Origin of the sequence: Streptomyces cynarae, from assembly GCF_025642135.1 — a bacterium.
GTDB classification, from domain to species: domain Bacteria; phylum Actinomycetota; class Actinomycetes; order Streptomycetales; family Streptomycetaceae; genus Streptomyces; species Streptomyces cynarae.
This window is the reverse complement of record NZ_CP106793.1, coordinates 6,302,448-6,763,820: the sequence shown is the minus strand read 5'-3', so window position 1 is coordinate 6,763,820 and position 461,373 is coordinate 6,302,448. Positions and strand designations below refer to the sequence as shown.

Genomic DNA, 461,373 nt, shown 5'->3' with positions numbered 1-461,373 from the left:
CCGGCGGTTCCATCACGACGGACGGCCGCCCGGCCCTGATGTTCCAGGAGCACGCGCTGTTCCCGTGGCTGACCGCGGGCAAGAACATCGAACTCGCCCTGAAGCTCCGGGGTGTTCCGAAGAGCGACCGGCGCGGGCGCGCCGAGGAGCTGCTGGAACTCGTGCGGCTGAAGGGCTCGTACGGCAAGCGCGTGCACGAGCTGTCCGGCGGTATGCGTCAGCGGGTCGCCATGGCCCGCGCGCTGGCGCAGGACAGCCGGCTGCTGCTGATGGACGAGCCGTTCGCCGCGCTGGACGCCATCACCAGGGACCTGCTGCACGACGAGCTGACCCGTATCTGGCAGGAGACGGGCGTGTCGGTCCTGTTCGTCACGCACAACGTGCGCGAGGCGGTGCGGCTCGCGCAGCGCGTGGTGCTGCTGTCCTCCCGCCCGGGGCGCGTGGCCCGCGAGTGGACGGTCGGCATTCCGCAGCCTCGCCGTATCGAGGACGCGCCCGTCGCTGAGCTGTCGCTCGAGATCACCGAAGTACTGCGTGGGGAGATCCGCCGCCATGGCCAGCACTGAGACCAAGACGACGGCAGGCACCGAACTGGGCGGTGTGGAGGCCGGTCTCGACGCGCTGGAGACCACGGTCACCAGTCGTACGCCGTTCCGGCAGACCTTCGTCAACAAGATCTTCCCGCCGCTCGTGGGAATCGCGCTGGTCCTGGTGGTGTGGCAGGCGCTGATCTCCTTCAAGGTCGTCGACGACCCGACCAAGCTGCCCTCCCCCGGCGCCGTGGCGGGCGAGTTCAAGGACGCCTGGCTTCAGGGCACGCTGCTCGGCTACATCTGGACGAGCGTCTCGCGTGGTCTGCTCGGCTTCCTGTTCGCGCTGGCGATCGGCACCCCGCTGGGTCTGCTGGTGGCTCGGGTGAAGTTCGTGCGTGCGGCCATCGGACCGGTCCTGTCCGGTCTGCAGTCGCTGCCGTCGGTGGCGTGGGTGCCGCCTGCGGTGATCTGGCTGGGCCTGAACAACTCGATGATGTACGCGGTGATCCTGCTCGGCGCGGTCCCCTCCATCGCCAACGGCCTGGTCTCCGGCATCGACCAGGTGCCGCCGCTGTTCCTGCGCGCGGGCCGCACGATGGGCGCGACCGGTCTGAGGGGCGCCTGGCACATCGTGCTGCCGGCCGCGCTGCCGGGCTACCTGGCGGGGCTGAAGCAGGGCTGGGCGTTCTCCTGGCGCTCGCTGATGGCGGCGGAGATCATCGCCTCCTCGCCCGACCTCGGCATCGGCCTGGGCGCGCTGCTGGAGAACGGCCGCAACGCGAGTTCCATGTCCATGGTGTTCGAGGCCATCATCCTGATCCTTTTCGTCGGCATCGCCATCGACCTGCTGATCTTCAGCCCGCTGGAGCGGTGGGTGCTGCGCAGCCGCGGTCTGCTGGTGAAGGGCTGAGCCGCCTCATGCACAACCCGGTCCTCCTCGTGATCGCCCATGGCAGCCGCGATGCGCGGCACGCCGCGACCGTGCACGCCCTCGTACGGCGGGTGCGGTCGCTCCGGCCCGGGCTGCGCGTGGAGACCGGCTTCCTGGACTTCAACGTCCCGTCCGTACAGGGGGTGCTGGAATCCCTGGCGGCTCAGGACGTCCGGGACGTGGTGGCGCTCCCCCTCCTCCTGACCCGAGCGTTCCACGCCAAGGCCGACATCCCGGCGGTCCTGCGGGAGGCGCCGCCAAGGCTGAGGATCCGGCAGGCGGACGTCCTGGGACCGTCGCCGCTGCTCCTCGCCGCCCTGGAGCGGCGTCTGTACGAGGCGGGCCTGACACCCGCCGACAAGTCCTCGACCGGGGTCGTGCTGGCCTCGGCGGGGTCCACCGACCCGGAGGCGATCGCAGTGATCGCTGACATCGCGCGGGAGTGGCGGCACACCGGTTGGTGCGCCGTGCGGCCTGCGTTCGCCTCCGCATCCCTTCCGCGCACCGAGGACGCGGTGCGCGAGCTGCGCGCGCTGGGCTGCTCCCGGGTGGCCGTGGCGCCGTACGTCCTGGCGCCCGGCTTCCTGCCGGACCGCATCGCGCGGGGCGCGGCCGGGGCGGATGTCCTGGCCGAGGTATTGGGACCCGCGCCGGAGGTGGCGCGGGCCGTACTCGACCGCTACGACGAGGCCCGGCTTCCGGCACTGACGGCGCTCGGAGCCTAGCTTTTCGGTCAGTCGAAGCGGAGTGCCCCCGTCCTTGTCCTCTTCAGCTCGAAGAAGTCCGGGTGCGCGGCCAGAACCCGGAAGCTGTCGAAGAGTTCCACCGCCGCGGTGCCCCGGGGGATGGCCCGCAGCACGGGGCCGAACCACACCGTTCCGTCCACATGGACGGTGGGTGTTCCCACATAGCCGCCCGAGCCGGGCTCCGCGCCGGCGTCGTGGCTGCGGCGTACGGCCTCGTCGTACGCGGGGTCGTGGGCGGCGGCGGCGAGGTCGGCCGGCAGTCCGAGCTCGGCGAGGGACTCGGTGATCACCGCGTCGAAGTCCTCCGTCTCGCGCTCGTGGATACGGGTCCCGAACGCGGTGTACAGATCACGCAGCACCTTCTCGCCGTGCCGTTCGGCGGCGGCGACGGCGACACGCACCGGGCCGATCGACTTGTCGACCAGCGTGCGGTACCAGTCGGGCAGTTCGTTGCCCACGTTGTGCAGGTACAGGCTCATCACGTGGAAGCGGAGGTCGAGCGGGCGTTCGCGCTCGACCTCCAGCAGCCAGCGGGAGGTGATCCAGGCGAAGGGGCAGGCGGGGTCGAAGTAGGCGTCGACGCGGACGGGAGAGGTGTTCGGCATACCGCCGACGCTAGTCGCCGATTGGCGCGGATGCCTGGTCCAATCACCGGCCTCGTCAGTGGTCCATTTCGCCCACCGGGGTCTGCCGCGGATTGCGTCCGCTCGCCGCCAGGGCACGCTCGAAGACGGGCGCGTCGTCGGGGACGGGCACGGGGTCGGCGAATCCGTCGTACTGGCGGTAGAGGTCGCCGTGGGTCTCGACGACGTCCAGGACGAGCCGCGCGGCGCCCTCGGAGATCCGGTACTCCTGGCCGGTGGCCGTGGCGACGTCCCATCCGTGGACGGCCAGCTCCTTGACGAGCATCCGCGCCAGTTCGTCCGCGGGCATCTTCGCCATGCCGAGGTCGATCTCCCCCTCCCAGACGGCGGGGTCGTCCCAGGCGGCGACGGCGCGGTCGAGCTGCTCGGCGTAGCCGCGCGCCCAGCCGGGGTCCGCGGTGAAGTCGCGTGCGGTCAGTTCCTCGGGCAGCTGCTTGCGCAGGGCGCGGTGTTCGAGTCCGTGCGAGGTGTACAGGACCCAGTGGTTCACCAGGGCACGGACGTCCCAGTCGGTGCAGTGGGTCGGCTCGGGCAGCATCTCCGCCCGGACGCCCCGGGCGACGCGGGCGGCCTCGGCGGCGCATTCGACGAGGTAGGGGTGCACGTTGTGGTAGGCATCGCTCATGCCTCCACGCTAGGAACGGCCGCCGCGCTCCTCTTGAACAAACGCGACACGCATCCTCGACCGGATCAGGCGCGCTCGCCGTGACGTCCGCGGCCGTGCGCGTCGCGCTGCCCGCCGTGTGCGAAGAAGTCGGCGAGCGGCAGGATGGCGGCGCCCACGGTGACCGCGTCCGGGCCGAGCTTGCCGAGGTCGATGCAGACGCGTTCGGCCGGATGGCGCAGGGCGTACGAGGCGGCGTACCGGCGTACGGCCGGCAGGAGGCGGGTGCCGAGCTGAAGCCCTGCCCAGCCGCCTATGAGGATGCGCTCGGGCTGGAAGAGGTTGATCAGGTCGGACAGGCCGGCGCCCACGTACTCGGCGGCCTCCTCCAGGACGGCGAGTGCCACCGGGTCGGTGCCGGTGCCCTCGGGCGGGTAGGCCGCGGCGACCATCGCGGTCAGTGCGGTCTCCTCGTCGGTGCCCTCCGGTGGACGTCCGCCCTCCTCCCGCCAGCGGTCGATGAGCGCCTCGGCGCCCGCATACGCGTCCAGGCAGCCCAGGGCGCCGCAGCGGCAGCGGCGCCCCCTGACCCGTACGGTCAGATGCCCCCACTCGACGGACCGGCCCTGCTCCACCTCCTCCGTGACGAGACAGGCGCCGACCCCGGAGCCGAAGAGGACGACGACCGCGGTGCGGGCTCCCCGGCCGGCGCCGAACCACATCTCGGCCTGGCCTAGCGTCCGGGCGCCGTTGTCGATGAAGTACGGGACGGAGTCGGGGAGTCCGCACGTCGAGCGCAGCAGGGATTCCAGCGGGACGGCGTCCCAGCCGATCGTCTGCCCGTGGACCACGGCCCCCTGTTCAGGGGTGTGTGCCACGATGCCGGGGACGCCGATGCCGACGCCCAGAAGCCGCTCGGGGGCGACGTCCGTCTCGGCGAGGACCTCGGCGATGCCGTCGCGGATGTGGCCGACGATGATCTCGACGTCGTAACCGTGATGCTCCAGGGGTCGTTCGGCGCGCGCGAGCTCGGTGAGGGTGAGGTCGAAGAGCTCGACCCGTACGCGGGTTTCGCCGACGTCGATGCCGATCATGTGGCCGCTGGCGGGGGTGACGCGGAGCAGAGTGCGGGGCCGGCCGCCGTCGGACTCTACGGTGCCGGCCTCCTCCACCAGGCCGTCGGCGACCAGTTCCGCGACCACGTTGCTGATGGAGCCGGAACTCAGTCCGGTGGCCGGGCCCAGCTCGAAGCGGCTCATCGGCCCGTCGAAATACAACCGTTGTAGTACGGCGGTGCGATTGCCCCGCCGCAGGTCGCGCACTGTCCGCCCGTTCCGCGCCGCCATGTGGGTCCCTTCCGACTCTGCCGACCTGCAAGATACCTCCGCGCGATCCCTTGACGCGACCTTCCTTCGCGTCTTAACTCACACTCTAAATTAAGCCCCGGGGTGTTCTTCGGGACGAACGCGCCCATGGGTCTCCCTCCGGAAAGGGACGTCTGAGCCATGCACAGAATCCGAGCCGCGGCCGCCGGTGCGGTCACCGTTTCGCTGCTGACCGCCGTGACCGCGTGCGGCGGCGGCTCGTCGACGGGCGGCGGCGGGTCAAACGACTCGCCGAAGACGCTCACCTACTGGGCCTCCAACCAGGGCGCCAGCATCGAGGTCGACAAGAAGGTCCTCCAGCCCGAACTCGACAAGTTCGAGAAGCAGACGGGCATCAAGGTGAAGCTGGAGGTCGTCCCCTGGTCCGACCTCCTGAACCGGATCCTCACCGCGACCACCTCGGGGCAGGGTCCCGACGTCCTCAACATCGGCAACACCTGGAGCGCATCCCTGCAGGCCACCGGGGCGCTGCTCCCGTGGGACGCCGACAACTTCGCCAAGATCGGCGGCAAGGACCGCTTCGTCGACTCGGCCCTCGGCTCGACCGGGGCACCGGGCAAGGACCCGGCCGCCGTGCCGCTGTACTCGATGGCGTACGCCCTCTACTACAACAAGAAGATGTTCGCCGACGCGGGCATCTCCCAGCCGCCGACCACCTGGGACGAGCTCGTAGCCGACGGCAAGAAGCTGTCCAAGGGCGGCAAGTGGGGCCTCGGCGCCGAGGGTGCGAACCCGTCGGAGAACATCCACCACGCCTTCGTCTTCGCCAAGCAGCACGGCGCGGACTTCTTCACCGCGGACGGCAAGCCCGACTTCACAGGCGACGGGGTGGTCGCCGCGGTCAAGCAGTACGTCGACCTGATGGCGACGGACAAGATCATCGCACCGGGCAACGCCGAGTACGCCCAGAACCAGTCGGTGAGCGACTTCGCCAAGGGCACGAACGCGATGCTGCTGTGGCAGTCCGCGTCCGCCAACCTCGCATCGCAGGGCATGAGCGCTGACGCGTACGGCATAGCCCCCGTGCCCGTGCAGTCCGGCGCCCCGGGGACCGGCAAGCAGGTCGACTCCATGGTCGCGGGCATCAACCTGGCCGTCTTCAAGAACACCCACAACCTCGACGGCGCCATGAAGTTCGTGAAGTTCATGACCAGCGACGCCGAACAGAAGACCCTCAACACCGAGTACAGCTCGATCCCGCCGGTGAAGACCGCCCAGGCGGACTCCGTCTTCAACACTCCGGCGAACGCGGTCCTGAAGGACACCCTCGCCAAGAGCGCCGCCGCGCTTCCGCAGGTGGCAGACGAGTCCCAGTTCGAGACAGCGGTCGGTACCGCCATCAAGGACCTGTTCGCCGACGCGGCCGCCGGACGCGCGGTGACCACGGACTCGGTGAAGGCCGCACTCGAGAAGGCCCAGCAGCAGATGCCGGCGAAGTGAGCACGATGACGACCACTGCTCCCGCAGAGGCTGCCGTGTACAAGAGTCCTTCCGGGGCGGCGAAGCGGACGCCCCGCCACCCCGGGAGGATCCGCCGCATCGGGCTGCCGTACCTGCTGCTCCTGCCCGCCCTGCTCCTGGAACTCCTGGTCCACCTGGTGCCGATGGTGATCGGCATCGTGATGAGCTTCAAGGAGCTCACGCAGTTCTACATCCGCGACTGGGGCACCGCCCCGTGGGCGGGAATCTCCAACTACAAGGTGTCCGTCGACTTCGACGCCCCGGTCGGCGAGGCCCTCCTGCACTCCTTCCTCGTCACCGTCGCCTTCACCCTGGTGTCGGTCGGCCTGTGCTGGCTGATCGGCACGGCGGCCGCGATCTTCATGCAGGGCACGTTCCGCGGCCGCGGCCTGCTGCGGGCACTCTTCCTGGTGCCGTACGCGCTGCCCGTGTACGCGGCCGTGATCACCTGGGTGTTCATGTTCCAGCACGACAACGGCCTGGTGAACCACGTCCTGCACGACCAGCTGCACCTCACCGACAAGCCGTCCTTCTGGCTCATCGGCGACAACAGCTTCGTCGCGCTGCTCACCGTGTCCGTGTGGAAGGGCTGGCCGTTCGCCTTCCTCATCGTCATGGCCGGCCTGCAGAACATCCCGGGCGAGCTGTACGAGGCGGCCGCCCTCGACGGCGCCGGGATGTGGCAGCAGCTCCGCCGCATCACCCTGCCGTCGCTGCGTCCGGTCAACCAGGTCCTGGTCCTGGTGCTGTTCCTGTGGACGTTCAACGACTTCAACACGCCGTACGTCCTGTTCGGCAAGTCCGCCCCCGAGGCCGCGGACCTCATCTCGGTCCACATCTACCAGGCGTCCTTCGTCACCTGGAACTTCGGTACCGGCTCCGCCATGTCCGTCCTGCTGCTGCTCTTCCTGCTCGTGGTGACGGGCGTCTACCTCCTGCTGACGTCCCGAGGAAGGAAGACGGCCGATGTCTAGTACCTCCCGGACGCCCCGCTCGCCGATGGCTCCGCCCCGGTCCTTCCTCTGGTCCAAGCGGATCTTCCTCACCCTGCTCACCGCGTTCGTCCTGGTACCGGTCTACGCGATGGTCTCCAGCTCGCTGAAGCCCCTGGGCGACGTCTCCGGGAAATTCCGCTGGCTTCCGAGCCACCTGACCATCCGCCCGTACATCGACATCTGGTCGACGATCCCGCTCGCGCGGTACTTCGTGAACTCCCTGACCGTGGCGGGGGCGGCGACCGTCTGCTCGGTGGTGATCGCGGTGTTCGCGGCCTACGCGGTCAGCCGTTACGACTTCCGGGGCAAGCGCGTCTTCACCGTCACCGTGCTGTCCACCCAGATGTTCCCCGGCATCCTCTTCCTGCTGCCGCTGTTCCTCATCTACGTCAACATCGGCAACGCCACCGGCATCGCCCTGTTCGGCTCGCGCGGCGGACTCATCCTGACGTATCTCACCTTCTCGCTGCCGTTCTCGATCTGGATGCTGATCGGGTACTTCGACTCGGTGCCGCGCGAACTGGACGAGGCCGCGCTGGTGGACGGCTGCGGCCCGCTGGGGGCCCTGTTCAGGGTCGTCGTGCCGGCCGCGATCCCCGGCATCGTCGCGGTCGCCGTCTACGCCTTCATGACCGCCTGGGGCGAGGTGCTGTTCGCGTCGGTGATGACCAACGACAACACCCGCACGCTAGCCGTCGGCCTCCAGGGCTACTCCACCCTCTACAACGTCTACTGGAACCAGATCATGGCCGCCTCGCTCGTCGTCAGCCTCCCCGTGGTCGCCGGGTTCCTGCTCCTGCAGCGTTACCTCGTCGCCGGGCTCACCGCGGGAGCCGTCAAGTGACCGACTCGCCTGCCTCCGAAAGGAACTCCGTGACCATCGACCTCGCCGCACTCCCCGAGGACTTCCTGTGGGGCACGGCCACGTCGGCCTACCAGATCGAGGGGGCCGTCGCCGAGGACGGCCGCTCCCCCTCGATCTGGGACACGTTCTCGCACACTCCCGGCAAGATCGACAATGGTGACCACGGAGACGTCGCCTGCGACCACTACCACCGCTGGCGCGAGGACATCGGCCTGATGCGCCGACTCGGCACCAACGCCTACCGGCTGTCCATCGCCTGGCCGCGCGTGGTGCCGGGCGGCGACGGTGCGGTCAACGCCAAGGGGCTCGACTTCTACGACGCGTTGATCGACGGCCTGCTGGAGGCGGGCATCACTCCGTCCGTCACCCTGTACCACTGGGACCTGCCGCAGGTGCTCCAGGACCGGGGCGGCTGGCCGGTCCGCGACACCGCCCACCACCTCGCCTCGTACGCGGCGGTCGTCGCCGAACGCCTCGGCGACCGCGTCCGCCACTGGACCACGCTCAACGAGCCCCTGTGCTCCGCGTGGATCGGCCACCTGGAGGGCAGGATGGCCCCCGGCCTGACCGACCTCACGGCCGCCGTCCGCGCCTCCTACCACCTCCTCCTCGGTCACGGTCTGGCCGCGCAGGCGATCCGCGCGGCAGCGCCCGGCGCGCAGGTGGGCATCGTCAACAACCTCTCCACCGTCCACGCCGCCACCGACCGGCCGGAGGACCTCGACGCCGCCCGCCGCATGGACGGGCACACCAACCGCTGGTGGCTGGACCCGGTGCACGGCCGCGGCTTCCCGGCCGACATGCGAGAGGTGTACGGCGTCGAACTTCCCGAGCAGCCAGGCGACTCGGAAACCATCGCGCAGCCCCTCGACTGGCTGGGCCTCAACTACTACATGCCGGCCACCGTCGCCGACGACCCCACCGGGCTGGCCCCACGGGTCCGCCCGGTCCCCCGCCTCGGCGTGCCCCGCACCGGCATGGACTGGGAGGTCGACGCCTCCGGCATGGAGCGCCTCCTGCTCCGCCTGACCCACGACTACGGCGCCCGCAAGCTGTATGTCACCGAGAACGGCTCCGCCTACCCCGACGTCGTACGCCCCGATGGAACCATCCACGACCCCGAGCGCACGGAGTATCTGGAGCAGCACCTGGCGGCCTGCGCATCGGCAGTCCGTCAGGGCGCCCCGCTCGCGGGCTACTTCGCCTGGTCCCTGCTGGACAACTTCGAGTGGGCGTACGGCTACGACAAGCGCTTCGGGCTGGTGCACGTCGACTACAAGACGCAGAAGCGCACGGTGAAGGGCAGTGGGCGCCGGTACGCGGACATCATCCGGACGCATGCGGAAAGAGGCCGCAGCGCCGCTTGAGCGCAAGGGGAGGTGGGAAGCGGCGGCCTACCCGGCGGCGTGCGCCACGGCCTCGTCGGCGAGTCGCACCAGCTCCGCGACCGGCAGCGACCCGGGCGCCCGGCGCTCCCGCGCGAACGTGGTGGCGAGCCGTTGCAGCAGTTCGTTGAGCGGGGTCGGCACACCGTGCAGCCGGCCCAGGAGGACGATCTCGCCGTTGAGGTGGTCGGCCTCGATGGTGCCGGTGCCTCGGGTGAGGGACTGCCAGGAGGAACCGCCACCGCGCTGGGCCCCCGCGAGCGGCACCAGGTGCACCTTGTCGCCGCGCATCTCCTTCTGCTCCGCGCCGCTCGCGTACGGGATGCCGGCCGCCTGGAGCACCGCCTCGCCCTCGGCCCGCACCCGCGCGTACAGCGACTCCGCCGCCTGTCCGGTGAGCGGCCCGCTGACCGCCTCCACGGCGTTGGCGAGGTTGCTCAGCAGCTTGGCGTACTGCCAGCGCGTCACGTCCGGCACGACCGGGGCCTCGAACCGGGCCTTCTCCAGGTCTGCGGCGATCCGGCGGGCGGTGTCGTCGGTGCCGTGCGGATACCGGCCGAGGTGCAGGATGCCGGTGAGCGGGGTGCCGGCGGCGGAGACGACGCCCGGTTCGACGAAGGTGGACGGGAGCCACACGCAGACGCCGTAGACATGGCGGAAGCGGCGCAGGGCGAGCCGCTGGCTCTCCACGCCGTTCTGCGCGCACACCAGCGGGAGCTGCTCGGCGGCCGTACCGCCGCCCCGCACCGGAGCCGGGCCCCAGGTGTCCAGCGCCACCTCGCTGTCCTGGGTCTTGACGGCCAGCACGAGGACGTCGTCCGTGCGCAACTCACCCAGCGCCGAAGGCCCGTCGACGACCGGCAGCCGGTGGGTGTGCTCGCCGTCCGGGGCGAGGAAGCGCAGTCCGTGCTCGCGCAGCGCCGTGTACTGCGCACCCCGCGCGACCAGGACCACCTCGTGGCCGACCTCGGCGAGCCGGGCCCCGACCGCTCCGCCGACGGCCCCTGCTCCGATGATGATGTAGCGCATGCCGACGAGCCTCGCACACCCGCTCGTCGCCCTTTGCCCCTGGGTGCGGAACTCCGTGGATCTCTGCGTCACTTCGTCCCGGGGGCGAACGGCGTCCCCTGGTGGAAGTACAGCTGCCAGCCGTCCTCGGTACGCCGCCACAGCGAACTGCGGTGCGCGTGACGGCCGTCGTTCTCCGTGTCGAAGGTGAGGTGCACCAGGTCCGGGGCGAGCTGGACGCCCGTGATGGGGGAGGTGACGGACGGCCGCGCCCCCGCATCGGTCGTCGAGGCCAGCATCTCGATGACGGAGGCCCGGTCCCAGTGCCGCCCGGAGACGCCGAACTCGTGGAAGTCGGGGTGCAGCAGCGCCCCGACCTGTTCGGGCGAGCGGCTGAACTGCGGGTCCAGGAGACGCAGTTCGCGCTCGATCGCCTCCTCGACGGCCGGGCCCTGCTCAGGCACGGGTCAGCTCCTCGAGTTTGACGACCGTGTTCCAGTTGCGGGTGGTGGCGATCAGCCCCTTGTTCAGCCGGGGCCTCGACAGCTGTTCGGCGAGCTTGGACCGGCCGAGACCGTCGGGGACGTAGAGGTAGAGCTCGCGGCCGCCGAGCCGGAACTCCTCCGGCAGGTACGCGGCCGGGTCGATCTCCGCGAACCGTTCGGCCTCCACCGGCCCCGAGAAGTACGTGACGTGCAGCTGCCTGCCCTCCAGCTCGTCGGCCGGGAACGGGCAGGCCTCGCGTACGGCCTTCAGGTACGCGTGGTCGCGTACGAGCACGTCGACCCGGAAGCCGAAGTCCTTCTCGATCGCCTCCTCGAGTTCCGCCGCCAGGGAGTCCTCGTCACCGTGGTCGGCGGTGAAGACCGCGTTGCCGCTCTGCAGATACGTGGCCACCCCGGTGTGACCGAGCCCGGTCAGCAGCTCCCGCAGGCCCGCCATCGGCAGCTTCCGGTTGCCGCCCACGTTGATCCCCCGCAGCAGCGCCGCGTACGTCGTCGTCATGCTCACACCCTAGAGCGCATCCCCGGGCGGGCGCCCGGACCCTGATCCCGGCCCTGAGGAGCCCGGACAGTTGTAAGGGGCCACTGTCCTCCCGGATGGTGAGGCGGGCCGGTCCGAGGGGATGAGCCGGGGCGCTCACGGTTCACCGGGCAGCACGACGAGTCGGGCTTACGCCGCCCCTACCTTCGAAGCGAACGGTGGCGGCAGGGGGCCGTCACCCGCACGGAGGGGGCAGCCCGTCATGGGGAACGGAGATACGCGGGTGCGGGGCATCGCCGCCCGGGCCGGCGGCTGGAGCGCTCGGCACCGATGGGCTGCCGTCGGCATCTGGGTGCTGTTCGTCGTGCTGGCCATGGCCGTCGGCTCGGCAGCCGGGCGCGTCGACATCAAGGACAGCGACGAACTGAAGGGCGAGACACACACCGCCGCGAAGATCATCGAGGACGCGGGGATCAAGCAGCCTGCCGGTGAGAGCGTGCTGATCCAGGCGAAGGACGGCACCACCACGGCCACCGACCCGCGGTTCCGCGCCGCCGTCACCGCGGTCGTGCGGGCCGTCGACGGCACCGGCCGGGTGACGGACGTGACCTCCCCGTACGACACGAAGACCATCTCCAAGGACGGCCGCAGCGCCCTGGTGCAGTTCGACATGCGCGGCGACGCGGACACCGCCGGTGACCGTGTCGAGCCCGTGCTCAAGGCCGTCGCCGGGGTCCAGAAGGACCACCCGCAGCTGCGGATCGAGGAGATCGGCGCCGCCAGCATGCGCAAGACGTTCTCCGACGCGTTCGGCAACGACTTCAAGCAGGCCGAGTACTCCGCGGTGCCGGTGGCGCTCGGCATCCTGCTGATCGCGTTCGGCGCGCTGGTCGCGGCGCTGCTGCCAGTGGCGCTCGCCATCACCGCGATCATGGCGACGATGGGCCTGATGGGCATCGTCAGCCATCTGCAGGCGATGAACGACACCGCCAACTCCGTGATGCTGCTGGTCGGCATGGCCGTCGGCGTCGACTACTGCCTGTTCTACCTGCGCCGCGAGCGGGAGGAGCGCGCGGCCGGACGCGATGCGGGCACCGCGCTGCGCATCGCCGCCGCGACCAGCGGGCGCGCCGTGATCGTCTCCGGTGTCACGGTGTGCGTGGCGATGGCGGGCATGCTGTTCACCGGACTCGCCACCTTCGAGGCGATGGGCCTGGCCTCGCTGATGGTGGTGGCGGTCGCCATGGTCGGCTCGGTGACCGTGCTGCCCGCGCTGCTGTCGCTGCTGGGCAAGCGCGTCGAGAAGGGCCGTATCCCGTTCCTGCACCCGGACAAGCGGCGCGCGCGGACCGGTCGCAGCGCCGACGAGGGCAGCCGGCTGTGGAGTGCCGTCCTGAAGGTGGTCCTCGCCCGGCCCGCCGTCTCCCTGGTGGTCGCGGCCGGTGCGCTGCTCGCGATCGCAGCGCCCGCACTCGGCATGAAGACCCAGAACCTCACCCTGGACCAGGAGTTCGGGAACAAGCTGCCCATCGTGGCCACCTACAACCGGGTCAACGAGGCCTTCCCCGGCGGTTCCGAGCCGGCCCAGGTCGTCGTCAAGGCGAAGGACATCAACGCGCCCGAGGTGAAGTCCGCGATCGCCGGCTTCCGCACGGAGGCGATCGCATCGGGCGCCTCGCGCGGCCCGGTCGACGTCAGACTGCACGACGCGCAGAACGTGGCCGTGATCTCCGTGCCGCTCGTCGGCGGCTCCGACCTGGACAAGGCGGGCAAGAACCTGGAGCTGCTGCGCGACAAGGTACGGCCCGACACGCTCGGCAAGGTGGAGGGCGTGCAGGCGCCGATCACGGGTCAGGTCGCGGGCTCGCACGACTTCAACGACCAACTCGTCGGCTCGGTGGTCCCGGTCTTCGCGTTCGTCGTGGTCTTCGCCTTCCTGCTGATGCTCCTGTCGTTCCGCTCGCTGACGATCGCGATCACCTCGATCGTCCTGAACCTGCTCTCGGTCGGTGCGGCCTACGGCATCCTGGTCGCCGTCTTCCAGCACGGCTGGGGCGCGTCGCTGGTGGGCGCGCACGGTGTGGGCGCCATCGTCACCTGGCTGCCGCTGTTCCTCTTCGTCATCCTGTTCGGCCTGTCGATGGACTACCACGTGTTCGTGGTGTCCCGGATCCGCGAGGCCCGTCTGCGGGGCAGGACCACGAAGGACGCGATCACGCACGGTGTGGTGACCACGGCCGGGGTCGTCACCAGCGCCGCGGTCATCATGGTCGCCGTCTTCGCGATCTTCGGCACGCTGTCCATGCAGTCCATGAAGCAGATGGGCGTGGGCCTGGCCGCCGCGGTCCTCATCGACGCGACCGTCATCCGGGGCGTGCTGCTCCCGGCGGTGATGGCGCTGCTGGGTGAGCGCAACTGGTACCTGCCGAAGTGGCTGCACCGGCTGCCGGACCTCACGCACGACGAGACACCGGCGGCGGTGGCACCGGCGGCGCGGGACGAGAACGAGCCACTGGGGGTCTGAACCCCGCCTGAGCGAGGGCCCGTCGGCGACCGGGGAGCCTACGGGCCCTCCCCTTGTGGGCAGCCGACGGCCCTCCCTGTGCGGGGATCTCACTTCGCCGACGCCGGTGCAGCCTGGGCCACTTGTCCGCGGGTTCGTTCCGCACCCCGGCCGGTGGCCGTCCCGACCTGCGTGAATGCGACACTGGCAGACCTCAAGGAACCGGTGGAGGACACGGAGGCGTGCGATGGACGAGATGCGGGCGCGGGATGTGCTGGACGCGGCGGGGGTACTGCCGGGTGCGGCGCGGGACGCTCGGCTCCTCGCCCTGGGTGAGAACGCGGTGTTCGCCGTCGGGGATCTGGTGGTCAAAGTGGGCCGCGACGCCGAGTTGCTGGACCGGGCGCGGCGGGAGCTCGACATCGCCGTCTGGCTGGCCGGGGCGGATGTCCCGGCGGTGCGGGCCGCCCGACCCGAACCCCTGCTCGTCGACGGGCATCCCGTGACCGTATGGCACCGGCTGCCCGATCCCGTACGCCCCGCCGAACCGCGCGACCTGGCCGAACTGCTGCGGATCGTGCACGCCCTCCCCTCCCCCGCCTTCACCCTGCCGCCCCGTGATCTGCTGGGCGGGGTGGAACGCTGGCTTCGGCTCGCGGGCGACGCGATCGACCCTGCGGACGCGGCGTATCTGCGCGAGCGCCGTGACGGGTTCGCCGCCGCGGCGGCCGCGCTCTCCCCGCATCTGGCGCCCGGACCGATCCACGGCGACGCGCTGCCGCGCAATGTGCACATCGGCCCGGACGGCCCGGTCCTGGTCGACCTGGAGACCTTCTCCGCCGATCTGCGCGAGCACGACCTGGTGGTCATGGCGCTTTCCCGTGACCGCTACGGTCTTCCCGCCGAGGCGTACGACTCCTTCACCGCCGCCTACGGCTGGGACGTACGCGCATGGGAGGGCTGCTCGGTGCTGCGCGGTGCCCGGGAGACGGCCAGCTGCGCCTGGGTCGCCCAGCACGCGCCGAGCAACCCCAAGGCCCTCGCCGAGTTCGAGCGCCGGGTGGCGTCGTTGCGGGACGGGGACGAGACGGTGCGCTGGTATCCGTTCTGAGAGCTTTCGGTTGCGTTCACCGACCCGCTCCGCGTCGCCGTCAAGCCGTGGCCGGCGCCGGCTCCCCCGCGTCCCCGTCCTTGATCGTCCCTGCGGCGCGGCGCAGTTCGGCCAGCACCGTGCGGACCGCTGTGCGGGCCGTGCGTTCGGGGCGGCACAGGGCGTCGATGTGCCGCCTGGCCTGGACGCCGTCGATCGGTCGGAGGACCAGCGCCGGGTGCGGACGCATCGTCCAGCGCGGCATCAGGGCGATACCGCCCCCTGCGGCCACGGCCTCCGCGACCACCGCGAACTCGTTGATGCGATGGACCAGCCGCAGCCGGCGCCCGGCCGCGGCGGCGATGGCCTCGATGGTGGCCATGACGGGGAACCCGTCGTGCACGGTGATCCACGGCTCGTCGGCCACATCCCGCGGGGTGAGCCGCCGCTTGCCGGCCAGCGGATGGCCGACGGGCAGCGCCACGTCGAGCGGTTCGCGCAGCAGGGTGGTGACGGTCACCGTGCCCGGCCACGGCGGGGCGTGATCGAGGCGGTGGGCGAGCACGAGGTCGTACTCCCTCGTCAGCCGGGGGAAGTCCTCTTGCGGCACGTCCTCGTCGGCGAGCGCCAGCCGGGGCGAACCGGGTCCGTTGAAGGCCCGCAGCAGCGGTGGGAAGAACGCCGAACCGGCGCTGTGGAACGCCGCGACCGACACCTCGCCGTCCGCTTTCCCGACGAATTCCTCGACGGCGCCCCGGGCCCGCGCCAGCGCCGTCTCCACCTCCACCGCCGCGCCGGCGAGCGCCTGCCCGGCGTCGGTGAGCACCAGCCGCCGCCCGTGCCGCTCGGTCAGCGGCACCGGGATCGATCGCTGCAGCAGCCGCAGTTGCTGGGAGATTGCCGACGGCGTCACCAGCAGCGCCTCGGCGACCGCGGTGACACTGCCGAGTTCGCCCAGCTCCCGCAGAATCCGCAACTGACGTTCGTCCATTCCCGCAGTGTAGGGGCACTGTGCAGGTGGACTAAAAGATCGTTTTAGAAACTGGTGCTGGGCTTCAGGGTCACGCGCGGTGCACCGTGGGCGGGTGTTCGACGCCCGCCGTACCGATGCGGTACTCCTCCTCGTCGCGCTCGTCTGGGGTTCCAGTTATCTCTCCGCCCAGACGGCGGTGGCCGCGCTGCCCGTCCCCGCGGTCCTGTTCGCCCGGTACGCGCTCTCCGCACCGGCCTGCCTGGTCCTGGTCACCGCCCGCCGTGGGCGGCGCCGGTGGACGCGGGACGAGGTACGGGCCGGAGTGCCGCTGGGGCTGACCCAGGCCGCGGTGCTGGTCGTGGAGACGTACGGAGTCGCCCACACCAGCGCCGCCAACGCGGGGCTGATCATCAGCCTGACCATCGTGCTCACCCCGTTGCTCGACCGCTCCGGTCACCCCGGCGGGCTGCCGCCCTCCTTCCACGCCGCCGCGGGGGTGTGCGTCCTGGCCGTGGGACTCCTGATGTCCGGCAACGGCTTCCACACGCCCGGACTCGGCGACCTGCTGATGCTCGCCGCCGCCGCCGTCCGGGCCGTGCACGTGGCCCTGGTCGGCCGGCTCACCGCGGGCCGCGCGGTGCGTCCCCTGCACCTGACGGCGCTGCAGACCCTCATCGGCACGGCGCTCTTCCTCCCCACGGCCGCCACCGCCCTGCCCGGCTTCGCCCGCGCCGGCACCGCGACCTGGATTCAGCTGCTGTATCTCGCCCTGTTCTGCAGCGTGTTCGCCTTCCTCGCGCAGACCTGGGCCGTCCAGCGCACCTCCGCCAGCCGCGCCGGACTGCTGCTCGGCACGGAGCCCGTGTGGGCCGTGGCCGTGGGCGTCGTCCTCGGCGGCGACCACCTCACCCCGCTCACCGGCCTCGGCGCGGCCCTGATGGTCGCCGGAACCTACTGGGGCCAGTCCGTCGAGCGCGCCCGCCGAACGGCCGCACCGGACCCGGCGCACGGCCCCGCCTCCGCGCATCACGCCGGAACCGAGAAGGACACCATGCGCGGGACCGCGGCACCCACCGGTTCCTGAAGGCGAACGCCCCGCCCGTCTCAGACCCTCCCGTCCACCGCCTCCCGCAGCGGCCACGTACCGTCCACCACCGCCTCCGCGTCGCCCTTGGCGCGCAGGAACTCCTGGAAGTCCGCCGCCCAGTCCGCGTACCACTCGATCTGGCTGCGGTGCAGCTCCGCCGGGCCGAGGGCCGCGACCTTCGGGTGGCGGCCGGCTATCGCCGCGGCCAGCCGGGCGGCGGCCAGCGCGTCCGCGCCCGCGTTGTGCGCGGACTCCAGCGCCACACCGTACTCCGCGCACACCGCTTCCAGGTTGCGCTTGCCCCGGCGGTAGCGGTCGGCCCAGCGGTCGATCGTGTACGGGTCGATGACCGGGGCCGGGGCGAGGCCCCCCAGACGTTCGCGCAGGGACGGCAGTCCGTGCCGTCGCAGCTCGGCGGAGAGCAGGGTGAGGTCGAAGGCCGCGTTGTAGGCGACGACAGGGACTCCCGTCCGCCAGTACGCCACCAGGACCTCGGCGATCGCGTCCGCGACCCGGTCGGCCGGGCGGCCCTCGGCCATCGCCCGCTCGTTGCTGATCCCGTGCACCGCGACCGCGTCGGCCGGAATCTCCACGCCCGGATCCGCCAGCCAGTCGCGGCGGCCGAGCGGCTCCCCGTCCTTGACCTCGATCACCGCCCCCGTGACGATGCGCGCCTCATACGGATCCGTCCCGGTCGTCTCCAGGTCGAAGCCGATCAGCAGCTCTCGGTGCCAGGCCATGGCGGCCCCCCTTCGTGGTGGTGCTTTCCCCCAGTGGCCTCCACCCTCGCATGCGCCACTGACAATCCGAGGACCGGATTCCGCTTCCGGTCGGCACCATGGGACAGTTCAGGACACCGGACGCGAATCGGCCCAAGCCAGTTCGAACTCCTCCCGGTAGGTGGGGAAGAGCCCGTTCTCCTCGACTTCGTCCGACTTGACGACCCGGCTGCCGCCCCGCAGCACCAGCACCGGCGCCTCCATACCGCGGGTGCGCCGCAGATAGGACTGCACGACCGCGATGCCGTCCGAGCCGTCCCCGTTCACCAGGTACGCGGTGAAACGAGGGGTTTCGTCGAAGACCTGGATCTCGAAGGCGCCCGGGTCGCGCAGCTTCGAGCGCACCCGGCGCATGTGCAGGATGTTCATCTCGACCGCGCGGCTCAGCTCGCCCTTCCTGATGCCTAGCTCCCGCTCGCGCCGTTTGACCGCGCTGGAGGCCGGGTTGAGGAACAGCAGCCGCACCCGGCAGCCGGACTCGGCGAGCCGCACCAGCCGCCGCCCGGAGAAGTTCTGCACCAGCAGGTTGAGGCCGATGCCGATGGCGTCCAGGCGGCGGGCACCGCCGAAGATGTCCTCGGCGGGGAACTGCCGCAGCAGCCGTACCCGGTCCGGGTGGACGGCGACCACGTCCGCGTACCGGTCGCCCACCAGGTCCTCGACCGCGTCGACGGGCAGCCGGCGGGCGGAGGGCACGTCACCGCCCGCGCCGAGGATCTCCAGGAGATTGGCGGAAGCGCGCTCGGCCTGCGCGAGGACCGCCTGGGACAGGGCCCGGTTGCGCGAGACCACGTTCCGGGTCACTTCCAGCTCGTCCAGGGCGAGCTCCACATCGCGGCGCTCGTCTATGTACGGCTCGAAGCACGGCCAGTGCTGCACCATCAGCTCGCGCAGCTGCGGCAGCGTCAGAAAGCTGAGCACGTTGTCGTCGGCCGGGTCGAGCAGATACCCCTTGCGGCGGCTGACCTCGCGTACCGCGACCGCCCGCTGCACCCACTCCTGGCCGGCCGGTCCGGCGGCGGCGACCACCCAGTCGTCGCCGTGGACCGGTTCGTAGATGGGGCGGAGAACGGCGGCCACGACCGCGCGCAGCCGCTGCTCCACCAGGTTCAGCCAGATGTAGGCCCGCCCGGCCCGCTGGGCGCGGGTCCGCACCTCGCGCCACGCGTCGGCGTCCCAGTCCAGTTCCGGTCCGATGGATCCCATCTCCATCGGCCGTGCCAGGGACACCGCGCCGGGCGGGACATCCGCGGAGTTCCCCTCGTGACCCTCGTCACCAGGGGGCAGCTCCAGCCCTCCCGAGCCCACCCGCGCACCGCCTTCCGCTCCCCCGAGCCTCCCCAGGGGCAAGGCCCCGGCCAACGATCAAGGAAGACTACTCCGGGAGTGCGGCACGGTGCAGCCGGATGGACAGGGTCGTTTCTCAACTACCGTTTCGGGGCTGTCCGTTCTGGTCGGCGAGAGCGGGCGGAGTGAGAGGATTCATAGCCGTGACGTCGCGCGGAGCGATGGAGAAGCCCTGCCAGTGGACCGGCATGGGCTGCTGGTCCTCGTCGCGCGCGACATGATGGAAGCCGACGTTCACCCACACCACCGGGTGAGTGAGGCTCTGGCCGTTGACCCATTTGTCGACCGTGGTGGCCGCCCCTGTGCCGCAGTCGCCCACGTTGTCACTGGCGAACTGCTCGCAGGGGTTGTACTCGGTGAAGTAGATGTCGTGCTTGGTGAACTCGTGGCCGAAGTATTTGGTGGACGCGCTGGGGACGATCTCGTACGAGCGCGCGTGGCCGTCCTTGTTCTTGCCCGCGTCGCTGACGACCCGCCACCAGCGCGAGTTCTTGGCGTCGCCGGCGAGTTCCTTGGTGACGGTGGTGCGGGTCGTCTTGTTGCTGGGCGCCTGGGCGCCCCGGGCGGGCGGGCTGACCACGGAGTCGTACTGCTCGATCTTGTTCCTGGAGGAGCCGTCGAGGCCGAAGTCGAGCCGCCAGAAGACGTTGTGGCTGTGGCTGGTGGCGTAGGAGCGGGCGCCGTTGCCGATCGGCCAGCCTCGGCCGTCACCCGCGTCGTAGTCGTACGGCGAGAGGCTGCCGGTGGCGCCGACGTTCATGTCGACCGTGCCGTCGTCCTGGAAGCGCCACTCGGTGATGTACTCGTACCAGCCGACCTTGTTGACGGTGTAGACCAACAGGTCCTTGCCCTGGGCCTGGTAGACCTTGTTCCCGTCGTCGCTCTGCATGCGGTAGGCGTGCCCGCGCGAACGGGTCGTGGTGCACACGCCGTTCACGTTGGGGTGGCCCGGGTCCAAGGCGTCCGGCACCTTCACCGTCTTGATGGTGCCCCCGGGACACTCGGCGGGCGCCATGTTCATCAGGCCCTGCGCGAACCCGGCGCCGGTCAGGTCGCTGTACTCGACCGAGCCGTCGTCGTAGGGGACGTCGATCTGGGCGAGCCGGGCGCTGTTCAGGACCTTGATCGGGCGGCTCTCGCCCGGGGGCTGGTAGGAGACGTGCTCCAGCACCAGGCCGGCGTATTTGTCGTAGCGCCGGCACATCCGCCAGGTGGTGCCGGTGGAGAGCTTCTGCTCGATCCGGTAGGCGGCGCCGCACTCGGCGGCCGGCGCGGCGGCGGTCTCGGGACGGGCGAAGGCAGGGGTGGCCGCCGTGCCACCGAGGGCGAGCCCGGCGGTCAGCAGGCCGGCCATGGCCCGCCGGTGGAGCGACTGCCGACGGGCACGGCTGTTTCTGTTCACGCGCATGACGAAGAGACTCCTGTTGCACGAAGCGAGAAGGGCGAAGAGCGCGGTCCGCGACCCGTGACCCGGAAAAACGTTCCTTCGGAAGGCGGTGTCCGCGTGGTTCAGCCGAGCCTGCCGACCTTTCGGGCGCTCAGGTCGATCACGAAGGAACGGCTGTCGATCCAGGAGCCGTTCGGGATCTTCGGGAGGAGCCGCACACAGCGGTGCCTGCCGCACTGGTCGAGGACCGCGGGCTGGGCGCCCGGCACCGCCCGGTAGACGATGCCGGTGAGCATCAGCTGGCCGGGCGAGGTGAGGTCCTTGCCGGTGGCGTCCTTGTAGTCGGCCTTCAGCCCCGCCCCGAGCGGGTCGGCGATGAGCAGCCGGGCCGCCTCGGCGTTCTCCTCCCGGGTGAGGGGCGGCTGCACACCGTGCTGGGTGCCCGTCCCCTCCACCTTCCCGGAACGCAGGTCGACGGTCTTGGTGACAAGAGCGTCGCTCCTGTAGTCGTAGAGCGTGACCTCCGCGCGTCGGGGCGCGTCCGGGTCGTCCAGTTCGTCCGCGTCCGGCTCGGCGAGGTCGACGGCGAGGCGTTGCGGACCCTTCCTGCCCTCGACGTTCTGTCCGGCGGCGAACTGCGGGCCGGTCAGCGCGATGCGCTCGGCGCGCCGTGCCTCGTCGTCGGTCAGCGGGTCGTCGCCCTTGCCGGTCGCCCCCTCGGCGGGAGCCCGCTCGACGACGCCGGGCCCCACGGACTGGTCCTGCTGCCGGGCGGCGAGTCCGCCGCTCTTGCCACCGGACTCCTCGGCCCCCGCCGAGCCCGGCAGCGTGATCCCGACCATCACGGCGGTCCCTGTCACCGCGATGGCCGCACCCGCCACCACCTTGCCCAGGTGGCGGCGCACTGTCCTGCGCACATGTCCCCCTACTCCCCCTGTGGTGCGGGAGTGGCTCGAGCCCCACTGGTTCGGCACACCACGGCGCGCGGTGGTCAGCGTGCGCGCCGGGTGTGCGCTGGTCGGCCGTTAAGAGGGATGCGGGTGAGAGAAGGTTCCATCGTGGGACGGATCGGAGGGCGCCGCGGACGATTCGCGCCATACTCGTCACTCGATGAGGGACCGAGCAGGATGAGTCAGGATTCCCGCTCGCTCAGAAGGGGGAGCAGTCACTTTCGGGAACTCGGCCGCAAGGCGCCCCCAGAGGGCCGGCAAAGCTGGGAGAGTCGAATTCATGCAGGTCTGGCCTGGAGAGGCGTATCCGCTCGGCGCCACCTATGACGGCGCCGGGACCAATTTCGCGGTCTTTTCGGAGGCCGCCGACCGGATCGAGCTGTGTCTGCTGCACGACGACGGCTCGGAGACGGCGATCGAGTTGCGGGAGACAGACGCGTTCGTCCGGCACGCGTATCTGCCGGGGGTGATGCCCGGGCAGCGGTACGGGTTCCGGGTGCACGGTCCGTACGCCCCCGAGCGCGGACTGCGCTGCAACTCGGCGAAGCTGCTGCTCGACCCGTACGCGCGCGCGATCAGTGGCGCGGTGACGTGGGGCGAGGAGGTGTACGGCTACCCGTTCGGGTCCCCCGACAAGCGCAACGACCTGGACTCGGCGCCATACACCATGGCGTCCGTGGTGATCAACCCGTACTTCGACTGGGGCGACGACCGCAGGCCGCGCACCGAGTACCACCGTACGGTGATCTACGAGGCCCATGTGAAGGGCCTGACGATGCGCCACCCGGCGCTTCCGGACGAGCTGCGCGGCACGTACGCCGCGCTCGCCCATCCGGCCATCATCGAACATCTGACCGAGTTGGGTGTCACCGCACTGGAGCTGATGCCCGTACACCAGTTCGTCAACGACCACCGTCTGGCGGACATGGGCCTGAGCAACTACTGGGGCTACAACACGATCGGCTTCTTCGCCCCGCACAACGCGTACGCCTCCTGGGGCGACCGCGGCCAGCAGGTCCTGGAGTTCAAGTCGGCGGTGAAGGCGCTGCACGAGGCCGGTATCGAGGTCATCCTGGACGTCGTCTACAACCACACCGCCGAGGGCAACCACCTGGGCCCGACGCTGTCCTTCCGGGGCATCGACAACCCCTCGTACTACCGGCTGGCGGACGATCCCCGGTACTACATGGACACCACCGGAACGGGCAACTCCCTGCTGATGCGCTCGCCGCACGTCCTGCAGCTGATCATGGACTCGCTGCGCTACTGGGTCACCGAGATGCACGTGGACGGCTTCCGTTTCGACCTGGCGGCCACCCTGGCGCGGCAGTTCCACGAGGTGGACCGGTTGTCGTCGTTCTTCGACCTGGTGCAGCAGGACCCGGTGGTCTCCCAGGTGAAGCTGATCGCCGAGCCGTGGGACGTCGGCGAGGGCGGCTACCAGGTGGGCAACTTCCCGCCCATGTGGACCGAGTGGAACGGCAAGTACCGCGACACCGTGCGCGACCTGTGGCGCGGCGAGCCGCGCACCCTCGCGGAGTTCGCCTCCCGGCTGACCGGTTCCTCGGACCTCTACCAGGACGACGGCCGCCGCCCGCTGGCCTCCATCAACTTCGTGACCTGCCACGACGGCTTCACACTGCACGACCTGGTCTCGTACAACGAGAAGCACAACGAGGCCAACGGCGAGGACAACCGAGACGGCGAGAGCTTCAACCGGTCCTGGAACTGCGGGGCCGAGGGTGAGACCGACGACCCGGCGGTGCTCGAGCTGCGGGGCCGGCAGATGCGGAACTTCATCGCCACGCTGATGCTCTCCCAGGGCGTGCCGATGCTCAGCCACGGCGACGAGTTCGCGCGCACGCAGAACGGCAACAACAACGCGTACTGCCAGGACAGCGAGCTCTCCTGGGTCCAGTGGCCGCAGGACGGCAGCGATCTGCTGGAGTTCACGCGCGCGATGGTGTGGCTGCGCCGTGATCACCCGGTCTTCCGCCGGCGCCGTTTCTTCCACGGCCGCCCGGTGCAGGGCACGCACGACGAGCTGTCCGACATCGCGTGGTTCACCCCGGAGGGTGAGGAGATGACCCAGCGGGACTGGACGTCGGGGCAGGCGAGCGCGCTGACGGTGTTCCTCAACGGCAACGCGATCTCGGAGCCGGGGCAGCGCGGGGAGCGGATCACGGACGACTCGTTCCTGCTGATGTTCAATCCCTCGCCGAGGACGCTCGAGTTCGTGGTGCCGGTCAACCACGGGCGCCAGTGGCAGGTGGTCGTCGACACGGCCGTCCCGGAGGGGCTGCCGCCGGGCACGGGTACGAAGATCGAGGCCGGGGGACGGCTGACCCTGGTGGACCGGAGCCTGGTGGTGCTGCAGCGGCCGGACTAGGGCCTCTCGTCTGGATCATGCCGGGCTCGCGGGGCACGCGCGCGTGGCGGACGTTTTCCGTGGGCGGCCGGGTCGGCGGCGCGTCGATGACACGAAAGGCGGCGGGGCGGGTACGTAGCTTTCCATGACACCTGAGCGTCCCGGCCCGACGGTGCCCACGGCCACGTACCGGCTGCAGTTGCAGCCGCGGTTCCCGTTCGGTGCGGCGGAGGCGGCCGTGCCGTACCTGGCCGCACTCGGCGTCTCGCACCTGCATCTGTCGCCGATCCTGGAGGCCGTCCCGGGGTCGGCGCACGGCTACGACGTCGTCGACCACGCGCGCGTGCGGGACGAGCTCGGCGGCGAGGCGGGGCTGCGCTCCCTGGCGCGCACGGCGCGGGAGCACGGGCTGGGCCTGGTCGTGGACATCGTGCCCAACCACATGGCCGCCTTCCCCCGCCACAACCGGGCCCTGTGGGAGGTGCTGCGCGAGGGCCCGGCGTCGCCCTACGCCCGCTGGTTCGACATCGACTGGGACGCACAGGGCGGACAGCTGCTGGTGCCGGTGCTGGGGGGCCGGCTCGGCGAGGTGATCGAGGACCTCAAGGTCGACGGGGACGTGCTGCGCTACCACGAGCACGTCTTCCCGTTGCGCGAGGGCACCGGGAAACTGCCGTTGCCCCAGCTGATCGACGCCCAGTGGTACCGCCCGGTGTGGTGGCGGCTGGCCCGTACCGAGCTGAACTACCGGCGGTTCTTCAGCATCTCCGAGCTGATCGGGGTGCGCGTGGAGGATCCGGAGGTCTTCGCCGCGACCCACGGCACGCTGCTGCGGCTGCTCGACGAGGGCGTCGTCGACGGTCTGCGCATCGACCACCCGGACGGTCTCGCGGATCCGGAGGTGTATCTGCGCCGGCTCGACGAGGCCACCGGCGGGCGCTGGACGGTCGTCGAGAAGATCCTCGCCGACGGCGAGCACCTGCCCACCGCCTGGCCGGTCGCGGGCACCACCGGGTACGACGCGCTGCGGCACGTGGAGGGGCTCTTCACGGACCCCGAGGGCGCCGAGGAGCTGCTCGGCCACTACCGGCTCTTCGCGATCCCGCGCGGCGACCGAGGCGGCCAGTGGGCCTCGACGGTACGGCGCGCCGCCTACGAGGTGGTCACGCACGAGCTGGCGACCGAGGTGGAGCGCCTCATCCGCGTGGCGAGCCGGCTGTGCGCGACGTCCCCGGACCCGGCGCTGCGCGACCACGCGCCCTGGGCGCTGCACACCGCGCTGCGGGAACTCCTCGTCCGCATGGAGGTGTACCGGCCGTACGCCTCCCAGGACGCCGCCGAGGTGGTCACCGAGGCGGCCGCCGCCGAGGCCCGGGCCGCGTTCACGGTGCCCGAGGAGGCGCACGCGGTGACCGTCGTGCGCGACCTGGTGCTGGGGCGGATCGGCGAGGAGCCCGACCTCGAGGAGTTCCGGGCCCGGTTCGCGCAGACGGCGTCGGCGCTGCGCGCCAAGTCCGTGGAGGACACGGCGTTCTACCGCTACGTGCCGCTGCTGTCGGCGAACGAGGTGGGCGGCGAGCCCGGCGCCCCGGCCGTCGCCCCGGAGGACTTCCACGCGTACTGCGCGCGCGTGCAGCGCGACTGGCCCGTCACCGGGACCGTGATGTCGACGCACGACACCAAGCGCAGCGCGGACGTGCGGGCGGCGATCTCGGTGCTCACGCAGTGCCCGCAACGCTGGGACGACGTACTGGCCGAGGTGACCCGCGCGGACGGTGACGCCCCCGACCCGCAGCTGGCCTGGGCGGCCTGGCAGACGCTGTTCGGGCTCGGGCAGGCGGACGAGGAGCGCCTGAAGGGGGCGCTGCTCAAGCATGTGCGGGAGGCGGGGCTGCACACCTCGTGGACCGAACAGGACCCGGCCTACGAGGACGCGGTGGCGGCTTTCGTCTCGGGAGGCCCGTGCGGGGCGCCGGGACAACTCGTGACGGCCCTGAGGGACGAGCTGGCACCGCACATCCTGGCGAACGCCCTGGGGGCCGCGCTGGTCCAGCTGACGATGCCGGGCGTGCCCGACGTCTACCAGGGCACCGAGGGCGAGTACCGTGCGCTGGTCGACCCGGACAACCGGCAGCCGTTCGCACCGCAGCAGACGGCCTCGGACAAGGCGGACCTCACCAGAGCCGCGCTGCTCCTGCGCCGACGGCGCCCGGAGGTCTTCGGCGCCTCGGCGACGTACGCGCCGCTGGCGGCCGAGGGCCCGGGTGCCGCGCACTGTGTGGCCTTCGTGCGCTCGGGTGAGGTGCTCACGGCGGTCACGCGACTGTCGCTGCGGCTGGCGGAGGCGGGCGGCTGGCACGACACGTCCCTCCCACTGCCGCCCGGCCGCTGGGCCGACGCGCTGGCACCGGAGCGGGAGTACGAGGGGCACACGCGCGTGGCGGACCTGTTCGCACGACTGCCGGTGGCGCTGCTGGAGCGGGTCGGCGGGCGTTGACGCCGTGCCCCTGTGCGCCGTCCGAAGCGTTCCTCATCCTCGCGGGGCGCGGGCCGCACCAGCGGTGAGCCCGCGCGTCCGCGCGCACGCGCGTGAGGTCGTCAGCTCCTTCCCCACGCGCGTGGGGTACCGGTGACGCCCCCGTGTGCGTGGCGACCGCCCGGCACGGAGCGGGCCGGTGTCTGGTCCGAGAGTGCGAACACCGCGCCGGTCTTCGCGGTCAGGTCGCAACTGTTCGCGAAGGTGTGGGTGTATTCCACCTTGTGGCCGTTCCACTCGCCGCGCGCGGAGACGGTCACGGGGGCGTAGAGCATCGTGCAGTAGGAGTGCTCGGGCGGGATGCGGTGGATGTCCCCCTGCACGGCGGCCAGTTGGTCGCAGGCCTGCACGGCCCGGGCGTGCCCCTGGGGCGGGTCGCAGATCAGCAGCGTGCCGCGGACGTCCCGGGAACGGGCGTCGCCCTTGGTGACCGTCAGATAGAGCCAGTTCCCGCTGGTGGCCGGCCGGGGCACGGCCTGGGCCGGTGTCGCGATGAGCAAGGCGGTCGCGGCGAGCAGGGCGCCGCGCAGGGCCAGGATCGTCTTGTTCATTCCCTGTGCATCGGCACCGCCGGCGCCGAACCCCAGTCCTTCTCACCCGAATGGGAGCGTACGGCCGTGTACTGCCCCGCGAGTTCGAAGGCGGCGAGCACCACGCGCGCCTGGTACTCGGCCTGGCGTGCCACGGGGATCCAGCGTGCGCCGTAGCCGTCGTGGTAGTCGGCGCACCAGGCGTCGATCAGCCGGTCCAGTTCGGGCAGCGCGTCGGCCGCCGCGCGCCCGGCGGCCCTGGCGAGCTGGTGCAGCAGCCCCGCGGTGCGCAGCGCGACGCGGCGGCCCGAGATGCCGAGGGCGGTCAGCCGTGCGGTGTCCAGCGGCGGCAGCGGCCGCTGACCGGCGCCGTGCAGGTCGGGGTCCCAGGAGTCGGCGAGTCCGGGTCCGACCAGTAAATAGTCGTCCACCGGGGCGAGCAGCCGGGCCGCGTCCGGCACGGCGTCCAGGTGGGGGCGGACGCGGGCCAGCAGCCCCTCCAGAAGGCGCGTGTCGCGGCGCAGCGTGCCGCTGACGGTCCGCAGGACCGCGTCGGGGTCGGCGAGCGGTGAGGGGTCCTCCACGGCCGCCACGCCCCACATGGGCGCCTCCACGACCGCGGTGACGGTGCCGTAGCGGTGCGGGTGGAACCAGGTCGACTCGACCGCGGCCTCCGTGATCGCGGCGGCGAGGTCGCCGCGGCGCGGGGGCGGGATGCGGTACACGGCGGGCCCGAGGAGCGGCCAGTACAGGGTGTCGTACGGCCCGAGCTCGCGCGGGATGCCGAGCCGGGCCGCGGCGTGGGCGAGCCGCTGGGCCATGCCGGGCAGGTCGTGGGTCAGTTCGACGAAGCCGCCGCCGACGTCGACGCCGTGCAGGGAGCACTGGAAGAAGGGCCGCAGTTCGTCCTGGAGGTCGAGCAGGGTGCGGGTCTCGGGCAGGGCGGCGTGATCGGCGCCGTCGGGCAGCCACTCGGGCTGTTCGAGGAAGCCGGGGCGGAAGAAGTTCCGGAAGTACCGGCCGAGGGTGTACGGGCCGGACAGCCAGCCCTCGTTGCGCCGGGCGCCGTCGGGGTCGAGGCACAGCAGCAGGTTCCAGGTGGTGTCGGCGTCCCGGACGAACCGGGGATCGGCCAGCGCCCGTTCGGCCAGGCGCAGGGCGGTGGCGCCGCCGACGGGCTCGTTGGCGTGCGGTCCGGCGACGACGAGGGCGTGGCGGCTGCCGTGGCCGACGGAGAGGAGCCACAGCGGCGTGCCGCCGCGGGACGTGCCCACGCGGCGGAGCCGGGCGTCGCGCGGGTGGCCGGCGGCCAGCGCGGCGGCACGGGCGCCGAGTTCGTCCACGGTCGGGTAGCGGAGGAGGGGCGGCAGGGCACACCTCCCCTTATGTGGTGCCGTCGATTCACCTGCTGTACATGGCGTACGCACAGTCAGTCACGGCTGCGCAGGTACGTCAACACCGTGGGGGGTACCGAAGGTTGGCTGGCGGAGGGACGGCACTCCGACGGCGTAACGCGCTCGGCAGGGCAGACCGCCCTCGCCCCGCTCCGTGCGGCAGACCGCGCGCCGTGGCCCCGCTCCCGCCCGGCAGGCCGGTCCTCGCGGGGAGGGCGCCCTACTCCGACGCCAGACGGAACGTCATCGTCCCGAAGCCGACCTGGTCGCCCTCGCGGACGACCGCGGCGCCGATCACCCTGCGGCCGTTGACGGTCGTGCCGTTCGTGGAGCCGAGGTCGCGCAGTATCCACAGGCCGCCCTGTCGGCTGAGTTCGGCGTGCACACGGGAGACCGTCTCGTGGCTGAGCCTGAGGCCGCTCGCGGGGTCGCGGCCGATCCGCAGCGGGTAGGGCCGGTCCGGGTGGGGCAGCAGCAGCTTGGGCAGCCGCTCGGCCTGCCAGGCCCGCCGCAGCCGTACGGTGAACCCGGAGACCGCCTCCACGGTCCCGAACACGATCCGCGACCAGCGCTTCTCGGTGGGCAGGTCGGCGGTGAGCGCGGCCAGCTCGTGCGGCTGCCGGGCGACCAGGGCCAACTCCATGCGCCGGAGGAAGGTGTCGTGCGACAGACGTCCCAGGGCGACGCCGTCGCGGAGCACCTTCAGCGCCCTGTCGCGTTCGGCGTCCGAGAGCCGCGCAGGGTGCGTGTGGAACTCGAAAGACGACGTCACGGACGTGATTGTCGGTCAGTCCGCCCGGACGTGTCCAGAAGACGCAAAGAGTGGCCCAAGCCGCCGTCAGGGTCGTTTCGTGTGACGAAAGGGTCGATCGGGCGGCGAAGTGATCGCGTTTTGACGCACCATGGACGGACTACATCACGATGGGCAGACGAGGGGGAACGTCAGTGCGGTTCGAGGTGTGGGCGCCACAGGCCGGCCGGGTCACGCTCCACTGCGGCGGTGCCACGCGCGCGTTGGAGCGCGATCCGGAGCGCGCCGGGTGGTGGGCGGGCGAGGCGGAGGCCGAGGACGGCACGCGTTACGGCTTCGCGCTGGACGGCGGCCCCGTGCTGCCCGATCCGCGCTCGCGGCGCCAGCCGGACGGGCCCGACGGGCAGAGCGCGGTGGTCGACCACGGACGCCACGCGTGGCGTGCCGCGTGGCCGGGGCGCGGGCTGCCGGGCGCGGTGCTGTACGAGCTGCACGTGGGCACATACACGCGTGAGGGCACGCTGGACGCGGCTGCCGAGCGGCTCGAGCACCTGGTGGAACTGGGCGTCTCACACGTCGAGTTGATGCCGCTGTGTCCGTTCCCGGGGCGGCACGGCTGGGGTTACGAGGGCGTCTCGCTGTGGGCGGTGCACGAGCCGTACGGCGGGCCCGCGGCGCTGAAACGGTTCGTCGACCGGGCGCACGAACTCGGCCTCGGCGTCGTGCTGGACGTGGTCCACAACCACCTCGGCCCCTCCGGCAACCACCTCCCCGCCTTCGGGCCGTACTTCACCGACACCCACCACACGCCCTGGGGCTCCGCGGTGAACCTGGACGCGCCGGGCTCGGACGAGGTGCGCGCGTACCTGATCGGCAGCGCGCTGGCCTGGCTGCGCGACTACCGGATCGACGGCCTGCGTCTGGACGCGGTGCACGCGCTGCACGACACGCGCGCGCTCCACTTCCTGGAGGAGTTGTCGCGGGCGGTGGACGCGCTGGCCGCCGAGGTGGACCGGCCGCTGTTCCTGATCGCCGAGTCGGACCTGGCCGACCCACGGCTCATCACCCCCCGGGCGGAGAACGGCCTCGGCGTCCACGCGCAGTGGAACGACGACTTCCACCACGCGCTGCACACCGCGCTGACCGGTGAGTCGCAGGGCTACTACGAGGACTTCGCCCGCGCGCCCTTCGCGGCCCTCGCCAAGACCCTGACGTCCGGGTTCTTCCACGACGGCACGTACTCGACGTTCCGCGGCCGGCGGCACGGCCGTCCGCTGGACCGCAGCCGGGTGTCCGCGCACCGCCTGCTCGGCTACTCCCAGACCCACGACCAGGTCGGCAACCGCGCCCAGGGCGACCGGCTCTCGGCGTCCCTCTCCCCCGGCCTCCTTGCGTGCGCGGCGACGCTGGTGCTCACGGCCCCCTTCACACCGATGCTGTTCATGGGCGAGGAGTGGGCCGCGGGCACGCCCTGGCAGTTCTTCACCGACCACACCGATCCCGACCTCGCCGAGGCCGTACGACGCGGCAGGCGCCGGGAGTTCGCGGCGCACGGCTGGGCGGAGGAGGACGTGCCCGACCCCCAGGACCCGGCGACCCGGGACCGCTCGTGCCTTGACTGGTCCGAGCCGGAACGCGAGCCCCACGCGCGCGTGCTGGCCTGGTACCGGGAGCTGGTCGCCCTGCGCCGCGGCCAGCCCGACCTGTCGGACCCCGACCTCTGCGATGTGAAGGTCACCTACGACGAGGACGCGCGCTGGCTCGCCTTCCGCCGCGGGGACGTCCGGGTCGCCGTCAACCTCGCCAAGGAGCCGTCGCACATCCCCCTGGGCCTCCGCAACGCGCGCGTGCTGGCCGCCTGGGAGCCGGTTCAGCCGCCGGACGAGGACGGGATGGTGACCGTGCCGGGCGAGTCGTGCGTGGTGCTGACGCAGGAGTGAGGTGCGGCGCACACGCTCGCGCAGACGTGCGCGCAAGCGTTTACGCACGCGTCGACGTGACGGCGCACGCGCCCGGCCGCCCGCAGGCGCCGGTGCGGTGGCGGCCGCCGGGCGCGATGGCGGCACGGGCCGCCGGGCGCCGTGGAGCACGGGCCTCCGCGTCCGTGCGGCCGGACGCCCCGCCGGCGCCTACGGCGTCTCGTCCCCCGGCAGTTCCGTGACGCGTTCCAGCAGGATCGGCTCCCAGGCGCGGCGCAGGCGGCCCCGGAGGTCCGGCAGGGGGGCGTCGCCTCGGCCCTGGAGTCCGCCGGCCAGTGCGACGAGCGCGTCGCAACGGGCCAGCCACAGGCCGCGCAGGCAGGGGCGGGCGCCGTAGCCGGCCAGGGTGGCGGCGCGCACCGCCGCGGGGGCGCCGACGGCCGCGGCGAGTCCTGCGATGTCCTCGGCCGGGTCGCCGATCACCGCGTCGTCCCAGCCGAGGACGCCGCGCACCCGACCGTCGTCACTGACGACGAGATGGTCGTCCCGCAGGTTGCGGTGCACCAGGACGGCCGTTCCGGGCTGAGGGGCGAGTTGGCGGGCGGCCGGGGCGGGGAACTGGGCGAGGCGGGCGGGGTCGAACTCGTCCCGCTCGGCGAGGCGCTCCGCGGCGTGCGCGGCGGCGGTTCGCACGGCCTCCAGCGGGCGGGGCGGGACGCGCGGCACGCCGAGCGACTCGGCCTGCCGTACGGGTACCTCGCGCAGCCCCGAGAGCAGGGCCGCGAGGTCCGCCTCGCCGACCGCCGAGACGTCCCGTACCGTTCCGGTCGATCCGGGCAGCCGGGCGTCGAGGGTGTAGCCGAGGCCGGCGGCCCACTCCCCGTGCGCCACGCTCACCGGCACCGCCGTCCCGATGTGCGGCCGCACCAGGGCCCGCAGCCGCAGTTCACGGCGTTGGCGTGCGGTGGCGTCCCGGTCGGCGGCCAGCCGCAGCACATGCCGCGTGCCGACCCACCAGGTGGCGTGCCCGCCCTCGGCGACGGGCGTCACGTCCGGCCCGTCGCCGTCGTGGAGCAGGGTGCGGACCAGTCGGCGTACGGTTTCCGCCGTCGGTGTCGGTGCCTGGGTCATGATCGCGCCGTTGTCGTCTCGGTGGGCCTGCTGCGGGTTCTGCCGGCGGGTCGGCCGGCCCTCGCGGTCGCGCGGGGGCGGCCACTGCGTCCTTCCCTCCTTCAGTCGACCATCGCCATCTCACGGGGCGTGTTGTTCATGCGGCGTCCGCCGTCCTCGGTCACCGTCACGATGTCCTCGATGCGGACCCCGAAGCGGCCGGGCAGATACACACCGGGCTCCACCGAGAAGCACATGCCGGGGACGAGGGGCTGCTCCTCCCCCTCGATCATGTACGGCGGCTCGTGCGTGGTGACGCCGATGCCGTGCCCGGTGCGGTGGATGAAGTACTCCCCGTACCCGGCGTCGGCGATGACCGCGCGGGCCGCCCGGTCGACGTCCTGGCAGGCCGCGCCGGGCCTTACCGCGCGGAAGCCCGCCTCCTGGGCGGCGCGCACCAGGTCGTGCACCCGGCGCTCCTCCTCGGTGGGTTCGCCCACGTGGACCGTGCGGGTGGTGTCGGAGCCGTAGCCGTGCTTGAGGCCGCCGAAGTCGAGGACGACCATGTCGCCGCGCTCGATGACGCGCTCACCGGCCTCGTGGTGCGGGTTGGCGCCGTTGGGGCCCGAGGCGACGATGGTGAAGTCGACCTGGGAGTGGCCGAAGTGCCGCAGCAGATCGGCGAGGTCCCCGGCGACCTCGCGCTCCCGGCGACCGGCGAAGGGGACCTTCCGGATCTCCTCGTACGCCGCGTCCGCGGCGGCGCCCGCGGCGGCCAGCCGGTCGAGTTCCGCGGCGTCCTTGACGGCCCGCAGCATCGGCAGGGCGCGGGTGAGCGCGACGTGGCCGGCGTCGGGCAGCCGTTCGCGCAGGCCGAGCAGGTGCAGGGCCCAGGCGTTGTCGCTGATGCCGTAGCGGCCGTCGGCGGTCAGCAGGGAGGCGGCCGCCTCGTAGGGGTCCTTGCCGTCGGTCCAGTCGCGCAGCGTCAGAGCGCTCCCGCCGGGCGCCTGGGCGGCGTCGGGGGCCTCCAGGGTGGGCACGACGAGGACAGGGTCGTGCCCGGGGCGCAGGACCAGCAGGGTGAGGCGTTCGGTCTCCACCGGGCGGTATCCCGTCAGCCACACCAGGTCGGGTCCGGGCGCGACGAGGACCCCGTCGAGCCCGGCTTCGGCGGCGGCGTCCGCGGCGCGCCGCATCCGGGCCGCGTAGTCCTCGGCGGTGAAGGGCGCGGGACCGTCCCTGTCGGGCGGTACGGGCGTGCCGGTCATCCATAACCTCCGCTGGTCCGGGTCCTCCCAGGGTCTACGGGCAGCATCCTGCCCCTCCGCAGGGGCGGACGCGAGCCCATTGCGACCATGACGGCCCGCGTACGGGGGCGCCCGCCCGCGCACCGGGTCACCCCCTGGCCTGCGGAGCGGGCAGCAGCCGCTCGGCCAGTGTCGCCGCGGCTCCGCGCAGGCCCCGGCCGTGTACGAGTTCCGTGCGGTGGACCACGCGGGGCGCCGTGAGCGGCACGGCGACCGTGCCCGGTACTCCGGTGGCCGCCGATCGCGGCAGCACTGCGAGGCCGTGGCCTGCGGCCGCAAGCGCCATGAGCGTGCGCAGATCGGTACCCTCCTGGCGCAGGGCCGGCCGGAAGCCCGTGCCACCGGCCACGGCCCGCAGTTGAGCCAGCGGCAGGCCCGCGTCGGGGGCGTCCAGCCAACGGGCGTCCGCGAGGTCGCCGAGCCGGAGCCCGGCGCGGCCGGCGAGCGGATGGCTGCGCGGCAGCAGAACGCAGACGGGCTCCTCGCCGGCGCTCTCGGTCATGAGCGGCGCCACGTCGGGCAGCCGCAGCGGATCGCTGGGCGCCGCCAGGCCGTCCACGAGGCCGAGGTCCGCGCCGCCGGTGGCGACCGCTGCGGGTATCTCGTCCCGGGTGAGCACCCTCAGGGTGACGCCCGCGGCGGGCAGTGCGGCGAGGACGCGCGGCCCGAGCGCGGTCGGCGTGGCCGCGAGCGTCACCCCGAGCGTGGGTGCGGCCGCCATCCGCGTGACGTCGGCCCTGGCCGCATCGAGGCGCAGCAGCAGCGGACCGGCGTGTTCGAGGAGCCGTTCACCCGCCGTGGTGGGGGCGACCGGACGCCGGGTCAGCAGCGGCGCGCCGAGGTCCTGTTCGAGCGCTGCGATGTGCTGCGACACGGCGGACTGGGTGTAGCCGAGTTCGCGGGCGGCCTCTGAGAAGGACGCGAGCCGGGCCACGGTGACGTAGGTGCGCAGGAGGTGCGGGTCCATGCGCTTCAGCATGCCGCAGGACATCAGCATCGCTTATGGAGAGTGCAGTAATCATCGTTGGACGTGAACCATGCGGCGGGTCGAGCATGGTCGGCATGACATCCGACGCGACGCACACCGCCCGTCTCGCCCTGGTCGGCGACCGCTCCCCCGCCGTGGTCTCGCACACCCGCGTTCCTCTGCTGCTGGAGGCGCTCGCCGAGCGCGACCGGCTCGTCCTCGACGCCTACTGGATCCCGTCCGAGGAGGCCGCGGACGAGGGCGCGGTGCGCGGCTTCGACGCGGTGTGGGTGCTGCCGGGCAGCCCGTACCGGAGCGAGGCCGGGGTGCTCGCAGCGATCCGCACCGCACGAGAGGAGGGGATCCCCTTCCTCGGCACGTGCGGCGGCTTCCAGCACGCGCTGCTGGAGTACGCCCGCACAGTGTGCGGCCTGACCCGGGTCGCGCACGCGGAGAACGACCCGGATGCCGACGACCTCCTCATCGAGCCGCTGGCCTGCTCCCTGGTGGGCCACGAGGCGGCGGTCCGTGTCGTCCCGGACACGCTGGCCCACCAGGTGATCGGCTCGCAGCGGACCGTCGAACGGTACTTCTGCTCGTACGGCCCCTCCCGGCACCTGGACACGCTGCACGCGCACGGGCTGCGGTTCAGCGGACACGACGAGGACGGACAGGTGAGGATCGCGGAACTGCCCGGCCACCCCTTCTTCCTGGCCACCCTCTTCCAACCGGAACTCACGGGCGACGGCTCGCGCCCGCACCCCGTCGTGCGGGCGCTGGCGCAAGCCGCGGTGGAGCACGCCGCCGTCGCGAGAAGGTCCGACTCGCCTGACCCCGGCCCGGAAGCGGCGGGCCCGTCAGCCCGGGTGGCCGTCGTGTCCGCCGCGCCCGGCGCAGTGCCGGGGGCGGTCAGCGTGCCACCGGCGCCGGCCTCAGGGTGACGGCCGAAGCCAGGTCCGGGACGAAGCCGTGGAAGCGGCGGGCCAGGTCGTCGGCGCCGTAGCGGCGGCAGTTGCGGTGCCAGTTCAGGATGGCCGCCATGTAGTTCCGCAGGTCGGCCACATAGCCGTCCATGACCTCGCGCGCCTCCTGGGAGAGAGCGAAGTCGTCGAACAGCACGGGCAGTTCGCGGGCGGCCACGTGCTGGAACTGCTCCATGCGCTGGTTCATCAGGTCGCCCACGATGCGCACCGCCGTCGGGTAGTCGCAGCCGAAGAAGTTCTGCACCACGAGGAGCGCGTTGTGGATCTCGCCCTCGTACTCGATCTCCTTCTGGTACGAGAAGACGTCGTTGACGAGCATCGCGTAGTCGATGGCCGCGTTCTCCAGGGCGCGGACCGTGCCGCTGCGGTACACCTCGGGCGGGACCGCGGGGCCGTGGCCCATGCGGCAGAGGTTCTTGGTGAGGTCGGCGCCGAAGGTGGCGCGGCGCATCTCCAGGTAGTCGACGGGGTCCGGGATGCGGTTCTGGAGCTGGTTGGACAGCTCCCACACCCAGCTCTCGGTCATGTCGTCGACGGCGGCGCGCAACGATCGCCGCTGCTCCGGGGTCATCCCGGCCGTGGTGCGAGCCCACAGGTCGATCAGGCCGCGCTCCATCCCGTTCGCGGGGACGGGGAACTCCGCGCCGTCGAGGGGCATGCAGGACGACAGCCGCTCGGTGCACAGCCTCGCCGCGGCGAGGTCGCGGCGGTGGCCGAAGACGAGAGGGTAGTAGTCGTCGCCGTAGGTGCCCCAGGACAGCCACTGGGAACTGAGGTCCAGCGCCTCGGGGCTCGCGTCCGGGTCCAGTCCTGACGCGCAGAGGGGCAGGTCGTACGCGGCCAGCTTGTCCTCGTCCCAGACGCCCTCCTGGAGCATGCCCATCCGGTGCATCCAGGGGGTGAGGCGGCTGCGGGCGCCGTCCAGGTGCGGGCTGAGCTCCACCTCGTAGGGCATGTGGAGGTCGGGGATCAGCGAAGGCCCCACCTGCTGGAAGGGCAGATGGCTGTACACGCGCAGCCTCCCCCGCTGCCTGAAGGGCGTGGGAGGTGCCCCCATGGCCCCCGCGTCGGCGAGCAGTCCGCGCACGTCGGCGGCGGACGTGCCGAGGCCGGAGAGCCCGAAGGGGCGCTGCCGGGAGCGGGCGTTCTCGTTCATGTAGCGGCTGGAGCGCATGTGCCATTCGTGGCCGCCGGACTGCCAGTCCTGCAGCCCCTTCGTGTATGCGGCGACGGCGGCGAGCTCGTCCGGGGTGAGACCCCTGTCCAGGGCCAGGGCGGGGACCTCGGTGAACGCGGTGTGCTCGAACTGGTGCAGACGTGAGGTCAGGATGTCGTTGACGGCGTCGGCCGCCTCTTGTGTGCCACAGCCGAAGAAGGTCTCCAGGACGAGGACGCCGTTGCTGTTCTCGCCCTCCTCCTCGACCTCGCGCTGGTAGGAGAAGAGGTCGTTGCGCAGGTGGACCGCGTCGGCGAACGTCTCCATGAGCACGCGCAGCGGGCGGGAGGTGGCGACACGGCCGGGTACCTCGGCGGTGGCGTACTCGACGAGTCCCGCGGACCAGGGGGCGCCGCCCACCTTGCGGCGCATCTCGATGTACTCGACGGGGTTGGCGATCCGCCCTTCGTTGATGTTGGACAGCTCCCAAAGGGACTCGTTGAGCAGATGCTCGGTGGCAACGGCGAACCGTCGCCGCCAGTCGGGGGACATGGACGGCACCGTGCGTGCCCACAGGTCGGCGAGGCCCGCTTCCACCGGGTTCTCCGGGGCCGGGACCGCGGTGCCGAGGTCCAGGGGCATGAACAGCGGGAGGCGGTCCAGGTATGCCTTGCCGCCCTCGCGGTCCTGGGTGCGCTTGAAGATCTCCAGGAAGTGGTCGTCGAAGAAGAACACCCACACGTACCAGTCGGTGATCAGGGAGAGGGCCGGGGCGTCGCAGTCGGGGTGGGTGTACGCGCACAGCAGCCCGTAGTCGTGCGCGTCGAGGTCGGACTGCTCCCAGATGCCGGAGCCCTCCAGCATGCCCATGGCGCGGGCCCACTCCGTGGAGTGGGCGCGGGCCTCGTCGACATGCGGGTTCAGCCGCGCGGGGTACGGCATGTAGAAGTGCGGGAGGTCGAACGGCTGCGTCATGGCCGGGTCCTGCCCGCGGGCCGAGCGGGGCATCCGGCGGGCGGGGCGTGATCACACCATCGCGTGAATCGGGAGCGAACTGCTGGTCTCGACCCGGAGTTCCCGCCGCCCCACGCGGCTGCCACCCACACAGTGGAATGCTCGCCCTGCTACTTGCCGACGCCCAACTCCCGCGCCACCGTGGTCGCATGACCTCCTTCGTGCTGCCTCATGACGTGCAAGGTGACGGCGCCCACAAGGTGTTCGCGGTGCACGGCTGGTTCGGTGATCGGGGTGCGTACTCGGCGGTGGTGCCGGATCTCGATCGCGCCACCTTCACCTATGCCCTCGTCGACCTTCGCGGATACGGTGCCGCGAAGGACGCCCCCGGCGCGTTCGACACCGGTCAGGCGGCCGCGGACCTCCTCGAACTCGCCGACCGGCTGGGCTGGGAGCGGTTCTCGGTGGTCGGGCACTCCATGGGCGGCGTGGTCGCCCAGCGGCTGCTGGTCCTCGCGCCCGAACGCCTGCGCCGGATCGTCGGGGTCTCCCCCGTGCCCGCCTCCGGGTTGACGATGCCCGCCGAGCAGTGGGAGCTGTTCACGGGCGCCGCGCACAAGCCGGAGAACCGGCGCGTCATCATCGACTTCACCACCGGCGGTCGGCGCCCGGCCGCCTGGCTGGACCGGATGGTCGCGCGTTCGCTGGCGCACAGCGCCCCCGAGGCGTTCCGGGCATGGCTGGACTCGTGGGCCGGGGAGGACTTCCACGAGGAGGTCAAGGGTTCCGCGGTGCCCGCTCTGGCCATCGCGGGAGCACTCGACCCGGCGCTGACAGCCGACCTGCTGCGGGACACCTGGCTGCGCTGGTATCCGCACGGCTCGGTCCTCGAACTGCCCTCCGCGGGCCACTACGCGATGGACGAAACACCGCTCGACCTCATCCGGGCCGTGGAGGACTTCCTGCGCGCGGACGGCGCGGAAGCGTGAGCATCGGCGAGAGCGCTCCGCCCGTCCCCGACGTCTTCGATCCCCGCCGTTACGCCGAGGGAGTCCCCTACTCCGCCTACCGCACTCTCCGTGACCACCACCCGGTCGCCTGGCAGGAGGAACCGGAGGTGCTCGGCTGGCCGGCGGGGCCCGGTTTCTGGGCGGTGACCCGGCACGCGGACGTGGTGCGCGTGCTGAAGGACTCCGCGACGTTCTCCTCCTGGCTGGGCGCCACGCAGATCCGCGACCCGGACCCCGCCGACCTGCCGTTCATCCGCCGCATGATGCTCAACCAGGACGCGTCGGCGCACGGGCGGCTGCGGCGGCTCGTCAGCCGTGCCTTCACTCCGCGGCGTATCGACCGCTTCGCCGCCGTCGTCCGCCGGCGCGCCCAGGCGCTGTGCGCGGGCGCCCTCGACCGGGCACGCGCGGGCGACGGCACCTGTGACGTCGTCTCCGCCATCACCGACGACTACGCCCTGCTCAACCTCGCCGACCTGCTGGGCGTGCCCGAGTCCGACCGGGCCCTGCTGCTGCACTGGACCCGTCGCGTGATCGGCTACCAGGATCCGGACGAGGTGGGCGAGCCGCTCCGCGATGCCGAGGGCCGGCCCGTCAACCCTCGCTCACCGTCCGCGCTGCGGGACATGTTCGCGTACGTCCGGCAGTTGGCCGACCGGAAGCGCACGCACCCCGGTGACGACATCATGACCGCCCTCGCCACCGACCCCGAACTGGCGGGCCCCGAGCTGGAGATGTTCTTCTTCCTGCTGACCATCGCCGGCAACGACACGGTGCGCAGCGCGGCACCCGGCGGCCTGCTGGCGCTCGCCGAGCACCCTGGGGCGTATCAGCGGCTGCGTACACAGCCCGGAGAACTCGGGCTTGCCGTCGACGAGTTGCTTCGCTGGCACCCGCCCGTGCTCAGCTTCCGGCGCACCGCCTCCCGTGACACCGAGCTGGCCGGGCAGCAGATACGGGCCGGCGACAAGGTGGTCGTCTTCCACGCGTCCGCCAACCGGGACGAGCGGGCCTTCGCCGCACCCGACCGGCTCGATCTGGCACGGACGCCGAACCCACACGTCTCCTTCGGGGACGGTCCGCACGTCTGTCTCGGCGTGCACTTCGCCCGACTGCAACTGCGCGTGCTCTACCAGGCGGCGCTGGAGTCCCTGCCCGATCTCTGCCTGGCCGCGCCGCCCAGAAGGCTCGTCTCGAACTTCATCAACGGCATCAAGGCGCTCTCCCTCCAGCTCACTTGAAAGGTCACGGTCCTACCTGGATCAGCGCGTGCGTGCCGCTCGTCCGCCAGCGCCGTCCCTCCGCGGCGACCAGCGACTCCTCGGTCGCCGCGGTGAGGCCCACGATCACGTCGGACTTCAGGGTGCGCAGCGCCGCGACCGGGCCGGGGAAGTACGCCGTGGTGTCCGCGAACGGCGTCGTCGGCGGGTGGAGCCGGTCCCCCACCAGGCGGCGGTAGTTGAGGTCGCCCTTGAGGATCGTCAGGTCCGCCTCGGCGAACTGGGCGCGCAGGTCGTCGGGCATGTCGGCGTACGGCAGCGGGGCGCAGGAGAACGGGTGCGCCCGGACCTCCAGGCGCCCCTCGGCCAGAGCGGTCCACAGGCGCTCCCCGGCGGCCGCCGCCTCGCCCTGCGCGGCGGTGAGGCGGCGTACGGCGTCCACGACGTCGGCCGTGGTGGCATCGGAGATGTAGTAGGGATACGCCTTGACGTGCAGCAGGGCCCGCCGTACCCGGCGCCGGGTCAGCAGATGGTCCAGCAGGAGCAGGTCCGGGATCAGTTCGCGGCCCGCGTTGTCGGCGACCAGGCACACCGTGTCGCAGGGCAGCAGGGACCACAACACGTCGCTGTCGTCGGCCACGAGCCCGGAAGCCGCCGTCGAGGCGTCGGGGGCGGACAGGCGGAAGCCGAGGTCCGCGCGATTGCCCCACAGCGAGCCGTGCAGCAGTGCCCGCGCCCGCGCGTCGGCCGGCTCGCCGGCCAGCCGGTCCAGGGCCGCCAGTTCCTCGTCGGTCTCCACGGAGTCGAGTTCGGCGAGTTTGAAGGGGCGGAACGGGTCGATGCCCTGCCAGGGGCCCGGGCCGAAGTAGCCGACCGCCTGGAGGAGGTGGCGGTAGAAGTAGCTCTCGGACCACAGGAAGGGCACCTCGAACCAGGACCGGCCCAGGTACTCCCGGGCGCCCCACTGCGCCCACCGCACGTCGTCCTCCGTGCCGAGGGGCTCGATGACGCCCTCGGTGGCGCTGGTCAGCAGCGCCTCCAGGGCGTGCCGCCGGTCGGGTCCGTACGGGAAGGCGTCCCGCACCGCGCGGATCAGCGCGGGATGCCGTGCCGAGAGCACACCGTGCGGGAAGGAGCCCGGCTCGTCGGCGAGGATCACGGGGGCGTCAGGCATGGTCTGGGGCTCCTCAGGGGCCAGCGGGGATCCCGGGCGGCAGGTCCACGTCCGTGAACCGCTCCTCGAGCTGCTTGTCGTAGCCGGCCTCGGTCCACACGAACTTCTTGAACTGCTCCGGCGTCAGCAGACCCTGCCACGGACTGCCGCCGGGGCAGAACACCGACGCGCACCCGGCGCAGTGGTACGCCGGTCGCCACAGTGCCTCGGCGCGGGCCTCGCCGGCGGTGACGAAGGCGCGTTCGCGGGTCTCGCGCCGGACCACGACGACCGTCCCGACCAGCAGCAGGACGGCGAGGAGCGATCCGCCGGCGGTGTAGAGCGGCTGGTGGTGGGCTACGCCGCTGTAGGCGAGGGCGACACCGACGCCGACCATCAGCATGCCCTCCAGGAAGTGCACACAACTGTCGAACCGTGACGGCGCGCCCGGCGACCGCGCCAACCGGTCGGCGAGTCCTTCGCGCATGGACGCGTGATCGGCGCAGACCTCGGGGACCGCCAGCACGGCGGCCGAGCCGCAGCCCGGACATTTCACGTCAACCGCTCCTGGGGCGCTTCCCGTTGCCATGCGCCTACGCTAACCGGCGCGTCCACCCTCCCTCCCTCGCGCCGCCGGTCGGGCCGGCACGGGCGCCGTACGTCTGAACAGGCGCCGTCGCATCCCCGTACTCCTCGATGCGCACCAAGCGCCCGCCGGACCCGACGCGCATGGAGACCCCGGATGCCCGCTCACCGCCCCGTCGCCGCGGCCGCCGTCGCCGTGGCGGCCACGCTGCTGCCAGCGACCCCGGCCCTCGCCCACGGCGCGCCCACGGATCCGGTCAGCCGGGTGGTCGCGTGCTCACCGGAGGGCGGCGAACAGGCGCGGACCGCCGCGTGCCGGGCGGCGATCGCGGCGAACGGCGCCCCGTTCACGGCCTGGGACAACCTGCGGGTGGCGGACGTGAACGGCAGGGACCGGCAGCTGATCCCCGACGGCCGGCTGTGCAGCGGAGGGCTGCCCGCGTACAAGGGCCTGGACCTGGCGCGCTCCGACTGGCCGTCGACCCGGCTCACGCCCGGGGCCACGCTGACGATGACGTACAGCTCGACGATCCCGCACACGGGCACGTTCAAGCTGTTCCTGACCACACGAGGCTACGATCCCGCGAAACCGCTGACCTGGTCCGACCTTCCGGCGAAGCCGTTCGCGGAGGTCACGGACCCGCCGCTGCGGAACGGTGCCTACCGGATCAGGGCGACGCTTCCGGCGGACCGCTCGGGGCGCCACGTCCTGTTCACGATCTGGCAGAACTCGAGCACGACGGACACCTACTACTCGTGCTCCGACGTGGTGTTCGCCGCGTCCGGCGCCTCGGGCACCGGCACGGGCAAGGACAGGCCGAGCGGCACGCCGACACCGCCGCCGAGCGCCCCGGCGACCGCCGCGTCCGGCGCCCCGGCGACGACCGTACCCGGCACCCCGGCTGCGGCCACAGCGCCCCGTAAGGACCGTGGCCCCTCGGTGCCGCTGCCGACGGCCGGCGCCGCGGCGGTCGCGCTGCTCCTGGGGGCGCCGCGCTCGTCGTGCTGCGCCGCCGACGCGGATGAGACGGCCGCCCCCGGTCCCGCCGGAGACCGGAGGCGGCCGTGGGCCGTCAGTTGACGGAGACAACCGGGCTGCCGGCCTGGCTGGTGTCGGTGACCGGGGCGTACTTCGCCGTGAAGTAGCCGTTGGCGAAGCACAGCGACGAGCCGGAGGTCTTGGTGAAGTGCTGGCTGGTGAAGGCGATGCTGTTGTCGGTGTTGTTCGCCGTGCCGGTCAGGCTCGGCGCCTGGTAGACGCAGGTGATGGAGCCGAGCAGGGTGCGCAGCTTGACCGTGGTCTGGATGGTGGAGCCGGCGGCCGGGGTGACGGTCACGGTGCCGTCGGAGGCGACCGTGGTCGTGTAGGGCAGGTTGTCGACGGTGATGCTGCTGACGCCGAGGACGCCGGTGACGTTGCTGGTGCAGCTGCTGCTGTCGAAGCTGTGGCCGGTGAGCGACTCGGTGGCGGTGCCGGGGGCCGCCGGGTTGTCGGTGACGGTGGCGGTGAACGTCGACGAGGTGCACGAGACACCGCTGGTGCCGGTGGCGCTGGAGTAGAGCGTGGCCGTGGTGCCGCTCGCCAGCGACGCGTTGAGGACGTCGCCGACGGCGACGGCGGTGCCGCCCGCGCCGCCGGTGGTGAGCACCGCGCCGTCCGCGGACGCGGGGGACGACGTGGCCACGGCGAGGGCCGCGGCGGCGCCGCGACGGCGAGCAGGGATCGGGTGGTACGCATGGGGTGCCTCTTTCCGAAGTGGGGGGCTGTGCGGGGTGGGTCCGCTGCCGTCCCGTCACGCCTTCTCCGTACGTGACGGGACGGCAGCGGCGGCCGGGCCACCGGGGGCGGTCCGTGGACAGGGGGAAAGCGGACGTGCCGGTGACGCGGAGGGATGACCGGATCGCTGGTGGATGTGAAGGATCCGTGCGGCGCACCGCGTGTGCGGAGGCGTCACCACACGCCCCGGAAGGGACAGGGGCCGGGAGGGCGACGTGCGCCGAGCGACGGATCCGGCGCCACGGATCCGCGAAAACACGGGATGTTGTAGACCTGATTGTTCGTCAACGTCAATACGACGGACACAAGTTGGCGTGCCGGTACGCGAGGGCGCAGGTCGTGACCACCGCACCGGAGGGGCCGGTGACTGCGCCGGTCACCGGACTGATCACCGGCGCCACACAATCAACACGCTTCTGCCACAACTCCCTTGACCGCTGGGTGTAACCCCCGGTAACTTCGTTGGTGGCCACTGCCGCACCACGAGCAAGCCCTTGCACACGCCGGGAGGTGTGAGGAGGCGTACGCGGCAGCCGCTGTCCGCGCCAGGACACCGTGCCAGTGAAGCCCTACTCGCATTGACCATGCCCAGGAGCAGACATGGCCTCGTCCTCGGACGCCACGGCGTCCCCCGGTTCCGCCCCCGAGCCCCCGGAAAGCGGTTCCGCCGCCGAAGGGTCCTCCGCAAGACGCGGGCGTGTCCGCCTGCGCCGCGCCGCGGTGATGGCGGTGCCTGCCACCGCGATCGCCGCAGGACTCGCGATCATGACCGCCCAGGGAGCACTGGGCGTGCAGTTCGCGATCTCCGGTATGGCCTTCACGGTCACCGCCACCGACCTGAACGGCACCGGCTTCGAGCAGTTCGGCGGCCTCGACACGCTGGACAAGGACAACCCGCTGAGGGAGACCGTCGGTGACGAGGTGGCGGTCGTCACCTCCGTGATCAAGAACGCGACGCTCACCAGGCTGTGCCAGAGCGTCGACCTCGGCGGCTCATATCTGAAGATCACCGCGGGCGGCGGCAAGGACAAGGTCGTCGCCAGCGATCTGACCACCGACTCGACCCAGCTGACCGGCGACGCCGACTTCACCAACATCGAGATCGGCAACGACGCCGGCACGCTGAACAAGGCAGGCGTGAAGGGGCCCCACGGTGTCTTCAGCCAGCAGTCCGACACCGTGCACATCGCCAACCTGCGGCAGACCAACTACGCCACCACGGCGGGCACCTTCAAGCTCCCGGGGCTCAAGCTCAGCTTCAGCGACTCGGACTGCCCCTCATGACGAACGGGCCGAGGGCCGCCTTCCGGCGGTGGCGGGCGAACCGGCCCTTCTGGGGCGGGCTGCTGCTCGCCCTGGGCGGGGCGGAGATCCTCCTCACCGAGAAGGCGTCGCTGAAGGTGGTCATGCACATCGGCATGCAGGGCGTAGCGGGGTATCTGCTGCCGACCGTGATGGTGCTGTGCGGTCTGCTGGTCCTCTTCAACCCCACCCAGCGCCTGTTCTACTCGCTCATCGGCATCCTGACGTCGCTGGGCACCTGGCTCACGTCCAACCTGGGCGGCTTCCTGATCGGCCTGCTGCTGGGCGCGGTGGGCAGCTGTCTGGCCTTCGGCTGGCTGCCGGACCAGGAGCCGCGCCGGGGCGTGCTGCGCCGCCGTCGCGATCGGGCCCGCACCGCCGGCCCGGCCGTGTCCTGACCCCGCGCGCCCCTCGGCGGGCGGGCGATCGCCCCGGCCCCACACCACAACGGGGCTCCCCTCCGGATCCCGCCCGCCGAGGCCGTACCCCGAGCCGGCGCCCCCCGCACGGCCGCCGGTCAGCGTTCCCGCTGCCTCGCGGTCACCGTGAAGCGCGCGCCGTCCGGGTCGGCCAGCACCGCCTCGCCGGCGCCCTCCTCCCACTGCAGCACGGACCCGCCGTGCGCACGGGCCGCCAGGACGCAGGCGGTGACGTCGTCGACCGTGAAGTGGATCTGCCAGTGCGGGCGGATCGTGGGATCGGGCGCCGCCTCCACCGCCCCCGAGTGGATCCGCGCGATCACCACTTGGCTGCTGCGCAGCACGACCTCGTCGCCGTCGTAGTGCACCTCGCAGCAGCCGGGGCGCGCGGCGGCCCACTCCAGGACCTCGCCGTAGAAGATGGCGGCGTCGAAGGCGTCGCGCGTGTGCAGCCTTATGAAGGTGGGCGCGGCGGCGCGCCACTCCTCCCAGTCCGTGATGAGCGGGCCCTCCCAGATGCCGAACACGGCCCCGTCGCGGTCCGCGAGCAGGGCCGCCCGGCCCGGCGGGAGGGCGAGCGGTCCCACGGCCGTGGTCCCGCCGCGCTCCCGGCAGCGGGCCGCGGCGTCGTCGGCGCTGTCGACCGCGAAGTACACGGTCCAGGCCACGGCCATCTGCCACATCGAGGCCACGGCGGCGATCCCGGCGACGGGCACCCCGTCCGCGAGCGCCACGCGGAACCGGTCACCGAGGCTGTTGGGCCGCCACTTCCAGCCGAAGACGGCCTGGTAGAACTCCTCCGCGCCCTCCAGGTCGCGGGTGGCCAGACTCACCCAGCACGGTGCGCCGAACACCGAGTGACTGGTTACTTCCCCCTTGCCACGTGTCTCGTTCTTCTCCATGACCACACCGCCCGGTACGTTTTCCACGACTCCGCCTTCGGGGCGCCTGAGCCGGCGCCGGGCACCTCCTGCGTCGTTCGCTCAGGGCCTCCGGGTACCCCGATCGCACCCTTGCAAGGATGCGCCACCGAACGCCGGGTTTCATCCCGAGCCGGGGCGCCTGAGGCCCGGAACGGCCTCAGGCGCCCACACCCAGCGACCAGTGCGGGGTGCTGCCGGCCAGGCGGCAGGCGAGGAAGTACAGCGGTATGGGAGGCGTGTACGGAGAGTCACCGTCCGGTCGGTGGATCAGCCGGGGCCGGCCGGGGCGGGGGCCGCTCCAGGAGGGGTCGCGGCGGCGTGCGTCCGTAGCCGCGCCCGGCCCCACGCGCGCGTCGACGGCGTAGCTCGTCGTCGGCGGCCAGGTGACTCCTATGTCGGAGCCCGAGGGAACGATCCACCACCAGCGCAGGTCATCGGCGAAGACGCAGCCTACGCGGGGCAGGCCTTTCATGATCCGTTCGCCGTGGGCCCCGGGTATGCCAACGGCGTCGTACCCGAGGGGGGCGGTCAGCTCCCCGGGGAGGGGCAGGCGGGCGGGCGGTTCGGGCGGGAGGGACATGTGCGGGGACGGGGAAGGAGCCGGACGGGACAGCGGGTCGAAGACGGGCGGTCGTTCCATGCGATGGGGATCCTTGTTGATCATTTGCCTCCGGGGCGCCTGAGCCGGTGCCGAGAGGCCGACCGTGCTCAGCCCGCCTTCGTCGGGCCTCCGCACGATCGACCTCTCAGCACCGGCGCGCCCCTTCGGCTTGGGCGGCCGGGTGGGGGTCGGGCCTGAGGGGGTGCTGGAGCGGGGGCGGGTCGCTGGCGACGGTCTCGCCGGGTTCCGGTGCCAGGTCGGCCCAGACGATGCGGCCGGAGCCGTCCGGGGCGTCCCGCACGCCCCAGTCGCCGCTGAGCATGCCGACCAGCATCAGCCCGCGGCCGCCCTGGTCGTCCGGCCCGGGCCGGCGCCGGGTCGGGAGCGTGCCGCCGCGGTTCTCGTCCTCGACCTCGATGCGCAACCGGTGGCCATCGGTGAGGATCCGGCAGACGATCCGGTCGCCGGCACTGTGCTTGACCGCATTGGTGACCAGCTCCGAGGTCACCAGCACGGCGTTGTCGGTCGTGCAGTCCCCGGTGCCCCAGCGGCCGAGCAGCCGCCGGACGCTTGTGCGGGCCAGGCCCACGGCGGCGGGGACCGCCGGGAGGTCGAAGACACCGGTTCTCGGTTGTGCCGCGCCCGCGGGCAGGCGGCCCACGGACTGGGGGAGGGAGGGCGGAGCCATCGCCGTTCGCCTTTCGTCTGCCTGGGGACCTGGCCGGTACCCACCGCCTTCCGGCCACGGCGCGATCCGCGCACCTCGCGCCGCAGGCACCGAAGCAGCCCCGTCTCCCCCAACTGAGCTGTTGAGCACCATGGTTCACCGTCTTAGGGCGGTATGAACACTGTGGCATCCGGCAACAACGGCCCGCAACCGGCAAGTTGAAAATTGCAATTCGTGAGGTGCATCCTGCTCCGGTCGACGGAAGATCGTGACAGACTGCGACCGTGCATCCCGTGCGAGGGGGTAGGCGTGACCGCGGAAACCGACTGGGGCGGCGCCCCCACCGTTCTGCGCATGATCCTCGGTCGGCAGTTGGAAGAGCTGCGCACACGGGCCGGTCTGACGTATGAGCAGGCCGCCGATGCGATCGGGGTCAGCCACTCCACGATCCGCCGCATGGAGGCCGCCAAGGTGGCCCGGCTGCGGATCGCGGACGTCGAGAAGCTGCTGCAGACGTACGGCATCACGGACCAGCAGGAGATCGACACGTTCCTGAAGTCGGTCCGTGAGGCCAACAAGCGCGGCTGGTGGCACACCTACCGCGATGTGCTGCCGGACTGGTTCGCCGCGTACCTCAGCCTGGAGCAGGCGGCCCTTCAGATCCGCGCGTACGAGGCCGAGTTCGTGCCCGGCCTGCTGCAGACGGAGGACTACGCGCGCGCCCTGCTGAGCGCCGGCAACCCGCACGCCCCCACCGAGGCGACCGAGCGCCGGGTGGCACTGCGCATGCGGCGCCAGGAGCTGCTGTCGCGGCCCTCGCCGCCGCGCGTGTGGGTGGTCATGGACGAGACGGTGCTGCGCTGGCCGGTCGGCGGCCCGAAGGTGATGCGCGCCCAGATCGACCATCTGATCGCGATGAACGCCCTCCCCCATGTCACCTTGCAGGTCATGCCGTTCAGCAACGGCCCGCACCCGGCCATGCGCGCCGGTGCGTTCCACCTCTTCCGGTTCCGGGCGCCCGAGCTGCCGGACATCGTCTATCTGAGCGGTCTCGTGGGCGCCGTCTACCTGGACAAGGCGGACGACGTCGTGGTCTACCGCGAGGCCCTGGACCGGTTGGGCGCACAGTCCGCGCCCGCGAAGAAGACCGAGGCCGTCCTCGGCGCGATCCGCAAGGAGTTGTGAGAAGTGCAGGACCCGATACGCACCTGTATGCCGTCGCACGCCCTCGGTGCCCGCGGCTGGTCCAAGCCCTGGAGCGACGACGCGGGCGGCGCCTGCGTGGAGGCGAAGAAACTGGCCGACGGCAGCGTGGCCCTGCGGCAGTCCACGGACCCCGACGGCCCGGCGCTGGTGCTCAGCCACACCGAGATGGCGGGCTTCCTGGCGAGCGTGAAGGCGGGCGAGGCCGACTTCCTGCTGTGACGCGCGGCCGCCCGCCGCTGCCGATCCTCTTTTGTCTCTGGGACCTGTGTGTTCGTCTCTGCGTCTCAGCAGAGCCTTCCTCTCCACCCCACGACCGAGACCCCACGACCGAGACCCCACGACCGCGACTTGGAACAGGAGACGGCGTTGCCCGACAACGGATGGCCGGCCGACCGCATCGACACCGAGAGCGCGCACTCGGCGCGCATCTACGACTACATCCTGGGCGGCAAGGACTACTACCCCGCCGACAAGGAGGCGGGCGACGCCATGGCACGGGAGTGGCCCGCCCTGCCCGTTCACATGCGTGCCAACCGGGACTGGATGAACCGGGCGGTGCGCTGGCTCGCCGAGGAGGCGGGCATACGCCAGTTCCTGGACATCGGCACCGGCATCCCCACCTCCCCCAACCTGCACGAGATCGCCCAGTCGGTGGCGCCCCAGTCGCGGGTCGTGTACGTCGACAACGACCCCATCGTGCTCACCCTGTCCCAGGGGCTGCTGGCCAGCGCGCCGGAGGGGAAGACGTCGTACATCGAGGCCGACTTCCGCGACCCCGAGGCCATCCTGGGTGCCCCGGAGTTCCGGGAGACCCTGGATCTCGGCAGGCCGGTCGCCCTCACGGTCATCGCGATCGTCCACTTCATCCTGGACGAGGACGACGCGGTGGGGATCGTACGGCGGTTGCTCGAACCGCTGCCGTCCGGAAGCTACCTGGCGATGACCATCGGGACCGCCGAGTTCGCGCCCGAGGAGGTGGGCCGGGTGGCACGGGAGTACGCGGCCCGCAACATGCCGATGCGGCTGCGGACGATCGAGGAGGCCCACGAGTTCTTCGAGGGGCTTCAGTTGGTCGAGCCGGGGATCGTCCAGGTGCACAAGTGGCACCCGGACGGCACGGGGGAACAGGGTATTCGGGACGAGGACATCGCGATGTACGGGGCGATCGCCCGCAAGCCGTAGCCCACGACCCAGCGCCCCCTGTCGAGCCGTAGCCCACGGCCCCGCGCTCCGTGTCGAGGCCGTGCGGCTGCAACTCCGCGAGCACGGCCAGGAGTGACGACGCGGGTGCCTGCCGCCCCGAAGGGCGCGGGCACCCGCGTCGGTCCGTCCGCGGTGGTGTCCGCGGTGTGGACGTCAGTCCAGGCCGACCGACTTCAGCCAGGCCTTGGCGACGTCGAGCGGGTCCTTGTTCTGGAGCTGCACCTGGGTGTCCATTGCGAGCAGGGCCGCGGTGTCGAGTTTGGCCGAGACCGCGTTGAGCGCGTCGACGCCCTTCTGGTCGAGCCCGCTCTTGTAGACGAGCGGCTGCACGTTCTCGAACCCGAAGAGGTTCTTCGGGTCCTGCAGGACGACGAACTTCTCCTTGGTGATGGTCGGGTCCGTCGTGAAGATGTCGGCCGCCTGCACGGTGTTCTTCTTCAGCGCCGCCTGGGTGAGCGGGCCGCCCGCGTCCAGCGCCTTGAAGGACTTGAACTCCAGGCCGTAGACGCTCTTCAGGCCGAGCAGGCCCTGCTGCCTGGTCTGGAACTCCGGCGACGCGCCCATCACCAGGTCCTTGGCGACGTCCTTGAGGTCGGCGATGGAGGACTTCTCGGTGAGGTTGTACTTCTTCGCCGTGTCCTGGTTGACGGTGACGGAGTCCTTGTCCTGCGCGGGCGCCGGTTCCAGGAGCGTCAGCTTGGAGTCCAGCTCGGCGTTGATGGCGGCCGTGGTGGCGGCGACCGTCTTCGGGGCCGCCTTCTTGTCGAGGTAGGCCAGCAGCGCGCCGTTGTACTCGGGCAGGACGGTGATCGAGCCGTTCTTCAGCAGGCCGTACGTCGTCTCTCGGCTGCCGATGTTGGGCTTGTAGGTGACCTTGACGCCCTTGGCCTTCAGGGCCTCGCCGTAGACGTCGGCGAGCAGGATGCTCTCGGAGAAGTTGTTGGAGCCGACGACGACCGAGTCGCCGCTCGCCTTGCCGCCCTGGAGCGGGTTGTCGGACTTGGTGTCGGAGGACGAGGAACACCCCGCGAGCAGTGCCGCCGTGGCGGCGAGGGCGACGGTGGCCGCGCCGGGGAGTCTCCTGCTGGACGTGCTGGCGTTCGCTGTAGAAGTCACGGTTCCCGTTCCGGGCCGATGGGTTGGGGCTGGGCGTGCTGTGCTGTGCTGGTGCGGCTCACCGCACTCCACTGATCCAATCCAGCTCGTTCTCGGTCAGTCAAGAGCAGCCGGGTCACCGATCGGCCTCGATGAGTGGGCGGTTGCCGCGTGTCGTTCACGCGCTCCTGCGCACTCCCGGCGACACCGCGGTCCGCGACACGGCCCAGAACACCGTGAGCGTGGCGAGCGCCAGCACGGCCACCAGGGTGGCCCCGCCCACGACCTTCTCGTAGTCCCGCTGGTAGAGCCCGTCCACGATGTAGCGGCCGAGGCCGCCGAGGCTGACGTACGCGGCGATGGTGGCCGTCGAGACGATCTGGATGGCCGCCGAGCGCAGACCGCTGAGGATCAGCGGCAGCGCCACGGGCACCTCGACCTGGAAGAGGATCCTGGGCTCGCTCATGCCCATGCCCCGCGCGGCGTCCACCGGTGAGGGGTCGACGGAGCGCACGGCCTCGTACGTGGTCACCAGGATCGGCGGCACGGCCAGCACCACCAGCGGGATCATGACCGGCAGCAGCCCGAGGCCGAGCAGCACGAACATCAGGACCAGCAGACCGAAGCTGGGCAGTGCGCGGGCGGCGGTGGCGACGAACGCGAGGACGTTGCCGCCGCGCCCGGTGTGGCCGGTGAGCAGACCCACCGGCAGCCCGATGGCGGCGGCGATGGCAAGGGCCGTCAGGGAGTACTGGATGTGTTCGAGCAGGCGTTGCGGGATGCCGTCGTAGCCGTGCCAGTGGGCGCTGTCGCTGAAGAACGCGTTGACGAAGTTGAGGACGTTCACCGGGGCGCGTCCTTAAGGGCGAGTGCGGACGGTTCGGGCCGTGCGGCGGCCTTGCGCCTCCTGCCGGTGCCGCGTGGCATCCATGGCGTCAGCAGGACGCGTACCAGGACGAGGAGGGCGTCGACGAGGATCGCGAGGACGGCCGTGGTGACCACCGAGTTCACCGCGAGGACGGGCCGGTGGTAGAACATCGCGTCGGCGAGGAGGTTGCCGAGCGCACCCTGGTTGCCGATGAGGGCGCCGACGCTGACCAGGCTGATGCTGGAGACGGTGGCGACCCTGAGGCCGGCCAGGATGGCGGGCGCGGCGATCGGCAACTGCACCTGGAGATAGCGCCGTACGGGCCCGATGCCCATGGCGGTGGCCGCCGCCAGCGTCTCCTGCGGCACCGAGCGGACACCGTCCACGATCGCCGGTACCAGCACCACCAGGCTGTACACGGCCAGCGGGATCATCACGGTGAGCTCGCTCTGGCCGGTGTAGTCGATGAGCACGACGAAGAACGCCAGCGACGGGATGGCGTACAGGACCGTCGTCACACCGAGCACGGGCGGGTACAGCCAGCGGAAGCGGACGCACAGCTGGGCGATCGGCAGGGCGGCGACCAGGCCGGCGAGGACCGGCAGCAGGGCCTCCCTCAGGTGCAGTCCGATCAGCCCCAGCCAGCTGTGCTGGAGGTCGCTCGGGATGTCGAAGAACCCGTTCATCCGGCGACCTTCGTGTCGCTGAGGCCCTCGGCGTGGGCGCTGCGGATCGCCTCGCCGATGGTGGCCTGCGAGGCCACGCCGACCACCCGGCCGCCGTCGTCCACCGCGACGGCCCACCCGGTGGGCGAGAGCACGGCGCCGTCGAGCGCGGCGCGCAGCGAGTCCTTGCCGTGGGCGAACGGCCGCCCGTACGGCAGCAGCCGCTCCGGCGCGATGTCCCCGGCGGTCAGTTCGCCCGGCTCGCTCCAGCCGAGCGGTCTGCCGTCGAGGTCGGTGACCAGCAGGTACGGCACCTCGGGCGTGGCGTGGGAGGCGATCTGCTCGGCGGTGGAGTCGACGGCGACGATCGGGGTCTTGAGCAGCTGAAGGGTCTCGGAGGTGAAGAACGACAGCCGCCGGATGCCGCGGTCCGTGCCGAGGAAGTCCTCCACGAAGGCGTCGGCGGGGGACGACAGCAGTTCGGCGGGCGGCGCGAACTGGGCGAGCCGGCCGCCGGTGCGCAGGACGGCGACCATGGTGCCGAGCCGGATCGCCTCGTCGATGTCATGGGTGACGAAGACGATGGTCTTGCCCAGCTCTCCCTGGATCCTGAGCAGTTCCTCCTGCAGGCCCTTGCGGACGATCGGGTCGACGGCGGAGAACGGCTCGTCCATCAGCAGCACCGGCGGGTCGGCGGCGAGTGCCCGGGCCACGCCGACGCGCTGCTGCTGTCCGCCGGAGAGCTGGTAGGGGTACCGCTTGGCGAGGGAGGCGTCGAGCCCGACCCGTTCCATCAGCTCCCGGGCCCGGTCGCGGGCGCGGTCCTTGCTCCAGCCGAGCAGGCGGGGCACGGTGGCGATGTTGTCGACGATGGTGCGGTGCGGAAAGAGCCCGGCGTTCTGGATCACGTAGCCCATGGACCGGCGCAGGACGTTGACCGGCTGCTCGCCGATGTCGACGCCGTCGAGGGTGATCGTGCCCTCGCTCGGCTCGACCATCCGGTTGATCATGCGCAGGGTCGTGGTCTTGCCGCAGCCCGAGGGGCCGACGAGGACGGTGATCGAGTGGTCCGGTATCTCCAGAGACAGCCTGTCGACCGCCACCGTGCCGTCCGGATACCGCTTCGTTACTGAATCTATCCGTATCAAAACGCCGAATGCCCTTCGGGTGTGGCGGAGAGCGGCCTCAACTCGGCCGATGTCGTGCGGGCCGTTGCGGGGAGAGTTTAGACGGCGTGTGTTGCGGCACCGTGGCGCGTGCGACAGGACCTGTGGGCAGTCGCCGGAGCCGGATCGAGGTGAACCCTTGACTTGCGGGTTTGCGCAAATCCGCAGGCGAGGGAGAGCATGACCGGCATGCCGCTGAACGAGATGGCCATGACGACGGCGAGCCTGCCGCAGCTCACCACGGGACGGCTGCTGTCCTCGTGGCACCTCGACGTCCCGGCGCTCCTCCTGGTCCTCCTCCTCGGCACGCTCTACGGCTGGGGCGTCTGGAGGCTGAGGCGCCGGGGCGAGCGCTGGCCCCTGGCCCGCACCGTCACTTTCGCGCTGCTGGGCCTCGGCACGCTCGTCGTGGCGACCATGTCCGCGCTCGCGGTGTACGACCACGCGCTGTTCTGGCCCGCCGCGGTGCAGAACGTCCTGCTCGACCTGATCGCTCCCCTCGGCCTGGCGCTGGGCGACCCGCTGCATCTGGCGGTCCGCGCCCTGCCCGAGCATGCCTCGGGGCGGGTGCGGCGGGCGATGACCGGGCGGGTGGTGCGGCTGCTCACCTTCCCCCTGGTCAGCACGGCCCTGGTGCTCGCCACCGAGCTGACGGTGTACTTCACGCCGTACTTCGCGACCGCCCTGCGCCTCGGCTGGCTGCACGAGCTGATGTATCTCCACCTGCTGCTGGCCGGGACCCTGTTCGTCGTCCCGGTCCTCACCCACGAGGGGGCGCTGCCCGCCTGGTGCACCCACCCGGTGCGCGCGGCGCTGGTGTTCGTGGACGGGATCATCGACGCCGTACCGGGGATCGTGGTGATGACCCACGGCACGCTGATCGCCGGTGCCTGGTACCTGCACCACGCCCCGCCGTGGGATCCGGACGTGCACCACGACCAGCAGCTCGGCGGCGGCGCGATGATCAGCATCGCCGAGCTGGTGGCGCTGCCCTTCCTGCTCGCGATCCTGGTGCAGTGGGCGCGCACCGAACGCGCCCAGACCGTCGCGCTGGACCGCCGCCTGGAGACGGAGCTGGTCCCCGCGGCCCCCGCCCCCGGGCAGACGGCCGACGAGGACCGCGTGCGCCCCTGGTGGGAGACGGAGGACAACGAGGTGGCCCAGCGCATCCGCCGGCAGCACGGCTGACACGTTCCCAGGGTCTTTCGTTCGGATCAGGCCGGATCAGGGAGCGGGGCCATGGGGGTGCCCCCGCGCGAGCTCGTTCGAGCGTGGGGAAGCGTGCAGCTGCAAGGCGGAGGAGGCTGTGACATCAGCCGCTACCGCGGCGGGCGACGCGATGGGGGTCCCCCCGCGCGAGCGTGTTCGAGCGTGGCGGAGTCGGCGAGTGACGACAACGCCGCTGGGGGTGCCCCCACGCCGTCAAGGCAGTGAGGGAGTGCGTGCCAGGCCCCGCGAGCCCGACATGATCCGAACGTGAGGCCCTAGCCCAGCCCGAACCAGCCGAGGACGGTCTGCCCGAGCAGGATCGTGGACATGGTGGCCACGCCGACGACCACCGCGGTGGCGGCGATGCGGTAGCGGGGTCCGTTGGCGGCCGGGCCGAGCACGGTGCGGCGGTTGGTCAGCACCAGCAGGTAGACCAGGACGACCGGGCTGATCAGGCCCTGCAGGACCTGCGTGCCGATCAGCAGCCGGATGACGTCGATCGGGGTCATGGCCAGAGTGGCGCCCAGGACGATCTGGGCGGTGAACAGGCCGAGGAAGAGCGGGGCGTCGCGGAAGCTGCGCGAGACGGAGCGTTCCGCGCCGACGGCCTCACCGATGGCGTAGCTGGCCGACAGCGGGACGACGGCTCCGGCGAGCGCGGAGGCACCGATGAGGCCCAACGCGAACAGCAGTTCGGCGTTCTGTCCCGCGACGGGTTTCAGCGCCTCGGCGGCCTGGGCGGCGGAGTTCAGCGGGCCGGTTCCGCCGATGGCGGCGGCGGTGGCGATGATGATGGTCAGGCTGATGACACAGGCGAACACCGCGCCGAGAACGGCGTCGGCGCGGATCAGCGGGTAGTCGGCGGGTTTGGCGCCGCGGTCGACGACACCGGCGGCGGCGTAGAACTGCATGTAGGGGCTGACCGTGGTGCCGATCAGGGCGACCGCGAGCAGGATGAAGTCCTTGCTCGGCTCGACGTGCGGGACGACGAGGTGGCGGCCGACCGCCGCCCAGTCGGGGTGGCCGAGGATCATCGCGACCGGATAGGCGAAGAACGCCAGCGACATGATCAGGAAGATGCGTTCGGCCCAGTGGTAGGAGCCGAACAGCACCAGCGCCCACAGCAGGATCGCGGCCGGCGGGATGACCGCCCACTTGGGCACCCCCAGCAGTTCGAAGGCGGCGCCGATGCCCGCGAACTCGCTGACGACCAGACCCGTGTTGGCCAGCAGCAGGCAGAACACGGCGAGCGCGGTCAGGCGCAGGCTGAACTGTTCGCGGATCAGGGCGCCGAGGCCCTTGCCGGTGTACGCGCCGAGGCGGACGGCCATCTCCTGCACCATCACCAGGGCGACGGTCACCAGGACCATGAAGAACAAGGTGCCGTAGGCGAACTGGGAGCCGGCCGAGGCGTAGGTGGCGATCCCGGCCGCGTCGTTGCCGGCGTTGGCCGCGACCAGCCCGGGGCCCGCGATCGCGGCGACCATGGTCAGGCGGCGCCACCCCGTGGAGCGGGCGGCGGGTGCGCCGGTGGTGCCCGGTGCCTTGGTCGCCGAAGACGTATGAAGGTCGCGGGTCACTGGAGGAACCTCCTGAAGTGCACGCGCCCGCGTTCGGGCAGCAGGGCGTCGAGCAGGTCGTCGGCCAGGATCCGGCCGAGGGGACGGTCGGTGTCGTCGACCACCAGCAGCGAGGAGGCGCGGGCGGCGACCAGTTGGTCGGCGGCCTCGGACAGCGGTGTGTCCGCGCGCACGGTGACCGGAGGACCGAACTGGGCCCGCCAGGCGACCAGATCGGCCACCGGGGCCGCGTCCTCGGCCACCGCCAGGTCGAACAGCGCCATGTCGCACAGCAGCCGGCCCTCGTCGTCCACGACGGCGACGGCGTCGATCTCGGTACGGTGCTCGGCCTGCTCGGCCAGCCGGGCCCGCACCTCGGCCACGGTCGCGTCCCGGTGGACGATGATCAGCAGGGTGGTCATGGCGCCGCCCGCGGTGCCCTCCCGGTGCGCCAGCAGTCGGCGCAGCTCCGCGGACCGGTCGTCCGGCATACGGGTGAGCAGTGACTCGCGCTCCTCCGGGGTGAGGTCGCGCAGCGCGTCGGCCGCCTCGTCCGGCTCCATCTCGTCCACCAGCCGGGCGGCGTGCTCGGGCTGCGCCTCCCGCAGCAGGGCCTCCAGCTCGGCCGGTTCCATCTCCTCCAGTGCGTCGGCGGCCTGTTCGGGCTCCAGCCAGCCCAGCAGCTGCTGCCGTTCGGCGCGGCCGAGGTCCTCGAGGATGTCGGCGAGGTCGGCCGGGCGCAGCCGGTGCAGCGCGGTCCGGGAGGCACGCAACCGCACCTCGGGCGGCCCCTCCGTGGCCTCCTCGGCGAACGGGGCCACCGCCTGCCAGTCCAGGACCCGCTCGGGAGTCGGGCGGGCCTGCCAGCGGCGCGGGCCCAGCCGGCGCAGCAGGGTGGGCAGCGAGACGTCCACCCCGACCAGGACGACGCGGTCGACGAGCGGTGCCAGGTACAGGTCGGCCGCGCGCGTGACCTGGACCCCGTCCACGTCGACCAGTTGGTGGTCGAGGACGTCCCTGGCCAGCAGCGCCTCGCCGGGGCGGCGGGAGAAGTCCCGCAGGTCCACTCGGGCGGCGCGCAGCCGTACGTGCCCGGCGTGCACCTTGCCGATGGCGTCGGCGGCCAGGAAGGTGCGCCGCCGCCCGATGCGCAGGATCAGCCCGGTGACGGGCGGGTACGACTCCGCCCCGTAGAGCCGGGCGACGACGTCCACGAGGCGGCCGACCTCCTCGCCGGCCTGATTGGTGACGGGTCCGCCGACCAGTCCGGCCAGGGAGACCAGCGAGCCGCGGACCGCCTTGGAGGCGGTGGCGCGTCGCTCCAGACGGACCCGGCGGTCACGCAGCCGGGCGCCGGTGGACATGAGCAGAGTGTGGGCAGCCATGAGGAACACCCCCTCGCCCCGTCGGGGCGGGGCACCGGGCGGCCCGTGGCAGCGGCCTTCCCGCTGGTGCGCACACGACAACACGCGGCCCGGCGGGGCCGCGTGCGGCACCGGCTCGAGTCGCCGGGCGGTCAGCGGGGAAGGATGTGCTGCCCCGGGCCGCGGAAGGACGACCAGGACAACGCGGAACGGGGCCGACTATGGCCCGGACTACTGTCCATCTCGCCTCCTCCCGGTCCCGGCGTCGCAGCTCGAAGCTCCCTGAGCGCAACGTCTTTGCGGCCGGTCAAGGGTACGACGCCGCCATCGTGCCACCGGGCGACGTGACCGGATTGTTGGGGAACCCTTACCGGTGCCTTCCCGGTCGTGGATCTTCCGCCCCGTACGGTTGCGGTGGTGCGGCGGCTGTCCGTCGCCGCCCTTTCGACCAGCTGGGAGTGTGGATGACGACCGGTCGCCGGGCCGTGCTGGCCGCCATGGCGTCCAGCGTGCTCGCCGGATGCGCGGGCCGGAAGAGCGCGACGAGCGGCGGGACGCCCACGTCCGGCCCGCCCGGCGCGCCGGCCCCGAACGTCACGGCCACACCGAACGCCACGGCCACCCCGACGCCCACCCCTTCGGCGACGGCACCGGAGGTGACCCGTGCCGAGATCGTGGCCCGCTACGGTCATGCCGTGCCGAACACCTGGGGCTTCGAGGCACCGGGGGTGGTGCACGCGCTGCCGAAGGGCAGGCGTGAGATCGCGCTGACCTTCGACGCCTGCGGCGGCCCGGGCGGCAACGGCTACGACAAGGCCCTGATCGACTTCCTGCGCAGCCGGGAAGTGCCGGCGACCCTCTTCATCAACTCCCGCTGGATCGACGCCAACCCGGCCCTCTTCCGCCGGCTGGCCGCCGAGCCGCTGTTCGAGATCGCCAACCACGGCACCCGGCACCGCCCGCTGTCCGTCACCGGGCGCTCCGCCTACGGCATCCCCGGCACCCGGGACGCCGGAGAGGTCTACGACGAGATCGCCGGCAACCGGGCCGAGCTCACCCGGCTGCTGGGCGCCCCGCCGCGCTTCTTCCGGTCCGGCACCGCGTACTGCGACGACGTCGCGGCACGGATCGTCACCGACCTGGGGGAACGCTTCGCGAGCTTCTCGGTCAACGGGGACGGCGGCGCAACCTTCACTCCCGAGCAAGTACGCACCACCGTCGGGTCCGCGCCCGGCGGCTCCATCGTCATCTGCCACATGAACCACCCCGAGGGCGGCACCGCCCCGGGCATCGCCGCCGCCGTACCGCGGCTGCTGGCGAGGGGTCACACCTTCGTCCGCCTGTCGGACGCGTCGGCCTGACGGAGCGTCGGGGCCCTCCCCAGGCCCTGTGTCACACCACCGAGGCGATCAACTGGTCGATCAGGGCGATGAGGACGTCCCGGCACGACTCGCGCTCCCGCGCGTCGCACAGCAGCACCTGGACGTGCTCGGGCAGTGCCAGGGCCTCCCTGATCTCCTCGGGCGGGTACGGGTGCTGCCCGTAGAAGCCGTTGACGGCGACGACGAAGGGGATGCCGCGGCGTTCGAAGAAGTCGATGGCGGCGAAGCTGGACTCCGGGCGGCGGACGTCGATCAGGACCACGGCGCCGAGCGCGCCGATCGCCAGGTCGTTCCACATGAACCAGAACCGCTGCTGACCGGGCGTGCCGAAGAGGTACAGCACGAGGTCCCGGCCGATCGTGATGCGGCCGAAGTCCAGGGCCACGGTGGTGGCCCGTTTCTCCTCGATGCCGACGAGGTCGTCGACGTCCAGCCCGGCGGTGGTGAGCGGTTCCTCGGTGCGCAGCGGGACGATCTCGCTGACCGACCCGACCATGGTGGTCTTGCCGACGCCGAAGCCCCCGGCGATGAGGATCTTCACCGTGTCGGGGGCCGGCGCCGGAGGGGTGGCGGTGTCAGAGCCGGCCAAGGCCGTCCCTCACTTTCTGCAGCAGTTGAAGGTCCGGAGTCCGGGAGACGGGGTGCGGCGGGCGGATGGTGATCCGGCCCGCCTCCAGCAGATCGCACAGCATGATCACGACCACGCTCACCGGCAGATCGAGATGGGCCGCGAGCTCCGCCACGGCGATCGGCTCCGCGCACCGCTTCAGGATCCGCGCGTGTTCGGGCTGGAGCCGCGGCGCCCACGCGGGCGGCGGGTCCACCGCCGTCACCGTCGTGATGAGGGTGAAGTCGGCGCGGCTGGGCCGGGTCCGTCCGCCGGTCAGCGTGAACGGCCTGACCAGCCGGCCCGCCGCGTCGCCTCCGCTCACCTCACTCGCCGCTGTCGGACGCGCCGACGCCCGCACGCGGTGCCGCACTCAGGTGCTCACCGATCTTCTTCACCAGCATGTTCATCTGGTACGCCACCACTCCCACGTCGGCGCCCGGGCCGGTGAGGACGGCGAGGTGGGCGCCGGGCCCCGCCTGGGTGAGGATCAGATAGCTGTGGGCCATCTCGATGAGCGCCTGGCGCACCGGGCCGCCACGGAAGTCCATGCTGACGCCCTTGCTGAGGCTCATCAGGCCGGACGCGGTCGCCGCGAGCCGTTCGGCGTCGTCGCGGACGAATCCGGTGGAGTGGCTGACGACCAGTCCGTCCTCGGAGAGCACCACCGCGTGGGCGACCCCGGCGACCCGGTCCACGAGCGAGGTGAGCAACTGGTCGAGCTGGCTGTGCGTGGCGGGGGAGCGTGTCATGTCGGTGTCCTTCACGAGCGGTCGGCGAGCGGTGTGGACTTCGGTGCGGCCTCGGGTGCGTCGGCCACGGCGGGCTCCTCCTGGTCGTACTGCTCCAGGGTGCCCTCGTCACGCGCCCGCAGTGTGCCGCGCTGGAAGCCGGCGAGGGAGGAGGCGGCGCGTTCGGCGGTGAACTCGTCGAGCGCACCGTCCCCTTCGGCGGGCGCGGCCTCCTCGAGCAGCTCGGCGGCCAGACTGGTCTGCGGCACCCGGCGCGGCAGCGGGGGAAGTCCTCCGGCGCGCCCGGCTTCATCGGTGTGCACGGCGCCTTCCCTCCGGGTGGGCTCCCGGCGCCGGGCGTCGGCCGCGGGAGCGGTCCCGGTGGTGCGGGCCGCCGGGCGGGCGTGCCGGGGTTCCCGGGCGGGCTCGGCGTCGGTTGCCTGTGAGGTCCCGGGGGCCTCGCGCACCACGACGTCGTGCGGGACGAGCACGATCGCCGTGGTCCCGCCGTACGGCGAAGGGCGCAGCGTCACGGCGATGCCGTGCCGGGTGGCGAGGCGGGCGATCACGAACATGCCGAGCCTGAGGTCGTCGGCGAGGGCCACCACGTCGAACTGCGGAGCCACCGCCAACTGGGCGTTGAGCTGGGCGTAGTCGTCCTCGGACATGCCGAGGCCGCGGTCCTCGACCTCGATGGCGAGGCCCTTGGCGACCAGCGCGGCCCGCACCTCGACGGGGCTCGGGGCGGGCGAGTACACGGTCGCGTTGTCGATGAGTTCGGCCAGCAGGTGGATCAGGTCGGCCACCGCGGGCGGGGACAGGTACACGTCCTCGTCGGTGTGCACCTCCACCCGCTGGTACTCGGCGACCTCGCCGACGGCGCTGCGCACGATGTCGATCAGCGCGACCGGTTCGGTCCAGCTGCGCCGGGGCTGCTCGCCGCTGATGATGACGAGGTTCTCCTCGTAGCGGCGCAACTGGCTAGCGGTGGAGTCCAGTTCGTACAGCCCTTTGAGGACGTCCGGGTCCTGGTGCTGTCTCTCCAGCGCGTCCAGCTTGCTGAGCTGGAGATTGACCAGGTTCTGGCTCTGCCGGGCGATGCCGAGGATCACCTTCTGGAAACCGCGCCGGGTCTCGGCGAGTTCGACGGCGGTGTGCACGGCGGTGCGCTGGGCGGTGTTGAACGCCTGGGCCACCTGGCCGAGTTCGTCGCTCCCGTAGTCGAGCGGTGGCGTGGCGGACTCCACGTCGACCTTCTCGCCCCGCTCGAGTCGGGCCACCACGTCGGGCAGCCGCTCCTCGGCCAGGGAGAGCGTGGCGAGTCTGAGCCCCCGCAGCCGCCGGGACAGGGAGCGGGTGATCCGCCAGGACATGCCGACGCACAGCAGGAGGGCGGCGAGCCCTCCCGCGCTCAGCGAGCCGGCCTTGAGAATCAGGCCGTGCGCTGTGGCGGCGCTGCGGTCGAGCAGCTGCGCCGTCTGCTGCCGGATCAGCGCCGCGTACTGGTCGGCGAGCGTGTTCATCGCGGTGCTCCACCGCTGCCGGACGTCCGGCAGGGCGATCCCGCGCGCGCCGGACGCCGTCCGGGCCGCGAGCACCTGGTCCTCGACGTTCTGGAGGGTCGCCCACTCGGGCGACTGCAGGATCCGCTCGGCCTGTGTCTTCATGCTCCCCTGGAGCGAGGGCACGATCTGGTCCTGGACCAGCCAGCGGCGGGCGTGGACCAGCTGCATGAACTGGTTCCACGAAGCGTCGTCCATGTGCCGCGACGGCCAGGCCAGGGTGAGCTCCGCGTCCTCCTGGGAGGCCAGCTCCGCGGCGTGTTCCAGCGCGACCAGCGGGCCTGCCTGCGAGGTGAGGTCGCCGTCGTCGACCTGGGAGAGCTCCTGGAAGGCCTGGATCTGCCGGCCGATGATCGCGGTGTACTGGTCCAGCGCCTGCTGGGCGGTGATGTCCGTGGGATGGTCCACCTGGTCGCGGTAGTATTCCAGGCTGCCCACCGACGCGACGACGGAGTACATCGGATCCTTGATGCGGGACGGCGCCCGCTGGATGGCGTCGGCCTGCCCGGTGAGCTGCGCCACCGCCGCGTCCGTCGCCCTGCGCTGCGTGTCCAGAGCGGCCCGGGAGCCGTGCGGGGAGCCCAGCCACGCCGCGGACAGCTGCCGCTCCCGCTGCAGGGCGAGCGCCGCCTCGGTGCCCATGGCGCCGGTGGAACGGCTCAGTTCCGTCTGCGCGCGCAGCCGCAGCCCCTCCGAGAACATCTGGGTGGTGGTCACACCCCAGACGGCGGCGAGCGTGACGCTGGGGACCAGGGCCAGGAGGATCAGGGAGAGGCGTATGGAGCCGAGACGGCGCCGGATACGTGTCGGTGTCCGTCGAGACATCGTGGTCCTAGAGCGGTCCATGGGGTACGGGGAAGGGGGACGGACGCGAGGGGTGAGCGCGTGTCCGGTGCGACACAGGGGTGCGCAGGATGTTATCCGTCCGTGTGACCTGGCGCACCGACAGGGACCGTATCGTTTCGGCGTCTCTCGGGACCAGCGCCTGCTCGGGGCAGGGGTGGCCGCTCAGCGGGTGCCGCCCGCCGCGAACTTCGCCACCGAGGTGATGTTCGCCTTGGTCACGAAGGCCGGACCGGTGAGCACCGGGGCGGTGCCGCCGCCGCTGACGTTGCCGTTGGTCTTGTAGAGCCACAGCGAGTCCACGGCGAGGTAGCCCTGGAGATAGGGCTGTTGGTCCACGGCGAACTGAACGTTCCCGTCCTGCACGGCCTTGACGAGGTCGGTGTTGAGGTCGAAGGTGGCGACGCGCGCCTTGCTGCCCGCCTGCTGCACCGACTTGACCGCGGCGAGCGCGAACTGCGCACCCAGCGTGACCACTTCGTCGATGGTCGGGTCCTGCCGCAGCTGGGCGGCGACGGCGCCGGTCACGGCGTTCATATCGGTGCCGTCCACGTAGAGCAGGTCGGTCTGGCCGCCGAAGGCCTTCTTCACCCCGGCGCAGCGCGCTTCCAGGGCGACGTTGCCGCGCTCGTGGATGACGCACAGGGCGTGCTTGGCGTGGAGGTCGTCCAGCTTGTCGCCGACGGCGCGGCCCGCGACGCTCTCGTCCTGGCCGAAGTACTCGAGCGCGCCCTCGGAACGCCAGGCGTCGATCCCGGAGTTGAGCCCCACGACCGGGATGCCGGCCGCCCGGGCGTCGGCGATCGCTCCCTTCATCGCGTCCGGCTTGGCCAGTGTCAGCGCGATGCCGTCGACCCGGTTCTTGACCGCGTCCCGCACCAACTCCGCCTGTCCCGCCGGGTCCGGGTCTCCCACGTACGTCAACTCGGCGCCGTCCTTGGCCGCGGCCGCCTCGGCGCCCTTGCGCACCAGCTCCCAGAAGGCGTCGTCCTTGGCTCCGTGGGTGACCAGGGCGACCTTGAGCCGGCCGGGGCCGGACGCCTTCGCGTCGGCGTCGGATCCGGCGCCGCCGAAGCCGGAGCAGCCGGCCAGCAGCAGGCAGGCGGCGAGGGCGGCGGTCAGGGCGGTGCCGAGCGGGGCTCTGCGGGAGCTGTGCGGAGAAGGAGGGGTCTTCATGGGGGTGCGGCACCTCGCTGTGCAGCCGAGCCAGAGGACGGCGGTCGTACGGGAAGAGCGGAGTGAGCCGGGGAGTATCGGCTCGGTGGCTCGCGCTGTGCCGGAGCCAATCGCGGGTGACCGCCCGTGGTCAAGTGAGCGACCGCCGGTAGTCGGCTGTTGCTGCCGCATTGTGATGATCTCCGCGTCGCCGGAAGCCGACGCCTGCGCCTTGAGCCTTGCGCCCTGACCCCTGACCCCTGGTGCCCGGCCCCTGAGCCTTGACCCGGACCCCGGACCCCGCCCCCGGGCGTCGGCGCCGGCGCCGGCGGTCGGCGGTCGGCGGTCGGCGGTCGGCGGTCGGCGGTCGGCGGTCGGCGGTCGGCGGTCGGCGGTCGGCGACACCCTCCAGAGCGGGTGTTTCGGGCTAAACCCTCCGGAGCGGACCTTTCGGGCAAGGAAGACGACATGTAGCTTTGCCGTGATATGGGCGACTCGCACCACCGCGTCGTGCCAAGTCGCCGTCCCGTTCGACCACGGTCGTGCCAGGAGGCCGGTGTGTACCGTCCGCGTGAGTGGCCGCAAGGGCGTCCGTCATGACCGGACCGAGGCGGCAACCACGGCAACCGGCCCCGCACGACCTGCGTCTGCGGCTGCGTGACGAGCTGGGCCGGATCGACGAGCAGTTGCGTGCCCTGCTCGCCGCCATGGACCGGCTGCAGGGGCTGCTGGACGCCGTGGTGGCCATCAGTCGGGAGGTGGAGCTGCCGGGGGTGCTGAACCGCATCGTGACCACCGCCATGGACCTGGTGGGCGCCCGCTACGGGGCACTCGGAGTACTCGACGAGTCCGGGCAGTCCCTGAGGGAGTTCATCGCCGTCGGCCTGTCGGAGCGGGAGTACGCCGACCTGACTCGCGTCGGCCTGCCGGAGGGCCGTGGCGTCCTCGGGGAGCTGATCAGCAACCCCGAACCGCTGCGGGTCGACGACATCCCCGCACACCCCGCCTCCGCCGGCTTCCCGCCGGGCCACCCGCGCCTGCGCACCCTGCTCGGCGTCGCCATCAGCGTGCGCGGCGAGATCTACGGCGACCTCTACCTGTCCGAGCGGCTCGACGGACAGCCCTTCGACGTCCATGACGAGAACATCGTCGTCGCTCTGGCCGGCGCCGCCGGCATCGCCATCGAGAACGTCCGCCTGTTCGAGCGGGTGCGCAGCGCGTCCGAGCAGTTCCAGCGGCTTCTGCTGCCGGCCCTGCCCGATCTGCGGCCGTTCAGCGCCGCCGCCATCTACCGGCCCGCCGCCGAGCCGAGCCGGCTCGGCGGCGACTGGTACGACGCCATACTGCTGCCCGACGGCGCGGTGGCGGCCGTCATCGGCGACGTGGTGGGCCACGATCTGGAAGCCGCGGCCGCCATGGCCTCCACCCGCAACATGCTGCGCGCCCTGCTCTTCGACCGGTGCACTCCGCCGAGCGCGATCCTCGCCCAGCTCGACCGCACCCTGCAGGGCATCACCGACACCCCCGTCACCACCACGAGCCTGGCCCGCATCGAGCCCGACGGGCCCGGGTGGCGGCTGCACTGGAGCGCCGCGGGCCACGTGCCGCCCCTGGTGATCGCCCCCGGCCGGAAAGCGGAGTACCTGTTCGCCGAACCCGGGTTGCCCCTCGGGGTCGACACCGGGCAGACCCGCCCCGACCACATCCACCCACTGCCCCCCGGCAGCACCGTGGTCCTCTTCACCGACGGTCTGGTCGAACACCCCCACCGCCCCATCGACGAGTGTCTGGACGAGCTCGCCGGTCTCGCCACCGCCTACGCCGGCCTTCCCCTGGAGGACTTCGTCCACACCCTTGCCGACCGCGGCCCCAGCGACGGCCACGACGACATGGCCATCCTCGCCCTGCGCGCCCCGGCCGCCGAGGAACACCGGGAGCAGCCGCACCGCTTCGCTCGGTGACCGCATGGTGGATCGCGGGCGGCCGACGGACGATGGACTACGGGGCCGAGCCGATGGGGAGGCGCCCGATGTCCGTCGCGCGGCACGAAAGACTCCGGCGCGGTGCAGCGACCGCCCTGGAGATCTGCGTCATCGCCGGGCTGTACTACGCATCGGGAAGGCTGGGGCTGCTCCAGCAACTGGTGCGCGGCCAGGTCACCCCGCTGTGGCCGCCGACCGGGATCGCCGTCGCCGGGCTGCTGCTCCTCGGGCCCCGGGTGTGGCCGGGGATCGCCCTGGGCGCGTTCGCGATCAACATCTCTCTCGGGCCGTCGATCCCCGCCGTGCTCGCGATCGTGGTCGGGAACACGCTCGCACCGCTGTGCTCGTACGCACTGCTTCGCCGCGCCGGGTTCCGCACCGAGATGGACCGGCTGCGCGACGCGCTGGCGCTGGTGTTCCTCGGGGCCTTCACCGGCATGCTCCTCAGCGCGACGGTGGGCAGCTGCACCCTGCTGCTCGCCGGTGCCTTGTCCACGGGGGCGTTCTGGCCGACGTGGTCGGTCTGGTGGACCGGCGACGCGATGGGGGTGCTGCTGGTCACGCCGGTCCTGCTGGTGCTGCGCTCCGCGCGCCTGCCGAGGGACGTGCCGCCGTCCCGGTGGTTGGAGGCGTCACTGCTGCTGGTGGCCACCATCGGCGTCGGGTTCCTCGAGGCCAGTCGCGTACCGCTGCTCTTCCTCGGTCTGCCGGTGCTGATCTGGGCGGCCTTCCGCTTCCAGCGGGCCGGGGCCGCACCCTGCGCACTGGCCGTCTCGACGTTCGCCATCCTCGCCGCGGCGCGCAGAACGGGCCCGTTCGCGGGTCAGCACCTGCTCATCGGCATGATCACGCTCCAGGCCTTCAACGGCTCGGTGGCGCTGACGGCGCTGCTCCTCAGTGCGACGATCAGCGAGCAGAGAAAGAACCGGATGGAGATCGAACAGGCGTGCCGACAGCTCGCCGAGATGGTGACGAGAATCGCGCCGGAGGAGGCCGAGAGTGCGACGAGGCTCGACAGCGAGGAGAACGGAGCCGGGGACGACGAGCGCCCCCGGAAACACCGCCGTCCCTCGGCAGCCGAGGCGGAGGGACGGGACCGCTGGGGCCACCACCCCCGCCCCCCTTGACCACCGGCCCGGTCGGTCATCCTTGTACCGACGGCTCAACGGGCGAAGACGACCCCTTGCCGTCGACCCGTCAGGTCAACCCTCGTCAGGGACCAGGCGCAAGGAGATCGAGTTGATGCAGTACCGCTGATCCGTCGGCGTCGGGTACCCCTCGCCCTCGAAGACGTGCCCCAGATGCGAGCCGCAGCGGGCGCACCGCACCTCCGTGCGGATCATCCCGTGGGAGCGGTCCTCCAGGAGCTCCACCGCGTCGGTGTCCTTCGGGTCGTAGAAGGACGGCCAGCCGCAGTGGGACTCGAACTTCGTGTCGGAGGTGAAGAGTTCGGCGCCGCAGGCGCGGCAGGAGTACACACCCTTGGTCTTGGCGTCCGTGTACTCACCGGTGAAGGCGGGCTCGGTGCCGGCCTGGCGCAGGACCGCGTACTCCGCCGGGGTCAGCTCCGCGCGCCACTGCTCGTCCGGCTTGTCGACGTCGTACGACATGAAGGCCAACCCCTTAACTCTGTGCGAGACGGTCCAGGATCCGCGGGCCGAGGTCCGTGACGTCGCCCGCGCCCATGGTGAGAACGAGATCACCCGGCTTCGCCATTCCCGCGACGACCGCGGGGACCTCCGCCTTGTCGTGGACGGCCTGCACGTCCGCGCCCGCCGCCCGCGCCGCCTCGATGATCAGCTCGCTGGTCACGCCCGGGATCGGGTCCTCGCGGGCGGGGTAGATGTCGAGGACCACGGAGGCGTCCGCGAGCGCCAGCGCCTGGCCCATCTCCTTGCCCAGTTCCTGGGTGCGGGAGAACAGGTGGGGCTGGAAGACCACCAGGATGCGGGACTCGCCGGCCGCCGCCCGCATCGCCTCCAGGTCCGCCGTCATCTCGGTGGGGTGGTGGGCGTAGGAGTCGACGACCTGGACGCCGGCCTGCTCGCCCTTCAGCTGCAGGCGGCGCTTCACCCCCGTGTACGCGGCCAGGGCCGGGGCCAGCTCCGCCGCCGGGATGCCGAGCGCCACGCCCGCCGCCAGGGCCGCGACCGCGTTGTGCGCGTAGTGGCGGCCGGGGACGGAGACCGTGAAGGTGAGCTCCTGGCCGTCGAGGAGGACCGTGACCTCGCTCTTCAGGCCCTGCGGGACGACCGACAGGACCCGTACGTCGGCGTCCTCGGCCCCTCCGTACGTCACCACTGTCACGTCGCACGCCGTGACGCGCCGCGTCAGTTCGCGTGCACCTTCGTGGTCCGCCGAGATCACCAGCGTGCCGCCCTCGGCGATGCGGTCCACGAACGTCTCGAAGGACTCGTAGATCTCCTCCATCGACGCGTAGTTCGCGTGGTGGTCGAGTTCGACGTTGAGGACGATGGCGACCTCGGGGGCGTACTTGTGGAAGCTGCGGTCCGATTCGTCCGCCTCCGCCACGAAGATGTCGCCCTCGCCGTGCAGGGCGTTCGAGCCCGGGGCGTCCAGGTCGCCGCCGATCGCGTACGACGGCTTCAGGCCCAGCTCGGTGAGGGACACCGCGAGCATCGACGTGGTGGTCGTCTTGCCGTGGGTGCCGGCGACCGCGATCGGGCGCAGGCCCTCCATCAGGGCCGCGAGGGCGTCGGAGCGGTGGACCACCGGGATGCCGAGTTCGGCCGCGCGGGCCAGTTCCGGGTTGTCCTCCCGGATCGCCGAGGAGACGACGACACAGCTCGCGTCGTCGGCGAGGTGCCCGGCCGCGTGCCCGATGTGCACCGTCGCGCCCAGCGCGCGCAGGGCCTCGGCGGTCGGCGAGTCCTTGGCGTCGCTGCCCGCCACCCTGGCCCCGCGCTGCGCGAGGATCTTCGCGATGCCCGACATTCCGGCGCCGCCGATGCCGATGAAGTGCGGTCGGTCCATGGCGGTGGGGAGGCCGGGTGCCATGCGTGTCTCCTGAATGCTGGTACGGCGGACGTTCAGCGACACACCCTAGTCCGTCACGACAGGGTCCCGGTGACGCTCACGCCTTGCTGTGGGAGAACAGCTTGAGCACCGGCACGCCCACCTTGTGCCGCGCCCTGGACGCCCAGTCGCGGTGGAAGAACTCCTCCACGTAGTGCGGGTCGGTCAGCACGATCACCTCGTCCGCGCCGACCTCGCCGACCAGGTCCTTGAGCGCGTCCAGCGGGTGGTCCTCGATGAGGCGTCCCTCCGCCGCGCCGCCCGCCGCGCGCAGGGCGGCCAGGGACACCTCCAGGGCCTGCCGCCCCAGCTCGGCGGCGTCCTTGCCCTCCGGTGTCTCCCGTTCGTGCGCCGCCTCGTCCAGCTCGCCCAGTGCGATGTCGTCGATGGCCCGCAGCAGGCGGTCCGCCTGGTCGCCGCGGGGCTGCAGCAGGACGTGGAAGGAGACCGGCTCGTCACCGTGCAAAGTGGTGACGAACTCCACGTCGGCGGACGTGAGGGCCTTCTCGATCATCAGTACGCTCGTGAACACGACAGGCGCCCTTCTCCTCCATGGACCGCGGGCCTTTCCCGGCGGGCCGTCACGGCCCTTGCGGAAACCATCCTGCCCCGGCACCGGCACGGGATCCGCGAGAACTAGTGTGCCCACGGAACATTGAACGGAACGGGTGATTCCGTGCCGTCGCCGCATATCGGGAGCTTCCGCCATCAAACGCCCCGTGCGCTCCCGCCGCTCAGGTCCTGCGGTACCGGCTGAACAGGAACCCCTCCTCCTCCAGCAACGACGCCAGCGCGAAGCGCTTGGGCACCGTGAGCGAGGGCCCCCCGGCGATCCGCTGCGCGTCGCCCGCCGTGAGCATCGGGGAGACGGTCAGGCACAGCTCGTCGAGCACCCCGGAGACGACCAGCTGGCCCAGCAGGCGCGGCCCGCCCTCGGTGAGCAGCCGGGTCATGCCGAGCTCCGCGAGGGCGCGTACGGCGCGCACCGGGTCCACACCCATGCCGTCCCCGGCGATCACCACCCGGGCGCCCGCCTTCTCGGCCGCCGCCACCCGGTCCGGGGCCGCCGCGGCCCCGGTGAGCACCAGCGTGGGCACCAGGGGCGAGGTGAACAGCGGCCAGGAGAAGTCCAACTCCAGGCTGGAGCTGACCACGGCGATGGCGGGCACCGGGCCCTGTCCGGCCGCCTCACGCATCGCAGCGAAGGCCTCACGCTCGCGCGCCGGACGGTATCCCTCCTGCCGTACCGTTTCGGCACCCACGATCACCACGTCCGCGAGCCCCCGCAGCGTGCCGAAGATCCGCATGTCGGCAGCGCTGGAGATCGGGTGGGACCGCCCCTCGTGCTGGGCCGCACCGTCCAGCGTGGAGACCATGTTGGCGCGCAGCCAGGGCTCCCGGCCCCCGGGCGGGGGCTCCGGGTAGGCGTAGGCCTCGGCGAGCTCCTCCAGCGACCACTCGCGGTCGACGGAGCCGCCCGCCGCGCTGGCGCCCGGCGCCTGCCCGGTGTCCGGGGCCGGAGCACCCGGCCGGGCCGCTGTTTCGTCTGTTTCGTCGGTCACAGGGAACAGGCGTCGCATGTCGTGCAGTGTGGCACGACACGTACAGTGGGGAAGCGTGTCGTCCTCCACCGCCGCCTCCCGGACCGAACCGATAGCCGTCGCGGCCCCGCTGTCCCTGTGCGCACGCGAGCCGCACGTCCCCGCCGACCGGCTCGTCGCCGAGATGGTGCCGCCGCCGCGCTTCGACTCGGTCCGCTTCTCGACGTATGTCCCGGACCCGAACCAGCCCAGCCAGAGCGAGGCCGTCCGCGTCCTCGAGGGCTTCGCGACCGGGCTCGGCGGGGCGCAGTCCACGGGCAGGCGGGGATTCCTCGGGTTCGGCAGGAGCAAGGCCCCCAAGACGCCCGCGGGCCCCCGCGGTGTCTACCTCGACGGCGGCTACGGCGTCGGCAAGACCCACCTGCTCGCCTCCCTGTGGCACGCCACCCCGGCCGATCCCTCGCTCAAGGCCTTCGGCACCTTCGTGGAGCTGACGAACCTGGTCGGCGCGCTCGGCTTCCAGCAGACCGTGCAGACGCTCTCCGGCCACCGCCTGCTGTGCATCGACGAGTTCGAGCTGGACGACCCCGGCGACACCGTCCTCGTCTCCACCCTGCTCGGCAAGCTCGTCGAGGCGGGCGTGGCGCTCGCCGCCACCTCCAACACCCTGCCGGGCAAGCTCGGCGAGGGCCGCTTCGCCGCGGCCGACTTCCTGCGCGAGATCCAGGGGCTGTCCGCCCACTTCCGCACGCTGCGCATCGACGGCGAGGACTACCGCCACCGCGGCCTGCCAGAGGCGCCGGCGCCGTACACCGACGCGCAGGTGACGAAGACGGCCTACGCCACCGCGGGCGCCTCGCTCGACGCCTTCCCGGAGCTGCTCGACCACCTCGCGCGGGTGCACCCCAGCCGGTACGGCGCGCTGACCGACGGACTGAAGGCGGTGTGCCTGACGGACGTCCGGCCGGTGCCCGACCAGTCGACGGCGCTGCGGCTCGTCGTGCTCGCGGACCGGCTCTACGACCGCGAGGTGCCGGTGCTCGCCTCCGGGCTGCCGTTCGACAAGCTGTTCAGCGAGGAGATGCTGAAGGGCGGTTACCGGAAGAAGTACTTCCGCGCCATCTCCCGCCTCACCGCGCTCGCACGCGACGCCTCGAGCCTCGTTCAGGACCAGTAGCCCCACAGGCCCGTTCACGCGTAGCAGACTCAAACTGACGTGCGTCAGCGACGACTTCAGGCCACGCTCACCTCGATTTTTGGGCTTTCCTTTACCTGAAACGTAAAGTTAACCTTGCAAAGGCGGTTGCCGGGTTAACGTGTTGGCCAGACACCTTCGACGGACGCCGGCAAGGGGAAGGAGGCGCATGGTACGCGGTGCGACGTTCCGGTTCGTGCTCACGATCCTCTCCGCCGTCCTGCTCGCCCTGCAGCTCTTCGCACCCACCGCGTCCTTCGCCGCCTCCGCGCACCAGGCCCATGTGAGCGCCGTCGAAGCGCCGGAGGCGGTCACCGTCAAGCGCGCCGACGAGACGGACGAGGTCGTCACCTGCGGCGACCACGGCCAACCGGCCGGCCCCACCGGCCCGCTGCGCACCCGTGACCGGCACCGCGCGGCGGCGGACTCCGCTCCGGAGGCCCCCGCTCTCGTGGCGCTGGCACGCGATGTCACGGCCGTGCGGCCACCGGCTGCCTCTCCCGGCGCGCTGCGCATATCCAGATCCTCGACCGCTCACACTGCCGCGGCACTCCAGGTGTTCCGCTGCTGAGCACTTCACCCGGTACGGGCTGACACGACCTCCCCTCACCACGCCACGTTGGCCGAGCGCGTCGACGTGTGTCGTGTCGCCGTACCCGCATCTGCCATGTTTCGTACACCGACGCGCCATCCAGGGCGCGCCAGGAGGAACTGACAATGCAGCCCCTCATCGACAACGCCCGTGCGCACGGTCAGCGCCCGGAGCAGTTCGCGCGGCTGGCCGCGGGCCAGTCCCCGCAGGTGTTGTTCATCACCTGCTCCGACTCCCGGGTCGTGCCCGCGCTGATCACCGGAGCCCGGCCCGGTGAGCTGTTCGAACTGCGCACCGCGGGCAACATCGTGCCTCCGTACGCCTCCGAGCACCCCACCAGCGAGGCGGCCACCATCGAGTACGCCGTGGAGGTCCTCGGCGTTCAGGACGTCGTGGTCTGCGGCCACTCCCACTGCGGAGCCGTCGGCGCGCTGGTGCGCGGCGACGACCTGACCGGCGTACCGGCCGTGCGCGACTGGCTCGCGCACGCCGCGCCCGAGCCGCGGTCGTCCGCCGCGGACGACCCGACGGTCGCGGAGGCCGTGCAGAACCACGTGCTCGCGCAGTTGCTGCGCCTGCGCTCCTACCCGTGCGTCGAGCAGCGCCTGAAGTCGGGTCAGCTGCGCCTTCACGGCTGGTACTACGAGGTCCACACCGGATCGGTGCACGAACACCGCACCGATACCGACACGTTCGAGGCCCTGTGAGCGGCGCGATGACCAAGTTTCCTTATCTGAGGCAGGACTTCGCCGCCTCCATAGTCGTCTTCCTGGTCGCCGTGCCGCTGTGCGTCGGCGTGGCCGTCGCCTCCGGCGTCCCGGCAGAGCTCGGACTTGTCACCGGCATCGTGGGCGGGCTCGTCACGGGGTTCATGCCCGGCAGCAGCCTTCAGGTGTCGGGGCCGGCCGCCGGCCTGACCGTGCTGGTCTTCGAGGCCGTCAGCGAGTTCGGTGTGTCGGCGCTCGGCGTGATCGTGCTGGCGGCCGGACTGCTCCAGCTCGCCATGGGCTTTCTCAAGGTGGGCCGCTGGTTCCGGGCGATATCCGTCTCCGTCGTCGAGGGCATGCTCTGCGGCATCGGGCTCGTGATCATCGCCGGCCAGATATACGCGGCGGCGGGCCTGAAGGCCCCCAAGACCGGCGTCGGCAAGATCGCGGGCCTGCCGGGAGCTTTCGTCGACGCCGTGAGCAGCACGGAGGCCCTGGCCTCGCTCGCGATCGGCGCGGGCACCATCGCCGTCATCCTGCTGTGGAAGAGGATGCCCAAGGCCGCGCAGGCTGTGCCCGGTGCCCTCGCAGCGGTCGTGCTGGCCACGGTCGCCACGCTCGCCTTCAGCCTGCCGGTCGCGACGGTGAAGGTGGAGGGTCTGCTTGGCGTCATCCGGCCTCCCGGGACCGAGGCCCTGGGCGAGCTGGCCTCCCCGGCCATCTGGGGCACCATCCTCGCGTTCACGCTGATCGCCTCGGCGGAGAGCCTGTTCAGCGCGGCGGCAGTGGACCGGCTGCACGACGGTCCACGCACCGAGTACAACAAGGAGATGATCGCCCAGGGTGCGGGCAACACGGTGTGCGGTCTGCTCGGCGCCCTGCCGATGACCGCGGTGATCGTGCGCAGCTCCGCCAATGTCAACGCGGGCGCGAAGACCAAGGCCTCCCGCGTCCTGCACGGCGTGTGGCTGCTGCTGTTCGCCGCCGCGATGCCGTGGGCCCTGGCGCTGATCCCCATTCCCGCCCTCGCCGGCATTCTGGTCCACGCCGGCTGGAAGCTGATCCCGTTCCGGCAGGTCGCGTCGCTGTGGCGGTCGCACCGGGGCGAGGCGCTGATCCTCGTGGTCACGGCGGTCTCGATCGTCGCGGTGAACATGTTCGAGGGCGTGCTGATCGGTCTGGCCCTGTCGGTCGTCAAGACCGCCTGGGAGGCGTCGAAGGTCAAGCTGGAAGTCATCGACAAGGGCGCCGGCCCCATTCAGGCGTACCTTTCGGGCAATGCGACGTTCCTGCGGCTGCCGAAGATCCTCGACAGTCTGGAGGCCCTCCCGCAGGACCGGCCCGTGGAGCTGGACCTCTCCGGGCTGCACCACCTGGACCACGCCTGCCGTACGGCCCTGGACAACTGGGCGGAGCGGCACAGCGTGCCCGGGACCGAGCCGGTGCGGATGACGTCCGGCGCGGAGCCGCTGGAGATGGCGTCCGGCACCTGACGACCCGGGGCCGCTCGGCCCCCGACCCCCTGGGGCCCGCCGGTGATGCATCGGCGGGCCCTCGGTTGTGCACCGGCGGCCCTCGGTTGTCCCTCGCCTGGTGGGCTCCGGCGGAACTATCGTGGCAAGTGCACACATACCGGGCCTCTCGACGAGGGGGTCGTCATGCTCCAGGAGCTGGTGGGTGCCCTTGTGGGGGCCGGCGTCGCGGGACTCGTGGGCCTCGCCTCGGCGGCACGGGTCGTCAAGCAGTACGAGCGCGGGGTGGTCTTCCGCTTCGGGCGGCTCCTCGGCTCTCCCCGGCCGCCGGGCTTCACCCTGATCGTTCCCGTGATGGACCGGTTGCAGAAGGTCAACATGCAGATCGTGACGCTGCCGATCCCCGCACAGGAGGGCATCACCCGGGACAACGTGACCGTGCGCGTGGACGCCGTCGTCTACTTCAAGGTGGTCGATCCGGCGAACGCGCTGATCCGGGTCGAGGACTACCGATTCGCGGTGTCGCAGATGGCGCAGACCTCGCTCCGCTCGATCATCGGCAAGAGTGATCTGGACGACCTGCTGTCCAACCGCGAGAAGCTCAACCAGGGCCTGGAGCTGATGATCGACAGTCCGGCCGTGGGGTGGGGCGTGCAGATCGACCGCGTCGAGATCAAGGACGTGTCGCTGCCGGACGCGATGAAGCGGTCGATGGCCCGGCAGGCCGAGGCCGACCGCGAACGCCGGGCGCGCATCATCAACGCGGACGCGGAACTCCAGGCCTCCAAGAAGCTGGCGGAGGCCGCCGGAGTGATGTCCGACCAGCCCGCCGCGCTCCAGCTGCGGCTGCTGCAGACGGTGGTGGCGGTCGCGGCCGAGAAGAACTCGACGCTGGTGCTGCCGTTCCCGGTGGAGCTGCTCAGGTTCCTGGAGCGGGCGGCACAGCAGCACGAGACGCAGCCGGCGGCTGAGGGTGCCCGCGACGGTGACCGCGCCCCCTCCTCGCCGACGGCCACACAGGCACCACCGGCGGTCACCGCCGGGCAGGCGGCGCCGGACGACGCCGCGGGCGCCCGGACACCGGAGGCCGAGGACGCTCCCGCTCCCCCGTCGGCGAGCGAGCCCACGTCCGACCTCCCGGAGGAGACGACCCGCGACCTCCCCGAGGAAGCGACCCGCGCACTGTCGTCCTCCGAGAACGCGGTGACGCCACCGTTCTAGGGTCCGGACGCGTGCGGCCGTCCCCCGAGGGTGCGCCATGGCGAAGAAGCGCGACGAGTCCCCGCTGCGTGACCTGCTCCGCCTTCCCCCGCCGAGCCCGTCGACCTGAGCGCCCACGACGCCGGCGCGACGCCCGGCGCCCCCGGCGACAAGGCCGCCGGGCTCGCGGCCACCGCCCGCATGGGCAAGGACCTGGCAGGCCTTCAGGAACGCCTGTGGGCGGGGGCGACCGCCGGGGACCGCCGCCGGATCCTGCTGGTGCTCCAGGGCATGGACACCAGCGGGAAGGGCGGCACGGTCAAGCACGTCATCGGCCTGTTCGACCCGGCGGGCTGCCGCATCCACGCTTTCAAGGCGCCGACGCCCGAGGAGCGGCGGCACGACTTCCTCTGGCGTGTGGTGAAGGCGCTCCCGCAACCCGGCGAGATCGGCATCCTCGACCGCTCGCACTACGAGGACGTGCTGATCGCCAAGGTCCGCTCGCTGGCCCCGTACGACGAGATCGAGAGCCGCTACGACCGGATCAACGGGTTCGAGACGTCCCTCACGGACGACGGGGTGACGATCATCAAGTGCTTCCTGCACATCTCCTACGAGGAACAGCGGCGCCGCCTGCTCAAACGTCTCGACACGCCGCGCAAGCGGTGGAAGTTCGCCCCCGGCGACCTCGACGAACGGGCCCTGTGGCCGGCCTACCAGCGGGCGTACGAGACGGCCCTGGCCCGCTGCGCCACCCTGGCCGCGCCCTGGTACCTGGTCCCGGCCGACCACAAGTGGTACCGCAACTGGGCCGTCAGCAGGCTCCTGCTGGAACACCTGCGCGAGCTGGATCCTCAGTACCCGGCGGCGGAGTTCGACGTGGACGAGTACCGGGAACTACTGGCGCAGGGCGCGGTCAGGCCACGGTCCCGGCCGGGCGGGTGACAGGAGGGACCACTACGACAAGGGCCACCCGATACATCCACTTTTGACAGCATCTGCCACCTTACGTTCGTACGGTGATCCCTCTTGTGCGACGTATCGCCTGCCTTGCCGCCCTCTGTGCCCTCGGCGCCGCGCCCGCCGCCTGCGGAGCCGACGACGCCCCCGGCGCCCCGCCCGGGGCGCCATCGACCACCCCGGCTCCGCCTCGGCGGCCCGCGGCACGCCGCCCATGCCCGCGCCGGGGCCCGGTGGACTCGCACCCGTCTTCCAGAAGGGTGCGACGCGCGACAAGACCGTCGCCCTCACCTTCGACGCGGACATGACCGCCGATCAGGGGAACCGGGCGGAGAACGGCGAGGCGTTCGACAACCCCGATCTGATCGACACGCTGCGGGACCTGGAAGTTCCGGCGACCGTCTTCATGACGGGGCGCTGGGCGGACCAGTACCCCGACGAGGCGCGGGACATCGGTGAGGACCCGCTCTTCGAGGTCGGCAACCACTCCTACAGCCACTACTCCTTCACCCGGAGCTGCTACGGCCTGCCGGTCCTGCCCGAGAAGCAGCTGCGCCCGGACGTGGAGCGCGCCTTCACCGCGATCCGCAAGGCGGGCGTGCCCCATGTGATGCCGTACTTCCGCTTCCCCGGCGGCTGCTACGACGACCGGGCCCTGCGCGCGATCGGTCCCCTCGGGGTCACGGTCGTCCAGTGGGACGTGGTGAGCGGGGACACGTTCGCCACGGACGCGAGCCGGGTCGCGCGGCAGGTGCTGGAGGGGGTGCGGTCCGGCTCGGTGGTGGTCATGCACTGCACCCGCAGCGCGGCGCCGGTGACGGAGGAGGCGGTGCGGGCGGTGGTGCCAGAGCTGCGCAAGCAGGGGTACCGCTTCGTCAAGGTCTCCGAGCTGATCGGGGCAGCGGGCCGGCGCCGGTAGGGACCGCGCGGGTGTGCCTACGCTGGGGGCATGAGCGATGACCGCGACATGACCGCCTACTGCGACACGGGGACCCCGCACCCGGACCCGGCGCCCGGGGCGGGCGGCCCCCCGTTCGCCGAGTGCGTGCTGTGCCGCCGGCCGACGGAGTACCCGGAGTCGTACAAGGGGATCACGCTGTGCCCCGTCTGCGAATGGCAGGAGGCCCAGCGCACGGCCTGCTCCGGATGAGCCGGCAGGCCCCCGCCCGCCACCGGAATCCCCCGATCTTCCGCCTGGCAGACTGGACGCCGTGAGCAGTGACCAGACCCGCCAGGACAGCCCGTTCCGTTCCGAGCGCACCGCGCGCGACGAGTCGCCGCAGTTCGTGCTGCCGCTCGTCGTGCGCATCGAGCGCGCCGCTCCCCCGGCCCGCACGGACGCGCTTGAGACGGCGGCGCGTGCCGTGCTCGTGATCCTGAGCGACGAGCGTTCGCTGGGCGAGGGAGAGTGGGCGCGGGCGATGCGGGACTGGCAGGACGCGCGGATCCGCAAGGTGGTGCGGCGGGCGCGCGGCGCGGAGTGGCGGCGGGCCGAGGCGCTGCCGGGCATCACGGTCACCGGCAAGTCGGCGGAGGTCCGGGTCTTCCCTCCCGTCCCGCTGGACGGCTGGCCGAAGGACCTGGCCCGACTGCAGGTCTCCGGTACGGACCTGGAGGACCCGGAGCCGCCGATGGAGGCGGACCCGACGGCTCCCGTGCTGTGGCTGAACCCGGACCTGGAGATGTCGGCGGGCAAGGCGATGGCCCAGGCGGGCCACGGCGCCCAACTGGCCTGGTGGGCCCTGCCGGAGGAGGAGCGAGCGGCCTGGCGCGACGCCGGCTTCCCCCTCGCCGTCCGCACGGCTCCCCCGTCGCGCTGGCAGGAACTGACCACGTCGGGCCTGCCGTTGGTACGCGACGCGGGCTTCACGGAGATCGCCCCGGGCAGCTGCACGGTGGTGGCGGACCATCCGGCGCTGCGGGGCGACTGACCGGGAGGGGGCGCCGTGAACCCCCCGCGGCGGCGCTGCGGTGCGACTGACCCGGAGGCGGCGCCGCGAGCCCCCGCGCCGTGGACGGCACGGCTCGTCCTTCTCCCGCCGGATTGCTCAGAACCGCTGACCAGAACGGCCTGCCAGGGCTTCGGCACGGTCCCGCACGATGATCTTGCCGGTGTTCTCACCGCGCAGCATCCCCAGGAACGCCTCGACGATGCCCTCGAACCCGTCGACCACCGTCTCGTCCAGGGCGAGTCGGCCGCTCTGCAGATGCGGCACCGCGAACTCGTACAACTCCTCCTGCACGTCGCGGTGGTTGCTGACCAGGAAGCCCTCCATGCGGAGGCTCTTCTCCACGATGTCCGCGTGGTTGAAGCGCGGCGGGGGTGCGTCGGGGGTGTTGTACTGGCTGATCGTGCCGATGCGGACGATGCGTCCGAACTCGCGCAGCGCTCCCACCGCCGCGGTCAGATGCTCGCCGCCGACGTTGTCGACGAACACGTCGATGCCGTCCGGCGCGACCTTGCCGAGCAGGTCGGCGGCGGGCCCGTCGTGGTAGTCGAAGACGGCGTCGTAGCCCACTTCCCGCACGAGGTGGCCGGCCTTCGCCGCCGAACCCGCGCTGCCCACGAGCCGTCCGGCGCCGAGCAGCCTGGCGAACCTCCCGGTCGCCGTGCCGACCCCGCCCGCCGCGGCCGACACGAACAGGTCCTCGCCTTCCCGGAGCCGGGCGATCCGGGTCAGGCCCACATAGGCGGTCAGACCGGTGCCGCCGAGGATGCTCAGGTACGCGGTCAGCGGCACCCCGTCGAAGCGTGGCAGTCGCCGGATCTCCTCGGGCGTGACCACCGAGTGCGTGCGCCAGCCCTGCCGGTGGAACACGATCTCGCCCTCGGCCAGGTGAGGTGTGCGCGAGGCGATGACCCGCCCTATGGTGCGGCCCTCCAGCGGTGCGCCGAGTGCGAAGCCGCCGGGCACGTCGTCCATCATCTCGCGGTGGTAGGGGTCGACCGACCAGTAGAGGTTGTGCACGAGCGCGCTGCCGGCGGGGGGACGGGGAAGCGCGGACTCGACGAAGGCGAAGTGCTCGGCGGTGGGAAAGCCGTGCGGGCGAGCGGTCTGGTGCACGGTGAGCGCGGTCTCGTTCATGGCCGGACCGTAGGGCGGGAATGCCCCTGCCGTGCAGCCGGTTGGGCTCATGCGACACGCCGTTCCATGAGCAGTTCTCATACCCCGAGGTGAGCGTCCCGTGCCCCGTACGACCGACTCCGATCTCGCCCCGCACGAACTGCGCGTCCTGGTGGCGGTCGCGGACACCGGCGGTTTCTCGGCCGCGGCCGGCGCACTGGGTCTGACGCAGTCGGCGGTCTCCCACTCGGTGCGCGGCAGCGAGCGCAAGATCGGCGCCGTCCTCTTCGAGCGCGGCCGCACCGGCGCCCGCCCCACCCCTGCCGGGGAGAAGTCCGTCGCACACGCCCGCCGCATCCTGCGCCTGCTGGACGTCCTGACCGCCGAGGCGCGCGGCGCGGCCCGGCCGGAAGCGGTGGAGGGGCCGCTGCGGATCGTGACCTTCCGCAGTGCGGCCCTCGAGTTGCTGCCGCCCGTCCTGGAGCGGCTGCGCGCCAGGCACCCCGGGATCGAGCCGCGGGTGCGGATCGTGCGGGAGGTGGGGCGAGGTGCCGCGGGCGAAGTGGCCGACGGGAAAGCCGACATCGGCATCGCCACACTGGGCGGCTCGCTGCCGCTTCCCGGAGGTCTGGTCGCGAGCGGACTCTTCGAAGAGCCGTACGCCCTGGTGTACGCGGCGGGCCACACCGCCCCGCGTTCTCTGCCGTTGGTCGACTGGGCGGAGAACTGCGGCTCATACACCTGCGCCTGGTGGGCCGCGCAGGACTGGATCCCGAAGGCGACCATCGAGGCCGAGGACGACGGAGCAGTGCTCTCCTTGGTGAGCGGAGGTCACGGGATGGCCATCATGCCCGCGCTCTCGCTGGTCGGAGCGCCGCGCTCGGTCGAGATCACCGATCTCGGACCCGACCGCCCGACACGCCGGGTCGGCTATGTCACCACCTCCGAACTGGCCGGCTCCGCAGTCGTGCGCGCCTTGGTGAGGGAACTGCGGGCAACGGCCCTCCAGGGTGTGTGCGGACTCGGCCGCGAAGCGTGATCAGACCCGGTGAGTCACTCCCGCACCTGCGCTTCCCGTACGTGGGAGCGTCCCGGCTACCCTCTTGCGCACACACTTTCCGCACGCCCGCGCACGCACCCCAGGAGGTCGCCATGTCCGGCACCCGGCTCGACGGCAGGGTCGAACGGGGGAACCGGACCCGGCAGCTGGTGTTGCGGCGGACCGTCGACATCGCCTCCGTCGAAGGGCTGGACGCGCTGTCCGTGGGGCGCATCGCGACCGAGCTGCAGCTGAGCAAGAGCGGGGTGTTCGCCCTCTTCGGGTCCAAGCAGGAGCTGCAGCTCGCCACGGTCCGGGAGGCGTCGCGCATCTACGTCGAGCAGGTCGTGCGTCCCGCCGCCGACACCCCTGTCGGGCTCTCCCGGTTGTGGCGGCTGTGCGAGCTGTGGCTCGACTACTCCGAGGGCCGCGTCTTTCCCGGCGGCTGCTTCTTCTACGGCGTGATCGCCGAGTACGACGCCCGGTCGGGGCCCGTCCACGACGCGGTCCTCCGGGCCCAGCGGGACTGGACCGCCCACATCGAGCGCACGATCACCGAGGCCCGCGACGACACCCGCGAGCTGCGTGCCGACACCGACGCGCCGCAACTGGCCTTCGAGCTCATCGCGTTGATGGAGACCGCCAACGTCGTCTCCGTGCTGCACGACGACGGCACCGCCTATCGCCGGGCCCGTATCGCCATCGTGTCGCGGTTGCGGGCCGCCGCTGCCGATCCGTCGATCGTGCCTCAAGTCCCTTGAGTGCTGAAGGATTTCTCCCCGGATACGGTCGCCGGAAACTAGTAGCACGATCGTTCGCATAGTTTTATTCTCGGCACCATGGACATCACCGGAGCGAACGAAGCCGAACTCGTCGAGCTCGACCGGATCGCGGTGCAGGAGTCGGTACGGCTGGTGGGGCTGGCCCGGGTGCAGGACTGGGAGCGCGACACGCCGTGCGCGGATTGGACCCTGCGACGTCTCGTGGCGCACATGGCCGCCCAGCACCACGGGTTCGCGGCAGCCGCGCGGGGTGCCGGGAGCGAGAGGGCGCACTGGCGGGAGCCCGAGGACATGCGCGACCCGTCCGACACCTACCGCGGCGCCGCCATGAGCGTGCTGGCGGCCTTCGTCGAACCGGACGTCCTCGGGCGGGAGTTCGCGCTGCCCGAGCTGGGACGCGTGGTGCCCGGACGGATGGCCCTCGGCTTCCACCTGGTCGACTACGTGGTGCACGCTTGGGACGTGGCCGCCGCTCTGGGTATGGCACCGGTGCTGCCCGCCGCCGTGCTCGAGGCCGCCCTCGGTGTCGCCCTGCTCGTGCCGACGGACCCGGTGGGACGCGGACCGGGCTTCGCCTTCGCGCCGCCGCTCGCCGTACCGCCCGGCGCGGATCCGCTCGCCGCGACCCTGCGCCTGCTCGGCCGGGACCCCGGCACGTGGGCGGTCGCGCGGCAGCCGTAGCGAGTTGGGCGCAACCTCAAATGTTGCTCTGAACGTCCCCGGTCAGGGGTTCGACACCGACGGTCGGGGCCATGACTCCGTCACCGCGACAGCGGGCGGTCCACGGGTACGGGCGGGCCGGGCGAGGGAGGGGACGATGGAGCGACTGGGAACGGGCATCGGGTGGCGGCCGGAGATCGCCGACGCGGTGGAGCGCATGCCGGGCCTCGACTGGGTGGAGGTCGTGGCCGAGAACCTGTGCCCCGGGCGCCTCCCCGAGTCACTGCTGCGGCTGCGCGAGCGCGGCGTCACCGTCGTCCCGCACGGTGTGTCCCTCGGCCTCGGCGGCGCGGACCGCCCCGACGAGGCCCGGCTGGCCGCGCTCGCCGAGCGGGCCGAGGCCCTGGGCGCGCCGCTCGTCACCGAGCACATCGCGTTCGTACGGGCGGGCGGACCGCGGACGGCGTCGCCGCTGCTGGAGGCGGGGCACCTGCTGCCGGTGCCGCGCACCCGGGACGCGCTGACGGTCCTGTGCGAGAACGTCCGGATCGCGCAGGACGCGCTGCCCGTGCCGCTCGCCGTGGAGAACATAGCGGCGCTGATCTCCTGGCCGGACGAGGAGATGACGGAGGGGCAGTTCCTGTACGAACTGGTGGAGCGCACCGGCGTGCGGTTGCTGATCGACGTCGCCAACCTCCACACCAACCACGTCAACCGGGGCGAGGACCCGGCGAAGGCGCTCGACGAACTGCCCGTCGAGGCGATCGCGTACGTCCATGTCGCGGGCGGCTACGAACGCGACGGCGTCTGGCACGACAGCCACGCCCACCCGGTCCCGCCACCCGTCCTGGACATCCTGGCGGACCTGGCGTCCCGTACCGCGCCACCGGGCGTCCTGCTGGAACGCGACGAGAACTTCCCCGAACCGGCGGAGCTGGAGCGGGAGTTGGCCGTCATCCGGGAGACGGTCGAGAAGACGGCGCCCGGCCCGGGGACGCGTACGCCCCTGGCGACGGCAGCGAGCGGGCGTCCGGGTGCCGACACCGAAGCGGACCGGCAGCGGCTCGGGCTCGCCCAGGCCGCGCTGCTGTCCTGTCTCGTCGCCGGCACTCCCGTGCCCGAGGGGTTCGACCGGGTGCGGCTCGGGGTGCAGGCGCGGGCCCTTGCCGCCAAGCGGGCCGGTGTCGTGGCCAAGGTCGCGCCCGAGCTGCCCGGCATCCTCGGAGAGGGGTACCGGTCCACCTTCCTCGGCTACGCCCAGCGGCATCCGATGACCGGCGGCTACCGGCGCGACGCCCTCGACTTCGCCGAGCACCTGCTGCTCACCGGGCGGCCGGAGGACAACGAGGCGCGGCGCCGGCTGCGCGTGTGGTGGCTGGAGCGTTCGGGCCCCACGCCGCCGTCCCGGCATCCTGCCGCCCGTGCGCTCCGCGCCACGCGGCGGATCCTGCTGCGGAACTGAGGCGCCTTCCCGCGGGGCGCTGCCCGCGTCCGCCCACCGCCTAGCACTCCGGCGGGCGTTCAGGAGGTCGTCCGCGGGGAATGTGCCGTGGTTAACACAACAGTCGCGCCCTTGGGGGAGAGCGGTTGCTTGCCGCGATTCGTCCGGCAATGCCCGGTCTTGCGACTGCGGTATTCGGTGAGCGATGCCCAGTTTCCAGCCGCTTTGTCCGGTACGGCAGTTGGCGTATACGGCGCAGTAATATGCCAACTCGCACCCGAAGCGCACTAGCGTGCGGTGCCGCAAGCAGGAGGCACCATGAGATCCAGACCCGTCCGAGGCCGCGGCATCCTCAGCGGCACCGGGATCCTCATCATCTTGCTCGCGGGGACGCTCGCCGCGCTGGTCTTCCCGGTCTGGTCCTACGCGGACCGTGCCGGCACCGGCGTGGACACTCTGAACGCCGAGTCCGTGTCGACCCAGTACGGTCCGCTGTCCGCGCTGGACCGCGACTTCATCACCAGGGTACGGCTGGCCGGGCTGTGGGAGCTGCCCGCGGGACAGCAGGCCGAGCAGAAGGGCACCACCGAGGCCGTCCGCACCGCGGGCGAGCACCTGGTGCAGGGCCACACCTTCCTGGACGCCCGGGTCCGCGACGTCGCCGCGCGGCTCGGTCTCGCCCTGCCCAACCAGCCGAACGCCCAGCAGCGCCAGTGGCTCGACACCCTGGACGCCGCCCAGGGCGAGGAGTACGACCGCGACTTCGCCAACCTGCTCCGCCGGGCCCACGGCAAGGTCTTCACCGTCGTCGCCCAGGTCCGCGCCACGACCCGCAACTCGCTCGTGCGCGCCCTCGCCGACGACGCGAACGCGACGGTCCTGGACCACATCAAGGTCCTGGAGGCCACCGGTTACGTCGACTTCGACGCGCTGGCGCAGGACGCGGCCACCTCGAGCCCGCCCCCGCTCACCCACTCCCCCGCGCCGCCCGGGCCCACGGAAGACCCCGGCACACCGGTCCCGGTGACCCCCTCGCCGACGTACACACTGCCGCCGGCCGCGTCGAGCCCACCGCCGTGATCCACCGGCGGGGGCACGGCAGGCCGCGCCCCGCGGAGTGGGCTCAGGCGAGCCCGGCCACCAGCTCCGCGACCGACTTCCTGCGCCCGGTGCTGCACCACCTGGGGGACAACCCCCAGACCCCCGGCCGGTCGCCGGCGCGCCGCCACTTGTCAGGCGAGCCCGGCCACCAGCTCCGCGACCGACTTCCTGCGCCCGGCGCTGCACCACCTGGGGGACAACCCCCAGACCCCCGGCCGGTCGCCGGCGCGCCGCCACTTGTCAGGCGAGCCCGGCCACCAGCTCCGCGACCGACTTCCTCCGCCCGGTGTAGAAGGGCACCTCCTCGCGGACGTGCATCCGTGCCTCCGAGCCGCGCAGGTGGCGCATGAGGTCGACGATCCGGTAGAGCTCGTCGGCCTCGAAGGCCAGGATCCACTCGTAGTCACCGAGGGAGAACGACGCGACCGTGTTGGCCCGCACGTCCGGGTAGCCGCGGGCCATCTTGCCGTGGTCCGCGAGCATGCGGCGGCGGTCCTCGTCCGGCAGCAGATACCAGTCGTACGAACGCACGAACGGGTAGACGCTGACGTAGTTGCGCGGCGTCTCGTCGGCGAGGAACGCCGGGATGTGCGAGCGGTTGAACTCGGCCGGGCGGTGCAGCGCCATGTTCGACCACACCGGGGTGAGCGCGCGGCCCAGCTTCGTGCGGCGGAAGAGGTTGTACGCCTCCTGGAGCTGGTCGCTCGTCTCGGCGTGCCACCAGATCATGAGGTCGGCGTCGGCACGCAGGCCGGACACGTCGTACGTGCCGCGGATGGTCACGTCCTTGGCTGCGAGCTGGTCGAACAGCTCCTGGACCTCGTCGGCGTACCCGGCGCGGTCCTCGGGCAGCACGTCCTTCAGCTTGAAGACGGACCACAGCGTGTAGCGGATGACCTCGTTGAGGTCCTTGGCCAGCTTGCCCTTGTTCGGGATCCTGCCGGACTCGGTGGTGGGGGCGTCGTCACTCATGCACCTATTCTCCCGCTCCGCCGTGCAGGCTCTGCACCGGGTTGGCGGTGAGCTCCTCGACACCGCGCAGGTCACCGCCCAGCTGATCGACGGCCGCGTACGCGCTCGCGATGCACGCCGGGATGCCGACCCCGTCGTACACCGCGCCGCACACCGCGAGCGCCGGCAGCTTCGCCACGTGCGCGCGGATGCGGGCCACGCGCGCGTGGTGACCGACCGGGTACTGGGGCAGGCCGTCGGTCCAGCGGGTGACGCGCGTCTCGATCGGGGCGGCGTCCAGGCCGGTCGCCTCGCGCAGGTCGTGCCGCGAGACGGACACGAGGTCGGCGTCCTCCCGGCGCAGGATCTCCGTCTCGCCGTACCGCCCCACGGACGTCCTCAGCACCAGCACGTCCGGGTCCTCCTCGGCGATCCAGCCCCACTTCCGGGAGGCGAACGTCGACGCCTTGATCGTGCGTCCGTCGACGGGCGGCACGAGGAAGCCGCTGCCCTCGGGGAGGGTGACGTCGGCGCGGCGGTAGGCGAGAGTGACCAGGGCCATGGAGGCGTACTCGACGGTGCGCAGTTCGGCGGCCGCTTCAGGGGACTCGGCGGCCAGCAGCCGCGCGGCCACGGCGGCGGGCGCCGCGATCACGACCGCGTCCGCCCTCTCCGCACGGTCCCCGACGACGACCTCCCACCCCTCGGACGTGCGGCGCAGTCCGTCCGCCGCGGTCTCCAGCCGGATCTCACCGCCCCGAGAGCGCACCGACTCGGCGACCGCGAGCGGCAGTTGGCCGACGCCTCCCTCGATCCCCATGAAGACCGGACCGGTCTGCTGCGCCGCGGCGGCCTTCGCCTGGATCTCGCGGACCGCTTCCGTCAGCGAGTCGTGCGCCTTGGCGGCCTCGAAGAGCTGCGGGACCGCCGAGCGCAGGGAGATGCGGTACGCGTCGCCCGCGTACACCCCGCCGAGGAGCGGCTCCACCAGGCGGTCGACGACCTCACGGCCGAGGCGCGCCGCCACGTACTCCCCCACCGCCACGTCGTCGCCGATCTCCGTGCGCGGCAGTTCCGCGTCGCGCTCGATCCGGGCGAGGCCCTCGTCGGACAGGACGCCGGACAGTGCGGAGGCCGTGCCGGGGACGCCCATGACGTGCCCCTTCGGCATGGGCCGCAGCGCGCCGCGGGTCCATATCGAGGCGGTCGCCGTGGCGGGCGGCTGGAGGCGGTCCGTGAGTCCCACCTCTCGGGCGAGCGCCACCGCCTCGGCCCGCCGGGCCAGCATCGACTCGGCCCCGAGGTCGACCCGCACGCCCGCGATGTCGCCGGGCAGCAGTTTGCCGCCGACCCGGTCGGACGCCTCCAGGACCGTGACCCGTGCGCCCCGGTCCAGCAGCCGGTGGGCGGCGGCCAGGCCCGCGATCCCGCCCCCGATGACGACGACATGCCCCGCGCCCCCGCGGGCCTCCACTGCGCTCATGTCCCCAGCCTCTCAGACCCCACTGACAGCCCGGAGGGCGCCCGGTGTCCCCGCCGAGTCCCGACCGTGACCGCATCGGGACCGCATCCGGCCAACGTTCCGCGGGGGCCCGGAGTCGAAGAAGTGTCCGTCACGACGACTTCCGGGGGTTCGACCGATGCACACTCCACGCTCCCCACGCCCGGTGCGGTTGCTGGCCGCGACGCTGCTAGCCGCCGCGCTCGCGCTCGCGGGCTGCAGCGCCGACGACACCGGCGCGTCGAGCGACAGCAAGGCCGGCCCCGCCAAGGGCGCGCAGCGACAGGGCGCCGCCGACAGCGGCACGGGCGGCGGCTCGACGGCACCCGGCAGCACGCCGAAGCTCACCACGAACGCCATCATCCGCACGGCATCGCTGACCGTGCAGGTCAAGGACGTGTCCAGGGCCCTCGACGAGGCGCGCGCGACCGTCGAGAACGCGGGCGGGTTCGTCGGGGACGAGAGCACCACCCGCGACATGGAGGGCAACGAACGCACCCGGCTCGTGCTGCGCGTCCCCACCGAGAAGTACGACCAGGTGCTCACCGCGCTCCAGGGCGCGGGAAAGCTCGTCGAGCGCACCGCCAAGGCCGAGGACGTCACCGACCAGGTCGTCGACGTCGAGAGCCGCATCAGGTCGCAGCGCGCCAGCGTGGCCCGGGTGCGGGAGCTGATGGACCGGGCGACGAAGCTCAGTGACGTGGTCGCCCTGGAAGGGGAGTTGAGCTCCCGCGAGGCCGACCTGGAGGCCCTGCTCGCCCGGCAGGCGTCCCTTAAGGACCGCACCAGCCTCGCCACCATCACGCTCTCGCTGTCCGAGACCCCGGTTGAGAAGGCGGCGGAGGAGAACCGGCCCGGTTTCCTGGACGCCCTGGCGGGCGGCTGGCACGTCTTCGTCACGCTCCTGCGGTGGATCGCCCTGGCGATCGGCGCCGCCCTCCCCTTCCTGGTGCTCGCGGCCGCCGTGGTGCTGCTCTGGACCCGGGTGGTACGCCCCCGGCTGCCGCGCCGCCCGGACCCGGTGTCGGCGGCGCCCGCCCTCGGCCCGCTCCCCGTGGCCCGGACGGCGCCGGAGCACGAAAACCGGGGCGAGCAGGACTGAGATGCCCTCTGCCCGTAGCGTGTTCGCATGAACATGAGCCGTACGAGCCGTCCACGGGAGCGCCTGGTCGTCATCGGCGGCGATGCGGCGGGCATGTCCGCCGCATCGCAGGCGCGCCGCCTCAAAGGCCCCGACGAACTGGAGATCGTGGCGTTCGAACGAGGCCACTTCTCCTCGTTCTCGGCGTGCGGCATCCCGTACTGGGTGGGTGGCGACGTCGCCGGTCGGGACGAGCTGATCGCCCGTACACCCGAGGAGCACCGGGCGCGCGGCATCGACCTGCGCATGCGGACGGAGGTCACGGAGATCGACGTGGCGGGCGGCCGGGTCCGCGCCCGGAACGTCGACTCCGGGGCCGAGGAGTGGACGTCGTACGACAAGCTGGTGATCGCGACCGGGGCCCGCCCGATCCGCCCCGACCTGCCCGGCGCCGACTCGCCCGGGGTTCACGGGGTGCAGACCCTGGACGACGGCCAGGCACTCCTGGACGCCCTCGCCGCCACCAAGGGGCGCCGGGCGGTGGTCGTCGGCGCGGGCTACATCGGCGTGGAGATGGCCGAGGCGATGATCAACCGCGGCTACGAGGTCACCGTCGTCAACCGCGGCAGCGAACCCATGAGCACGCTCGACCCGGACATGGGCCGGCTGGTGCACCGGGCCATGGAGGGCCTCGGCATCACCATGGTGGACAACGCCGAGGTCACCAAGATCCTCACTGATGACGACGGCGGGGTCCGCGCGGTCGGCACGCAGGACGCCGAGTACCCGGCGGACGTGGTGGTCCTCGGGATCGGCGTACAGCCCGAGACGGCCCTGGCGCGGGACGCGGGGCTGCCGCTCGGCGACCACGGCGGGCTGCTCACCGACCTCGCGATGCGGGTGCGCGGTCACGAGAACATCTGGGCCGGCGGCGACTGCGTCGAGGTCCTCGACCTGGTCTCCGGCCGTGAGCGGCACATTCCGCTGGGCACGCACGCCAACAAGCACGGGCAGGTCATCGGCACCAACGTGGGCGGCGGCTACGCCACGTTCCCCGGCGTCGTCGGCACGGCCGTGAGCAAGGTGTGCGACCTGGAGATCGCCCGCACCGGGTTGCGCGAGAAGGACGCGCGGCGGGCGGGGCTGCGGTACGAGACGGTCACGATCGAGTCGACGAGCCGCGCGGGCTACTACCCGAACGCGGCCCTCATGACGGTCAAGATGCTCGCCGAACGCCGCACGGGCCGCCTGCTGGGCGTTCAGATCGTCGGCCGGGAGGGCGCGGCGAAACGGGTGGACGTCGCGGCGGTGGCGCTGACCGCGCGGATGACGGTGGAGGAGATGACGGCCCTGGACCTGGGCTACGCCCCGCCGTTCTCACCGGTGTGGGATCCGATCCTGGTGGCGGCCCGCAAGGCGACGGCGGCGGTTCGGAGAAACGCCGGGTGAGCAAAGCGCCCCTCCAGGGGCGCGGGGAACTGCGCGACCAGCCGGAGACAACCGGCACCCGGCCGACGATCGCAGCCCCCACGGCGAGCCCCCGGATCAAGCCGTCTCGTGCTGCCCGACCCCGTTGATCCTCTCGATGGCCTGCCGAGCCTGCTCCCCCGGCGGCCGTGACGGCAACGAGGACACGGACGCGCTCGGGGCCACCGCGGGCGGCTGTGGCTGAGCCATCGGCTTCGCATGCGCGGCAGCTGCCCGCGACGACCGCAGCCGGTGGCTGACCGCCTCGTCGAGGGTCACGGGCCGCTGCATCTGGGTCGCGAGCCGGGCGGCCTCCTGGCCGAGCCGCGCGACGTCCTCCCAGGGCAGCTGGATCACCAGCGCGAGCTCGGCCTCGCCGTCGGGCAGGGCGTGTATCGGAGGAGTAACTCGGTCGTTCATCGCCTGTTCCTCACGTCGTCCCCGCGACACGCCTTCCCCGCACCGCGGGCGGTTGAGGAGACATACGCAGCCGCGGAGCGCCGCGTTCACCGATTCACCCGGCCGATCCAGGGCAGTACTTCCTTGTGGTCATCCCCGTCCATGATGTGAACCCGGTGCGCCGTACGCCCTATGTGACGTACGCGCTGATCGCGGCCAACGTCGTCGTCTTCCTGTTCACCCCCGGCCTGGCGGGCTCCGTGGCGGGGCAGAGCGACCTGGCCCAGTTCTGCCACCTCCAGGCGTTCCTGGACCACTACGCCGCGGTGCCGCGCGAGTTGATCCACGACCAGTTGCCGAGGCTCGTGCCCACCGGCGCCGTCGGGGTCGGCCCGCACGGCCCTGGCTGTGTGGTGGCCGCGCCGGACTACGACAAGTCGCCGCCGGCGTCGGTGTTCACCGCGATGTTCCTGCACGGCAGCTGGCTGCATCTGCTGGGCAACATGCTCTTCCTGCTGATCTTCGGCAACAACATCGAGGACCGCCTGGGCCACATCCGCTTCGCCCTGTTCTACGTGGCGTGCGGATATGCGGCGGGGTACGGCTACGCGTACCTCAACGCGGGCTCGAGCGACCCGCTGATCGGCGCGTCGGGTGCCATCGCGGGCGTGCTCGGCGCGTACCTGGTGCTCTATCCCAGGGTGCGGGTCTGGATCCTCGTGCCGTTCCTGCTGTTCCTGCCGCTGCGGCTGCCCGCGTGGATCGTGCTCGGCTTCTGGTTCGTGCTGCAGGCGGTCTACTCGTCCGGGAACGGTGTCTCCTCCGCCGGGACCGTGGCCTACGCGGCCCATGTGGTCGGCTTCATCGTGGGCATGCTCCTGGCCCTCCCTCTGCGCCAGGGCACCCCGCAGCCACCCGAACCACGCGGTCTGCTGTGGGGCAGGCAGGCCCGCCATACCTGGTGAGGACGACGGGGTCGCGCCGCGAGGCGTTTCGCCCCGCACACTCCACGGAACCCGATATGTCCGAAACGCACGTCATCGGGAGTCGTCATGGGCGACCCACGCGAACGTGATCGCGAGCGGCAGTCGCCGCTCGAGCGGGAGACCGGCGAGCCGGACGTCCACCCGAAGGAGCAGGGGCGGTCGAAGCCCGACACGTCCGGTGGTCCCCCGTCCAAGGCCACCGACGCACGGAAGGAGACCGAAGAGGGTTCCGACTGAGCCACGGTCGTCACGGCCGCCCGACCTACTGGAGGAGCGCCGGCCCGGTCAGCGGGCCGTCTGCGTGTGGACGTACTCCACGAGCCGGGTGAGGCTGTCCGGGTCGGTGGACGGCATGACTCCGTGGCCGAGGTTGAAGACATGGCCCTCGAGGCCGGCGGCGGCGTCCAGGACCTCCCGGGTCTTGGCCTCGACGGCCTCGCGCGGGGCGAAGAGCACTGCCGGGTCCAGGTTGCCCTGGAGGGCCTTGCCGGGGCCGACGCGGCGGGCCGCCTCGTCCAGCGGGACGCGCCAGTCGACGCCGACGACGTCCGCCCCGGCCTCCCCCATCAGCTTGAGCAGCTCACCGGTCCCGACACCGAAGTGGATCCGGGGGACGCCGTAGCCCTCGACGGCCCGGAAGACCTTGGCCGAGGCGGGCAGCACCGAGCGGCGGTAGTCGACGGGGGCCAGGGCGCCGGCCCAGGAGTCGAAGAGCTGGACGGCGGAGGCGCCGGCCTCGATCTGGACCTTCAGGAAGGCGGCCGTGATGTCCGCGAGCCGGTCCACCAGGTCGGACCACAGCTGCGGGTCGCCGTGCATGAGCGCCTTGGTGTGCTCGTACGTACGGGACGGGCCGCCCTCGATGAGGTAGCTCGCGAGGGTGAAGGGCGCGCCGGCGAAACCGATCAGCGGGGTCTCGCCCAGCTCCGCGGTGAGCAGCTTGATCGCCTCGGTGACGTAGGAGACGTCCTCGGGGGTCAGGTCGCGCAACCGGGCGAGGTCCGCGCGGGTGCGAATCGGGTGCTCGACGACCGGGCCGACGCCCGGCTTGATGTCGAGGTCGACGCCGATCGCCTTCAGGGGCACGACGATGTCACTGAAGTAGATCGCCGCGTCGACGCCGTGCCGGCGGACCGGCTGGAGTGTGATCTCGGTGACCAGCTCGGGCCGCATGCAGGACTCGAGCATGGGGATGCCCTCACGCACCTTGCGGTACTCGGGCAGCGAGCGCCCGGCCTGCCGCATGAACCACACCGGCGTGTGCGGCACGGGCTCGCGTCGGCACGCCCTGAGAAAGGCGGAGTCGTACGTCGCTGTCGGCTGGCCCGTGGCGGGGCGGTCATTGACACTCACGCAAAAAGTCTCGCACGCCACCGGAGCGATTCGGCCCCGGGGCGGGATCACCCCAGGGGGGCGCGGGGCTGTGTCCGCGCGCGGCTGAGCCGCGTCGGCGCGCCACACTCCGAAGGACCCGACCGGCCCTACGACAGGAACCAGCCAAGACGAACCCGCGCACGGCAGCCGAAGCCCCGGCGGCAACGGGTGTCTCTCCAAGCGGACGCGCTTTCTTCCCCTTAATCTTCCCCGCATGGCTGCGGCTCAGGAACGAGTGACGGACGGCGCCGGCGGAATGGACGACGCGGAGGGGGAGGGCGATGCGATGGACACGGCTCCCCTGCCCTTCCGCGCCGCGGTCGACGCCCTGAAGGCCGCACGCCTGCGGCCGGAGATCGAGATCGAGCCGTCGCGCCCGCCGCAGCGACTCGCCCCGCACACGTACGCGCTGGAGGCCGCCGTGGTCGCCGACGAGGAGGACCTCGCCGACGGGCGTCTCGTCCTGCTGCACGACCCGGCAGGACACGAGGCCTGGCAGGGCTCCTTCCGCCTGGTGACGCTGGTGCGCGCGGAACTGGAGCCGGAGATGGCGGCGGACCCGCTGCTGCCCGACGTGTGCTGGTCCTGGCTGACCGGCGCGCTCCAGGCCCGCGGGCTGGCGTACGGCGAGCCGAGCGGGACCGTCACGCGCGCGAGCTCGCACTACTTCGGCGGTCTCGCCACCCGCCCGGCCGCCTCTCAGATCGAGATCCGTGCTTCGTGGACACCCCGGGAGGGCATCGGGGGCGTCCCGGACACCGCGGCGCACCTGGCCTCCTGGTGCGACCTGCTGTGCCAGGTGGCGGGCCTGCCCCCGGCGGGGCCGGGCGACGCCTCGGTGGTGACGCTGCCGCAGCGTCGCGGGCCGCAGCCCCGCTGACCCCGGCGCGCCCACCGGCGCCTCACCGGCGCTGTCAATGTCGACTTGACCTTCCTTGCCATCTCTTTGTCGATACGGCCACTTTCGGCCTCGTATTGACCATGGACCGAACCGACTCGATCCCCGAATGATCGCTCGCGCGTCCGAATTGCACGGATTGTTACTCACCAAATCGTGATCATTCTCTAAAGGAGCAGGAGTTTGGTGCCGAAGACGACTGTGACCTTGAAACACGGTTCGTCCCGGCCGCTTCCCCGAGCCGGCCCCGTCCCCGCACCCATCCAGGAGGCCTGGTGTCCGTTCTCCTCGAGCAGCCCGCAAGCCTGGTCGCCTACCGCCCCAACAAGCCGACCGCCATGGTCGTCGTGGCCGACCCGCGCGTTCGTTCCACCGTCACCCGCCATCTCTGGGCGCTCGGAGTGCGCGACGTCATCGAGGCGTCGTCCATCGCAGAGGCCCGCCCCCGTATCGGCAACCCGCGCGACATCTGCGTCGCCGACGTCCACCTCCCCGACGGCTCCGGTCTCACCCTCCTGTCGGAGACCCGGGCCGCGGGCTGGCCCAACGGTCTGGCCCTGTCCGCCGCCGACGACATCGGCGCGGTGCGCAACGCCCTCGCGGGCGGAGTCAAGGGCTATGTCGTCACCGGCACCCGCACCAACATCGGGCTCCCCACCCGACCCGGTGCCGCCCCCATCGGCGCCGCCGCCGCGCGCCTGCACCGCCGCCCCCCGGGTGCCCCGAGCCACCCGGGCGGCTACCGCGAGCTGTCCGGCCGCGAGGTGGAGGTGCTGCGTCTGGTCGCCGAAGGGCAGTCGAACAAGGCGATCGGCGTCTCGATGGGCCTGTCCGCACTGACCGTGAAGAGCCATCTGGCCCGCATCGCCCGCAAGCTCGGCACCGGCGACCGTGCCGGAATGGTGGCGGTGGCCCTGCGCACCGGCATCATCCACTGACCCCCTTCCCCCTCCCCTGACCACGAGACCCGCTGACTCCCCGACTCCCCGACCTCCTCCTCCGCCCGCCCCGGGTCCGCGTCCGCACCGAGCCGCGTCCGGGGACCTGGACCGCACGTCCGGGACGCCCGCCGTCCCGCGCCGCACACCGGCACCGCGCCCTCGTGCGGACACGAACGACCCATGTGACACATGACTGATTTACGACCCCCCATCGCCCGTCGACGGAACGTTCCGTCGGCGGGCGTAGTCGACACACAGATACCCTTGACAGGTGACCGACGCCCAAGAGACCGCAGCAGACAGCCCACTGCGAACCACCGGAGGCGCCCCTCCGGACGACGTCGAAACGGCGCCGATCCCGTTGCTCGAGCCGCGAGACGGCATTCCGCCCGTGATCGCCGACGACGCCTCCCTCACAGAGGTGATCGCCGCCTTCGCCGCCGGCACCGGCCCCGTCGCGGTCGACGCCGAGCGCGCGTCCGGCTACCGGTACGGCCAGCGCGCCTACCTCGTGCAGCTGCGCCGCGAGGGCGCGGGTACCGCGCTGATCGACCCGGTGGCCTGCCCCGACCTGTCGGCCCTGGGCGAGGCGATCTCCGACGCCGAGTGGGTGCTGCACGCCGCCACCCAGGACCTGCCCTGCCTGCGCGAGATAGGCATGGTGCCCACCCGTCTGTTCGACACCGAGCTGGCCGGGCGTCTCGCCGGGTTCCCACGGGTGGGACTCGGCGCCATGGTGGAGAGCGTCCTCAGCTTCATCCTGGAGAAGGGCCACTCCGCCGTCGACTGGTCGACGCGGCCCCTGCCCGAACCCTGGCTGCGCTACGCCGCCCTCGACGTCGAACTGCTCGTGGACCTGCGGGACGCCCTGGAGAAGGAACTCGAGCGGCAGGGGAAGCTGGAGTGGGCCCGGCAGGAGTTCGACGCGATCGCCTCCGCGCCGCCGTCCGAGCCGCGCAAGGACCCCTGGCGCCGTACGTCCGGGATGCACAAGGTGCGCCGCCGCCGGCAGATGGCGGCCGTCCGGGAGCTGTGGCAGGCCCGGGACCGGATCGCGCAGCGCCGGGACGTCTCGCCGGGCAAGGTGCTCGGGGACGCCGCGATCGTCGAGGCGGCCCTCGCCCTGCCGCCGAACGTGCACGCCCTGGCCGCGCTGAACGGCTTCGGGCACCGCATGGGGCGGCGCCAGCTGGAGCAGTGGCAGGCCGCGATCGATCGCGCCAAGGCGCTGCCGGAGGCGGAGCTGCCCCAGCCGGGGCAGCCGGTGACGGGTCCGCCGCCGCCGCGGGCCTGGGCCGACAAGGACCCGGCGGCGGCCGCCCGGCTGTCCGCCGCGCGGGCCGCGGTGTCGACCTTGGCCGAGCAGCTCACCATGCCCCAGGAGAACCTGATCTCCCCGGACACCGTGCGGCGCCTGTGCTGGGAGCCGCCGAAGCCGGTGGACGCGGAGTCCGTGGCCGCCGCACTGGCCGGGTACGGGGCGAGGGCTTGGCAGGTTGAACAGGTCACTCCAGCACTGGTGAAGGCCCTTTCCGTGAAGGACGCCTAGTCGCCGTAGCGGCTTTGCGGTGCGGCGGGTGGGGGCGTCCTCGGTGGGGCGCCTCTTCGGGTGGGCGCGTCTACGGTGGGGGGCGCCCGTGCGGCGGAGCCGCGTGCGACATGGCGGTTTCCATGCCGACGCGGCGCAGCCGTACGCCGATACGTCGTGGAGCCACGCGGATACGGGGGAGCCGCATGGCGACGCTTCGCAGCCGATGTCGACGCGGCGCAGACGCAACCTCATGCTGACCAGGACGCAGCCGCATGCCGACACCCCAGCCGATGCCGACGCGGCGCGGCCCGCAGCCGATGCCGACGCGGCACAGCCAATGTCGACACAGGGAGCGGATGCCGCCGCGACCCCGCACCCCCTTGCGGCGATGCGGCTCCTTTCGGGGAGGCGGCCGCCGCCTCCCGTTCCGAAGCCCCTGTCGACCCCGCGGGGGCTCCGTCGCTGCGCCGAAGGTGTGACCTTCGCCGCTTGGGCGTGCGGGACTGGGCAGCTTGGTTACCCACAAGTAGCATGGTGCTGAGCGCGCGCTCAGCGTGTCGCAGCAGTGCCATCCCGCACCCTGGAGGAGAGCCATCGTGCCTCGTACCGTCAGGGACGTCGTCTTCGTCGACGGCGTCCGCACCCCGTTCGGCAAGGCGGGCCCGAAGGGCATCTACCACGAGACCCGCGCCGACGACCTCGTCGTGAAGGCGATCCGGGAGCTGCTGCGCCGCAACCCGGGTCTCGACCCGAAGAAGATCGACGAGGTCGCCATCGCCGCGACCACGCAGATCGGTGACCAGGGCCTGACCCTCGGCCGCACCGCGGGCATCCTGGCCGGTCTCCCCCAGTCGGTGCCCGGCTACTCCATCGACCGTATGTGCGCGGGTGCGCTGACGGCCGTGACGACCACCGCCGGCTCGATCGCGTTCGGCGCGTACGACGCCGTCATCGCGGGCGGTGTCGAGCACATGGGCCGCCACCCGATGGGCGAGGGCGTGGACCCGAACCCGCGGTTCGTGAGCGAGAAGCTGGTCGACGAGTCCGCGCTGTTCATGGGCATGACCGCGGAGAACCTCCACGACCGCTACCCGCACATCACCAAGCTGCGCGCCGACGAGTACGCGGTGCGCTCGCAGGAGAAGGCCTCCAAGGCGTACGCCAACGGCAAGATCCAGGCCGACCTGGTGCCGATCTCCGTACGCCGCACGAACCCCGAGAGCGGCGAGACCGGCTGGGGCCTGGTCACCGCCGACGAGCCGATGCGCCCGGGCACCACGCTGGAGAACCTGGCGGGCCTGAAGACGCCGTTCCGCGTCCACGGCCGGGTCACCGCGGGCAACGCGGCCGGTCTGAACGACGGCGCCACCGCCTCGATCATCGCGAGCGAGGACTTCGCCCGCGAGAACGGCCTGCCGGTCAAGATGCGTCTCGTCTCCTACGCCTTCGCGGGCGTCGAGCCGGAGGTCATGGGCTACGGCCCGATCCCGGCGACGGAGAAGGCCCTCGCCAAGGCGGGCCTGTCCATCTCCGACATCGGCCTGTTCGAGATCAACGAGGCCTTCGCCGTCCAGGTCCTCGCCTTCCTCGACCACTACGGCATCGCGGACGACGACGAGCGCGTCAACCAGTACGGCGGCGCGATCGCCTTCGGTCACCCGCTGGCCTCCTCCGGCGTCCGGCTGATGACGCAGCTGGCCCGCCAGTTCGAGGAGCACCCGCAGGTCCGCTACGGCCTCACCACCATGTGCGTCGGCTTCGGCATGGGCGCGACGGTCATCTGGGAGAACCCGCACTTCGACGGAGGCGACAAGTGAGCACCACCGCTGAGCTGTTGAAGGGCGCGGCCGAGCTGTTCCCGGACGAGGTCGTCACGCAGGCGCACGTGCGCCACTTCGACCTGCCGTTCGGTGTGGGCCGGTTCGCCCTGATCACCCTCGACAACGGTCACGACCACACCAAGCCGACCACCTTCGGCCCGGCCTCGCTCGCGAACCTCAACACCGCGATCGACCAGGTCGAGAAGGAGGCCGCGGACGGCGAGATCGTCGGCGTCGGCATCACCGGCAAGCCGTTCATCTTCGCGGTCGGCGCCGACCTCAAGGGTGTCGAGCTGCTGAAGCGGCACGAGGACGCGCTGGCCATCGGCAAGGGCGGCCACGAGGTCTTCAAGCGCCTGTCGAAGCTGGCCGTGCCCACCTTCGCGTACTACAACGGCGCGGCGATGGGCGGCGGCGTCGAGGTCGGCCTGCACTGCACCTACCGCACGGTGTCCGCGGCCCTCCCGGCGTTCTCCCTCCCCGAGGTCTTCCTCGGCCTGGTCCCCGGCTGGGGCGGCTGCACGCTGCTGCCGAACCTGATCGGCGCCGACAAGGCCGTCTCGGTCATCATCGAGAACAGCCTCAACCAGAACAAGCAGCTCAAGGGCCGGCAGGTCTACGAGCTCGGGATCGCCGACGCCCTCTTCGAGGGCGCCGACTTCCTGGAGCAGTCGCTGACCTGGACGGCGGCCGTCCTCAAGGGCGAGATCGTCATCGAGCGCCCGGTCATCGACCGCGGCGAGGCCTGGGACCAGGCCGTCGCCAAGGGCCGCTTCATCGCGGACGGGAAGGTGCACGGCGCGGCCCCGGCCGCCTACCGCGCCCTCGACATCATCGCCGCCGCGAAGAACGGCGACCTGCAGCAGGGCTACGACGCCGAGGACCAGGCCCTCGCGGACCTGATCATGGGCGGCGAACTGCGCGCCGGCATCTACGCGTTCAACCTCGTCCAAAAGCGCGGCAAGCGCCCGGCGGGCGCCCCCGACAAGAGCCTGGCGCGCCCGGTCACCAAGGTCGGTGTCGTCGGCGCCGGTCTGATGGCCTCGCAGCTCGCCCTGCTCTTCCTGCGCCGCCTCGAGGTCCCGGTCGTCCTGACGGACATCGACCAGGAGCGCATCGACAAGGGCGTGGGCTACGTCCACGCCGAGATCGACAAGCTGCTCGGCAAGGGCCGGATCAACCAGGACAAGGCCAACCGCCTCAAGGCGCTGGTCTCCGGCGTCCTGGACAAGGCGGAGGGCTTCTCGGACGCGGACTTCGTCATCGAGGCCGTGTTCGAGGAGATGGGTGTCAAGCAGCAGGTGTTCGCGGAGGTCGAGGCGGTCGCGCCCGCGCACGCGATCCTGGCGACCAACACCTCCTCCCTCTCCGTGTCGGAGATGGCGTCGAAGCTGAAGCACCCCGAGCGGGTCGTCGGCTTCCACTTCTTCAACCCGGTGGCGGTGCTGCCGCTGCTCGAGATCGTCCGCGGCGAGAAGACGGACGACGCCTCGCTGGCGACCGCCTTCGCGGTGGCCAAGAAGCTGAAGAAGACGGCGGTTCTGGTCAAGGACGCCCCGGCGTTCGTCGTGAACCGCATCCTGACCCGCTTCATGGGCGAGATCCAGAACGTCATCGACGAGGGCACCCCGGTCGAGGTGGCGGAGAAGGCGGTGGAGCCGCTGGGTCTGCCGATGTCCCCGCTGGTCCTGCTGGAGCTGGTCGGCCCTGCGATCGGCCTGCACGTCTCGGAGACCCTCAACCGGGCCTTCCCGGACCGCTTCACGGTCTCCGAGAACCTCGCCGCCGTCGTCAAGGCGGGCAAGCGCGGCTTCTACGTCTACGACAGCGGCAAGCCCGAGCTGGACCCGGAGGTCGCCGCGCTACTGAAGCAGGGCGACACGGTCCTGACGGAGGAGCAGGTTCGCGCCCGTGTCCTGGACGCCGTGGCGCAGGAGATCGGGCTCATGCTCGAGGAGGGCGTCGTCGCCGAGGCCCAGGACATCGACCTCTGCCTGATCACGGGCGCCGGCTGGCCCTTCCACCTGGGCGGCATCACGCCGTACCTGGACCGCGAGGGCGTCTCGGAGCGCGTGAACGGCAAGACGTTCCTGGAGCCGGGCGTGGCGTCGGTTCCGGCGTAACGGCCGCAGCACCGTGAAAGGGCCTCCGCGCAAGGCGGAGGCCCTTTCTCGTCGTGTACGCAAGGCCGGTGGCGTCGGGGCCGGCCGGATCCGCCGTACCGGGCGCCCGGCGGCCAGGAGCCGTACAGCGGAGCACCGTTGACCCCGATTGCTAGGAGGCGTCCCTCGCGCGGCCGGACAGGCTCGTGGGACGCTGGGGGCATGGGTGTCCCGCTCCTGGTGATCGTCGATGGCGCGAACGTCGTCGGGTCGGTGCCCGACGGCTGGTGGCGGGACCGGCGGGGCGCCGCCGACCGGCTGCGGGACCGTCTCGTGCCGTTCGCCGCCGACGGGCTGCCCGGCTTTCCCGGGCCGCTGGAGCTGGTGCTGGTCGTGGAGGGTGCCGCGCGCGGCGTGGAGCCCGTGCCCGGCGTCCGGGTGGACGCGGCCCCCGGCAGCGGCGACGACCGTATCGTCGAACTGGTCGCCGAGGCCGGGGACCGCCCGGTCCTGGTCGTCACGGCGGACCGGGAGCTACGGCACCGGGTGACGGTTCTCGGCGCGGACGTGACGGGCCCGCGTACGGTGCGCTGAATCCCCGTGCGGAACGCCGCGGTTTCACCGCGTGCCGCCTCCGGGCGGCCCGCTCACCCCGCCCGCCGCGGACTGCTCGGCACGGCCCACACGGCTGTGCGAGCGGCCGTAGAGGAAGTACACGACGAACCCGATGACCAGCCAGATCGCGAACCGCAGCCAGGTCTCGGCGGGCAGGTTCAGCATCAGCCACAGCGAGGCGCACACCGACAGGATCGGCACCACGGGGACGAGCGGGGTACGGAAGGCGCGTGGCAGGTCGGGGCGGGTGCGGCGGAGGATGACCACGCCGATCGCGACGACGATGAATGCGAACAGGGTGCCGATGTTCACCAGTTCGGCCAGTTCGCTGAGGCTGGTGAAGCCCGCGACGACGGCGATGACCACGCCGAGCAGGATGGTCGGCCGGTGCGGGGTCTTGAAGCGCGGGTGGACGCGGGAGAAGAAGCGTGGCAGCAGCCCGTCGCGGCTCATCGCGAAGAAGACCCGGGTCTGGCCGAGCAGCAGGATCAGACAGACGGTGGTCAGGCCGACGGCGGCACCGAAGCTGATCACACCCGCGAACCAGGGGTGCCCGATGGCCTTGAACGCGTCGGCGAGCGGGGCGTCCACGGACAGCCTGCTGTAGTGCTCCATGCCGGTGACGACGATCGACACCGCCACGTACAGCGCAGTGCAGATGAACAGGGAGCCGAGGATGCCGCGCGGCATGTCGCGCTGCGGGTTGCGGGTCTCCTCGGCGGTGGTCGCCACGATGTCGAAGCCGATGAAGGCGAAGAAGACGACGGACGCGGCGGTGAAGATGCCCATCACGCCGAAGTTGGACGGTGCCCAGCCCACCATCAGCTGGATGAGCGGCGCCTTGAGGCTGCCGCCCGCCGGCACCGCCTGCGGCTCGGGCACGAACGGCTTGTAGTTGGCGCTCTTGACGAAGAAGGCCCCCCCGATGATCACGATCAGCACCACGGCCACCTTGATGGCGACGACGAGTTGGGTGACCCGGGCCGACAGCTTCATCCCGAGGACGAGGATCGCGGTGAGGAGGAGGACGAGCGCGGCGGCGAGGATGTCGAAGCCGAATCCGTGCGCCCCCTCGCGTCCGCCGAGATAGGCGGGCAGGTGCCAGCCCGCGTTGTCCATCAGGGAGCGGATGTACCCGGACCAGCCGACGGCGACCACCGCCGTGCCGAGCGCGAACTCCAGGACCAGGTCCCAGCCGATGATCCAGGCGGGCAGCTCGCCCAGCGTGGCGTAGGAGAACGTGTACGCGGATCCGGCGACCGGCACCGTGGAGGCGAACTCCGCGTAGCAGAGTGCGGCGAGCGCGCAGACGACGCCGGCCACGACGAAGGACAGGGAGACGGCGGGGCCCGCGTTCTGCTTGGCGACCTTGCCGGTGAGCACGAAGATGCCGGTGCCGATGATGACCCCGACGCCGAACACGGTCAGGTCGAGGGCGGAGAGGGTCTTTCTGAGCGCGTGCTCCGGCTCCTCGGTGTCCTGGATCGACTGCTCGACGTTCTTGGTCCGGAAGAGAGTCCTGCTCATGGCGTACCTCCCGCGCTCGCCGTCCCCGACATGATCGAGAGGGGGCGTACTCCGTGTGCCCCGGCACAGGCAGATTCACGCAAACGGGCCGGTTTCGCCACCGTAAAGGATGGAGAAACCGGCCCGGGCGCGTGCGGCGGGTCGTCTCAGTCGCGGGCGGGCTCCACCGAGTCCACGCCCTGCGTGGCGCCCGCACGGTCGGTGGGGGTCCCCCCGCTCGAGCGAAGCCGAGAGTGGGGGAGGCCGCCGTCAAGCTTGGAGACCAGCCCGGTGACCTGGCGGGCGATGTCCGGCGCGGTCAGGCCGATCTCCGCGAGGACCTCCTTGCGGGAGGCGTGGTCGAGGAAGCGCGGCGGGACGCCGAAGTCGCGCAGCGGCACGTCCACACCCGCGTCGCGCAGCGCCTGGGCGATCGCCGAACCCACACCGCCGGCGCGGGAGTTGTCCTCGACGGTGACGACGACACGGTGCCGCTCGGCGAGCGGGGCCAGCGCCTCGTCGACGGGCTTGACCCAGCGCGGGTCGACGACGGTGGTGGAGATGCCCTGCTTGTCGAGGAGGTCGGCGATCTCCAGGCACATGGGGGCGAGCGCGCCGACGGAGACCAGCAGGACGTCCGGCACGGGGGCCTCTGCCTTGCGCAGCACGTCCATGCCGCCGACCTTGCCGACGGCGGGGACGGCCGGGCCGACGACGCCCTTGGAGTAGCGCAGCACGGTCGGCGCGTCGTCCACGTCGACGGCCTCGCGCAGCTGGGCACGAAGCTGCTCGGCGTCGCGCGGGGCGGCGATCCTCAGGCCCGGGACCACCTGGAGCATCGACATGTCCCACATGCCGTTGTGGGAGGCGCCGTCGTCGCCCGTGATGCCCGCCCGGTCGAGCACGAACGTCACACCGCACTTGTGCAGGGCGACGTCCATGAGCACCTGGTCGAAGGCGCGGTTGAGGAAGGTCGCGTAGACCGCGAAGACGGGGTGCAGACCGCCGGTGGCGAGGCCGGCCGCGGAGACCGCGCCGTGCTGCTCGGCGATGCCGACGTCGTAGATCCGGTTCGGGAAGGCGTCCGCGAACTTCTTCAGGCCCACCGGCTGGAGCATCGCGGCCGTGATGGCGACGATGTCGTCGCGCTCCCGGCCGAGCCTGACCATCTCGTCGCCGAAGACGGAGGTCCAGCTGGCGGCGGCCGCCTTGATGGGCAGACCGGTGTCGGGGTGGATGGGGCCGATGCCGTGGAAGCGGTCGGCCTCGTCCTGCTCGGCGGGCTTGTAGCCGCGGCCCTTCTCGGTGAGGCAGTGCACGATGACCGGGCCGCCGAACCGCTTGGCGCGGGCCAGTGCGGACTCCAGGGCCTCGATGTCGTGCCCGTCGATCGGGCCGACGTACTTCAGGCCCAGGTCCTCGAACATGCCCTGCGGGGCGATGAAGTCCTTCAGGCCCTTCTTGGCCCCGTGCAGGGTCTCGTAGAGCGGCTTGCCGACGACGGGCGTGCGCTCCAGGACCTCCTTGGTGCGGGCCAGGAACTTCTCGTAGCCGTCGGTGGTGCGCAGGGTGGCCAGGTGGTTGGCGAGGCCGCCGATGGTGGGCGCGTAGGAGCGCTCGTTGTCGTTGACCACGATGACCAGCGGGCGGTCCTTGGCGTCGGCGATGTTGTTCAGCGCCTCCCAGGCCATGCCGCCGGTGAGGGCGCCGTCACCGATGACGGCCACGACGTGGCTGTCGCGCTTGAGCAGCTGGTTGGCCTTGGCCAGGCCGTCGGCCCAGCCGAGGACGGTGGAGGCGTGCGAGTTCTCGATGACGTCGTGGTCGGACTCGGCGCGCGAGGGGTAGCCGGACAGACCGCCCTTGCTGCGCAGCTTGGAGAAGTCCTGACGGCCGGTGAGCAACTTGTGGACGTAGGCCTGGTGGCCGGTGTCCCACAGCACCTTGTCCTTCGGGGAGTCGAAGACGCGGTGCAGGGCGATGGTGAGCTCGACCACACCGAGGTTCGGACCGAGGTGGCCGCCGGTCTTGGAGACGGCGTCGACGAGGAAGGTCCGGATCTCCTCTGCCAGCTGGTCCAGCTCCTCCAGGCTGAGCCGGTCCAGATCGCGCGGTCCCCTGATGCGGGTCAGCAGCGGCACCCGTGCCTCCTTGCAGTAGAGCTGTGTCGAGCATTCGCCGGGCCTGTCGAGTCTAATGTTCCGCCTGTGAGGGATCACCGATGGCCCCACGGATCCCCCCGACGTGTCCGCCGAAACACGTTGCCGGGCACAGGACTGTGCCCGGCACCGCCGTTGGCGCCGGGCACAGTGACCTGGAGGTTCGGCTGCGGCTACGCGCGGCCGGCCGTCTTCTGGGTCTTGCGGGTCACGGCGTCGATGACGACCGTGGCGAGCAGAACACCACCGGTGATCATGTACTGCACCGGCGAGGCGATGCCCTCCAGGGCGAGGCCGTACTGGATCGAGACGATCACCAGCACACCGAGCAGCGCGTTCCACGTGCGGCCACGTCCGCCGAAGAGCGACGTACCACCGATCACCGCGGCGGCGATGGCGTTCATCAGCAGGTCACCGCCACCGGCGCCCTGGTTGGCGGACGCGATCTTCGACGCGATGAACAGACCGCCGATCGCGGCGAAGGTGCCGGAGACGGCGAAGACCGAGATGCGGACCGTGGCCACGTTGATACCGGCGCGGCGGGACGCCTCCACGCTGCCGCCGAGCGCGAACACCTTCCGGCCGTACGCGGTGCGGCGCAGCACGAAGTCCGTGATGAGCAGCACACCGATGAAGATGACCACGGCGAGCGGCAGGCCCTTGTACTGGTTGTAGACGACGGCCACGGCGAACGAGAGGACCGCCAGCAGCGCCGTGCGCAGGATCGTCTCGCTCAGCGGCCGGGACGGCACACCCGCGGCCTCGCGCCGCTTGTTGCCGAAGTAGGAGCTGAGGAAGTACAGCACGGTCACCGCGAGCGCGAGCCCGTAGGCGGCGGCCACGTCGGAGAAGTAGTACGTCGTCAGCTTGGCGACGAGGCCGTCGCTGTTCAGGTTGATCGTGCCGCTGTCGCCGAGGATCTGGAGCATGAAGCCGTTCCAGAACAGCAGACCGGCCAGGGTGACCGCGAACGCCGGCACGCCGATCTTCGCGAAGACGAAGCCGTGGATCGCGCCGGCGACCGTGCCGGTGAGGATGGCCAGCACGAAGGCGAGCCACTCGCTCATGCCGTGGGTGATGTTCAGCACGGCGAAGGTGGCGCCCGCGACACCGGAGACCGAGCCGACCGACAGGTCGATCTCGCCGAGCAGCAGCACGAAGACGATGCCGACGGCGATCATGCCCGTGCCGACCATGGCGACGGAGATGTCGGAGAGGTTGCCGGCGGTGAGGAAGTTGGAGTTCAGGCTCTGGAAGATGATCCAGATGATCGCCAGACCGATGACGACCGGGATGGCACCCAGGTCACCGGCCTTCATCTTCCGCTTGAACTCGGTGACGTAGCCCGCGAAGCCCTGCTCGCGCACCAGCAGACGGGGGTCGACGGCGGTGACCGCCTTCGCCGCCGCCTCGGGGTTCTCCACGACGGTGTCCTCGGGGGGCGTGGAGGTCTTGTCGATGCTCACTTCTTGATCTCCCCATTGCTGCGCGCCGCACGACGGGTCACGGCGTTGTCCGTGGCGCCGGTGATGGCGGAGATGATCTCTTCCTGCGAGGTCGTCTTGACCTCGAAGACGCCGTTGTTGCGCCCCAGACGCAGCACCGCCACCTTGTCGGCGACGGCCTTCACGTCAGCCATGTTGTGGCTGATGAGGATCACGGCGTGACCGCGCTCCCGCAGCCGCTCCACCAGGTCGAGGACCTGCGCGGTCTGCTCGACGCCGAGGGCGGCGGTGGGCTCGTCGAGGATCACCAGCTTGGGCTCGCCGAGCATGGAACGGGCGATGGCCACGACCTGGCGCTGACCGCCGGAGAGCGAGGCGATCGGGATGCGGACGCTGGGGATGCGGATGGACAGCTGGTCCAGCAGCTCGCGCGAGCGCCGCTCCATCTCCACCTCGTCCAGGACGCCGCGGCGGCGGATCTCCCGGCCCAGGTAGAGGTTGCCGACGACGTCGATGTTGTCGCACAGCGCGAGGTCCTGGTAGACCGTCGCGATACCCAGGTTCTGGGCGTCGTTCGGCTTGCCGATGTGGACGGTCTTGCCTTCCCACTCGATGACGCCCTCATCGATGGGGTGCACGCCGGCGATCGTCTTGACCAGCGTGGATTTTCCGGCGCCGTTGTCGCCGACCAGGGCGACCACCTCACCGGCGTGGACCTCAAGCTCTACGTCGGTGAGCGCCTGAACGGCACCGAACCGCTTGGAGACCCCGCGCAACGCCAGCACGGGCGTAGCGGACACGTGAACCATCTCCTTCGCCGCCTGACCCGGCGGGAGGTTGTGCAGAAGTTTGGGGGGTGTTCCGTCCGGCGCCCCGCGACGAGCTTGCGGGGCTGGTGAAGGCGGGGCGCCGGAGGAGCTTCAGTGCGCCAGTCCCTCACGGGAATTCAAGGACGAATTCCCGTGGCGGGAAAGGGGCTTGAGGCCGGTTACTTCAGGCCGATCTTGTCGCAGGCCGACTTGTACTGACCGGTGCAGATGTCCGCGACGGTCCACAGGCCGTCCTTGATGACGGTGTCCTTGATGTTGTCCTTCGTCAGGGCGACGACCGGGACGATGACGGAGGGCACCTGCTTGGTGGTCGGGCTGTCGACCTTGTCCTTCGCTATCGAGTCGACGGGCTTGCCCTGGGCGAGGGCGACGGCCATCTCCGCGGCGACGTCGGCCTCCTGCGGGTACGGCTTGTAGACGCTCATGTACTGCTCACCGGTGACGATGCGCTGCACACCGGCGAGTTCGGCGTCCTGGCCGGTGACCGGGACCTTGATGCCGGCGGCCTTGAGGGCGGTGATGATACCGCCGGCCATGCCGTCGTTGGCGGAGTAGACACCGACGATGTTCTGCTTGCCGAGGGCGGAGATCGCCGCCTCCATGTTGGCGTTGGCGTTCTCCGGCTTCCAGTCCTTGGTGTCGTACTCCTTGCCGATGTTCACCTTGCCGTCGAGCACCTCGTGGGCGCCCTTCTTGAACTGCGCGGCGTTCGGGTCGGTGACGGAGCCGTTCATCATGACGATCTTGCCGGACTTCGCCTTGGAGCCGAGGGCCGTGAGGAGGGCCTGGCCCTGGGTCTTGCCGACGGTCTCGTTGTCGAACGAGGTGTAGCCGCTGATCGGGCCCTGCGCCAGGCGGTCGTAGGCGACGACCGGGATGCCCGCGTCCTTGGCCTTCTGCACGGAGTTCTTGATGGCCGCGGAGTCCACCGCGTCCACGATCAGCACGTCGACCTTGTTGGTGATCATGGTGTCGACCTGCTGGTTCTGCAGGGTCGCGTCCTGCTTGGCGTTGGCGTAGACGACCTCGCCCTTGCCGTTCGTCAGCTCCTTGACCTTCTTCTCGATCAAGGGGCGGTCGAGCTTCTCGTAACGCGCCGTCTGGTTCTCGGGGAGAAGCAGACCCACCTTGATGGCGTCGCCCTTCTTGGCGCTCGAGGACGGGGACGAGCTCTTGCCGGACTCCTTGGCGCTGCCACAGGCGGCGAGCGAAACGGCCATGGCACCAGCAGCAACGGCGAAGGCCGCACGACGCATACGCGTGTTCACTTCTAGAAACCTCCCTGACGAGGCCGCGTCGTTGCGGCCGAGGTGGCTGGAAGTCAACTCGGCCACACGTGCGACGTCAAGAAGTAAATCCTTAACGAGATGGCAACGGTGCCATCCGTTATCTAAGTGAAGGCAGGCGTCGCAGCAGGCAGGCTGCCGTCCAAAAGGGTTGAATCACCCATTTCACTGAGTGCGAGAGCGAGCGCGCCGAGGACTTCCGCGCGGCCGCCGAGCGCCCCCGGCAGCACCGAGAGTTGGCGTGCGGCACTGGGGATCGCGTACCGGCCGACCGACTCCCTGATGGGCCCGAGGACGAGCTCACCGGCCTCGGCGAGATCACCGCCCAGGACCACGCGGCTCGGGTTGAGCAGATTGCACAGGTTGGCGACTCCGCTGCCGATGTGGCGGCCGACATCGGCGATCACCCGACGGCAGCCCGGATCACCGTCCCGCGCCAGCCTCACCACGCCTTCCATGGTCAGGTCGGCGCCGTGGCTGGGCTGCAGCAGCGGCAGCACGTACCGCGCCGACGCGAACGTCTCCAGGCAGCCCCGGTTGCCGCAGCGGCAGACGGGACCGGACTCATCGAGAGTAATATGCCCGATTTCTCCTGCTGTGCCGCCAGGCCCGCGGTAGATCTTGCCGTCAATCACCAGTCCGGCGCCGACACCGCTCGCCACCTTGATGTACGCCAGGTCCTTGACCCCTCGGCCGCTGCCCCAGACCAGCTCGCCGAGCGCGCCGAGGTTGGCGTCGTTGTCCACGTGCACCGGCACGCCGAGCCGCCCCCGCAGCTCCTCGGCGGGTTTGGTGCCGGTCCAGCCCGGCAGGATGGCGGTGGAGCCGAGCGTGCCCGACTCGACGTCGATGGGTCCGGGCACGCCGAGCCCCACGCCCGCGATCTTGGACCGGCTCACTCCGGTCGCCTCGATCAGCCTGCTGACCAGCTCTTCCGCCCGGTCGAAGCCCTGCGCGGCGGAGGCGTCCACGTCCAGGGGCTCGGACTCCTCGGCGAGCACCTGATGGGCCAGATTCCCGATCGCGACGCGCAAATGGGTGTGCCCGAAGTCGACGCCGATCACAATGCCGGCATCACCGCTGAGGGAGACGCTGCGGGCCCTGCGGCCACCCGCCGATGTGGGCGTGACCTCGACGGTTCCGCCGTCCTTCAGCTCCCGCACGATATTGGAGACGGTCGCCGCGGACAGACCCGTCGTCCTCGCGATCTCGGCCTGCGTCAGCGACCCGGCCAGGCGCACCGCACGGACGACACGCTCCAGATTTGCCCGATGCAGCGACGACTGCGATCCCGGAGTCTCCATCGACTCATTCACTCCTGCCCTCAGCGCGGCGGCCACGGCGCCGCCCATGTGACCCGGGTCACACCAGTGGAATCCGAGTCACGTACAAGTTGTGAACTCCAAGCTCCGCTGAACGGGTTACCGCAGTCAAGTCCTTGACGGAAATCGGCAGAGATCAAAAAGAGGGCGGACGGACGCACCGGCGCCGTCCCCGGTTCACGGGGAGGACGCCGGCAGGCCGGGACAGTGGAAGACGATCACTACTTCAGGGCGCCCGCCGTCAGGCCCTGGACCACCTGCCTCTGGAAGACGATGTACGCCGCGAGGACCGGCAGCATCGCCATCACCAGGCCGGCGAAGAGTCCGGACCAGTCGCCCTTGTACCCCTGGCTGGCCGCCAGCTGGACCAGGCCCTGGGTGAGGACGCGCTTGTCGGGGTCGGTGTTCAGGACCGTCGGGAGCATGTACTGGTTCCACTGGCCCAGGAAGTTGAAGATCCCGACGCTGATCAGGCCCGGCTTGGCCATCGGCAGCATGATCTGGAAGAACGTACGGGAGTGCGAGGCCCCGTCCACGAACGCGGCCTCGGCCACCGAGGCGGGCAGCGAGCGGAAGAACGCGGTCAGGAAGAACACCGTGAAGGGCAGCGAGTAGGCGATGTAGACGAGGATCAGCCCGTGGATCGTGTTCAGCAGCCCCATGTTGTTCACGACGTAGAACAGCGGGACCAGCGCCAGCATGATCGGGAAGCTCATGCCTCCGATGAACAGGTAGTAGATGAACCGGTTGCCCGGGAAGTCGAAGCGGGCGAGGACGTACGCCGCCATCGAACCGAGCACCAGGGTTCCGATGAGCGAACCGCCCACCACCAGGACGGTGTTGAGGAAGTAGTCGCTCATGTTGGCGTCGGTCCAGGCCCGCGCCCAGTTCTCGAAGTGCAGCTTGTCCGGCAGCGACCAGGGCGAGTCGAAGATCGAGCGGTCGTCCTTGAAGGAGGTCATCACCGCCCACAGCAGCGGCATGACGACCATGAACGCCCACAGGATCAGCATGCCGTGCGAGAAGACGTTGAGGACGGTGCCTTCCCGCTTCCCCCGGGGCGGCCCGTCCACCGGGGCGTCCGCCTTTCCGACGGTGACGTGCGGCTCGGACGGGATCGGGGCGGGGGTCTCGGTGGTCTCCATGGTCAGTACTCCAGCCGCTCGCGTCGGCCCAGCCGCATCACGACCGCCGCGAACAGCAGCGTCACGACGAGCAGGGCGACACCGATCGTGGTTGCGTAGGCGGCCTGACCGTCGCGGAAGGCCTTCTGGTAGACGTACAGCACCATGACGGTGGTCGAGTAGTCCGGCCCGCCCGGCCCGGTCGTCATGATCTGTACGACCGCGAACGACTCGGCGCCCAGAGCGAGGATGCCCATGTACACCCAGCCGGACTGCACGGTGTCCCACAGCAGCGGCAGGGTGATCCGGAAGAAGGTGGTGGCCCGGCTCGCCCCGTCCAGGAGCGCCGCCTCGTACAGGTCCGCCGGAATGGAGGCCATGCCCGCGGAGAACAGGACCACGAAGAAGCCGACCGTGGACCAGACGAGGACCGCCATCACACACCACAGGGCGAGGCCCGGATCGCCCAGCCACAGCGGCTGGACGCTGCCGAGCCCGACGCCGCGCAGCAGCGAGTTGATGGCGCCGCTGTCCGGGTTGTACGCGAAAGCGAACAGCAGGGCGACGATCGCGATGGAGAGCACCTGCGGGAAGAAGTAGACGATCTTGTAGAAGGACGAGCCGCGGACCCCGGAGATCACCGGCCCGCCCTTCCGCCGCCGGCCGCCCACATTGATCATGAAGGCGAGGAACAGCGCGAGACCGATCGTCACCGGCGGCAGCACCAGCGCGAACAGCAGGCTGTGCCACAGCGACTTCCAGAAGATGTCGTCGTGGACCAGCCGCGTGTAGTTGTCGAAGCCCACCATCTTGAACTCGGGGCTCAGGCCGGACCAGTCCGTGAACGAGTAGTAGATGGACTGGATGAACGGCCAGACGACGAAGAGCGCGTACAGGCCGAGGGGAACGGTCAGGAACCCCACGATGAACCGGTACTTGCCGTGATGCATGGCTACCGACCCCGATCCGGCCGTACGGGCGGCCGCCTCCGCTGCCGCTGACGGACCTGCCGCTGACGGACCTGCCGCTGACAGGCCCGCCCCGGGCAGACCTGTCCCTGACGGACCCTCACTGGTGCTTGTAGTGCTTGATCGACGTGTCCTTGGCGGTCTCGTCGGCGAAACCCTGGATCCGCTTGATGGCCTCGGCCGGGGTGATGCGGCCCGCCATCATCTCGCCGAGACCGGACACGCCGATCTTCTCCTTCTCCAGCTGCACGTACCAGTCCTGCAGCCGCGGGTTCAGGACGTTGCTGCCGGCCTTCTCCAGCGCGGCCACACCCGACTTCAGGCCCGGGGTGAGGCTGATGCCCGTGGTGCCGCCGTTGAACGCCGTCAACGACTTGACCTTGGTGGTGAAGTTCTTCGAGGACGCCTCGCTGAGCATGATGCGCAACTGCTCCATGCCTCCCTGGGGGTTCTGGGCCTTGGCGGGGACGATGAAGGGCTCGCCGCCGGAGGCCCAGATGGTGCCGAAGGGCATCTTGTCGGAGGAGTCGATGCCGGAGGGCGCGGAGACGGCGAGGTCGAAGTCGGCCGGGATGACGTTGGCGGACTCGTTCTCCACCCAGGAGCCGTTCGGGATGAACAGCGCCTTGCCCTGGGCCCAGGCGGTCTGCGACTGGATGTGGTCGAGGCCCGGCGTGCCCTTGAGGACGTAGCCCTTCTTGTAGAGCTCGTAGTACGCCTCGAAGCAGGCCTTGACGGCCGGGTGCTTCCAGGCGTTCGGCTCCAGGTTGTCGATGGCGTCGAGGACCTCGCGGCCACCGACCTTGCCGATCATCGGGTACAGGGAGAAGGGGAGGTAGTACGGGTACTTGCCGGCGTAGGTCCAGCCCGCGATGCCCTTCTTCTTGGCCTTCTCGCAGACCTTGAGCATCTCGTCCCAGGTCTCGGGGTACTTCTCGTCGAGCGAGTCGAGGAGCTTCTGCGAGTACCAGACGCCGTAGACCGTGTAGGCGTAGTACATGATCCACACGGGGTTGCCGTCGAACTGGCCCATCTCCACGATGCCGGGACGCAGTGTGTCGCGGACCTTCTTCGACGGGTCGTCGTAGGAGGGGGCGTCGAGGAGCGGGGTGAGGTCGGCGAGCTGGTTGCGGCTGACGAGGACGCCCATGTCCATCTGCTCGGCACCGGAGTTGTCGATGAGGTCCGGCGGGTTGCCCTGGTTGAAGCGCGGCTGGAGGGTGGACTGGATCTTCTGGGTGGCCGAGAACTTCACCTTCGCCTTCGGGAAGTCCTTCTGGTAGATCTTGACCGCGTCCTGGGCGTACTCCTTGCCGAAGCCGCCGTCGAAGAGCACGAACTCCATCTGTGCCGTGTCGTTGACGCCGAGCGGGTTCTGCTTGGTCTTCTTGCCCGCCTTGGCCTTCTCCTGGCCGCCGCCTCCGCTGCTGGCGCAGGCGGACAGGAAGCTCATCGTGGGGACGGAGACCAGGCCCAGCGCGACGGAACGCTTGATCAGGCTGCGGCGCCCGACGCCTTCGGGGCTGGTGGTGCCGACGCCTTCGGGGCTGGTGGTGCCGACGCCTTCGGGGCTGGTGGTGCCGACGCCTTCGGGGCTGGTGGTGCCGATGCCTTCGGGGGTAGTGGTGTGCTCGCCGGAAGTGGATCCCATGCTCAAGTCCTCGCCTTCTCCAGGACTCAGGCGGTGCACCGGCTCCTCCCCGGCACCGCGGTGATGGTGAAGCTGGGGTCGTGCATGAGCGATTCAGGGGGACGGTGCGCGGTGGTTCGTTCTCGAGACGGTCCGCCGCCTCCCGCTTGTCCCCGGTCGTGCCTGTCCACAGCCGTTGTACGGCAAGGTGACGGCTGCCCGGACGCCGACAGGTATAGTCCACTCTCCGTCGGCGGAGCAATATCGCAAGCAAGGTTGCCGCCGTGCGTTTCCGAGTTGAGACCTCCTGGAAATGCGGGATGCTCGCACAGCTCTCGAACGCGATGCCCATTGCATTGAGCCCGAATGCCACAGCCAACGCCCTTGACATCACTGACCACTTGGCCACCTACTGGTCCTTGCGCAGGCGAAGTGACAACGTTGTCCAGTCTCAACAGGCGCAGGGAGGGTGCTCGCGCATGCAGCACAGATCTCGGCACAGATGGGCTCCTACGGCGGTCGTGGCAACGGCCGCCTTCGCGTTGCTGGTGGCGGCCCAGGGCGCGGCGGTGGCCCTGCCCGGCGAAGCGGCGGCCGCGGACCGCGAGTTCGCTTCCTCCTTCGAGCCGGGGGATCCGGCGCCCACGTGGCTGAACACCGTGGACACGACGGCGGACGGCACCAAGCGGGCGTCCGGCGTGGACGGAGGGTACACCACGGGCATTCCGGGCAATGTGACCGATGAGGTCACCGATGTCCGGGCCGGCGCCGAGAACACGGGCGGCGGGGAGGTCGCGGACAATCTGATCGACGGCGAGTCGAGTACCAAGTGGCTGACGTTCGCGCCGTCGGGCTGGGTCGAGTTCGACCTGGACGAGCCGGTCAAGGTGGTGACCTACGCGCTGACCTCGGCCAACGACCATGCCGAGCGGGACCCGGCCGACTGGACCCTTCAGGGGTCCACCGACGGCAAGGACTGGAAGACGCTGGACACCCGCACCGGTGAGTCGTTCGACCAGCGCTTCCAGACCAAGTCGTACGACCTCTCCGAACCGGCCGAATTCGCGCACTTCCGGCTGGACATCACCAGGAACCACAGCGGCGGCATACTGCAACTCGCCGATGTGCAGTTCTCCACGGGCAGCAGCACCGACCCCACGCCGAAGGACATGCGCACGCTGGTGGACCGCGGTCCGCTCGGCTCCCCCACCGCCAAGGCGGGCGCGGGCTTCACGGGCAGGCGGGCGCTGCGCTATGCGGGCACGCACACGTCCGACGGGCGGGCGTACTCGTACAACAAGGTCTTCGACGTGAACGTACGCGTCGAGCGGGACACACAGTTGTCGTACCGGATCTTCCCGGCGATGGCGGACGGCGACCGGGACTACGACGCCACCAACGTCTCGGTCGACCTGGCCTTCACCGACGGCACCCACCTCAGCGACCTCGGCGCGCTCGACCAGCACGGCTTCCCGCTGAGTCCCGCGGGACAGGGCGCGGCCAAGGTGCTGTACGTCAACCAGTGGAACAACGTGGTCGCGCGGATCGGGTCGGTGGCGGCCGGCAAGACCGTGGACCGGGTCCTGGTGGCGTACGACTCGCCGAAGGGGCCGGCCAAGTTCCGGGGCTGGCTGGACGACCTCGTGCTGAAGCCGGTACCGCCGGACAAGCCCAGGTCCCACCTGTCCGACTACGCGGTGACCACCCGCGGTACCAACTCCAGCGGCTCCTTCTCCCGGGGCAACGACTTCCCGGCGACCGCCCTGCCGCACGGCTTCAACTTCTGGACGCCGGTGACCAACGCCGGCTCGCTGAGCTGGTTGTACGACTACGCCCGGGCCAACAACTCCGACAACCTGCCCACGATCCAGGCGTTCAGCGCGAGCCATGAGCCGAGCCCGTGGATGGGTGACCGGCAGACGTTCCAGGTGATGCCGTCGGCCGCGTCCGGCACTCCGGACACCGGGCGTACCGCGCGGGCGCTGCCGTTCCGGCACGAGAACGAGATCGCACGTCCCTACTACTACGGCGTGACCTTCGAGGGCGGCCTCAAGGCGGAGATGACGCCGACGGACCACGCGGCGGTGCTGCGGTTCACCTACCCGGGCGACGACGCGAGCGTGATCTTCGACAATGTGACCGAGCAGGCGGGGCTCACCCTCGACAAGGCGGGCGGCGTCGTGACCGGCTACTCGGACGTGAAGTCCGGGCTGTCGACGGGCGCGACGCGCCTGTTCGTGTACGGCGTGTTCGACGCGCCGGTGACGGACGGGGCCGCCTCGGGCGTGAAGGGCTACCTGCGCTTCAAGCCGGGCGCCGACCACACGGTGACGCTCCGCCTCGCCACCTCCCTCATCAGCATCGACCAGGCGAAGGACAATCTGCGCCAGGAGATCCCGGACGGCACCTCGTTCGACGACGTCAGGGCACGCGCCCAGGGGACGTGGGACAAGCTGCTCGGCACCATCGAGGTCGAGGGCGCGAGCTCCGACCAGCTCACGACGCTGTACTCGTCGATGTACCGGCTGTACCTCTACCCCAACTCGGGCTTCGAGAAGGTGGACTCGGCCTACCGGTACGCGTCCCCGTTCTCCCCGATGACGGGCCCGGACACGGCCACGCACACCGGGGCGAAGATCGTCGACGGCAAGGTGTATGTCAACAACGGCTTCTGGGACACCTACCGGACGACCTGGCCCGCATACTCCTTCCTGACACCCGCTCAGGCGGGCGAGCTGGTCGACGGCTTCGTGCAGCAGTACAAGGACGGCGGTTGGACCTCCCGCTGGTCCTCCCCCGGCTACGCGGACCTGATGACGGGCACCTCGTCGGACGTGGCGTTCGCGGACGCCTATGTGAAGGGCGTGAAGTTCGACGCCGAGGCCGCCTACGACGCGGCGGTGAAGAACGCGACGGTCCTTCCGCCGTCGTCCGGCGTGGGCCGCAAGGGCATGGCCACCTCACCCTTCCTCGGCTACACCAGCACCGCCACCCGCGAGGGCCTGTCGTGGGCGATGGACGGTTACATCAACGACTACGGCATCGCCAGGATGGGCCAGGCGCTGTACAAGAAGACCGGCGAACAGCGCTACAAGGAGGAGTCGACCTACTTCCTCAACCGCGCCCGGGACTACGTCGACCTCTTCGACTCGCGGGTGGGCTTCTTCCAGGGCCGCGACGCGCAGGGCGGTTGGCGGCTGGACCCGTCGAAGTACGACCCGCGCGTGTGGGGCAACGACTACACGGAGACCAACGGCTGGGGCTTCGCCTTCACGGTCCCGCAGGACAGCCGGGGCCTTGCCAACCTGTACGGCGGCCGGGCGAAGCTGGCCGACAAGCTGGACGAGTACTTCGCGACACCGGAGACGGCCTCACCTCAGTTCGTGGGCTCCTACGGCAGCGTCATCCACGAGATGACGGAGGCCCGTGACGTCCGGATGGGCATGTACGGGCACTCCAACCAGCCCGCGCACCACGTGACCTACATGTACGACGCGGCGGGTCAGCCCTGGAAGGCACAGGCGAAGGTCCGCGAGGTGCTCTCCCGCCTCTACACCGGCAGCGAGATCGGGCAGGGCTACCACGGCGACGAGGACAACGGCGAGCAGTCCGGCTGGTACGTCTTCTCGGCGCTGGGCTTCTACCCTCTGGTGATGGGCAGCGGCGAGTACGCCATCGGATCCCCGCTGTTCACCAAGGCGACCGTGCACCTGGAGAACGGCAAGGACCTGGTCGTCAAGGCCCCCAGGAACAATGCGCGGAACATCTACGTCCAGGGCTTGAGGGTCGACGGCAAGGAGTGGACGTCGACAGCGCTGCCGCACGCGCTGCTCTCCCGGGGCGGTGTGCTGGAGTTCGACATGGGTCCGCGGCCGTCGGCCTGGGGCACGGGGAAGAACGCGGCACCGGTGTCCATCACACGGGACGACAAGGTGGCCTCGCCGCGGGCGGACGTGCTCAAGGGTGACGGTCCGCTCTTCGACGACACCTCGGCGACGGAGGCGGCCGTGACGAGCGTGGACCTGCCGGTCGCGGGAGGCACCAAGGCGGTGCAGTACACGCTGACTTCCCCGGCGGACCACACCAAGGCCCCCACGGGCTGGACGCTCGAAGCGTCCGAGGACGGCACGCAGTGGACGACCCTGGACCAGCGGTCCAGCGAGTCCTTCACCTGGGACCGGCAGACGCGGGCGTTCTCCGTCCCGCACCCGGGCACGTACGCGCACTACCGCCTGACCTTCACGACGGAGTCGACGCTGGCGGAGGTGGAGCTGCTGGCCTGACGCACGCCGGCACGGAGGAGGGGCGGACCCGCCGGGGCCCGCCCCTTCGTGCCGAACAGCGGTGATCAGCCGTTGGCGAGGGTGAACACGTGCAGGCGTGTCCCCTTAAAGAGTGAACCCCTTGGGGGACGCTTGACATCGTTGTCTCCTGCCGAGGTACAGTCATGTACAGACCATTCGACAACGTTGTCGCTTCGCCGGTCGTCACAAGCCATCAGACCCCGGTCCGGCCTACTCCCCCCGGGCCGGGCCGGCTCGCGGACCGGGTGGCACGCACAGCGGCCACCCGGTCCGCCCAGAGGCCCGGAATCCCCCGCCGGCCCCCAACCGTCACTCGTGGGGGCGGTGTTCACCGCTCCGGGGCGCGCACGGGGCAACCCGAGTGCTCTCGTGGTCATCTACCTGTACGAACGCGATGACCGGGGAGAAGGACGGGTTGTGCACGGTTCCGGTGCGGACGGTGGCCGCGAGAAGGCCACCGCCGGCTCCTGGTGGGCGGCCGCGGTGGCGAACCTCCTGATCGGCATGCTGGCGATCGTTCCCGGTGTGTGCGTCCGGTGGCTGCTGAACAGGTATGCGCTGCTCCACTGCGTCACCGGCTTCGGCTGCGGCGGCACGTCACCGGACCAGACCGTCGGTATGACGCTCGGCGCGGTGCTGGGCGGTGGTTTCATCCTAGGGATGGTGCTGGTGGTGGACGTCCTCATGCCGTGGCAGGAGGGCCGACCGCTGCACCTGTGGCTCGGCATGACGACCCTGGTGCCTGCGCCGTTCGCGGTGGCGCAGGCGGCAGGGTGGATCTAGGGCTTCCCGCCGACGACGGCTCCGCCGCGGGCAGTTCGATCGTGAACTCCGTACGGCCCGGAACGCTCTCCGCCCGGAGGCCGCCGCCGTGGGCCGCCGTGATCGCCGCGGCGATCGCGAGGCCGAGACCCGAACCGCCCGCTGTACCGTGCCTGCGGGAGCGGGAGGCGTCGGCGCGGGTGAAGCGTTCGAACACCGTCGGCAGCAGTGCGGGCGGGATGCCGGGCCCGTCGTCCCGTACACGGATCACGCACCGCTCGCCGCTCGCCTCGACGGACGCGGCGACGGTGGTGCCGGCCGGTGTGTGGTCGCGGGCGTTGGCCAGGAGATGCGCCACCGCCTGGCGCAGCCGTTCCTCGTCCCCGACGACCGACGCAGGGCTGTCGAGATGCAGGGCGAGCTGCCAGTCGTGGTCGCCGCCCGCCGCGCGCGCCTCCCACACCGCCTCGGCGACCAGGGACGCGAGGTCCACCTCGGCGCAGTGCAGGGGACGGCCCTCGTCGAGCCGGGCGAGCAGCAGAAGGTCCTCCACCAGGCGCGTCATACGGGCCGACTCGGCGGTGACGCGACGCCAGACCAGTTCCGGCTCGATCGGGCCCATGCCCCGGTTCATGAGTTCCGCGTAGCCGGCGATGGAGGCGAGCGGCGTCCGCAGTTCGTGGCCGGCGTCGGCGAGGAAGCGGCGCATGCGTTCCTCGCTGCGGCGCGCCCGCTCCTCGCTGCGCCGGTGTTCGACGAGCGAGGACTCGACCTGCTCGATCATGCGGTTCAGCGCGGCGCCGACCTGTCCGGCCTCGGTGCCGGGGTCGGTGTCGCGTTCGGACACGCGGGTGAGGCGGGTGACCTCACCCTGGCCCAGCGGAGCTCGGGAGACCTCCACGGCGGTGGCGGCGACCCGGCCGAGCGGGCGCAGCTGGCGCCGTATCACCACCGCACAGACACCGCCCGCTGCGGTGAGTCCGACGGCCGCCACGACGACCTCCACCACGACCAGGTCCCCGATCAGGTCCCGGACGTCGTCCATCGGGAGCCCGGTGAGGACACGGACCCCGTCGCCGTCGAGAACGGTGACCCGGTAGGTGCCGAGACCCGGAACGGTCCGGGTGTGCATCGAGCCGTCGGGCCTGACGCCGTCCAGGGCGGCACGCTGGGCGTCGCTGAGGGGCCGCGGCGCCGCGCCCCGGGTGACGACCTCGGCCACGGTGATCCTCCCCTGCTCGTCGAGCCGGGCGGCGAGCAGACCGGCGGGCTGTCCGCGCTCCCCGAGGAAGGCGAGATCGGTATCGCGGTCCGGAAGGAGGGTCGCCTCGGCGCGGCTGCGCTGCGCGGCGTCGCCGACGCGTCGGTCGAGGTCGCCGAGCAGATAGGTGCGCTGGGCGTAGACGGAGGTGAGTGCCATGGCCGCGCAGACCACGACCAGAACCGCGCCGGTGAACAGGAGCAGCCGCGCGCGCAGCGATCGCCCCACCGGCCGCCTCGGCAGCCCGGCCCTCATCTCCGCGCCTCGGCGGCGGCGACGGACGGCGGCGCAACGGGTCCGGGCCCGTCGTCGACGATCAGCACACGGACCGGGCCGCCGGGGGAAACAGTGGTGCCAGACATGTCGCAATCCTGTCCCGGTCCGCTGAGGAAACCCTGTGTCCGCACTGAGCACCGGCGATGTCCCGTGCGGGCGGCGGTCCGAAGACGGCGGAGGGCCGCACCCCCGGCGGGGGTGCGGCCCTCGACTGCCGTGCCGGATCGCCTACTTGCGGATCAGGCTGCGCAGCACGTACTGCATGATGCCGCCGTTGCGGTAGTAGTCGGCCTCACCGGGGGTGTCGATGCGGACGACCGCGTCGAACTCGACACCGGTGTCGGTGGTGACCTTGACCGTGCGCGGCGTGGTGCCCTCGTTGAGCTCGGTGACGCCGGTGATGGAGAAGGTCTCCTCACCGGTCAGGCCGAGGCTCGCGGCGGACTGGCCCTCCGGGAACTGGAGCGGCAGGACGCCCATGCCGATGAGGTTCGAGCGGTGGATACGCTCGTACGACTCGGCGATGACGGCCTTGACGCCGAGGAGCGCGGTGCCCTTGGCCGCCCAGTCGCGGGACGAGCCGGAGCCGTACTCCTTGCCGGCCAGGACGACCAGCGGAATGCCGGCGGCCTGGTAGTTCTGCGAGGCGTCGTAGATGAAGGAGACCGGGCCGCCGTCCTGCGTGAAGTCGCGGGTGTAGCCGCCCTCGGTGCCCGGCGCGATCTGGTTGCGCAGGCGGATGTTGGCGAACGTACCCCGGATCATCACCTCGTGGTTGCCGCGGCGGGAACCGTAGGAGTTGAAGTCGCGGCGCTCGACGCCGTGCTCGGTGAGGTACTTGCCGGCCGGGGTGTCGGCCTTGATCGCACCGGCCGGGGAGATGTGGTCGGTGGTGACCGAGTCGCCCAGCTTGGCCAGGACGCGGGCGCCGGTGATGTCCTCGACCGGGGCCGGCTCCATGCCCATGCCCTCGAAGTACGGGGGCTTGCGGACGTAGGTGGACTCCGGGTCCCACTCGAAGGTGTTGCCGGTCGGGACCGGGAGGGACTGCCACTGGGCGTCGCCGGCGAAGACGTCGCTGTAGGACTTGGAGAACATGTCCTCGCCGATGGCGTTGGCGACGACGTCGTTGACCTCGGCCTCGGAGGGCCAGATGTCCTTCAGGTAGACCGGGTTGCCGTCCTGGTCGGCGCCCAGCGCTTCCTTGGTGATGTCCACCTTCATGGAGCCCGCGATGGCGTAGGCGACGACCAGCGGCGGGGACGCCAGGTAGTTCATCTTGACGTCGGGGTTGATACGGCCCTCGAAGTTCCGGTTGCCGGAGAGGACCGAGGTGACCGCGAGGTCGTGGTCGTTGACGGCCTTGGAGACCTCCTCCGGCAGCGGGCCGGAGTTGCCGATGCAGGTGGTGCAGCCGTAACCGACCAGGTTGAAGCCGACCTTGTCCAGGTACGGGGTCAGGCCCGCCTTGTCGAAGTAGTCGGTGACGACCTTCGAACCCGGGGCGAGGGTGGTCTTGACCCACGGCTTGCGGGTCAGGCCCTTCTCGACCGCCTTCTTGGCCACCAGGGCGGCGGCGACCATGACGTAGGGGTTCGAGGTGTTGGTGCAGGAGGTGATGGCGGCCACGGTGACGGCGCCGTGGTCCAGCTCGTAGGTGGTGCCGTCGGGGGCGGTCACCGGGACCGGGTTCGACGGGGCACCGTTGGGGGCGACGGCCGGGGCGTCGGAGGCCGGGAAGGACTCCTGGCCGGCCTCGTCCACGACGTCGACGTAATTGCGGACGTCCTGCTTGAACTGCTCGGCGGCGTTCGCGAGGACGATGCGGTCCTGCGGGCGCTTCGGGCCGGCGATCGAGGGGACGACCGTGGACAGGTCCAGCTCGAGCTTCTCGGAGAAGTCCGGCTCGGCCTTCGGGTCCAGCCAGAGGCCCTGCTGCTTGGCGTAGGCCTCGACGAGCGCGACCTGCTGGTCGGAGCGGCCGGTCAGGCGCAGGTAGTTCAGGGTCTCGTCGTCTACGGGGAAGATCGCGGCGGTGGAGCCGAACTCCGGCGACATGTTGCCGATGGTGGCGCGGTTGGCGAGCGAGGTGGCGGCCACGCCCTCGCCGTAGAACTCGACGAACTTGCCGACCACACCGTGCTTGCGCAGCATCTCGGTGATGGTGAGCACGAGGTCGGTGGCGGTGGTGCCCGGCTGGAGCTCACCGGTGAGCTTGAAGCCGACGACGCGCGGGATGAGCATGGAGACCGGCTGGCCGAGCATCGCGGCCTCGGCCTCGATGCCGCCGACGCCCCAGCCGAGGACGCCGAGGCCGTTGACCATCGTGGTGTGGGAGTCGGTGCCGACCAGGGTGTCCGGGTAGGCCTTGCCGTCACGGACCATCACCACGCGGGCGAGGTGCTCGATGTTGACCTGGTGGACGATGCCGGTGCCCGGGGGGACGACCTTGAACTCGTCGAAGGCGGTCTGGCCCCAGCGCAGGAACTGGTAACGCTCCTTGTTGCGGCCGTACTCCAGCTCGACGTTGACCTTGAAGGCGTCGTTCGTGCCGAACTTGTCGGCGATGACGGAGTGGTCGATGACCAGCTCGGCCGGCGCCAGCGGGTTGATCTTCGCCGGGTCGCCGCCCAGCTCCTTGACGGCCTCGCGCATGGTGGCGAGGTCCACGACACAGGGCACGCCGGTGAAGTCCTGCATGATCACGCGGGCCGGCGTGAACTGGATCTCCTGCGACGGCTGGGCCTGGGAGTCCCAGTTGCCGAGGGCGCGGATGTGGTCGGCGGTGATGTTCGCGCCGTCCTCGGTGCGGAGCAGGTTCTCCAGCAGGACCTTGAGGCTGTAGGGCAGGCGGGCCGAGCCCTCCACCTTGTCCAGCCGGAAGATCTCGTACGACTCGTCGCCCACCTGCAGCGTGCTGCGGGCGTCGAAGCTGTTCGCCGACACGACAGTCTCCTTCATTGATGTGCGCGTACCACCACGATCCTGCCGCCACGGCATCTCGGCCGATCCGCTGAGGTCAGGCTAAGTTAGGTCACCCTTACCAGAGCGGCTACTGCGGTACGCCTCGGCAGATATCTCGATGTCGAGATAACTCTAGTACATGGGGCCGGGTAGGTCATGCGCGGCCGGAGACCGCCGCGACACACGCCTGCCACCAGGCATCACTCGGTTCACTTCACTCGAATGGACCCCACAAGATGCCGCATCTCATATCTGAGATAGCCTCAGTCTCATGTCAGACGACTACCTCGTACGCATCGGCAAGCTCATCCGTGTCGCACGCCAGCACCGTGGCCTGACCCAGGCGCAGCTCGCCGAGGCACTCGGTACCAGTCAGAGCGCCGTCAACCGCATCGAGCGGGGGAACCAGAACCTCAGCCTTGAGATGATCGCCCGCATCGGGGACGCCCTGGACAGCGAGATCGTGTCCCTGGGCTACGCGGGCCCCATGCATCTGCGCGTGGTCGGCGGCCGCCGGCTCTCCGGCGCGATCGACGTCAAGACGAGCAAGAACGCCTGCGTGGCGCTGCTGTGCGCCTCGCTGCTCAACAAGGGGCGCACGGTGCTGCGGCGCGTCGCCCGCATCGAGGAGGTGTACCGCCTGCTGGAGGTGCTCACCTCGATCGGTGTGCGGACCCGGTGGATCAACGAGGGGGTCGATCTGGAGATCGTCCCGCCCGCGGACCTCGACCTGGACGCCATCGACGCCGAGGCCGCCCGCCGTACGCGGTCCATCATCATGTTCCTCGGTCCGCTGCTGCACCGCCTCGACCGCTTCAAGCTGCCGTACGCGGGCGGCTGCGACCTCGGGACGCGCACCATCGAGCCGCACATGATCGCGCTGCGCCGCTTCGGGCTCGAGGTCACCGCCACGGAGGGGCTGTACCACGCGGTGGTGGACCGGTCCGTCTCCCCCGGCCGGGCGATCGTCCTGACCGAGCGCGGCGACACCGTGACCGAGAACGCCCTGCTGGCCGCCGCGCGGCACAACGGCGTCACGGTCATACGCAACGCCTCCTCCAACTACATGGTCCAGGACCTGTGCTTCTTCCTCGAGGCGCTCGGCGTCGAGGTCGAAGGCATCGGCACCACCACACTCACCGTCCACGGCGTGCCGAACATCGACGTCGACGTCGACTACTCGCCCTCCGAGGACCCGGTCGAGGCGATGAGCCTGCTGGCCGCCGCGGTGGTCACCGAGTCCGAACTGACGGTGCGCCGAGTGCCGATCGAGTTCCTGGAGATCGAACTCGCGGTCCTGGAGGAGATGGGCCTCGACCACGACCGGAGCCCCGAGTACTCCGCCGACAACGGCCGCACCCGACTGGTGGACCTCACCGTCCGGCCCTCCAAACTGGAGGCGCCGATCGACAAGATCCACCCGATGCCGTTCCCCGGCCTGAACATCGACAACGTCCCGTTCTTCGCGGCCATCGCGGCCTCCGCGCAGGGCAAGACGCTGATCCACGACTGGGTCTACGACAACCGGGCCATCTACCTGACCGACCTCAACCGCCTGGGCGGGCGCCTGCAGTTGCTCGACCCGCACCGGGTGCTGGTCGAGGGCCCGACCCGCTGGCGCGCCGCCGAGATGATGTGCCCGCCCGCGCTGCGCCCCGCCGTGGTCGTCCTGCTGGCGATGATGGCGGCCGAGGGCACGTCCGTGCTGCGCAACGTGTACGTCATCAACCGCGGCTACGAGGACCTGGCCGAGCGGCTGAACTCGGTGGGGGCGCAGATCGAGATCTTCCGGGACATCTGATCGACGGGTGCCGCCGCATCCTGCCTGACCAGTGACGAAGCGGGTCCGGACAGGGTGCGGCGGCATGTGTGGGACCTCTCCGGTCCGGGCGACCGCCTTCCGCCCGCGAAGCCTGCGCCTCAACGGGCTGTGCACCCCCTGCCAGGCATGACGGAAGAGACGTGCGGGGCCGGCCGGAGTCCGGCGGGTGCCGGGTGAGATGACGATCACCTTCCGGGAAGGGAGCGGCTTTCCGGCCCGTGCGGCGCCATACGCCTCGGCCGGATCCGCCGACGCGCCTCGCCCCGCACCTCCACCGGCACACTGTCCTCCGCATCCGGCCTGATCGGCCTCATCGGCAGTTCGGCCACCGGTTCCCTCCTCGACGTCGACCTCCCGCCGACCGTGCCGCGGCTGATCCTTGCCGCCGTCCGGCGAACTGAAGGCCCCGCGGGCTCGGTTTCCCAGGAGTCGTCGCAACACCTCAGTGCCACCGCCAACCGCGCGGCGCCGCACCCGTGCACGTGGTGCGGTCGTGACGGCCGCCTGCGGCATCGCTCATCTTCCGCTTCCTCCGTATGGGTCAAAGAAATCCCCCGTCTGCGCCACGGGGTGACTCAACTCCCTCGATGAGACCCCCAGTTGAGACGCGAGCGATTTGACACCGCCTCGCCGCACCACCAGCCTATGCGCATGACATCCATTTTCAATAGGAGCGGCTGAAGCCATGCGCGTTGCCTTCGTCGGCAAGGGCGGCAGCGGCAAGACGACCCTGTCGGCCCTCTTCTCCCGTCACCTGGCGCACTCGGGTGCGCCGGTCGTCGCGGTCGACGGCGACATCAACCAGCACCTGGCCCACACTCTCGGCCTCGACGAGGACGAGGTCTTCGCCGCGCCGCCGCTCAGCGCGCGCACGGGCGAGATCAAGGAGTACCTGCGGGGTACGAACCCGCGGATCCCGTCCCGCGAGGCGATGGTGAAGACGACGCCGCCCGGACGCGGCTCCCGGCTGCTGCGGCTGCTCGGCGACGACGAGATCCACAGCCACCACGTCCAGGAGGTCGCAGGCGTCCCGCTCATGGTGACCGGCGCCTTCGACGAGAGCGATCTCGGCGTGGCCTGCTACCACTCCAAACTGGGCGCGGTCGAGCTCTACCTCAACCACCTCGTCGACGGCCCCGGCGAGTACGTCGTCGTCGACATGACCGCCGGCGCCGACGCTTTCGCTTCTGGCCTGTTCACCCGTTTCGACGTGACGTTCCTGGTCGTGGAACCGACCCGCAAGAGCGTCTCGGTGTATCGCCAGTACCGCGACCACGCGGCCGAGTTCGGCATCCCGGTCGCCGTCGTGGGCAACAAGGTCACCGGCGAGGACGACCTGCTCTTCCTCAAGGAGCACGTCGGCGAGGACCTGCTCGCCCACTGCGAGCAGTCCTCCTACGTACGTGCCCAGGAACAGGGCCGCAGCCACGGCGAGCTGGAGCTGCACAACACCCGCACCCTGGACCGGCTGCGCGCGGCTGTGGACGCCCGCCCCAAGGACTGGGCGGCCTTCCAGAAGCACGCCGTGTACTTCCACCTGCGCAACGCCGCCGCCTGGGCCGATGAGGTCACCGGCCAGGACCTCGCCGCCCAGGTCGATCCGGAGTTCCAGCACGGCCCTACAGCCCTGGCCGCCCTCGCCTGACCCACACCCCCTCAAGCACCGAACCACAGAAACAGAACAGGACACCCCTTCATGTCACTCGACGTCTCCCCGCAGCTGCTCGCCGAAGCCGAGAACGGCGAGGTGCGGGAGCAGGACTTCGTGGAAACGGTCCGTACGTCCCTGCCGTACGCCTACGACCTCATCGCCCGCCTGGCGGACGAACTGCGCTCCGGCACGGCAGAGTTCGCCGACAACCAGACCCCGCCGCCCTCCGAGAAGGAGCGCGGCCAGCTGCTGCGTGCTCTGTCCAGCGACGCGATCCGGGGCAGCCTGGAACGCCACTTCGGCATCGCCCTCGCCTTCCAGAACTGCCACCGCGTGGCCGCCTTCCCTCCCGAGGCGCGCGGCGGCGAAACGCACACCCGCTTCACCTCCCTGCGCTCGCAGATCCTCAACCAGTCACCGGAGTTCCGCGACTGCTGAACCAGCGCAGCCGCAGCCGCCGCCGACTGCCGAATCCGGCGTTCGGCGAACAGGTCGGCCACTTCCAACCCCCGGCGGCCGTCGCCCACCAGGACACCCGGGTCCTCGTGAGTGGCGGCCGCCGACCCTCGTCCCGGCGACATCCGCCGCGCCCCACCTGCGCAGCACCCGAGCAGTCGTCGAGTGTGTCGCCGCTCGGCCGGCGCGTGTCCGCCGCGCGTCCGGCATCGCCCGAAGGAGCTCCGCATGCCCACCGTCCCTGGCCGACGCCGGCGGGGCCGACATGGTCCGCGACACGAGCGGCGAACGTCTCTTCCGTTACCGCCCCGGCCCCGACCACCGCCACTACCTCATCTGCACCGACTGCGGCCTGAGCCGGCCTCCGGGTTCGCGAACGTCCGGCACACGGTGTCCGGAGTGTGCCCGGACTGCGGTCGACGGCAGGCGGCGGACGAGCGCGGGTGAACGCCGGAGCCACTCGCTTTCCGGAGTGGCTCCGCCAGGGGCAGCAGTCGTACCGCGAAGCACGGCCGCAGGCATCCGTCTCCCGCCGGCCCGCGCCGGGCGCGACGGCCGGCCAGGCAGGAGGAAGAGCCGTCCGACCGTACGAAAACCCTTGATCCGGTCGACGCAGCCGGGTCACGTCCAGAGCACCGACGGTGACGGAGACCGCGCCGCCGCCCAGAGGGAACTGCGCCGACAGCCCCGCGACGCCAGCGCCACCCGCCTGCGCAACCGCGACTCCGTGGACGGGCGCCCCCGCGGCCATCTGCGTGCCTTCGGCCTGTCCCGCATCCGCGTACGCGAGATGGCCCACGCGGGCGAGGTCCCCGGCGTGACCAAGAGCAGTTGGTGACCCGCGCCCGGTCCGCCGACGCCGCGAGCCCTCTGGGCCACCGCAGCGGGCCCGCACCGGTGGCGTGCATGTTGCGGCGGGGCGAGAGCTCCTATTCCAGCCACATGCCGTCACACACGGCGACTCAGTGCAGGTCAGCGATCCGGAACTGCCCATTTTCGGCAGGTTGTCAGGCTGGCTGGTCTCATCCCGCGGTCAGGGTGACGTCCTGTCGGCGGACCGCGTGGAAGCGGGGCAGCGGGAGGCCGGACCCGCTCAGTTCCACCAGGGTGGCCTCGACGTGCGCCCGGCCCGTGGTGTAAGCGTCCTTGCGGGTCTCGGAGGCGGTCCAGCGGTGCCCGAGGCCGTCACAGACCGCCGGGGTGCTGCCGACGCCGCGGCTGACGTGGGGGTCGGCCTGGGAGACCGAGGCGGAGACGAGCACGGGGCCTCCGCCGCTACCGACGCAGCGGTAGGTGCCGGAGAGGGTGATCGTGCCGTCGGGCGCCAGGTGTCCGGTCGGGTCGACGGTCACCTCGTCGGACGAACGGACGGCGAGTGCGCCCGCGGCGGGGGCGACGGACAGCAGCAGGGCCGCACCGACGGCCGGCACGAGGACCGTCCCGACGACCGTCCCGACGACCTGGCGCAGGATCATGGAAGCACCTCCTGAAGACCCGGAATTGGGGATTCCATAGGTACCGGGCTCCCGCGTCCCGGCCCGTGATCCTCACCCCTTCGGTGGCGAGTCCGCACCGACGGTCATGCGGCGCCCACCACCTGGCGCCCGCTCAGGTCGTGCCGATGAACTCGCGCAGGACCGCCGCGAGGCGCTCGGGCTGGTCCTCGGCGATCAGGGTGCGGGAGTCGTCGATCTCCATCAGCCGCCCTTTCGGCAGGAGTTCGGCGAGCCTCCGGCCGTGTTCACGGGGCATCATCAGGTCCTCGGTCGCCCAGACGACGAGCGCAGGCCGGTCGAACGTCTTCAATGCCTGGGCGGCCTCCAGGAGTTCGGTCCTGCGGACGTGGGTCCCGTAGTGGCGGAAGTCGCGCCGGATGGCCTTGTCGGTGCGCAGGGGCCGCAGCCAGCCGTCCACGATCTCGTCCGGTACCGGGTACTTGGTCAGCGCACCGATGCCGACGGGCAGCCGGCGCAGGGGTTTCCAGCCCAGGCCGCGGACCATGAGCGGAACACCGCCGGGCACGGCACAGGCCAGTCCGATCATCTTTCCGGGCGCGCCCGGCGGGTAGTTGTCGAAGGCCTCGCAGGAGATGAGGACCAGGCGGGCCAGACGCTCGGGGTGCCGCGCGGCCACCGTCTGGGCCCTTCCGCAGTCGCTCTCCACCAGGGTGACGTCCCGCAGGTCGAGGTGGTCCAGGAACTCGGCGATCAGGTCGTTCACGAGGTCCGGTGTGGGCGGCCGGTGCATGGGCCTGCGGTGGGCGCCGTACGGCAGGGTCGGTGCGATCACCCGGTGGTCGGCGCGCAGATCGGCCATCACCTTGCGCCAGACGGTGTGGTCGTGCACCAGGCCGTGCAGCAGGACCACGACCGGGCCGTCGCCGCCCGTGTCCTCGTAGGCGACGGGGCCTGCGGTCAGCGTGATCTCGGGCATGTGACGACTCCCCTCGACTCCCCCCGAGGCACGCACAGGTTATGCCCGTGGGCACGGCTACGGGAGCACGGCGAAGCCGTCCAGTTCCACTAGCGCCTGCTCGTCCCACAGGCGCGTGGTCCCCACGACGGCCATCGCGGGGTAGTCACGGCCCGCCAGCCGCCGCCAGATGCGGCCCAGTTCGGGGGCGTGCGCGCGGTAGTCGGCCACGTCGGTGGCGTAGACGGTGACGCGGGCGAGGTCGGCGGGGGTGCCGTCGGCGGCGCGCAGGGCGGTGAGCAGGTTGGCGAGGGCGCGCTCGAACTGCTCGGGGAGCGTGTCGCCGACCACCTTGCCGTCGCCGTCGAGGGCGGTCTGGCCCGCCAGGAAGACGACGCGGGTGCCGGTGGCGACGACCGCGTGCGAGAAGCCCTTGGCCGGGGAGAGGCCGGGCGGGTTGACGCGCTCACTGGTCACGGGGCCTCCACGGTGGCGTACAACTCCTTGGCGACGATGCCGCGTTGCACCTCGCTCGCGCCCTCGTAGATCCGGGGTGCGCGCACCTCACGGTAGAGGTGTTCGAGGAGGTGGCCGCGGCGCAGTGCGCGGGCGCCGTGCAGCTGGACGGCGGCGTCGACGACGTACTGCGCGGTCTCGGTGGCGAGCAGCTTCGCCATGGCGGCCCGCTTCGGGACGTCCGGGGCGCCTTCGTCGTACGCCGTCGCGGCCGAGTAGACCATGAGACGGGCCGCCTCGGTGCGCAGGGCCATCTCGGCGACCTGGTGGGAGACCGCCTGGAGGTCCTTGAGGCGACCGCCGAAGGCGTCCCTCGCGGCGGTGTGGGCGAGGGCCGCGTCGAGGGCGGCCTGTGCCATGCCGACCGCGAACGCGCCGACGCTGGGGCGGAAGAGGTTGAGGGTGCCCATGGCGACCCGGAAGCCGCGGTCGGCCTCGCCGAGCAGGTCGTCCTCGGTCACGGGCACCGCGTCGAAGGCGAGCGTGCCGATGGGGTGCGGCGAGAGCATCTCGAGGGGGGTGCCGGTCAGGCCGGGGCGGTCGGCGGGGACGAGGAACGCGGTCACACCGCGGGCGCCCGCGCCGGGGGCGGTGCGGGCGAAGACGGTGTAGAAGTCGGCCTCCGGGGCGTTGGAGATCCAGCACTTCTCACCGGTGAGCCGCCACCCGGAGGGCCCGTCGGCTTCGGCCGCGAGGGACAGCGCCGCCGCGTCCGACCCCGCGTCCGGCTCGGTCAGCGCGAAGGCGGCGACCGTGGTGCCGGCCCGGACGCCGGGCAGCCAGCGGGCGCGCTGGGCCGGTGTCCCGTAGGCGTGCACGGGATGGGCGCCGAGCCCTTGCAGGGCGAGGGCCGTCTCCGCCTCGGTGCAGGCGTACGCCAGAGACTCCCGCATCAGACACAGTTCCAGGGCCCCGGAGGTGAACAGCCGGTCGAGCAGACCGAGTCGGCCGAGTTCGGTGACGAGGGCGCGGTTCACGCGGCCGGGCTCGCCCTTCTCGGCGAGCGGACGCAGCCGTTGCCCGGCCAGGGTGCGCAGCTCCGCACGCCAGGCCAGCTGGGCGGGGTCGAGCGAGAATGCGGTCATGGCCGGTCCCCTCTCCCTGACGGCCCCTCGGGGCCGGGTGGGCTGCTCACCCGAACGTATCGCGGACCGTTGACTGCCGTCACCAACACGATACGCTCGATGCGCGAGCCCACCACGACAAGGGGGCGAGACGCCATGGACCCGAGGGACGCCACCAGCGCCACGGACACAGCGAGCGCGTCAGACACCGCGATCGCCACGGAAGCAGCGAGCGCCGCAGGCACCGCGAGCGCCATGGACACGGCGAGCGCCGCAGGCACCGCGAGCGCCACGGACACCGCGAGCCGGGCGTCGGCCGAGGCTCCGTCGGCGGTCCCCACCGCCCACCGCGACACCTTCGCCCGTGACCGTCTCCCGCCCCGCGAGCAGTGGCCCGAGCTCCGCTTCGACCTGCCCGAGCTGTGCTACCCCGAACGGCTGAACGCCGCGGTCGAGCTGCTCGATCGCACCGCCCCCGACCGCCCGGCGTTCCGCACGGCGGACGGCGACGTGTGGACGTACGGACAGCTCCGCACCCGTGTCGACCGCATCGCGCACGCGCTCACCTCCCGTCTCGGGGTCGTCCCCGGCAACCGTGTCCTGCTGCGCGGCCCCACCACCCCCTGGCTCGCCGCCTGCTGGCTGGCGGTCCTGAAGGCGGGCGCGATCGCCGTCACGGTGCTCGCCCAGCAGCGCCCGCACGAGCTGCGCACGATGTGCGACATCGCCCGGGTCGGCCACGCCCTGTGCGACGTCCGTGTGGTGGACGACCTGGTGAAGGCCGACGTGCCCGGGCTGCGCATCACCCCGTACGGCGGCGACGCCCCTGACGACCTGCTGCGTCTGCCGGTGCCCGAGGAGCCGTACGCACCGGTGGACACGGCGGCCGACGACGTGGCGCTGATCGCCTTCACCTCCGGCACCACGGGCCGCCCGAAGGGGTGCATGCACTTCCACCGCGACCTGCTCGCCATCGCGGACACCTTCTCGCGGCACATCCTGCGCCCGCGCCCCGACGACGTCTTCGCGGGCAGTCCCCCGCTCGGCTTCACCTTCGGGCTCGGCGGACTCGTCGTCTTCCCGCTGCGGGCCGGCGCGAGCGCCCTACTGCTCGAACAGGCGGGCCCCAGGCAGCTGTTGCCCGCGATCGCCGAGCACCGGGTCTCGGTGTTGTTCACCGCGCCGACCGCCTACCGGGCGATGCTCGACGAGCTGGACGCGTACGACACGGCCTCGCTGCGGCGCTGTGTGTCGGCCGGCGAGAACCTTCCCGAGGCCACCTGGCGGGTCTGGCACGAGCGCACCGGTCTGCGCATCGTCAACGGCATCGGCGCCACCGAGCTGCTGCACATCTTCATCTCGGCGGCGGACGACCGGATCCGGCCGGGAACCACGGGGCTTCCGGTCCCGGGGTGGCACGCGCGCGTGCAGGACGCCGACGGCGTGCCCGTACCGGACGGCGAGCCCGGACTGCTCGCGGTGCGCGGACCGGTCGGCTGCCGCTATCTCGCCGATCCACGGCAGCGGGAGTACGTCCGGGGCGGCTGGAACATCACCGGCGACACCTACGTCCGCGAGCCCGACGGCTACTTCCGCTATGTGGCCCGCGCCGACGACATGATCATCTCCGCTGGGTACAACATCGCCGGACCCGAGGTCGAGGACGCCCTGCTGCGCCATCCGGACGTGGTCGAGACGGCGGTCGTCGGGCGGCCCGACGAGGTGCGCGGGCAGGTCGTGGTGGCGTATGCGGTCCTCAGGGAGGGCGCGCGGCGCGACCCGGAGGCGCTGCGCGCCTTCCTGACCTCGGAGCTGGCGCCGTACAAGTGCCCGCGCGAGTTCGTCTTCCTGGACGCGCTGCCGCGCACGGCGACGGGCAAGCTCCAGCGGTTCCGGCTGCGCGCGGACGCCGACCCGGTGCCCGTGCGAGGTGATCATGAGTGACGCCGACGATCTAAAGTGATCAACGTGTCCGATCAGCACGCTCAGCACGCCCCGAGGTCCCTCATCGTCACGTTCTACGGCGCCTACGGCCGCTTCACCCCCGGCCCGGTCCCCGTGGCCGAGCTGATCCGGCTGCTCGCCGCGGTCGGCGTGGACGCGCCCTCCGTAAGGTCGTCGGTGTCGCGGCTGAAGCGGCGCGGACTGCTCGTGCCGGAGCGCACGGCGACGGGCGCGGCCGGGTACGCGCTGTCGCCTGACGCACGGCAGCTGCTGGAGGACGGCGACCGCCGGGTGTACGCGACGGCGCCCCCGAAGGACGAGGGCTGGGTGCTTGCCGTGTTCTCCGTGCCCGAGTCGGAGCGGCAGAAGCGGCACCTGCTGCGCTCCCGGCTGGCGGGGCTCGGTTTCGGCACCGCGGCCCCCGGGGTGTGGATCGCCCCCGCACGCCTGTACGAGGAGACCCGGCACACCCTGGAGCGGCTGCACCTGGACGTGTACGTGGACCTCTTCCGCGGGGACCACCTCGGCTTCGCGCCGACCGCGGAGGCGGTGGAGCGCTGGTGGGACCTGGCCGCGATCGCCAAGCAGCACGAGGCGTTCCTCGACCGCCACGCGCGCGTGCTGCGCGACTGGGAAGCCCGCGAGGACACGCCGCCCGAGGAGGCGTACCGCGACTATCTGCTCGCCCTCGACTCCTGGCGCCACCTGCCCTACGCCGACCCCGGGCTGCCGGCCGGCCTGCTGCCCGCGAACTGGCCGGGCGCCCGCTCGGCGGCGGTCTTCCGGGCGCTGCACGAGCGGCTGCGGGAGGCGGGGGCGGTGTTCGCGGGCGTGGCGGATCTGCCGTAGGTGCCCTGGGTGCCTCGGGGCCTCAGCTCCCCAGCGTCAGGCGGGGTCTGGGGGCGTCGGTGCGGCCGGTGTTGGGACGCCTGCTGCCCGCCCGGTAGGGCGCAGGCCACACCGCGCCCTGCCCGCCGTAGCCCTGTTCGGCCGCCGCGTGCAGGGTCCAGTGCGGGTCGTACAGGTGCGGCCGGGCGAGGGCGCACAGGTCGGTGCGCCCGGCCAGGATCAGCGAGTTGACGTCGTCCCAGGACGAGATGGCGCCCACCGCGATCACCGGTATGCCCGTCTCGTGGCGGATCCGATCGGCGTACGGCGTCTGGTACGAGCGCCCGAACGCCGGCTTCTCCTCGGCCACCACCTGCCCGGTCGACACGTCGATCGCGTCGGCGCCGTGCGCGGCGAACGCGCGGGCGATCTCGACGGCCTCCTCGGCTGTGGTGCCGCCCTCGGCCCAGTCGGTCGCGGAGATCCGTACCGTCATGGGCCGCTCCCCGGGCCACACCGCCCGCACGGCGTCGAAGACCTCGAGCGGGAAGCGGAGCCGCCCGGCGAGCGAGCCGCCATAGGCGTCGGTGCGGTGGTTGGTGAGCGGTGAGAGGAAGCCGGAGAGCAGGTATCCGTGGGCGCAGTGGAGTTCGAGGAGGTCGAAGCCGGCGCGGGCGGCGCGGACGGCGGCGGAGGCGAACTGCTCGCGGATGTCGGTCAGCTGGGCGCGGGAGAGCTCGCGGGGCGTCTGGCCGCCCGGTTTGTACGGGATCGGCGAGGCGGCCACGAGCGGCCAGTCGCCCTCCTCCAGCGGCTCGTCCATGCCCTCCCACATCAGCTTGGTGGAGCCCTTTCGGCCGCTGTGCCCGAGCTGCACCCCGATCGCGGTGCCTGGCGCCTGGCTGTGCACGAAGTCGGTGACGCGCCGCCACGCCTCGGCCTGCCGTCCGGTGTAGAGGCCGGCGCAGCCCGGGGTGATGCGGCCCTCGGGGCTCACGCACACCATCTCGGTCATCACCAGACCGGCGCCGCCGAGCGCCCGTGCGCCCAGGTGGACGAGGTGGAAGTCGCCGGGGACGCCGTCCACGGCCGAGTACATGTCCATCGGCGAGACCACGACGCGGTTGCGCAGGGTCAGGCCGCGCAACCGGAAGGGGGTGAACATCGGGGGTGTGCCGGGCGGGCAGCCGAACTCGCGCTCCACCGCCTCGGTGAAGCGGGGGTCGCGCAGCCGCAGGTTGTCGTGGGTGACGCGGCGGCTGCGGGTGAGCAGGTTGAAGGCGAACTGGCGGGGCGGCTGGTCGAGGTACAGCCTCAGGTTCTCGAACCACTCAAGGCTGGCGCGGGCGGCACGCTGGGTGGAGGCGACCACCGGGCGCCGCTCCTCCTCGTAGGCGGCCAGGGCCTCGGGCAGCGAGGGGTGTTCCTCCAGGCAGGCGACCAGGGCGAGCGCGTCCTCCACCGCGAGTTTCGTACCGGAGCCGATGGAGAAGTGCGCGGTGTGCGCGGCGTCGCCCAGCAGGACCAGGTTGCCGTGGGACCAGTGCTCGGTGACGACCGTGCGGAAGGTGGTCCAGGCGGAGTTGTTGGAGCGCAGGGGCCGGCCGCGCAGGGCGTCCGCGAAGATCTTGGCGCAGCGCTCGATGGTCTCGTCGGTGTCCAGCTCGGCGAACCCGGCCGCGTGCCACACCTCCTCGCGCATCTCCACGATGACCGTCGAAGCACCGAATTGACTCTGTGGCCCGCAGGGCCTCGTTGACGGGTGGTGGTCGGGCGACGGGCGGGCATACGGGTAGCCGTGGAGCTGCATCACGCCGTGCTCGGTCTCGGCGATCTCGAAGCGGAAGGCGTCGAAGGGGAAGTCGGCGGCGAGCCAGATGTACCGGCAGCGGTGCTCCTCGATCGAGGGCCGGAACACCTCGGCGTACGCCTCGCGTGTGCCGCTGTGCACTCCGTCGGCGGCGATGACGAGGTCGTACGCCTCCGAGAGCCAGGCCGGGTAGGGGGCCTCGGTGCGGAAGCGGAGGTCGACGCCGAGGGAGCGGCAGCGCTCGTGCAGGATCCCAAGGAGCCGCCGCCTGCCGAGCGCGGCGAAACCGTGGCCGCCGGAGGTGTGGCGCACGCCCCGGTGCACGATGTCGATGTCGTCCCACCGCACGAACTCGTCCTTCAGCGCGGCGTACACGACGGGGTCGGCGTGCTCGATACCGCCGAGGGTCTCGTCGGACAGGACGACACCGAACCCGAACGTGTCGTCGGGAGCGTTCCGCTCCCAGACGGTCACCTCGCGGGCCGGGTCGAGCCGCTTGAGCAGGGCGGCGGCGTAGAGGCCGCCGGGGCCGCCGCCGATGACAGCGACGCGCAACGGCCGCTCTCCGGTGCCGGTCATGGTCACCTCCCCTGCCACTTGGGCGCCCGTTTCTCCGAGAAGGCCGCGTGGAACTCCGCGTAGTCCTCGCTGTTCATCAGCAGGGCCTGGGTCGCCGCGTCCAGTTCCACCGATGCCGCGAGCGGCATGTCCAGTTCGGCCGTGAGGAGGGCCTTGGTCTGGGCGTATGCGAGCGCCGGGCCGTCGGCCAGGCGGCGGGCCAGCGCCTTTGCCGCCTCGTCGGCGCCGCCCTCCTCCGTCAGCTCGCTGATCAGGCCGATCCGCTCGGCCTCGGCCGCCCGCACCGGCTCGCCCAGCATGAGCAGCCGCGTCGCGTGGCCGAGCCCGACCACCCGGGGCAGCAGATACGCGGCCCCCATGTCACCGCCGGAGAGCCCGACCCTGGTGAAGAGGAACTGGAAGCGCGCGGTGGGGTCCGCCACGCGGAAGTCGGCGGCCAGGGCGAGGACGGCGCCCGCGCCCGCGGCCACCCCGTGCACCGCCGCGATCACCGGGAACGGGCACTCCCGCAGGGCCCGTACGACCTGCCCGGTCATCCGGTTGAAGTCCAGCAACTGGGCGGTGTCCATGGACAGCGTGGCGCCGATGATCTCGTCCACGTCTCCGCCCGAGCAGAAGCCGCGCCCCTCGCCGCCCAGGACCAGGGCGCGCACCGACCTCTCCCGGGACAGTTCGGCGAGCAGGTCGCGCAGGTCGGCGTAGGCGCCGAAGGTGAGCGCGTTGATTTTTCCGGGGCGGGCCAGGGTGACCGTGGCGACCCCGTTGTCGTAGACGCACCGCACATGGCGCCAGTCGGAGGTGCGGGCGGCGGAGCCGGTGAAGGGACTCATGACGTGCGGCCTCCTCGGACGGGGGCGGCGGTCCTCGCTGCTGCTCTGTCATGAAGTTATCACCGATCCGTGACTGTCGTCATGAGGGCGCGATACATGCGACCGGGCGGCCGGGCTGTCACACCTTCTCGACAGGCCGGTAACGGCAGGCACCGGCATGCACGACGGGCCGTCGGTACGGGTAGGCAACCCGGCACCGGGGCCGACGACGCCCCCGGCGAAACCCGCCGACCGCCCCGCAGGGGGCGCGCCGTACGATGCCCTTTGTTGAAAGCAGGACCGCCTGCGCCATGAACGGACCCGCCTTGTACCAATCCCCCGCACTCGCCTCCTGGCGCATCGCCCTGCCGCACACCACCGCCGCCGTGCCCGTCGCCCGCGCGCTGGTCCGTACGGCGCTGGCGGAGCTGGAGCACGCGGCCGACAGCGACACCGCGGAGCTGCTGACCGCGGAACTGGTCGCGAACGCCGTGGAGCACACCGCGGGGGAAGGGCCGATCGAGCTGGTCGTGGAGCTGCTGCCGACCGGCTGCACGGTGGAGGTGCACGACCCGGACCCGGCGCCGCCCGGTCACCTCACCCACCCGCTCCCGGTGGCCCCCGACCCCTGGCAGGAGCACGGCCGGGGGCTGCTCCTGATCCGCGCGCTCAGCTCGTCCTGCGGGCACCGCCCCACCGAGTCCGGCAAGGCGGTGTGGTTCAGACTGCCTGTGGTTCCCGCTCAGCGGCGTCCGCTGTGACGGCCCCGGCCGTGAGCCGGGAGTGCCGGCGCCCGTAGAGCGCGTACACGAGGGACCCGACCGCGAGGAACACCGCGAACTGCGCCCAGGTCGCCCAGCCCGTCTCGTACATCAGATACAGGCAGAAGCCGACGCCGAGCAGCGGCATCACCGGGTAGAGCGGTACGCGGAAGCTGCGGGCGAGGCCCGGTTCACGGCGGCGCAGCGCGATCACGGCCACGTTGACCACCGCCATCGTGGCGAGCGTGCCGATGGTGCACAGGTTGACCGCCGCGTCCAGCGAGGCGAAGGCCGCCGGGATCGCGAAGACGATCGCGACGATCAGGGTGCCGCCGACCGGCGTCGAGGTCCTCGGCGAGACCCGTTCGAAGATGCGCGGGATGAGTCCGTCGCGCGCCATGGACATGAGGATGCGGGTCTGGCCGTACATCACGGCGAGCACGACCGAGGCGATGGCGACGACCGCGCCGAATGCGATGACACCGCCGCCGACCGTGGAGCCGGTGACCTGGTTGACGACGGACGACAGCGCGGCGGGCGGCCGCCGACCGCGGGCCCGCCGATGGCGCCGATCGCGGCGAGCGCGACCGCGCAGTACAGCAGGGTGACCAGTCCGATGCAGACCAGGATCGCGACGGGAATGTCGCGCCGCGGGTTCCGGGCCTCCTCACCGGCGGTGGTGATCGCGTCGAAGCCGATGTACGAGAAGAAGGCGGCCGTGGTGCCCGCGCCGATGCCGCCGAGACCGGCCGGCGCGAACGGGGTCAGGTTGCCGTGCTTGAAGGCGGTGAACCCGATGGCGCAGAAGACGACCAGGATCGCGAGCTTGAGGACGGCCATGGCGGCGGTGGCCCGTGCGCTCTCGCGCACGCCGCGCACGAGGAGGACGCAGGCCAGGGCGATGACGATCACGGCCGGCAGATTGACGATCCCGCCGTCGCCCGGCCCGGCGGAGAGCGCGGCGGGCAGCTCCCACCCGGTGAGACTGTGCAGCAGCTCGTTGACGTACTGGCTCCAGCCGACCGCGACGGCCGACACGGACACGCCGTACTCAAGGAGCAGGCACCAGCCGACGAGGAAGGCCGTCCCCTCGCCGAGCCCGGCGTAGGCGAAGGAGTACGACGACCCGGAGACCGGAATGGCGCCGCCCAGCTCGGCGAAGGCGAACGCGGTGAACACGCAGGTCAGCGCGGCGAGCACAAAGGAGACGACGACGCCGGGCCCGGCCTGGGCGACCGAGTCGGACAGTCCGACGAAGATGCCGGTGCCGACGATCGCGCCGATGCCGAAGCAGACGAGCTGGAACAGACCCATGTGGCGCTTGAGGCCGTGCCCGGCGAGATCGGTACCGGCCTCGGCGACGAGCAGCTGGGGGGACTTGATGCGGAACGGGTTGGCAGGACTGCCGGGCATACGGGTGGTGCTCTTTTCAGTGGTGGGGCGCGACCGGGTGGGCCGCTCGACGGGCACGGAAGGGGTGGTTCCGGGCCCGCCGGAGATCGTACGGGAGGGTGCGGGGCTTGCGCTGTGGCCGTCGTCGCAGCCGGTCAGGCGAAGGATCCGGTCAGGCGAGGGTCGCGACGAGGACCGCCTTGATGGTGTGCATCCGGTTCTCCGCCTCGTCGAAGACGACGGAGTGCCCGGACTCGAAGACCTCGTCGGTGACCTCCAGCTCGGTGAGGCCGTGCCGCTCGTGGATCTCGCGGCCGACGGCGGTGCCGAGGTCGTGGAAGGCCGGCAGGCAGTGCAGGAACCTCACCTCGTCGTTGCCGGTGGCCCGCAGCACGTCCATGGTCACCGCGTACGCGCCGAGCAGCTCGATGCGCTCGTCCCACACCTCCTTGGGCTCACCCATCGACACCCACACGTCGGTGGCGACGAAGTCGGCGCCGCGCACGCCCTCCTTCACGTCCTCGGTGAGCGTGATCCGGGCGCCGGAGTCCTCGGCGAGCCGCTGGGCCGCCTCGACGACGGCCTGCTCCGGCCACAGCACCCGGGGGCCGACGATGCGGACGTCCATCCCGAGCAGGGCGCCGGTGACCAGATAGGAGTTGCCCATGTTGTTGCGGGCGTCGCCCAGGTAGGCGTAGGCGATCTCCGTCAGCGGCTTGTCGCAGTGCTCGGTCATGGTGAGCACGTCGGCGAGCATCTGGGTGGGGTGCCACTCGTCGGTGAGGCCGTTGTAGACGGGGACCCCGGCATGCGCGGCCAGCTCCTCGACGATGTCCTGACCGTGCCCGCGGTACTCGATGGCGTCGAACATCCGGCCGAGGACGCGTGCGGTGTCCTTGACGGACTCCTTGTGCCCGATCTGGGAGCCCGCGGGGTCCAGGTAGGTGGTGTGGGCGCCCTGGTCGGCGGCGGCCACCTCGAACGCGCAGCGCGTGCGCGTCGAGGTCTTCTCGAAGACGAGCGCGATGTTCTTCCCCGTCAGGTACCGCGTCTCGGTCCCGGCCTTCTTGGCCGCCTTCAGCTCGGCGGCCAGCTCGATCAGACCACGGAACTCCTCGGCGCTGAAGTCCAGCTCCTTGAGGAAGTGGCGTCCGGCGAGGGCGGTCGGGACTGTCGCCATGGGGGCGCTCCAGAAATACGAGGGGACAGGGACGAACACGGGAACGAATGGAAGTCTATACGACGCCCCACATTTCTATACGGAGTCTGGTTCTTTCACGCACCCACGCGGTCCCTCTCCACCGGGCAGCTCATGCACCGAGGGCCACCCCGTCCCCTCCCCAGCTCACTCCCCGGGATCTCGATCACTTCGATCCCCCGCTTGCGCAGATGCGTGTTGGTGGTGGAGTTCCGCTCATAGGCGATGACGACCCCCGGCTCCACCGCCAGGACGTTGCACCCGTCGTCCCACTGCTCCCGCTCGGCCGCGTGCACGTCCTGCGTGGCGGTCAGCACCCGGATCTCGCTGAGCCCCAGCGCGGCGGCGATCGCCCGGTGCATGTGCTCCGGCGGATGATCGGTGACCTTCAGCTCCTTGTCCCCGGCGCCGGGCTCGATCGTGTAGGAGCGGAGCATGCCGAGCCCCGCGTACTGGGTGAACGTGTCGCCGTCGACCATGGTCATCACCGTGTCGAGGTGCATGAAGGCGCGGCTCTTCGGCATGTCGAGCGCGACGATGGTCCGGGCCGACCCGGCGGCGAAGAGCTTGGTCGCGAGCATCTCGACGGCCTGGGGCGTGGTGCGTTCGCTCATGCCGATGAGCACCGCGCCGTTGCCGATGACGAGCACATCGCCGCCCTCGATGGTGGACGGGTAGTCGGACTGGCCCTCGGACCAGAGGTGGAAGTCCTCGTCACGGAACAGCGGGTGGTGCCGGTAGATCGCCTCGAAGTGCACGGTCTCGCGCTGACGCGCGGGCCAGCGCATGGCGTTGATGGAGACCCCGTCGTAAATCCAGGCGGAGGTGTCGCGTGTGAACAGGTGACTGGGGAGGGGCCACAGGAGGAAGTCGTCGAGTTCCATCACGTGGAACCGCACGGAGGTCGGCTCCGGATGCGCGTCGAGGAACTCCCGCTTGGTCATGCCGCCGACGAGGGCCTCGGCGAGTTCCGCGGAGGGCAGGGCGTCGAAGGTGGCGCGGAGGTGGTCGGTGGCGAGCGGACCGTACTCCTTCTCGTCGAAGACGCGGTCCAGGACCAGGGACCGGGCCGCCGGGATGTCGAGGGCCTCGGTGAGCAGGTCACCGAAGAGATGCACGGTCACCCCGCGGTCGCGCAGCACGTCGGCGAACCCGTCGTGCTCCGCGCGCGCCCGCCGTACCCACAGCACGTCGTCGAAGAGGAGCGCGTCCTTGTTGCTCGGGGTGAGCCTTTTGAGCTCGAGATCGGGCCGGTGCAGAATGACGCGCCGCAGCCGCCCGGCCTCGGAATCGACGTGGAATCCCATGCCTCCATCCTGACCATTCGGGCACGCGTTCACCCCTCGTTCGCACCGAATCGGACCGATACCGCTTCGGAGCGATACCCGATTCCGACCGACACCGCCTCGGACCTCGCCGCCGCGGACGCCCTCACCGCGGCCGGCCGCGGCAATACCCGATCAGGGCCGACACCGCCTCCGACCGACACCGCCTCGGACCGATACCTGATCAGGGCCGACACCGCCTCGGACCGACACCGATTCCGGCCGACACCGCCTCGGGGCGGCTGGTCCGGGGCCTCGCGGCACGGGGCCGGGGCCGGTGCCCCGGCCCCGGTCGCCCCTTGCCGGCGACGGTCGCGTCTCACAGGCGGGGGTCCACCGGCTCCGACTCCAGGGCCAGCACCGCGAACACCGCCTCGTGCACCCGCCACAGCGGCTCGCCCTCCGCCAGGCGGTCCAGGGCCTCGAGACCCAGGGCGTACTCGCGGATCGCCAGGGAGCGCTTGTGGTTCAGGAACCTCTGGCGGAGCCGGGCGAGGTTGTCCGGGCGCGTGTACTCCGGGCCGTAGATGATCCGGAGGTACTCGCGGCCACGGCACTTGACGCCCGGCTGCACCAGGCGGCCGGCCGTGCTGCGGACCAGCGCCTGAACGGGCTTGACGACCATGCCCTCGCCGCCCCGGCCCGTCATCTCCAGCCACCAGTCGACCCCCGCCCGCACCGACTCCGGGTCGCCGGTGTCGACGTACAGACGACGGGTCGTCTGCAGCAGGCCCGTTCCGTCGTGCTCGACCAGGCGGTCGATCAGCGCCAACTGCTCGTCGTGCGGCACGGCCGCGAGACTGCGGCCCTGCACCGCCAGCAGCTGGAACGGGGCCAGGCGGACGCCTTCCAGACCGTCCGTCGACCAGCAGTAGCGGCGGTAGGCCGCCGTGAAGGCCGCCGCGTCGGCAGCACGTTCGCGCTGGCGGGCCAGCAGGCCGGCGACGTCGACGCCCCGGGCCGCCGCGCCCTCCAGCGCGGCCAGCGCGCCCGGGAACGCGGCACCGGACGCGGCGCCCACCGCCGCGTACTGACCGCGCAGCAGCCCCGACGCCTTCAGCGACCACGGCATCAGCTCCGCGTCCAGCAGCAGCCAGTCCGTCCCGAGCTCCTCCCACAGGCCCGCGGCGCCGATCGCCGTGCGCAGCCGGCCGAGGATCCGCTCCGTCACCGACTCGTCGTCGAAGAACGGGCGGCCCGTGCGCGTGTAGAGCGAACCCGTCGGGCCGGCGACACCGAAGCGCCTGCCCGCCGCCTCCGCGTCCCGGCACACCAGGGCCACCGCCCGCGACCCCATGTGCTTCTCCTCGCACACGACCCGTGCGACCCCGTCCTCCCAGTACTGCGCGAAGGCCTCCTCCGGGTGCTCCAGGTAACCCTCGACACGCGAAGTGGCCGTGGGCGCCATGGTCGGCGGCAGGTACGGCAGCAGGCGCGGGTCCACCGCGAAGCGGCTCATGACCTCCAGGGCCGCCGCCGCGTTCTCCTCGCGGACCGAGACCCGGCCCGCGTGCCGGGTCTCCACCACCCGGCGGCCGTGCACGTCCGCCAGGTCCAGCGGACGGCCCTCGTGGCCGCCGGGCGCCTCGGTGGCCAGCGGCCGGGCCGGCTCGTACCAGACCCGCTCCGCCGGTACGTCGACCAGCTCCCGCTCAGGCCAGCGCAGCGCGGTCAGCCTGCCGCCGAACACCGCGCCGGTGTCCAGGCAGATGGTGTTGTTCAACCAGGTGGCCTGCGGGACGGGTGTGTGGCCGTACACCACTGCCGCCCGGCCCCGGTAGTCCTCCGCCCACGGGTAGCGCACCGGCAGCCCGAACTCGTCCGTCTCCCCCGTCGTGTCGCCGTACAGCGCGTGCGAGCGGACCCGGCCGGAAGTGCGGCCGTGGTACTTCTCGGGCAGGCCGGCGTGGCAGACGACCAGCCTGCCGCCGTCGAGGACGTAGTGGCTGACCAGTCCGTCGATGAACTCCCGTACCTGCTGCTTGAACTCCTCGCTCTCGTCCTCCATCTGCGCGACGGTCTCGGCGAGTCCGTGCGTGTGCTGGACGTTGCGGCCCTTGAGGTACCGCCCGTACTTGTTCTCGTGGTTGCCCGGCACGCACAGCGCGTCGCCCGACTTCACCATCGACATCACGCGGCGCAGCACGCCCGGGCTGTCCGGACCGCGGTCCACGAGGTCGCCGACGAAGACCGCCGTACGGCCCTCGGGGTGCACGCCGTCGACGTAGCCCAGCCTGCCGAGCAGCGCCTCCAGTTCCGAGGAGCAGCCGTGCACGTCGCCGATGATGTCGAAGGGGCCGGTGAGGTGGGTCAGGTCGTTGAAGCGCTTCTCGGTGACGACGGTCGCGTTCTCGACCTCCTCCACGCCCCGCAGGACGTGCACCTTGCGGAAGCCCTCACGCTCCAGGTGCCTGAGCGAACGGCGCAGTTCGCGGGTGTGGCGCTGGATGACCCGGCGGGGCATGTCCGCCCGGTCGGTGCGGGCCGCGTTGCGCTCGGCGCACACCTCCTCCGGCACGTCCAGCACGATCGCGATGGGCAGCACGTCGTACTGCTTGGCCAGGTCGATCAGCTGGCGGCGGGCGTCCTGCTGCACGCTCGTCGCGTCCACGACGGTGCGACGGCCGGCCGCGAGGCGCTTGCCGGCGATGTAGTGCAGGACGTCGAAGGCGTCCCGGCTGGCGCTCTGGTCGTTCTCGTCGTCGGCCACCAGGCCGCGGCAGAAGTCGGAGGAGATGACCTCCGTCGGCTTGAAGTGCCTGCGGGCGAAGGTCGACTTGCCCGATCCGGAAGCGCCGATCAGCACCACGAGGGAGAGGTCGGTGACGGGCAGGGTGCGCCCCTCGGTCTCGGTCACGGTCTCGGTCTCGGTCTCGGTCATGCTGCCTTCCCCTCCTTCGCGGTGGTCGTGGTGGCGGTGGTCGTGGTGGGCAGGGTGAACACGGCCATCTGCGTCGGCGGTCCCACCTCGGGGTCGTCGGGGCCCACGGGCCGGAACTCGACGGTGTATCCGTGCCGCTCGGCGACCCGGCCCGCCCAGGCGCGGAACTCCTTCCGCGTCCACTCGAAGCGGTGGTCCCCGTGCCGTACGTGGCCGGCCGGCAGGCTCTCCCAGCGCACGTTGTACTCGACGTTCGGCGTCGTCACGAGGACCGTGCGCGGGCGGGCCGCGCCGAACACCGCGTACTCCAGGGCGGACAGCCGGGGCAGGTCGACGTGCTCGATCACCTCGCTCAGCACGGCGGCGTCGTACCCCTTGAGCCGGCGGTCGGTGTACGCCAGCGAACTCTGGAAGAGCCTGACGCGGGACGCCTGCCGCTCCCCCATGCGGTCCAGTTTCAGCCGCCGGGAGGCGATGGTGAGCGCGCGTATCGACACGTCGACACCGACGATCTCGGTGAACCGTGCGTCCTTCAGCAGTGCCTGCACCAACTGGCCCTGCCCGCAGCCGAGGTCCAGGACCCGGGCGGCGGCGGACTCCGTCAGCGCCGCGACGATGGCCTCCCTGCGCTGCACGGCGAGCGGGACCGGCTTCTCCTCCGTCCCGGTCTCCTCCGCGACCGCGTCGCCGGCCTCCTCGACCGCGGCCTCGGCCTCCAGGACCGCGTTGTCGATCTCCTCCACCTCGCTGTCGTCCGTCTCCGCGAGCCGCACCAGCTCCAGCCGCTCCATCGCCTGCCGGGTCAGCGACCAGCGGCGCGCCAGGTAGCGGCTGGTGATCAACTTCTGCTCCGGGTGGTCGGGCAGCCAGCCCTCACCGGCCCGCAGCAGCTTGTCGACCTCCTCGGAGGAGACCCAGTAGTGCTTGGCGTCGTCGAGGACGGGCAGCAGCACGTACAGGTGGCGCAGGGCCTGCGCCAGGGTCAGGGTGTCGGACTCCAGAACGAGACGCACATAGCGGGAGTCGCCCCACTCCGGGAACTCGGCGTCCAGCGCGACCGGTTCGGCGGTGACCGCCCATCCCAGGGGCTCGAACAGCCGCACCACGAGAGCCGGTCCGCCGCGGGCCGGCAGCGCGGGTATCTCGATGCGCAACGGCAGCGGCTGCTCGGCGCGCCCCGGCAGGGCCTTGCACACGCCCCTCATCGCGGTGGAGAACACATTGCTCAGCGCCACGGCGAGCAGGGAGGACGCCGCGTAGGGGCGGTCGTTGACGTACTGCGCGAGCGCCGCGTCGGGCGCGCCACCGCGGCCCTTGCCCTTGCCCCTGCGCACCAGCGCCACCGCGTCGACCTCCAGCAGCAGCGCGGCCGTGCAGCGCTCGGCGTCCGCCTCGGGGTAGAGGACGTGCGCCGTGCCGTAGGAGGTCGAGAACGCCTGCGCGGTGTCGGGGTGCTTGTGCAGCAGGAAGCCGAGGTCGGTCGCGGGGCGTTCGGGCGTGCCGGTAGTGCCGATGGTCAGGAACATGCCCCGAGTCTCCCGGTCCCGGGGCACCGGGGACCACCGGATTTCGAACCGTGCCGCCCCACCCCGAGGGGCGGGGCGCACACGTCTCCGGGGCCCTTCCGGGCTACTTCACCTGGGACTGGACCCGGGAGGAGATCAGCTCCAGGTGGTCCAGGTCGTCCAGGTCGAGGATCTGGAGGTAGGCGCGCCGGGCGCCGATCTCCGCGTACCGGCCGATCTTGTCGACGACCTCGGCCGGGGTGCCCGCCAGCCCGTTGGCCTTCAGCTCGTCGACCTCGCGGCCGATCGCGGCGGCACGACGCGCCACCTCCTGGTCGTCCTTGCCGACGCAGACCACGAGCGCCGTGGAGTACGTCAGGGCGTCCGGGTGCCGTCCGGCCTCCTCTGCGGCGGCCCGGACCCGGCCGAACTGGCGCTCGCTGTCCTCGATCGACCCGAACGGGATGTTGAACTCGTCGGCGTACCGGGCGGCGAGCCGCGGGGTGCGGGTGGCGCCGTGGCCCCCGATGAGCACCGGGATCCTGTCCTGGGCGGGCTTGGGCAGGGCGGGCGAGTCGGTCAGGTCGTAGTACTTTCCGTGGAAGTCGAAGGTCTCGCCGGTCTTGGTCGCCCACAGCCCGGTGACGATCTCCAGCTGCTCCTCGAGGCGGGCGAACTTCTCGGTCGGGAACGGGATCCCGTACGCCCTGTGCTCCTCCTCGAACCAGCCCGCGCCCAGGCCCAGTTCGACGCGTCCGCCGGACATCTGGTCGACCTGGGCGACCTGGATGGCGAGGACGCCGGGAAGCCGGAAGGTGGCGGCGGTCATCAGCGTGCCGAGGCGGATGCGCTTGGTCTCACGGGCGAGGCCCGCCAAGGTGATCCAGGCGTCGGTGGGGCCGGGGAGGCCGTTCACGTTGCCCATCTTCAGATAGTGGTCGGAGCGGAAGAAGGCGTCGAAGCCGAGGTCCTCGGTGGCCTTGGCGACGGCGAGGAGGGTCTCGTAGGTGGCGCCCTGCTGGGGCTCGGTGAAGATGCGAAGATCCATACCTCCATCCTGCACGGTCGATCACCGGTCGACCGAACTCTCCCGCCGCTGCCCTCCGGCCCCGAGCGGGTGAAAATCCGTCCATCCGACGGGCCGATGTACGGATGATCGGTGACCGTGTCCGGTGGTGATCGTTGCTGGTGCGGAGCCGGACCGCCCGGCACCCGTCGCCGGCGGCCGCGCCCGGGGGCGTCAGGGCCGAGGAGGTCTCATGTCCCAGCACATGTCCCAGGAAGCCGCGTCCCCCGGCGGGGTGCCGCACGAGGCTGCCTCCGGGCAGCCCGAGGGGCTGCTGGAGCGGATGGAGAGGCTGATGGCGGCGCTCACCGCGGACCTGACGGAACTGGGGGCAGAGCTGCGGGGGCCGAAGACCGGCGACGGCGACCGGGGCTGAGCCCCGCACCGCTGCCGGGGCCGCGGCGCGGACGGTGCCGTCACTCAGCCCGCCGCCCGGTCCCGCTCCCGTATCTCGCCGTCTCTCGCCGTCAGTCTGCGCAGCATCTCCCTGACCCGGTCCCTCGACTCGTCCGCCGCGTCTATCGCCTCCATGCACTGCCAGTACGTGCCCTCGTCGTCCGCCGCGCTCGCCACCGCGACGAGGGCCATGCCCAGTTCCATGAGGAGGGAGCCGAGGTCCAAAAGCGCCTTGCGGGCGTCGCCCAGCTCGGTGAGCTGGGCCGCGCGCAGATCGGCCATGTCGACGGGCGGTGTGTCCAGCACGCCGCAGCCCCTGCCCGCCAGCTCCGTCAACCCCAGTGCCTCGCCGCGCAGTTCGGGTGGGCCCGAGACCGCCAGGCGGCTGCCGATCGCCTGTGCCAGGGCGTACGCCTGCCACGCCTCCGTCATGATCCTCAGCCCGTCCTCGCTCCCCGCCAGGGCGCGCCTGCTCGCCACGATGAGCCGCACCGCATCCATGCCCTGCCCCCGCTCTGTCCGACGCACGTTCCCGCGTCTGCCCGAACTCCGGTGTCCACTACCCAGAGTGAGTGCAGTCGGGCCGAAAAGCCAGAGCTGGTACGAAATCTGTGGACAACAAGGGGGATGTGGACAACTCAACGACTCCGGAGAGTGACGATCGAGCTCCTGCGGTCAGTCCTTCCCGGGCGCCGGAAACCTCTCCTCGTTGCGGTCGATCTTCGCGTCCAGTGCCGCCAGCGCGTCGATGCCCAGTACCTCGCAGAGCTGGAGCAGGTACGCCAGGACGTCCGCGACCTCGTCCGTGACCCGGTGGGCCGTGTCGGGGTCCTCCATGACCCGCGCGGACTCCTCCGGCGTCAACCACTGGAAGATCTCGACGAGTTCGGACGCCTCCACGCTGAGCGCCGCCACCAGGTTCTTGGGGGTGTGGTACGGCTGCCAGGCGCGGGCGGCCGCGAAGTCGGCGAGCCGGCGCTGCAGCCGCGCCACGGTCAGGTCCTTGGGCTGCCCGGGTTCCTCTGTCACGCGCTCAGGTCTACCACCGTCGCCCCGTCCACCCCCGCCGCCAGGGACGTCTCGCTCACCGCGCCCACCAGCCGGATGTGGCCCCGCTCGCACATCCGCGCCGCCAGCTGGAGCAGTTCGCGTGCCTGGAGCCGGTCCATGCGGCGGTCGAAGCCGTCCGCCAGGACCGTGAGGGTCTGCAGTGCCGCCGGCACCTCCCCCACCGGGTCGACCTCCAGGACGCCCGGGCCGGTGAGCAGGACGAGGGCCAGGGCCACGTACCGCAGTTCGCCGTCGCCCAGCAGCTTCAGCGGGGTGCGCCGTCCGTCGCCCCGGTCGAGCAGCGCTCGGACCGTGCCGTCGCCGAGCGGCTCCGCCAGCAGGTCGACGACTTCCCCCGCGCACCCGGCGGCGACCGCCGCCGTCAGCAGGGCGTGCCGCCGGCCGCACTCCGCGCGCGTGCGCCACAGGACGTCCGCGAGGTTGGAGCAGTCCGGCAGCAGCCGCCCGCGCCCAGTGGGACGGGGGCGCGCATCCGGCGGGGGCTGGGGTCGCAGGCGAAGACCGAGCGCAGGGCGACCACCATCTGCTCGGCGGCGGCGAGCACCCTGCGCTGGCCGTCGGTCCTGCCCGCGACGCGCAGCGGCAGCAGGGCGGTGCCGAGACGGTCGTCGGGGAGCGGCCCCCGGGTGACCGGGGAGGCGCCGGCGGTGTGCCAGGCCGCCTGCACCACCGGGCGGCTCGGGTCGCGCAGTGCGGTCTCCAGCAGTACGAGACCGCCGGACGTCAACCGTTCGCCGACGATGCGCAGTTCGGGCTCGGCCTGCACGGCGACGTCGAGCCGGACGGGTCCCTGAGGGCCGTCGGCCGTGCAGCCGATCCGGAAGCCGCGCCGCCACTGGGCGTCGGGCCGCGCCCGCTCGGGGACGCAGGCCACCGGGTCGGGGAACACCTCGGCCAGCTCCGCACCGCCGCCGAGCCGCGCGAGAGCCCCGTACGCCTGCAACGCGCGCGACTTGCCCGAACCGCTCGGCCCGGTGAACAGCGTCAACCGGCCCAGTGGAAAGGCGGCCCGCCGATGCCCGGCGAAGGCGGACAGGCGCAGTTCGGTGACGCACGGCCGGTCCGGACGCAGGTCGGCGGCAGCGGCTTGCTCAGGGGCAGCGGGCACGGGTGGCGCAGGTGACAGGGTCATATCCGGGACCGTAGGTCTCCTGCCGACCGGCGAACCGTTCCGGCCCCGCGGGCTTCCTACGATCGAGCGACCGGTCGGGCCCGTCGGGGACTCACACCCCGGCTCAGACCCCCGGGACCCCTGCCTCCTCCATCAGTCCCCGCACTTCCGTGCCCCGCGGCGTCAGCAGGAACACGTTGCGGTCCACCCGGTGCATCCCGCTGGACAGGCCGAAGACGACGCCCGTGCTGAAGTCCAGGACCCGCTTGGCGACGTCCGTCTCCGCACCGGTGAGGTCGAGCAGGACCGGCACGCCCGCCATCAGGGTCTCGGCGACGTCGCGGGCGTCCGCGAACACATTGACCCTCAGGACGACGAAGCGGCGGCGCGCCTCGGTCTGCGCCTCGGGCAGCGCGCGGTGGCCGACCGCTGACGGCCAGGCGTCCCGGCCCCGCAGCGGAACCACCTGAGCGAGCCCTTCCCACTGTTCGTCGGTGACATCGTGGCTGTTCACCGGCCCTCCCCGTGTCGGCTCGCACTCATCGTCTGCACCGGGCAATTGTTGCGCATGGTCACCCGTTCGGCCCAACAGCGACACGGACCGCGACACTCCCTTCCGTCACTCCGACCCGACGGCGCCCCTCCAGTCCGCGTCGGCGTCGCCTCACACCGGCCCCGTGCCCGCTGTGCAGCGCGCGTAACGGCTCAAGATCGCGGCGCGTGACATCCGCGTAACGGGCAATTCGTACGGTCGTCGACATGACCACGAGCCCCGGAACGCAGCAGATACGGACCGTCTGCTCGTACTGCGGCGTCGGCTGCGGGATCGTGCTCGACGTCGCGACCGGTCCCGACGGCCGCCGCCGTGTCGTCAAGGCGTCCGGCGACAAGGAGCACCCGGCCAACCGCGGCCGGCTGTGCACCAAGGGCGCCACCACCGCGGACATGCTGGCCGCGCCCGGCCGGCTGACCACGGCGCTCGTGCGCGACGACCGGGGCGCGGAGCCGGTGCCCGCTCCCGTGGACGCGGCCGTGCGCGAGACCGCCCGCCGGCTCCGCGAGATCGTCGACGAGCACGGTCCGGACGCCGTCGCGTTCTATGTGTCGGGCCAGCTGAGCCTGGAGGCGCAGTACCTCGCCAACAAGCTGGCCAAGGGCTTCGTACGGACCAACCAGATCGAGTCGAACTCGCGGTTGTGCATGGCGAGCGCGGGTGCCGGATACAAGCTGTCGCTGGGCGCCGACGGGCCGCCGGGATCGTACGACGACCTGGACGAGGCGGATGTCTTCCTGGTCATCGGCTCGAACATGGCCGACTGCCATCCGATCCTGTTCCTGCGTCTCATGGACCGGGTCAAGGCGGGCGCCAAGCTGATCGTCGTCGACCCCCGGCGCACCGCGACCGCCGCGAAGGCGGACCTCTTCCTGCAGATCCGGCCCGGCACCGATCTCGCCCTGCTCAACGGGCTGCTGCACCTGCTGCACGAGAACGGGCACACGGACGAGGGCTTCATCGCCCGGCACACCGAGGGCTGGGAGGCGATGCCCGCCTTCCTCGCCGACTACACGCCCGCCGCGGTCGCCGGGATCACGGGCCTGGCCGAGGAGGACATCCGCCGGGCGGCCCGGCTCATCGGCGAGTCGAAGGAGTGGACGAGCTGCTGGACCATGGGGCTCAACCAGTCCACGCACGGCACCTGGAACACCAACGCGCTCGTCAACCTGCACCTCGCGACCGGCGCGATCTGCCGTCCGGGCAGCGGCCCGTTCTCCCTGACCGGGCAGCCCAACGCCATGGGCGGCCGCGAGATGGGCTACATGGGGCCGGGGCTGCCGGGTCAGCGGTCGGTGCTCGTGGAGGAGGAGCGGGCGTTCGTCGAGGAGCTGTGGGGGCTCCAGCCGGGCACGGTGCGTGCGGACGGGGTGGGGCGCGGGACCGTCGAGATGTTCCAGAAGATGGCGGACGGCGATATCAAGGCCTGCTGGATCATGTGCACCAACCCCGTGGCGTCCGTGGCCAACCGGAAGACGGTCATCGAGGGCCTGGAGGCCGCCGAGTTCGTCGTCGCCCAGGACGTCTTCGCCGAGACCGAGACCAACGCCTACGCCGACGTGGTCCTTCCCGGCGCGCTGTGGGCCGAGGCAGAGGGCGTCCTCGTCAACAGCGAGCGCGGGCTGACCCTCGCCCGGCCGGCGCTGGACCCGCCGGGCGAGGCGATGGCCGACTGGCGGCTGATCGCGGCGGTCGCGCGCGAGATGGGGTACGCGGAGGGCTTCTCCTACGACAGCGCCGAGGAGGTCTTCGAGGAGATCAAGCGCGCCTGGAACCCGAAGACGGGTTGGGACCTGCGCGGGGTGACCTACGACCGGCTGCGGACCGGGCCCGTGCAGTGGCCGGCCGCCCGGGAGGACGGTCCGTCGCGCAATCCGATCCGGTACGTCGACGGCGGGCTGACGTTTCCCACTCCGAGCGGCCGGGCCGTGTTCCACGCGCGCCCCCACATGCCGCCCGCCGAACTGCCGGACGACGACTTCCCGTTCCTGCTGAACACCGGGCGGGTGCAGCACCAGTGGCACACGCTGACCAAGACGGGGAAGGTCGAGAAGCTCAACAAGCTCAACCCGGGGCCCTTCGTGGAGATGCACCCCGAGGACGCGGCCGCGCTCGGGATCTCGGACGGCGACCGGGTGGAGGTGGCCTCGCGGCGCGGGCGGGCCGTGCTGCCCGCGGTGGTGACGGACCGGGTGCGGCCGGGGTGCTGTTTCGCCCCCTTCCACTGGAACGACCTGTTCGGCGAATATCTGAGCGTCAACGCGGTGACAAATGACGCGCTCGACCCGGTCTCCTTCCAGCCGGAGTTCAAGGTGTGCGCGGTGGCGCTGGCGAAGGTCGCCGAGCCGGCCGGCCCTCGGCGGCCCCGTCCCGGCGGTCACGCGGGTCCCGGTTCCCGTCGCCCCGACCGCCGCCGACCCCTTCGGCCTCACCCCCGCCCCTCCGCCGGTCCTGAGCGCCCAGGAGCGCCAGTACCTCACCGGCTTCCTCGCGGGCCTCGGTTCCGGCGCCCCCGGGGTGCCCGTGCTGCCGCCGGACGCGCCCTTCAGCCCGGAGCACGCCCTGTGGGTCAACGGCGTCCTCGCCGGCATGTACTCCCGGGCCGGCAGCGCGCCCGAAGGCCGGGAGCCGGCCGGCCGTGAGGTCGTCGTGCTGTGGGCCTCGCAGACCGGGAACGCGGAGGAGTTCGCCACGGCCACCGCCCAGCGGCTCACCGCGACCGGACACCGGACCACCCTGGTCGGCATGGACGAGGCCGACGTCGGGCGACTGCCGCATGGTGCCGATCTTTTGCTGATCACGAGCACGTTCGGCGACGGCGACGCGCCCGACAACGGCTCCGGCTTCTGGGACGCCCTCTCCGGCCATGAGGCTCCGCGCCTGGACGGTGTGCGCTTCGCCGTGCTGGCCTTCGGCGACTCGTCGTACGACGACTTCTGCGGACACGGGCGCCGCCTGGACGCGCGCATGCAGGAGCTGGGCGGGGTGCGCCTGGCTCCGCGCACCGACTGCGAACCCGACTACGAGCCGTCCGCGGACGCCTGGCTCGAGTCGGTCCTCACGGCGCTCGGCGGCGCCCCGGCGGCGGCCCCGCGCAACCGAAGCCGCCAAGCCCGCCCCGGCGACCGCCCGCCTCGTCGGCAACCGGCTGCTCAGCCTGCCCGGAGCGGGCAAGGAGGTGCGCCGGTTCACCTTCGACACCAGCGGGACCGGCCTCACGTACGAGACCGGGGACGCGCTCGGTGTGCGCCCGGTCAACTCCCCCGCGCTCGTTGAGGAGTGGCTGGAGGTGACGGGCATCGACCGCGCCGCCGCCGTCGAGGTCGCGGGAGCCGGGGAAATACCCTTCGCCGAAGCACTGCTCAGGCATCTCGACATCACCCGGATCACCCCCGACCTGCTGCGCTTCGTCGCCGAACGCACCCGGGACGACCGGGAGCTGCGGCAACTGCTGCGCCCCGACAACAAGGACGGCCTGGCGCGCTGGTGCTGGGGCCGGCAGGCCGTCGACGTGGCGGCCGAGTACGCGGTGCGGGCCTCGGCCGAGGAATGGGCCGGAGTGCTCAAGCGGTTGCAGCCGCGGCTGTACTCGATCTCCTCCAGCCCGCTCGTCGACCCCCACCGGGTGTCGCTGACCGTGTCCGTGGTGCGCTACGAGAGTCTGCGCGGGCGGCCCCGCGCCGGGGTGTGCGGCGGCTTCCTCGCCGACGCGGAGCCCGATGCGCCGGTGCCGGTCTTCGTGCAGCGCTCGCCCCACTTCCGGCCGCCGACGGACGGCTCGACCCCGATGGTGATGGTCGGACCCGGCACCGGGGTCGCCCCTTTCATCGGTTTCCTCCAGGAACGCCGCGAACTCGGGCACACCGCGCCGAACTGGCTGTTCTTCGGCGAGCAGCACCGCGCCACCGATTTCTACTACGAGGAGGAGCTGACGAAGCTGCGGGAGGACGGCGTGCTCACGCGCCTCGACACCGCCTTCTCCCGCGACCAGCGCGCCAAGGTCTACGTCCAGGACCGGATGCGCGAGCACGGCCCCGAGCTGTGGCACTGGCTCCGGGACGGCGCCCGCTTCTACGTCTGCGGGGACGCCTCCCGCATGGCCAGGGACGTCGACAAGGCGCTGCGGGACATCGCCGTCCTGCACGGCGGCCTGAGCGAGGCGGAGGCGGCGGCTTACGTGAAGCAGCTGGCAGCGGAGAAGCGGTACGTGCGGGACGTCTACTGACGTCCACCGGGGCCACACCGGAATCTTCACCTCCGGGCGCTCGGTGTTCATGCTGTCCACCTACGTTCCTGGCGTGCACTTGGCAGAAGTGAAGGCGTCGACGAGCACCCGGTGGGTGCGCCCACCGGTGGCACGCGACGAGGACGAACCGGACCGGGTCCCCGCGCAGTGGCACCGTGTTCTCACGTTGCTCGCGAACATCAGCCTGTTCATCGGCACGCGCGGCGTGTGGAACAGTGCCGCCGGCCATCAGCCGCTGATCGCCGCGGTGATCTCGGTCTGTTACGTGTCGATCCTGGTGACGGGCGTACTGACGCTGGTGGTACGGAGCAGCCGCTCGCTGGCGCGCCTGGATCTCGTGGTGCTGGTGACGGGGATCACGCTGGTCTACTGCGCGACCGGCATGCGGCACGGCTACAGCGACGAGTCGATCCTCACGATCCAGGCCGCCCGCGAGCTGCTGCACGGAAACCCGGTGTACGGGCAGGCCTGGCCCTGGCTGTTCGGGCACCACAGCTCCGTCGCCTACACCACCACCGTGGACGGCGGTTACGACTACACCTACGCCTATCCGCCTCTGACCGCGATGCTCACCGCGCCGCTGCTGTCGATCGGCCACGACGCGCTGCCCGAGGTCCTGGTGCCCACCACCGCGATCGTCCTCGGCGCGATCGTCATGTGGAAGATGCTGCCGACGCCGTGGCGCTCGGCGGCCACCATGGTCTGCCTGGGCTTCGGCCTGATCCCGATGTACGCCCGGCTCGGCTACCCGGCGGTCCTCGCGCTGGCGTTCCTGATCCCGGTGGTGGTGCGCTGGACGCGGATGGGCACGGGCGGCCCGGCCGACTGGCTGCGGGCGGCATGCCTGGGCGCGGCCTGCGCCAGCCAGCAGTTGCCGTGGTTCCTGACCCCGTTCCTGCTCGCCGGCGTCTACGCACTGCGGCGCGGCGAGCTGGGGGCACGCGAGGCGGCCCTCGCCGTGGGGCGGATCGTGGGTATCGCCTCCGGAACGTGGCTGCTGATCAACGGGTACTTCATCGTGACCGAGCCGCGCACCTGGATCGAGGGCATCGTGCTGCCGTTCACCCAGGGTGCGACCATCCACGGCCAGGGCCTGGTCGGCATCTCCCTCTACTACACCGACGGCAGCGACCGCCTGTCCTGGTACTCGCACGCGAGCATGCTGCTGGCGGCGGGTCTGCTGGCCCTGTTCGTGCTGTTCGTGCGCCGGCTGGGTCCGGCAGCGACCGTGCTGCCCTGGTGCGCGTTCTTCCTGGCGACCCGTTCGCAGGACGGCTACTACCTGATGATGACGCCGCTGTGGCTGGCTGCGGCGGTCACCGCGCCGCCCTCCGCGTTCGCCACCGCGTGGCAGCCCCGGCTGCTGCACGGCCGGCGGACGGCCCGCACGGTGCTGGCCGGGGCCCTGGTGGCACCGGCCCTGGTGGCCGCGACGCTTGCGGCGACCGGACAACCGCCGTTGCGCATGCAGACCGTCGGCTCCACCCGGAAGGCCGCGACCGTCAAGACGCTCACCGTCCGTGTGAACAACACCGGCGACTCCGCCGTCCAGCCCCACTTCATGATGACGACCGGCCACGGCGAGAGCCTCTGGTGGAAGGTGCTCCAGGGTCCGTCGTCCGTCGGCGCCCACGCCACCGCCACTTACCGGATCCAGGCGCCGGGCAAGGGCTTCACCGTCCCCGGGAAGGGCGTCCGTGTCCGGCTGCGCGCCTTCACCGAGTCGCCGCTGACGCTGTCGAGCCAGGACATCCACCTGGCACCGCAGAAGGACCCGGCCTCGCACGGGAAGTGAGCCGTCCGAGGAACCGATCCGTCCTCAGGTCACCTGCTTGAGCAGCTCGTTCACCACGGGGTCGATCACCCGGTAGCGGACGATCCGCCCCTCCTTCTCACCCGCCACCACCTCGGCCGTCCGCAGCAGCCGCAGCGCCTGCGAGACGGCCGGGTCGTTCATACCCGTCGCCACCGCCAGGTCGGAGACGGCGAGCGGCCCGGCCCGGTGCAGGGCCAGCAGCAGGGCGAGCCGGCCGGGGTCGGCCAGCAGCGAGAAGCGGTCGGCCCAGGTGCGTACGGCCTCGGGGGCACCGATGGCCTCGATGGCCTCGCAGACCCGGTGGCCGTCGATGGTGCGCCTGCCGGCGCGGTCGGCGGGGACGAGATGCATGCGCACATTCTCCCAGGCGCCCCCGTGTGATCTTGGATACCTACGGATACCTGCGCAACTGTGCAGCCTTGCAGGCGTCGCCGCCCCGGCCCTAAGGTGGCCGGGCCGTGGTGTTCGGGAAGACCGGTGAAAGTCCCCAGGGACTCAGGCCGGAGCGGCCCTCGCCACTGTGATCGGGGAGTTCCCGTCCCGTGCCGCCCGCCTCCAGCGGGTGGCGCCACTGGCTGCACGTCGGCCGGGAAGGTAGGGGCGGGCGCGGTGATCCGTCAGCCAGGAGACCGGCCACGGCATCTCACGAAGTGATCCACGAGGTGCTGGAGCCTGACCGTATGACCCTGACCGACCCTGCCCTGCCCGAGGCCGCCTCCTTCCGTTGGCGACGCGAGGACACCCTGCGGACCGCCGGGCTGCTGGCGGTGATCGCCGCCCTGCACGTGGCCGCGTTCGGCGTGCTGTTCCTGCTGGTGGTGCCCGAGCACTACCAGATGGGCTCCAAGGCGTTCGGCATCGGGCTCGGTGTCACCGCGTACACGCTGGGCATGCGGCACGCCTTCGACGCCGACCACATCGCGGCCATCGACAACACCACCCGCAAGCTGATGGCGGACGGCAAGCGTCCGGTGTCGGTCGGGTTCTGGTTCGCGCTCGGGCACTCCAGCGTGGTGGTGGTGCTCGCCGCGCTGATCGCCGGAGGCACCCAGCTGGCCGGGCGCCTGATGAACGAGAACTCCCGTACGCACCAGGTGCTCGGCGTGCTGGGCACGACGATCTCCGGCTCGTTCCTCTATCTCATCGCGGCCCTCAACCTGGTGGCGCTGATGGGCATCCTGCGGGTGTTCCGGGCGATGCGGGCGGGGACGTACGACGAGAAGGAGCTGGAAACCCACCTGGACTCCCGGGGTTTCATGAACCGGATCCTCGGCCGCTTCACCCGGTCCATCAGCCGCCCCGGGCAGATGTTCCCGCTCGGCTTCCTGTTCGGCCTGGGCTTCGACACCGCTACCGAGGTCACTCTGATGGTGATGGCGGGCAGCGGGGCGGCGGCCGGGCTGCCCTGGTACGCGATCCTGTGCCTGCCGCTGCTGTTCGCGGCCGGGATGAGCCTGTTCGACACCCTCGACGGCACGTTCATGAACTTCGCGTATCAGTGGGCCTTTTCGAATCCGGTGCGCAAGGTGTTCTACAACCTCACCATCACCGGGCTGTCGATCGCGGTGGCCTTCCTGATCGGCACGATCGAGCTGGTCGGAGTGCTCCACGACAAGCTGGACCTGCGGGACGCGGTGACGGGCTGGATCGCCGGGCTCGACCTCGACAACGTGGGCTTCGTCATCGTGGGGCTGTTCCTGGTGGTGTGGGCGGCGGCCCTCACGTACTGGCGGCTGGCCAAGGTGGAGGAGCGCTGGGCTCCCCGCCCCGCCGACGGCAACTGACGCCGGCGGGGCGGTGGCCGGTCACTCGCCGCTGGAGGAAGCGGAGGCGCCGCTGCGGCCGCGGGCGATCGCGAAGACCGCGGCGGCAAGGCCCAGGACACCGACGACCAGACCGGCGATGCCGAGCCCGCGGGCGGTGGAGTCACTGGTGGCCGCGACCTTCGTCGTGGTGGCACTCGGCTTCTCCTCGGTGCCTGCGGGAGCCGCGGTGGAACCGGCGCCCTCCGCCGTGCCCTTGGCGGTCAGCTGGAGCACCGGCGCCGGGTTCTCCGGCTCGTCCTGCCCCTTCTGGGCCTCCTCGATCCAGCGGACGACATTTCCGTCGGAGTAGGTCTGCAGCGTCTTGAACGTCAACTGGTCGGCGTTCTCCGGAAGTTGACCGAAGGCGACGTTGAAGTCCTGGTACTGGCCGTGCCGGATGCGGCCGCCGGTCCAGGTGATCTGGGAGACCGCGTCGGTGATGGTGCCGTCGTCCGTCTTGACCGGGGTCTTGAGCTTGGTGGTGGTCACCTGCGCCGTCCAGCCGTCCTGCGGACTGACCAGCACGCCCAGGATCGGGTGGTCGGTGGGCAGGAAGACCTGCACCTTGGTGGTCGCGGCGGTGTCCTCCTCGTTGGGCACCCGGAAGGTCAGCACACCGTCGGTGGCGCCCTTCGCGTAGCTCTCGGGGTGGACGGTGACATGGGCGAAGGCCGCGCCGGCCGCGGTGAGGACACCGGCGGCGGCGAGTGCGGCGACGGTGGTGGCGCGGCGCAGGGTGGTACGCATCGGGGACATGGGTGGGCAAGCTCCGTACTAGTGCTGGGTCTTGGGGGGTTCAGACGGTGTACGGGACCGCCGGGGGCGGGCCGCGCCGGTGGAGGGCGTGGCGGAGCAGCGCCTGTCCGGGGAGCCGGCGTCGGCGGGCGTACGGGCGCGGCGGCCTGACGTACGCGGGCAGCGGTGCCGTACGCCATCGGACGGCGAGACGCGGGACGAAGGCGGCGGCCTTGCGCAGCAGCGACCACAGGGCGGCCTCGCCGCGCCGCAGGCACCAGGAGGCCAGCAGGGCGGCGGCCAGGTGCGCGACGACGGCGTGCGAGGTCATGGCGTGCGGCGGGGCGGCCATGGGCATGCCGTGCGCCATGCCCGGCATGCCCATCGGCATCTGTGCCGGCTCGGCCGCGTCGAAGGCCAGATGGAGCCCGCCCTGGACGAGGAGCATCGCGAGGGCGATACCGGGCAGCGAGCGCTCACGCCCGGCGAGCGCCGCACCGGCGGCGAACACGGGCAGGAACCCCGCCGCGTCCGCCCACACCGGCGGCACCGCGCCGGTGGCCAGCGTGTGTCCGCCGACGGCGAGCAGCACGCACAGGACGGCGAACACCGCCGCGCGCAGGCTCCGCACCGTCCAGGACACGTCCATGGGGTGGGATCCTCCCATGCGGACACCCGCGATCATGTCCGTTTCCGCAGATCCGGCGTGCCGGGGGCGGCGTGGGGCGCGTTGTGGAGGGGGTGGCGAGGGCGCCTATCGTGGCGCGCATGCAGTCCTACACAATCGGCCAGGCCGCCCGGTTGCTCGGGGTGAGCCCGGACACCGCGCGGCGGTGGGCGGACGCGGGGCGGGTGGCGACGCGGCGCGACGAGAGCGGGCGGCGGGTCATCGACGGCAGGGACCTTGCCGCGTTCTCGGTGGAGTTGGCGCGCGGCGGCACCGGCGAGGAGGACGCCCCCTCGTACACCTCTGTCCGCAACGCCTTCCCGGGGATCGTCACCGCCGTGAAGCTCGGTGACGTGGCCGCCCAGGTGGAGATCCAGGCGGGGCCGCACCGTCTGGTCTCCCTGCTGACCAGGGAGGCTGTGGAGGAACTGGGTCTTGAGGTCGGCATGGAGGCCACCGCCCGGGTGAAGTCGACGAACGTCCATATCGACCGGGCCTGAGGGGGACGGCGATCCGGTGTTCCGCGGGGCTCATGTCCACGGGCCGTAACGGCCGTCCACGCGGATCGCGGTGACGCCGCTGACGTAGCGCGCCCCGCAGCGGTCCTGCGGCAGCACGGGCTGCGGCCCGGACCGGTCGAGCGGGGTGTCGTCGACACGGGCCGCGAGCAGCACGGGCGCCCGGCCGAAGTCCGGGTCGATCTCGGCCCAGGACAGCAGGGCGTGGTGGCCGTCCGTGCCCGTGACGGCGATCAGGAAGCGCAGCCGGTCCTTGCGCCGGGCGAGGTCGAATGCGGGGTGTGCGGCCGAGAGCACGTCGTGCAGCAGCGGGCCCGCAAACCGGTGGTGCTGTACACCGCTGGTGGCGCACTCGAAACTGACGCGCGCCTCGTGCTGGGGCCAGGCGAGCAGGTCGGGCACGGTCAGCCGGGCGGGACGTGCGAGGTCCCCGATCAGCGCGAGTTCCGCCGGTGCGGCGGCGTCGGCGACCGGTTCCGTCAAGGACTGGCCCACGGCGCACCACCTCCCGGATGACGATACCCGTGCGCGGGCTCCGTGCAAACGCACATGCGTGCTCGAGATGCGAGACAGACCGGCTCATGCGATGCCATAGAACGCTTACGGCTGGTATCTGCGGCACTATGATCGGTGTATCCGAGGGGTCCGGTGATCCCTCCCGGACGAACAGAGGGAGTCGATCCGTGATGACCCGTTCCGCGCGCCGGACCCGCCGCACGCTCCTGGCGGCCGGCGCGGGGGCCGCCGCGCTGCTGGCCCTGAGCGCCTGCTCCTCCTCATCCGGCTCCTCGGGCTCCGGTTCCGGCACGAAGGCGGACTCCTCGGCGTCCGCGAAGCCGTCCGGCACGGTCACCGTCTTCGCCGCCGCCTCCCTCAAGGAGAGCTTCACGACCCTGGGCAAGCAGTTCGAGAAGGAGCACCCCGGCACGAAGGTGTCCTTCAACTTCGGCGGCAGCGACATTCTCGCCGCGAGCATCACCGGCGGCGCCCCGGCGGACGTCTTCGCGGCGGCCAGCCCCAAGACCATGGCGATCGTGACGGACAAGAAGGACACGGCCACCTCCCCGGTCACCTTCGTGCGCAACCAGCTGGAGATCGCCACCCTGCCGGGCAACCCGGACAAGGTCTCCTCCCTGAAGGACCTCACCAAGTCCGGCCTGAAGGTCGTCCTGTGCGACAAGACCGTGCCGTGCGGGGCCGCCGCACAGAAGGCACTGGCCACGAGCGGTCTGAAGCTGACGCCGGTGTCGTACGAGCAGGACGTCAAGAGCGCCTTGACCAAGGTGGAGTTGAAGGAGGCCGACGCCGCGGTCGTCTACCGGACCGATGTGAGGGCGGCGGGTGACAAGGTGCAGGGCGTGCAGTTCCCCGAGTCGGCCGAGGCCGTCAACGACTACCCGATCGCCCTGCTCAAGGACGCGCCCAACGCCGAGGCGGCGAAGGCGTTCATCGCGCTGGTGACCTCCGCCGAGGGCCGCAAGGTGCTGACCGAGGCCGGGTTCCTGCAGCCGTGACCCGGATCGATGCGTCCGACGCCGCGGCCGACACCCTGGTGGGCGGCCCGCGGCGCGGACGTGTCCGCCGGCCCGGTGTTCCGCTGCCGCTGCTGCTGCCCGCGCTCGTGGGCCTGGCGTTCCTGCTGCTGCCGCTGGTGGCGCTGCTCGTGCGGGCCCCCTGGCACACCCTGCCGGACCAGTTGACCAGCGCGGAGGTGTGGCAGGCGCTGCGGCTGTCCCTGGTGAGCGCCACCGCGGCGACCGCCGTGAGCCTGGTCCTCGGGGTGCCGCTGGCCTGGCTGCTGGCCCGTACCGACTTCCCGGGCCGGGGATTCGTGCGGGCCCTGGTGACCCTGCCGCTGGTGTTGCCGCCGGTGGTGGGCGGTGTGGCCCTGCTGCTGGCGCTCGGGCGCAACGGCGTGGTGGGGCGGTGGCTGGACTCCTGGTTCGGGATCACGCTGCCGTTCACGACGGCCGGTGTGGTGGTCGCCGAGGCGTTCGTGGCGATGCCGTTCCTGGTGATCAGCGTCGAGGGCACGCTGCGGGCCGCCGATCCGCGCTACGAGGAGGCCGCGACGACACTCGGCGCGTCCCGCTTCACCGCGTTCCGCCGGGTGACGCTGCCACTGATCGCGCCGGGCGTCGCGGCCGGCGCGGTGCTGGCGTGGGCGCGGGCTCTCGGCGAGTTCGGGGCGACGATCACCTTCGCGGGCAACTTCCCGGGCCGCACGCAGACCATGCCGCTGGCCGTCTACCTGGCCCTGCAGAACGACCCGGCGGCGGCGATCGCGCTGAGCCTGGTGCTCCTCGCGGTGTCGATCGCGGTCCTGGCGGGACTGCGGGACCGCTGGATGACGGCGTCATGACCCACACGGACCGGACCACCCCCCGCAGCACCGCCACCGACCTGCGCGGCGACGGCCTCGATGCGCGGATCGTCGTCGAGCGCGGTTCCTTCCGGCTCGACGTGGCGCTGGCCGCGGCGCCCGGGGAGGTGGTCGCGCTGCTCGGACCCAACGGCGCCGGGAAGACCACCGCTCTGCGCGCGCTGGCCGGGCTGGTCCCGCTCTCCGGCGGTCATCTGCGGCTCGACGGGGCCACGCTGGAGCGCACGCCGCCCGAAGCGCGTCCCGTCGGTGTCGTCTTCCAGGACTATCTGCTCTTCCCCCACCTGTCGGCGCTGGACAACGTGGCCTTCGGCCCGCGCTGCCGGGGCGCGTCCAAAGCCGAGGCGCGGGCGGTCGCCGCAGGCTGGCTGGAGCGCATGGGGCTCGCCGAGCACGCGGGAGCCAAGCCGCGCCGGCTCTCCGGCGGCCAGGCCCAGCGCGTCGCCCTCGCCCGGGCGCTGGCCACCCGGCCCCGGCTGCTGCTGCTCGACGAACCGCTCGCCGCGCTCGACGCCCGCACCCGGCTGGAGGTGCGGGGCGGGCTCCGCCGCCACCTGGACGAGTTCGAGGCGGTGGCCGTGCTGGTCACCCACGATCCGCTGGACGCGATGGTCCTGGCCGACCGACTGGTGGTCGTGGAGCACGGCCGGGTCGTCCAGGAGGGCGCCCCCTCCGACATCGCCCGCCGTCCCCGTACCGACTACATCGCCCAGCTCGTCGGGCTCAACCTGTACCGGGGGACGGCGCAGGGGCACACCGTACGGCTCGACGCCGGTTGCTCGATCACCATTACGGAGGACCTGTCCGGACCCGTCTTCGTGGCGTTCCGGCCGAGTGCGGTGACCCTGTACCGGGACCGGCCCGACGGCTCCAGCGCGCGCAACCTGTGGTGCTGCCAGGTGGCGGGCCTCCAGACGCACGGCGACCAGATCCGCGCCGACCTCACCGGTGAGCTGCCTCTGGCCGCGGACCTGACCACCGTCGCCGCCGCCGAACTCGGCCTGCACCCGGGCGCCACGGTGTGGGCCACGGTCAAGGCGGCACAGACGCACGCCTATCCGGCCTGAGGCGCGACCGAGACGTATCCGGCCTCAGGCGCGGACCAGGTGTATCCGGCCTGAGGCGCGGGCCGAGACGTCTCCGGCCTGACGCGCCGCCCGGAGACGGCCCGCGCATCCCGCTACCGTGGGACCGGCCAGGACAGAATCAGCCATTCTCCACATTCCGCGAGGGCCGCCCATGAACCTGAGCATCCGCAACCAGATTCCCGGCACCGTCACGTCCGTCACGCCGGGCGAGGTCATGGCAGCCGTCAAGGTCAGGTTGGACGGGGGGCAGGACGTCACGGCGGCGGTCACCGCGGAGGCCGTGGACGAGCTGGACCTCGCTCCGGGCGCCTCCGTGTACGCCCTGGTCAAGTCCACGGAGGTGGCGCTGGCCACCGCGGCGGTGGAGGGCGTTTCCATCCGGAACCAACTGCCCGGTACCGTCGACCGCGTCACCACGGGCGGGGCCATGGCGTCCGTGAAGGTCACGATCGTGGGCGGGACGCTCACGGCCGCGATCACCAAGGACGCCGCGGAGGACCTCGGTCTCCTGCCCGGCTCCTCGGTCGTCGCGCTGATCAAGTCCACGGAGATCTCACTCGCGACGCCATGAAAGGAACGTTCGCCACCCGAACATCGTCTACAGTTCCGTAGACGTCTACACGAATGTAGTCAGCCGCCGGGTGACGCCGCGTCGCGCCCGGTCTACGCACCGGAAGGGCTCGCGCCGATGGCCACCTCCTTGTTCCTGGGATCACAACTAGCGGTGAACGTGCTGGACGCCCAGTCCCTGCTCGCCGCTTTCGGGGTGCTGGGCGTGGGTGTGGTGATGTTCGCGGAGACCGGCCTGCTGATCGGATTCTTCCTGCCCGGCGACTCCCTGCTGTTCACGGCGGGCCTGTTGTGCACCGGCTCCGGGCAGGACGGGGTCAAACTGTCGCTGCCCGCGCTGCTGGTCGCTGCGGCCGTGGGCGCGCTCGCCGGGTCGCAGTGCGGTTATCTGCTCGGCCGCAAGGCGGGCGGCGCGCTCCTGGCCCGCAGCCGTTCGGCCCGCCTGCACGAGGGTGCGCGCCGCGCCGAGGAGCTCCTGGAGCGGTACGGACACGCGAAGGCGATCGTCCTGGCCCGCTTCGTGCCCGTGGTGCGCACGGTGCTGAACCCGATGGCGGGCGCGCTGCAGGTGCCGGTGCGCACCTTCACCGTCTGGCAGGTGGCCGGCGGCCTCCTCTGGAGCCTCGGCCTCACCCTCGCCGGGTACGCGCTCGGCTCGTCGGTGCCGAACGTCGACAAGTACCTGCTGCCGATGGTCGCGGTGATCGTGCTGGTCTCCCTGATCCCGGTGGCCCTGGAGGTCCTGCGCTCCCGCCGGGCCGCGAAGGAGGGTGTCCGCGGATGACGTACGCCTTCGACGGTGCCCCGATCGACGGCTGGGCCTACACGGACGTGGTGGACCTGGCCCGTCGTACCCCCTCGTGGCTGGACGCGCTGATCTCCGGCTGGTCGACGTACGGGCTCGGGGTGTTCGCCGTGCTGATGGGCCTCGCCTGGTGGCGGGCGCGCCGCACCGGCTCCGGGGCCGCGCTGCTCGCCCTCACGGTGCCGCTGCTGGTGGTGCTGGCCTACGCCGTGAACTCCGTGCTGAAGCTGCTGGTCCGCGAGGACCGGCCCTGCCAGAGCCTGCACGTGGTCACGCTGGAGGCGTGTCCGGCGTCGGGCGACTGGTCGTTCCCGAGCAACCACACGGCGATAGCCGCCGGGGCCGCGGTCGCCCTGTTCTTCGTCTCGCGCAGGATCGGGTACGTCGCTCTCGTGGCGGCCGGTGCGATGGCGGTCTCCCGAGTCTGGGTCGGCGCCCACTATCCGCACGACGTGGTGGCCGGGTTCGTGGTCGGCGCCCTGGTCGCGTCGCTCACGATGATCCCCCTGAGCCGCCGCCCGTACGCCCTGGCCCACCGACTGGAGACCACTCGGCTGCGTCCCCTGCTGGTGGCGTCCACGGCGACCGGCCGGGACACCGCCCCAGCGCGGACCGGCACTCCCACGTAGAGCGCGGGCCATGCGTCTCGGGATCCCCGGTCGGCCGCCCCGCGGGCACCACTGTCACAGCACCCTGCGCCGTACCAGCAGGCCCAGCACCAGCAGCCCTGGCAGCAGCGGCAGCCAGACCGTCAGCAGGCGGTAGCCGAGGACCACGGAGGCCGCCGCTGATCCGGGTGCGCCGCTGAGCGAGAGGGCGAGGGCCAGGGCGGCGTCCAGCCCGCCGATGCCGCCCGGGGTCGGCAGCAGGACCGCCGCGCTGCTCGCCACGAAGTAGGCCAGCGCCACCCGCCCGGGCGGCAGCGGCACGGCGAGGGACCGGGTCACCGCGATCACCACCAGCGCGTGCAGTGACGCGAAGGCGAGCGAGCCGCCCCACAGGGCCAGCGCCCGCCCCGGCAGCCGGTGCACCGCCCGCACGTCCGCCAGCACGGCCCCGGCGGCACGGCGCACCGGCCCGATCAGCAGCAGCGTGAGCGCGGCGGCCACCAGAACGGCGGCCACCACCAGGACCGTGGAGGCGCGCGGCAGGCGCAGCAGCCCGGGCCCGGCGAGCGCGAGGACGGCGATCAGCGCGCCGCGCGTCATGCCCCGGCGGTGGCCTTGACGGCGAGCGCGGTCGCCGAGCGGGTCACCGGCAGCCCGCAGCGGGTCAGGAAGCGCAGGTTGACGGCGCCCGCGCCGACGCCCGCGGGCAGGAGATGGTTGGCGGCGGACGCGGCGAACTGCACTGCCACCAACCGCCCGCCGGGCAGCGCCTCGGTCACCGCGCCCTGCTGGGCGAGCGCCGAGCACGCCCAGGTCGCCGTCGCGGCCGTCGCCCCGAGCAGCAGCCAGCCCGGGTCGGCACCGGTGAGCCGGTCCGCGCCGGACGCGATCACCGGCCAGTGGCGCAGGGCGAGCAGGGCCGCGGCGGCGAGCACGGCGAGCGTGAGAACCGCCTGCCAGTGGGCGCGGCGGCGCAGGATCGCGGTCCCGGTCCGGGCGGTCGCCGCCACCCTGGTGTCCGGCGCCGCCTCGGTGGCCGTCGGAGGACTCATCCGCGTCCTCTCCTCGCCGAGGGCGAGACGAGGATGCGGACGCCGTCGACGGTGTGGGCCTCCCAGCCGCGGGTGTACGACGGCGGGCGGCCCTCGGGGGCGCCCAGGTAGGCGACGGGGATGCGCCCGGCGGTGCTCGCGATGCCCGCGGTGGTGGTGTTGGCGTTGTGGCCGCTGGTGGCCGCGGAGGCGCAGCCGGCGTAGAAGGCGATGGGGACGGCCTCGTTCCCGGTGAGCAGGCAGGGCGGACGGACCCCGAGCCGGTGCAGTTCGGCTGCGGTGCGGGACCAGCCCCGGTGGTCGGCGGTGGTACGGGCCACCGTGCGGTGCAGTACCTCGAACTGGACCGCCAGATGCCCGGCGAGCCCGATCGCCACCAGCGTCGCGGTGACCGGGCGCCACCGGCCGTCCGGCCCGGTGACCAGGTGCAGGAGAGCGTCGGCGACGGGGATCGCGAGCAGGGCGTAGGAGGGGAGCAGGAAGCGGGGCGCGGCGTAGCCGATGAGGAAGAGGTACGGGAAGGCCGCCGTCGCCGCGCACGCCAGGGGCACCAGGGTGCGGGAAGGGGGTGCCGGGCGGCGGGCCCGGAGCGCGACGGCCGCCGCGAGCACGACGAGCAGGGGCAGCACGAACCACCAGGCGGTCACCGCCGGGTTGGGCAGCGGACCGGCGCACGGACGGCACAGGGCGCGCCCGCCGAGGCTGCGCAACTGGTCGCCTATGGCGATGCTCCAGCCCAGGCCGCCCTGTATCCGGGAGCCCTCGGCGAGGCGGTGCAGGAGGCTGCCGTAGTCGACGTAGGCCTCGATGATCCACTCGGCCGCGCCGGCGACGAGCCCGCCCACCAGCGCCAGCAGCAGCCGCAGCCTGCGCCACCGGGGGAAGAACAGCGCCAGGGCCAGCAGCGGCGCGGTGATCCAGGCACCGTCGGTGGGCCGCATCCACGTCATCAGCGCCGCGCCCGCGGCGAGTCCCCACAGGGCCGCCCGGTCGGTGCTGTCGGCGTGGGCGCGCAGGAAACAGCCGGTGCCGGCCAGGGCACCGATCGCGACCCAGTAGTTGGGCATGACCTGCGGGCCGTAGAACAGGGTCACCCACAGGCTCGCGAACAGGGCGCCCCCGAGGGCGATGACGCGGGGCGGGAACAGCCCGCGCCAGACGCGCAGCGCGACGAACAGGGCGGCCGAGGAGAGCACCGCCAGATAGACCCTGAGCAGTGCGGTGGAGGAGGACCACCAGGTGACGGGGGCGATCAGCAGCGATATGCCTCGCGCACGGGGGGCGCTGAAGTACGCGGCGGGGGCGTGGGCGCTGATCTGGCTGACATAGACCGTCTCGTCCCAGCCGAGTCCCATGCCCGGCCGTACGAGGACGAGCTGCGCCAGCGCGAAGGCGCCCGCGACCGCGGCGATCAGGCCCTGGCCGCGGTCCCGCCACGACATGCCTGCGACCGACGGCGCTGCGAGCCGGCGGACGCCTGCGAGCGTGGTGCGCGAGCTGTTGGCCATGACCCACCTCTCACCCCTACGGGCCGCAGGGGCATCACACCCTACAAGCCGTAGGGTTGACGATGGAAATCAGGAAAGAAGCAGGTAAAACACGGACAAGCTAACGCGCACGGCCACGGGGTGCAGCGCGAAAACGGCGGTCACCCGGCCTGCCCGTGGGTGGTGTTGCTCCGTTGGAGTGAGCCGGGCCGTGGCGGTGCGCGGGCGGCACGGCTCCGGCCGACCGCCCGCGAGCCCCTACGCGCTGTAAGGTTACGGGCATGGCCGGCAGGGGCTCTGGGGGCAGGGCGGAACGACGCAGCAGCGGTGAGCTGGAGAGCGAGGTGCTCGCGACGCTGTGGGCCACCGAGGAGGCGCTCACCCCGGCCGAGATCCAGGCCGAGATTCGCGGAGGCCTCGCCTACAACACCGTGCACACCATCCTCAAACGGCTGTACGACAAGGGGCTGGTGCTGCGGGACGTGGACGGGCGGCGCGGCGCGTACCGTCCCGCGAAGAACGCGGCCGAACTGACCGCCGAGGCGATGCACGAGGCACTGGACCGCGGCCCGGACCCGATCGCCACGCTCCAGCAGTTCGTCTCCGGCCTCAGCCCCGAGGAGGAACAGGCGCTGCGCGACCTGCTCGGCGGGCGCCCCCTCCGCGAGGGTGGTGGCGCATGAAGATCGACGTCTACATCCCGCTCCTGCTGTCGCTGCTGCTGGCCGCCCTCAGCCCGCTGGTCGGCCGGCGAGTGGCGCCCGCGCTCGCGGCCCGGGTACTGACGGTCTCCGCCGTGTTCACCGCGGCCGCCACCGTCTGGTCGCTGGCGCTGCTCGCGATCACCCTGGTGGGCCAGGTGCCGCCGGTCGCCGCGGACGCCCGCGAGGACGGCCACCGACTGCCGGACCCGGTCCCGGAGGCGATCGCCGTCGCCGCGATCCTGACTCTCGCAGGGGTGGCCCTGCGCCTGTACCGGGCCGTCCGCGCGGAACGCGTGACGCGCCGCACGCTGCGGGCACTGTGCGCCGGGCAGCCACCGGACACGGAACTGGTCGTCGCCGCCTCACCCGTGCCGCGGGCGTTCGCCATCCCCGGCAGTGGCGGCGCGCCGGGCCGGATCCTGGTCACCTCGGCGATGCTGAGCGCGCTGGAACCGGCGGAGCGCCGGGTGCTGCTGGCGCACGAGCGGGCGCATCTGACCCACCGGCACGCGCTCCTGTCGACGGCCGTGGCGCTCGCCGCGGCGGCCGATCCCCTGCTGGCGCCCGTCCACACCACGGTGACGTTCCTGGTGGAGCGGTGGGCGGACGAGCGGGCGGCCGACGCGGTCGGGGACCGTGGCACCACGGCCCGTGCCCTGGCGCGCGCCGCGCTCAGCGCCGGGCGCCGCGCTCCGGCGTGCGCGTTGACCTTCACCGACCGCGCGGTCACCCGCCGCATCGCCGCCCTCCAGGCGGGCCCGCCCCCGCACCTGTGGCCGCTGGCCGCGACCACACTGGCGCTGGGTGCTCTGCCGGCGCTGGGGGCGGCGGACGCCACGGGGGATCTACTGCGACTGCTGGGGCACGCGCTGGTGTGACACGGCTCGGCCCGGCAGGCGTCTGACACTCCGTCAACTTCCGGGACGGCGCCCGGGAGTTCAGTTGACCGCGTCGCTCTCCCCCACAGGGCGGGCCGAGGCCGTCTCCCCGGGGGCCGCCTGGATCAGGCGCTGCGCCGACGGCTCGGCCGAGGCGGACCGGGCGGTGTCGCCGTCCTCCTTCATGGCCTTGGCCTCGCTCTTGAGGATGCGCATCGACTTGCCCAGCGCGCGAGCGGTGTCCGGGAGCTTCCTGGAGCCGAACAGCAGGATGATGATGATCGCCACGATCAGCAGATGCCAGGGTTCCAGGCCGTTGCGGAGCATCCCCGCCCACCCCTTCTCTTCTTCGGACCGGGGTGCCCGCCGGGTGCGCGGCACCACCTGAGATTATTGCTACATTGCGCAACTGTACAACCATCAGGTGGGGCCGGTCGTCCCCTCCGTATGAGTCTCACGGATGAGGGCGCAGCCATGCCGACGAGCCGCCAGGCCACCCCGTCCCGCCACCGCCGGGGGAGCGAGCCCCCGAGCCACCGCGGCGGTGCCGCACGGCGCCGCAAGCGGGGCACGCTGCGCATAGCCCTGGCCGTCGCGCTCACCGTCGTGGTACTCGGCACGGCCGGCCTGGGATGGATCTACCTCAAACTGAACGGCGACATCGACACCTTCGACGCCGGGGGGCTGTCCAAGACCCGCCCGGTGGCCGGGGCGTCGAAGGGCGAGAACGTCCTCGTCATCGGCACGGACGCGCGCACCGACGGCAACTCCGCGCTCGGCGGCGGCGACAGCAACGACATAGGCCGCTCCGACACCACCTTCCTGCTGCACATCTACGCCGACCACCGGCACGCCGTCGCCGTCTCGATCCCCCGCGACACACTGGTGACCATCCCGCCGTGCAGACTCCCGGACGGCACGTGGACCAAGGCGCAGCCGAACACGATGTTCAACGCGGCCTATTCGGTCGGGGAGACCGCCAAGGGCAACCCCGCCTGCACCCAGAACACCGTCGAGAGCCTCACCGGGCTGCGCGTCGACCACACGGTCGTCGTCGACTTCAAGGGCTTCGCGGCCCTGACGGACGCGGTCGGCGGGGTGCGGGTGTGCGTGCCGCAGGACGTGTACCAGAACGATCTGAACCCCAACCTCAGCACCCGGGGCGCGCTGTTGTTCAAGAAGGGCGTGCAGACCGTGTCGGGGCAGAAGGCCCTGGACTACGTGCGCATCCGGCACGGCATCGGGGACGGGTCGGACATAGGCCGGATCAAGCGTCAGCAGGCGTTCGTGGCCGGTCTCATCAAGAAGGTGAAGAGCGACGGGCTCACCCCGGCCAACCTGCTGCCGCTCGCCGAAGCCGCCACCAAGTCCTTGACCGTCGATCCCGGACTCGGCTCGGCGAACAAGCTGATCTCCTTCGCGATGTCGCTGAAGGACATCGACCTGCACAACACCAAGTTCGTCACCATCCCCTGGCGGTACGTCGGCGAGCGCGTGGCGATCGTCGAGCCGGACGCGTCGGAGCTGTGGGCCGGGCTCAGGGCGGACCGCACGATCGACGGCAGGAACGCCGCCGGCACGAAGGGCAAGGCCGCCGCCTCCGCCTCACCGAGCCCGAGCGCGGACGTCTCCGGGGCCGGTATCGACGTGGCGGTCTACAACGGCACCACCACCGGCGGCCTGGCCTCCCGCGCCGCGGCCACCCTGACCCGGCACGGCTTCACGGTCACCGGCACCGCCAACGCGAGCAGCCAGGACCACGCCACCACCCTCATCGAGTACGGCGCGGGCCTGAAGACCCGGGCCGAAACGGTCGCCCGGCTCTTCCCCGGCGCACAGCTGGAGCCCCTCACCGGCTCGGGCATCGACGTCGTCCTCGGCCGGACCTACGCCACCGCCGCCCCCTCGGCCTCCCCCACACCCACCGCCCTGCCCTCCTCGGTGGCGGCCGACGCCCGCTCCGCCGACGCCGACCCGTGCTCCGACCTCTCGTACGGGTGACAGAACGCTACGCGCCGACCGCCTGGCCTGCCTTCGTCCAGTTGGCGTGCAGGCGGTCGAGGTAGGAGCGGGCCTGGGTGCCCGGGGTCGCTCCGCGCGCGAAGGCGAGCATGTTGCCCACGCCGGCGTTGTAGCCGAGGGCCAGCAGGTCGTCCTTGGTGTAGGAGGCGGGCCAGGTGGCGGGCAGTTGCGCGGCCAGATCGTGCAGATACCAGGCCGCGGACTCGATGGCCAGGTCCCGGTCGTCGGGCAGTTCCTCCCAGCGACGGCCGGCGAAGTCCCGGCCCTGTTTGACCGCGTCGAAGGTGGCGCGGTGCATGTCGGCGATGCCGAAGGAGGCGTCCGGCTTGTACTTCTGCCAGGCCCGTTCCAGGGCCGGATCGTGCGGTTTGTAGGCCTCGTTGTAGAGGATCGCCATCAGCAGCCGGGCGTCGACCCCCGCCTGGCGGGCCCGGGCCCGGACCTGCGGGGCGTAGTCGGCCGGGTCGTACGCCGACGTGCTCTTCGACGCGGACGGACCCGGAGAGGGCGAGGCGGAGGACGGGGTGGAGGCGGGGGTGGACGCAGCGGCCGGGGGCGGCGCGCTGGACTGCGGGGTGCCGGCGGCACGGACGATGACGTACAGGGCGATGGCCAGCACCAGCACGGGAAGCCACTTGCGCCGTAGCCGGGACTCGGCCATCTCTCACCCCTCTCCCCCTGCTCCTTCGCACCGGGGAACCGGCGGGCACCCGACGTACCGCGTGCCCGGACCGAAACGTACTCCCGCCCCGTCTACACCTGGCGCATCAAGGCCCGTGTGAGCGACAGTCGGTGGCGTGCGCGGGGCGCGAAGCCCGAGGTCCCCTCCGGTTCGCCGCCCGCACCGTCATTCCTCGTAGTAGTTGTTGACCACGACCTCCGGTTCGTCGTCATCGAACGCCTCGTTGAGCAGCGCACCGCCGATCAGTCCGGCAGCGCCCGCACCGATGAGCGCCCCCGTGCCGAAGCGGCGGCCGCCCCCGTGCTGGTGGTGGTCCACGTACTGGTCGGGATGGCCCTGCTGCGGGTAACCCTGCTGCGCGGGCTGCGGATACCCCTGCTGCACGGGCTGCGGGTAGCCCTGCTGAACGGGCTGCGGGTAGCCCTGCTGAACGGGCTGCGGGTAGCCCTGCTGGGGTGGGGTGTAGAACGGCGGCACCGTCGTCTGCACGCGCTGCGCACAGCCGCCGCAGGTCTGGATCTGCCGGGGCACGCCCCACTGCGGCGACCAGGTCACCGTGGTCATGCCGGGGCCGTGGGTCGGGTCGAAGAAGCACGTCACGGGGGAACTCCCTGGGGGTTGCGGCGGCGCGGTGACCGCCTGCGGCTGCGGCTGCGGGGCGGTGGTGGGGGCGGACGGAAACGACGGACCGGTCTTCGCCGCGGACTCCGGGACGGTGACGGGTGGCGCCGGGCTCCCGCTCTCCTTCGGCACGTTCACGCCGTAGTCGGTGGCGATGCCCGCCAGTCCGGAGGCGTAGCCCTGGCCGACGGCGCGGAACTTCCACTCCGCGCCGTGCCGGTACAACTCGCCGAAGACCAGGGCGGTTTCTGCGGACAGACCGGCGGTCGCGAGGTCGTAGCGGGCCAGTTCGGCGCCGCCGTCCTCGTCGACGACCCGGATATGGGCGCTGCCGAGGTCCTCGAAGGCCCGGCCGCGGGCCGGGACGTCGTAGAGCCACACCAAAAAGACGATCTTCGTGACCTCACCCGGGACTCCCAGGAGGTCGACGTGGATCTGCTGGTCGTCCCCGCCGGCCGGGCCGCCGCTGCCGAAGTGGCGGACCGTACCGTCCGGGCTGCTCGGGTTGCCGGAGAAGACGAAGTGCTCGTCTGACGGCACCTTGCCGCTCCGGTCGCACAGCAGTGCGCCGGCATCCGGCTCGTAGGCCGTGCCCGCCTGCCAGCCCACTCCCACCGTCACGGCAGTCAGGCCGGGGGCCTGCTTGCTCAGCGACACGTTGCCGCCCTTGGTCAGGGCCACACCCATCGACGTCCTCCACGGCCAGTCGTCGTCCGCGTCCACCATGATCGACGCTTCCGGACGCCCATCAGTTCCCGGATTGCGCAAGAGACAAAGCAAGCGAGGGGGACCGTCACCCGGGCGGCGCCATGCGGACCCGCCGCGGGAGGACCAGGGGCACGCGCGCCCTCCGCAGGCGAACCGGGGGCGTGCGCGGTCGCCGGCGGCCGACGGGCCTGGAGCGCGGCTCGCCCAGTATGGGCGGGCCCGCCGAGGGAATCCGCCCCGACATCGCCGCCCGGAATCCGCCGCGAGCCGATCGGCGCCATCGCCCCGAAATCGACGGCCCAAGGGTCCTGACGGTGCGTCGCGTGACGCTCGACTCGGGCCCAAGTCGCTTACCCGACAGTCAAATTGGACATACGTCGAACGTACCTTCGCACCCGGAGCGGTCGGCCACCCGGTCGGGCGGAGACCTGATGCCGCGTCATCGGCGGGACGCGTGCGGCACATCGATGTCCGGACGCACGCCCCCCCCGCGTCCATTCGTGGTCGGACTAGTACTGACGGGTGTGCTGCCGACCGGGTTACTTTTCGGCCCGCAGGCACCCGGAGGGAGTACGAGCTAGCTCGCTTGCCGTGTTCTGCGGTGGTGAGAGGCGGTCCTCGGGTTGAAGGTGATCACGTCACCACTGCGATTTCCCGTGCCGGCGTGGTGTCGGCCTTCGTGGTGGCGATGAAAGGACTACCTCTCATGCGAGCGACCCGGACCATGTTCGCCTCCGCGGCGATCGCCGCTGCCGTCGTGTTCTCAGCTCCCGCCGCGTACGCCCTGTCGGCGCCCGAGCTTCGGGCCGCGGACGGCGGTTCCTACGGCGGCGAGGAGCACGGCGGCCACAAGGGCAAGGAGCACGGCCACCACAAGGGCGAGGATTCCAACGACGAGGAGTACGGCGGCAAGAGCGAGGAGTACAAGGGCGAGGAGAACGGCGAGGAGTCCAAGGGCGAGGAGCACGGCGGCAAGAGCGAGGAGTCCAAGGGCGAGGAGCACGGCGGCAAGAGCGAGGAGTACAAGGGCGAGGAGAACGGCGAGGAGTCCAAGGGCGAGGAGCACGGCGGCAAGAGCGAGGGGTACAGGGGCGAGGAAAAGGGCGAGGAGGGCGAGAACGACAAGGGTGGGGAGTCGAAGGGCAAGGAGCACGGGCATTCGAAGGACAAGCCGCGCGGTGGGGTGAAGGCCGGTGGCGGCGCCCTGGCCATGGCCAAGCAGGAGGAGGGCGGCTGGTCGGGCGAGGACGAGCAGTTCTCGCAGGACGACGAGCAGGGCGGCGAGCACGCCCATGGCGGCTCGCAGTCGAAGGGCGACGACGAGGAGGAAGGCGCGAGCGGGAGCGAGGAGCGCGGGTCGAAGAAGCCCCGCGGTGGGGTGAAGGCCGGCGGCGGCGGGCTGGCGGAGTCCGGCAGCGGCCTGGCCGCGGGCTCGGTACTGCTCCTCGGCGGCCTCGGCGCGGGAGCGTACATGCTGCGGCGCCGGGGCGCGTCGAGTGTCGCCGGTGCCTGATCGGCGGGCTCTCGCCGATTGCTGCGCGGTCGCGGCCGCTGTCGCCCTGGGAAGGGTGACGGCGTCCGCGGCTGCGGCGCTTTTGCCGCCGCTGCCGCACCTGAAGTCCGACCCTCGCCCCCGTCGATGAAGAGGCATTGTCCGATGGCCCCCTCGCAGCCCACCCCACCGGATCGGCCGCGGAGCGCCGCGCCCCGCCGTACCGCCGGCCGAGCAATGCTGTGGCCGGCCGTGGCGGTCGGGCTGGGCGTTCTGCTCATCCACAACTCGCTGACCGGCACCCCGGCGGACCCCAAGCCGGCGGCCCCGCCCGCGGTCGCCGTCTCACCCGCCAATCTGGACCCTCCCGTGGACGCCGCTCCGCCCGTGGACGCCGCCCCGCCCGCGGCCGTCACCCCGGTGGCTCCGGGGCCGGACGCGACGGCGAGCCCTCAGAAGCAGGGGCTGCCGCGGTCGGCTCCGAAGCGGATCGAGATCCCGCAGATCGGGGTGGACGCGCCGTTCACGGAACTCTCCCTGGGGGCCTCCGGGCACCTGGACCCGCCGCCGGGCAACAACACCAACCTGGTCGGCTGGTACCGGGGCGGCGCCTCGCCGGGCGAGCGGGGCACGTCGATCGTGGTGGGGCATGTCGACACCAAGACCGGCCCGGCGGTTTTCGTACTGCTGCGCACCCTCAAACCGGGCAGCAAGGTGGACATCACCCGTGCGGACGGCACCGTCGCCAGGTTCAAGGTCGACTCGGTCGAGACCTTCAGCAAGGCCGGTTTCCCGGACAACCGGGTGTACGCCGACGCCCCGACCCCTCAGCTCCGGCTGATCACCTGCGGCGGCGACTACAACCGCAGCGCCCACGACTACGTGGCCAACGTGGTGGTCTTCGCCCATCTCGCCTCGGTCAAGCGCCCCGCGGCATGACCACCGGGCCCGAGATCCTGCCCGCCCTGCTGACCCACCGCCCGGACATCGCCGTACTCGACGTACGGATGCCCCCCGGTTTCCGCGACGAGGGTCTACGGGCGGCCCAGGCCAGGGAGAAGATTCCCGGCCTGCCCATCCTGGTCCTGTCCCAGTACGTCGAGGAGTCCTACGCCGCCGAACTGCTGAGCAGCGGGGACGGGGGACTCGGTTACCTGCTCATAGGACCGCGTGGGGCGCGTCGACGAGTTCCTGCACGCGCTCGAGCGGGTCGCGGCGGGCGGCACCGCTCTCGGCCCCGAGGTCGAGCCCTCACTCAAGGAACTCGGCGCGTGGGCGAAGAAACACCTGCCGGACGGAGCCCCCTGCGGGGAGTAGGGCAAGAGCGGCTGCCTTCGCTCGACCTGCCCCGCGGATGCCGCGGTCCCGGACCGCGGCATCCGCCGGCTCACGAGGGCGGTTCCGTGCCGGCCTGCTCGCTCACCATGTACCGCGCGTACCAGTCCGGCCAGTCCGGGTCCTCCGCACCGATGCGCGCCTCGTGCTCGCCGTGCGCCGCCGCGGCCCGCCGCAGGGCGCCCGCCAGATCCTCGGCCGAGGAGAACCAGGTGGTCGAGGGATCCAGCCGTCCCGGAAGCCGTGTGGTGACCTCCTGCAGGAGCCAGCCGTTGCCGTCCGGGTCACTGAACGAAAGGTAGGAGCCGTAACTGCCGTGTTGCGGATCAGGACCGGGCACCCGGGCGTCGGTGCCGGCGTGGTGGAAGACGCCGCCTGCGTCGTGAAACACATCGCTCGGATCGGCGCCGCGCCGCGCCAGCTCGTCGTGGGCGGTCTCGATGTCGTCGACGACCAGGTGCAGGCCTCGAGCCGAACCCGGGGTCTGATCGGTGACCGATCTGCCGAAGATGACCGACGCCGGCGAACCCGGAGGGGTTACCTGCACCACCCGGAAGTCGCCGTCGGAGGCCATGTCCGCGTCGAGTCTCCAGCCCAGCGCCGTGTAGAAGTCCTTGGCCCGGTCGACGTCGGACACCGGCACGACGACGACCTCGAGTTTCATGTCCATGGATTACGCCTCCCCGTCTCGGAGGGGACACCGCCGACGACCAGGTCCGCGGTGAGGCCGGGATTGGAGGACGCACCCCACGGAACGCGAAACGCGATGCGAGCGCGTCGTCTCAGGCCCGGCACGGCGGCACCCTGACGCCTCGGGCGAACGGGCGGTGCCGTTTTCCAGCGTAGACACGCGTTCGATCAGGCCGCATGTGGACGCTCGCCCACTTCGCCGTCGGCGGAGCAGAGTGGCGGACGGGGCGGTACCGGTCCCGACACCGGCGTGCCGGGCTCGGCCTGATCCAAACGAAAGACCCTGGGTCAAGCGCCTTCAGGCATCTCGTCGCTTCCGTCTTCGGGAGACCGCTCGTCGACGACCGTGACGAAGGCCGAGGCGACGAGGGCGACAGCGCGGTCGTCGTCGTGTGCCAGTTGGCGCAGGACGTCCTGCGCAGCGGTCCCCGGTTGTTCCACCAACGCCTGCGTCAGACGTATCCGCGTCGCGCAGTCCGCGCTGGGCGCGGCGAGTTCGTCGACCAGTGCGGTCATGATCCGGTCAGCGCACCCGAAGTCCTGGGACAGCGTTGCCAGGACTTCCGCCGCTTCGACGTCGTTGGACCCCTCGACCACCATGCCGACGAGTGTCGGCACGGTCGCGGTCACGCCATGCCTGCCCAACGCCAGAGCTGCGTGCCTGCGCACCGTCGAGTCCGGATCCCCGAGCGCGTCCGCAAGCACCGCGGTCACACCCGGAGCCTCGGACATCTCGGCGATCGCCAGCACGGCGCGCCGCCTGATGTCCACGTCCTCCGAGCGCATGCCGGCGGCCAGTGCCGACACGCCGTCGTCGCCCGATCGGGCGAGTGCCCAGCGCAGGGCGCCCGCGACGTTGGGGTCGAGTTCGGCCAGGACCGCCCCGGCCAGCAGCTCGGCGGGAACCGACACCCCCTCCGGCCGGGCCAGCACGGTCTGCTGCCTGCGCGCGGCGCTGGTCGAGTCGAGCCCCTGCATGAGCTCGACGATGCGCAGGACGTCCTGCCAGCCGGCAGGCGCCGACGCATCGATCGCGCGCAGCCGCTCGAGCAGTTCCTGTTCCCGCTCCAAGCGGTCTTCCGTCCACCGGATAAGGTCGCCGACCAGGGCCGACGGGGTGAAGGCCGGGTCCTCCAGGGCGCGCCCGATCTGCTTGAGCGAGAGCCCGAGGGACCGCAGGCTCTCCACGTGGAAGACCCTGCGGACGTCCTCGGCGGAGTACTCGCGGTAGCCGCCGACGGTGCGCCCCGTCGGTCGTACCAACCCGAGGGCGTCGTAGTGCCGGAGCATTCGGGGGCTCACCCCCGAGTGACGGGCCACATCACCGATCAGCATTCCGCGCTCTCCACAGCAGCCTTCGCGGCCTCGGCGGCCTCCCTCGACTCGGTCGGCTCGGTCGGCTCGGTCGGCTCGGTCGGCTGCATGGGCTCGGGGGTCTCCGCCGCGGCGGCTGGTTCCGAGCCGAGGATCATGACTCGCTTCGCCTCGTCGACGGCCGCGTCGAAACCGGTCTCCGGGTCCTGCCGGAGCAGCTCGGTGGCATGAGCGTGCGCGGCCACCACCGGGTCCTGGTCCGCCGCGGCCTTCTCAAGGGCGGCCTTGGTCACATCGCCGAGGTCGACGAGGGCCCGGCTCAGGCTCAGCTGCACATTGCGGTCGCCACGACCGAGTTGCGTGGCCAGTTCGTCGGCCAGTTCCTTCCTCTCGTCCTCGGGCACCAGGACGACCGCGACGCGCCAAGCGGTCCGCGCGACCTCGTCGTCGGTGTCGCGCAGCATGTCGCGCGTGATCCATGCCCACGCCCTCTTGTCGCCGATCTTGGAGAGCGTGTGCAACGCCTGGCTGCGGGCCCGAGTGTGCTCGGAGTCGAGTTCCCGGCGAATCCGGGACAGAGTGATCTCCGGCGAGAGGCGGGTCAGCGCCCAGGACAGCATGTCCCGCACGAAGAAGTCCGGCTCGACCGAGCACCGCTGGACGAGCGTCTCCAGGAAGCCGGGGTCGGGGTTCGAGCCGACCACCAGGGCCGCCTGAAGCCGGACCGACGAGTCCTCGGCGCTCAGGGCGTCGGCCAGGCGGGTGTTCTGCGCAGTTCCGTTTGTCGGGCTGATCGAAACCACCTCCTGCACCCAGGGGACACCTTGTCACCATGTCAAGGTCAAGCCGTCACCGGCGGGTGAGAGGATGCGCCGGGCCCGGAACGGGCCATGTTTTTTTCTAACCCGGTGTCAGGTGTGCGGTGACTGCTCGTGCGACCGTGTCGCGCACCTCGGTATGGGTCGGGGTGGGCAGGCCGCGTTCGGCGGCGAGTTCGGCCAGCGAGGTCATCCGGACGCCGGGCAGGGCACATGCGGTGAAGGTGGTGTAGACGCTCAGGTCGGGGTCGATGTTGAGGGCGAAGCCGTGGCTGGAGACGCTCCCGCTGATGCGCATGCCGATCGAGGCGAGTTTGCGGTGATCGGGGGTCCACACGCCCACCAGGCTCTCCGACCCCGGCGGCGTCTCACGGCGGACCGCTGGGAAGCCGAGGCTGTCCAGTGCGTCGATCAGTGCCTGCTCGACACGGCGGATCAGTCCACGGGGACCGAGCTCGCGCACGTTGAGCACGAGGTAGCCGATGAGCTGGCCGGGACCGTGGTAGGTGGCATGTCCGCCGCGGTCTGTCTGCACCAGGTCGATGGGCGAGGCGGCGTCGGGCAGTTGGTCGTTCGGCGTCCGAGCGGTGTAGGTGATCACCGCAGGGTGCGTGAGCAGGAACAGCCGGTTGGCCGCGAGCCCCTGTTTGCGCTCCTCGACCCAGCCGGCCATGTCCGTCTGCGCCGCCGCGTAGGGCACTTCTCCCAGGTCGACGCGTTCCAACCGCCAGCGGGAGGGTTGTTCCTCCACAGATCCCGGCAACATCACCACTCGTCTCCTCGCTCATGACCGCAGTTCGGCCGCCCAGCGGTTCAGGCGGCCGCCGGCTTCTGGATGCGCGGATGGTTCTCCAGCGCCCACCGCACGGTCTTCGGCGGGTGCCCGAGCAGGGTCTGAAGCTGGTCGGTGACGCCGCGGTACCCGCCGCCGCCGATCAGCCGGGTGAGGGTCTTCATGTGCTCCGCGGTGTGCGGAAACTCGGCCAGGGCAGGGTCCACATAGGTATCGTTCCAGGTTTCGACCTCTTCGGGAACGTAGGTGACCTCGCGTCCCAGCACGGCCCCGAAGTCCTCCGCGAACCCGTGCATGTCCTTCAACTCCGGACCGTTGAGCTCGTAGGACTTCGAGATGTGCGGCGCCGGGTCGGCGAGGATCTTCGCGCACACCTCCGCCACGTCGTGACCCGCGATGGGTGCGAGCCGGTGGCTGCCGAAGGGCAGACGCAGTTCACCGTTGCTCAGCGGACCCAGCGCCAGCCAGGTCATCAGGGGGTTCTCGACGAACATGGCCGCGCGGATGTTGACGGTCGGGAGGCCGGCCCACTCCAGCACCCGTTCGGCGATCCAGTGGGCCCGCTGCTGCGGCGACCAGTCCGCGACGAGTCCGCCGAGCCAGGAACGCCGTTCCTCCTCCGGTGCGGTCATCTTCTCGAACGTCATGAACGACTGCTCGAACTCGGACATGTTGACGAAGACCTCGATGTCGCCCTGGGCCCGCGCCGCCGCGGCCATCAGACTGACGGCGTCGGTGTAGTAAGGCGACAGGCTCATGCTGAAGTAGATGCGCCGCACGCCCTTCATCGCGGCGGTCACGTCGGCGATGGTGAGCAGGTCTCCGACGAAGACCTCGGCCCCGGCCTGGCGGAGCGCCCGCGCTCGTTCGTCGTCCTGCCGTACGAACGCGCGCACGGGGTGCCCTTGTTCAAGCAGCATGTCGACGATCGTTCGGCTCACACCGCCGATATGGCCGGCGGCTCCGGTGATCAGGATGGGATGGCGCTCTGACATCGATGGTTCCTCTGTCTGGTTGGGGTGGTCAGCTGTACGGAAAGCCAGGGGATGTGGCGGGCGATCGTCTTGTGTTGCTCGGGCTGCTCGGGCTGCTCGGGCTGGTTGGGCTGGTTGGGCTGGTTGGGCTTGTTGGATTGCTCGGCTCGCCTGGGGCGTCCACGCCGTCGCTCGGCGCGGTGGCAGGCCAGGGTCTCGGTCGCACTCGTGGAGGTGGCCGTGCCCGCCGGAAGCAGTCGATGACGGCGAAGCCGTTGAGTTCGACGGCCGCCTCGACGCGGGCCTCGGGCCCTCCTCCCGCCGGACCGTGCCGGGCAGGCGGATTCTGCGCAGTGTCATCGGGGCACGGGGCCGTCGATGTGGGCGAGGAAGTCCAGGAGCGCGGCGTTGGTCTCCGTCGGACGCTCCTGCTGCGTCCAGTGCCCGCAGCCCTCGAGCACCACCACGTCGTGCAGTTGCGGGACAGCGCTCAGCGGGTTGCCCGACCCGCCCTCGCCTCGGAGCATGTCGCTCAGCGAGGGGCCCCCGTCCGGGCCGCGCAATGAGGTGACCATGTCGCGGTCTCCCACCACGTACAGCGCGGGGACGTCGATCCCGCGCCCCCGGAAGGCGGCGAGCAGTTCGTTGTTGCGCTCTATGTTCCGGTACCAGTTGAAGGCTCCGGTGAACGCCTGCTCGCCGTGCAGGGCGAAGTCCTCGGCGTACGCCTGGATGTCCTCCTCCGTCAGCCAGGCCGGGAGAGCGGGCGACTTGGGCATGGTGTCCAAGAGACCCATGCCCTCGGGTATGACCAGCGGGCGAGGTTCCCTGCCGTCCGGGTTGTCGCCCGAGGCGGCGATCAGGAGGCGGCGGAAGGATTCCGGGATGTCCTTGGCGAACTCGGCGTCGGCGACTCCCGGCTGCTGGAAGTAGACCTGGTAGAAGCCCTCGCCGTACTGGGTGCGGGTGATCGAGGGCGGGACCATCCCGCCGGGCAGGATCGGCGGAATGCTGAGCCCGGCCACCGCGCGGACCTTGTCGGGGCGCAACATCGCCGCGGTCCAGGCGACGGGTGCGCCCCAGTCGTGGCCCACGAGGATCGCCTGCTCCTCGCCGAGTTCCTCGATCAGGGCGATCACGTCGCCGACCAGGTGCAACAGCGTGTACGAGGTGACGTCCGGCGGCTGCTCGCTGCGGGCGTAGCCGCGCTGGTCCGGGGCGACGACCCGGTAACCGGCCGCCGCCAGCGCCCCGAACTGGTGACGCCAGGAGTACCAGCTCTCCGGCCATCCGTGCAGCAGCAGGACCAGCGGCCCCTGCCCCTGCTCGGCGATGTGCAGCCTGACTCCGTTCACGTCGACGAAGCGGTGGGTGAGCGAACTTTCCATGAGAGGTTCCTTGAAATCGGTAAGTACGTGCTACTTGTTCAACTGCGGGTACAGGGCGTCCAGGTCGGCGGACAGCTGCGACTTGACCCAGCGTGTGAGGTCGTCGGCCAGCACCTCGTGGGCCCCCGCCTCGATGCCGTCGAGGGCGGCCACGGCCACGTCACGGGGGTCGGCCTTGGGTGCCTCGACACCCGCCGCCATGTCGGTGTCCACGTACGCCACGTGGAGTCCGGTCACCGCGATGCCGCGCGGCTGCAACTCCAGACGCAGAGAGTTGGTCTGCGACCACAGGGCGGCCTTGGAGGCGCCGTAGGCCGTGGTGTCGGCCACCCAGGACCGCGCGGAGTGGACGTTGAGAATGTGACCACCGCCGTTGCGCTCGATGATCGGCACGAAGGCCCGGGTGACCAGCAGCGGCCCGTAGAAGTTGGTGTCCAGGTCCCGGCGCACGTCCTCCATCGCGGAGTCGAGGTACGAGGCGCGGACCGAGGCGCCGGCGTTGTTGATCAGGACGGTGACGTCCTGGGCCTGCTCGGCGGCGGCCGTCACGGATGCGGGGTCGGTGACCTCCAGAGCCAGCGGAACGGCATCGGGGTGCGTCACCGTGCGCGGGTCCCGGGCCGTGGCGTAGACCTTGCCGGCACCGCGGCCGTAGAGCTCCTCGACCAACATCTTGCCGATGCCCCGGCCGCCTCCGGTGACCAGGACGGTGGCGCCTTCGATTGCTGTCACGACTACCTCCGTGAATTAGGAAACCGATCGGTTTCACCACCGTAAACCGATCGGTTTTTTGGTGCAAGTCAGGTCATAGTTGTTTGAAAGGCATCAGCAGCCATGTGGGAGCTCGGTGCCGCCGGGATGCCCGGCGGCGGCTTTGCGGGCCCAGCCGTGATCGGCGTTCAGGGCGGCGCGCCTTCGGTCGGCGCAGGGGAGAAGCCGTGTGTCCCGGGCTGTCGTCCGGTCCGCAGGGGCCAACGGGCAGGACGTGCCGGCAGTTCTGGATCTCCGCCATGTGCCGCTTCCTGTCCGTCTCCCTCCTGCGGGTGTGCCTGGTTACGGGTAGGCGTCAGCCGGACAGCCGGTTGAGCTTGCGGATCTGCTTGTCGAAGACCCCGGCAGGGGCCAGGCGGCGCAGTGTGCTTGCACGTCCGGCAAGGGATCCGGCGGTGTAGCGCAGCTTCGGCTTCGGGTCGGTCGCCGCCGCGACGATCACCTGGGCGACGACGGCGGGGTCGTCGCCGTCCTTGATCGCTGTTTCCATCATGCGGTCGAAGGTGCGCCGCTGGGCCGCGTAGACCTGCAGGGGCGTGTCGGGACGCGGGCTGTTGGCCTCGAAACCGGTGCTGGTGTAGGCGGGTTCGACGAGAAGCGCCCGGACACCGAACTCGCGGACCTCGTGGTCCAGGGACTCGGAGTAACCCTCGATCGCATGCTTGGACGCGGCGTAGACGGCCATGTACGGCGAGGGAAGGAAGCCGACCACGGAGGACAGGTTGATGATGCGGCCGCGCCCCCGGGCGCGCATGTGCGGCAGGACCGCCCTCACCATGCGCATCACGCCGAAGACGTTGACGTCGAAGACGGCCCGGGCCTGCGCGACGGAGTTCTCCTCGGCCGCGCCCATCAAGCCCGTACCGGCGTTGTTGACCAGGACATCGATCCGCCCGAACCGGTCGACCACCTGATGGACCACGGCACCGACAGACGCGTCGTCGGCCACGTCGAGGTCGAGGAAGGTCACGCCGTCGAGCGGGGTGACGCGGGAGGTGTCGCGGCTTGTGCCGACCACCTCGAATCCCGCTCCGACCAGTGCGAGCGCGGTCTCCTTTCCGATGCCGGATGACGCACCCGTTACGAGTGCTACTGGCCGATGCGTGCTCATCATGGACTCCCGGGCTCACTAGAAACCGATCGGTTTCGCCTACCGTAAACCGATCGGTTTCCAGCGCGCAAGCCCAGCGAATCCCGCCAGGCCGGTACCGGACAGGAGGGGGCGGCAGGGGCAAGCGGCGACAGGGGCAGGAGAAGCGCATCTTCGTTGCCGCGTCGACGCGGGCCAGGGAGGACACCCGGCCGGCTTTCGAGTGGGCGGCCGAAGGCGCGGAGGGTGGCGAGCAGGCCCTCCACGCCACGACAAACGCCTATGCGCGCCTGATGGCGCTGCACCCGGAAACGCTGCCGATGCAGGTGCAGGGATACGCCCTTGTGGCAGCCGCCGAGGCGCCGGGAGACGGCCGGATCGGCGACAACGCCGAGGGCCGCCACACCTGCTCCGTGTGACGGCGAGTTCGTCCGGGCCGGCCGGATGAGGCTCCGGGAAACCGTGCGCCTGCCGCCGGGTGCCGATGCCGACCAGCCACGGCCTTCCTTGCGCACGGCCCGCCGATCAACACCCTTACGACCATCGGGCTTCCCCGGCGATTACCGGGAGGCAAGGCGGTAGGGCTGTCGGACCAGCTCCGGGTGCCATCGGTGGACATCAGCCCCGGGGGCGCATCGGCCGCCGGGCCTGCCCGAAAAGGCGATGTGTCAGCGCACGCCTGCCGCGTCGAGCAGGGTGGCCACCGTGGGGGCGATGAGGCCGGTGAGGTTGTCGGCGCCGATCCCCGCGCGGGCGCTGGCGCCGTCGAAGACCAGGCTGAGCTGCCGGGCCAACAGGTCGGGATCGCTCGCACCGCCCTGCTCGGCCTCGGCCCGGAAGAAAGCCGTCAGGTTTCCCTTGACCCGGTGGGCCACCTGGCTCGCGGGATGACTCTGATCCTTGAGTTCGATCTGCACGGCCAGGTACCGGCAGCCTCGGAACTCGGGCGCGCCCGCCTGCGATTCCACCTGTTCGAAGACGTGCAGGATCCGCTCGCGGGGCGAGCGGCCGTCGTCCGCCGCGGGCAGGAGTGTCGTCACGAAGGCGGAAGCGCGTTGCTCCAGACTCGCTGCCAGCAGCTCGTCCTTGCTCTCGAACAGCTGGTACATGGAGCGCTTGGACACCCCCGCCGCCTTGCACAGCGCCTCGATGCCGATGCCGACGCCGTCCCGGTAGGTGAGCGTGGCCGCCGCCTCCAGGAGCCGCTCTCGGGGGCTTGCCTTCACTTCGGTGCTCATACCGTGAGGTTAACTCGATTCGGGAGAAAAATAAACCGATCGGTTTACGAGGTCGGGACGCTGGCCAGAGGCTCGGCGACGCCCCCCGGGGGAAAGGTACTGTCGCCGAGCCCCGAGGGTGTGCGCCTGCCGCACCCGAGCGCGGCGCACACGGGGCCCACTCCGCACCATGGCCCGTCCGGGGTGGATCGCGGTTCCGCTACGCCGGGGCGGCGGCCGCGCCCACGGTGACCAGGGTCCCCATCGGCGTCCTCGGCCCGGTCGTCCTGGCGCTGCTGCTGAACACCACCTGTCCGCTGATGACGTTCGCGGAGAGCATGCCGCAGACCACCAGGATGAGCGCGTAGTAGAACGGCGTCAGTCCCAGGCCGCTGTGCGAGGCGAGGGGATGGCCGTCCTCGACCGTGACGGCGGCCGGGTCGGCCGGCAGGACGCGCGCCGCGGCGGGCAGCTTCGCCTGCCACGCTCTTGAACCTGCCGGTACCAAGTCACCTCCGTGCCCCTGCACGGGAGCAGCATCGATGGTGTCCGCCAAGGTGGAAGAAGCTCAGCTCAGAATTGCTGCTGCTTGGCTTCCGGGGGGAGGAAGCAAGGGGTGGAGACGGAGAGCCGGAGAGTGCCGGGAGGGTTTACCGAGTCCGCGATGAGCGAGTAGCCCTCACTGTCGCTTCTCCCGTACATGATGGCTTCAGGCGTTGTCGGGCGCTCGGTGTAACTGGTGATGCGGACCCCGTGCTGCTCAAGCGCTTGACGAAGCTTGCGGATGGCGGGGATGTGCCGCTCTTCGGGGAGCGTGGCATAGCTGGTGTAGGTGAGCGTGTACCGCCCGTCCTCGGCCACTTCGTCCTTCCGGCCCACGCAGGTGTCGAAGCGCTTCCTCGGCGCGGGATCGCCGGAGATCTCAACATCGGCATATCGCGCCATGGTCGAGGTGTACTCCTTGGCCCATGCCAGAGATTCCGCCCTGCTCTTGCGAGGGAGGGGTTTGTTGATGTCGTCGGTCTGCCGGGACATGCAGGCTCCGGTGAAGAGAGTGGTCGTGATTGCCAGGACGGCTATGAGGGCGCGTTTGTGAAGCATCGTTCTCGCTTTTGAATAGCGGGGCTTGATCACAGGTGTCCTGGTGGTTGAGCCGGCATCGAGGGGGGAGGACTGTATGCGCTCGGCTGACGGCCGGCGATGATCCGGCCTTGGTTTGCCAGGCTTTCGCTCATGCCTTCACTGTTTTCATCCCAGTAGCCGCTGTGGCCACTGGTGTCGGTTTCGAACCGTGTAGCGCCGAAGTAGTCGGAAGTCACGTTATGACCGACGCTCAGGTCTTGAGCATCTCTGACAGGGTCGTCTTCAGCCAGACCTACATAGACATGGCTCGGGTCGATATTGAGCTCTTCAGCTCTGTCCACGGTCATGCCGGGGCTGCCGACAACAGCAATATTGTCCGCGTCCAAACCGTCGTCTCCGGCTGCTGCTGCACCTACAGCGGTGGATCCGTAGCTGTGGCCCAGCACAGTGAGGTTTGCCCTCTCGCCTTCATGGGAGGCACGTAGGCCGTGGGTGAAGACCCTCAGGTCCTGGGCGCCATCCTCGGCTCGGCCTGGGCCGGCGACATCAAGGTTGTTGGCCTCGCTGATCGGAACCTCAGGGGCGTCGTAGCCCAACCAGTACACCATTGCGGTATCCGCCGTAGGATCTGCTTCCCCAGCCGAATCCTGCAGCTTGCTGACGCGCTCCAATTGCCCACGTGTGGAGTCCATCGTTGTTCCGGTGCCCGGGACTTGGACACCGACATTGTCGGCGGTGTCCGGGTTGCCCATGGCTATGATGGCCCGTCCGTCGTCCTTTGAGTCGTAGCCCAGGAGGTACAACTCCTTACCCTTGGGCGCGGCGTCCGCGGCTTCGAGCTGGTCGTTGAGCACCTGGAGGTTGTGCAGGCGCCTGCTGACTGTTTCGTCACTCTCTCCCGGGAACCCTTCGTCCCAGTTGCCTTCCTGGGTCAGATTGAGTTCCTGGGCGAGGGCCGTACGGTTGGCGTCGTCGCGTACATCCGACGGCAGACCGTCGGTCGCTCCGATCTCCTTCGGATAGAGCGTGGTGTAGGCCTGACGCTCCTCGGGGCTGAGGGCCTTCCACCACTCCGCGGCGGCCTTCGGGTCGTCCTCGGGGATCTGCGGGGCCTGGACACCCACGGCCTTCATCGCTTTCTTGACGTCCTGGTCGGATTCCGCCGCCGCGTCATGGTTGAACGGATCGGTGAGGATGTCACCGTTCAGCTCCGCAAGGGCCTTCGCGCCGTCATCGCTTGCCTTGTGCGCGGCGGCCAGGGCCTCGTCGATGGCCGCGCGGTGCTCCCCGAGCAGGGCGCTGCGGTCCGCGATGATCTGCTGCGCATCGGGGTCCTGACGTGGCAGGTCCGTGGTTGTCGGATCACTGACCCAGCCGTCGCTGTCGACCTCGAAGTGGTCCTCCTCCGCACGCCGCACCGCATTGCGCAGGTCGGTCTGGGACTGCTCCATCCAGAACCGTGTGGTGTCGATGACCTCGGCGATGGCCATGGCCTCCGTCTCGACCACACCGATCCGCAATTCGACGTCCTCCAGATAGAAGAGGGCCGCGTCGGCGTCGTCACCCTTCCAGGACTGGTGCAGTGGTCCGGTCACCTGCCGACGGTGGCGGTCGGTGAGGGAGTCCATGGTCGTGGACAGGTTGCGCCAGACCTTGGCAGCGGCTTCCAGGTCGGAGAAGTCCTGTTTCATCAGCCGGGAGAAGTCAGAAGCCACGTCGGCTCCCGGCCGGCCGGCCCGAATGCCCTTCAGGGCACGGCACGTCCACCCAAGTGGACATAAGGCAACCCCCGTTGCTACTGCTCACTCATGAGTTCGAGGCGCACAGCCTAGCCGAAGCCTTCTCCTCACAAGGCCCGGACTCGATCTTCATCTCCGGCCGACGACGCACAGCGGCAACCGCCACCCCGGCTCACCATGACGTCGGAACGCTCCCGTGCCCCCGGTTCGCTCAGCAGCGCTTCCAAGTAGTGGTCCAACACGGGGTATTCGGCGCCGCGACCTGTCAGCGGCCGACGGCAGGCGATCTCCTCGTCGGCCGTCATGGACGGTCATCCTGGTCGCCGTCAAGACGCTGCACGCCGAGCATGCCGCCGTCCCCCGGATCCGGCACGGCTTCGCGCATGAGGTGAAGGCCGCGCTGCGCGTCCGCGAGCGTTTCACCGTGCCGGTGATCGCCGCCGACACCGAGGGTGAGACCCCCTGGTTTGCGGTGCCGTACGTGGCGGCCCCCTTCCTTCAGGAACTCGCCGAACGCTGCGGCCCGTTGGGCGAGGTGACGGTCCGCGCCCTGTGGGCGTCAAAGCAGCACGTCACGTGCTTGTCCGAACCGGAGCCGAAACGCTGGACCCGTCGACATGACGGCGCTGCCGAAACAGGGCGGGACATGCGGCCCCACCGCCGCCATCCTCGACGAAACCCAGGTCAGACACCCTTCGCCACAGGCTCCAGAATCGCCACGCACTCCACATGATGCGTCATCGGAAACAGATCGAACGCCCGCAGCGTCCGCACCCCGTACCCGCCCTCGCGGAAGTACGCCAGGTCCCGTGCCAGAGCGGCCGGGTCGCAGGCGACGTAGGCGATCCTGCGTGCGCCCAGGGAGGAGAGGTGGGCGACCGCCCCGCGGCCCGCGCCCGCCCGCGGCGGGTCGAGGACGATCAGGTCGACCTCCGTGATGCCCGTGCGCGGCAGGACCGATTCGACCTTGCCCTGTTCGATGCGGACGCGCGGGAAGTCGGCGAGGTTGTGCCGAGCGTCCTCCACCGCGCGCCTGCCCGACTCGATGCCGAGCACCGCGCCCTTCTCGCCGACCCGGTCGGCCAGCGCGCCCGCGAAGAGGCCGACGCCGCAGTACAGGTCGAGCGCCATGTCGCCCTTGCGCGGCAGCAGGCCCTGCATCACCGCCGTGACCAGGGTGTCCGCCGCCTTGGGGTGGACCTGCCAGAAGCCGCCGGCCCCGACGCGGTGCGTACGGCCGTCGGCGCGTTCGCGGACGAAGGGGCGGCCGTGGACGCGGTGGATGCCGCCCGTCTTCTCGTCGACGCGCAGGACGGAGACCGGCTTGTCCAGTTCCACCAGCGGCAGGCGCGCGCCCGGCTTCGGGGTCAGGATGACCTGGCGGTCCTGGGAGCCCGTCGCCGCGATCGCCTCGACGGAGTCCATCCCCGTCCAGTCGCGCTTCTCGACGCCCAGCTCGCTGACGCCCTCGGCGGCGATCAGGCAGTGGTCGATCGGCTCCACCTCGTGCGAGCGGTGCCGGCGCAGGCCCGCCCTGCCGGACGCGTCCACCGCGTACTGCACCCGCGTACGCCACTGGGGCACCTCGCCGGCCGGCAGCTTGTCGCCCTCCGCCGGCACCACCGTGCCGTCCCAGCCCGCCTCCTCGGGCGTGAGGCCCGCGAGCCGGTGCAGCTGCTCGGCGATCACCTCGGCCTTCAGCCGGCGCTGTGCGCCCGGCTTGGCGTGCTGCCAGTCGCAGCCGCCGCAGCGGCCGGGGCCGGCGTAGGGGCAGGGTGCCTCCACGCGGTCCTTCGACGCCTCCAGCACGTGTACGGCATCCGCCCGCAGGAAACGGGCTCCCTCCTCGCCCTCGGTCACCCGGGCCACCACCCGCTCGCCGGGCAGTGCGTGCCGGACGAAGAGGACCTGACCGGCGTCCGTACGGGCGATGCAGTGGCCGCCGTGGGCGACGGGGCCGATCTCGACCTCGTACTCCTCCCCCACCAGCGACTTCTTCGGTTCTGCCTGCATGGGGGGCGACTCCAGATCCAGAAATGCGGGAAACGGGCGCGAACACGACGACGGCGCGTCGACGGCTCGGCCGGACAACAGCCCACCAGTCTACGTGGGTGCCGTCCGGCCGTTCACCATGGTGCGGGGGCGGGCCTCAGCTCTGCGATGCCTGGGAGGCCGACGACTCCCGCGTCCGCTCCTGCGCCGGTCCGCGCCGCACCGCGCCCGGCGCGTTCCACTCCTGCCGCTTGCGGGCACGCCGCTTGGCCGCCTCCGAGGACGCCAGCTGGTACGGCACCGAGGTCACCATGATGCCCGGCGTGAACAGCAGCCGGCCCTTGAGCCGCAGCGCGCTCTGGTTGTGCAGCAGATGCTCGTACCAGTGGCCGACCACGTACTCGGGGATGATCACCGAGACGGCGTCGCGCGGGGACTCGCGGCGCAGGCCCTTGACGTACTCGATCACGGGGCGGGTGATCTCCCGGTACGGCGAGTCGAGGACCTTCAGCGGTACGTCGATGCCGCGCCGCTCCCACTCCTCCCGCAGCGCCTTCGTCTCCGCCGGGTCGACGTTGACGCTGAGTGCCTCCAGGGTGTCCGTGCGCAGCAGTTTGGCGTAGGCGAGGGCGCGCAGCGTGGGACGGTGGATCTTGGAGATCAGAACCACCGAGTGGACCCGGGAGGGGCGCACGCTGTCGTCGCTGGGGCCCTCGGGCGCGGCGAGTTCCTCGGCCACACCGTCGTAGTGGCGACGGATCGCGGTCATCGTCGCGAAGAAGATGCACATGCCGAGCAGGGCGACCCAGGCGCCGTGCGTGAACTTCGTGACCAGGACGACGACCAGCACCAGACCGGTGAAGAAGGCGCCGAAGGCGTTGATGGCGCGCGAACGGATCATGTGGCGGCGCTTGGCCTGGTCCTTCTCCACGGCCAGGTGCCGGTTCCAGTGCTTGACCATGCCGGTCTGGCTGAGCGTGAAGGAGACGAACACGCCCACGATGTAGAGCTGGATCAGCCGGGTCGAGTCGGCGCCGTAGATGAAGATCAGCAGTGTCGCCGCACCGGCGAGCAGCACGATGCCGTTGGAGAAGGCGAGGCGGTCGCCGCGGGTGTGCAGCTGGCGCGGCAGGTACCGGTCCTGGGCGAGGATCGAGCCGAGCAGCGGGAAGCCGTTGTAGGCGGTGTTCGCGGCGAGGAACAGCACCAGCGCGGTGGCGGCGGCGAGGACGACGAACAGGAAGCTGCCCTTGCCGAAGACGGCCTCGGCGACCTGCGAGATCACCGGGTTCTGGACGTATCCGGAGCCGAGCGGGTTGCCGTTGTGGAGCAGGTCGGTAGCCGGGTGCTCGGCCATGCGGACCTTGGTCGTCATGGCGAGGACGATGATGCCGCAGAACATGGTGACGGCGAGCAGGCCCATCATCGCGAGCGTGGTCGCCGCGTTCTTCGACTTGGGCTTGCGGAAGGCCGGGACGCCGTTGGAGATCGCCTCCACACCGGTGAGGGCGGCGCAGCCGGAGGAGAAGGCGCGCAGGAGGAGGAAGACGAGCGCGAAGCCCGCTATGCCCTGGTGCTCGGCCTTGATCTGGTACGCGGCCGTGGGCGCCCGCATGGTGTCGTCGAGGACCAGCCCGCGGAACGCACCCCACGCGATCATGATGAAGACGCCCGCGACGAAGACGTAGGTCGGGATCGCGAACAGCGTGCCGGACTCCTTGACGCCGCGCAGGTTCATCAGTGTGAGCAGCACGACCACGGCGACCGCGCAGAACACCTTGTGCTCGACGACGAACGGGACCGCGGAGCCCAGGTTCTCGATGCCGGACGAGATCGACACGGCGACCGTGAGGACGTAGTCGACGAGCAGGGCGCTGGCGACGGTGAGACCGGCCTTGGGACCGAGGTTGGTGGTGGCCACCTCGTAGTCGCCGCCGCCGCTGGGGTACGCGTGCACGTTCTGCCGGTAGGAGGCGACCACCGTGAACATGAGCACGACGACGGCGACGGCGATCCAGGGGCTGAAGTGGTAGGCCGACACGCCCGCGATGGAGAGGACCAGCAGAACTTCTCCGGGCGCGTACGCGACGGAGGAGAGCGGGTCGGAGGCGAAGACGGGGAGTGCGATGCGCTTCGGCAGGAGCGTTTCCCCCAGCCGGTCGCTGCGCAGTGCGCGCCCGATCAGGATCCGTTTGGGCACGTCGGTCAGTTTGGACACAACAGAGGATCGTAAGGGGTTGTTCGGGCGCCCCTCCACCCGCGGGAGGAGATCTGCCTCACGAGTGAAATACGGGAGCGGGCTCGCTGCGGATTTCGCAGGTGAGGGGTTCGGCATGACTCTATGACAAAACCCCTTCGGCTGCCGCCCGGCCGGTTGCCCGTACGAAGGGCACGGCATGGTGCACGGGGGTCCCCTGTACGGACCGCGCGTGTGTAGCTTGGGCGGCGGTCTGAGAACCTGGTTGGACTGAGTCGTAAAACCATTGACACCGGAAGGACGGTCGTGCACATCGTCATCATGGGCTGCGGAAGAGTGGGTTCCGCTCTGGCCCAGACCCTGGAGCAACAGGGGCACACGGTCGCAGTGATCGACCAGGACCCCACCGCCTTCCGACGACTGGGCTCCGGGTTCGGCGGCCGTCGTGTCACCGGCGTCGGCTTCGACCAGGACACCCTGCGCGAGGCTGGCATCGAGGAGGCCGGTGCCTTCGCCGCCGTCTCGAGCGGCGACAACTCGAACATCATCGCGGCGCGGGTCGCCCGCGAGATGTTCGGCATCGAGAACGTCGCGGCCCGGATCTACGACCCCCGCCGCGCCGAGGTCTACCAACGGCTCGGCATCCCGACCGTGGCCACGGTCCGCTGGACGGCGGACCAGATGCTGCGGCGTCTGCTGCCGTCCGGTGCGGAGCCGCTGTGGCGCGACCCCACCGGAGGGGTCCAGCTCGCCGAGGTGCACGCGTCGCCGAAGTGGGTCGGCCACAAGATCAGCAAGCTGCAGGAGGAGACCGGCGTCCGGGTGGCGTTCCTCACCCGGCTGGGCGAGGCGATGCTGCCCACCTCGCAGACGGTGCTGCAGGAGGGCGACCTCGTGCACGTGATGATGCGGGCGGACGACGTCGAGAAGGTCGAGACGGCGTTCGCCGAGGGCCCTGAAGAGGAGAGCGGTCACTGATGAGGGTCGCCATTGCCGGTGCCGGCGCGGTCGGTCGCTCGATCGCGGGCGAACTGCTGGAGAACGGCCACGAGGTCCTTCTCATCGACAAGGCGCCGACCGCGATCTCGGTCGAGCGCGTGCCGCAGGCGGAGTGGCTGTTGGCCGACGCCTGCGAGATCACGTCCCTGGACGAGGCGGCGCTCCAGCGCTGCAACGTGGTGATCGCCGCGACGGGCGACGACAAGGTGAACCTGGTCGTGTCGCTGCTGGCGAAGACGGAGTACGGCGTCCCGCGCGTCGTCGCCCGGGTCAACAACCCGAAGAACGAGTGGCTGTTCAACGAGGCGTGGGGCGTGGACGTGGCCGTGTCCACCCCGCGCCTGATGTCGGCGCTGGTGGAGGAGGCGGTGAGCGTCGGCGACCTGGTCCGTCTGCTCCGCTTCAGCCACGGCGACGCGAACCTGGTCGAGCTGACCCTGCCGCCCGAGTCGGCCCTGGCGGGTACGCAGGTGGGCGATGTGCAGTGGCCCGAGGACACATCCCTGGTGACGATCATCCGCGGCACCCGAGTTCTGACACCGTCCCAGGAGGACTCCCTGGAGGCGGGCGACGAACTGCTCTTCGTGGCGGCCCAGGCACGCGAGGGTCAGCTGGAGGAGCTGCTGTCGGTACGCAGGGAGGACGCGGCGGGCTAGGCCGCGAGACTGCGGGCTTCGGGTGCGCCTGGCATGTCCGGGCGCACCCGACCCTTGAGCGGCGCACCCTTGGGGGCAGCGGCCCCCGCGGGGACAGCGGCACCCTCGGGTGGGGCCACCCGGCAGCCGAGGCCTGCGACCGCCGACCCGTCCGGGGGTACCCCTCCGCGAAGAGCTCGGGGGAGATTGAGCACGAGGCCGTTCAGCTCGAAGCGGGGGCCCGGGGGCGGCAGCCCTCAGATCGAAGCGGGGCCCCGGAGGCCGCAGCCCTCAGATCGAAGCGGGGCCCCGGAGGCGGCAGCCCTCAGATCGAAGCGGGGCCCCGGGGGCCGCAGCCCTCAGATCGAAGCGGGGCCCCGGGGGCGGCAGCCCTCAGATCGAAGCGGGGCCCCGGAGGCGGCAGCCCTCAGATCGAAGCGGGGCCCCGGGGGCCGCAGCCCTCAGATCGAAGCGGGGGCCTGGAAGCGGCAGCCCGCGGCGGCCACCCCGCCACCGGGGACTAAGCCTCCCGACGGTGCCGCCCGGCCCCTTCGCTCTTGGCGGCGGCCTCTTCGGTCTTGGCGGCGGCCTCTTCGGCCTCCATCTCCGCGAACACGTCGATCGGCGCGGGCGCCTTCGCCAGGAACACCCACGTCAGCCACACGGCGAGCAGGAACGGCGGGATCTTCAACGCGATCAGGACCCAGCCCAGCTGGGCGGTGTTCGCCCACCAGTACAGGGGGAACAGGATCGCGCACTTGCCGAGCAGGATCAGCCCCCAGGCCCAGCTGGCCTTGGCGTAGGCCTTCTTACGGCCCGGGTTGCGCGTGCGCCAGGAGAGGTTCTCCTTGAAGACCGGGCCGAGGATCAGGCCGATCAGCGGGACCCCGGCGAGCGTGGTGATGATGTACGCGAGGCCGAGGCCCAGCGTGTAGAGCATGCCCGGCAGGTAGAAGTCCTTCGCGTTGCCGGTCATCATCGCGAAGACCACGCCGAACGCCACGCCGAAGACACCGCTGAACGCGTGCTTCACGGTGTCCCGCATGGCGAGGCGGACCACCACCAGCAGCAGGGACACGGCGAGCGCGACGATCGCCGACCAGTGCAGGTTCTTGTTGATGGTGAAGATCGTGACGAAGAACAGGCCGGGCACCACGGTCTCGACCATGCCGCGGACCCCGCCGAACGCCTCGAAGAGCGCGGCCTCGGTCACCGCCCGCGAATCCTGCTGGGCGTCTTCGGTCGGCTTCTCGAGTGACGTCACCGGCTACTCCCGTCCGAGCGGTCTGAGTTCGTACTTGGGGTTGAACAGCACTCTGCGGCCCCGGCTCATCGAGATCCGGCCCGACGCGATCAGCTTGCGTCCCGGCTCTATCCCGACGATCGAGCGCCTGCCGAGCCAGACCACGTCCAGCGCGGCCGAACCGTCGAACAGCTCGGCCTCCAGCGCCGGGACACCGGCCCGCGGGCGCAGCGTGACCGTGCGCAAGGTACCAGTAACCGTGACGATCTGTCGGTCGTGGCAGTCGCCGATCCGCGTACAGCCCGCGGTCTCGGCGTCCTCCCGCAGTTCCTCGGACTCCAGGTCCTCCTGCGACGAGGAGAGCCGGTCCAGCATGCGCCGGAGGCGGCCCGCCGGCTTTTCGGAACGAGGAACAGCGCTCATACAGAAAGCGTACCGGGGGGCGCCGACACGGACGTACCGGCGGCACGGCCCCTCGATGCCCCGGCCGGGCTTCCGGCTCACTTCTCGAACCGGTACCCCATCCCCGGCTCCGTCATGAAGTGCTGGGGATGCGACGGGTCCGTCTCCAGCTTCCGGCGCAGCTGGGCCATGTACACCCGCAGGTAGTTCGTCTCCGTCCCGTACGACGGCCCCCACACCTCCTGCAGCAGCTGTTTCTGGCTGACCAGGCGGCCGGTGTTGCGGACCAGCACCTCCAGCAGGTGCCACTCCGTGGGTGTGAGGCGCACGTCCTTCCCGGCCCGGTTGACCTTCTTCGCGGCCAGGTCGACCGTGAAGCCCTCGGTCTCCACGATCACGTCGTCCTCGCCGCCCCCGTTGGGCTCCGCGCGGCGGACGGCGGCGCGCAGGCGGGCCAGCAGCTCGTCCATGCCGAACGGCTTGGTGACGTAGTCGTCGGCGCCCGCGTCCAGCGCCTGCACCTTCTCGTCGGAGGAGTGGCGGGCGGACAGCACGATGATCGGCACCCGGGTCCAGCCGCGCAGCCCCTTGATCACCTCGACACCGTCCAGGTCGGGCAGCCCGAGGTCCAGCACCACGACGTCGGGGTGACGGGCGGCGGCGAGCCGGAGCGCGCTCGCGCCGTCGGTGGCCGCCTCGACGTCGTACTTGCGCGCCTTCAGGTTGATCACGAGGGCGCGCACGATCTGCGGCTCGTCATCGACCACGAGCACCCGGGTCATGTGGTCTGCCTTTCTGGTTCGGCGACTCGTACGGGGTGGTGGGCGCCGCCGTTCACGGCCCGCAGGGTGAGGACCATGGTGAGCCCTCCGCCGGGAGTGTCCTCCGCGTTCAGGGTGCCGCCCATGGCCTCGGCGAAGCCGCGGGCGACCGCGAGGCCGAGGCCGACGCCGGCGCCGCGGGGGGCGTCGCCGTAGCGCTGGAAGGGCTCGAAGATGCGTTCCTTCGCCTCGTCGGGGACGCCCGGGCCGCGGTCGACGACGCGCACCTCCACCCGGTCGGCGAGGGCGCTGGCGGCGACCAGGACGGGTGAGCCGAGGGGGCTGTACTTGACCGCGTTCTCCACGAGGTTCGCCACCGTGCGCTCGAGCAGCCCGGCGTCCACGGCGACCATCGGCAACGTCTCGGGGACGTCGAGTTCCACGTTGTCCTCCGGCACGCCGCCGAGCGCCATCGGAACCACCTCGTCGACGTCGATCTCCCGGATCAGCGGGGTGACGGTGCCGGTCTGGAGGCGGGACATGTCGAGCAGGTTGCCGACCAGATGGTCGAGCCGGTCGGCGCCCTCCTCGATCGCCGCCAGCAGCTCCGCGCGGTCCTCGTCGGACCACTCCACGTCGTCCGACCTGAGGGAGGTCACCGATGCCTTGATGCCCGCGAGCGGGGTGCGCAGGTCATGGCTGACGGCGGCCAGCAGGGCGGTGCGGATGCGGTTGCCCTCGGCGAGGGTGCGGGCCTGTTCGGCCTCCTTCTGCAGACGCTGCCGGTCCAGGACCACCGCGGCCTGCGCGGCGAAGGCTGCCAGCACCCGGCGGTCGGAGGCGGGCAGGACGCGCCCGGACAGAGCGAGCGCCATGTGGTCGCCGGCGGGCACGTCCACGTCGGCGTCCTCCGGGCGCCCGACCGGGGCGCCGGGGCCGACGCTGCCCGCGCAGGTCCATGGCGCGACGTCGCTCTCACGCTCCAGCAGTGCGGCGGACTCCATGCCGAAGGTCTCCCGCACCCGCTCCAGCAGCGCCTCCAGGCTGGTCTCGCCGCGCAGCACGCTGCCCGCGAGGAAGGAGAGGATCTCGGACTCGGCGCGCAGCCTGGCCGCCTGGTGGGTGCGCCGGGCGGCGAGGTCCACCACCGAGGCCACCGACACCGCGACCGCGACGAAGATCGCGATGGCGACGATGTTCCGCGGGTCGGCGATCGTCAGCCGGTGCAGCGGGGGCGTGTAGTAGTAGTTCAGCAGGAACGAGCCCAAGGCCGCCGAGGCGAGCGCCGGGAAGAGTCCGCCGAGCAGGGCTGCCGCCACGGTCAGCGCCAGGAACAGCAGCATGTCGTTGGCGAGGCCCAGGTCGACGGTGTTCAGCAGCAGCGCCAGGACGACCGGGCCGAGGACGCCGACCAGCCATCCGGCGAGGATGCGCGTACGGCCGAGGCGTGCGCCCCGGGCCACCGGCAGGCCGCGGCCCTTGGCGACCTCCTCGTGGGTGACGATGTGCACGTCGAGATCGGGCCCGGACTCGCGGGCGACCGTGGCACCGACGCCGGGCCCGAAGACGTACTGCCAGGCCTTGCGGCGCGAGGAGCCGAGGACGATCTGGGTGGCGTTCACTCCGCGGGCGAAGTCGAGCAGCGCCGCGGGGATGTCTTCGCCCACCACGTGGTGGAAGGTGCCGCCCAGGTCCTCGACGAGGGTGCGCTGGACGGCGAGTTCCTTGGGCGAGGCGGAGGTGAGCCCGTCACTGCGGGCGATGTAGACGGCCATCACCTCACCGCCGGCGCCCTTCTCCGCGAGGCGGGCGGCGCGGCGGATCAGGGTCCGTCCCTCGGGGCCGCCGGTGAGCCCGACGACGATCCGCTCGCGGGAGCCCCAGATCGCCGACACCTGGTGCCGGCTGCGGTACTCGTTCAGGTATTCGTCGACCCGGTCCGCCACCCACAGCAGGGCCAGCTCGCGCAGCGCGGTCAGGTTTCCGGGCCGGAAGTAGTTCGACAGGGCGGCGTCGATCTTGTCGGGCTGGTAGATGTTGCCGTGCGCCATGCGCCGGCGCAGGGCCTGCGGAGACATGTCGACGAGCTCTATCTGGTCGGCGCGGCGCACCACCTCGTCGGGGACGGTCTCGCGCTGCCGTATGCCCGTTATCGACTCCACGACGTCGCCGAGGGACTCCAGGTGCTGGATGTTGACGGTGGAGACGACGTCGATCCCGGCGGCCAGCAGCTCCTCGACGTCCTGCCAGCGCTTGGCGTTGCGGGAGCCGGGGACATTGGTGTGGGCGAGTTCGTCCACCAGGGCGACGGCGGGGGCGCGGCGCAGCACGGCGTCCACGTCCATCTCCGTGAAGAGGCTTCCGCGGTACTCCAGCTCCCTGCGCGGGATCTGCTCCAGTCCGTGCAGCATCACCTCGGTGCGGGACCGGCCGTGGTGCTCCACGAAGCCGACCACGCAGTCCGTGCCGCGCTCGACGCGCCGGTGCGCCTCGGACAGCATGGCGTAGGTCTTGCCGACGCCCGGTGCCGCGCCGAGGTAGATCCGTAGCTTGCCGCGTCCCATGGCCCCATTGTCTTCCGGTGTCTTCTCCCCGCAGCTGCGCACGCTGCGTCGACCTTACGGCCAATAGTCACGGCATTTGGGGCATGGGATGGCGGGCAGGGCATCTTTGACGCAACCCTGATACGCCCCCTGCGGACCGGCGTCCGGCATGGGAAAACGTGTGGGGCCGCGCCCCTCGGCGAGGGATGCGGCCCCATGATGTGCCTGCCCGGCGGCAGTGCCCCGGCTGCCAGGGCCTCTCGTCTGGATCATGCCGGGCTCGCGGAGCCTGACCCGGACGAAAGCCCCTAGCGGACCTCGGTGATCTCCGGGCCGCGCTGCAGCTGGCCCATACCGCCGGAGAAGCGGGAGCCCTCCTCCTGCTGGACGCCCTCGGGCACCATCTGGGCGTCGTTCGGCAGTTTCAGGACGATCGGGTCGCGCGGTGCCATGGGGCCCTCGCCGCGGACCACGACCGTGTCGCGGAAGATCTGCTCGAGCAGGCCGGCGGCCTGCGGCTGCACGGCGCCCTGCCCGGAGATCACGCCGCGCAGGAACCAGCGGGGACCGTCCACGCCGACGAACCGCACGACCTGGAACCCGCTCGTGCCGTCCGGCAGCTGCACCGGCACCTGCGCGCGCAGCTCCCAGCCCAGCGGCCCCTCGACCTCGTCGACGATGCCACCCTGCTGGGTGATGCCGCCGGCGATCTCCTCGCGCACCTCGCCCCAGATGCCCTCGCGCTTGGGCGCGGCGAACGCCTGGAGCTGGATGGCGCTGTCGCGCAGCACGACGGTCGCCGCGACGATCGCGTCGCCCGCGACCTCGACCCGCAGCTCCATGCCCTCGACGCCGGGCACGAACAGCCCGCCCAGGTCCACCCGGCCCTCGCCGGGCTCCCGGACCTCGGACACGTCCCAGGGCCCGTCGGGCCGGGGCTCGGGCTCCAGCCTCACGCGCTCGCGCTCGACCTCGTCGTCCGCCTCAGCGTCGACACCGTCGACGACCTGCTCGGCCTCGCCGGCCGCGTCCTCGGCGGCATCCTTCTTCTTGCGACGTCCGAACACGTCACTGTCCTTCCCGGTCGGATACGACCGAAGCGTATCGATTCCCACCCGTTGTGCCGCCCACGGCGGCATGACCGCCGGTGGACCCGAAGCCCCCCTCGGCCCGCGCGGAGTCGGGAAGCTCCGCGACCTCCTGGAAGCGGACCCTCTCGACCTGCTGGACGACCAGTTGGGCAATCCGGTCGAAGCGCTCGAACCGCACGGACTCGCGCGGGTCGAGATTCACCACGATCACCTTGATCTCCCCACGGTACCCGGCATCCACCGTCCCCGGGGCATTGACGAGGGCGACACCGCAGCGTGCGGCGAGACCGGACCGCGGATGCACGAAGGCCGCGTACCCCTCGGGCAGCGCCACAGACACGCCGGTGGGCAGAACGGCCCGTTGACCGGGCGCGAGTTCGCAGCCGACGGTGGTGCGCAGATCGGCTCCCGCGTCACCGGGGTGCGCGTACGCCGGAAGCGGTACCTCCGGGTCAACACGCCGGATCAGCACGTTCACAGGTTCGCGGCTCACGGGTTCACCTCGAAGGCTCGTACGCGCCGGAGCTGGTCCGGGTCGTCCATGGCCGCCCGGATCTCCTGGGGGCGCCCGTGCTCGGTGAAGTGGTCCACCTTCACCTCGATGAACAGGGCCTCGGCACGGACGGCGACGGGCCCCTCGGGGCCGCCGATCCGCCCGGTCGCCCTCGAGTAGATCTTCCGCCCGGCCACCGCCGTCACTTCGGCGTCCAGATACAGCACGGTACCCACGGGCACGGGCCGTACGAAGTCGGTCTCCAGCCGTCCTGTGACCGCGATGGTGCGCAGGAGCCAGTTGAGGGAGCCCAGGGTCTCGTCGAGGGCGGTGGCGAGGACCCCGCCGTGGGCGAGGCCGGGCGCGCCCTGGTGGGCGGGACGGACGGTGAACTCGGCGGTGACGGACACCCCGTCACCGGCCCGCGCCTCGAGACGCAGCCCGTGCGGCTGCTCTCCCCCGCACCCGAAGCACTGTCCGTAGTGCGCGCCGAGCGGCTCGCCCGGCGCCGGGGCGTCGGGGTGCCGTACGGGCGCGACCGCGTCGGCGGGGGGCGTCAGACCGGAGGAAGTACCACTCACAGGCGCAGACCTTACCCGCGCGTGAACGTGCCGCGGACACCGTGCCAAGCTTGGCTCCATGCAGCTCTCCGCGTCGCCGTACGAAGAACGCCTGACCGCGCCCCGCACCTGGTGGCTGATGTGCCTCCTGGTCGGTATCGCCATGGCCCTGGTGCTGCTGCCGTTCGGGACGCTGCCGCTGCTCGGCGGGCTGGTCGGCGGCACCGCGGCCTCGGCGGTCGTGGCCAGTTCCTACGGCTCGCCCCGCATCCGTGTGGTCGGCGACGCGCTGATCGCGGGCGAGGCGAAGATCCCGGTGTCGGCGCTCGGCGAGGCGGAGGTTCTGGACCAGGAGGAGGCCCGCGCCTGGCGCACGTACAAGGCGGACACGAGGGCTTTCATGCTGCTGCGCGCGTACATCCCGACGGCGCTGAAGGTGGCGGTCACGGATCCGGGGGACCCGACGCCGTACCTGTACCTGTCGACCCGGGAACCGGAGAAGCTGGCGGCGGCGATCAAGGCGGCCCGGGCGGAGAGCCGGGGCACGGTCTAGGAGGCGCTCACTCCTCGATCGGCGAGGGACCCGGCGCCTTCTCCAGCGGCGGCAGTTCCGGCAGCGCCTCCCACGGCACCTGCATCCTGCGCAGGTCCTTGCGGATCCGCTGCGCGACCCTCCGGGTGTCGCGGCGGTTCATGACCGCGCCCACAGCGGCTCCCACCATGAACGGCATCAGGTTCGGCAGGTCCCGCACCATCCGTTTCATGATCCGCTGCCGCAGTTCCCGCTTCATGCGCCCGCCGAGAGCGGCGTCGATCGTGGCGGGGTTGGTCATGTCGATCCCGCGTTCGCCGGCCCAGGACCTCAGATACAGGGTGCTGCGCTGAGCGAGGGTGCCCGGCGGCCGCAGCCCGTACACCTCGTGCAGTTCGGCGATCAGCTTCAGCTCGATCGCCGCGACGCCGGTGATCTCCGCGGCCAGCTCGGTCGGCATGGCAGGCGGCACCGGCAGCATCGCCGCGGCGCCTACTCCGGCCCCGACCGTGGCCGTCGCCCCTGCCGCTCCCGCGACGAGTTTGTCGGCGATCTCCTCGGGCCCGAGGCCGGGGAACTGCCTGCGCAGTGTCTCGAGGTCCCGTACCGGGATGCGCGGGGCCATGTCGATGATCCGGTCGGCTAGATACGCCAGAGCCGCTCTTGCAGCACTGCCGCCCTTGCGGACGCCTTCCCGGACTCCTGTACGGACTCCCTCACGGACGGCGACCGCACGGCGTCGCGCGGCAGGTGCCGGAGGATCGGCCGGCTCCAGGGGCCCCACGGGGGCCGCTGGGGCGTGCGGTTCGAGCGAGGCTGTTCCCTCACCGGAAGAGCCCCGCTCGTCGTCACGTACGCCGTGGGAGCCCTCGTCGGGCTCCTGCTCCGCTCCCCTGTGCGAGAAGCGGCGCTTCCAAGGAGGGGTCGAGCCGGTCACGGCCGACCCTGCCTCAGTCGCAGTCGCGGCAGATCGGCTGACCGTTCTTCTCCCGGGCCAGCTGGCTGCGGTGGTGCACCAGGAAGCAGCTCATGCAGGTGAACTCGTCCTGCTGCTTCGGGAGCACCCGGACGGCCAACTCCTCGTTGGAGAGGTCGGCGCCCGGGAGCTCAAGGCCCTCGGCGGCCTCGAACTCGTCGACGTCTACTGCGGAAGCGGACTTGTCGTTCCGCCGGGCCTTCAGCTCTTCAAGGCTGTCGGAGTCGACGTCGTCGTCGGTCTTGCGTGGGGTGTCGTAATCCGTTGCCATTTCGCTCTCCCCCTCTGGGTGTCTGCGGTGTCTCCAGCGCACGTAACGCGTGAGAGGCCGGACTTGTGCCCGCCTCGAGGCGGAGATTTTGCCTCACATCAAGGTCTGTTACTCAATCGACACCCAACCGGACTCCTCAAGAGTGATCGGCTTGGATGGCGAAGCGGACCGTACACGGTCCCGGTGCCACAGTTCAAAGGCATCTCACCGCGTACTACCCGTGATCAAGGCACCGGAAAACCCGGATATTCCGGCTTTGTGAGCACTCACGGCGTCACGCAGAGTAGGTGGCTGGAAAAATGTCCTTGTGATCGATCACACATGACCAAATCGGAGCCCGTACCCGAAAATTCCGCGCAAAGCGAACGTCGGGCGGGATCCGGGCATCTGTCAGAGCGGCAGGGTGACGCGCATCACAAGCCCACCCCCTTCGCGCGGCTGTGCACTGATGTGGCCGCCGTGGGCGCGCGCGACGGACCTGGCGATGGACAGGCCGAGGCCCACGCCCTTGTCGCTGCCCGTGCGCTCCGTGCGCAGCCGTGTGAAGGGCTCGAAGAGGTTGTCGATCTCGTACGCGGGGACGACCGGGCCGGTGTTGGAGACGACGAGTACCGCCTGGCCGTGCTGGGCCTGCGTGGTCACCTCGACCCAGCCGCCCTCCGGAATGTTGTAGCGCACCGCGTTCTGCACGAGGTTCAGGGCGATCCGCTCCAGCAGGACGCCGTTGCCCTGGACGACCACGGGGGCGCGCTCGCCGCGGATCTCGACGCCCTTGGCCTCCGCCTCGGCGTGCACCTGGTCGACGGCCTGGGAGGCCACCTCGGCGATGTCGACCGGCTTGCGCTCGACGATCTGGTTGTCGCTGCGGGCGAGCAGCAGCAGGCCCTCCACGAGCTGTTCGCTGCGCTCGTTGGTGGCGAGCAGCGTCTTGCCGAGCTGCTGCAGTTCGGTGGGCGCCCCGGGGTCGGACAGGTGCACCTCGAGGAGCGTGCGGTTGATGGCGAGCGGGGTGCGCAGCTCGTGCGAGGCGTTGCCGACGAACCGCTGCTGGGCCATGAACGCGCGCTGCAGCCGCTCCAGCATGTCGTCGAAGGTGTCCGCGAGCTCCTTCAGCTCGTCGTCCGGGCCGTCCAGCTCGATACGGCGGGACAGGTCCGAGCCGGCCACCGCGCGCGCGGTGCGGGTGATCCGGCCGAGCGGCGAGAGCACACGGCCGGCCATGGCGTACCCGAAGGCGAAGGCGATCACGGCGAGTCCGAGCAGGGCCAGCAGCGACTGGCTGAGCAGGTTGTCCAGGGCGTGCTGGCGCTGCTCGTTCACGCAGGCGTCCAGGGCGTCGTTGAGCACGCTCGCCGAGGTCTGCTGCGGGAGGTTGCAGGTGTCGCTGGCCACCTGGCCCTGGAGGATCTTGAACGGGAGTTCGCTGCCCACGTTGAGGGCGTGCGCCGCGAACAGGTAGATGATCGACAGCAGCAGGATGCCGGCGATCAGGAACATACCGCCGTACAGCAGCGTGAGCCTTATGCGGATGGTCGGGCGCAGCCAGGGGAACGGCAGTTCCGGCCTGCGGGGGTCCCAGGTGGGCTTGGGCGGTGCCGTGGGTGGTGCGGGTGTCGTGGCCACGGTCATCAGATCCGGTATCCGGAGCCGGGAACGGTGACGATGACGGGCGGCTCGCCGAGCTTGCGGCGCAGGGTCATCACGGTCACGCGTACGACGTTGGTGAAGGGGTCGGTGTTCTCGTCCCAGGCCTTCTCCAGCAGCTGCTCGGCCGAGACGACGGCGCCCTCGCTGCGCATGAGGACCTCGAGGACGGCGAACTCCTTGGGGGCGAGCTGCACCTCGCGCCCGTCGCGGAAGACCTCGCGGCGGTTGGGGTCGAGCTTGATCCCGGCGCGCTCCAGGACGGGCGGCAGCGGCACGCTCGTACGCCGGCCGAGGGCGCGCACACGCGCGATGAGCTCGCTGAACGCGAACGGCTTCGGGAGATAGTCGTCGGCGCCGATCTCCAGGCCCTCCACGCGGTCGCTGACGTCGCCGGACGCGGTCAGCATCAGCACGCGCGTGGGCATGCCGAGCTCGACGATCTTGCGGCAGACGTCGTCGCCGTGCACGAGCGGGAGGTCACGGTCGAGGACGACCACGTCGTAGTCGTTGACGCCGATGCGCTCCAGGGCGGCCGCACCGTCGTACACGACGTCGACGGCCATGGCCTCCCGGCGCAGTCCGGTGGCCACCGCATCGGCGAGCAGCTGCTCGTCCTCGACGACGAGTACGCGCACGTCGCTTGTCCTTCCTCTGTCCACCCGGGTGACCCGTTTGCGGGCAGCCCACGGGCAGTTTCTGTCACGGGTTGTGGGCTCCATCCTGCCCTTTTCGACCGTAAACCGGCTGTAAGGCGGCGGGAAGCGGCCCGGGAGGCGGATCCGCAGGTCCGGGAATGCGAAATTTTCTCGCGCGGTTGAGGTTTCCGCGGAAGGGAGCGGGGGGAGGACGGCTTTACACCCCGCGATCACGCTCTGCATGTGGCACACCACCACGTGGTCGGCTGCTCACCACTTCCCGTAGAGCGGGCGTGGGTGTCCGGCACCGTCGCCGCCCAGCCAGGGCTGCGCTGGGCACCCAATGGAGACGTGATCGCCCCTTCCCATACGGCACACCCCCGTGCCACCGACCCACGACCCAGGACGAGGGGGCGCAGCATGGACGCATTCACCGCAGGACTTCTGCAGCGCATACGGGCGACCGAGTCCGACCTGACGCGGGCCCGCGAAACCGGCGACGACTTCCTCGTGGACGTCGAACAGTCGGAGCTCGACGACCTGCACCGCCTTGCCGCCGAGCACGGTGTGGAAGTCACGGCGACGCGCGTCTGATCAGCTCGCAGCAGGCGGGGCCCCGGCAGATCCAGGCCGGGGCCCCGCTTCATGCGTACGGAGCCTGCTGCGAGGCGAGGGCCCGGCGCGGCCCCACGAGGGCGCGGAAGGCGGTCCCTCCGGCCTCCAGGGGCAGGTACGGCCCGCGCCGGGCACCTGGCGGCGACCGCCGCCCTGAGGCACAGGCGCGGGGCGGGTCGTCAGATCCTCAGTCGTGCCATGCCCCCAGTTCCTCCAGCCGCGTCTGGAGGTGGTCGAAGAGGGGCGGTGGAGCCGCGATCGTCAGTTCCGGGGAGACCGGCTCCCCGGGGCGGCCGCCGGTCCGGGCGCCCGCCTCGCGGGCGATCAGGTCGCCCGCCGCGTAGTCCCAGGGGTTCAGGCCGCGCTCGTAGTACGCGTCCAGACGGCCCGCCGCCACGTCGCACAGGTCGATCGCGGCGGAGCCGCCCCGGCGGATGTCCCGCACCTCGGGGATCATCCGGCGGACCACCTCGGCCTGCCGGGCCTTGCGCTCGGCGAGGTAGCCGAAGCCGGTGCCCACCAGGGCGAGGCCCAGCTCGGGCGCGGGGCGCACGCGCGCAGGGCGGTCGTTCAGGAACGCGCCCCCGCCCAGGACGGCTCGGAAGGTCTCCTGGCGCATGGGCGCGTGGACCACCCCGACGAGCGTCTCCCCGTCCTTGCGGGCCGCGATGGAGATCGCCCAACTGGGGAGTCCGTACAGGTAGTTGACGGTGCCGTCGATCGGGTCGATCACCCACTCGACACCACTGCTGCCCTCGACGCTGGCACCCTCCTCGCCGAGCAGGCCGTCGTCGGGCCGGCGGTCGGCGAGCAGCCCGGTGATCAGCTTCTCGGCGGCGATGTCCATCTCGGTGACCACGTCGATGGCGCTGGACTTGGTGGCGGCCACCCCGAGGTCGTCGGGGCGCCCGTCGCGCAGGAAGGCGCCCGCGCGCGTGGCGGCCTCCAGCGCGATCTCGAGGAGTTCGGCCTTCAGCCGCTCGGTCGGTTCGGACTGCTCGGTCACGGTGCTCCTCATGCGTACGGGCTGTCGGCGCCCGCCGCGGCGGGCTTGGGGCGCGGGCCGGGCAGCACCCGACCGGACAGACGTTGTGGCTCGGGCCCAGGGCGCCGAGGGCGCAGGGGGTCACCTGCTGCCCGCGCTCGGTGGCGGCGCGCTCGGCGATCAGGTCACGGATCGCGGCGGCGAACCGCGGGTCGGCGCCCACGGTGGCCGAGCGGCGCACCGGCAGCCCCAGCTCCTCGGCCTTCGCCGTGGCCTCCGTGTCGAGGTCGTACAGCACCTCCATGTGGTCCGAGACGAACCCGATGGGGGCCATCACGACCGCCGGGACCCCGGCGCCGTGCAGCTGCTCCAGGTGGTCGCAGATGTCCGGCTCCAGCCACGGGATGTGCGGGGCGCCCGAGCGCGACTGGTAGACGAGCTGCCAGGCGTGGTCGACGCCGGTCCGCTCGCGCACCGCGTCGGCGACCAGCCGCGCGACGTCGAGGTGCTGCCGCACGTACGCCCCGCCGTCCCCGTGCTCCTCGGCGGGGCCGGAGGCGTCCGCCGCGGAGGTCGGGACGGAGTGGGTGGTGAAGGCGATGTGCGCCCCGGCCCGGACGTCCTCGGGGAGGTCGGCCAGCGACTTCAGGACGCCCTCGATCATCGGCTCCACGAAGCCCGGGTGGTTGAAGTAGTGCCGCAGCTTGTCGACCCGGGGCAGCTCGAGGCCCTCGGCCTCCAGGGTGGCCAGGGCGCCCGCGAGGTCCTCGCGGTACTGACGGCAGCCGGAGTACGAGGCGTACGCGCTGGTGGCGAGGACGAGGATGCGGCGGTGGCCGTCGGCGACCATCTCGCGCAGGGTGTCGGTCACATAGGGCGCCCAGTTGCGGTTGCCCCAGTAGACGGGCAGGTCCAGGGCGTGGTCGGCGAAGTCCTTGCGGAGGGCGTCGAGCAGGGCGCGGTTCTGGCTGTTGATGGGGCTGACCCCGCCGAAGAGGAAGTAGTGCTGTCCCACCTCCTTCAGGCGCTCCTTGGGGATGCCCCGTCCCCGGGTCACGTTCTCCAGGAACGGGACCACGTCGTCCGGGCCCTCCGGGCCTCCGAACGAGAGGAGCAGCAGAGCGTCGTACGGGCTGGCGTCGAGTGCGTCGGGCATGTCTCCGATCCTGCCACCCGCCACCGACAGGAGGACCGGCCGCCCACCGCCGACGATTGCTGGGCGCACCTGCCGGGGCCGTGAGTATGATCCCCTTCCTACCGGTCGGAAACTTACCGTCTCCGATCATGGCGCTGTTCGTTGCGGGCCTGTCCGTCGCACCCTCGGTGATCACAACGGCTCTCGTCGAACGGCCGTACGGGCGTCATCGGCCGGGCAGGCCGGATCCGCGGCGGGGAGGGTCCCATGAGCACCACAGTGAGCGGGAAGAGCGGCACGTGGCGTAACTGGGCGGGGAACGTCACCGCCCGGCCCGTACGGGCGGTCACCCCCGCCTCGGTCGAGGAGCTCTCCGCCGCCGTGCGGAAGGCGGCCGAGGACGGGCTCAGGGTGAAGGCCGTCGGCACCGGACACTCCTTCACGGCCACCGCCGCCACCGACGGCGTGTTGATCCGCCCTCAACTGCTGACCGGGATCCGCGGCATCGACCGTGCGGCCGGCACGGTCACCGTCGAGGCGGGCACTCCCCTCAAGAGACTCAACACGGCGCTCGCGCGCGAGGGACTGTCCCTCACGAACATGGGCGACATCATGGAGCAGACCGTCTCGGGCGCCACCAGCACCGGCACGCACGGCACCGGCCGGGACTCCGGCTCGATCGCCGCGCAGATCAAGGGGCTCGAACTGGTGACGGCGGACGGCTCGGTGCTCACCTGTTCGGAGCGGGAGAACCCGGACGTCTTCTCGGCCGCCCGCATCGGCCTGGGCGCACTCGGGATCATCACCGCGATCACCTTCGCGGTGGAGCCCCTCTTCCTGCTCACCGCCCGCGAAGAACCGATGCCGTTCGAGAAGGTCCTCGCCGAGTTCGACGAACTGTGGGCCGAGAACGAGCACTTCGAGTTCTACTGGTTCCCGCACACCGGGAACACCAACACCAAGCGCAACAACCGCAGTCTCGGGCCCCGTCGGCCGATCGGGCAGGTGAGCGGCTGGTTCGAGGACGAGTTCCTCTCCAACGGCGTCTTCCACGTGGCCAACCTGGTCGGCCAGGCCGTGCCCGCCACGATCCCGGCGATCGCCCGGATATCGAGCCGCGCCCTGTCGGCCCGTACGTACACCGACATCCCCTACCAGGTCTTCACATCCCCGCGCCGGGTGCGGTTCGTGGAGATGGAGTACGCCGTCCCGCGCGAGGCCCTGGTCGAGACGCTGCGCGAACTGAAGACCATGGTCGACCGGTCGGACCTGCGCGTCAGCTTCCCCGTCGAGGTCCGCACCGCCCCGGCCGACGACATCGCCCTGTCCACGGCGTCCGGCCGGGACAGCGCCTACGTCGCCGTACACATGTTCCGCGGGACGCCCTATCAGGCGTACTTCACCGCCGCCGAGCGCATCTTCACGGCACACGAGGGGCGCCCCCACTGGGGCAAGGTGCACACGCGCGACGCGGAGTACCTGGCCAAGACCTACCCGCGCTTCGGCGAGTTCACCGCACTGAGGGACCGCCTCGACCCGGACCGGCTCTTCGGCAACGACTATCTGCGCCGGGTGCTGGGGGACTAGAGGATTTCGTTCGGCCGGGGCACCGCGAGTTGAGGGACGCTCAGAAACACGGCGACACTCGAAGCGAATCGTTCCGTTTCTGCCGGTCAGATGAAGTACGCCACGTTTGAGGGCCACGAAAACGGCGCACCGGACGGCCAACTCGTACCCCTTGCCAGAACTTGGGCGGCGTGCCGATCCACGCGCGTGGCCCGAATGGAGTACTGTTGCGAGCCCTGGGTCCGGTCTCCCGCCAGGGTGTCCGGGGCCTTGCTGGACCGCCGGGAGGGGGCTAGTTGCACAGGGTGACAGAGTTGGTCACTTTGCGTTGCGAATAGGTAACCGTGCCATAACGGCGATGCAGGGCCCGTGCCCGACACGCCGGGCAACTCGGCAAGGTTGTGGCAGGCTGCACCCGGGCAGGCCACACTCGACTAGCGGAAGCAGCGACGCACGTGACGTCGGCAGGCACCACCCGGGAGGTCCCCATGCCCGAACTGCGTGTCGTGGCCGTCTCCAATGACGGCACACGGCTGGTGCTGAAGGCTGCGGACAGCACGGAGTACACGCTTCCGATCGACGAACGGCTCCGCGCCGCCGTGCGCGGCGATCGTCCCCGCCTCGGCCAGATCGAGATCGAGGTGGAGAGCCATCTCCGCCCCCGCGACATCCAGGCCCGTATACGTGCCGGTGCGTCCGCGGAGGAGGTCGCCCAGCTCGCCGGTATCCCCGTCGACCGCGTGCGCCGCTTCGAGGGCCCCGTACTGGCCGAGCGTGCCTTCATGGCCGAGCGGGCACGCAAGACACCCGTGCGCCGGCCGGGCGAGAACACCGGTCCCCAGCTCGGCGAGGCCGTCCAGGAGCGGCTGCTGCTGCGCGGCGCCGAGAAGGACACCGTCCAGTGGGACTCCTGGCGCCGCGACGACGGCACCTGGGAGGTGATCCTGGTCTACCGGGTGGCGGGCGAACCGCACTCGGCGACCTGGACCTACGACCCGCCCCGCCGACTCGTCCAGGCCGTCGACGACGAGGCGCGCGCGCTGATCGGCGAGTCCGACGACCTGTCGGCGCCCGAGCCGAGCTACCCCTTCGTGCCACGGATCGCCCGTCTGCCCCGCGAGGGCCGGCTCGACCGCGCCCCGGAGCGGCAGTCGGACCGTCCCGCGCTGCCGTCGCAGGCGACCGAGCCGGCGGAGGAGAGTACCGGCGAGCGGGACTCGCTCACCAGCCTCCTGGAGGCGGTGCCGAGCTTCCGCGGCGACCTGGTCGTGCCCGAGCGGCCCGCCGAGGAGCCGGAGGAGCCCGTACAGGAACCCGCGGCGGAGGAGCCTCCCGCGGCCTCGGCCTCGGCCGGATCGGCGTACGCGGACGTTCTCATGCCGCGCACGGTCGGCAGCCACCGCGACCGGCTGATCGGCGCGACGGACCGTCAGGCCGAGGCGGACGGTGTCCGCCCGGGCCGCAGAGCGGCGGTCCCGAGTTGGGACGAAATCGTGTTCGGTACGCGCCGCAAGAAGCAGGAGTAGCCGGACCGGAACACAGGCTCTGAGCGGTGGGGTGTACGTCGAGGCGGCGTACACCCCACCGCCACGCTCACTGCGGGTCGGGGCCCACCGCCACGGGGCGGTTGCTGTCCGACGACCACTCCGACCACGACCCCACGTACAGCGCGGCCGGGATGCCGGCGAGCGTCAGCGCCAGCACCTGCTGGGCCGCGGAGACGCCCGAGCCGCAGTACACGCCGACCTCGGTGCCCTCGGTGACGCCGAGCGCCTTGAAGCGCTCGGCGAGTTCCTCCTGGGGTAGGAAGTGGCCGGTTTCGGTCAGGTTCTGAGCCGTCGGCGCCGACACCGCGCCCGGAATGTGCCCGCCCACCGGGTCGATCGGCTCGACCTCGCCCCGGTAGCGCTCACCGGCCCGCGCGTCCAGGAGCAGCCCCGTGCGGGCGAGCGCCGCCGCGCCGTCCGCGTCGAGCAGCGGCAGCGCACCCGGTGCGGGCCGGAAGTCGCCCGGCTCGGGCGCCGTTTCGATCCCGGAGGCCAGGGACCCCTCCCAGGCGGACAGACCGCCGTCGAGCACCCGCACATCCGGGTGACCCGCGAAGCGCAGCAGCCACCACGCGCGCGCGGCGGCCCAGCCCTGCCCGCCGTCGTACACCACCACCGGCCGGTCCGAGGAGACGCCTGCGGCCCGCATCGCCGCACCGAAACGCTCGATGCCGGGCAGCGGATGCCGACCGGCCGGCCCCGGCGGATCCGCGAGATCGGTGTCCAGGTCGACGAAGACGGCCCCCGGAACGTGTCCGGCCGCGTACTCGGCACGGCCGTCGAAAGGAGCGGCGCCGGCCGCCGTCGCGGTGCTCAGCTGCCAGCGGATGTCCAGGAGCGTCGGCGGCCGCGCTCCCGCCAGTTCGCTCGCGAGTTCGGATGCGGTGATGATGGCCTTCATGGCCCCATCCTCGCGCACGGGGTGGCCCTCTCGCCCAGGTCCCGCTACTCTGCTCCGCCGGACAGGTCCGATCACGCGCTGTACGGGATCGGGCACATGCTGTACAGCCGATGGACCGCACACGGCGATCACACCGCGACGCACGAGCACCGTCCCCTCGAGCCCCTGTGGCCGGGAGCCGTACCGCACGGCGCGGCCGGAGCCCGTGGTGCGACCGGTGGTGCGACCATCGGCGCGGACCGTGCACCCGCGCCCACCCGGCACAGGTGCACCCGGGCGGAAGCTGAACGGCCACCACGAAGGGCCGAGGAGAGAGTGACGATGATCGAGGCACCGGGGTCGGCGGGCCTGACCGGCACGGCGCACGAGAGGCCGGCGCCCGGCGTACCGTGCTGGGTGAGTCTGATGGTGCACGGGATGGCCGCGACCCAGGAGTTCTACCGGGCGCTGTTCCGCTGGGAGTTCCGCCCGGGACCGCAGCAACTCGGGCCCTATGTACGGGCCGTGCTGCACGGCTACGAGGTGGCGGGCATCGGCCAACTGCCGCCTGACCGCCATCTCCCGATCGCCTGGACGCCGTACCTCGGCTCGGACGACGTGGACGCGACCGCCGAGGCGGTCCGCAGCTGCGGCGGCACGGTGGGGGTCGGTCCGCTGGACGCCGCCGAGGCCGGGCGCCTGGCGATCGCCTGCGACCCGACGGGCGCGGTGTTCGGCATCTGGCAGGCGGCCGAACACCTCGGCACCGGCCTGACCGGCGTCTCCGGCACCCCTGCCTGGAACGAGCTGCTGACCTACGACACGGCGAGCGTCGCCACGTTCTACCGGACGGTCTTCGGCTACGAGGAGGAGCCGGTGTCGACCGCCGACTCCGACTACCGCACCCTGCACATCGAGGGCCGTCCGGTCGCCGGCATCCACGGTGTCGGGCACGCCCTCCCCCGCGACCGGGGTCCGCACTGGCTGACGCACTTCCGGGTCGAGGACGCCGACACGGCCGCCGAGCGGGTCACCGAGCTGGGCGGACGCGTCGTGAGTCCCGGTCGCAGCACCGCCCTGGGCCGTGTGGTCGCGGTCGCGGACCCGGAGGGCGCGACGTTCTCGGTGGTGAGCCCGCTCGACCGAGCCGACTCCTGACGGGTGAATCGCCGGGGCGTCAGATGGACGACACCGGCAGGACGTCCGGGGAGAGGGCCGCCGCGCGCGCGGCGGCCGCCGTCATACGGCGCCGGTGGTGGCGGCGGCACAGCACCTCGTAACCGATCTCGTCCGCCGACTGGGTCACGTCGCCCACGACGACCTGGGCGCCCTCGACCACCATCTCGCCGCCCACCGTGCGCGCGTTGTGCGTCGCGCGGGCGCCGCACCAGCACAGCGCCTCCACCTGGAGGACCTCGACCCGGTCGGCCAGCTCCACCAGGCGCTGCGAGCCGGGGAAGAGCTTGGTGCGGAAATCGGTCGTGATACCGAAGGCGTAGACGTCGAGACCGAGGTCGTCGACCACACGGGCCAGCTGGTCTATCTGCTCCGGCGCCAGGAACTGCGCCTCGTCCGCGATCACGTAGTCCGCTCGCCCGCCCTGGGAGAGGTGGTCGACGACGTGGGCGTACAGGTCCTGTCCGTCGCCCACCTCCACGGCGTCGGTCACCAGACCCAGGCGGGAGGAGAGCTTGCCCTCGCCCGCCCGGTCGTCCCGGGTGAAGATCATGCCCTGGAGGCCGCGCGCGGAGCGGTTGTGCTCGATCTGGAGAGCCAGTGTCGACTTCCCGCAGTCCATGGTTCCGGAGAAGAACACCAGCTCGGGCATGGGAGATCGAGGCCTTTCGGGCGGGGCGGAGGGCATGGGGGATCTTCAGGAGCGTACTGGGCGCGCGGGCGCGCACCACGCTCGGGTGGCGGTCAGATGGAGGTCAGGTGCGCACTTCCAGCAGGGGCACCAGCTGTTCCACGGCCGTCATCGAGCCGTGGTTGCCGACCATGGCCGATTCCTTCGGCTCCCGCTCGGAGGCGATGATCAGCACGTCGTCATGGGCCGCGGCGACCACGTCACCGATGCGCGGGTACACGCGGTCGTCGATATGGGGGCCGAACCAGCCCGCCGCGATCGCCTCGTCCCGCGAGGCCACCCAGAACTGCTCGCCGAGGACCTCGCGCCAACAGGTCAGGACGTCGTTCCCGGCGCCCGGCAGCGCGTAGACGTGCCGTGCGCGCCCCTCGCCGCCGAGCAGGGCGACGCCGGCGCGCAGCTCCCAGTCCTCGTCGAAGTCGATGCGGTGCCGCTCGTCGAACGGGATGTCGAGCATGCCGTGGTCGGCGGTCACGTACAGGGCGGTGCGCGGCGGCAGCTGCTCGGCCAGGCGCTGGACCAGCCGGTCGACGTACATGAGCTGGCCGCGCCAGGTGTCGGATTCGACGCCGAATCGATGGCCGGCGCCGTCCAGCTCGGAGTAGTACGTGTACACCAAGGAGCGCTCGCCGGCGGCCAGTTGCTCGGCCGCCAGGTCCATGCGGTCTTCGCCGGTCAGCTTCCCGCGGAACGTTCCGCCACTGAGCGCGACCTTCGTCAGCGGGGTGTTCTCGAACGCCGGGGAGGAGACCTGTGCGGTGTGCACACCGGCGTCGTGAGCGAGCTGGAACACGGTCGGGTACGGCTGCCAGACCTGCGGCGGGGTCCACGGCTGCCAGCGCAGCTGGTTCATCAGCTCCCCGGTGTCCGGGTTGCGCACGGTGTAGCCGGGCAGGCCGTGCGCGCCCGGGGGCAGGCCGGTGCCGACGGAGGCCAGCGAGGTCGCCGTGGTCGCCGGGTAGCCGGCGGTGATGGGCCGCCCCGTGCCCCCGCGGGAGGACGCCAGGAGCGAGGTCATGAAGGGCGCCTCGTCGGGGTGCGCCTTCAGCTGCTCCCAGCCGAGCCCATCGATCAGGAAGACGCAGTTGCGGTCGGCGGCGGTCAGTTCCGGTATGGCGGCGTTCTGGCCGGGCACCCCCATGCCCGCCGCCAGGGTGGGCAGGACATCGGCCAGCGAGCCCGAGCCGTACTCGGGGACGGGCGCGGAGCCGAGGGCCAGCGGCTCCGGGTGGTCGGCCCAGGCGGGGAGTGCCATCAGCGGGATTCGTCCGCGGTCGCCTCGGAGAGGGCCTGCGCGAAGGCGAGCGCCTGGCGCACCGTCTCCGGGCCGTCCCCCGCCTCGCTGACGCGCAGGCTCAGGTCGTCCGCCGTCGAGCTGCCCGTGTAGCCGTGGTCGGCCTCGCAGTTGGGGTCGCCGCAGGCGGCGGGTTCCAGGTCGATGCGGGAGACCGCGCCCCAGCCGATGGTCAGGACGACCTCGCGGGGCAGCGTGCCCGGTGTGTACGACTCCGGGTTGGCGACGACGCGGCTGAGGACGACCGAGGCGATCCGGCCGAGCTTCACGGATTCCGTCGACGTCGTCGCGTACGGCGTCGGGGAGGTGTCGTCCGCGGCCTGCTCGTCGGTGTGGCTGACGATGAAGCGGTTGCCGGTGAGGACCAGCACGGTCACGTGCCGGCGCACCTCGTTGGCGTCGAAGGTGGTCTCCTGGTGGACCAGGTACGACCGGATGGGCTCGCCGCCCACCGCGGCTTCCACCGCCTCGGCCACGAGCGCCGGGTAGTAGCCGCTGCGCTCGATCGCCGCGCGCAGCCCCTGGGTCGTCGTACTGGTCTTGGCCATGCCGTCCATCCTACGGGGGCGCACTGACTGCGAGGCACCGCTCGCCGCTGCTCAGTACACCGGGAGCCTGCGCGGGCCGAGGTCGTCGCGGGCGGGCGGGGGCGCGAGCCGGACGGTGGCTCCGAGCACGCTCAGGCCGCGCGGGGCGACCACGACGGGCTCCAGGGTGACCGCGACGACCTCCGGATGGTCGTCGACCAGCCGTGACACGCGCAGCATCAGCTCTTCGAGGGCGGGCGTGTCCACGGGATCGGAGCCGCGCCAGCCGAACAGGAGCGGGGCGGTCCGGATCGACCGGACCAGGGAGGTGGCGTCGCGGTCGGTGACCGGGACCAGTCGGTGCGCCATGTCGTCGAGCAGCTGGGAGGCGGCCCCGGCGAGCCCGAACGACAGGACGGCCCCGGCCGCGGGATCGATGACCGTCCGCAGGAAGGTGTCGACGCCGCGTGGCGCCATGCCCTGCACGACCGGCCGCAGTTCCTCCGGCTTTCCGAACAGGGACGTCAACTCGGCGTACGCCCGCCGCAGTTGTTCCTCGTCGGCCAGGTCGAGGCGTACGCCGCCCAGGTCGGCGCGGTGGCGCAGGTGCGGGGCGGTGGCCTTGAGTGCCACCGGGTAGCCGATCGTGCGGGCGGCCTCGAGAGCGGCCTCGGGGGTGGGAGCCTGCAGCGCCCGGCGGACCTGGATGCCGTAGCGCGCGAGCAGGTCACAGGTCTCGTCCGTGCCGAGTGTGAGCCCCTGGCCGCGCGCGAGCAGGCCGTCGATCAGCCGGGCGGCGCCCTTCTCGTCGATGTCGTCGAACTCGGGCACCTTGCCGGGCTCGGCGGCCTCCCGCCGCCACTGCGCGTACTTGACGGCTTCGGCGAGGGCCCGGACGGCGCGCTCGGCGGCGGGGTAGGCGGGGATGAGCCGGGAGTCCGGCGGCGCCTCGGTCGCGGGCGGCTGTACAGCGCCCCCGACCTCCTGCTGCGGTCGTCCCGCGGTGCCGGCCTGGGGCCCCGTGCTCGCGGCGGCGGACAGGGCCTCTGCCAGCCCGCCCAGCTCCACGTGCACCACCAGCACGGGCTTCGCGGGAGCCGCCGCGGCGGCGGACCTCAACGCCTCCGCCAACTCCGCGTCCCCGGGAGACGTCTCCCCCACCGCCGGTATCGCCGTCACGACCACGGCATCACAGGAGTCGTCGGCCAGCGCGCCGACCAGCGCCCGGTGGAAGTCCTCGGCCGACGCCTCCGTCGTGAGATCGAGCGGCGGCGAGGGCCGCAGTCCCTCCGTGAGGCAGGCGTCGTACGTCAGCAGCCCCAGCGACTCCGAGTTCCCGAGGATCGCCACCCGGGGCCCCACGGGCAGCGGCTGGCGGGCCAGCAGCAGGCCCGCGTCCACCAGTTCCGTGATCGTGTCCACCCGGATCACCCCGGCCTGCCGCAGCAGCGCGGACACCGTGGCGTGCGGCAGGCGTGTGGCCCGTACCGCATGCCCCTGGGGCGCGCCCCCGTGCCGCGCCCCTTGCACCACCACGAGCGGTTTGGACGCCGCCGTGCGCCGCGCGAGCCGGTTGAACTTGCGCGGGTTGCCGATGGTCTCCAGATACATCAGGGCGACGTCGGTGTCCGGGTCGTCGTACCAGTACTGGAGGACGTCGTTCCCGGACACGTCCGCCCGGTTCCCGGAGGAGACGAAGGTCGAGACACCCGTGACGCCGGTCACACCTCCGCCGCGCCGATGCAGCCGTGACAGCAGGGCGATCCCGATGGCGCCCGACTGTGCGAACAGCCCTATGCGCCCGGGACGGGGCATTTCTGGGGCGAGGGAGGCGTTGAGCCGGACCTGCGGCGAGGTGTTGATGATCCCGAAGGCGTTCGGCCCGATGATCCGCATGCCGTACGACCGCGCCTGCCGCACCAGCTCCCGCTGTCGCTCCCGCCCCTCGGGCCCGCTCTCGGCGTACCCGGCGGAGACCACCACGAGCCCCTGCACCCCGTGCTCGCCACACTCGGTGACGACCTCGGGGACGTGTTCGGCGGGCACGGCCACCACGGCGAGGTCGACCGGCTCGGAGATGTCGCGGACCGAGCGGTGGGCGGGGACGCCGTCGAGGTCCTCCCGGTCCGCGGCGAACGCCCGGTTCACCGCGTACAGGCGGCCGGTGTACCCGCCGTCCCTGAGATGGTCGAGAACGCTGCGGCCCACTCCCCCGGGCGTGCGGCCGGCGCCGATCACGGCGACCGCGCCGGGTGCGAGCAGCCGCTGCACGGACCGTGCCTCGGCCCGCTGCTCCCGGGCTCGCTGGACGGCCAGCGACCGGTCGGTGGGCTCCAGGTCGAACTCGAGGCGTACGACACCGTCCTCGAAGCTGCGCTTCTGCTGGTACCCGGCGTCCGTGAACACCTTGATCATCCTGGTGTTGGCGGGCAGCACCTCGGCGGCGAACCGGCGGATGCCGCGCTCCCTGGCCACCGCCGCGATGTGTTCGAGCAGGGCGGAGGCGACGCCGCGTCCCTGGTGCGCGTCCTGCACGAGGAAGGCCACCTCGGCCTCGTCGGCAGGCGAGGAGGCGGGCAGGCCGTCGGTACCGATGCGGTCATAGCGTACGGTTGCGATGAACTCGCCGCCGACCGTGGCCGCGAGTCCCACCCTGTCCACAAAGTCGTGGTGCGTGAAGCGGTGGACGTCCTTGGCGGACAGGCGCGGGTACGGCGCGAAGAAGCGGTAGTACTTCGACTCGTCCGAGACCTGCTCATAGAAGCTGACGAGGCGCTCGGCGTCATCGACGGTGATGGGCCTGATGCGCGCGGTGCCGCCGTCGCGCAGCACCACGTCGGCCTCCCAGTGGGCGGGGTACTCGTGCCGGTCCGACGTGGTCTGCATGGGCCCCAGAGTAAGGCTCGCGTCCCTAAGCGGCGCGAGGCAGGCTGAGGGGGCCGGCCCCGGCCCGCCGGGGACGGGACGATGCCCTTCCGGGCACGCTTCACCTATGGAACACTGGTCTAGACAACCCTGATACACCTGAAGGGCAGCAACACATGGCTGAGCGCCGCGTCAACGTCGGCTGGGCCGAGGGTCTCCACGCCCGCCCCGCCTCCATCTTCGTCCGGGCAGCCACGGCCTCCGGCATCCCGGTGACGATCGCCAAGGCGGGCGGTACCCCCGTCAACGCCGCGTCCATGCTGGCGGTTCTGGGCCTCGGCGCCCAGGGCGGCGAGGAGATCGTCCTGGCCTCCGACGCGGAGGGTGCGGACGCCGCGCTCGACCGCCTGGCCAAGCTGGTCGCCGAGGGCCTCGAGGAACTCCCCGAGACCGTCTGACCCTTCGGGCAAGCAGCACCCCGCTTCAGCCGCGTCGCCTCCATGGCGGCGCGGCTGTCGTCGTGCCGGGCAGCTCCCGTCCGGAGGGCGACAGCCGGCGGTGACCACAGTCACGGCGCAGGGAACGGCGAGGAACGGCGAGGAACGGCGCACGCAAGAAAAAACGGCCCACGGTGTATTCGTCAGCGCGAATAAAAGCGCACACGACATACCGGAACAGCGCACGTCAAATTTATGGACGCACGCGAAAAACAGGCAGCCGAAAACAGGGCCTCAGCCGAATATCCCTCTTTGTATACGGCGCCTGTGTTAATGCCGGAGTGCCGACATGTTTACGGGGTGTTGCGAGGTCCTCACACGGTCCGCGCGGTCCGTCCCGCCGGGAAAGCGGAGCCGGTGGGCGGCCGTGGAGCGTTCCGTGTGCAGCGCCGTGATCGCCCGCGCCCGCTCGCCGTCCCCGCGCGCGACGGCGTCCACGATGCCGCCGTGCTCGGCCCAGGACTCCACTGGGTCGACCGGTGCGTCGACCGCGTACATCCATGTGATCTTGTGCCGCAGCTGGGCGAGCGTCGAGGTCAGCGCGGGGCTCCCACAGGCCTGCGCCAGCGTCTCGTGGAACCAGCCGCCCAGGGAGCGCAGATCCTCGCTGTGGCCCCTCCTGGCCCGCTCCTGGCCCAGTCTGACCAGGCCGCGCAGCACCTTGAGGTGGGCCTCGGTACGCCGCTGCGCGGCTCGCGCGGCCCCGAGCGGCTCCAGCAGCATCCGCATCTCCAGCAGGTCGGCGGCCTCCTGCTCGGTGGGTTCCGCCACACACGCGCCCGCGTGCCGGCGGGTGACCACGAAGCCCTCGGCCTCCAGGGTGCGCAGCGCCTCGCGCACGGGGACGCGGGAGACGCCGTAGCGGCGCGCGAGGAGTTCCTCGGTGAGCCGGCCGCCGCGCTCGTAGACACCCGCGACGATGTCATCACGGATCGCCGTGCAGACCGCGTGCGCCGGAATACGCATGACCGACCTCCGCCTTAATCCCCGCGAAACGTACGCGATTGACGCGTGTTCAACCGACTCTATTGCAGTGGGCGGGAAATTCCGACGGCGGGTCGGAATCCAGGGATTTTTTTTGGACACACAGCCGTTCGAAAGCCGACGACGGCCCCGGCTGATCAGCCGGGGCCGTCGGGTGCGGGCGCGCCCGTCGCGGGCGCGGGCCGTCAGACGTTCACGCCGTGCGAGCGCAGGTAGGCCACGGGGTCGATGTCCGAGCCGTACTCGGGAGTGGTACGGGCCTCGAAGTGCAGGTGCGGCCCGGTGGTGTTGCCGGTGGACCCGGCGAGGGCTATCTGCTGGCCGGGGACGACCCTCTGGCCCACGGAGACCCCGATGGACGACAGGTGGCCGTACTGGGTGTAGGTGCCGTCGTTCATCCTGATGACGATCTGGTTGCCGTACGCGCCGCCCCAGCCGGTCTGGACGACGGTGCCGGCGCCGACGGCGTGCACGGGCGTGCCCGTGGCGGCGTGGAAGTCGATGCCGGTGTGGGAGCCGGAGGACCACAGGGAGCCGCCGGTCTTGTAACCGGTGGACACGTAGGAGTTGGAGATCGGCGGCACGAACGCGTTGAGACGCCGGCGCTCGGCCTCGCGTGCGGCCCGCTCCTTGGCCTCGCGCTCCTGGCGCGCCTTCTCGGCGGCCTTCCTGCGCGCGGCCTCCTCGGCCTGCTTCTGTTCGGCGGCCTGCTTCTGGGCGGCGGCCTGTGCGTCGATCTTCTCGGCGACCGAGTCGCCGAGGGTGACGGTCTGGAGCAGCCCGGTCTGCTCGACGGGGGCGCCGGCGGCGAGGGCCGGGGCGGCCAGGGTGCCGATGACACCGCTGGTGGTGAGCGCTGCCACGCCGACGGCGTTCGCAGTCGTACGCTTCACACGGCTCGGGCGACGGTGCTTCCCGGTGGCGCAGGTGAACGCCATGAAGTGGCTGGTCCTTTCCTTCCCTCTCGCCTACCGGGTTAGCTGACGGGTTCGGAGCAGGAAGGTCTCCTACGGGCTCGCGCCCGATTCACCCCAGGGACTGCGGTTTTGGGTCCCCGGCTCCCCTGGCTCGCGCCGTACGGGGACTCGGCGATGACTGTCCGGTGCCGCGGGTGCGGCGCACTGCCTGACGGACAGCCCGAATGACGCTAAGGGGACCGTCTTTCAATCAGCAAACGGAGGACGGGGTTTGTAGCGCATCCCACAGGGCAGAGAGGCAACCTCTGTGGCAATACGGACAAACCCGCCAATGGGCGGGGCCCTGGTGACACGGAAAGTCACCAGGGCCCCGGGACGGGCGCGGCGCACGCGCGCGTACGGTTCGCTCTACTCGGCGGCGACGACGCTCACTTCGCCGATACCGAGCGCCTCGACGGGTTCCTTGATCTGCGCGGCGTCGCCCACCAGCACGGTGACCAGACGGTCCACCGGGAAGGCGTTCACCACGGCCGCGGTGGCCTCCACCGTGCCCGTAGCGGCCAGCTGCTGATACAGCGTCGACTGGTAGTCGTCCGGCAGGTGCTGCTCGACCTGGTCGGCGAGCGTGCTCGCGACGGCCGCCGCCGTCTCGAACTTCAGCGGTGCCACCCCCACCAGGTTCTGTACGGCGACGTCGCGCTCGGCGTCCGTCAGGCCCTCGGCGGCGAGGGTGCGCAGCACCTTCCACAGGTCGTCGAGCGCCGGGCCGGTGTTCGGCGTGTCGACGGAGCCGCTGATGGCGAGCATCGCGGCGCCCGTGCCGTCGGGCGCGGAGCGCAGCACCTGCCCGAAGGCCCGCACCCCGTAGGTGTAGCCCTTCTCCTCGCGCAGGACGCGGTCCAGGCGGGAGGTGAGGGTGCCCCCGAGGCAGTACGTGCCGAGCACCTGCGCGGGCCACACGCGGTCGTGACGGTCGGGCCCGACACGGCCGATGAGCAGCTGGGTCTGGACGGCGCCGGGCCGGTCCACGATGATCACGCGGCCGGTGTCGTCGGCGGTCACCGGGGGCACCGGACGCGGCTTGGACGGCTCCCCCGTCCAGGCGCCGAGGGTGTCACCGAGGAGCTCGTCCAGATCGATCCCGGTGAGGTCGCCGACCACGACCGCGGTGGACGTCGCGGGGCGCACAAACCGCTCGTAGAAGGCGCGGACGGCCGCGGCGTCGATGTTCGCGACCGTCTCCTCGGTGCCCTGGCGCGGGCGCGACATGCGCGAGGACACCGGGAACAACTCCTTGGAGAGTTCCTTGGCGGCGCGGCGGGCCGGGTTGGCCATCTCGTGCGGGATCTCGTCGAGGCGGTTGCGCACCAGGCGCTCCACCTCGCTGTCCGCGAACGCCGGCGACCTCAGGGCGTCGGCGAGCAGTCCGAGCGCCTTGGGGAGGCGGGAGACCGGCACCTCCAGGGAGAGGCGGACGCCGGGGTGGTCGGCGTGCGAGTCGAGGGTGGCGCCGCAGCGCTCGAGCTCGGCGGCGAACTCCTCGGCGGAGTGCTTGTCGGTGCCCTCGGAGAAGGCGCGCGCCATGATCGTGGCGACGCCGTCGAGGCCGGCCGGCTCGGCGTCCAGGGGCGCGTCGAGGAGCACCTCGACGGCGACGACCTGCTGACCGGGCCGGTGGCAGCGCAGCACGGTCAGGCCGTTGTCCAGCGTGCCGCGCTCGGGCGCCGGGAACGCCCAGGGCCGGGCCTCGCCGGGCTGGGGCTGCGGGTGGAACTCCATGGTCGCGAGCTCGGTCACTTCGCCGACTCCTCGGTCTCGTCGGTGGTCTCGGCTGCTTCCGGGGCCCCGGCCTCTTCCGCGACCGGTTCGTACACGAGCACCGCGCGGTTGTCGGGGCGCAGGCGGGCCTTGGCGATCTCCTGCACCTCCTCGGCGGTGACCTCGAGCACGCGCTTCACGGCGGTCAGGGCGAGCTGGGGGTCACCGAACAGCACGGCGTACCGACACAGTTCGTCCGCGCGGCCCGCGACCGTGCCGAGCCGGTCCAGCCACTCGCGCTCCAACTGCGCCTGGGCGCGCTCCATTTCCTCGGCCGTCGGGCCCCGCTCGGCGAACCGGGCGAGTTCCTCGTCGATGGCGGCCTCGATGACGGGCACCTCGACGTCGCCGGAGGTCTTCACGTCCAGCCACCCCAGCGAGGGCGCCCCGGCGAGCCGCAGCAGGCCGAAGCCGGCGGCGACGGCGGTGCGGTCACGCCGCACGAGCCGGTTGTACAGGCGGGAGGACTCGCCGCCGCCGAGGATCGTGAGCGCCACGTCGGCCGCGTCGCACGCGCGTGTGCCGTCGTGCGGCAGCCGGTAGGCGGCCATCAGGGCGCGCGCCGGAACCTCCTCCTCGACGACCTCGCGCAGTTGCTCGCCGATGACCTCGGGCAGCGAGCCGTCGCGCGGCTGCGGCTTGCCGTCGTGGGACGGGATGGACCCGAAGTACTTCTCGATCCAGGCGAGGGTCTGCTGGGGGTCGATGTCGCCGACGACGGACAGCACCGCGTTGTTCGGTGCGTAGTAGGTGCGGAAGAACGCGCGTGCGTCCTCCAGGGTCGCCGCGTCCAGATCGGCCATCGACCCGATCGGCGTGTGGTGGTAGGGGTGGCCCTCCGGGTAGGCGAGCGCGGTCAGCCTCTCGAAGGCGGTGCCGTAGGGGACGTTGTCGTAGCGCTGGCGGCGCTCGTTCTTCACGACGTCCCGCTGGTTCTCCATGGACTCGTCGTCGAGCGCGGCGAGCAGGGAGCCCATGCGGTCGGCCTCCAGCCAGAGGGCGAGCTCCAGCTGGTGGGCGGGCATGGTCTCGAAGTAGTTGGTGCGCTCGAAGCTGGTGGTGCCGTTGAGCGAGCCGCCCGCTCCCTGCACCAGCTCGAAGTGGCCGTTGCCCTTGACCTGGGCGGAGCCCTGGAACATCAGGTGTTCGAAGAGGTGGGCGAGACCCGTGCGCCCCTGAACCTCGTGGCGGGAGCCGACGTCGTACCAGAGGCACACCGCCGCGACCGGGGTCAGATGGTCCTCGGAGAGCACCACGCGCAGGCCGTTGGCCAAGCGGTGCTCGGTCGCTGTCAGGCCCCCGGAGCCTGCCTCGGCTGTGGCCGTGTGACCCATGGGCATGTACGTCCCTTCGATCGCGGAAGCTGTCGCGGAAACCGCGGTTTCCTGCCGGTCCTGTCACTGTATGCAAGCGTGCCGACCGGTGGCGAAGTTCCCGGGCGGCGTACGCCGAGAGCGAGACCATGATTACGGGGGGTGGGGGAGGCTCGTCGTTGACGCGTCGGGGGGCCGGGACGCTCGAGATCGCCTACGGGCCGGTTTCAAGACCCCACGGACGGGCCCCGGTCCCCGTTGTCGGTGCGGCGGTCCACAATGGTCGGCGTCAGATTCGTTTCCATGCCCAGCACAGACGGTGAAGGAGCCGGCAGCGATGGCCCGCCGCAGCACGAAGACCCCGCCACCCGACGACTCGTACGAGGAGAAGATCCTCGACATCGACGTCGTGGACGAGATGCAGGGCTCCTTCCTCGAGTACGCGTACTCGGTCATCTACTCAAGGGCCCTGCCGGACGCCCGCGACGGCCTCAAGCCGGTGCACCGGCGGATCGTCTACCAGATGAACGAGATGGGCCTGCGCCCCGACCGCGGCTATGTGAAGTGCGCCCGCGTCGTCGGCGAGGTCATGGGTAAGTTGCATCCGCACGGCGACGCGTCGATCTACGACGCCCTGGTGCGCATGGCCCAGCCCTTCTCGATGCGCGTGCCGCTGGTCGACGGCCACGGCAACTTCGGCTCGCTGGGCAACGACGACCCGCCGGCCGCCATGCGGTACACCGAGTGCCGGATGGCCGAGGCGTCGGGTCTGATGACCGAGTCGATCGACGAGGACACGGTCGACTTCGCGCCCAACTACGACGGCCAGGAGCAGGAGCCGGTGGCCCTGCCCGCCGCCTTCCCGAACCTGCTGGTGAACGGCGCGTCGGGCATCGCGGTCGGCATGGCGACGAACATGCCGCCGCACAACCTGCGCGAGGTGATCGCGGCCGCCCGCCATCTGATCCGGTATCCGAACGCGGACCTGGACGCTCTGATGAAGCACGTCCCGGGCCCGGACCTGCCCACCGGCGGCCGGATCGTGGGGCTGCCCGGGATCCGCGACGCGTACGAGACGGGCCGCGGCACCTTCAGGATGCGGGCCACGGTCTCCGTGGAGGACGTGACGGCGCGCCGCAAGGGCCTCGTCGTCACCGAGCTTCCCTTCACGGTCGGCCCCGAGAAGGTGATCGCCAAGATCAAGGACCTGGTGGGCTCGAAGAAGCTCCAGGGCATCGCCGACGTCAAGGACCTCACCGACCGGGAGCACGGCCTGCGCCTGGTCATCGAGATCAAGAACGGCTTCGTGCCGGAGGCGGTCCTGGAGCAGCTCTACAAGCTGACGCCCATGGAGGAGTCCTTCGGCATCAACAACGTGGCCCTGGTCGACGGCCAGCCGCTGACGCTGGGCCTCAAGGAGCTCCTCGAGGTCTACCTGGACCACCGCTTCGACGTGGTCCGCCGCCGCTCGGAGTTCCGCCGCGGCAAGAAGCGCGACCGCCTCCACCTGGTCGAGGGTCTGCTGACGGCGCTGGTGGACATCGACGAGGTCATCCGTCTGATCCGCTCCAGCGACAACTCCGCGCAGGCCAAGGAGCGCCTGATGGAGCGCTTCTCGCTGAGCGAGATCCAGACGCAGTACATCCTCGACACGCCGCTGCGCCGTCTGACGAAGTACGACCGCATCGAGCTGGAGGCGGAGAAGGACCGGCTCAACACCGAGATCGAGGAGCTGACCCGGATCCTGGAGTCGGACGCGGAGCTGCGCAAGCTGGTCTCCAACGAACTGGCCGCGGTGGCCAAGAAGTTCGGCACCGACCGGCGCACGGTGCTGCTGGAGTCCTCCGGTGTCCCCGCCCCGACGGTTCCGCTGCAGGTCGAGGACGCCCCCTGCCGGGTGATGCTGTCGTCGACGGGCCTGCTGGCGCGCACGGCCAACAACGACCCCTTCGAGGAGGACACCGACGGCAGGCGCGCCAAGCACGACGTGATCGTCTCCGTCGTCCCGGCGACGGCGCGCGGTGAGGTGGGCGTGGTGACGTCCGCCGGGCGACTGCTGCGGGTGAACGTGATCGACCTTCCGCAGCTGCCGGAGACGGCGACGCGGGCGAGCCTGTCCGGGGGCGCGCCGGTCTCGGAGTTCGTCTCCCTGACGGAGGACGAGACGGTGGTGTGCCTGACGACGCTGGACGAGTCCTCCCAGGGCCTCGCGCTCGGCACGGAACAGGGCGTGGTCAAGCGCGTGGTCCCCGACTACCCGGCGAACAAGGAGGAGTTGGAGGTCATCACCCTCAGGGAGGGCGACCGGATCGTCGGTGCGGTCGAGCTGCGCACGGGCGAGGAGGACCTGGTCTTCATCACGGACGACGCCCAGTTGCTGCGCTACCCGGCCTCCCAGGTCCGCCCGCAGGGCCGTCCGGCGGGCGGCATGGCGGGCATCAAGCTGACCGAGGGCGCCAAGGTGATCTCGTTCACGGCGGTGGACCCGGCGGCCGACGCGGTGGTCTTCACGGTCGCCGGATCGCGCGGCACGCTGGACGACTCGGTGCAGACCACGGCCAAGATGACGCCGTTCGACCAGTACCCGCGCAAGGGCCGCGCCACGGGCGGTGTGCGCTGCCAGCGGTTCCTGAAGGGCGAGGACTGCCTGTCGTTCGCGTGGGCGGGCGCCACCCCGGCCCGGGCGGCGCAGAAGAACGGCACGCCGGCCGAGCTGCCCGAGATCGACCCGCGGCGCGACGGCTCGGGCGTGTCGCTTCCGAAGACGGTCGCGGCGGTGGCGGGACCGGTGTAGGTCAGCCCTTGAGGTCGCCGAGGCCCTGAGGGGCCTCGGCCTGAGGAGCCGCGGCCTCCTTGTCCTGGACGTAGCGGAGGACGCCCCACATGCTGTGCTCGTCGGCGTGCGGGGCGTCGTCCGTGCACGCCTGGAGTTCCTTGTCGAGGGCGGCGGTGTCGATGCCCGACCCGATGAGGACGAGCTGGGTGAGCCGCTCGTCGCCGGTCCCCCACGGCTCCGGGTAGAACCGCAGGAACCGCCCCACCGCGTGCAGGGCGTACCGGTTGTGCGGATCCGCCGGGCCGAAGTCGACGTACCCCTTGATCCGGAACAGGCCCTCGGGGCGGCTGTCGAGGAAGTCCAGCAGCCGACGGGGGTTCAGGGGTACGTCGGAGCGGAAGGACAGGCTGTCGTACGCGGTGTGCAGATGGGCGTGGTGCGCATCGTCGTGCCCGTGCTCGTCCTGTCGGGGGATGTCGTCGAAGGACAGCTGCCCGACGCGCTCCTCGGCCGGCCGGCAGTCGAAGAGGAACTCCGGGTCGATGCGACCGTAGGCGGCCGGGACGACGGCGGCACGGTCGGCGAGCGACCGCACCACCCGCAGGACCCGCTCGCTGTCCTCGGCTCGGTCGGTCTTGTTGACGACGACGAGGTCGGCGAGGGCGAGATGGCGGTCGACCTCGGGATGTCTCTCGCGGGTGGCGTCGAACTCGACGGCGTCGACGACCTCGACGAGCCCGCCGTAGACGACGCGCGGCTGCTCGCTGGCCAGCACCATGCGGACCAGTTCCCGCGGTTCGGCGAGTCCGCTGGCCTCGATGACGATGACGTCGATGCCGGCGGAGGGCTGGGCGAGGCGGTCGAGGTAGAGGTCGAGTTCGCTCGCGTCGACGGCGCAGCACAGGCATCCGTTGCCGAGGGAGACGGTGGAGTCCCCCAGCGCCCCGGCCACGGCCATCGCGTCGATCTCGATGGCCCCGAAGTCATTGACGACCGCCCCGATGCGGCTGCCTCCGCTGTGGTGGAGGAGGTGGTTGAGCAGGGTGGTCTTGCCGGAACCCAGAAACCCGGCGAGTACGACGACCGGAATCTGCTGCGGACTCGACGACTGGGTCACTGTGCGCCCCTTTTCACACCCGTGCGCCCGCCGGCGTGCGGACCGGCGGCCGTACGGGGACGGCTCGCGGACCGGCTCACGCCGCAACGGGTCGGCTCTCGTACGAGGATTGAATGCCGACCCAGGATACGAGTGCGGGGAAACCGCGCGAAGTGAACGATTGTTAGCACCACTTGCGGGGCAGACGTTGGGCATGGCGCTGGAGCGTGCGACCCTCGCTTCCCTCCGTGCGCCTCCTCTCCGCCTCCCGGCCGATCAGAGCCGCTCGGCACCCTGGGAGACGGCAAGCGCGCCGCCCATCGCTCGCCGGTCCCCACCAGTCGACCCGCACCCGACGACCGGCGGACGGTCGCCTGATTCGGGGGTTGACATGGTCACACAGAGCTCCGGCATACGGGGGCTTGGCTCCCTCACCAGGGCGAAGATGGCAGCCGCCTTCGGCTCCATGACCGGTTGGGGCTCGCGCCGGCACAAACGCGCGGCGCTCGTGGAGCAACACCGGCTCCACTTCGAGTTGCTGTGCAAGGCCATGGACGACCCCGCGCTGGCAGCCGTCCTGCACACGTACGACACGGACGTCCCACCGGACAAGCAGCGCCAGTACCTCTTCGCCAACGCCCTCTACATCAACGCCCTGTATTACCACCGGATCGGGGCGCTGAGTCTCAACGAGCTGTACGGGCATCTTCGGATGATCTGCCGCAACGACATCTTCCGCGAGTACTGGGCGGCCACGCGCCGCCATCGCGAGAGCCTGCCCGCCTCGTCCGAGGAAGCCAGGCTCGGAGCGTTGATGGACGACCTGGTCCGCGACATGGACGCCCTGATCCGGGAGCAGGAGGACGGGGAGCAGTGGTGGGTGGTGGGGGAACTGCCAGAGGAGTGACGGACGTCAACTCACGGTATCGATGGGAAGACGCGTGGCTGGCGCGGGCTGTACTCTTCCCCGAGTCTGATGCGGTGAAACATCCCCGCAGGCTTCGCATTCCCTGTGCAGGGCTGCCTTTCCCACGAGGAGCGGCGGCCACTCATGAGTTCTTCCGGGCCCCCTCATGAGCTATACCGGACGAAGGAGGCCATCAGCCCGTGCAGCGTCCCACGCACCCCTCGGCCCGTCCCTCGACCAGGCTAGGAACGGACTTGAAGATCGTGCGTCGAGTCGGCGCCTCGCCCCGGGAGCGCGGCAGCGTCTCGGGGCAGAGCTGCCCCGACATCTTCGAGCTGAGCGACGGCAACTTCGCCGTCATCGGCACAGAGGCCACGGATGCTCTTGACGCGGAGCTGCCGCCCGACGCCTCACGGGCAGACTATGAACGGATCGTCGTCATCAGCCGCGAAACGCTGCTCCACGCGAAAGCGGACATCCCCGATGCATGAGTGACGGGCGCTCCTCCACCCTTCCACCCGGGGCCTCAATGCGAACGGCATCGAGGCCCGACGGTTCTCCGGCCCTCATGCCACCGCCGGCACCGCTTCACGGCCTCTTCCGGCATGGACGCCACGGCCGGCGAGACCGTCTTCGCCGTCGCACTGCTCCACGGGCTGGGACTGGATCGCCCACACCCTGGAGGAGTACGAGGAGCGCCCCCGCGCATGCGTCCCAGCGGCCGGTACACGGGTGCGCGCCCGCCACAGCCGCTCCCCGAGTGAGCCCGACTCTCACCGTCGGCCAACTCAGGTTAGGCTCACCTCTGTGAGTACGTGCACGACCGCGTCCCGGGACCTCGACGAGCCCCTAGCGGGTACCGCGGCGACCGCGAGGACCTGGCTGCTCCTGGAACAGCCCGGCCCTTGGGGTCCCAAGGCGCTCACCTCCAGCCACCTGGACCGGGCCCTCGGCCGCGCCCTGGAGGCGGCCGCGGAGGGCACCGGCGTACGGATCGCCCTCATCCGCCGCCCCGGGCGGCACGCCGACTGCGGTACGCCCGCCGAACGGCAGATCTACGTGGCGCACACCGTGCCCGGAAACGTCTGGCTGCACGCCGCCACGACCTCCGCGCCGCAGCAGCTGCTCGATCTGGACTTCGCCGCCCTGGGCGCGGGCGACCCGCACAGCTTCGACTCGGTTCTCCAGGGACGGCCGCACACCGGCGACCCGCTCGCCTTCGTCTGCACCAACGGCAGGCGCGACCGCTGCTGCGCCCTCCTCGGCCGTCCCCTCGCGGCCGAGCTGGCCACCTCCGGCGTCCACGGCGTCTGGGAGGTCACCCATCTCGGCGGCCACCGCTTCTCCCCCACAGTGCTCGTCCTGCCGTTCGGATACGCGTACGGGCGGGCCCAGGCCGCCCACGTCAAGGAGGTTCTCCAGGCCGTGCGCGAAGGGCGGGTCGTGGTCGAGGGATGCCGCGGCAGCTCCGCCTGGGAGCGGCCCGCGCAGGCCGCGGAGCTCGCGGTGCGCACGGCGGCCCACGAGTACACGGCGGGAGCGCTGACCGTGCTCCGCACCGACGGCGCGGCGCCCCGCTGGAAGGTCACCGTGGCCCACACCGACGGCCGCCTGTGGCGCGTCGTCGTGGCCCAGGGCGCCTCGCTGCCGCCGCGCCCGGAGAGCTGCGGGTCGGTGCTGGGTTCCCCGGCGCGGATGGACGTGGTGTCGGTACGGGAGCTGCGCACCGCGGTCGCCGCCCACCCGGCGCACTGCTGATCGGCGGGCCCTGCGCGGAACTAGGGCGGCTCCCGTGACGGGACGCACCCGCACCGCACAGGAGATCCACGCCACACCCCCTACGGCACGGCCCGCCCGTCCCCGTACCGTCGTACCCATGAGCCCCTCTGCCCCTGCACGACGACTGCGCCTCGGTCTGCCGCGGCGGATGTTCTCGCAGGTCCTGCTGATGCAGGTGGCGATCGCCGCGGGCGTGGCCGTGCTCGCCACCGGGCTGTTCCTGGCGCCGCTCAGCCGTCTGCTGGACGACCAGGCGATGCGCCGGGCCCTCGCGATCGCGCAGACCACGGCGGCCCAGCCGCAGATCGCCAGGGATCTGCAGGCGACGCGGCCGTCGCCCGAGGGGCCCGTGCAGGCGGAGGCCGAACGCATCCGCAAGGCAAGCCACGCCGAGTACGTCGTGGTGATGAACACCCGATGGGTGCGCTGGTCGCACCCGGACACCACACAGATCGGCAAGGTCGTCTCCACCGACCCGAGCGGCGCCCTGGCCGGCAGGGACGTCATGGCGATCGACAGCGGCACCCTGGGCCGCTCGGCCCGCGGCAAGGTGCCGCTGCGGGACGCGCACGGCGAGATCATCGGAGCGGTCTCCGTCGGCATCGAGTACGACAGCGTCCGGGCCCGGCTGATCCACGCGATCCCGGGCCTGTTCGCGTACGCGGGCGCGGCCCTGGCGATCGGCGCGCTGGCCGCGTACCTGATCTCGCGCAGGGTTCAGCGGCAGACCCGTGATCTCGCCTTCTCGGACATCTCCGCGCTGCTCGCCGAACGCGAGGCGATGCTGCACGGCATCAGGGAGGGCGTCGTCGCCCTGGACCGCGAGGGCCGGGTGCGTCTGGTCAACGACGAGGCGCAGCGCCTACTGGGCATCGGTGACGAGGTCGTCGGCCGCTCCCTGGACGACGCGCTCGGCGAGGGCCGTACGACCGATGTGCTGGCCGGACGGGTCACGGGCACCGACCTGCTGACCGTGCGCGGGCACCGGGTCCTCGTCGCCAACCGCATGCCAACCGACGACGGAGGCGCCGTCGCCACCCTGCGCGACCGCACCGAGCTGGAACAGCTGGGCCGCGAACTGGACTCCACACGCGGTCTGATCGACGCCCTGCGCGCGCAGGACCACGAACACGCCAACCGCATGCACACGCTTCTGGGACTGCTGGAACTGGAGATGTACGAGGACGCCGTGGAGTTCGTCGGCGAGGTGGTGGGCGACCACAGGGCCACGGCGGAACAGGTCACCGAGAAGATCCACGACCCGCTGCTCGCGGCCCTGTTGGTGGGCAAGGCGACGGTCGCCGCCGAGCGCGGGGTGGCCCTGTGGATCGCGGACCGGACACTGCTGCCGGACCGGTTGATCGACCCCAGAGGTCTGGTCACGATCGTAGGGAACCTGGTCGACAACGCACTCGACGCCGTCGCCGGCACTCCGCACGCGCGCGTGGAGGTCGAACTGCGTGCGGAGGGGCGCACGGCTGTCCTCAGGGTGCGTGACACAGGTCCCGGAATACCCGCCGAGCGCCGGGAGCTGGTCTTCACGGACGGATGGTCCACCAAGCAGCCCCCGGCGCACGGCAAGCGCGGCATCGGGCTGTCCCTGGTGCGCCGTCTCGCCGAACGCCAGGGAGGCAACGCCCGGGTGACCGACGCGGACGGAGGAGGCGCGGAGTTCGTCGTCGTCCTCCCCGAGGCGCTCGAGGAACCGGAGCCGGCCGCCGCAGACCGCGGGGCCCTCGTCCCCGCCCGTCGGGCACCGGCGGACACGACGCCTGCCCCGCAAACGCCCGCCCCGACCCCCGAGGAGGAGTCGCGATGATCCGGCCGATCGACGTACTGGTCGTGGACGACGACCCCCGGGTCGCCCGGGTCAACGCCGCGTATGTGGAGAAGGTCGCCGGCTTCCGGGTGGCCGGCCAGGCGCACAACGCGGCCGACGCGCTGCGGCAGATGGAGACGCTGCCCCACCTCGACCTGGTCCTGATGGACCACTACCTGCCCGACGACACGGGGCTCGCGGTCGTGCAGGAGATGCGCCGACGCGGCCACCAGACCGATGTGATCATGGTGACGGCGGCCCGTGACATCCAGACCGTCCAGGCCGCGATGCGGCACGGCGCGCTCCAGTACCTGGTCAAGCCGTTCGCCTTCGCGGGCCTGCGCGCCAAGCTGGAGGCGTACGCCGAGTTGCGGCGCACCCTCGACGGCGGCGGTGAGGCCGAACAGGCGGAGGTCGACCGGATCTTCGGCGCTCTGTCCGCAGGTTCGGAGCCAGGGCTGCCCAAGGGGCACTCGGCGACGACGGCGGAGCTGGTACGCCGTGCCCTGGTGGACGCCCCGGGGCCGCTGTCCGCCCAGGAGATCGCCGACCGGACCGGGCTGAGCCGCCAGACCGCCCAGCGCTATCTGAAGCTCCTGGAGCGCACGGGACGGGCCACGCTGACCCTGAAATACGGCGACGCGGGCCGCCCCGAACACCGCTACGTGTGGGCGACCCGCGCCTGAGGCACGGCCGTCGGGCTCAGCCCGCGGCCTTCTTCACGAACTCCGTGGTGTACGTCTTGCCGAGGTCGATCGTGGCGTTCTTGATGTTGGGGTTGAACGCCTTGAGGACCTTCTCGACCGTCTGCGGGCCGTCCTCGGGCATCACGCCGTCCTTGGTGAACATCGGCAGCGTGCTCTTGATGGCGGTCGCGTAGAGCGTCTTGTTGCCCTGCGAGTAGTCGGCCGGCATCTTGGCGGCGATCTCGTTCGCGGAGTGTGTGGACATCCACTTGAGGGTCTTGACGAACGCGTTGGCGAGCTTCTGGACGGTGTCCTTGTGGCTGTTGACCCAGTCCGTCTGCATGTAAAGGCTCGACGACGGGTACGGGCCGCCCAGTGCCTCCTGCGACCCCTGCGGTGTCCGCATGTCGACGAGCACCTGGCCGAGGTTCTTCTGCAGGACCGTGGCGACGGTCGGGTCCGTGGTCATGCCGGCGTCGATGGAGCCCTGCTGGAGGGCGGAGATGAACGTCGGACCGGCGCCGACGGCGACCGGGCTGAACTCGCTGACCCGCACACCGTTCTTGACCGCGAGGTACTTCGTGAGGAAGTCGGTCGAGGAACCGAGGCCGGTGACGCCGAGCTTCCTGCCCTTGAAGTCCTTGGGCGAGGTGATGTCCTTGGCGCGCTTGTTGGAGACGATCTCCACCTCGCCGGGCGCGTGCGAGAACTGCACCACGGACTCGACGTCCTTGCCCTTGGTCTGCAGGTCGAGCGTGTGGTCGTAGAAGCCGACGGCCCCCTGGACCTGGCCGGAGACGAGGGCGGTCTCGGCCTGCACGCCGGCCGGCTCGCTCAGCAGTTCCACGTCGAGCCCCTCGGCGTCGAAGTAGCCGAGCCGCTGGGTGAGCATGGCGGGCAGGTAGATGACCTTGTCGAGGCCACCCACCATGATCTTGACCTTCTCACCCTTGCCGTCGCCCTTGCTGCCGGAGTCCGACGAGGCGGTGGTGGCCGCGTCGTTGGCGCAGGCGGTGAGCGAGGTGGCGGCGAGCAGGCCGGCCGCGGCGAGGGCGGCGATTCTGGCGGACTTGCGCATGGCGGTTCACGTCCTTGTGAGAGGGCGGTGCGGGAGGAAACTGGAGGGGGACGGAGTCGTTGACCGAAGCCTTCGGGGCAGGTCAGTGCCCGGAGTCCGACGGCTTCCAGCGGAAGATGCGGCGCTCGGCGAAGGTGAGCAGCCCCTCGGCCACCAGCGCGACGACCGCGAGGATGACCATCGCGGCGTAGACACCGGCCGCGTTGAAGGTGCCCTGGGACTGGGCGACGAGAAGGCCGATGCCCTTCGTCGCGCCGATGTACTCGCCGACGATGGCGCCGATGAGCGCGAAGCCGAAGCTGACGTGGAGGCTGGTGAAGATCCACGAGGTGGCCGACGGGATGACGACCTGGAGAGTCACCCGGCGGTCGCTGGCGCCCAGGATGCGGGCGTTGGCGACGAGGTTGCGGTCGACCTCGCGGGCGCCCTGGAAGGCGTTGAAGAAGACCGGGAAGAAGACCAGGACGACGGCGGAGGCGATCTTGGAGGACGGTCCGAGCCCGAACCAGATCACGAAGATCGGGGCGAGGACGATCCTGGGAATGGAGTTGAGCACCTTGATGTAGGGACCGAGGACGTCGGCGAGGAAGGCGATCCGCCCGAGCGCGATACCGAATACGACACCGGCGATGACGCCGATGATCCAGCCGAGCAGCGCCTCGTGGAGCGTGACCCAGATCTGTTCGCCGAGCGCTCCCTGCGCGGTGCCGTGCATCACCCAGGTGGAGATCTGGTCCCAGATCTTCGACGGCATCGAGAAGTTGAACGGGTCGATGACCTTGCTTCGGGAGAGCGCCTCCCAGAGGCCGAGCACGGCGACCAGGAGCAGCACGCGGACGAGCAGGACGACGACCTTGCGTCTGCGGGCCGCACGCGCGCGTGAGTGGGCGCGGTCGGGCTTGGGGGTGTCGACGGGAGTGGGCGCGGAGATGACCTCAGGCGACATGGGCGGCACCCCTCTCGCGCGTGATGCGGACCTCTTCACCCAGGGACTCCCAGATCTCGCGGTAGATCTCGATGAACCGCGGCTCCAGGCGCACCGACTCGACCTTGCGCGGCCGGGGCAGGTCGATGTCGAAGACCTGCTTCACGGTGGCGGGTCCGGCGGTCATCACGACGACCTTGTCGGCCAGCGCGATCGACTCCTCCAGGTCGTGGGTGACGAAGACGACGGAGGCGCCCGTGCCCTCCCACAGCTCCAGCAACTCGTCCGACATCAGCGCCCGGGTCTGCACGTCGAGCGCCGAGAACGGCTCGTCCATCAGCAGGATCTCGGGGTCGTTGACGAAGGTGGCGGCGAGGGCGACACGCTTGCGCTGGCCGCCGGAAAGCTGGTGCGGGTAGCGGTCCTCGAAGGCCGCGAGCCCCACCCGGGCCAGCCACTCACGGGCCTTCTGCCTGGCCTCCGTCTTGGGCACGCCGCGGAAGCGCGGACCCGCCATGACGTTGGACAGGACCGTGCGCCAGGGGAACGTGGCGTCCTGCTGGAAGACGAAACCAACCTTGTCGCCGACTCCCGAGACCGGCTCGCCGGCCACCATGACCTCACCCTCGGTGGGCTCCTCCAGGCCGCTGACCAGGGTCAGGGTCGTCGACTTGCCGCATCCGGTGGGTCCGACGACGGCGACGAACTCGCCGCGCCCGACGGTCAGGTCCAGGTTCCTGACAGCCGTGTGCAGACCCCCTGACGGGGTCCGGAAGGTCTTGCTCGCGCCCCGTAGCTCGATGGCGGGGCTGGTGTCTGCGCTCATGGCCCGGGACGGTAGGTGTGGCGCGGGCCACGGCAGGAGTCTTCTGGGCGCAACCTCGACTTCTGCTTGCAAGAGTCTGTTGTGCTCTTTTTGCTCGCGCTACAACTGCGGAGCCGAAACACGGGCGTAACGCCCGCATGGCCTTGGGAGAAAGAGGCCCGATGATTGACGTCCTGGTCGTGGACGACGACTTCCGTGTCGCCGAGATAAACGCCAAGTACGTGGGAAAGGTTCCCGGTTTCCGGGTGGCCGCCCGCGCGCACAGCGCTGCCCAGGCGTTCGCCGCGGTGGAACGCGCCCCGATCGACCTGGTGCTGCTCGACCACTACCTGCCCGACCAGACCGGACTCGAACTGGTGCACCGCATGCGCGAACGCGGCCACGGCACCGACGTCATCATGATCACCGCAGCCGGCGACGTGGCGACCGTCCAGGCCGCCATGCGTCTGGGTGCCCTGCACTACCTGGTCAAACCGTTCACCTTCGCGGCCCTGCGCACCCGCCTCGACTCCTACGCCGCGCTGCGCCGCACCGTCGACCGCGTAGGCGGCCGGGGCGTGGCCGGCCAGGAGCAGGTGGACCGGATCTTCGGTGCCCTGCGGACCACGCCCGTGGTCTCGTCACCGAGGCTGCCCAGCGGCCACTCCGAACCGACCACGGACCTCATCTGCGAGGTGCTGCACCGGGCCGGCCAACCGCTCTCCGCGCACGAGGTGGCGGCCAGGACGGGCCTGAGCCGCTCCACCGCCCAGCGTTATCTGCGGCACCTGGAACAGGCGGGCCGGCTGCGCCTGTCCCTGAAGTACGGCGACACGGGGCGGCCCGAGCACCGGTACGCATGGGTGGCGCCTTAGGGGTCCTTGCGGCTCCGAACACGATGGGCGCCCCGGCCCGCGCGTACGTCGGCGGGGGCGCCCATCGGTCACACCGCTCCGGCGCCCGTCAGTGACCGCACCTCGGTCTCCGCGTACTTGGTCTCGTCCGGCCCCTCAGACGAGGTGACCGTGCCGAGCCAGCCCGCGAGGAAGCCGAGCGGTACGGAGACGAGGCCCGGGTTCTGCAGCGGGAAGTACTGGAAGTCGACTGCCGGGAACAGCGATCCGGGGCTTCCCGAGACGACCGGGGACAGCAGCACGAGCCCCAGTGCGGGCACGAGGCCGCCGTAGACCGCCCAGACGGCCCCGCGCGTGGTGAAGCCGCGCCAGAAGAGCGTGTAGACCAGTACCGGGAGATTCGCCGACGCCGAGACCGCGAAGGCGAGCCCCACCAGGAACGCCACGTTGAGGTCGCGGACCAGCAGGCCGAGGGCGATCGCGACCACGCCGACACCGACGGCGGCGGCCCGCGCCACCCCGACCTCACTGCGGGCCTTGCGGCCACGGCGCCGCAGTGAGGGGTAGAGGTCGTGGGCGACGGCGGCCGAGGCGGCGAGGGTGATGCCGGCGACGACGGCGAGGATCGTGGCGAAGGCGATCGCGGCGACCATGGCGAACAGCACCGTCCCTCCGGTGGTGTCCGCACCGCCGCCCAGTCGCTGCGCCAGCAGCGGCACCGCCGTGTTCCCGGCCTCGTTCGACGCGCGCACGGCGTCCGGCCCGACGACGGCGGCCGCGCCGAAACCCAGCGCGATCGTCATCAGGTAGAAACCGCCGATGAGCCAGACCGACCAGACGACCGAACGGCGGGCGGCACGCGCGGTCGGCACGGTGTAGAAGCGGGAGAGGATGTGCGGCAGCCCGGCCGTGCCCAGCACCAGCGCCAGGCCCAGGCTGACGAAGTCGATCCGGGCGGTCCAGTCCCCGCCGTACTTCAGCCCCGGGGCGAGGAACGCGTCCCCGTGCCCGCTGCGCCCCGCCGCCGTGCGGAGCAACGCGTCGACGTCCCCGTGGAACCGCACCAGCAGCGCAGCGGTCAGCGCGACCGTGCCGCCCAGCAGCAGGACCGCCTTGACGATCTGGATCCAGGTGGTGGCCCGCATCCCGCCCAGCGCCACGTAGATCACCATGAGCGCGCCGACGACGACCACCGTCCAGGCGCGCGCCGCCGTGCTCGTCCCCCCGAAGAGCAGCGCGACGAGGCTGCCCGCACCCACCATCTGCGCCACCAGGTACAGCACGGACACCGTCACGGAGGACGTCCCCACCGCGATCCGCACCCTCCTCTCGCTCATCCGTGCCGCGACGACGTCGGCGAGCGTGAACCGCCCACAGTTCCGCACCAGTTCGGCGACGAAGAAGAGCACCACCAGCCAGGCGACGAGGAAGCCCACCACATACAGGATCCCGTCGTACCCGAAGAGTGCGATGAGCCCCGTCACGCCGAGGAAGGAGGCCGCCGACATGTAGTCGCCCGCGATGGCAAAACCATTCTCCATCGGAGAGAACAACCGCCCGCCCGCGTAGAACTCCTCCGCCGATCCGTGCCGGTCACGGCTCACCCAGGTGGTGATCGCCAGGGTGATCGCGACGAACACGCCGAACAGCAGCAGCGCCGGCATCTGATGGTGACCGCTCACCGCTCGCCACCCCTGAGCGGGCGTGTCAACTCCTGGGTGTCCCAGCGCAGATCGAGCGCGGCGCGGTCCCTGCGCAACCGCGCGTGCCGTGCGTACGCCCACGTCAACAGGAACGTCGTCAGGAACTGCCCGAGCCCCGCCAGCATCGCCACGTTCACGGCTCCCGCCACCGGCCGCTCCATCAGCCCCGGTGCCGCCTGTGCGGTCACCACATAGCCCACGTACCAGGTGAAGAAGATCACGAGACCCGGAACCACGAACCTCCGGTACCGGCTGCGCACCTCCCGGAACGCCGCGCTGCGCTGCACCTGCAGATAGACGTCCGCGACGCGGTCGGCGCCTTCGCCCTCCCGGCGCGCGGAGGGCACGACCGGGGCGGGGGCGCCCGTCCCGTCCAGCTCGCCCCAGCCGGACGCCAGCGCGTCGTACCAGGGGTCGTCGTACTCCGCCCGCCCGGCCGCTCCCGCGCCCGTCGAGGCGGGATCACAGCCTTGGTACTTCTCAACCGAACTCTCGGGACCGTCCCCGCCTCCGCGGGAACGGTCATGGTTTGACCTCATGCCCAAGCATGGACAGAGCGGGAAGACCCCAGACCTTCTTCTCCCCGTGCTTCACCCCATCAGGTGACTCACTGCGAGGGGGGCCTGACCAGCCCCGTCGCATACGCGTAACCCACCGCCCGCGCACGGTCCTTGAGCCCTGTCTTGGCGAAGAGATTGTTGATGTGGGTCTTCACAGTGGCCGTGGAAACGTGCAGTCTGCGCGCGATCTCCTGGTTGGTCAGCCCCTCGGCGATCAGTACGAGTACCTCGGTCTCCCGTGCGGTGAGCCCGTCCGGCGGCCGGGAGGCGGCCACCGGTTTCCGCTCCGGCTCCGTCAGCCGCTCCAGCAGGCGCCGTTGGATGCTCGGCGACAGCCCCGCCTCCCCGGACAGCACGCTCCGCACGGCCCGTACGATCTCGTCGCCGCCCGCGTCCTTGGTGAGATAGCCGCGCGCCCCGGCTCTGAGGGCCGGGAACAACGACTCGTCGTCTCCGAAGGTGGTCAGCACGACGACCTGGGTTCCGGGGTGCTCGGCGCGGATGCGCCGCGTCGCCTCGACGCCGTCGCAGCGCGGCATGCGCAGGTCCATCAGCACCACGTCCGGGGCGAGCTCGGCAACGAGCCGGACCGCCTCCTCGCCGTCCCCGGCGGCACCGACGACCTCGATCCCGGGCAGCAGACCGAGCAGCATCACGATGCCCTCACGCACCACCGTCTGATCGTCCGCCACCACCACCCGGGCGGGCTTCGCACTCTCCTCCCCCGTCATACGGGCACCTTCAACGTCACCACGAATCCCTCCTCACCGGGCCCTGCCTGCAGTGAGCCGCCCAGCAGCTCGGCACGCTCCCGCATGCCGAGCAGACCGTACCCGGCCCCCGACCCGGCCAGCCCGCCCGGCGAACCGCCCGAATCGCGGACGTCCAGCGTCACTTCGTGCTCGGCGTACTCCAGCCGTATGCGCACCTTGGCGCCCGGAGCGTGCTTGCGGACGTTGGTCAGGGCCTCCTGAGCGACCCTGCGGACGGCCTGGGAGGCCTCGGCGGGCAGCGGTCGACGCTCACCCGAGAAGGTGATGTCGGCACCATCGGACGCGGAGACGAGCTCGCTGAGGAAGTCCTCGAGCGGGGACATCTCCCCGCGCAGCGCGGAGAGCGCCTGCCGGGTCTCGGCAAGCCCGTCCCGGGCCATCCCCCGCGCCGCCACGACCCGCTCCAGGATCTTCTCCCTTTCGGCCCCCGCCTCGATCAGCAGCCGTGCCGCCTCCAGATGCACCAGTTGCGCCGAGAGGCTGTGCGCCAGTACGTCGTGGATCTCCCGTGCGATCCGCGTCCGCTCCGCCAGGGCCGCCGACTCCGCCTCGGCCGCCCGCGCGGCCCTCTCCTGGGCGAGCAGCCGCAGGGCGCTGCCGCGTGCCTCGGCGTCGAGGCGCAGGACATAGCCGGCGAGCGCGATCCCGACCACGGTGATCGCCGTGTTCAGCCAGGCGTCGTCGGTGGCCGCCGCGTACGTCCCCAGACCGAGGCCGGCGGCGGGCACGGCGGCCGCGAGGGGCAGCCGCTCCAGGGCGCCGATGGCACAGCCGCACCACAGGACCATGGCGGGCACGCGCAGATCCGCCGCGTACGCCGTCGCACCCATCCCGAGGAGCGCCACGAGCAGGGCGACCGAGGGCAACAGCCGGTGGTGGAAGGTGGCCCGGAAGAAGGCCCACGCTGCTGCCGCGCACACCAGGACTCCGAACGCGGCCGCGGCGATGCCCCACGAACGCAGGCTGCCGTCCGTGAACGTCGTCCACAGGAGCATGCCGAGGGCGACGAGCCGTGCGATCCGGGCGAGCCCGCGCCGGGCGGCGGAGGTACCGGCGCGGGACAGGGCCTCTCGGGAGGGCCAGCGTGTCCACGCGTACTCCGTCACACGGACTCCTTCCTCGAGGGCGAGGCCACGCGGTCACCGTACGCCGGGCCCCGCAGTTGGGCGGTGGAGACGGAACGCGACCGCCAGATCAGGATCCCGCTGCGCACCAGCAGGGTGGCGGCGAGAGCGAGGAACAGGGCGGAGCTGTCCTGGTGGACGCCGAGGACCGCGCCGATGGCGAAGAGACCGACGCGCAGGCCTATGCCGACGATCCACACTGCGACGCTTGCCTTGGTGCCGCGGCTCCAGACCGTGCCGTCCGGCTCGGTCCATATGCGGGTGGTCCAGGCCCAGCCGGCACCCGTGGCCAGCCCGATGAGCAGCTCGGCCCCGATGAGGAGGGCGGACTCGGCGTGGTGCTGGGGATCGAGCACGCCGGGCTCGCGCACGGCCAGGAAGGCCAGGACGGCAGGCATGACCCACCAACGCCGGTCGGCCGAGATCCGGCGCGCTCGGAACTGACGCACGAGGATCAGGACGACTGCGGCGGTGATCAGCAGGGCGTCGATGGGCCCGGACATCGTTGCCTCCGTGGGCGAGGAAGGGCGTTGTCGCGGCGGGTGCCGTCGACGCCTTCGAAGCTACGGAAGCCGACGAAGCGGTGGATCGGAGCAGGGGTGGATCGTGGGTGGATCCTCGGGCCGGCCCCGGCTCCACCCAGGGGTGGAGAGCCCGGGGCAGGCACCGGTCAGGAAGCGGATGCGGCCGGAAGGGACGCCGAGGCGCCCCTCCCGGCCCCGCCGGGCCGCTTGCCCCAGACGACGCAGCGGTTACGCGTCGATGCGGGACCTGTCCAGTGTCGCCGCGGAGCTGGAGATGAACTCCTTGCGCGGTGCCACGTCGTTGCCCATCAGGAGGTCGAAGACCTGTTCGGCGGCTTCCAGGTCGGAGAGGTTGATCCGGCGCAGGGTGCGGTGGCGCGGGTCCATCGTCGTCTCGGCCAGCTGGTCGGCGTCCATCTCGCCGAGGCCCTTGTAGCGCTGGATGGAGTCCTTGTACCGGATGCCCTTGCTCTGGAACTCCAGGAGCTTGTCGCGCAGCTCGCGGTCCGAGTACGTGTAGACGTACTTGTCCTGGCCCTTCTTCGGCTGGATCAGCTCGATGCGGTGCAGCGGCGGCACCGCGGCGAACACCCGGCCCGCCTCGACCATGGGCCGCATGTAGCGGTGGAACAGCGTCAGCAGCAGGGTGCGGATGTGGGAACCGTCCACGTCGGCGTCGGTCATCATGATGATCTTGCCGTAGCGGGCCGCGTCGAGGTCGAAGGTCCGGCCGGACCCCGCTCCTATGACCTGGATGATCGCGCCGCACTCGGCGTTCTTCAGCATGTCCGTGACGGACGACTTCTGGACGTTCAGGATCTTGCCACGGATCGGCAGGAGCGCCTGGAACTCGGAGTTCCGAGCGAGCTTCGCCGTGCCGAGCGCGGAGTCGCCCTCGACGATGAACAGTTCGCTGCGGTCGACGTCGTCGCTGCGGCAGTCGGCGAGCTTGGCGGGCAGCGAGGAGGACTCCAAGGCCGTCTTGCGGCGCTGGGCGTCCTTGTGCTGGCGCGCCGCGATACGCGTGCGGGCGGCGGCGACGGCCTTCTCCAGGACGACCCTGGCCTGCTGGGCGGCGTCACGCTTGGTGGACGTCAGGAATGCCTTGAGCTCCTTGGAGACCACGTTCGCCACGATGCGGCGCGCCGCGGAGGTGCCGAGGACCTCCTTGGTCTGCCCCTCGAACTGCGGCTCGGCCAGACGCACCGTGACGACCGCGGTGAGCCCCTCCAGCGCGTCGTCCTTGACGATGTCGTCCTCGGCGACGCGCAGCATCTTCTTGGCGCGCAGGACCTCGTTCATCGTCCGGGTGACGGCCTGCTCGAAGCCGGCGACGTGGGTGCCGCCCTTCGGGGTGGCGATGATGTTCACGAACGACCTGAGCGTCGTGTCGTAACCGGTGCCCCAGCGCAGCGCGACGTCGACGCCGAGCTCCCGGGTGACCTCGGTGGGCGTCATCTGGCCGTGGTCGTCGAGGACGGGGACCGTCTCCTTGAAGGTGCCCTGTCCGGAGAAACGGAGGACGTCGCACACCGGCTTGTCCTTCGCCAGGTACTCGCAGAACTCGCTGATGCCACCATCGAAGCGGAAGGACTCTTCGCCCTTGCTGCCGCCCTCGCCGAGCCCGTACTCGTCGCGGACGACGATGGTGAGCCCCGGTACCAGGAACGCGGTCTGGCGGGCGCGCTGGTGCAGCGTCTCCAGGGAGAGCTTGGCGTCCTTGAGGAAGATCTGGCGGTCGGCCCAGTAGCGCACCCGTGTGCCGGTGCGGGTCTTGGGGATCTTCTTGGTCTTGTGCAGGCCGCTCTTGGCCTCGAACTTCGCGTCCGGGCCGTCGGCGGCAAAGACGCCCGGCACACCGCGCCGGAAGCTGATCAGGTGGGTGTGGCCGCCACGGTCGACCTCGACGTCCAGACGCGCGGAGAGGGCGTTCACCACGGACGCCCCGACGCCGTGCAGACCGCCGGACGCCGCGTAGGAGCCACCGCCGAACTTGCCGCCGGCGTGCAGCTTGGTCATCACGACCTCGACGCCGGACAGGCGGGTCTTGGGCTCGACGTCGACCGGGATGCCCCGGCCGTTGTCCCGCACCTCCACCGAGGCGTCGTCGTGCAGGATCACCTCGATGTAGTCGCAGTAGCCACCCAGTGCCTCGTCGACGGAGTTGTCGATGATCTCCCAGAGGCAGTGCATCAGGCCCCGGCTGTCGGTGGAGCCGATGTACATACCGGGGCGCTTGCGCACGGCCTCGAGGCCTTCGAGGACGAGAAGGTGCCGCGCGGTGTAGTTGGAACCGTCCCGGTCTGCTCCGGTCAGCAGCGCAGTGGACGGCACGGACGTCTCGGCGGTCACGCGGTTCGCTCCTCGCTGAATTTCAGATGGGACCCCCTGGGGTGAGGGTCGGCTTCGGTCGCCGCTCCGAGGGTACCGAGGCCTGGTAGAGCCGTTGTAACGCATCCCTCGTCGGCACCTCAGCGTAATCCAGAGTCGTACGGATGTTCGATCCCTCGTGGGGGTGAAGTACATATCACGTTCCCTTCGAGGCATGAACCATTTAGCCTCGGGGCACGTCCTCATCCACAACCGGCAACCCGCCGGGAGGACGGACAACCGACACACAGCGCGAACCCGTACGACACAAGAGACGTAATACGGCACATTCGCCGCCAACCGGCAGCAGACAGCCGGCTCGGAAAGATTTTTTCGAGGAGAAGCCGCGAGCGGGAACGTTTTCGGCCTGGTTGGATGTTGACCCTGGTACGACAGCTCGTCGAGCTAGAGAAGAGGCGACGTGACTACTGTTCTGACCCCCGCGAGCCCGCTGACGGCCGCTGACCGCTGCGACCGTTGCGGCGCCCAGGCGTACCTGCGCGTCGTCCTCCTGAGCGGCGGAGAACTGCTCTTCTGCGCCCACCACGGCCGCAAGTTCGAGCCGGAACTCAAGAAGATCGCCGCTGAGATACAGGACGAGACGGAACGGCTCACCTCCGTTCCCGCGAGCGCGTCCGAAGAGGAGCGCTGACCCTTCGCGTCCACGACGAGCCGACACCGGCAGCGCCGCCGGTGAACGGGCGGCCACCCCATCCGGGGAGTGGCCGCCCGTACTCGTGGGACGCGAAGGGCCGGCGTCCTCGTGACGTGCACCGACCGCACACTTCCGTGCCGGCGACAGCCCGCACGGGTGTGCCCTTTCCCGCGGCGCGAGGCTGCGCCCGGTGGCGCCGCCCTCAGTGGCCGCCTCCCAGCACCTTGACGGCCTCCGAAACCCGCGTGTAGACACCAGGGCGCCCCGGCTGCCCACAGCCGCTCCCCCAGGACACCACGCCGATCAGGCGCCCATTGGCGACCAGCGGCCCGCCGCTGTCCCCCTGACAGGCGTCATGGCCGCCTTCGGGCGCCCCGGCGCACAGCATCGAGGACGCGACGTATCTGCCGTCAAGACCACCCGGATACGCCTTTTCACAGGTCGCATCCGTCAGGACCTGAAGGCCGGCGGCCCGCAGGCTGCTCGTGTAGGTGGCATTCCCCGTGACGTCCCCCCAGCCGTACACCGTCGCCGGCGTGCCCGGCGTATAGGCCGGATCCCCGGCGGGCGCCATGGGGATGACCGAGCCGGCAGGCAGCGGGGTGGCGAGGGTGAGCACACCGAAGTCCCCGGTGTTCGTATAGCTGTTGTACTGCGGATTGACCCATGTCGACGTCACGGGGATCTCCTTGCCCTGGCTGGACGTGAGGTCCGTACGATCCGCGATCACCTTCAGATCCCGCACCCGCCCGGGCGGCGCTCCGAGGACGGCCGCGCTCAGACAGTGAGCGGCGGTCAGGACCGTGGAACGGTCCACCACCACGCCTCCGCAGAACTGCCCCGCCCGGGTGCCTCCGAACCGGTCACGGCTGGACAGGGCGACCGTCCACGGGCTCTGTGAGATGTCGACCGGAGACCCTCCGATGACAACGCTGTCTGCCGTCGCCGGCGCGGGTGCCATCAGCTGTATCAGGGCTGCTGCGGCCGCCAGCGCCAGGGATCGGACGTAGGGGCGAGGCATGCGCTCTCCTCACTGTCGGATGTTCGTAGAACACCCACAGTGATTCAGCTCGCGGCATCCCGCACACGCAAAGGGGCCGCCTCCCGTAGGAGACGACCCCTGATGACGTACAGCCGAGGGGCTAGTCGAGGTAGTCGCGCAGCACCTGCGAGCGCGACGGGTGACGCAGCTTCGACATCGTCTTCGACTCGATCTGGCGGATGCGCTCACGGGTGACGCCGTACACCTTGCCGATCTCGTCGAGGGTCTTCGGCTGACCGTCGGTGAGACCGAAACGCATGGAGACCACGCCCGCCTCGCGCTCGGACAGCGTGTCGAGCACGGAGTGCAACTGCTCCTGCAGCAGCGTGAAGCTGACCGCGTCGGCCGGGACGACCGCTTCGGAGTCCTCGATGAGGTCACCGAACTCGCTGTCGCCGTCCTCGCCGAGCGGGGTGTGCAGCGAGATCGGCTCCCGGCCGTACTTCTGGACCTCGATGACCTTCTCCGGGGTCATGTCGAGCTCCTTGGCCAGCTCCTCCGGGGTGGGCTCCCGGCCCAGGTCCTGGAGCATCTGCCGCTGCACGCGCGCGAGCTTGTTGATGACCTCGACCATGTGCACCGGGATACGGATGGTGCGGGCCTGGTCGGCCATGGCGCGGGTGATCGCCTGACGGATCCACCAGGTGGCGTACGTGGAGAACTTGTAGCCCTTGGTGTAGTCGAACTTCTCGACCGCGCGGATCAGGCCCAGGTTGCCCTCCTGGATGAGGTCCAGGAAGAGCATGCCGCGCCCTGTGTAGCGCTTGGCCAGGGAGACCACCAGACGGAGGTTGGCCTCCAGGAGGTGGTTCTTGGCGCGGCGGCCGTCCTCCGCGATGATCTCCAGCTCACGCTTGAGCTTGGGGGCGAGCTTGTCGGCGTTGGCCAGCTTGTCCTCGGCGAAGAGGCCGGCCTCGATGCGCTTGGCGAGCTCGACCTCCTGCTCGGCGTTGAGCAGGGGGACCTTGCCGATCTGCTTCAGGTAGTCCTTGACCGGGTCGGCGGTGGCGCCGGCCGCGGCGACCTGCTGCGCGGGCGCGTCGTCCTCGTCCTCGTCGGAGAGCACGAAACCGGCGTTCTCCGCGCCCTCGGGCTCCTCGCCGGCCTTGACAGGGGTGTCCTCGAGGACGTCCTCGTCGAGCAGCTCGACGTCGTCCTTCTTGGCGGCGGTCGTCTTCTTGGCCGCCGTCTTCTTGGCGACGGCCTTCTTCGCGACCGTCTTCTTCACTGCCGCCGCCTTCTTGGCCGCGGTCTTCTTGACGGGCGCGTCCTCAGCCGGATCGTCGGCGACCGGCACCGCCGGGGCGGCGGGAGCGGTGGCCTTCTTGGTGGTCACCGTCTTCGCCGGGACGGCCTTGGTGGCGGTGCGCTTGGCCGGACTCTTCGCTGCGACGCTCTTGCGGGTGCGCTTGGGCTCTGCGGCACTGACCATCAGCGTCACACCCTCTTCCTCGAGGATCTGGTTGAGGCTGCGCAGTACGTTCTTCCACTGAGTGGCCGGAATCTGGTCAGCTTCGAAGGCCCGACGCACATCGTCGCCGGCGATCTGCCCCTCAGCCTTTCCCCGCTCAATGAGAGCCATGACAGAGACGGACTCGGCGATCTCCGGCGGGAGCGTACGGGATGTGCTGGCCGACACGAACAACCTCTCGGAACGTTGGAAAACGGCTTCCGGCCCCATCCACAACGGACAGGAGCCGACCGCCGGCTTGGGGGTGGGCCGACGGCGCGGGCGGGGGCCGGGAAGATGCACAGCGCCGCGAACGGCGTCCGTATTCCCTCCTCGGCTGTCACCTCTTAGGTCATCGCGCAGCCCCGCAGAGCGTTACGCCCAATCTACGTGGCCCGGATCACACCCCGTAACCGCTCAAAAACGTCCAGATACGGGCAGAGGTGATCGGTCGACGCCATTGCCGACGCTCGGCCGTCGACGGTTCTACACCACCGCGTATCCCGGAAGCCGCGTCTGACACAGGGAATCCGTATCCGACACCGGGAATCCGCCGCCGTCGGCTCCGAGGACCCCCGGTCGCCACCGGGTCACCCAAGACCGGCACCGGATCCCCGACGGCTGCGTCACCCCGGCTCGGGGCGGGGTCGCCGGCCTCCGTCGGGCTCCGCCGGGTCCCGGAAGGATCCGACGGAGTCCGACGGCGGGCGTACGGCTCTCCCCGGCCGACGGCCGCGCCGGCCGGGGGCCGCCCGATGCGGGTACCCACCCCTGGTCGCATCGCCGACGGTGTGCGGTCAGTGCTCGCGCGGCGCGGGCACCACGCGCTCGACCTCGGGGTGGACGGTGAGCAGTTGCCGCATGGCGCCCTCGGCGGCCGCGCCGTCACCCGCGGCGAGGGCGTCGACGATGCGGGCGTGCTGCGCCAGGGCCGTCTCGTTCGGGCGCTCGCACCCGGTGACCGGGCCGCCGGAGACCTGGAGGGCGGCGGAGACGATCCCCGAGAGGTGCTCCAGCATGCGATTGCCGGCGACCTGGATGAGCAGCGAGTGGAACTCCGCGTCGGCACGCGAGAAGGTCAGTGAGTCGCCCTGCCCCATGGCGTGGCCCATGATCTCGACCATGTCGCCGAGCCGCTGCTGCACCTCCTCGCGCCCGTGCCCGGCGGCGAGGCGCGCGGCGAGCGGCTCGATGGTCCAGCGCAGCTCGCTCAGCTCGCGGCGCTGGTCGTCGCGCTGCGGCCCGAAGGCACGCCACTCGATGATGTCCGGGTCCAGGAGGTTCCAGTCGCTGACGGGGCGTACGCGTGTGCCGACGTTCGGGCGGGCGCTGACCAGGCCCTTGGCCTCCAGGACGCGCAGCGATTCACGGACCACGGTCCGGGAGACCTCGAAACGCTGCCCGATCTCCTCGGGCACCAGCGGGCGGTCGGCACCCAGGTCCCCGGAGACGATCATCTGGCCCAGCTGCTGGACGAGTTGGCCGTGCAGTCCGCGTCCGCGGCTGCCCGCGGCGCGGCGGCCGACGCGGCCCAGTTCCGGCTCCCCGCCCTCCCACGAGGGGGCGCCGACGCGGTCGGCGGCGGGCGCCTCGGCGTAGGGGTAGCGGTCGAGTTCGCCCGGTCCGGCCAGGCCGGAGTCTGCTGAGCGGGCGGCGGTCATCATGGTGTGCGCAAGGGTACTCACGGATCCTTTGTCGGCGCCCTCTCCAACTCCCTTGAGGTCTTTGGTGAAAAGCACACGAAAGGGTGATCGCTCACGGCGTCGCAATTGACGCCTTATCGGAAAGAAATGGGCGCTTTTCAGGGGAGTTGCGACACAGGGGCGACCGGATCGGCACGGACTGTTGTCATCGGACCCTGCTGCGCAGGGTTGCGATCAGGTAGGCGCACAGCAGGGCGGACAGGGACAAGGTCAGTGCTCCGCCCACCGGTTGGGCGATCATGCGCACCGCCACGGCCAAGTACCTGTCCCCGCCGAAGGGCCAGCGCAGCAGCATCAGGGCCGGCATCCGCTCGGCGAGGCCCGTCGCGGTCCGCACGGACGGCCCCGCCAGCGCCTTCTCGACCAGGGGTACGACGACGACGGGCACCGTGAGGACGGCGGCGAGCCCCGCGGTCGTGGACCGGAAAAGGCCGGCGGCCAGCACACCGGCCCAGGCGCATCCTGCGACCAGCCCGCACCAACTGACCGCGAGCGGAAGCCAGTCGGCGGGCACCTGGGCGGCCTCCCGCCCGTAGAGGATGTGGAGCGACACCAGGTCGCAGACGGCGGCGAGGATGGCCAGCGCCAGCGCCGTGGCCCCGGCGACGAGGAGCTTGGCGGCGAGCAGCCCCAGGCGGCGGGAGACGGTCCCGCGGGCCGCCGCCAGGGCGGGATGTCGGAACTCGTCGCCGAAGGCGTGGGCACCCAGCAGACCGGCGCCGAGCGCCGCGGGCGGCAACGGGAGCTGTTGCGGCCAGGCGGCCAGCAGGCGGTGCTGCGGAGTGTGCCCGGCCCGGGCGAGAAGAACGGCGAGCAGAACCGAGGTGACGAGGACGGCGGCCGCGGTGGCGTAGCCGGTGCCGATCCCGGCGGCACGGCGCAGCTCATAGCGCAGCGGGCGCAGCGGGCTCGGGACGGACCGGACGTCGACGGGCGGTGACAGCGGGGACAGGTCGCCCGGTTCGGGCGTCCCGGCGGACAGGGCCGCGGCGGTCTCGACACCGGCATTCGGCCCCATGTCACCGATTTCGTCCGCGAGTTGGTGGACGAGAATGCCGTGCCGGAAGGCGGCCTCGCCGATGTCGGCACATGTACTGCCGTACACCGACAGCCGGTTGCCGTCCTCCTGCACGATCTCCACCGAACGCTGCGCGGTTCTGGCTTCCTTGGCGAGCAGGGCGCCGAGGCGGGCGGCGTGCGGGCTGCGGACGGCCACGCGGGGCCGCAGCCGGGTACGGGCGAAGTCGGCGGCCGGCTGGTCGGCGACGAGACGGCCCCGGTCGAGGGTGACGACGTGATCGGCGGCGCGCGCCGCCTCCTTCGGGTCGGCCGTGGTGAACAGGACGGTGCCGCCCTGGGCGGCGTGCGCGCGCAGAGCGCCGTGCAGCCAGCGCCCCTCACGGGCGGAGAGCCCGGCCGCGGGGTCGTCGAGGACGAGCGCGTGCGGGTCGGCGAGCAGGGCGCAGGCGAGGCCCAGGCGACGGTCCATGCCGCGCGAGAGGTTGCCCAGGCGCTCGTCGCGCAGGCCGACGAGTCCCACCGCCTCGAGGACCTCGTCGGCGCGCCGGACCGGCACGCCCGCGGCTGCGCACAGCATGCGCAGTTGTCCGCGGACCGTGCGCGCGGGATGACCGGGGACGTCGCCGAGCAGCACGCCCACTTCACGGGCGGGGTGGGCGATGCGGTGCAGCGGGCGGCCCCGGAAGTAGGTGATGCCGCGGCCCGTTTGAAGTTCGAGCATGAGCCGGAGCGCCGTCGTCTTGCCCGCACCCGAGGCTCCCAGAAGCGCGGTGACGTGGCCCGCGTGAGCCTCGAAGGACACGTCGTCGACGGCGGGCGGAAGGTCCTTGCGGGGGGTGCTGGTCAATCCGATCGCCTGGATCACTCGAAGCAAGATAGCGCGATATACCCAATTTGTCGGGAACCTTGCTGACGGACAGGCTCTTACTTTGAGCAGAAATCACATGATCGGACATATGTCCGGCGCTGATGTCGGCGACCGGAGGTCCACGACCGACGCCGACGGCGCCGGGGAGCTCGCAGACGGCGGCCGGCTTCCCGCAGCCGTCCGTGGGTCGCGTTCACCCGCGTGACGCCGCGGGTCAGACCTCAGGACGCAACATCGGCGGGTTGAGCAGCGTGGCGCCACCCGCGCGGAAGAGCTGTGCGGGGCGGCCGCCCTGCCGGGTCGTCGTACCGCCCGTGGGGACGAGGAAGCCGGGCGTACCCGTCACCTTGCGGTGGAAGTTGCGCGGGTCGAGCGCCACGCCCCACACGGCCTCGTAGACCCTGCGCAGCTCGCCGACGGTGAACTCGGGAGGGCAGAAGGCAGTGGCCAGCGAGGAGTACTCGATCTTGGACCGGGCGCGCTCGACACCGTCCGCGAGGATCTGCGCGTGATCGAAGGCGAGCGGAGCCACGGGTTCACCGGCGCGGCCGTACCCGCCCTGCTGCAGCAGCTCCTCGACCGGGGCCCAGCGTACGTTGCTGGCGTCACCGCCGGCCCGGGGCGCGGGCAGGTCGGGGGCGAGCGCGAGATGGGCGACGCTCACCACCCTCATCCGCGGGTCGCGCTTCGGGTCGCCGTACGTGGCCAGCTGCTCAAGGTGGGCGCCGTTGTCCTGAGCCGGCGCGGACGGGTCGTGGGCCCGCAGCCCCGTCTCCTCGGCCAGCTCGCGTGCGGCGGCCTGCGCCAGGTCCTCGTCAGCCCGGACGAAGCCGCCCGGCAGCGCCCACCGGCCCTGGAAGGGCGGCTCACCCCTGCGCACCGCCAGCGCACACAGGGCGTGGCGGCGCACGGTCAGCACGACCAGATCCACGGTGACGGCGAAGGGCGGGAAGGCTGACGGGTCGTAGGGCATGCCGCGATCATAGTCGTCTGCCTGACGATAAACACTCCCTTCCGCGACCGCTTCGGCGGCTGATCCACTTCTGTCCGATCCAGGTCTCATCGACAGTCGGCCTCCGTGCTGCCGCGCTACGTCATCCGAGGTCACGCCCCCAGCTGCAGCCCGTCGGCGGCCTCCTCCACCATGGCGAGGCCGAGCCGGCCCACCCGCACGGAGAAGGGGGCGCCGGCCAGCCTCAGTCCGGTCAGGACGATCTCACCGAGTGGGGCGCTGCGGACCGGACACAGGGTCACCGTCCCGGCGGGCGCGTCGGGACGGATTCCGACGAGCGCGGTGAGCAGCAGCACCCCGGCGGCGGCCGCGGTGGCGGCGGGCCGGCAGGCCGCCGGGTGCGGAAGCGGCGCGCTCCCTTCCGTCCGCGGCTCGCCGGCGAACATCTCGGGCAGCCGGTATCCGAACGCCTCCGCCGCCGCCAGCATCCCCCCGAGCAGGCCGCCCGCCTCCTTCTCGTATCCGGCGGCGGCCAGTCCCGCGACGGCGACCGCCGTCTCATGGACGCGCACCGCTCCTGCGCGGTGTCCGAACGGGTTGTACGCCGCCTCCCTGGCCGCCAGACCGCGCAGTCCCCAGCCCGAGTCCATGGCGGGGCCGCCTAGCAACCGCGCGAGCTGCTCGGTGCGCGCCTTGTCCAGCAGGCCGGGCGCCAGGGTGCCGCAGCCGAGCAGCCCGGTGTCGAGGAGGTGGGCGGCGCCCGCGCCGAGGTGCGGTACGAGGCGTCCGTCGCGGGTGCGGGCGGCCGCCGGTCTGCCCCCCGACCGATCCTCGATCCAGAAGTCCTCGCAGAACGCGTCGCGCAGCTCCTCGGCCCATTCGCGCAGCTCGGCCCCGCCCGGTCGCCCGTATGCGTCGAGCAGGTCGGCGCCGACCACCGCGGCGCGGTGGGCCTGCGCCTGGGTCTCGCAGCGCAGCGGCCCGGTCGGCTGCGGGTCGGGGAGGTAGACGCCGTCACCGACGGTGGTGCGCAACCACCGCAGACAGTGTTCGGCCGCCGGCAGCAGCTCCTCCGTCTCCCGCTCGGGAAGCCCCCAGCGCCAGGCTTCCGCGAGGAGCACGGGGAACAGCAGGGTGGCCTCGGTGCCCGTGCAGCCCGGTGGCAGATGCGCGCCCGCGTCCCGGCGGGGCCCCGGGATCATGCCCGAGCGGAGGCCCGGGCCGCCGATTTGGGTACGGGCGAGGATCCGCAGCGTGCCCGCGGCCAGCCGGGTGCCGAGCGGCAGCGTCATCCGGGCCGCCGCCAGGGACTCCGCGGGCGCCGGGCCGCAGCGCCACGGCGCTCCGGCCGCCAGCTGGATGTCGGAAGGGTGCGCGGGGTCCCGGAGCAGCAGGGCCCTGAGGTCCTCGACACAGGTGTCCAGCAGCGGCTGGACACGGGGGTCGTCCCCGGTGGCCCGGGCCTGCACGAACGGGCTCGCCGCACCGTGTCCCACCGCTCTGACCGGGGCCGCGCCGTCCGGCCGCAGCCGCAGTTCAACGCTCCGCGTCCCGCCGGGCGGCAGTTCCAGCTCCCAGCGCAGGAGTCCCGCCGAGGCGAGGGCGTCCGTGGGGGGCGGCGCGGCCGTGACCGCGCAGTCGCCCTTCTGACAGGACCAGCGCAGCCCGGAGTCATGGACGGTGGCGGGGAGTTCGGGTCCGGTGCTGCCCGAGGCGATCTCTCCCAGTTCCGCGAGATCGGTGCCGAGGGACACCTCCATCGGCAGCCGCAGCGGGCGCGGCGCCGCGCTGTGCAGGGTGATCCGCTCCGTGCCGTCGGCGAACCGAACACGCTCCACGACGACGTCCGGATCCGGTCCCGCGTCGGGGGACGCGTGCACCGTCCCCACGAAGCGGGCCCGGTCGGCCGCGACCATGCGGGCCTGGACGGGAAGCGGCTCCCGTCCGGCCACCCGCACCTCGCAGCGGGAGAGCACGCGCCGGCCCGCTCGGTAGAACCCCTCCAGGCCCTGTCCCGTCAGCTGTCCCTGATCCGTGGAGATCACCAGGCCGGGCAGGGCGACGCAGATCAGCGCGGTGTGGGCGGGCGGCAGGTCGGCGACTCGGCGCGGCGCAGCGGGCAGGGGCGCAGGGCATGCCTGGGGCCGGTCGACGTGCGGCGGGACGGGAGCCGGTGTGCCGCCCGGCATCCTGGACGCGGCCGGTGGGGCACCCCGGGAAAGGCGGGGCTCCGAGGGGCCGTGGCGGGGACGCCGGTTGCCGTCGGGGGCGGAGAACGGTGCGGACAGGGGCATGGGGCGGCTTTCTCTGCGCTCGGTACGCCTGGGGTGCGCCCGGAGCCGGGTGGGCGGCTCCGGAGAGGGTCGTGAGCGGTGCGGCGGCGCGACCCGAGCACGGGTTCCGCCACTCAGGTGAACGGATCGCGCCTGCCCGGGGTCACGCCCGTGGGAGGGGAAGCCGACCGAACGGCGGTACACCGCGCGGCAGGACGTCCTCATGTGCCGCCCTCCTCCGTACACCGGCCGGGACGGCGGCGGGCACCGGACCGGTCGGTCGCCTCCTCCGTCGCCCGCTGCCCTTCGCCACCAGGGGGGATGTCGGCGGGACGCCGGCGACGGGCCCTGACCGCCTCGGCGGGACCGCGGGGCGGCCGGCTGCCGCCGCTCGCCGCGCGGACCGTGCGCCTTCGCCGGGGTGCGCCAGGGGCACGGGAGGGCTGCCGCGGGGTGGGTGTCCCGGCCGCGGCGGGGGGTGGGGCACCGGCCGAGAGCTCGGCCGTGTCATCCGGCATCGTGGCGGGCGCCCCGAGCTTCCCTTCGCGGCCCGCCCGTTCCGCAGGCAGGCAGCGGCGAACGGTCTCCGGGTCGAGGCCCTCGTTGCAGGCCTGGTGCAGGAGGCGGGCGAAGAGGTAGTGCGGGTCCGCGCCCAGGGCCATGGCGAGGGCTTCGCGCGCCTCCAGCTCGTCGCCGGTCGACCAGGCCACCCACCCGGCGAGCGTCAGCGGCGCCGCGGCGTGCTCGCCGTACGAGCCGACACAGCGACGGGCCAGGGCGCGCCACAGCCGCAGCGCGGCGGCGGCCTCCGCGCCCTCCATCCACTCCGCCGCACGGTCGCGGGTCATGCGGTCCTGGAGGCCGACGATCAGGGCCGCGGCCTCGTCGTGCCCGAGCAGCTCGTCGTCGCGCCGGTCCGCCGCCGGGGCTGCGGACACCGGCGGGGCCTCGGCGAGCCGGGCCATGACCCGCTCGGCGAGTGCGAGCGTCTCGGCGGCGACCCCGTCGCGGGTGCCGTCGTCCAGGATTCTCCGGACGAGCGCCATGCTCGCGGCGTCCAGCGCCGCTTCCTGATCGAGCGCGGCCGCCGTCTCCCAGGGACTGAGCCTCGCCCGGAACTCCTTGAGCGTGCCGCGCACCTGAAGGCCCGCGTAGGTCGCGGCGGCAGCCAGGACGGAGGTGCCGGGCAGGCCCAGCGGCTGCCCTTCGGAAGGACAACAGCCGGGGCTGGGGCACACGTACGACCAGAAGCGGCCGTCGGAGAGGCACAGCGCCTCCACCACGGGCGCGTCGAGGCTGCCGCAGACCGTGCGAAGCGACTGGGCCAGCGGCCGGAGGCGCTCCATCACGTCGCGTCCGGTCTCACCACTCGACGGTTCCTGGACCAGATAGGCGACCATGCTTTCCGGCCGGGCACCTCTGCGCTCGCTCCCTGTCACCAGGCCGCGCGCCAACTGCTGTGCCGCGGACGGCCAGTCGCCGGGCTGGGCGGGGATGCCGAGCCGTGCGCGACCGCCGAACCTCCCGCGCCCGTCCCGGTCGTGCAGTGCCACCAGCACGATGCTGTCCTCCGGGCGGTACCCGAGCAGGTACGGCAAGGCGTCGGCCAGTTCGGCCGGGGTGCGCAGGGTGACCTGGGTTTCGCCCGGGCCTCCCGCAGAGCGGCCGTGTCCTGTGTACGCGGTGGGCTCGCCGCTGTGGTGCGCGGATCCGTGCATGTCTCCGATGCCGGAGGGGCCGGCCGCTTCGTCGTGGTTCGTCATGCCGCGACCATCTCGCGGATCTTGAAATTCCGGTTGGCCTGTGGACAACCATGACCATGGGCACGCCAGGAGTTGTCCACAGGCAGCCCGGCTCGCTCGCACGATGTCCGACCGATCGGGTTGCCTGGACGCCATGGGCTACAAGGCAAGGGACCCCGGGCCGGCGTTGACGCCGGCCCGGGGCCCCTCGATGCGAACAGCTGTGTCAGCCGTCGGACTCCGACGACGGGATGTAGGCGCCGGGCACGTCGTTCGGCGCGTAGATCTTGCTGTCACCGGGGTACGGCTTGGACCAGTTGTGCGTCTCGTACCACGTGAGACGGTTCATCTGCTCGGGGTTGGCGAAGTCGGGCACCGCCTTGGTACCGGTCAACCGCTGGTGCGACTCCCAGGCCTTCCACTGCGCCGCGACCTTCTGCTCGGCCGCCGGCACCGTTACGGACGTCTGCGCGGGCGCCGCCTTGGAGTCCTGCGGCGCCGGGGTGTCCGGGCCGCAGGAGGGCTGGGTGCTCAGGCCGAGGGTCAGCGAGGTCCGGTTGGGCTGGGCCTTGAACGGCGTGTAGTTCGGCTTCTGGGTGAAGGCTCCGAACATCGGGGTGGCCGCGCTGTCCAGCTGGTTCATCGGGTGGATCCCGAGGATCTGCTCGATGGTGCGAACCATCGTGATCTGCGAGTAGTAGTGGCTGTCGACGGTGCCGTGCTTGGCCCAGGGGCTGATGACCTGGACCGGGGCACGGTGACCGTCGACGTGGTCGAGACCGGCCTGCGAGTCGTCCTCGACGACGAAGATCGCCGAGTCCTTCCAGTACTTGCTGTGCGTGATCTCGTCGACCATCTTGCCGACCGCGAGGTCGTTGTCCGCGACCTCGGCGGCAGGGCTCGGCGGACCACCGGTGTGGTCGTTGGAGAACCAGAACATGTTCAGGTTCGCCGGACCGTTCTTCTCGAAGTCCTGCTTCCAGATCTGTTCCTTGTAGACGTCCGGGACGCTGAGGTCGAACAGCGGGAAGCCGGGCACCGACACCTTGTTGAGCGACGGGATCGCCGAGCCGGTCTGAATGGGGTAGGCGGTCTTCTGCCCGGTCGTCTCCATGTTCTTGGCGTCGCAGTACAGGTTCTGCCAGGTCGCGCCGGCCGGCTTGCTCTCGATCGACTGGAACTCGCCGTAGTCCTTGACGGACTTGCCGGCCGCCTGCGCACCGGTCCAGATGAATCCGGACTTCTGGTGGCCGAGGACGTCGTCCTCGGTGTCGTAACTGCGCGTGTACTCACCGGCCGAGGACTCGGTGTACTCCGGGTTGTCGGACTGCATGAGCCAGTTGTGGCCCTCGGCGGAGTTCGTGCCGATGTCGTAGAAGTTGTCGTACAGCCCGAACTGCTGCGCGAGCGCGTGCTGGTTCGGCGTCACGTTCTCGCCGAACTGCGTGAGCGACGAGTCGCCGTTGCCCTGCTTCATGTCACCGAAGACCTGATCGTAGGTCCGGTTCTCCTTGACGAGCAGGAAGACGTGCTTGATCGTCGAGGGGTCGCCGAGCCTCGTCGGGACCGGCACCGGCTTCGCGTTGCTCCTGCCCTTGGCCGACTTGACCGAGCCCGCGGTCCAGCCGTTCTGCTTGAAGACCTTGGCCGTCTCGGACCTGATGACGCTGTCGTCCGGCAGCGTGAACTGCGTCAGGCTGGAAGTCGTGTCGTGGGTGCCGTGGCCGGCCGCGGTGGTGGGGCGGCGCGCGTCGATGCCACGGGTGTTGGAGACGACCACGGTCTTGCCCACGGTGGTGATCCCCGAGGGGAAGTAGTCCGTCGGGAGCAGGCCGACGTAGCGGGCCGGCTGCTGCGGGGAGGTGTACCGGTAGACGGCGACCGCGTTGGCGCGGCCGAGCGTCACCAGCAGGTGACCGTCGTCGGTGAGCGTCACCGCGTTGGGCTCGTAGCCGACCGACGCCTCCGGCCACGGCTGCGTGGAGATGGTCTGGACGACCTTGTCGTTGGCGGTGTTGATGACCGACACGTTGTTGTCGGCGGTGTTGGTGACGAACACCGCCCCCTTCTTCGCGTACACCGCGGTCGGGTGCAGACCGACGTCGATGGACCCGACGGCGGCGGACGGGTTCGCCACGTCGATGACGCTGACCGTGCCGGTGGTGGAGGCACCGGTCTCCGGGTTGGCCGGCACCTGGGTGCCGTAGGAGTTCATCGTGGTGTCGCCGGCCTTGGCCGGACGCCCGCCCTCGTTGCTGACGTAGAGCTTGTCGCCGACCAGGGCGATGCCACGGGGGGCGTTGCCCACGGCCCAGCTCTGCTTGATGGTCCCCGTCGCCGCGTCGATGGCGACCACCCGGTTCTGGCCGTTGACCGCGGAGTACACGGTGGAGCCGTCGGCCGAGAAGACCGCCGCACCCACCAGCGCGTGCTTGGAGCCGTCGGCCGGTATGGAGATGGTCGTCGGGTTGGAGAGGGTGCCGTCCGTGTTCACGGTGAACCTGGTGTAGCCGTCGCTCTGGCCCAGCCACAGCTGCTTGCCGTCGGGCGAGTACGTCGGACCCTCCTGGCCGACGGAGCCGCTGCTGATGCGAAGGTCGTCCGCTTTGTTGCTGCCGACCTTCTGCTTCACCTGCCCGGTCTTGAGATCCATGATGACCAGCGCCGCATCACCGTCGGCGACCGAGGCCGCGAGAAGGGTGCCGTCCGGGCTGACCGAGGACGACATGATCTTGCCGTCGTTGATGACGGTGCGGCTGCCGTACGGGGCGATGTACTGGTCGGCGGCGACGACCTGACCGTTGGCGGTGACCTGGCCGACCTGCTGGGTGCCGAACTGGTGGGTGGAAGCAACGGCGGTGCCCGTGACGGCGAGGGCGACAGCGATGCCCGACGTCACCAGCACAGCCCGCCGGCCGACGCGTCTACCGAAAAGGCTGACCTGCTCCTTCTCGTTGTTTCGACGCTGCCGTGTTACCTGCATGGAACTATCCCTTCGAGGAGGTGTCGAGCAGCTCGACGTTGCCGTCGAACTGCCATAGGGGATTCGGGGCGTTCCCGGTGGGGGTACGGACCAGGAAGTAGCCGTTCACTTCCTTCGGTCCGTCGCCGTCGGCCACGAACCGCCCGTCTGAGGTGACGTCGAGTTGGTAGATGGCCGTCCCCGCGGCCTCGACGCCGGGAAGGTGCCAGGTGACGACGCAACGCCAGTCGTTGCCCGCCCCCTGGGGGGCGACCTGGCCGTCGCCCTTGGTGCACGCCGCTGTGGCCTTCAGTTGCGCCTCGGTGACGGCCGGCCGGTGGAGCTGCTCGGTCTGCATGCGGTAGAGGTGGGCGAACGCCGTCGCGACCGACCGCTGGACCTTGTCCTGCTCGATCCCGGAGCCCATCGACGGGGTCGCCACGGCGACCGCCGCGACGGTGAGGGCCGTCAGTCCGACCAGCGGCAGCAGTCCGGTGGTGACCGCGCGGCGCCCGGAACCGTCGTAGGCCGGATTGGTGAAGTCGCGCCGCAGGAACAGCAGGTACGCCAGCCCTGTCGCGAGCACGGCCCACACCAGGCTGACGACGATGCCGATCAGGAGCGGACCGGCCTGCGCCGGATTGGTGAACAGACCGTTCCAGGAGATGAATGCGTAGCCGGGCAGGGCGAGGCGCACGGCGACGGGCAGCGGCAACATCTGGGCGACCTGCATCGCGAGCGCGACGACCGGGGGCAGCAGCAGCCCCATCGGCGAGCGCCCCAGGGCGACCGAGCCGAGCAGTCCGATCGCGGCGAGGGCCAAGGTCGGGGCGAGGGCGCAGACCCAGGCGAGCAGCACCTTGCCCGCGGCGTCCCCCGGCGCGAGCAGGTGGCCGTCGAGGCCGACGAGCGGCTGGTTTCCGACCGCCACGATCCCGCCGGCCGTGCTGGAACAGGCCAGCCCGGCCACGAGCAGCAGGATGACGGTGAGACTGGCCAGCGCCTTCGCCGCGAAGATCCGCCTGGGCGACCGGACGGCCACGAGCAGGTGGCGCCAGGTGCCGAGCCGGTCCTCGGAGGCGAACACGTCGCCGGCGACCACCGAGGTCAGCAGCGGCAGCGCCCAGGTACCCGCGAAGCCGAGCATCACCAGCGGTCCGGCCCACCCCGTGGCGTGCATCCAGCGGCCGAAGAGGGTGTCGGCGGGGAGCGTGCTCTGCCGGCTCACCCCGGCGACGAAGAGCGCCGGCGCGATCCAGCAGGCGAGGACCAGCAGGCGGATCCGCCATTGCGAGACCAGCTTGACCAGCTCGAAGCGGTAGCCGCGCACCACCGAGACGCGGGGGGCACGGGCCACGACGACGTTGTCATCGACGACGGTCGCGGTCATCGGGCGGCCTCCTGCTGCTCGGTGAGGGCGAGGAACGCGGCTTCGAGCGGCGAGACCGACGGGGCGAGTTCACGCACCGCGACGCCCGCGTGCACGAGCTCCGCCACCAGTTCGTCGAGAGCGGGCACCAGCGCGCGCACCACGAGCACCTCCGCGTCGTGCCGTGCCCCGGCGTCGTCGACGACCCGTATCCCGGCGGTGTCGGCAGCCAGCCGGCGGGCGGCCTGCGGGTCGGAGGTCCGCAGCCGGTAGTCGAGTTCGGGGTTCTCGGCGGCCAGCTTGCCCAGCGGGCCGGAGAAGACGACCCGTCCGGTGGCGATGATGGTGACCTCGGAGCACAGTGCCTCCAGGTCGTCCATGCGGTGGCTCGAGAGCACGACGCTGGTTCCGTCCGCCGCGAGCCGGGTGAGGACACCGTGTACGTGTCTTTTGCCGGCCGGGTCCAGGCCGTTGGAAGGTTCGTCGAGCACGAGCAGCCGGGGCTTGGTGAGCAGGGCGGCGGCGAGCCCGAGCCGCTGACGCATGCCGAGGGAGAAGCCGCGGGCCCGGTCGTCGGCGACATCGGTGAGTCCGACCTGGTCGAGTACGTCGTCGATCGCCGTCGTCCGGGCGTCGTGGCCGCGGAGAGCGGCCAGTGCGGCGAGGTTCTGCCTGGCGGTGAGCGAGGGGTAGAGACCCGGCCCGTCCACGAAGCCGGCGACACCGTCGGGAGCGGCGAACGCCCGCCCGACCGGCGTACCCAGGATCTCCAGGCGGCCGCTGTCGGCGACGGCCAGGCCCAGCAGGAGGCCGAGCAACGTCGTCTTGCCGGCGCCGTTCGGTCCGACCAGGCCGTGGATCTGGCCCTGTGTCACATCCAGGTCGATGCCGTCGAGTGCGACGACGTCACCGAAACACTTGGTGATGCCGCGAGCCCGGACTGCGAGGAGTCTGCCCATGGGTCCCTTCTTTCGAGTCCGCAGGGACCCTAGGGACGACACACAACCCAGACGCAGACGGCTGGCTGAACGTTCGCGGAACGAATCGTCAAGGCGTCGGCAAGTCGTGTGCGGGGGGCAGCCCGCATCGAGCCGGGCTCGGGCAACGCCCGGACGCACCGCGTCCGTACGAAGTGCGGTGGCGCGCTTCGATGCGCCGCGGGCACGAAGCAGGCGCCCGAGGAGCGCTCCAGTTCACTCCCCGTCAGACACGTTGCAGCAGACTCCGCCGGACGCTGAGCGTGCTGCGACCGGGCGCAGCCGGGGAGTGGACGCGGGCCGGGGGAAGCTCAGCCTGCGACAGCGAGGACCAACGGAAGAACCTGTTCGCTGCCTGCCCGGCGAAGGAGGCGGGCAGCGACTGCGAGAGTCCAGCCGGAGTCGGTGTAGTCGTCCACGAGCAGGACGGGGCCGGGAGAGCCGGCCAGGGCACCGGCCAGCTCCTCAGGGACGGTCAAGGCGCCGGACAGCGCCCTCAGCCGCTGGGCGGAGTTGCTGCGGCGTGCGGCGTGCCCGCCACTCGGCCCGGTGTAGGTCAAGGTGCCCAGGAAGGGGAGGCGGCCGATGTCCGCGACGCCCTGGGCGAGGGAACCCACCAGTTGGGGGCGGCTCAGCGACGGTACGGCGACGACTCCCACCGGCCGGGCAGAGGCGTCCGGGGCATTCGGCGCCCAGCCGCCCGGAGAGCGCGCCCAGTCGGCGAGGACCGTCACCGCCGCCCGCAGGACGTCGTCGGGGACCGGCCCGTCGGGCGCGTTCTCGGCCAGCAGCGGACGCAGACGGTTGCCCCAGCCGATGTCCGAGAGCCGCCCCAGGGCACGCCCGGTGGAGCACTGCTCCGTGGCCGGGATGCGCCCCTTGAGGTCGATGCCCAGTGCGGGCATCCCCGTCGGCCACATGCGGCGCGGCTCGACCTCGACCCCCGGGCGGTCCAGTTCCTTGACCGCCCCTGTCAACGTCTCCGTCGAGACAGCGGAATCGGCCCAGGGCCCTGCGCAGTTGTCGCACCGCCCGCACGGGGCCGCCCCCTCGTCGTCCAGCTGACGGCGCAGGAACTCCATCCGGCACCGGGACGTGCTCACGTAATCGCGCATGGCCTGCTGCTCGGCAGCCCGCTGCCGCGCCACCCACGCGTACCGCTCGGAGTCGTAGACCCACTGCTCGCCGGTGGAGACCCAGCCTCCCTTCACCCGCTTGACCGCCCCGTCCACGTCGAGCACTTTCAGCATCGTCTCCAGCCGACTGCGCCGTAGATCCACGGACGCCTCCAGTGCGGGCACGGACAGCGGCCGTCCCGCACCGGCGAGGGCGGAGAGGGTCTGCCGGACCTGCGCCTCGGGTGGGAAGGCCGTATCGGCGAAGTAGCGCCAGATGGCCTCGTCCTCCTTGCCCGGCAGCAGCAGCACATCGGCGTGGGCCACCCCGCGCCCCGCGCGTCCCACCTGCTGGTAGTAGGCGATCGGCGAGGACGGCGAGCCGAGGTGCACCACGAAGCCCAGGTCCGGCTTGTCGAAGCCCATGCCCAGCGCCGACGTCGCCACCAGCGCCTTGACCCGGTTCTCCAACAGGTCGGCCTCGGCCTGCAGCCGGTCGGCGTTCTCCGTGCGCCCCGTGTAGGAGGCCACGCGGAAGCCGCGCTGCCGCAGGAAGGCGGTCGCCTCCTCGGCCGCGGCCACCGTCAGCGTGTAGATGATCCCGGAGCCCGGCAGCTCGTCGAGATGCTCGGCCAGCCAGGCCAGGCGGTGCGCGGCGTCCGGCAGCTGGACCACTCCGAGCCTCAGGCTCTCCCTCTCGAGCGGGCCGCGCAGCACCAGGGCCTCACCGGCGCCGGTACCCAACTGTTCGGCCACGTCCGCGGTGACCCGCGCGTTGGCCGTCGCCGTGGTGGCCAGCACCGGCACGCCGGGGGCGAGGTCAGCGAGCATCGCCCGCAACCGGCGGTAGTCCGGCCGGAAGTCGTGCCCCCAGTCGGAGATGCAGTGTGCCTCGTCGACCACCAGCAGACCGGTCGTGGCCGCGAGCTTGGGCAGCACCTGATCGCGGAAATCAACAGAATTGAGACGCTCCGGGCTCACAAGGAGAACGTCGGTCTCGCCGCGCTCGATCTCCTCGTGGATGGTGTCCCACTCCTCCAGGTTGGCCGAGTTGATGGTGCGCGCCCGGATGCCGGCCCGCGCCGCCGACTCCACCTGGTTGCGCATGAGCGCCAGCAGCGGCGAGACGATCACCGTCGGGCCGGAGCCGCGCCGGCGCAGCAGAGCGGTGGCGACGAAGTACACCGCCGACTTGCCCCAGCCGGTGCGCTGCACCACCAGGGCACGCCTGCGCTCCCGCACCAGAGCCGCCACCGCCTGCCACTGGTCCTCCCGCAACCGGGCCGAGCCCCCCGGGTCACCGACGAGCTCGGCGAGGATGGCGTCGGCTTCAGCGCGGAGCTCGAGTTCGTCCATGCCCCCATGCAACCCGATGGCACTGACAATCGGCCACCTCACCCAGCGTGACCAGCGGCTCGCGAACGGTCCACGGACCACGCACCGAAAGGCGCTCGCCGGAGCGGTGAGGGTGTCGCCGCCGATTCTCGCGTGCGGGAGTGATCCGCCCCTTCGCTGGGAAGACACTGGGCAGAGAGGTAGAGGGGATATAGGCCACACATCACCAGGAACCGGTCGGCGGCCCCAATTGCTCGTTGCCGCAACCCAGTTCGACGGGAAGAATTGAGGTCCGCTCCCCGCACGGCTCGTCCGTGATCCGGCAGGGCTCTGCCGCGGTGTGCGCCCCCCAGTCCCACCCCGCCCGCGCTGTGGGCGCGTCAGCCGAAGGGAGGATCGTGACCTTCGGATTCGCTCCGTCCTCGGCGGCATCCCTGGCAGGTTCCGCCACCCCGTCCGCCGCTTCCGCCCATCCCGTGGCCCGACTGCTCGAGCCGGCGGAATGGGCAGCCGCCGAGATTCCCCTGCTGCGCAACCCCCGGGAAGTCGTCAGCGGGCTGCACGCCCGGCACCGGCCACGACCCTCCACGGCCGTGGTGGCCGTCCTGGATCCGGAGGAACGACTGTGCGCGAGCGCGTCGTTCACCCGGCGTCCCGCCCCTGCGGACGGATGGGTGTTCCGCAACGCGCTGCTTGCCCAGTTGCGCCGGGTCATCCCCCACGACCTGCGGCGCCGGACGCCGGTGCGGACGGCGGTGCTGCTCTACTGCCGTGAGGGCGACACCCGGTGGACGGAGGAGGACGGCGCGTGGATGTGGGGCCTGCGCGACGCGTGCACGTTGCACGGGCTGCGCTGTGGTGCGTACATCACGCTGACGCGCGGTGGCTGGCAGGTTCTCGGTGAGGACCGCGGGGGCCGCCGCCCCAACGCCGAGTCGACTCCCGAGGAGTTCGATCCGGCGGGCATACCGCTGCACCAGCCTCGCACCGGGGGCACTTCCTCGGACCTGATGCGCCGGGCCGCCGCCCGCTGAGCGGCACGGCACCGTCGCAGCGCCGCCGGGAGCGGCGACTACGCCGGCGGAAGGCCTCAGCACCACCAGCTCGTGCGCCCTCGCCTGGAGGCGCCGGCCGCTCGCGGCGCCCGCGTCCGCGAGCAGGCCGCACACCGGAAGAGCACGGAAGTCGCCCACGCCCGTAGCCTCAGGAAACCGTTCGCCTCTACGGCGGCACTGTCCCGCCGACATCGTCAATGCCCACCGACGGGCGCCGGCACCCGGTCGGCATGCGTCAACGCCGACCGATATGCGTCACTGACCACCGACACCGGGAACCCGACCGTAGCAGGGCATGGCGAAGAGAGCGCCGTTCGGGGTGCCGTCGGCGCTGCACTCACCGGCCGCGGCGGCCGAAGCCCGAACCGGCCATCCGGCTCGGTCCCCGGCGCCAAGGGCGGGACGCGAGCGGACCGGGCCGGACCGGGCCGGGCCGCTCAGACGCCCGCGCCCAGCACCGAGTTGATCTGCTTCGGGTCGCCGCAGACGATCAGCAGGGCACCGGACCGGCTGAGCGCCAGCGGAAGCGTGGCGGCGACAGTGGCGTCGGCACCGCCGTTGACGGCGACCACGACCACCGGTCGGGCCGCGGCACGGGAGGCCGCCGAGGCGTCGGCGTAGAAGACGTCGTCACCGGCGTCGTGCTGCGCCCAGTAGGCGGCCTCGCCGAAGGACAGTTCGTGCGCGGCCCACGGGTGCGGCTCGCCGGTGGTGATCACCAGCACGTCACCAGGGGCGCGACCGGACTCCAGCAGCAGGTCGACGGCTTCCTCGGCGGCATCCAGCGCACCCTCGGCGGAGGCCGGGATCAGCTGGATCTGCGGAGTGGAGGCGGAAACGGACGGTCCGGGCTTGGCCGGCTCGCGCGGGGTGCGCTGGGCCGGCATCGGCCGGATGGGCCCCGGGCGTCCGGGGCGGGCAGGGGCCGCGGGGCGGGGGCCCGGTACGGGACGGGGGGTCGGCGCGGAACGGCCGCCGGCCGTGGCGCGGGGACCCTGGGCACTCTCGTGAATCTGAGGCTCCTCGGGAATGAGAGGCATGAGCTGATTTTTATCAAACGCCGAAGCGACCGGCATCGGCGGGTGGCACATCAGTGCGACCGGAACCGGTCAGAAGTCGAAGCCGAGCTGGCCCTCGATTTCCGGAACGCTTCCGTCCGCCCAGCTGCGGACCTTCTTGAGGTGCCGCCACTGGGGCAGCGCATCAAGATACGCCCACGACAAGCGGTGGTACGGGGTGGGGCCCCGTTCCTCCAGTGCGGCCTTGTGCACCGGTGACGGATAACCGGCGTTGGCCGCAAAACCGAAGTCTGCATGGTCGATACCCAGTTCGGCCATCATTTTGTCGCGGTGAACCTTGGCTATCACCGAGGCCGCCGCGACCGCCACGCACGACCGGTCGCCCTTGATCACCGTACGGACCTTCCAGGGCGCGCCCAGGTAGTCGTACTTCCCGTCGAGGATGACCGCGTCGGGGCGGACGGGCAGCGCCTCAAGGGCGCGCATGGCCGCGAGCCGCAGGGCGGCCGTCATCCCGAGGTCGTCGATCTCCTCGGGGGAGGCATGGCCGAGGGCGTAGGCCGTGACCCACGTCCGCAGCAGCTCGGCGAGTTCGGTGCGCCGCTTGACGGTCAGCAGCTTGGAGTCGGTGAGGCCCTCGGGCGGTCGGCGCAGGCCCGTGACCGCCGCGCAGACGGTGACGGGACCGGCCCACGCACCGCGCCCCACCTCGTCCACACCGGCGATGACCTTCGCTCCGGTCGTCGCACGGAGGGAGCGCTCGACGGTGTGAGTAGGTGGTTCGTACGGCATGGCGCCCTTAGCGTACGCCGCCGGGATCGCCGTGCGACACCCCGGTTTCCCCGGGCGTCGGCACACGCACGACGGCCGCCCGGAAGGACGGCGGCAGCGCCGCCGCAGCCGGGCCGTCGCGGCGTCGCGGGAGCCGGATCAGTCCCCCACCGGACGCAGCAGCGGGATCATCAGCCGGTCGATCATCTCCTCGACATCCTGGTCATTCCATTCACAGGCGCTAATCTTTGTGCGGTACATCATCATCGCCGGCATGACGTCGAAGACATATCCGTTCGCGGCGTCGGGCCGCACCTCTCCCCGTTCGATTCCATGAGTGATGACCTGGCGCAGGAGCCTGACGCTCGGCTCGATGACACCTTCGTAGATCACGCCCTGGAAGCGCTCCGCCTCCTGGGTGTCGCATTCGTGAATGACTGAACGCAGGGCGAATCCGGGGCGTGAGTACATGGCGTCGCGCGCCTGTCGGCACAGGGCCAGCAGGTCCTCCCGCAGGGTCCCGAGGTCGGGCGCCTCGTCGAAGCGCGGCAGTCCGGCCTGGAGCGCGTCCGCGACGAGGTCCTCCTTGGACGGCCAGCGGCGGTAGACCGCCGCCTTGCCGGTCTGCGCACCGGCGGCGACGCCCTCCATCGTCAGGCCCTTCCAGCCGACCGTGCTGAGCTGCTCTAGCGCGGCGTCGAGGATCGCGCGTTCGAGCACGGCACCACGCCGGCGGAGCGAGGCCGGTCGGGGAGAGGCGGCCGTCCAGGACGAAGTACCCATCTGTGTTTCTCCGTTGAGCAGCGGAAGCGGGGATTCCGAGGATAGGGCGAGCATCCGGGCGGCGCAGCACGGCAACGAAGCCAGTGAACGCTTGCGTTCACTGACGGGGACTCACTACCGTGTGGCGGGAAAGTGAACGCGATCGTTCACTAACGCATTCGTGGGGGACCCATCGTGACAACCTCTCCATTGATCGAAGACCAGAAGCCGAAAGCCGCCCGCCGGGAGGGGCGTCCCGGCATCGCGCTCACCGTCATCGCGGCCTGCCAACTCATGGTGGTACTCGACGCGACGATTGTGAACATCGCACTCCCGCACATTCAAGACGCACTGAAGTTCAGCACGACCGACCTGACATGGGTCGTCAGCGCCTACACGCTCACCTTCGGTGGCCTGCTGCTTCTCGGCGGGCGGGCCGGTGACATCCTCGGTCGGCGCCGGGTGTTCATGACGGGCATCCTGCTGTTCACCTTCGCCTCGCTGCTCGGCGGACTCGCCCAGGAGCCCTGGCAGTTGCTGGCCGCGCGCGCCCTCCAGGGCGTGGGTGGCGCGATCGCGTCGCCCACCTCGCTCGCGCTGATCACCACCACGTTCGCGGAAGGCCCGGAGCGCAACCGGGCCTTCGGAGTCTTCGCCGCCGTCTCGGCCGGAGGCGGCGCGATCGGTCTGCTGACCGGCGGCATGCTCACGGAGTGGCTCGACTGGCGCTGGGTCCTCTTCGTCAACGTGCCCATCGGCGTACTGATCGCCGTGCTCACCCCCATGTACATAGGCGAGTCCGAACGCCATCCGGGTCGCTTCGACATCGCGGGCGCCCTCACGTCGACGGCGGGCATGGCGTCGCTGGTGTACGGCTTCATCCGCGCCTCCGAGGACGGCTGGCGGGACAGCGTCACGATCGGGTCCTTCACGGCGGCCGTGGTGCTGCTGCTGGCGTTCGCCCTCATCGAGAGGCGGGCCAGGGAGCCGATCACGCCGCTGCGGATGTTCGCCGACCGCAACCGCTCGGGCACGTACGTGATCATGCTGAGCCTGGCTGCGGCGATGTTCGGCATGTTCTTCTACATCGTGCTCTTCGTGCAGAACGTGCTGGGGTACACGCCGATCTCGGCGGGCGTGGCCTTCCTGCCGGTGACGGTGGCGATCGTGATCGGCGCCGGCCTGTCGCAGCGGTTCCTGCCGGTACTCGGCCCCAAGCCGTTCATGATGGTGGGCGCGACGCTCGTGACGATCGGGCTCGGCTGGCAGACGCTGATCAAGCCCGACAGCTCCTACGTGGGTGGTGTGCTCGGCCCCATGCTGGTGTTCGGCTTCGGGATGGGCCTGAACTTCGTGACGCTGACGCTCACCGCCGTCTCGGGCGTCGCCCAGCACGAGGCGGGGGCGGCCTCCGGTCTGCTCAACGCCACCCAGCAGGTGGGCGGTTCGCTCGGTCTGTCGATCCTGACCACGGTGTTCGGGACGGCGAGCAGGGACGAGGCGGGCAAGCAGCTGCCGAAGTTCCTGGCGAACGGTACGGCGGAGCAGAAGGCGGAGTTCGCCAAGACACACCAGTTGCCGGCTCCGTGGGGGAACGAGGTGCTCGCCCACGGCATATCGACGGCCTTCGTACCTGCCGCCGCGATGGCGATCCTGGCCCTCGTCACGGCCTCGGTGGTCATCCGGGTACGCAAGAGCGACCTGGAGGCCCTGGCGGGCACGGCAGGCCCGGCCGCCGGCTGAATGTCCCCACCGTCGTTGTCCTCCACTCCACAACCGGAGGACAACGACGGCCGGGCGCCCGGAGCGGCGACAGTGAGGGGGCCGGTCCGGCTGTCGGGCAGCGGGCCGGCCCCGATGGCGGGATTCCGCTCAGCGGTCCCCGCCGGCTACGAAAGCGACGGCGCCCACTCCGGCAGCCGCTCCGTTCGCTCCAGCCACTCCCCCGGCGGAGCCCCCGCCTTCCCGGAGGCCACCACTCCGCCGACGATCGCGCACGTCGTGTCCATGTCGCCGCCCACCTGGGCGGTGGTCCAGAACGCCTTCGAGTAGTCACCGAGGGCGCGCGCCGCCGACCACAGCGCGAACGGCACCGTGTCGTGCGCCGTCGTACGCCGCCCGCAGCCGAGCACGGCCGCGACCGTCGTCGCGTCGCCGTAGTCCAGCATGTCCCGCGCCCGCCGCAGCCCCGCCGCGACGGCGCTCCTCGGTACCAGCGCGATCACCCCGTCGAGCAGGGCGCCGGCGCTCGGCGGCCCCGCCGGATCAGCGGCGAGGGCGGCCGCCGCAGCCACGGCCATGGCACCGGCCACGGCCTCGCGGTGCTGGTGCGTCGTGTACGCGGAGATCTCCGCCTGATGGGTCGCCTGCTCCGGGTCGTCGGCGTACCAGGCACCGAGCGGCGCGATCCGCATCGCCGCCCCGTTGCCCCACGAGCCCTGCCCCTTGAAGAGTGCCGCCGCCAGCTCGCGCCAGTCGCCGCCCTCCCGGACGAGCCTCAGCAGGCGACCCACCGCCGGCCCGTACCCGCGGTCGAAGTCGTGGTGCTCGGCGAAGGAGCGGGCCAGCTCGTCCTGGTCGATGCGCTGGTGCGTGGTCAGCACGGACACCACCGAACAGGCCATCTCGGTGTCGTCCGTCCACCGCCACACGCCCGGCGGCAGCTCGCGGCGCTGGAGGAGCGGGTAGTTCGCGGGAACGAAGAACTGTGAGCCCAGCGCGTCCCCCACCGCGAGCCCACGCAGACAGGCGAGCGCGCGTTCCAGGCGCCCGAGCGGAGAGAAGTCAGAGGTCATCGCCCTGCCACTCTAACCGGTGACCCAGTACGGATCCGGGTCGCGCCAGCGGTCGAAGGGCCGGTCGAGCCTGTACTTGCCGCTCTCCTGCAGCAGGAGCATGCGCGTCTCGCCGTTCCCGGGGTTGGACAGCGACTCGAATTCCGCGACCGTCCAGTGGAACCAGCGCATGCAGAACAGCCGCATGGCGAGCCCGTGGGTCACCAGGAGCACGTTCGGCGGGTGGTCGGGCTCCTCGAAGCTGCGGAACAGGCTCTCCAGGAAGCCGCCCACCCGGTCGTACACGTCGGCGCCGGACTCTCCCTGCGCGAAGCGGTAGAAGAAGTGCCCGTAGGCGTCGCGGTACGCCTTCTGCAGCCGTACGTCCTCGCGGTCCTGCCAGTTCCCCCAGTCCTGCTCACGCAGCCGGGGCTCCTCACGCACACGGACGAGATCGGGGTCGAGGTGGAAGGCGCGGAGCGTCTCATGGGTGCGGCGGTACGGGGAGACGTACACGCTGACGCGTTCCCTTCCGAAGACCTCCCGCAACCGCTTGCCCGTCTCCTCCGCCTGCCGCCAGCCCCTCTCGGTGAGCGGCAGCGCGTGGTCGGGCTCGCGCTCGTACACGGAGTCATCGGCGTTCCCCACCGACTCGCCGTGCCGGACAAGGACGATGCGCCGTGGTCGTGCCATGCCAAAACCCTAGATCGAGTGGCGGCCGAACGGGCACCCGAGGGCCTCCATAAGGCGCAGGTCACACCTGAGCCACATCCAAAGGTCCGTCCGGATTCCAAACGGTGGGCGTCAGACCGTCCACGTCGACTCCAGCTCCACGATGTCCCCGGTGAGCGCCGCGACGTCCGCCTCCGTCTGTGCCCGCAGCGCCAGCCGCTCCACGCGCTCCTCCCGGTACTTGCCGTGCTCCGCCGCCGACTGCCACATGGACAGGATCAGGAACTCATGGCCCGGCGCCTCGCCGAAGAGTCCGCGGATCATGCCGGGTGAACCCGCCATGGCCGGGTTCCATACCTTCTCCTGCATCAGCGCGAAGTGCTCGGCGCGCTCCTCGTGGACCCGGCAGTGCGCGACGCGCACCAGGTCGGCGTCGGTGAAGCGGGGCTCGAAGCCGGTTTTCACATCGAAGCGGTGGTCGAAGAGCCGGACCTGCTGGTCCTTGAACGTGCCCGCCTGCGCGGCTGCCAGCCGGTCGTGCGAGCGCGCCATGAACGAGTCGTAGAAGGCGCGGCTCTCCCAGAACGCGAAGATGTGCGCCACACCGGGCCTGACCCGGCTGAAACCCCCGCCCTGTCCCCGGAAGCCCGGCTCCCCCAGAAGCCCCGCCCACTTTCGCTGCCCCCGTTCGAAACCGCGGCGGTCGACCACGGTGCAGCGAATCCACTTGACCAGCACCGCGCCATCGTAAGGCCAGCTTGCGTGGCGTTGGTCACGCTCCCGCGGAGTGCACCCGAGCGAGCGCCCCGCGCACGAGGCACAATGGACAACTGGCCCTCATGGAACGGGAGTTCCCACAAGGGCGGATGACAACGGGGAGGGAATGGGAGATGACCGGTCTCAACAAGGGCATCCGCAAGGTCGAACTGGCGGTGAAGTGGGACCCGAGTCCCTCCGACCAGCCGCCCACCGACCTCGACATCGTGGCCGCGACCTATCTGGCGGATGATCCCTATGGGGCCCCCGCCTATGTGGTGCACTTCGACAGCCGCTCCCCCGACGGCACGATCTATCTCAACCGCGACAGCCTGGACGGCAAGGGCTTCGGCTGGGACGAGGTCATGACCGTGGAGCTGTACCGGCTCGACGGCCGGTACGCGCGCGTGGTGGTCGGCGTCACCATCCAGCAGCGAGCCGGGCGCAGGACGTTCGTCGGCGTCCTGAACCCGGCGTTGCGGGTCCGCGAGGACTACACCGTGCTCGCCGAGGACGACTTCGGGGGCGTCCTCGGCGCCACATCGGCGAGGGTGGCGGAGTTCGTGCGCGACTCCTCCGGGGAGTGGACGTTCCACCCGGGCGTCCACGGCTTCGACACGGACCCGGAGGGCTTCGCCCGGGTCATGGGCCGGCCGCTCTCCTAGGGCCTGTTCACGCCGAAGGGCGGCACGACCACCGGTCGTGCCGCCCTTCGGGTGTCGGTCAGCTGCAGCCGCTCGTCGAGCCGCAGCCCTCGCAGATGTAGCAGGAGCCCGCCCGCTGCATCTTCGTACCGCAGGAGAAGCACAGCGGGGCGTCCGCCTGGATGCCCAGCTGCATCTCCACCAGCTCGGCGCTGGTGTGCGCCTGCTGCGGGGCCGGCTTGGCCACGGCGGACTCCGTCCTCGGCGTGGCGACCGCCTTCAGCTCCTGGGTGCGCGGGGCCGACTGGGCCAGGCCCTCGACGTCGACCTCCTCGTCGTCGATCGGCTCGTACGAACCGGTCTCCAGGTGGCGCTGACGCTCCTCGGCGGAGTGGATGCCGAGCGCAGAGCGCGTCTCGAAGGGCAGGAAGTCCAGCGCCAGACGGCGGAAGATGTAGTCGACGATCGACTGCGCCATCCGCACGTCCGGGTCGTCCGTCATACCGGCCGGCTCGAAGCGCATGTTGGTGAACTTGGAGACGTACGTCTCCAGCGGCACGCCGTACTGCAGGCCCACCGAGACGGCGATGGAGAACGCGTCCATCATGCCCGCGAGGGTCGAGCCCTGCTTGGACATCTTCAGGAAGACCTCGCCGAGACCGTCGTCCGGGTAGGAGTTGGCGGTCATGTAGCCCTCGGCGCCGCCGACGGTGAAGGAGGTGGTGATGCCGGGACGGCCCTTCGGGAGGCGCTTGCGGACCGGACGGTACTCGACGACCTTCTCGACCGTCGGCTCCGCGGCGGGCTGCTCGGCCGGCTTCTCTGCCGTCTCCTTCTTCTTGGCGGAGAGGGGCTGGCCGACCTTGCAGTTGTCGCGGTAGATCGCGAGCGCCTTGATGCCCAGCTTCCAGGCCTCGAAGTAGATCTCCTCGACGTCCTCGACGGTCGCCGACTCGGGCATGTTGACCGTCTTGGAGATGGCGCCGGAGATCCACGGCTGGATCGCGGCCATCATGCGGACGTGGCCCATCGGGGAGATGGCGCGCTCGCCCATGGCGCAGTCGAAGACCTCGTAGTGCTCCGGCTTGAGGCCCGGCGCGTCGATCACATTGCCGTGCTCGGCGATGTGGGCGACGATCGCCTCGATCTGCTCCTCCTGGTAGCCGAGGCGGCGCAGCGCCTGCGGCACGGTGCCGTTGACGATCTGCATCGAGCCGCCGCCGACCAGCTTCTTGAACTTGACCAGCGCCAGGTCCGGCTCGACACCGGTGGTGTCGCAGCCCATGGCGAGACCGATGGTGCCGGTCGGGGCGAGGACGGACGCCTGGGAGTTGCGGAATCCGTTCTTCTCGCCGATCCGCAGCACGTCCTGCCAGGCCTCGGTGGCCGCGGCCCACACCGGGGTGTCCAAGTCGTCCATGCGGACGGCGGTGGCGTTGGCGTCGGAGTGCTGCTTCATGACGCGCAGGTGCGCCTGCTCGTTGCGGGCGTAGCCGTCGTACGGGCCGACGACCGCGGCGAGTTCGGCGGAGCGGCGGTAGGCGGTGCCGGTCATCAGGGAGGTGATGGCACCGGCGAGGGCGCGGCCGCCGTCGGAGTCGTAGGCGTGGCCGGTCGCCATGAGCAGGGCGCCGAGGTTGGCGTAGCCGATGCCGAGCTGGCGGAAGGCGCGGGTGTTCTCGCCGATCTTCTGGGTCGGGAAGTCCGCGAAGCAGATCGAGATGTCCATCGCGGTGATGACCAGCTCGACGACCTTCGAGAAGCGCTCGACGTCGAAGGACTGGTTGCCCTTGCCGTCGTCCTTCAGGAACTTCATCAGGTTCAGCGAGGCGAGGTTGCAGGACGTGTTGTCCAGGTGCATGTACTCGCTGCACGGGTTCGAGCCGTTGATACGGCCGGACTCCGGGCACGTGTGCCAGTGGTTGATCGTGTCGTCGTACTGGATGCCCGGGTCGGCGCAGGCCCAGGCGGCCTCGGCCATCTTGCGGAACAGGGTCTTGGCGTCGACCTCCTCGATGACCTCGCCGGTCATGCGGGCGCGCAGGCCGAACTTCTCGCCGTTCTCGACGGCCTTCATGAAGGTGTCGTTGACGCGGACCGAGTTGTTGGCGTTCTGGTACTGGACGGAGGTGATGTCCTCGCCGCCGAGGTCCATGTCGAAGCCCGCGTCGCGCAGCGCGCGGATCTTCTCCTCCTCCTTCACCTTGGTCTCGATGAAGTCCTCGACGTCCGGGTGGTCGACGTCCAGGATGACCATCTTGGCGGCGCGGCGGGTGGCGCCGCCCGACTTGATCGTTCCTGCGGAGGCGTCGGCGCCGCGCATGAAGGAGACCGGGCCGGAGGCGTTGCCGCCGGAGGAGAGCAGCTCCTTGGAGGAGCGGATGCGGGAGAGGTTCAGGCCGGCGCCGGAGCCGCCCTTGAAGATCATGCCCTCTTCCTTGTACCAGTCGAGGATCGACTCCATGGAGTCGTCGACGGACAGGATGAAGCAGGCGGAGACCTGCTGGGGCTGGGCCGTGCCGACGTTGAACCAGACGGGGCTGTTGAAGCTGAAGATCTGGTGCAGGAGGGCGTACGCCAGTTCGTGCTCGAAGATCTCCGCGTCGGCGGGCGAGGCGAAGTACTTGTGGTCCTCTCCGGCCTTCCGGTAGGTCTTCACGATGCGGTCGATCAGCTGCTTGAGGCTGGTCTCGCGCTGGGGGGTGCCGACGGCACCGCGGAAGTACTTGCTGGTGACGATGTTGACCGCGTTCACCGACCAGAACTCGGGGAACTCGACGCCACGCTGCTCGAAGTTGACCGAGCCGTCGCGCCAGTTGGTCATGACGACGTCACGGCGCGCCCACTCGACCTCGTCGTACGGGTGCACGCCCGGGGTCGTGTGGATGCGCTCGATACGCAGCCCCTTGGTGGCCTTGGCGCCCTTCGCTCGGGAACCTCGTGCCGGACCGCTCGCCGTCTCTGTCATGCCGCCTCCCTGTACGGGCGAAAACGCCCTGAAGTGCCCTTTTCTTCCATGGCACGGTGTTGTGTCTGCTTGTCACGCGCGTCCTGCGGGCGCGCGTGACGGGTCTGTGTGCGCCGCCGACGGGGCCGACCGGGTCGGCCCGCCCGTCAGTCGGCGGCGGTGGCGGGCAGGAGGGCGTCGGCCGCTCCTCCGGACCCGCGGTCGGTTCCCTGGCGCTCCGCGTCAGTGATCTCGTGGTCGTCCTCGTCCACGGCGGTGCGCTCCCGCTGCTGCCTGAGTTCCGCGATGGCGGCCTCGAAGTCCTCCAGCGAGTCGAACGCCCGGTAGACGGACGCGAACCGCAGGTAGGCGACGAGGTCGAGCTCCTGCAAGGGGCCGAGTATGGCCAGACCCACGTCGTGGGTGGTCAGCTCGGCGCTCCCGGTGGCCCGCACGGCCTCCTCGACCCGCTGGCCGAGCTGGGCGAGTGCGTCCTCGGTGACAGGCCGCCCCTGGCATGCCTTGCGCACGCCGTTGATGACCTTGGTACGGCTGAAGGGCTCGGTGACTCCGGACCGCTTGACCACCATCAGCGAACAGGTCTCCACGGTCGTGAATCGACGGGAGCAGTCGGGGCACTGGCGGCGCCTGCGGATCGACGTGCCGTCGTCGGTCGTACGGCTGTCGACGACGCGACTGTCGGGGTGCCTGCAGAAGGGGCAGTGCATGGCTCCATCCCTCCTTTTCAGCACGACGCATAGACCTCATGAGGCTCACCGGCCCCACGAAGCAGCCCCAAGCATAGGCGATCTCGGTGACCGCGAAGACCGGGGGACCACAACTTGTGGGTCACTACTGCAATCCAACCACTACATGTAGCGATTGGCTCGTACATTTGGCGGCGACACGCAAACCGAGGACGTCTTGGCATGTGCCGCACGGTCATACCCATTCGGGCCACGCGCGGATACGGTGGACGCCACATGGAGAAGTGGGGCCGGTACGCGGCCGGCGGCGCGTCGGATGGCAGACTGGGCGCCGTCCGTGGCGGCCCACAAGGTCCTCGCCCCGGCGGTGAAGAGTACAGCAGGGGGCACTTCCGCCCACCGGAAGCGGCGTCGGCTCAATACACCCGGAGACCTGATCACGTCAGGTAATTCCCGGTTTTTCACTCGAACGTGTGTTTGGCGCAACCTTTCGAAAGCAACTACCGTTGTGCTGCACGGGAGACCATCGAGAGGGGCCGACGACGTGACCACCACCGCAGACAGTGCCACCATCACTGCCCAGGACCGCTCCCAGGGCCGACTCGAGCCGGTGCATGCCATGAACGAAGCCGCGAGCCCTGAGGGGCCGAAGAGGTCCCTGCCCGGCCGACCTCCAGGCATCCGGGCGGACAGCTCCGGGCTGACCGAGCGGCAGCGCCGGGTGATCGAGGTCATCCGGGACTCGGTACAGCGGCGCGGCTACCCGCCGTCGATGCGGGAGATCGGCCAGGCCGTCGGCCTCTCCAGCACCTCATCGGTCGCACACCAGCTGATGGCACTGGAGCGCAAGGGTTTCCTGCGCCGTGACCCGCACCGTCCGCGCGCATACGAGGTGCGCGGCTCCGACCAGGCGTCCTCCGTGCAGCCCACCGACACCGCGGGCAAGCCCGCCGCGTCGTACGTCCCCCTGGTCGGCCGGATCGCGGCCGGTGGCCCGATCCTCGCCGAGGAGTCGGTCGAGGACGTCTTCCCGCTCCCGAGGCAGCTCGTCGGTGACGGTGAGCTCTTCGTCCTGAAGGTCGTCGGCGACTCCATGATCGAGGCAGCGATCTGTGACGGCGACTGGGTCACGGTCCGGCGCCAGCCCGTCGCGGAGAACGGTGACATCGTCGCCGCGATGCTCGACGGCGAGGCCACCGTGAAGCGGTTCAAGCGCGAGGACGGCCACGTCTGGCTGCTGCCGCACAACTCCGCGTACCAGCCGATCCCGGGCGACGAGGCGACGATCCTCGGCAAGGTGGTGGCGGTACTGCGGCGGGTGTGACCCTCCGCGGCGGGCGCACGGACGCCCGCCCCTGATCCGGGCCCCGGGACCCCTGCGCCGGTTCCGGGGCCCCATGCTGTCCGCAGCCGGGCACGCCGCGCTCTCCGCCTTCCTTCCCCGGCACTGCGTCGGCGCGCACCGCGTGCTTCCTCCCCGCTGCCGCGCCGGCGCGGGGCCTGCCCCCGGCCGCCACACTGGCGCGCGGCCTGGGCTCCTCGCCACTGCGCCGACGCATGGCCTGGGCCCTCGCCGGCGCTGAGGGCGGGCGGCACATGCTGACGGGGAGCTACGCTCCCTGAGCCTTCGCCGCGGCGTCGATCGCCGCCAGGGACTTCCGGACCTGGTTGCGGTCCGTCGTGTACCAGAAGTCGGGCAGGGACGCCTTCAGATAGCCGCCGTAGCGGGCCGTGGCGAGCCGCTGGTCCAGGACGGCGACCACACCTCTGTCGCCGGACGCCCGTACGAGCCGGCCGGCGCCCTGTGCCATCAACAGCGCGGCGTGCGTGGCCGCGACGGCCATGAAGCCATTGCCCCCGGCTTCCTCGACGGCCTTCTGGCGGGCGCTCATCAGCGGGTCGTCGGGGCGCGGGAAGGGGATCTTGTCCATGACGACCAGCTGGCAGCTGGGCCCGGGGACGTCGACGCCCTGCCAGAGCGACAGTGTGCCGAACAGGCACGTCCTCGGGTCCGCCGCGAAGTTCTTGATCAACTCCCCGAGGGTCTCCTCGCCCTGGAGAAGGATCGGGAACTCGGGGATACGGGTGCGCAGCTCCTCCGCGGCGAGCTGAGCGGCCCGCATCGACGAGAACAAGCCCAGGGTGCGGCCGCCGGCCGCCTGGATCAGCTCCGTCAGCTCGTCCAGCATGTCCGTGCGCTCGCCGTCCCGCGCGGGGCGTGACAGGTGCTTCGCGACATACAGGATGCCCTGCTTCGGATAGTCGAAGGGGGATCCGACATCCACGCCCTTCCACTTCGGCACGTCGTCGCCCTCCGTGCCCTCGGGGGCCAGTCCCAGGGACGCCCCGACGCCGTTGAAGTCGCCGCCCAGCTTCAGGGTGGCGGAGGTGAGGACGACCGAGCGGTCCGCGAACAGCTTCTCCCGCAGCAGTCCCGACACCGACATGGGGGCCACGCGCAGGGAGGCACCGAAGCGGTCATGGCGCTCGTACCAGACGACGTCCCACTCGGAGCCGTTGGCGACCCGCTCCGCCACGTCGTGCACGCCCTCCACGGAGGCCAGCGCCTGCTTGCGCACCGCGTCCTCGTCCTGGACGGACTTGTCACGGGTCGCGCCGATCGCGGAGATCACCGTGCGGCAGGCGTCGCGCAGCGCCATCAGCGCGTACGCGAGGTCCTCCGGGATCTCCTCCAGACGGCCGGGCAGGGCCAGCTCCATCAGCCGCTCGAAGCCCTCGGCCGCGGTCTGGAGCTGGTCGGCGGCCTTCTCGTTGACGAGTTTCGCCGCGCGACGCACCGCACGGTTGACCTGGCCGGGGGTGAGCTCTCCGGTGGCGACGCCCGTCACCCGGGAGACCAGCTCGTGGGCCTCGTCGACGATCAGCACCTCGTGCTGCGGGAGGACCGGGGCGCCCTCGATGGCGTCGATCGCGAGCAGCGCGTGGTTGGTGACGACGACCTCGGCGAGCTTGGCCCGCTCACGGGCCGTCTCGGCGAAGCACTCGGCGCCGTAAGCGCACTTCGAGGCGCCCAGGCACTCCCGGGACGACACGGACACCTGGGCCCAGGCGCGGTCGGAGACACCGGGGGTGAGGTCGTCGCGGTCGCCGCTCTCCGTCTCCTGGGACCAGTCGCGCAGCCGCAGCAGGTCCTGGCCCAGTTTGCTGGTGGGCGCCGCGGCCTCGAACTGGTCGAAGAGGCCGTCCTCCTCGTCCTGCGGCACGCCCTCGTGCAGCCGGTGCAGGCACAGGTAGTTCGACCGGCCCTTGAGCATGGCGAACTCCGGGCGGCGGCGCAGCAGCGGGTGCAGCGCCTCCACCGTGCGGGGCAGGTCCCGCTCGACGAGCTGCCGCTGCAGCGCCAGGGTGGCGGTCGCCACGACCACGCGCTCCCCGTGCGCGAGCGCCGGCACCAGATAGCCCAGCGACTTTCCGGTGCCGGTGCCGGCCTGGACCAGCAGATGGGAGCCGTCGTCGATCGCCTCCGCGACGGCCTGGGCCATGGCCACCTGGCCGGGGCGCTCCGTGCCGCCGACGGCTGCGACGGCGGCGTGGAGGAGTTCGGGGAGTGAGGGCTTTGTCATAGCGCGACCACCCTACGGTGCGGCACTGACAAACGGGCGCTGCATCCCTCGGCGCATGGAAGGCTCGGGTGTGGTGCGGGGGTGCCGGGGTGGTGTGATGCGGGACGAGAATCGTTACTCATAGTGATGGCGCTGCGGAGGTCCTAGAGCAGATGGCGCAGGGCCCGGTCCCGGATCATCAGGGCGGCCCGCTTGTCGGGCAGGTCGACCTCGGAGGAGAACCGGAAGCCGGCGCTCAGGAACGCGGCGACGGAGGGCGTGTTGCGCAGATCGGGTTCGGCGACGACGCGGGCGCAGGAGGGACGCCGGTCGAGGACGAGGTCGGCGACGCAGCGGAGCAGTGCGGAGCCGAGGCCGCGCCCGCGGTCGGCGACACCCCCGATGAGGAGGTGGATTCCGGTGTCATGGGGGCGGGCGGGGTAGTTGCGAGCCAGGGGGTCGAGGTCCGCGCGGTAGATCTCCCAGTAGCTCATGGGGGTGCCGTCCAGCACGCCGAGGCAGGGGACACTGCGTCCGTCACCGGCCAGTTGGGCGCGCAGGTGCCGCTCGGTGACCGACGCCTCTCCGGCGAGTTCCCAGAAGACCGCCACGGCGGGGTCGTTCATCCAGCGAACGATCAGCGGGAGATCGCGGCCGAGGTGGACCGGCACGAGATGGAAGACACCCACGGGGGTGGTCGTGGCTCCCCAGTCGGCGACATGGTCGAGGAGGTCGTCGTCCGGCGGAAGGGCCGACGTGCCCGGCTCCTCCTGGACGCGGAGCGCCAGGAACTCACCGGGCAGCCGTAGATCGAGGGTTTCCTCGCAGTCGGCGCCGGAGTTCGGACCGGTGCCGGGTGGAGCGCCGGCTCCCGGGCCCCGGGCGGTGACGGGCTCCACGGAGGCGGTGCCGGTGTCGGTGCTCGCGTCGGTGGGAGACACGGCGACGCTCCTCTCAGAAGACGGGACGGGTCATGTTCCTCGGGGATCAGGGCGGTGCGTGACGGCCGGGTCAGGGATGGAGGGGGTTGGTGATGGTGACGTAGACGGACTGGGTGTCGACCGGGCCGACGAGTTCGTCCAGGCCGTGCAGCCGGGTCAGCAGATTGGCCTTGCACCTGAGGACGGGTGAGTCGAGCAGACGGGCCGGCAGGGACGTGCGCAGCCGGCCCGGACCGGTGGCGGCGTCGGCGAGGAAGCCGCGGAAGGCGGCGAGCAACAGCCGCTCGTCGGCGAGGCGTTGGGAGCCGAAGGCTCCGATGAGGCCGAGGACGTTGTTGATGCCGAGGTAGTAGGCGAAGCGTTCGTCGGTGACCTCGTCGGAGACGAACGTGTCGCTGAGCTCGCCGATGCCGGGCAGCCGCGCGTCGAGTTCGGCGCGGCGGGACGCGCGGAAGTAGTAGCCCTGGTTGTCGCGGTAACGGCCGCCGGCGGGCCAGCCCTCGGTGTCCAGCAGGAGCACGGTGTTCTGCTGGTGTGCCTCCAGGGCGATGCCGGCCTCGCTGTCCAGCCAGAGCACCGGGCGGACCACGTGGTGGAGGTAGCGCAGGAACCACTCGGTGGCGACGGCCCCGCGCGAGCGGCCGGTGCGCCCGGCGAGACGGGTGACGATCTCGGCGAGCCGGGAGCACATGGCGGGACGCCGCCGTCCGTCGGGGTGCGGGCGGGGCCTGGGCGAGACGAGTCCGGCGACGCAGGAGGCGTCGTCGGCGGGGGTGAAGGGATTGTGGCGGATCACCACGTCGAGTCCGGCCACGGGGTTGCCGTCCTGGTCGTCGACGGCGACCCAGGCAGGGTCGCGGACGATGTCGAAGCCGGGGTGCGCTGCGCGCCACTGCTTGCCGAGGCCTCTGCGCAGCAGGCGGTGCACCTCTACGCCCCGGTGGAGTTCCTTGCGGAGGTTCTCCCGCCGGGAGTTGGTGATGCACAGGCCCAGCGACAGCTTGAGCATCGCGGGGGCGCCCGAGCGGTGGACGGTGCGGACGGAGGACGTGGGGTGCCAGGGCGTGCCGTGAGGGCCGAGGTCCCGCAGGAGTCCGGCGTCCAGCAGGGCGGCCGCCTCGGGGCGGTGCCGGATCTCGCGCGCCTGCCAGGGGTGCAGCGGCAGTGCGGTGAAGCCCTGAGGCAGCGGGAGGTCCGGGCCGGCGAGCCGTTCGGTGAGCCGGTCGGCGGGCAGGGGCCGGCCGCCTTCCGTCCATGCCGAGTCGGCCGCGCTCACCGAGGGCGCGACCGCGAACCAGTGCAGCGGGAAGGAGCCGCGCAGCTCGGGTGAGTAGAGCCGGGCCTCGGTGTCCGAGAGGCCCTCGCGGCTCTTGGCCGTGGGGTGCATCGGGTGTCCGAGCAGCAGGGCCTGTTCGGCGGAGAGGAAGAGGTCCGCACCGTCCGCGGGACGCTCACGGCGGTCGGTGAGGAAGGTGGCGGTGCGGCGTGCGGAGTCGGCGACGCGGGCCAGCAGGTCGGTGACGTGGTTCGGCACGGCGCCCGGCTCCGGGGCCGGTGCGGCCCCGCCGGGGGCGGTGGCCGGTGCGGCCCCGGAGCCCGCCGTCTCCCGTGCCAGCAGTGCCGCCACCGTCACCGCGTCCACGGGCGGGGCCTGCTCCGGAGCGCCGGCCAGGCGGGGCAGGCCGAAGCGGTGCCAGCCGGTGGGGGACCAGTGGTGGACCGGGACGAGGAGGGCCGTGCCGCCGGCGCGGAGCGGGATGCGCAGGGTGCCGTCCCAGGGAGCGGCGAGGTCGTTCTCGCGGACCCAGCAGCGCAGCAGGTTCTCCACGGTCGCGGCCTGGGCCGCCGTGTGCGGGTCCGGGTGGTCCAGAGGGTCGGCGGCGGTGCCGTGCGGCTCGTCCGCCTCCGGTGATGCCGGCTGCTGCGCAGGCAGCGTGTGGCATCCCGGGGGCACGATGTCCTGCGCGTGGCCGGCGCCTTGCGCGTGGGTGGGGCCGTGACCGTCGGAGGCGGGGCGGCCCACGTCGTGGGCGGGCCCCTCGGGGGCGGGAGTGGCGTGGGCAGGGGTGGCGTTCAAGGGGCGTACCTCGTGAGGTCGTTCCGGCTCGTACGGCGACGGGCCAGGCGGTGCGGGTGCGGGTGCGGATGCGGTGACCCCGGGGCCGGTGAGGGAGGTACCGAGTCGACGGAGGTCGTGCCCGGCCGCCGGCCGGTCCTCGTGCCCGTGCCGGCGAAGAGCGGGGCGGGCGGGCTCAGGGATGGACCACCGGCCCTGCGGCCACCGCGGCCACAGCGTCGGCGAGCCGGTCCAGGACCGCGTCCGTCTGCTCGTCGGTGATCGTCAGCGGCGGCAGCAGGCGGACCACGCTCGCGTGCCGCCCGCCCAGCTCCACGATCAGACCGCGCCGCAGGCACTCCCGCTGCACGGCGGCGGCCAGCGCGGGAGCGACGGGGCGTGGTCCGGTGCCCCCGGGCAGGGAGGCCGTGGAGTCCTGGGGCGCCGGGTCGGATGCGGACTCGGGGTTCACCAGCTCGATGCCGATCATCAGCCCCCGGCCGCGTACGTCCCCGACGCACGGGAACTCGGCGGCGAGACAGCGGAGTCGGTCCAGCATGCGGGCGCCGAGCGTGGCCGCGCGCTCGGCGAGGCGGTTCTCGCGGACGTACGCGAGGGTCGCGGTGCCGGCGGCCATGGCGAGCTGGTTGCCGCGGAACGTTCCGGCGTGGGCGCCGGGTTTCCACACGTCGAGGTCGTCGCGGTAGACGACGACGGCGAGCGGCAGGCTGCCGCCGATCGCCTTGGAGAGGACCATCACGTCGGGCACCACCCCGCTGTGTTCGACCGCCCAGAAGCGTCCGGTGCGGCCCACGCCCGTCTGCACCTCGTCCGCGATCAGCGGGATGGCACGGGCCTCGGTGATCCGCCGCATACGGCGCAGCCACACGTCCGGCGCCGGGTGCACCCCGCCCTCGCCCTGGACCGGTTCGAGGATCATCCCGGCGGGCAGGGGCACCCCCGACTTGGTGTCGTCGAGGAGGGACTCCGTCCAGCGGGCGGACAGTTCGGCGCCGCGCTCGCCGCCGACCCCGAACGGACAGCGGTAGTCCTGGGGGAACGGCAGACGGGTGACGCGCACGTCGCCCGCGCCCCCGGACGCCTCGAGCGCCCCCGCGGTCATGCCGTGGTAGGCGCCGGTGAAGGCCAGGATGCCCCTTCGCCCGGTGGCCGTGCGCACCAGTTTCAGTGCCGCCTCGACGGCGTCCGTCCCGGCCGGTCCGCAGAACTGCACGCGCGCGCGGTCGGCGAGTGCGGGCGGCAGGGTGCGGAACAGCTCCGTGGTGAAGGCGTCCTTCACGGGCGTGGCCAGATCCAGGACGTGCAGCGGCGCACCCGAGTCGAGGACCTTCCGGATCGCCTCCAGGACCACCGGGTGGTTGTGGCCGAGGGCCAGCGTGCCCGCACCGGAGAGACAGTCCAGGTAGCGGCGTCCGTCGGCGCCCTCGATGGTGAGCCCGCGCGCCCGCACGGGCACGATCGGCAGGGCGCGCGCGTAGGTGCGCGCCGCGGACTCGCGCGCCGACTGCCGCCGCAGAATGCCTTCGTGCGCCCCGCGTGCACGCTCGGCCTCCGAGGCTCCCTCGCACCCCTGTTCGGCTCCCGCGCGCCCCTTCGACGCGCCCTCCACCGGCACCACCGCAGTCTCCGTCACGGTCACGGCGTCAGTTCCTCCCGCTGTTCAGAGGCGATGGTCGAGGGCCCGGGCCGGGACGGCAGGCCCCCGCACCTACAACGACCCGAGCGGCGCGGGGAAGCGGCCGGGCGGAAGATCTTTGGGCTCCCGGCGAACCGCCGGATCAGGCGCCTTGTAGCCGAACCGTTGCCGTTCCGCGGGAACTCCCCCACAGCGAGCGCATAGTGTGTGATGCCGTTCAGCGGAAGCGGATGATCATCCGTTGCCTACCGCCGTCCTCGGCGGTACGCCACTGCCCGACACCGTTCCTTCCAGGGGGAGTTCCACCATGCGACCGATACGACCGCGCTTCGCCGTCCGCTCGGAAGGCGGTGCGCGCCGCAGAACCTCTCCGGTGCCGGCGGCGGTCGGCCTCGCCCTGGCGCTGGCGCTGACCGCGACCGCGTGCGACTCGGGCGGTGGCGGCGATGCGCACGCGGGGGCGAGCGCGTCCGCGTCCTCCACGGGCGACGGCAAGATCAAGATCCCGGACGACATCAAGCAGAAGCTCAAGCAGCACGGGATCGACATCGACAAGTGGAAGAACGGCGCCTGGAAGAACTGGAACAAGGACGACTGGCTGCGCGAGGCCGACGACTTCATCAACCCGATCATCACGGGTCTGTGGAACCCGGACCGGATGCGCAAGGCGAACGACCCTGCCAAGAAGGTCGACTCCGACGACCTCTCGGGCGACCAGGGTGTCACGGACCCGACCCCGGCACCGGTGAAGGCGCAGGCGGTGCCGCCCGCATACCACGACAACGCGCCCACGGCGGGGAAGGTGTTCTTCGACTCCCCCAAGGGCACGATGGTCTGCTCGGCAACCGTGGTGGAGGACCCGGCGCACCCCGGGAAGTCCAACCTCGTGTGGACGGCGGGCCACTGCGTGCACGCGGGCAGGAACGGCGGCTGGTACCGCAACATCGCCTTCGTGCCGGCGTACAACAACTCCGGGCTGCCGGCAGCCGAGTTGAGGAACGCGACGCGGCAGGAGATCGCCCCGTACGGTGTCTGGTGGGGTGACTGGGCGCAGACCTCCGAGCAGTGGATCGAGCAGGGCGGCGAGACGGGCGGCCAGGGCGCGTCGTACGACTTCGCCGTCATCCACGTGACGCCCGAGCAGGGCAACGGCGGCAAGTCCCTGGAGGAGACCGTCGGTTCGGCGCTCCCGGTGAACTTCGACGCGCCGGCGGTTTTGAAGGTCGACAGCATCACCGCGACCGGCTACCCGGCCGCGCCTCCGTACGACGGCCAGAAGCTGTACCGGTGCCAGGACAAGCCGGGCCGCCTGTCGTTCGTGCGGACGGACCCGACGATGTACCGCATCGGCTGCACCATGACGGGCGGTGCGTCCGGCGGCGGCTGGGTGGAGACGGGCGCGGACGGCAAGCCCGCCCTGGTCTCCAACACCTCGATCGGCCCGGTGACCTCCGGCTGGCTGGCCGGGCCGCGACTGGGCACGGTGGCCAAGGGGGTCTACGAGGGGGTCAGCAGGAAGTTCGCGGACCAGTGACGCGCCCCGCCTCGCCGTCGTCCGTCCCCGGACACCCGTGAGGAAAGCGAAGCCCGCTCCCTGTCGCAGGGAGCGGGCTTCGAACCTTCACGCCGAGGGTCAGAGCGCGGGAGCCGGCGCGTACGGCGCCAGTTCCGCCGCCAGTTCCTCGTGCACCCGAGCCTTGAGCACGGTGCCCTCCGGGGTGTGCTCCTCGGAGATCACCTCGCCGTCGGAGTGGGCGCGCGCGACCAGTCGGCCGTGCGTGTAGGGCACGAGCGCCTCGATCTCGACCGACGGCCTCGGCAGCTCGTCGTCGATGAGCGCGAGCAGTTCCTCGATGCCCTGGCCGGTGCGGGCCGAGACCGCGATGGCGCGGTTCTCGATCCGCAGCAGCCGCTGGAGCACCAGCGGGTCCGCCGCGTCCGCCTTGTTGATCACGACGATCTCCGGTACGCCGGTGGCGCCGACGTCCGTGATCACCTCGCGCACGGCGGCCAGCTGCTCCTCCGGGTTCGGGTGCGAACCGTCGACCACGTGCAGGATCAGGTCGGAGTCGCCGACCTCCTCCATCGTGGAGCGGAACGCCTCGACCAGGTGGTGCGGCAGGTGCCGTACGAAGCCGACGGTGTCCGCCAGCGTGTACAGCCGCCCGCTCGGGGTCTGCGCCCGGCGCACGGTCGGGTCGAGGGTCGCGAACAGCGCGTTCTCGACCAGGACGCCCGCGCCGGTGAGGCGGTTGAGCAGGGAGGACTTGCCTGCGTTGGTGTAGCCCGCGATGGCGACCGAGGGCACCTTGTGGCGCCTGCGCTCCTGGCGCTTGATCTCGCGGCCGGTCTTCATCTCCGCGATCTCCCGGCGCATCTTCGCCATCTTCTCGCGGATCCGCCGCCGGTCCGTCTCGATCTTGGTCTCACCGGGGCCGCGGGTCGCGAGGCCGCCGCTGCCGCCGCCCATCTGCCGGGACAGCGACTGACCCCAGCCGCGCAGCCTCGGCAGCATGTACTGCATCTGGGCGAGCGCGACCTGCGCCTTGCCCTCGCGGGACTTGGCGTGCTGGGCGAAGATGTCCAGGATCAGGGCCGTACGGTCGATGACCTTGACCTTGACGACGTCCTCGAGGTGGATCAGCTGGGCCGGGCTCAGCTCACCGTCGCAGATGACGGTGTCCGCGCCCGTCTCGAGGACGATGTCGCGCAGCTCGTTCGCCTTGCCGGAGCCGATGTAGGTGGCCGCGTCGGGCGTGTCACGGCGCTGGATCACACCGTCGAGCACGAGCGCACCCGCGGTCTCCGCGAGGGCGGCCAGCTCGGCGAGGGAGTTCTCCGCGTCCTGCGCGGTCCCCGACGTCCACACCCCGACGAGCACGACGCGCTCCAGCCGCAGCTGTCGGTACTCGACCTCGGTGACGTCCTCGAGCTCGGTGGACAGGCCCGCGACACGGCGCAGGGCCGCGCGCTCGGAGCGGTCGAACTGGTCGCCGTCCCGCTCTCCGTCGATCTCGTGGCTCCAGGCGACGTCCTCTTCCATCAGGGCATCGGCCCGAAGACCTTCGGCGTAGGCGTGTGCGAGGCGCTTGGCGTCCTGGGAAGGGGAAGAAGAGGAGGTCATTGGGTCCTTACGTCGATGGGAATCCGGTTGCGGTGACGGAGTGGCGGCCGTGCAGTGCCCGTCACAGACGTCGTCACCGGTCACAACGCTCGAGTGCCCCGGAAGATTCCCGGTCACCCGCCCCGAGGGGGCCGCGCCGCCGACCTGATGATGGTCCCACGGCACGGCCCGTCCCGTCATCCGACTTGTTCGGCGCCCTTGGCGCTCTCGGCGGGCTCGCTCCTCCAGTCCGGGTGGCCGGGCATCGGCGGGGTCTTCTCGCCATGGAGCCACCCCTGGAAGAAGGCGCTCAGATCGCGTCCGGCGGTGTCGGACGCCAGGCGTTCGAAGTCGGCGGTGGTCGCCGTGGAGTCGTGGTGCAGTGCCACCCAGGCCCGCTCCAGGCGCTGGAAGGCGGTGGCGCCGATCTCCTGGCGCAGGGCGTACAGCACCAGGGCGGCTCCGTCGTAGACGTTGGGCCGGAAGAGGCTGATCTTCTGCCCGGGCTTCGGAGGCTTGGGCGCGGCGGGCGGGCCGTCGGAGGCGCGCCAGCCGTCGGAGAGGGCGTACGCCGCCTTCATCCGCGCCTGAAGGGACCGGTGTGCCGTCTCGTCCGCGTACAGGGCCTCGTACCAGGTGGCGTGTCCCTCGTTGAGCCACAGGTCGGACCAGGTGCGCGGGCTGACGCTGTCGCCGAACCACTGGTGGGACAGCTCGTGGACCATGATCGACTCGATGTACCACGAGGGGAAAGCGGGCTCGGTGAACATGCGTTTCTCGAAGAGGGACAGCGTCTGCGTCTCCAGCTCGAAGCCGGTCTTGGCCTGGGCGATCAACACCCCGTACGTCTCGAAGGGGTACGGGCCGACCTTCTTCTCCAGCCAGGCGATCTGGTCGGGCGTCTTCTTCAGCCAGCGTTCGAGCTCCGCCTGATCCTTGGCCGGGACCACGTCGCGGACGGGAAGGCCGTGGGGTCCCGTGCGGTGCAGGACGGCGGTGCGGCCGATGGACACCTGGGCGAGTTCCGTGGCCATGGGGTGCTGGGTGCGGTAGGTCCAGGTGGTGCTTCTTCCGCTTCGCCGCGTGCTCACCGGGACACCGTTCGCCACGGCCGTGTAGTCGTCCGGCGCGGTCACGTGGATCGTGAACATCGCCTTGTCGGACGGGTGGTCGTTGCACGGGAAGACCAGGTGGGCGGCGTCGGCCTGGTTGGCCATGGCGAGCCCGTCGTCGGTGCGCACCCAGCCGCCCTGCCGGTCCTTGCCGGAGACGGGGTCGCTGGTGTGCCGCACGGTGATGCGCAGCAGGCTCCCCTTGGGGAGCGGGACGCCAGGAGTGATCACCAGGTCCTCCCCCGCGCCGGTGAAGTCCGCGCGCAGGCCGTTGACGTCGACGGACTCGACCGTGCCGTGCGCGAAGTCGAGGTTGACGCGCTCCAGCCGCTGGGTGGTACGGGCGTTGATGGTGGTGACGGCGGCGAGCGGCTTGCTGTTGTCGCCGGTGTAGGTGAAGGAGAGGTCGTACGACCGGACGTCGTATCCGGGGTTGCCGAGCGTGGGGTAGAGACGGTCGCCGACGCCGAGGGGGGCGGCGGGCGAAGGGGCGCTCGCGGCGATCAGACAACCGGAGACGGCACAGGCGAGCAGGGCCGCCTGGGCACGGTGGACACGTGGCGTGACGGAACGAAGGCTGAGCGGCATGGACCACCGCTATCAGCGCGCACTCCCCGGACGTGTCCGACGCGCACCCGTCCCACTCGAACGGGTTCAGCCGGGGGACGGCTGACGGAGCAGGGGGTCGACTCGTGGGATCCGGCGGCAGCCGTACGGGCGGGTCAGGCAGCGGCCGTGCGGGGGTCGGGCGGGGCGGCTGTAGGGGGACGCGGGCCGGCGGCCGAACGGGGACGGCCGGCCCGCACCGGACAGGCAGCCGGGTGGGGGCACTGTCAGTGCACGGTCGTGGCCGGGTGCTGGGCTCTGCTCACGTCGTAGACCCCCGGCACGTTCCGCATCGCTTTCATCAGGGACGGCAGATGGGAGGCGTCCGGGAGCTGGAGTGTGTACGTGTGGCGTACGCGCTGCTGGCTCGGGGGCTCGACCGTGGCCGAGACGATGGCGACGCCTTCCAGGGCGATGGCCTCGGTGAGGTCCGCGAGCAGGTGCGGGCGGCCGAAGGACTCCGCGACGAGCGTGACCCGGCACTCGGTGGTGTCCCCCCAGCGCACGCCGACCTCCTCGCGCCCGGCGCTCTTCATGCGCTCCACTCCGGCGCACTCGACGCGGTGCACGGTCACCACGCCCCCGCGCACGGCGAAGCCGGTGACCTCGTCCGGCGGCACCGGCGTACAGCAGCCCGCGAGCCGCACGGTGGCGCCGGGCAGGTCCACGACGGCGTTGGCGTCGCGCACGCCGGGCGTGTCCGTGGTGGGGCGCGCGGGCAGGGCCGGCCGGCGTGCGGCGGTCCCGAGGCCGGGGGCGTGCGCGCCGGCGTCGTCCAGCGAGTCCCGGGCGCCCGGCGCCGACGCGCCGCCGAAGGTCTCGGCGGACACCGGATGCGCCGCCAGCCATCGCTGGATCGCGATCCGCGCGGCCGGCGTGCGGGCGTGCTCCAGCCACTCCCGGGACGGCTCCGAGGCCGGGTCCTGGCCCATGAGGAGCTGCACGGTGTCGCCGTCCTTCAGGACCGTGCTCAGCGTCGCCAGCCGCCCGTTGACCCGGGCCCCGATGCACGCGTGCGCGTCCTCCCCGTACTGCGCGTACGCCGCGTCCACGCAACTGGCGCCCTCCGGAAGCCCCAGCGCGCCCCCGTCGGGGCGGAACACGGTGATCTCCCGGTCCTGGGCGAGGTCCTCGCGCAGTGACGACCAGAACGTGTCGGTGTCCGGCGCCGCCTGCTGCCACTGAAGCAGCCGGGAGAGCCAGCCGGGCCGGGTGGGGTCGGCGCGCTCGCCGTCGGCCGGATCGTCGGAGGCGGGGGCGTAGGGATTGCCGAGCGCGATCACTCCGGCCTCGGCGACCTTGTGCATCTGGTGGGTGCGGATGAGGACTTCGGCGACCTCGCCGTCCTCCCGCGTGACCGCGGTGTGCAGCGACTGGTACAGGTTGAACTTGGGGACGGCGATGAAGTCCTTGAACTCCGAGACCACCGGGGTCATGCAGGTGTGCAGTTCGCCGAGGACCGCGTAGCAGTCGGCGTCCTCGTTCACGAGCACCAGCAGGCGCCCGAAGTCGGCGCCGCGCAACCGGCCCCGCTTGCGGGAGACGCGGTGGACGGAGACGAAGTGCCGTGGCCGGATGAGGACTTCGGCCGGGATCCCGGCCTCGCGCAGCACCGTGCGCACCTGGTCGGCCGTCTCGGCGAGCGGATCGTCGCCGTGCGCCGCGTTCTCGGCGATGAGTTCCCTGGTGTGCTCGTACTCCTCCGGGTGCAGGACCGCGAAGACGAGGTCCTCGAGTTCGGTCTTGAGCGCCTGGACGCCGAGGCGCTCGGCGAGCGGGATGAGCACGTCCCGGGTGACCCTGGCGATGCGTTCCTGCTTCTCCCGGCGCATCACGCCGAGCGTGCGCATGTTGTGCAGCCGGTCGGCGAGTTTGATCGACATCACGCGGACGTCGTTGCCGGCGGCGACGAGCATCTTGCGGAAGGTCTCGGGCTCGGCGGCCGCTCCGTAGTCGACCTTCTCCAGTTTGGTGACACCGTCGACGAGGTAGCGCACCTCCTCGCCGAACTCCTCGCGCACCTGCTCGAGCGTCACATCGGTGTCCTCGACGGTGTCGTGGAGCAGGGAAGCGGTCAAGGTCGTGGTCTCGGCCCCGAGTTCGGCGAGGATCAAGGTCACGGCGAGGGGGTGTGTGATGTACGGCTCGCCGCTCTTGCGCATCTGTCCCCGGTGCGAGGACTCGGCCAACAGATAGGCGCGGCGCAGTGGTTCGAGGTCGGCGTCGGGGTGATGGGCGCGGTGGGCCTCGACGACGTGGCCGATGGCGTCGGGCAGCCGGTCACGGGCGGCGGGGCCGAGCAGCGCGGCCCGGCCCAGCCGGCGCAGGTCGAGCCGGGCGCGGCTCTTCCTGCGGTGGGCCCCGGGCGTTGCAGGGGCGGGGTCGGCAGGGTTCGTGGCCTCCGCACTCATTGGGCACCTCCGGCTGCGTCGACCGGCGGACGGAGTGCCTGCTGGCGTTCGCGGCGCAGGGGCTCGCGACGGTTCCCCGTCCCGGCCGGTGCTTGATGCTATCGAGCCCACCACGCCTGCCCGACCGGCTCTCGCCGAGCGTGAAGCGGATCACCCATTCGAGCGATGCCCTGAAGGTTTACGCGTTTCCGCCAGGGGAACCTGCTCCGGCCGTCGATTCCGGCGTTTCCACCGGCTCCGAGCTGGGGATCGGCGCGCCGGAAGCGGCTGGGGCTTTGATCCGGAGCCGTACGGCGGCAAGGCGGAGCGCCTTCTTTCGGCCACCGCGCGGTGCGCAACGTCACCGCCCGCATGCCACGCCGTGCTTCGGCGCGCCGTCCGTTCGCCCCTCAAAGGGCAGCGTGGGGGCTCGAGTTCGGGCAGCCGCAGGAGCGGCAGGAGACTCCCCGGCCGTTCGTCCGGGGACTTCCGGTCCGCGTGACGACGTCGTCGAGCTGCGCGTCAGCGGGCCGCGGTCAGGAGCCACTCGGCGTCGATCTCGCCCTCGGCGACGATCACCGCCGGGCCGGTCATCTCGATCTCGCCGTCCGGGCGCTCGGTGATCACCAGGGTGCCGCCCGGAACGTCCACGGTGTACGTCACGGGGGTGCCCGTCACGGCCGGGTCGGCGCCGTCGCGGCGGGCCGTGGCCACGGCCACCGCGCACGCGCCCGTGCCGCACGAGCGGGTCTCCCCGGAGCCGCGCTCGTGGACGCGCATCGCGACGTGGCGAGGGGCGCGGTCGACCACGAACTCGACGTTCACCCCGTCCGGGTAGGCGGAGGCCGGGCTGAACGGGGGCGGGGTGAACAGGTTCCCCGCGTGCGCGAGGTCGTCTACGAACGCGACCGCGTGCGGGTTGCCCATGTTCACGTTGCGCGCGGGCCAGCTGTGCTCGCCGACACTGACCGTGACGTCCCCCGCGGGCAGGACGGCCCGGCCCATGCCGACGGTGACATCGCCGTCCTTCGCGAGGTGGACGGTCTTGACACCCCCGCGCGTTGCGATCGCGAGATCGCCCTCGGTCACGTGACCGGCGTGCTGGAGGTAGCGCGCGAACACCCGTACGCCGTTGCCGCACATCTCCGCGACCGAGCCGTCGCCGTTGCGGTAGTCCATGAACCACTCCGCCTCCCCGGCCATCTCCTCGGCCTCGGGGTGCGCGGCGGAGCGCACGACGTGCAGCAGACCGTCGCCGCCGATGCCCGCGCGGCGGTCGCACAGGGCGGCGACGGCGGCCGGGGGCAGGTCGATGGCGTTCTCGGGGTCCGGGATGATCACGAAGTCGTTCTCCGTGCCGTGACCCTTGAGGAAGGCGATCCGCGTGCTCATCCCTCGATCGTACGGGGTCGGTACGACAGCGGCGTACGGCGAGGCCTCTAGGACAGCGGCGTACGGAGAGGGTCGGTACGGCAGCGGGGTCAGCGGCGTCCGGCGAGGGTGCTCAGCGCAGCCGGGCCACGCGCCACACGGCCAGCGCGACGACCGCGACGACCACCACGGCGTACCCGAGGACCACACGCCAGTCCGCGCGCCGTCCGGAACCGCGCTGCGGCAGGCCGGGCCACGTGTATCCGACGCGCCGCGCGGCCATCATGCCCCAGCCGGCCGCGCACGAGCAGATCAGCAGGCCGAGCATGGCGACCACGGCGCCGCCGTCACCGAACTCGAACGCCAGCGGGAAGGCGAACATCAGGGAGCCGACCGCGGCCAGCCCCACGATCGGGGCGAGCTGCCAGATCCGCAGCCGGCGCTGCGGGCGCAGCTCGACCTCGACCTCGAGCCCGGTGGACAGCTCGTCCGCATCCGGCCCGTCGGCGGTCACACCGCCCGCGAGCTGCTCGTCGGGACCGTCGGAACTGAGCCTTGGGTCCTCGTCCTGCGCGGTCCCGTGCTGCGCGCCTTGTGCGGTGTCGCGAGGGCCGGCCTCCATCGCCACGCGCCCTCCCAACTCGGACTCACTTGGTCGATCGAAGCTCGATGATGGCATGCCGGATGAGGCCCGGATGACGGCCGGAGCGTCCCGATGCCATCACGTGATCAGGCTGTAACCGGTCGTTCGATCAACGCCAGCGCGAGATGCGGAAGTTCCCCGAGGTCGTCCGCGGCGCCGCTGAGCCAGTGCACGCGCGGGTCACGGCGGAACCAGGAGTCCTGACGGCGCGCGAAGCGCTTGGTTGCGCGTACGGTCTCGGCGCGCGCCTCTTCCAGCGTGCACTCCCCCGCGAGCGCCGTGAGCACCTGCTGATATCCGAGCGCGCGTGACGCCGTACGCCCCTCGCGCAGGCCCTGCGCCTCCAGTGCCCGTACCTCGTCCACGAGCCCCGCCTCCCACATCCGGTCGACGCGGCGTGCGATCCGCTCGTCCAACTCGGGCCTGCCGACGTCGACGCCGATCTGGACGGTGTCGTAGACCGAGTCATGACCCGGGAGGTTGGCGGTGAAGGGCCGGCCGGTGATCTCGATGACCTCCAGGGCCCGTACGATCCGGCGGCCGTTGCCGGGCAGGATGGCCTGGGCGGCCTCCGGGTCGGCGGCGGCCAGGCGCGCGTGGAGCGCTCCGGAGCCGCGCAGGGCGAGCTCCTCCTCGAGCCGGGCGCGCACCTCTGGGTCGGTGCCGGGGAACTCCAGGTTGTCGACCGCGCCGCGCACGTACAGTCCCGAGCCGCCCACCAGGACGGGCCAGCGGCCCTCGGCGAGCAGCGCGTCGATACGGGCGCGGGCGAGGCGCTGGTACTCGGCGACGGACGCCGTCACCGTCACGTCCCAGACGTCCAGCAGGTGGTGCGGAACGCCGCCGCGCTCCTCGGGCGTCAGCTTGGCGGTGCCGATGTCCATCCCCCGGTAGAGCTGCATGGAGTCGGCGTTGACGACCTCCCCGCCGAGCTGCTGGGCCAGGAATACTCCCAGATCGGACTTTCCGGCCGCGGTCGGTCCGACGACGGCGATGACCCGCGGCGCGGGGGCTGCACTACTCACCGCAACAGTCTCGCAAACCTCCGGACCCCGCCTCGAACGAGTTACGTGACGCCCCGAGTGGGAGGTCGTTGCCTGTTGCGTGGTTCCGGTCACCGGTTCGAGAACGGGTGACCCGGGGCGACGCAATGGGACGCACCGGGCTACGCGGTATTTCGCCCGCACGAGTAACGTATGGAGTGGATATGGGCGTTTTTGCACGGCTTCTCCGGAGGTCGAGGACGACCGAGGAGGACCGGTCGGCCGCGGCGGAGGCCGCACAGGCGGTGGAGGCCGCCGAGGTGGGGGCGGCGGACGAGGTGGAGGAAGCGGACGCGGGCGCGGCCGAGCCCGACGGGAAGCCGGAGGGCGCGCCGCACAAGAGCGCGGAGGCCGCCGACGACGGGGTCGGGATCCCGAAGCAGCAGTCCGCCGAGAAGGCCGCCGACAGCGAGGCAGGCGAGGGCGCCCGTACGTAACCGCTTGAGCCAGGGAAGGTGGACCATGGGGCTCGTGGACAACCTGAAAGCCAAGGTCTCGGACCTCGCGCAGCAGCACGAGGACAAGGTCGATCGTGGCCTCGACAAGGCCGCGAAGATGATCGACGATCGGACCAAGGGCAAGTACAGCGACAAGATCCACACGGGCACGGACAAGGCGAAGCACGCGGTGGAGCGCCTCGCCCACCGGGACACCGGCCCGTCGACCGGCGAAGCGGCGCCCCCGGAGACACCACAGCCGCCTTCGGCCTCCTGATCACGCTCCGGACAGCGCGTCACCCATCGGCGGAGGGCCGCGGGGCCACGGCCTCCCGGCCGTCCGCCGTGTCGCGGTACCACGCAGGAGCTACCCGAACCCGGCGGTCGCGCTCACAGGACCGCTACGACCAGGCGGCCACCATGTACCCCACGCCGTACGGCGCCTCGTCGTACAGCAGGTTGCCGGACAGGCGTACGCCTTCTGCCGCGCCCGCGAGGACCTGCCAGGGGGCCCGGCCGCGGGCCCGCAATGCGTGGGCGAGGGCCGGGTCAAGGGATCTCAGTGCCGTCACGTCCGCCGCGCCCAGCGCCCGCGCGACCTCCGCGTCGAAGTCGGCCGCGCGCTCGTCCAGGTAGCCCGGCGCCTTCACCGAGCGGCACGCGCTGCCGTCGCCCATGATCAGCAGGGCCGTCCGCTCGGCCTGTGCGGCCAGCTCGGCTCCGACCTCGGCGCACCGCTCGGGTGCCACGAGTTCCGGCACTGCCAGCCCCTCCACGGGTGCGCCGGCCCAGCGCGTGCGATCCAGCAGCCACGCGGCGACCGCGAGCGCCGGCGGAAGCTCACGCTCCTGAGCCGTGCCGCCCGCACCCAGGCGTACGTCGACGTCCACACCGAAGCCCCGGAACGACCCCCGCGCGCCCTCCGCGTAGGTGCCCTCCTCGCCCTCCCCGGCGGGCCCGACGACCACCAGCCGGTCGGGGCGGGCGGCGGCGAGCACGCCCAGCGCGTCCTTGCAGGCGGCACGGGCGCCGTCCAGTTCGGGCGCCGCACCCGCGGCGACCTCGGGCACGAGCAGGGGCGGAAAGGGACAGACGGCGGCGGCGACAAGCATGATCCGCAGCCTAACCGGGCCGGACGCCGCGTACGGCGGTGACGGTGGCGTCAGTCGCAGCCGCAGGCGCCGGCGGTGGCCACGGGCAGGGGCGCCGGCACGCCGACCTTCGGCAGACCCAGCATCACACCGGCCGGCTCGGCGGCCTCCGCCGCGTTCCGCTTCGCCCACGCGTCGCCCGCGCGCGTGCGGCGCACGTCGAGGACGGCTCCCTCGGCGAGGAGGTGGTGCGGGGCGGCGTACGTCACCTCGACGGTCACCACGTCACCCGGGCGCACCTCCTGCTCCGGCTTGGTGAAGTGGACCAGGCGGTTGTCGGGGGCGCGGCCGGACAGCCGGTGGGTGGCCCCGTCCTTGCGCCCCTCGCCCTCGGCGACCATCAGCTCCAGCGTGCGGCCGACCTGCTTCTTGTTCTCCTCCCAGGAGATCTCCTCCTGGAGGGCGACGAGCCGCTCGTAGCGCGCCTGGACGACCTCCTTGGGGATCTGGTTCTCCATCTCGGCGGCCGGGGTGCCGGGCCGCTTGGAGTACTGGAAGGTGAACGCCTGCGCGAACCGCGCCTCGCGCACCACGTGCAGCGTCTGCTCGAAGTCCTCCTCGGTCTCCCCGGGGAAGCCGACGATGATGTCGGTGGTGATCGCGGCGTGCGGGATGGCGGCGCGCACCTTCTCGATGATCCCCAGGTAGCGCTCCTGACGGTAGGACCGGCGCATCGCCTTGAGCACGGCGTCCGAGCCGGACTGCAGCGGCATGTGCAGCTGCGGCATCACGTTCGGAGTCTCGGCCATGGCCGCGATGACGTCGTCGGTGAAGTCGCGCGGGTGCGGGGAGGTGAAGCGGACGCGCTCCAGGCCGTCGATGTTCCCGCAGGCACGCAGCAGCTTGCTGAAGGCCTCACGGTCGCCGATGTCGGAGCCGTAGGCGTTGACGTTCTGGCCCAGCAGCGTGATCTCGGAGACACCCTCGGCGACCAGTGCCTCGACCTCGGCGAGGATGTCGCCGGGGCGGCGGTCCTTCTCCTTGCCGCGCAGCGCCGGGACGATACAGAAGGTGCAGGTGTTGTTGCAGCCGACGGAGATCGACACCCAGGCCGCGTAGGCGCTCTCGCGCCGCGTCGGCAGGGTGGACGGGAAGGCCTCCAGCGACTCGGCGATCTCGACCTGTGCCTCCTCCTGGACGCGGGCGCGCTCCAGCAGGACCGGCAGCTTGCCGATGTTGTGCGTACCGAAGACGACGTCCACCCAGGGCGCCTTCTTCACGATGGTGTCGCGGTCCTTCTGCGCCAGGCAGCCGCCGACGGCGATCTGCATGCCGGGCCGGACGGCCTTCTTCGGCGCGAGGCGGCCGAGGTTGCCGTAGAGCCGGTTGTCGGCGTTCTCCCGCACGGCGCAGGTGTTGAAGACGACCACGTCCGCGTCGCCGTCCGCCCCCTCGGGCGCACGCACGTACCCGGCCTCTTCGAGCAGCCCGGCCAATCGCTCGGAATCGTGGACGTTCATCTGGCACCCGTAGGTGCGGATCTCATAGCTCTTGGGTGCGTGAACGTCCACTGCGGGGCTCCGGTCGCTGCTGCTGGTCATGGAACAAGGGTAGGCGGTACTCGAAGAGCCCTGTCCCGAAGAGCCCTGTCCGGCCATGGGCCGGAGCGCACTGCTCCGAGGGACCGGAGGCAGACGGGACCGTCCCTCACTTGACGGCCCCGCTCGTGGCGCCTGCGGCGACGTGGCGCTGGGCGATGACGAGCAGCACGGCCGCCGGGGCGGAGGCCAGGACCGCGGTGGCCATGATGGCGTTCCACTGGTTCGTGTGCGCGCCGATGTACTCGTAGATGCCGAGGGTGATCGGCCGCACGGTATCCGTGGTGGTCAGGGTGAGGGCGAAGAGGAAGTCGCTCCAGGCGAAGAGGAAGGTGAAGAGCGCTGCGGTGATCAGCGCGTTGGTGCTCAACGGGAGCACCACCGAGCGGAAGGTGCGCAGCCTCCCGGCACCGTCCACGCGCGCGGCCTCGATGATCTCCCTGGGAATGCCCTGCATGAACGAACGGAGAATGATGATCGCGAAGGGGACCCCGGCGGTGGAGTCGGCGAGGACCAGTCCGAGCGAGGAGTTGAGCAGTCCCAGGTCGTTGTAGGCGTTGTAGAGCGCGTTGGCCACGGCGATGCCCGGCACCATCTGTGTGATCAGGACGCCGAAGAGCACGAGGTTGATGCCCCGGACGGGGAGGTGGGCCAGCGCGTAGGCCGCCGGCGCGGCGAGCGCGAGGCTGAACGCCACGCTGCCGAGGGCCACGACGAGACTGGTGACGAGGTTGCGTCCCTGATCGCGCAGTGCCGTGGCGTATCCGCCGAGGTCCGGGTGGAGCGGGAACCAGCCTCCCCGTAGTGGGTTGCCCGCCGGCTGCAGGGAGGCGTTCACCATCCAGTAGACGGGGAACAGCATCACCGCGAGCAGGACGATCCCGACGATCGTGGACACCAGACCACGGCTCGGTGCGCGCTTCACGGGATCCCCCCTCAGGTGCGCCGGGCGCGCCGGCGGGCGCGCAGGTGGACGAAGGCGAAGATGAGCGAGACGGCGACGAGTACGTTGCTCATCGCGGCGCCGCGCCCGAACTCGAACTGCTGGAAGGACAGTTCGTAGGACCGGGTTGCGAGGGTCTCGGTGGCGTCGGCCGGTCCTCCGCCGGTCACGATGAGGATGAGGTCCAGCACCTTGATCGTGTAGACCACGCCCAGCACCAGCACGACGTCGACCACGGGGCGCAGCAGTGGCCAGGTGACATGGCGGAACGCCGCCACCGCACCGGCGCCGTCCAGTTTCGCCGCCTCGTACAGATGCACCGGAATGTCCTGCAGGCCGCCGTACAGGATCACGGTGTTGAACGGGATGCCCACCCAGATGTTGATGAGGATCACCGCCACGAGCGCCTGTGAGGTGCCGGTGAGCCAGGGTATGCCGGATGACAGCAGGTGGAGGTCGCGCAGCGCCTTGTTGACGACTCCGTCGTCGGTGTCGAGCATCCACCTCCACGTCGTCCCCGAGACGACCAGCGGCAGCAGCCACGGCAGTAGCAACAGCGACCGCAGAACGCCGCCGAGCGGGAAGCGGCGCTGGAAGAACAGGGCGAGTGCCAGGCCGACCACGAACTGCCCGGCTATCGATCCGGCTGTGAACAGGACCGTCGTCAGCAAGGCCTTGGGGAACAGGTCCGAGGACAGGATCTTCGTGTAGTTCTGCAGCCCTGCGAACGGCGCGGCACCGGTGTAGAAGGTGGTGGTCGTGTACTGCTGGAAGCTCATCACGACGTTCTTGACGATCGGGTAGCCGAAGAACAGCAGCAGGTACGTCACCGCGGGCACGATGAACATCCACTGGGAGACCGGCTCCCAGAAGCGGGCCCGGGCCGCAGCCCGGGCCCTGCCGTGCGCGGCCTCGTCCTCGTCAGGAACCGGTCGCGATCTGCTGCGCATGCCGGAGTGCTTCCTGCGGTGTCTGCTCGCCGGTCAGGGCGGCCTGGATCGCGGTGTAGATCCCGGTCGCCGCCTTGGGCCACTTGACGCCGAGTTCGCCGGTACGGGCTCGGGCCTTCTCGACGCTTCGGGCGAAGGCGGCCATCGACGGGACCTGCTCGGCGTACCGGGACGCCACCGCGGTGCGGGAGGGCACGGTGAAGTACTGCTTGGCCAGGGCCAGCATGTTCGTGGAGTCGTTCAGGCAGGCGAGTACCTGGGCGGCCTTCTGCTGCCGGGCCTTGGACGCGGTCTGCGGGACCGTCCACACCTCGCCGCCGAGCGGTGTGACAAGGGTCTGCCCCGCCTGACGGACGGGGATGGGGACCACACCCCAGTGCAAGTTCTTGTCCTGGTTCAGCTCGGAGATCCGCCAGGGGCCGTTGACCATCATGGCCGCCCTGCCGGCGACGAACTGGTCGTGGACGTCGGCCTGCGTCCAGTTCAGCACGGACTTCGACATGGATCCGCTCTTCATCAGGTCCACCCACAGCTGGAGTGCCTGCGCGGCCTGCGGGGTGTCCAGTCGCCTCTCGTCCCCGCCGTTGGACCACAGGAAGGGCAGGAACTGCCAGGTGCCCTCGAAGGTGGCGTTCGCGTCGACCGCCATCCCGTAGCGTCCCGGGCGGGTCAGCTTCGCCGCCGCCGCCTTCAACTCGTCCCAGGTCTTCGGCACCGCGACACCCGCCTCGGCGAGCATGTCCTTGTTGTAGAAGAGGGCGATCGTGCTGACGGTGGGCGCCAGTCCGTACACCTTCCCCTGGTAGGTGCCCGCCGACTGGATGCCCTTGGCGAAGCCGCCGGAGTCGATGCCGTACCGGTCCAAGGGGGTCAGCGCGCCGGTCTGCGCGATCTGCTGCAGGTCGGGGTTGTCCAGCATCAACAGGTCGGGAAGGGTCCGCGACGACGCCTGCTGCAGCACCTTGGGGACGAGCGACGCCCCCGGGACGCTCCTGTGCTCGACCGCCACGCCGGCGGCCTTGCCGCAGGCGGTGAGGCGCTCGCCCCATTGGGCGTGTTCGGTCGTGTCGGTGTAATAGTCGAGCGCGGTGATGGAGGTCACCTTGTCCGTGGCGGATCCGGATCCGGATCCGCCGGCGCACCCGGTGGCTGCCAGAGCGAGAGCGACCGTTCCCAAAAGGGCGGTGATCCGCCGTGCCGACGTTCTGGCGGGTGAAACCATGGTGGTGCCTTCCGAGTGACATCTGTCGCCGGAGTTTCGCTCTCGGGAGGCGAAGGCGGAACCAAGGCACCCCCCGGCGACTCGGCCGGTGGGAGCCTGGGGGCGAAGGCCAGGCGTCCGCGTCGCCGAGGAGAAGGTCCATTCCGGCGACTTCCCGTTCGAGCGGGGACATTACCTCATCGACCTGATCAGAAGGTATGCCGAGGCTTTCGGCCGTCGTCGCGATCAGTGCTGTGTCCTGCCGCTTCCCGGATCATCGCCGCCACGGCGCCGGGCTGTGAGAGAACCGCGGCGTGCGAGGCGTCCAGTAAGTATTCGGTGGCCGCCATGCGCTGTGCCATGAAGCGCTGAGCGGTGGGGTTGAGCATTCGGTCGGCGGCCGCGATGGCGTACCAGGACGGCTTGGAGGCCCATGCCGGCGGGCCCGATCTACCGGTCAGGGCGCTGCGGGCGATCGGGCGCTGCGTCACGGACAGCACGCTGGTGACGCGGGGCGGCAGGTCCGCGGCGTACACCTGCGGGAAACGTTCCTTGCGGATGGACAGCTCGCTCTCCTGGCCGGCGCCGAGCCGGGCGGGGAGAGCGGCGGTCGAGGTGGCGTCGGTCGAGGGCATGGGGGCGAAGCGGCCGGTGATGTCGAGGAGGCACTCTCCGGCGTCGAGGCCGAACGCCGCGACATAGCACAACGCCACGGTGTTGTCGGCGTCGGTGGCGGCCTCGGTGATGACCGCGCCACCGTAGCCGTGGCCGACGAGCACGACCGGGGCCTCGATGCGGCGCACCGCGCTCCGGATGTAGGCGGCGTCCTCCGCCAGACCGCGCAACGGGTTCGCCAGGGCGCGCACGGTCAGTCCGGCGGCGTGGAGGAGGCTGATGACCCCCGCCCAGGACGAGGCGTCGGTGAACGCACCGTGCACGAGCACGACGGTCGGCGGTGTGGGGGTGTGTCGGTGCACGTCGGTGGCCTCCGAGTGAGTCTGGCCCCAGCCAAGCGCGTTCGGGCGGCGCCGGCATCGCGTGAACGTACCAATAGACCCGTCCGGGCGCCTCCAGTGGTGCCCAGCCGTCTCCGTCTCCGTCGCTGGTCGTACTCGGTCGTCCCTAGTCGTCGCGCAAGGCCGTCACCATGTTGGCGAGCTGGACCCGGGAGTTGACCGACAGCTTCCGGAAGACGGACGTCAGATGAGTGTTGACCGTGTGCGGGGAGACGACGAGCAGGTCGGCGGCCGACCGGTTGGTGTGGCCCTCGGCGATCAGGCGCGCGACCTTCTTCTCCGAGGCCGTCAACGCCTCCCATCCCTGGACGGGCCGCTGCCTGCTCGCCGCCCTGCGGCTTGCGCCCCCTGCAGGTTCGAGATCCCGCCTTACGCGAGCCGCCCCGGCATGCGCGCCTGACGCTGCGAACGCGGCATGGGCCTGGGTCAGGACGGCCACGGCCTGCTGCTTACGGCCTGCCGCCAGCAGCGCCTTTCCGAGGTCGGCACAGGCGGCGGCCCGTACCAGCGGGCGAGGGGATGCCTCGAGCAGCTCGACGGAACGTTCCAGCAGGGCGAGATCGTTCTTCAGGAGCCCGAGGGCCTGCGCCGCGACACCCGTGGCGGTGGGCACGGCCGGATTGCGCTCGGCGTGGGCTTCGGCCTGCGCGGCCAGATCCTCGGCGAGTCCGTGGTCCGCGCCTCGCAGGGCCATGCGTACCGCCGAGTCGACCCAGGTGCGCAGCAGCCGCCAGCGCATGAAGGGACCTTCCCGCTGCACCTGTCGAATCTTGTCGACGGCGAGCCCGATGTCCCCGTCGTCCTCGGCGAGGATCGCTTCCAGGAAGCGCACCGCGGCCGTGTTGCCCGGGTTCGGCTTGGCCGCCAGTCTTTCCCGTGCCGCCGCCAGGTGTAGCCGCGCCGCGTCCCGGTCGCCGCGCAGCAGCGCGATCCGGGAGCGGATCACGCGAGCGTTCACCTGCTGGACGGGGACCTGTACGTCGTCTTCCAGGCGCTCCATGGTCACGAAGTCGGCTTCGGCGTCGTCGAGCCTGCCGAGGCCCAGATGCTGCTGAGCCTGCGCCCACAGCAGCATGGCCTCACGGGACGACCCGGCGTCGTCCGCCGCCCGCTGAAGCAGCCGCTCACCGGACTCGTAGTCGTCCAGGTGCTGGTACGCCACGATCTCTTCGGGAAGGAACGCGGAGTCCACGGCGCTGAGCGCGGTGAAGCGCGCCAGTGCGACGGCGTTCTCGCCCGCGTTGAGCGCGATCTCGCCGAGCCCGAACAGGGACAGGACGTGCGCCTCCCGGTCACCGATCGCGATGGCCGCACCCAGCGCGTTCTCGCCGGCCTCACGCGCTCCGCCGAGATCGTGGCTCCGGGACAGGGCCAGCGCACGCAGGGCGGCCAGCCTGGCCTCCACCTCGGGGGCGGCGCCCCCCACGGCGAGGGCCGTTTCGGCCCGGCGGCGCAACTCCTCGGCGAGATCCAGGTTCCACAGCGTCCCGCCGAGGGCGGCCTGCAGCCGGCCGATCGCCTCCAGGGGTGGCCGGCCGGCCAGCAACCGGTCGCCGGTCGACAGTGCCTCACGGTTCCTGCCGGCCCGCGTCAGGCACATGATCGCCTGCTCCCCCACGTCGAACCTCAGGGGCCGTGTGGCCGGTACCAACTCCAGGGCCCGCGTCATCAGGTCGGCCGCGAGGCCCGGCGTGACGGGCAGTACGTCGTCAGCGGCTCGCCGCAACAGCGCCACCGCTTCCTCGTCCCCGGGCTGTGCGCTCCTGAGGATGTGCGACACCGCGTCGATGGGCTGGTGGCCCGTGGCGACGAGGCGATGGGCGGCCTGGCGGTGCAGAGACTTCCGGGCCGACGGCGGGATGTCCACGTAGACCGCCTGGCGCAGCAGATCATGCCGGAAGACCAGTTGGTCGCCGTCGTCGTCCAGGAGTCCGGCGCGCACCACCTCCTCGAGCGTCCCGATCAACGTGGCGGACGGTCGGCCGTGGAGCGCTGCGGCGTCCTCGAAGCCGAATCTGCGCCCCAGCACCGCTCCGACCTGCAGGAAGCGCAGCGCTTCGGGCCGCAGGGACCTGAGCCTGCCGCGCACACCCACCACGAGCCCTGGGGGCACGGACTCACCCGAGGCGTCGGCGGTCCGCAGTCCGGCGAGCATCTCGACCGCCAGAAACGGGTTACCGCCGGCTCCGTCGAGCAGCTCCCGCACCCGCTCGTCGACGGCTGCTCCCAGTGTGTCGCCGGCCAGTTGGCCGATGGCCGCTCCGGACAGCGGGCCCAACGGAACGGTCACCGCGGGGAGTTCGCCCCCCGCGGCCGCGACGATCTCCTCCGCCGGACCGGGAGGGCCCTGTCGCCCGGTCAGCATCCACAGAACCGGCGAGGTCCGCAGGCGGGCCGGAAGCTGCTTCAGGGCGAACAGGCTGAGGGGGTCGGCCCACTGCACGTCGTCGAGGGCGATCAGCACCGGCACACTGCCGGCTCTGACTTCGATCGCCTCCGCCAGGCGCTCCACCAGCCAGATCCGCCGGTCATGATGGCGCGCGAGATCGGCGAAGGTGTCGCCGGACAGCAGCGGGTCATCGCCGTGCAGAACGCAGGCGGCCAACGACGAGAGCGGCACGATGTGATGCAGTTCATCGGCCTTGCCGAGGCCGGCGGAGAACCCCGCCTCCCTGGCCGTGGCGACCGCCTCGAGCAGCAGCGTGGTCTTGCCGATGCCCGGTTCCCCCCGGATCAGGGTCAGCGCGCCGCTTCCGGTGCGGGCCACCGAGGCGATCAGTGTCCGAAGCTCTTCGAGCTCTGCCTCTCGGCCGCGCAGACCGCTTCGGGACAGCGATCCGCCTGACCCCGCCACGCACGCCCCTCCAGTCCGCACCCGCCGGCCGAAGCCGTGCTCGTCCCACGCCGACCGGTACCTCCGCACCTTCGGCGTCGGCTGCCGGTTCCGTCACGACGGCTCCGGCAGGCGCGGACGACGAGCCGGAATGCCCACTATCGCAAAAACGACAGCTCAGCGCATCTGGTACAGGGAACGAGTGACGTCGGCCACGCGGCCGGCGAAAGCACCGGCAGGGCCGGGCGGAGTCACGGTGCGGGCACGCCGGCCATACGAGGCGCGCTCACCGCGGAGTCCCGCCACTCGACGGGGGACATCCCGTAGACGTCCCGGAACACCCGGCTGAAGTGGGCGGGGCTGGCGAAACCCCACTGCCGGGCCACCGCGGCGATGGTCCGGCCCGCCGCCTCGCGGCGGGCGAGGACACGTCGGCACTCCTGCAGCCGGCGGCGCTGGATCCACCGGCTGACCGTGACGTCCTCGGCCTGGAACAGCTTGTGCAGGTAGCGAACGGAGATCTGGTGGGCGCGGGCTATGGCCTCCGGCGTCAGGTCCGGATCGGCGAGGTTCCGGTCGATGAACACCTGTATGCGCGCCAGCATCTCCCGGGCCGCGCTCGGCGTGTCACCCGCCTGCTGATGAAGTCGCTCTTCGATCAGGACGGTGAGAAGGTCGACGACGTGGCGGGCCAGCGCCACGCCGGTGGCCGACGGGTATGTCGCCGCACCGTCGACGAGCTGGGTCAGAAAGGGTGCCAGCAGCGAGCCCGCCATCGTGTCGGGGCGGATGGGTTTCGCGGTGAGCCGTCGCAGGTCGGACTCCTCCAGGCCCAGCAGCCGCCGCGGCACGACAAGGGATTTCGTCTGGAACGGATGCGGGAATTCCAGCCGTAGCGGCCGTGCCGTGTCGCAGAGGACGATCTCCCCGGGATGCAGGTGCGCCTCGCGGGCGTCCTGCAGGACTCCGGCGACACCCTTGACCACGAGCGTGACGACCAGGTGCTCCTCTTGGTCCGGTGCGATCAGCTGCGGAGTCCGCCGCGCCGACATGGGATCGCCGTCCACCGTGGCGACCCGCAGATGGCCCAGCCGGGACGTGCGGATGGTTCCCGAGCAGACCTCGTCGGGGACGGCGACGGCAACCGGGGCGAACGTCTGGGACAGCGCTTCGCGCCAGTACGCGAGTCTTTGGCGGCTGGGCACCGCATCGGTGGTGTAGACGGTGCCGGGGACCTGCCTACCCGGTCTCGGTGTCGATGGGTCCGTCGACATGATCTCCGCCCTTCCGCCGGTGTGCTCTACGCACACCCTGCCGACGGGCGTCAGTCGGCACATCGCGTGAATCCGCTAGATCCGGGGTGCGGAGAAGGGGTGCCGAAGATGCGGGTCCAGATTCCGCGTCCGAAGGGGGACGAGGGTTCGTGCTGCCGCCGGAAAAAGACGGTTTCCGCAATTCGAAGGTCGCCGACCGGCTCGTCCGCAGCGCCCTGGACCTGGTCAGCGTACTCGCCACGGAACTCCTGGCGAAGGAGAGCCGACCGGAGACATCCGACGCGTCGAACACGGGCAACGAGATGCTGACACGGATCAAATGCCGCTTGATCCCGGCCGGTGCGCACAGCTCGGCTTTCGGGCTGTGCGCACGAGCCGGGCGGCAAGCTCGCCGGCCGACCCGTCACTCGCTTCCCGCCATGAGGTCGGCCACGACGCGGTCCAGGTCGATGTGGAGTCCCTCCGCGCCCGGTGGCACGATCCTGTCGGTGCGCGCCAGGAACGCGGCGACCGCAGAGGCCGCGAGGTCCAGCGCGGCGGCCCCGGCGGTGGACCTGACGACTATGCGCACCGAGTGCCGGCGGCCTTCGTACCGGGGCATGACCAGGACGTCTCCGACACCCGCCGGGCGGCTCAGCCCCTCCGCCAGGAGGCTGCGGGCGAACACCCAGTCGACCGTGCCGGTGGACGCCCCTCGGAGGGAGAGGCACACGGCGTAGGGGTCCGTCGTGTCGTAGCGCAGCTCGGCGGGCAGCGGCACCGGTGGTTCGCCCGCGACGACGACGTGCACCACGACCTCGCGAGTGACCGGGGTGCCATCGGCGGCACCCCAAAACGGCTGAGTCATGTCTTACCCCGATCAGCAGCTCTCTTTTTTTGGGGGGCAGCGTCTACGCAAATGACCCTAAAGCCGTCAATGGAAGTCTCTTGTCGAAGAACGTACGGTGTTTTGTCCGTGAGGGCACAGGGGGATTTCCGTGGATCGATGAGCCTCAGAAGGGGCGCGGAACTACGGCCTGTGGCTGTCGCGCCACTCGCTGGGAGACATTCCGTAGGCGGCCCGGAACACCCGGCTGAAATGGGCGGCACTGGTGAAACCCCACCGCTGGGCCACCGCGACGATGGTGAGATGTGCGGCTTCCCGGCGCACCAGATCCTGCCGGCACGCCTCCAGGCGGCGGCTCTGGATGAAGCGGCTGACCGTGGCGTCCTCGCCCTCGAAGATCTTGTGCAGGTAGCGCACGGAGATGTGGTGAGCGCGGGCGATGACCTCCGGAGTCAGGTCGGGATCGGCAAGGTGCCGGCCGATGAACTCCCGGATCCGCAAGCGCAGCGCCGCATCGCCGCCAGGTGTCTCCTCGGAGTTCCTGCCGAGTCGTTCATCGGCGAGGACCGTCAGCAGGTCCAGGACGTTGCGGGCGAGCAACTCGCCCGTGTGCGGTCGGTACGATCCCGCGGTGTCCACCAGCCGGGACACCAGGACGGACAGCAGTCCGCCGAGTGCCGTATCGGAACGGAGGGGAGACGCCGTCATCTGCCGCAGGTCCGACTCGGCCAGGCCCAGGATCTGGCGCGGCACCACGAGCGACTTGGTCTGGAAGCGCTCGGGAAGGATCAGCCGGACCGGGCGGGCCATGTCGTAGATGAAGACCTCCCCGGCTCGCAGGGACACGTCGCGGGTGTCCTGCTCCAGTCGGGCGCCCCCTCTGGTCAGCTGCTTCACGACCACGTACTCGTCCTCGTCACCCCGGGCGATGAGCCGCCGTGTCCGCCGGGCCTCCAGCGGATCGCCGTCCACCGTGGTGACCTGGAGCCGGCCCAGGGGTGCCGTACGGATCGTGCCCGAGTGCACCTCGTCGGGGACCGACATGTCCACGGCGCCGAAGGTACGGGACAGGGCCTCGCGCCAGTAGGTCCGTCTTTGCGGGGTAGGCACCGTAGTCGTGGTGAGCACGTGGCCGGCGAATCCGTCTCCGCCGGCTTGCGGTGCGCCTGCCGTCATGGTTCAGACCTTTCAAAACTTTCAAACACTTGCTCATCGAGGCTCCGAGCGTCCTTCTCTCGCGGCATCGGCACAATGACTGCGAACTGACTGTGATCGAGGGCTCGGCGTACGCGGGGTTTTCCCGGCCCGGCCCCCGCCCCATGTCCCACATAGAATGTTTTCGCTGATCAGACGCGCTGCTGGGGGTTACCAGGTGTCGGACCACGAACTGTTCGGCAGGAACAACGAACTGGTGGCTCTGGGAGCGCTCGTCGACGGCCTGCCCATGGAGGGCGGGGCGCTCGTGGTGCGCGGCGCTCCCGGCATCGGCAAGTCCGCACTCCTGTCATGGGCCGCGCACCGGGCGGAGCGCTCCGGTGTCACCGTGCTCACCGGGTCCGGGGTGGAGGCCGAGACCCGTCTGCCCTTCGCAGGGCTCTACCAGCTGACGCGGACGATGCTCGACCGGGTTCCAGGTCTGCCGCCGGTACAGGCGGAGGCGCTGCTGGGCGCCTTCGGAATGACCGAGGCGCCCCCCGCGGGGCACGCCCCGCAGCTTTTCATGATCGCCCTGGCTACGCTCGACCTGCTCGGCGAAGCGGCCGCCCAAGCGCCCGTGCTGCTGGTCGTCGACGACGCGCAGTGGCTCGACCCGCCGACCCTGGACGTTCTCGCGTTCATCGCCCGGCGCCTCGGCCGTGAGCCCTTGGGGATGCTCCTGGCCATCCGCGACGGGCACCCGACATGCCTGGACACCCTCGTGCTGCGCGAGCTCCGGCTCCACCCCCTCACCACGGTCGAAGCCGGGGCGCTCCTGGACACCGTGGAGCCGGGGCTGGAACCCCCGCTCCGACACCGGGTGCTCGACGCGGCCGCGGGCAACCCTCTGGCCCTCATCGAACTGCCTGCCGCGCTGCGCGAGCACGAAGCCTCGGCCGAGGCCCTGACCTCCTCAGCCGTTCCCCTCACCTCAAGACTGGAACGCGCATTCGCCTCCCGGCTGCTCGACCTGCCGTCCGACACGCGGAGCGTGCTGCTCGTCGCGGCCTCCGACGACGACGGCGCGCTGGGCGAGGTCCTCGCGGCCGCTTCGGTACTGGCGGGCGTCGGCATATCACCGGAATCCTTGTCTCCCGCGGCGGAGATCGGCCTGGTCACGGCGGACGAACACCGGATCCGGTTCTGCCACCCGCTCGTGCGGTCGGCGGTGCTGCAGGCCGCCTCGCTCGCCGAGCGCCTCGCCGCGCACGGCGCACTGGCCGCGGTGCTGGACGGTCAGTCCGACCGCCGGACCTGGCACAGGGCCGCGGCCACGGGCCGACGGGACGAATCCGTCGCCGTGGAACTGGACCGGACGGCTGCCAGAGCGGAGGCACGGGGTGCGCCGGCCGTCGCCCTGGCGGCCCTCGAGCGGTCCATCGCGCTCGGCGAGAACCCCTCGCGCATGGGAAAGCGCCTGGTCAAAGCGGCGGAGCTGGCCCTCGAACTCGGTAGGACGAATCAGGCCGCGGCCCTTGTGCAGTCGGCGGCCCCGCTCGCGGCCGACGTGCCGGAGCGGGCGCGCACGGTGCTGGTGGGCGAGGGCTTCGACATCGATGTGTCGACCAGCGTCCCGCGTCTGCGCCTGCTCATCACCACGGCGGAGGAGGCGGCGTCCGCCGGTGACCCCGAACTCGCGCTCCGGCTTCTGCGGGCCGCCGCTCGACGATGCTGGTGGTTCGACCCGGGGGTTGCTCTGCGCGAGTGCGTGGTGACCGCGGCCGAGCGGCTGCCGGTGCCGGAACTGCACCCCGACCTCCTGTACGTCCTGGCCTTCGCCACCCCGCTGGAGCGTGGCGCGACGGTGATCGAGCGGTTCGAGCGGCTGGAGAGCGAGGGCGGCTACGACGCCCTGGCCGCCGCCACGCTCGGTGCGGCGGCCACGGCCATGGGCGGATACGACCACGCGGTGGGCTTCCTCCGGCACGCGGCGGCCGGTCTGCGGGCCCAGGGGCGGCTGGGGCTTCTGGCGCAGACCCTGGTGTCGCTGTCGTTCGCCTCGGCGCACATCGTGGACCGGGAGTCGGGCCTGCCGAGCGTGGCCGAGGCCATCCGGCTCGCGGAGGAGACCGCGCAGGCCCGCTGGCTCACCGGTGCACTCATCGCGAAAGCGCACTTCTCGGCGGTGCTCGGTGACCTGGAGACGGCACAGACCGCCATCGAGGAGGCCGAACGCCAGACACTCGCCCTGGCGAACCCGTCGAACCTCGCCTTCATCCAGATCACGCGAGGGCTGATCGGGCTCGCGGCCGGCCGTCATGCGGAGGCGTTCGCCTGTGTGTGGCGGGTCTTCGACCCCGCGGACCCCGCGCACCATCCATATCTCCAGACCGTCGCGATCCCGGTGCTCGCCGAGGCCGCCGTGAGCGACGAGGACAGGGCCGCCGCGCGTGGCGTCCTCCGCCGGCTCGACGCGGCTGCCGCGGCCACCACGGCGCGGATGATCCGGGCGAACCTCGGGTTCGCGCACGCCCTCCTGGCCGACGACGAGGACGCCGAGGCATCGTTCCGGTCGGCGCTCGCTCTGGACCATTCCGTGGATCCCTTCACGCGGGCCCGCCTCCTGCTCGCCCACGGCGCATGGCTGCGTCGTAGGCGACGGGTCATGGAGTCCCGGGTACCCCTGCGGATCGCCAGGGAGTGCTTCGCCTCGCTGGGGACCCGACCGTGGTACGAGCGGGCCTGCCAGGAACTCCGTTCCGCCGGCGAGGCGGGTGTGCCCGACAAGGGTGGTCCCCAGAGTGGTCACGCCGACTGGGAGCTGCTGACGCCGCAGGAACTGCAGATCGCGCAGCTTGCGGCGACGGGGCTCTCCAACCGGGAGATAGGGCAGCAGCTCTACCTCTCCCACCGCACCGTCGCAGCGCACCTGTACCGGATCTATCCGAAGCTGGGGATCACCTCCCGTGGCCAGTTGCGGGAGAAGCTCCAGCCGGACGGATGAGCACCGGCCGTCGACGGCCGTGGACCGCACCCCGGGTCCGTCTCAGTCGAAGCGCAGGTCGGAGAGCTGCCGTTCGAGCGCGGTGATGTCGTCCTCGGGTGTCTTCTCGGCAGGGCGGGCGGCCATCAGGGCGGCCAGTTCGCCGGCCGCCCGCCGTACGCGCGCGGGCAGGCCCTCGGTGTACTCGTCGCCGCCGGATCCCCAGTCCTCGGACGCCGCGTACACCGCGGTGGGGACGACGGCCGCGCGCAGGTAGGCGAAGAGCGGGCGCAGGGCGTGCTCCAGGACCAGGGAGTGGCGGGCCGTGCCTCCCGTCGCCCCGATCAGGACCGGCTTCCCCGTGAGGGCGTCCGGGTCGATCAGGTCGAAGAAGGACTTGAACAGCCCGCTGTAGGAGGCGGTGAACACGGGGGTCACGGCGATCAGGCCGTGGGCGCCCGTCACCGCGTCGATGGCGGTGGCCAGTTGGGGCGGCGGGAAGCCGGTGACGAGGTTGTTGGCGACGGCGACGGCCAGTTCCCGCAGCTCGATCACCTCCGTATCCACCTCGTGGCCGTGGGCGGCGAGTTCACCGCGGGCCGACTCGGCGAGACGGTCGGCGAGCAGACGTGTGGACGACGGGGTGCTCAGCCCCGCGGACACGGCGACGAGCTTCATGCGGCGGACACCTCCTGGACGGAACGCAGGGACTCGTGGGTGGGAGCGTCCGGCACGTCGGCCGGCCGGTCCTTCGCGAACTCCTTCCGCAGCACCGGCACGACCTCCTCGCCGAGCATGTCGAGCTGCTCCAGCACGGTCTTCAGCGGCAGTCCCGCGTGGTCCATCAGGAACAGCTGCCGCTGGTAGTCGCCGACGGTCTCACGGAAGGACAGCGTGCGTTCGATGACCTGCTGGGGAGAGCCCACCGTCAGCGGGGTCTGCTCGGTGAAGTCCTCCAGGGACGGCCCGTGCCCGTACACGGGCGCGTTGTCGAAGTAGGGGCGGAACTCGCGCACCGCGTCCTGGGAGTTCTTCCGCATGAACACCTGCCCGCCGAGACCGACGATCGCCTGCTCGGGGGTGCCGTGCCCGTAGTGGGCGTACCGCCGCCGGTAGAGCTGGACCATGCGCTTGGTGTGGTCGGCCGGCCAGAAGATGTTGTTGTGGAAGAAGCCGTCGCCGTAGAAGGCGGCCTGGTCCGCGATCTCCGGGGAGCGGATGGAGCCGTGCCAGACGAACGGCGGCACGTCGTCCATGGGGCGGGGCGTGGACGTGAAGCCCTGCAGCGGCGTGCGGAACTTGCCCTCCCAGTTCACCACGTCCTCGCGCCACAGCCGGCGCAGCAGGGCGTAGTTCTCCTTGGCGAGGTTGATCCCCTGCCGGATGTCCTGCCCGAACCACGGATACACCGGGCCGGTGTTGCCGCGCCCCATCATCAGGTCGACCCGGCCGTCCGCGAGGTGCTGCAGCATCGCGTAGTCCTCGGCGATCTTCACCGGGTCGTTGGTGGTGATCAGCGTCGTGGCGGTGGACAGGATCAGCTTCTCGGTACGGGCGGCTATGTAGCCGAGCATCGTGGTCGGCGAGGACGGCACGAACGGCGGGTTGTGGTGCTCGCCCATCGCGAAGACGTCCAGGCCGACCTCCTCCGCCTTCAGCGCGATGGCGACGATCGCCTTGATGCGCTCGTGCTCCGACGGAGTACGGCCGTTGGTCGGATCAGGGGTCACGTCCCCCACCGAGAAAATTCCGAACTGCATGGGGGCCTCTTCATTCCGGCAAATGTGTGGGTTCCAGAAATGTAGGCACCGGCCGGACGGACGCCATGCCTGTGCGTGCAGGGGGGCTTGCCCGTCAGCGCCCACCCCGGTCCGGCGTGGCGGGCCGCGCTCCGTCCGGCGCCGAGTGTGCAGCGTCGGACACCGGCCGGAGACATGCGTGAGCCGGGCCGCCTTCGTCACGGCGGCCCGGCTCACATCGGGTCACTTCGCCAGGAAGGCGAGGAGGGCCTGGTTGACCTCCTCGGCGTGGGTCCACAGCAGGCCGTGCGGGGCGCCCTCGATCTCGACGTAGTCGGCGGACGGGAGCGCCTTGTGGAACGGCCGCGCGGTCCCCTCGACGGGCAGGATGCGGTCGCCCGTACCGTGCAGGATCAGGGCAGGCACATCGATGGCCGGGATGTCGGCCCGGAAGTCGGTGTACCAGGTCGAGGGTGCGGCGGCCGCGGCGAAGAAGCCACCGCCCGCGGCGACGTTCCAGCTGTTGCGGACGGCCTCCTCGCTGATCCTGGTGCCGAGGTTCTCGTCGAGGTTGTAGAAGTCCTTGTAGAAGTCCGTGTAGTACGCGTAGCGGTCCGCCTTGACGGCCGCGACGACGCCGTCGAAGAACTCCTTCGGGGCGACGCCGTCCGGGTTGTCGTCGGTCTTGAGCAGGCAGGGCTCCAGCGAGGCCAGGAAGGCCACCTTGGCGACGCGGGCGGAACCGTAGGTGGACACGTACCGTGCGACCTCGCCGGTGCCCATCGAGAACCCGACGAGGACGGCGTCCCGCACGTCGAGGGTCTCCAGCACGGTGTTCAGGTCGGCGGCGAAGGTGTCGTAGTCGTAGCCGGTCGTCGGCTGGCTGGACTGCCCGAAACCACGGCGGTCGTAGGTGATCACGCGGTAGCCGGCCTCGAGCAGCACGGCACTCTGCCGCTCCCAGGAGTGGCCGTCGAGCGGGAATCCGTGGATGAGGACGACCGGCTGTCCGGATCCGTGGTCCTCGTAGTAGAGGTCGATGTCGGTGGAGTTCTCCTGGCCCACGGTGATGTACGGCATGCGTTGCTTCCTCGTTTCGGATGGCTGGGTGCACGACTGAACGCGGTCACCCTAGGGCGGGCTCCCCGCCACGGGTTGCCGCCGAGTGCACGACCGCTTGCCCAGGGGCGCAGAGTCGCGGACCAAGAACCGGGCATCTGCGTCACACGTCCCCGCAAACCCTGAAACGCCATGCCTATACAAGGAGAATTCTTGACATGAACACTTCCCATGAGTGGTTGCCCGCTGTACCACATGAGAGCCGGCTTTCCCGCTCTGGGAGGTTTCGTGAGACGCATCAAGTCGCTGTCAGCCCTTGCCACGCTGAGCCTCGCGATCATGTTCAGCCTGGTGCTCACCGGTCCGGCGCATGCCGCCGGACCCGCGTACGTCGCCCTGGGAGACTCGTACTCGGCGGGCAACGGCGCGGGAAACTACGACAGTTCGAGCGCCGGCTGCCACCGCAGCTTCAGCGCCTACCCCTACCTGTGGAAGAACGCCCACGCACCGTCCTCGTTCGCCGACACCTCCTGCTCGGGCGCGGCCACCACGGATGTGACGGGCAGCCAGCTCGGCCCGCTGAACTCCGGCACCGGGCTCGTCTCGCTCACCGTGGGCGGCAATGACGCGGGCTTCTCGGACGTCATGACCACCTGTGTGACCGGCTCGGACTCCGACTGCGTCAACCGCGTCGACCAGGCCGAGAGCTACGCCCGGAACACACTGCCCGCCCGCCTGGACGCCACCTACGACGCGATCCGCGCCAAGGCGCCCAACGCCAAGGTGGTCGTGCTGGGTTACCCGCACATGTACACCCTCGACGTCTTCTGCGTCGGCCTCAGCGACACCAAGCACCGCAAGATCGACGAGGCCGCGGACGTCCTGGACAGCGTCATCGCCGGCCGGGCCGCCGCCCACGGCTTCGTCTTCGGCGATGTGCGCACCACCTTCGAGGGCCATGAGCTGTGCTCCGGCGACGACTGGCTGCACTCCCTGGTGGCCTCACCGAGCTGGGAGTCGTACCACCCGACCGCCACCGGGCACGCGAACGGCTACTACCCCGTCCTGAACGCCAACAGCTGATCGCAGCGAGCCGCCGAAGCGTCCGCGTCGGACCGTCCGGCGCCGGACCAGTGGCGCACCTCACAACACTTCAGCGCTTGCGCAACTCTAAAGTTCAGACATGGATCTTCATGTCGCGACGAAGTGGGAGACGGCGGTGCTCGCCGGAGGGCCGGCCGACGGCCTGCGCATGCAGGTCGCGGGCCGGCCCTCGGTGCTGCAGGTGACGTACCCGTGCCGGGTGGAGTCCCCGGCGGACGGCGTACGCGTGGAGGCGCTGTACGTCTACCGGCGCCAGCTGGGTGTGAACAGCGAGCCGCTGGCCTACGGCTACGACAGCGCCAGCCCCTGACGGGCGCGGCCTCAGCCGGCGGTAGCCGGCGGCCGCTCCGTGGCCGTCTCCGCGGAGGTCCGCACGGCCGTCGGCTCCACCGGAGTGGGCGCGGAGGCGGCGGGCGCGGACGCGTTCTCGTCCTTCATCGCCTTCGCCTCGCTCTTGAGGATGCGCATCGACTTGCCGAGCGCCCGGGCGGTGTCCGGGAGCTTCTTCGAGCCGAACAGCACGATGACGACGATCGCCACGATCAGCAGGTGCCAGGGTTCCAGTCCGTTACGGAGCATGACGCGCCCGCCCTTCCTCGCGTCGGCCGAGGACGCCTCTCGCCGCTCGCCCGTGCCATGTTGGTTGCTACGTTGCGCAACTGTACAACCCGCGGTCGGCGGCGAAACCGAGCCGACAACGAATCGCGCGGAAACCGACAGAACCCGACCGGCCGGTCAGCGCTGCGCGTCGGACCGCCGTTCGTAGCACGCTTTGACCGCCCACAGGGCGAGCGCGTACAGGGCGAGGACGGCGGCGAGCAGCAGGTGGTACGTCACCGGCAGCGCGGTCAGGCCGAGCAGGGAGCCCAGCGGGGACAGCGGCAGCAGCAGCCCCACGGCGGCCAGAACGGCCGCGGCCCGTCCGAGCGGGCCCGGCGCGCGCCCCTCCGCGACACGCCGGCCGGACCTCAGCAGCAGCATCACCAGCGCCTGGGTGAGCAGGTTCTCCGTGAACCACGCCGAGTGGAACACCGCGTCGTCGTCGAGCGCGTCCGGCCCGTGCAGCGCGAGCGCCAGGACGCCGAAGGTGGCGAGGTCGGCGACCGCGTTGAGCAGTCCGAATCCGGTGATGAAGCGCAGGAAGTCACGCGGTCGCAGCACGGTGGGCCGGGCGAGGGCCCGAGCCGCGGGGCGGTCGTAGGCGAAGGCGAGCTGGGCCGCGTCGAAGCACAGGTTCTGGGCGAGGACCTGGGCCGGGAGCATCGGCAGGAAGGGCAGCAACAGGCCCGCGGCGAGCATCGCGACGACGTTGCCGAGGTTCGAGGAGAGCGTGACCCGCAGATACGAGGCGATGTTGCCACTGGCGTGGCGGCCGGCGGCGACGGCGTGGTCGATCGCGGTGAGGTCCTTGTAGGCGAGGACGACGTCCGCGCTCTCGCGTGCCACGTCGACGGCGTCGCGCGGGGCGACGCCCACGTCGGCCGCGTGCAGCGCGGGTACGTCGTTGACGCCGTCGCCGAGGAAGCCGACGGTGTGCCCGGCCGCGCGCAGGTCGGTGACGATCCGGGCCTTGTCCTCGGGGGTGCAGCGGGCGACGACGGTCGCGGCGGCGTCGTCCGGGGCGCCCGCGGCCCGCACCCGGCCGGGGTCGAGGCCGAGGTCACGGCAGACGCGGACCGCGGTGCCGGGGTGGTCGCCGGTGAGGATCCGCACGGTGACGCCGCGGGCGGCGAGGTCCCGCAGGGCGCGGGCGGCGGTCGGGGCGAGGGCGTCGCGGAAGGTGACGAAACCGCTGAAGCTCAGGCCGCGTTCGTCGGCGGCGGTGTAGGGGCGGGTGCGGGCGGGACGCTCGGCGGTGGCGACCGCGAGCACCCTCAGGCCGTCGCCGGCCTCGCGCGCGGCGCGTGCCAGCAGGCGCTCACGTTCGGCGGGCTCCAGCGCACAGCGCTCCAGTACGTCCTCGGCGGCACCCTTGACGACGAGGACGTGCCTGCCGAGGCCGCCGCGGACCACGGCGGTGGCGCGCCGGCGGACCGGGTCGAACGGCAGCGCGGCCACGCCCTCGCAGTCCTCCCAGGCGCCGTCGGCCGCGTCCAGGATCGCCTCGTCCAGGGCGTCCGGGGCGGGCAGGTCGGCGAGCTGGAGGGTCCACCAGGCGCTGACGGCCGCCCAGCGCAGCACCTCGGGCGCGTCCTTGCCGTCGCCGTCCAGGGCGCGTTCGACCACCGGCCGGTCCTGGGTGAGGGTGCCGGTCTTGTCCAGGCACAGCACGTCGACGGCACCGAGGTCGTGCAGCGCCGGCAGGCGTTTGACGATCACTCCGTGGCTGCGGGCGAGCAGGGAGGCGCCGCGGGCCAGGCAGGTGGTGACGATGACCGGCAGCATCTCCGGGGTGAGGCCTACGGCGACCGCGACGGCGAAGGGCAGCGTCTGCAGGCCCCGGCCGCGCAGCGCAGCGCCCGCCATGAGGACCAGCGGCGGGGTGAGCAGCATGAACCGGATCAGCACCCAGGAGATGCCGTGCACGGACCGGTCGAACGCGCTCGCCCCGCGCGCGGCGGGCGTGCCGTGGGCCCGCGCGAACCTGGTCCGGGCGCCCGTGTGGAGGACGAGCGCGGTGCCGCTGCCGGAGGCGACGCTGCTGCCCTGGAAGCAGAGATGGGGCTGGGCGAAGGGGCCGCCGCCGAAGGCGCCGGGGACGTCGGGCGCGCTCTTGGCGACCGGCGCCGACTCGCCGGTGAGCGCCCCTGGTGCACGGTCAGGCCGCCGGCGCGCAGCAGCCGTACGTCGGCGGGGACGAGGTCGCCGGGCGCGAGCCGGATCACGTCGCCCGGCACCAGTTCGGCGGCCGGTATCTCGCGCTCGCGTGGCGCGCGGTCCGCCTCCGGTCGGCGCACCACGGTCGCGGTGGTGGCGACCAGGTCGCGCAGCGCGGCCATGGAGCGGTCGGCCCGGTGCTCGCCCGTGGCGCGCAGGACGCAGCTGACCACGACGAGGGAGAGGATGACACAGGCGGTGCCCCAGGCGGTGACGGTCGCCGAGACCAGGCCGAGGCAGAGCAGCACACTTGTGAACGGGTCGCGCAGCCCGCGGACGAAGCGCCGGGCCCAGGAGGCCGTGCGGGCCTCGGGGAGCACGTTCTCCCCGGCTTCACCGAGCCGGGCCTCCGCCTCCGCCTCGGTGAGCCCGCGCAGACTGCTCTCCAGGCGGCGCAGCTCCTGAAGGGACGTGGGGCCGCCGGCGCCGGGGTCCGGGCCGGGCGGGGGTGCCGGCGTCGCGGCGGTCTCAGAGGCCACGGAGCCGGGGTGCCGGGACGTCGGCCGGGGCGGCACGGTCGGTCAGCCGGCCGACCAGGAGGCGCACCACGGTCACGACGTCCGCGTCGTCGACGAAGTACACCTGGCGGCGGCCCTCACGGCGGGAGCCGACGAGCCCGGCGAGCTTGAGCTTCGTCAGGTGCTGACTCACGGCGGGCAGCGCGCCGCCGACCCGCTCGGCGAGCCCGGTGACATCGCTCTCGCCCTGCGCGAGCGCCCACACGATGTGCAGCCGCGCGGGCGAGGCCAACAGTCCGAAGGCGGCGGCCGCCTGGGACAGCACCTCGGCGGACGGATCCTCGAAACCACCGCCGACTGCCGTCACCGTGGGCCTCCTGTTCACACCGGGGTCGTCTCGTCCTTGCAAGGGGTCAGTTTAGGCGGGCTCTTCGGGCCCCGGTCGCAGCGCCGGACGCCGGGGCGGTGCAGCCCTACCGCTCCGCGGGCGACCAGCCCTGGCGGCGCAGGACCGCAGAGACGTCAGGGGCGCGGTAGTGGTCGCCCTTGAGCACCTTGCCGTCGGCCCGGCGCGACACCGTGCCGTCCGGGCCGATCTTCGTCATGTTGGCGCGGTGGATCTCGGCGATGACAGAGTCGAGGTCGATGCCGTGCACCAGGGCCGTCCCGTACGCCACGTACACGAGGTCCGCCAGCTCGTGCGCCAGCCGGTCGAGCGGGCCGGTGACGGACACCTCGGCGACCTCCGCCGCCTCCTCGGCGAGCAGCTCACCCCGGTGCGCGGTGAGTTCCGGGGAGACCTCCGTCGGCTCGGAACGCACATCGAGACCGAAGGCGAGGTGGAACTCACGGACGAGGGAGGCGGGGGAAGGACGCATCCGCCGACCCTACCGTTCGCAAGCACCCGCCCTCCGCCCTCCCCTTGTCGGTCCCGGCCTGGTCAGAGGGGCCGCGGCCTGGCAGGATCGCGCGCATGCTTGAGGCACTCCCCCGTATCGGCAGACGCCGCGCGCTGCTGGGCTCGGCGGCCGCGTGCGCGGTCGTCGGACTGCTGCTGTGGTGGCTGCTGCCGATCGGCGAGGCGTCCCCGAGCGGCACGGTCACCTTCAGTACCGGGACCCCGAGCGGCGTCTACGAGAAGTACGGCACCCTGCTGCGGCAGACGATCGCCCGGGACATGCCGCAGCTGGACGTACGGCTGCAGAACAGCGACGGGTCGCAGGAGAACGTGCGCCGGGTGGCCACGGGGAAGGCGGACTTCACGATCGCGGCGGCCGACGCGGTGGAGACGTACCGGCTTCAGAAGGGACCCGGCGCCGGCCGGCTGCGCGGCTGCGCCCGGCTGTACGACGACTATGTGCACCTGGTGGTGCCGCGTTCGTCCGCCGTGCGGTCGGTGGCGGACCTGAAGGGCCTCACGGTCGCCGTCGGGCCGAGCGGCTCCGGGGTGCGGCTGATCGCGGAGCATGTGCTGAAGGCGGCAGGGCTGGATCCTCACAAGGACATCACGTCGCTGTCCGACGGCATCGGGACGATGCCCGGGCTGCTGAGGCAGCACCGGATCGACGCGTTCTTCTGGTCGGGCGGGCTGCCCACCGGCGCGATCACGGATCTGTCGCAGCACTTCCCGGTCCGGCTGGTGCCGATCGGCGGCGACCTGGTGGCGAACCTGCACGCGCAGGGCGGCGCGTCCCGCTACTACCGGGCCGCGGTGATGCCGGCCGACGCCTATCCAGAGGCGCAGCAGGGCGTCTCCGTGCAGACCGTGGCCGTCGCCAACCTCCTGGTCACCCGTCAGGACATGAACCCCGACCTGACCGACGAGCTGACCCGCGTGGTCATCGACAGCCGCGACCGCATCGGCGCGCAGGTGCACGCGGCGCAGCTGGTGGATCTGCGCACGGCGATCTACACGGACCCGCTGGAACTGCACGAAGGCGCGCGAAGGTACTACCGGTCGGTGAAGCCGTAGTTCCCGCCACCTGGTGGCGCACCCCCTGGAGGTTTGGCTCCAGACCCCGATCGGTCTGAACGGCCCCCGTCCTCGAACGCCGGACAGGCTGATGGGCGCCCTGCCCCGGCCGTGAAGTCCCTCAGACCCCGGCGCGCCCCGCCCCCGTCGCCGTCCGGGGAAGCGACACCGTCACCCTGAGGCCGTGCGGCTCGTGGTGCGCGTACGAGATCGAGCCCCCGCCCGCCGCCAGCAGCGTCTGGGTGATCGACAGGCCGAGGCCCGAGCCCTTGACGTTCTGGTGGGCGGCGCTGCGCCAGAAGCGGTCGCCGACGCGGGAGAGTTCCTCGTCGCTGAGGCCCGGGCCGCCGTCGGTGACCACCACCGTGGCGGTGTCACCTGCGGCCGCGACCTCCACTTCCACGCCCTGGCCCACGGGAGTGAACTTCACCGCGTTGTCGATGACCGCGTCCAGCGCGCTGGACAGGGTCACGGGGTCCGCCCAGGCCGTGGTGGCCGGGCAGGTTCCGGTCAGCCGTACGCCCTTGGCCTCGGCGGCCGGCCCCCAGGCCGCGACCCGCTCGGCGGTCAGCGCGCCGATGTCGGTGAGCCGCAGGTCCGCCTCGGCGTGCTCGGCGAGCGCCAGGTCGAGCAGGTCGTCCAGGACCTGCGCGAGGCGCTTGCCCTCGGTCCGCACCGAGGCGATCTCCTCGTTGCCCTCCGGCAGTTCCAGCGCGAGCAGTTCGATGCGCAACAGCAGCGCGGCCAGCGGATTGCGCAACTGGTGGGAGGCGTCGGCGACGAAGGCGCGCTGCTGCTCGAGGACCTCTTCGACGTTGTCCGCCATCTCGTTGAACGACCGGGCGAGCCGCCTCAGTTCCGGCGGCCCGCCCGCCGCCGCGACCCGGGACTTCAGGCGTCCGGTCGCTATGTCGTGGGTCGTCGCGTCCAGGACCCGTACCGGCCTGAGCACCCATCCGGTCAGCCGCAGCGCCGCGCCGACGGCGAGCAGCATCGCGGCGACCTCCCCGGCGCCGATGAACACCCAGCCGTGCAGGATCCTCGACCGCATCTGCCCGGTGGGCGAGTCGGTGACCACGACCGCGACCACGTCACCGTCGCGGATGACCGGCGAGGCGACCACGAGCCGGCTGCGCTGCCAGGGCCAGACCTGCTCGGGATCGTGGCTGCGCCGCCCGAGCAGCGCCTCGTTGAAGGCGTCACGGCCCTCGCCCTTCTGCGGCAGGAACCAGTCCCCGGGCGCATTGGCCATGGGCGTGTCGTCGCGGTAGAAGACGCCGGCGCGGATGCCGTACACGCCGTAGTACGTGCCGAGTTCCTTGGCCAGGGTCTCGCCGCGCTCGTCGGTGACTTCGGCCCGGGAGCCGGTGGGCCGGTCGGTGACGAACTGGGCGAGGGCGGCGAAGCGCGCCGTGTCGTCGATGCGGTCGACGACGACCCGCTGCTGCTGTGCGGCCGCGAGGCTCACCGCGAGCGGCACACCGAGCGCGAGCAGCACGGCCGCCATCAGGACGATGAGCAGCGGAAGGAGACGTGTGCGCACCCGTACCCGCTACACGGCCGGGGCGACGAGCCGGTACCCGACGCCGCGCACGGTCTCGATCAGCGCGGGCATGCGCAGCTTGGAGCGCAGGGAGGCGACGTGCACCTCCAGGGTGCGCCCGGTCCCCTCCCAACTGGTCTGCCACACCTCGCTGATGATCTGCTCACGGCGGAACACCACACCGGGCCGCTGGGCCAGCAGGGCGAGCAGGTCGAACTCCTTGCGGGTCAGCTGGACGACCGAGCCGTCGACGCTGACACGGCGGGTGGGGAACTCGATGTGCACGGGCCCGAGGCGCAGCGCGGTCTCGGTGGCGCCGGTGTCGTCCAGGTGCGGGGTGCGGCGGCTGACCGCGTGGATGCGCGCGAGCAGTTCCCCGGTGTCGTACGGCTTGACCACGTAGTCGTCGGCGCCGAGGTTCAGGCCGTGGATCCGGGACCGTACGTCCGAGCGCGCCGTGACCATGATCACCGGGGTGCCGGTGCGCTTGCGGATCTTGGCGCAGACCTCGTAGCCGTCCTGGTCGGGCAGGCCCAGGTCGAGGAGGACGACGCCGAAGCCGGCGCCCTCGGGGACCAGCGCCTGGAGCGCCTCCTCGCCGCTGCGGGCGTGCGTGACCTCGAAGCCGTGCCGGGCCAGGACCGCGGACAGGGCGGCCGCGACGTGGTTGTCGTCCTCGACGAGAAGCAGTCTCATGCCGGCCCCCTCCGGTTCCTCGGCCCTACGGTCTGTTCGGCCTCACGGCCTCTGTGCGCTCTCGGCATGCGCAAGGGCGCCGCCCCCGCGCCGCACCGGAAAGACGTCACCCACCCGAACGCGTGGGCACACGCGCGTGCACCAAGGAAGTCACGCCGATGAACGAGGACGTCGTCAAGAGGCTTCGGGTTGCGGGCGGCTTCCGTTACCCAGCCGGTACGCGCTCCGCCGGATTCACTACCACTCGTGTCCGGCCGCTACCGGATTGTGATGCTCAGATCTCCCTCAGATGTAATGACGCTGGTCGTGCGGCCTCACTACTGTCCTCCGAAACCGAGCGAGGACGGAGCCAGTGAGCACATGACCGAAGTATCGGTGGCCAAGGACTCGGTGGCCGCGACCGACGAACTGGTCGTCCTGAAGAGCGTCAACAAGCACTTCGGCGCGTTGCACGTGCTCCAGGACATCGACCTGACCATCACGCGTGGTGAAGTCGTCGTGGTCATCGGCCCCTCCGGGTCCGGCAAGTCCACCCTGTGCCGCACCATCAACCGTCTGGAGACCATCGACGCGGGCGAGATCCTGATCGACGGCAAGTCGCTGCCCCAGGAGGGCAAGGAACTGGCCCGGCTGCGCGCCGACGTCGGCATGGTCTTCCAGTCCTTCAACCTCTTCGCGCACAAGACGGTGCTCGAGAACGTGATGCTGGGCCAGATCAAGGTCCGCAGGACCGACAAGCAGAAGGCCGAGGAGAAGGCGCGCGCGCTGCTCGACCGGGTGGGCGTCGGCACCCAGGCGGACAAGTACCCCGCCCAGCTCTCCGGCGGCCAGCAGCAGCGTGTCGCGATCGCCCGCGCGCTGGCGATGGACCCCAAGGTCATCCTCTTCGACGAGCCGACCTCGGCCCTGGACCCCGAGATGATCAACGAGGTGCTGGAGGTCATGCAGCAGCTCGCCCGGGACGGTATGACCATGGTGGTGGTCACCCACGAGATGGGCTTCGCCCGTTCGGCCGCCAATCGGGTGGTCTTCATGGCGGACGGGCGCATCGTGGAAGAGGCCACGCCGGAGCAGTTCTTCAGCGCCCCGCGCAGCGACCGCGCGAAGGACTTCCTGTCGAAGATCCTGCACCACTGAGGCCCCGCGCCGGGCGCCATCCGTCCGCGTCCTTAAGTCCGCTCACCCCGAGCGTCCCACCGCCGACACCGCGCACGGCCCGCCTCCGGGCGCCGGTCCACGGTCCCCGGTCCGCATTCTCTTCACCACTCAAAGGATGTTCACCATGAAGCTCCGCAAGGTCACCGCGGCCACGGCCGTCGCCCTCGCCCTCGCCACCGCCGCCACCGCCTGCGGGTCGGACAAGAAGAGCGACGGCGGCTCGTCCTCCGGCGGCAAGACGATCAAGGTAGGCATCAAGTTCGACCAGCCGGGCATCGGCCAGAAGACGCCGCAGGGCTACTCCGGCTTCGACGTGGACGTCGCCACGTACGTCGCGAAGCAGCTCGGCTACAACGCCGACCAGATCGAGTGGAAGGAGTCGAAGAGCGCCGACCGCGAGACCATGCTGCAGCGCGGTGACGTCGACTTCATCGTCGCCTCGTACTCGATCACCCCGAAGCGTCAGGCGAAGGTCGACTTCGCCGGCCCGTACCTGCTCGCCCACCAGGACGTGCTGCTCCGCGCCGACGACAACTCGATCAAGTCGCCCTCGGACCTGAACTCCAAGAAGCTGTGCTCGGTGACGGGCTCGACCTCGGCGCAGAACGTCAAGGACAAGCTCGCCCCCAAGGCCAACCTGCAGCAGTACCAGACGTACTCGCAGTGCCTGACGGGTCTGCAGAACGGTGCCGTCGACGCGCTGACCACCGACGACTCGATCCTCGCCGGCTACGCCTCGCAGGCCGCCTTCAAGGGCAAGTTCAAGCTCGGCGGCTTCAAGATGACCAACGAGAACTACGGCATCGGCGTCAAGAAGGGCAGCGACCTCAAGGCGAAGATCAACAGCGCCCTGGAGAAGATGGTCTCGGACGGTTCGTGGGAGACGGCCGTGAAGAAGAACTTCGGCCCCGCGAACTACAAGAACGAGCCCGCGCCGAAGATCGGCAACATCGTCCAGTAAGCAGGGCCCCACGGGTGCGCCGCCCACGGGGGAGCGGCGCACCCCGGCCTGTCCGACACGCGGAAGCGCGGGACCTCATGTTCGACTTTCTTGATCGGTACGACCTGCTGGGGGCGTTCTGGACGACGGTGCAGCTCACCGTCCTGTCCGCGATCGGCTCCCTGATCTGGGGCACCGTGCTGGCCGCCATGCGGGTCGGCCCGGTCCCGGTGATGCGCGGTTTCGGCACCGCCTATGTGAACATCGTGCGGAACATCCCGCTGACGGTGATCATCCTGTTCACCTCGCTGGGGCTCAACCAGACCCTGGGCGTCAGCCTCGGCGCGACCGACTTCAAGGTGATCAACTTCCGGCTCGCCGTGCTCGGTCTGATCCTCTACACCGCGGCGTTCGTGTGCGAGGCGCTGAGGGCCGGCATCAACACCGTGCCCGTCGGGCAGGCGGAGGCGGCCCGCGCGCTGGGGCTGAGCTTCGGTCAGGTGCTCAGGCTGGTGGTGCTGCCGCAGGCGTTCCGCTCCGTCGTCGGCCCGCTGACGAACGTCCTGATCGCGCTCACGAAGAACACCACGGTGGCGGCCGCGATCGGCGTCACCGAGGCGGCCCTGCTGATGAAGGAGATGATCGAGAACGAGGCCCAGCTCCTGCTGATCTCCGCGGTGATCGCCTTCGGGTTCGTGTGTCTGACGCTGCCGACCGGCCTGATCCTCGGCTGGGTGGGCAAGAAGGTGGCGGTGAAGCGATGACGTCCGTCCTCTACGACGCCCAGGGCCCCCGGGCCAAACGGCGCAACGTCCTCTACACGGTGGTGTTCCTGCTCGCCGCGGCCGGGCTCGGCTGGTGGGTGTTCACCAGTCTCGACGACAAGGGCCAGCTCGACTGGGAGAAGTGGAAGCCCTTCTTCGGCGGTACGGAGGCCTGGTCGACCTACATCTGGCCCGGGGTGCAGAACACCCTGAAGGCCGCCGCCCTCGCGATGCTCATCTCCCTGCCACTGGGCGCGGTCCTGGGCATCGCACGGCTCTCGGACCACGCCTGGGTGCGGATCCCGGTCGCGGTCGTGGTGGAGTTCTTCCGGGCCATTCCGGTCCTCGTCCTGATGATCTTCGGCCTCGCCCTCTTCTCCCAGTACACAAACGTCAGTTCGGACGACCGCCCGCTGTACGCGGTGGTCACCGGCCTCGTCCTCTACAACGCCTCCGTCCTCGCGGAGATCGTCCGGGCGGGCATCCTGGCCCTGCCGAAGGGCCAGGGAGAGGCGGCTCTGGCGATCGGTCTGCGCAAGAACCAGGTGATGCGGTTCATCCTGCTGCCGCAGGCGGTCACCGCGATGCTGCCGGCGATCGTCAGCCAGCTGGTGGTGATCGTGAAGGACACGGCGCTGGGCGGCGCGGTCCTCACCTTCCCCGAACTGCTGGCCTCGGTCTCGCCGATGAGCTCCTACTACGGCGCCAACACCATCGCCAGCTTCACGATCGTGGCCGTCATCTACATCGCCATCAACTTCGCCCTGACGACCTTCGCCGGCTGGCTGGAGAAGCGGCTGCGGCGCGGCAAGAAGTCGACCGGCGCAGTGCTGCCCCCGGCGGCGGTCGGGGCGGCCGAGTCGACGGGCGCGGCCGCCTGACGGCCCCCGCGGCCGACTGACGGCTCCTCAACCCCTTGGAGCTCAGAGGGCAGTGGCGTCACGCCACTGCCCTCGTCGCTTGACGGGCGCTGCGGCAATGGGTTGCATACGGTGTGTGATCGTGCACCCCGCTCCACCTGCCTGTTCCCCAACGTTCCCCCACACACCACGCAGGGCGGGGGGCGCCACGCCGTGGACCCGGTGATCATCGTGGGAGCGGGGCCCGTCGGGCTCTCGCTCGCGCTGGCTCTGGCGCGGCAGGAGGTGCCGTCCGTGGTCCTCGACGAGGGCCAGGGCAAGGACGAACAGCGGGCCGCACGCACGGTCGTGCTGCGCGAGGACACGGCCGCCCTGATGGAACGCCTGGCCGGAGCGCCGCTCACCGGAGCCGGGCTGCCGTTCACCGGCTGGCGGTCGATGCGGCGCAGGCAACTGACCCGCAAGGTCGTCTTCGAGCCGGACGGCACGGCGCACGGGCGCAGCGGCGAATACGGCCCCACGACCGAGCGGGCCGCCGAGGGCCGCAAGGGCACGGTGGAGGAACCCGGAGGGCCGGCCCCGCTGCACATCGCCCAGCATGTGCTGACCGGAGCCCTGCGCACCGCCATCGCCGGACAGCCGCTGGTCAAGGTCACCGTCGAGAGCCGCCTCGACGCCCTCGAACAGGAACCCTCCGGCGTCACCGCGCACACGCGCGGCCCCCGGAGCACCTGGTGGCGCGGCAGCCACCTGGTCGGCTGCGACGGGCCGCGCTCGACGGTGCGCAAGCTCCTCGACATCCGCTTCCCCGGCCGCACGGCGGTGGAACGGCACGCCGTGGCCGCCCTGCGCGCCGAACTGCCCTGGCCCGGCGAGGCGTTGCTGCACCGTATGCCGCCGTGGCGGACGTCCGGCCCCTCGGGCGGCGAGGTCACGGCACGCCCCCTGCCGGACGGGGTGTGGCGGCTGGACTGGCTGCTGCCGCCGGGCAAGGACCTGGTCACGCCCGAACTGCTGGTGACCCGCATCCGGGAGACCCTCGCCGGATGGAACGGGGGCACCACCCCCGCCTACGACCTGCTGGACACCGGCGTCCACACCGTCCACCACCGGCTCGCCCGTCGCTGGCGCGCCGGCCGGGTCTTCCTCGCCGGGGACGCCGCGCACCTGCTCGGCGCGCTCGGGACGCAGGGCCTCGACGAGAGCCTGCGGGACGTCGACAACCTCGCCTGGAAGCTGGCACTGGTCTGGCACCACGGGCCGCACGAAGCGCTGCTCGACAGCTACCAGGCGGAACGCCGCGCCGCGGTCGCGGCCCGGCTGCGCGCCGCCGACCAGGCGCTGCCGCTGCTGCGCGGCGGCGGGGGCCTGCGGTCCTACGTACCCGGGACCGCCCGCGGCCATGACGCGCTCCTCACGGACGGCCACCTGGGGAGGGGCACGCTGGGCACGCCGGCGACGTACGCCGCCTCACCGCTGGCGGCGGAGGACGGCGAGTCGACCGCGTTCGTGGGCACGGAGCCCGGAGCGCCGGTGGTGGACGTGCGGGTGACGGCGGAGGACGGGGCGTCCGTACGGCTGCGGGACCGGCTCGGTCGCGGATCGCTGCTGGTGGTGCTGGTGGCGCCGGGCACCGGCGTGTGGGAGCGCAAGCACTGGGTGTCGGCCGGGATCATGCCCCGGCTCGCGGCGGCGGTGACGGCCCTGCCGCACCCCGCGGAGCTGCTGGTCGCCGAGAGCTACCCGGGCGCCGCCGCCCACACCGTCCTGCTGATCCGGCCGGACGGCCATCTGGTGACGGCGCTCGCCGGGGTGCGCCCCGCGGACCTGTACGCGGCGGCCGAGGCGGCACTGGGCGGCCCGGCGAAGACACAGGAGACGGCGAACGCACGCTAGTGGCTGCGGAGGGGAACTCCGTAGCCCGCACTCACGGTCACCGTGAGGTCCACATGGTGACCGTGAGTTGACCGGTCGACACCGCCATGGTCTACTCCGGACCATGAGCGACACGTGTGCGCGCCTGTGGCGGAGGGTCCATATGGACCTCGTCCGCTATGCGGGCTGCGTGTGTCGCCCGTCCTGTTGATCTCGCTTCCTTCACCGCGCGCAGTGCCCCTGCCGCCGCGCGCTCCGGCGAACCCTCAGGACGGTACCCCTTGTCTGTCTCCCCTTCCGTGCCCCTGTCCGCGGACTCCGCCCGGACCGAGGCTCCCACCCAGGCCGAACTCCTCGACTTCGCGCGCCGCACGGCCGCCGACGCCGAGCTGATCGCCTCACTGCCACTGGATCCCGAGGGCCGTACCTGGGTACGGCTCGAGGGTCCCGGCGGCAGCGAGGCCTGGCTGATCGGCTGGCCGCCCGGCACGGGCACCGGCTGGCACGACCACGCCGAGTCGGTCGGCGCCTTCGTCACCGCATCGGGCGAACTGAAGGAGAACTCCCTCACGGTCCGGCTGCCGTCCGACGGCTGGAAGACCCTGGAGCTCACCGACGGAGTCGACCACGAGCGACGACTGCCGGCCGGTAAGGGCCGCTCGTTCGGCCGGCACCATGTGCACGAGGTGCTCAACGAGTCCACCGAGCGACACGCCGTCTCGGTGCACGCCTACTACCCGCCCCTGCCGCAGATCCGTCGCTACAGTCGCACGGGGCAGGCGCTGCGTCTGGAGCAGGTCGAACGCCCGGAGGACTGGCAATGAGTTCCGCACCCGAACACTCTGTGGGCATCGACGAGTTGCTGGAGCGCGTCCGCGAGGACCTGGACCGGGTGGAGCCCGCGGAGGCCCACGAGGCCGCACGGGCCGGCGAGGCCCTGCTCGTGGACATCCGCTACGCGGCGCTGCGGGACCGTGACGGACTCATCCCCGGCGCGCTGGTCGTCGAACGGAACGAACTGGAGTGGCGCCTGGACCCGCAGGGCAGCCACCGCCTCCCCGAGGCCACCGGCCACGACCTGCGCGTAGTGGTCGTCTGCAACGAGGGCTACGCCTCAAGCCTGGCCGCCGCATCCCTCCGCCAACTGGGCCTGCACCGCGCCACCGACCTGGTGGGCGGCTTCCAGGCCTGGAGAGCGGCGGGGCTGCCGGTGGCGCTGTAGGCGGCTTTGCCGGGGTTGGGCGTTGGGAGCTCTGGGCTTGTCGGGGGCTTGGGCTTCGTAACCGGGGGGAAGGGCCCCTCCCCCCTCCCCTCCCCCTCCCCCGGCCTCATCCCCCCTCGTCCCCCAGCCCCTCCGTGTCCTCCCCCTCCTCCGCCAGGGCCTGGCGGACCACGCGCAGGGCCATCCCCTCGGGGTAGCCCTTGCGGGCGAGCATGCCCGCGAGGCGGCGCAGGCGTTTGTCGCGCTCGAGGCCCCGCGTGGCGCGCAGTTTGCGGACGACGAGTTCGCGCGCGGTGGCCTCTTCCTGCTCGGCGTCCAGCTGTCCCACCGCCGCGTCGATCAGCGCGGAGTCCACGCCCTTCGTCCGCAGCTCCTGCGCGAGCGCCCGGCGGGCCAGGCCCCGGCCGTGGTGCCGGGATTCCACCCAGGCGTCCGCGAAGGCGCTGTCGTCGATCAGGCCGACCTCCTCGAACCGCGACAGCATCTCGTCCGCGACGTCTTCGGGGATCTCGCGCTTGCGGAGGGCGTCCGCGAGCTGTTTGCGCGTGCGCGGAGTTCCGGTGAGCAGACGCAGGCAGATCGCCCGCGCCTGCTCAACCGGGTCCGCCGGGTGCTCCCCCGTCCCGGCCCTCGACGAGAAGGAAGAGCCTCCGTCCTGTGGGGCGTCGGCCGTTTCCCCGCCACCGCGCCGCCGCCCTCGCCCGCGTCCGCGTCCGCCGCGTGGAGCGTCCTCGCCGTGCGCGTCCGCGTCGCCGCGCACGTCGTCGTACGCCCCGTCACCGCCCCCGACGAACCCCGTGTCGCGCCCGCTTCCCCGCCGCTGCGGGGTCACGGGGTGGGCGTACTCGGCCCAGTCGGTTCGTCGTGTCATGGGCTAGCTCTTGGCCGCCGGAGCCTTGGCCTTGGCCGTCTTGGCCGCCGGTGCGGGCGCCGTCTTGGCGGTGTCGTCGGCCGCGGGAGCGGCGGCGCTCGCCGCGTCCGTGCCGGGCTCGGCGGTGGGCTCCTCCGGCCGGACTCCGACGCCCAGCTTCTCCTTGATCTTCTTCTCGATCTCGTTGGCCAGGTCGGGGTTGTCCTTGAGGAAGTTGCGCGCGTTCTCCTTGCCCTGTCCGAGCTGGTCGCCCTCGTACGTGTACCAGGCGCCGGCCTTGCGGACGAAGCCGTGCTCCACGCCCATGTCGATCAGGCCGCCCTCGCGGCTGATGCCCTGGCCGTAGAGGATGTCGAACTCGGCCTGCTTGAAGGGCGGCGCGACCTTGTTCTTGACGACCTTGCAGCGGGTGCGGTTGCCGACCGCCTCCGTGCCGTCCTTCAGGGTCTCGATGCGGCGGATGTCGATGCGCACCGAGGCGTAGAACTTCAGCGCGCGGCCACCGGTCGTGGTCTCCGGGGAGCCGAACATCACGCCGATCTTCTCGCGGAGCTGGTTGATGAAGATCGCGGTGGTCTTGGACTGGTTGAGCGCGCTGGTGATCTTCCGCAGGGCCTGGCTCATCAGGCGGGCCTGCAGACCCACGTGGCTGTCGCCCATCTCGCCCTCGATCTCCGCGCGCGGGACGAGCGCGGCGACGGAGTCGATGACGATGAGGTCCAGGGCGCCGGAGCGGACCAGCATGTCCACGATCTCCAGGGCCTGCTCGCCGTTGTCCGGCTGGGACAGGATCAGGTTGTCGATGTCGACGCCGAGCTTGCGCGCGTACTCGGGGTCGAGGGCGTGCTCCGCATCCACGAAGGCGACCTGACCGCCGGCCTTCTGGGCGTTGGCCACCGCGTGCAGGGTCAGCGTGGTCTTGCCGGAGGACTCCGGTCCGTAAATCTCCACCACGCGGCCGCGCGGCAGGCCGCCGACACCGAGGGCCACGTCGAGCGCGGTCGAGCCGGTCGGGATGACCTCGATGGGCTCCTTGGACCGCTCGCCCATGCGCATGACGGCGCCCTTGCCGAATTGTCGTTCAATCTGTGCGAGGGCGGCGTCGAGGGCCTTCTCGCGGTCGGTACCTGCCATGGGTTCCACCCGGTTTGCTTGAGTCGATCGCTTCACGTCAAAGACGCTAACGCCTGCCACTGACAATGCGCCCCGACGCTCGTCCGGCTGTGGATAACTCGGGTACTTCTCCGTCAAAACCGTGTCGAAATCCCCGCCGTGAGCCCGCCGGAGCCTCCATAAGAATGGATGTTCGATTTTTGTGTCAAGCGGGCCGACAGGCACCTGCGAGCGTACGGTCGCGCGCTGGCAGCGGCCCGGTGCCGGGCTACTCCCCGCGGGGTACGGCGGGTGTCTTCGGCCGGAGGACGACGGGCCGAGGCCGCTCCCGGGAGCCTTGCCCCATGGAAATCGAGAGCCTGTCGGGGATGTCCACCGCCGCGGCGTTGCCGCCACTACCGCCGGAACGGCGATCCGGCATGCGCCCGGTCGAGCGTCTGTGCCATGCGACCGGTGCCTTACTGGTCCTTTCCGGTCTGGCTCATCTGGTGGTGTTCCTCGTCGACGGCGGCCCCTGGGACGGGCCCGTCTCCTGGCGCAAGCCCTTCACGTTCGGGCTGTCCTTCGGGGTGACGCTGATCGCCCTCACCTGGGTGACGTCGTACCTCCGCGTCGGGGCGCGGCTCCGCGCGGTGCTGCTCGCCGTGTTCGCCGCCGACTGCGTCGTGGAGGTCGCCGGGATCACCCTCCAGGCGTGGCGGCGCGTGCCCTCGCACCTCAACACGGAGACGCCCTTCGACACGGCGGTGGCGATGATGCTCGCGCTGGGCGGCGCCGTCCTCGTCGTCGTGCTCTCGGCGTTCGCCGCCGCCGCGTTCCGGCACCGGCCGGGCGGCCCCCTCGGCATGGCGCTCGCGCTGCGCTCCGGGTTCGCGATCCTGATCGTGGCGCTGCTCTCCGGCGCCGCGATGATCGCGCGCGGGACCGCGCTGTCCCGCACCGGGCACCCGCAGGCGGCGTACCACTCCACGGCGCCGCTCAAGCCGCTGCACGGGGTCAGCCTGCACGCCGTGCTGGTGCTGCCGGCGCTGGCCTGGCTGCTGTCCCGCACGTCCTGGCGCGAAGCCACCAGGCAGCGGGTCATGTACGCGGCGGTCGGCGGCTACGCGGCCGCCGTGCTCGGCGCGGGGGTCTGGGCGGCTTGGTCCTGGTGAGCGGGCGCCCTCAGCGCTCGAACAGCCTCCGCACGCGCGCCGTGAGACTGCCCGAGCCGCGCGTGCGGTGCCCGTGGACGCGGGGGTCGTCGGTGACGTCGTACCGCTTCACGTACGCTCCCAGGAAGGCCTGCAGCGTGGCGACCGCGGGGATGGCGATCAGCGCGCCCACCGCGCCGAGGAGGGCGGTGCCCGCTATGACGGACCCGAAGGCGACCGCGGGGTGGATGTCCACGGACCGCGCGGTCAGCTTGGGCTGCAGCATGTAGTTCTCGAACTGCTGGTAGACCACGACGAAGATCAGCACCCACAGCGCGTACCAGGGGTCGACGGTGAAGGCGATCAGCATCGGCAGGGCACCCGCGAGATAGGTGCCGATGGTGGGGATGAACTGGGAGACCAGGCCGACCCACACCGCGAGCACCGGCGCGTACGGAATGCCCAGCGCCTGCAGCAGGACGTAGTGCGCGATGCCGGAGATGAGCGCCATCAGGCCGCGCGAGTAGAGGTAGCCGCCCGTCTTGTCGACGGCGATCTCCCAGGCGCGCAGCACCTCGGCCTGCCGGGCGGGCGGCAGCACCGAGCACAGCGCGCGCCGCAGCCTGGGCCCGTCGGCGGCGAAGTAGAACGAGAACAGGCCGATCGTCAGCAGCTGGAAGAGGCCGCCCAGGACCTGGGCGGAGACGTCCAGGACACCGGTGGCGCTGTTCTGGACGTACTTTCTGAGCCAGTCGGAGTGGACCAGGCTGTCCTGCACGTCCACGCGTCTGAGATGGGTGTGGAACGTGGTGTTGATCCAGTTGATCACCGAGTCGAGGTAGCCCGGGAAGCCCTCGACCATCTTGATGATCTGGCCGGCGAGCATGGAGCCGAGCAGCGTGACGAACCCGGCGACGGCGATCGCCAGGCCGAGGAACACGAGGAAGGTGGCCAGCCCCCGGCGCATGTCGCGGGCGGCCATCCAACTGACCGCGGGCTCGATGGCGAGCGCCAGGAAGAACGCGATCAGGAGGTTGATCAGCAAGCCGATGAGCTGGTGGAACGCCCAGCTGCCCAGTTGGAAGACGGCGATGAGCGCGAGGGCGAGCACCATGGCGCGCGGCAGCCAGCGCGGCATACGGGCGCCCGGCGCGGCGCCGTCGCCCGACGGGGGCGGCTGGGGCGGTGTCGTGCCGAGCGGTGATGCCTGCTGGGGGACCTGTGCGGTCTCGTCTGTCGGGGCCACGGAGCAAGTCTCGCCCACACCGGCGGCATCCGGGGACCCCTGTGGATCTCGGCGCTTCTTCAGCGTTTCTTCAGCGCTTTTCCCGCGGAACGTCCACGGCCGTGCACACGGCGCGCCACACGTCCTTTGCCTCCCAGCCGGCTTCCAGCGCCTGGTGCACGGTGCGCCCGCCGAGTTCCGACATCACGTGGTCGCGCGCGAAGGTGTCGGCGTAGGCCTCACCGAAGTGATCCGCCATCCGCTGCCAGAAGACCGTCAACCGCATGACACCAGTATCCCGCCCCTGAGAGTGGGGCCGGGCCGGGACGGCTTGCCGAGAACGCTTTCCGTCCTACGGTCTGATCCATGGCCGAAACCGGAGCATCCCCACTCCCTCCCGCGCCCTCGGCGCGCACCCCGCTCTCCCGCGCCGAGCACTTCGTGTGGCTGACCGCGCGCGTGCTGGAGCAGCGCCGTTTCGCGTACCACTTCCTGGGCGGCGGCGCCGACCCCGTGGAGGCCGCGCTGGCCGCCTACCGCAACGAGGACGAGGGCTACGGTCACGCCCTCGAACCTGATCTGCGCGGCCCGGTCAGCCAGCCCCTGCACACCGCCCACGCCCTGCGGGTGCTGGACTCGATCGGCCGTTGCGGCGGCCGGCGGGTGGAGCGCGTGTGCCGCTATCTGACCGCCGTGTCGACAGCGGACGGCGCTCTTCCGGCGGTGCATCCCGTGCAGCGCGGCTATCCGGCCGCGCCCTTCGTGCCCATCACCGACAACCCGCCGAGCGATCTGCTCGCCACGGGCCCGGTGGTGGGCCTGCTGCACCGCAACGAGGTGTGGCACGCGTGGATGTTCCGGGCCACCGACTTCTGCTGGCAGGCGGTCGAGTCCCTGGACAAGTCGCATCCGTACGAGGTCGAGGCGGCCGTGGCGTTCCTGGACTCGGCGCCCGACCGCCCGCGCGCAGAGGCCGCGGCCCACCGTCTGGGCCGCCTGGTGCGCGAACAGCGGCTCGCGGTCCTGGACCCGGACCGTCCGGGGGCGTATCCGGTCGCCTCCGGGTACGCACCGGGCGAGCACCACTTCCCGTACGACTTCGCGCGTACCCCGGACTCCCTCGCTCGGGCGTGGTTCACCGACGAGGAGATGGGGCGCGCCCTGGACTTCCTCTCGGCCGAACAGCAGGAGGACGGCGGCTGGCCGGTCCGGTGGCGCCAGTGGGCTCCGGGCACCGCCCTGGAGGCCCGCCCCATGGTGACCATCGACGCGCTGCTCACCCTCAGGGCGTACGGACGGCCCATCGGCTGACGGAGGGCGGCCCCACGCCCGCGCGGCGCCCCGGGGGACGAGGACCGGCCGGCCGCCGACCGCCGAGCCCGTCACCTCCGGCATCCCGGCCGTCGCCGGGCCGGAACCGAACCTGCCACGGCTCCTTCCGCGCGGACGGCCGCCCCTGCCCACGATGTCCCCCCCTGCCCCGGGCGGGTCGCATTGCCGTACGTCACCGCCGGTCACGGGCATTGTCAGTGGGCGGGTGCAGGATGGATCCATGGTCAGCTCCGCACACCCGGCCCTCGACGGCTTCTCACCCGCGACCCGCGCCTGGTTCACGGGGGCGTTCTCCGCGCCCACCGCGGCCCAGGCCGGGGCGTGGCGTGCCATCGCCGCGGGCTCGGACGTGCTCGTGGTGGCGCCGACCGGCTCCGGCAAGACGCTGGCCGCCTTCCTCGCCGCGCTGGACCGGCTGGCGTCCACTCCGCCGCCGGCCGATTCCAGGAAGCGCTGCCGGGTGCTGTACGTGTCCCCGCTGAAGGCTCTCGCGGTCGACGTGGAGCGGAATCTGCGCAGTCCGCTCACCGGCATCCGCCAGGAGTCGGTCCGGCTCGGCCTGCCCGAGCCGGAAGTGAAGGTGGGCATCCGCTCCGGCGACACCCCGGCAGCCGAGCGCCGCGCCCTGGCCACGCGGCCGCCGGACATCCTGATCACCACTCCTGAGTCGCTGTTCCTGATGCTGACGTCGTCCACGCGCGACGCGCTGACAGGCGTGGAGACGGTCATCCTGGACGAGGTGCACGCGGTCGCGGGCACCAAGCGGGGCGCGCATCTGGCACTGTCACTGGAGCGGCTCGACGAGCTGCTGCCGAAGCCCGCGCGCCGCATCGGCCTGTCCGCCACCGTGCGCCCGGTGGACGAGGTGGCCCGCTTCCTCTCCCCGCGCCGCAAGGTGGAGATCGTCCAACCGGAGTCGGGCAAGGAGTTCGACCTCTCGGTCGTCGTGCCCGTCGAGGACCTCGGCGAGCTGGGCGGCTCCCCGGTCTCCGACGGCACGGAGGGCGCGGAGCGCCCGTCCATCTGGCCGCACGTCGAGGAGCGCATCGCCGACCTGGTCCAGGCGCACCGCTCCACGATCGTGTTCGCCAACTCCCGCCGCCTCGCGGAGCGACTGTGCAACCGGCTGAACGAGATCGCCTATGAGAGGGCCACGGGCGAGACGCTGGAGGAGCACCACGCGCCCGCTCAGCTGATGGGGGGCTCCGGCGCGGCACAAGGGGCGCCCCCGGTTCTCGCGCGCGCCCACCACGGGTCGGTCTCCAAGGAGCAGCGCGCTCTCGTCGAGGAGGACCTGAAGGCGGGCCGGCTCCCGGCGGTGGTCGCCACCTCCAGCCTCGAGCTGGGCATCGACATGGGTGCGGTGGACCTCGTCGTCCAGGTCGAGTCGCCGCCGTCCGTGGCGTCCGGGCTGCAGCGGGTGGGCCGGGCGGGACACCAGGTCGGCGCGGTCTCCACCGGCGTGGTCTTCCCCAAGTACCGCGGCGACCTCGTACAGGCGGCCGTGGTCACCGAACGGATGCGCACGGGCGCGATCGAGTCTCTGAAGGTTCCGGCGAACCCGCTGGACGTGCTCGCGCAGCAGCTCGTCGCGATGACGTCGCTCGACACCTGGCAGTTCGACGACCTCCTCGCGCTGGTGCGCCGGGCTGCGCCGTTCGCCTCGCTGCCGGAATCGGCGTTCACGGCGGTGCTGGACATGCTCGCGGGCCGCTACCCCTCCGACGCCTTCGCGGAGCTGCGGCCGCGCGTGGTGTGGGACCGGGTCGCGGGCACCATCACCGGCCGCCCCGGCGCCCAGCGGCTCGCCGTCACCTCCGGGGGCACCATCCCGGACCGCGGGCTGTTCGGGGTGTTCCTCGCCGGTGCCGATCCCAAGAAGGGCGGCGGCCGGGTCGGCGAGCTGGACGAGGAGATGGTCTACGAGTCCCGGATCGGGGACGTGTTCACCCTCGGTACCAGCTCCTGGCGCATCGAGGACATCACCCGCGACCGCGTCCTGGTCTCCCCCGCGCCCGGCGTCCCCGGCAGGCTGCCGTTCTGGAAGGGCGACCAGCTGGGCCGCCCGCTGGAACTGGGTCGCGCGGTGGGCGCGTTCCTGCGCGAGGTGGGCTCGATGCCCAAGGACGACGCGCGCCTGAGGCTGCTGGCGGCGGGCCTGGACGCCTGGGCCGCGGACAACGTGCTGTCGTACCTGGACGAACAGCGCGAGGCCTGCGGCCACGTCCCCGACGACCGCACGATCGTCGTCGAGCGGTTCCGTGACGAACTGGGCGACTGGCGGGTCGTGGTGCACTCCCCCTTCGGCGCCCAGGTGCATGCCCCGTGGGCGCTCGCCCTGGGCGCCCGCCTGTCCGAGCGCTACGGCATGGACGCCCAGGTCATGCACGCCGACGACGGCATCGTGCTGCGCCTTCCGGACGCCGACCTGATGGGCCTGGACCTGCTGGACCAGGAACCGATGAAGGCCGGCACTCCCTTCAACACGGTGGCCGACACCGAGCAGGCACCCGTCGGCGCGGCCGACGTCGCCTTCGACAAGGGCGAGGTCGACCAGCTCGTCACCGACCAGGTCGGCGGCTCGGCGCTGTTCGCGTCCCGGTTCCGCGAGTGCGCGGCCCGCGCGCTGCTGCTGCCGCGCCGTAACCCGGGCCGGCGCACCCCCCTGTGGCAGCAGCGCCAGCGCGCGGCCCAACTGTTGCAGGTGGCGAGCGAGTTCGGCTCGTTCCCGATCGTCCTGGAGGCGGTGCGCGAATGCCTGCAGGACGTCTTCGACGTCCCGGGCCTGATCGAGCTGATGGGCGACCTCGAGTCCCGCAAGGTGCGGCTCGTCGAGGTGACCACCCCCGAGCCGTCGCCGTTCGCCCGCTCGCTGCTGTTCGGGTACGTCGCCCAGTTCCTCTACGAGGGGGACTCTCCGCTCGCCGAGCGGCGCGCCGCGGCGCTGTCGCTGGACTCCCGGCTGCTGGCGGAGCTGCTGGGCCAGGCGGAGCTGCGGGAGCTGCTCGACGCGGAGGTCCTGACCGAGCTGGAGCGGGAGCTGCAGTGGCTCACCGAGGACCGGCGCGTCAAGGACGTCGAGGGGGTCGCGGACGTGCTGCGGGTGCTGGGGCCGCTCACCGACGCCGACCTGGTGGCACGGGGAGCCGACCCGCAGTGGGCCCGTGAGCTGGCGGCGGCCCGCCGCGCGATCAAGGTCCGGATCGCGGGCGCCGACCACTGGGCGGCGGTCGAGGACGCGGGCGGCTCCGCGACGCGCTCGGCACGGCGCTGCCCGTCGGCGTCCCGGAGGCGTTCACCGAGCCGGTCAAGGACCCGCTCGGCGATCTCCTCGCCCGGTACGCGCGCACCCACGGCCCCTTCACATCGGCGACGGCGGCCACGCGGTTCGGACTCGGGGTCGCGGTCACCGAGGGCGCGCTGCAACGGCTGGCGGCGTCCGGACGGATCGTCCAGGGCGAGTTCCATCCGGCGGGCATCGGCCAGGAGTGGTGCGACGCGGCGGTACTGCGCCGGTTGCGGCGCCGTTCGCTGGCGGCGCTGCGGCACGAGCTCGAGCCGGTTCCGGCACCGGCCCTGGCGCAGTTCCTGCCGCAGTGGCAGCACGTCGGCAGCGGGCACGGGCTGCGGGGCGTGGACGGACTGGTGCGCGCCATCGAGCAGTTGCAGGGCGCCTCCGTGCCCGCGTCCGCCCTCGAGAAGCTCGTCCTGCCGTCCCGCGTCGCGAACTACACACCCGCGATGCTGGACGAACTCACGGCCGCCGGTGAGGTGGTGTGGGCGGGCGCGGGCGCGCTGCCCGGAAAGGACGGCTGGATCTCCCTCTACCTTGCGGACGCCGCCCCCCTGCTGCTGCCCGCTCCGCACCCCCTGGAGCTGACCGCCCTGCACCAGTCGATCCTGGAGGCCCTCTCGGGCGGCTACGGACTGTTCTTCCGGCAGATCGCCGACCAGGTCCGCGCCACCACCCACCCGGACGTCACCGAGCCCCAACTCGCCGACGCGATCTGGGACCTGGCGTGGTCCGGGCGGCTCACGAACGACACGCTGGCGCCGATGCGGTCCCTGCTCGGCTCGGGCCGTACCGCGGGGGCCACGGCCCACCGCGCCAAGCGTGCCGTCCCGCGTGGGCGCTACGGCTCACTGTCGGCCGCCGCCCGGCCCCAGTCCCGTACGGGTCCGCCGACCGTCGCGGGCCGTTGGTCCCTGCTGCCCGCGCACGAGGCCGACCCCACCGTCCGCGCCCACGCCCTGGCCCGGACGCTGCTCGACCGGCACGGCGTGGTGACCCGGGGGGCGGTGGCCGCGGAGGGGGTGGAGGGCGGCTTCTCGGCCGTGTACCGGGTCCTGTCCGCCTTCGAGGAGAGTGGTCAGGCGCGGCGCGGTTATGTCGTCGAGGGGCTGGGCGCGGCACAGTTCGCGATGGACGGCGCGGTGGACCGGCTGCGCGCGGTGGCGAACGCCGCGAGCGGGGCGAACCGCTGCCGGGCGCCGGAGCGGGACCCGGCGCGGGGAACGGGTTCGCCGGAGCTCCCACAGATCCGTTCGCCTCCGACGCGGGCCCGGGCGGCCCGGGCGGCCCGAGCGGCGACGGCCCCGAGGACCCGTTCGACATCGACTTCGCCGACGCCTTCGACACGGGTCCGGCCGTCCAGGACCCGCTGTCCGCCCCGGGTTTCGGAGGCCCCCGCTCGGGGCCCGGCTTCTCCTCCGGGGCTTCCGCCTCCCGGTCCCACTACGGGCAGAACGGACGAGGGGGCCTCCCGCCGAACCGCACGCGCACGTCCGGGTCGGCCCGGGCCGTGGTCCTGGCCGCCGCCGACCCCGCGAACGCGTACGGCGCGGCGCTCCCCTGGGCCGAGCCGCCGACGGGTGCGGGGCACAAGCCGGGGCGGAAGGCGGGTTCGCTGGTGGTCCTGGTCGACGGCGAGCTGGCGCTCTACGTGGAGCGGGGTGGCAAGACCGTGCTGGCCTGGCCCTCCGCGCCGGAGGCCGGGCCGACCGAGGACGAGCGTCTGCGCATGGCCGCCGAAGCCCTGGGGGCGGCCGCCAGGGCGGGTTCCCTCGGCACCGTGACGGTGGAACGGATCAACGGAGCCTCGGCCCTGTCGTCCCCCTTCGGCGTCCTCCTGGAAGGAGCGGGCTTCATAGCGACCCCGCGGGGACTGCGGATCCGTGCATGAGCCCCGACGTGCCACCCTTGACCCATGCCCGAAGGTGACACCGTCCACCAGGCCGCGAAGCGTCTGCACGGCGCGCTCGCGGGGAAGGTGCTGACGCGTTCCGACCTCCGGGTGCCCAGGTACGCGACGGCCGATCTCACCGGCCGTACCGTCCTGGACGTCACCCCGCGCGGCAAGCACCTGCTGACCCGTATCGAGGGCGGGCTCACGCTGCACTCGCATCTGATGATGGACGGGGCGTGGAAGGTGTTCGCGGCGGGGCAGCGCTGGAGCGGCGGTCCCGCCCACCAGATCCGGGCGATCCTCGGCACCGTCGACCGCACGGCGGTCGGCTACCGCCTGCCCGTCCTGGAACTGCTGCGCACCGCCGACGAGCACCGCGCCGTGGGGCACCTCGGCCCGGACCTCCTCGGCCCCGACTGGGACCCCGGTACGGCCCTGGAGAACCTGTTGCGCGACCCCGCCCGCCCCCTCGGCGAGGCCCTGCTCGACCAGCGCAACCTGGCCGGCATCGGCAATGTCTACAAGAGCGAGCTGTGCTTCCTGCTCCGGGTGACTCCGTGGCTTCCCGTCGGCGAGCTCCCGGCCGAGCACGCCGCCCAGCTGCCCACCCTCGCCAAGAAGCTGCTGGAGGCGAACCGCGACCGCCCCGCCCGCAACACCACCGGGCGGCGCGAACAGAACCTCTTCGTCTACGGTCGCGCGCCCCGCCCCTGCCTGCGCTGCGGCACCCCGGTCCAGGTGGCGGAGCAGGGCGACGGCTCACGGGAGCGGCCCACCTACTGGTGCCCGGCCTGCCAGTGGGGACCGGCTCCCGCCCCGGGCGTGGCGGACCACCGCCACAGCCGCCCGCCCTCAGCCAATTGACGAACCGACCAATGGGCGCGGGCCAATTGACGGGCCGTCAGGTACGCTCGTAGCGTCGCTGTCATGCCCGTGACGGCGTACGACCTCAGCGACCGCACCGTCTTCGTCACCGGCGCCGCGAGCGGCATCGGCCGGGCCTCGGCCGTGCTGCTCGCCGAGGCAGGCGCGACCGTGCACTGCGCCGACCGCGATGCGCCTGGGCTGCACGAGACGGCGGCCCTGATCGCAGACCGGGGCGGCACGGCACACACCCACCACCTCGACGTGACCGACCGGGCCCGGCTCGAGCAGGCCGTCGCGTCCTGCGAGCGCCTCGACGCGATGGCGGCCGTCGCCGGGATCATGCACAGCAGCCCCGTCCTCCAGACACGGGACGAGGACCTGGACCGGGTACTGGCCGTCAACTTCAAGGGGGTCCTGTACGCCTGCCAGGAGGCGACGCTCCGGATGATCGAGGACGGGACCCGCGGCAGCATCGTCACGATGGCGTCGAGCGCCGTCGACACCGGCGGTCCGGGGCTGCTCTGCTACGGCGCGGCGAAGGCGGCCGTGGTGCAGCTGACGAAGACCCTGGCGACCGAGGTCGGGCCGTACGGCATACGGGTCAACGCCGTGGCGCCGGGCTGGACCCGTACGCCGATGACCGACCGGCACGGGGAGGAGCAGGAGCGCACGGAGGCGTTCATGGCGCGAATGTCACCGCTCGGCCGGACCGGCGAACCGCAGGACGTCGCGCACGCTGTGCTGTACCTGGCCTGCGACGCCTCGTCCTTCGTCACAGGGCAGATCCTCCGCCCGAACGGCGGCGTGGCCATGCCCTGGTGACAGCTACGGCACCAGCCGCAGCGACAGGTGGCGGCCACACCGACAGGGCCCGGGGGCGGGCGCGGCCGGGCCGGTCACGGCACGTCCTCCAGGGGTCCCCTGAACACCCCGGACGCCGTCGTACCGGCCCCGCACGCTCCCCCTGCGTCCCGCCCCCTCACCCTGGTTGCGCGCCCCTCCCGCGCCCCCTCACGGCCTGCCACCGCCGCCAGGCCCGAGCCCACTGATCCGACCCGGCCGCCCCCACGGCCCGAGCCTTCGGCACACAGTGCACCGGCAGCAGACTCAGTCCCCATCCCCCGATGGCGACCGCACCTTCCAGCACCCCTGCGTCGGGTGCCAGCACGAGTCGGAGCACCCCCCACCACCACAGCGCACCCAGCGCCAGCGCAACCCCCCAGCGCGCCGTGCGCCCCGCCATGGCCGTCACCTCCAACCCGAGGAACCAGACCCTAGACCGGGCCATCACCGCCAGGGAGGGCGCACCAGCGGCACACAGGCGCACCGGACCCAGCGCATGCCCCCGGCATCTGGCGCACGCGGCGCACCCCGCGCACACCCCGACCGGGCCGCCCCGGGCCGCTGTGCGCTCACGCGTTCTCCGCCTGGAACATCCAGTGGTGTTTCTCCAGCTCCGCGGTGACGGTGATGAAGATGTCCTGGCTCACCGGGTCGGCGTCGGCGGTCGTCTGCACCCGTTCCCGCATCCGCGTGATGACCGCGCCGAGGGCGGACACGAGGGTCCCCACCGCGTCCGTGTCCTTGACCCAGCCCCGGGGCACGGAGCCGATGCCGCTGCTCTCAGCGACCGTCGCGGCGCGCCCGTCCGGCGGGACGCCGAGCGCGGAGGCCCGTTCGGCCACCGTGTCGGAGTGCCGCCGTGCGGTGTCGACGACCTCGTCGAGCTGGAGGTGGATGGAACGGAAGCGCGGCCCGATGATGTTCCAGTGGATCTGCTTCGCCACGAGGGAGAGGTCCAGCAGGTCGACCAGCGCACCCTGCAGCGCCCCGGAGACGGTCTTCAGATCCGTGTCGGGCAGCGGGCTCTTCACGACGTACATCGGCATCCTCTCGAGCGTTCGTACGACCCCGAGCCCCCGCCCCTCCACCATGACGGCCCCGCCCGAACCCGGCAAACGGGAGTCACGCCGGCGCCCGGAGCACGCGAGAGCCCCGGCCGTGCCCCTCCAGGTCTCCCCGGAGAAGCCCCGGCCGGGGCTCTCGTACAGCTTGCCGCCTCACCCGCTCCCGCGCGTGAGGATCAGGCGGCCACCACGTCCACTGCCTCGGCGGGGGCCTTGATCGTGACCCGTTCCGGTGGGACACCGGTCACGGACACGGAGTTGAGCATCGGGCGACGCACCGGTGCGGGCACCGGCTCGGTGGCCGCCGCCGACTGTGCCAGCTCGGCGAGCGCGAGCTCGTCGCTCACTTCCCGCATGAGCTCGGACATCCGTACGTCCAGCGCGTCGCAGATCGCGGAGAGCAGCTCGGAGGACGCCTCCTTCTGCCCCCGCTCCACCTCGGAGAGATAGCCGAGCGAGACTCGGGCGGTCGAGGAGACTTCGCGCAGAGTACGGCCCTGGCGCTGGCGCTGCCGACGCAGCACGTCACCCAGCAGGCGACGGAGCAGAATCATCGGTGGCTCCCTCCTCGGACCGCGTAGCCGCATCCTTCTCGCCCCACCGTACCGCCTTGCGCCGCGGCCGTGCGGGGAGCGCTGTTGTGTTCACTGAAAGCTGCAAACATCAAGTCCCCCCGTTCTGTTCCGTATCCTGTGCCCGCTCATTCCCGGTCTGTTCGCCCGCAAGCTGCTCCAGGAGCAGTGCGAGCACGCTCCGTACACTCTCCATACGGATTTCCGCCCGGTCGCCGTTCAACCGCAGGGAGGCCACTTTCTCGCCACCAAGTTCGTCGGAAACCTCTTCGAAGGGCCCGGCGACGGCCACGAACACCGTGCCGACGGGCTGTCCGTCCTGTGGGTCGGGGCCGGCCACTCCGGTCGTGGCGAGTCCCCAGTCGGCGCCGAGCGCCTTGCGCACGCCGGCCGCCATCTGTTCCGCGACCTGCGGGTCCACCGCACCGCGGGTATCCAACAGGGTACCGTCCACACCGAGCAGGTCCCGCTTGAGATCGGTGGCGTAGGCGGTCACGGAGCCGCGGAAGACCACGGAGGCCCCGGGCACCGCCGTCAGCTCCGCAGCCACCAGGCCACCGGTCAGCGACTCGGCGACGGCGAGGGTCTCGCCTCTCACCGTGAGTAGTCGCAGCAGCTCGGCGGCCACGGAATTCACCGTTCCGCCTCCTCGGCAGCGACCCGGCGCTCGGCGATACCGCGCCTGCGGAGCACAATGGCCTGTCTCACATAGTCGAGCCCGGTGACCACGGTCAGCACGATGGCCACGGCCATCACCCAGAACCTCAGGGTCGCCAGCCACCCCGTGAGCGCCAGCACGTACATGCCGACCGCCACACCCTGCGTCAGCGTCTTCAGCTTGCCGCCCCGGCTCGCGGGGATCACCCCGTAGCGGATGACGAGGAAGCGCAGAAGGGTGATACCGAGCTCACGACCGAGTATGACGGCCGTCACCCACCACGGCAGATCGCCGAGCCAGGACAGACAGATCAGCGCCGCACCCATGATCGCCTTGTCGGCGATGGGGTCGGCGATCTTCCCGAAGTCGGTGACCAGGTTGTAGGTGCGGGCCAGGTGGCCGTCGAACAAATCGGTGATCATGGCGATGGCGAAGGCCGCCCAGGCGAGCGAGCGCCACGCCGGGTCATACCCGCCGTCGGCCAGCATGAGGGCGACGAAGCCCGGGACGAGGAACAGGCGGAGCATCGTCAGGAGATTGGCGACGTTCCAGACACTGGCCTGGTTGACCGCGGCGGCCGTCAGCTTGCCGCCCCGCGCCGGCCGTGCGCCCTCCTGCCCGTCGGCAGGGCCGGAACCACCGAGTGCGTCCGGGCCGTCCGGGCGGCTGACCGACTTGGCGACCGAGGCACCGGCCTGCCCTTTGGCCGGCTTGGCCCCGGGCCTGCCGGTAGCGCCCGAGGCGCCCGGCGTGGACGCCGCTCCGCGCGCAGCGGAGGAGCCACCCGCCGCGGAGGCTGGGATTCCGGTCATCTGCCCGCCTCCTCAGGACACCCGAGCGCCCCCGCGAGGGGCTCGGCCACCAGATCGACACCTTCCGTACCGACCACCTTCGCCTCGACCATACGACCGACGCTCAGGCCCTCGCCCCTCGTGAACAGCACCTGGCCGTCCGTCTCGGGCGCCTGGTGGGCGGCTCGGCCGTACGCGGCGACCTCGTCGTCCTCGCCCACCGACTCCACCAGCACGTGGACGGTCTCGCCGACGCGCTCCTCGGCGCGCTGGGACACCAGTTCCTCGGCGAGCCGGGAGATGTGGGCCAGCCGCTCGGCGACGACGTCCTCGTCGAGCTTGTTGTCGTACGTGGCGGCCTCCGTGCCCTCCTCGTCGGAGTAGCCGAAGACACCGATCGCGTCCAGCCGGGCGCCGTTCAGGAAGCGCTCCAGTTCGGCCAGGTCGGCCTCGGTCTCGCCGGGGAAGCCGACGATGAAGTTGGAGCGCACGCCCGCCTCGGGTGCCTTGCCGCGGATCGTGTCGAGCAGGTCCAGGAAGCGGTCGGTGTCACCGAAGCGCCGCATGGCGCGCAGCACGCCGGGCGCGGAGTGCTGGAAGGACAGGTCGAAGTAGGGCGCGACCTTCGGGGTCGAGGTGAGCACGTCGATGAGGCCCGGGCGCATCTCGGCGGGCTGGAGGTAGCTGACGCGGACCCGCTCGATGCCGTCCACCTCGGCCAGCTCCGGCAGCAGGGACTCCAGGAGGCGGATGTCGCCCAGGTCCTTGCCGTAGGAGGTGTTGTTCTCGGAGACCAGCATGATCTCCTTCACGCCCTGTTCGGCCAGCCAGCGGGTCTCGTTCAGCACGTCGCTCGGGCGGCGGGAGATGAAGGAGCCCCGGAAGGAGGGGATGGCGCAGAAGGAGCAGCGCCGGTCACAACCGGAGGCGAGCTTGACCGAGGCGACGGGCGAGCCGTCGAGCCGGCGGCGCAGCGGCGCCCGGGGGCCCGAGGCCGGGGCGACGCCCTCCGGGAGGTCCGTCGGGGCACCGTGCCCGGGCAGGGCCACGTCGGCCGCCGACTGCCGCTCCGCGGGGCTGATCGGCAGGAGCTTGCGGCGGTCGCGCGGGGTGTGGGAGGCGTGGATGCCGCCGGACAGGATGGTCTGGAGCCGGTCGGAGATGTCCGCGTAGTCGTCGAAGCCGAGCACGCCGTCGGCCTCCGGGAGGGCCTCGGCCAGCTCCTTGCCGTACCGCTCGGCCATGCAGCCGACCGCCACCACGGCCCGGGTTCTGCCGTGCCCCTTGAGGTCGTTCGCCTCCAGGAGGGCGTCCACGGAGTCCTTCTTGGCGGCCTCGACGAAGCCGCATGTGTTCACCACTGCGACGTCCGCGTCCTCGGCGTCCTCCACGAGCTGCCAGCCGTCCGCCTCCAAACGGCCTGCGAGCTCCTCCGAGTCCACCTCGTTACGGGCGCAGCCAAGGGTGACGAGTGCGACGGTACGGCGTTCAGGCATGGGCTCAAGACTACTTCGTCCCACTGACAGCCCACGTCGACGGGGTTGGCCGATCTTGGCCAACCCCGTGTGTCCGTGCCCCTTGAGTCCCGCTGGGTGCCGCCCGGTCAGCCGGTGACGGGGTCGCCCTTGGTGTAGGTCAGGCGCTCGACCTGGCCGGGACGGAAGTCGTCCTGGATCTTCTTGCCGTTGACGTAGAGCTGGATGGCACCCGCGTCGCCGAGGACGAGGTCGATCTTCTCCTTGTCCTGGAAGGTCTGCGAGTCGCCCTTCTCGAGCAGCCCGTCGAAGAGGGTGCGGCCGTTGTGGTCCTTGGCGGAGATCCAGCTGCGGCCGTCGGTGGCGCTCACCTGGACCGTCACCTTGTCCCGGGGCGCGGCCGCGATGGCGCTCTCGGACGGCTCGGGCTTCTGTGCGGTGGGCTTGCTGCTCTTGGGCGTGGGCGAGGCGGGCTTCTTGGTGGTCGCCGCGGGGCCCTTGGCGACCGGCGTGTCGACGGTGTCCGAACCGCCGGTCCCCTTGATCAGGGTGAACCCGACGAAGCCGATCACCACGACTATGGCGGCGACCATGGCCGCGGTCCAGTTGGGCGCCCGCCGGTCGGGCCGGATGCGCTCCGCCTCGAAGAGCGGGGCCGCCGGGGTCGGGGCGGGCCGTGCGCCGTGCTCGGCGGCGTACTGATCCAGCAGCGGGGCCGGGTCGAGGTGCACCGCGCGCGCGAGCGTGCGGATGTGACCGCGGGCGTAGACGTCGCCGCCGCAGGGGGCGAAGTTGTCCTCTTCGATCGCGTGCACGATGGCGACACGGACCCGGGTGGCGTTGCTGACGTCGTCGAGGGTCAGCCCGGCCGCGATCCGCGCCTGTCGCAGGGCCCGGCCGATCGAGGGGCGATCCGACGCGGAGGCGTCGTCACGGCCGTCTTCGAACGGACGAGCGTCCTCAGGGGAGTTGCCGTCAGGGGAGTTGCCGATGGACACGGGGGCGCCTTTCGAGCGTGTAGCCACCTGTGCTGGAAGTTCAGTCTAGGAGGGGTGCGAAAGGGTGGGGCAACCGGGCGGTAGGACTTTGTACGCCATCAGAATGGCCGGTCATCCTGATGCCGGGAGACAGGTCTGTTCTCTCTCAACTTGACGTCCGATGGCGGGAAACGGTTGCTCACGGAACACTTACGAGTGGGTCACGACCGAGCGTCCGAGCGCGCCGCCCGGCGCACCCGGACCCGCTCGGCCGACCCTCCCGCGGGGCGGCCCGGGACCGTCCGGATCCCTATGGTTGAGACTCCCCACGGATGACGGCGAGCACGCCGTCCAACTCGTCGGGTTTCACGAGAACGTCACGTGCCTTGGACCCCTCGCTGGGGCCGACGATGTTCCGCGACTCCATGAGGTCCATCAGCCGCCCGGCCTTGGCGAAGCCGACGCGCAGCTTCCGCTGGAGCATCGAGGTGGATCCGAACTGGGTGGAGACGACCAGCTCGGCGGCCTGGCACAGCAGGTCCAGGTCGTCGCCGATGTCCTCGTCGATCTCCTTCTTCTGCTTGCTGCCGACCACGACGTCGTCCCGGAAGACGGGCGTCATCTGGTCCTTGCAGTGCCGGACGACTGCCGCGACCTCCTCCTCGGTCACGAACGCGCCCTGCATGCGCACCGGTTTGCTCGCGCCCATCGGCAGGAACAGCCCGTCGCCCTTGCCGATCAGCTTCTCGGCGCCGGGCTGGTCGAGGATGACGCGGGAGTCGGCCAGGGAGGAGGTGGCGAAGGCGAGCCGGGAGGGCACGTTCGCCTTGATCAGGCCGGTGACGACGTCCACGGACGGCCGCTGTGTGGCGAGCACCAGGTGGATGCCGGCGGCGCGCGCGAGCTGCGTGATGCGCACGATCGCGTCCTCGACGTCCCGGGGCGCGACCATCATCAGGTCGGCCAGCTCGTCGACGATCACCAGCAGGTACGGGTAGGGCTGCAGGTCACGCTCGCTGCCCTCCTGCGGCTTCACCTTGCCGTGCCGGACGGCCTCGTTGAAGTCGTCGATGTGCCGGAAGCCGTACGCCGCCAGGTCGTCGTAGCGCAGGTCCATCTCGCGTACGACCCACTGGAGCGCCTCGGCGGCCCGCTTGGGGTTGGTGATGATCGGCGTGATCAGGTGCGGGATGCCCTCGTACGCGGTCAGCTCCACCCGCTTGGGGTCGACGAGGACCATGCGCACGTCCTCCGGCGTCGCGCGCATCATCACCGAGGTGATCAGGCAGTTGATGCACGACGACTTGCCGGAGCCGGTGGCGCCGGCGACCAGCAGGTGCGGCATCTTGGCCAGGCTGTGCATGACGTAGCCGCCCTCGACGTCCTTGCCGAAGGCGACCAGCATCGGGTCGTCGTCCTCGGCGGACTCGGCGAGGCGCAGCACGTCACCGAGGTTGACCATCTCACGGTCGGTGTTCGGGATCTCGATGCCGACCGCGGACTTGCCGGGGATCGGGCTGATGATCCGCACGTCGGGGCTGGCGACGGCGTACGCGATGTTCTTGGTGAGCGCGGTGATCCGCTCCACCTTGACGGCGGGGCCGAGCTCGACCTCGTACCGGGTGACCGTCGGGCCGCGGGTGAAGCCGGTGACGCGGGCGTCGACCTTGAACTCGGTGAAGACGTTGGTGAGTGCGTCGACGACGGCGTCGTTGGCGGCGCTGCGCGCCTTGCCGGGACCGCCCCGGTGGAGCAGGTCCAAGGAGGGCAGGGCGTAGGTGATGTCGCCGGACAACTGCAGCTGCTCGGCGCGCGGCGGCAGCTCGCGGGGCTCGTCCGGGGCCTTCTTCGTCAGGTCGGGCACCGCGGCCTGGGACGCGGGCTCCTCCGGCTCGGGGCGCGCGGTCGGCACGGGCGTCGGCGTGGTCGGCTCCCGGTCGGTGACGCTCACGCCCTGGGTGAGGTCGGCGACGACCGGGGACGGCGGCATGCCGTGCAGGACGGCACCGTCCAGGGCCGCGGCGGCGGCCGCCGCGACGTCCACGGCGTCCATCTCCCTGCCCATGGCGGGCTGCTGCACGGCGGGGCGCCGGGGACGGCCGCGGCGTCGGGAGAGCGCCTCCTGCTCGGCTCCGTCCGGGTCGTACACGTCGGGGGCGGGGCCGCGCCGCCGGGTGCGGGGCAGCGCCTCGCGCCACTGCTCGTCGTAGCGTTCGTCGTCCTCGGTCAGGAACTCGTCCTCCGGGTCGTGCAGGAGCCCGAGCTTGAGGCCGAGGTGGCGCAGCCGCCGCGGGATGGCGGTGACGGGGGTGGCGGTGACGACGAGGACGCCGAAGAACGTGAGCAGGACGAGCAACGCCACGGCGAGGGCGTCGCCCATGGTGTACGTCAGCGGGGTGGCCGCGGCCCACCCGATGAGCCCGCCGGCGTCCCTTATGGCCTGCATGCCGTCGCTGCGCGCGGGGGCGCCGCAGGCGATGTGCACCTGGCCGAGCACGCCGAGGACGAGCGCGGACAGGCCGATGACGATGCGGCCGTTGGCCTCCGGGCGCTCCGGGTGGAGGATCAGGCGCACGGCGATCACGCCGAGCAGGAGTGGCACCAGCAGGTCGAGGCGGCCGAAGGCGCCGGTCACCAGCATCTCGACGAGGTCGCCCACGGGACCGCGGAGATTGGCCCAGGTGCCGGCGGCGACGATCAGCGACAGCGCGAGCAGCAGGAGCGCGAGACCGTCCTTGCGGTGCGCCGGGTCGAGCCCCTTCGCACCCCGCCCCAGGCCGCGGAACAGGGCTCCGACGGCGTGCGCGGCGCCGAGCCACAGGGCGCGTACGAGTCTGTACACGCCCGCGGTGGGGTTGGGCGCCGGTGCGGGGGCGGGCTTCTTCGCCGCTGCCTTCTTGGCGGGCGCCTTCTTGGCGGCGGCTTTCTTGGCGGGGGCCTTCTTCGCCGGAGCCTTCCTGGGAGCGGCCGCCTTCTTCGCGGGCGACTTCTTGGCTGCGGGACGTGGGGCCATGGATGTGAGATTACCGGTGGAAAGGGCAGGGAACACACGCCCCTGCGGCTTCACCCGTTCGTGTCGCCTCAGGAGATGCGTGAAGTTGACGTCGCCTCACCCGGGCTTTCACGGCGCCGCCCCGGTCCCCCGCCCAGCGTCAGTTCTGCGAAGGCACCGACGGCGCCCCGCTGCCGGTCCCCGGCTCCAACGCGTCCAGCGCCCGGCGCAGGCCGGTGAGTTTGCGCTCGAGGTGGGCCGCCGTCGCCACCGCGGCCGCGTCCGCTGACTCGTCGTCCAACTGCTTGGACAGCGCTTCCGCCTGCTCCTCCACCGCCGCGAGCCGCGCCGAGAGCTCGGCGAGGATGCCCGCCGGCTCCTTGCTGTCGCCGCCCCCGGACTTGCCGCCCTCCAGCTGGAGCCGCAGCAGGGCCGCCTGCTCCCGCAGTTGGCAGTTCTTCATGTACAGCTCGACGAAAACGGAGACCTTCGCCCGCAGCACCCACGGGTCGAACGGCTTGGAGATGTAGTCCACCGCGCCCGCCGCGTACCCCCGGAAGGTGTGGTGCGGGCCGTGGTTGATGGCGGTCAGGAAGATGATCGGGATGTCCCGGGTGCGCTCGCGCCGCTTGATGTGCGCGGCGGTCTCGAAACCGTCCATGCCCGGCATCTGGACGTCCAGCAGAATCACCGCGAAGTCGTCCGTCAGCAGCGCCTTGAGCGCTTCCTCCCCGGACGATGCCCTGACCAGCGTCTGATCGAGCGCAGAGAGGATGGCCTCCAGCGCCAGCAGATTCTCCGGCCGGTCATCGACCAGGAGGATCTTGGCCTTCTGCACCATGGCCCGCCCTCCTCGCCCCGGCTTGGGGCCTCCCCTGTCCACAGGACTCGGGATGACGCCGCCCGGCGCCGCCCCAGGGGACGACTCCCTTGCGCCGCCCGTCCTTGTGCCGGTCATCGTAGCCGCACCCCGCCCGTCGCCACACCCTGTCACCGCGATGTCACTGTGCACATAGCAGAAACGCGGCAGGAGACCAGAAGGTTCCCCGCACACCGCACTTCTACACGGCTCTCGCCACTCTCAGTCGGCAACTCCGCGTGAACGGCAGGCGTTCTCCGCCATCCCTTCACTCCGCGCGCATCCACTGTTCCATCACCGAAAGAAGATGATCGGGATCGACCGGCTTGGTCACATAGTCGGATGCGCCCGACTCGATGGCCTTCTCCCGGTCGCCCTTCATCGCCTTCGCCGTCAGCGCGATGATCGGCAGCCCCGCGAACTGCGGCATCCGCCGGATCGCGGTGGTCGTGGCGTACCCGTCCATCTCCGGCATCATGATGTCCATCAGGACGACCGCGACGTCGTCGTGCTGTTCCAGGACCTCGATGCCCTCACGGCCGTTCTCGGCGTACAGCACCGACAGACCGTGCTGCTCAAGGACGCTGGTCAGCGCGAAGACGTTGCGGATGTCGTCGTCGACGATCAGCACCTTCTCGCCGTCGAACCGCACGCCCTGCCGCGGCAGCACGCCTCCCTGAGGCTCGCCGCCGACCTGGTCCTGGCCCACTCCGCCCCGGCCCGCGGTCACGGCCCTGCGGCGGCGCCGGAAGAGCGCGGCGGGACCGTTCTGGGTCTCCTGGTACGACTTCACCTCGGCCGGGGTCTCGATGTCCGGCGCGGACAGCTCGGCCTCGGAGGCCAGCAGCTCACCGGCCTCCAGGGTGGGCGCGAGCTGCGAGTAGCCGTGGGGCGGCAGCTCGCTCGGGTGCAGCGGCAGGTACAGGGTGAACGTCGAGCCGCGGCCGGGCTCGCTCTGCGCGTGGATCTCACCGCCGAGCAGCCGGGCGATCTCCCTCGAGATGGACAGCCCGAGCCCCGTACCGCCGTACTTGCGGCTGGTGGTGCCGTCGGCCTGCTTGAACGCCTCGAAGATCACCCGCATCTTGCTCGCCGGGATGCCGATGCCGGTGTCGGCCACCGAGAACGCGATCAACTCCGCGTCCGCGTCCCGCAGCGAGCCCGCCTCCAGGAGCTGCTCCCGGATGGCCATCGGGACGTCGCCGCCCGCAGGCCGGATGACGAGTTCCACGGCCCCGGTGTCGGTGAACTTCACCGCGTTGGACAGCAGGTTGCGCAGCACCTGCAGCAGCCGCTGCTCGTCGGTGTGCAGCGTGGCCGGCAGCTCCGGCGACACCCGGACCGAGAAGTCGAGGCCCTTCTCCGCGGTCAGCGGCCGGAAGGTGGCCTCCACGTAGTCGACGAGCTGGACGAGCGCGATACGCGTCGGCGAGACGTCCATCTTGCCCGCCTCGACCTTCGACAGGTCCAGGATGTCGTTGATCAGCTGAAGCAGGTCCGAGCCGGCGCCGTGGATGGTCTCGGCGAACTCCACCTGCTTCGGCGAGAGGTTGCCCTCGGCGTTGTCGGCAAGCAGCTTGGCCAGGATCAGCAGCGAGTTGAGCGGCGTGCGCAGCTCGTGCGACATGTTGGCCAGGAACTCGCTCTTGTAGCGCATGGACACCGCGAGCTGCTCGGCGCGCTCCTCCAGGACCTGCCGCGCCTCCTCGATCTCGGTGTTCTTGACCTCGATGTCGCGGTTCTGCTGGGCGAGCAGCTCGGCCTTCTCCTCCAGTTCGGCGTTGGACGCCTGGAGGGCCTTCTGCCGCTGCTCCAACTCCTCCGACCGCAGCCTCAGTTGCTCGGTCAGCTCCTGCGACTGCTTCAGCAGCACCTCCGTCTTGGTGTTGACGGAGATGGTGTTGACGCTGGTCGCGATCATCTCGGCGATCTGGTTCAGGAAGTCCTTCTGGATCTGCGTGAACGGCGTGAAGGACGCCAGCTCGATGACGCCGAGCACCTTGCCCTCGAAGAGCACCGGAATGACGACCACCTGGGCGGGCGGCGCCTCCCCGAGCCCGGAGGAGATCTTCAGATAGCCGCTGGGGGCGTTCTCCACCAGGATCGTGCGCTTCTCCATGGCCGCCGTCCCGATCAGCGCCTCACCCGGCCGGAACGACGTCGGCATGGAGCCCATCGAGTAGCCGTAGGAGCCCAGCATGCGCAGCTCGTACTGGTCGTCGTTCTCGGCGCTCACGTCCTGGCCGTCGACCAGCGGCATCGCGACGAAGAACGCGCCGTGCTGCGCGGAGACCACCGGCGTCAGCTCGCTCATGATCAGCGAGGCCACGTCCTCCAGGTCACGGCGGCCCTGCATCAGCGCGGAGATACGGGCCAGGTTGCCCTTGAGCCAGTCCTGCTCCTTGTTCGCGATCGTGGTGTCGCGCAGGTTGGCGATCATCTTGTTGATGTAGTCCTGAAGCTCCTGGATCTCCCCGGAGGCGTCCACGTCGATCTTCAGGTTGAGGTCGCCGCGCGTCACCGCGGTCGCCACGCGCGCGATGGCGCGCACCTGCCGGGTCAGGTTCCCGGCCATCTCGTTCACGGACTCCGTCAGGTCCCGCCAGGTGCCGTCGACGTCCCGCACGCGTGCCTGGCCGCCGAGCTGCCCCTCCGTGCCCACCTCGCGGGCCACGCGCGTGACCTCCTCCGCGAAGGAGGACAGCTGGTCGACCATCGTGTTGATGGTGGTCTTCAGCTCCAGGATCTCACCGCGCGCGTCGATGTCGATCTTCTTGGTCAGGTCGCCCTTGGCGATGGCCGTGGTCACCATGGCGATGTTGCGCACCTGACCGGTCAGGTTCGACGCCATCTGGTTCACGGACTCGGTGAGGTCCTTCCACGTGCCGGCCACGCCCGGAACGTAGGCCTGGCCGCCCAGGATGCCGTCCGTGCCCACCTCGCGGGCCACCTTGGTGACCTGGTCGGCGAACGAACTCAGCGTCTTCACCATCGTGTTGAAGGTGTCGGCGAGCTGCGCGACCTCGCCGCGCGCCTCGATCGTCACCGTCCGCGTCAGGTCACCGTTGGCGACCGCCGCGGCGACCTGGGAGATGTTCCGCACCTGCATGGTCAGGTTGTTGGCCATGAGGTTGACGTTGTCGCTGAGGTCCTTCCAGATGCCCGTGACGCCCGGGACGTGCGCCTGACCGCCCAGAATGCCCTCGGTGCCCACCTCGCGGGCCACCCGCGTCACCTGCTCGGCGAACGACGACAGCTGGTCCACCATCGTGTTGACGGTGGTGACCAGTTCGAGGATCTCGCCCTTGGCGTCGACGGTGATCTTCTTGGACAGGTCGCCCTTGGCGACCGCGGTCGTGACCTCGGCGATGTTGCGCACCTGCATGGTCAGGTTGTTCGCCATGCCGTTCACGGACTGCGTCAGGTCCTTCCAGGTGCCGGAGACGCCCTGCACCTCGGCCTGACCGCCCAGGATGCCCTCCGTACCGACCTCACGGGCGACGCGCGTGACCTCCTGGGCGAACGACGACAGCTGGTCCACCATCGTGTTCAGCGTGTTCTTCAGCTCGAGGATCTCACCGCGCGCGTCCACGGTGATCTTCTGGGACAGGTCACCGCGCGCCACGGCGGTCGCGACCTGCGCGATGTTGCGCACCTGCGCGGTGAGGTTGCCCGCCATGCCGTTCACGGAGTCCGTCAGGTCGCGCCACACGCCGGCCACGCCCGGCACCTGCGCCTGACCGCCCAGCCGGCCCTCCGTACCCACCTCGCGGGCCACCCGCGTCACCTGCTCGGCGAAGGCGGAGAGCTGGTCGACCATCGTGTTGATGGTGTTCTTGAGCTCGAGGATCTCTCCGCGCGCGTCGACGTCGATCTTCTGGGACAGATCGCCGCGCGCCACGGCCGTCGTCACCTGCGCGATGTTGCGCACCTGACCGGTCAGGTTGGACGCCATCGAGTTGACGGAGTCGGTGAGCTCCTTCCACGTGCCCGACACGCCGTCCACGCGGGCCTGGCCGCCCAGGCGGCCCTCCGTGCCCACGTCCCGGGCCATGCGGGTCACCTGGTCTGCGAAGCTCGACAGCTGGTCCACCATCGTGTTCACGGTGTTCTTCAGCTGGAGCATCTCGCCGGAGACGTCCACGGTGACCTTCTGCGACAGGTCGCCGTTGGCCACCGCCGTCGTCACCTGCGCGATGTTGCGGACCTGACCCGTGAGGTTGCGGAAAGCGGTGTTGACGGAGTCCGTCAGGTCCTTCCACGTACCGGCCGCGCCCGGCACCTGCGCCTGGCCGCCCAGCTCGCCCTCGACTCCGATCTCCCGCGCCACGCGCGTGACCTCGGCACCGAACGCCGACAGCTGGTCGACCATGCCGTTGACGGTGTTCTTCAGCTCGAGCATCTCGCCGGCCACGTCGACCGTGACCTTCTGCGACATGTCGCCGTTGGCCACCGCAGTCGTCACGGCGGCGATGTCCCGCACCTGGGTGGTCAGATTCCGGAAGACCGTGTTCACCGAATCGGTGAGGTCCTTCCACGTTCCCGCCGCACCCGGCACGTTCGCCTGACCGCCGAGCTGCCCCTCGGCACCCACCTCGTTGGCCACGCGCGTGACCTCGTCCGCGAAGATCCGCAGCGTCTCGGTCATCTGGTTGATCGTCTCGGCGAGGCGCGCGACCTCGCCGCGCGCCGGCACGGTGACCTTCTGCGACAGGTCACCGTTGGCCACCGCCGTGGTGACCTGCGCGATCCCGCGCACCTGGGCCGTCAGGTTGCCGGCCATCACGTTCACCGAGTCGGTGAGGTCCTTCCACACCCCGGCGACGCCCGGCACCTGTGCCTGGCCGCCCAGGATGCCCTCCGTGCCGACCTCGCGGGCCACCCGCGTCACCTCGGACGAGAAGGCCGACAGCTGCTCCACCATCGTGTTGACGGTGTTCTTCAGCTCCAGCATCTCGCCGGCGACGTGCACCGTGACCTTGCGCGACAGATCACCCTTCGCGACCGCCGTCGTCACCAGCGCGATGTCCCGCACCTGCGCGGTCAGCCGGTACGCCATCGTGTTGACCGACTCCGTCAGGTCCTTCCACGAACCCGACATACCGCGCAACCGGGCCTGCCCGCCCAGCTTGCCCTCGGTGCCCACCTCGATCGCGACCCGCGTGACCTCGTCGGTGAACGTCGACAGCTGGTCGACCAGATTGTTGACGGTACGGGAGACCTTCAGGAACTCGCCGCGCAGCGGATGCCCCGTCCCCTCCGGACCCGGCGCCCGCAGCTCCATGCGCGGCGACAGATCGCCCTCGGCCACCGCGGACAGCACGCGGCTGACCTCGGAGACCGGCCGGACGAGATCGTCCACGAGCGCGTTGGACGCCTCGATCGCCGACGCCCAGGAACCCTCACAGGCACCCGTCTCCAGCCGCTCGGTGAGTTTGCCCTCACGGCCGACCACACGCCGCACCCGCGCCAGCTCACCGGTCAGATGCAGGTTCCGGTCGGCCACCTCGTTGAAGACGGCGGCGATCTCGGACATGACCCCGTCACCGGAGACGGTCAGCCTCTTACGGAAGTTGCCGTCCCTCATCGACACCAGGGCCGCCAGCAGCCGGTTCAGGGCCGCCGTGTCCACCGCGGTGGTTCCGCCGCGCCCCGCGCGCTGGTTGCCCAGGGACTGTCCGCCTTTCGCGCGCGTCTTCGTGCCACGCGTCGCTGCGCCAGACTCCACTGTGTCCCTCCCGCAGGGATCGACCATCACTGCTGTGCTCAGGGGTACTGCTCGACGTATCGGTTACCGATGCGTAGTCCTGCCCGATCCGGCCAGGCACACGCGCGTGCTCCTGCCCGGCGTGGCAGAAGACACTCGGCCTGCCGGACGTTCTCCTAGAAGCTTGCCCAGTGTTTCACCATGCCGGAACCAGGCCATAACAGTTCGGCAGCTTCGCACACGCTCCGCACACCCTCTGGACGTAAACACACGCGACCGGCATCCGCATGGACGGCGAAGGTAAGTAACCTTGCATGCGGCTGTCCAGCCGCAGCGGTCGACCGGCCTGGGCGGTGGCACGAGCACGAGCGGGCAGGCATCGGAGGGGCGCCGCACCATGACCACCGGACTGCATCCCGGGGGACCACCCCAGGATCCCCGGCAGAGTGAGGACGAGCCACTGCCTCGGCAGGAGGGGGTCGGCCCGGGAGCCCTGCACGTCGAGAACCGGACGAGGAGTTCTGTGATCACCGCGCGCGCGGCCGCCAGCTTCGAGCCCGTCGGACGATCGGTCGCGAGCGCCCGGTCCTTCGTCCGCGACACCCTCCAGGGCTGGGGTTTCGCCGACATCGTCGACGACGCCGTGGTCCTCACCAGCGAGCTGGTCACCAACGCCGTCGTCCACGCGGGCACCGCCGCGGACGTCCTGTGCCTGCGCAGCGACGACGGCGTACGCATCGAGGTCGCCGACCGGTATCCGGAACGCGAGATCCCGCTGCAGTCGACCGCCGTCGACATGGGCAGCCCGGACCGGGAGGGCGGCCGCGGCCTGCAGCTCTGCGCTGCCCTGGCCGGCCGCTGGGGCGTGGAGTACACGCCCACGCACAAACAGGTCTGGTTCCAGCTCGACCTGCCCGAGCGCCCGGTCGGCACGCGCGCGGCTGGCCCCGCCCTCCCCGCCGACCTGCTGCCGCTCGCCGACGGCCGGGTCCGCGTCGCCGTCGTCCAGATCGACCGCTCCGGCTGCATCACCGCCTGGAACGAGGACGCGGAGGAACTGTTCGGCTACGCCGGGGAGCAGGTCACCGGCAAGCCGCTCACGGACCTCGCGGCCTGGCCGCACACCCCGGGCACCGGCACGGGCATCGCCGAGGCCCTCCAGCTCTCCCGCTGGGAGGGCAGCTACGGCATCCGCGGCGCCGACGGCCGCGTCATCCCCGTCTACGCCTCCCACCTGCGCGTGCGCGACACGGCGGGAGAGCCGTCCACGGTCTGTCTGCTGGTGCGCGACCACGAGCGGGCCGTCCTGCAGACCCCGCTGCGCGGCCCGGCCCCCGACACGACCACGGCCACGGACGGCCAGACCGCGGACCCCTTCGAGGTCTTCATCGGCTCTCCCGCCCCCGACGACCTCGACGGCCTGCTGCAACGCACCGTGGAACGCGCCCGCGACATGCTCGACGGCGACGCGGCCTTCCTGCTGCTGGCCACCGACGACGAGACGGAGCTGGAGGTACGCGCCTCCACGGGCCTGCCCTCCGCCCGCCAGCGCTTCGCCCGTGTCCCCGTCGAGGCCGGCCCCGGCCGCTACGGCTCGGCCCGCATGCCGGCCGTCCACGACGACCTGACGGCCGTACCGGGCGCGGTCCCGCTGCTGAACGGCACCGGTATGCGCTCGGTGGTGACGGTTCCGCTGAAGGTCGAGGGCCGGCTCACCGGCTCCCTCGGCGTGGCGGCCGAGGCACCCACCCGGTACTCCAACGAGGAGGCGCTGCGCCTGCAGTTCGCGGCCGACCGCATCGCCCTCGCCGTGGAATCGGCCCGCCTGGGCGAGCTGGAACGCCTGCGCCGCGGCTCCCTGAGCTTCCTCGTGGAGGCCTCCGACCTCCTCGCGGGCACCCTGGACCGCGACCAGACACTGGCGCTGATGGCCCAGATGACGATCCCGACCCTGGCCACCTGGTGCGCGGTCTACACGATCGCCGACCAGGCCTCGGAGCCGTACCTGTCGTACGTCCTGCACGAGGACGAGGACCGCATCGACGGCCTCAAGGCCCTCCTGTCCAAGATCCCGCCCCCCGAGCCGATCCCCACTCCCGGCGCCCGCATCTGGACGGCCCCCGGGGAGGCGGCCCACCAGGCGGCCCTGCGCACCTCCATGCGGAGCCTCGGCCTCGGCGAGCCCGCGACGGTCAGCTCCGGCATCGGCACCACGCTGGCGACGGCCTCGGCGGTGGGAGGCGAAACGGTCGTACTGCCGCTGGTGGCCCGCAACCGCGTCATCGGCATGCTGACGCTGGGCAAGCCGACGGACGAACACTTCCGCCAGGAAATCCTGGAACTGGCCGAGGACTTGAGCCGCCGGGCCGCCCTCGCCCTGGACAACGCCCGGCTGTACTCGGAACGCACGGCCATCAGCCAGTCCCTCCAGCGCAGCCTGCTCCCGCCGGGGCTGCCGCAGATCGACGGCGTCGAGGTGGAGGTCATCTATCGCGCGGCCGGCGAGGGCAACGAGGTCGGCGGCGACTTCTACGACCTGTTCCCGATCCGCGACGGCGCGTACGGCTTCGCCATCGGCGACGTGTGCGGTACGGGACCGGAGGCCGCCGCGGTCACGGGCCTGGCCCGCCACGCCCTGCGGCTGCTGGCCCGCGAGGGCTTCGGCGGCCCGGCCGTCCTGGAGCGCCTGAACTCCGCGATCCTCGACGAGGGCGCCCGCAGCCGCTTCCTGACGCTCCTTTACGGCGAGTTGTGGCCGCAGGAGGACGGCAGCGCCGTACTGAAGGTGGTGTGCGCCGGCCATCCGCTGCCGCTCCGGCTGCGCCAGGACGGCACGGTGGAGCCGGCGGCCGAACCGCAGCCGCTCCTCGGCGTCATGGAGGACCTGGAGCTGTACGAGCAGACGGTGACGCTCGACCCGGGCGACGTCCTGCTGTGCGTCACGGACGGCGTCACGGAACGCCGCGAGGGTCGGCGCATGCTGGGCGACGACGGTCTCGCGGACGTGCTGACCACCTGCACGGGCCTTACGGCGGGCGCTGTGGCGGCCCGCATCATGCGCGCGGTGGAGCGCTTCGCCTCCGACGCCCCGTCGGACGACATGGCGATTCTGGCGATGCGGGTCCCTGGACTTCCCAAGGAGTGAGGGTCCGGGAAATGGGTCCCGGACATAAGAGAAAGGCCTCGCCCTGCCGGGCGAGGCCTTTTCGTCGAGCCCCCAAACGGAATCGAACCGTTGACCTTCTCCTTACCATGGAGACGCTCTGCCGACTGAGCTATAGGGGCTTGTCGCGCTTTCCGAGGTTTCCCTCGCGGCAACGGGATAGATCATACCCCGAACTGACGTGTGCTCCCAACCATCGGGCACCGGTTCAGAAAGCGGGTTGCAGCAGTCCGCCCAGGGCGTTGCACGCGGAGACGATCCTGTTCATCTCACGCTTGGTCAGGGAAGCGTCCACCGGAAGCGAGAGCGTCTCGTCGGCGGCCCGCTCGGTCTCCGGCAGATAGACGTCGCGCCGGAACGCCGGCATACGGTGCACAGGCGTCTTCACCGGAACCCGGCACTCAACTCCCCTGGCCCGCAGGGCTGCTGCGAAGGCATCGCGGTCGGGCCGGCCGTTCCCCGGCACCCGCACGACGTACTGCTGATAGGTGTGGCCGCCGCCGTCCTCGGGCGTGCGCACACCCCGCAGCCGCCTGTCGAGGTAGGCCGCCCGTTCCCGCCGCTGCGCCACCTCGGCGTACGGCGTCTCGGACTCGCCCTGCTCCAGCACCAGCAGACCGTGCCGCTGCCCGACCTCGTGAAGCGCGGCGACATCGGCCGGCCGTCCGAAGCGATGCACGACGACGACCGCGACGGTCTGGGATGTCACCACGGCCTTCACGGCCGCCGGGTCCAGGCAGTACGTCGCCGGGTCTATGTCCGCGAAGACCGGCGTCGCACCCGCCGAGGCCACGGCTTCGGCCACCTCGACGTTGCCGAACGCCGGCACGATGACCTCGTCGCCGCGGCCGACACCTGCGGCCGTGAGCATTCCAGCAGTACCCATGGCTGGGATGCTGGTCCGGCCACGTGAACGCAAAGTGACGCGCAACGCAAAAGAGCGGGTCCCTGAACCGAAGTTCGGGGACCCGCTCTGAAGAATTGTTCGGCGGTGTCCTACTCTCCCACAGGGTCCCCCCTGCAGTACCATCGGCGCTGTAAGGCTTAGCTTCCGGGTTCGGAATGTAACCGGGCGTTTCCCTCACGCTATGACCACCGAAACACTATGAAACTGACAACCCGGCCGCCGTGACAATCACGGCGGGGTTGTTCGTGGTTTCAGAACCAACACAGTGGACGCGAGCAACTGAGGACAAGCCCTCGGCCTATTAGTACCAGTCACCTCCACCCGTTACCGGGCTTCCAGACCTGGCCTATCAACCCAGTCGTCTACTGGGAGCCTTACCCCATCAAGTGGGTGGGAGTCCTCATCTCGAAGCAGGCTTCCCGCTTAGATGCTTTCAGCGGTTATCCCTCCCGAACGTAGCCAACCAGCCATGCCCTTGGCAGAACAACTGGCACACCAGAGGTTCGTCCGTCCCGGTCCTCTCGTACTAGGGACAGCCCTTCTCAAGACTCCTACGCGCACAGCGGATAGGGACCGAACTGTCTCACGACGTTCTAAACCCAGCTCGCGTACCGCTTTAATGGGCGAACAGCCCAACCCTTGGGACCGACTCCAGCCCCAGGATGCGACGAGCCGACATCGAGGTGCCAAACCATCCCGTCGATATGGACTCTTGGGGAAGATCAGCCTGTTATCCCCGGGGTACCTTTTATCCGTTGAGCGACGGCGCTTCCACAAGCCACCGCCGGATCACTAGTCCCGACTTTCGTCCCTGCTCGACCCGTCGGTCTCACAGTCAAGCTCCCTTGTGCACTTACACTCAACACCTGATTGCCAACCAGGCTGAGGGAACCTTTGGGCGCCTCCGTTACCCTTTAGGAGGCAACCGCCCCAGTTAAACTACCCATCAGACACTGTCCCCGATCCGGATCACGGACCCGGGTTAGACATCCAGCACGACCAGACTGGTATTTCAACGACGACTCCACCCGAACTGGCGTCCAGGCTTCACAGTCTCCCAGCTATCCTACACAAGCCGAACCGAACACCAATATCAAACTGTAGTAAAGGTCCCGGGGTCTTTCCGTCCTGCTGCGCGAAACGAGCATCTTTACTCGTAGTGCAATTTCACCGGGCCTATGGTTGAGACAGTCGAGAAGTCGTTACGCCATTCGTGCAGGTCGGAACTTACCCGACAAGGAATTTCGCTACCTTAGGATGGTTATAGTTACCACCGCCGTTTACTGGCGCTTAAGTTCTCAGCTTCGCCCACCCGAAAGTGAGCTAACCGGTCCCCTTAACGTTCCAGCACCGGGCAGGCGTCAGTCCGTATACATCGCCTTACGGCTTCGCACGGACCTGTGTTTTTAGTAAACAGTCGCTTCTCGCTGGTCTCTGCGGCCACCCCCAGCTCACCGAGTAAATCGGATCACCGGAGCTGGCCCCCCTTCTCCCGAAGTTACGGGGGCATTTTGCCGAATTCCTTAACCATAGTTCACCCGAACGCCTCGGTATTCTCTACCTGACCACCTGAGTCGGTTTAGGGTACGGGCCGCCATGAAACTCGCTAGAGGCTTTTCTCGACAGCATAGGATCATCCACTTCACCACAATCGGCTCGGCATCAGGTCTCAGCCGTATGCAAGGCGGATTTGCCTACCTTGCGGCCTACACCCTTACCCCGGGACAACCACCGCCCGGGATGGACTACCTTCCTGCGTCACCCCATCACTCACCTACTAACCGCTTGGTCCGGCGGCTCCACCACTCCCCTCAACTCCGAAGAGATCAGGGCGGCTTCACGGCCTTAGCATCACGATGCTCGATGTTTGACGCTTCACAGCGGGTACCGGAATATCAACCGGTTATCCATCGACTACGCCTGTCGGCCTCGCCTTAGGTCCCGACTTACCCTGGGCAGATCAGCTTGACCCAGGAACCCTTAGTCAATCGGCGCACACGTTTCTCACGTGTGAATCGCTACTCATGCCTGCATTCTCACTCGTCAACCGTCCACAACTACCTTCCGGCGCTGCTTCACCCGGCAGACGACGCTCCCCTACCCATCACAGCCTCCGTTGGGAGTACATGCTGCAATGACACGACTTCGGCGGTACGCTTGAGCCCCGCTACATTGTCGGCGCGGAATCACTAGACCAGTGAGCTATTACGCACTCTTTCAAGGGTGGCTGCTTCTAAGCCAACCTCCTGGTTGTCTGTGCGACTCCACATCCTTTCCCACTTAGCGTACGCTTAGGGGCCTTAGTCGATGCTCTGGGCTGTTTCCCTCTCGACCATGGAGCTTATCCCCCACAGTCTCACTGCCGCGCTCTCACTTACCGGCATTCGGAGTTTGGCTAAGGTCAGTAACCCGGTAGGGCCCATCGCCTATCCAGTGCTCTACCTCCGGCAAGAAACACACGACGCTGCACCTAAATGCATTTCGGGGAGAACCAGCTATCACGGAGTTTGATTGGCCTTTCACCCCTAACCACAGGTCATCCCCCAGGTTTTCAACCCTGGTGGGTTCGGTCCTCCACGAAGTCTTACCTCCGCTTCAACCTGCCCATGGCTAGATCACTCCGCTTCGGGTCTTGAGCGTGCTACTCCAACGCCCTATTCGGACTCGCTTTCGCTACGGCTACCCCACACGGGTTAACCTCGCAACACACCGCAAACTCGCAGGCTCATTCTTCAAAAGGCACGCAGTCACGAGAACAAGGCAAGCCTTGTTCCGACGCTCCCACGGCTTGTAGGCACACGGTTTCAGGTACTATTTCACTCCCCTCCCGGGGTACTTTTCACCATTCCCTCACGGTACTATCCGCTATCGGTCACCAGGGAATATTTAGGCTTAGCGGGTGGTCCCGCCAGATTCACACGGGATTTCTCGGGCCCCGTGCTACTTGGGTGTCTCTCAAGCAAGCCGCTGACATTTCGACTACGGGGGTCTTACCCTCTACGCCGGACCTTTCGCATGTCCTTCGTCTACATCAACGGTTTCTGACTCGCCCTACGGCCGGCAGACCGTAGAAGAGAGATCCCACAACCCCCCAAACGCAACCCCTGCCGGGTCTCACACGCTTGAGGTTTAGCCTCATCCAGTTTCGCTCGCCACTACTCCCGGAATCACGGTTGTTTTCTCTTCCTGCGGGTACTGAGATGTTTCACTTCCCCGCGTTCCCTCCACACTGCCTATGTGTTCAGCAGTGGGTGACAGCCCATGACGACTGCCGGGTTTCCCCATTCGGAAACCCCCGGATCAAAGCCTGGTTGACGACTCCCCGGGGACTATCGCGGCCTCCCACGTCCTTCATCGGTTCCTGGTGCCAAGGCATCCACCGTGCGCCCTTAAAAACTTGGCCACAGATGCTCGCGTCCACTGTGCAGTTCTCAAACAACGACCAACCACCCATCACCCACCGCACACTCGCGACGGTTCACTGGGGCCGGCATCGAAGGACGACCAAACGGCCGCACCCTCAGACACCCAACAGCGTGCCCGACACCCTCGCCAACCCTCGTTCCGTTCCACGCCCAAGGGCAGTACTAAGAAGAGAAACCAGTCGAGTGTGCCGAGTAGTCAACGTTCCACCCATGAGCAACCAGCATCAGACGTTCGCCGATGTACTGGCCTCTGACCAGCCGAAGCTGGTGAGAAGTGCTCCTTAGAAAGGAGGTGATCCAGCCGCACCTTCCGGTACGGCTACCTTGTTACGACTTCGTCCCAATCGCCAGTCCCACCTTCGACAGCTCCCTCCCACAAGGGGTTGGGCCACCGGCTTCGGGTGTTACCGACTTTCGTGACGTGACGGGCGGTGTGTACAAGGCCCGGGAACGTATTCACCGCAGCACTGCTGATCTGCGATTACTAGCGACTCCGACTTCATGGGGTCGAGTTGCAGACCCCAATCCGAACTGAGACCGGCTTTTTGAGATTCGCTCCACCTCACGGTATCGCAGCTCTTTGTACCGGCCATTGTAGCACGTGTGCAGCCCAAGACATAAGGGGCATGATGACTTGACGTCGTCCCCACCTTCCTCCGAGTTGACCCCGGCGGTCTCCCGTGAGTCCCCAGCACCACAAGGGCCTGCTGGCAACACGGGACAAGGGTTGCGCTCGTTGCGGGACTTAACCCAACATCTCACGACACGAGCTGACGACAGCCATGCACCACCTGTACACCGACCACAAGGGGGGCACTATCTCTAATGCTTTCCGGTGTATGTCAAGCCTTGGTAAGGTTCTTCGCGTTGCGTCGAATTAAGCCACATGCTCCGCCGCTTGTGCGGGCCCCCGTCAATTCCTTTGAGTTTTAGCCTTGCGGCCGTACTCCCCAGGCGGGGCACTTAATGCGTTAGCTGCGGCACGGACGACGTGGAATGTCGCCCACACCTAGTGCCCACCGTTTACGGCGTGGACTACCAGGGTATCTAATCCTGTTCGCTCCCCACGCTTTCGCTCCTCAGCGTCAGTATCGGCCCAGAGATCCGCCTTCGCCACCGGTGTTCCTCCTGATATCTGCGCATTTCACCGCTACACCAGGAATTCCGATCTCCCCTACCGAACTCTAGCTAGCCCGTATCGAATGCAGACCCGGGGTTAAGCCCCGGGCTTTCACACCCGACGTGACAAGCCGCCTACGAGCTCTTTACGCCCAATAATTCCGGACAACGCTTGCGCCCTACGTATTACCGCGGCTGCTGGCACGTAGTTAGCGGCGCTTCTTCTGCAGGTACCGTCACTTGCGCTTCTTCCCTGCTGAAAGAGGTTTACAACCCGAAGGCCGTCATCCCTCACGCGGCGTCGCTGCATCAGGCTTGCGCCCATTGTGCAATATTCCCCACTGCTGCCTCCCGTAGGAGTCTGGGCCGTGTCTCAGTCCCAGTGTGGCCGGTCGCCCTCTCAGGCCGGCTACCCGTCGTCGCCTTGGTGAGCCGTTACCTCACCAACAAGCTGATAGGCCGCGGGCTCATCCTGCACCGCCGGAGCTTTCCACACGCATCAGATGCCTGAGCGTGTCGTATCCGGTATTAGACCCCGTTTCCAGGGCTTGTCCCAGAGTGCAGGGCAGATTGCCCACGTGTTACTCACCCGTTCGCCACTAATCCACCCCGAAGGGCTTCATCGTTCGACTTGCATGTGTTAAGCACGCCGCCAGCGTTCGTCCTGAGCCAGGATCAAACTCTCCGTGAATGTTTTCCCGTGATCGGGATCAACACCACGAGAGCGGAACCAAGAGGAGGAATAGTCCCCTCGGTTCACAGCGTCCTCGCTGTGTGTTTTTCAAAGGAACCTCGTCACCGGAAGGATCCGGTAGACGGGGTATCAACATATCTGGCGTTGACTTTTGGCACGCTGTTGAGTTCTCAAGGAACGGACGCTTCCTTTGTACTCACCGGAGAGACTTGCTCTCTCGGCTTTCCTCCGGGCGCTTCCCTTCGGTGTTTCCGACTCTATCAGATCTTTCCGATCCGATTTCCTCGGCGCTTTCCAGGTTCCCGCTCTCGCGTTTCCCTTTCCGGCGGTTCCGACTTTATCAGAAGTTCTGAGTCGGGATTTCCGCCCTGCCTGGGATGGCTCCCGGACGCTCGGTTGCGTCGGGTCCCCTGCTGGCGGAGCCGTAAACGTACTGGAGCGGGGCGCCTCGATGCAAATCGAGGCGCCCCGCTCCAGGTTCGCCCTCACACGGACTTGAGTGAGCGTCAGACCTCGACGACCACAGGAAGGATCATCGGCCTGCGCCGGTACGTGTCGGAGACCCACTTCCCGAGGGTGCGCCGCACCAGCTGCTGCAGCTGGTGGGGCTCGACGACGCCGTCCTGCGCCGACCGTTCGAGCGCTTCCGTGATCTTCGGGATGACGTCGCCGAAGGCCGAGTCCTCGATGCCCGAACCACGGGCCTGGACATGGGGGCCGCCGGTGATCTTGCCCGTGGACGAGTCCATCACCACGAAGACCGAGATGATGCCCTCGTCTCCGAGGATCTTGCGGTCCTTCAGCGCCGGCTCGCCGATGTCTCCCACCGACAGGCCGTCGACGTAGACGTAACCGGCCTGGACCTTGCCCGAGATCTTCGCCTTGCCCTCGACGAGGTCGACGGCGACGCCGTCCTCGGCGATGACGATGCGGTCGTGCGGGACACCCGTGAGTGCGCCCAGTTCGGCGTTGGCCCGCAGATGGCGCCATTCGCCGTGGACCGGCATCAGGTTCTTCGGGCGGCAGATGTTGTAGAAGTACAGCAGCTCGCCCGCTGACGCGTGGCCGGAGACGTGCACCTTGGCGTTGCCCTTGTGGACGACGTTCGCGCCCCAGCGGGTCAGGCCGTTGATCACGCGGTAGACCGCGTTCTCGTTGCCGGGGATCAGCGAGGACGCGAGGATCACCGTGTCGCCCTGGACGATGCGGATCTGGTGATCGCGGTTCGCCATGCGTGACAGGGCGGCCATCGGCTCGCCCTGGGAGCCCGTGCAGACCAGGACGACCTCGTGGTCCGGCAGGTCGTCCAGCGTCTTGACGTCCACGACCAGGCCCGGCGGCACCCTCAGGTAACCCAGGTCCCTGGCGATGCCCATGTTGCGGACCATGGAGCGGCCGACGAAGGCGACCCGGCGGCCGTACTCGTGGGCCGCGTCCAGGATCTGCTGGATGCGGTGGACGTGGCTGGCGAAGCTCGCCACGATGATCCGCTTACGGGCGCCCGCGAAGACCTGGCGCAGCACGTTGGAGATGTCGCGCTCGTGCGGCGTGAACCCCGGGACTTCCGCGTTCGTCGAGTCGGCGAGCAGGAGGTCGATGCCCTCCTCGCTCAGCCGGGCGAAGGCGTGGAGATCCGTCAGCCGGTTGTCCAGCGGCAGCTGGTCCATCTTGAAGTCGCCCGTGTGGACCACCATGCCGGCGGGGGTGCGGATGGCGACCGCGAGGGCGTCCGGGATGGAGTGGTTGACCGCGACGAACTCGCAGTCGAAGGGGCCGACGCGCTCGCGCTGCCCCTCCGCGACCTCCAGCGTGTACGGGCGGATGCGGTGCTCCTGGAGCTTCGCCTCGATCAGGGCGAGGGTCAGCTTGGAGCCGATCAGCGGGATGTCGGGCTTCTCGCGCAGCAGGTAGGGGACGCCGCCGATGTGGTCCTCGTGGCCGTGGGTGAGGACGATGCCCTCGATATCGTCCAGGCGGCCGCGGATGGACGAGAAGTCCGGCAGGATCAGATCGATTCCGGGCTGCTCCTCCTCGGGGAAGAGCACTCCGCAGTCGACGATCAGCAGACGGCCTCCGTACTCGAAGACGGTCATGTTCCGGCCGATCTCCCCGAGGCCACCGAGGGGGGTGACCCGGAGGCCGCCCTCGGGGAGCTTCGGCGGCGGGCCGAGTTCAGGATGCGGATGACTCAAAAGACTCTCCTCACCATGCGCGCCACGTACCTGTAGGGCACGTGGCGCGCATGACGTTCGTGCAAAAGCAGTTGTCGATGTGGGGTGCAGGCACTGGGTCCTGCCTATTCAGTTGTGAAGTCCTTGTCAGAGCTGTACCCCGCCGGCGGCAAGATCGATCTTGAGCTGCGCGGTCTCCTCGGGGGACAGTTCGACCATGGGCGGGCGCAGCGGCCCGGCGGGCAGACCCTGGAGGGCGAGGGCGGCCTTGGTGGTCATCACGCCCTGGGTGCGGAACATGCCGGTGAAGACCGGGAGCAGCTTCTGGTGGATCTCCAGCGCCTTCTGGACGTCGCCGCTGACGTAGGCCTCGGCCATGGTGCGCAGCTCGGGCGTGACGACATGGCCCACGACGGAGACGAAGCCGACCGCGCCCACGGAGAGCAGGGGCAGGTTGAGCATGTCGTCGCCGGAGTACCAGGCGAGGCCGGACTGGGCGATGGCCCAGCTGGCGCGGCCGAGGTCGCCCTTGGCGTCCTTGTTGGCGACGATCCGCGGGTGCTCGGCGAGCCGGACGATGGTCTCGGTGTTGATCGGGACGCCGCTGCGGCCGGGGATGTCGTAGAGCATGACCGGCAGGTCGGTGGCGTCGGCGATGGCCTTGAAGTGCCGGTAGAGGCCGTCCTGAGGGGGCTTGTTGTAGTACGGCGTGACGGTCAGCAGACCGTGCGCGCCGGCCTTCTGTGCCGCGCGCGCCAGTTCGATGCTGTGGTGGGTGTCGTTCGTGCCGACGCCGGCCACGATGTGGGCCCGGTCGCCGACCGCCTCCAGTACGGCTCGTACGAGGTCCGATTTCTCCGCGTCGCTGGTGGTGGGGGACTCACCGGTGGTGCCGTTGATGATCAGGCCGTCGTTGCCTGCGTCCACCAGGTGGGTGGCGAGCCGCTGAGCGCCGTCGAGGTCAAGTGCGCCGTCCGCCGTGAAGGGCGTGACCATGGCGGTGAGGATCCGCCCGAAGGGGATCTGCGGAGTGGAGGTCGGAGCCATGGACAACACGCTACTCGCTGCCTCGGTCGTGGTCTGCCCTAGGGGGTCGGCAAAAGTCCTGACAAAGGTGGAGCCCGGTACTGCCTGCTCGGGGGTTCAAGCAGTACCGGGTCCGTTTGATCAGGCTAGATGAACTTCGCGAAATGCCGCAATACGGACACTTCGCTCGGCTGACCCGTACATCTGTACCCGGCCCTTCTCTGCCCGACGGGCACGCGGGTGTGCCTTACGGCGCGACGCGGCCGTTCGCGTTGAACGCGGCGTACGTGAGCGGCATGAGCCTGGCCCACTCGGCCTCCATCCTCTCGCCGACCATCTCGATCTCCCGCTGCGGGAAGGAGGGCACCTTCGCCAGTTCGTGCTGGGTGCGCAGGCCGAGGAAGTGCATCAGCGAGCGCGCGTTGCACGTGGCGTACATCGAGGAGAACAGACCGACCGGGAGGACCGCGCGGGCGACCTCACGGGCGACGCCGGAGGCGAGCATCTCCCTGTAACGCTCATACGCATGGATGTACGAATCCTGCATCGCGCGCTCCATGATCGCGTGCTGCGTGTCGGTGCCCGGTACGAACTCGTACTTGCCCGGACGTCCCTGCTGGACGAGTTTGCGGTCCTCGCCGGGGACGTAGAAGACGGGCTGGAGTTCTCGGTACCGGCCGGACTCCTCGTTGTAGGAGTTGTGGACAACAACGCCATTGGCCAGGAAGTTGTGCCAGGGACCCTCCACCGTGAGGTCGTACGTCATCTCCTCGCCGTCGTCCACGATGGACACGATCGGATCCGGAACAGCTACGGCGATCTTTCCGCCGCGACGTGCCAGCTTCTGCTCCTCGGCACTCTTGGCTGCGTGGCACGGCTCACAGGCGGGGGCCAGATTGCGCTCGTCGAGTGCGCGCGTCAGATCCTCGGCCACGGGTACGACGTGATCGAGCGCGAGCTGGTCACGTGGGAAGGGCTCTCCACACAGGTGACATGTATCGGTCTCGCCGATCAGGCGGTCACGCTGCATCGAGGTCCAGACGCCCACGCCACGACGGAGGCTGGGCGGAACGAGCCTTTCCGAAGGCCGTGGCGCCGTCCCGGCGGTCATCACCGCATCGCCCACGGCCAGCTCTCCGGCCTTCCGCCAGCCTTCCGGGGTGAGCACCGCATGGTCGACGGTGCAGCGAAGGACCTTGCCACCGGCAGTGGTGAGCTTGATCAAAGGCTTGATGCCCGACTGAATGACATCGAGGATAGGCGCCCTCCGCGCTGTCAGCGTCTCCTCGTCGTAGCAGCGAACGTGATTGCGCCTGACCGATTCGAGCTTGCGGAGACGGGTGGAGGGGTGCTTCTCGCGGAATTCCGCAACGGCGCAGTCGGCGGCCTCCCGATTGTCATAGAGCCCCAGGTAGTGGTTGGTCTCTCCGCGGCGGACCTGCGCCATCCACTTCTCGGCGCGGGCGTGCCAGGTCACACCGCCCGCCGAGTGCGGCAATCGGTCTTCGACACCGAGGTGCCACAGCTTGTACAGATCCTGGATCGTACGGCGCCGGAGGTTTCCTGCCTCGCTCTCGAGGGTGATCTCCGTGTCGCCGGCGATGCACCAGCCCACCCGGTGCCGCATGAACTCGCGGAAGACGAAGATCGGGGCGCTGATGAAGAAGGTCATCGAGTTGTGCTCGAAGGGGCTGCCGTGCCGGTCCCGCATCAGGTAGTTGATCAGGCCCTTGGAGCGCTCCGGGTCCTTCTTCAGCTCGTCCAGGGACTGCTCGCCGGCGGTGGAGACGCGGGCGGCCCACAGCACGTCGGAGTCGGCCGCGCTGTGCTTGACCAGCTCGACGGTGACGTCGCTGCGGAAGCTGGGCTTGAGGTCGTCGGCGGGGGTGTCGGTCACGGTGTGGAAGGTCCTTCCCATCACAAGCTCGGGCGCCGCCCACTCTACGGCCCGGCACTGACAACGGGGCGTTCGGTGCCGGTCCGCGACATTCGCCGGCGAAGCCCGTCGAAGTTCTGCGAAATCGGTGATTCAGGGCACCTTTTCGGGCACCCGCTCGTCTGTGTCGGTGACGGCGATTCGTTCGCGTCACCCGGTCTTCAGACAGCTGATCCATCGGACCCTACGAGCCACAAGAGGAGAAGCACTCCCCATGTCCCGTCGGCGCGAACCCGTACCGTTCGCCTTCCTCGCCGAAGCCGACTCCTTCCGCAGCAATGTCACTCCCCCGCCGCGTCGGCGTGCCTCCGCCGGTGAGATGGCCGGACGCTGGCTGCTCGGGCTGACCATTGTCGCCGGGCTGGTGGGCTCCCTGGTCATCGGAATGCCCGCCATGTCGCACCAGGCGCCCGCGGCGACGCAGCAGTCCGTGGCATCGAACGGCCGCTGACGCTCCCGGTCGCCCGCAGGCACGGACGGGCCACCCCGTCGGCCCCCGAGGGTGGTGAGCGGGGACACGGCTCGATAGCCTCACCGGTCACAGCTCCGTGCACCGAGTGAGGATCAGCCGTGCCCCTGCCCTTCCTGACGGCCGACCGTGCTTCCGACCAGGCGGCGGACGACCTGCCGCTGCCGTACGTCGACCGGGACCGCTGGCGCCGCCCCTACCGGCCCGGCCCGTGGCGGGTGGGCACGGCCGCGCTCCTGCTGCTGTTCGCGTCGTACGTGCTCTTCGCCGCGGTCGTCATCGCCCTCGCCGGCACCCCGTCGGACGCGGGCACGGTGTTCGGCGTGGCGTCGGCCGTCATCGCCGTGGCCCTGCGGCTGCTGCGGATGGGCGTCTGGGTGAGCGCGCGGGGGCTGCGCCGAGTGGGTTTCCTCCTCACGCGTACGGTGCGGTGGCAGCATATCGTCTCGGTACGCACGGTGCAGCAGCCGGTGCGCTGGCTGGGACTGCCGCGCACGGTGCAGGGTCAGGCACTGGTCCTCGTACGGCAGGGCGGCGGGCCCGCCCCAGAGACCGTGCTGACCAGCCACAACGCCGACTTCCTGGCCCGCCCCCAGGCCTTCGACCGGGCGGCGGACACGGTGGAGGCGTGGGCGGCGGAGTTCGGGCGGAGCTGACCGCCCCAGGGCCCCTGAACGCAAAAGGGCCGCCTCGCGGACTGCGGGGCGGCCCTTTGGTCGTCTCCGGGCCTCTGAAGGCCGCTGGGGCAGAGGGGCAGAGGGACAGCCGACGGCGCTCAGGACACGAGCGTGCGGCCTTCGTGGAGGGCGATGGCCTGTTGCATCGCCTTGCGGGCGCGGGGCGTGTCGCGGGCGTCGTGGTAGGCGATCGCCAGGCGGAACCATGCGCGCCAGTCGTCCGGGGCCGCCTCCGCCTCCGCCTTGCGTTTGGCGAAGACCTCGTCGGCCGAGTCGCGGTCGATCCGGCCGCTCGGGGTGCGTCGCAGCTCGTCGACGGGCAGGCCGCCCTCCGCCTCCAGCTCGGCGGCGAGCCGGTTCGCCTTGCGGACGAACTGGGTGTTCTTCCACAGGAACCACACCCCGATGACCGGCAGGATCAGCACCGCGACGCCGAACGCGACGGTGACGGGGGTGCCGTTCTCGATCAGGAGCACGCCGCGGCTGCCGACCAGGATGAAGTAGAAGACCAGGACGGCGGCCGTGACGGCATAGGTGATCTTCGCGCGCATCGCTGCTGCTTCTCGCTACTTCAGGTCGAGGAAGTGCTCAAGGCCGAAGGTGAGGCCCGGAGTGGTCACGACGCGGCGGGCGCCGAGCAGGATGCCCGGCATGAAGCTGCTGTGGTGCAGCGAGTCATGGCGGATGGTGAGGGTCTCGCCCTCGCCGCCGAGCAGCACCTCCTGGTGGGCGAGCAGGCCGCGCAGACGTACGGCGTGCACCGGGACGCCGTCGACGTTCGCGCCGCGGGCGCCGTCCAGCGCCGTCGCCGTGGCGTCCGGCTGCGGGGCGCTGCCCGCCTTCTCGCGGGCGGCGGCGATGAGCTGGGCGGTGCGCGTGGCGGTGCCGCTGGGGGCGTCCACCTTGTTCGGGTGGTGCAGCTCGACGACCTCGACGGACTCGAAGTAGGGGGCGGCCGCCTCGGCGAACTTCATGGTCAGCACGGCGCCGATGGAGAAGTTCGGGGCGATCAGGACGCCGGTCTGCGGGGACTCGGCGAGCCAGCCCTTCAGCTGCGCCAACCGCTCGTCGGTCCAGCCCGTGGTGCCGACCACGGCGTGGATGCCGTGCCGTACGCAGAACTCCAGATTGCCCATGACGGAGGCCGGGGTGGTCAGCTCCACCGCCACCTGGGCCCCCGTCTCGACGAGGGTCTCCAGCTGGTCGCCCCGGCCGAGGGCGGCCACCAGCTCCATGTCGTCGGCGGCGTCGACGGCCCGTACCGCCTCCGCACCGATCCGGCCCTTGGCGCCGAGGACCGCCACGCGCAGCTTGCTCATCTCTCTTGCTTCCTTACCGGAGTGGTTGACGACCGCCGTGACCGCCGGGCGCTCACGCGACCGCGTCGTGCAGTCGGGACGCCTGTTTGTCCTTGAGCGGGCCGATGATCGACAGGGAGGGCCGCTGTCCCAGGATGTCCTGCGCCACGGACCGGACGTCGTCCGGGGTGACCGCCTCGATCCGGGCCAGCATGTCGTCGACCGACATCTGGTCGCCCCAGCACAGCTCGCTCTTGCCGATACGGTTCATCAGCGCACCCGTGTCCTCGAGCCCGAGGACGGTGGAACCGCGGAGCTGGCCGATGGCGCGGGCGATCTCGTCGTCCGACAGGCCGTTCTGCGCGACGTGATCCAGCTCGTCGCGGCAGATCTTGAGCACGTCGTGCACCTGGCTCGGCCTGCAGCCCGCGTACACGCCGAAGAGGCCGCAGTCGGCGAAGCCGGACGTGTACGAGTACACGCTGTAGGCCAGGCCGCGCTTCTCCCGGACCTCTTGGAACAGGCGGGACGACATGCCTCCGCCGAGCGCCGTGTTCAGCACGCCGAGGGCCCAGCGGCGGTCGTCGGTGCGGGCCAGGCCCGGCATGCCGAGGACGACGTGCGCCTGCTCGGTCTTGCGGGCCAGCAGCTCCACGCGCCCGGCGGTGCGGATCACGCGGCGGCCGGCGCGCGGACCGATGGGCGTGGCCTCCGTCCGGGTGAGGGCGCCCGCCTTCTCGAAGGCGGCCCGCACCTGGCGTACGACCTTCTGGTGGTCGACGTTGCCCGCGCAGGCGACCACCAGGTGCGTGGGGTCGTAGTGCTTCCTGTAGAAGCGGCGGATGCGGTCGGCGGTCAGCGCGTTGACGGTGTCGACCGTGCCGAGGACCGGGCGGCCGAGCGCGTTGTCGCCGAACATGGTGTGCGCGAAGAGATCGTGCACGCAGTCGCCCGGGTCGTCCTCCGTCATCGCGATCTCCTCGAGGATCGCGCCGCGCTCGACGTCGACGTCCTCCTCCAGGATCAGCGAGCCGGTGAGCATGTCGCAGACGACGTCGATGGCGAGCGGCAGGTCGGTGTCGAGCACGCGCGCGTAGTAGCACGTGTACTCCTTGGCCGTGAACGCGTTCATCTCGCCGCCGACCGCGTCGAGGGCGGAGGAGATGTCCAGGGCGGACCTGCGCGACGTGCCCTTGAAGAGCAGGTGCTCCAGGTAGTGCGTTGCGCCGTTCAGCGCGGGCGTCTCGTCGCGTGAGCCGACGTGCGCCCAGATGCCGAAGGTGGCGGAGCGGACGGAGGGCAGCGTCTCGGTGACGACGCGCAGACCGCCCGGGAGGGTGGTTTTGCGGACGGTGCCGATGCCGCCCGCGCCTTTGATCAGGGTTTGGGTACGGGCGACGGCCCGCGCCTCCGAAGAGGTGCGGGCCGTCGCCTTCAAGCCACGGGACGTCACTTGTCGGTGTCGTCCTTCGCCTCGTCGGCCTCGTCGCCCTCGCCCTCGATCACCGGGATGAGGGAGAGCTTGCCGCGGGAGTCGATCTCGGCGATCTCGACCTGGACCTTCTGGCCCACGCCGAGGACGTCCTCGACGTTCTCCACGCGCTTGCCGCCGGCGAGCTTGCGGATCTGCGAGATGTGCAGCAGACCGTCCTTGCCCGGCAGCAGCGAGACGAACGCGCCGAAGGTGGTGGTCTTCACGACCGTGCCCAGGTAGCGCTCGCCGACCTCCGGCATGGTCGGGTTGGCGATGCCGTTGATCGTGGCGCGGGCGGCCTCTGCGGACGGGCCGTCGGCGGCACCGATGTAGATCGTGCCGTCGTCCTCGATCGTGATCTCGGCGCCGGTGTCCTCCTGGATCTGGTTGATCATCTTGCCCTTGGGGCCGATGACCTCGCCGATCTTGTCGACAGGGATCTTGACGGTGATGATCCGCGGGGCGTGCGGGGACATCTCGTCGGGCCGGTCGATGGCCTCCATCATCACGTCGAGGATGTGCAGGCGGGCGTCACGGGCCTGCTTCAGGGCCGCGGCCAGCACGGAGGCCGGGATGCCGTCCAGCTTGGTGTCCAGCTGGAGGGCGGTCACGAACTCCTTCGTACCGGCGACCTTGAAGTCCATGTCGCCGAAGGCGTCCTCGGCGCCGAGGATGTCGGTCAGCGTCACGTAGTGCGTCTCGCCGTCGATCTCCTGGGAGATCAGGCCCATGGCGATACCGGCGACCGGGGCCTTCAGCGGCACACCGGCGTTCAGCAGCGACATGGTGGAGGCGCAGACGGAGCCCATGGACGTCGAACCGTTGGAGCCGAGGGCCTCGGACACCTGGCGGATCGCGTACGGGAACTCCTCGCGCGACGGCAGCACCGGGATCAGGGCGCGCTCGGCGAGGGCGCCGTGGCCGATCTCGCGGCGCTTGGGGGAGCCGACGCGGCCGGTCTCACCGGTGGAGTAGGGCGGGAAGTTGTAGTTGTGCATGTAGCGCTTGCGCGTCACCGGCGAGAGGGTGTCGAGCTGCTGCTCCATGCGCAGCATGTTCAGCGTGGTGACGCCCAGGATCTGGGTCTCGCCACGCTCGAACAGGGCCGAGCCGTGGACCCGCGGGATGGCCTCGACCTCGGCGGCCAGCGTGCGGATGTCGGTGACACCGCGGCCGTCGATGCGCTTCTTCTCCTTGATGACGCGCTCACGGACCAGGGTCTTGGTCAGCGAGCGGTACGCGGCGGAGATCTCCTTCTCGCGGCCCTCGAACTCCGGCAGGAGCTTCTCGGCGGCGAGCTGCTTGACGCGGTCCAGCTCCGACTCGCGCTCCTGCTTGCCGGCGATGGTGAGCGCCTGGGCCAGCTCGGGGCGGACGGCGGCGGTCAGGGCCTCCAGGACGTCGTCCTGGTAGTCCAGGAAGATCGGGAACTCGGCGGTCGGCTTGGCGGCCTTCGCGGCGAGGTCCGCCTGGGCCTTGCACAGGACCTTGATGAAGGGCTTCGCAGCGTCCAGACCGGCGGCGACGACCTCCTCGGTCGGTGCCTCGGCGCCGCCCTCGACCAGCTTGATCGTCTTGTCGGTGGCCTCGGCCTCGACCATCATGATCGCGACGTCGCCGTCCTCCAGGACGCGGCCGGCGACGACCATGTCGAAGACGGCGTCCTCGAGCTCGGTGTGCGTCGGGAACGCGACCCACTGGCCGTTGATCAGCGCGACGCGGACGCCGCCGATCGGGCCGGAGAAGGGCAGACCGGCCAGCTGCGTGGACGCGGACGCGGCGTTGATCGCCACGACGTCGTACAGGTGGTCCGGGTTGAGCGCCATGATCGTGGCGACGACCTGGATCTCGTTGCGCAGGCCCTTCTTGAAGGACGGGCGCAGCGGGCGGTCGATGAGTCGGCAGGTGAGGATCGCGTCCTCGGAGGGGCGGCCCTCACGGCGGAAGAAGGAACCGGGGATCTTCCCGGCCGCGTACATCCGCTCCTCGACGTCGACCGTCAGCGGGAAGAAGTCGAGCTGGTCCTTGGGGTTCTTGGACGCGGTGGTGGCCGAAAGGACCATCGTGTCGTCGTCCAGGTACGCGACGGCGGAACCGGCGGCCTGCTTGGCCAGGCGGCCCGTCTCGAAGCGGATGGTGCGGGTGCCGAAGGAGCCGTTGTCGATGACGGCCTCGGCGTAGTGGGTCTCGTTCTCCACTAGCGTTTTCTCCTCGTCTTCGTCCCCGGCTGCCCGTGTGGCAGGGGGACGGTGGCGGAGAAGCGCTCCGTCTTGTGCGGGCCGGTCTTCGATCGAAGCACCCGGGGCTCTCTTCCCCGGGGGCCACTACCGAGGACCGGCGGCGGCGAGGCGCGCTCCTCCTCGTTCGGTGTGTGCGGTGCCGCCTGGTGCGTCCAGGTACCCCTCACACGGTGTCCTACGTCTTGCGTTGTGCTACCACACTACAAAGCGGTGGTGACAGTCCGCACGTACAGCAAAGGGAGCGGCCCCCTTCGTACGGGAACCGCTCCCTTCACGGCGTCTTACTTGGCGCCCGCCGCACCGCGGCGGATGCCCAGGCGGTCGACCAGCGTACGGAAGCGCTGGATGTCCTTCTTCGCCAGGTACTGCAGCAGGCGACGGCGCTGACCGACCAGGATCAGCAGACCACGACGGGAGTGGTGGTCGTGCTTGTGGGTCTTGAGGTGCTCGGTCAGGTCGGAGATCCGACGGGACAGCAGAGCGACCTGGACCTCGGGGGAGCCGGTGTCACCCTCCTTGGTACCGAATTCACCGATGATCTGCTTCTTCGTAGCGGCGTCGAGCGACACGCGTACTCCTCGTAGTCTTCTTCAGCTGCCACCGAGTGCCCCTGGTCTTCATCTCAGGGGGACTTCCACGACTCGGGAGGCGGGGATCCGCTGGGCGCGTCCTCCAGGGGAAACCGGAGGCGCGTACACATACGGCCGTCACACAGCGTACCAGCCGGGCAGCGGTGTCCCGGCCCGGGCCCGGCAGGGGTGGGGGCGGGCGTCGGACCACCGGGGTCAGCCACGTGATCAGCTCTCCAGGACCGGCCGCCAGGCCCCATCCCCGGACTCGCGGGGTCAGAACAGCCGGAAGCCGAAGCCAGCGGCGACGAGGCCGACGGTGACGATCACCGGTCCGATGACGTGGTTGCCCCACTTCCTGGCGCCTTGAACGCGCCACAGGGCAATGGTCACAGCGACACCGGCCATGACGATCAGACATCCGGCGACCCCGAGAAGTACCAGGAAGAAGCCGCTCCAGGTAGCCGGGTGGTCCGGGTTCGGGGTCCAGGTCGCCGCAAGTCCCACTTCGTCGGCAGCTCTCACTCGTCCTCGGCCAGGTCCTGGATGTCCCACTCGACGCCGGAGCCTGCAGCGTAGACGCCCGTGTTCGAGGTAGTGCCCACGGTGTTCTTGAACGCGTTGTCGGCGAGCTTGTCCCGGTCGCCGAGGTTTTCCCCACCGAGGCTTCCGTGCTGCTCCAGGGCATGGTTGACGCCGTGGTTCTGGGCGTTGCCGAAGGCGCCGGTCTCGGCGTCGGTGAGAGCGTCCTGGCCCATCGTCGACGGGTCCTGGTCGTTGGCGACGTCGGCCGTGAGACCACCCGCGACGTTGCACGCTGCGCCGTTGACCGTGGCGCCGAGCAGGCCGTCACCCCTCAGCACATCGCCTGCCACCCCGGTCAGCCCCGCTGTGTCCGCCAGTGCTGCCCCGCCTCCGGTGAACACGGCCGTCCCACCGGCGGCCCAGGCCCCGGCGGCGAGGTCGTCTCCCACGGTCACGGGCTGACCGTGAGAAGAGACGTTCACCGGCTCAGGAGGCGACACCGTCGGATCCTTTGCCCATCGCTGCCCTGGACGACGGCCACGACCGGGTGTCGCCCCCGCACGCACCGCTGCACGGGGGAGGCGAATACCGCCTCTGCCACCTCGGCCGGGCCGAGAGCCGGTCCGAGGGCGGAGAGCCCTCGCGCCGCCGAGCGGACCTCAGACGCCGCCGCGGACCTTGCTGTAGACGTCGAGGACGGCCAGGCAGACCGGGACCAGGGAGAGCAGCACCAGGGAGTCCGCGAGGTCCAGCATGCGGCCCCAGAAGGGGGAGAGCCCCTTCTGCGGCACGATCAGGGCGATCGCGATCAGCAGCAGCACGCCGGCCGCGACCGAGGCGCCGAGCCACAGGGTCCTGATGTCGACGGGACCGGAGTTGCCCTTGAGCAGTTCGAGGACGATGCCGGCCGGGGGCGAGATCGCGAGGCCGAGCACCAGCAGACCCAGGGTGACGACGCCGGCCACGAACAGGCACGTCACCTGGGCGGTGTACCGGAAGAGCCGCGCCCGCATCATCGCGGCGAGACCGGTGCAGAGGGCCAGCAGCTGGGCCCAGCCGCTGTCGCTGAAGCCGAGCACCGCGCCACCCGCGCCGATGATGACGGCCGCGCAGCCGCCGACCAGTCCGAGCAGCAGTTCGTGGCCCCGGCTGGTCTGGGCGACGATGCGCTGCACGTCGACGGCCTCGAGGTCGCCCTCCCGGCCCTCACGACGGGCCCTGGCCAGGTCCTCCGGGTTGCGGAAACCGATCGGCAGCTTGGCGAAGCGGGCCGACCATCCGGGCAGGAAGCCGACTACCGCCAGCGCCACGACCGAGGTGCCGGCGGCGATCTCGCGCGGCTCCGCCTCGGTGAGCACACCGCAGAAAACGGCGAGCGTGCCGATCGCGGCGGCCAGCGCGGCGGCCACGAACGGGGCGTCTCCCTGCGGCAGCAGCATGATCAGTACGACCGAGAAGACCAGTACGGCCACGCAGCCGACGAGGAACTGGATCCTGCCGGGGCCGTGACCCGCGTCCTGGGGGATGACGCCGGAGCCGGCGATGAGCGCGTGCGGAAGCGCCGAGACACCGAGCGCGACGGCGGAGCCGCGGTCGTCGTAGACCCGGGCCCGCACACCCGCGAGCACCGTCAGGGCCAGTGCGACCACGCCGGCGAGGATGCCCTGCAGGCCGTGCATGTCGTGCCGGATGGGGTCCGCGAACCAGAACACGAAACCGAGCATGATCAGCAGCAGCGATCCGGCGACGAGACCGGCCACCCGCATCAGGTTGTCGTTCCAGCTGCGGATGTCCTGCTTGACCGCGGCGGCGATCGCGTCCACCACGTCGTCGTGGACGGCCGGCGGCAGCGAGTCGGCGAAGGTCCGCAGCAGCAGCACTTCGCCGTCCCTGACCCGGTGCTCGAGCAACGAACGGCTCGCGTCGAGGACTTGGCCCTCGCGGCGTACCAGGTGGTAGCCGGCGGGACTGGTGTCCGGATGGACCAGGCCCGAGAGCCTGACGATCTCGGGAAAGAGGTCCTGGATCGGCAGGTCCTCCGGCAGCGCGACATCGACACGGCTGTCCGGCGCTGCGATGGTGATTCGGCAGAAACCCGTCGAAGTCCCCGTGCTCACCTGGTTGTTCCCCCTGTTGGACAAGGCTTCCTCACGCCGCTGCTACGGCGCGGAGCGCCACCATATCCGTTGCGGTGTGCGGCGCAGGGCCCGCCCACCCCTTTTCTCCCAGGACCCCCTCGGCATCTCCATCCTCCTGCCTCCCTTGCGCACTTGGCCCATCAGTAGGATCGACGCCTGCGCGAACGACGCCTGCGCGAACGAGAACATGTCGCGGTACACGGGGGCGTCGGTGCCAAGACGTATCAATCGCGAAGGATGAGTGCATCGGTGAGCGTCGTCATCATCAAACGACCGCCGCGGATAGCGCCCCCGGTCGTCCCGGACGGCGAGGTCAGACTCGAGACGCCGCCCGAGATCCCCCGTGAGGGCGAAGAAAGCATGCTGATGACCCTGCTGCCCATGATGGGCATGCTGGGTTCCGTCGGCTTCTTCTTCATGCCTGGCCTCCCCTCCTATATGAGGGTGGTCGGCGGGCTGATGCTGGCCTCGACCCTGGCCATGGCGATCGCCCAGTTCGCCAAGTCCCGGCAGGGCGGCGGCGGTGCCGGGATGGCCCAGGACCGGCGTGACTACTTCCGCTATCTCGAACAGGTCCGCAAGGACGTCCACAGGACCGCGGACCTGCAACGCCGCAGTCAGCTCTTCCAGCATCCCGACCCGGAGCAGCTGTGGGCGGTGGCGGCCGACGGCAAGCGCCTGTGGGAGCGGCGCCCGACCGACGCGGACTTCGCATCCGTACGGATCGGCCTCGGCACCCAGCAGCTGAACACCCCGCTGGTCGCCCCGGAGACGGCGCCCAAGGAGGAGCTGGAGCCGCTGACCGCGGCGGCCATGAAGGCCTTCCTCGACGCGCACGGCAGTCTGTCCGACCTGCCCGTGTCCGTCTCGCTGCGCGCCTTCTACCACGTGACGCTGTGCGGGGACACCGACACGGTGTACGGCAACGCCCGAGCGGCCCTGGCCCAGCTGGCGACGCTGCACTCGCCGGAGGACCTGATGGTCGCCGTGGTGGCGCACCCCTCCGCGGCGGCGGACTGGGACTGGATCAAGTGGCTGCCGCACAGCCAGCACCCGAAGGCCAAGGACGGTGCGGGCTCGACCCGGCTCCTCTTCGACGACCTCGGGGAACTGGAGGAGGCGCTGGCGGACCAGCTGGACGACAGGCCCCGCTGGAACCCGGACGCGAACCCCGTCTACGACCAGCCCCACCTGATCGTGGTCCTCGACGGCGGCACCGTGCCGCCCGACTCCGAACTCGCCAGCAGCGAGGGGCTCCAGGGCGTCACCTTCCTCGAAATCGCTCCGGGCGAGCTGGAGGAGGACCTGCGCGCGGGCCTGACGGTCTATGTGAAGCCGGGCAGGATGCGGCTGTTCGTCGGCCACGAGTCCGCGTACTCCGGCAGGCCCGACGTGCTGAACGACGCGCAGGCCGAGTCCCTGGCCCGGCAGCTCGCCCCCTTCCGGGTCGGCTCGGCGGAGGAGGGCGAACCCCTCCTGTCGAACCTGGACTTCACCGACCTGATGGGCATCGGCGACGCGGGGTCCGTCGATGTCTCGCGCACCTGGCGGCCGCGCACGCTGCACGAGCGGCTGCGGGTGCCGATCGGTGTGGGCGAGAACGGCGAGCCGGTCATGCTCGACCTCAAGGAGGCATCGCAGGAGGGCATGGGCCCGCACGGCCTGTGCGTCGGCGCGACCGGCTCCGGCAAGTCGGAGCTGCTGCGCACGCTGGTGCTCGGTCTCGCGGTGACACACTCCTCGGAGACGCTGAACTTCATCCTCGCGGACTTCAAGGGCGGTGCGACGTTCGCGGGTATGGCGGACATGCCGCACACCGCGGCCGTCATCACCAACCTCGCGGACGACCTCACGCTCGTCGACCGTATGCGCGACGCCATCACGGGTGAGATGCAGCGCCGCCAGGAGCTGCTGCGCACGGCGGGCAACTACGCCAATCTGCACGACTACGAGAAGGCCCGGGCGGCGGGCGCCGCGCTCGAGCCGATGGCCTCGCTGGTGATCGTGCTCGACGAGTTCTCCGAACTCCTCACCGCGAAGCCGGACTTCATCGACATGTTCATCCAGATCGGCCGTATCGGCCGTTCGCTGGGTGTGCACCTGCTGCTGGCGTCGCAGCGCCTGGAGGAGGGCAAGCTGCGCGGTCTGGACACCTATCTGTCGTACCGGATCGGTCTGCGCACCTTCTCCGCCGCCGAGTCGCGTACGGCGATCGGTGTCCCGGACGCCTACCACCTGCCGTCCATCCCCGGCTCCGGCTATCTGCGGTACGACACCGACACGATGGTCCGCTTCAAGGCCGCGTACGTGTCGGGGCCCTACCACGGCGAGGGCCCGTCCCGGGTGAACCGCTCCACCCAGCTGCGGCCCGCGCTGTTCACGGCGGGGCACGTGGCGCTGCCCCCTCAGCCGGTGGTCGAGGAACCGGACGGCGACGCCAGGGTGGACGACGCGCTCGCCGACACCGTCCTGGACGTCATCGTGGGCAGGATGGTCAACCAGGGACCGCCGGCCCATCAGGTGTGGCTGCCCCCGCTCGACGAGGCTCCTTCCCTGGAACAGCTCCTCCCCCAGCTCGCCGTCACTCCGGAGCGCGGCCTGACCGCACCCGAGTACACGGCGCTCGGCCGGCTCAACGTGCCGGTCGGCCTGGTGGACAAGCCGTTCGAGCAGCGGCGCGACGTGCTGTACCGGGACTTCTCCGGCGGTGCGGGCCACGGTCTGTTCGTCGGCGGCCCGCAGTCCGGCAAGTCGACGCTGCTGCGCACGTTGATCTCGTCGTTCGCCCTCACCCACACGCCCACCGAGGTGCAGTTCTACTGCCTGGACTTCGGCGGTGGCGGTCTCATCGCGATGGAGGAACTGGCGCACGTCGGCGGGGTCGCCAACCGGCTCGACGCCGAGAAGGTGCGCCGTACCGTCAGCGAGGTCGAGGGCATCCTGAACGCGCGCGAGGAGTACTTCCGCGCGAACAACATCGACTCGATCCAGACGTACCGGCAGCGCAGGGCCGCGGGTGTGATGCCCGACCAGCCCTGGGGAGACGTCTTCCTCGTCATCGACGGCTGGGCGTCCTTCAAGACGGACTACGAGCTGCTCGAGGCGACCGTCACGGACATCGCGACGCGCGGTCTCGGTTTCGGCGTGCACGTGATCCTGACGGCGAGCCGCTACACCGAGGTCCGGCCGGCGCTCAAAGACATGCTGCAGAACCGCATCGAGCTGCGGCTGGGTGACCCGACCGAGTCGGAGATCGACCGCAAGGTCGCGCAGAACGTCCCCGCCACCGTGCCGGGCCGCGGTCTGAGCCTGGACAAGCTGCACTTCATGACGGCGCTGCCGCGGGTCGACGGCTCGTCGGCGACGGAGGACCTGGCGGAGGCGACGCAGATCCTCGTCCGGGGCGTCAACGACAACTGGCAGGGCAGCCACGCACCGGCGGTGCGGCTGCTGCCGACCATGCTGTCGGCGGACCGGCTGCCCAAGGGGTTCGAGCACCCGGACCGCGGTGTCGCGATCGGCATCGACGAGTCGTCGCTCGCGCCGGTCTTCGTCGACTTCGAGACGGATCCGCACTTCATCGTGTTCGGTGAGAGCGAGTCCGGTAAGTCGGCGGTGCTGCGGCTGCTCATCAAGCAGATCACCGAGCGCTACACGCCGGACCGGGCGAAGATCGTCATGGGTGACTACCGGCGCGCCCACCTGGAGGGTGTGCCCGACTCCCACCTGTCGCGGTACTGCGCGTCGGCGCCGGCCCTGGCGGAGACGCTGGAGGGCCTGGCCGGATCGATGAGCCGTCGTATGCCCGGCCCGGACGTCACCCCCGAGCAGCTGCGCAACCGCAGCTGGTACAGCAGCCCGGACGCGTTCGTCATCATCGACGACTACGACCTGGTGGCGACGGGCATGAACCCGCTGTCCCCGCTCCTGGAGTACCTGCCCTTCGCCCGGGACATCGGTCTGCGCGTCATCATCGCGCGCGCCTCGGGCGGTGCGAGCCGGTCGCTGTACGAGCCGGTGATGCAGCGGATGCGCGAGCTCGGCGCCCAGGGCATCGTGCTCTCCGGCGACCGGACGGAGGGTGCGCTGCTCGGCAACATCACGCCGTCGCAGCTGCCGCCCGGGCGCGGGTACTTCCACACGCGGCGGCGCGGTGGACAGCTGATCCAGACGGGGTGGCTGCCGGCCCGGTTCTGAGGCCCGGCGTCGCAGCCGTAGGGGGGGCGGTACCCGAGCGGGTACCGCCCCCTCTCGTACGGGCACATCACCCGCTAAGGTGGCGTTGCCAACGAAAAGGCGAGCCACGGGGGGCACTTGTGTCGTCGGACTACATGGACTCCGATCCGAAGGTCCTCAAGACCGAGGGCTTCAACATGTTCACGGTCGGCCAGAACTTCGCCAAGGCAGTGAAGAGCCTGCAGGACGGCTTGAACAAGCTGGAACAGGGCGACACCCCGCCGTGGGGCGACGACGACATCGGCGAGAAGTTCGGCGTCGCCTACGAGGGTCTGCGCGACGGCATGTACCAGTCGATGGGCAGCCTGGCGGAGCGGTTGGCGGGAATGGGGATCGCCTTCACCAAGATGGGCGTGGCCCACGAGCAGAACGAGGCCGACCAGGTGGACATCTGGCGGAAGACGACCGCCGAGTACGACGGGCAGGTGGAGATGCCGACGGGGCCGCACCATCTGCGTCGTAAGCAGGAGCCCTGACCCGCGAGCGAACTGAGACAGGACCCATGACCGGCTCGACCGAGGACTACGCACCGCACCCTCACATAGGCGGCCGGACCGCCGCGCTGCGCGCGCTCGCCGCATGGCGCGCGGCCACGCCCGGAGCTCCACGCGTGGTCGCGCTCACCGGCAGCTCCGGCAGCGGCCGTTCGCGGCTGCTCACCGGGTTCCTGATGCTGTGCGAGCCGGACTTCCGCAAGCGGCTGCCGCTGGACGAGATGGATCCGTCGACGGTGCCGCCCGAGCTGCCGGCCCCCGCGGTGCCGGCTCCCGACGGGCTGACCGCGGCCCAGGTCCTGTGGCTCCTCGCCGACCACTATGAGCTGAACGCCACCAGCACCCAGGACGTGTACGCCGGGCTGGCCGCCCTCGACGGGCCGGTGACCGTCGTCGTACCCGACGTCGACCGCGCCGGTCCGGTACGCGCCACGGACGAGCCCGCACGGCTCGTCCGGGAGGTCCTCGCTCCCCTGGCCGCCACCGAGACGGTACGGCTCCTGGCGGAGGTGCCTCGCTCGTTGGCCGCCGAGCTGGCCGCGGGGCTGCCGTCAGGCGTTGTGCGGATCATCGATCTCGACGAGCCGGAGTGGGCCGACCCCGAGGGCCTGGTGCTGCACGCCCAGGCGGCGCTGAATCCGGGCTTCGGGGCGCCGGAACTGCCGTTCACCGTCGACCCCGCCGCCCGCCTCGCCCTGGCGGCGGCCGTCGCCCGCCGGGCCGGGACCAGTCCTCTGGTCGTCCAACTCGCGGTCAACTGCGCCCTGATGGCCCCCGAGGGCTTCGACCCGGCCGATGAAGGCCGGTTGCCGACGTCCGTCGGCGAGGCCCTCGACCTGCACGCCCGACGGCTCGGCGCCGACCCGTGGACCCTGCGGCTCATGCTGGCACCGCTCGCCCTGGCCGAGGCCGACGGCATTCCGGTCCATCTGTGGGAACGGCTGGCGAGCGCGGTCGCCGGGCAGGACATGGGCCAGGCACTCGCGGGCGGGATGCTGCTCGCCGCGCCGTTCGTGCAGCCGGAGGAACAAGAGGGGGATGGCGGGCGTACGCTGCTCCGGCTGCTGCATCCGGCCATCGGTGACGAGATCCGCGCCGGCCTGCCCAACGTCCGTGCCGCTCAGTCCCAGATCGCGATGGCACTGCTGGAGGCCGTGCCCGAACAGGACTGGAGCAAGGCCGACCCCTACGTGCGCGACCATATCGCGGGTCACACGCTGGAAGCGGGCCTGCTGCCCCAACTCCTCACCGACCCGGGGCTGTTCGTGCACGCCGACCCGGTACCGCTGCGCGCCGCCGTCGAGGCCGTTCCTGTGGAGGCGCTCGGTGCGCCGGCCCGTACGTACCTGCGTACCGCTCCGCTGCTGACCCGCACGCAGGCCCCTGCCGCGCTGCGCGCCGCCCTGCTGGAGACCGCGTTCGTCGAGGACGGCCTGCCCGAATTCGCCGGCGCCGTGCACCGGCTCGGCTTCCAGTTGCCCTGGCGGACTCTGTGGAGCCTGCCGGTCGCCGGTGTGAGTGCCGTGACCGTCGGCAGCCTCCCGAGTCCGGACGGGTCGGCCACTGCTGTCGCCGTCCTCGCCGTGCCCGCGGGCACACCCGGGGCGCGCCCGATCGGAGAGCCCGAGGAGGCGAGCAGTTCCGCGGTGCTGGTCCGCGGCCTCGTACGACCGGATGACCTCGGCGGCACCGATCCCGCACAGATCCAGCGCCCGTCCGAGGAAGAGCGCACCGCCGCCCCGCTCGGGCTGAGCCGAGGCGCCGACTACCTGCGCGTCTGGGATCGGGCGAAGGAGGAGGTCGTGGCCGCGTTGATCTCCGACACGCCCTTCACCGCCGCCGACCTCTCCCCGGACGGAATCCTCCTCGTGGCCACCGAGCGCGGGGCGAAGGCCCTGCGCATCCAGCCGACCGACGCGGCGCTAGCCTCGTAGCCAGACCGCGTCCCCACCCGTAGCCACACCCCGTCCTCACCCGTGGGACCAGCCATCTCGAAGGAGCCTCCCCTTGACCAGCCAGGAGCAGGCGGCGGTACAGGGCGTCAACGCGTCCGATGGTGCCCGTCCGGTCACCGGCCCGGGCAACACCGCCGTCTTCACCTACGTCGACCCGGCGGGCGGCGAGGAGACCACTCTCTTCCGCAACTCGGGTCCGGGCCTGCCGCCCGCCGAGTACCAGTGCTGGGCCGAGCTGCGGCGAATGAACGTACCCGTCGACAATGTCGTCGCCGTCCACACCGACCTGCGTCCCAGCCTGCTCCCGGGCGGCTACACGGCCGAACTCCTCAATTCCTTCCCCAGCGCCCAGCTCTCCTGCTCGCAGACCTACGGAGCCCGCCCTGAGGAGCGCGCGGAGGGCGTCGCGGCGCTGGTCGAGCAGGTCGAGATGCTGCACCGGATCGCCGGCCAGGAGCCGCCGCCCCGCCCGCACCGCCTCCCGGTTCCCGCCCGGGTCGCGCCCGCCGAGCCGATGCGTGACGTGGCCCTCGGCCACCGCCTCGCGGAGGTCTTCGGCCAGGAGGGCGTACGGCGCTACGACGCCGACGACGTCGCCGACAGCCCGCTGCCCGACGCCACCAAGTCGACGCTCACCTGGGCGGGGCTCCCCGCCGACCTTCCCCTCTTCTTCACCGCGGACCGGCCCGACGCGGCTCCGGCCGGCGGCCTGTTCACCGACGTCGCCACGAACCTGCGCGAGCGCCGCAGCCCTGCGGGTGAGGAGAAGATCGGCGCCCTGGCCCACCTGGCCCGGATCGGCTTCGACGGCGTCGCGGTGATCGCGGTGCAGTGCGTGCCCGGGACGACGGAGCCGGACGGCCTCGGCGCCCTGTGGGCCGTGGACCCGGTCACGGCCGAGGCCCGCTACGTGAACGTGTCGGCGGCCGCCTTCGCCCGTTCCCTGGCGCTGCTGGCCACCGTACGGCAGCGGATGCGGGGCCTTGACCCGATCGCGGCGGGCGCGGAGGTGGCGGCACTGCAGGAGCAGCTGGTCGCCGTCGACACTTCCGCACTGGCCAACGCCGACACCTGGTGGTCACTGATCGTCGAGCAGATGTGGCACGGGTTGTTCTGAGCGGCTTCCGCAGATCCTCGCTGAGAGACCTGAGACAACTGAGAGAACGAGGAGAGCACCCGTGACATCGGACAGCCCGGCACCGCCGACCACCGCCGAGCAGGCCCTCGACATCGTCCGCAGCCGGTACGCACAGCCCAGGCTGCCGGACGGCACGCCCGCCCAGCTGCGCGTCGAGGAATTCGACATCGGATACCTGGTGTACGCGGAGTTCCCGCCGGTCACCGACGCCGCCGGACGGCCTCAACCCGCTCCTCCCGGCGGCAGCAAGATCGTCGTCTCCAAGGAGACCGGAGAGACCGTCACCGTCCCCAACTTCCCCAACCCGGCGGCCATCGATCTCTACCGCAGACAGCGCCAGTGACCAGTGCGGGCTCAGTACAGCGAGAACCCGCCGCTGTGCCGCCCTTGGCTCTTCCTCCCCGACCGTGAGGCCTCGCCGACCGCACCCCTCGGCTCGGACTGCCCCGCGGACGGATCACCGCTCGTCAGCGGCTCCCCGTGCCTGATCTGCTCGCGCTCCTCCTCGGAGAGCGACTCCCACCGGCCGCGCAGGGAGGCGAGGCCCCCGCCCAGGGAGCGTGCCACGGCGGGGTCGTCCAGGGCGTCGCGCAGGGCGAGCCGACCGGAGAGCAACCGCTTCGCCGCGTCCTGCATGTCCTTGCCGACGTTGTCGCTCTCGGACAGCCTCCGCAGGGCGGTGTTCAGCGATCGAATCTGCTCCGGTTCGAGCGCCTCGTCCAGCACCCCGCGGTCCTGCGAAGAGCCGTAGGGGGTCGGTGAGTTCTCGGGGTTCCTGGCCATGTCCGCTTCTCCTCGCTGCCCTCGTTCCTCGGACACCCGAAGTATCTCCCGTAACCGGTGGATGCCATGCTGACCCCCCAACCGGCCGAACAGGAGAAGGACTTCGTCGTCATGACTCAGACGCGCAGCACGGGAAAGGACAAAGGAACCGACCGCTCCCCGGCCGCCGGTCTCGTCGGCAGGGCCTTCGGCCGCCTTGGGCGGTGGGGAGGTCTGGTGTTCCTGCTCGCCGGCCTCGCCCTGAGCGGGTGGGGGGCGTACGAGGGGGCGTACCTGGCGGGTTGGGCCGGCACGCACGGCACCCTGACCGTGAAGCAGTGCGAGGTGAGCTACCCGAACAACGCCTCACGGAGCAGCCACAAGAACCGCCGCCCCGTCCGCTGCGAGGGCACCTTCGTGTCCGACGACGGCAAGAGCAAGGACACGGCCGCGGCCGTGCAGGTCAGGCATCGGTACGCGGAGGGCACCGAGTTGGCGGTGCAGCAGACGGACGCGCCGGCGACGGCCACCTCGGGGAACGGCGACTACGTCCAGGGCGGAATGGACCGCGCCTGGCGCTTCTTCGGGGCCTTCTTCGGCGGGTGGGTCCTCACCGGCCTCGGCGTCTTCTGCCTGGCCACGGGTTACGCGCCGTTCGGCCCGAGCCGCGTCTCGTACGACGAGGCATGGGAGGCGGCGGGGCGGGGAGTGACGCGTCCTGTCCTGCTCGGGATGATCGGCGTGGGGATCGTGGGAGCCGGGGTGTCCTTCCTGGTCAGCTACTTCGTCTGACCGGTGCCGGTGGGGGGAGCCGACCGGCCGGCTGACACGCTGTGCTCCACCAAGGTCTGTCCCTTCGGGCGCGCTCCGCCTCCGGCCGCCGTCAGCAGGAGCGGGGGCGGGCGGCGGCCCGCGGGCGGTTCGCCGATGCGCGCCGTTGACGGTCGCGTATGTCGAAGCAACCGCCAGGACCTGCAACGGATTTGTGACAGCGACGTCCGAAGTCGTCTGCAAGTGATTCCGTAAACTTTGCGGACGGCTGTACTCCTGTGTGATGTCCCTTGACCTATGAGGGAGTTGTACGGCCGGGTCGGCTGACGGGGGTGCTTTCTGCTGTGTCGATGATGCTGCCGGACGAGCTCGAATGGGTTCTCGAGATGCTCGGCTACCGCTGGCCGACGGCAGACGAGGACAAGCTCAAGGAGTGCGCCGCCCTGTGGCGGAAGTTCGGCGACGACGTCACCGAACTGCACACCACGGCGAACGCCAGCGCCCGCCAGGTGGTCGCCCACAACGCCGGCGAGTCGATCGACGCGTTCACCAAGGTCTACGCCAAGTTCGACGGCGGCGGCTCCGGAGGCTACCTCGCCAACGCCGCCCAGGCCGCCCACATCATCGCGACCGTGCTGGAGGCCTGCGCCTACCTCGTCGAGTTCGCCAAGTGGGCGGTGATCGCCCAACTCATCGCCCTGGCCATCGAGATCGCCGCCGCCCAAGCCGCCGCCCCCTTCACCTTCGGCCTGTCCGAAGTCGGCGCACTGGGTGCCACCCAGGCCACCCGGCTCATCGTGCGGCGCCTCCTCGACGAACTCAAAGAAGCACTGCTGGAGGCGATCGTCGAGGCGATGAAGGAGCCTGCGATCTCCATGATCGAGGCGATCATCACCGACCTGATCCGCCAGACGGTCAACGTCGGCTTCGGCGCCCAGGAGGGCTACGACCTCGCCACCACCGTCAAAAAGGGCACCGACAGCGCCTGGGACGCCATCAAACAGACCCCGCAGACCCTCGCCGAAGGCGTGCGCGACAGCCTGGGCGAGAAGGCCGGCCACCGCGCCCACCACGCCATCGACAGCCGCATCGACGGGCATGAGGCGTCGGGGAGCGAGGGCCGGGACGGGTCGAGCGACAGTGACGGGGATTCGGACTCGTCCGGGAGCGACGGGGATTCAGACTCATCCTCGAACAACTCCTCCGACTCGTCCTCCAGCTCCTCGTCCTCCGATTCGTCCTCCACAGATTCGTCCTCCGCGGGCTCCCACTCCGGTTCCGACGGTTCAGACTCGTCCGGGTCGCACTCCTCGCCCTCGACGCGTTCGGACAGCGGCCCGGGCACGAACATAGGCGGCGGGATATCCGCCGACACCGGCAGCACCCACATCGGCACGCCCGATCTGGGTGCGGGCCCCGACTCCGACAACTCCGGCCCGGGGACCGGGCACAATTCTCCCGCCTCGGACATCCCGGCCCCGAGGCATACGACGTCGCTGTCGGACTTCGACGACCCCTCCCCCAGCACACCGTCACACAGCGCCCCGGACACCACCGGCTCGCCCAACGCTCCCAGCACGTCGGGCCCCACCGGCACCAGCGGCGGCTCTTCCCCGTCCGGTATCTCCTCACCGACACCGCACGCCGCACCCAGCCACGCCTCCTCCAGCGGTACGGCATCCCCGGCGGAAGGCGGCAGCGGCGGCGGAATCGGCACGTCGATCGACAGCCTGGCGGCCGGCGTCCCCACCCACTCCAGTGCCGCACCCACACCGACGACGAGTGATCCGTCCCCTGCGGCCACCGGGGGCGGGGGCCGTGTGGATGGCGTCTCGGCCATCCCCACGCCCCCTGTCGCGCCTTCCACGACGGGCGGCGTGGCCGGTTCGCACCAGGCCGGGAGTACGTCCGGCAGCGCCTCGCCCGCAGCGACCTCGAGCAGCCCGACCGCCAACTCGGGCGCGGTGAGGACCGCTTCCGCGAGTGCCTCCGGCACGGCTTCGTCCACAGGAACCGGACCTGCCTCCACCCCGAGCCCCACGTCTCCGACGACACCCCGGAGCACTCCGGGCCCGACGGCGGACGGCCGCGTTTCCGGTACAGCGGACGGCCGCGTTTCCGGCCCGGCGGACGGCCGGGTATCCGGTGCAGCCGACGGCCGAATACCGACCCAGCGCACACCCGGGAGCACGACACCGGGCGATGCCACCACGCCCCGCAACACCCCTGGTACGACACCCGGTGACCGTACGTCGTCGCCCCGCGACACCCCAGGCACCAGGCCGAGCGACGGCACCACACCCCGCACCACGACCCCGAGCGACAGCACCACACCCCGCACCACGAACCCGGGCGACAGCACCACGCCCCGCAACACCACGGACCCGGCCGGCAGCACCCCTACCCGTACTCCGGGCCAGAACCCGAGCACGAGCACGCCGAATCAGAACCCGTCCCAGTCGTCGCCCCCCAGAACCAACCCGCCCTCCACGAGCACCTCCACGACGACGCCCTCGACCTCGAGCGGCACCGGGTCCGAGCGAGCATCGACACCGAGCAACGGCACCCCGAACTCCTCGACACCGAGCAGCCGTACTCCGAATTCCTCAACCCCGCCCGGCCCCGCCGGCAGCCCCACCGCCCAGAGCACACCCGGCACGTCCGGTGCCCAGAACCGGCCGGGCACCGACACCGGCCCCGCTCCCACCAGGCCGCCCCAGGAGCCCGCGGGCAGCACGCCCCGCACCCCCAACGCTCCACAGCAGCCTGCCGCACAGCCGAACACGCCGTCGCAGAGCGCACCGTCCAACAACCCGCAACAGCAACAACAGCACCACCAGGTGACGGCGGTCCCGATCCACACCCCCGTCCACACCCCGAGCGCCTCGGCCTCACCGTCGCACTCGGCAGGGCCTGCCACGCCGCACCACCCGGGCTCCCCCCAGGCCACTCCCGGCACGCCGAATCATCAGCAACACCCGCAGCAGGACAGCCTGGAGGACATTCGCGCCGACCTGGACCACTACCCGGGAGGCCTGTCCGACCCCGACCCCGCCGACCAGCAGGCGCTGGTCGACGCGGTGCCGCACAACGAAGACGGCACCCCGCAACGCTTCCCGGACCCCTTCGGTCACTGGTCCCAACTCCAGAACGACGGCGGCAACACCGTCCCCGGACGCAGCAACAACTGCGCCGACTGCTCCCGCTCGTTCCTAGAGACCTGGTACGGAAATCCCCAGGTCTCGGCGCCCCGCACCCTCGACACCGACGAACACGGCAACCCCGACGTCTGGTCCCCCGAGAACAACGCGAACGACAACCAGATCCGCTGGACGGGCGCCGCCCACACCTACGCCGGCCCCGGTGGCGACCCCGACACCGCCAACAACATCGCCAACACCCTCCAGCAAGCCGGTCACGGCTCAGCGGCCATCGTCCAGGTCGACTGGCCCGGCGGAGGCGGCCACGCCTTCAACGCCGTCAACCACCACGGCAACATCGTCTGGATCGACACCCAGACCGGACAGGTCAGCCACGACCCCATTCACATCGACAACGCCGAGCACGTCTGGCACATCCCGCTGGACGCCGACCGGAACCCGATCGACACCAGCCAGCCTCACGCGAAGGACTCCGAGGGCGCCGAGCACGGTACGGACACACCTGAGGAGGGGCCTGAGACATCCCAGGCCCAGGCGGATGTCTCTCAAGAGGGAACCGATCCTTCCCAGCAGGAGAAGGAGACGACGAGCGGCCTGACCGAGGAGAATCACGCCCAGTCGGATCCATCGGGCGAGAAACCCGACCGCGCTCCCGCCGACGGCTCCGCGGAGGGAAGCCCGCATACGGCCCGAGAAGGCACGTCCCACGCCGACTCACGGCAATCCGGTGTGCCCTCAGAAGGACGGGCTTCCGACGCAACAGGGACCTCGGACCCGGCCTCCGCGCACCCCCAGGGCGAGAGCAGAAACAACCGAGCCACGTCACCTGCACAGGGCGACGCCTCAGCGTCGGACAACGGCATTCGAACTGGCGGCGGCGTCACACTCACCCCCGGTGCCACCGAATCGGCCCCCGAGCAGACGACACCCTCACCGACCTCGCTCTCCGATGACGCTCATATGCGGACCGTCTCGGATGACGCGGTCCCGTCCGCCTCGCGTGCGGCGCCGAACGATCCGACCATCGACCACAGCCCTCAACAAGCCTCCTTTCCCGACTCCCGCGCAGGATCGGTGCCTGCTGATCAGCCGACCAGCGGGAGCCCCGGGCAGAAGGAATCGGGCGACACAGCTTCACCGGGCCATCGCCCCTCGACCAACCAGGCACCCAGCGCCTCTACTCCTGCCGCTTCTTCCCGCCCGGATCGGGAGGTACAGGGAAATCCTGAGTCTCATCGCAGGGGGCCGGAGGCTCCCGCAGGCAGCGACGACAAGAGCAAGGGCGAAAAAAGCAAGAAGGACGACGAGCAGAGCGAGAACAAGCCGAAGAAGCCCAAGAAGACCGCAGCCGAGAGAGCAGCAGAGCTGGCCAGGGCACGGGAAATCGCCAACACCCCACTGGACAGTGCCGGCCCCGAGGGGCATCCCGGTTATGGAGTCGTTCAGCAGGGCGACGGATCCTCGGTCCACCATGACATGCTGGGCGACGACTCCCAGAATCTGCTGCGCAGATCCAACGACGTGGTGCAGACCGACCTTCACGCCATCGCCCAGCATCTCCACAGCTGGGCCGAAGGCGACCCTTCGCCATTGCTGCAGACCGTCCGGGAGGCTTCCCAGAGCGGCAGGCTGACCCAGGACCGGCTCAACGAGCTGCTGAAGCCCGGCTTCGCGGAGATGTCGCGGGAGGACAAGGCTGCGACGGTTGCCGCTATCGCACGCCTCAGCAGTGCATTCCATGATGCGCACGCCGTTGACGATTCAGGTGGCGCCGATCTCCACTCGCGGCACCAGGCCACGCGCGGCGAGCACCTGGATCCAGCCCCTCTCGCCCGCCGGTATGCCGCAACTCAGGACCTTGCGGACAAGGACGCACAGGAGCTCGCGGAAGGCGGCGAGGCTCTCAACGAGAGCAACCAGCAGAAGAGCGAGCAGGAGATCAGACGAGAACGGCTCAACTTCAACAAGCTCTGGAACCGGCACGTCGGCGACGCACAGTTGAAGAGGGCCATTGAACAGGCCGTGAACGAAGGCAGGCCACAGGCCGAGATCGATGCCATGCGCGAGCATCGCCGCATGATGCGACCGGACTTCTCGGGTAAGAACTTCGCGGCTCTGGAGGTCATCGAACACAAGCCTGACGGAACTGCTGAGACCCACTACATCATCGACTCCTCAAGCCCACCGCTGGATCACTCGGAGCCCGTGCTCGGTGAAGCCTTCCGGCGACTCGACCAGGAGAACCCGGGCCGGTACGAGGCGCCCATCATGTACACGGAGTTCGAGCCGTGTGGTGATCGAACCCACCCGGCCTACTCCAACTGCTCCGACTACATTGCGCATGAACTCGAGCGCCCCGCCGGCCAGGAGCTGAAGAGGTACCACGAGAAGAGCGACGAGGAAAAGGCGGCGATCCCTGAGCAGAAGAACAAGACGAAGATCGTCTACGGTGCCGGATACCGCCTGGGCGATCTGTCTCCCGACGAGATGGCCAGGATCAAGGGTCTTCCGCCCGAAAAGCGAGACGCCGAGATCGAGAGGGTCCGGCAGCAGGCCGTGGATGCCCGCAACGCCGACATGCACCGCTTCCGTGGGGAACTTGCGAGAGTCTGGATGAAGCTCGCCGCGGGCGCTGACGTACCCTGATCGGCCGGGTCTGATCGGAGTGATGCACAGTGTTTGCCGAGGAAGTGGATCAGCAGATCGTGAGCTGGTTGGCCGACCCGCCGAAACACGCGCCCAAGCTCACATTGCGCGGCTCGCCGGGGGTAGGCAAAACGGCTCTCCTGGCCGGCCTGCACGAGGAGTTGCCCGGCTCGTTGTTCCTGGACTGCCGTGGCTTGAAGGCCGACCAGGTGCTCGGGCGACTCCTTGCGCACTTCGGTCTCCAGGCCAGGCATCGCCCCCTGGGTGACCCGCTGAAGGACACGCTGGCAGGTCTTCGCAAGGGCGGGATCCTGTTTCTTGCCAATGTGCAGTGGGCGGGCACCCTGTATTCCTCGACCGAGTCGGACCTCATCGACCGTATCGCCGGGGAGTTCAGCAGTATGGGCCGTGGCCATGTGCTTCCCGTCCTGGAGTTCGACGAGCCGAGTGACCCTGCACGGCCAGAACGCCCCGACGAGGTCCTGCTGGAGGGAGAGTTCGAAGGCCCTGCTCCAGCCGCGCTTCTCACCGAGCATCCCGCCCTCCGCGCCCTTGCAGCAACCGAGCTGCGCGAAGTCCCCTTGCAGGTCTGGCAGTTCATGGACACAGCGTTGGGTGGACAGCACACCGAGGACACCCTGCGTCACATTGTGGATCACCGACCGAATGCCCTCCGCTTGGCGGTGGGTGCCGACGGTTCCCCTATCGTGCGACTGGCGTCGGACGCGCTCAAGCGTCTGCTCCGCAGAGCCGAGCCGATCACGGACGTGGAGCAACTGGCCATCACCGAGGCCCTCCTCTCCGCGGTGTCCCCAACGACCGGGGGCACGGCCGACGTGCGGATCGCCACATACGCCGGCCGCGCGCTCGCGGTCCATGCCGCGCTTTCCGGCATGCTGCCCCAGCTCATCGAGAAGCAGCCCGTCCTGGCGGCCGTGGCCGATCGCGTCTCGCTGCAGCAAGCGGTCGATCTGGCGTGGCCTGGAGGCCCTCCGGTGGGGGGTGTCGCCGCAGACGCCCACTATCTGGTACGGGAGGGTGTCACCCCCGACTCGCAGAGTGAGTGGCTGGCCTGGCTGCACTGGGCAGCCGTGAACCGCGGCCGCCGTGACTGGGCCGAGCAGCTCGAGTGCGCAAGCCCAGTGCCGCTGGCATGGCGCACAGCATGGTCGAAGTGGCGTCCCTACGGTGTGCTGGGAGCCCTGCCGGATCTACCCGGACCGACGCGTGGGGTGGACTTCGGCACCTATGCGGGCGTCCCCGTCGCAGCAAGCGAGCACAGCGGCGTCTTCAGCCAGGAGCAACTCGAGGAGCCCTTGGCCGACGACCTCGACGATTGGGGGGACGACCAGGTGCGGGAACGCATCTGGCGGTTGTCCGATGGTGAGGAGTTGCTTCAGCCCAGGGTGGTCCACCAGTTCATCGGTGACGAAGGAGATGTGGAACGGACTGTGGGCAGCGCCCTCGAGAGCAGGCGTTACGTCGGTTCGTCCGGGTCGGGCCGTCCTGACTGGCCGGGGCTGCTGATTCCCCGTAGCGGAGCCGCAGTTGCGGACGACGGGCGCTGGGTGGCGTACGGGCCGAGGGGCCTGTACGCCTTCGATGTTCTGCACCCCGAGGAACTGACGGCAGGGCCCGGGGTGTGGCAGCGGTCTCTCGTCCCGTCGGCCCGTTCCACGGCCCTGTGGCCCATGCCCCGCCCCGTTGCCGAACAAGGCGAGGAGCTCAACCGATGGTTCGCCGACACTTTCGGCGACCGCGCCCTGCGCCGTGTACCCGTCGCTGACCTACCGGCTGCGCTGACCGAGCCACGGGCACGCGCGATCATCTCCGAAGTCGGCTTTCCCGCCCTCGGCGGCGGAACCGCACCAGCCTTCCTGACCACCGTGACGCTCGACCAGACCGGTCTCGAACCCGTCGAACTTCCCGGTTCCAGCGACGCTGCCTACCTCCTGGGACACTGGCTCACCGAATCCGTGGTCCTGGAGGGCCGGACAGGTCGCATCCTGCTCGTCTCCGCCACCGGACCGGAACTCCTCGGCAGCAGCCTGCCCCAGTTCATGACGCTCATCGGCCTGTACCGCATGCTCGTCCTGAGCGACTTCCCGTTCCGAAGCGACGAAGGACGGGATGCCCGCCGCAGTGTGAAAGCCTGGGCGGGAGAGGTCGATCCCGAAGCCACAGCCTCTTCGAGTTGGCAGGGAGCACTCGACGGACATCTGGACAACCGCTGATCGGCCTGCCGCGGGAAGTCGGCTTCCCAGCATGAGGTTCGGTGAGTCCACCATGGAGTGCTTCGACATTCGAAATCGTCGAACGGCAGAACAGCTCCGTCACGCCAGCCCCTCAGCACCCTTCACGCAGCTCGCTCCGGCTCCGACGGCCGCCTCCTGATCTCCCTGATAACTTGCTGCTTCTGCCAGTTGACTCCATGGGGGAATCTTGAGCCAGCCGCCGTTCCAACCACCACCGCTGCCACCACAGCCACCGCACAACCCCTCCAACCCGTACGCTCAGCCCGCCCCGCCGCCGCAGCAGCAGCAGCCGGGATTCGGGCCGCCGACCGCCCCTGGGCAGCCCCGATGCGGCCCGGGCCGCCGCCGGTTCCGGGGCAGCCCCCGATGCAGGCCGGGTTGCCACCCGTTCCGGGCCAGGCTCCGGTGTACGGTGGGCCACCGCCCGTCCCGGGCCCGCCGCCGGTGCAACCGCCGTACCCGGTGCAGCCCGGCCCGCCGTTCCAGGCACCCCCCTTCGGGCAGCAGCCGACCGCAAGCGGTAATCCGGTCGGCGCGGTCCTCCTCGGATTCTTCGTCTCGGTCGTCGTCTCGCTGCTCTACAGCGGTCTCATCCTGGCCACGTACAAGGATCAGTCGGTCACGACGGCCAACACCCTCTACCTGGCCCACGCGCTGCTGAACGGCGCGATTGTCGGCTCCCTCGTCGGCCTGATGGCTCACCGGAGCAACGGCGCCCGGATCGGTGGGGCCGTCATCGCCGCGCTCGGTGCCTTCTTCGGCTACGCCAACGCCATCCCGCTCGTCGTGGCATCGGAGCAGTCGCCCATGGCCCTAAGGGACCTGCTGGAAGCCGAGCCCTTCTTCCCCGCCAAGGCCTGGTGGACCAGCGAAGCCCACGGTGGAGTCGACTGGTTCTCCCCGCTCGGCCTCGTGGTCGCCGCGGCCGCCGCTTGGGGCCTTGCCTACGCCGTCGGCAACGGGCGCCGTCGGACGTGACTGGTCGTCGGGTGCCGGTCCGGGCCAGGAGAATCGACCCCCGAGGCCCGGTTCGGTCGCCCGGATCCTGCCCGAGTCCCCGGTCCACCGGGGTACGGAGAGGTTCCCTGCACTGCACCTCATGTCGATACCGGGCGACCTCTCCACCTCCCCCACCGCCACTGTCGTACCCACCGGCCGGCCAACCGCGCGGCGGTTGATCACACTCGGCATCGTGCTCACGGCGATCAGTGCTCTCGTCCTGTTCGGCGGCGTGGTGATGGCCGCCGGGCTCGGGGATGGTGGGCCGAACCCCAAGGGCATCGCGGGAATCGTCATCGGGCTGTTCATGGGCTTCATCGGCGTCATGAGTCTGATCACGACCTGGTCGGCCCGGCACGCCGGCGTGAGCGTCGACCACAGGGAACTGTGGGTCGGCAACGGCAAGGCGCAGAACGTCATCCCCTGGCAGAGCCTCGCCGGACTCGGGTTGCACTGGAGCAAGGTGGGCAAGCGCGGCCTGAAGGTCTACTCCATCGAGCTGTGCCCCAGCGCCCCGTCGACCGCGACGACCCGGTCCTGTGGCCCCTGGTCCGCGACGAGGAACCGCCGCACCCCACCCTTCCTCGGCTGCGCTACCGCCTCCCTGTCCCCGCGAGCTCCCGGGTGGCCCTGGGCGCTGCGATCCGGCAGCGGGTCCCCCATCTGTGGCTCGGCGAGACCGAGCGTGAGGCCGGCTGCATGGGCGTTCCGGACCGCAGGGGGCACCGGGAGCGTCGCGCGAATCCTCGCGCTGAGACGGGCGGCCCCGGGCGTCTACCGCAGCCTCGGGCACGTGCAGCGAGTCAGCCGAAGTCGTTCGTGCCGGGCGTGGGGCGGGTGCTGATGGTCTCGTCGTATGTCGGCATGTTGGTGCCGTACGAGGTGCGCGGGTCCAGTGGTCCGTCGTCGGACGGGCGGCCTCCGGGGTCGAACCCGGGGGCGGCGCCCGGGTGCCGGACGGGGTGCTGCTCTCCCTCGCGTGGGCGAAGTACCGCGGGCATCACACCGGGGGTGGCCTGCGTCGCGGTGTCCGTGCCCATCTTCTCGAAGTCCTGGGAGACCCGCTCGTCGTTCCACTCGTGGCCGTCCGCCGACGACCTGAGATTGTCCCCGCCGGCTTGGATACGGGCGTGCAGACCGTCGAGCGCGGGCTTCCAGCTGGTGGCGATCTCCGCCAGGGCGGGTCCGATCGACCAGCCGGTGAGTGAGGTACCCGCCGTACCGGTCTCCTTGACCGCCTTGTCGGCGGGGTCCTTCATGGTCCGGGCCATGCCGTCGCAGGCTCCGGCGGAGGCGCGGAGTTCAGCGGGATCGACGTCGGTGCGCTGGGACACGTGCGGTTCCTCTCAGTTCCTCGTGGCCGTTCAGAACTGCTGCTGCTTCACTCCGGGCGGGAGCATGCAAGGGGTGCGTACGGCGAAGGAGAGTTCCTGTGGCTCCGTCTTGCCCGAACCGACGGTGTCGGCCGTGACCACATAGGAATTCTTCTTGTTGCGGGCTCTGAACACCGCCGACGCATAAGCGTTCTTGAACTCCCGGTATGAGGTGACCTCGTACCCTTGCTGAGAGAGTTCCCGGCGGAGCGTACGCACGACGCGTGTGTGCTCCGTCACAGGGGCCGGGGAGTTGACGTAGTAGAAGAGGCTGTACCGGCCGTCCTCGGCGACCTCGTCGTTCTCCCCGATGCACGCCTCGAAATTCACCTTGGCCGTCGAGGGGGTGAGTTGGACATCGGTGAGCCGGGCCATGTACGCGGTGTAGTCCTTGGCCCATTTCACCGCGGCGTCCTTTTCCATGCGGGGCAACGGGGCGTTCGGGTCGTCACCTTGAGACATACAGCCTCCAGTCAGGAGCAGGGCTGCGGAGACAGCCAGTACCGTGCGGAGAAGGGAGTTAAAGGCCGGGTACGATTTGAGCCTCCGGTGGCAGGTCCTCTTTCGGAACCTCCGTGGGCTGCTTCCCCGCGATGACTGCTCCCTGGTTGGCGAGGGAGTCGCTGCCCTTGTTCCAATAACCGCTGTGGCCGTGCGTGTCGACTTCGAAATTGTTGCCACCGAATTCTCTCCACATCGGGTCGGGGCCAAGGGTGAGATTGGCGGCGTGCTTGATTACGGCGTCGTCATCCGCCCCGCCGATCCATACGTGCTCCGGGTCCATCTGCAGATCATTCGCCTTGTCCACGGTCATCCCCGGACTGCCGACCACCACTACGTCGTCAGCTCCCAGACCGGAGCCCCCCCCCGCCGCAGCGGCACCGACAACTGTCGAGCCATAGCTGTGTCCGAGGACGGTGGTGTGACTCGGCGACCCGTCGTGGGAGGCGTGCATGCCCGCCACGAACCGGCGCAGGTCCGGAGCGGCGTCCTCGGCCCGTCCGGTCCCGCCGACGCTGTTGAAATCGGTCAGGGAAGCTTCGGGGGCGTCGTAGCCGAGCCAGGTGACCATCGCCACGCTCTGGCCGTTGGACTGCTGCGTCGCCGCCGACTGCAGCCTGCCGATGCGCTCGATCTGACCAGGCACGGCGTCCATGTTCGTGTTGGTGCCGGGCACCAGGATTCCGGTGTGCGCGGCGGTGTCCGGGTTGCCCATGGCGATGATGGCCCGTCCGTCGTCCTTGGAGTCGTAGCCGAGGAGGTACAGCTCCTTGCCCTTGGGTGCGCCGTCCGCGGCGTCGAGCCGCTCGTTGAGCACCAGCATGTTGTTCAGACGCCTGTTGACCGTCTCCAGGCTGTCGCCCGGGAACCCTTCGGCGTAGTTGCCCTCCTGGGCCAGATTGATCTCCTGGGCGAGGGCCGTGCGATTGGCGTCGTCGCGTACGTCGGTCGGCAGACCGTCGGTCGCGCCGATCTCCTTCGGATAGAGCGTGGTGTAGGCCTGACGCTCCTCGGGGCTGAGGGCCTTCCACCACTCCGCGGCGGCCTTCGGGTCGTCGTCGGGGATCTGCGGAGGCTGGACGCCCACCGCCTTCATGGCGTTCTTGACGTCCTGGGCGGATTCGGCTGCCGCGTCATGGTTGAGCGGGTCGGTGAGGATGTCACCGTTCAGCTCCGCAAGGGCCTTCGCGCCGTCATCGCTTGCCTTGTGCGCGGCGGTCAGGGCCTCGTCGATGGCCGCGCGGTGCTCTCCCAACAGGACACTGCGGTCCGCGATGATCTGCCGTGCGTCGGGGTCCTGGTGCGGCAGGCCGGTGGTCGTCGGATCGCTGACCTCACCGTCGCCGTCGACCTCGAAATGGTCCTCTTCCGCACGCCGCACCGCGTTGCGGAGGTCCGTCCGGGCCTGCTCCATCCAGAACTTCGAAGTGTCCAGGACCTCGGCGATGGCCATGGCCTCCGTCTCGACCACGCCGATCCGGGATTCGACGTCCTCCAGGTAGAAGAGGGCCGCGTCGGCGTCGTCGCCCTTCCAGGACTGGTGCAGTGGTCCGGTGACCTGCCGACGGTGGCGGTCGGTGAGGGAGTCCATGGTCGTGGACAGGTTGCGCCAGACCTTGGCAGCGGCTTCCAGGTCGGAGAAGTCCTGTTTCATCAGCCGGGAGAAGTCAGAAGCCACGTCGGCTCCCGGCCGGCCGGCCCGAGCACCCTTCAGGGCATGGCACGTCCACCCAAGTGGACATAAGGCAACCCCCGTTGCTACTGCTCACTCATGAGTTCGAGGCGCCACAGCCTAGCCGACGACTTCGACACCGCAGCAATCCCCAACTCCGCGCGGACGTGGCCCACGTCGACCGATGCAGGCCAAAGCACCCGTACCGTGCCGCCGTATCGGAACGGGATCTACCGGTCGGCGGTCACGGGTCGGGTACGTCCTTCCTGACGAGCATGAGGGCGGCAAGGGCGGGGAGTGCGTCAGGGCGGTGGTGCGGGGAGTGCGTCAGGGCGGTGGTGCGGGGAGTGCGGTGGGGCGGTGGGGCGGTGGGGCGGTGGGGCGGTGAAAGGCAGCGTCGGCGTCATCCGAACTCGCTTCGGGCCCAGTCGTCCGTGCCCTCCGAGGTGTTGGAGGAGTTGGAGCGAGCCGCGGAGGCGGTGGCTACGGCTCTGTCGGACGCCTGCGTGGTGCCCGCGGAGCCGGCACCCTCGGTGGAGGCGGTGGCCTCAGCACCGTCGGATGCCTGCGTCGTACGGGCACCGTGTCCGGCCACCGCGTCGACACCCCGCTGTACCCGGTCCCCGACCGTCCCGCTGATCTTCTCCGTCGCGCTGTCCACGGCGTTGTCCACGTGCCCGGACACGTCGGTGTAGCCGGCGAAGGTCGAACCCTCACCCCCGGTGACCTCGTTCCTGAGGCCGTCCACGTACTCGCCGGCCGCCGTCTTGGCGACGCCCGCCGTCTCCCCGAGGTCGATGCCGGACCGCGCGTCGAAGTAGGTCTCGATGCTCTGCCGGCCGATGTCCTGCGCCATTCCGATGGCGGCCTCTTTGGCCTTGTCCTTGGCGGCGTCGACCACCTTCTCCTGAACGAACTGCTTGGCCTGCTCCTTGATCTGCTGCTTGGCGTACTGCTTGACCTTCTCCTTGGTGATCTTCTCGAGCTGCTCCTTGGCGATCTTCTTGAGGGCGTCCATGGAGGCGTGCTCCATTGCCTTGGTGATCGCCTCCATGACCTCCCTCTTGAGCTTGTCGAGCAGCTCCCGGACGATCACGCGCGTGGCCTGCGTCGCGCCCAGCCCGCCGATCTCGGACAGCCCGAAGGTGAAGGGGGCCGACGCCTGCGCGGCGATGATCTCCAAGGCGAGGGCGACGAGCTGCGCGATGACGGACAGCTTTGCCGTGAGGACCGCCACCGCGGCCGCGTCGAAGGCGAGGGCGATCACTTCGCACGCGGTCTTCGCGTCGGGGATGTATCTGTCCTCGCCGTTCGCGCCGGTGTAGGCGCCCCAGGACTTGCTGAAGCCGTCGACGGCCGTGCCGACGTTGGCGGCGACGACGGTGCGGGCGAAGCGTTCGCCCTGCGTCTCGATGCCTTCCAGCGCCTCGCCGAAACTCCGCCAGGCCTCGGCGACCTCGTGCAGTGCTTCTTCGTCGGCCTCGGGCCAGCTGTAGCCGAGGAGGTCGAGCACCCAGACGAGCTCGCTGGGCAGTGTGAGCGACATGCCAATAGCCCCGTATTTGATTAGATGCGGCCGGAAATTCCGTTCAGCAGGTCGCTGTTCGACGCGTCCGATCCGTCGTATTCACGTGCCATGTCCTGCAGGTTGTGCCCGATCTGCTGGAGCCCTTTCGCAAGGCTGTCCATCGATGTGAGGATTCCGTCGCGAATCGGAGTGTAGACCTGGCCGAAAAGCTCCCCGAAGTCCGCGTCCGCCCAGGGCTCTCCCAACCCTTCGAGAGTGTCCTGAAGCCCTTTGGAGGCTTTCGAGAAATCACCCCCGAGGTCGATGAAGTTCCGCCCCTGATTCCGGAGCACGGCCGTGTCAACGTCAAAGGTGTCGAACTCCATCGCTCTCCCCCGGACTCCCCGTTGCCGCAGTTCGTATTGCACGACAGGCCGATACCTTAGACTCCTCGCGCACGACCCAGCCAGCCCGTCAGTCAAGAGATCGTCAAGTCGTCCGGGGGGAACCGACAGTGCTGACAGCACAGCCGCGTTACAGCAGTACAAGGAGCCTGTGGGCCGGAAGGCTCCTCGGGTTGGGACTGCTCGTCGTGGCTGCGGTCGTCGCCGCGTTGACCATTCCGGAACTGCGCAGCGAACTCGCCGGCGAGGGTACCGACGGAACCCTCACCGTCTCTTCATGCGAAGCACACACGAAGACCCACTACGGCACGCACAGGCGTACCACGGAACTCAAGTTCAGTTGCACCGGAACCTGGACCGCAGAACACGGTGGGGCGACCTACCAGGACGTGGCGGTGCAGACTTCGTCACGGTTCGATACCGGGACGAAAATCCCCGTTGTACAAGTGGGCGACACCTTCGAGCAGCCGCAGGACCGGGATCCCGGAAAAGACGCCGCGATTCTCGCGTTCTGCCTCTCCTTGCTGGCGTTCGGCAGCTATTGCCTCCTCACCGGCTTCGGCACACGCAACGGCCCCGGTTTCACGGCCTCGTGGCAGCGCCTGCCGGCCGCGACCGTGACCGGCCCCGTCCTGGGCGGCGTCTTCGCCGTGGGCGTCCTGGCAGCGCTCGTATGCTCATTCGCCCTGTGACGCCCGCAATCCCATCCTGAGGAACCCTCAATGACCCAAGTACACGGGAACGCCGCGACGAATGCCTCCCCATCCGGAGACCGGATGGGCCTCGGCCGCCTCATCGGTGCGGGCCTGATCCTCGTGGGCCTCGTCCTCCTGGCCCTCGGCGCCTTCCTCGGCCCCTACACCCACGCCACGTCCACACCGGGCAAGCTCACCGTCGAGACCTGCACCGTCGACTACAAGTACCGGAGCACGTCCAGCAGTTCACGGAAGAAGACCAGGACCAGGTGGTGCTACGGCACCTTCACCGCCGACGACGGCAGCGTCAAGGACCTCAACGCCGAACTCAAGAGCAACGCCCTGTACCAGCGCGGCCACGTCCTCGAGGCCCGCAGGACCGGCGACACCTCCTACGAACTGGACCACGGTTGGGTCGGCGCCATCGCCGTCGGCTGCGCATGGTGGTTCGGCGGCCTGATCCCCCTCGCCGTCGGCCTCCTCGGCGCAGTCACCGGCTTCTCCTCCGGGCAGTCGGCGAGCCAGGCGCTGCTGCGCACCACCGTCATACTGGTCGCGGTGGGCGTTGCCGGGTTCGCCATCAGCCTGCTGGTGACGTTCTTCACGTGACGGAGGTCCCCCGGCGCGCGTCTGTCGTCTGTCCGGCCTTGTGAGGCGGCGCTCCCCGCGCCTGCGGGGACGGCCCCTCCCTCTCCGCCGGCCATGCCGACGGTGTCGCCGGCGAGGCAAGCCGGGTTGTGCTGCTTGATCGAGTGTGCTTAGTTTTCCGCCTCATGACCATGACACGGAGAACGATCCTCAAGGGGCTGGCCACGGCCCCGTTCGTCGCAACCGCCGGCAGCCTGACGGTCCCCACCGTCGCCGAAGCGGCCACGATCGACGGGGGACAGTTCAGCCTCAGCAGCCGATCCTCCAACAGTTACGGCGAGTTCGCCGATCTGACCGCCGGTCTGGCGACCAAGCTGACCAAGGTGGACGCGACGGCCGTCATCGCCGACACCAACCGCAACGCCACCCACCTCACGAGCGCCCCCAGCACCGTCGAGGCGTTCGCGACCGGATTCGCCTGGGACAGCGCCGACCAGGCGGTGGACTACTGGATCCCGCAAGGCGTCACGACCAGCGCCGACGCCTACGGCAACGGGGTCTACCCGGCAGGCGGCAGCAACAGAGTCGTCCTCGTCTCCTGGTACTTCGAGACAGACCCCGACGGCGACGGCGTCGACGAGTACGCGCTCGACAAGGGCCTGAGGCTGACGTTCGTCGACTACACCACCGCCGGCACACCGACGTACCGGCACGTCCTGCTCGTAGAGCCGGTCACGACCGGTACCGGGGAGTACTCCTTCAACCCCATCCGCAAGCATGCCGGCGGCATCATGTGGTACGGCAACCTGCTCTATGTCGTCGACACCTACAAGGGGTTGAGGGTGTTCGACCTGAACACCCTCTTCAAGGTCGCCACCACTCAACCGGATGTGTGCGGACTGCACACAGACGGGTCCTACTACGGCTATGGGTACCAGTACGTCCTGCCGCAGAGCTACGCCTACGACAACGCCGGGAAGTACCTGCGCTACACCACTATCGGTCTCGACCGGGCCAGCAGCCCCGACAGCCTGGTGGTGAGCGAGTACTCCCTGTCCGGGACCGTCGACTACACAGACGGCACCTTCAACGGCACGGGCCCCGGTACGACCACGCCCAAGGTGGTCCGCTGGAACCTCGACTACACCGACCGGCAGATCGCCTCGCTCACCGCGTCAGAAGCCGTCACCGTAGCCCAGCAGAAGATTCAGGGAGTGGTGTCGCGCAACAGCAAGCACTACCTGTCGACGAGCGCCGGCCCGTCCACAAAGGGTGCACTGCGCACCTTCAACTCCGGCGACTCGACGGCGACCACCGTCTGTGACCTGGCCATCGGCTGCGAGGATCTCAGCTACCACAGCAGTGGCGCGTCCGGCTGGGCCTACAGCGAGTCCGTCATCTGGAACCTCAGCGAGTACGTCGACAAGAGGTACGTGTACGCGGTCCACGCAGACGGTTCGTAGCCGCGTTGGGGGACGGCCCGAAGCAATCGCTGTCCCCATCCGGTTGGATCCGGTCGGTGCCCACGACCCCGTCCGGGCCATCCCTGGAAGCACGCCCCGAGCGGGGTCGGCGCACCGGAAGCCGACAGAGCCGGCCCGCACCGACAAGCTGCTCGCGCACAGTTGCGGTCCCCATTCCGCGGGAGCTCAGCGTCGCGATCGGGTTCCGCTCGTCGCCGCACGAGGAAGAGCGTCCCCTGGCAGAGTCCCGCGCCGAGCCATGTGCGCGGCTCCGGCGCGGGTACGTACCCCGGCCGTGTGCGGTTCAGGGAGAGTCACTGGCATGCGGAGATGTCACTGGCATGCCAAGTAGCTGCTGGCCTAGGCTGAGCAAGAACGTTCCTTCCGCACGGGGTGAGGGCCGGCCAACCGGCTCCGGGAAAGGCGACGATGAACCGACCGGTCGATCCGAGGCTGGCCTATGCCCAGGTATCGGCACCAGTCACGACCGCTGCACCGCAGCCTGAGCCGTCGCCCTCGCCGGGCCCTCCGCCCACGCCTCCGCCGGCCTCGCCACCGGCCTGGGGCGGCGATCCGGACGTCGGCGTCAGCTCGTCCTTCCTCCGGGGCAGGGCCGACGTGTGCGACAGCACGTCCGAGATGCTCCGCAAGACGCGGGGCGCTGCCGAGGACGCCGACGGCGACCTGGCGAAGGCGGCGCCCGGATGGTCGTTCGTCGGCAGCATCGACGACATGCAGCGCCGCTGGGAGGGCCTGCTCAAAGTCGTCACGGACCGCTTGGACGAAGCCTCCCAGAACTTCCGCGACAGCGCGGACGCCTACGACCGGAACGAGCTCGCGACCGCCTCGCAGTTCGCCGACCCGCACGCTCCCAACCCGTTCGGCTGAGCCGGAGGCAGCAGCACCGTGGTCACCTTCCACCAACTCATGGAACTCGACGCGAACGCGCTGGAGACGTTCGCCGACAGGTGGAACGCCATCCACCGCAAGATCGACGCAGCCCGTACGGAGTTCCACGACGGCGTGGTCCAGAAGCTGCACCAGGACCACTGGCAGGGCGAGGCCGGTCAGCGGGCGCAGGTGTTCTGCGACCGCGTGCAGATGGACATCGAAGCCCTGGACAAGGAGGTCAGGGGGCTGCGCGACTTCATCGACACGGAGGGCGACGGAGCCAAGGGCGCCGGCGGGACCAAGGGTTTGCAGGCACTCCAGCGCCAGGCCCAGGAAATCCAGCAGGAGGCTCTGGAGCAGGGCATGACGGTCAGTGCGGACGGTCGGATCGAGTTCTGCGTCATCGACGACCCGGACGACCCCGAGGTGCACGAGAACTACGAGAAGCACCAGAGCACCGCCGACCGCCTCCAGGAGCGGCTGAACGAGGTCCTCGGCCAGGCGAGCGAGGAGGACGAGTGGCTGGCCAAGAGCCTGAAGGTGGTCTTCGGCACGGCCCACAACTTCGAGAGCGAGAACCGGAAGTTCGACATCGAGGAGCCGGACGCCAAGGACCACAAGGTCCGCAACCAGCTGAACAACGTCGGCGCGTACTTCGCCACGGTCAAGGGCTGGCCCACGGCGGCCGGACTGATCCAGCACTACCTCGACTGCAGTGGCAAGACGGTCGAGGTGGAACCGCAGACCATGATGGATCAGATCCCCGCTTTCCAGTCGGACGTCGACGACACGTTGCGGAAGGATGTCCACGGCCGCCCGGACGGGCCGTTCACGACCGAGTGGAAGTCCACCGCTCCCAACCCCGCGGACGGGGACAGCAGCACGGAGTGGTACTACGCGCTCAACCACTTCCAGTACCGGCTGACCGGCTACGTCCACGACGGGGAGGTCACGTACCGGGTCGAGGTCAAGAAGCGTTACGACTGGGGCATTCCCAGCGAGCACCGCGCCAACGCGACCGGGGGCTGGGGGCCGGCCAGCATGAACCTGGAGCAGGCCGACATCGCCCACCTCAACACCGTAGGCATGGGCCGGGACTTCGATGTCGTCGGCACCTCTGACGAGATGACGTCCTGCGCATGACCGGCCGGCACACCCCCAGCAACGACGCCCGCCGGGACCGTGACCCCGACCGGACAGCCGAGCCGACCCCTGGCCGCCGCGGATCCGCGAGGTCAGTAGTGCGGGTCGTACTGTGGCTGGCGGCGCTGGCCGCCGTCGCGTTCACCGTCGTCGTGGTCTACGGCTTCATCAGACTCGACCACGACATCGACCACCCCCAGGACGGCTTCTCGGGCTGGCAGTGCGCGAGCCAGTCCGGGACCTGTGATCGGTGAACCCAGCCGGGCGGGCGGGCCAGGTCTGCCGTTCCATGACATCGGTTCTTCGCCATCAGGCCTGATCGCATCTCATCCGCAGGGACAGCCGTATGGCACCGGCCGTCGGTGCGTGCCACTCTCGCCCTTGCGAGGCACTGGCCCCTGGGCAGGGTCTGCACCAGGACACAACCCGTTTCCACCGGGGCGCCGGCACTCCGGGTCAGCGTCGCGGGGGTGGGACGATGCCCTGACTCAGCGCCTCCAGAGCCCGGGCCTGCTCCTTGGCCGCCTCGACCGCAGCCACGGAGCCGTCGGCGAAGTGCAGATCCACGCGTTCCGAGAGCGATGTGTGCCGGATGACGACGTTCCGGAGCTGTCCCGGCAGGATCTCGCCCAGACGCCGGGCCTCCCTGAGCGGCGTTCCGGGCGGGACCTTGCCGAACAGGGGCACCTTCTTGGTGGAGACCGTGCACATCAGCAGGATCCTGCGGTCGGTGAAGACCATCAGCGCCCGCTCATTGTCGTAATCGGTGCGCGAGGTGTCGGGTCCGGTGCGCACAGCGATCGCGAACTGGCCGGCCATGCTCTGCCATCCACCCGTGAGACCGGCCCCGCGCACGATGCGTCGGAGCCTGCGCATGACGCCGAAGTCGAAGTTCTCGACGGCATCCGCGGCCGAGAGGGCACCTTCGAAGGCGCCCTCCACCGCGCCCCGCGTGCCCGTCCACTGCTTGCCAGTCCGCAACTCGCGGGGCAGGGGGCGGCGGATCAGATCGCTCAGCTTCACCTCGACGATGCCGAGCAGCCGCTCGTGCGGCTGCAGCGACGGTGCGATCAACGGCACATGGGAACCGCCGCCGAACAGGCGCGGCTCGAAGACGGGCTGTGGCGGACCGTACTGGCCGGCACTCATCCGAAGTCCTCCTCGATCCGTGTCTTCGGCACACGATACGGGGCCTCGCCCTTGCGGCCGTCGAGCTGACCGGTCACGGCGTCGATGGCGGGGTCCTTGTTCAGTCCGTCCGTGACGGCGCTCGTCGGGCCGTCGGCACCCAGGTCGCTGACGTCTCGTCCACGTCTACGGTCAGCGCGCCCGTGGCCCGCGTACACAAGGACACCTTTTACAGCAGCCGGAGTGAGTACCGGATGTACACGCCCTCTGGCTTCGGCCAACGCGACGGCTCCGCAATTGATTTCGGCACCAGTTCGGTTGGGGAACACCGCTCGGTGAAGTCCATCCCGTGGGTGCGGCTGCTCCGCGACAACGAGTGGATCGCCACTCGGAAGGGCCTGGGTGGGCTGATCGGCGGATGGGGTCGGAGGTGAACTGCGGTTGGCACACTGGAGAGTCAAGTACGGTAAGGGTCCGAACGAATCCTGAATACACCGGTCACTCTGCGAGTGGAGTCGCAGCATTCACCCAGCAATGGACATGTTGGCCGAGAACCCGTCCATATGGACGGGATGGAGCGCGCGGAGGCTACCCCTGCTACCCCCGACTCGCCACGTAAAGCACTCCGTGATGATTGCGAGCTCCGGCACCTGCCACCGGAACGCTCACAGCTGCCAGCCACGGCTATGATGTCGAGCCGCCGTCCCCTTCTTGCCCGTCCCCCGCTCCCCCTGCCGGTCAGCCTGCTCCCGGTCGATCTCCTTCTGATACTCGTCCAATTGCCGCTGGCCCTCGGCTTCTGCGGCACGGCGCTCTTCAGCACTCATCTGCTCGTACGCATGCTTTCCCAGCGTGGCCCTCTCATGCAGCGCCTCCCGGTAGACTCCCGTCCGCATCGCTTGGCGCAACCCGACCCTGCCGGCCAGCACTTCGCGGGCCATCTCCCGCAAGGTTTCGTCTCCGCTACCCGCGAGCCTCTGCAGCGACTTGCGCAACGCCCGGGCCCGAGCCGGGTCCTTGGCGATGTCGAGGAATTCGTCGTCTCCGACCTGGCGTTCATCCATGCGCACTGCTCCTCACGGGGGGTTCCTGGACAGCGCTAGAGTAGCTGGCGGCTGTGGATCGGAAGCATGGTGACGGGGTGAGGAATGACGTTCGAGGTCAAGCCGGATGATCTTGACGGGTACAGCCGCCAGGTGGAGCGTGCAGCTGAAGACGTGCATCAGGCGCAGGAGTACATCAAGAAGTACGGCGATATGGGTGCAGTCACCGGGCAGGGACTGTTCCTATGGGCGACCGGTATGCATGCGCAGGCAATGGATGGGGTCAACGACGTGGTCACCCGACTTCACGGCCTCCTGACTGCCAGCACAAAGGAGCTGGCGAAGTCCGCAGAATACTACCGGGCAACCGATCAGGACCAGGCGTCAAAGCTCGACGCCACCTACCCGCCGAGCAAGCGCTGACGCACTTGGAGACCTCACTCACATGAGTTTCACAGACGCTGTCGAACCTGCCGACAACCTCAAAGCACCCAGCCAGCCCGAGGAGTTCTCCAAGGGAATTGTCGGTGACACTGTCAGCACGGTGAGCGACTTCCTCAGTCCCAGCGAATGGGCGCTCTCGACGATCGAGTTCGTCTTCGGCTTCAATCCATTGGAAGAGGCCATCGCCTGGTTCACCGGTGACTGGGAGTCGTACGTCAAGTGCGGCGAGATGTGGGCAAACACGGGAAGGCTCGCCAAGGACGTAGCAACGAACCTGAAGTCCGGCAACAGAGAGCTGGATGGGACATGGAACGGCAATGCGGCCGATGCCGCCTACGTCTACTTCAATGAGCTGGCGAAGAAGATCGACTCCCTGGACGGAGACCTGAAGGAGCTTCAGAGCGCCTACAAGGAGGTCGGCCTCGCAGTGGCCAGGGGCGCGGACCTCATCAAGGGCCTGCTTGAACAACTGGCGGATGAGGCAATCATCGCGGAGGTCGAGCTCGCGGCGGGCACGCTGCTGGCCGAGACGGGTGTGGGTGCCGTCGTGGGCTATGCGGCTGCTGCTCTGGAAATCGCCGAAATGATCAAGACGTGGGGGCGCATCACCGAAGCGTACAGTGCCGCCCAGCAAGCCGTGGATGTGGCCACGACCGCCAGCGGGTTGGTGGTCGGCAGGCTCAGCGTCGCCCTCAATAGCTTTCCCGAGCCAGGGAAGAGCTATGACAATCCCGCGGTGTAGCCGCCCTCAGCTCTAGAGCCAGGCCAGCAGTGTCAGGAGGAGGCAGACACCAGCACCGGCGAGGCCTCCGCGAACGAACCACTTTCGCACCATGCCGACCCTGGTTCCTGACACCGCCCGGGTGATCAGGGCGACTTGCATCCCGCTGCGGGGGAACATGCCCGTGGCGGCGAACGCCATGCCGAACGCCGCCACAAGCCAGCCGAGGAAGAACATGGCGATCCACCGGGTCGTTTCACCGAAGCCGACCTTCACGTACCAGCCCCCAGCCCGCTGCACGGAAACCTTGCCACCCGGTTTCACCTTGGCCCGGATGCTCGCCTGATCGTCGACGACCTTGCCGTCGTCGGACCTGAAGGTCCCCCCGCATACCGTGTGGTCGCTGGAGTTGCGGCTACCTTGTTCGACCCAACAGCGCTCCACGGTCAAAGTGCCATGGGTGCCGACGACGCCGGCCGAGTGGGACGCGTTGTAAAGCCCGACCCCGAAGATCACCAGAGCGAGCACGAAGAACAATCCCCCGAGAGCACGGCCCATGACGCCGGGTTGGGGGAGCGTCGTGACTGGTGCGAGCGGCGTCAATTCCGGCTGCGTCACTACGCGCCCTCTCCCATGTAGTACTTTTCGACCAACTCACGGTCAAACCTCATGCCGTCTCTCGGCACCGACTTCACACTGCACCGACCGTGTCGCGCTCCCTCACATGGCCCAAGTAAACCAGCACGCTGGCCCCGGTGCGCAGCCCGGGTGTGACTGCCCGCGTGGAGATGATGCTCAGGGTATGCGGCTCCGCGGCCATGGCGATCAGGCTAAGGACGCTCACGGGGAGCCTAACGACTCCTGACCACGCTACGGACAGGCCGGCCCGCCGCAGACTCGTGCCTCAGTCGGCGACCCGTGCGCCGATGGCCCGAGCGCGACGGCGGGCTTCCGCGCTCAGGCCTTTGCGACGGGGGGAGGTGCGGGGGTTGTAGGCGGTGGGTTGAACAAGGTAGCCAAGGCCGCGTAGGCCGGGCTTGGCCACCACACAGGCGAATCGCGGGTCACCCGCGTACCAGAGTTCCTCGTCGTAACCCTTCAGGGTCTCGCGGCTCCAAGAGCGGAACAGCCCGGCAGCCACCTTCAGCGACACCGTCGTCTCTGGGCTGTCCGGATCGGGCAGAACGAAGAGCGCATCTTTGGCTTTGGTGATCCGAACAGCACCGGACTGCTGGCGCCAGGGGTAGACAGCGAGGATGCGCCGCATCCGCCACCCCCTGAAAAGTCTGCCGAGGGCGAGAATTGCCAGGATTCCGATCCTTACAAGGACCAGCACCATCAAAGCCACAGCTGCCGTGGGCAATAGGACCGTGAGGTACAACGTCCCCCACCACAGCGCCACCCAAGCGAGCGACTTGGCCAGGTTCCGCGCCGTCCAGCGATGGAGAGCGCATCGGGTACCCGGCGTGTCCCACGCCACCGGGCCGTCGCAGCCCTGCTTGTTCAAGTTGAGGGTCACTCGTACATCCCAGGTCAGCCGAAGTCGGCGGCGATGTCGGCAGCGACACTTCCAGCAGCGTCGGGCGCGCCGACAGGTGCCGCGCGCTCTATCGTCGAAAGCGTGTTACGTCTTCTAAGGGTGTCCCGTAAATGATCTCCCAGCCGATGAGAACGCGGTGGGGATCGCTGCGGGGCTCGCCCGTCTAACCGGCGAGGGCGAGGTTGTGCAGGCGGACGATGCCGAGCATGGCGTGGTGGACACCGTCGCCCTTCAGCCGGCATTCGCGGAGAATCTTCCAGCCCTTCATGCGGGCGAAGACGTGCTCGACGCGGGCGCGGACCTTGCGGTGCGAGGTGTTGTGCTCCTCTTTCCAAGCTGGCAGTTCCGCCTGCCCCTTCGCGCGCCGGTGCGGGATGATCAGACTGGTGCCCCGATAGCCGCCGTCGGCAATCACCGCGGTCCTCCCGACGGCTGCCTTGACCCCGGACAGTTCCCACGCCTTGCAGTCGTTGCGGTTGCCTGGCAGGGGTTGGCCGACCACGACGACCAGCTGGGTGTCCGCGTCGATGACGACTTGGTGGTTGGTGGAGTACCGATAGTTCTTCGACTGCTCGGCACCCGGTGGTCACGAGTCGGCACGAGCGTGCCGTCCACGATCAGGACGGTGTCCTTGCGGAACCGCTGGCGCGGCTGGAGAGCGAGCGACGGACCGAGATGGTCGACTATGCGGTCGGCTGCGGACTTCGAGGTCCCGAACAGCGGGGGCCAGCTGGCGCCGCGTCAGGTCCGTCCGCCAATACGCGGCAACCAGCAGCACCCGGTCCTCCAGCGGCAGGCTCCACGGCCGGCCCGGTCGCACCTCATCGGCACCTTCGCGGCGCAGCGCGGTCACCAACTTGGTGAAACACCGCGGGCTGAACCCGGAGAACGGGGCTATCCAAGACGGCTCCGACGCCGTGATCACCAGGCACACCGAGATCATCACACTTGTGCCGCCGCCCGCTGTAACATCACGCGCCGCAAGGACGAAGCGATCGGTGATCGGCCGCCCCTATGGCGCACCACTCCCGGCGGAAGGCAACTGTGCGGAGACAATGGAGCCGGGCCCCAGTGGGGAGAAAAGCCGAGTACAGCACGGCCGCCTGGCTGGTTGGGTGGGTGGTGTTCCTGGGGTCCGGGTACGCGGCCTCGTTGATGTTGATCAGTACCTGGGCGAACTGCGACATCGGCACCGACGGCCCCTACCAGCTCGTCGCATGGGTGGTCGCGTCGACCGGCGTGGCGACGGTGTCCACCGTGCTGTGGGCTGTGATGCGCAAGATGACAGGCCGCCGGCGCATCCTGCTGCCGCTGGTGTTGACGATTCTTGCCACTGCGATGCTGCTCTGGCCGGAGTTGGCAGTGTGGTACGTGTCGCCCGGCCACCCGGACAGCATGTGCGAACCGGGCGGCAAGCCCGTGGGGTGGCCCAACTGGCTACCTTTGTGAGGCGGGCCGCCAGCAGAGCGGTCTGAAGTCAGCTAACGGGGCTGTCCGGGACGGCGCCGACGACGTGATTAGTGACGCCAGTACGAACGTCGGCACGGATCTCGTGCTTCCCCGGGACTCCTCGGTACGCGGCCATCAAGGGCACGACGTAGCAGACCAGATAACTGAAGTGCCAGCCCTCTTCCTTGACGAACAAGATCACGGCACTCCAGCAGACCGCAACCGACCCGAGGCTGAGATAGCAGCACGCGTGAGGAAACGCTGTGAGGCCGTATCCACCGCCGACCGCCGCACCAAGCGCGGTCAAAGCCACCGCCATCTTGTCGAGCGCCTCAGCCGCCTCGGACCACATCTGCGTTGTCAGGCGCACGAGTCGCTTTCGCGCGCCTCATCAACCAGAATCCCTCGTCACTCATTCCTGGTTACAATTTTTTCGGCGCTATGCACACAGGCAGCGGTGTGGCATCGGCTATCCGCCCCACAGCAGTACCGGCTTCCTCCAATTCCGCTTGTTGATCCCCGCTTGTTCCGCTCGCGCAACACGCTCTGCGCCGGCCTGCTCCCGCCTGGCGGCCAACTTGTCCCAATCAGCTGGATTCAGAAATAGCACCGCGTTGCTGCCCGGCACGATCATTACGCCCCCAAAAGCGAGGTCCCCTGAGACCCAAGCTCCGTTCTCCGTCCCCTCCGGCCAACGGCGGCGCCCTGTTGCATTGATCGCCTTCATTAGCGGGGCTCCATGCTCACCCCGCGTAGAGATCTTGACCTCGAAGACATTGCCGTAGTCGGTCCAGTGCGAGCTTTTCTTGACCACACGCGTGTGGAACTCAAGAGGGTAGTGATTCAGCACCTTCCGGCATTGGCTCAGTCGGACACCGGCCCAGAGACGGTAAGCCGTGAGAATGAATACGAACATCGCTGCAACGAGAGGCAGCGTGAGGAAAAAGGAGGCCGAAGACCCTGCTCTGTTCAGGGCCATTGGCACGACGACCAGGACGGCGACAACGGTCAGACGTGAAGCGAGAAGCTTGGCCAGGGCGAGGTAATTTTCTTTCATTACCTGCTCGACATCTACGGTTTCGGGTGCCCGGCCCGGACGACTCTCCGACATCTCGTCTCCTTCTATGTGCAGGAATCGGCTAACCGAAGTCACTCTCGATGGCATGGGCAGCGTCGTATCTCAGCCTCGTTCCACCTCCGCGCGAGGATCGCCTCGTTGAGGCTTCGCTCGACCGCCCTCATTCCCGCTGTCACCGCGTCGGCCTCTTCCTGGCTGGGGAACTGCTGGCCGGCCAACTTTAGGTCGGGATTCTTCTCGGCCTGAGCGTGACGCTCCTTGGCCGCAGCGATCGCGACCTTCTTCTCGGCCGCCGCATCGTGTCACCTTCCCAGCGGGATAGGTGCGCTGCCGTCGAACAGGGCCCTCAACTGGTCCTCCAGCCAATGGAGATGTTCATGCCCGCCCGCCCGCTCCCACTCCCCGCATGTCATCGACCCGGCGCAACACAAGCCAGCGCGGGATCTCTTTCATTCCATCGGCACTTGGCACATAGCCGTATTCACGAGCCACCTGCAGTGCTCGCGGCGCCCCCAATTGCCGGAAATAGCTGTCGTGGATCTCTATCCGCCCGTCCCGATGCCGCCACACCGTTCCACTGCTCTGCCGCCCCAGCAGAATGGGAAGCCTGCCGTCGAACAGAGCCCTCAGCTGATCCTCCAGCCAAAGTAGATCAGTGGAAACCTCCCTCTGCATGCGCTTGCGGTCCAGCCACATGCGCCGCCGCCAGCGAAAGCGACGCCCGCTCCCGGGCGGGCCCGGGGCGTCCAGGCCCCACACCATACAGAAAGGGAGAAAAGAGAAATACAAGCAGAGCGCAATGGTGTACGGCGCCAGCCACAGCACCGCCAATGGGGGAAACCATAGCCACTGCGCTGTGTAGCGAAGGCGCGAGACCACCAGAGATTTCGGGGGCCGTGCAGCCATCAATAGATCAGCTCGATTCACACTCATCCGCACAGCCTGTCCGCCGCATGCTACCCAAAGTCCTTAATGCCACCAAAGACCTTGTCCGTGGCGTCACGGACCTCTCCGACTGTATCGTGAACCTTATCCGACAGATACTCGACGTCTTCCGTTGCGATCCTGACACCCTCCTTGTATAGATTCCGCGCTCCGGTCACGGCCTCATACCCGCGCGCCGGCCATGAGCGAGGATCGACGTACTTACCAACGACTTCTCCAGCGTCGTTCGTGATCGGCTTGACCGAGTCTGCCAGAGCAGGGATACGGCCCAGTGGTGTGCTCTCGACCAGTTTCGGAACAGTCTGGTCCAACACACCGCCGAACTTGCCGCTGGCGGCCCGATACAGGCTGGCATCTCCAAAGTTCCTGGCAACCGATACTGCGAGACGATCTTTGAAATTGTCTGCAGTGATCTTTACTGCATCGATTTTTCCGCCTACCACGCCGAGGGATCGCATGCCGTCTTCTTCGATGAAGTTCCGCGCGGTTCCACCCACTTCGCGTACGATGTCATCCGCACGCTTGAGTGAATCCGCTGCCTTCGATCCGGCTTCCGCCACATGCAGCGGGATCGTCACGCCCTTGAGCGCGCCTATCCCCGTCTTTCCGACCTTAGCCAAGTCACCGAAGGGAACGAATCCAACGATATCGAGACCGATATCTACCCAAGAGCCCTTCTTAGCCCCTAGCGCCCAGCCACCTGCATGAAAAGCAAAAGCTCCAGCGTTCAGTACCCTACCAATTGCTTCAAAAACAACGGCTCCAATAACCGTCTCGGAGAAGATGACCGCAAGAACGTCACATGCTGCACTGGCCCAGCCCAGCCAGTCACCGATCTTATATACGGTGTCGGCATGCTGTTTGAGCCAATTATAGATGTCGTTGGCAATATCCTGGGCTTTGTCCCCGATCCCCTTCAGGAAGTCCATGAACCCATCGAAGAATCCGGGCTTATCCGGCGCCCGTTCAGAGGCCATGCGTATGACGGCAGCCGTCATACGTGCGGCCTCCTCGTGTTCCCTGAGTAGCTCTTCGGCCTTTCGCAGAATCGCGTTGAGCCATTCCGTGGCCTCGTTCACCTTCCCGGAGGCAAAGTCTAGGCGTTGCTGGGCGTTTTGCAGTGCCTCATCTGTTTCGAAAACATGACCAGCGAGCTTCAGATCCGGATTACTCTCAGCCTGTCGTAGTATCCGACGCGCTTCTTCTGCCTCAGTCTCATAGCGCGCAGCGAGTTGCTGGAAATCAATCAGTTGAGACTTCCACTTGGCCAGCGCAGCCGCAGCCTCGATAAGTGAGATATGGCCATCTTCAAGGTACTTCGGCAGCTCGCCGACCTTCTTGGAGAATCCCTCAGCTGCGTCCCCTTCCCAAATACCTCCCGGTGTGCCGAGACGCGCCAGTGTGCTGTGGGTGCTGTTCAGCTGATTCCCGACTTTACTAAGAGTTGCGGCCAGCATCTCCATGGATTCCGGACTTCCCGGGGCGGGGTTAAATCCGAGCGCGTCGAAGGATTGGTGGCTCATAATTTCTTCCTCTTCCTCCTGGCGAATTTACCCGAAGGTGGCACCTATATCGTGAGCGCTTGTCGCCATGACATCGCTGTCTCTCTTCACGCCGCCGAAGGAAATCGTGTCCGCGATGTCGGCCAAGATGGCCTGGTACCGATGAAGGTCATGCACGTCTGAAGTACTCAAACAGAACAAAAGAAGCCGGTTGTCGGCTGGAAATGGGACCCAGAGTTCAATGCGAACAAGGAAACGCTCCTGTTCCCCACCATCGGGTAGACTCCACACAGCACGGGATGCCCCGATACTAATCACGGCAGGCCCAGCCGGAATTCGGACAGGCTGAACTTCACCATCAGGATTCGAATGGGCCAGTGCCTCCGCTATCCCAGCCGCGCTGACGACGGGATTCGAGTTGTCCAACTCCCTTGTGCTGACGAGCAGCGTGCAACGACTGATCCGTTCGGGCGGAACAGCTCCGTCTGCTGTGCCGCCGATGGGGAACACTCCCAGTGCGTAGTACACGACCCCCTGAGAAGCGAGTTGCTGCGCGTTAGCGGTGTGGACTGCCGCGAACATTCTACGAAGAGGCTCCCAATCCTCCCTGTTCCCCCAATAGTCGCGGGCAAAGGAGCGCATCTGCTCATCAAGCGCATCCTCATCAATACCGATCCCGAGTGGGACCTCATGAAACTCTGGCTGCGCTTGGAAGCGGAATGCCACTGATTCGCCAGAATCAATGGCCGCATAGGATGCAGGACTCTTACCGGGCAAGTCGGACATGGACCTCTCGATACACTTGCATGTCGCGCTCGCGGGGTCATTACCCTCCTTTGGGGCGATGCGCCGCCTGCGCGGATCAGCATGATATTTTCCGGCTAAGTCCCGGGGACGTTGAATTCCTCAGCGATCTTCTCTTCGATGGCTTCATAGGTATTCTTCGTCTCGGCAAGCCCTTTGGTTACCCCATCTGCCGCGTCCGCAATGAGGCCGATACCGTAACCCCATGATTCCTGGAAGTCACCGCAAGCCTTTTCTAGCTCTGCCAGTCCAGTCCCCCTGGGCCCGATATCTTTCAGTGCCCTCATCGCAGAGCGCATTTCGTCGACACATTCGCCGACTTGAGTGATGAGACTGGCAAGGGAGTCCAGCTCCACTTTGTAGTAACCCGCCATGAGACCTCCCCTCTTTTTGGTGTCCATTGAGCCTCAAGACACAGCGACTATGGGATTCGCATTGCCCCCACGCGAGGAGTAATTCACATTCATTGCCCACGGAAAGAGTTTTCTATTGGGCGTACGGGTTGGGAGGCTGGGTCGGCTGTCCGGGAGGAGTGGGATATCCCTGAATAGGGTCAGAGGAGCGGTACGGCGGCTGGATTGGGTAGATCTGCTGCTGAGGCGGGTAACGCAGGCGAGGAGAGTAATTCCCTACCCCAGAGTTGACGGGTCTGGTCCCGGAATTATGGCGGCTTCGGATTACGGTAAAGACGACTACGGCGCCAATCACGGCTCCGATACCGATCATGCCCACGATGAGGACGATGGCACCCATTAGGAGAGTCCCTTCGCGTTCGCGATGATTCGTTGTGGTGTCGTTTTACGAGTCGCCCTCGTGGCTAAACTGGATCCCATCGGAAGACCGTCCTTGGGATGCTTGGGCACTCCACCGTGAGGCCCTGGCGAGGTGACAGCTTGGCGATTCGCGAATCGTTCCGAGTCACAGCCACTTCCGCTGAGAATGCCTACTGTCCCTGGCGTGGGGGCTGCTGGGTATAGGGATTGGGGTATTGCGGCTGCTGTCCTGCAGGTGCGGGGTACCCCTGGTTGGAGGCTGCGTTGGGGTACGGCTGGTGGCCCGACGGATACTGAGGCGGGTAGCCCGTGCCCTGAGGGGGGACTCCGCCGCCCGAACCGGGACCGCCGCTCCCGCGGTTGCGACGACTGCGGATTACCGCGAAGACGATCGCGATGACGACCACTACGGCTGCGATGCCGGCGATGAGAAAGATGCTGCCCGAGGAGGACTTCTTCTCGTTCTTCACCGGGTTCGTGCCGTCGTTGCCCTTCGAGGCGCTACCGGAGGTCGTGGACGTGGGCGGCGAGGCCTGGGCGAGGGGGCCGTCCTTGGGACCGGCGGGGATATTCATCGTCAGCGCGGAACCAGGGCGGGCGATTCCGTAGCCCAGCTCACTGTCCGGGGCCTTCTTGCCCTCGTTGTTCAGGAAAGATGCCGACTTGATCAGGCGATTGATGATCTGGCCTGCGGTTAGGTCAGGGTATTTGGATCGGAGGAGCGCCACGATGGCTGAGACGTAGGCAGCGGAGCCAGAAGTTCCATCCGCCACCGCGTAACCGCTCCGGGTAGTTGGATCAGCCTGAGCTGTTTGCACGCCTGGAGCTGCGACAGTGACATTCCCCTTGTTTGAGCTGGACCAGTACTTGAGGTCCTTGTCCACAGCAGAAACAGCCACTACTCCAGGAAGTGCAGCCGGATAGCTCACGGTTCCGGAGTCGTTGCCTGTAGCTGCCACTACTACGACATCGTGCTTTTGAGCGTATTTGATGGCCTCGGCGCCTGCCGATCCCGGATATGCACTGCTGTCACCAAATGAAAGGTTTATAACCGAAGCTCCCTGATCCACCGCGTAGCGGACGCCAGCAGCCCAGGTTTCAGTACCCGCGCTCGCCGGAGCTTTTACCGGCAAGATCTTGGCCTTTGGAGCCAAACCCATCACGCCAGCGGAACCGTTCGCACCATGTCCATGGCCAGCAATTAGGCTCGCCATTCCAGTTCCGTGACCATCGGTATCATTGTGAGGATCTCCGCCACCAGTAAAGTCCTTACCGGCCAGGACTTGTCCTGTGAGATCGGGTTGGTTGGCGTCCACCCCTGAGTCGACCACAGCGACGGTAACTCCCGCTCCCTGTGAAGTCTTCCAAACCTTTTCGGCGTCATAAATCGTCAGGGGCCATTGCGCATCTCGTACGGCGTCTGCCGAGGCCATTGGGGCTGAAGTGAGGAGCAAGGCTCCCGTCAACGCCACGACTCCTGTCGTGGTCCCGACTCGCTTGAAACCCAATTCCTTGCTCCTCACTCAGATGCTGGCTGCGCCAGCCCTCATACGTGGACGGATGACGTTCTGTCCGGCCCGTTTGCTGGCTTACTCGATAGTTCGCGGTACGTTCCGATTGCGGTCCTCTTCCGAGATCCAGGTCTCTTCGTCCTCGACCAAGTAGTCGGGCCGGTCGCCCTGACTGTTCTCCTTCTCGGACCGTCGCCCCTTGCCGCCCGCTCCACCAGCACCTGCCGCCTGCGTTCCGCCCCGGCTCCCGTGCAAGCCTGCACCACCACCGGCACCCTTGCCGACGCCCTTGGCCGCGCCGACCACACCGCCGCGGGACCTTGCGAGGGCTCCACGACCGCCAGCGCTGGCACTGCCTCGGCCAGCCGCGCCGGCTCCGCCGCCCATGCCGCCCATGCCAGCTCGGCCGCCGACGCCACGACCTGCTGTCGCACCGCCACCGGTCACTCCACCGCGAGCACCCAAACCTCCGATGCCGCCACGACCCGCAGTACTGCCGCCGACACCAAGTCCTCCTGCAGGAGCCACAATGCCTGGGCCCTGAGCCCCGCCGGTGCCGATTCCGACGCCACCGCCGCCGACTCCGACAGGGCCAGTGCCAGGAGTGGGTCCCGTCAGACCGGGGGTGATGCTGTCCACGTTCGTCCTGGCACTCGGGAGTTGCGTTCCGCCCGACGGGAGTTGTGTTCCGCCCGTTATGCCGTTGTCACGGGGCAGGGGCACCGTGGGAGCTGGCTTGATGCTGGTGGTCGGCCCTGCGCTCCACGGCTTAGCGGTGCTGCCTCCGGTACGGGGGCCTGAGCCGCCAGTAGGGGGCATGGTGATAGGGGGAGGCATCGGCGTATTCGGGTTCGGAGGGGCGAACGGGTCCTCTTTACCAGCATCGTAAGGCTGCCTCTGGGCATACGCCTTGTAGTTGACCGCCAGCTGCTCCATGATCGCCACGCCCTTGAGCTGCTCCTCCTTGCCCTTCGACAAAGAGTCGGCGTTCGCCTGGCGCGCAGCGTCCGTACTCACGCCCCTGTTGATGTCTTCCAGAAGCTGCTTATCGCTGCGATCGTCGTCCGTAAGCTTGTCCCAGGCCCTGTCCCAGCCGGACGGTTCTTTGACGTCCCGCATCTTCTCCATAGAGTTCCGCAGGTCGTTCTGGACTGCATGCATGGTTTCGCCGTAGTAGTTGGCCCACGCAGCCCCGTTCCGGATGTTCTGCAGGATCTCGTTGGCCTTCTTGCGGAATGCTTCGGCCGCTTCGCCCTCCCAGTGCTCCAGGACGTTCTCGACCGCGCTCTGCATCATGCCCGCGACGCTGTCCTTCGCGGAAACCTGGTCCACGCCGCCGCTCTTCGCATCACCGTCGCCGCCGGACAGGATGTTGTGGACCGACTTCCAGTGCTGGCTGACCTCGTAGATTCGGTTGGGGTCCGCGTCCAGGATCATGGAGCGCAGCGCAGGGATGCCCATCTTCATGAAGGGCGTCTTGATCTCGCTGCGGTCCGGGCCGCCCATACCTCCGTTGGGCAGCGATTCCAGCTTCTCGTCGTGCTTGTCCTTGATCCTCTGCTCTCGCGCCTGCTCCTGAGCCTTGATGTACTCAGGGTTGTTGTAGTACTCGCCGCCGTAGACCATCGTCGCACTCCCCCTTCGTCAGTGTGGCCGCTTAGTAGGCCGACCCCGTGGACCCGCCGTTGGGAGCAGCACTCACACCCTGCTTGTTCGCGTGCTCCTGGTTGTTGTACTTGTCCCTGACCTTGGAAGTGCTCGTGCTGAAGTCGTCGATCAGCTGGTGCAGGTCCTTGATCATGGTTTCGATCCGGGTCTTCTGCTTTTGGTGGGCGTCATGAAGGTCGTTCGACTCCAGGAACTTCATGCTGCCGAACGCAGTGCTCGGGATGTCCGTCTGGTACTTGGCCTTGTTGTGGGCGTTGTCCATGTCCGACAGAAGGCCATTGAGCTTGCGGATGACCTCATCCAGCGCGCTCAGATCGACCCGCATTCCGTTGCTCATACCCCGTTGTCCTCTCCCCTGTTTGAAAGTTGTCGGCGCCGGCCTCCCGGCGCCCAAGTCATCGACTAGCCCGACAGCCCAGCGCGCCCGACACGGCCAGGCCGTCCAGCCCGGCCGCCCGATCCGTCCCGGCCGTCCCGCTTACTCCGCCAATCCCGCACAGCCACCCCGCTCCCCGCGGCCACGCCCACCAAGAGCAGTCCGACACCCAACACGTATACGGCGATCCGGCGTTGCCGTTCCGCCTCGCTCTCCCCCATCGTCACCGCCATCGGAATGACTCCGCCAGACCCGGCCTTCACCGGCGGATCCGGTGTCGGGGACGAGCCCGGTGTCGAGTCGTCCGACAGTGCGGCGACCGGGTCGACAACCCCCCACCCGATGAAGCGGTTCGGACCACGCCCCGGCCGCTGAGCCGTTTGCTCGATGCGGGTGGCGATCTGGGTCGCCGTCCAGTTCGGGTGCTTCTCCTTCAGCAGGGCCGCCACGCCCGCGACGTACGGGGCCGCGAAGCTCGTGCCGTCGGCGGTGCACTGGCCGCCCTTCGGGACCGTGGAGACCATGCCGACGCCCGGTGCCGCGACGTCGACGAAGTCGCCGGCCTGTGAGAAGAAGGCTCGTTCGTCGTTGCGGTCGGAGGCCGCCACCGCCAGGACGCCCGGGTACGAAGCCGGAAACGTGTCCGCGGATGCACCGTCGGCTCCGTCGTTGCCTGCGGCGGCAACGATCAGGGCGCCCGCGTTCACGGCCGCTGCCACCGCGCTCCGCAGGGTGGGGTCGTCCTTCTTGTTCGCGGTGTCCGAGGAGATGTTGATGATGTCCGCGCCCTTGGCGACCGCGTCGCGAATCGCCGAGGCCATCGTCCCCGAGTTGCCCTGCTTGTTCTCCCCGCCCGTGTAGCGGAGAGAAAGGATCTTGGCGTCCGGAGCGATGCCCTCGAAGCCCGTGCCCTTCATCGGGCGAGCCGCGATGATGCCCGCCACCCGCGTGCCGTGGCCTTCCAGGTCCTGGGTGCCGGAGCCGCCGACGTAGGACTTGCTGCCTGACGTCACGGCTGCGCTCAGCTGGCGGTTGGAGCTGTCCACGCCCGTGTCGATCACCGCGACCGTGACGCCCTTGCCCGTCGCCTGTGCGCGCAGCTGGTCCAGGAGGATCCGCTGGAGTGACCACGGCGTGGACTTGATGACGGGGCCGCCGAACGTGCACTCGGTCGTGGCCGTGTCGCCGGAGCCGGGGTCCGAGTCGGTGAGGTGGGTGGGCGCCGGCACTCCGGCCGGCGCCGGGACGGCCACTGCCGACGTACCCGGTGCGAGGCAGATTCCCGTGGCTGCGAGCACGCCGAAGGCCCGCCGTACGGCGGCGGTTCCAGCGGTGCGGCTACGCGAACGAGCGGTCGTGCCCCGCATGTTCAGGTCCCCCATGTTCACGCCCTGAGGGCTTTCTTGCTTCCTTGCTTCCTTCGAAGCTTGGTCATGTGTACGTAGGTGAAGATGCGCCGACGCGTGTGCAGATTCCAGGGATTTACTGTGCACCGGCCCCGGACAAGGGCTCGGCCCAGCGGACGCCGTGGCGTCGGCTGGGCCGATTCTCCTCATCTCATGTCCCTCGGGCCGCCGACGGCTCAGCCCCAGGTCGAGGCGTTGCTCTTCTCGGTGGCCTGGTAGTTCTCGGCCGCGTTCTGGAGGGCCGCGGCGATCTTCAGCAGCGTAGCGTGCAGGTCCGCGGCGGTCTTGTCCCACTCGCGCTGCTTGCGCTGGTAGCCCTCCTGGGCCTCGCCTTCCCAGGTGCTGGCGACGCGCTTGACCGCGGCCTCGAGGTCGTCGAGCTGCTGCTTGATACGACCGGCGGTGGAGCGCACGTCCGAGGACGCGTTGGTGATGGTGGCGTAATTTACGAGGATGCCCGACATCGTCGTTCCCTTTCAGGAAGAGTCGAAGGAAATCGGTGGCAACCGGTCACAATCGGCGGCAACCGGCGACCACCGCGGAAAGTGGTGAAGAGCTCTGGAGAGCAGGAAGAGTCGAGTCCTGAGCGTTCGGCTCAGCCGAAGTCGGACATGATCTTGCTGATCTCGGAGTTCTGCTGCTCTTCCGACGCGGAGTAGTTGCTCCGCGTGGAGTCCACGGCTTCCTTGATGTCGTTGAGGATGTCGCTCATCCTCTTCGCGTCCGCGTTCCACCGTTCCTGCAGCTGGTGGTAGGACTGGGCCGCCTGGCCCTGCCAGCCGCCCGCGATCTGGTCGATCACTCCGTTGAGGCGGCGGATCTCGCCCTGAAGCTGACCGTTCACGGTGTTGATGTCGCCGGAGAGCTTGGTCAGTTCATCTTCTGTTACCCGGAACTGGCCGGCCATGTTGAACCTTCCCCCATGTCGTCGTTGATCCGGGAAACCTGCACCAGTACCCGGAGAAGCGGCCCATCCGTGAGCGCTGAAAGCACTCTATCGTCCGGCCGTCACACATCCACAAGCAAGGCCTATGCGTTACAGGGTTCACACAGTTGAGCGATGATCCTGTGATCCACTACGGCCAAGTGGCGCCTCTTTTCGGCCAGTTGGCCTGTCACTGACTCTGCGGCTGTGACGCGCTGCCGGTGTCCAAGGTGGGGCCCTTCGGGATGAACGTCGCCCAAGTCTGCGGTACAACCGCGGGGTTGGACACCTTCTCGTAGCCCAACCGGGTGCGTGCCTTGTCCGTCTCGCTCGCCCCCTCCGACGAGGAACTCGCGTCTCCCGAAGAGGACGAACCGGCGCCGCCCTGCGCGGCGCTGTCGTTGTTCGACGGCAGGGAGTAGCGCAGGCCCGTGTCCGTCAGCAGGTACGTCGCACCGCCTCCCTGCGCCGTCCCCGTGACCTCCTGGAAGAGCAGCCCGGAGCCGGACGAGACGTAGGCGCTCAGCGAATCCGCGACGACCTTCTTCGGGTAGGCCGTGCCGGCCCAGGCGGCGAGTTGCGGCTTCCGGTCCTCACCGATGGTGCCGTTGTAGACACTGCACGAGGTGGTGCGGGCCTCCCCGGTCGCCGTCGCCGCGGGGTTGGCCTGCCGGGGAACGGTCTGGGGCCAGCCCTTGTCCGCGTAGAAGGCGTCCGCCTGGCCGCCGTTGGCCGCGATGATGTCCGGGGTGTCGACGCGGATGTCGCTGATCGTGTCCGTCCCGTACGCCAGCTTGGCGGAGGGCGCACTCTTGAGCAGGCTGGCCACGAACGGCGTGATGGCGGCGACCCGGTCCCGCAGGACGACGTAGTACTGGGTGCCCTGCGCGTCCTGAGCCTTGAGCACCCGGCCCACCGTCCGCGCGTCCTGGGGGAGCCCCGAGACCGAGGTCGGCTGTCCGGCGGACGGAACCTGCGGGAAGGTGATGACGCCGCCCTCGTTGAGGGTGTGCAGCCACTGCTGGCTCACCGGTTGCGGCTTGGCCGTGGTGCCGATGACCGCGGCGCGCAGCTGCTCCATGGTGGTGCTGTCGAGCCCCGCCGGGCCGCCCAGCAGGAAGGCGTTGCCCTTGCCGTCGACCAGGTACTCCCGTGAGGTCTTGGGGTCGACGACGTACAGCGCCTCGCTGGCGTCGACCTTCCCCTCGTTCCCCAGCGCCTTCGCGTCGTCGGCGTCGAGGACGAAGACGGCACGGTCGATGGCGTCGTTCGATCCGGGGGCCGGCCGCTCGCACACCGCCCAGGTCTTCGCCTTCTCCGCGTCCGCCGCAGCAGGCAGCCGGTCGGGGGCGTACGGGATGCCGAGGGTCGCGCCGTGCGGGATGCCGCTCTTGTCGATCTCCTTGCCGGGAACCTCGATGACGCTGCCCTTGCCCTTGTCCAGGAGGAGCTTTGCGGAGGCGTAGTTGAGGACGGGGTGGAGTGTCGGGATCTCCTTGCCGTTCGTCGCCTTGTCCTTGAGGACGACGTAGCGCGTCGTGGAGTCGCTGTCGACGATGATGTACTCGCCGGGAGTGTCCCAGCCCGCCGGCGCCGACGGCTTGATCACGCCCCAGGCGATGAAGCCCACCACCAGCACGACGCCCACCGCGAGGCTGGGCATCACCGTCTGCATGGGACGCGGCGCGCCTTCGTCCGAGCCCCCCGGCGATGGCGCCAGGAACGCCGCGACGGTGCGCTTGCGAGCGAACGTGTAGGCAGCGAGCTCATCGCGACGCTTTGCCATGGTCCCCAGGTCTCCCGTTGTGTGATGCTCGACGTGGTGCTCGGTAGTGGTGCTCAGTTGTCGTGCTCAGTTGTCGTGCTCGATCCAGCTGTCGATCCAGCTGCTCGATACCAACCGCCGATCCGGCCGCTCGATCCAACTGCCCGACGGAGCTCCTCGATCCAGCCGCTCGATTCAACTGCTCGATGGAACTGCCCGACGAAGCCGCTCGATGTGCTCGAAAGGTCGACTCGGCCGAGCAGGCACTTACTATGCCCTGTGCCACCAGGCGACGTTCCATCAGGTACGTGGCGGCCCCGCATCTTCACAGAGCCTCAACCCCTGCGCCCCACCATGCGCGGCCGGTCCGTGAAAGGCTGGCCACCTGGGGTTTCGGTGTCCCCTGTGTCCGCCCGCGTGCAGCAGCGGGTACCGTGAGCCACTCGCATGGATGATGTGGGCCATCGGTGCCCCTGGCCCGTCGCCGGGATCTCCAACAGAGGATCTCCGCCCGACATATGGCCACTACTTCGCGAAAGGGATGTCCCGGGGGATGACCAGCGCTACGAGCACTCGGCGCGGAGGCCGCGCACAGCAGCAACAGGACGGTCCGGGCCGCAGACGCGGGCGGCTCCGGCCCCCGCCGCCGCGTCGCCGCGCATGCTGCCCAGCCCGGGAGGTATGGGCCCGCTGCGGCTGCAGCAGCTCATCCTGGTGGAGCTCGCGGCGGCCGTCATGCTGGCCGCCTGGGCCGCGGACGCGTCCTGGCTGCTGGCCCCGGCCGGTGGGGTGGCGGCGCTGCTGTTGCTCCTGGCGGTCCTGCGCCGGGGCCGCCGCCCGCTGCCCGAGTGGTACGAGACGACGCGCGCCCTCAGGCGCCGTCGACGCGAAGCCAAGCTGCCCGTCCCGCCCGGGACGGACCCGATGCTGGCCCCCACCGTCGAGTGCGACCCGGCCCTGCGGACGTACCGCTTCGTGTCCCGCGACGATCGCTCGATCGGCATGATCGGTGACGGGACCTTCCTGACCACCGTGCTCTTCGTGCAACCGGCGGACCAGCCGCTGCGTCCCGAGTCCGCAGGGCGGCAACTGCCGCTGCACCTGGTCCAAGAGGCGCTGGAGGTCGACGGGATCCGTCTGGCGTCCGCACAGGTCGTGCAACACACCCAGCCGGCGCCGGCACCGCATCTGCCCCAGCAGTCGGTCGCCGCGCGGTCGTACGGCCCCCTTCAGGCGCAGACGGGTTCGCCCGCGCTCCGGCTCACCTGGGTCGCCCTCAAGCTCGACCCGGAACTGTGCCCGGAGGCGGTCCAGGCACGCGGGGACGGCGTTCCCGGGGCGCAGCGCGCTCTGCTGCGGGTGGCGGACCAGCTGGCGAGCCGGCTGGCCGGGGCCGGCTTCCAGGCGACCATCCTGGACGAGACCGAGCTGGTACAGGCGCTCGCGACGTCCAGCTGTCTGAACCCGCGGGCCAACGCGCAGCACGCCCAGGACGGGCGCTCCCCCCAGCGGCGTACGGTCGAGTCGGTACGGAGCTGGCGGGTCGACGACCGGTGGCACACGACGTACTGGCTCTCCCGCTGGCCGCAGTTGGGGAACGGGGGCGTGGCGCTGCCCGAGCTGATCACGCGGTTCACCTCGCTCCCGGTGCTCGCCACGACATTCAGCGTGACGCTGGGCAAGGCCGGCAGCCGGGGCGTCTCCCTGGCCGGGCACCTGCGCGTCACCGCCCGTGGGGACAGCGAACTCGACGAGGTGGCTCGTGAGTTGGAGCGGGCCGCGAGTGCCGCGAAGGTCGGTCTGGTCCGCCTCGACCGGGAGCAGGTCCCCGGAGCTCTCGCCACTTTGCCGCTCGGAGGTACGTACTGATGTCCCACCCCGCCACGGCCACGGACCCGCGGCAGCACGGCCGGGCCACCGGACGCACGCCGGCGCACGTGGCCTCGCCCACCGACACCGGCATGATCCCCATCATCCGGCAGCCGGAGTCCTCGCAGCAGCAACGGCGCATCTTCAGCCCGGGGTTCGGGCTGCGCGGCCCGCGCCGGAACCGCCATGTCGTCACCGTCGACGAGCTCGCGGCCATCAGCATGCCGATCGGTGACGACGGCGTGATCATCGGTTCCGACCCGGAGTCGCAGCCGGCCGTGCTCGGTCTGTCCCGTCCCACCCCCTTCGACGTCGTGCTCGTGGGCGGCCTCTGGCTCGCCCAGGTGCTGGCGCTGCGCGCCGCCGCTACGGGGGCACGTGTGGGCGTCGAGACGGGCCGTCCGCAGGCCTGGCAGCAGTTGGCCCAGGTCGCGGGTGGCGGCCAGCAGTGTGTGACGGTCTATCCGGTCGGACGGGTGCCCGCGCAGGGACCCTCCGTCTCGAGCCCGGTCGTGCTGATCCGGGACTGCGGCGTTCGTCCGCCTCGCGGGCGGGTCACCTCCCTGCCGTGGCAGGCCGTGGTGACGGTGCTGCCGTTCGTCGGCGAGCACGCGCCGCGTTGGCTGGCCCAGGCCCAACTGGTCGGAATCCAGCGCATCTCGCCCCAGGAGACCGAGATCGTGCGCGACACCCTGGGCATTCCGGACGAGCATCTCCAGCTGCTGCCCACGCTTTACGACGGCGTCGCCCTGTGGTGCACCCGCAAGCATCGCAAGTTCGTCATGACCGAGCCCACCGATGCGGAGACAGGCCTGCTGGGCGTGGCCCGCCGTATGGACTGACGCGTCGTCCGACGGCTCGCCCGGCGGCTCGTCGGCGGCTCGTCGGCGGCTCGTCCGACGCCTTGTCGTCCCCGGATCGCGGTGCCTGCCGGTCGGGTCGACAGTCACTTTTCCGTACCGCGATCCAAGTGATTAGTCTCTTCTGGTGATGCGGTGACGATCGCAGCCGCGTGGGAATCGCCACTCGGTCCGCCCGGCCGCGACGACCAACTCAGCAGCAGTGGCTGACCAGGAGGCAAGCAGTGAACAGCGATCGGTCCGAGTACAACGGCGGCAGCCCGTCCTCGGACGGGGACGATCAAGACGTGGACCTCACCGGCGAGTTCGAAATCGTCTACACCCCTCCCGCCTGGTATGCCCAAAGCACGCAGGGTGGCTCCACGGCCGGCGGACAGCACGACGCCGGGCCGGCCGCGCCGCCTCCGCCGCCCGGCCCACCCGTCGGACCACCCACGGGACCCCCGGGCGGCCCCGCACCGCAGGCTCCCGCACCCCAGCCTCCCGCACAACCGGCTCCCGCACCCCAGGCCACCGCGCCGGCACAGCCGTACGCCCAGGGTGCTCCGCAGCCGCCCGCGCAGGGCTTGCCCGGGGCGGACCAGAACAGCACGGGTGGCTACGGTTTTCCGCAGCAGCAGTCCGCTCCGAGCGCCCCGCAGACGGCGGGAGGCGCGTCGGCGCCCGGGGCATACGGCTACCCCCAGCAGACGGGAGCGGGCGCACCCCAGCAGGGCCAGGACACGTCGGTCGGTCACGGACGGCCTCAGCCCCAGGCGCCGGCCCAGCCGCCCGCGCCCGGCTTCCCCGTGCTGCGGCCGGTCGACGAGGACGCCCAGGCCGCCCCGTCCCAGGCCGCTGCCCCGGCGGCTAGCGCTCCCCAACAGCCCGCCTCCGCACAGCCGATGGCCGCACAGCCGATGGCCGGGCAGTCGATGGCCGGGCAGTCGATGCCCGAGCCGTCGACGGCGGAGCTCAACCATGCCGCCGCCGACGCCGAGGCGGCGAGGCTGTTCGGCGGAGCCGACGACGAGGAGAAGCCGGAGGAGGGGCGGAACGACCAGCCGGAGTCGGATGACTCCGCCGGATCCGCGGTCTCCGGTCCGGAGGGCGACGAGACGGCGGACGCCCGTTCCGATGCGGAATCCGCCGCGCGGACCGATGCCGCGGTCCCGTCGGCGACCGGGGAGGCAGAGCCGGAAACAGAGGCGGACACGGAGCCGGCGCCCGCCGCTCCCGAAGCCGCGCCCGCGCCCGCCGCGCAGGAGCGCAGCCACAGGCGGCGCCCGCTGCACAGGCCCCCACCGCGCCCCAGGCCGGTCAGCCCCAGGCCGGTCAGGAGCTTCCGCCGCTGCCCCAGGGCTACGTGCCCGCACAGCCCGCTCAGGGGTCACCGCAGCAGGCAGGGCAGCCGGACCAGCGGGCCGCGGCGGCAGCCGCGCAGGCCGCCGGATACGGCTACCCGCAGCCGCCCGTCCAGCCGGTACCCGGGCAGCCCGGGTACCCGACGCCTCCACAGGGCACGTTCGGCCCGGCTCAGCCTCCCGTGTACCCAGCCCAGCCTCCCGCGTACCCGGCGCAGGGCGGGCACCCCGCACCGGGGGACCCGCGGCAGGCGCCCCAGCCCCCGCAGCCGCAGGCCGCCGGATACGGCTACCCGCAGCCGCCGGCCCAGCCGCTGCCGCAGCAACAGCCCGGACCGGTCGGCTACGGTTACCCGCCCCAGCAGGCCGGCTACGGCTACCCCCAGCCCGCCCCGCCTCAGCAGCCCGCCCCGCACCAGCAGCCCCCGGCCCAGCAACCGGCTCCGCCCCAACAGGCCGGCTACGGCTACCCCCAGCCCGCCCCGCCGCAGCAGCCCGCCCCGCACCAGCAGCCCCCGGCCCAGCAGCAGCCGCCGGCACAGCCGCTGCCGCAGCAACAGGCGCCCCAGCAGCCTCCCGCTGCGCCTCCCGCCGCCTACGGCAACCAGGGCTGGACCGCCCCGGTCGGCCCCCAGGCGGGCCCCGGCGCCCCCAGCAGCAGGCCGCGCCCGGCACGCCGCTCGGCTACAACGCCGCCGTGGAGCTCTCCTCCGACCGGCTGCTCCGCCATCAGCCGAAGGCGCGCAAGAACAACACGGGTCCGTCCCGCTTCAAGTTCGGCGCCAAGAAGGAGGAGGCCGAGCGGCAGCGGAAGCTGGAGCTGATCCGTACGCCGGTGATGTCCTGCTACCGGATCGCCGTGATCAGCCTCAAGGGCGGCGTCGGCAAGACCACGACGACCATGTCGCTCGGCGCCACGCTCGCCACCGAGCGCCAGGACAAGATTCTGGCGATCGACGCCAACCCGGACGCCGGCACCCTCGGCCGACGGGTGCGGCGCGAGACGGGCGCCACCATCCGCGACCTCGTCCAGGAGATCCCGCGGCTGAACAGCTACATGGACATCCGCCGCTTCACCTCGCAGGCGCCCTCGGGGCTCGAGATCATCGCCAACGACGTGGACCCGGCGGTCTCCACGACCTTCAACGACCAGGACTATCGTGCCGCGCTCGACGTACTGGGCCGGCAGTACCCGATCATCCTCACGGACTCGGGCACCGGTCTCCTCTACAGCGCGATGCGCGGGGTCCTTGACCTCGCCGACCAGTTGATCATCATCTCCACGCCCTCGGTGGACGGCGCGAGCAGCGCTTCGACCACGCTGGACTGGCTGTCGGCCAACGGCTTCGCCGATCTCGTCCAGCGGTCGGTCACCGTGATCTCCGGTGTCCGCGAGACCGGAAAGATGATCAAGGTGGAGGACATCGTCGCGCACTTCGAGACCCGCTGCCGCGCTGTCGTCGTGATCCCCTTCGACGAACACCTCGCGGCGGGCGCCGAGGTGGACCTCGACATGATGCGTCCCAAGACCCGCGAGGCCTACTTCGACCTCGCGGCCGTCGTCGCCGAGGACATCGCCCGTACGCAGCAGGGCTTCGGCAACCCGAACCTGCACTTCCAGCAGCCCCCGCAGGGATACGCAGCCCCGCAGCAGCCCCAGCAGCCCTACGCCCAGCCCGGCGGCACCCCGCAGCCGGGTCAGGGCTGGCAGCAGCCCCCGCAGCAGCCCGGAACGGGGCAGGGCTGGCAGCAACAGCAGCCCGGACCGGGCCAGAGCTGGCAGCAACAGCCGGCCCCGGACCAGAACCCGCAGCAGCCCCAGCCCCCGCAAGGCGCCGTACCGCCCGGCTGGACGCAGCAGTAGCGAACCGGCCCGCAACGCCGGAGGGCCGGCACCTTCACGGTGCCGGCCCTCCGGCGTTCGCGTAGTACGTCGCGGCGCGAGCGCACTCGTCCCCGGTGTCGCTCCGGGAGCACTGCTTCAGCGCTACTTCAGGTCGAACTCCCCGTCGCGCGCCCCGAGTACGAACGCCCGCCACTCCGCCGCGGTGTAGCGGAGCACCGTGTCGGGGTCCGCGGAGTTGCGCATCGCGACGGCGCCGCCCGGCAGGTACGCGATCTCCACCCGCTCGTCCTGGGGACCATCAGGGGAGCCGACCCACTCGACGCCGCTGATGTCCATGGCGTACAGCGCTTCCTTCTCCTGCTCGGTCGCCACCGGGTCCACTCCGTTCCACCGACCTTACGGACGAGGGGGATTGTACAACTGGGGGCGGCGACGGGGGGTTTGGGAGCGAACGGACGCGGCCGTTGTCCTCAGGCGGGGTCTCCGGCCGCCGCGATCAGTTCACGGCAGCGCTTCACGTCCTCCGCCATCTGCGCCAGCAACCCGTCCAGCGAGTCGAACTTGGCCTGGCCGCGGACGAACGCCAGGAAGTCCACGGCGACGTGCAGCCCGTACAGATCCAGTCCCACCCGGTCGATGGCGTACGCCTCCACGGTGCGCTCCGTGCCGTCGAACTGGGGGTTGGTCCCGACGGAGATCGCAGCCGGCATCGCCTCGCCCTCAACCTGCAGCCAGCCGGCGTAGACGCCGTCGGCCGGGATCGCGGTGTGCGGGAGCGTCTCGACGTTGGCGGTCGGGTAGCCGAGGTCGCGGCCGCGCTGGGCGCCGCGTACCACCACGCCCTCCACCCGGTGCGGACGTCCGAGGATCTCGCGCGCGCCCTCGACGTCGCCCTCGGCGATCAGCCGGCGGGTCAGGGTGGAGGAGAAGGGCTCGCCGCCGCCTGCCTCACCGGTCACGTAGAGATCGACCACCTCGACCTCGAAGTCGTAGGTCTTGCCCTGCTCGGCCAGGAACTCCACGTTGCCGGCGGCCTTGTGGCCGAAGCGGAAGTTCGGGCCCTCGACGACGGCCTTGGCGTGCAGCTTGTCCACCAGCACCTTGACCACGAAGTCGGCGGGCGAGAGCCGGGAGAACTCGGTGGTGAAGGGCAGGACGAGTACCGCGTCGACACCCAGTTCGGCGCACAGTTCGGCGCGACGGTGGTGCGGGGCGAGCAGCGGCGGGTGGCTGCCGGGGCGCACGACCTCGCTGGGGTGCGGGTCGAAGGTCACGACGACCGAGGGAACGCCCAGCTCACGGGCGCGTTCCACGGCATGCCGGATGATCAGCTGGTGACCGCGGTGGACTCCGTCGTAGGAGCCGATGGTGACGACGCTGCGCCCCCAGTCCTCGGGGATGTCCTCCAAGCCACGCCAGCGCTGCACTGTGACCGCTCCTCGTCGAACCCGTGTCCGTCTCTGCCTTGTACGCAGGTCTAAGGGTGCCATGCCGGGCGGCGTCGGCCCGCATCGGCATGGGGGCTGTGACGGGCGGCACGTCGTATCAAGGGAGGCGGCAGGCAGATCACGGGGGGTGGACGGCGGGCAGGCGCCCGCCGTGCGGGACCTGTGGCAGCGGCCGGGACGATCGTGCGGTGAACGCGCCCCCTTCCGCTCCCTCGGTTCACTCCGAGCGCCTGCTCCCCGGGGTGAATAGATACGGGTGGATGGATACACCTCTGTGAGGGGGAACCGAGGGGGGACCGTGGAGCGGCGACCGGCATCCCCGCGATCGCCGCTCCACGGGCAGGCACGGCGTACGTCAGCCGAACACGGCCAGGCTCTTCGCCTTCCCCCGGTGGGCCTCCACGAGCGCCAGGAGGCGGTCTTCGGGGCCGAAGACGGCGACGGGGCCCGCGCCCGCGTACTCGTCGGGCATCTCCAGCCGCACGCCGTTGGCGAGCAGCCGGGCCCGCTTGGCGTCCACGTCCCAGCGCGGGAAGGCGGCCGCGGCGGCCTCGGCGATCGGCATCACGGTCAGCTCCTGCTGGAGCTGCTCCAGGGTGCGGGCGGCGTCCAGCTTGTACGGCCCCACCCGGGTGCGGCGCAGCGCGGTGAGGTGGCCGCCGACGCCCAGGTCAGCACCGAGGTCGCGGGCGAGGGCCCGGATGTAGGTGCCGGACGAGCAGACCACGGACACCAGCAGGTCGAGCACCGGGGTGCCGTCCTCGGCGACGGCGTCCCGGACGTCGTACACCGCGAAGGACGAGACGGTGACCGGCCGGGCCGGGATGTCGAAGTCCTCGCCGTCCCGGGCCCGCTTGTACGACCGTACGCCGTTGATCTTGATGGCGCTGACCTTGGACGGCACCTGCATGATGTCGCCGGTCAGCTTGGCGATCCCGGCGTCGATGGCGTCCCGGGTGACCTTGGAGGCGTCGGTGGAGGAGGTGACCTCCCCTTCGGCGTCGTCGGTGACCGTCGTCTGCCCGAGGCGGACGGTGCCCACGTACTCCTTCTCGGTGAGTGCGAGGTGGCCGAGGAGCTTGGTGGCCTTCTCCACGCCGAGGACGAGGACGCCGGTCGCCATCGGGTCGAGGGTGCCGGCGTGGCCGACGCGACGGGTCCTGGCGATCCCGCGCATCTTGGCGACGACGTCGTGCGAAGTGAAGCCCGACGGCTTGTCGACGATGACGAGGCCGTCGGGCGTGGTGTGCTGCTGGGTCATTCGGCGGTGTCGTCCGTCTCGTCGTCGGAGCCGGGCTTCCGGTACGGGTCGGCCTCACCGGCGAACGACTTGCCCGTGGCCGCCTCGCGCACCTTCGCGTCGGAGGCGCGCGCCTTGTCGAGGAGGTCCTCGATCGTCCGGGCGGTGTCCGGGAGGGCGTCCGCGACGAAGGTGAGGGTCGGGGTGAACTTCACGCCGGCGGCGCGTCCCACCTCGGAGCGCAGGATGCCCTTGGCGCTCTCCAGGCCGGCCGCGGCGGCCTTCCGCTCCTCGTCGTCCCCGTACACGGTGTAGAAGACGGTCGCCTCCCTCAGATCGCCCGTCACCCGGGTGTCCGTGATGGTGACGTGCGAGCCGAGCCGCGGGTCCTTGATCCCGCGCTGCAGCTTCTGGGCCACCACCTCTCGGATGAGGTCCGCCAGCCTCTTAGCCCGCGCGTTGTCGGCCACTGGTCCGTCTCCCTGTCTTTCCTGTCTGTGTTCTTCGGTCAGTCGTCAGTCGTCATCGCCGTGGAGGCGCCGTCTGACGGACAGCAGCTCCACCTCGGGGCGTCCGGCGACCAGCCGCTCGCACCGGTCGAGTACGTCGGTCAGGTGCCCCGCGTCACCGGAGACCGCCGCGAGCCCGATGACGGCCCGCCGGTAGAGATCCATGTGGTCCACCTCCGCGGCGCTCACCGCGTACTTGCGCTGGAGCTCGGCGACGATCGGGCGGACGACGGAACGCTTCTCCTTCAGCGACCGTACGTCGCCCAGGAGGAGGTCGAAGGACAGGGTCCCCACGTACATGTGTGTCCGGATGACCCGCCGGTACGGGATCGGTGGCCCTGCCGTCGGAGCGGGCAGGGACACGAAAACCGTACAACGAACCCTGCGGGCCACTCGACGGGATTGTTCTCGCCCCCGCCGCCCTTACCCTTCCCGTCCTCCAGGGGCTCCGCCCCTTCAACCCCACCGGGGCTCCGCCCCGGACCCACACGGGGACCAGGTCCCCAGCACCCCTCACGGGGCACCGCCGCCCTCCTTGCAACCCGCCGCGACCCGCCACAGACCCTGACGCGGACAGCATCCCGCCACAGACCCTGACGCGGACAGCATCCCGCCACGACTCCGCCACAGACCCTGACGCGGACAGCATCCCGCCACGACTCCGCCACAGACCCTGACGCGGACAGCATCCCGCCACAGCTCCGCCACAGACCCTGACGGGGACAGCGTCCCGCCGGGGCACCGCCCTGCAAGCCACCAGGGCTCCGCCTGGGACCCGGGCGGGGCTTCGCGCTCCGTACTCGGGCGGGGGACTAGTCCCCGGCACCCGCTCACGGAGCACGCTCGGTAAAGCCGCTGAGGCTTCGCCCCAGGTCTGTCCCAGGGGTCGGCCGCCGATCCCCAGGCCCTGTCCCGGGGGCCGACCGCCGGACCCCCGCTCCTCAAACGCCGGAGGGGGCCGAATTCAGAATTCAGGGCCCCCTGCTCGAAGAGCCCGGGAGAGTCCGAGGACCAGGCCGCGAGGGCCACAGCGGGGCTGGGGGCGGCAGCCCCCAGGGTCGGGAAGGGAAGGGGCGGCGGGGGCGAAAACCCCTCACCGCCCGGCTGCACGCGACCGCCGGCCGACAGAACCGTGGTTCCGTCGGCCGGCGGTGAGCCCGGGCTTACGCCCGCGGCTTCTCGCGCATCTCGTACGTCGCGATGACGTCGTCGACCTTGATGTCGTTGAAGTTTCCGAGGTTGATACCACCCTCGTAGCCTTCGCGGATCTCGGTGACGTCGTCCTTGAAGCGACGCAGGCCCTCGATGGTGAGGTTCTCCGCGACCACCTTGCCGTCGCGGATGAGGCGGGCCTTGGTGTTGCGGCGCACCTCGCCCGAGCGGATGAGGACACCGGCGATGTTGCCCAGCTTGGACGACTTGAAGACCTCGCGGATCTCCGCCGTACCCAGCTCGACCTCTTCGAACTCCGGCTTGAGCATGCCCTTGAGGGCCGCCTCGATCTCCTCGATCGCCTGGTAGATGACCGAGTAGTACCGGACGTCCACACCCTCGCGCTCGGCCATCTGCGCCGCGCGGCCGGCCGCGCGGACGTTGAAGCCGATCACGATGGCGTCGGAGCCCATCGCCAGGTCGATGTCGGACTCCGTGACCGCACCGACGCCGCGGTGCAGGACGCGGATGTCGACCTCTTCGCCGACGTCCAGCTGGAGCAGGGAGGACTCCAGGGCCTCGACGGAACCAGAAGCGTCACCCTTGATGATCAGGTTCAGCTGCTGGACCTCGCCGGCCTTGAGCACCTTGTCCAGGTCCTCCAGCGACACGCGGCGCGTGCGCTTCGCGAAGGCCGCGTTGCGCTCACGGGCGGCACGCTTCTCGGCGATCTGACGGGCCGTACGGTCCTCGTCGACCACCAGGAAGTTGTCACCCGCACCCGGGACGTTGGTCAGGCCCAGGACCTGGACCGGCGTCGACGGGCCGGCCTCGGCGACGTTGTTGCCGTTGTCGTCGAGCATGGCGCGGACCCGGCCGTAGGCGTCGCCCACGACCATCGTGTCGCCGACCCGCAGCGTGCCTCGCTGGACGAGGACCGTCGCCACGGCACCACGGCCGCGGTCGAGGCGGGACTCGATCGAGATGCCCTGCGCGTCCTGGTTCGGGTTGGCCCGCAGGTCGAGCGAGGCGTCGGCCGTGAGGATCACGGCCTCCAGCAGCGAGTCGATGTGCAGACCCTGCTTGGCGGAGATGTCGACGAACATGGTGTCGCCGCCGTACTCCTCGGCCACCAGGCCGTACTCGGTCAGCTGACCGCGCACCTTGGTCGGGTCGGCACCCTCGACATCGATCTTGTTGACCGCGACCACGATCGGCACGTCGGCCGCCTTGGCGTGGTTGAGCGCCTCGACCGTCTGCGGCATGACGCCGTCGTTGGCCGCGACGACCAGGATCGCGATGTCGGTCGACTTCGCACCACGCGCACGCATGGCGGTGAACGCCTCGTGACCCGGGGTGTCGATGAAGGTGATCTTGCGCTCTTCGTCGTTGACCTCGGTCGCGACCTGGTAGGCACCGATGTGCTGGGTGATGCCGCCGGCCTCGCCCGCGATGACGTTCGTCTTGCGGATGGCGTCGAGCAGTCGGGTCTTACCGTGGTCGACGTGACCCATGACGGTCACCACCGGCGGACGGACGACCAGGTCCTCCTCGGAGCCCTCGTCCTCACCGAACTCGATGTCGAAGGACTCGAGCAGCTCGCGGTCCTCCTCCTCGGGGCTGACGATCTGAACCGTGTAGTTCATCTCGTCGGCGAGGAGCTGCAGCGTCTCGTCGGAGACGGACTGCGTGGCCGTGACCATCTCGCCGAGGTTCATCATGACCGCGACGAGGGACGCCGGGTTGGCGTTGATCTTCTCCGCGAAGTCCGTGAGCGACGCGCCGCGGGAGAGACGGATGGTCTCGCCGTTGCCACGCGGCAGCATCACGCCGCCGACGCTCGGGGCCTGCATGGCCTCGTACTCCTGGCGCCTCTGCCGCTTCGACTTGCGGCCACGACGCGCGGGACCACCCGGGCGACCGAAGGCGCCCTGAGTGCCACCACGGCCACCGGGACCGCCGGGACGGCCACCGAAGCCGGGACGGCCACCGCCGCCACCGCCACCGGGACCACCCGGACGACCGGCGAAACCGCCGCCACCGCCACCGGGACCGGCAGGACGGCCGGCGAAGCCGCCGCCACCGCCACCCGGACGGCGGCGAAGCCGCCGCCACCCGGACGACCGCCGCCGCCACCGGGACGACCGCCGCCACCGGGACCGCGGCCGCCGGGGCCGCCGCCGGGACGCGGGCCCGCAGCGGGACGCTGCGGCATCATGCCGGGGTTCGGACGCGGGCCGCCGGGGCCGCCGCCGGGACGGGGACCGCCCTGCGGACGCGGCATCGAGCCCGGGGTCGGGCGCGGACCGCCCGGAGCCTGCGGACGCGGACCGCCACCGGCCGCACCCTGCGGACGGGGACCGCCCTGGCCCGCGGCCTGCGGACGCGGACCGCCGCCGGGAGCGCCGGGACCACCCGGACGCGCGCCCTGCGGACGGGGCGCCTGCGGGCGCGCCATGCCGGTGGAGCCACCGGAGGTGAAGGGGTTGTTACCCGGACGCGGACCGGCCGGACGGGCACCCGGACGCGCGCCGGTGCCACCCGGACGCGGGGCGCCGGGACGAGCGCCCTGGGCACCGCCCTGGCCCTGCCCCTGACCGGGCGCGGCCGGACGTGCGCCGGGCTTGGGGGCGCCGGGACGAGCACCCGGGCGCGGGCTGGGGGCGGCCGGAGCCGCCGGAGGTGCCGTGAACTCCGGGGCACCCGGAGCCGGGGACGCCGGGGCGGGCCGCGGCGCGGGCTTGGGGCCCGGCGTCGGGCGCGGACCCGGGGCCGGAGCCGCGGGCTTCTCGGCGGCCGGGGGCTTGGGGGCCGCCGGACGCGGGGCAGCCGGACGTGCGGCCTGCGCCGGGGAGGGCGCGGCCGGCTTCGCCGGGGAGGCCTTGCGCGGGGCGGCGGACTTCGCGCCACCGCCGTTGCCCTGCTGGAGGGCGTCGGTCAGCTTGCGTACTACGGGCGCTTCGATGGTCGAAGACGCCGAACGGACGAATTCACCGAGTTCCTGGAGCTTGGCCATGACGACCTTGCTCTCCACACCGAACTCCTTGGCGAGTTCGTAGACCCGGACCTTAGCCACTTCGCTCCTTTGAGGTCCGGGTTGAAGCCGGACCGTCGCTAGTTCATGGGCGTACTCATCGCGTACTCATCGAGTGCTCATCGCAATCTCGACCTGCTTTCGACTCGCGAGGTACCAGGACCGCACAGGGATCCGTGCGGCACGTCTTACGGTGTTGCCTGCCCAGCTGGGTGCTGCTGACAACTGTCTTCCTGCTCGACGTACTGGCGCAACGCTTTTGTGTCGAGCGGACCCGGGACGCGGAGCGCCCGTGGGAACGCCCGGCGGCGGACCGCCAGGTCGAAACAGGACAGTGCGGGGTGCACGTACGCACCCCGGCCGGGCAGCGTACCGCGAGGATCGGGGACGCAGGCGTCCTCGACCGCCACGGTGCGCAGCAGTTCGATCTTGGCCGCTCGCTCCCGGCACCCCACACAGGTGCGTTCAGGGCATGCTCCGGCGTGCGTCCGGCCAGACACGGTTAAGTCTACCTCCCCGCGGCGACCTCACCCCTTCGGGGCAAGAGTCGAACAGCTGCTGCACACAAAACTGTCGTGATCTCAGCGTCGCACGGCCGGGATCTATTCCCGGCCGAGGTCACGCGCCTCAGGCCGGCCTCTCGGCGGGCTGTTCGGTGTCGGGGCGGATGTCGATCCGCCAGCCGGTCAGCCGGGCCGCCAGACGGGCGTTCTGCCCCTCCTTGCCGATCGCCAGCGACAGCTGGTAGTCGGGGACCGTCACGCGCGCGGAGCGGGCCGCGAGGTCCACGACCTCCACCTTGGTGACACGGGCCGGGGACAGGGCGTTCGCCACCATCTCGGCCGGGTCGTCGGACCAGTCGACGATGTCGATCTTCTCACCGTTCAGCTCGCCCATGACGTTGCGCACACGGCCGCCCATGGGGCCGATGCAGGCGCCCTTGGCGTTCAGACCCGAACGGGTGGACCTGACGGCGATCTTCGTACGGTGACCGGCCTCACGGGCGATCGCGGCGATCTCCACGGAGCCGTCGGCGATCTCCGGCACCTCGAGCGCGAACAGCTTCTTCACCAGATTGGGGTGGGTGCGCGAAAGAGTGACGGACGGACCGCGTACGCCCTTCGCCACCCGGACGACGTACGAGCGGATGCGCTTGCCGTGTTCGTACGTCTCCCCCGGCGCCTGCTCCTGTACCGGCAGGATGGCCTCGAGCTTGCCGATGTCGACGAGCACGTTCTTCGGGTCGCGGCCCTGCTGGACCACTCCGGTGACGATGTCGCCCTCGCGGCCCGCGTACTCGCCGAGCGTCGCGTCGTCCTCGGCGTCGCGCAGACGCTGCAGGATGACCTGCTTGGCGGTGGTGGCGGCGATGCGGCCGAAGCCCGACGGGGTGTCGTCGAACTCGCGCGGCTCCTGCCCCTCCTGAAGATCCTCGGGATCCTCCTTCGCCCACACGGTCACATGGCCGGTCTCCCGGTCGAGCTCGACGCGCGCGTGGCGGCGGCTTCCCTCGGTGCGGTGGTAGGCGATGAGGAGGGCCGACTCGATCGCCTCGACCAGCAGGTCGAAGGAGATCTCCTTCTCCCGTACCAAGCCCCGCAGGGCACTCATGTCGATGTCCACGGCTACGCCTCCTCCTCTTCCTTCATGTCCTTCGTGTCCTTGCGGCTGAACTCCACCTGGACCCGCGCCCTGGCGATGTCCGGGAAGGCGAGTCTGCGGGGGGTGGCCTTGCGGCCCTTCACACCGGGCACCTCGAGGTCGACACCGTCGTCGTCGACCTGCTGAATCCTGGCGACCAGTTCTCCGCCCTCCGCCAACTGGAACCTCACCAGCCGGCCCAGGGCCCGTACGTAGTGCCGGTGTTCCTGGAGGAGGCGCTCCGCGCCCGGGGTTCCGACCTCGAGGGTGTATTCGCCCTCGCCCATCGCGTCCGTCTCGTCGAGCTTCGCCGAGAGCGCGCGGCTCACATCGGCGATCTGGTCCAGGTCGGCACCGGTGTCGGAGTCGACGACGACGCGCAGCACACGCTTGCGCCCGACGGCGTCCACCGCGATCTCCTCGAGATCGAGCCCCTGGGATGTGACGAGCGGTTCCAGAAGTTCTCGCAGCCTCTCGCTCTGGGTGGTGCTCATCCGGGTGACTCCTCGGCCGCGTGTGCTGTTGTGGGATGGTCGCTGTCAGGTCAAAGGGTATCCGGTCCAGGGGGGTGATGCCGTCCACCTGGGCCGCACGGCGAACGGCGGTCCGGCGGGCGCCACGCGTGCGTGCGCGCTGTCGACCCGAGCCGATGGCAGGCACGGGCGGGGTACGCGGGTACGGTGATCATCGGGCTCCCGCCCATCCGTTGGGGTCCCGCCCATCCGTTCGTACCGAAGCCTCCGAGGACGGTCTGCCGTGCCCCTCCCCCCGCCTGCACGCGCCCCGCTGCGCAGAAGGAGCCTGTTCGCCTCGGCCGCGGGTGCGGCGCTGCTGGCGGGCTGTTCCGGCGCCTCCGATTCGGGCGCCCCGGGCGGCGGCCCGGCGGCAGCCGACCGGCACGCGCGCGCGTGCGGCCCGGGACAGCGAGGCACTGGCGGCGCGGTACGCGGCGGTCATCGACGCCCATCCGGAACTGGCGGCACGGTTGCGGCCACTGCGGGCGGAGGTCGTCCGGCACGCACAGGCGTTCGGCGGCGGGGCGGCGCCCGGCGTCCCCCTCCGCCGCTCGGCCGGCGCCTCCGCCTCCCCCTCCCCCTCGGCCTCCGCCTCCCCCGTACCGGCGGACGCCAAGTCCGCACTGGCCGGTCTGGCCGCGGCGGAGCGCGCCCTGGCCGACCGGCGCGGCAGGGCGTTGCTGGAGGTGCCGGGCGAGCTGGCACGGCTGATGGCGTCCGTGGCCGCGGCCGGGGCCGCGCACGCGTACCTGCTGACGGAGGGCGGAAAGTGAGCACGAGCAGCACCGGCACTCCGACGCCCGTGAGCGACGAGCTGACGGCTCTGCGCGCCGCCCTGCGCGCCGAACACGCCGCCGTGTACGGCTACGGCGTCGTCGGCGGCCGCATCGAGCAGGCGCGGCGGGCGGAGGCGCTGGCCGCCTACGACGCCCACCGCGCCCGGCGGGACGAACTGGCCCGGGCGGTACGGGACCTGGGCGGCACGCCGGACGCCGCCGCGGCCGGGTACGCGCTGCCGTTCCCGGTGCCCGACTCCGCCGCCGCCGTGCGGCTGGCCGCCGAGCTGGAGGAGCGGGTGGCCGGGGTGTACTCGGATCTCGTGCGGGCCTCGACGGGTGCGCGGCGCGGCTTCGCCGCCGGGGCTCTGCGGGAAGCCGCGGTGCGGGCGGTGCGCTGGAGCGGCGAGAGCGTAGCCTTCCCTGGTCTCGCCGAGCGGGCGGCGGCCACCCCCACCCCGTCGGCGACACCGCGAACCTGACGCGTACGCACTCGACCGTACGCGTGCGAAGCCGACCTGGAAGGGAACAACTCGCGCATGGCTTTCGAACCGCCGCAGCGCCTGGTGAGGGCGCTCGGCGAGACGCAGCGGGACGGTGGCGCCGACTGGCTGGGCCGGCTCCCGGAGCTGATCCGGCAGGCCGTCGGTCTACGCGAGTTGACCGTGGAGCGGGTGCAGGCGCCGGGCGGCCGCAGCAGCCTGGTGCTGCTGGTGCGGCAGGCCGACGGGACTCCCGCCGTGCTGAAGCTGGTACCGCCCTGGGCCCGCCCGGGCAGCGAGCGTGCCGCGCTCGGGCGGTGGGAGGGCTTCGGGGCCGTACGGCTCCTGGACGTGGACGCCCCGGACACCTCGGACGCCGGGGAGGGCGTGCTGCTGCTGGAGCGCCTGCACCCGGAGATGTCCGTGCGGTCGCTGCCGGAGGCGAAGGCCCTGCTGGAGGCGGCCGGCACGCTGCGGCGGCTGTGGGTCGAGCCGCCCGCCGCCCACTCCTTCGAGACGGTGGCCGCACGCACGGGACGACAGGCCGAGGCGATGCGCAGGAGCGCGGAGACGGACCCGGAGGCCGCGCCGCTGGTCGAGGCTGCGCTGGCCGCCCGTGAGCAGCTGCTCGCCGCCCCGCCCGAGGAGCGGCTGCTGCACGGCACCTTCCGGCAGAGCAAGATCCTCGCCGGGGAGCGGATGCCGTGGCTCGCGGTGGGTCCGGACCCGGTGGTCGGCGAGTGCGCCTTCGACCTGGCGAGGCTGGTGCGCGACCGTGTGGAGGACCTGATCGCGGCGCCCTCCGGAGCGGCGATCACCCGCCGCCGGGTGAAACGGCTCGCGGAGTCCCTGGACCTGGACCAGGAGCGGCTGCGCGGCTGGACGCTGTTCCGGGCGGTGGAGTCGGGGGTACGGGCGCGCCGGGTGGGCCGCCCGGGGGACGCTGAGCTGTTGCTGGAGTTCGCGACCTGGCTCTAGACGAGGCGGGCCGACAGCCCCCTCGCCCGCCCCGGTCAGCCGTACCGAAGGCCCGAACGGCCCTGAGCGGAGCGCCTTTCGTCTCGGCCCCTCGCGCGGCCGGCGGCGTACGGTCTCGCCATGAGGAGAAGAACGCTGAGCACCCTGGTCGTCCTCGCGGCAGGCGCGGCCACCGCCGCTGCCGTTGCGCAGCAGTTGCGCAGGCCGGCGTCGGCGCGCACCTGGACCGGCCGCGTCGCCGGGCTGCCGTACGACTTCCGCAGGCCCACTCTGGGCAAGGTCGTCCGCGAGTACTGGGACCCCGACAGCGACGCGTTCCTCACGCCGCACGCCTTCGGCGTCGGTTACGGGATCAATCTGGCCCGGATCGGCCGAGGACTGCCGAAGGCCGTGCGCCGTCGGCCCCACCCGCAGAGGTGATCGGGTCGCGACGCCCGCCGACCGGGCGTCAGGGGGTGCGCCGACGAAGGGTGGCGGCCGCGAGCGCCAGGGCGGCCAGGGCGGAACCGGCGATCACCGTGAGGTCCCGGACGAGGTCGGCCGTGCCGGTGGTGCCCGCGGCGGCCCGGTCCAGGGCGTCGACGGCGTAGGAGAGCGGGAGGATGTCCGAGGCCCAGCGGAGCGGCTGCGCCATGTGCGCCCGGGGGACGAACAGCCCGCACAGCAGCAGCTGCGGGAAGACCACAGCAGGCATGAACTGCACGGCCTGGAACTCCGTCCGGGCGAAGGCCGAGACGAACAGCCCCAGCGCCGTGCCGAGCAGGGCGTCCAGCACCGCGACCGTCAGCAACACGGCCGTCGACCCGGACACCGTCAGCCCCAGCGGCCGCAGGCTCACCCCGGTGACCGCCAGCGCCTGGACCACCGCGAGCAGACCGAAGGCGCAGGCGTAACCGGTCAGCAGGTCCAGCTTGCTCAGCGGCATGGTCATCAGCCGCTCCAGCGTCCCCGAGGTGCGCTCGCGCAGGGTCGTCACCGAGGTGACGAGGAACATGACGATGAACGGGAAGATGCCGAGCAACGCGGGGGCGACCCGGTCGAAGGCGGCCGCCGAGTCGAACATGTAGCGCAGCAGGACCACGAGCAGGACCGGGACGAGCAGCAGCAGGGCCACCGTGCGCGGGTCGTGACGCAGCTGGCGCAGGATGCGGCGCGTGGTGGCGCGGCTCGCCGAGGTCATCACGGCCCGGTCTCCTCGTCCTCGTGGGGCTGGGTCCCGTGGTGCCGGGTCTCGCGAGGCGCGACGTCTTCTACCAGGCGGAGGAACGCCTGCTCCAGGTCGACGGTGCCGGTGCGGTCGCGCAGCGCGTCGGGGGTGTCGTCGGCGAGGAGCAGGCCGTCGCGCATCAGCAGCAGCCGTCCGCAACGCCCGGCCTCTTCCATGACGTGGCTGGACACCAGCAGCGTGGTGCCGTCCGCCGCCAGGGTGCGGAAGAGCTGCCAGAGCTGGTTGCGCAAAACGGGGTCGAGGCCGACGGTGGGCTCGTCGAGAACCAGCAGCGGCGGGCCGCCGAGCAGAGCGGCGGCTATGCCGGTACGCATCCGCTGGCCGCCCGAGAGGGAGCCGACCGCCTGGTCGCGCTGCCGCTCCAGGTCGGTGGCGGCGATGACGCGTTCGACGTCCGGTTCGGCATGCAGCAACGCGGCGAAGTAGCGCAGGTTCTCAGCGACCGTGAGGTCGGGGTAGAGGGCCGGGGTCTGGGTGGCGTAGCCGACGCGTCCGCGCAGCCGCCGGGATCCGGCCGGCTCACCCAGGACGGTGACCGTACCGGACGCGGTGATCTGGGTGCCGACGATGCTGCGGATGAGTGTGGTCTTGCCGCAGCCGGAAGGGCCCAGCAGGCCGGTGACCGTGCCTCGGGGCACGGTGAACGAGAGGCCGCGGAGCACCTCCCGGCCGCCACGGACGACCCGCAGCCCACGGGCCTCGACCGCCGGTGGCCGCAGGCCACTGCTGTACGGCGCCGGCACGGTGGGTGCGGCTCCTGCCGGTGGCCGGGTACGCCCCTGCCGCAACCGGGCGGGGCCGAACCGGAACTGGTGCCGGCCGGTCGTGTCGGACACGGGCGTCCTCCGGGTGATACAGGTCCGCAGATGCTTGGCGTGCGGGCCTCATCTTGCCGGACGCACCTGCCCGTCCAGTAGGGACAGGTGACGCCCGCCATGGGCTGGTCGGCCGTGGCGGGCGCCCTGACGCGCGGATCAGGCGGTGAGGCGGGCGATCGCCTCGTCCACCGTGAGCTCCTCGCGCTCGCCCGTCCGGCGGTCCTTGAGCTCGACGACGCCCTCGCCGGCGCGACGCCCCGCCACCAGGATCTGCGGCACGCCGATCAGTTCGGCGTCGGTGAACTTCACGCCCGGCGAGACGCCGGCCCGGTCGTCCACCAGCACGCGGACACCGGCCGCCGACAGCTTCTCGGAGACGTCGAGCGCCAGCTCGGTCTGCAGGGCCTTGCCGGCGGCCACCACGTGCACGTCGGCCGGGGCGACCTCCTTGGGCCAGCACAGGCCCTGCTCGTCGGCGGTCTGCTCGGCGAGCGCGGCGACCGCGCGGGAGACGCCGATGCCGTAGGAGCCCATGGTGACGCGGACCGGCTTGCCGTTCTGGCCGAGGACGTCGAGCTTGAGGGCGTCGGCGTACTTGCGGCCGAGCTGGAAGATGTGGCCGATCTCGATGGCGCGGTCCAGCTTGAGCGCGGTGCCGCACTTCGGGCAGGGGTCGCCCTCCTGCACCACCACGACGTCCACGTACTCGTCGACCTCGAAGTCGCGGCCGGCGACCACGTTCCGGGCGTGGGTCTGCTCCTTGTTGGCGCCCGTGATCCACGCGGTGCCCGGAGCCACGCGCGGGTCGGCGATGTAGCGGACCTTCTCCAGGCCCTGCGGACCGACGTAGCCGCGGACGAGGTCGGGCCGGCCCGCGAAGTCGGCCTCGGTGACCATCTCGACGACGGCCGGGGCGAAGTGCGCCTCGACCTTGCCCATGTCGACCTCGCGGTCGCCGGGGACGCCGACGGCGACGATCTCGCCGTCGACCTTGACGAGGAGGTTCTTCAGGGTGGCCGAGGCCGGGACGCCGAGGAAGGCGGCGAGGGTCTCGATGGTGGGGGTGTCGGGGGTGGGGATCTCCTCGGCGGCCGGGACGCCGGAGGCGTCGACCGGCTGGAGCGCGTAGGTGATCGCCTCGGTGTTGGCGGCGAAGTCGCAGTTCGGGCAGTCCGCGAAGGTGTCCTCGCCGGCGCCGGCGGGGGCGAGGAACTCCTCGGACTTGGAACCGCCCATGGCGCCCGCGGTCGCGGCGACGATCCGGTAGTCGAGGCCGAGGCGCTCGAAGACGCGCTGGTAGGCCTGGCGGTGCAGGGCGTAGGACCGGGCGAGGCCCTCGTCCTCCAGATCGAAGGAGTACGAGTCCTTCATCAGGAACTCACGGCCGCGCAGGATGCCCGCGCGGGGCCGGGCCTCGTCACGGAACTTGGTCTGGATCTGGTAGAGGATCACCGGCAGGTCCTTGTACGAGGACGCCTGGTCCTTCACCAGCAGGGTGAAGATCTCCTCGTGGGTGGGACCGAGCAGGTAGTCGCCGCCCTTGCGGTCCTTCAGGCGGAACAGCTCGGCGCCGTACTCGTCCCAGCGGCCGGTCGCGTCATAGGGCTCGCGGGGCAGCAGGGCGGGCAGCAGCACCTCCTGGGCGCCGATGGCGTCCATCTCCTCGCGGACGATCCGCTCCACGTTGGCGAGGACCTTCTTGCCGAGCGGCAGCCAGGTCCACACACCGGCGGCCGTGCGGCGGACGTAGCCCGCGCGGACCAGCAGCTTGTGGCTGAGGACCTCGGCGTCGGCCGGGTCGTCGCGCAGCGTCTTCGCCATCAACTGGGACATGCGCTGGACCGGTGCGTTGGCCATGGTTCTGGTACTCCTGCCGCGTAAGGGTGATGGCTAGGAGGTTAGCCGGGCTTGCCGTGCGGGTGGAAATCCGTTAACGGCGTCGCAGGGGCAGCGGGGCGCCCATCACCGCGTACGGTTTCGGCGCGCTGGGGAAGAGGACCTGCCGCGCGAGATCCACATAGCCCAGCGAGTGGTACAGGCCGCGGGCCGGGCTGTCGGTGTCGATCGCGGAGAGGATCGAGCGGGGTTCGGTGGCGCCGTCCGTGATGGTGGTGATCAGGGCGCGGCCGATGCCGCGGTTCTGGTACCGGGGGTGGACGTGCAGCTCGGTGATCACGAACGAGTCGTCGAGCCAGTCGTCGTGGCCCTGGGCGCGCAGATACGGTTCGACGACGGTGGACCACCAGTGCGCACGGTCGTTGGGCATGCCGTACACGAACCCGACGAGCCGTCCGTCCGCGGTGGTGGCGCCGAACGCGCGGGCTGCCGGGTAGGTCATGTGCCGCAGCACGATCTGGCGGCGTACGGCGACCTCGTCGGCGCCCAGCCCGAACGCGAGGGCCTGGACGGCGAGCGCCTCGTCGACACGGGCGGACAGGTCCAGGGGGCCGATCACGACGTCGTCGACGGTACGAGGCATGGTCGTGAGCCTACAGGGGTACGCGACGGTGTTCGGCTGCGGGCCGTCTGTGACTCCCCGCAGCGCCCGGGACCCCTGCGCCGCGCTCAGAACAGGACGCTCATGAACGCCCCGACCTCCTGGAATCCCACCCTGTGGTACGTCCGCCGCGCGGGGGTGTTGAAGTCGTTGACGTACAGGCTCACCACCGGGGCCACATCGGTCAGCGCGTAGCGCAGCACCGCCGCCATACCCGGTGCGGCCAGGCCCGTCCCCCGGTACTCGGGGGCCACCCACACCCCCTGGATCTGGCAGGCCAGTGGGGTCGCGGCGCCGATCTCCGCCTTGAAGACGACCCTGCCGCTGTCGTCGAGGCGGGCGAAGGAGCGGCCGGCGCCGACGAGTTCGGCGACCCGTGCCTGGTAGAGCAGCCCTCCGTCGCCCGCCAGCGGTGAGACGCCGACCTCCTCGGTGAACATCGCCACGCACGCCGGCATGATCGTCTCCATCTCGTCCTTGCGGATGCGGCGGACGTGCGGATCGGGGGCGATGCCCTCGGGCATGCGGTCGGTGACCATGAGCGGCTGGTGGGCTCGGACCTCGCGGGCGGGGCCCCAGCTGGGCTCCAGCAGCCGCCACAACCGGGCGGTGGACTCGGCGGGGCCGACGATCGAGGAGCAGCGGCGGCCGGTGCGCCGGGCGCGGTCGGCGAAGGCCCGCACCGCGCGCGGGGTGGCGCAGATCGGGACGAGGTTGGCGCCGGCGTAGCACAGCGAGGTCAGCATGCCGTCCTCGTACCAGCCCCACATCTCCCCGCCGAGGCGCCAGGGATCGAGGCCCGCGACATGGACGCGGGACGTCACGAAGGCGTTCGCGACGGGGTCGCGGTCGAGGACGGCGAGTGCGGCGTCCAGGTCACTCGGTTCGAGGACCCGGGTGGTCGTCTGCGTCAACACGTGCGGGAGCCTCACCCTTGGGTCTGCTGATCTCCGCACTGTACCTGCCGCGCCTGGACGGTGCCGCCCGGTGGGGGTCTGCTGTGGCTTTTGGGACGGCCGTGACTCACTGCCGAGCGGTGAACCCTATGAACGCCTCCCAGGACGCGGAGGGGATCATGAGGGTGGGACCGGTTTCGGGGGTATGCTTGGAGTCGCGGACGTGGATGGTGGTGGGGCAGGTGGCCACCTCGACGCACTCGCCGCCTTCGCCGTCGCTGTAGCTGCTCTTGAACCACGCGAGCTCGGACAGTGCTTCGGCATTCATGTGTCTCCCAGCATCTTCTCTACCAGGGCCAGCGATTCGCGCGGATTCAGGGCTTGAGCACGCAGGACGCCGTATCGCTCGTCAAGTTCCCTGACCGTCGAGCGGTCGGTGAAGAGGCGGCTGCTCTTGAACGCCTCTACGTAAGCGATCCTGCGCCCCTTCGCTGTCTCGATCAAGGTGAACCGGCCTGACAGTGCCGCGTGCTCCTCGCGCGCGTCCGGCATGACCTGGATCTCCACGTTGGGCTGCTCACCAATGAGAAGAATCTGCTCCAACTGCCCCCTCATGACTACCGGTCCGCCCAATTGTTTGCGCAGGATCGCCTCTTCCATCACAAAGCTGATCACGGGCATCGGCCTGCGTGTGAAGACCGCCTGTCGCGCCAGTCGCGCCGCCACGCGCTGTTCGATCGTCTCCTCGTCCAGCGGAGGGCGTCGCATGGCGAAAACCACGCGCGCATAGTCCTGCGTCTGGAGCAGACCGGGGACCGTCTGCACAGCAAAGAAGTGCAACGCAACCGCCTCCTTCTCGAACTTGGCCGCGTCCTGAAAAAACGGCGGATACTGCGCCCTCTCCATCTCCTCGACCAACTCCAGCAACACCCCGTGCGCCCCGAGCACTTCGTCCGCCCGCGCGATGAACTCCGCCGACGGGATCCGCCTCCCCTGCTCGAACGACGCGATGGTCGACTCGGAGTAGCCCGTCCGCGACCCCAGTTCGGCCCGCCCCATCTCCGCTGCCGTGCGCAACCTCTTCAACTGCCGCCCGAAGATGTGCGGTACGCCCGTCCCCTGCTCCTCGCTCATGCATCCCTCACCGCTCTCGCGCAGCCGTGGTCACGGCTCACCGCGCGTACAGACGCCCCCCTCCCGCGTACAACCCACGGTGGTCCAGGCTGTGCCCCTGTCCAACGCTACGCACCGTGCGCGACCGTGAGCGATATGAAGTCGGCAAGCTCCTCCAACTGGCATATTCAGAACCGCACCGCGCCCGCACACGAGTTCGCCATGCGGTTCACGTCCACTCCGCGCGGGGCGCGGCTCGCCAGGCGCCTGGTCTCCCACCGTCTGGACGAGTGGGGGCACCCCTACGGCAGTCCCCTCAACGAGACCGTCACGCTCATCACCTCCGAGCTGGCCTCCAACGCCGTAAGGCACGGTCATGTGCCGGGGCGGGACTTCCGCGTACGGCTCACCGAGACGCCGGAGGTGGTGCGTCTGGAGGTCTCCGACACCCGTACGGAGCGGCTGCCCGAGTCCCGGCCTCCGCAGGACCCGGCGAACGACGAGTCCGGACGCGGGCTGCTGCTCGTGGAGGCGCTGGCCGACCTGTGGGGCGTCGTACCGCGCAACCCCGGGAAAGGCGTCTGGGCGGAAGTACGACGGAGTCCCGCCACCGACGGGTGACGGGACTCCGGGAAGAAGAAGCGGTGCTCAGCCGGCGACCGACACCGACGGCTCGCCGGAGGCCGCGCCGTCCTTCTGCATCTGCTCGGCGAGCTTCATGGCCTCCTCGATGAGGGTCTCCACGATCTTCGACTCGGGCACGGTCTTGATGACCTCGCCCTTGACGAAGATCTGGCCCTTGCCGTTGCCGGACGCGACGCCGAGGTCGGCCTCGCGGGCCTCGCCCGGGCCGTTCACCACGCAGCCCATGACCGCGACGCGCAGTGGCACGTCCATGCCCTCGAGGCCGGCGGTGACCTCCTCGGCCAGCTTGTAGACATCGACCTGGGCGCGCCCGCAGGACGGGCAGGAGACGATCTCCAGGCCGCGCTCGCGCAGGCCGAGGGACTCCAGGATCTGGATGCCGACCTTGACCTCCTCGACCGGAGGCGCGGACAGGGACACGCGGATGGTGTCGCCGATGCCCTGGGACAGCAGCGCACCGAAGGCGACCGCCGACTTGATGGTGCCCTGGAAGGCGGGACCGGCCTCCGTCACGCCGAGGTGCAGCGGGTAGTCGCACTGGGCGGCGAGCTGCCGGTAGGCCTCGATCATCACGACCGGGTCGTTGTGCTTGACGGAGATCTTGATGTCCCGGAAGTCGTGCTCCTCGAAGAGGGACGCCTCCCACAGGGCGGACTCGACGAGCGCCTCGGGGGTCGCCTTGCCGTACTTCTGGAGCAGCCGCCTGTCCAGGGATCCCGCGTTGACGCCGATCCGGATGGGAGTGCCGTGGTCCTTGGCGGCCTTGGCGATCTCCTTGACCTTGTCGTCGAACTGCTTGATGTTGCCCGGGTTGACGCGGACGGCGGCGCAGCCGGCCTCGATCGCGGCGAAGACGTACTTCGGCTGGAAGTGGATGTCCGCGATCACCGGGATCTGCGACTTCCTCGCGATGGTCGCGAGGGCGTCCGCGTCGTCCTGCGTGGGGCACGCGACGCGGACGATCTGGCAGCCCGACGCCGTCAGCTCCGCGATCTGCTGGAGGGTGGCGCCGATGTCCGACGTACGGGTCGTCGTCATCGACTGCACGGACACCGGGGCGTCTCCGCCCACCGCCACAGGTCCGACCTGGATCTGCCGGCTCTTCCGGCGCTCGGCGAGCTTGGTCGGAACGGACGGCATGCCGAGTGAAATCGCAGTCATCTGCTGTGCAACCCCAAGTTGTGGATCAAGGTCCGGTCCCGGAAAACGGCGGGCTCCAGGCTCCGAGATTACGCCACGGACATGGACGCGGAGACACGGCATCCCAGGAGTCCACCCGATGGTGGTCCCGGGTGTGGCGGCCGTCCTCGCCGCGATCAGGGCCACCCGGGGGCGTCAACCGGTCGAGGCGTAGGCGTTGGCCTGGATCGAGTACAGGTCGGCATAACGGCCGCCGAGCAGGACCAGTTCCTCGTGGGTGCCCGCCTCAGTGAGTCGGCCGTGGTCCAGGACCAGGATCAGGTCGGCGCCGGTGACCGTGGAGAAGCGGTGCGAGACGATCACGGTGACCGCGCCGGTGCGGGTGGCCAGGTCCCGGGCCCGCTGCATGTAGCGGGCGAAGATGGCGTCCTCGCTGGGTGCGTCCAGGGAGGCGGTCGGCTCGTCGAGGACGAACAGCAGCGGATCGGGCCGCATGGAGGCGCGGGCGAGCGCGGTCTTCTGCCACTGGCCCTCGGAGAGGTCCACACCGTCGAACTCCCGGCCCAGCTGGCTGTCCAGCCCGTCGGGCAGCCGGGCCACCAGCGACTCGGCGTCGGCGGCGCGCACCGCCTCGGCGATGCGTTCGCGGTCCTCGACATGGGCGAGGTCGCCGAGCCCCACCGCCTCGGCGAAGGAGGTGTGCAGGCGGCCGAAGTCCTGGAAGGCGGCGCTGGAGCGGGAGCGCCAGTCCTCGGTGTCCAGTTCGGCGAGGTCCCTTCCGTCCACCGTGATGCGGCCGCTGTCCGGGCGGTAGAACTTGGCCAGCAGCTTGACCAGGGTCGTCTTGCCCGACCCGTACTCACCGACGATCGCGACCACCGAGCCCGCGGGCAGGGTGACGTCCACTCCGTCCAGGGCTGGCCGGTCGGTGCCGGGGTAGGCATAGCTGACGTTCTCGAAGGCGATGCCCGCGCGCAGTACCTCGGGTGCCTTCTCGCCGCCCCGGACCCGGGCGCGGTCGGCCGTGACCCAGTCGCGCAACCACAGGTACGGTTCGATGAGCCGGCTCGCACTCGCTGTGTCGGTGGCCCGGACGACAGCGAAGTGCACGGACTCACGCAGGTTGTTGGCCACCGCGACGGTGAGCATGATGTCACCGACCGTGCCGTGGCCGTGCGCCACCCGGTGGGCGACGAGCGCCAGTCCGGCGACGAAACCCGCGGTGAACAGTCCCCATCCCGACATCTTCCACACCGCGGCGCTGATCCGTGCCCTGGCACGGCCGCGCATCGCCTCGTCCCAGGCCTCCTGCTGGAGCCGGGCCAGCTGGGGTCCGGATCCCGCCACTCGCAGTTCCTTGCCCGCCGAGGGCGAGGTCGCCAGTTCGAACAGATGCCGCTGCAGCCGGAACGCCTCCGCCGTCGCCGTCTCGGCCTCCTTCACCGCCCGCAGACCGCGCTGGTCGAACCACAGCGGTACGGCAGCGAAGGCGAGCAGGAAAAGCAGCCAGGGGTTCATGGTGCCCAGCAGCACCAGCGCGACGATCACCTCCACGACGTTGAACACCGCGTCAACCGAGGCCCACAGGCTGTCGGCGATGCCCCAGGCGGAGTTGCGGACGACAGTGACGCGGTCCAGGAAGTCCGTACGCTCCAGGTGGTCCAGGCCCTCGACGGTGGCGATGTCCCGGTGGATCTGCTGCAAGAGGTCGGTCAGCCCGACCTTTTCCACCAGCAGGATCCGCAGGCCCCCCGTCGCGCCGCGGAGGAGGGAGGTGACACCGTAGGTGAGCGCCGCACCCAGGGCGGCTGCCACGGCCGGGCCCGCGTGGTGGGCGAGGGCCGCGTCAACGGCCTCGCGCAAGGAGAGAGCGGAGGCGGCGACGGCGGCAACGGAGGCCGTCCGGGCCGCCAATAAGCCCCCGACCAGCCGTGGCTCCTTCCGCCAGGACAGTCGGAAGAGTTCGGCCCACAGGGCCAGATAGCGCTTCACTCAAGCTCTCCGTCCTCGATGCGGTCGTCGAAGCCGGCGCCGAAGCGCTCGGCCTGGATGGCGAACATCTCGGCGTAGGAGCCGCCGAGGGCCATCAGTTCCTCATGGGTGCCCGACTCGGTGATTCGGCCGCCGTCGAGCACGACGATGCGGTCGGCCTGGCGGACCGTGGACAGCCGGTGGGAGATCAGCACCACGCTGCTGCTGCCCCGGTGCGCGGCCAGCCGGGAGAAGACATCGAACTCGGTGCGCACGTCCAGGTGCGCCGTCGGCTCGTCCAGCACCAGCAGCCGGGCTCCGCTGCGTACGGCATACAGTGCGCGGGCGAGCACCACCTGCTGCCACTGGCCGCCGGAGAGGTCCACCCCGCCGGTGCGCGAACGCGCCACCGGGGTGTCCCAGCCGTGGGGCAGCCGGGCCAGCACCTCGTCAAGCCCCGCGTCCCGGGCGGCGGCTTCGGCACGGGTGAGGTCGGGGACGGTGCCGTCGGCCTGCCCGAGGGTCACGTTGTCGGACAGGGTCAGGTGGTAGCGGACGAAGTCCTGGAAGACGACGGAGATCCGGCGGCGCCACTCGGCCGGCCCGAACTCGGCGATATCGGTGCCGTCGGCAGTGATCCGGCCGGCGGTGGGTTCGTACAGCGAGGAGAGCAGCTTGATCAGAGTGGACTTGCCGGCGCCGTTCAAGCCGACGACGGCCAGCAGTTCGCCGGGGCGGATCTCCAGGTCCAGACCGTCGAGGACCTTGCGCTCGGTGCCGGGGTAGGTGAACTCCACCTGCTCGAAGCGGACCAGGGGAGCATCCTCGGGTCGGCTTGCGGGCGCCGCATGGGCCGGGGCAGCGGGAGCCCCGAGCTCCTCATCCAGCTTCCGGGCCGCTTGAAGAACCGGCAGGGCACCGAGGCGGTTGCGCCAGTCGAGGCCGTCGAGGGCGGTGAACACCGACCAGCCCGCCGCGAACACAGCGGTCTCGACCGCCACCGTCGTCGTGCCGTGGGCGGCGTCCAGGGCCACCGGCACATAGGCTGCGGCCAGGCCCAGCACCGTCAGGGCGAGTCTGCCCCACTGCCGGTTGAGATCGCGCACGCCCGCCGCCCAAGCGCGGTCGAACATGCCGTGGATGTGGTGCTGCTCGCGTTGCACCCCCCACTCGGCGAAACCGAAGACACGCACCTCCTTCGCCTCCGCCGGCTGGGTGAGCACCTCCTGCCACATATGGGCGCGACGTCCGTGCGAGACACCGGCAAGCCACAGACGGATGAAGGCCAGGCCCTGCCGGTACCCGACGGAGCGGGCGGCGACCGCGGCGAGGAGCACAACCGGGACCAGCCACCAGGCGTAGCGGGCGAGCACCAGGCAGGAGGCGGTGATGCCCAAGATGCGGACGAACTCTCCGAGCTGCGCCAAGGCGCCCTGTCCAGGAGTGCGTTCGGTCCAGTTGTCCGGGTCGGCGCGGGCCAGCCGAACCCGCTCTTGGACCTCCGGCCGCTCCAGGGCGCCGATGGTGGGGCTGCCTGCCGCGAGCCGGGCGATGTGCGCCCGGTGCGCACCGTCCATCCGGGCTTCGGCGACGAATCGCAGCGGCTCCGCCAGCGCGTCGACCACATGCCCGGCGAGCAGGACAGCACCGAAAGCGAGCAGTGGCCCCAAGGCGACGGCGAAGACCTCGCCACTGCTGCTGGTGTCGAGCCGCGAGACCAGCAACGCCATGGTGACCGCGGTCGCGGCGGGCACCAGGGCCTCCGCGATCTTCAGCAGAACGAAACCGACAAGTAGCGGACCTCCGGCGTCTCGTAGTGGTTGCAGAAGCATCCGTCGCTCAGGAACGGTCAGACCCACAGTGCCTCCGACAGGCCGGGAAGGCTCCCGATGCTTGTGTCGAACACCTTCCGCCGCAAGTGGGTTTACGGCGACTGCAGGCCGGACACGGCAGCTCTGGTTCGTGATCTTCGCCTTTGGCGGTCATGTGGTGGCGGCTGCGGTGACCTCGTTCCAGCGGCGGTGGCAGGTGCCGCGCGGCGTCGTACGCAAAATGCGTGCTCTTCACTCGCGTGAGTTACGCAAGAGAAGAGCACGCACATGACCATCGCAACAGAAAGCGACCGTTTGCTAGCTGATCTTGACCGGGTTAACAAGATCTGCGATCAAGACCAGGATCGTAAAGCAAATGAACACACTGGCCACCACGTACGCCACCGGCATCAGCTTCGCCACGTCGAAGGGTCCCGGGTCGGGGCGGCGCAGCACCTTGGCCAGGTTGCGGCGCAGCGACTCCCACAGGGCGCCCGCGATGTGCCCGCCGTCCAGTGGGAGCAGCGGAAGCATGTTGAACAGGAACAGGGACAGGTTGAAGCCCGCGACGAGCATGAGCATCATCGCGATCTGCTGGGACGGCGGAATGTCGAGGGTGAAGACCTCGCCGCCGACCCGGGCCGCGCCGACCACGCCCATCGGGGAGTCCGGCTGGCGCGGGGCGTTGCCGAAGGCCGCGTCCCACAGGCCGGGGATCTTGCCGGGCAGGGAGACGATCGACTCGACGCCGTTCTCCATCATGTCGCCCATGCGCTGCACGGACTGGTCGAGGGACTGCTGCACGATGCCGGTGGCCGGGGTGAAGCCGAGGAAGCCGGCGTAGACGTACTTGCCCTCGACGTAGCCGCCGTTGCCGTCCGTCTTGCTGACCTGGTTCTTGATCAGGTGGGCGTGCAGGTCGACCGTCTGCCCCTTGCGCTCGACGGTGATCGTGACGTCCTTGCCGGGGTTGGCGCGGATTTCGGACTGGAGGGTGGACCAGTCCTTCACCTGCTTCCCGTCGAACCCGACGATCTTGTCGCCCGGCTTCAGCCCGGCGGCCAGGGCGGGCGCGGCCGGGTCGCCCTTCTCGCACTTGGTGCGGTCCTCGCTCTGCTGGATGACGCAGTCGGAGATCTTGGAGACCGTGGTGGTCTGGGTCTGGACGCCGAAGGTCATCATCACGCCGAGGAAGACCACCACGGCGAGGATCAGGTTCATGAAGGGGCCCGCGAACATGACGATGACGCGCTTCCACGGCTTGCGCGTGTAGAAGAGCCGCGTCTCGTCACCGGGCTGGAGCTCCTCGAAGGACTGCGCCCGGGCGTCCTCGATCATCCCGCGCCACGGCGAGGTGGAGCGGGCCTCGATCCGGCCGTCGGGGCCGGGCGGGAACATGCCGATCATGCGGATGTAGCCGCCGAGCGGGACCGCCTTGATGCCGTACTCGGTCTCGCCCTTCCGCCGCGACCAGATGGTCGGGCCGAAGCCGACCATGTACTGCGGCACGCGGATGCCGAAGAGCTTGGCCGTCGACAGATGCCCGAGCTCGTGCCACGCGATCGAGAACAGCAGGCCGACCACGAAGACGACTATGCCGAGGATCATCATCAGGGTCGTCATGCACGAGCCTCCGCCGTTGCCGTCTGCGCCGTCAGTTCCCTGGCCCGGGCGCGCGCCCAGGTCTCCGCTTCGAGGACGTCCGCGACGGTCAGGGAAGTTCCCCGACGAGGGGTGCCGTGCTCCTCGACCACCCGTGTGACCGTATCCATGATGCCGAGATACGGCAGGCCGCCGTTCAGGAACGCGTCCACGCACTCCTCGTTGGCCGCATTGAACACCGCCGGGGCGGTGCCCGCGAGCTGCCCGACGTGCCGGGCGAGTCCCACCGACGGGAACGCTTCGGTGTCGAGCGGGAAGAACTCCCAGGTCGACGCCTTGCTCCAGTCGAAGGCGGGTGCTGCGTCGGGCACCCGTTCGGGCCAGCCGAGTCCGATGGCGATCGGCCCCCGCATGTCGGGGGGCGTCGCCTGCGCCAGGGTCGATCCATCCGTGAATTCCACCATCGAGTGGACATACGACTGCGGGTGTACGACAACCTCAATGCGATCGAAGGGAATGTCGTACAGCAGGTGCGCCTCGATCACTTCCAGACCCTTGTTGACGAGGGTCGCGGAGTTGACGGTGATGACCGGGCCCATGGCCCACGTGGGGTGGGCGAGCGCGTCCTTGGGCGTCACGTTCGCGAGCTCCGCCTTCGTGCGGCCGCGGAACGGCCCGCCGGAGGCGGTGACGACGAGTTTGCGCACATCGGCCCGGGTGCCGGAGGCGAGGGCCTGGAACAGGGCGGCGTGCTCGGAGTCCACCGGGATGATCTGGCCGGGCTTGGCCAGGGCCTTCACCAGCGGGCCGCCGACGATGAGCGACTCCTTGTTGGCGAGCGCGAGCGTGCGACCCGCCTCGAGGGCGGCGAGGGTGGGCGCGAGGCCGATGGAACCGGTGATGCCGTTCAGCACGGTGTGGCAGTCGGAGGTGGCGAGCCGGCTGGCCGCGTCGGCTCCGGCGAGTATCTCGGGGAGTGCCTCCCCCGGCCCGTACTGTGCGCTCAGGGCCTCCCTCAGGGCCGGTACGACGTCCTCGCGGGCGACCGCGACCGTGCGCACGCGCAGGCGGTGGGCCTGCTCGGCGAGCAGTCCGACGCGGCCGCCGTTGGCGGAGAGCCCGGTGACGCGGAACCGGTCGGGGTTGCGCAGCACGAGGTCGATGGCCTGGGTGCCGATCGAGCCGGTGGAGCCGAGGATCACGACGTCCCGCACTCCGTCCACGGGGTCGAAGACGAGATGGGGGTCGGCAAGAGGGGCTGGGCTGTCGCTCATCCCTCCATTGTGGCCGTAGGGCGGGGGCGGGCGGACAGGGCGTCCCTCTCCCGAGGGGTGCGTCGTCGGGCATGCGTGGGCGTGCACGGGCCCGTTCCCTCCGGAGGAGGTGCCGTCATGGCAGGAGAAGCGAAGGTGTCCTGCCGGCACCGCTCGGCGGGCGCGGTCGATCTGCTGGTCGCCGCGACCGCCGAGCTGCGGGGTCTCACCGTGCTGCACTACGGCAACGACTTCGAGACCATCGCTTCGGTGACCGGCCGGCCGACCCGGTGGCTGATGCCCCAGGGCAGCCTGTAGCCGTCGGTCACCGGATGGGACGGTGGACGTTCTCCTTCCGGGACGGGCCGGGTGCCGCTTCCGCGATCCACGGGCCGTCGCCGGAGGGGTCGACGACCCCCTGCTCCAGCCACTCGTACGTGCCGGTCAGCACGCCCTTGACCACCTTGCGGTCCAGGTCGTCCGTGTTGGCCCACAGGCGGTCGAACAGTTCGTCGACGCGGATGCGGGACTGCCGGCAGAATGCGTCGGCCAGCTGGTAGGCCTCGCGGCCGTGGTCCCCGGTCCTGCGCAGGTGCTCGGCGCGTACGCAGGCCGCGGCCATCGCGAACAGCTCGGCTCCGATGTCCACGACCCGGCCCAGGAAGCCCTGCTTGGTCTCCATGCGGCCCTGCCAGCGGGACATGCCGTAGAAGGTGGAGCGGGCCAGCTTGCGGGCGCTGCGCTCGACGTAGCGAAGATGCGCGGAGAGGTCGACCTCCCGGCGGAACTCCCCGAACGCGCCCGGCACCTGCCCCTGTCCGGCGACCAGCTTCGGCAGCCACTTGGCGTAGAACACGCCCGCGTTCGCGCCCGCCCTCGCCTTGTCGGACAGGGACTTCTCCGGATCGATCAGGTCACCGGCCACCGACAGGTGGGCGTCGACCGCCTCCCGCGCGATCAGCAGGTGCATGATCTCCGTGGAGCCCTCGAAGATGCGGTTGATGCGCAGGTCGCGCAGCATCTGCTCGGCCGGCACGCCCCGCTCGCCGCGGGCCCGGAGGGACTCCGCCGTCTCGAAGCCGCGCCCGCCGCGGATCTGGACCAGCTCGTCGGCCATCAGCCAGGCCATCTCGGAGCCGTACAGCTTGGCGAGGGCGGCCTCGATGCGGATGTCGTTGCGGTCCTCGTCGGCCATCTGGGACGACAGGTCGACGACGGCCTCCAGGGCGAAGGTGGTCGCCGCGATGAAGGAGATCTTCGAGCCGACCGCCTCGTGCAGCGCGACCGGTTTGCCCCACTGCTCCCGGGCCGCCGACCACTCGCGGGCGATCTTCAGACACCACTTGCCCGCACCCACGCACATCGCGGGCAGGGAAAGCCGGCCGGTGTTCAGCGTGGTCAGGGCGATCTTGAGGCCCTGGCCCTCCTCGCCGATGCGGTTGGCCGCCGGGACGCGCACGCGGTGGAAGCGGGTGACGCCGTTCTCCAGGCCCCGCAGCCCCATGAAGGCGTTGCGGTTCTCGACGGTGATGCCCTCGGAGGCCGACTCGACGACGAAAGCCGTGATGCCGCCCCTGTGACCCTCGGACTTCGGCACCCGCGCCATGACGACCAACAGGTCGGCGACGACGCCGTTGGTGGTCCACAGCTTCACCCCGTCGAGGACGTAGTCGTCGCCGTCGGGGACGGCCGTGGTGGCCAGGCGGGCGGGGTCGGAGCCCACGTCCGGCTCGGTGAGCAGGAACGCGGAGATGTCGGTGCGGGCGCAGCGCGGCAGGAACGTCTCCTTCTGCTCCTGCGTGCCGAACAACTTCAGCGGCTGCGGTACTCCGATCGACTGATGCGCGGACAGCAGCGCGCCGATCGCGGGGCTCGCGGAGCCGACGAGGGCGAGCGCCTTGTTGTAGTACACCTGGGTGAGGCCGAGACCGC

379 protein-coding genes, 1 tRNA gene, 3 rRNA genes, 21 pseudogenes and 2 riboswitches (2 of these 406 running past the window's edge) are annotated in these 461,373 nt (G+C 70.7%); of the genes and pseudogenes, 151 read left to right on the top strand and 253 right to left on the bottom strand.

Features of this window, described 5'->3' with window-relative positions:
• The 3 genes in view from N8I84_RS30725 to N8I84_RS30715 are tightly spaced (at most 8 nt apart) and all read left to right on the top strand, a layout consistent with a single transcriptional unit that may run on beyond the window.
• Positions 1–566: the 3' portion of an ABC transporter ATP-binding protein gene (locus N8I84_RS30725; RefSeq protein ID WP_263232661.1), read on the top strand. It extends 238 nt beyond the left edge of the window; the window shows 566 of its 804 coding nt (coding positions 239–804); the start codon falls outside the window, past its left edge; the stop codon is at positions 564–566.
• A complete protein-coding gene (locus tag N8I84_RS30720) occupies positions 553–1,443 on the top strand; it encodes an ABC transporter permease (RefSeq protein WP_263232660.1) in 891 nt (296 codons plus the stop codon). The genes N8I84_RS30725 and N8I84_RS30720 overlap by 14 nt, the downstream gene beginning before the upstream one ends.
• Positions 1,444–1,451: 8 nt before the next feature.
• Positions 1,452–2,189 (top strand): sirohydrochlorin chelatase, encoded by a 738-nt coding sequence (locus tag N8I84_RS30715; protein WP_263232659.1) that lies wholly within the window; start codon positions 1,452–1,454, stop codon positions 2,187–2,189.
• A gap of 8 nt (positions 2,190–2,197) precedes the next feature.
• Here N8I84_RS30715 and N8I84_RS30710 read toward each other — a convergent pair whose 3' ends face one another.
• The 3 genes from N8I84_RS30710 to N8I84_RS30700 all read right to left on the bottom strand — a co-directional run bounded on the left by N8I84_RS30710 (position 2,198) and on the right by N8I84_RS30700 (position 4,804).
• The gene (locus N8I84_RS30710) at positions 2,198–2,815 is read right to left on the bottom strand and encodes a DsbA family protein (protein ID WP_263232658.1); all 618 of its coding nucleotides are present in this window, start codon (positions 2,813–2,815) and stop codon (positions 2,198–2,200) included.
• Between the two features lie 55 nt (positions 2,816–2,870).
• Positions 2,871–3,479, bottom strand: coding sequence for a TIGR03086 family metal-binding protein (locus N8I84_RS30705; protein ID WP_263232657.1), 609 nt, complete (start codon positions 3,477–3,479; stop codon positions 2,871–2,873).
• A gap of 65 nt (positions 3,480–3,544) precedes the next feature.
• Positions 3,545–4,804 carry an ROK family transcriptional regulator gene (locus tag N8I84_RS30700; protein WP_263232656.1) on the bottom strand — a complete coding sequence of 420 codons (1,260 nt, stop codon included), beginning with the start codon at positions 4,802–4,804 and terminating at the stop codon, positions 3,545–3,547.
• 159 nt (positions 4,805–4,963) lie between these two features.
• Here N8I84_RS30700 and N8I84_RS30695 point away from each other — a divergent pair, with 159 nt between their 5' ends.
• Genes N8I84_RS30695 through N8I84_RS30680 form a run of 4 tightly spaced genes read left to right on the top strand, consistent with a single transcriptional unit; the run spans position 4,964 to position 9,531 of the window.
• A complete protein-coding gene (locus tag N8I84_RS30695) occupies positions 4,964–6,283 on the top strand; it encodes an ABC transporter substrate-binding protein (RefSeq protein ID WP_263232655.1) in 1,320 nt (439 codons plus the stop codon).
• 5 nt (positions 6,284–6,288) lie between these two features.
• The gene (locus N8I84_RS30690; RefSeq protein ID WP_263232654.1) at positions 6,289–7,278 is read left to right on the top strand and encodes a carbohydrate ABC transporter permease; all 990 of its coding nucleotides are present in this window, start codon (positions 6,289–6,291) and stop codon (positions 7,276–7,278) included.
• A 25-nt stretch (positions 7,279–7,303) separates the two neighbouring features.
• Positions 7,304–8,143, top strand: coding sequence for a carbohydrate ABC transporter permease (locus tag N8I84_RS30685; RefSeq protein ID WP_263234938.1), 840 nt, complete (start codon positions 7,304–7,306; stop codon positions 8,141–8,143).
• A gap of 29 nt (positions 8,144–8,172) precedes the next feature.
• Positions 8,173–9,531 (top strand): GH1 family beta-glucosidase, encoded by a 1,359-nt coding sequence (locus N8I84_RS30680; RefSeq protein WP_263232653.1) that lies wholly within the window; start codon positions 8,173–8,175, stop codon positions 9,529–9,531.
• A 27-nt stretch (positions 9,532–9,558) separates the two neighbouring features.
• On the opposite strand, the gene N8I84_RS30675 is transcribed toward N8I84_RS30680, so the two are convergent.
• The 3 genes from N8I84_RS30675 to N8I84_RS30665 all read right to left on the bottom strand — a co-directional run bounded on the left by N8I84_RS30675 (position 9,559) and on the right by N8I84_RS30665 (position 11,562).
• Positions 9,559–10,578 carry a ketopantoate reductase family protein gene (locus N8I84_RS30675; protein WP_263232652.1) on the bottom strand — a complete coding sequence of 340 codons (1,020 nt, stop codon included), beginning with the start codon at positions 10,576–10,578 and terminating at the stop codon, positions 9,559–9,561.
• A gap of 68 nt (positions 10,579–10,646) precedes the next feature.
• Complete coding sequence (locus tag N8I84_RS30670) at positions 10,647–11,021, bottom strand: nuclear transport factor 2 family protein (RefSeq protein ID WP_263232651.1); 375 nt, start codon at positions 11,019–11,021, stop codon at positions 10,647–10,649.
• Positions 11,014–11,562 (bottom strand): DUF1697 domain-containing protein, encoded by a 549-nt coding sequence (locus tag N8I84_RS30665; protein WP_263232650.1) that lies wholly within the window; start codon positions 11,560–11,562, stop codon positions 11,014–11,016. The genes N8I84_RS30670 and N8I84_RS30665 overlap by 8 nt, the downstream gene beginning before the upstream one ends.
• A 241-nt stretch (positions 11,563–11,803) precedes the next feature.
• Here N8I84_RS30665 and N8I84_RS30660 point away from each other — a divergent pair, with 241 nt between their 5' ends.
• The gene (locus N8I84_RS30660; protein ID WP_263232649.1) at positions 11,804–14,065 is read left to right on the top strand and encodes an MMPL family transporter; all 2,262 of its coding nucleotides are present in this window, start codon (positions 11,804–11,806) and stop codon (positions 14,063–14,065) included.
• A 226-nt stretch (positions 14,066–14,291) separates the two neighbouring features.
• Positions 14,292–15,155 carry a phosphotransferase enzyme family protein gene (locus tag N8I84_RS30655; RefSeq protein ID WP_263232648.1) on the top strand — a complete coding sequence of 288 codons (864 nt, stop codon included), beginning with the start codon at positions 14,292–14,294 and terminating at the stop codon, positions 15,153–15,155.
• Between the two features lie 40 nt (positions 15,156–15,195).
• On the opposite strand, the gene N8I84_RS30650 is transcribed toward N8I84_RS30655, so the two are convergent.
• The gene (locus N8I84_RS30650; protein ID WP_263232647.1) at positions 15,196–16,125 is read right to left on the bottom strand and encodes a LysR family transcriptional regulator; all 930 of its coding nucleotides are present in this window, start codon (positions 16,123–16,125) and stop codon (positions 15,196–15,198) included.
• A 94-nt stretch (positions 16,126–16,219) separates the two neighbouring features.
• On the opposite strand from N8I84_RS30650, the gene N8I84_RS30645 reads away from it, so the two are divergent.
• Positions 16,220–17,191 carry a DMT family transporter gene (locus N8I84_RS30645; protein WP_263232646.1) on the top strand — a complete coding sequence of 324 codons (972 nt, stop codon included), beginning with the start codon at positions 16,220–16,222 and terminating at the stop codon, positions 17,189–17,191.
• Positions 17,192–17,211: 20 nt separating this feature from the next.
• On the opposite strand, the gene N8I84_RS30640 is transcribed toward N8I84_RS30645, so the two are convergent.
• From N8I84_RS30640 to N8I84_RS30625, 4 genes are all read right to left on the bottom strand, one after another.
• Positions 17,212–17,934, bottom strand: coding sequence for a 3'-5' exonuclease (locus tag N8I84_RS30640; RefSeq protein WP_263232645.1), 723 nt, complete (start codon positions 17,932–17,934; stop codon positions 17,212–17,214).
• Positions 17,935–18,042: 108 nt separating this feature from the next.
• A complete protein-coding gene (locus N8I84_RS30635; protein WP_263232644.1) occupies positions 18,043–19,281 on the bottom strand; it encodes an SAV2148 family HEPN domain-containing protein in 1,239 nt (412 codons plus the stop codon).
• 115 nt (positions 19,282–19,396) lie between these two features.
• Positions 19,397–20,728, bottom strand: a complete 1,332-nt coding sequence (locus N8I84_RS30630; RefSeq protein WP_263232643.1) for a copper amine oxidase — start codon at positions 20,726–20,728, stop codon at positions 19,397–19,399.
• 101 nt (positions 20,729–20,829) lie between these two features.
• Complete coding sequence (locus N8I84_RS30625; RefSeq protein WP_263232642.1) at positions 20,830–21,624, bottom strand: Tat pathway signal sequence domain protein; 795 nt, start codon at positions 21,622–21,624, stop codon at positions 20,830–20,832.
• A gap of 313 nt (positions 21,625–21,937) precedes the next feature.
• Here N8I84_RS30625 and glgX point away from each other — a divergent pair, with 313 nt between their 5' ends.
• Both glgX and treY read left to right on the top strand, forming a co-directional pair.
• Positions 21,938–24,046: a glycogen debranching protein GlgX gene (gene glgX, locus N8I84_RS30620; RefSeq protein ID WP_263232641.1), complete on the top strand. Its 2,109-nt coding sequence runs from the start codon at positions 21,938–21,940 to the stop codon at positions 24,044–24,046.
• A 124-nt stretch (positions 24,047–24,170) separates the two neighbouring features.
• Complete coding sequence (treY, locus tag N8I84_RS30615; RefSeq protein ID WP_263232640.1) at positions 24,171–26,522, top strand: malto-oligosyltrehalose synthase; 2,352 nt, start codon at positions 24,171–24,173, stop codon at positions 26,520–26,522.
• A 101-nt stretch (positions 26,523–26,623) separates the two neighbouring features.
• Here the strand turns inward: treY and N8I84_RS30610 are convergent, their stop codons facing one another.
• From N8I84_RS30610 to N8I84_RS30600, 3 genes are all read right to left on the bottom strand, one after another.
• Positions 26,624–27,112 (bottom strand): subtilase-type protease inhibitor, encoded by a 489-nt coding sequence (locus N8I84_RS30610; RefSeq protein ID WP_263232639.1) that lies wholly within the window; start codon positions 27,110–27,112, stop codon positions 26,624–26,626.
• A complete protein-coding gene (locus N8I84_RS30605) occupies positions 27,109–28,434 on the bottom strand; it encodes a M14 family zinc carboxypeptidase (RefSeq protein ID WP_263232638.1) in 1,326 nt (441 codons plus the stop codon). Before N8I84_RS30605 ends, N8I84_RS30610 begins: the two co-directional genes overlap by 4 nt.
• 271 nt (positions 28,435–28,705) lie before the next feature.
• A complete protein-coding gene (locus N8I84_RS30600) occupies positions 28,706–29,257 on the bottom strand; it encodes a DUF1707 and FHA domain-containing protein (protein ID WP_263232637.1) in 552 nt (183 codons plus the stop codon).
• A 173-nt stretch (positions 29,258–29,430) separates the two neighbouring features.
• Between N8I84_RS30600 and treZ the strand changes: the two genes are divergently transcribed.
• Positions 29,431–31,176, top strand: a complete 1,746-nt coding sequence (treZ, locus tag N8I84_RS30595; RefSeq protein ID WP_263232636.1) for a malto-oligosyltrehalose trehalohydrolase — start codon at positions 29,431–29,433, stop codon at positions 31,174–31,176.
• A 189-nt stretch (positions 31,177–31,365) separates the two neighbouring features.
• On the opposite strand, the gene N8I84_RS30590 is transcribed toward treZ, so the two are convergent.
• The 3 genes from N8I84_RS30590 to N8I84_RS30580 form a co-directional block, all read right to left on the bottom strand.
• Positions 31,366–32,286: an aminoglycoside phosphotransferase family protein gene (locus tag N8I84_RS30590; RefSeq protein ID WP_263232635.1), complete on the bottom strand. Its 921-nt coding sequence runs from the start codon at positions 32,284–32,286 to the stop codon at positions 31,366–31,368.
• A 101-nt stretch (positions 32,287–32,387) separates the two neighbouring features.
• Positions 32,388–33,533, bottom strand: a complete 1,146-nt coding sequence (locus N8I84_RS30585) for an aminopeptidase P family protein (RefSeq protein ID WP_263232634.1) — start codon at positions 33,531–33,533, stop codon at positions 32,388–32,390.
• Between the two features lie 127 nt (positions 33,534–33,660).
• Entirely contained in the window at positions 33,661–34,539 is an 879-nt protein-coding gene (locus tag N8I84_RS30580) for a LysR family transcriptional regulator (RefSeq protein WP_263232633.1), read from the bottom strand.
• Positions 34,540–34,634: 95 nt separating this feature from the next.
• On the opposite strand from N8I84_RS30580, the gene N8I84_RS30575 reads away from it, so the two are divergent.
• Positions 34,635–35,480: a CTP synthase C-terminal region-related (seleno)protein gene (locus N8I84_RS30575; protein WP_263232632.1), complete on the top strand. Its 846-nt coding sequence runs from the start codon at positions 34,635–34,637 to the stop codon at positions 35,478–35,480.
• Here N8I84_RS30575 and cyc2 read toward each other — a convergent pair.
• The gene (gene cyc2 / locus N8I84_RS30570) at positions 35,449–37,653 is read right to left on the bottom strand and encodes a germacradienol/geosmin synthase Cyc2 (RefSeq protein WP_263232631.1); all 2,205 of its coding nucleotides are present in this window, start codon (positions 37,651–37,653) and stop codon (positions 35,449–35,451) included. The genes N8I84_RS30575 and cyc2 overlap by 32 nt on opposite strands.
• Positions 37,654–37,841: 188 nt before the next feature.
• On the opposite strand from cyc2, the gene N8I84_RS30565 reads away from it, so the two are divergent.
• Positions 37,842–38,621 (top strand): alpha/beta fold hydrolase, encoded by a 780-nt coding sequence (locus N8I84_RS30565; protein ID WP_263232630.1) that lies wholly within the window; start codon positions 37,842–37,844, stop codon positions 38,619–38,621.
• Positions 38,618–39,883 carry a cytochrome P450 gene (locus tag N8I84_RS30560; RefSeq protein WP_263232629.1) on the top strand — a complete coding sequence of 422 codons (1,266 nt, stop codon included), beginning with the start codon at positions 38,618–38,620 and terminating at the stop codon, positions 39,881–39,883. The genes N8I84_RS30565 and N8I84_RS30560 overlap by 4 nt, the downstream gene beginning before the upstream one ends.
• Before the next feature lie 4 nt (positions 39,884–39,887).
• On the opposite strand, the gene N8I84_RS30555 is transcribed toward N8I84_RS30560, so the two are convergent.
• Both N8I84_RS30555 and N8I84_RS30550 read right to left on the bottom strand, forming a co-directional pair.
• Positions 39,888–41,036: a damage-control phosphatase ARMT1 family protein gene (locus N8I84_RS30555; RefSeq protein ID WP_263232628.1), complete on the bottom strand. Its 1,149-nt coding sequence runs from the start codon at positions 41,034–41,036 to the stop codon at positions 39,888–39,890.
• Between the two features lie 13 nt (positions 41,037–41,049).
• Complete coding sequence (locus tag N8I84_RS30550; RefSeq protein WP_263232627.1) at positions 41,050–41,571, bottom strand: hypothetical protein; 522 nt, start codon at positions 41,569–41,571, stop codon at positions 41,050–41,052.
• A 186-nt stretch (positions 41,572–41,757) separates the two neighbouring features.
• On the opposite strand from N8I84_RS30550, the gene N8I84_RS30545 reads away from it, so the two are divergent.
• Positions 41,758–42,681 carry a lytic polysaccharide monooxygenase auxiliary activity family 9 protein gene (locus tag N8I84_RS30545; RefSeq protein ID WP_313884307.1) on the top strand — a complete coding sequence of 308 codons (924 nt, stop codon included), beginning with the start codon at positions 41,758–41,760 and terminating at the stop codon, positions 42,679–42,681.
• On the opposite strand, the pseudogene N8I84_RS30540 reads toward N8I84_RS30545, so the two are convergent.
• A pseudogene (locus N8I84_RS30540) lies at positions 42,674–43,338 on the bottom strand (Tat pathway signal sequence domain protein). The gene N8I84_RS30545 and the pseudogene N8I84_RS30540 sit on opposite strands and share 8 nt — an antisense overlap.
• 639 nt (positions 43,339–43,977) lie before the next feature.
• Between N8I84_RS30540 and N8I84_RS30535 the strand changes: the two are divergent.
• Together N8I84_RS30535 and N8I84_RS30530 are read left to right on the top strand one after the other, a co-directional pair.
• Positions 43,978–44,661 carry a DUF6230 family protein gene (locus N8I84_RS30535; RefSeq protein WP_263232626.1) on the top strand — a complete coding sequence of 228 codons (684 nt, stop codon included), beginning with the start codon at positions 43,978–43,980 and terminating at the stop codon, positions 44,659–44,661.
• On the top strand, positions 44,658–45,077 hold the full coding sequence (locus N8I84_RS30530) for a DUF6114 domain-containing protein (protein ID WP_263232625.1): 420 nt from the start codon (positions 44,658–44,660) through the stop codon (positions 45,075–45,077). The genes N8I84_RS30535 and N8I84_RS30530 overlap by 4 nt, the downstream gene beginning before the upstream one ends.
• Positions 45,078–45,196: 119 nt before the next feature.
• Here the strand turns inward: N8I84_RS30530 and N8I84_RS30525 are convergent, their stop codons facing one another.
• The 3 genes from N8I84_RS30525 to N8I84_RS30515 all read right to left on the bottom strand — a co-directional run bounded on the left by N8I84_RS30525 (position 45,197) and on the right by N8I84_RS30515 (position 47,310).
• Entirely contained in the window at positions 45,197–46,000 is an 804-nt protein-coding gene (locus N8I84_RS30525) for a VOC family protein (protein ID WP_263234937.1), read from the bottom strand.
• A 178-nt stretch (positions 46,001–46,178) separates the two neighbouring features.
• Positions 46,179–46,661 carry a hypothetical protein gene (locus N8I84_RS30520; protein WP_390898964.1) on the bottom strand — a complete coding sequence of 161 codons (483 nt, stop codon included), beginning with the start codon at positions 46,659–46,661 and terminating at the stop codon, positions 46,179–46,181.
• A 106-nt stretch (positions 46,662–46,767) separates the two neighbouring features.
• Entirely contained in the window at positions 46,768–47,310 is a 543-nt protein-coding gene (locus N8I84_RS30515) for an ATP-binding protein (RefSeq protein WP_263232624.1), read from the bottom strand.
• A gap of 288 nt (positions 47,311–47,598) precedes the next feature.
• On the opposite strand from N8I84_RS30515, the gene N8I84_RS30510 reads away from it, so the two are divergent.
• The 3 genes from N8I84_RS30510 to N8I84_RS30500 all read left to right on the top strand — a co-directional run bounded on the left by N8I84_RS30510 (position 47,599) and on the right by N8I84_RS30500 (position 49,677).
• Positions 47,599–48,474: a helix-turn-helix domain-containing protein gene (locus N8I84_RS30510; protein ID WP_263232623.1), complete on the top strand. Its 876-nt coding sequence runs from the start codon at positions 47,599–47,601 to the stop codon at positions 48,472–48,474.
• Between the two features lie 27 nt (positions 48,475–48,501).
• The gene (locus tag N8I84_RS30505; RefSeq protein ID WP_390899064.1) at positions 48,502–48,714 is read left to right on the top strand and encodes a DUF397 domain-containing protein; all 213 of its coding nucleotides are present in this window, start codon (positions 48,502–48,504) and stop codon (positions 48,712–48,714) included.
• A gap of 147 nt (positions 48,715–48,861) precedes the next feature.
• Entirely contained in the window at positions 48,862–49,677 is an 816-nt protein-coding gene (locus N8I84_RS30500; RefSeq protein WP_263232621.1) for an SAM-dependent methyltransferase, read from the top strand.
• Between the two features lie 174 nt (positions 49,678–49,851).
• Here N8I84_RS30500 and N8I84_RS30495 read toward each other — a convergent pair whose 3' ends face one another.
• The 4 genes from N8I84_RS30495 to N8I84_RS30480 form a co-directional block, all read right to left on the bottom strand.
• Positions 49,852–50,814 (bottom strand): ABC transporter substrate-binding protein, encoded by a 963-nt coding sequence (locus tag N8I84_RS30495; protein ID WP_263232620.1) that lies wholly within the window; start codon positions 50,812–50,814, stop codon positions 49,852–49,854.
• Between the two features lie 157 nt (positions 50,815–50,971).
• Positions 50,972–51,640, bottom strand: coding sequence for an ABC transporter permease (locus N8I84_RS30490; RefSeq protein ID WP_263232619.1), 669 nt, complete (start codon positions 51,638–51,640; stop codon positions 50,972–50,974).
• Entirely contained in the window at positions 51,637–52,347 is a 711-nt protein-coding gene (locus N8I84_RS30485; RefSeq protein ID WP_263232618.1) for an ABC transporter permease, read from the bottom strand. The genes N8I84_RS30490 and N8I84_RS30485 overlap by 4 nt, the downstream gene beginning before the upstream one ends.
• Complete coding sequence (locus tag N8I84_RS30480) at positions 52,344–53,474, bottom strand: ABC transporter ATP-binding protein (RefSeq protein ID WP_263232617.1); 1,131 nt, start codon at positions 53,472–53,474, stop codon at positions 52,344–52,346. Before N8I84_RS30480 ends, N8I84_RS30485 begins: the two co-directional genes overlap by 4 nt.
• A gap of 198 nt (positions 53,475–53,672) precedes the next feature.
• On the opposite strand from N8I84_RS30480, the gene N8I84_RS30475 reads away from it, so the two are divergent.
• Positions 53,673–54,680 (top strand): cytochrome c oxidase assembly protein, encoded by a 1,008-nt coding sequence (locus tag N8I84_RS30475; RefSeq protein WP_263232616.1) that lies wholly within the window; start codon positions 53,673–53,675, stop codon positions 54,678–54,680.
• A gap of 296 nt (positions 54,681–54,976) precedes the next feature.
• On the opposite strand, the gene N8I84_RS30470 is transcribed toward N8I84_RS30475, so the two are convergent.
• Both N8I84_RS30470 and N8I84_RS30465 read right to left on the bottom strand, forming a co-directional pair.
• Complete coding sequence (locus tag N8I84_RS30470; protein WP_263232615.1) at positions 54,977–56,281, bottom strand: NRAMP family divalent metal transporter; 1,305 nt, start codon at positions 56,279–56,281, stop codon at positions 54,977–54,979.
• On the bottom strand, positions 56,278–57,645 hold the full coding sequence (locus N8I84_RS30465; protein WP_263232614.1) for a magnesium transporter MgtE N-terminal domain-containing protein: 1,368 nt from the start codon (positions 57,643–57,645) through the stop codon (positions 56,278–56,280). The genes N8I84_RS30470 and N8I84_RS30465 overlap by 4 nt, the downstream gene beginning before the upstream one ends.
• A gap of 443 nt (positions 57,646–58,088) precedes the next feature.
• On the opposite strand from N8I84_RS30465, the gene N8I84_RS30460 reads away from it, so the two are divergent.
• Positions 58,089–58,985, top strand: coding sequence for a polysaccharide deacetylase family protein (locus N8I84_RS30460; RefSeq protein ID WP_263232613.1), 897 nt, complete (start codon positions 58,089–58,091; stop codon positions 58,983–58,985).
• A 31-nt stretch (positions 58,986–59,016) separates the two neighbouring features.
• On the opposite strand, the gene N8I84_RS30455 is transcribed toward N8I84_RS30460, so the two are convergent.
• From N8I84_RS30455 to N8I84_RS30435, 5 genes are all read right to left on the bottom strand, one after another.
• Positions 59,017–59,595: a GTP-binding protein gene (locus tag N8I84_RS30455; protein ID WP_263232612.1), complete on the bottom strand. Its 579-nt coding sequence runs from the start codon at positions 59,593–59,595 to the stop codon at positions 59,017–59,019.
• The gene (locus N8I84_RS30450; protein ID WP_200418350.1) at positions 59,582–59,938 is read right to left on the bottom strand and encodes a DUF742 domain-containing protein; all 357 of its coding nucleotides are present in this window, start codon (positions 59,936–59,938) and stop codon (positions 59,582–59,584) included. Before N8I84_RS30450 ends, N8I84_RS30455 begins: the two co-directional genes overlap by 14 nt.
• 1 nt (position 59,939) lies before the next feature.
• The gene (locus tag N8I84_RS30445) at positions 59,940–60,365 is read right to left on the bottom strand and encodes a roadblock/LC7 domain-containing protein (protein WP_103838841.1); all 426 of its coding nucleotides are present in this window, start codon (positions 60,363–60,365) and stop codon (positions 59,940–59,942) included.
• Positions 60,366–60,376: 11 nt separating this feature from the next.
• Positions 60,377–62,731, bottom strand: a complete 2,355-nt coding sequence (locus N8I84_RS30440) for a sensor histidine kinase (protein ID WP_263232611.1) — start codon at positions 62,729–62,731, stop codon at positions 60,377–60,379.
• A gap of 183 nt (positions 62,732–62,914) precedes the next feature.
• Positions 62,915–63,925 carry a substrate-binding domain-containing protein gene (locus N8I84_RS30435; RefSeq protein WP_263232610.1) on the bottom strand — a complete coding sequence of 337 codons (1,011 nt, stop codon included), beginning with the start codon at positions 63,923–63,925 and terminating at the stop codon, positions 62,915–62,917.
• Between the two features lie 575 nt (positions 63,926–64,500).
• Between N8I84_RS30435 and N8I84_RS30430 the strand changes: the two genes are divergently transcribed.
• On the top strand, positions 64,501–65,865 hold the full coding sequence (locus N8I84_RS30430; protein ID WP_263232609.1) for a PP2C family protein-serine/threonine phosphatase: 1,365 nt from the start codon (positions 64,501–64,503) through the stop codon (positions 65,863–65,865).
• Positions 65,866–65,933: 68 nt separating this feature from the next.
• Entirely contained in the window at positions 65,934–67,013 is a 1,080-nt protein-coding gene (locus N8I84_RS30425) for an MASE1 domain-containing protein (protein ID WP_263234935.1), read from the top strand.
• A gap of 75 nt (positions 67,014–67,088) precedes the next feature.
• Here N8I84_RS30425 and msrB read toward each other — a convergent pair whose 3' ends face one another.
• The 4 genes from msrB to N8I84_RS30405 all read right to left on the bottom strand — a co-directional run bounded on the left by msrB (position 67,089) and on the right by N8I84_RS30405 (position 70,502).
• On the bottom strand, positions 67,089–67,496 hold the full coding sequence (gene msrB / locus N8I84_RS30420; protein ID WP_263232608.1) for a peptide-methionine (R)-S-oxide reductase MsrB: 408 nt from the start codon (positions 67,494–67,496) through the stop codon (positions 67,089–67,091).
• Positions 67,497–67,509: 13 nt separating this feature from the next.
• On the bottom strand, positions 67,510–68,904 hold the full coding sequence (murC, locus tag N8I84_RS30415) for a UDP-N-acetylmuramate--L-alanine ligase (RefSeq protein WP_263232607.1): 1,395 nt from the start codon (positions 68,902–68,904) through the stop codon (positions 67,510–67,512).
• Positions 68,905–68,980: 76 nt separating this feature from the next.
• Positions 68,981–69,454 (bottom strand): indole-3-glycerol phosphate synthase, encoded by a 474-nt coding sequence (locus N8I84_RS30410; protein ID WP_200418357.1) that lies wholly within the window; start codon positions 69,452–69,454, stop codon positions 68,981–68,983.
• 202 nt (positions 69,455–69,656) lie between these two features.
• A complete protein-coding gene (locus tag N8I84_RS30405) occupies positions 69,657–70,502 on the bottom strand; it encodes a pyrimidine reductase family protein (protein WP_263232606.1) in 846 nt (281 codons plus the stop codon).
• A gap of 37 nt (positions 70,503–70,539) precedes the next feature.
• Between N8I84_RS30405 and zapE the strand changes: the two genes are divergently transcribed.
• The 9 genes and pseudogenes from zapE (at position 70,540) to N8I84_RS30360 (ending at position 78,520) form a co-directional block, all read left to right on the top strand.
• Positions 70,540–71,640, top strand: coding sequence for a cell division protein ZapE (zapE, locus tag N8I84_RS30400; protein ID WP_263232605.1), 1,101 nt, complete (start codon positions 70,540–70,542; stop codon positions 71,638–71,640).
• 187 nt (positions 71,641–71,827) lie between these two features.
• Positions 71,828–72,229 (top strand): hypothetical protein, encoded by a 402-nt coding sequence (locus N8I84_RS30395; protein WP_263232604.1) that lies wholly within the window; start codon positions 71,828–71,830, stop codon positions 72,227–72,229.
• 146 nt (positions 72,230–72,375) lie between these two features.
• On the top strand, positions 72,376–72,957 hold the full coding sequence (locus N8I84_RS30390) for a carbonic anhydrase (protein ID WP_263232603.1): 582 nt from the start codon (positions 72,376–72,378) through the stop codon (positions 72,955–72,957).
• An 8-nt stretch (positions 72,958–72,965) separates the two neighbouring features.
• Positions 72,966–74,450: a SulP family inorganic anion transporter gene (locus tag N8I84_RS30385; RefSeq protein WP_263232602.1), complete on the top strand. Its 1,485-nt coding sequence runs from the start codon at positions 72,966–72,968 to the stop codon at positions 74,448–74,450.
• 165 nt (positions 74,451–74,615) lie between these two features.
• Positions 74,616–75,650 (top strand): slipin family protein, encoded by a 1,035-nt coding sequence (locus tag N8I84_RS30380; RefSeq protein ID WP_263232601.1) that lies wholly within the window; start codon positions 74,616–74,618, stop codon positions 75,648–75,650.
• A 37-nt stretch (positions 75,651–75,687) separates the two neighbouring features.
• Positions 75,688–76,574, top strand: a pseudogene (locus tag N8I84_RS30375) (PPK2 family polyphosphate kinase).
• A 229-nt stretch (positions 76,575–76,803) separates the two neighbouring features.
• On the top strand, positions 76,804–77,508 hold the full coding sequence (locus N8I84_RS30370; protein WP_263232600.1) for a polysaccharide deacetylase family protein: 705 nt from the start codon (positions 76,804–76,806) through the stop codon (positions 77,506–77,508).
• Positions 77,509–77,538: 30 nt separating this feature from the next.
• Positions 77,539–77,739, top strand: a complete 201-nt coding sequence (locus N8I84_RS30365) for a hypothetical protein (protein ID WP_263232599.1) — start codon at positions 77,539–77,541, stop codon at positions 77,737–77,739.
• Between the two features lie 52 nt (positions 77,740–77,791).
• Positions 77,792–78,520, top strand: coding sequence for a peptidyl-tRNA hydrolase (locus N8I84_RS30360; RefSeq protein ID WP_390899062.1), 729 nt, complete (start codon positions 77,792–77,794; stop codon positions 78,518–78,520).
• A gap of 117 nt (positions 78,521–78,637) precedes the next feature.
• Here N8I84_RS30360 and N8I84_RS30355 read toward each other — a convergent pair whose 3' ends face one another.
• Positions 78,638–79,675 (bottom strand): NADP-dependent oxidoreductase, encoded by a 1,038-nt coding sequence (locus N8I84_RS30355; protein WP_263232597.1) that lies wholly within the window; start codon positions 79,673–79,675, stop codon positions 78,638–78,640.
• Positions 79,676–79,775: 100 nt separating this feature from the next.
• Here N8I84_RS30355 and N8I84_RS30350 point away from each other — a divergent pair, with 100 nt between their 5' ends.
• The 5 genes from N8I84_RS30350 (at position 79,776) to N8I84_RS30330 (ending at position 84,656) form a co-directional block, all read left to right on the top strand.
• Positions 79,776–80,693, top strand: coding sequence for a LysR family transcriptional regulator (locus tag N8I84_RS30350; protein WP_263232596.1), 918 nt, complete (start codon positions 79,776–79,778; stop codon positions 80,691–80,693).
• 113 nt (positions 80,694–80,806) lie between these two features.
• The gene (locus N8I84_RS30345; protein ID WP_263232595.1) at positions 80,807–81,454 is read left to right on the top strand and encodes a TetR/AcrR family transcriptional regulator; all 648 of its coding nucleotides are present in this window, start codon (positions 80,807–80,809) and stop codon (positions 81,452–81,454) included.
• Positions 81,455–81,532: 78 nt separating this feature from the next.
• Entirely contained in the window at positions 81,533–82,156 is a 624-nt protein-coding gene (locus tag N8I84_RS30340) for a TIGR03086 family metal-binding protein (protein WP_263232594.1), read from the top strand.
• Positions 82,157–82,292: 136 nt separating this feature from the next.
• Positions 82,293–83,597 (top strand): DUF692 domain-containing protein, encoded by a 1,305-nt coding sequence (locus N8I84_RS30335; protein ID WP_263232593.1) that lies wholly within the window; start codon positions 82,293–82,295, stop codon positions 83,595–83,597.
• Between the two features lie 297 nt (positions 83,598–83,894).
• On the top strand, positions 83,895–84,656 hold the full coding sequence (locus N8I84_RS30330) for a DUF4142 domain-containing protein (RefSeq protein ID WP_263232592.1): 762 nt from the start codon (positions 83,895–83,897) through the stop codon (positions 84,654–84,656).
• A gap of 261 nt (positions 84,657–84,917) precedes the next feature.
• Here N8I84_RS30330 and hemQ read toward each other — a convergent pair whose 3' ends face one another.
• Positions 84,918–85,649 (bottom strand): hydrogen peroxide-dependent heme synthase, encoded by a 732-nt coding sequence (hemQ, locus tag N8I84_RS30325; RefSeq protein WP_263232591.1) that lies wholly within the window; start codon positions 85,647–85,649, stop codon positions 84,918–84,920.
• A gap of 4 nt (positions 85,650–85,653) precedes the next feature.
• Positions 85,654–87,111: a protoporphyrinogen oxidase gene (gene hemG / locus N8I84_RS30320; protein WP_263232590.1), complete on the bottom strand. Its 1,458-nt coding sequence runs from the start codon at positions 87,109–87,111 to the stop codon at positions 85,654–85,656.
• A 157-nt stretch (positions 87,112–87,268) separates the two neighbouring features.
• Between hemG and N8I84_RS30315 the strand changes: the two genes are divergently transcribed.
• Together N8I84_RS30315 and N8I84_RS30310 are read left to right on the top strand one after the other, a co-directional pair.
• A complete protein-coding gene (locus N8I84_RS30315) occupies positions 87,269–88,231 on the top strand; it encodes a DUF4349 domain-containing protein (protein ID WP_263232589.1) in 963 nt (320 codons plus the stop codon).
• A 27-nt stretch (positions 88,232–88,258) separates the two neighbouring features.
• Complete coding sequence (locus tag N8I84_RS30310; protein ID WP_263232588.1) at positions 88,259–89,659, top strand: FAD-dependent oxidoreductase; 1,401 nt, start codon at positions 88,259–88,261, stop codon at positions 89,657–89,659.
• Positions 89,660–89,755: 96 nt separating this feature from the next.
• On the opposite strand, the gene N8I84_RS30305 is transcribed toward N8I84_RS30310, so the two are convergent.
• Positions 89,756–90,097, bottom strand: a complete 342-nt coding sequence (locus N8I84_RS30305; RefSeq protein WP_263232587.1) for a hypothetical protein — start codon at positions 90,095–90,097, stop codon at positions 89,756–89,758.
• Between the two features lie 125 nt (positions 90,098–90,222).
• Between N8I84_RS30305 and N8I84_RS30300 the strand changes: the two genes are divergently transcribed.
• Both N8I84_RS30300 and N8I84_RS30295 read left to right on the top strand, forming a co-directional pair.
• Entirely contained in the window at positions 90,223–91,041 is an 819-nt protein-coding gene (locus N8I84_RS30300; RefSeq protein WP_263232586.1) for a rhomboid family intramembrane serine protease, read from the top strand.
• Positions 91,042–91,128: 87 nt separating this feature from the next.
• Positions 91,129–91,299: a hypothetical protein gene (locus tag N8I84_RS30295; protein ID WP_263232585.1), complete on the top strand. Its 171-nt coding sequence runs from the start codon at positions 91,129–91,131 to the stop codon at positions 91,297–91,299.
• A 48-nt stretch (positions 91,300–91,347) separates the two neighbouring features.
• On the opposite strand, the gene hemE is transcribed toward N8I84_RS30295, so the two are convergent.
• Positions 91,348–92,415 carry a uroporphyrinogen decarboxylase gene (gene hemE / locus N8I84_RS30290; protein WP_263232584.1) on the bottom strand — a complete coding sequence of 356 codons (1,068 nt, stop codon included), beginning with the start codon at positions 92,413–92,415 and terminating at the stop codon, positions 91,348–91,350.
• 235 nt (positions 92,416–92,650) lie between these two features.
• Here hemE and N8I84_RS30285 point away from each other — a divergent pair, with 235 nt between their 5' ends.
• From N8I84_RS30285 to N8I84_RS30260, 6 genes are all read left to right on the top strand, one after another.
• Entirely contained in the window at positions 92,651–93,316 is a 666-nt protein-coding gene (locus N8I84_RS30285; protein ID WP_263232583.1) for a DUF3000 domain-containing protein, read from the top strand.
• A gap of 293 nt (positions 93,317–93,609) precedes the next feature.
• Positions 93,610–94,272, top strand: a complete 663-nt coding sequence (locus N8I84_RS30280) for a response regulator transcription factor (protein WP_043444816.1) — start codon at positions 93,610–93,612, stop codon at positions 94,270–94,272.
• Positions 94,273–94,546: 274 nt separating this feature from the next.
• Positions 94,547–95,824 carry a ribonuclease D gene (locus N8I84_RS30275; protein WP_263232582.1) on the top strand — a complete coding sequence of 426 codons (1,278 nt, stop codon included), beginning with the start codon at positions 94,547–94,549 and terminating at the stop codon, positions 95,822–95,824.
• A gap of 578 nt (positions 95,825–96,402) precedes the next feature.
• Entirely contained in the window at positions 96,403–97,623 is a 1,221-nt protein-coding gene (locus N8I84_RS30270; RefSeq protein WP_263232581.1) for a thiolase family protein, read from the top strand.
• Positions 97,620–99,749 carry a 3-hydroxyacyl-CoA dehydrogenase NAD-binding domain-containing protein gene (locus N8I84_RS30265; RefSeq protein ID WP_263232580.1) on the top strand — a complete coding sequence of 710 codons (2,130 nt, stop codon included), beginning with the start codon at positions 97,620–97,622 and terminating at the stop codon, positions 99,747–99,749. Before N8I84_RS30270 ends, N8I84_RS30265 begins: the two co-directional genes overlap by 4 nt.
• Before the next feature lie 201 nt (positions 99,750–99,950).
• A complete protein-coding gene (locus N8I84_RS30260) occupies positions 99,951–100,322 on the top strand; it encodes a PIN domain-containing protein (protein WP_263232579.1) in 372 nt (123 codons plus the stop codon).
• A gap of 24 nt (positions 100,323–100,346) precedes the next feature.
• Here the strand turns inward: N8I84_RS30260 and N8I84_RS30255 are convergent, their stop codons facing one another.
• The 9 genes from N8I84_RS30255 to ngcE form a co-directional block, all read right to left on the bottom strand.
• The gene (locus N8I84_RS30255) at positions 100,347–101,870 is read right to left on the bottom strand and encodes an amino acid permease (RefSeq protein WP_263232578.1); all 1,524 of its coding nucleotides are present in this window, start codon (positions 101,868–101,870) and stop codon (positions 100,347–100,349) included.
• A 146-nt stretch (positions 101,871–102,016) separates the two neighbouring features.
• The gene (gene dxs, locus N8I84_RS30250; RefSeq protein WP_263232577.1) at positions 102,017–103,990 is read right to left on the bottom strand and encodes a 1-deoxy-D-xylulose-5-phosphate synthase; all 1,974 of its coding nucleotides are present in this window, start codon (positions 103,988–103,990) and stop codon (positions 102,017–102,019) included.
• Between the two features lie 191 nt (positions 103,991–104,181).
• Complete coding sequence (locus tag N8I84_RS30245) at positions 104,182–105,474, bottom strand: sugar ABC transporter permease (protein ID WP_263232576.1); 1,293 nt, start codon at positions 105,472–105,474, stop codon at positions 104,182–104,184.
• Complete coding sequence (locus tag N8I84_RS30240) at positions 105,471–106,262, bottom strand: ATP-binding cassette domain-containing protein (RefSeq protein WP_200418385.1); 792 nt, start codon at positions 106,260–106,262, stop codon at positions 105,471–105,473. The genes N8I84_RS30245 and N8I84_RS30240 overlap by 4 nt, the downstream gene beginning before the upstream one ends.
• A 179-nt stretch (positions 106,263–106,441) precedes the next feature.
• Positions 106,442–107,539 (bottom strand): sugar ABC transporter substrate-binding protein, encoded by a 1,098-nt coding sequence (locus N8I84_RS30235; RefSeq protein ID WP_263234934.1) that lies wholly within the window; start codon positions 107,537–107,539, stop codon positions 106,442–106,444.
• A 134-nt stretch (positions 107,540–107,673) separates the two neighbouring features.
• A complete protein-coding gene (locus N8I84_RS30230) occupies positions 107,674–108,873 on the bottom strand; it encodes an ROK family transcriptional regulator (RefSeq protein ID WP_263232575.1) in 1,200 nt (399 codons plus the stop codon).
• A 239-nt stretch (positions 108,874–109,112) separates the two neighbouring features.
• Entirely contained in the window at positions 109,113–110,036 is a 924-nt protein-coding gene (locus tag N8I84_RS30225) for a carbohydrate ABC transporter permease (RefSeq protein WP_263232574.1), read from the bottom strand.
• A 2-nt stretch (positions 110,037–110,038) separates the two neighbouring features.
• Positions 110,039–110,965 carry a carbohydrate ABC transporter permease gene (locus N8I84_RS30220; RefSeq protein WP_263232573.1) on the bottom strand — a complete coding sequence of 309 codons (927 nt, stop codon included), beginning with the start codon at positions 110,963–110,965 and terminating at the stop codon, positions 110,039–110,041.
• Between the two features lie 118 nt (positions 110,966–111,083).
• The gene (gene ngcE, locus N8I84_RS30215) at positions 111,084–112,634 is read right to left on the bottom strand and encodes an N-acetylglucosamine/diacetylchitobiose ABC transporter substrate-binding protein (protein WP_263232572.1); all 1,551 of its coding nucleotides are present in this window, start codon (positions 112,632–112,634) and stop codon (positions 111,084–111,086) included.
• 458 nt (positions 112,635–113,092) lie between these two features.
• On the opposite strand from ngcE, the gene N8I84_RS30210 reads away from it, so the two are divergent.
• Together N8I84_RS30210 and N8I84_RS30205 are read left to right on the top strand one after the other, a co-directional pair.
• On the top strand, positions 113,093–116,896 hold the full coding sequence (locus N8I84_RS30210; protein ID WP_263232571.1) for a GH92 family glycosyl hydrolase: 3,804 nt from the start codon (positions 113,093–113,095) through the stop codon (positions 116,894–116,896).
• Positions 116,897–117,241: 345 nt separating this feature from the next.
• Positions 117,242–117,700, top strand: a complete 459-nt coding sequence (locus N8I84_RS30205) for a hypothetical protein (protein ID WP_263232570.1) — start codon at positions 117,242–117,244, stop codon at positions 117,698–117,700.
• On the opposite strand, the gene N8I84_RS30200 is transcribed toward N8I84_RS30205, so the two are convergent.
• A complete protein-coding gene (locus tag N8I84_RS30200) occupies positions 117,600–119,195 on the bottom strand; it encodes a sensor histidine kinase (RefSeq protein WP_263232569.1) in 1,596 nt (531 codons plus the stop codon). The two genes, N8I84_RS30205 and N8I84_RS30200, sit on opposite strands and share 101 nt — an antisense overlap.
• Positions 119,196–119,444: 249 nt before the next feature.
• The gene (gene acnA / locus N8I84_RS30195) at positions 119,445–122,162 is read right to left on the bottom strand and encodes an aconitate hydratase AcnA (protein WP_313884305.1); all 2,718 of its coding nucleotides are present in this window, start codon (positions 122,160–122,162) and stop codon (positions 119,445–119,447) included.
• 289 nt (positions 122,163–122,451) lie between these two features.
• On the opposite strand from acnA, the gene N8I84_RS30190 reads away from it, so the two are divergent.
• From N8I84_RS30190 to rpsN, 4 genes are all read left to right on the top strand, one after another.
• Positions 122,452–123,981, top strand: a complete 1,530-nt coding sequence (locus N8I84_RS30190; protein ID WP_263232567.1) for a helix-turn-helix domain-containing protein — start codon at positions 122,452–122,454, stop codon at positions 123,979–123,981.
• A 706-nt stretch (positions 123,982–124,687) separates the two neighbouring features.
• The gene (locus tag N8I84_RS30185; RefSeq protein ID WP_263232566.1) at positions 124,688–125,647 is read left to right on the top strand and encodes an ATP-binding protein; all 960 of its coding nucleotides are present in this window, start codon (positions 124,688–124,690) and stop codon (positions 125,645–125,647) included.
• 51 nt (positions 125,648–125,698) lie between these two features.
• Positions 125,699–126,091, top strand: a complete 393-nt coding sequence (locus N8I84_RS30180) for an SCO5389 family protein (protein ID WP_263232565.1) — start codon at positions 125,699–125,701, stop codon at positions 126,089–126,091.
• A gap of 538 nt (positions 126,092–126,629) precedes the next feature.
• Positions 126,630–126,947 (top strand): 30S ribosomal protein S14, encoded by a 318-nt coding sequence (rpsN, locus tag N8I84_RS30175; RefSeq protein ID WP_263234933.1) that lies wholly within the window; start codon positions 126,630–126,632, stop codon positions 126,945–126,947.
• Between the two features lie 184 nt (positions 126,948–127,131).
• Here the strand turns inward: rpsN and N8I84_RS30170 are convergent, their stop codons facing one another.
• The 4 genes from N8I84_RS30170 to N8I84_RS30155 form a co-directional block, all read right to left on the bottom strand.
• A complete protein-coding gene (locus tag N8I84_RS30170; RefSeq protein WP_263232564.1) occupies positions 127,132–127,584 on the bottom strand; it encodes a DUF6299 family protein in 453 nt (150 codons plus the stop codon).
• Between the two features lie 133 nt (positions 127,585–127,717).
• Positions 127,718–128,542, bottom strand: coding sequence for an alpha/beta fold hydrolase (locus N8I84_RS30165; protein ID WP_263232563.1), 825 nt, complete (start codon positions 128,540–128,542; stop codon positions 127,718–127,720).
• Positions 128,543–128,599: 57 nt separating this feature from the next.
• The gene (locus N8I84_RS30160) at positions 128,600–128,998 is read right to left on the bottom strand and encodes a RidA family protein (RefSeq protein ID WP_263232562.1); all 399 of its coding nucleotides are present in this window, start codon (positions 128,996–128,998) and stop codon (positions 128,600–128,602) included.
• A complete protein-coding gene (locus N8I84_RS30155) occupies positions 128,995–130,122 on the bottom strand; it encodes an acyl-CoA dehydrogenase family protein (protein ID WP_263232561.1) in 1,128 nt (375 codons plus the stop codon). Before N8I84_RS30155 ends, N8I84_RS30160 begins: the two co-directional genes overlap by 4 nt.
• Positions 130,123–130,356: 234 nt before the next feature.
• Between N8I84_RS30155 and N8I84_RS30150 the strand changes: the two genes are divergently transcribed.
• Together N8I84_RS30150 and N8I84_RS30145 are read left to right on the top strand one after the other, a co-directional pair.
• Positions 130,357–132,045 carry an AMP-binding protein gene (locus N8I84_RS30150; RefSeq protein ID WP_263234932.1) on the top strand — a complete coding sequence of 563 codons (1,689 nt, stop codon included), beginning with the start codon at positions 130,357–130,359 and terminating at the stop codon, positions 132,043–132,045.
• Positions 132,046–132,060: 15 nt separating this feature from the next.
• On the top strand, positions 132,061–132,894 hold the full coding sequence (locus N8I84_RS30145) for a PaaX family transcriptional regulator (RefSeq protein WP_263232560.1): 834 nt from the start codon (positions 132,061–132,063) through the stop codon (positions 132,892–132,894).
• Between the two features lie 22 nt (positions 132,895–132,916).
• Here the strand turns inward: N8I84_RS30145 and N8I84_RS30140 are convergent, their stop codons facing one another.
• Both N8I84_RS30140 and N8I84_RS30135 read right to left on the bottom strand, forming a co-directional pair.
• The gene (locus N8I84_RS30140) at positions 132,917–135,262 is read right to left on the bottom strand and encodes a bifunctional salicylyl-CoA 5-hydroxylase/oxidoreductase (RefSeq protein WP_263232559.1); all 2,346 of its coding nucleotides are present in this window, start codon (positions 135,260–135,262) and stop codon (positions 132,917–132,919) included.
• Between the two features lie 2 nt (positions 135,263–135,264).
• The gene (locus N8I84_RS30135) at positions 135,265–136,092 is read right to left on the bottom strand and encodes an enoyl-CoA hydratase family protein (RefSeq protein ID WP_263232558.1); all 828 of its coding nucleotides are present in this window, start codon (positions 136,090–136,092) and stop codon (positions 135,265–135,267) included.
• 290 nt (positions 136,093–136,382) lie between these two features.
• On the opposite strand from N8I84_RS30135, the gene N8I84_RS30130 reads away from it, so the two are divergent.
• The gene (locus N8I84_RS30130) at positions 136,383–136,832 is read left to right on the top strand and encodes an ATP-binding protein (RefSeq protein WP_263232557.1); all 450 of its coding nucleotides are present in this window, start codon (positions 136,383–136,385) and stop codon (positions 136,830–136,832) included.
• On the opposite strand, the pseudogene N8I84_RS30125 reads toward N8I84_RS30130, so the two are convergent.
• The 6 genes and pseudogenes from N8I84_RS30125 to N8I84_RS30100 form a co-directional block, all read right to left on the bottom strand.
• Positions 136,792–138,245, bottom strand: a pseudogene (locus tag N8I84_RS30125) (amino acid permease). The gene N8I84_RS30130 and the pseudogene N8I84_RS30125 overlap by 41 nt on opposite strands.
• A gap of 151 nt (positions 138,246–138,396) precedes the next feature.
• Positions 138,397–139,404: an ornithine carbamoyltransferase gene (gene argF, locus N8I84_RS30120; protein ID WP_263232556.1), complete on the bottom strand. Its 1,008-nt coding sequence runs from the start codon at positions 139,402–139,404 to the stop codon at positions 138,397–138,399.
• 95 nt (positions 139,405–139,499) lie between these two features.
• Positions 139,500–140,729 carry an arginine deiminase gene (locus N8I84_RS30115; protein WP_263232555.1) on the bottom strand — a complete coding sequence of 410 codons (1,230 nt, stop codon included), beginning with the start codon at positions 140,727–140,729 and terminating at the stop codon, positions 139,500–139,502.
• Between the two features lie 337 nt (positions 140,730–141,066).
• Positions 141,067–143,628, bottom strand: a complete 2,562-nt coding sequence (locus N8I84_RS30110; RefSeq protein WP_263232554.1) for a polynucleotide kinase-phosphatase — start codon at positions 143,626–143,628, stop codon at positions 141,067–141,069.
• Positions 143,625–145,154 (bottom strand): 3' terminal RNA ribose 2'-O-methyltransferase Hen1, encoded by a 1,530-nt coding sequence (locus N8I84_RS30105; RefSeq protein ID WP_263232553.1) that lies wholly within the window; start codon positions 145,152–145,154, stop codon positions 143,625–143,627. The genes N8I84_RS30110 and N8I84_RS30105 overlap by 4 nt, the downstream gene beginning before the upstream one ends.
• A gap of 103 nt (positions 145,155–145,257) precedes the next feature.
• Positions 145,258–146,181, bottom strand: coding sequence for an LLM class F420-dependent oxidoreductase (locus N8I84_RS30100; RefSeq protein WP_263232552.1), 924 nt, complete (start codon positions 146,179–146,181; stop codon positions 145,258–145,260).
• Between the two features lie 211 nt (positions 146,182–146,392).
• On the opposite strand from N8I84_RS30100, the gene N8I84_RS30095 reads away from it, so the two are divergent.
• The gene (locus N8I84_RS30095) at positions 146,393–146,575 is read left to right on the top strand and encodes a hypothetical protein (RefSeq protein WP_263232551.1); all 183 of its coding nucleotides are present in this window, start codon (positions 146,393–146,395) and stop codon (positions 146,573–146,575) included.
• A gap of 44 nt (positions 146,576–146,619) precedes the next feature.
• Here the strand turns inward: N8I84_RS30095 and N8I84_RS30090 are convergent, their stop codons facing one another.
• The 4 genes and pseudogenes from N8I84_RS30090 to N8I84_RS30075 all read right to left on the bottom strand — a co-directional run bounded on the left by N8I84_RS30090 (position 146,620) and on the right by N8I84_RS30075 (position 149,291).
• The gene (locus N8I84_RS30090; protein ID WP_263232550.1) at positions 146,620–147,096 is read right to left on the bottom strand and encodes a DUF6099 family protein; all 477 of its coding nucleotides are present in this window, start codon (positions 147,094–147,096) and stop codon (positions 146,620–146,622) included.
• A 174-nt stretch (positions 147,097–147,270) separates the two neighbouring features.
• The gene (locus N8I84_RS30085) at positions 147,271–147,624 is read right to left on the bottom strand and encodes a nucleotide pyrophosphohydrolase (protein WP_200418422.1); all 354 of its coding nucleotides are present in this window, start codon (positions 147,622–147,624) and stop codon (positions 147,271–147,273) included.
• A pseudogene (locus tag N8I84_RS30080) lies at positions 147,621–148,798 on the bottom strand (ATP-binding protein). The gene N8I84_RS30085 and the pseudogene N8I84_RS30080 overlap by 4 nt, the downstream one beginning before the upstream one ends.
• Positions 148,799–148,901: 103 nt before the next feature.
• Complete coding sequence (locus N8I84_RS30075) at positions 148,902–149,291, bottom strand: cell division protein SepF (protein ID WP_263232549.1); 390 nt, start codon at positions 149,289–149,291, stop codon at positions 148,902–148,904.
• A 245-nt stretch (positions 149,292–149,536) separates the two neighbouring features.
• Here N8I84_RS30075 and N8I84_RS42850 point away from each other — a divergent pair.
• Positions 149,537–153,555, top strand: a pseudogene (locus N8I84_RS42850) (molybdopterin-dependent oxidoreductase).
• Between the two features lie 73 nt (positions 153,556–153,628).
• Complete coding sequence (locus N8I84_RS30055) at positions 153,629–155,371, top strand: hypothetical protein (RefSeq protein WP_390898962.1); 1,743 nt, start codon at positions 153,629–153,631, stop codon at positions 155,369–155,371.
• Positions 155,372–155,395: 24 nt separating this feature from the next.
• Here N8I84_RS30055 and N8I84_RS30050 read toward each other — a convergent pair whose 3' ends face one another.
• Entirely contained in the window at positions 155,396–155,743 is a 348-nt protein-coding gene (locus N8I84_RS30050; RefSeq protein WP_200418426.1) for an ArsR/SmtB family transcription factor, read from the bottom strand.
• Between the two features lie 91 nt (positions 155,744–155,834).
• Positions 155,835–156,044, top strand: a riboswitch (cobalamin riboswitch).
• A gap of 28 nt (positions 156,045–156,072) precedes the next feature.
• On the opposite strand from N8I84_RS30050, the gene N8I84_RS30045 reads away from it, so the two are divergent.
• Positions 156,073–157,176 (top strand): Nickel transporter NicT, encoded by a 1,104-nt coding sequence (locus N8I84_RS30045; RefSeq protein ID WP_263232545.1) that lies wholly within the window; start codon positions 156,073–156,075, stop codon positions 157,174–157,176.
• 21 nt (positions 157,177–157,197) lie between these two features.
• Here N8I84_RS30045 and N8I84_RS30040 read toward each other — a convergent pair whose 3' ends face one another.
• On the bottom strand, positions 157,198–157,953 hold the full coding sequence (locus tag N8I84_RS30040; RefSeq protein WP_263232544.1) for a YcnI family protein: 756 nt from the start codon (positions 157,951–157,953) through the stop codon (positions 157,198–157,200).
• A gap of 40 nt (positions 157,954–157,993) precedes the next feature.
• Complete coding sequence (locus tag N8I84_RS30035; RefSeq protein WP_263232543.1) at positions 157,994–158,581, bottom strand: hypothetical protein; 588 nt, start codon at positions 158,579–158,581, stop codon at positions 157,994–157,996.
• Between the two features lie 119 nt (positions 158,582–158,700).
• On the opposite strand from N8I84_RS30035, the gene N8I84_RS30030 reads away from it, so the two are divergent.
• On the top strand, positions 158,701–159,099 hold the full coding sequence (locus N8I84_RS30030) for a TOBE domain-containing protein (protein ID WP_263232542.1): 399 nt from the start codon (positions 158,701–158,703) through the stop codon (positions 159,097–159,099).
• Between the two features lie 30 nt (positions 159,100–159,129).
• On the opposite strand, the gene N8I84_RS30025 is transcribed toward N8I84_RS30030, so the two are convergent.
• On the bottom strand, positions 159,130–159,612 hold the full coding sequence (locus N8I84_RS30025; protein WP_263232541.1) for a molybdopterin-dependent oxidoreductase: 483 nt from the start codon (positions 159,610–159,612) through the stop codon (positions 159,130–159,132).
• A 191-nt stretch (positions 159,613–159,803) separates the two neighbouring features.
• Between N8I84_RS30025 and modA the strand changes: the two genes are divergently transcribed.
• The 6 genes from modA to N8I84_RS29995 all read left to right on the top strand — a co-directional run bounded on the left by modA (position 159,804) and on the right by N8I84_RS29995 (position 164,592).
• Positions 159,804–160,631, top strand: coding sequence for a molybdate ABC transporter substrate-binding protein (gene modA / locus N8I84_RS30020; RefSeq protein ID WP_263232540.1), 828 nt, complete (start codon positions 159,804–159,806; stop codon positions 160,629–160,631).
• Positions 160,628–161,479, top strand: coding sequence for a molybdate ABC transporter permease subunit (modB, locus tag N8I84_RS30015; protein WP_200418430.1), 852 nt, complete (start codon positions 160,628–160,630; stop codon positions 161,477–161,479). The genes modA and modB overlap by 4 nt, the downstream gene beginning before the upstream one ends.
• Entirely contained in the window at positions 161,476–162,567 is a 1,092-nt protein-coding gene (locus tag N8I84_RS30010) for an ABC transporter ATP-binding protein (RefSeq protein ID WP_263232539.1), read from the top strand. Before modB ends, N8I84_RS30010 begins: the two co-directional genes overlap by 4 nt.
• 172 nt (positions 162,568–162,739) lie before the next feature.
• Positions 162,740–163,159: a TOBE domain-containing protein gene (locus tag N8I84_RS30005; RefSeq protein ID WP_263232538.1), complete on the top strand. Its 420-nt coding sequence runs from the start codon at positions 162,740–162,742 to the stop codon at positions 163,157–163,159.
• A gap of 117 nt (positions 163,160–163,276) precedes the next feature.
• Positions 163,277–163,942: a DedA family protein gene (locus N8I84_RS30000; protein ID WP_263232537.1), complete on the top strand. Its 666-nt coding sequence runs from the start codon at positions 163,277–163,279 to the stop codon at positions 163,940–163,942.
• Positions 163,939–164,592, top strand: a complete 654-nt coding sequence (locus N8I84_RS29995) for a phosphatase PAP2 family protein (protein WP_263232536.1) — start codon at positions 163,939–163,941, stop codon at positions 164,590–164,592. The genes N8I84_RS30000 and N8I84_RS29995 overlap by 4 nt, the downstream gene beginning before the upstream one ends.
• Positions 164,593–164,646: 54 nt before the next feature.
• On the opposite strand, the pseudogene N8I84_RS29990 reads toward N8I84_RS29995, so the two are convergent.
• Together N8I84_RS29990 and N8I84_RS29985 are read right to left on the bottom strand one after the other, a co-directional pair.
• Positions 164,647–165,623 (bottom strand): annotated as a pseudogene (locus tag N8I84_RS29990) (lysylphosphatidylglycerol synthase transmembrane domain-containing protein).
• On the bottom strand, positions 165,620–167,131 hold the full coding sequence (locus tag N8I84_RS29985; RefSeq protein WP_263232535.1) for a hypothetical protein: 1,512 nt from the start codon (positions 167,129–167,131) through the stop codon (positions 165,620–165,622). Before N8I84_RS29985 ends, N8I84_RS29990 begins: the two are co-directional and overlap by 4 nt.
• Positions 167,132–167,391: 260 nt before the next feature.
• Between N8I84_RS29985 and N8I84_RS29980 the strand changes: the two genes are divergently transcribed.
• Positions 167,392–167,793 carry a BlaI/MecI/CopY family transcriptional regulator gene (locus N8I84_RS29980; RefSeq protein WP_263232534.1) on the top strand — a complete coding sequence of 134 codons (402 nt, stop codon included), beginning with the start codon at positions 167,392–167,394 and terminating at the stop codon, positions 167,791–167,793.
• Positions 167,790–168,692 carry a M48 family metalloprotease gene (locus N8I84_RS29975; protein ID WP_263232533.1) on the top strand — a complete coding sequence of 301 codons (903 nt, stop codon included), beginning with the start codon at positions 167,790–167,792 and terminating at the stop codon, positions 168,690–168,692. Before N8I84_RS29980 ends, N8I84_RS29975 begins: the two co-directional genes overlap by 4 nt.
• A gap of 60 nt (positions 168,693–168,752) precedes the next feature.
• On the opposite strand, the gene tatA (N8I84_RS29970) is transcribed toward N8I84_RS29975, so the two are convergent.
• Positions 168,753–169,019, bottom strand: coding sequence for a Sec-independent protein translocase subunit TatA (gene tatA, locus N8I84_RS29970; RefSeq protein ID WP_263232532.1), 267 nt, complete (start codon positions 169,017–169,019; stop codon positions 168,753–168,755).
• A gap of 147 nt (positions 169,020–169,166) precedes the next feature.
• Between tatA (N8I84_RS29970) and N8I84_RS29965 the strand changes: the two genes are divergently transcribed.
• Positions 169,167–170,693 carry an LCP family protein gene (locus N8I84_RS29965; protein ID WP_263232531.1) on the top strand — a complete coding sequence of 509 codons (1,527 nt, stop codon included), beginning with the start codon at positions 169,167–169,169 and terminating at the stop codon, positions 170,691–170,693.
• Between the two features lie 7 nt (positions 170,694–170,700).
• Here N8I84_RS29965 and N8I84_RS29960 read toward each other — a convergent pair whose 3' ends face one another.
• Positions 170,701–171,375, bottom strand: coding sequence for a lytic transglycosylase domain-containing protein (locus N8I84_RS29960; protein WP_263232530.1), 675 nt, complete (start codon positions 171,373–171,375; stop codon positions 170,701–170,703).
• 186 nt (positions 171,376–171,561) lie between these two features.
• On the bottom strand, positions 171,562–172,743 hold the full coding sequence (locus N8I84_RS42845; RefSeq protein ID WP_313884304.1) for a TerD family protein: 1,182 nt from the start codon (positions 172,741–172,743) through the stop codon (positions 171,562–171,564).
• Between the two features lie 688 nt (positions 172,744–173,431).
• On the opposite strand from N8I84_RS42845, the gene N8I84_RS29950 reads away from it, so the two are divergent.
• The 3 genes and pseudogenes from N8I84_RS29950 to N8I84_RS29940 all read left to right on the top strand — a co-directional run.
• Positions 173,432–174,238 (top strand): hypothetical protein, encoded by an 807-nt coding sequence (locus N8I84_RS29950; protein WP_263232529.1) that lies wholly within the window; start codon positions 173,432–173,434, stop codon positions 174,236–174,238.
• 144 nt (positions 174,239–174,382) lie between these two features.
• Complete coding sequence (locus tag N8I84_RS29945) at positions 174,383–175,156, top strand: class F sortase (RefSeq protein ID WP_263232528.1); 774 nt, start codon at positions 174,383–174,385, stop codon at positions 175,154–175,156.
• A 2-nt stretch (positions 175,157–175,158) separates the two neighbouring features.
• Positions 175,159–175,474: pseudogene (locus N8I84_RS29940) on the top strand (DNA-binding response regulator); the annotation flags it as partial.
• Positions 175,475–175,604: 130 nt separating this feature from the next.
• On the opposite strand, the gene N8I84_RS29935 reads toward N8I84_RS29940, so the two are convergent.
• From N8I84_RS29935 to N8I84_RS29900, 8 genes are all read right to left on the bottom strand, one after another.
• Positions 175,605–176,222, bottom strand: coding sequence for a VOC family protein (locus N8I84_RS29935; RefSeq protein ID WP_313884303.1), 618 nt, complete (start codon positions 176,220–176,222; stop codon positions 175,605–175,607).
• 308 nt (positions 176,223–176,530) lie between these two features.
• Positions 176,531–177,577, bottom strand: a complete 1,047-nt coding sequence (locus tag N8I84_RS29930) for a HEAT repeat domain-containing protein (protein WP_263232527.1) — start codon at positions 177,575–177,577, stop codon at positions 176,531–176,533.
• Positions 177,571–178,368, bottom strand: coding sequence for a HEAT repeat domain-containing protein (locus N8I84_RS29925; protein WP_263232526.1), 798 nt, complete (start codon positions 178,366–178,368; stop codon positions 177,571–177,573). The genes N8I84_RS29930 and N8I84_RS29925 overlap by 7 nt, the downstream gene beginning before the upstream one ends.
• Positions 178,369–178,456: 88 nt before the next feature.
• Positions 178,457–179,140: a lipoyl(octanoyl) transferase LipB gene (lipB, locus tag N8I84_RS29920; protein ID WP_263232525.1), complete on the bottom strand. Its 684-nt coding sequence runs from the start codon at positions 179,138–179,140 to the stop codon at positions 178,457–178,459.
• A gap of 47 nt (positions 179,141–179,187) precedes the next feature.
• Positions 179,188–180,162, bottom strand: coding sequence for an NmrA family NAD(P)-binding protein (locus N8I84_RS29915; RefSeq protein WP_263232524.1), 975 nt, complete (start codon positions 180,160–180,162; stop codon positions 179,188–179,190).
• A 335-nt stretch (positions 180,163–180,497) separates the two neighbouring features.
• A complete protein-coding gene (locus N8I84_RS29910; RefSeq protein WP_263232523.1) occupies positions 180,498–181,529 on the bottom strand; it encodes an alpha/beta fold hydrolase in 1,032 nt (343 codons plus the stop codon).
• Positions 181,530–181,559: 30 nt separating this feature from the next.
• On the bottom strand, positions 181,560–182,261 hold the full coding sequence (locus tag N8I84_RS29905; RefSeq protein ID WP_263232522.1) for an SDR family oxidoreductase: 702 nt from the start codon (positions 182,259–182,261) through the stop codon (positions 181,560–181,562).
• Positions 182,262–182,595: 334 nt separating this feature from the next.
• Positions 182,596–183,411, bottom strand: a complete 816-nt coding sequence (locus N8I84_RS29900; RefSeq protein ID WP_263232521.1) for an oxidoreductase — start codon at positions 183,409–183,411, stop codon at positions 182,596–182,598.
• Between the two features lie 272 nt (positions 183,412–183,683).
• On the opposite strand from N8I84_RS29900, the gene N8I84_RS29895 reads away from it, so the two are divergent.
• Positions 183,684–183,809 carry a hypothetical protein gene (locus N8I84_RS29895; RefSeq protein ID WP_263232520.1) on the top strand — a complete coding sequence of 42 codons (126 nt, stop codon included), beginning with the start codon at positions 183,684–183,686 and terminating at the stop codon, positions 183,807–183,809.
• Positions 183,810–184,058: 249 nt separating this feature from the next.
• On the opposite strand, the gene N8I84_RS29890 is transcribed toward N8I84_RS29895, so the two are convergent.
• From N8I84_RS29890 to N8I84_RS29865, 6 genes are all read right to left on the bottom strand, one after another.
• Positions 184,059–184,628, bottom strand: coding sequence for a TetR/AcrR family transcriptional regulator (locus tag N8I84_RS29890; protein WP_263232519.1), 570 nt, complete (start codon positions 184,626–184,628; stop codon positions 184,059–184,061).
• Positions 184,629–184,827: 199 nt separating this feature from the next.
• A complete protein-coding gene (locus N8I84_RS43190; RefSeq protein WP_390898961.1) occupies positions 184,828–185,115 on the bottom strand; it encodes a hypothetical protein in 288 nt (95 codons plus the stop codon).
• 65 nt (positions 185,116–185,180) lie between these two features.
• Positions 185,181–185,642 carry a hypothetical protein gene (locus N8I84_RS29880; protein ID WP_263232518.1) on the bottom strand — a complete coding sequence of 154 codons (462 nt, stop codon included), beginning with the start codon at positions 185,640–185,642 and terminating at the stop codon, positions 185,181–185,183.
• A gap of 95 nt (positions 185,643–185,737) precedes the next feature.
• Positions 185,738–187,405: an alpha/beta hydrolase family protein gene (locus N8I84_RS29875; RefSeq protein ID WP_263232517.1), complete on the bottom strand. Its 1,668-nt coding sequence runs from the start codon at positions 187,403–187,405 to the stop codon at positions 185,738–185,740.
• Positions 187,406–188,113: 708 nt separating this feature from the next.
• Positions 188,114–189,442 (bottom strand): class I SAM-dependent RNA methyltransferase, encoded by a 1,329-nt coding sequence (locus N8I84_RS29870; RefSeq protein ID WP_263232516.1) that lies wholly within the window; start codon positions 189,440–189,442, stop codon positions 188,114–188,116.
• A gap of 136 nt (positions 189,443–189,578) precedes the next feature.
• A complete protein-coding gene (locus tag N8I84_RS29865; RefSeq protein WP_263232515.1) occupies positions 189,579–191,639 on the bottom strand; it encodes an APC family permease in 2,061 nt (686 codons plus the stop codon).
• A gap of 285 nt (positions 191,640–191,924) precedes the next feature.
• Here N8I84_RS29865 and N8I84_RS29860 point away from each other — a divergent pair, with 285 nt between their 5' ends.
• Both N8I84_RS29860 and N8I84_RS29855 read left to right on the top strand, forming a co-directional pair.
• Positions 191,925–192,596: a potassium channel family protein gene (locus N8I84_RS29860; protein WP_263232514.1), complete on the top strand. Its 672-nt coding sequence runs from the start codon at positions 191,925–191,927 to the stop codon at positions 192,594–192,596.
• Complete coding sequence (locus tag N8I84_RS29855; protein WP_103839170.1) at positions 192,596–193,273, top strand: potassium channel family protein; 678 nt, start codon at positions 192,596–192,598, stop codon at positions 193,271–193,273. The genes N8I84_RS29860 and N8I84_RS29855 overlap by 1 nt, the downstream gene beginning before the upstream one ends.
• Before the next feature lie 499 nt (positions 193,274–193,772).
• Here the strand turns inward: N8I84_RS29855 and N8I84_RS29850 are convergent, their stop codons facing one another.
• The 7 genes from N8I84_RS29850 to N8I84_RS29820 all read right to left on the bottom strand — a co-directional run bounded on the left by N8I84_RS29850 (position 193,773) and on the right by N8I84_RS29820 (position 200,366).
• Positions 193,773–194,516 carry a DUF3159 domain-containing protein gene (locus N8I84_RS29850; protein WP_263232513.1) on the bottom strand — a complete coding sequence of 248 codons (744 nt, stop codon included), beginning with the start codon at positions 194,514–194,516 and terminating at the stop codon, positions 193,773–193,775.
• Between the two features lie 3 nt (positions 194,517–194,519).
• Complete coding sequence (locus tag N8I84_RS29845; RefSeq protein ID WP_103839168.1) at positions 194,520–194,918, bottom strand: OB-fold nucleic acid binding domain-containing protein; 399 nt, start codon at positions 194,916–194,918, stop codon at positions 194,520–194,522.
• Between the two features lie 77 nt (positions 194,919–194,995).
• Positions 194,996–195,679, bottom strand: coding sequence for a response regulator (locus tag N8I84_RS29840; RefSeq protein WP_263232512.1), 684 nt, complete (start codon positions 195,677–195,679; stop codon positions 194,996–194,998).
• On the bottom strand, positions 195,676–198,222 hold the full coding sequence (locus N8I84_RS29835) for a sensor histidine kinase (protein ID WP_263232511.1): 2,547 nt from the start codon (positions 198,220–198,222) through the stop codon (positions 195,676–195,678). Before N8I84_RS29835 ends, N8I84_RS29840 begins: the two co-directional genes overlap by 4 nt.
• Before the next feature lie 287 nt (positions 198,223–198,509).
• Positions 198,510–199,268: a DUF3710 domain-containing protein gene (locus N8I84_RS29830; RefSeq protein ID WP_263232510.1), complete on the bottom strand. Its 759-nt coding sequence runs from the start codon at positions 199,266–199,268 to the stop codon at positions 198,510–198,512.
• 1 nt (position 199,269) lies between these two features.
• Positions 199,270–199,785, bottom strand: a complete 516-nt coding sequence (gene dut, locus N8I84_RS29825; protein ID WP_263232509.1) for a dUTP diphosphatase — start codon at positions 199,783–199,785, stop codon at positions 199,270–199,272.
• Positions 199,782–200,366 carry a PaaI family thioesterase gene (locus tag N8I84_RS29820; RefSeq protein ID WP_263232508.1) on the bottom strand — a complete coding sequence of 195 codons (585 nt, stop codon included), beginning with the start codon at positions 200,364–200,366 and terminating at the stop codon, positions 199,782–199,784. Before N8I84_RS29820 ends, dut begins: the two co-directional genes overlap by 4 nt.
• 58 nt (positions 200,367–200,424) lie before the next feature.
• On the opposite strand from N8I84_RS29820, the gene N8I84_RS29815 reads away from it, so the two are divergent.
• Positions 200,425–200,898: a DUF3093 domain-containing protein gene (locus N8I84_RS29815; protein WP_263232507.1), complete on the top strand. Its 474-nt coding sequence runs from the start codon at positions 200,425–200,427 to the stop codon at positions 200,896–200,898.
• Positions 200,899–200,905: 7 nt separating this feature from the next.
• On the opposite strand, the gene N8I84_RS29810 is transcribed toward N8I84_RS29815, so the two are convergent.
• From N8I84_RS29810 to N8I84_RS29795, 4 genes are all read right to left on the bottom strand, one after another.
• Positions 200,906–201,814 carry a hypothetical protein gene (locus N8I84_RS29810; protein ID WP_263232506.1) on the bottom strand — a complete coding sequence of 303 codons (909 nt, stop codon included), beginning with the start codon at positions 201,812–201,814 and terminating at the stop codon, positions 200,906–200,908.
• Between the two features lie 13 nt (positions 201,815–201,827).
• Positions 201,828–202,124: a DUF4193 domain-containing protein gene (locus N8I84_RS29805; protein ID WP_003993510.1), complete on the bottom strand. Its 297-nt coding sequence runs from the start codon at positions 202,122–202,124 to the stop codon at positions 201,828–201,830.
• Positions 202,125–202,514: 390 nt separating this feature from the next.
• Positions 202,515–203,747 (bottom strand): sensor histidine kinase, encoded by a 1,233-nt coding sequence (locus N8I84_RS29800; RefSeq protein ID WP_263234930.1) that lies wholly within the window; start codon positions 203,745–203,747, stop codon positions 202,515–202,517.
• Between the two features lie 5 nt (positions 203,748–203,752).
• The gene (locus tag N8I84_RS29795; RefSeq protein WP_010353034.1) at positions 203,753–204,406 is read right to left on the bottom strand and encodes a response regulator transcription factor; all 654 of its coding nucleotides are present in this window, start codon (positions 204,404–204,406) and stop codon (positions 203,753–203,755) included.
• A gap of 420 nt (positions 204,407–204,826) precedes the next feature.
• Between N8I84_RS29795 and N8I84_RS29790 the strand changes: the two genes are divergently transcribed.
• The gene (locus N8I84_RS29790) at positions 204,827–205,000 is read left to right on the top strand and encodes a hypothetical protein (RefSeq protein WP_200418481.1); all 174 of its coding nucleotides are present in this window, start codon (positions 204,827–204,829) and stop codon (positions 204,998–205,000) included.
• Between the two features lie 208 nt (positions 205,001–205,208).
• Here the strand turns inward: N8I84_RS29790 and N8I84_RS29785 are convergent, their stop codons facing one another.
• A complete protein-coding gene (locus tag N8I84_RS29785; RefSeq protein ID WP_263232505.1) occupies positions 205,209–206,039 on the bottom strand; it encodes an inositol monophosphatase family protein in 831 nt (276 codons plus the stop codon).
• Positions 206,036–207,162, bottom strand: a pseudogene (locus N8I84_RS29780) (ferrochelatase). The gene N8I84_RS29785 and the pseudogene N8I84_RS29780 overlap by 4 nt, the downstream one beginning before the upstream one ends.
• 38 nt (positions 207,163–207,200) lie before the next feature.
• Here N8I84_RS29780 and N8I84_RS29775 point away from each other — a divergent pair.
• From N8I84_RS29775 to sepH, 3 genes and pseudogenes are all read left to right on the top strand, one after another.
• Positions 207,201–207,449 (top strand): annotated as a pseudogene (locus N8I84_RS29775) (hypothetical protein); the annotation flags it as partial.
• Complete coding sequence (locus N8I84_RS29770) at positions 207,409–208,728, top strand: D-arabinono-1,4-lactone oxidase (RefSeq protein ID WP_263232504.1); 1,320 nt, start codon at positions 207,409–207,411, stop codon at positions 208,726–208,728. The pseudogene N8I84_RS29775 and the gene N8I84_RS29770, both read left to right, overlap by 41 nt.
• A 467-nt stretch (positions 208,729–209,195) precedes the next feature.
• Positions 209,196–210,233, top strand: a complete 1,038-nt coding sequence (gene sepH / locus N8I84_RS29765; RefSeq protein WP_263232503.1) for a septation protein SepH — start codon at positions 209,196–209,198, stop codon at positions 210,231–210,233.
• A gap of 67 nt (positions 210,234–210,300) precedes the next feature.
• Here the strand turns inward: sepH and N8I84_RS29760 are convergent, their stop codons facing one another.
• Positions 210,301–211,155: a sulfurtransferase gene (locus tag N8I84_RS29760; RefSeq protein WP_263232502.1), complete on the bottom strand. Its 855-nt coding sequence runs from the start codon at positions 211,153–211,155 to the stop codon at positions 210,301–210,303.
• Positions 211,156–211,476: 321 nt separating this feature from the next.
• Here N8I84_RS29760 and N8I84_RS29755 point away from each other — a divergent pair, with 321 nt between their 5' ends.
• On the top strand, positions 211,477–212,292 hold the full coding sequence (locus N8I84_RS29755) for a VOC family protein (RefSeq protein ID WP_263232501.1): 816 nt from the start codon (positions 211,477–211,479) through the stop codon (positions 212,290–212,292).
• Positions 212,293–212,311: 19 nt separating this feature from the next.
• Here N8I84_RS29755 and N8I84_RS29750 read toward each other — a convergent pair whose 3' ends face one another.
• The 4 genes from N8I84_RS29750 to N8I84_RS29735 form a co-directional block, all read right to left on the bottom strand.
• Entirely contained in the window at positions 212,312–212,962 is a 651-nt protein-coding gene (locus tag N8I84_RS29750) for a thymidine kinase (protein ID WP_263232500.1), read from the bottom strand.
• A gap of 103 nt (positions 212,963–213,065) precedes the next feature.
• On the bottom strand, positions 213,066–214,256 hold the full coding sequence (locus N8I84_RS29745; RefSeq protein ID WP_263232499.1) for an alkaline phosphatase family protein: 1,191 nt from the start codon (positions 214,254–214,256) through the stop codon (positions 213,066–213,068).
• Positions 214,256–214,843 (bottom strand): DUF5998 family protein, encoded by a 588-nt coding sequence (locus N8I84_RS29740; RefSeq protein WP_263232498.1) that lies wholly within the window; start codon positions 214,841–214,843, stop codon positions 214,256–214,258. The genes N8I84_RS29745 and N8I84_RS29740 overlap by 1 nt, the downstream gene beginning before the upstream one ends.
• 51 nt (positions 214,844–214,894) lie before the next feature.
• The gene (locus N8I84_RS29735; RefSeq protein ID WP_263232497.1) at positions 214,895–217,708 is read right to left on the bottom strand and encodes a bifunctional acetate--CoA ligase family protein/GNAT family N-acetyltransferase; all 2,814 of its coding nucleotides are present in this window, start codon (positions 217,706–217,708) and stop codon (positions 214,895–214,897) included.
• A gap of 155 nt (positions 217,709–217,863) precedes the next feature.
• Between N8I84_RS29735 and N8I84_RS29730 the strand changes: the two genes are divergently transcribed.
• Positions 217,864–218,145 carry an HPr family phosphocarrier protein gene (locus N8I84_RS29730; protein WP_103844608.1) on the top strand — a complete coding sequence of 94 codons (282 nt, stop codon included), beginning with the start codon at positions 217,864–217,866 and terminating at the stop codon, positions 218,143–218,145.
• A gap of 309 nt (positions 218,146–218,454) precedes the next feature.
• Here N8I84_RS29730 and N8I84_RS29725 read toward each other — a convergent pair whose 3' ends face one another.
• From N8I84_RS29725 to N8I84_RS29710, 4 genes are all read right to left on the bottom strand, one after another.
• On the bottom strand, positions 218,455–219,150 hold the full coding sequence (locus N8I84_RS29725; protein ID WP_263232496.1) for a GntR family transcriptional regulator: 696 nt from the start codon (positions 219,148–219,150) through the stop codon (positions 218,455–218,457).
• Positions 219,151–219,353: 203 nt separating this feature from the next.
• A complete protein-coding gene (locus N8I84_RS29720) occupies positions 219,354–220,106 on the bottom strand; it encodes a M23 family metallopeptidase (protein ID WP_263232495.1) in 753 nt (250 codons plus the stop codon).
• Between the two features lie 12 nt (positions 220,107–220,118).
• Positions 220,119–220,269, bottom strand: a riboswitch (cyclic di-AMP (ydaO/yuaA leader).
• 224 nt (positions 220,270–220,493) lie between these two features.
• The gene (locus tag N8I84_RS29715; RefSeq protein ID WP_263232494.1) at positions 220,494–221,882 is read right to left on the bottom strand and encodes a M16 family metallopeptidase; all 1,389 of its coding nucleotides are present in this window, start codon (positions 221,880–221,882) and stop codon (positions 220,494–220,496) included.
• Positions 221,879–223,243: a M16 family metallopeptidase gene (locus N8I84_RS29710; RefSeq protein ID WP_263232493.1), complete on the bottom strand. Its 1,365-nt coding sequence runs from the start codon at positions 223,241–223,243 to the stop codon at positions 221,879–221,881. The genes N8I84_RS29715 and N8I84_RS29710 overlap by 4 nt, the downstream gene beginning before the upstream one ends.
• A 310-nt stretch (positions 223,244–223,553) precedes the next feature.
• Here N8I84_RS29710 and N8I84_RS29705 point away from each other — a divergent pair, with 310 nt between their 5' ends.
• Complete coding sequence (locus N8I84_RS29705; protein WP_263232492.1) at positions 223,554–226,010, top strand: DNA gyrase/topoisomerase IV subunit A; 2,457 nt, start codon at positions 223,554–223,556, stop codon at positions 226,008–226,010.
• A 1-nt stretch (position 226,011) separates the two neighbouring features.
• Here N8I84_RS29705 and N8I84_RS29700 read toward each other — a convergent pair whose 3' ends face one another.
• Entirely contained in the window at positions 226,012–227,109 is a 1,098-nt protein-coding gene (locus tag N8I84_RS29700) for a CobW family GTP-binding protein (protein WP_263232491.1), read from the bottom strand.
• A 370-nt stretch (positions 227,110–227,479) separates the two neighbouring features.
• Here N8I84_RS29700 and N8I84_RS29695 point away from each other — a divergent pair, with 370 nt between their 5' ends.
• The 6 genes and pseudogenes from N8I84_RS29695 (at position 227,480) to N8I84_RS29670 (ending at position 232,279) form a co-directional block, all read left to right on the top strand.
• Positions 227,480–227,995, top strand: coding sequence for a DUF6082 family protein (locus N8I84_RS29695; protein WP_263232490.1), 516 nt, complete (start codon positions 227,480–227,482; stop codon positions 227,993–227,995).
• Between the two features lie 254 nt (positions 227,996–228,249).
• A complete protein-coding gene (locus N8I84_RS29690) occupies positions 228,250–228,486 on the top strand; it encodes a hypothetical protein (protein ID WP_200418499.1) in 237 nt (78 codons plus the stop codon).
• A gap of 96 nt (positions 228,487–228,582) precedes the next feature.
• Positions 228,583–228,759, top strand: a pseudogene (locus N8I84_RS29685) (citrate synthase); the annotation flags it as partial.
• Between the two features lie 43 nt (positions 228,760–228,802).
• Entirely contained in the window at positions 228,803–229,753 is a 951-nt protein-coding gene (locus N8I84_RS29680; RefSeq protein ID WP_263232489.1) for a sucrase ferredoxin, read from the top strand.
• Positions 229,754–229,871: 118 nt separating this feature from the next.
• Complete coding sequence (locus tag N8I84_RS29675) at positions 229,872–231,593, top strand: ATP-binding protein (RefSeq protein ID WP_263232488.1); 1,722 nt, start codon at positions 229,872–229,874, stop codon at positions 231,591–231,593.
• Complete coding sequence (locus tag N8I84_RS29670) at positions 231,590–232,279, top strand: response regulator (RefSeq protein ID WP_263232487.1); 690 nt, start codon at positions 231,590–231,592, stop codon at positions 232,277–232,279. Before N8I84_RS29675 ends, N8I84_RS29670 begins: the two co-directional genes overlap by 4 nt.
• A gap of 16 nt (positions 232,280–232,295) precedes the next feature.
• On the opposite strand, the gene N8I84_RS29665 is transcribed toward N8I84_RS29670, so the two are convergent.
• From N8I84_RS29665 to N8I84_RS29655, 3 genes are all read right to left on the bottom strand, one after another.
• Positions 232,296–233,357 carry an ABC transporter substrate-binding protein gene (locus tag N8I84_RS29665; protein ID WP_263232486.1) on the bottom strand — a complete coding sequence of 354 codons (1,062 nt, stop codon included), beginning with the start codon at positions 233,355–233,357 and terminating at the stop codon, positions 232,296–232,298.
• 82 nt (positions 233,358–233,439) lie between these two features.
• Positions 233,440–234,303 (bottom strand): ABC transporter permease, encoded by an 864-nt coding sequence (locus N8I84_RS29660; RefSeq protein ID WP_263232485.1) that lies wholly within the window; start codon positions 234,301–234,303, stop codon positions 233,440–233,442.
• A complete protein-coding gene (locus tag N8I84_RS29655; RefSeq protein WP_200418505.1) occupies positions 234,293–235,108 on the bottom strand; it encodes an ABC transporter ATP-binding protein in 816 nt (271 codons plus the stop codon). Before N8I84_RS29655 ends, N8I84_RS29660 begins: the two co-directional genes overlap by 11 nt.
• Before the next feature lie 161 nt (positions 235,109–235,269).
• On the opposite strand from N8I84_RS29655, the gene N8I84_RS29650 reads away from it, so the two are divergent.
• Entirely contained in the window at positions 235,270–235,962 is a 693-nt protein-coding gene (locus N8I84_RS29650; protein WP_263232484.1) for a response regulator, read from the top strand.
• Positions 235,963–236,030: 68 nt separating this feature from the next.
• Here the strand turns inward: N8I84_RS29650 and N8I84_RS29645 are convergent, their stop codons facing one another.
• From N8I84_RS29645 to N8I84_RS29620, 6 genes are all read right to left on the bottom strand, one after another.
• Complete coding sequence (locus N8I84_RS29645; protein WP_263232483.1) at positions 236,031–237,623, bottom strand: solute symporter family protein; 1,593 nt, start codon at positions 237,621–237,623, stop codon at positions 236,031–236,033.
• Positions 237,620–238,183 (bottom strand): DUF485 domain-containing protein, encoded by a 564-nt coding sequence (locus tag N8I84_RS29640; protein WP_263232482.1) that lies wholly within the window; start codon positions 238,181–238,183, stop codon positions 237,620–237,622. The genes N8I84_RS29645 and N8I84_RS29640 overlap by 4 nt, the downstream gene beginning before the upstream one ends.
• 68 nt (positions 238,184–238,251) lie before the next feature.
• Complete coding sequence (locus N8I84_RS29635) at positions 238,252–238,935, bottom strand: response regulator transcription factor (protein ID WP_263232481.1); 684 nt, start codon at positions 238,933–238,935, stop codon at positions 238,252–238,254.
• Positions 238,932–240,083, bottom strand: a complete 1,152-nt coding sequence (locus N8I84_RS29630) for a sensor histidine kinase (RefSeq protein ID WP_263232480.1) — start codon at positions 240,081–240,083, stop codon at positions 238,932–238,934. Before N8I84_RS29630 ends, N8I84_RS29635 begins: the two co-directional genes overlap by 4 nt.
• Positions 240,080–240,604 carry a DUF1453 domain-containing protein gene (locus N8I84_RS29625; RefSeq protein ID WP_263232479.1) on the bottom strand — a complete coding sequence of 175 codons (525 nt, stop codon included), beginning with the start codon at positions 240,602–240,604 and terminating at the stop codon, positions 240,080–240,082. The genes N8I84_RS29630 and N8I84_RS29625 overlap by 4 nt, the downstream gene beginning before the upstream one ends.
• A 249-nt stretch (positions 240,605–240,853) precedes the next feature.
• Complete coding sequence (locus N8I84_RS29620; RefSeq protein ID WP_263232478.1) at positions 240,854–242,977, bottom strand: DNA gyrase/topoisomerase IV subunit B; 2,124 nt, start codon at positions 242,975–242,977, stop codon at positions 240,854–240,856.
• Between the two features lie 439 nt (positions 242,978–243,416).
• Between N8I84_RS29620 and N8I84_RS29615 the strand changes: the two genes are divergently transcribed.
• Positions 243,417–243,647 carry a DUF7455 domain-containing protein gene (locus tag N8I84_RS29615; protein WP_109495566.1) on the top strand — a complete coding sequence of 77 codons (231 nt, stop codon included), beginning with the start codon at positions 243,417–243,419 and terminating at the stop codon, positions 243,645–243,647.
• A gap of 205 nt (positions 243,648–243,852) precedes the next feature.
• On the opposite strand, the gene N8I84_RS29610 is transcribed toward N8I84_RS29615, so the two are convergent.
• The 11 genes from N8I84_RS29610 to N8I84_RS29560 form a co-directional block, all read right to left on the bottom strand.
• Entirely contained in the window at positions 243,853–244,671 is an 819-nt protein-coding gene (locus N8I84_RS29610) for a serine protease (protein ID WP_263232477.1), read from the bottom strand.
• 121 nt (positions 244,672–244,792) lie between these two features.
• On the bottom strand, positions 244,793–246,331 hold the full coding sequence (locus N8I84_RS29605) for an RNA polymerase sigma factor (protein ID WP_263232476.1): 1,539 nt from the start codon (positions 246,329–246,331) through the stop codon (positions 244,793–244,795).
• A gap of 608 nt (positions 246,332–246,939) precedes the next feature.
• Complete coding sequence (locus N8I84_RS29600) at positions 246,940–247,827, bottom strand: FadR/GntR family transcriptional regulator (protein ID WP_263232475.1); 888 nt, start codon at positions 247,825–247,827, stop codon at positions 246,940–246,942.
• 163 nt (positions 247,828–247,990) lie between these two features.
• Positions 247,991–249,730, bottom strand: coding sequence for an ABC transporter ATP-binding protein (locus N8I84_RS29595; protein ID WP_263232474.1), 1,740 nt, complete (start codon positions 249,728–249,730; stop codon positions 247,991–247,993).
• A gap of 217 nt (positions 249,731–249,947) precedes the next feature.
• Complete coding sequence (locus N8I84_RS29590) at positions 249,948–250,706, bottom strand: NUDIX hydrolase (protein ID WP_263232473.1); 759 nt, start codon at positions 250,704–250,706, stop codon at positions 249,948–249,950.
• Positions 250,707–250,837: 131 nt separating this feature from the next.
• Positions 250,838–252,979: a glycogen debranching N-terminal domain-containing protein gene (locus N8I84_RS29585; RefSeq protein ID WP_263232472.1), complete on the bottom strand. Its 2,142-nt coding sequence runs from the start codon at positions 252,977–252,979 to the stop codon at positions 250,838–250,840.
• A gap of 200 nt (positions 252,980–253,179) precedes the next feature.
• Positions 253,180–254,721, bottom strand: a complete 1,542-nt coding sequence (locus N8I84_RS29580) for a DUF4192 domain-containing protein (protein ID WP_263232471.1) — start codon at positions 254,719–254,721, stop codon at positions 253,180–253,182.
• A 205-nt stretch (positions 254,722–254,926) separates the two neighbouring features.
• Positions 254,927–257,683, bottom strand: coding sequence for a bifunctional YncE family protein/alkaline phosphatase family protein (locus N8I84_RS29575; RefSeq protein WP_263232470.1), 2,757 nt, complete (start codon positions 257,681–257,683; stop codon positions 254,927–254,929).
• Between the two features lie 4 nt (positions 257,684–257,687).
• Positions 257,688–259,052 (bottom strand): ABC transporter permease, encoded by a 1,365-nt coding sequence (locus N8I84_RS29570; protein WP_263232469.1) that lies wholly within the window; start codon positions 259,050–259,052, stop codon positions 257,688–257,690.
• On the bottom strand, positions 259,049–259,990 hold the full coding sequence (locus N8I84_RS29565; protein WP_263232468.1) for an ABC transporter ATP-binding protein: 942 nt from the start codon (positions 259,988–259,990) through the stop codon (positions 259,049–259,051). Before N8I84_RS29565 ends, N8I84_RS29570 begins: the two co-directional genes overlap by 4 nt.
• A 329-nt stretch (positions 259,991–260,319) precedes the next feature.
• Positions 260,320–262,479, bottom strand: coding sequence for a RecQ family ATP-dependent DNA helicase (locus N8I84_RS29560; protein WP_263232467.1), 2,160 nt, complete (start codon positions 262,477–262,479; stop codon positions 260,320–260,322).
• Between the two features lie 377 nt (positions 262,480–262,856).
• Here N8I84_RS29560 and N8I84_RS29555 point away from each other — a divergent pair, with 377 nt between their 5' ends.
• Positions 262,857–263,492: a hypothetical protein gene (locus tag N8I84_RS29555; protein WP_263232466.1), complete on the top strand. Its 636-nt coding sequence runs from the start codon at positions 262,857–262,859 to the stop codon at positions 263,490–263,492.
• Between the two features lie 458 nt (positions 263,493–263,950).
• On the opposite strand, the gene N8I84_RS29550 is transcribed toward N8I84_RS29555, so the two are convergent.
• The 3 genes from N8I84_RS29550 to N8I84_RS29540 form a co-directional block, all read right to left on the bottom strand.
• Positions 263,951–264,553, bottom strand: a complete 603-nt coding sequence (locus N8I84_RS29550; RefSeq protein WP_263232465.1) for a hypothetical protein — start codon at positions 264,551–264,553, stop codon at positions 263,951–263,953.
• 69 nt (positions 264,554–264,622) lie between these two features.
• Positions 264,623–265,324, bottom strand: a complete 702-nt coding sequence (locus tag N8I84_RS29545) for a ribonuclease HII (RefSeq protein WP_263232464.1) — start codon at positions 265,322–265,324, stop codon at positions 264,623–264,625.
• A 138-nt stretch (positions 265,325–265,462) separates the two neighbouring features.
• Positions 265,463–266,086, bottom strand: coding sequence for a TetR/AcrR family transcriptional regulator (locus N8I84_RS29540; protein WP_263232463.1), 624 nt, complete (start codon positions 266,084–266,086; stop codon positions 265,463–265,465).
• Between the two features lie 174 nt (positions 266,087–266,260).
• On the opposite strand from N8I84_RS29540, the gene N8I84_RS29535 reads away from it, so the two are divergent.
• Positions 266,261–267,808: an MFS transporter gene (locus N8I84_RS29535; RefSeq protein WP_263232462.1), complete on the top strand. Its 1,548-nt coding sequence runs from the start codon at positions 266,261–266,263 to the stop codon at positions 267,806–267,808.
• 146 nt (positions 267,809–267,954) lie between these two features.
• Here the strand turns inward: N8I84_RS29535 and N8I84_RS29530 are convergent, their stop codons facing one another.
• The 3 genes from N8I84_RS29530 to N8I84_RS29520 form a co-directional block, all read right to left on the bottom strand.
• Positions 267,955–268,860, bottom strand: coding sequence for an ADP-ribosylglycohydrolase family protein (locus N8I84_RS29530; protein WP_263232461.1), 906 nt, complete (start codon positions 268,858–268,860; stop codon positions 267,955–267,957).
• A 12-nt stretch (positions 268,861–268,872) separates the two neighbouring features.
• Entirely contained in the window at positions 268,873–269,532 is a 660-nt protein-coding gene (locus N8I84_RS29525; protein WP_263232460.1) for a histidine phosphatase family protein, read from the bottom strand.
• Between the two features lie 111 nt (positions 269,533–269,643).
• Complete coding sequence (locus N8I84_RS29520; RefSeq protein ID WP_200418530.1) at positions 269,644–270,249, bottom strand: YdbC family protein; 606 nt, start codon at positions 270,247–270,249, stop codon at positions 269,644–269,646.
• A gap of 152 nt (positions 270,250–270,401) precedes the next feature.
• Here N8I84_RS29520 and N8I84_RS29515 point away from each other — a divergent pair, with 152 nt between their 5' ends.
• Complete coding sequence (locus N8I84_RS29515; protein WP_263232459.1) at positions 270,402–270,932, top strand: TerD family protein; 531 nt, start codon at positions 270,402–270,404, stop codon at positions 270,930–270,932.
• A gap of 58 nt (positions 270,933–270,990) precedes the next feature.
• On the opposite strand, the gene N8I84_RS29510 is transcribed toward N8I84_RS29515, so the two are convergent.
• Both N8I84_RS29510 and nrdR read right to left on the bottom strand, forming a co-directional pair.
• A complete protein-coding gene (locus tag N8I84_RS29510; protein WP_263232458.1) occupies positions 270,991–273,879 on the bottom strand; it encodes a vitamin B12-dependent ribonucleotide reductase in 2,889 nt (962 codons plus the stop codon).
• A 146-nt stretch (positions 273,880–274,025) separates the two neighbouring features.
• Positions 274,026–274,586, bottom strand: a complete 561-nt coding sequence (nrdR, locus tag N8I84_RS29505; RefSeq protein ID WP_200418533.1) for a transcriptional regulator NrdR — start codon at positions 274,584–274,586, stop codon at positions 274,026–274,028.
• A gap of 523 nt (positions 274,587–275,109) precedes the next feature.
• On the opposite strand from nrdR, the gene lexA reads away from it, so the two are divergent.
• Complete coding sequence (gene lexA, locus N8I84_RS29500; protein ID WP_263232457.1) at positions 275,110–275,889, top strand: transcriptional repressor LexA; 780 nt, start codon at positions 275,110–275,112, stop codon at positions 275,887–275,889.
• A gap of 286 nt (positions 275,890–276,175) precedes the next feature.
• Here lexA and N8I84_RS29495 read toward each other — a convergent pair whose 3' ends face one another.
• From N8I84_RS29495 to N8I84_RS29480, 4 genes are all read right to left on the bottom strand, one after another.
• Positions 276,176–278,149: an ATP-dependent DNA helicase gene (locus N8I84_RS29495; RefSeq protein WP_263232456.1), complete on the bottom strand. Its 1,974-nt coding sequence runs from the start codon at positions 278,147–278,149 to the stop codon at positions 276,176–276,178.
• Positions 278,150–278,292: 143 nt separating this feature from the next.
• Positions 278,293–279,069, bottom strand: a complete 777-nt coding sequence (locus N8I84_RS29490; protein ID WP_263232455.1) for a GNAT family N-acetyltransferase — start codon at positions 279,067–279,069, stop codon at positions 278,293–278,295.
• Positions 279,070–279,139: 70 nt separating this feature from the next.
• Positions 279,140–281,146 carry an IucA/IucC family protein gene (locus tag N8I84_RS29485; RefSeq protein WP_390898960.1) on the bottom strand — a complete coding sequence of 669 codons (2,007 nt, stop codon included), beginning with the start codon at positions 281,144–281,146 and terminating at the stop codon, positions 279,140–279,142.
• A gap of 175 nt (positions 281,147–281,321) precedes the next feature.
• A complete protein-coding gene (locus N8I84_RS29480; protein ID WP_390899060.1) occupies positions 281,322–282,755 on the bottom strand; it encodes a diaminobutyrate--2-oxoglutarate transaminase family protein in 1,434 nt (477 codons plus the stop codon).
• 334 nt (positions 282,756–283,089) lie between these two features.
• Between N8I84_RS29480 and N8I84_RS29475 the strand changes: the two genes are divergently transcribed.
• The gene (locus N8I84_RS29475; protein WP_263232454.1) at positions 283,090–284,316 is read left to right on the top strand and encodes a trypsin-like serine peptidase; all 1,227 of its coding nucleotides are present in this window, start codon (positions 283,090–283,092) and stop codon (positions 284,314–284,316) included.
• A 99-nt stretch (positions 284,317–284,415) separates the two neighbouring features.
• On the opposite strand, the gene hflX is transcribed toward N8I84_RS29475, so the two are convergent.
• The 6 genes from hflX to miaA all read right to left on the bottom strand — a co-directional run bounded on the left by hflX (position 284,416) and on the right by miaA (position 293,032).
• A complete protein-coding gene (gene hflX / locus N8I84_RS29470; RefSeq protein ID WP_263232453.1) occupies positions 284,416–285,906 on the bottom strand; it encodes a GTPase HflX in 1,491 nt (496 codons plus the stop codon).
• A gap of 176 nt (positions 285,907–286,082) precedes the next feature.
• The gene (locus tag N8I84_RS29465; protein WP_263232452.1) at positions 286,083–287,585 is read right to left on the bottom strand and encodes a M1 family metallopeptidase; all 1,503 of its coding nucleotides are present in this window, start codon (positions 287,583–287,585) and stop codon (positions 286,083–286,085) included.
• 245 nt (positions 287,586–287,830) lie between these two features.
• On the bottom strand, positions 287,831–290,014 hold the full coding sequence (locus tag N8I84_RS29460; RefSeq protein ID WP_263232451.1) for a RelA/SpoT family protein: 2,184 nt from the start codon (positions 290,012–290,014) through the stop codon (positions 287,831–287,833).
• A gap of 501 nt (positions 290,015–290,515) precedes the next feature.
• A complete protein-coding gene (gene dapF, locus N8I84_RS29455) occupies positions 290,516–291,385 on the bottom strand; it encodes a diaminopimelate epimerase (RefSeq protein ID WP_263232450.1) in 870 nt (289 codons plus the stop codon).
• Positions 291,386–291,497: 112 nt separating this feature from the next.
• Entirely contained in the window at positions 291,498–291,986 is a 489-nt protein-coding gene (locus tag N8I84_RS29450; RefSeq protein WP_263234927.1) for a hypothetical protein, read from the bottom strand.
• 107 nt (positions 291,987–292,093) lie between these two features.
• Positions 292,094–293,032: a tRNA (adenosine(37)-N6)-dimethylallyltransferase MiaA gene (gene miaA / locus N8I84_RS29445; protein WP_263232449.1), complete on the bottom strand. Its 939-nt coding sequence runs from the start codon at positions 293,030–293,032 to the stop codon at positions 292,094–292,096.
• A gap of 182 nt (positions 293,033–293,214) precedes the next feature.
• On the opposite strand from miaA, the gene N8I84_RS29440 reads away from it, so the two are divergent.
• Together N8I84_RS29440 and N8I84_RS29435 are read left to right on the top strand one after the other, a co-directional pair.
• Positions 293,215–293,487 carry a hypothetical protein gene (locus N8I84_RS29440; protein ID WP_263232448.1) on the top strand — a complete coding sequence of 91 codons (273 nt, stop codon included), beginning with the start codon at positions 293,215–293,217 and terminating at the stop codon, positions 293,485–293,487.
• 25 nt (positions 293,488–293,512) lie between these two features.
• A complete protein-coding gene (locus N8I84_RS29435; protein ID WP_263232447.1) occupies positions 293,513–293,764 on the top strand; it encodes an antitoxin in 252 nt (83 codons plus the stop codon).
• A 124-nt stretch (positions 293,765–293,888) separates the two neighbouring features.
• On the opposite strand, the gene N8I84_RS29430 is transcribed toward N8I84_RS29435, so the two are convergent.
• The 10 genes from N8I84_RS29430 to N8I84_RS29385 form a co-directional block, all read right to left on the bottom strand.
• A complete protein-coding gene (locus N8I84_RS29430; protein ID WP_263232446.1) occupies positions 293,889–294,599 on the bottom strand; it encodes a class III extradiol dioxygenase subunit B-like domain-containing protein in 711 nt (236 codons plus the stop codon).
• Positions 294,600–294,649: 50 nt separating this feature from the next.
• Positions 294,650–296,179 (bottom strand): tRNA (N6-isopentenyl adenosine(37)-C2)-methylthiotransferase MiaB, encoded by a 1,530-nt coding sequence (miaB, locus tag N8I84_RS29425; protein ID WP_263232445.1) that lies wholly within the window; start codon positions 296,177–296,179, stop codon positions 294,650–294,652.
• A 106-nt stretch (positions 296,180–296,285) separates the two neighbouring features.
• On the bottom strand, positions 296,286–297,101 hold the full coding sequence (locus N8I84_RS29420; protein WP_263232444.1) for a carbohydrate ABC transporter permease: 816 nt from the start codon (positions 297,099–297,101) through the stop codon (positions 296,286–296,288).
• An 11-nt stretch (positions 297,102–297,112) separates the two neighbouring features.
• Complete coding sequence (locus tag N8I84_RS29415; RefSeq protein WP_390898959.1) at positions 297,113–298,069, bottom strand: carbohydrate ABC transporter permease; 957 nt, start codon at positions 298,067–298,069, stop codon at positions 297,113–297,115.
• Positions 298,041–299,171 carry a sugar ABC transporter substrate-binding protein gene (locus N8I84_RS29410; protein WP_263232443.1) on the bottom strand — a complete coding sequence of 377 codons (1,131 nt, stop codon included), beginning with the start codon at positions 299,169–299,171 and terminating at the stop codon, positions 298,041–298,043. Before N8I84_RS29410 ends, N8I84_RS29415 begins: the two co-directional genes overlap by 29 nt.
• 308 nt (positions 299,172–299,479) lie before the next feature.
• Complete coding sequence (locus N8I84_RS29405; RefSeq protein ID WP_263232442.1) at positions 299,480–300,247, bottom strand: alpha/beta fold hydrolase; 768 nt, start codon at positions 300,245–300,247, stop codon at positions 299,480–299,482.
• Positions 300,248–300,392: 145 nt separating this feature from the next.
• Positions 300,393–303,140: a helix-turn-helix transcriptional regulator gene (locus N8I84_RS29400; protein ID WP_263232441.1), complete on the bottom strand. Its 2,748-nt coding sequence runs from the start codon at positions 303,138–303,140 to the stop codon at positions 300,393–300,395.
• Between the two features lie 230 nt (positions 303,141–303,370).
• Complete coding sequence (locus tag N8I84_RS29395; protein WP_263232440.1) at positions 303,371–304,393, bottom strand: helix-turn-helix domain-containing protein; 1,023 nt, start codon at positions 304,391–304,393, stop codon at positions 303,371–303,373.
• Positions 304,394–304,796: 403 nt separating this feature from the next.
• Entirely contained in the window at positions 304,797–305,240 is a 444-nt protein-coding gene (locus tag N8I84_RS29390; protein WP_263232439.1) for an SsgA family sporulation/cell division regulator, read from the bottom strand.
• A 162-nt stretch (positions 305,241–305,402) separates the two neighbouring features.
• Positions 305,403–306,395 carry a helix-turn-helix domain-containing protein gene (locus N8I84_RS29385; protein WP_263232438.1) on the bottom strand — a complete coding sequence of 331 codons (993 nt, stop codon included), beginning with the start codon at positions 306,393–306,395 and terminating at the stop codon, positions 305,403–305,405.
• Positions 306,396–306,591: 196 nt separating this feature from the next.
• Between N8I84_RS29385 and N8I84_RS29380 the strand changes: the two genes are divergently transcribed.
• The gene (locus tag N8I84_RS29380; protein WP_263232437.1) at positions 306,592–309,360 is read left to right on the top strand and encodes an ATP-binding protein; all 2,769 of its coding nucleotides are present in this window, start codon (positions 306,592–306,594) and stop codon (positions 309,358–309,360) included.
• A 42-nt stretch (positions 309,361–309,402) separates the two neighbouring features.
• On the opposite strand, the gene N8I84_RS29375 is transcribed toward N8I84_RS29380, so the two are convergent.
• The 3 genes from N8I84_RS29375 to N8I84_RS29365 all read right to left on the bottom strand — a co-directional run bounded on the left by N8I84_RS29375 (position 309,403) and on the right by N8I84_RS29365 (position 312,158).
• Positions 309,403–310,017, bottom strand: coding sequence for an FMN reductase (locus N8I84_RS29375; RefSeq protein ID WP_263232436.1), 615 nt, complete (start codon positions 310,015–310,017; stop codon positions 309,403–309,405).
• Entirely contained in the window at positions 310,014–311,099 is a 1,086-nt protein-coding gene (locus tag N8I84_RS29370; protein ID WP_263232435.1) for an LLM class flavin-dependent oxidoreductase, read from the bottom strand. Before N8I84_RS29370 ends, N8I84_RS29375 begins: the two co-directional genes overlap by 4 nt.
• 222 nt (positions 311,100–311,321) lie before the next feature.
• Positions 311,322–312,158, bottom strand: a complete 837-nt coding sequence (locus N8I84_RS29365; RefSeq protein WP_200418556.1) for an alpha/beta fold hydrolase — start codon at positions 312,156–312,158, stop codon at positions 311,322–311,324.
• A 267-nt stretch (positions 312,159–312,425) separates the two neighbouring features.
• On the opposite strand from N8I84_RS29365, the gene N8I84_RS29360 reads away from it, so the two are divergent.
• Complete coding sequence (locus N8I84_RS29360) at positions 312,426–313,220, top strand: SGNH/GDSL hydrolase family protein (protein ID WP_263232434.1); 795 nt, start codon at positions 312,426–312,428, stop codon at positions 313,218–313,220.
• Positions 313,221–313,320: 100 nt separating this feature from the next.
• Complete coding sequence (locus N8I84_RS29355) at positions 313,321–313,551, top strand: hypothetical protein (protein WP_200418558.1); 231 nt, start codon at positions 313,321–313,323, stop codon at positions 313,549–313,551.
• Between the two features lie 11 nt (positions 313,552–313,562).
• Here N8I84_RS29355 and tatA (N8I84_RS29350) read toward each other — a convergent pair whose 3' ends face one another.
• From tatA (N8I84_RS29350) to N8I84_RS29335, 4 genes and pseudogenes are all read right to left on the bottom strand, one after another.
• Complete coding sequence (gene tatA, locus N8I84_RS29350; protein WP_263232433.1) at positions 313,563–313,820, bottom strand: Sec-independent protein translocase subunit TatA; 258 nt, start codon at positions 313,818–313,820, stop codon at positions 313,563–313,565.
• 156 nt (positions 313,821–313,976) lie between these two features.
• Positions 313,977–316,537 (bottom strand): annotated as a pseudogene (gene mgtA, locus N8I84_RS29345) (magnesium-translocating P-type ATPase).
• On the bottom strand, positions 316,527–316,883 hold the full coding sequence (locus N8I84_RS29340) for an ArsR/SmtB family transcription factor (protein WP_200418561.1): 357 nt from the start codon (positions 316,881–316,883) through the stop codon (positions 316,527–316,529). The pseudogene mgtA and the gene N8I84_RS29340 overlap by 11 nt, the downstream one beginning before the upstream one ends.
• Before the next feature lie 106 nt (positions 316,884–316,989).
• Positions 316,990–317,394, bottom strand: a complete 405-nt coding sequence (locus tag N8I84_RS29335) for a pyrophosphohydrolase domain-containing protein (RefSeq protein WP_263232432.1) — start codon at positions 317,392–317,394, stop codon at positions 316,990–316,992.
• A gap of 95 nt (positions 317,395–317,489) precedes the next feature.
• Here N8I84_RS29335 and N8I84_RS29330 point away from each other — a divergent pair, with 95 nt between their 5' ends.
• Positions 317,490–318,488: a TAXI family TRAP transporter solute-binding subunit gene (locus tag N8I84_RS29330; RefSeq protein WP_263232431.1), complete on the top strand. Its 999-nt coding sequence runs from the start codon at positions 317,490–317,492 to the stop codon at positions 318,486–318,488.
• A 121-nt stretch (positions 318,489–318,609) separates the two neighbouring features.
• Here the strand turns inward: N8I84_RS29330 and N8I84_RS29325 are convergent, their stop codons facing one another.
• Positions 318,610–320,031, bottom strand: coding sequence for a sensor histidine kinase (locus N8I84_RS29325; RefSeq protein WP_263232430.1), 1,422 nt, complete (start codon positions 320,029–320,031; stop codon positions 318,610–318,612).
• 9 nt (positions 320,032–320,040) lie between these two features.
• Positions 320,041–320,727 (bottom strand): response regulator transcription factor, encoded by a 687-nt coding sequence (locus N8I84_RS29320; RefSeq protein WP_263232429.1) that lies wholly within the window; start codon positions 320,725–320,727, stop codon positions 320,041–320,043.
• A 360-nt stretch (positions 320,728–321,087) separates the two neighbouring features.
• Between N8I84_RS29320 and N8I84_RS29315 the strand changes: the two genes are divergently transcribed.
• The 8 genes from N8I84_RS29315 (at position 321,088) to N8I84_RS29285 (ending at position 327,546) form a co-directional block, all read left to right on the top strand.
• Positions 321,088–321,864, top strand: coding sequence for an amino acid ABC transporter ATP-binding protein (locus N8I84_RS29315; RefSeq protein WP_263232428.1), 777 nt, complete (start codon positions 321,088–321,090; stop codon positions 321,862–321,864).
• Positions 321,865–322,009: 145 nt separating this feature from the next.
• Positions 322,010–322,846, top strand: coding sequence for a glutamate ABC transporter substrate-binding protein (locus N8I84_RS29310; RefSeq protein WP_263232427.1), 837 nt, complete (start codon positions 322,010–322,012; stop codon positions 322,844–322,846).
• Positions 322,847–322,923: 77 nt separating this feature from the next.
• Positions 322,924–323,589 (top strand): amino acid ABC transporter permease, encoded by a 666-nt coding sequence (locus N8I84_RS29305; protein ID WP_263232426.1) that lies wholly within the window; start codon positions 322,924–322,926, stop codon positions 323,587–323,589.
• Complete coding sequence (locus N8I84_RS29300; RefSeq protein WP_263232425.1) at positions 323,586–324,470, top strand: amino acid ABC transporter permease; 885 nt, start codon at positions 323,586–323,588, stop codon at positions 324,468–324,470. Before N8I84_RS29305 ends, N8I84_RS29300 begins: the two co-directional genes overlap by 4 nt.
• Positions 324,471–324,662: 192 nt before the next feature.
• A complete protein-coding gene (locus tag N8I84_RS29295) occupies positions 324,663–326,345 on the top strand; it encodes an FAD-dependent monooxygenase (protein ID WP_263232424.1) in 1,683 nt (560 codons plus the stop codon).
• A 103-nt stretch (positions 326,346–326,448) separates the two neighbouring features.
• Positions 326,449–326,535, top strand: a complete 87-nt coding sequence (locus N8I84_RS42840; RefSeq protein WP_313884350.1) for a putative leader peptide — start codon at positions 326,449–326,451, stop codon at positions 326,533–326,535.
• A 70-nt stretch (positions 326,536–326,605) separates the two neighbouring features.
• Complete coding sequence (locus N8I84_RS29290; protein ID WP_263232423.1) at positions 326,606–327,148, top strand: cupin domain-containing protein; 543 nt, start codon at positions 326,606–326,608, stop codon at positions 327,146–327,148.
• Positions 327,145–327,546, top strand: a complete 402-nt coding sequence (locus tag N8I84_RS29285) for a rhodanese-like domain-containing protein (protein ID WP_263232422.1) — start codon at positions 327,145–327,147, stop codon at positions 327,544–327,546. Before N8I84_RS29290 ends, N8I84_RS29285 begins: the two co-directional genes overlap by 4 nt.
• Positions 327,547–327,652: 106 nt before the next feature.
• Here the strand turns inward: N8I84_RS29285 and recX are convergent, their stop codons facing one another.
• Both recX and recA read right to left on the bottom strand, forming a co-directional pair.
• On the bottom strand, positions 327,653–328,417 hold the full coding sequence (gene recX / locus N8I84_RS29280) for a recombination regulator RecX (RefSeq protein ID WP_263232421.1): 765 nt from the start codon (positions 328,415–328,417) through the stop codon (positions 327,653–327,655).
• Positions 328,418–328,420: 3 nt separating this feature from the next.
• On the bottom strand, positions 328,421–329,551 hold the full coding sequence (gene recA / locus N8I84_RS29275) for a recombinase RecA (RefSeq protein WP_200418573.1): 1,131 nt from the start codon (positions 329,549–329,551) through the stop codon (positions 328,421–328,423).
• A gap of 347 nt (positions 329,552–329,898) precedes the next feature.
• Between recA and N8I84_RS29270 the strand changes: the two genes are divergently transcribed.
• Positions 329,899–330,684, top strand: a complete 786-nt coding sequence (locus tag N8I84_RS29270; RefSeq protein ID WP_263234925.1) for a hypothetical protein — start codon at positions 329,899–329,901, stop codon at positions 330,682–330,684.
• Between the two features lie 10 nt (positions 330,685–330,694).
• On the opposite strand, the gene N8I84_RS29265 is transcribed toward N8I84_RS29270, so the two are convergent.
• On the bottom strand, positions 330,695–331,909 hold the full coding sequence (locus tag N8I84_RS29265; protein ID WP_263232420.1) for an AI-2E family transporter: 1,215 nt from the start codon (positions 331,907–331,909) through the stop codon (positions 330,695–330,697).
• Between the two features lie 70 nt (positions 331,910–331,979).
• Positions 331,980–332,174, bottom strand: coding sequence for a DUF3046 domain-containing protein (locus tag N8I84_RS29260; protein WP_263232419.1), 195 nt, complete (start codon positions 332,172–332,174; stop codon positions 331,980–331,982).
• Positions 332,175–332,254: 80 nt separating this feature from the next.
• Here N8I84_RS29260 and N8I84_RS29255 point away from each other — a divergent pair, with 80 nt between their 5' ends.
• The 4 genes and pseudogenes from N8I84_RS29255 to N8I84_RS29240 all read left to right on the top strand — a co-directional run bounded on the left by N8I84_RS29255 (position 332,255) and on the right by N8I84_RS29240 (position 340,095).
• A complete protein-coding gene (locus N8I84_RS29255) occupies positions 332,255–333,199 on the top strand; it encodes a hypothetical protein (RefSeq protein ID WP_263232418.1) in 945 nt (314 codons plus the stop codon).
• 241 nt (positions 333,200–333,440) lie between these two features.
• Positions 333,441–338,403, top strand: a pseudogene (locus N8I84_RS29250) (Lhr family ATP-dependent helicase).
• 24 nt (positions 338,404–338,427) lie between these two features.
• Positions 338,428–339,270 carry an Fpg/Nei family DNA glycosylase gene (locus N8I84_RS29245; RefSeq protein ID WP_263232417.1) on the top strand — a complete coding sequence of 281 codons (843 nt, stop codon included), beginning with the start codon at positions 338,428–338,430 and terminating at the stop codon, positions 339,268–339,270.
• Between the two features lie 63 nt (positions 339,271–339,333).
• On the top strand, positions 339,334–340,095 hold the full coding sequence (locus tag N8I84_RS29240; RefSeq protein ID WP_263232416.1) for an SDR family NAD(P)-dependent oxidoreductase: 762 nt from the start codon (positions 339,334–339,336) through the stop codon (positions 340,093–340,095).
• A 590-nt stretch (positions 340,096–340,685) separates the two neighbouring features.
• Here the strand turns inward: N8I84_RS29240 and N8I84_RS29230 are convergent.
• From N8I84_RS29230 to N8I84_RS29190, 9 genes are all read right to left on the bottom strand, one after another.
• Positions 340,686–341,156, bottom strand: coding sequence for a Dps family protein (locus tag N8I84_RS29230; RefSeq protein ID WP_263234924.1), 471 nt, complete (start codon positions 341,154–341,156; stop codon positions 340,686–340,688).
• A gap of 200 nt (positions 341,157–341,356) precedes the next feature.
• Positions 341,357–341,734 (bottom strand): helix-turn-helix domain-containing protein, encoded by a 378-nt coding sequence (locus N8I84_RS29225; RefSeq protein ID WP_103845022.1) that lies wholly within the window; start codon positions 341,732–341,734, stop codon positions 341,357–341,359.
• Between the two features lie 109 nt (positions 341,735–341,843).
• Entirely contained in the window at positions 341,844–342,389 is a 546-nt protein-coding gene (locus N8I84_RS29220; protein WP_263232414.1) for a CinA family protein, read from the bottom strand.
• Positions 342,386–343,222, bottom strand: coding sequence for a CDP-diacylglycerol--glycerol-3-phosphate 3-phosphatidyltransferase (gene pgsA, locus N8I84_RS29215; RefSeq protein ID WP_263232413.1), 837 nt, complete (start codon positions 343,220–343,222; stop codon positions 342,386–342,388). The genes N8I84_RS29220 and pgsA overlap by 4 nt, the downstream gene beginning before the upstream one ends.
• The gene (rimO, locus tag N8I84_RS29210) at positions 343,219–344,697 is read right to left on the bottom strand and encodes a 30S ribosomal protein S12 methylthiotransferase RimO (RefSeq protein ID WP_263232412.1); all 1,479 of its coding nucleotides are present in this window, start codon (positions 344,695–344,697) and stop codon (positions 343,219–343,221) included. The genes pgsA and rimO overlap by 4 nt, the downstream gene beginning before the upstream one ends.
• A 107-nt stretch (positions 344,698–344,804) precedes the next feature.
• Positions 344,805–345,674, bottom strand: a complete 870-nt coding sequence (locus N8I84_RS29205; RefSeq protein ID WP_263232411.1) for a helix-turn-helix domain-containing protein — start codon at positions 345,672–345,674, stop codon at positions 344,805–344,807.
• Between the two features lie 289 nt (positions 345,675–345,963).
• Complete coding sequence (locus N8I84_RS29200; protein WP_263232410.1) at positions 345,964–348,666, bottom strand: DNA translocase FtsK; 2,703 nt, start codon at positions 348,664–348,666, stop codon at positions 345,964–345,966.
• A gap of 139 nt (positions 348,667–348,805) precedes the next feature.
• Complete coding sequence (locus N8I84_RS29195) at positions 348,806–349,486, bottom strand: response regulator (protein WP_263232409.1); 681 nt, start codon at positions 349,484–349,486, stop codon at positions 348,806–348,808.
• Positions 349,487–349,772: 286 nt separating this feature from the next.
• On the bottom strand, positions 349,773–355,232 hold the full coding sequence (locus N8I84_RS29190) for a HAMP domain-containing protein (RefSeq protein WP_263232408.1): 5,460 nt from the start codon (positions 355,230–355,232) through the stop codon (positions 349,773–349,775).
• A gap of 376 nt (positions 355,233–355,608) precedes the next feature.
• Between N8I84_RS29190 and N8I84_RS29185 the strand changes: the two genes are divergently transcribed.
• Positions 355,609–358,356 carry a SpoIIE family protein phosphatase gene (locus N8I84_RS29185; protein ID WP_263232407.1) on the top strand — a complete coding sequence of 916 codons (2,748 nt, stop codon included), beginning with the start codon at positions 355,609–355,611 and terminating at the stop codon, positions 358,354–358,356.
• A 67-nt stretch (positions 358,357–358,423) separates the two neighbouring features.
• Here the strand turns inward: N8I84_RS29185 and N8I84_RS29180 are convergent.
• From N8I84_RS29180 to N8I84_RS29140, 10 genes and pseudogenes are all read right to left on the bottom strand, one after another.
• Positions 358,424–358,496, bottom strand: a tRNA-Thr gene (locus N8I84_RS29180).
• 86 nt (positions 358,497–358,582) lie between these two features.
• Positions 358,583–359,245, bottom strand: a complete 663-nt coding sequence (locus N8I84_RS29175) for a DegT/DnrJ/EryC1/StrS family aminotransferase (protein ID WP_263234923.1) — start codon at positions 359,243–359,245, stop codon at positions 358,583–358,585.
• A 112-nt stretch (positions 359,246–359,357) separates the two neighbouring features.
• Positions 359,358–359,474 (bottom strand): 5S ribosomal RNA (gene rrf, locus N8I84_RS29170).
• An 88-nt stretch (positions 359,475–359,562) separates the two neighbouring features.
• Positions 359,563–362,684: ribosomal RNA gene (locus N8I84_RS29165) — 23S ribosomal RNA — on the bottom strand.
• A gap of 307 nt (positions 362,685–362,991) precedes the next feature.
• Positions 362,992–364,516 (bottom strand): 16S ribosomal RNA (locus N8I84_RS29160).
• The 16S, 23S and 5S rRNA genes sit together here, the layout of an rRNA operon.
• 509 nt (positions 364,517–365,025) lie before the next feature.
• Positions 365,026–366,711 carry a ribonuclease J gene (locus tag N8I84_RS29155; RefSeq protein WP_103844272.1) on the bottom strand — a complete coding sequence of 562 codons (1,686 nt, stop codon included), beginning with the start codon at positions 366,709–366,711 and terminating at the stop codon, positions 365,026–365,028.
• 126 nt (positions 366,712–366,837) lie between these two features.
• Positions 366,838–367,737: a 4-hydroxy-tetrahydrodipicolinate synthase gene (dapA, locus tag N8I84_RS29150; protein WP_263232406.1), complete on the bottom strand. Its 900-nt coding sequence runs from the start codon at positions 367,735–367,737 to the stop codon at positions 366,838–366,840.
• A 226-nt stretch (positions 367,738–367,963) separates the two neighbouring features.
• Positions 367,964–368,413 (bottom strand): annotated as a pseudogene (gene thyX / locus N8I84_RS42835) (FAD-dependent thymidylate synthase); the annotation flags it as partial.
• A 3-nt stretch (positions 368,414–368,416) separates the two neighbouring features.
• A pseudogene (locus N8I84_RS42830) lies at positions 368,417–369,163 on the bottom strand (HNH endonuclease); the annotation flags it as partial.
• Between the two features lie 159 nt (positions 369,164–369,322).
• Positions 369,323–369,613, bottom strand: a pseudogene (locus tag N8I84_RS29140) (FAD-dependent thymidylate synthase); the annotation flags it as partial.
• 253 nt (positions 369,614–369,866) lie between these two features.
• Between N8I84_RS29140 and N8I84_RS29135 the strand changes: the two are divergent.
• Both N8I84_RS29135 and N8I84_RS29130 read left to right on the top strand, forming a co-directional pair.
• Positions 369,867–370,103, top strand: a complete 237-nt coding sequence (locus N8I84_RS29135) for a hypothetical protein (RefSeq protein ID WP_263232405.1) — start codon at positions 369,867–369,869, stop codon at positions 370,101–370,103.
• A 119-nt stretch (positions 370,104–370,222) separates the two neighbouring features.
• Positions 370,223–370,777 (top strand): hypothetical protein, encoded by a 555-nt coding sequence (locus tag N8I84_RS29130; protein ID WP_263232404.1) that lies wholly within the window; start codon positions 370,223–370,225, stop codon positions 370,775–370,777.
• Between the two features lie 119 nt (positions 370,778–370,896).
• Here the strand turns inward: N8I84_RS29130 and N8I84_RS29125 are convergent, their stop codons facing one another.
• From N8I84_RS29125 to eccD, 8 genes are all read right to left on the bottom strand, one after another.
• Entirely contained in the window at positions 370,897–371,349 is a 453-nt protein-coding gene (locus tag N8I84_RS29125) for a tetratricopeptide repeat protein (protein WP_263232403.1), read from the bottom strand.
• 15 nt (positions 371,350–371,364) lie between these two features.
• Positions 371,365–372,117 (bottom strand): 4-hydroxy-tetrahydrodipicolinate reductase, encoded by a 753-nt coding sequence (gene dapB, locus N8I84_RS29120; RefSeq protein ID WP_200423695.1) that lies wholly within the window; start codon positions 372,115–372,117, stop codon positions 371,365–371,367.
• 52 nt (positions 372,118–372,169) lie between these two features.
• Complete coding sequence (locus N8I84_RS29115) at positions 372,170–373,549, bottom strand: M16 family metallopeptidase (protein WP_263232402.1); 1,380 nt, start codon at positions 373,547–373,549, stop codon at positions 372,170–372,172.
• Positions 373,546–375,768, bottom strand: coding sequence for a polyribonucleotide nucleotidyltransferase (locus N8I84_RS29110; RefSeq protein WP_263232401.1), 2,223 nt, complete (start codon positions 375,766–375,768; stop codon positions 373,546–373,548). The genes N8I84_RS29115 and N8I84_RS29110 overlap by 4 nt, the downstream gene beginning before the upstream one ends.
• A gap of 323 nt (positions 375,769–376,091) precedes the next feature.
• The gene (gene rpsO, locus N8I84_RS29105; RefSeq protein ID WP_053664877.1) at positions 376,092–376,379 is read right to left on the bottom strand and encodes a 30S ribosomal protein S15; all 288 of its coding nucleotides are present in this window, start codon (positions 376,377–376,379) and stop codon (positions 376,092–376,094) included.
• Between the two features lie 276 nt (positions 376,380–376,655).
• On the bottom strand, positions 376,656–376,904 hold the full coding sequence (locus tag N8I84_RS29100) for a hypothetical protein (RefSeq protein ID WP_263232400.1): 249 nt from the start codon (positions 376,902–376,904) through the stop codon (positions 376,656–376,658).
• Positions 376,901–377,359, bottom strand: a complete 459-nt coding sequence (locus N8I84_RS29095) for a hypothetical protein (RefSeq protein ID WP_263232399.1) — start codon at positions 377,357–377,359, stop codon at positions 376,901–376,903. The genes N8I84_RS29100 and N8I84_RS29095 overlap by 4 nt, the downstream gene beginning before the upstream one ends.
• 204 nt (positions 377,360–377,563) lie before the next feature.
• The gene (eccD, locus tag N8I84_RS29090; protein WP_263232398.1) at positions 377,564–379,021 is read right to left on the bottom strand and encodes a type VII secretion integral membrane protein EccD; all 1,458 of its coding nucleotides are present in this window, start codon (positions 379,019–379,021) and stop codon (positions 377,564–377,566) included.
• A gap of 270 nt (positions 379,022–379,291) precedes the next feature.
• Here eccD and eccCa point away from each other — a divergent pair, with 270 nt between their 5' ends.
• The 5 genes from eccCa (at position 379,292) to N8I84_RS29065 (ending at position 387,208) form a co-directional block, all read left to right on the top strand.
• Positions 379,292–383,239 carry a type VII secretion protein EccCa gene (gene eccCa, locus N8I84_RS29085; protein WP_263232397.1) on the top strand — a complete coding sequence of 1,316 codons (3,948 nt, stop codon included), beginning with the start codon at positions 379,292–379,294 and terminating at the stop codon, positions 383,237–383,239.
• Positions 383,240–383,373: 134 nt separating this feature from the next.
• Complete coding sequence (locus N8I84_RS29080) at positions 383,374–383,754, top strand: hypothetical protein (RefSeq protein WP_263232396.1); 381 nt, start codon at positions 383,374–383,376, stop codon at positions 383,752–383,754.
• Positions 383,755–383,780: 26 nt separating this feature from the next.
• The gene (locus N8I84_RS29075; protein WP_263232395.1) at positions 383,781–385,706 is read left to right on the top strand and encodes an ATP-binding protein; all 1,926 of its coding nucleotides are present in this window, start codon (positions 383,781–383,783) and stop codon (positions 385,704–385,706) included.
• A 73-nt stretch (positions 385,707–385,779) separates the two neighbouring features.
• Positions 385,780–386,844: an SUKH-4 family immunity protein gene (locus N8I84_RS29070; protein WP_263232394.1), complete on the top strand. Its 1,065-nt coding sequence runs from the start codon at positions 385,780–385,782 to the stop codon at positions 386,842–386,844.
• A 61-nt stretch (positions 386,845–386,905) separates the two neighbouring features.
• On the top strand, positions 386,906–387,208 hold the full coding sequence (locus N8I84_RS29065; protein WP_263232393.1) for a hypothetical protein: 303 nt from the start codon (positions 386,906–386,908) through the stop codon (positions 387,206–387,208).
• Positions 387,209–387,219: 11 nt separating this feature from the next.
• Here N8I84_RS29065 and N8I84_RS29060 read toward each other — a convergent pair whose 3' ends face one another.
• Positions 387,220–387,648, bottom strand: coding sequence for a hypothetical protein (locus N8I84_RS29060; RefSeq protein ID WP_263232392.1), 429 nt, complete (start codon positions 387,646–387,648; stop codon positions 387,220–387,222).
• Positions 387,649–387,714: 66 nt separating this feature from the next.
• On the opposite strand from N8I84_RS29060, the gene N8I84_RS29055 reads away from it, so the two are divergent.
• The 5 genes from N8I84_RS29055 to N8I84_RS29035 all read left to right on the top strand — a co-directional run bounded on the left by N8I84_RS29055 (position 387,715) and on the right by N8I84_RS29035 (position 398,303).
• Entirely contained in the window at positions 387,715–388,419 is a 705-nt protein-coding gene (locus N8I84_RS29055; protein WP_263232391.1) for a hypothetical protein, read from the top strand.
• Positions 388,420–388,730: 311 nt separating this feature from the next.
• On the top strand, positions 388,731–394,205 hold the full coding sequence (locus tag N8I84_RS29050; RefSeq protein ID WP_263232390.1) for a toxin glutamine deamidase domain-containing protein: 5,475 nt from the start codon (positions 388,731–388,733) through the stop codon (positions 394,203–394,205).
• 59 nt (positions 394,206–394,264) lie between these two features.
• Complete coding sequence (locus N8I84_RS29045) at positions 394,265–396,439, top strand: SUKH-4 family immunity protein (protein WP_263232389.1); 2,175 nt, start codon at positions 394,265–394,267, stop codon at positions 396,437–396,439.
• A 465-nt stretch (positions 396,440–396,904) separates the two neighbouring features.
• Positions 396,905–397,438: a hypothetical protein gene (locus N8I84_RS29040; RefSeq protein ID WP_263232388.1), complete on the top strand. Its 534-nt coding sequence runs from the start codon at positions 396,905–396,907 to the stop codon at positions 397,436–397,438.
• Positions 397,439–397,559: 121 nt separating this feature from the next.
• On the top strand, positions 397,560–398,303 hold the full coding sequence (locus tag N8I84_RS29035; RefSeq protein WP_263232387.1) for a hypothetical protein: 744 nt from the start codon (positions 397,560–397,562) through the stop codon (positions 398,301–398,303).
• Here the strand turns inward: N8I84_RS29035 and N8I84_RS29030 are convergent.
• The 5 genes from N8I84_RS29030 to N8I84_RS29010 all read right to left on the bottom strand — a co-directional run bounded on the left by N8I84_RS29030 (position 398,263) and on the right by N8I84_RS29010 (position 402,898).
• Entirely contained in the window at positions 398,263–398,793 is a 531-nt protein-coding gene (locus N8I84_RS29030; protein WP_263232386.1) for a type VII secretion target, read from the bottom strand. The genes N8I84_RS29035 and N8I84_RS29030 overlap by 41 nt on opposite strands.
• 30 nt (positions 398,794–398,823) lie before the next feature.
• A complete protein-coding gene (locus tag N8I84_RS29025) occupies positions 398,824–399,294 on the bottom strand; it encodes a hypothetical protein (RefSeq protein WP_263232385.1) in 471 nt (156 codons plus the stop codon).
• A 58-nt stretch (positions 399,295–399,352) separates the two neighbouring features.
• On the bottom strand, positions 399,353–401,011 hold the full coding sequence (locus N8I84_RS29020; RefSeq protein ID WP_263232384.1) for an alpha/beta hydrolase family protein: 1,659 nt from the start codon (positions 401,009–401,011) through the stop codon (positions 399,353–399,355).
• 397 nt (positions 401,012–401,408) lie between these two features.
• Positions 401,409–402,551 carry a WXG100-like domain-containing protein gene (locus tag N8I84_RS29015; protein WP_263232383.1) on the bottom strand — a complete coding sequence of 381 codons (1,143 nt, stop codon included), beginning with the start codon at positions 402,549–402,551 and terminating at the stop codon, positions 401,409–401,411.
• A gap of 20 nt (positions 402,552–402,571) precedes the next feature.
• Complete coding sequence (locus N8I84_RS29010; RefSeq protein WP_263232382.1) at positions 402,572–402,898, bottom strand: hypothetical protein; 327 nt, start codon at positions 402,896–402,898, stop codon at positions 402,572–402,574.
• Between the two features lie 191 nt (positions 402,899–403,089).
• On the opposite strand from N8I84_RS29010, the gene N8I84_RS29005 reads away from it, so the two are divergent.
• The 6 genes from N8I84_RS29005 to N8I84_RS28980 all read left to right on the top strand — a co-directional run bounded on the left by N8I84_RS29005 (position 403,090) and on the right by N8I84_RS28980 (position 407,950).
• Positions 403,090–403,608 (top strand): hypothetical protein, encoded by a 519-nt coding sequence (locus N8I84_RS29005; protein WP_263232381.1) that lies wholly within the window; start codon positions 403,090–403,092, stop codon positions 403,606–403,608.
• Positions 403,609–403,638: 30 nt separating this feature from the next.
• Complete coding sequence (locus N8I84_RS29000; protein ID WP_263232380.1) at positions 403,639–404,220, top strand: hypothetical protein; 582 nt, start codon at positions 403,639–403,641, stop codon at positions 404,218–404,220.
• Between the two features lie 170 nt (positions 404,221–404,390).
• Positions 404,391–405,662: a hypothetical protein gene (locus tag N8I84_RS28995; RefSeq protein WP_263232379.1), complete on the top strand. Its 1,272-nt coding sequence runs from the start codon at positions 404,391–404,393 to the stop codon at positions 405,660–405,662.
• A gap of 639 nt (positions 405,663–406,301) precedes the next feature.
• On the top strand, positions 406,302–406,550 hold the full coding sequence (locus N8I84_RS28990) for a hypothetical protein (RefSeq protein ID WP_263232378.1): 249 nt from the start codon (positions 406,302–406,304) through the stop codon (positions 406,548–406,550).
• Between the two features lie 39 nt (positions 406,551–406,589).
• Positions 406,590–407,696 carry a hypothetical protein gene (locus N8I84_RS28985; RefSeq protein ID WP_263232377.1) on the top strand — a complete coding sequence of 369 codons (1,107 nt, stop codon included), beginning with the start codon at positions 406,590–406,592 and terminating at the stop codon, positions 407,694–407,696.
• Complete coding sequence (locus N8I84_RS28980) at positions 407,693–407,950, top strand: hypothetical protein (RefSeq protein WP_263232376.1); 258 nt, start codon at positions 407,693–407,695, stop codon at positions 407,948–407,950. The genes N8I84_RS28985 and N8I84_RS28980 overlap by 4 nt, the downstream gene beginning before the upstream one ends.
• A gap of 202 nt (positions 407,951–408,152) precedes the next feature.
• On the opposite strand, the gene N8I84_RS28975 is transcribed toward N8I84_RS28980, so the two are convergent.
• From N8I84_RS28975 to N8I84_RS28965, 3 genes are all read right to left on the bottom strand, one after another.
• On the bottom strand, positions 408,153–408,845 hold the full coding sequence (locus N8I84_RS28975) for a hypothetical protein (RefSeq protein WP_263232375.1): 693 nt from the start codon (positions 408,843–408,845) through the stop codon (positions 408,153–408,155).
• Positions 408,842–409,042: a hypothetical protein gene (locus tag N8I84_RS28970; RefSeq protein WP_263232374.1), complete on the bottom strand. Its 201-nt coding sequence runs from the start codon at positions 409,040–409,042 to the stop codon at positions 408,842–408,844. The genes N8I84_RS28975 and N8I84_RS28970 overlap by 4 nt, the downstream gene beginning before the upstream one ends.
• Positions 409,043–409,489: 447 nt before the next feature.
• Positions 409,490–409,888 carry a hypothetical protein gene (locus N8I84_RS28965; RefSeq protein WP_263232373.1) on the bottom strand — a complete coding sequence of 133 codons (399 nt, stop codon included), beginning with the start codon at positions 409,886–409,888 and terminating at the stop codon, positions 409,490–409,492.
• Between the two features lie 84 nt (positions 409,889–409,972).
• On the opposite strand from N8I84_RS28965, the gene N8I84_RS28960 reads away from it, so the two are divergent.
• Both N8I84_RS28960 and N8I84_RS28955 read left to right on the top strand, forming a co-directional pair.
• Entirely contained in the window at positions 409,973–410,290 is a 318-nt protein-coding gene (locus tag N8I84_RS28960; RefSeq protein WP_263232372.1) for a type VII secretion target, read from the top strand.
• 22 nt (positions 410,291–410,312) lie between these two features.
• The gene (locus tag N8I84_RS28955; protein WP_263232371.1) at positions 410,313–411,053 is read left to right on the top strand and encodes a hypothetical protein; all 741 of its coding nucleotides are present in this window, start codon (positions 410,313–410,315) and stop codon (positions 411,051–411,053) included.
• 12 nt (positions 411,054–411,065) lie between these two features.
• Here N8I84_RS28955 and N8I84_RS28950 read toward each other — a convergent pair whose 3' ends face one another.
• The 3 genes and pseudogenes from N8I84_RS28950 to N8I84_RS28940 form a co-directional block, all read right to left on the bottom strand.
• A complete protein-coding gene (locus N8I84_RS28950) occupies positions 411,066–411,650 on the bottom strand; it encodes a hypothetical protein (protein WP_263232370.1) in 585 nt (194 codons plus the stop codon).
• A 286-nt stretch (positions 411,651–411,936) separates the two neighbouring features.
• Positions 411,937–412,551, bottom strand: coding sequence for a hypothetical protein (locus N8I84_RS28945; RefSeq protein ID WP_263232369.1), 615 nt, complete (start codon positions 412,549–412,551; stop codon positions 411,937–411,939).
• A 184-nt stretch (positions 412,552–412,735) separates the two neighbouring features.
• Positions 412,736–413,506 (bottom strand): annotated as a pseudogene (locus tag N8I84_RS28940) (transposase).
• 137 nt (positions 413,507–413,643) lie between these two features.
• Between N8I84_RS28940 and N8I84_RS28935 the strand changes: the two are divergent.
• Entirely contained in the window at positions 413,644–414,021 is a 378-nt protein-coding gene (locus N8I84_RS28935; RefSeq protein ID WP_263232368.1) for a hypothetical protein, read from the top strand.
• A gap of 28 nt (positions 414,022–414,049) precedes the next feature.
• On the opposite strand, the gene N8I84_RS28930 is transcribed toward N8I84_RS28935, so the two are convergent.
• The 13 genes from N8I84_RS28930 to eccB all read right to left on the bottom strand — a co-directional run bounded on the left by N8I84_RS28930 (position 414,050) and on the right by eccB (position 426,795).
• Entirely contained in the window at positions 414,050–414,391 is a 342-nt protein-coding gene (locus tag N8I84_RS28930; RefSeq protein WP_263232367.1) for a hypothetical protein, read from the bottom strand.
• A 99-nt stretch (positions 414,392–414,490) separates the two neighbouring features.
• Entirely contained in the window at positions 414,491–415,132 is a 642-nt protein-coding gene (locus N8I84_RS28925) for a hypothetical protein (RefSeq protein WP_263232366.1), read from the bottom strand.
• A gap of 342 nt (positions 415,133–415,474) precedes the next feature.
• Positions 415,475–415,930, bottom strand: a complete 456-nt coding sequence (locus N8I84_RS28920; protein ID WP_263232365.1) for a hypothetical protein — start codon at positions 415,928–415,930, stop codon at positions 415,475–415,477.
• A 125-nt stretch (positions 415,931–416,055) separates the two neighbouring features.
• A complete protein-coding gene (locus N8I84_RS28915; protein ID WP_390898958.1) occupies positions 416,056–417,567 on the bottom strand; it encodes a WXG100 family type VII secretion target in 1,512 nt (503 codons plus the stop codon).
• Between the two features lie 27 nt (positions 417,568–417,594).
• Positions 417,595–418,332, bottom strand: coding sequence for a hypothetical protein (locus N8I84_RS28910; RefSeq protein ID WP_263232363.1), 738 nt, complete (start codon positions 418,330–418,332; stop codon positions 417,595–417,597).
• 95 nt (positions 418,333–418,427) lie between these two features.
• Complete coding sequence (locus N8I84_RS28905; protein ID WP_263232362.1) at positions 418,428–418,751, bottom strand: hypothetical protein; 324 nt, start codon at positions 418,749–418,751, stop codon at positions 418,428–418,430.
• A gap of 542 nt (positions 418,752–419,293) precedes the next feature.
• On the bottom strand, positions 419,294–420,595 hold the full coding sequence (locus tag N8I84_RS28900) for a S8 family serine peptidase (RefSeq protein ID WP_263232361.1): 1,302 nt from the start codon (positions 420,593–420,595) through the stop codon (positions 419,294–419,296).
• Between the two features lie 117 nt (positions 420,596–420,712).
• Positions 420,713–422,260, bottom strand: a complete 1,548-nt coding sequence (locus N8I84_RS28895; RefSeq protein ID WP_263232360.1) for a hypothetical protein — start codon at positions 422,258–422,260, stop codon at positions 420,713–420,715.
• A gap of 31 nt (positions 422,261–422,291) precedes the next feature.
• A complete protein-coding gene (locus N8I84_RS28890; protein ID WP_263232359.1) occupies positions 422,292–422,639 on the bottom strand; it encodes a hypothetical protein in 348 nt (115 codons plus the stop codon).
• Positions 422,640–422,704: 65 nt separating this feature from the next.
• Positions 422,705–424,060 (bottom strand): type VII secretion-associated serine protease mycosin, encoded by a 1,356-nt coding sequence (gene mycP, locus N8I84_RS28885; protein ID WP_263232358.1) that lies wholly within the window; start codon positions 424,058–424,060, stop codon positions 422,705–422,707.
• A 200-nt stretch (positions 424,061–424,260) separates the two neighbouring features.
• Positions 424,261–424,548, bottom strand: coding sequence for a WXG100 family type VII secretion target (locus N8I84_RS28880; RefSeq protein ID WP_263232357.1), 288 nt, complete (start codon positions 424,546–424,548; stop codon positions 424,261–424,263).
• A 131-nt stretch (positions 424,549–424,679) separates the two neighbouring features.
• Positions 424,680–424,991 (bottom strand): WXG100 family type VII secretion target, encoded by a 312-nt coding sequence (locus N8I84_RS28875; RefSeq protein ID WP_103843682.1) that lies wholly within the window; start codon positions 424,989–424,991, stop codon positions 424,680–424,682.
• Between the two features lie 208 nt (positions 424,992–425,199).
• Entirely contained in the window at positions 425,200–426,795 is a 1,596-nt protein-coding gene (eccB, locus tag N8I84_RS28870) for a type VII secretion protein EccB (protein ID WP_263232356.1), read from the bottom strand.
• Positions 426,796–427,455: 660 nt separating this feature from the next.
• On the opposite strand from eccB, the gene eccE reads away from it, so the two are divergent.
• From eccE to N8I84_RS42825, 3 genes and pseudogenes are all read left to right on the top strand, one after another.
• Positions 427,456–428,643: a type VII secretion protein EccE gene (gene eccE / locus N8I84_RS28865; RefSeq protein WP_313884302.1), complete on the top strand. Its 1,188-nt coding sequence runs from the start codon at positions 427,456–427,458 to the stop codon at positions 428,641–428,643.
• Positions 428,643–429,485 (top strand): hypothetical protein, encoded by an 843-nt coding sequence (locus N8I84_RS28860; protein WP_390898957.1) that lies wholly within the window; start codon positions 428,643–428,645, stop codon positions 429,483–429,485. Before eccE ends, N8I84_RS28860 begins: the two co-directional genes overlap by 1 nt.
• Before the next feature lie 170 nt (positions 429,486–429,655).
• Positions 429,656–429,844, top strand: a pseudogene (locus tag N8I84_RS42825) (SCO5717 family growth-regulating ATPase); the annotation flags it as partial.
• Positions 429,845–430,248: 404 nt separating this feature from the next.
• On the opposite strand, the gene N8I84_RS28855 reads toward N8I84_RS42825, so the two are convergent.
• Entirely contained in the window at positions 430,249–430,698 is a 450-nt protein-coding gene (locus tag N8I84_RS28855; protein ID WP_263235071.1) for a hypothetical protein, read from the bottom strand.
• A gap of 348 nt (positions 430,699–431,046) precedes the next feature.
• Here N8I84_RS28855 and N8I84_RS42815 point away from each other — a divergent pair.
• A pseudogene (locus N8I84_RS42815) lies at positions 431,047–432,710 on the top strand (AAA family ATPase); the annotation flags it as partial.
• 123 nt (positions 432,711–432,833) lie between these two features.
• Here N8I84_RS42815 and N8I84_RS28845 read toward each other — a convergent pair.
• The 9 genes and pseudogenes from N8I84_RS28845 to rimP all read right to left on the bottom strand — a co-directional run bounded on the left by N8I84_RS28845 (position 432,834) and on the right by rimP (position 442,210).
• The gene (locus N8I84_RS28845) at positions 432,834–433,064 is read right to left on the bottom strand and encodes a DUF397 domain-containing protein (RefSeq protein WP_103845576.1); all 231 of its coding nucleotides are present in this window, start codon (positions 433,062–433,064) and stop codon (positions 432,834–432,836) included.
• 98 nt (positions 433,065–433,162) lie between these two features.
• Positions 433,163–434,119, bottom strand: coding sequence for a bifunctional riboflavin kinase/FAD synthetase (locus tag N8I84_RS28840; RefSeq protein ID WP_263232354.1), 957 nt, complete (start codon positions 434,117–434,119; stop codon positions 433,163–433,165).
• Between the two features lie 376 nt (positions 434,120–434,495).
• The gene (truB, locus tag N8I84_RS28835; RefSeq protein WP_263232353.1) at positions 434,496–435,401 is read right to left on the bottom strand and encodes a tRNA pseudouridine(55) synthase TruB; all 906 of its coding nucleotides are present in this window, start codon (positions 435,399–435,401) and stop codon (positions 434,496–434,498) included.
• On the bottom strand, positions 435,398–435,850 hold the full coding sequence (gene rbfA, locus N8I84_RS28830) for a 30S ribosome-binding factor RbfA (RefSeq protein ID WP_200422686.1): 453 nt from the start codon (positions 435,848–435,850) through the stop codon (positions 435,398–435,400). The genes truB and rbfA overlap by 4 nt, the downstream gene beginning before the upstream one ends.
• Before the next feature lie 45 nt (positions 435,851–435,895).
• The gene (locus N8I84_RS28825; RefSeq protein WP_200422685.1) at positions 435,896–436,189 is read right to left on the bottom strand and encodes a DUF503 domain-containing protein; all 294 of its coding nucleotides are present in this window, start codon (positions 436,187–436,189) and stop codon (positions 435,896–435,898) included.
• A gap of 863 nt (positions 436,190–437,052) precedes the next feature.
• Positions 437,053–440,117, bottom strand: a pseudogene (gene infB, locus N8I84_RS28820) (translation initiation factor IF-2).
• 146 nt (positions 440,118–440,263) lie between these two features.
• The gene (locus N8I84_RS28815; RefSeq protein ID WP_263232352.1) at positions 440,264–440,575 is read right to left on the bottom strand and encodes a YlxR family protein; all 312 of its coding nucleotides are present in this window, start codon (positions 440,573–440,575) and stop codon (positions 440,264–440,266) included.
• Between the two features lie 127 nt (positions 440,576–440,702).
• Positions 440,703–441,698, bottom strand: a complete 996-nt coding sequence (gene nusA / locus N8I84_RS28810; protein WP_263232351.1) for a transcription termination factor NusA — start codon at positions 441,696–441,698, stop codon at positions 440,703–440,705.
• A 2-nt stretch (positions 441,699–441,700) separates the two neighbouring features.
• Positions 441,701–442,210 (bottom strand): ribosome maturation factor RimP, encoded by a 510-nt coding sequence (gene rimP, locus N8I84_RS28805; RefSeq protein WP_263232350.1) that lies wholly within the window; start codon positions 442,208–442,210, stop codon positions 441,701–441,703.
• A 262-nt stretch (positions 442,211–442,472) separates the two neighbouring features.
• Here rimP and N8I84_RS28800 point away from each other — a divergent pair.
• The 4 genes and pseudogenes from N8I84_RS28800 to N8I84_RS28785 all read left to right on the top strand — a co-directional run bounded on the left by N8I84_RS28800 (position 442,473) and on the right by N8I84_RS28785 (position 444,887).
• Positions 442,473–443,004 (top strand): annotated as a pseudogene (locus N8I84_RS28800) (hypothetical protein).
• A complete protein-coding gene (locus N8I84_RS28795) occupies positions 443,001–443,489 on the top strand; it encodes a ferritin-like domain-containing protein (RefSeq protein WP_236041906.1) in 489 nt (162 codons plus the stop codon). Before N8I84_RS28800 ends, N8I84_RS28795 begins: the two are co-directional and overlap by 4 nt.
• Positions 443,490–443,546: 57 nt before the next feature.
• Positions 443,547–444,467 (top strand): aminoglycoside phosphotransferase family protein, encoded by a 921-nt coding sequence (locus tag N8I84_RS28790; protein ID WP_263232349.1) that lies wholly within the window; start codon positions 443,547–443,549, stop codon positions 444,465–444,467.
• Positions 444,468–444,587: 120 nt separating this feature from the next.
• A complete protein-coding gene (locus tag N8I84_RS28785) occupies positions 444,588–444,887 on the top strand; it encodes a DUF5808 domain-containing protein (protein ID WP_263232348.1) in 300 nt (99 codons plus the stop codon).
• Positions 444,888–444,915: 28 nt separating this feature from the next.
• On the opposite strand, the gene N8I84_RS28780 is transcribed toward N8I84_RS28785, so the two are convergent.
• The 7 genes from N8I84_RS28780 to N8I84_RS28750 all read right to left on the bottom strand — a co-directional run bounded on the left by N8I84_RS28780 (position 444,916) and on the right by N8I84_RS28750 (position 451,040).
• Complete coding sequence (locus N8I84_RS28780; protein WP_263232347.1) at positions 444,916–445,647, bottom strand: ABC transporter permease; 732 nt, start codon at positions 445,645–445,647, stop codon at positions 444,916–444,918.
• The gene (locus N8I84_RS28775) at positions 445,647–446,438 is read right to left on the bottom strand and encodes an ABC transporter ATP-binding protein (RefSeq protein WP_263234920.1); all 792 of its coding nucleotides are present in this window, start codon (positions 446,436–446,438) and stop codon (positions 445,647–445,649) included. Before N8I84_RS28775 ends, N8I84_RS28780 begins: the two co-directional genes overlap by 1 nt.
• A 231-nt stretch (positions 446,439–446,669) precedes the next feature.
• Entirely contained in the window at positions 446,670–448,370 is a 1,701-nt protein-coding gene (locus N8I84_RS28770; protein WP_263232346.1) for a proline--tRNA ligase, read from the bottom strand.
• Between the two features lie 73 nt (positions 448,371–448,443).
• The gene (locus N8I84_RS28765; protein WP_200422676.1) at positions 448,444–448,992 is read right to left on the bottom strand and encodes a GNAT family N-acetyltransferase; all 549 of its coding nucleotides are present in this window, start codon (positions 448,990–448,992) and stop codon (positions 448,444–448,446) included.
• A gap of 86 nt (positions 448,993–449,078) precedes the next feature.
• Positions 449,079–449,927 (bottom strand): GNAT family N-acetyltransferase, encoded by an 849-nt coding sequence (locus N8I84_RS28760; RefSeq protein WP_263232345.1) that lies wholly within the window; start codon positions 449,925–449,927, stop codon positions 449,079–449,081.
• 106 nt (positions 449,928–450,033) lie between these two features.
• The gene (locus tag N8I84_RS28755; RefSeq protein ID WP_263232344.1) at positions 450,034–450,234 is read right to left on the bottom strand and encodes a DUF397 domain-containing protein; all 201 of its coding nucleotides are present in this window, start codon (positions 450,232–450,234) and stop codon (positions 450,034–450,036) included.
• Entirely contained in the window at positions 450,231–451,040 is an 810-nt protein-coding gene (locus N8I84_RS28750) for a helix-turn-helix domain-containing protein (RefSeq protein ID WP_263232343.1), read from the bottom strand. Before N8I84_RS28750 ends, N8I84_RS28755 begins: the two co-directional genes overlap by 4 nt.
• A 135-nt stretch (positions 451,041–451,175) precedes the next feature.
• Between N8I84_RS28750 and N8I84_RS28745 the strand changes: the two genes are divergently transcribed.
• The gene (locus tag N8I84_RS28745; RefSeq protein ID WP_263232342.1) at positions 451,176–451,640 is read left to right on the top strand and encodes an ATP-binding protein; all 465 of its coding nucleotides are present in this window, start codon (positions 451,176–451,178) and stop codon (positions 451,638–451,640) included.
• Between the two features lie 27 nt (positions 451,641–451,667).
• On the opposite strand, the gene ispG is transcribed toward N8I84_RS28745, so the two are convergent.
• The 5 genes from ispG to dxr form a co-directional block, all read right to left on the bottom strand.
• Positions 451,668–452,825 carry a flavodoxin-dependent (E)-4-hydroxy-3-methylbut-2-enyl-diphosphate synthase gene (gene ispG, locus N8I84_RS28740; RefSeq protein WP_263232341.1) on the bottom strand — a complete coding sequence of 386 codons (1,158 nt, stop codon included), beginning with the start codon at positions 452,823–452,825 and terminating at the stop codon, positions 451,668–451,670.
• A 174-nt stretch (positions 452,826–452,999) separates the two neighbouring features.
• Complete coding sequence (locus N8I84_RS28735) at positions 453,000–454,796, bottom strand: ABC transporter ATP-binding protein (RefSeq protein WP_263232340.1); 1,797 nt, start codon at positions 454,794–454,796, stop codon at positions 453,000–453,002.
• Positions 454,793–456,529, bottom strand: a complete 1,737-nt coding sequence (locus N8I84_RS28730) for an ABC transporter ATP-binding protein (protein WP_263232339.1) — start codon at positions 456,527–456,529, stop codon at positions 454,793–454,795. Before N8I84_RS28730 ends, N8I84_RS28735 begins: the two co-directional genes overlap by 4 nt.
• A 375-nt stretch (positions 456,530–456,904) precedes the next feature.
• A complete protein-coding gene (locus N8I84_RS28725) occupies positions 456,905–458,209 on the bottom strand; it encodes a M50 family metallopeptidase (protein WP_263232338.1) in 1,305 nt (434 codons plus the stop codon).
• Positions 458,206–459,462: a 1-deoxy-D-xylulose-5-phosphate reductoisomerase gene (gene dxr / locus N8I84_RS28720; RefSeq protein ID WP_263232337.1), complete on the bottom strand. Its 1,257-nt coding sequence runs from the start codon at positions 459,460–459,462 to the stop codon at positions 458,206–458,208. Before dxr ends, N8I84_RS28725 begins: the two co-directional genes overlap by 4 nt.
• A gap of 144 nt (positions 459,463–459,606) precedes the next feature.
• On the opposite strand from dxr, the pseudogene N8I84_RS28715 reads away from it, so the two are divergent.
• Positions 459,607–459,759 (top strand): annotated as a pseudogene (locus tag N8I84_RS28715) (PIN domain nuclease); the annotation flags it as partial.
• A 7-nt stretch (positions 459,760–459,766) separates the two neighbouring features.
• On the opposite strand, the gene N8I84_RS28710 reads toward N8I84_RS28715, so the two are convergent.
• Positions 459,767–461,373: the 3' portion of an acyl-CoA dehydrogenase family protein gene (locus N8I84_RS28710; RefSeq protein WP_263232336.1), read on the bottom strand. Its footprint extends 343 nt past the window's final position; only the last 1,607 of its 1,950 coding nucleotides appear in the window; its start codon lies beyond the right edge, outside the window; the stop codon is at positions 459,767–459,769.

What these genes read in the sequence shown, in the direction of transcription:
- N8I84_RS30720 (WP_263232660.1), top strand. Translation starts at nt 553, where the DNA reads ATGGCCAGCACTGAGACCAAGACGACGGCAGGCACCGAACTGGGCGGT.
- N8I84_RS30715 (WP_263232659.1), top strand. Translation starts at nt 1,452, where the DNA reads ATGCACAACCCGGTCCTCCTCGTGATCGCCCATGGCAGCCGCGATGCG.
- N8I84_RS30710 (WP_263232658.1), bottom strand. Translation starts at nt 2,815, where the DNA reads ATGCCGAACACCTCTCCCGTCCGCGTCGACGCCTACTTCGACCCCGCC.
- N8I84_RS30705 (WP_263232657.1), bottom strand. Translation starts at nt 3,479, where the DNA reads ATGAGCGATGCCTACCACAACGTGCACCCCTACCTCGTCGAATGCGCC.
- N8I84_RS30700 (WP_263232656.1), bottom strand. Translation starts at nt 4,804, where the DNA reads ATGGCGGCGCGGAACGGGCGGACAGTGCGCGACCTGCGGCGGGGCAAT.
- N8I84_RS30695 (WP_263232655.1), top strand. Translation starts at nt 4,964, where the DNA reads ATGCACAGAATCCGAGCCGCGGCCGCCGGTGCGGTCACCGTTTCGCTG.
- N8I84_RS30690 (WP_263232654.1), top strand. Translation starts at nt 6,289, where the DNA reads ATGACGACCACTGCTCCCGCAGAGGCTGCCGTGTACAAGAGTCCTTCC.
- N8I84_RS30685 (WP_263234938.1), top strand. Translation starts at nt 7,304, where the DNA reads ATGGCTCCGCCCCGGTCCTTCCTCTGGTCCAAGCGGATCTTCCTCACC.
- N8I84_RS30675 (WP_263232652.1), bottom strand. Translation starts at nt 10,578, where the DNA reads ATGCGCTACATCATCATCGGAGCAGGGGCCGTCGGCGGAGCGGTCGGG.
- N8I84_RS30665 (WP_263232650.1), bottom strand. Translation starts at nt 11,562, where the DNA reads ATGACGACGACGTACGCGGCGCTGCTGCGGGGGATCAACGTGGGCGGC.
- N8I84_RS30660 (WP_263232649.1), top strand. Translation starts at nt 11,804, where the DNA reads ATGGGGAACGGAGATACGCGGGTGCGGGGCATCGCCGCCCGGGCCGGC.
- N8I84_RS30655 (WP_263232648.1), top strand. Translation starts at nt 14,292, where the DNA reads ATGGACGAGATGCGGGCGCGGGATGTGCTGGACGCGGCGGGGGTACTG.
- N8I84_RS30650 (WP_263232647.1), bottom strand. Translation starts at nt 16,125, where the DNA reads ATGGACGAACGTCAGTTGCGGATTCTGCGGGAGCTGGGCGAACTCGGC.
- N8I84_RS30640 (WP_263232645.1), bottom strand. Translation starts at nt 17,934, where the DNA reads ATGGCCTGGCACCGAGAGCTGCTGATCGGCTTCGACCTGGAGACGACC.
- N8I84_RS30630 (WP_263232643.1), bottom strand. Translation starts at nt 20,728, where the DNA reads ATGCGCGTGAACAGAAACAGCCGTGCCCGTCGGCAGTCGCTCCACCGG.
- glgX (WP_263232641.1), top strand. Translation starts at nt 21,938, where the DNA reads ATGCAGGTCTGGCCTGGAGAGGCGTATCCGCTCGGCGCCACCTATGAC.
- treY (WP_263232640.1), top strand. Translation starts at nt 24,171, where the DNA reads ATGACACCTGAGCGTCCCGGCCCGACGGTGCCCACGGCCACGTACCGG.
- N8I84_RS30610 (WP_263232639.1), bottom strand. Translation starts at nt 27,112, where the DNA reads ATGAACAAGACGATCCTGGCCCTGCGCGGCGCCCTGCTCGCCGCGACC.
- N8I84_RS30590 (WP_263232635.1), bottom strand. Translation starts at nt 32,286, where the DNA reads ATGACCCAGGCACCGACACCGACGGCGGAAACCGTACGCCGACTGGTC.
- N8I84_RS30585 (WP_263232634.1), bottom strand. Translation starts at nt 33,533, where the DNA reads ATGACCGGCACGCCCGTACCGCCCGACAGGGACGGTCCCGCGCCCTTC.
- N8I84_RS30580 (WP_263232633.1), bottom strand. Translation starts at nt 34,539, where the DNA reads ATGGACCCGCACCTCCTGCGCACCTACGTCACCGTGGCCCGGCTCGCG.
- N8I84_RS30575 (WP_263232632.1), top strand. Translation starts at nt 34,635, where the DNA reads ATGACATCCGACGCGACGCACACCGCCCGTCTCGCCCTGGTCGGCGAC.
- cyc2 (WP_263232631.1), bottom strand. Translation starts at nt 37,653, where the DNA reads ATGACGCAGCCGTTCGACCTCCCGCACTTCTACATGCCGTACCCCGCG.
- N8I84_RS30565 (WP_263232630.1), top strand. Translation starts at nt 37,842, where the DNA reads ATGACCTCCTTCGTGCTGCCTCATGACGTGCAAGGTGACGGCGCCCAC.
- N8I84_RS30555 (WP_263232628.1), bottom strand. Translation starts at nt 41,036, where the DNA reads ATGCCTGACGCCCCCGTGATCCTCGCCGACGAGCCGGGCTCCTTCCCG.
- N8I84_RS30545 (WP_313884307.1), top strand. Translation starts at nt 41,758, where the DNA reads ATGCCCGCTCACCGCCCCGTCGCCGCGGCCGCCGTCGCCGTGGCGGCC.
- N8I84_RS30535 (WP_263232626.1), top strand. Translation starts at nt 43,978, where the DNA reads ATGGCCTCGTCCTCGGACGCCACGGCGTCCCCCGGTTCCGCCCCCGAG.
- N8I84_RS30530 (WP_263232625.1), top strand. Translation starts at nt 44,658, where the DNA reads ATGACGAACGGGCCGAGGGCCGCCTTCCGGCGGTGGCGGGCGAACCGG.
- N8I84_RS30525 (WP_263234937.1), bottom strand. Translation starts at nt 46,000, where the DNA reads ATGGAGAAGAACGAGACACGTGGCAAGGGGGAAGTAACCAGTCACTCG.
- N8I84_RS30520 (WP_390898964.1), bottom strand. Translation starts at nt 46,661, where the DNA reads ATGGAACGACCGCCCGTCTTCGACCCGCTGTCCCGTCCGGCTCCTTCC.
- N8I84_RS30515 (WP_263232624.1), bottom strand. Translation starts at nt 47,310, where the DNA reads ATGGCTCCGCCCTCCCTCCCCCAGTCCGTGGGCCGCCTGCCCGCGGGC.
- N8I84_RS30505 (WP_390899064.1), top strand. Translation starts at nt 48,502, where the DNA reads ATGCCGTCGCACGCCCTCGGTGCCCGCGGCTGGTCCAAGCCCTGGAGC.
- N8I84_RS30485 (WP_263232618.1), bottom strand. Translation starts at nt 52,347, where the DNA reads ATGAACGGGTTCTTCGACATCCCGAGCGACCTCCAGCACAGCTGGCTG.
- N8I84_RS30475 (WP_263232616.1), top strand. Translation starts at nt 53,673, where the DNA reads ATGACCGGCATGCCGCTGAACGAGATGGCCATGACGACGGCGAGCCTG.
- N8I84_RS30465 (WP_263232614.1), bottom strand. Translation starts at nt 57,645, where the DNA reads ATGGCTGCCCACACTCTGCTCATGTCCACCGGCGCCCGGCTGCGTGAC.
- N8I84_RS30460 (WP_263232613.1), top strand. Translation starts at nt 58,089, where the DNA reads ATGACGACCGGTCGCCGGGCCGTGCTGGCCGCCATGGCGTCCAGCGTG.
- N8I84_RS30445 (WP_103838841.1), bottom strand. Translation starts at nt 60,365, where the DNA reads ATGACACGCTCCCCCGCCACGCACAGCCAGCTCGACCAGTTGCTCACC.
- N8I84_RS30440 (WP_263232611.1), bottom strand. Translation starts at nt 62,731, where the DNA reads ATGTCTCGACGGACACCGACACGTATCCGGCGCCGTCTCGGCTCCATA.
- N8I84_RS30435 (WP_263232610.1), bottom strand. Translation starts at nt 63,925, where the DNA reads ATGAAGACCCCTCCTTCTCCGCACAGCTCCCGCAGAGCCCCGCTCGGC.
- N8I84_RS30430 (WP_263232609.1), top strand. Translation starts at nt 64,501, where the DNA reads ATGACCGGACCGAGGCGGCAACCACGGCAACCGGCCCCGCACGACCTG.
- N8I84_RS30425 (WP_263234935.1), top strand. Translation starts at nt 65,934, where the DNA reads ATGTCCGTCGCGCGGCACGAAAGACTCCGGCGCGGTGCAGCGACCGCC.
- msrB (WP_263232608.1), bottom strand. Translation starts at nt 67,496, where the DNA reads ATGTCGTACGACGTCGACAAGCCGGACGAGCAGTGGCGCGCGGAGCTG.
- murC (WP_263232607.1), bottom strand. Translation starts at nt 68,904, where the DNA reads ATGGCACCCGGCCTCCCCACCGCCATGGACCGACCGCACTTCATCGGC.
- N8I84_RS30405 (WP_263232606.1), bottom strand. Translation starts at nt 70,502, where the DNA reads ATGCGACGCCTGTTCCCTGTGACCGACGAAACAGACGAAACAGCGGCC.
- N8I84_RS30395 (WP_263232604.1), top strand. Translation starts at nt 71,828, where the DNA reads ATGGTACGCGGTGCGACGTTCCGGTTCGTGCTCACGATCCTCTCCGCC.
- N8I84_RS30390 (WP_263232603.1), top strand. Translation starts at nt 72,376, where the DNA reads ATGCAGCCCCTCATCGACAACGCCCGTGCGCACGGTCAGCGCCCGGAG.
- N8I84_RS30385 (WP_263232602.1), top strand. Translation starts at nt 72,966, where the DNA reads ATGACCAAGTTTCCTTATCTGAGGCAGGACTTCGCCGCCTCCATAGTC.
- N8I84_RS30380 (WP_263232601.1), top strand. Translation starts at nt 74,616, where the DNA reads ATGCTCCAGGAGCTGGTGGGTGCCCTTGTGGGGGCCGGCGTCGCGGGA.
- N8I84_RS30370 (WP_263232600.1), top strand. Translation starts at nt 76,804, where the DNA reads ATGCCCGCGCCGGGGCCCGGTGGACTCGCACCCGTCTTCCAGAAGGGT.
- N8I84_RS30365 (WP_263232599.1), top strand. Translation starts at nt 77,539, where the DNA reads ATGAGCGATGACCGCGACATGACCGCCTACTGCGACACGGGGACCCCG.
- N8I84_RS30355 (WP_263232597.1), bottom strand. Translation starts at nt 79,675, where the DNA reads ATGAACGAGACCGCGCTCACCGTGCACCAGACCGCTCGCCCGCACGGC.
- N8I84_RS30345 (WP_263232595.1), top strand. Translation starts at nt 80,807, where the DNA reads ATGTCCGGCACCCGGCTCGACGGCAGGGTCGAACGGGGGAACCGGACC.
- N8I84_RS30340 (WP_263232594.1), top strand. Translation starts at nt 81,533, where the DNA reads ATGGACATCACCGGAGCGAACGAAGCCGAACTCGTCGAGCTCGACCGG.
- N8I84_RS30335 (WP_263232593.1), top strand. Translation starts at nt 82,293, where the DNA reads ATGGAGCGACTGGGAACGGGCATCGGGTGGCGGCCGGAGATCGCCGAC.
- N8I84_RS30330 (WP_263232592.1), top strand. Translation starts at nt 83,895, where the DNA reads ATGAGATCCAGACCCGTCCGAGGCCGCGGCATCCTCAGCGGCACCGGG.
- hemQ (WP_263232591.1), bottom strand. Translation starts at nt 85,649, where the DNA reads ATGAGTGACGACGCCCCCACCACCGAGTCCGGCAGGATCCCGAACAAG.
- hemG (WP_263232590.1), bottom strand. Translation starts at nt 87,111, where the DNA reads ATGAGCGCAGTGGAGGCCCGCGGGGGCGCGGGGCATGTCGTCGTCATC.
- N8I84_RS30315 (WP_263232589.1), top strand. Translation starts at nt 87,269, where the DNA reads ATGCACACTCCACGCTCCCCACGCCCGGTGCGGTTGCTGGCCGCGACG.
- N8I84_RS30310 (WP_263232588.1), top strand. Translation starts at nt 88,259, where the DNA reads ATGAACATGAGCCGTACGAGCCGTCCACGGGAGCGCCTGGTCGTCATC.
- N8I84_RS30305 (WP_263232587.1), bottom strand. Translation starts at nt 90,097, where the DNA reads ATGAACGACCGAGTTACTCCTCCGATACACGCCCTGCCCGACGGCGAG.
- N8I84_RS30295 (WP_263232585.1), top strand. Translation starts at nt 91,129, where the DNA reads ATGGGCGACCCACGCGAACGTGATCGCGAGCGGCAGTCGCCGCTCGAG.
- N8I84_RS30285 (WP_263232583.1), top strand. Translation starts at nt 92,651, where the DNA reads ATGGCTGCGGCTCAGGAACGAGTGACGGACGGCGCCGGCGGAATGGAC.
- N8I84_RS30260 (WP_263232579.1), top strand. Translation starts at nt 99,951, where the DNA reads ATGGGTGTCCCGCTCCTGGTGATCGTCGATGGCGCGAACGTCGTCGGG.
- N8I84_RS30255 (WP_263232578.1), bottom strand. Translation starts at nt 101,870, where the DNA reads ATGAGCAGGACTCTCTTCCGGACCAAGAACGTCGAGCAGTCGATCCAG.
- N8I84_RS30240 (WP_200418385.1), bottom strand. Translation starts at nt 106,262, where the DNA reads ATGGTTCACGTGTCCGCTACGCCCGTGCTGGCGTTGCGCGGGGTCTCC.
- N8I84_RS30235 (WP_263234934.1), bottom strand. Translation starts at nt 107,539, where the DNA reads ATGCGTCGTGCGGCCTTCGCCGTTGCTGCTGGTGCCATGGCCGTTTCG.
- N8I84_RS30230 (WP_263232575.1), bottom strand. Translation starts at nt 108,873, where the DNA reads ATGGAGACTCCGGGATCGCAGTCGTCGCTGCATCGGGCAAATCTGGAG.
- N8I84_RS30225 (WP_263232574.1), bottom strand. Translation starts at nt 110,036, where the DNA reads ATGGAGACCACCGAGACCCCCGCCCCGATCCCGTCCGAGCCGCACGTC.
- N8I84_RS30220 (WP_263232573.1), bottom strand. Translation starts at nt 110,965, where the DNA reads ATGCATCACGGCAAGTACCGGTTCATCGTGGGGTTCCTGACCGTTCCC.
- ngcE (WP_263232572.1), bottom strand. Translation starts at nt 112,634, where the DNA reads ATGGGATCCACTTCCGGCGAGCACACCACTACCCCCGAAGGCATCGGC.
- N8I84_RS30210 (WP_263232571.1), top strand. Translation starts at nt 113,093, where the DNA reads ATGCAGCACAGATCTCGGCACAGATGGGCTCCTACGGCGGTCGTGGCA.
- N8I84_RS30200 (WP_263232569.1), bottom strand. Translation starts at nt 119,195, where the DNA reads ATGAGGGCCGGGCTGCCGAGGCGGCCGGTGGGGCGATCGCTGCGCGCG.
- N8I84_RS30190 (WP_263232567.1), top strand. Translation starts at nt 122,452, where the DNA reads ATGTCAGACGACTACCTCGTACGCATCGGCAAGCTCATCCGTGTCGCA.
- N8I84_RS30185 (WP_263232566.1), top strand. Translation starts at nt 124,688, where the DNA reads ATGCGCGTTGCCTTCGTCGGCAAGGGCGGCAGCGGCAAGACGACCCTG.
- N8I84_RS30180 (WP_263232565.1), top strand. Translation starts at nt 125,699, where the DNA reads ATGTCACTCGACGTCTCCCCGCAGCTGCTCGCCGAAGCCGAGAACGGC.
- N8I84_RS30170 (WP_263232564.1), bottom strand. Translation starts at nt 127,584, where the DNA reads ATGATCCTGCGCCAGGTCGTCGGGACGGTCGTCGGGACGGTCCTCGTG.
- N8I84_RS30165 (WP_263232563.1), bottom strand. Translation starts at nt 128,542, where the DNA reads ATGCCCGAGATCACGCTGACCGCAGGCCCCGTCGCCTACGAGGACACG.
- N8I84_RS30155 (WP_263232561.1), bottom strand. Translation starts at nt 130,122, where the DNA reads ATGACCGCATTCTCGCTCGACCCCGCCCAGCTGGCCTGGCGTGCGGAG.
- N8I84_RS30150 (WP_263234932.1), top strand. Translation starts at nt 130,357, where the DNA reads ATGGACACGGCGAGCGCCGCAGGCACCGCGAGCGCCACGGACACCGCG.
- N8I84_RS30140 (WP_263232559.1), bottom strand. Translation starts at nt 135,262, where the DNA reads ATGACCGGCACCGGAGAGCGGCCGTTGCGCGTCGCTGTCATCGGCGGC.
- N8I84_RS30135 (WP_263232558.1), bottom strand. Translation starts at nt 136,092, where the DNA reads ATGAGTCCCTTCACCGGCTCCGCCGCCCGCACCTCCGACTGGCGCCAT.
- N8I84_RS30130 (WP_263232557.1), top strand. Translation starts at nt 136,383, where the DNA reads ATGAACGGACCCGCCTTGTACCAATCCCCCGCACTCGCCTCCTGGCGC.
- argF (WP_263232556.1), bottom strand. Translation starts at nt 139,404, where the DNA reads ATGGCGACAGTCCCGACCGCCCTCGCCGGACGCCACTTCCTCAAGGAG.
- N8I84_RS30115 (WP_263232555.1), bottom strand. Translation starts at nt 140,729, where the DNA reads ATGGGATTCCACGTCGATTCCGAGGCCGGGCGGCTGCGGCGCGTCATT.
- N8I84_RS30110 (WP_263232554.1), bottom strand. Translation starts at nt 143,628, where the DNA reads ATGACCGAGACCGAGACCGAGACCGTGACCGAGACCGAGGGGCGCACC.
- N8I84_RS30105 (WP_263232553.1), bottom strand. Translation starts at nt 145,154, where the DNA reads ATGTTCCTGACCATCGGCACTACCGGCACGCCCGAACGCCCCGCGACC.
- N8I84_RS30100 (WP_263232552.1), bottom strand. Translation starts at nt 146,181, where the DNA reads ATGGATCTTCGCATCTTCACCGAGCCCCAGCAGGGCGCCACCTACGAG.
- N8I84_RS30095 (WP_263232551.1), top strand. Translation starts at nt 146,393, where the DNA reads ATGTCCCAGCACATGTCCCAGGAAGCCGCGTCCCCCGGCGGGGTGCCG.
- N8I84_RS30090 (WP_263232550.1), bottom strand. Translation starts at nt 147,096, where the DNA reads ATGGATGCGGTGCGGCTCATCGTGGCGAGCAGGCGCGCCCTGGCGGGG.
- N8I84_RS30050 (WP_200418426.1), bottom strand. Translation starts at nt 155,743, where the DNA reads ATGCATCTCGTCCCCGCCGACCGCGCCGGCAGGCGCACCATCGACGGC.
- N8I84_RS30045 (WP_263232545.1), top strand. Translation starts at nt 156,073, where the DNA reads ATGACCCTGACCGACCCTGCCCTGCCCGAGGCCGCCTCCTTCCGTTGG.
- N8I84_RS30040 (WP_263232544.1), bottom strand. Translation starts at nt 157,953, where the DNA reads ATGTCCCCGATGCGTACCACCCTGCGCCGCGCCACCACCGTCGCCGCA.
- N8I84_RS30035 (WP_263232543.1), bottom strand. Translation starts at nt 158,581, where the DNA reads ATGGACGTGTCCTGGACGGTGCGGAGCCTGCGCGCGGCGGTGTTCGCC.
- N8I84_RS30030 (WP_263232542.1), top strand. Translation starts at nt 158,701, where the DNA reads ATGCAGTCCTACACAATCGGCCAGGCCGCCCGGTTGCTCGGGGTGAGC.
- modA (WP_263232540.1), top strand. Translation starts at nt 159,804, where the DNA reads ATGACCCGTTCCGCGCGCCGGACCCGCCGCACGCTCCTGGCGGCCGGC.
- N8I84_RS30010 (WP_263232539.1), top strand. Translation starts at nt 161,476, where the DNA reads ATGACCCACACGGACCGGACCACCCCCCGCAGCACCGCCACCGACCTG.
- N8I84_RS30005 (WP_263232538.1), top strand. Translation starts at nt 162,740, where the DNA reads ATGAACCTGAGCATCCGCAACCAGATTCCCGGCACCGTCACGTCCGTC.
- N8I84_RS30000 (WP_263232537.1), top strand. Translation starts at nt 163,277, where the DNA reads ATGGCCACCTCCTTGTTCCTGGGATCACAACTAGCGGTGAACGTGCTG.
- N8I84_RS29995 (WP_263232536.1), top strand. Translation starts at nt 163,939, where the DNA reads ATGACGTACGCCTTCGACGGTGCCCCGATCGACGGCTGGGCCTACACG.
- N8I84_RS29985 (WP_263232535.1), bottom strand. Translation starts at nt 167,131, where the DNA reads ATGGCCAACAGCTCGCGCACCACGCTCGCAGGCGTCCGCCGGCTCGCA.
- N8I84_RS29980 (WP_263232534.1), top strand. Translation starts at nt 167,392, where the DNA reads ATGGCCGGCAGGGGCTCTGGGGGCAGGGCGGAACGACGCAGCAGCGGT.
- N8I84_RS29975 (WP_263232533.1), top strand. Translation starts at nt 167,790, where the DNA reads ATGAAGATCGACGTCTACATCCCGCTCCTGCTGTCGCTGCTGCTGGCC.
- tatA (WP_263232532.1), bottom strand. Translation starts at nt 169,019, where the DNA reads ATGCTCCGCAACGGCCTGGAACCCTGGCATCTGCTGATCGTGGCGATC.
- N8I84_RS29965 (WP_263232531.1), top strand. Translation starts at nt 169,167, where the DNA reads ATGCCGACGAGCCGCCAGGCCACCCCGTCCCGCCACCGCCGGGGGAGC.
- N8I84_RS29960 (WP_263232530.1), bottom strand. Translation starts at nt 171,375, where the DNA reads ATGGCCGAGTCCCGGCTACGGCGCAAGTGGCTTCCCGTGCTGGTGCTG.
- N8I84_RS42845 (WP_313884304.1), bottom strand. Translation starts at nt 172,743, where the DNA reads ATGGTGGACGCGGACGACGACTGGCCGTGGAGGACGTCGATGGGTGTG.
- N8I84_RS29950 (WP_263232529.1), top strand. Translation starts at nt 173,432, where the DNA reads ATGCGAGCGACCCGGACCATGTTCGCCTCCGCGGCGATCGCCGCTGCC.
- N8I84_RS29945 (WP_263232528.1), top strand. Translation starts at nt 174,383, where the DNA reads ATGGCCCCCTCGCAGCCCACCCCACCGGATCGGCCGCGGAGCGCCGCG.
- N8I84_RS29935 (WP_313884303.1), bottom strand. Translation starts at nt 176,222, where the DNA reads ATGGACATGAAACTCGAGGTCGTCGTCGTGCCGGTGTCCGACGTCGAC.
- N8I84_RS29930 (WP_263232527.1), bottom strand. Translation starts at nt 177,577, where the DNA reads ATGCTGATCGGTGATGTGGCCCGTCACTCGGGGGTGAGCCCCCGAATG.
- lipB (WP_263232525.1), bottom strand. Translation starts at nt 179,140, where the DNA reads ATGTTGCCGGGATCTGTGGAGGAACAACCCTCCCGCTGGCGGTTGGAA.
- N8I84_RS29915 (WP_263232524.1), bottom strand. Translation starts at nt 180,162, where the DNA reads ATGTCAGAGCGCCATCCCATCCTGATCACCGGAGCCGCCGGCCATATC.
- N8I84_RS29910 (WP_263232523.1), bottom strand. Translation starts at nt 181,529, where the DNA reads ATGGAAAGTTCGCTCACCCACCGCTTCGTCGACGTGAACGGAGTCAGG.
- N8I84_RS29900 (WP_263232521.1), bottom strand. Translation starts at nt 183,411, where the DNA reads ATGAGCACGCATCGGCCAGTAGCACTCGTAACGGGTGCGTCATCCGGC.
- N8I84_RS29895 (WP_263232520.1), top strand. Translation starts at nt 183,684, where the DNA reads ATGGCGCTGCACCCGGAAACGCTGCCGATGCAGGTGCAGGGATACGCC.
- N8I84_RS29890 (WP_263232519.1), bottom strand. Translation starts at nt 184,628, where the DNA reads ATGAGCACCGAAGTGAAGGCAAGCCCCCGAGAGCGGCTCCTGGAGGCG.
- N8I84_RS29880 (WP_263232518.1), bottom strand. Translation starts at nt 185,642, where the DNA reads ATGTCCCGGCAGACCGACGACATCAACAAACCCCTCCCTCGCAAGAGC.
- N8I84_RS29870 (WP_263232516.1), bottom strand. Translation starts at nt 189,442, where the DNA reads ATGCAGGCAGAACCGAAGAAGTCGCTGGTGGGGGAGGAGTACGAGGTC.
- N8I84_RS29855 (WP_103839170.1), top strand. Translation starts at nt 192,596, where the DNA reads ATGAGGGTCGCCATTGCCGGTGCCGGCGCGGTCGGTCGCTCGATCGCG.
- N8I84_RS29845 (WP_103839168.1), bottom strand. Translation starts at nt 194,918, where the DNA reads ATGAGCGCTGTTCCTCGTTCCGAAAAGCCGGCGGGCCGCCTCCGGCGC.
- N8I84_RS29840 (WP_263232512.1), bottom strand. Translation starts at nt 195,679, where the DNA reads ATGACCCGGGTGCTCGTGGTCGATGACGAGCCGCAGATCGTGCGCGCC.
- N8I84_RS29835 (WP_263232511.1), bottom strand. Translation starts at nt 198,222, where the DNA reads ATGGGACGCGGCAAGCTACGGATCTACCTCGGCGCGGCACCGGGCGTC.
- N8I84_RS29815 (WP_263232507.1), top strand. Translation starts at nt 200,425, where the DNA reads ATGCAGCTCTCCGCGTCGCCGTACGAAGAACGCCTGACCGCGCCCCGC.
- N8I84_RS29805 (WP_003993510.1), bottom strand. Translation starts at nt 202,124, where the DNA reads ATGGCAACGGATTACGACACCCCACGCAAGACCGACGACGACGTCGAC.
- N8I84_RS29790 (WP_200418481.1), top strand. Translation starts at nt 204,827, where the DNA reads ATGGACGCATTCACCGCAGGACTTCTGCAGCGCATACGGGCGACCGAG.
- N8I84_RS29785 (WP_263232505.1), bottom strand. Translation starts at nt 206,039, where the DNA reads ATGAGGAGCACCGTGACCGAGCAGTCCGAACCGACCGAGCGGCTGAAG.
- N8I84_RS29770 (WP_263232504.1), top strand. Translation starts at nt 207,409, where the DNA reads ATGAGCACCACAGTGAGCGGGAAGAGCGGCACGTGGCGTAACTGGGCG.
- sepH (WP_263232503.1), top strand. Translation starts at nt 209,196, where the DNA reads ATGCCCGAACTGCGTGTCGTGGCCGTCTCCAATGACGGCACACGGCTG.
- N8I84_RS29760 (WP_263232502.1), bottom strand. Translation starts at nt 211,155, where the DNA reads ATGAAGGCCATCATCACCGCATCCGAACTCGCGAGCGAACTGGCGGGA.
- N8I84_RS29755 (WP_263232501.1), top strand. Translation starts at nt 211,477, where the DNA reads ATGATCGAGGCACCGGGGTCGGCGGGCCTGACCGGCACGGCGCACGAG.
- N8I84_RS29750 (WP_263232500.1), bottom strand. Translation starts at nt 212,962, where the DNA reads ATGCCCGAGCTGGTGTTCTTCTCCGGAACCATGGACTGCGGGAAGTCG.
- N8I84_RS29745 (WP_263232499.1), bottom strand. Translation starts at nt 214,256, where the DNA reads ATGGCACTCCCCGCCTGGGCCGACCACCCGGAGCCGCTGGCCCTCGGC.
- N8I84_RS29740 (WP_263232498.1), bottom strand. Translation starts at nt 214,843, where the DNA reads ATGGCCAAGACCAGTACGACGACCCAGGGGCTGCGCGCGGCGATCGAG.
- N8I84_RS29735 (WP_263232497.1), bottom strand. Translation starts at nt 217,708, where the DNA reads ATGCAGACCACGTCGGACCGGCACGAGTACCCCGCCCACTGGGAGGCC.
- N8I84_RS29730 (WP_103844608.1), top strand. Translation starts at nt 217,864, where the DNA reads ATGGCTGAGCGCCGCGTCAACGTCGGCTGGGCCGAGGGTCTCCACGCC.
- N8I84_RS29725 (WP_263232496.1), bottom strand. Translation starts at nt 219,150, where the DNA reads ATGCGTATTCCGGCGCACGCGGTCTGCACGGCGATCCGTGATGACATC.
- N8I84_RS29720 (WP_263232495.1), bottom strand. Translation starts at nt 220,106, where the DNA reads ATGGCGTTCACCTGCGCCACCGGGAAGCACCGTCGCCCGAGCCGTGTG.
- N8I84_RS29710 (WP_263232493.1), bottom strand. Translation starts at nt 223,243, where the DNA reads ATGCCCATGGGTCACACGGCCACAGCCGAGGCAGGCTCCGGGGGCCTG.
- N8I84_RS29705 (WP_263232492.1), top strand. Translation starts at nt 223,554, where the DNA reads ATGGCCCGCCGCAGCACGAAGACCCCGCCACCCGACGACTCGTACGAG.
- N8I84_RS29695 (WP_263232490.1), top strand. Translation starts at nt 227,480, where the DNA reads ATGGTCACACAGAGCTCCGGCATACGGGGGCTTGGCTCCCTCACCAGG.
- N8I84_RS29675 (WP_263232488.1), top strand. Translation starts at nt 229,872, where the DNA reads ATGAGCCCCTCTGCCCCTGCACGACGACTGCGCCTCGGTCTGCCGCGG.
- N8I84_RS29670 (WP_263232487.1), top strand. Translation starts at nt 231,590, where the DNA reads ATGATCCGGCCGATCGACGTACTGGTCGTGGACGACGACCCCCGGGTC.
- N8I84_RS29665 (WP_263232486.1), bottom strand. Translation starts at nt 233,357, where the DNA reads ATGCGCAAGTCCGCCAGAATCGCCGCCCTCGCCGCGGCCGGCCTGCTC.
- N8I84_RS29660 (WP_263232485.1), bottom strand. Translation starts at nt 234,303, where the DNA reads ATGTCGCCTGAGGTCATCTCCGCGCCCACTCCCGTCGACACCCCCAAG.
- N8I84_RS29655 (WP_200418505.1), bottom strand. Translation starts at nt 235,108, where the DNA reads ATGAGCGCAGACACCAGCCCCGCCATCGAGCTACGGGGCGCGAGCAAG.
- N8I84_RS29650 (WP_263232484.1), top strand. Translation starts at nt 235,270, where the DNA reads ATGATTGACGTCCTGGTCGTGGACGACGACTTCCGTGTCGCCGAGATA.
- N8I84_RS29640 (WP_263232482.1), bottom strand. Translation starts at nt 238,183, where the DNA reads ATGAGGTCAAACCATGACCGTTCCCGCGGAGGCGGGGACGGTCCCGAG.
- N8I84_RS29635 (WP_263232481.1), bottom strand. Translation starts at nt 238,935, where the DNA reads ATGACGGGGGAGGAGAGTGCGAAGCCCGCCCGGGTGGTGGTGGCGGAC.
- N8I84_RS29625 (WP_263232479.1), bottom strand. Translation starts at nt 240,604, where the DNA reads ATGTCCGGGCCCATCGACGCCCTGCTGATCACCGCCGCAGTCGTCCTG.
- N8I84_RS29610 (WP_263232477.1), bottom strand. Translation starts at nt 244,671, where the DNA reads ATGCCTCGCCCCTACGTCCGATCCCTGGCGCTGGCGGCCGCAGCAGCC.
- N8I84_RS29590 (WP_263232473.1), bottom strand. Translation starts at nt 250,706, where the DNA reads ATGCCCTACGACCCGTCAGCCTTCCCGCCCTTCGCCGTCACCGTGGAT.
- N8I84_RS29585 (WP_263232472.1), bottom strand. Translation starts at nt 252,979, where the DNA reads ATGCCCCTGTCCGCACCGTTCTCCGCCCCCGACGGCAACCGGCGTCCC.
- N8I84_RS29580 (WP_263232471.1), bottom strand. Translation starts at nt 254,721, where the DNA reads ATGACGAACCACGACGAAGCGGCCGGCCCCTCCGGCATCGGAGACATG.
- N8I84_RS29575 (WP_263232470.1), bottom strand. Translation starts at nt 257,683, where the DNA reads ATGCAGGTAACACGGCAGCGTCGAAACAACGAGAAGGAGCAGGTCAGC.
- N8I84_RS29570 (WP_263232469.1), bottom strand. Translation starts at nt 259,052, where the DNA reads ATGACCGCGACCGTCGTCGATGACAACGTCGTCGTGGCCCGTGCCCCC.
- N8I84_RS29565 (WP_263232468.1), bottom strand. Translation starts at nt 259,990, where the DNA reads ATGGGCAGACTCCTCGCAGTCCGGGCTCGCGGCATCACCAAGTGTTTC.
- N8I84_RS29560 (WP_263232467.1), bottom strand. Translation starts at nt 262,479, where the DNA reads ATGGACGAACTCGAGCTCCGCGCTGAAGCCGACGCCATCCTCGCCGAG.
- N8I84_RS29550 (WP_263232465.1), bottom strand. Translation starts at nt 264,553, where the DNA reads ATGCCTCTCATTCCCGAGGAGCCTCAGATTCACGAGAGTGCCCAGGGT.
- N8I84_RS29545 (WP_263232464.1), bottom strand. Translation starts at nt 265,324, where the DNA reads ATGCCGTACGAACCACCTACTCACACCGTCGAGCGCTCCCTCCGTGCG.
- N8I84_RS29540 (WP_263232463.1), bottom strand. Translation starts at nt 266,086, where the DNA reads ATGGGTACTTCGTCCTGGACGGCCGCCTCTCCCCGACCGGCCTCGCTC.
- N8I84_RS29530 (WP_263232461.1), bottom strand. Translation starts at nt 268,860, where the DNA reads ATGACCTCTGACTTCTCTCCGCTCGGGCGCCTGGAACGCGCGCTCGCC.
- N8I84_RS29525 (WP_263232460.1), bottom strand. Translation starts at nt 269,532, where the DNA reads ATGGCACGACCACGGCGCATCGTCCTTGTCCGGCACGGCGAGTCGGTG.
- N8I84_RS29515 (WP_263232459.1), top strand. Translation starts at nt 270,402, where the DNA reads ATGACCGGTCTCAACAAGGGCATCCGCAAGGTCGAACTGGCGGTGAAG.
- N8I84_RS29510 (WP_263232458.1), bottom strand. Translation starts at nt 273,879, where the DNA reads ATGACAGAGACGGCGAGCGGTCCGGCACGAGGTTCCCGAGCGAAGGGC.
- nrdR (WP_200418533.1), bottom strand. Translation starts at nt 274,586, where the DNA reads ATGCACTGCCCCTTCTGCAGGCACCCCGACAGTCGCGTCGTCGACAGC.
- N8I84_RS29495 (WP_263232456.1), bottom strand. Translation starts at nt 278,149, where the DNA reads ATGACAAAGCCCTCACTCCCCGAACTCCTCCACGCCGCCGTCGCAGCC.
- N8I84_RS29475 (WP_263232454.1), top strand. Translation starts at nt 283,090, where the DNA reads ATGCGACCGATACGACCGCGCTTCGCCGTCCGCTCGGAAGGCGGTGCG.
- hflX (WP_263232453.1), bottom strand. Translation starts at nt 285,906, where the DNA reads ATGACCTCCTCTTCTTCCCCTTCCCAGGACGCCAAGCGCCTCGCACAC.
- N8I84_RS29465 (WP_263232452.1), bottom strand. Translation starts at nt 287,585, where the DNA reads ATGCCGCTCAGCCTTCGTTCCGTCACGCCACGTGTCCACCGTGCCCAG.
- N8I84_RS29460 (WP_263232451.1), bottom strand. Translation starts at nt 290,014, where the DNA reads ATGAGTGCGGAGGCCACGAACCCTGCCGACCCCGCCCCTGCAACGCCC.
- dapF (WP_263232450.1), bottom strand. Translation starts at nt 291,385, where the DNA reads ATGAGCACGCGGATCGCCTTCCTCAAGGGTCACGGCACGGAGAACGAC.
- N8I84_RS29450 (WP_263234927.1), bottom strand. Translation starts at nt 291,986, where the DNA reads ATGGAGGCCGGCCCTCGCGACACCGCACAAGGCGCGCAGCACGGGACC.
- N8I84_RS29440 (WP_263232448.1), top strand. Translation starts at nt 293,215, where the DNA reads ATGGGCGTTTTTGCACGGCTTCTCCGGAGGTCGAGGACGACCGAGGAG.
- N8I84_RS29435 (WP_263232447.1), top strand. Translation starts at nt 293,513, where the DNA reads ATGGGGCTCGTGGACAACCTGAAAGCCAAGGTCTCGGACCTCGCGCAG.
- N8I84_RS29430 (WP_263232446.1), bottom strand. Translation starts at nt 294,599, where the DNA reads ATGCTTGTCGCCGCCGCCGTCTGTCCCTTTCCGCCCCTGCTCGTGCCC.
- miaB (WP_263232445.1), bottom strand. Translation starts at nt 296,179, where the DNA reads ATGACCAGCAGCAGCGACCGGAGCCCCGCAGTGGACGTTCACGCACCC.
- N8I84_RS29415 (WP_390898959.1), bottom strand. Translation starts at nt 298,069, where the DNA reads ATGCGCAGCAGATCGCGACCGGTTCCTGACGAGGACGAGGCCGCGCAC.
- N8I84_RS29395 (WP_263232440.1), bottom strand. Translation starts at nt 304,393, where the DNA reads ATGTCGACGGACCCATCGACACCGAGACCGGGTAGGCAGGTCCCCGGC.
- N8I84_RS29390 (WP_263232439.1), bottom strand. Translation starts at nt 305,240, where the DNA reads ATGACTCAGCCGTTTTGGGGTGCCGCCGATGGCACCCCGGTCACTCGC.
- N8I84_RS29385 (WP_263232438.1), bottom strand. Translation starts at nt 306,395, where the DNA reads ATGACGGCAGGCGCACCGCAAGCCGGCGGAGACGGATTCGCCGGCCAC.
- N8I84_RS29375 (WP_263232436.1), bottom strand. Translation starts at nt 310,017, where the DNA reads ATGAAGCTCGTCGCCGTGTCCGCGGGGCTGAGCACCCCGTCGTCCACA.
- N8I84_RS29370 (WP_263232435.1), bottom strand. Translation starts at nt 311,099, where the DNA reads ATGCAGTTCGGAATTTTCTCGGTGGGGGACGTGACCCCTGATCCGACC.
- N8I84_RS29365 (WP_200418556.1), bottom strand. Translation starts at nt 312,158, where the DNA reads ATGCCGTACATCACCGTGGGCCAGGAGAACTCCACCGACATCGACCTC.
- N8I84_RS29355 (WP_200418558.1), top strand. Translation starts at nt 313,321, where the DNA reads ATGGATCTTCATGTCGCGACGAAGTGGGAGACGGCGGTGCTCGCCGGA.
- tatA (WP_263232433.1), bottom strand. Translation starts at nt 313,820, where the DNA reads ATGCTCCGTAACGGACTGGAACCCTGGCACCTGCTGATCGTGGCGATC.
- N8I84_RS29335 (WP_263232432.1), bottom strand. Translation starts at nt 317,394, where the DNA reads ATGCGTCCTTCCCCCGCCTCCCTCGTCCGTGAGTTCCACCTCGCCTTC.
- N8I84_RS29330 (WP_263232431.1), top strand. Translation starts at nt 317,490, where the DNA reads ATGCTTGAGGCACTCCCCCGTATCGGCAGACGCCGCGCGCTGCTGGGC.
- N8I84_RS29320 (WP_263232429.1), bottom strand. Translation starts at nt 320,727, where the DNA reads ATGAGACTGCTTCTCGTCGAGGACGACAACCACGTCGCGGCCGCCCTG.
- N8I84_RS29315 (WP_263232428.1), top strand. Translation starts at nt 321,088, where the DNA reads ATGACCGAAGTATCGGTGGCCAAGGACTCGGTGGCCGCGACCGACGAA.
- N8I84_RS29310 (WP_263232427.1), top strand. Translation starts at nt 322,010, where the DNA reads ATGAAGCTCCGCAAGGTCACCGCGGCCACGGCCGTCGCCCTCGCCCTC.
- N8I84_RS29305 (WP_263232426.1), top strand. Translation starts at nt 322,924, where the DNA reads ATGTTCGACTTTCTTGATCGGTACGACCTGCTGGGGGCGTTCTGGACG.
- N8I84_RS29300 (WP_263232425.1), top strand. Translation starts at nt 323,586, where the DNA reads ATGACGTCCGTCCTCTACGACGCCCAGGGCCCCCGGGCCAAACGGCGC.
- N8I84_RS42840 (WP_313884350.1), top strand. Translation starts at nt 326,449, where the DNA reads ATGAGCGACACGTGTGCGCGCCTGTGGCGGAGGGTCCATATGGACCTC.
- N8I84_RS29285 (WP_263232422.1), top strand. Translation starts at nt 327,145, where the DNA reads ATGAGTTCCGCACCCGAACACTCTGTGGGCATCGACGAGTTGCTGGAG.
- recX (WP_263232421.1), bottom strand. Translation starts at nt 328,417, where the DNA reads ATGACACGACGAACCGACTGGGCCGAGTACGCCCACCCCGTGACCCCG.
- recA (WP_200418573.1), bottom strand. Translation starts at nt 329,551, where the DNA reads ATGGCAGGTACCGACCGCGAGAAGGCCCTCGACGCCGCCCTCGCACAG.
- N8I84_RS29270 (WP_263234925.1), top strand. Translation starts at nt 329,899, where the DNA reads ATGTCCACCGCCGCGGCGTTGCCGCCACTACCGCCGGAACGGCGATCC.
- N8I84_RS29260 (WP_263232419.1), bottom strand. Translation starts at nt 332,174, where the DNA reads ATGCGGTTGACGGTCTTCTGGCAGCGGATGGCGGATCACTTCGGTGAG.
- N8I84_RS29255 (WP_263232418.1), top strand. Translation starts at nt 332,255, where the DNA reads ATGGCCGAAACCGGAGCATCCCCACTCCCTCCCGCGCCCTCGGCGCGC.
- N8I84_RS29245 (WP_263232417.1), top strand. Translation starts at nt 338,428, where the DNA reads ATGCCCGAAGGTGACACCGTCCACCAGGCCGCGAAGCGTCTGCACGGC.
- N8I84_RS29240 (WP_263232416.1), top strand. Translation starts at nt 339,334, where the DNA reads ATGCCCGTGACGGCGTACGACCTCAGCGACCGCACCGTCTTCGTCACC.
- N8I84_RS29230 (WP_263234924.1), bottom strand. Translation starts at nt 341,156, where the DNA reads ATGTACGTCGTGAAGAGCCCGCTGCCCGACACGGATCTGAAGACCGTC.
- N8I84_RS29225 (WP_103845022.1), bottom strand. Translation starts at nt 341,734, where the DNA reads ATGATTCTGCTCCGTCGCCTGCTGGGTGACGTGCTGCGTCGGCAGCGC.
- pgsA (WP_263232413.1), bottom strand. Translation starts at nt 343,222, where the DNA reads ATGACCGGAATCCCAGCCTCCGCGGCGGGTGGCTCCTCCGCTGCGCGC.
- rimO (WP_263232412.1), bottom strand. Translation starts at nt 344,697, where the DNA reads ATGCCTGAACGCCGTACCGTCGCACTCGTCACCCTTGGCTGCGCCCGT.
- N8I84_RS29200 (WP_263232410.1), bottom strand. Translation starts at nt 348,666, where the DNA reads ATGGCCCCACGTCCCGCAGCCAAGAAGTCGCCCGCGAAGAAGGCGGCC.
- N8I84_RS29195 (WP_263232409.1), bottom strand. Translation starts at nt 349,486, where the DNA reads ATGGTGCAGAAGGCCAAGATCCTCCTGGTCGATGACCGGCCGGAGAAT.
- N8I84_RS29185 (WP_263232407.1), top strand. Translation starts at nt 355,609, where the DNA reads ATGACCACCGGACTGCATCCCGGGGGACCACCCCAGGATCCCCGGCAG.
- N8I84_RS29175 (WP_263234923.1), bottom strand. Translation starts at nt 359,245, where the DNA reads ATGCTCACGGCCGCAGGTGTCGGCCGCGGCGACGAGGTCATCGTGCCG.
- dapA (WP_263232406.1), bottom strand. Translation starts at nt 367,737, where the DNA reads ATGGCTCCGACCTCCACTCCGCAGATCCCCTTCGGGCGGATCCTCACC.
- N8I84_RS29135 (WP_263232405.1), top strand. Translation starts at nt 369,867, where the DNA reads ATGTCCCGTCGGCGCGAACCCGTACCGTTCGCCTTCCTCGCCGAAGCC.
- N8I84_RS29125 (WP_263232403.1), bottom strand. Translation starts at nt 371,349, where the DNA reads ATGCGCGCGAAGATCACCTATGCCGTCACGGCCGCCGTCCTGGTCTTC.
- dapB (WP_200423695.1), bottom strand. Translation starts at nt 372,117, where the DNA reads ATGAGCAAGCTGCGCGTGGCGGTCCTCGGCGCCAAGGGCCGGATCGGT.
- N8I84_RS29080 (WP_263232396.1), top strand. Translation starts at nt 383,374, where the DNA reads ATGGACTCCGATCCGAAGGTCCTCAAGACCGAGGGCTTCAACATGTTC.
- N8I84_RS29075 (WP_263232395.1), top strand. Translation starts at nt 383,781, where the DNA reads ATGACCGGCTCGACCGAGGACTACGCACCGCACCCTCACATAGGCGGC.
- N8I84_RS29060 (WP_263232392.1), bottom strand. Translation starts at nt 387,648, where the DNA reads ATGGCCAGGAACCCCGAGAACTCACCGACCCCCTACGGCTCTTCGCAG.
- N8I84_RS29055 (WP_263232391.1), top strand. Translation starts at nt 387,715, where the DNA reads ATGCTGACCCCCCAACCGGCCGAACAGGAGAAGGACTTCGTCGTCATG.
- N8I84_RS29035 (WP_263232387.1), top strand. Translation starts at nt 397,560, where the DNA reads ATGTCGATACCGGGCGACCTCTCCACCTCCCCCACCGCCACTGTCGTA.
- N8I84_RS29025 (WP_263232385.1), bottom strand. Translation starts at nt 399,294, where the DNA reads ATGTCTCAAGGTGACGACCCGAACGCCCCGTTGCCCCGCATGGAAAAG.
- N8I84_RS29015 (WP_263232383.1), bottom strand. Translation starts at nt 402,551, where the DNA reads ATGTCGCTCACACTGCCCAGCGAGCTCGTCTGGGTGCTCGACCTCCTC.
- N8I84_RS29010 (WP_263232382.1), bottom strand. Translation starts at nt 402,898, where the DNA reads ATGGAGTTCGACACCTTTGACGTTGACACGGCCGTGCTCCGGAATCAG.
- N8I84_RS29000 (WP_263232380.1), top strand. Translation starts at nt 403,639, where the DNA reads ATGACCCAAGTACACGGGAACGCCGCGACGAATGCCTCCCCATCCGGA.
- N8I84_RS28995 (WP_263232379.1), top strand. Translation starts at nt 404,391, where the DNA reads ATGACACGGAGAACGATCCTCAAGGGGCTGGCCACGGCCCCGTTCGTC.
- N8I84_RS28990 (WP_263232378.1), top strand. Translation starts at nt 406,302, where the DNA reads ATGCTCCGCAAGACGCGGGGCGCTGCCGAGGACGCCGACGGCGACCTG.
- N8I84_RS28985 (WP_263232377.1), top strand. Translation starts at nt 406,590, where the DNA reads ATGGAACTCGACGCGAACGCGCTGGAGACGTTCGCCGACAGGTGGAAC.
- N8I84_RS28980 (WP_263232376.1), top strand. Translation starts at nt 407,693, where the DNA reads ATGACCGGCCGGCACACCCCCAGCAACGACGCCCGCCGGGACCGTGAC.
- N8I84_RS28975 (WP_263232375.1), bottom strand. Translation starts at nt 408,845, where the DNA reads ATGAGTGCCGGCCAGTACGGTCCGCCACAGCCCGTCTTCGAGCCGCGC.
- N8I84_RS28965 (WP_263232373.1), bottom strand. Translation starts at nt 409,888, where the DNA reads ATGGATGAACGCCAGGTCGGAGACGACGAATTCCTCGACATCGCCAAG.
- N8I84_RS28960 (WP_263232372.1), top strand. Translation starts at nt 409,973, where the DNA reads ATGACGTTCGAGGTCAAGCCGGATGATCTTGACGGGTACAGCCGCCAG.
- N8I84_RS28955 (WP_263232371.1), top strand. Translation starts at nt 410,313, where the DNA reads ATGAGTTTCACAGACGCTGTCGAACCTGCCGACAACCTCAAAGCACCC.
- N8I84_RS28925 (WP_263232366.1), bottom strand. Translation starts at nt 415,132, where the DNA reads ATGTCGGAGAGTCGTCCGGGCCGGGCACCCGAAACCGTAGATGTCGAG.
- N8I84_RS28915 (WP_390898958.1), bottom strand. Translation starts at nt 417,567, where the DNA reads ATGAGCCACCAATCCTTCGACGCGCTCGGATTTAACCCCGCCCCGGGA.
- N8I84_RS28910 (WP_263232363.1), bottom strand. Translation starts at nt 418,332, where the DNA reads ATGTCCGACTTGCCCGGTAAGAGTCCTGCATCCTATGCGGCCATTGAT.
- N8I84_RS28905 (WP_263232362.1), bottom strand. Translation starts at nt 418,751, where the DNA reads ATGGACACCAAAAAGAGGGGAGGTCTCATGGCGGGTTACTACAAAGTG.
- N8I84_RS28895 (WP_263232360.1), bottom strand. Translation starts at nt 422,260, where the DNA reads ATGGTCTACGGCGGCGAGTACTACAACAACCCTGAGTACATCAAGGCT.
- N8I84_RS28890 (WP_263232359.1), bottom strand. Translation starts at nt 422,639, where the DNA reads ATGAGCAACGGAATGCGGGTCGATCTGAGCGCGCTGGATGAGGTCATC.
- mycP (WP_263232358.1), bottom strand. Translation starts at nt 424,060, where the DNA reads ATGGGGGACCTGAACATGCGGGGCACGACCGCTCGTTCGCGTAGCCGC.
- N8I84_RS28880 (WP_263232357.1), bottom strand. Translation starts at nt 424,548, where the DNA reads ATGTCGGGCATCCTCGTAAATTACGCCACCATCACCAACGCGTCCTCG.
- N8I84_RS28875 (WP_103843682.1), bottom strand. Translation starts at nt 424,991, where the DNA reads ATGGCCGGCCAGTTCCGGGTAACAGAAGATGAACTGACCAAGCTCTCC.
- eccB (WP_263232356.1), bottom strand. Translation starts at nt 426,795, where the DNA reads ATGGCAAAGCGTCGCGATGAGCTCGCTGCCTACACGTTCGCTCGCAAG.
- eccE (WP_313884302.1), top strand. Translation starts at nt 427,456, where the DNA reads ATGGGCCCGCTGCGGCTGCAGCAGCTCATCCTGGTGGAGCTCGCGGCG.
- N8I84_RS28860 (WP_390898957.1), top strand. Translation starts at nt 428,643, where the DNA reads ATGTCCCACCCCGCCACGGCCACGGACCCGCGGCAGCACGGCCGGGCC.
- truB (WP_263232353.1), bottom strand. Translation starts at nt 435,401, where the DNA reads ATGACCCAGCAGCACACCACGCCCGACGGCCTCGTCATCGTCGACAAG.
- N8I84_RS28825 (WP_200422685.1), bottom strand. Translation starts at nt 436,189, where the DNA reads ATGTACGTGGGGACCCTGTCCTTCGACCTCCTCCTGGGCGACGTACGG.
- rimP (WP_263232350.1), bottom strand. Translation starts at nt 442,210, where the DNA reads ATGAGCACCACCCAGAGCGAGAGGCTGCGAGAACTTCTGGAACCGCTC.
- N8I84_RS28790 (WP_263232349.1), top strand. Translation starts at nt 443,547, where the DNA reads ATGGCTTTCGAACCGCCGCAGCGCCTGGTGAGGGCGCTCGGCGAGACG.
- N8I84_RS28785 (WP_263232348.1), top strand. Translation starts at nt 444,588, where the DNA reads ATGAGGAGAAGAACGCTGAGCACCCTGGTCGTCCTCGCGGCAGGCGCG.
- N8I84_RS28780 (WP_263232347.1), bottom strand. Translation starts at nt 445,647, where the DNA reads ATGACCTCGGCGAGCCGCGCCACCACGCGCCGCATCCTGCGCCAGCTG.
- N8I84_RS28770 (WP_263232346.1), bottom strand. Translation starts at nt 448,370, where the DNA reads ATGGCCAACGCACCGGTCCAGCGCATGTCCCAGTTGATGGCGAAGACG.
- N8I84_RS28765 (WP_200422676.1), bottom strand. Translation starts at nt 448,992, where the DNA reads ATGCCTCGTACCGTCGACGACGTCGTGATCGGCCCCCTGGACCTGTCC.
- N8I84_RS28755 (WP_263232344.1), bottom strand. Translation starts at nt 450,234, where the DNA reads ATGAATGCCGAAGCACTGTCCGAGCTCGCGTGGTTCAAGAGCAGCTAC.
- N8I84_RS28750 (WP_263232343.1), bottom strand. Translation starts at nt 451,040, where the DNA reads ATGAGCGAGGAGCAGGGGACGGGCGTACCGCACATCTTCGGGCGGCAG.
- N8I84_RS28745 (WP_263232342.1), top strand. Translation starts at nt 451,176, where the DNA reads ATGAAGTCGGCAAGCTCCTCCAACTGGCATATTCAGAACCGCACCGCG.
- ispG (WP_263232341.1), bottom strand. Translation starts at nt 452,825, where the DNA reads ATGACTGCGATTTCACTCGGCATGCCGTCCGTTCCGACCAAGCTCGCC.
- N8I84_RS28725 (WP_263232338.1), bottom strand. Translation starts at nt 458,209, where the DNA reads ATGACGACCCTGATGATGATCCTCGGCATAGTCGTCTTCGTGGTCGGC.
- dxr (WP_263232337.1), bottom strand. Translation starts at nt 459,462, where the DNA reads ATGAGCGACAGCCCAGCCCCTCTTGCCGACCCCCATCTCGTCTTCGAC.